This window comes from Demequina silvatica, from assembly GCF_000971215.1.
Taxonomy (GTDB): Bacteria; Actinomycetota; Actinomycetes; order Actinomycetales; family Demequinaceae; genus Demequina; species Demequina silvatica.
Map to the genome: position 1 here is coordinate 1 of NZ_BBMA01000003.1, position 402,514 is coordinate 402,514.

Genomic DNA, 402,514 nt, shown 5'->3' on the forward strand with positions numbered 1-402,514 from the left:
AAGCCGGGGCCTTCGTGCTTCTCCAGGGCTAGTCGACGGGCGGGGCGTCGGGGGACGATGCGCCGGCCGGATCGGTCTCGCGAGGCGCGTCGGGCGCGGCGGCGGAGTCCGCATGGATGCCCACCACCTCGTAGGTGCGGCCCGAGTTCTTGATGATCGCGGTGATGAGCGCGGCGATGGGCAGCGCCATGAACGCGCCCAGCGGTCCCGCGATCGCGCCTCCGGCGAGCGCGCCTCCGAACGCGACGGCGCCGTTGAGCTCCATGGTCTGCGAGGAGAACCGGGGGCTCAGCCAGTAGTTCTCGGCCTGCTGGTAGACCAGCACCCACGCGAGCATAACGAGCGCGGGAACCAGGCCCTGCACCGCGAGGATGATGACGATCGGCAGCGCCGCGCCGATGTACGTGCCGATGAACGGGATGAACTCGGACACGAAGCCCATGAACAGCGCGAGCGGGATGGCGTACACGAGCGGCAGCCCCACCAGGAGCATCACCACGAAGCCGAGTCCGCCGCACACGCCCATGAGCAGCAGGCGCGAGTAGAAGTACCCGCCGGTCTGCTCGATCGAGGTGTCCGCGATCCACGCGAACGTGCGCTGGCGGGCGGGAGGCATGCGCGACATCAGGGCGTGCATGATCTGGGGCCACTGCGCGGCGATGTAGAAGGCGAAGGTCGCGACCGTGAAGAGGTCGAACACCAGCCCGATGCCGGAGGTGACGAAGCCGAGCACGTTGTCGGCCCAGCCGCCGAGCAGCGAGGAGAGGTCCGTGAGCGCCTCGTCGGTGCCGGTGGTGTCGATGGGCAGGCCCAGCGCGTCCTGGCTCCACTCGCTGAGCGAGGACGTCCATCCGGGCAGGTTCTCGCGCACCGCGTCCGCGAACTGCGCGATCGCCGGGATCAGCACGGCGACCATGAACACGGCGAGCAGCAGGCCGGCGAGGTAGATGAGGCCCACGGCCGCGCCGCGGCGCATCCCGTAGCGCCGGTGCAGGCTGGTGACGCCGGGGATCATCGCGAGCGCGATGAACAGGGCGAACACCAGGATCCCGAGCAGGTGGCGCATCTGGAAGGCGATCCAGATCGCGAGCGTCACGATCAGGATCACGCGGACCGCGGTCCACACCGAGCGGCGCACCACGGCGTCGATCCACAGCGGCGCGGGGTCCCCGGCGCGTGCGGCGTCCTCGGCGGCGGCGGCGCGCGCCACGTCCTCGGGCATGCCCGCCGGAGGGGTGGGCTGGGGTGCGTCGGTCACGGCGTGACCACGGCGCCGCGGCCGAAGGTGAAGGCGCGCACCAGGCCCACGACCCCGAGGATGGTGAACACGAAGGCCGCGATCCACACGAGCACCGTCGCGGTGAGGGCGGGGGACGCGAGCACCACGGCGCCCGCGAGGATGCCGATGATGCCGTAGGTGATGGCCCAGCCGCGCGAGCGCGCCTTGCCGGACTCGACCAGCACCATGATGCCGTCGATGATCCAACCGATCCCGATCACCAGCGCCACCACCAGCAGCAGCACCGCCGTGGACGCCTCGAGGTTGCGCAGCGTCACCACGCCGGCGATGAGCATGAGCACGCCCATGATGATGGCCAGCGCGCGCAGCCCACCCGAGAGGGCGGAGCCGAGGATGCCCATCGCGATGCGCGCGACGCCGGCGATCGCGAAGTAGATGCCGACGAACGCGGCGCCCACGGCGAGGGTCTTGCCCGGCCACACCATGAGCGCGATGCCGACGGCGAGCGCGATCACACCCAGCACGGCGAACATCACGCGCACCGCCGTGATGGCGCGTGCGGTGAGCTCGCGTGGGTCGAGCTCGAACGCGATGTTCCTGGTCTCCTGCATGGTGGCTCCTCTCAGGGCCGCGGCGCCCCGCGGCGGCTGATCTCACGCTACCGTTCGGGTGCCTCCGGGCGACGGAGGATCGCGCGGTGCCGTCGCGCCGGGCTTCGGGCGAGAAATCCGTGAACGATTTGTACCCCGCACGCTGAATACGTGCGAGAATGTACCGCGCGATGCAGGTTGCTTGCGAGGGGGGAGCAGAAAATGTCGCTCGACGACCTGGACCGACGCATCATCGCGGAACTACGGAAGGACGGCCGCGCCAGCTACGCCGAGATGGGCGTGCGGATCGGGCTGTCGCCGTCGGCGGTGAAGCGTCGGGTGGATCGGATGGTGGCCGAGGGCGCCATCCAGGGTTTTCACGTCCGGCTGGACCCGGCGCTCGACGGCGCGGGCACCGAGGCCTACGTCGAGATCTTCTGTACCGGCACCGTCGCGCCCGACGAGCTGCGGCGGATCCTCGAGGCCATCCCCAACGTGGTGGAGGCGTTCACGGTGACGGGCCAGGCGGACGCGATCGTGCGCCTGAGGGCCGCGACCATGAGCGATCTCGAGGTCGCGCTGGAGAACGTGCGGCTCGCGCCGCAGGTGGACAAGACGCGCAGCTCGATCGTGCTGTCGCGCCTCATCGAGCAGCGCGAGGGCTGACCCTCAGATCCAGCTGGGCAGCCACATGTGCGCCTGCCAGTACCGGAACGGGATGGGCGTGCCCAGCCACAGGGGCAGGAACAGGCCGGAGATCACCAGGATCGCGGCGAGCGTGCAGCCCACCGCGATGGTGCCGCGCCTGGACCACCCGCCCTCGAGGTCGTCGGGCTGCGCGATGCGTCTCATCGCCCACACGAGCGTGAGGATCATGAAGGGCATGAACGCGACCGTGTAGAACGTGAAGATGGTGCGGTACGAGTAGGGCAGCCACGGCACCCAGCCGGCGAGCGCGCCCGCGGCCACCGACAGCGCGAGGATGTCGCCGCGGCGGATCACGCGCCACACCGCCCACACGAGCGCCGCGGTCGCGAGCCACCACAGGAACGGGTTGCCGAGCGCGTGGATCGCGCTCACGCAGCGGTCCGCTCCGCAGTCGGCGTCGGGCGCGTCCTCGAAGTAGAAGGCCGTAGGCCGCCACTGGACCAGCCACCACCACGGGTTCGACATGTAGTTGTGCTCGGTGGTGAGGCCGGTATGGAACTCCCACATCTGCTGGTGGTAGTGGATCAGCGAGTTGAGGGAGTCGGGCAGCCAGGTGAGCCCCTCGCCGGGATGGGTCGCGGCCCAGTCGCGGTCGTACGAGCCGTCCGTGAGGAACCAGTTGGCCCACGTGGCGACGTAGACCACCGGCACGATCACGAGCGTCGCCAGCCCCGCGGGCACCGCGCGCACGAACGCGCCGGCGAACCACCGCTCGCAGCCCAGCTCGCGGCGCGCCACCATGTCCCACACCACCGAGAGCACCAGCAGCACGGCCGCGAAGTACAGGCCGTTCCACTTGACGGACCCCGCCAACGCGAACGAGACGATCGCCGCGAGCCGCCACCACCGGACCCCGGTGGTCGGGCCGAGGCCCGGGACCGGCGCATCGTCCCCCAGCTCGGACTCGGCGCGTATCAGCGCGACGCGTTGCTCGAGCCGCGTGCGTGTGCGGTCGCGGTCGACCACCAGCAGCCAGAAGCCGAGCGCGACGAAGAACGCGAGGTACCCGTCGAGGATCGCGGTGCGCGACAGCACGATCGCCTGGCCGTCGACCGCGACCAGCACGCCGGCGACGCCGCCCCACACGGTCGAGCGGAACAGGCGCCGCGCGGCGAGCGCGACCAGCACCGCGGTGAGGACGCCCAGCACGGCGCCCACCACGCGCCACCCGAACGGGGTGTTGCCGAACAGCTCGATGCCGAGCGCGATGAGCAGCTTGCCCACCATCGGGTGGACCACGTAGTCGCCCGCGGTCTGCAGCCCGGACGTGTCGCCCTGCGTGAAGGCCGAGTCCTCGCCCGTCCAGTCGCCCTCGTAGCCCAGCTCCGTGAGGGAGTAGGCGCCGCGCGCGTAGAACACCTCGTCGAACACGAGCGCGTGCGGCTGGGACAGCGAGGCGAGCCGCAGGATCGCGGCGAGCACGCCGACGCCCGTCGCCATGACGGCGCCGCGCCAGCGGTACAACGTCGCGAGATTCACACGCGAAGCCTAGCCGCGCCGCGGCCCGCGACCGCCTCGACCCAGCGGTGACGCCGCGTGTGTCACAGTGGGGGCATGACCGGACGGATCGTGCTCGCCGCGACGCCCATCGGCAACGTCGGCGACGCGTCCGACCGGCTGCGCGAGGCGCTCACCACGGCGGACGTGATCGCCGCCGAGGACACGCGCCGCCTGCGCGACCTCGCCGGCCGGCTCGGGATCCGCATCCAGGCGGAGACCGTCGCGCACCACGACCACAACGAAGGCGCCTCCGCCGCGGCGCTGGTCGAGCGCGCCGGGGCGGGGGAGACCATCGTGGTGGTCTCGGACGCAGGCATGCCCGCCGTGTCCGACCCCGGCTTCCGGGTGGTCGAGGCTGCGGCCGCCGCAGGGGTCGACGTCACCGTGCTGCCCGGCCCCTCCGCGGCGCTGACCGCGCTCGCGCTGTCGGGGCTGCCGACCGATCGCTTCGCGTTCGAGGGGTTCCTGCCGCGCAAGCCCGGCGAGCGGGCCTCGCGGCTCGCGTCGCTCGCCACCGAGGAGCGCACGCTCATCTTCTTCGAGGCGCCCCACCGGCTCGCGGCGACGCTCGCCGCGATGGCGGAGGCGTGGGGCGGCGAGCGCCGCGCCGCCGTGTCGCGCGAGCTCACCAAGACGTACGAGGAGACGCGCCGCGGCCCCCTCGTGGAGCTCGCGGCGTGGGCGGCGGAGAAGGAGCCGCGCGGCGAGATCGTGGTGACGGTGGCCGGCCGGCCCGCCGAGGCGCTGGGCGTGCCCGCCCTGGTCGAGGAGGTGCTCGCGCGCGTCGCGACGGGCGAGCGCGCCAAGGCCGCGGTGGCGGACGTCGCCGCGACGGCGGGCGTGCCCAGCCGCGAGCTCTACGCCGCCGTGCTGGCGGCGCGGGCCGCGGAGTGACCGCGGCGCCGCGGGCGACGCGGCGCCGCCTCGCGCCCGTGCTCCTGGTGGCGGCCGGCTGCTTCGCGCTCGGGCTGGGCGCCGGTGCCGTGTCCACGGTCGCGCTCGCGGGCAGCGAGGCCGCAGTCGCGGGCACCGCGTCCCCGGCGGCGACCGACGCGGTGCCGCGCGTCACCGCCTCCGCGGCGGATGACGGCGGGTCGACGGGCGATGCGGCGCCCGCGATCGAGGTCTCGACGGCGGACATCGACAGCCCGGGGTCCGTCACCGTCGTGGTGAACAAGGTGCGGCCCCTCGAGCCGGAGCAGTTCGCGCCCGAGGACCTGGTGACGGTGACGGACGTTCCCGGCGGCGCGACCATGCGGGAGGAGGCGGCCGCGGCGATGACGGCGCTGCACTCCGCCGCCGCGGCCGAGGACGCCGGCTTCACCATCTCCACCGCGTACCGCTCTCACTCCGCCCAGGCGCACCTCTACGCGACCTACGCCGCCGAGCAGGGCACCGCCGCCGCGGACCGCTTCTCCGCGCGCGCCGGCTACTCCGAGCACCAGACCGGGCTCGCGGCGGACATCCGCGCGGACGGCTGCGACCTCGAGCCGTGCTTCGCGGACACCGCGGCGGGGCGCTACGTCGCGGCGCATGCGTGGGAGCACGGCTTCCTGGTGCGCTACCCGCCCGACAGCGAGGACGTCACCGGCTACATCTACGAGCCGTGGCACCTGCGGTACGTGGGCATCGAGCTCGCGGCCGCGATGCGCGACGCCGGCGTCGACACCATGGAGGAGTACTTCGGGCTCGACCCGGCCCCCGACTACCGGTAGCGGGGTGCCCGCCCGGCCGCCGCATCGTCCCCCTGCCCGACCAGGAATCCGCGACCCGCGCGAACACTAGGATGGGCGCCATGTCACGCATCCTGTCCGCCGTCGCCTGGCCGTACGCCAACGGCCCCCGCCACATCGGCCACGTCGCCGGGTTCGGCGTCCCCTCGGACGTGTTCTCCCGCTACATGCGCCTGGCCGGCAACGACGTCCTCATGGTCTCCGGCACGGACGAGCACGGCACGCCCATCCTGGTGCAGGCCGAGGGCGAGGGCGTGAGCCCGCAGGAGCTCGCGGACCGGTACAACCGCGTGATCGTCGAGGACCTCACCCAGCTGGGCCTGTCCTACGACCTCTTCACCCGCACCACCACGGGCAACCACTACGCCGTCGCGCAGGCCATGTTCAGGGCCGTGCACGCGAACGGCTACATGATCTCGGAGACCACGCGCGGCGCGATCTCCCCGTCCACCGGCCGCACGCTGCCCGACCGCTACATCGAGGGCACCTGCCCCATCTGCGGCTACGACGGCGCGCGCGGCGACCAGTGCGACAACTGCGGCAACCAGCTCGACGCGATCGACCTCAAGAACCCGGTGAGCCGCATCAACGGCGAGACGCCCAAGTTCGTCGAGACCGAGCACTTCTTCCTCGACCTGCCCGCCCTGGTCCAGCCGCTCACGGACTGGCTGGGCGCGCGCCAGGGCTGGCGCCCCAACGTCATGAACTTCTCCAAGAACCTGCTGGTCGACGTGCGCCCGCGCGCGATGACCCGCGACATCGACTGGGGCATCCCCGTGCCGCTCGCCGGCTGGGAGGACAACCCCGCCAAGCGCCTCTACGTGTGGTTCGACGCAGTGATCGGCTACCTGAGCGCGTCCATCGAGTGGGCGCGCCGCACCGGCGACGCCGACGCCTGGCGCCAGTGGTGGAACAACCCCGAGGCCCTGTCCTACTACTTCATGGGCAAGGACAACATCACCTTCCACTCGCAGATCTGGCCCGGCGAGCTCATCGCCGCCAACGGCCGCGGGGCGCGCGGCGGGTCGCTGTCCGAGTTCGGCGACCTGCAGCTGCCCACCGAGGTGGTCTCGAGCGAGTTCCTCACCATGGAGTCCGCGAAGTTCTCGAGCTCGCGCGGCCACGTCATCTACGTGCGCGACATGCTCTCGCGCTACCAGCCCGACGCGCTGCGCTACTTCATCGCCGTCGCCGGCCCGGAGACCTCGGACGCCGACTTCACGTGGTCCGAGTTCAAGCGCCGCAACAACGACGAGCTGGTCGCCGGCTGGGGCAACCTGGTCAACCGCACCGCGTCGCTGCTGCACAAGAACGTGGGCGAGATCCCGGAGCTGGGCGACCTCGCGGACATCGACCGTGCCGCGCTCGCGGCCTCCGAGGCCGCGTTCGGCACGGTGGGCGAGCACATCCGCACGCAGCGCCAGCGCGCCGCGATCACCGAGACCATGCGCGTGATCGGCGATGCGAACAAGTACCTCGCGGACACGGCGCCGTGGAAGCTCAAGAACGAGGACCCGGAGCGCATGCGGACCGTGCTCGCGGTGGCCGCGCAGCTGGTCTCCGACGCGAACACCATGATGTCGCCGTTCCTGCCGCACAGCGCGCAGCAGGTGCACGAGGCGCTCGGCGGCACCGGCGTGCTCGCGCCCATGCCGCAGATGAACGAGGTCGATGACCTCGACCTCGCGGACCGCCGCTACCCGGTGATCCAGGGCGATTACTCGTCCGTGGTCGGCTGGGGCCGCTCGGACCTGGTCGCCGGCACCGCGATCCCCGCGCCCTCGCCCATCTTCCAGAAGCTCGACGACGAGGTGGTCGAGGCCGAGCTCGCCCGGATGGCGGACGAGTAGCGGATGCGGTCGGGAGCCTGGCCGGCCGCGCCCGAGGCGCTTCCCATGGCCGTGGTGGACAACCACTGCCACCTCGAGTTCCCCGCGGGCGACCCCGAGCTGAGCGTCGAGCGGCGGCTCGCGGACGCCGCGGCCGTGGGCGTGGACCGCGTGGTCCAGATCGGCTGCGAGCTGGAGTCCGCGCGGTGGACGGCCGATGCGGTGGAGACCTACGCGACGATGCTCGGGGGAGTGGCGCTCCACCCCAACGAGGCGCCGCTCCACGCGGCCGGCATCCACGACTCCGGCATCTCCTACGAGGACGCGTTCGCGGAGATCGCGGCGCTCGCGCGGCGCGACCGCATCCGGGTGGTGGGCGAGACCGGGCTCGACTACTTCCGGACCTCGGAGGAGGGCCGCGATGCGCAGGTGCGCTCCTTCCGCGACCACATCGCGCTCGCGAAGGAGCTGGGCCTGCCGCTGCAGATCCACGACCGCGACGCGCACAAGGACGTCCTCGACGTGCTCGAGCGCGACGGCGCACCCGACGTCACGGTGTTCCACTGCTTCTCGGGCGACGCCGCGATGGCCCGGGTGGCCGCGCACCGCGGGTACTACCTGTCCTTCGCCGGGACGGTGACCTTCAAGAACGCCGAGGGGCTGCGCGCGGCGCTGTCCGTGACGCCGCTGTCGCACGTGCTCGTCGAGACCGACGCGCCCTTCCTCACGCCCCACCCGCACCGCGGCGCGCCCAACGCGCCGTACCTGGTGCCGCTGACCATGCGGACGGTCGCGGACGTGATCGGGGTGGATCTGGCCCTCGCCTGCGAGACCGTCTCAAACACCTCAGAATCGCTGTATGGCCCCTGGTAGATAGCCAAGTGTGGGAAATCCCACAGGGGCCTTGACTCAAGTTGAGTTGGACAGCGTCGTTATCAATATGAGACAAAAGTCGTCAGTGAAGCGCGGCCGACCGGTCGCGAGACGAGAGGACCACGTGAGCTATCGACGTTCCAACCCTGTGCCTGGAGGCCGGCGCGAGCGCCGCACCCAGCGCGGCGTGCGGACCCGCGTGCTGACGCAGGTCGGCCTCGGAGTCGCCGTCGCATCGTTCGCCGTCGGCTCCATCGCCGCCGCAGCCGTGCCCGCCCTCACCGACGACCGCGAGGTCACCGCCCAGGCCGACCTCGCCGCCCTGCCCGAGATCGAGACGCAGAAGTCCGACGCCGCCGTCGTGAAGACGGAGACGAAGGAGGTCGCGATCAAGCCCGGCTCCGTCAAGCAGGACGACCCGGAGCTCGAGAAGGGCACCACCGAGGTGGTGACCGAGGGCGAGCCCGGCTCGCAGGTCATCACGTACGATGTCACCTACGTGGACGGCGTCGAGGTCTCGCGCGTCGAGACCCTCAAGCTCACGGTCGAGCAGCCCACCGACGAGGTCATCGCGGTCGGCACCATGACCGAGGAGGAGGCCGCCGCGGCCGCCGTCCCCGCCACGTCCTCCGTGTCGCCCGGCACCGCCCGCGCTCTCGGCCAGCAGATGGCCGCGGACATGTACGGCTGGACCGGCTCCGAGTGGTCGTGCCTCGACGCGCTTTGGGCCCGCGAGTCCGGCTGGAACCCGAACGCGCACAACCCGTATTCCGGCGCGCACGGCATCCCGCAGGCGCTGCCCGGTTCGAAGATGGCGACCGCGGGCTCCGACTGGGCGACCAACCCCGCCACCCAGATCAGCTGGGGCCTCAGCTACATCAGCGGCCGCTACGGCACCCCGTGCGGCGCATGGGGTCACTCCGAGTCCGTGGGCTGGTACTGACCCCGGTGGCCAGCCTCCTGGGTCCCACCGACATCCGCCTCCTCGCGCAGTCGCTCGACACCGCGCCCCACAAGAAGTGGGGACAGAACTTCGTGGTCGACGCCGGCACGGTGCGCCGCATCGCGCGCCTGTCCGGCGTGGGCCCAGGCGACCGCGTGGTGGAGGTGGGTCCGGGGCTCGGATCCCTCACCCTCGCGCTGCTCGAGACGGGCGCGCACGTCACGGCCGTCGAGATCGACCCCGTGCTCGCGGGGGCGCTGCCGTCCACCATCGCTGAGCGCGCCCCCGAGGACGCGGAGCGGTTCGACGTCATCCACCAGGACGCGCTGCGCGTCGAGGAGCTGCCGTCGCCGCCGCGCGCGCTGGTCGCGAACCTTCCCTACAACGTCTCCGTGCCGGTGATCCTGCACTTCCTCGAGACGTTCCCCACGCTCGAGCGGGTGCTGGTGATGGTGCAGGCCGAGGTGGCCGACCGCCTCGCCGCCCCTCCCGGCTCCCGCACCTACGGCGTCCCGTCCGCGAAGGCCGCCTGGTACTGCGACGTGCGTCGCGCGGGCGACGTGGGCCGCGCCGTGTTCTGGCCGGTGCCGCGCGTCGACAGCCGCCTGGTGCTCATGGAGCGCCGGGACGCGCCGTCCACCACGGCCTCCCGCGAGCAGGTGTTCGCGGTGGTCGACGCGGCGTTCTCGCAGCGCCGCAAGGCCCTCCGCGGCGCCCTGTCCGGCATCGCCGGCTCCGCCGCCGCGGCCGAGTCCGCGCTCCGCGCCGCGGGCATCGAGCCGCTCACCCGCGGCGAGCAGCTCACCATCGAGGACTTCTCACACATCGCCGAGGCCCTCGCCTCTGGCAGTCTGGGGTCATGACCCGCACCGTCCGCGCGAAGGCGCCCGCCAAGGTGAACCTTCAGCTCACCGTCGGGCCGCGCAGGGCGGACGGCTACCACCCCCTGGTCACCGTGTTCCAGGCGCTGGACCTGTGGGAGGTGGTCGAGGCCACCCCGCGCACCGACGGCGAGATCACGCTCGCGGTCGAGGTCGCCGCCGGATCGCCCGTGGACGCCGCGGGCGTGCCGCTCGACCACACCAACCTCGCGTGGAAGGCCGCCGAGCTGCTCGCGCGCACCTTCGGCATCACCGACGGCGTGGACCTGCGCATCCTCAAGGGCGTGCCCACCGCCGGCGGCATGGCGGGCGGCTCGGCCGATGCGGCGGCCGCCCTGGTCGCCTGCGCGGAGGCCTGGGACACGGGCGCCACGCGGGGCGAGCTGGCGGCCATGGCCGCGCGCCTGGGCGCCGACGTCCCGTTCAGCCTGCACGGCCACACCGCCGTCGGGCTCGGCCGCGGCGACGAGCTCACCCCGGCCATGTCCCACGGCGAGTTCCACTGGGTCCTCGCGACCCAGACCGAGGGGCTGTCCACCCCCGCGGTGTTCCAGGAGTTCGACCGCCGCCTCGAGGCCCGCGAGCAGGCCGCCTCCGACTTCGAGGTCGACGGCGCGATCATGCGTGCCCTCATGGCCGGAGACGCCGTCGCGCTGGGTCAGTCTCTGCTCAACGACCTCGAGGGCCCGGCGCTGTCGCTCATGCCGCGCCTCGAGGAGGTGCTCGACGCCGCCGAGGCCGCGGAGGCGTGCGGCGCGATCGTGTCCGGCTCCGGACCCACGGTCGCTGCGCTCGCGCGGTCCCGCCAGCACGCGCTGGCGATCGCGGCGCACCTGCGCGCGTCGAAGGTGGCCGATGCGGTGCTCACCGCCTCCGGCCCCGCGTCCGGGACCATGCTGGTCCAGGAGTAGGGGGTCCGGGGCGGCTCCGTCGCCCCGGCTCAGGCGCCCGGCTTGGCCTTCAGCGCGTCGCGGATCTCCGTGAGGAGCTCGATCTCGGTGGGCGCTACCGGCTCGTCGGGCGCGGGCTCGTCCTTCTTGCGGCGCTCGGCGAGCTTGTTGAGCGGCATCACGATGAGGAAGTAGATCGCGGCGGCGACGGTGAGGAACGTGAACACCGCGTCGAGCACCAGGCCGAGCGAGAACTGCGCGCCGTTGATCTGGAAGTTGCCCACGCTCGTGAGGTCGGGCTCGCCGAAGACCGCCGCGATGAGCGGGTTGATGATCCCGTCGACGATCGCCGTGACCACCGCCGTGAACGCGGTGCCGATGACCACCGCGACCGCGAGGTCGACCACGTTGCCTCGAGTGATGAACTCCTTGAAACCCTGGATCACTGGCGTTCCCTCCGGTCGAGCGCGCCCGGGGCGGCGCGCCCCGTCAATCTATAACGACGTCCGGCCAGGTCAAGGGGACGATGCGCGGGTTCAGTCCTCCGGCAGGTCCGGCCGGCGCTCGAGCGAGGACAGGCCGTTCCAGGCGAGGTTGACCATGTGCGAGGCGACCACCTGCTTCGAGGGCTCCCGCACCTCGGCCCAGTGCTGTCCGGCGAGCGCGACCATGCCGACGAGCATCTGCGAGTAGACGGGCGCGACGGCGGGGTCGAGGCCGCGCTTGCGGAACTGATCGCCCAGGAGCCCCTCGACCTGCGCGGAGACGTCGCCGAGGAGCGAGGAGAAGGTGCCGGAGGCCTGCGCGACGGGGGAGTCGCGCACCAGGATGCGGAAGCCGTCGGGCGACTTCTCGATGTAGCCCAGCAGTGCGAGCGCCGCGCGCTCGACCAGCTGGCGCGGGTGGGCCTTGGTCGCCAGCGCCCCGCTCAGCGCCCCCAGGAGCGCCTCGACCTCGCGGTCGACGATCACGGCGTACATGCCCTCCTTGCCGCCGAAGTGCTCGTAGACCACGGGCTTGGACACGTCCGCGCGGGAGGCGATCTCCTCGACCGAGGTGCCCTCGAAGCCCTTCTCCGCGAACAGCGCGCGTCCCACGGTGAGCAGCTGCTCGCGGCGCTCGCGCGCGGTCATGCGGGAGCGGGGGCTGCGGCGGGGTTCGACGGTCACGGCTCAAGTGTGCCGCGAATCCTGGCAGACTTGACGCCCGGGTGCGGCGCGCCTCGAGCCTGCCGCCCCGTTCCGCCCTGGTGTAACGGCAGCATGCGGGCCTTTGGAGCCCTGCGGTAGAGGTTCGAATCCTCTGGGCGGAGCGGCTCGGGCCGGGACCACCGCGGGCGTGGGGCCGTTCACCGAACGTTAGACTTGGCCGGACCGACCTTCCTGCCCCCGCCGGGGGACCACCATGTGAGGAGACCAGGTGACCCCGACTCCACCCGCAGCCGTGATGATTCTGGCCGCAGGGGCGGGTACCCGCATGAGGTCCGCGACGCCCAAGGTGATGCACCGCATCGCCGGCCGCTCGCTCGTCGCCCACGCGCTCGCCGCGGCGGCGGAGCTCGAGCCCGGCCGCACGGTGGTGGTGGTCCGCCACGAGCGCGAGGCCGTCGCGGCGCACGTCACCGAGGTCGCCCCCCACGCCCTGATCGCCGACCAGGACCCGGTCCCGGGCACCGGCAGCGCGGTGCGTTGCGGGCTGTCGACGCTCGACGCGACCACCGTCGCCGCCGCGGTCGCGGCCGGCGGCGCGGACATGGCGCACCTCGACAGCCAGGTCCAGGGCTCGGTGGTGGTGACCAGCGGCGACGTGCCGCTGGTCGACGGCGCCCTGCTCGGCGCGCTCGTCGCCGCCCACCAGGACCAGGCCAACGCCGTCACCGTGCTCACCGCGGAGGTGCCGGACGCGACCGGCTACGGGCGCATCGTCCGTGACGGCGCGGGCGCCGTCACCCGGATCGTGGAGCACAAGGACGCCTCCGCCGAGGAGCGCGCGATCCGCGAGATCAACGCCGGCATCTATGTGTTCGACGCCGCCGCGCTGCGCGACGCGCTCGCGCACCTCACCACCGACAACGCGCAGGGCGAGCTCTACCTCACGGACGTGCTCGCGCTGGCGCGCGAGGCGGGCGGCCGCGTGGGCGCGCTGGTCGCGCCCGAGGCCTCCGCGGTCGAGGGCGTCAACGACCGCGTGCAGCTCGCCGCGGCGGGCGCGGCCCTCAACCGCCGCATCGTCGACGGCTGGATGCGCGCAGGCGTGACCATCGTCGACCCGGCCACCACCTGGATCGACGCGGACGTCGAGCTCGAGGCGGACGTGACCGTCCTGCCCGGCACCCAGCTGCACGGCGCGACGTTCGTCGCCGCCGGCGCCACGGTGGGCCCCGACACCACGCTCACCGACGTCGAGGTGGGCGAGGGCGCGACCGTCACCCGTGTGCACGGCTCGCTCGCGAAGATCGGTCCCGGCGCCACCGTGGGCCCGTTCACGTACCTGCGCCCCGGCACCATCCTGGGCAAGAAGGGCAAGATCGGCGCGTTCGTCGAGACCAAGAACGCGGAGATCGGCGCGCACTCGAAGGTGCCGCACCTCAGCTACGTCGGGGACGCCACCGTGGGCGAGCACTCGAACGTGGGCGCGGGGTCGATCTTCGTCAACTACGACGGCGTGACCAAGTCCCGTTCGGAGGTGGGCGACCACGTCCGCATCGGCTCGGACAACACGCTCATCGCGCCGGTGCAGATCGGCGATGGCGCCTACACCGGTGCCGGCGCGATCATCCGACACGATGTGCCCGCGGGAGCGCTCGCGCTCAACGCGGTCTCGCAGCAGGTGGTCGAGGGGTGGGTCGAGCGTCGCCGCCCCGGCACGCCGTCCGCCGAGGCCGCCCGTGCTGCACAGGACGCAGACACCGCCCGCGGACTATCGTCGGGGGCACAGGAGGAGCGTGCGGCTGCCGCCGCCGACCACAAGGGAGAAGCATGAATGCCGTGATCTCGAACCCGAGCGAGCGTCGCCTCGTCCTCGCGGGCGGCCGGGCGCACCCGGAGCTCGCGGAGGCTGTCGCCAAGCACCTCGGGATCGACCTCCTGCCGACCACCGCGTACACGTTCGCGAACGGCGAGCTGTACGTCCGCTTCGGCGAGTCGGTGCGCGGCGCCGACGCGTTCGTGCTGCAGTCGCACGCGGCGCCCATCAACGAGGCGATCATGGAGCAGCTCATCATGGTGGACGCCATGAAGCGGGCCTCCGCCAAGCGCATCACCGTGATCATCCCGAGCTACGGCTACGCCCGTCAGGACAAGAAGCACAAGGGCCGCGAGCCCATCTCCGCGCGCCTCATGGCGGACCTGTTCAAGACGGCCGGCGCGGACCGCGTCATGTCGGTGGACCTGCACACCGCGCAGATCCAGGGCTTCTTCGACGGCCCGGTCGATCACCTGTGGGCCATGCCGATGCTCGCGGACTACGTCAAGAGCCGCACCTCGCCCGGCAACCTCACCATCGTGTCCCCGGACGCGGGCCGCGTCCGCCTCGCGGACCAGTGGTCGGACCACCTGGGCGCGCCCCTCGCGATCATCCACAAGCGTCGCGACCCGTCGGTCCCGAACCAGGTCAAGGTCCACGAGCTCGTCGGTGAGGTCAAGGGCCGCACCTGCGTGCTGGTCGACGACATGATCGACACCGGCGGCACCATCGTCCAGGCCGCGGAGGCGCTGTTCGAGAACGGCGCCAAGGACGTCATCGTCGCCTCGACGCACGGCCTGCTCTCGGGCCCCGCCGTCGAGCGCCTGTCGAAGTCGGGCGTCTCCGAGGTGGTCATCACCGACACGCTGCCCATCTCCGAGGAGAAGCAGTTCGACAAGCTCACCATCCTGTCGATCGCGCCGCTGATCGCGCGCGCGGTCCGCGAGGTCTTCGACGACGGCTCGGTCACCTCGCTGTTCGACGGCGGCGTCTGACCACCTCGTACCAGTCGTGCCCGGACGGGGCCCGTGCATCAGGACGATGCGCGGGCCCCGTCCCGCGTGAGGCGACGCCTGGGCCTTAGGTCACCCCGCGCATCGTCCCCGCGCCCCTAGCCTGCGAGGAGGTCCCCAGACCGGCATCTCCCAGGGGTAAGAATGTTCCAAAGGCGGAACCTGTCCACTGTCGCGCGCGCGGGCCTGCTCGGCGCCGGCGTGCTCGCGCTGTCCGGCTGCGGCGGCCACATCGAGGGCGGTGAGGCGAGCCTCGAGCTGCCCGACCTGTCCGGCGTGACCGTCGGGGGAGGGGTGTCGGGGACGGCGCTCCTGGTGGGCGGCCTGCTCGTCACGGTGCTGGGCCTCGCGTTCGGCATCGGCGTGCTGGGGCGCATCCGCAACCTGCCCGTGCACCGCTCCATGCGCGAGGTGTCGGAGCTCATCTACGCGACCTCGAAGGCGTACCTGGTGCAGCAGGGCAAGTTCCTGCTGGCGCTGTGGGGCGTGATCGCCGCGGTGATCGTCCTCTACTACGGCGTGCTGGTGGGCTTCGGGTGGGGCCGGGTCGCGGTGGTGATCGCGTTCAGCCTCATCGGCATGGCCGGCTCCTACTCCGTCGCGTGGTTCGGCATCCGGGTGAACACGTACGCGAACTCGCGCACGTCCTTCGCGGCGCTCGACGGCAAGCCCCTCCCGCTGCACCGCATCCCGCTGCAGGCGGGCATGAGCATCGGCATGGTGCTCATCAGCCTCGAGCTGCTGATGATGCTGGTGATCCTGCTGTTCCTGCCGCGCGACATCGCGGGTGCGTGCTTCATCGGCTTCGCGATCGGCGAGTCGTTGGGCGCCGCGGCGCTGCGCATCGCGGGCGGCATCTTCACCAAGATCGCCGACATCGGCTCCGACCTCATGAAGATCGCCTTCAAGATCAAGGAGGACGACGCCCGCAACCCCGGCGTGATCGCCGACTGCACCGGCGACAACGCGGGCGACTCGGTGGGCCCGTCGGCGGACGGCTTCGAGACGTACGGCGTCACCGGCGTCGCGCTGGTGACCTTCCTGCTGCTCGCGGTCCACGACCCGGCGGTGCAGGCGACCCTGCTGGTGTGGATCTTCGCGGTGCGCGCGGCGATGCTGGTCGCCTCCGCGCTGTCCTACGCCGTCAACGACCGGTGGGCGCGCCGACGCTACGCCCACGCGGACCGCATGAACTTCGAGACGCCGCTCACCTCGCTCGTGTGGCTGACCTCCGCGGTGTCGATCGCCGCGACGTACCTCAGCGCGGCGTGGCTGATCGGCGACCTGCCGGACGGCATGTGGTGGAAGCTCGCGACCATCATCAGCTGCGGCACGCTCGCGGGCGCGCTCATCCCCGAGCTGGTCAAGGTGTTCACCTCGACCAGCAGCCGCCACGTGCGCGAGGTGGTGAAGAGCTCCCGCGAGGGCGGCTCCTCGCTCAACATCCTGTCGGGCCTGGTGGCGGGCAACTTCTCGGGCTACTGGCTGGGCATGGTGATCGTGGCGCTCATGGGCGCGGCGTTCCTGATCTCGACGCTCGGCCTTGACCAGCTCATGCTCGCGCCGGCGGTGTTCGCGTTCGGGCTGGTGGCGTTCGGCTTCCTCGGCATGGGCCCGGTCACCATCGCCGTCGACTCGTACGGCCCCGTCACCGACAACGCGCAATCCGTCTACGAGCTGTCCACCATCGAGGACCTCCCCGACATCTCCGAGGAGCTCGAGCGGGACTTCGGCTTCGCCCCGCAGTGGGAGCGCGCCAAGCGCATGCTCGAGGAGAACGACGGCGCCGGCAACACCTTCAAGGCCACCGCCAAGCCCGTCCTCATCGGCACGGCCGTGGTGGGCGCGACCACCATGATCTTCTCGATCATCATCTCCCTCACGGACGGCCTCACCACGGGGATCGAGAACCTCTCGCTCATCCACCCGCCGTTCCTGCTCGGGCTCATCGCGGGCGGCGCGACCATCTACTGGTTCACGGGCGCCTCGATCCAGGCGGTCACCACGGGCTCATACCGGGCGGTCGAGTACATCAAGGACACCATCAAGCTCGACGGCGTCACCAAGGCCTCGACGGAGGACTCCAAGAAGGTGGTCGAGATCTGCACGCAGTACGCACAGCAGGGCATGCTCAACATCTTCCTGGCGGTGTTCTTCGCCACCCTCGCGTTCGCGTTCGTGGAGCCGTACTTCTTCATCGGCTACCTCATCTCGATCGCGCTGTTCGGGCTCTGCCAGGCGATCTTCATGGCCAACGCCGGCGGCGCGTGGGACAACGCCAAGAAGATCGTCGAGGTGGACCTGCACGCCAAGGGCACCCCGCTGCACGACGCGACCATCGTCGGCGATACCGTCGGCGACCCGTACAAGGACACCTCGTCGGTCGCGCTCAACCCGGTCATCAAGTTCACCACGCTGTTCGGCCTGCTCGCCGTCGAGCTCGCGGTGGGGCTCGCGGAGCAGGGCAGCCACGCGCTGGTCTACTCGCTCGCCGCCGTGTTCTTCGTGATCTCCGCGACCTTCGTCCACCGGTCCTTCTACGGCATGCGCATCAAGGCGTCGCTGGAGGGCGAGGACGAGGCCGTGGAGAGGGACGATGCGCCGGTCGCCCCGCGTGAGGACGTCCGGGTGGCGGTGGACTGATGGCGGGCATCGCGATCCTCGGGGGCGGCGTGACCGTCGCCGACGGTCGCGTCGCGGGGCACGATGCGGGGGCCACCCTGGTGCGCCGCCTCCAGCGGCTGTTCCCGGGGGCCTCCCTCATCGGCCCTCGGGCGCAGCGGGCGGGCGGCTTCGACGTGGTGCCGCTCGAGCTGGTCGACCCGCGCGAGACCGTGGTCATCAACATGGACGTGGTGGACTCGCCCACGGTGTGGCGGACGCTCGCCGCGAGCGGCGCGGAGCCGCGGATCGCGAACTTCGTGTGGTGGAACACCTCGCAGTTCACGCACCCGGTCCAGCGTGCCTCGCTCGCGCTGTCCTGCGCGCTGTTCCCGACGTTCGCGAACTCGTACCGCACGGCCACCGAGGTGCGGGAGATCGTGTTCTCGCTGACCGTGCCGCAGCTGGCCGAGCGGGCCCGGATCGACTGGGCGAACCTGGGCATCCGGCTCGACCACGTGCAGCCGCGGGAGGACCCGGCCATCCCCGTGGTGCTCTATCCGGCGATCCGCCTGTCGGAGCGCAAGCAGCCGCAGCTGTTCCTCGATGTGGTCGAGCGGGTCCACCGGCGCACGCCCATCCGGGTGGAGATGAGGCTTCAGGAGTCGCACCTCATCTCGGAGAAGGCGATCGCGCTGTCCCGCAAGGACTGGGCCTGGGTGGGTCCGGTCACCGCCACCCGCGAGGACTACTACTACCGGCTCGCCCGCACCACGGCGTTCCTCGCGACCGCGCGCGACGAGTCCTACGGGCTCGAGTACGTCGAGGCGATGGTCGCCGGCGCGGTGGGCGTGTTCCCCGACCGGCCCTGGGCACGCGCGCTGCTGCCCGACGGCTATCCGCTGCTGTACGCGGACGCCTCCGAGGCGGAGGAGCTGCTGCTGCGCGCCGTCACGGATCCGCGCGGCTGCCGCGCGGAGCTCGACCGCGTCGCCGGCGGCGACTTCGTGGCGTGGCTGCGCGGCCGCCACGACGACACCGAGTTCGAGGAGCGCTTCGCGGCCGCGATCAGGCGGTGGTTCCGCGAGGGGTGACGATGCGTCAGCGGGCGGCGGACGCTCCGGCAGTCGGGGCGTCGGTGGTCGCCCGGGTGGGCGTGGGCCACCAGGTCCACGCGATCAGCGCGCACGTGACGCCGACGGCGAGGCCCGCGATGACGTCGGTGGGGTGGTGCATGCCGCGGTAGACGCGCGCGACCGCCACGCCCACCGGGACCAGCGCGCACACGACGATGACCGTCACACGCACGGTGCCGTTGCGGATCCGGGTGGCCATGAGCGCGAAGGAGACGTAGACCGCGGTGGCGGCGCCCGTGTGGCCGCTGGGGAAGCTGGCGGTGGGCGGCGCGTGGTCGAGCTGGTCCACGTCCGGGCGGTCGCGGCCGATCACCGCGGAGCTGGTGAGGAACACGATCGCCTCGAGCGCGAGCGCGATGAGGGGTACGGCCGCGAACCACCATTGCCGCGTCTGCCACCACACGATCCCCGACACCACCACCGCCGTGGCGATCACCACCAGGGTGGAGGCGGCCTCGGAGATCACCATCGTCGTGGCGTTCAACGCGGGCTCGCGCAGGTCCAAGAGGGTGCGGTTGAGCCCGTTCTCGGGGACGTCTGCGAGCAGCAGCCCCACACCCACGATCACGCCCCACAGCAGCGTGGCCGGCAGCAGCACGCGCACCGCGAGGGCGCGCGGCACGTCTCGAGCGGCGGGCGCCTGCGCGCCCGGACCGGACCTCATCACATCCTCGCGTAGCGGGCGCGGGCGAACGAGTACAGGCCGTACGCGGCGAAGCCCAGGCCCACGAGCACCACGACCACCGGGCCGCCGGGTGCGCCCAGCAGCCACTCGACCGCGCCGTCGATGCCCTTGGCCTTCTGCGCGTTCGCGGTCAACGCCGCGGAGACGAACAGGATGCCCACCACGCCGAGCGCGACGCCCTTCGCGATGTAGCCGACCCTCCCGAGCCAGAGCACGCCGGTGCCGAGCTCGCGGCCGGGCAGCGCCTTGAGATCCTCGAGGAACTTCTTCCGTGCGCCCTTCACCACGTGATAGATCGCGGCGCCGATGATGCCGACGCCCACCGCGCCCACGAGCGCGCGCCCCGCCGGCGCCTCCATGAGCGTGGCGGCGAAGCCCTGCGCCTGCTGATCGCCGTTCTTGCCTCCGGAGCCCATCGCCACCGACGCGGCGGTGAACGCCAGCGCGACGTACATGACGGCCTTGCCGGCCGACTTCGCGCGGTCCTTGCCGTCGGCGCCGGCGCGGAACGCGTCCGCGAGCTGCCACAGGCCCAGCGCGAGGAAGGCGACCGCCGCCAGCCACAGCACCACGGTGCCGGCGGGGTTGTCGCCCACGCTCGCGAGGGCGTGGGTCTGGTCCGCCTCGGCGTTCGACCCGAGGCCGATCCGGACGATGAGGAAGCCGAGCACCAGGTGGAGGACGCCGGAGACGGCGTAGCCCGCTCGGGCCGCCTTCTCCCACACGTCGCCGGAGGTGCCGGAACGGGCACTGCTCGTCGCTGAGGTCATGCCAGCCACAACTCGGGCGACGTCGCCGCCATTCCCGGCTGGCGCATCGTCCCCTGCGCCAGGTATAGTTCTCGGGTTCCTCGGCGAGGGAGGCCCTCGGGCTCTCCGTGATCGACGCGGCAGATGCGAGATGCCCTGCCTTGCCGTGGCCCCATCTGACGTCAGAGGAGAAACACATGTCCGACAAGCTCACCCTCGCCGCCGAGCCGCGCTCCGAGTTCGGCAAGGGCTTCGCCCGCCGCGCCCGTGCCGCCGGCAAGATCCCCGCGGTCCTCTACGGCCACGGCACCGACCCCGTGCACGTCCTGCTCCCGGGCCACGACACGATGATGGCGCTCAAGCACTCGAACGCCCTCCTCACCATCGAGCTCGACGGCAAGTCGGAGCTCGCGATCGCCAAGGACGTCCAGGTCGAGCCGGTCCGCCGCATCATCGAGCACGTCGACCTCCTCCTGGTGAAGAAGGGCGAGAAGATCACCGTGGACGTGCCCGTGCACGTCACCGGCGAGTCCTTCGCCGGCACCATCCACGTGGTCGAGCACGCCTCCATCCAGCTCGAGGCCGAGGCCACGCACCTGCCCGAGGGCATCGAGGTCTCGATCGAGGGCCTCGAGGAGGGCGCCGTCGTCCACGCCAAGGACGTCGTGCTCCCCAAGGGCGCCACGCTCGTGACCGACGGTGACGTCACCATCGTCACCATCTCGGTGCCGCGCGGCGCCGGCGCCGAGGAGGCCGAGGAGGCCCCCGCCGCCGAGGCCGACGCGCCCGCCGCGGAGTAATCTCACCGATGCTCGCCCGGCTCGCCCGACTGTGGGCGGGCCGGGCGTCGTCGTCTCAGCGCGAACTGGAGGAGGAGCACGTGACCAGCCTGGTGATCGGCCTGGGCAACCCCGGCCCCGAGTACGCGGAGACGCGCCACAACATCGGCCAGATGGTCATCGACGAGCTCGCGCGCCGGGGCTCCTCCTCGCTCTCCGTCTCCAAGAAGACCCACACGCGCACCGCGACGGTGCGCCTCGCCGGCGGCCCCGTGGTGATCGGCGTCCCGATGTCCTACATGAACGTCTCGGGCGGCCCGACGTCCTCGCTCGCGAAGTACCACTCGGTCGCGCCCACCGACGTGATCGTGGTCCACGACGAGCTGGACATCCCGTTCGGCACCGTGAAGATCAAGCGTGGCGGCGGCTCTGCCGGCCACAACGGCCTCAAGGACGTCACCAAGGCGCTCGGCACCCCCGACTACGTGCGGGTGCGTGTGGGGATCGGCCGCCCGCCGGGCCGGATGGAGGCCGCCACGTTCGTGCTCAAGCCGTTCTCCGCGGCCGAGCGCAAGGAGCTGCCGTTCCTGGTGGACGATGCGGCGGACGCCGTGGAGGCCATCCTCGAGTCGGGCGTGGAGCCGGCTCAGATGAGGTTCCACACCAAGGGCTGACGGTCCTAGTCGACCACCGTGGCGCCCAGGTGCGCCGCCATGGCCGGACCCAGGTACATCGCCTGCGCCGCGGAAAGCGTGGTCCCGCGCAGGCCGCCGGGGTCGACCACGTCGCCGAGCTCCGTGCGTGACAGGTCGAAGTCCTGCACGTCGCCGCGCGAGGGCACCAGGTCCGCGATCGAGCCGCCCGTCACCGTGACCTCGCGGATCTTGGAGCCGCTCAGGTCCAGCAGCCCGATCCGCGAGTCGATGATCTCGAGGCGGCGCAGCTTCGCGTTCCTGAGGGACAGCACGTCGATCCGTGACGCGACGATCTTGTGCACGGAGACGTCCGCGCCATCGAGCAGCAGCGCGCCGATCCGGACACCCTCGATCCGGCCCGAGAACACCGTCGCGCCGCGGAGGGCGAGGGTCGCGAACGACGAGCCCAGCATGGTGGTCCCGGTGGACCGGAGCTGCGGCAGGCTGCACTCGCCGCCCTGGCAGTCGCTGAACATGCACTCGCGCAGCTCGACGCCCTGCGCCTCGAGGTCCCCGAGGACCCCGCCGTCGAGGAACCGCTGCTCGAGGACCGCTCCGGGGACCAGGTCCTCGGAGCGCATCGGCTCCAACGCCTGCGTGTCCACAAGCCCACTGTACGGGGAGACCCGGCCCGCGCATCGTCCCCTGTTACCTGGGCGCTCTCTCGACAGCCTCCCAGTCACGGTGGCTACTATCGAGAGGTCCCACACCCGCCGGAAGGAGACCCCGTGACACCGTCCCCGACCACCCCCTGGCGCCTGCCGCAGGTGCCCGACGCGAGCTTCGCCGCCGCCCTGTTCGACCTCGACGGCGTCCTCACGCCCACCGCCGACGTCCACATGGACGCGTGGAGGAGGATGTTCACGGACTACTTCGAATCCCACGGGATCACGCCTGCCTACACGGACGCCGACTACTTCCGGTACGTCGACGGCAAGCCCCGCTACGACGGCGTGCGCGCGTGCCTCGCGTCGCGCGGCGTCACCCTGCCGGAGGGGACGCCGGACGACGCGCCGGGCGCCGAGACCGTGTGCGGGATCGGCAACACCAAGAACGAGGCCTTCGCGGCGATCCTGCGCGATGAGGGCGTGACGCCGTATCCCGGCTCGGTGGCGCTGATGGACCACCTCGAGTCGATCGGATGCGCGATGGCGGTGGTGTCCTCGTCGCGGAACGCGCCCGCCGTGCTGGAGGCCGCGGGCCTCGCGCACCGCTTCGAGATCGTGGTGAGCGGCCAGGTGGCCGCCGACCACGGGATCGCGGGCAAGCCCGCGCCGGACACCTATCTGTACACGGCGGAGCTGCTGGGCGTGCCCAAGGAGCTGGCCGTGGTGGTCGAGGACGCGATCTCCGGGGTGCAGGCGGGTCGCGACGGGGCGTTCGGCCTCACGGTCGGCGTCGACCGCGGCGTGGGCGCGGACGAGCTGCTCGAGCACGGCGCGGACATCGTGGTGACGGACCTGAAGGAGCTGGTGGACTGATGAAGGTGGCGCAGCGCGCGCTCGGCGACACGAGCGCGCCCGACTATGTGGACCGGCTCCGCTTCCCGGCGGACCCGTGGCGGCTGGTCGAGACCGAGTTCGGCTCGGAGGACATGGGCACCACGGAGACCCTGTTCTCGATCGGCAACGGCTACCTGGGCCTGCGCGGCAACATCGAGGAGGGGCACGACGCGTACGCGCACGGCACCTTCATCAACGGCTTCCACGAGACGTGGCGCATCCGCCACGCCGAGGAGGCGTTCGGGTTCGCGCGCACCGGCCAGACGATCGTCAACGTGCCGGACCCGAAGATCATCCGGCTGTACGTCGACGACGAGCCGCTGCTGCTTTCGATCGCGGACCTGCCCGAGTACTCAAGGACGCTCGACATGCGCACCGGCGTGCTCACGCGCGACCTGCTGTGGCGGACGCCCGCGGGCAACCGGGTGCGGGTGCGTTCGCGCCGCATGGCGTCCTTCTCGCAGCGCCACCTGGCGATCATGCAGTTCGAGGTCACGCTGCTGGATCGCGAGGCGCCGATCGCGGTGTCCTCGCAGCTGCTGAACCGGCAGGCCGGCGCGGACGAGTACCGCTCTTCGCCTGGCGGCGCCGTGGGCTTCGACCCGCGCAAGTCCGAGAACCTCAACGAGCGCGTGCTCGAGCCGCGGATCCACCGCGCGCACGGGGACCACCTCATGCTCGGCTACCAGTGCGCGAACTCGGGCATGACGCTCGCGGTCGCGATGGAGCATTCGTACGAGTTCGACGGCGACGTGCAGACGGAGACGGAGATCCAGCCGGACTACGCGAAGCAGGTGTTCCGCTTCCACGCGCAGCCCGGGCGGACCTTCTCGCTCACCAAGGTGGTGACCTATCACACGTCCCGCGTGGTGCCCGCGAGGGAGCTGGGCGACCGCTGCCACCGCACCCTGACGCGGGTGAAGAGCGAGGGCGTCGACAAGCAGTTCGACGACCAGGAGGCGTGGCTCGCGGACTTCTGGGCGCGCTCCGACGTCGAGGTCGACGGGGACGACCGCGTCCAGCAGGCCATCCGGTGGAACCTGTTCCAGCTGGCGCAGGCCGCCGCGCGCGGCGACGGCCAGGGCGTGGCGGCGAAGGGCGTGACGGGGTCGGGCTACAGCGGCCACTACTTCTGGGACACCGAGATCTACGTGGTGCCCTTCTTCGTGTACACGTCGCCGGGGATCGCGCGGAACGCGCTCAGGTACCGCTACCGGATGCTGCCCAAGGCGGTGGAGCGGGCGGGGGAGCTGGCGCAGCACGGCGCGCTGTTCCCGTGGCGCACCATCAACGGCGAGGAGGCGTCCGCTTACTACGCGGCCGGCACCGCGCAGTACCACATCGACGCAGACATCTCCTTCGCGATCGACAAGTACGTGAAGGCGACGGGGGACGACGAATTCCTCGCGCGCGAGGGCATCGACATCCTGGTCCAGACCGCGCGCATGTGGGCGGACCTGGGCTTCTGGCGCAACATCAAGGGCGACGGGTCGAGCTTCCGTATCCACGGCGTGACCGGCCCGGACGAGTACACCACCGTGGTGAACGACAACCTCTACACGAACGTCATGGCCCGCTTCAACCTGCGCGCCGCGGCGGCCGCGGTGCGCAAGCTCGCGTCGATGTGGCCCGACCAGTACCGCAAGATGGTCGCGCGGCTGGGCCTTGAGGACGCCGAGGTGATCGAGTGGGAGTCCGCGGCGGAGGCCATGGCGATCCTCTGGGACGAGGACCTGGGCATCCACCCCCAGGACGCGCTCTTCCACGAGCGCGAGCTGTGGGACCTCGAGAACACGCCGCCGGAGCAGCGGCCGCTGCTGCTGCACTTCCACCCGCTGGTGATCTACCGGTTCCAGGTGCTCAAGCAGGCCGACGTGGTGCTCGCGCTGTTCCTCCAGGGCGACCAGTTCTCCGACGAGGAGAAGAAGGCCGACTTCGACTACTACGACCCGATCACCACCGGCGACTCCACGCTGTCCGGCGTGGTGCAGTCGATCATGGCCGCGGAGGTCGGGTACCACGAGCTCGCGCTGCGGTACTTCTGGGACGGGCTGTTCGTCGACATCGCGGACCTGCACTCCAACACCGCCGACGGCGTCCACGTGGCGTCCGCGGGTGGCGTGTGGTCGGCGCTGGTGCACGGCTTCGGCGGCATGCGCGACTACGGCGGCGTGCTGTCCTTCGACCCGCGCCTGCCCGAGGCCTGGCCCGAGATGCGCTTCCGGCTCACCCAGAAGGGCACGCGCCTGCTCGTGACCCTCCGGGCGGGCGAGATCGCGTTCACCGTCGAGGAGGGCCAGGGGCTCACCGTGATGGTGCGCGGCGAGCGCGTGAGCGTGCTGCGCGGCGAGGACGTGGTGGTGCCGCTCGCGCACCAGGGGCCGCGCCTTCCCGGCGCCCCGGATGCCTCGGCCTTCCACGGGACGATGCGCGCGGACGGGTCGGTCGTGACGGCGTCGCTTCCCGCGGTGGTGGAGATGGACGGGGAGGGCGAGCACTAGGGGCCGCGGCTCAGGGGCCTCCCACCACCCCTGTGGATAAGTGTCCGGTTTGTCGGGTTCGCTGTCGGAGGGTGGTGGTGGACTTGTTCCATGGCCCAGACCACCGACTCCGATCCTTTGGACGCGTTGCGTGCGCGTGTCGAGGCGTCGGATGGGCTGCCGGATTGGGATGCGGTCGCGCTGATGCGGGAGGCCGTCTCGCGGCGGCGCGCTGACGACCTGGTGGTGGCGCAGATGGCCGCGAAGCTCGCGTTGCGGTCCACGCCGGGGCGGGCGGGGATCGCGAGCCGGAACGGGTTCAAGGGTGTCGATCAGCTGATCGCGTCCGAGACCGGCGGTACGGTCGCCGAGGCCGGACGGCTGCGGGTCATGGGTACGGCTTTGTACGGTGCGCCGGACGATGCCCCGGGCGGGGCGTCCGTGCTACCTCACCTCGCGCATGAGGCCCGGGAAGGCCGCTTGAGCGCGGACAAGTTCGTGCTGCTGCGCGAGGTGTTGATGATGCACCCCGACGCGCGCGACATGGACGGCCTACCGGTGGACGATGCCGTCCGCGCCACCCCTTTGGGCCGGCTCCCGTTGGCGCGGGTGGAGAAGATGGCGGTCGACAAGGCCGTCATCTCCCCGCTGAAGACGGTCAAGGCGTCCGTCGCGCAGCTGCATGCCGGGCTCACGCCGCCGCCGACGGGCGAGATCGAGTATGAGGAGCTGTACCGGGCACGCCTCGCGACGGTGCGCGAGGAGGCCAACGGCATGATCCGCCTGGTCGCAGTTCTGGACCCGCTGACCGCCGCACCCTTGATGGCCGCACTGGACGGGTACATGAAGAAGCAGTTCCGTGTGGCGCGTGAGGACGGCGGTGAGGATCAGCCCACCCCCGGTCAGCTGCGTGCCGACGGGCTCGGCTGGCTCGGCCGGCATGCGAGCGGCTGTCGCAAGCCCCACGACGCGGTCAAGACCACCGTGAACATCCGCATCTCCCTCGAAGACTTCGAGGCTGGTGGCGGGTACGGCGAGATCGACGGCATCAAGCGACCCCTACCGGGCGGTCTGCTGGGCTGGTTCGCCGTGGACTCCGAGGTCATCCCCACCGTGCTGGGCTCCTGCGGGCAGGTCCTCGACCACGGCTACGCCGAACGGCTGTTCACCCCTGCGCAGCGCAAGGCGATCGCTCAGCGTGATCGTGGATGTGCGTGGTGTGGGGCCCCGCCCAGCCATTGCGACGTCCACCACATCCGCTACTGGCGCGACGGCGGCAAGACCGACCTGGAGAACGGCATCATGTTGTGCGTGGCCTGCCACCACTGGATCCACCGCGACGAATGGGCCATCAGATTCCGCCAAGGCAGCCCCGAATTCATCCCACCCGCATCGATCGACCCGGACCAGCGACCCCGACCCGGCTACCAGGCACGCATCAGGCTCGACCGCGCCGCGCTCGCCGCAGCAAGCCGCGCCGGACCGTTCTGAAAGCCGCCGCTCAACGGTGGGTGATGCGTGCGAGGAACTCGCGGGTCTCCGGCTGCTGCGGGTCCCCGAAGATCTGCTCGGGCGTACCCGACTCGAGGGGCCGGCCGCCGTGCATGAACACGATGCGGTCGGCGACGGAGCGCGCGAAGGACATCTCGTGCGTCGCCATGAGGATGGTCGAGCCCTGCGCCTTGAGATCGCGCACCAGGTCCAGGACCTCGCCCACGAGCATGGGGTCGAGCGCCGAGGTGATCTCGTCGAGGAGCAGCAGCTCGGGGTCCGTGAGGATCGCACGCACGATCGCGACGCGCTGTTGCTGGCCGCCCGACAGGCGGTCCGGGTAGTCCCGCACCTTGTCGCCGAGCCCGAACTTCTCAAGGAGGCTCACCGCTCGGTCCCGAGCCACGTCGGGAGCGACGCCGTGCACCACCCGCGCGGCGAGCGTGACGTTGTCGATCACCCGCATGTGGGGGAACAGGTTGAAGTGCTGGAACACCACGCCGATCCGTCCGCGGACGTGATCGACGTCGACGTCGATCGCCGTGATGTCGTCGCCGCTGAGCAGGATCCGGCCGTCGTCGACCCGCTCGATGAGGTTGATGGTCCGCATCAGCGTGGACTTGCCGGAGCCGGAGGCACCGATGACCACCACGACCTCGTGCTCGTCGACCGAGAGGTCGACGCCGCGCAGCACGTGGTTGTCGCCGAAGAGCTTGTGGACCCCGTGGAGCTCGAGGACGCTCATACCGTGCCTCCCTGCTGCTCGCGGCGGGCCATGCGGGCGCTCACCGCGTCCGTGAGCCGGATCATGGGCCAGCTGAGGGCCACGAAGAGCAGGCCCGCGACTACGTAAGGCGTGAAGTTGTAGGTCTGCGCCTGGATGATCTGCGCGGAGCGGATCGCGTCGACGGCGCCGAGCACCGAGATGAGGCCCACGTCCTTCTGCATCGACACGAAGTCGTTCATGAGCGCCGGCACCACCTTGCGCAGCGCCTGCGGGATCACCACCAGGCGGAGCGTCTTGGCGTGCGACAGGCCGAGCGACCGCGCCGCGATGCGCTGCGACGGGTGCACTGCCTCCATGCCGGCGCGCAGCACCTCGGCGACGTACGCGGAGTAGCACAGCGAGATCGCGATGGTGCCGAGCACCGCGACCGGGATCCGCACCTCCGGGTTGAGGCCCGGGACACCGAATCCCACCAGGTAGAGCACGATCAGCACCGGCAGGCCGCGGAACAGGTCCGTGTAGCCGGTGGCCAGAGCGCGCAGCGGGAACCACACCGGCCCCCGCAGCGACCGCATCACGGCGAGCAGCGTGCCCACCACCGCGACCGCGATGGTCGCGAAGAACAGCACCCGGATGTTGAGCCACAGGCCCTCGAGCACCTTGGGGAAGGACTCGGCCGCGACCTCCGGGTTGAAGAACGTCTGCTGGACGGTGTCCCAGTTGGGGGAGCTCACCACCAGCCAGCCCGCCACCGCGGCGAAGGCCACGGTGGAGACGAGCGCGATGAGAACCGAGCGGCGGGACGCCCGCTTGCGCTGGAGGCGGCGGTCCAGCTCGAGCCGGCTCACCTCCCACACGGCGTCCGCCGCCCGGTCCGTCATGGTTTAGCCCAGGACCGGGACGTCGGCGGCCTCGGAGAGCCACTCGGTCTCGAGGTCAGCGAGCGTGCCGTCCTCGGTGAGGGCGTCCACGGCGGCGGTCACGGGCGCGGTGAGCGCGGAGCCCAGCGGCAGGACGATGCCGAACTCGTCGCCGCCCTCGTTGCCCTCGAACTGGCCCACGATGGTGCCGTTGTCGACCTCGACGTACGCGGAGTAGAAGGCGCCCGGCAGGTCGGTGACGAACGCGTCGATCTGGCCGGCGTTGAGCGCGCCCACCACGTCGGCGACGGAGTTGAAGACCTGGACGTTCTCCTCGCCCAGCTTCTCGACCGCGACGTCGTAGGAGGTGGTGCCCACCGCGACGCCGACCAGCTGGCCCCCGAGGTCCTCGACCGAGGCGGCCTCGGCGGCGTCCGTGCCGTCCACCGCGACCAGCGCCTGCGACGTCACGTAGTACGGGCTGGAGAAGTCCACCGCGGTCTTGCGCTCCTCGGTGATGGAGAACTGCTGGATGTTGAGGTCCCAGTCCTTCGCGCCCGGCGCGATCGCCGAGTCGAACGAGGAGCGGACCCACACCACGTCCTCGGCCGCGAAGCCGAGCTCCTCGGCGACCGCGTACGCGACGGCGGCCTCGAAGCCCTCGCCCGACTCGGGGTCGTCGTTGATGACCCACGGCTCGTAGGCGGGCTCGCCCGTCGCGATGGTGAGCTTGCCCTCGGTGAGGGTCTCGAGCGCGACCTCGGTGGGCTCCGCGGAGGCGGACGCCGAGCCGGCGCCGGTGGCCTCGGGCTCCGAAGAGGAGCAGCCCGCCATCATCAGCGCGGACAGGGCGGTCGTCGCGATCAGGCCGGCGCGCACACGTGTGCTGGTCATGGGTGCTCCTCGAAAGGGTTCAGGGGATGGGTGACGGCCAGCGGCGGCCGCGAGGCCACAGTCTACCGGCCACGATGCGATATCGGTGCCCACATGGTGAGACGCGGACGAGCGCTCAGGCGAGCGGTCAGGCGAGCCGCCAGTCGGCGAAGTCGAAGCCCGGCGACACCACGCAGCTCACGAGCACCTCCTCCGCGGCGACCAGGCGCGCCGCCTGCCACACCCCGGCGGGCACCAGGCACTGCGCCACCTGCCCCGCGCCCAGGTCGGGGCCCAGGACCACGGCGACCGGCGCATCGTCCGGCGTCTCTCCCGACCCGCCCAGCCGCAGCTCGAGCGTGCCGGGGCCGTGCCACAGCCACATCTCGTCGGAGGTGACCACGTGCCACGCGCTCTCCTCGCCGGGGGTGAGGAGGTAGTGGATGATCGTCGCGGCAGGGCGCTCGCCGCCCGCGGTGTCGACCGGCATGCGTGACGTGTAGGTGCGGCGGAACCAGCCGCCCTCGGGGTGCGCCTCGAGGCCCAGCAGCGCGGCGGTGGCGGGGACGGGGACGGCGGTCATGAGGCGACTCCGGTGTGCTCGGTGAAGGCGGGCTGCGCGACGCGGACCTGGCCGGAGATCACGGTGGCGGCGGCGCGGCCCGCGCCAGCCGTCACCAGGGCCTCGACCGTGGAGCCCACGTCCGTGACGGGCACGTCGAAGAACGCGAGGTCCGCCCGCGCGCCCACCGCGAGGTACCCGGTGCGGTCGGGGCCCACGTCGAGGCCCATCGCGTGCGCGCCGCCCAGGGTGGCGGCGGACAGCAGTCGCTCCGCGAGGTCCGCGTTCGCGTAGCCCTGGGCCCGCGCGATCCGGTAGAGCTCCGCGACGTCCGCCATGAGGTCCAGCGACGGCGAGCTCGACAGCGAGTCCGTGCCCACCGCGATGGGGCTGCCCTCGGACAGGTAGGCGGCGACGGGCGGCTCATCGAGCCCGATCACCGCGTTCGAGCGCGGGCACAGCGCCACCGACGTGCCGCGCGCCCGCAGGATCGCGCGGTCGCGCTCGCTCATGTACACGCCGTGCGCGATGTGGCAGTCCGGACCCAGGACGCCGAGGTGGTCCACATAGTCCGTGGCGGAGGTGCCGTAGCCCGCGTGGCGCAGCTCGTGCAGCGAGGCCAGGCCGCGCAGCTGCCACGGCTCGGTCGCGGCGTGCGCGAACTCCCGCTCGATCGCCGACTCGCCCAGGTGGATGTGGATCCGGCTGCCCCGCTCGCGCACGATGTCCGGGATCTCCAGCAGCGGCGCGATCTCCAGCGAGTACGGCGCGTGCGGCGACAGCCCGGTGCCGGGAGGGGAGGGGAGCGCGTCGAGCGCGGCCTCGACCTGCGCGCGGCCCCGCTCGACCCACTCCTCGTTGGTCCAGTCGATGACCTCCCAGTAGGTGATGCCGTGCAGGCCCGCGTCGTGCAGCGCGCGCATCGCCTCGAGGTCCGTCACCACGTCCGCGACGGCGGTGGTGCCCGCCTCGAGCATCATGCGCGCGCCGGCGGCGGCGTCCGCGGCCCAGTCGTGGGGGCGGGCGTAGACCGGGTTGAAGCCCTTGGCCCAGGACTCGAAGCCCTGGTAGCTGCCCCGTCCCACCTCGGCCATGCCGGTGTACTGCAGGTGGGTGTGCGCGTTCACGAGCCCGGGCATCAGCACGCCCGGCCAGTGGACGTGATGCGCGTCCAGGCCGCGCTCCGCGAGCGAGCCGGCGACCCAGCGCCGCTCGCCCACGTGCAGGATCCGCCCGTCGCGCACCGCGATCGCGCCGTCCACGATCGGCGGCGCCGTCACCGGCACCACCAGCGCCGCGGAGTAGAGGACCACGCCGCTCATGCGCGGGGGTCCCGGTAGCGGCGCGAGCGCCAGTCGGCGTCGCCGGGGGACGATGCGCCGGCCGGGTCCGCGTCGACCTCCAGCCCGCGCGCGGCGGCGGCGGTCGCGGCGACGTGGGCGACAGCGTCGCCGGGGAGGGCGTGCACCCCGATCGCGGGCCGCGTCTCCACCAGGTGCCGGATGGCCGCGAGCTGCGTCGCGAAGGACAGGTCCATGATCTCGATCGGGTTGCCCTCCGCGGCGGTGACGTTGATGCACCCGCCGCGGTCCAGGACCAGCGTGCCGCGCTCGACGTCCACGTCGAGGTGGGGCACCCGGGCGCCCGCCACCGCGACCGGCTCGAGCACGTCGGGCTCGAGGTCGATCTCGCCCGGCACACCCCCGGCCACCGCGACCATCGCCGCGAGCGACAGCAGCTCGCGGGTGATGGTGCCCGCGACCCCGGTGCACGAGACCACCAGCGCGCCCTGCGCGAGGTCCTCGGCGCGTCCCACCGGATAGCCGTCGTGCGCCGCGAGCAGCGCGCGCAGCGGGTCGATCTCCGCGACGCTCACCTGCGCGCCCAGCGCCGCGAGGTGGGCCGCCACCCCGACGCCCACCGGGCCGTAGCCGATCACCAGCACGGGCAGGTCGCGCACCGTCGCGTCGACGTTCTCGATGAGGTCCGCGATCGCGAACACGCAGCTCTGACCCGTGCCGTAGCGGTTGTCGAAGCCCGTCTTGGTGGCCGCGTCGTTGACCGCGACCACGGGGGTCGCGAGCACCCCGGACGCCGCCATCGCACGCAGCGGCGTGAGCCCGGACGTGGTCTCCTCGGTGACCCCGATCCAGCGCGCGACCAGCTCGGGAGCGGCCTCGTGGGCGAGTCGCACCAGGTGGGAGCCGTCGTCGACCACCACGTCGAAGCCCCGGCGCAGCCACCCGAGCGCGGCCTCGCGCTCCGCCTCGCCCGACAGGGAGGCGTCCGCGTCCACCACGACACCCCGTGACCGCAGCGCCTCCGCCACGGCCGCGTCCGTCTCGTCCGGATGCGCGTACACCGCGACCTCAGCGCCCGCGTCGCGCAGCAGCAGCGCGAGGTTCGCGGTCTTGGGCTCGAGCGTCATCGACACCCCGATCCGCAGGCCCGCCACCGTCCCGGCGTCCGCGAGCTCGCGGGCGAGCGCCGTCGACACCGGCATGTGGGCGCGCGCGAAGTCCAGCCGGCCCCCGGCGTCCCCGCGCGAACCCAGCGGACGCCCGCCCAGGGCGAGCGCCGCATCGTCCCCCCGCACGTCGATGTCGAGGACGTCGGGGCCCTCGGACTCGACCAGGAGCGCGCCGAGCGCGCGGGCCATGCCCGCGACGGCGAGCGCGGTGGCGGTGTCCTCCTCCTCGGCGCTCACGCGCACCGGCCGGCCGGCGATGAGGAGGTTGGTCTCGCGGGCGAAGCGGCGCAGGATCCGCTCGGCGGTCGCGTGCGGGTCGGTCATGGTCCACCAGTCTAGGAGCGGCGGTGTCGGACGCCGTGCCTAGGATGGATCCGCCGGATTTCCCGGTCGCTCGGCATGCCCTGGAGGCCCACGTGAGCACTGTCCCGCCGCTGTCCCCGCTCCTCGGAGCGTGGGCGGACGCCCGCCTGGGCGACGCCGTGCACGTCCACGCGCCCTCGGTGGCGGCTCCGCCGCTGCTCGCGCACGCGGCGGGCGCGGGCGGCGGGGCGATCCTGGCGGTCACGGCGACCGGCGGCGACGCGGAGAAGCTCGAGTCCGCGCTCGCGGCCTACCTCGACCCGCGCACCGTCGCGGTGTTCCCCAGCTGGGAGACGCTCCCGCACGAGCGCCTGAGCCCCCGCTCCGACACCGTCGCCCGCCGCCTCGCGACCCTGCGCCGCCTCGCCCACCCCGAGCGCGCCGCGGAGGAGAGCGGCCTGCCGCCGCTGCGCGTGGTGGTCGCCCCGCTGCGCGCGATCCTCCAGCCCCTGGTCCCCGGCATCGCGGACCTCGAGCCCGTGCTGCTGCGCGTGGGCGACGAGCGCGACCTCACCGACCTCACCGGGGCGCTCGCGGCCGCCGCCTACACCCGCGTCGACATGGTCGAGCGGCGCGGCGAGTTCGCCGTCCGCGGCGGGATCGTCGACGTGTTCCCGCCCACCGAGCCGCACCCGGTGCGCGTCGAGTTCTTCGGCGACGAGGTCGAGTCGCTGCGCTCGTTCTCCGTCGCGGACCAGCGCTCGCTGGAGCCGGTGGACCGCCTGTGGGCCCCGCCGTGCCGCGAGCTGCTCCTCACCGAGGACGTGCGCGCCCGCGCCGCGAGCCTCATCGACACCAACCCCGCGGCCGCCGACATGCTCGCGCGCATCGCCGACGGCCACGCCGTCGAGGGCATGGAGTCCCTCATCCCCGCGCTCCTCACCCGCCTGCAGCCGGTGACGGACGTGCTGCCGCGCGACACCCGGATCGTCGCCCTCGAGCCCGAGCGCCTCGCCCGCCGCGCCGAGGACCTCCAGCGCACCGCGCAGGAGTTCCTCGCCGCCGCGTGGGTGAGCGCGACCGCCGGCGCCGACGCGCCGCTCGAGACGCAGGGCGCCTTCCTGTCGCTCGACGAGGTCCAGGAGTCCGCCGAGGATCGCGGGCTCGGCTGGACCACCGTGGGCCCGTTCGGCGCGCACGGCGCCGTCGAGACCGGCATCGCCGAGCTCGAGGACCACCGCGGCAGGCTCGCCGCCGCGCTCGAGGCCGTGCGCGCCCGCCTGGGCGACGGCTGGCGCGTGGTGATCGCTGCGGCCGGCATCGGCAGCGCGCACCGGATAGTCGAGCAGTGCGCCGAGGCCGACCTTCCGGCCCGCGTCGCCGCCACGGGGGACGATGCGGACGCCGGGGTCGTCGCCGTCCTCGCGGGCGTCGACGGCGGCGGCTTCGAGGTGGCCGAGGCGAAGGTCATGGTGCTCCACGAGTCCGACCTCACGGGCCGCTCCGCCTCCGCCGCCGGCCCCAAGGTCAAGGTGCCCAGCCGCCGCCGCACCGCCGTGGACCCGCTGCAGCTGCGCCCCGGCGACTTCGTGGTCCACTCCGCGCACGGCGTCGGGCGCTTCGTGGAGCTCACCAAGCGCACCGTCCGCGGCGTCGAGCGCGAGTACCTGGTGATCGAGTACGCGCCCTCGAAGCGCGGCGGCCCCGGCGACCGCCTGTCCGTCCCCACGGACCAGCTGGACCTCATCACCAAGTACGTGGGCGGCGAGACCCCGTCCGTGAACAAGATGGGCGGCGCGGACTGGGCCAAGACCAAGGGCAAGGCGCGCAAGGCGGTCAAGGAGATCGCCGCCGAGCTGATCCGCCTCTACAGCGCCCGCATGGCGACCAAGGGTCGCGAGTTCGGCCCCGATACCCCGTGGCAGCGCGAGCTCGAGGAGTCCTTCGCGTTCGTCGAGACGCCCGACCAGCTGTCGACCATCGACGAGGTCAAGCTCGACATGGAGAAGGGCGTGCCCATGGACCGCCTGGTGTGCGGGGACGTGGGCTTCGGCAAGACGGAGATCGCGGTGCGCGCCGCCTTCAAGGCCATCCAGGACGGCACCCAGGTTGCGATCCTGTGCCCCACCACGCTGCTGGTGAAGCAGCACGTCGACACGTTCTCCGAGCGGTTCGCCCAGTTCCCCGTCAAGGTCGCGGCGCTGTCCCGCTTCCAGACGGACAAGGAGGCCAAGGAGATCATCGACGGCCTCGCCGAGGGCACCATCGACCTGGTGGTCGGCACGCACCGCCTCATCACCGGCTCGGTGCGGTTCAAGGACCTCGGGCTGATCATCATCGACGAGGAGCAGCGGTTCGGCGTCGAGCACAAGGAGACCCTCAAGGCGCTCCGGACGGACGTCGACGTGCTCGCGATGTCCGCCACCCCGATCCCGCGCACGCTCGAGATGGCCGTCACCGGCATCCGCGAGATGTCGACGCTCGCGACCCCGCCCGAGGAGCGCCACCCGATCCTCACCTACGTGGGCCCGCACGAGGACGCCCAGGTGATCGCCGCGATCCGCCGCGAGCTGCTGCGCGACGGCCAGGTGTTCTACATCCACAACTCCGTCAAGACCATCACCCGCGCGGCGCTCAAGCTGGGCGAGCTGGTGCCGGAGGCTCGCATCGCGGTCGCGCACGGCCAGATGAGCGAGAAGCAGCTCGAGCAGGTGATCGTCGACTACTACGACAAGAAGTACGACGTGCTGGTCTGCACCACCATCGTCGAGACCGGCCTCGACATCTCCAACGCCAACACCCTCATCGTGGAACGCGCGGACACGTTCGGTCTGTCCCAGCTCCACCAGCTGCGCGGCCGCGTGGGCCGCGGGCGCGAGCGGGCCTACGCCTACTTCCTCTACCCGCCGGACCGCACCCTCACCGAGACGGCGCACGACCGGCTCCAGACCATCGCCGCCAACACCGACCTCGGCTCGGGCATGGCCGTCGCGATGAAGGACCTCGAGATCCGCGGCGCGGGCAACCTGCTGGGCGCGGAGCAGTCGGGCCACATCGAGGGCGTCGGCTTCGACCTCTACATCCGCATGGTGGGCGAGGCGGTCGCGGGCTTCCGCGGCGAGGAGGTCGAGGAGCGCGCGCCCATGACGGTGGACCTGCCCATCGACGCGCACATCCCCGAGTCCTACATCGAGCACGAGCGGCTGCGCCTCGAGGCGTACCGCAAGATCGCCGACGCGGACGCCGAGGACACGCTCGCCCAGATCGAGGAGGAGCTCGACGACCGCTACGGCGCCCTGCCCGAGCCCGTCGCCAACCTCCTCGCGGTCGCCCGCCTGCGCCTCGAGCTGCGCGCCGCCGGCATCCACGACGTGGTCGCGCAGGGCAAGCTCATCCGCTTCAGCCCGCTCGAGCTGCCCGACTCCGCGGCCATGCGCATCACGCGCCTGTTCCCCGGCACGCTCATCAAGCCGGCCGTGCGCCAGGTGCTGGTCCCCGCCCCCATGACCGCCCGCCTGGGCGGCAAGCCCGTCGAGGGCCTCGAGGTGCTCGACTGGGTGCGGACGGTCCTCCAGGCCACCCGTGCTCCGGTGGCCTCGTGAGCGACATTAGGATGGCGGGCATGACGTTCCGCCGACGCTTCGCCGTCCTCGCCGCATCGTCCCTCGTCCTCGCCGGCTGCGCCGTCCCCGGCCAGCCCGCCGCCCCCGGCGTCGCGGCGTCGTACCAGGGCGTCTCGGTCACCACCAGCGACCTCGACGCGCTCGCCGCGGACTGGGCGGAGGCCAGCCAGGGCCTGGTCACCCCCGACCGCCAGGAGCTCGCGACGTTCGCCGCGCTGGGCCCCGGCGCGCTCGAGGCCGCCAACCAGATCGCCGAGGACGCGGGCACCACGCTCGGCATCAATGACGGCAACGTGCGCACCCTCGCGGAGAACTGGTTCGCGGGCGTGGGCGCGACGGACCCTGTGATCCCGGACAGCGTGGTCGAGTCGATGTCGAGCATGCTCGCGATCTACTTCGTGGTGGGCGGCGACCCGACGCTCGGCGCGCTCACCGAGATCGCGGAGGAGGTCCAGGCGGACGCGACGTTCTCGCCGCGCCTGGGCGAGTTCTCCACCGACGCCCTCACCGTCTCGGTGGGCGAGGCGATGACCGCGGCCCAGGAGATGGCGGGCAACTACTACGTCGCCTTCGTCGAGGTCTCCGGTTTCGAGCCCACCACCGCGCCCTGGGCGGCGCGTGACTGACGGCATCCCCCGTCTGGTGGAGGTGATGGACCGCCTCCGCTCGCCCGGCGGCTGCGCCTGGGACGCCGAGCAGACGCACGCCTCCCTCGCGCCGTACGCGCTCGAGGAGGCGCACGAGCTGGTCGACGCGATCGAGGCCGGCGACCGCGCGCACCTGCGCGAGGAGCTCGGCGACGTGCTGCTCCAGGTGGTCTTCCACGCGCGCGTCGCGCAGGAGCACCCCGAGGACCCGTTCGACCTGGACGCCGTCGCGGACGTGTGCGCCGACAAGCTGATCGCCCGCCACCCCCACGTCTTCGGCGACGAGGAGGCGGGCACCATGCGCGACCACCTCGAGCGCTGGGACCGCATCAAGGCGCAGACCCAGGGACGCGAGTCCGTCATGGACGGCATCCCCGGGACGCTCGGCGCGCTCGCCCGCGCGCAGAAGATCCTGGGCCGCGCCGAACGCGCCGGCCTGGGGGACGATGCGCCGGTCGCCCAGGACGGTTCGCTCGGCTCCGCGCTGCTCGCCCTGGTGGCGCGCGCCCGCGCGGAGGGGCTCGACGCCGAGACGGAGCTGCGCGCGGCCACGCGCGCGCTCGAGACCGCCGCAAGGGCGGCGGAGCAGGCAGGACGTGGCGACACCCAAGGTTCATCCGGCTAGGACGAACGTCGCCCAGCGCGCACCTGTGCGCATCGTTAGACTCCCAAGAGGTTCATCCATCCAAGCGAAGGAGCATCATGGCCAGCATTGAGGCCGTCGGCGCCCGCGAGATCCTTGACTCGCGCGGCAACCCCACCGTCGAGGTCGAGGTCGCGCTCGAGGACGGCACGTTCGCGCGTGCAGCCGTCCCGTCGGGCGCGTCGACCGGAGCGTTCGAGGCGGTTGAGCGCCGCGACGGCGACAAGGGCCGTTACCTGGGCAAGGGCGTCGAGCAGGCCGTGGACGCGGTCATCGACGAGATCGCCCCCGAGATCGTGGGCCTCGAGGCCACCGAGCAGCGCATCATCGACCAGATCATGCTCGACCTGGACGGCACCGACAACAAGGGCAAGCTGGGCGCGAACGCGATCCTCGGCGTCTCGCTCGCGGTCGCGAAGGCGGCGGCGGACTCGGCCGACATCGCGCTGTTCCGCTACGTGGGCGGCCCGAACGCCCACGTCCTGCCCGTCCCGATGATGAACATCCTCAACGGTGGGTCGCACGCCGACTCCAACGTCGACATCCAGGAGTTCATGATCGCCCCCGTCGGCGCCCCCACCTTCCGTGAGGCGCTCCGCACCGGTGCCGAGGTCTACCACTCGCTCAAGTCCGTGCTCAAGGAGCGCGGCCTGGCCACCGGCCTGGGCGACGAGGGCGGCTTCGCCCCCAACCTCGGCTCCAACCGCGAGGCGCTCGACCTCATCCTCGTCGCGATCGAGAAGGCCGGCTTCAAGCCGGGCGAGGACATCTGCCTCGCGCTCGACGTCGCCGCGACCGAGTTCTTCAAGGACGGCGCGTACCAGTGGGAGGGCGGCCAGAAGTCGCCCGAGGAGATGATCGCGTTCTACGAGCAGCTCGTCGCCGACTACCCGCTGGTCTCCATCGAGGACCCGCTGTCCGAGGACGAGTGGGGCTCGTGGACCGAGCTCGTCGCGAAGGTGGGCGACAAGACGCAGATCGTCGGCGACGACCTCTTCGTCACCAACCCCGTCCGCCTCAAGCGCGGCATCGACGAGAAGGCGGCCAACGCCCTCCTGGTGAAGCTCAACCAGATCGGCACCCTGTCCGAGACCTCGGACGCCGTGCAGATGGCGCAGCGCGCCGGCTTCGCGGCCATGGTGTCGCACCGCTCGGGCGAGACCGAGGACGTCACCATCGCGGACCTCTCCGTGGCCTACAACGCCGGCCAGATCAAGACCGGCGCCCCCGCCCGTGGCGAGCGCATCAACAAGTACAACCAGCTGCTCCGCATCGAGGAGGAGCTGGACGACGCCGCCAAGTACGCCGGCAAGTCGGCCTTCCCGCGCAAGTTCGCGTAAGCGACCGCGCAGGCCTGGACGGGCGCGTCTCCCTCGGGAGGCGCGCCCGTTCCGCGTTCCCCCGGCGATTCGGTCCGCCCGGCCGCGGGACAGCCGGGACAATGGCTGCGTGACCGACCCGACACGCCCGCGCGCCCCGCGCGCCTCCGGCGTGCCTCGGGACGATGCACCGGTCGCCCGGCCGCGGACGCACCAGTCGGGAGCGCCCCGCCGCCGCACCGCGCCGTCGACCGGCGGCGTGCGGATCCCCAAGGGCCGCGCGGCGAGCCGCCCCGGCGGGCCGTCCGGGCCCGGCCGCGCGAGCACCCCGCGCAACAGGATCGAGCCCGCGAAGGCGCGTGGATCCTGGGTGACGGCCATGGGCTGGCGCCTGGTGGTGCTCGTGGGCGTGGTGGTCCTCGCGGCCGCCGTGGTGCTGCCGTCGCTGCGCGCCTACTTCCGCCAGCAGGAGGAGCTCGCCGAGCTGCGCGCCGAGGCCGTCACAGCCGAGCAGACCGTCGAGGACCTCGAGGCGGAGGTCAAGCGCTGGGACGACCCGGCCTTCGTGGAGGCGCAGGCGCGCGAGCGGCTGCGCTACGTCTACCCCGGGGAGACGCCGTACCAGGTGATCGACCCCGAGACGGTCGAGGGCGCCGCCGAGGGCTCGCCCGCCGCGGAGGACCCGACCGTGGTCGACGACTCGGGCACCTGGTACACGCGCCTGTGGGACTCCGTGGAGACCGCCGGCGACGCGAAGGTGGGCGGGAAGGCCAAGGCCGCCGCCGCATCGTCCCCCGACGCCGCCGACTAGAATGCCGGGGTGAACGACACCCCTGCGACCGAGCGCGACGTCGCCGTCCTCGCCGCCCAGTTGGGGCGGGCGCCCCGCGGGATCGTGGCGATCGCGGCCCGCTGCGTGTGCGGCAACCCGACCGTGGTCCACACCGCGCCCCGCCTGCCCGACGGCACCCCGTTCCCCACGCAGTACTACCTCACGCATCCGGACGCCGTGGCGGCCGTGTCGACTCTCGAGGCGAACGGCGTGATGAAGGAGATGCAGACGCGGCTGACCTCGGGCGAGGAGCCCGAGCTGGCCGCCGCCTACCGCGCCGCCCACGAGCGCTACCTCGAGGAGCGGTACGCCCTCGGTGACGTGCCCGAGATCCACGGCATCTCCGCCGGCGGGATGCCCGACCGCGTCAAGTGCCTCCACGTGCTCGTGGGCCACGCGCTCGCGGCCGGGCCCGGCGTCAACCCGCTGGGGGACGAGGCGCTCGCGCTGATCGCGGACAGCTGGCGGCCGGACCGCTGCACGTGCGCGGTCGAGATCGCTGAGTAGTCTGCAGCCATGCGTGTAGCCGCCATCGACTGTGGGACCAACTCGATCCGCCTGCTGATCGCCGACGTCGACCTCGCGACGGGGTCGCTGGTGGACGTGGTCCGCACCATGACCGTGGTGCGTCTGGGCCAGGGCGTCGACCGGACGGGCGAGTTCGCCGCTGAGGCGCTCCAGCGGACCTTCGCCGCGACCGACGTGTACGCCGCGCAGTGCCGCGAGCACGGGGTCGAGGCGATCCGGTTCGTCGCGACGTCCGCGACGCGCGACGCGCGCAATCGCGAGGTGTTCCTGTCCGGCGTCGAGTCCCGCCTGGGCGTGGCGCCCGAGGTGATCTCGGGCGCGGAGGAGGCCGCGCTGTCCTTCCGCGGCGCGACCGGGGCGCTGGACGCGGCGCACGACGCGCCGTTCCTGGTGGTCGACCTGGGCGGCGGCTCCACCGAGGTGGTGCTGGGCGTCACGCAGCCCGAGGCCGCGCACTCGATGGACGTGGGCTGCGTGCGGATGACCGAGCGCCACCTCGCCGGGGACCCGCCGTCCGACGCGCAGGTGGCGGCCGCGGAGGCGGACGTCCACGAGGCGATCGACATGGCGTTCGCGGGCGTGCCCGTGTCGCAGACCCGCACGCTGGTGGGCCTCGCGGGGACCATCACCACGGTGACCGCGCACGCGCTGGGCCTGCCGGAGTACGACCGCCACGCGATCAACGGCGCCGTGATCCCGATCGACGACGCGATCCGCGCGTGCGACGAGCTGCTCGCGGCCTCGCGCACCGAGCGCGCGGCCCTCGGGTTCATGCACCCGGGCCGCGTCGACGTGATCGGCGCGGGCGCGCTGGTGTGGCGCACGGTCATGACGCGCGTGCGGTCCGCGGTGGTCGAGGCCGGGGGAGAGCTGCCCCACGTGGTCACCAGCGAGCACGACATCCTGGACGGCATCGCGTTCTCGGCGGCCGAGCGGGGCTGAGGCCCGCGGTGCCGAAGCCCCCGTAGCCCAATTGGCAGAGGCGGCCGACTTAAAATCGGCGCAGTGCGGGTTCGAGTCCCGCCGGGGGCACCGTGGGTGCAACGGGACGCCGTACGCTGGTGCGCCATGGCTGCCGGAGCGACCGTCCACACGTTCGAGATCTCCCTCGCGGACGTCGACCGCGGCGTCTACGAGGAGCTCTCGCTGCGCGCCGCGCGCCATCCCTCCGAGACCGCGCTGTTCCTCATGACGCGCGTGCTGGCCTACTGCCTCGAGCTCGAGGAGGGCATCACCTTCTCCGAGGGCATCTCCACCGCTGAGGAGCCTGCCGTCCTGGTGCGCGACCTCACCGGCCTCATCACGGCGTGGATCGAGGTGGGCCAGCCCGAGGCCGAGCGCCTGCACCGGGGCTCACGTCTCGCGTCGCGGACGGCCGTGTACACGCAGCACGACCCCGCCAAGGTGCTCGCGCGGTGGGACGGCAAGAAGATCCACCGCCGCGAGGACATCCTGCTCCACAGCTTCGACCCCGGTTTCATCGAGGCCGCCGCCGCGCTGATCGAACGGCGCAACGCCCTCACCGTGTCCGTGACAGAGCGGCACCTCTACCTCGAGCTCAACGGGACGTCGCTGGACTCGACGATCCGCTCGGTGCCGCTGGGCTGACGCGCCCTACGCGCACCCGTCCACACCCCCTTGCGCCTCCACTATTCAGTGTTACTATCTACTGGTAGTCAGCAACACTGAGTAGCACCGGAGGGCGCGACGTGGGCCAGCAGTCCAAGCAGATGACGGAGATGCTCAAGGGCACCCTCGAGGGGATCGTGCTCGCGCTCCTCGCGACCGGCCCCGCCTACGGCTACGAGATCACGGCGCGCCTGCGCGATCAGGGCTTCGTCGACATCGCGGAGGGCACCATCTACGCCCTCCTCGTGCGGCTCGAGCAGAAGGGCCAGGTCGACGTCGAGAAGGTGCCGTCCGAGAAGGGGCCGCCGCGCAAGGTGTTCACCCTCAACGCCCAGGGCCGGGAGGCGCTGGACGAGTTCTGGAGCAGTTGGGCCTTCCTCGCCGAGCGGCTCGCCCACCTCAAGGCAGAAGGAGACAAGTGATGTCCTGGATCGAGAAGCTCACGGGTCCGCTCGAGCAGAAGAAGCAGTACCGGCAGTACAAGGCGCGCCTCGCGGGCCTGCCCAGCCCCTGGCACGAGGTCGGCAAGGCGCTCGACCGGTACCTCACCTACGCGGGCATGATCACGGACGGCGACGTCCTCATGCGGATGCTCGAGGATCTCGTGGACCTGCTCGAGGAGAGCGCCGCGGACGGCACCCCGGTGCGCGACGTGGTGGGCGAGGACCCGGTGGTCTTCGTCGACGACTTCCTCGCCAACTACGAGGAGGGACGCTGGATCGCGAAGGAGCGCGCCCGCTTCCGCGGCGCCATCGCCGAGGCCGCCGGCGAGCAGGAGCCTCCCTCATGACCGCGCCCGCCATCGAGATCCGCGGGCTCGAGAAGTCCTACGGCGACCTCGCTGTCCTCCGGGGCGTCGACCTCGACGTCGCCCCCGGCACGGTCCACGCCCTGCTCGGCTCCAACGGCGCCGGCAAGACCACGCTCATCCGCATCCTCGCGACCCTGCTGAGGGACGATGCGGGGGTCGCCCGGGTGGCGGGGCATCACGTGGCGGGGGAGCCGGCCTTGGTGCGCGAGGCGATCAGCCTGACCGGCCAGTTCGCGGCCGTCGACGAGGTGCTCACCGGCCGCGAGAACCTGGTCCTGGTGGCGCGGCTGCGCCACGTCGGCGCACCCGCAACCGTCGCATCGTCCCTCCTGGAGCGGTTCGGGCTCACCGAGGCCGGCGACCGTCGCGTCGCCACCTACTCGGGCGGCATGCGCCGGCGCCTCGACATCGCGATGAGCCTGGTGGGGGAGCCGAGCGTGGTGTTCCTCGACGAGCCGACCACGGGCCTCGACCCGCAGGCCCGCCTCGAGGTGTGGGACGCCATCCGGGCGCTCGCCGCGGGCGGCACCACCGTGCTGCTCACCACCCAGTACCTCGACGAGGCCGAGAAGCTCGCCGACCGCATCGCGATCCTCCACGAGGGCCGCATCGTCATCGACGGCACGCTCGCCGAGCTCAAGGCGCTCATGCCGCCGGCCACCGTCGAGTACGTCGAGAAGCAGCCCACGCTCGAGGAGGTCTTCCTCGCGCTGGTGGGCGCCCGGAAGGAGCCGTCATGACCGCCGTCGCCGACACCGCCGTCCTCACCGGCCGCTCGCTGCGCCACATCACGCGCAGCGTCGACACCATCGTCACCACCACGATCATGCCCATCGCGTTCCTGCTGCTGTTCGTGTTCGTGTTCGGCGGCGCGATCGACGCGGGCACCGGGCCGTACGTGGACTACCTGCTGCCCGGCATCCTGCTCATCACCGTGGCCTCTGGCGTCGCGTACACGGCCTACCGGCTGTTCACGGACCTGCAGGGAGGGATGGTGGAGCGCCTGCAGTCCATGCCGATCGCCCGGTCCTCGGTGCTGTGGGCGCACGTGCTGACCTCGCTGGTCGCGAACTTCGCGTCGCTCGCGTTGGTGGTGCTGGTCGCGGTGGCCATGGGCTTCCGCTCGGGAGCGAGCCTGGGCGCGTGGCTCGCGGTCGGGGGCATCCTCGCGTTGTTCACCCTCGCGCTCACCTGGCTTGCGGTCATCGCGGGCGTGACCGCCACCAGCGCGGACGGCGCCGGCGCGTTCTCCTATCCGCTCATCTTCCTGCCGTTCATCAGCTCGGCCTTCGTGCTCACGGAGTCGATGCCGGGTCCGGTGGGGTGGTTCGCGGAGCACCAGCCGGTCACCGCGATCGTCGACGCGATCCGCGCCCTGCTCACCGAGCAGCCGGTGGGGACGGACATCTGGGTCGCGCTCGCGTGGGTGCTCGGCATCCTCGCGCTCGCGTGGGCGCTCGCGATGCGCGCCTACCGGCGCCGGCTGGGCTGAGCGGAGACTAGGGCCGCTCGGCCGGCACGGCCGCGGCGCGCGCCTCGCTCGCCCACGCGACCGCCGCGTCCAGCGTGCCGAACGTGAACAGGTGCAGCCGCACGTCGCCGTGGCGGTCCGCGAGCCGCGACGCGAGCTCGCCGACGAACCGGTCGGGGCCGGCGGTGCCCACCAGCGTGGCGAGCGAGAAGCCGTACTTGCGGGCGATGCCCGCCGAGGTGGAGACGCCGCAGCGGCGCGCGAACGCCACCAGGCGGCGCACCCCGGCGGGGCCGGGTATGCCCACCCGGATGGGCAGCTCGATCCCGAGGTCGCGCACGCGGTCGATCCACGCGACCACCGCGTCCACGTCGAAGGAGAACTGCGTGGTGATCGAGCCCGCGAGGCCCTGGTCCGCGATCTCGGCGGCCTTGTCGCGCAGGGAGGCGACCAGAGCATCGTCCCCGATCGCGGGGTGACCCTCGGGGTAGCCGGTGATGCCCACCTCGGCGACGCCGGCCTCGGGCAGCAGGCCCGTGCGCAGGACGTCGAGCGCGGAGGCGTACGGGCCGGCCGCGTCGCGCGGGTCGCCGCCCACCAGGAACAGGCGCTCGTGGGCGCCGTGCGCGCGCAGGCCGTCGAGCGTGGCGCGCAGCTCCGAGGCGGACGCGAGACGGCGGGCCGCGACATGGGGGACCGGCACCAGCTGGGCGCGGGCGGCCGCGGCGGCGGCCTCGCGGCGCTCGGCGGCGCCCTCGGTGCCCAGGTGCGTGATGCTCACCCGCGTGCCGGCCGGCAGGTCCCCCGCGAGGGAGACGAGCACGGGCGTGTCACGGGCGGTGATCTCGAGGGACAGGTCCTCGAGGAGCGTGGCGGTCCGGTGCAACGACGGGCCTCCTTCGGTCCGTTGAAGCAGAGAATCTGCATCCAGTGTACGCGGACCGCCCCGCTCCCCTACAGGATGGACGTGAGCTCCTCGCTCGCCGCCGCGCGCACGGCCTCGCGCGCGTCCGCGGCGGAGCGGGCGGACAGCGCCGCCTCCGCGAGCGACCGGCACTCGGCGAGCGTGTGGAGCGACAGCGCGAGCCGCACGGCCGGAACCTTGGACGGCGCCATCGACAGGCTCGACACCCCGAGCCCCGCGAGGACCAGCGCCAGCAGCGGGTCGCCGGCGGACTCGCCGCACACGCCCACCGGCTTGCCGGTCTCCGCGCCGCCCGCGCACGCGGCCGCGACCACGTCGAGCACCGCGGGCTGCCACGGGTCCAGGAGGTCGGACAGCGCGCCCTCCATGCGGTCCGCGGCCATCGTGTACTGCGCGAGGTCGTTGGTGCCGAGCGACCCGAAGTCCACCTCGGCGAGCACGTGACGCGAGCGCAGCGCCGCGGCGGGCACCTCGATCATCACGCCCGCCTTGGGCAGGCCGGCGGCACGGACCCGGGAGGCGAACCACGCCGCCTCGTCGGCCGTCGCGACCATGGGCGCCATCACGCGCACGTTGGCGCCCGTGTCGCGCGCCGCGATCGCGAGCGCCTCGAGCTGCGAGTCGATCAGGGTGGGCAGGGCCTGGCACAGGCGCAGCCCGCGGCGCCCCAGGGCGGGGTTCTCCTCCTCGCCCAGGTTCGCGAAGGCGAGCGGCTTGTCGGCGCCCGCGTCGAGCGTGCGGACCACCACGCGGCGGTCGCCGAAGGGCTCCAGCACCTTGCGGTAGACGTCCGCCTGCTCCCCGACGGTCGGCATGGTCTGCGCGGACAGGTAGACGAACTCGGTGCGGAACAACCCGACGCCCTCGACGTCCTGGGCGCCCGCCGCCACCGCATCGTCCACCCCGCCGATGTTGGCGAGCAGCGCGACGGCGTGGCCGTCGCGGGTGGCCCCGGGACCGGACACGCCGGCCAGCGCGGCGGCGCGGCGCTCGCGGCGCACCCGCTGCGCCTCGAGCAGCTCGAGGTCGGGGTCGACCGTGACGGAGCCGCCGTCGCCGTCGACGGCCACGGTGGTGCCCACGGCAAGGGACGTCGCGTCGGGCAGCTGGACCACCGCGGGGATGCCCATCTGCGCGGCGAGGATCGCGGTGTGGGAGGTGCGTCCGCCGGCCTCGGTGACGATCGCGACCACGCGCGAGCGGTCGAGCGCGGCGGTCTCCGCGGGGGCCAGGTCGAGCGCGACGATGACGGACGGCTCGGTGAGCGCCGGCACGCCGGGCGCGGGGACGCCCAGCACGGCGGCGACCGCTCGGGCGCCCACGTCGCGCAGGTCCGTGACCCGCTCGGCGAAGTAACCGCCGAGCGCCTCGAACTGCGCGGCGTACTCCTCGACGGCCGCGTCGATCGCGTGCGCCGGGCCCAGGCCCGCGCCCACGTGCTTGCCGGCGGCCTTGGCGAGGCCCTTGTCGCGTGCGATGAGGGCGGTCGCCTTGAGGATGGGCGCCGCGTGCTCGTCCGCGGCGGCGGCGCGGTCGTCGAGGTCGGCCGCGACCGCCGCGAGCGCCTCGAGCACCAGGTCGGTGGCGGCACCCGCGTCGGCGGGCGCGGGCTCGTCGGCCGGGGGCCGGACCGGCGGTGCGACCTGCACCACCGGCCCGACCGCCGTGCCCGGGCTGACGCCGACTCCGTGACGGGTGTCGCCGGACATGTCAGCCCTCCTCGGCGTCCAGGTCGCGGGAGAGGAGCGCGACCAGGGTCTCGAGGGCGGCCTCGGCGCCCTCGCCGTCGGCGGTGAGCACCACCTCCTCGCCGTGCTTGGCGCCCAGGGCCATCACGCCCAGGATGCTGGTGGCGTCGACGGCGTCCTCGCCGGCCCGGCCGATCTCGACGTCGAGCCCGGTCTCCTGGGCCGCCTCGACGAAGAGGGCTGCGGGGCGGGCGTGCAGGCCCACGGACGATGCGATGGTGACGGTGCGCTGTGCCATGTCGGTTCTCCTTGGCTTGGGGTGGGGGGTGTCAGACGGTCGCGACCGCGTCGACGGTCTCGAGCTTCTTGTCGCGCGACTTGAGGACCAGGACGATCGTGGTCATGAGCGCGACGCCGGCGGCGAGCGCGACCAGGAACCACAGGAAGCCGCCCATGAGGGGGAGCACCCAGATGCCGCCGTGGGGCGCGCGGAGGGTGACGCCGAAGATCATGATCAGGCCGCCGGTGAGGGCCGAGCCGAGCACCGAGGACACGATGACGCGCACCGGGTCCGCGGCCGCGAACGGGATCGCGCCCTCCGAGATGAACGAGGCGCCCAGCAGCCAGGCCGCCTTGCCGTTCTCGCGCTCGGGCTCCGAGAAGAGCTTCGGGCGCAGCGTGGTGGCGAGCGCCATCGCGAGCGGGGCGACCATGCCGGCGCCCATGACGGCCGCCATGACGGTGAGCGCCGGGGCGTCCGCCGCGGTGCCGGCCGCCGCGAGGCCCGCGGTGCCGAAGAAGTACGCCACCTTGTTGACCGGGCCGCCCAGGTCGAAGCCCATCATCGCGCCCAGCACCAGGCCGAGCACGAACGCGGAGCCGCCCTGAAGGCTGGTGAGCCAGTCGTTGAGACCGTCGGACAGCGACGCGATGGGACGGCCGAGGACCGTGATGAACAGGCCCAGCGTGATGAGGCTCGACAGCAGCGGGATCACCACCACCGGCATGACGCCGCGGACGCCCTTGTGGACCTTCCAGCTCGCGATCCACTTGGCGACCAGGCCGCCGAGGACACCGGTGACGATGCCGCCCAGGAAGCCCGCGCCCATGGTCGCGGCGATCGAGCCGCCCACGATGCCGGGCACCAGGCCCGGGCGGTCCGCGATGGCGAACGCGATGAAGCCGGACAGGATCGGCACCAGGAAGCCGAACGCCGCGCCGCCGATGACGAACAGCAGGGCCGCCCAGCTGGTGAGCGACAGGATGTCGAAGTTCTGCGCGATGTTGTACGCGTCGTCCGACGTGAGGTTGTAGTTGACGATCTCGATCGCGCCGTTCTCGCCCAGCGCGACCTGCGCGAGCATGAAGGACAGCGCGATGAGGATGCCGCCCGCCGCGACGAACGGGATCATGTAGCTGACGCCCGTCATCAGCCACTGGCGGATCTGCGTGCCGATGCCGGCCTTGCTGTCGACCTTGGTCGCGAGCCCGGCGGAGCCGGCGGCGGGGGCGGCGGCGGATGCGGCCGGGTTGGTCTTCCACTCCGACGCCTTGGCGACGGCTGCGGAGATGAGCGCCGGGCCGTCGGAGATGGCCTTCTTCACGCCCACGTCGACGATCGGCTTGCCGGCGAAGCGCTCGGCGTTCCGCACCTCGACGTCGTGCGCGAAGATCACGGCGTCGGCGGCGGCGATCTGCTCGGGGCTGAGCGGCGTCGCGCCGGCGGAGCCCTGCGTCTCCACCACCATCGTGTGGCCGGCCTCCTTGGCCGCACGCTCGAGCGCCTCGGCGGCCATGTAGGTGTGCGCGATGCCGGTGGGGCAGGACGTCACGCCCACGAGGGTGAGGGACGATGCGGGGGCCGGGGTCGCCTCGGGCGCGGCGGCGGGCGCGGGGGTCGGCGCGGGGGTGACGACCACGTCGCCCACCTCGGCCTCGACGATCGCGACCACCTCGGCCTGCGTGGTGGCCGCGCGGAGCGCGCCCGTGAACTCCTTCTTCATGAGGGCCTTGGCGAGCTTCGGCAGGACCTGCATGTGGGCGTCCGACGCGCCCTCGGGCGCGGCGATGAGGAACACCAGCGACGCGGGGCCGTCCTTCGCGCCCCAGTCGATGCCCTCGGTGCGGCCGAACGCGAGCGTGGGCTCCGTGATGGCCGCCGAGCGGGCGTGGGGGATGGCGATGCCGCCGGGCAGGCCGGTGGCCATGGTCTCCTCGCGCTTGCGGACGTCGGCGAGGAACGCCTCGAGGTCCGTGCACCGGCCGGTGGCCGCGAGGGTCTCCGCCAGCGCGCGCGTCGCCTCGTGGCGATCGGTCGCGCCCAGGTCGAGGACGACCTGCTGCTCATGGATGAGTGACATGGGGGTGTTCCTTTCTCGGGTCAGCGCTGACCCAGGGCCAGCGACGCCGGCGGGTTGTGCGAGAGGTCCACGGGGATGTCGCGGACATCGGCGGGGGAGGGGACGCGGCTGCCGGGGAGGGTGACGGCCGCGGCCCCCCAGGCGACGCCCTCGGCGAGGGCGTCGGCGGCGGGGACGGGACGGGAGAGGCCGTGAAGCAGACCCGCGAGCATGCAGTCGCCCGCTCCGACGGTGGAGACGGGCGCGGCGATGGTGGCGCGGGCGTGGACGGCCTGGTCGGCGTTGACCAGCAGGGCGCCGTCACCGCCGAGGCTCACCGCGACGGTCGCGATGCCGCCGGTGACCAGCTCGCGCGCGGCGGACCGGACGTCGCCCAGCGTCGGCAGCGGGTGGCCCACCAGCTCGGCGAGCTCCTCGTGGTTGGGCTTGATGAGGTCCGGGCCGGCCGCGACCGCGGCGGCGAACGGCGCGCCCGAGCTGTCGATCGCCACCGGGGTGCCGGCGGCGCGGGCGCGGGCCACGAGCCGCGCGTAGAGGTCCTCGGGGGCGCCCGGCGGGAGGCTGCCGCAGCCCACCACCCACGAGGCGAAGGCGGCGGCCTCGACGGTGGCGTCGAACAGCGACTCGACCTCGTCGGGGGAGAGCTCGGGTCCGGGCTCGTTGAGCTTGGTGGTGGTGCCGTCGGGTTCGAGCACGGAGATGTTCATGCGCGCGGGGCCCGCGATCGGCACGGAGCGGCGCGGGACGCCGGCGGCGTCGAGCAGCTCCTCGAGCAGGCGGCCCTCGGGCCCACCCACGGGCAGGACCGCGACCGCGTCCCCGCCCTGCGCCGTGATCGCGCGGGCGACGTTGACGCCCTTGCCGCCCGCGTCGACGCGCACGTCTCCGGCGCGGTGGACCTCGCCGCGGATGAGGGAGTCGACGGTGATGGCGCGGTCGACGCTGGGGTTGGGGGTGAGCGTGACGATCATGCCGTCACCACCTCGGGGCCGGCGGCGCGCAGCTCCTCGGCCACGTCGTCCGCGAGATCGCTGTCGGTGACCACCAGGTCGACCTCCTCGAGCGTGGCGAAGCGGTGGAGGTGGTCGTCGCCCGCCTTGGACGAGTCCGTGGCGACCACCACGCGGCGCGCGGCGTTGACCATGGCGCGCTTGGCCTCCGCCTCCGCCTGGTCGGGGGTGGTGAGCCCCCGCGCGGCGGAGATGCCGTTGGTGCCGATCACCGCGACGTCGACCACCACGCCCTCGAGCGCGGACGCCGCCCACTCGCCCACGGCCGCGCCGGTGACGCCGCGGACGCGTCCGCCGATGATGTAGAGGTCGATCCCGGGGCGTCCCGCGAGGGCCGATGCGGCCGGGATCGAGTTGGTGATGACGGTGAGGTCGATGTCCACCGGCAGGAGGTCCACGATCGCCTGCGTGGTCGAGCCCGAGTCGAGCAGCACGCTGCCGCCCGCGGGGATCTCCGCGAGCACGCGGGCCGCGATGCGCCGCTTGACGTCGACGCGGGTCGCGCTGCGCGACGCGAGGGTGGGCTCGTTCTCGAGGCGCTCGACGGGGATCGCGCCGCCGTGGACGCGACGCAGGGACCCGCGCTGCTCGAGGACCGTGAGGTCGCGGCGGATGGTCTCGGGGGTGACGGCGAGGGCGTCGGCCAGCGCGGCCACCTCGACACGGCCCGCGGTGCGCGCCTCCGCCAGGATGCGCTGCTGTCGCTCCGTCGCGTACATGTGACTCCCTCGTCCGGACCACGGTGGCCTGATTCCCACAGGAAACCACACATTCAAAACCAAAGCAACACAAACAAAGAAAGCCGGGCCCCGCCCCTCCGACAAGCCGACACGCCGCATCGTCCCGGCGAGATCCGTTGCTGGTGTCGGGCGGGCGGGCGAGGCGGGTGCAACGCGGCGGGACCCTGGGGCGTTGTGTGTTCGACCCCTCCTGTCGGTGGCGCCCGGCCCCCGTCTAGACTGGACGGGTCATCCACTGAGGAGGAACCGTGGCAAGTCCGGTGTTCAGCAACACCCAGCAGTTCAAGGCCGACCCCCTGCTCGCGCAGCCGAGCGCCGCCGACCTGGAGCAGCAGTACCAGGCGCCCGCCGGCACCCCGGGCTACGTGTCCGACGAGCGGATGTCGTACTCCGGCGTGATCGGCAAGTCCGCGGGCGTCGGCCTCGTCACCATCGTGATGGGCGCCGTCGGCTACGTCACCGCCGGCCAGTCGGCCATGGCGTACATGCTCGCGATGGGCTCCGGCCTGGTCGCGTTCGTCATCGCGATGATCGCGACGTTCCAGCGCAAGGGCGCCAACCCGGCGCTCGTGCTGCTCTACGGCGTCGCCCAGGGCTTCTTCCTCGGCGCGATCACCGTGGGCATCGAGACCAGCTTCGACGTCCCCGGCGCGGGCCTCCAGGCGCTGGTCGCGACCGCGATCACCTTCCTTGTCTGCCTCGCGCTGTTCCGCTCCGGCAAGGTGCGCTACACCTCGAAGCTGCGCAAGGTGTTCCTCATCGGCGCCGTGTCGTACCTGGTGTTCGGCCTGGTGAACATCGGCTACCTGATCTTCTCCGACAGCGCCGAGGGCTTCGGGCTGTACAGCAACGAGATCACCATCGGCGGCTTCACGTTCCCGCTCGGCATCCTCATCGGCGCCGTCGCGATCCTGCTCGCCTGCATCTCGCTGATCGGCGACTTCGACTTCATCGAGAACGGCGTCAAGAGCGGCGCCCCCAAGGCGCTCGAGTGGACCGCGGCCTTCGGCCTCATCGTCACGCTCGTGTGGCTCTACATCGAGTTCCTGCGCATCATCGCGCTGCTGTTCTCGAACCGCTGACCGGTACGCACGAACGCCCCGACCGCATGGTCGGGGCGTTCGTCGTTCCCGGGTCGATCAGGCGTAGCTGACCTGGCAGAACCCGTGGTTGCAGTAGCCGCCCGGGTTCTTGTGCAGATAGCCCTGGTGGTAGTCCTCCGCGTAGTAGAACACCCCGTCGCCGGCGTCCGCGGAGGGCGCGATCTGCGTCGAGATGGTCCCGAACGCCTCCGCGGTCAGCTTCTCCTGGTAGCGCTCGCGCGACGCCTGCGCGGCCTCGAGCTGCGCGTCCGTGGTCGCGAAGATCGCGCTGCGGTACTGCGTGCCGATGTCGCCACCCTGCCGGTTGGGCGTGGTCGGATCGTGGTTCTCCCAGAAGGCCGCCAAGAGCGTGTCGAGCGACACCTGCGCGGGGTCGTAGACCACCTGCACCGTCTCGGTGTGGCCCGTCAGCGACGTGCAGGTCTCCTGGTAGTTCGGGTTCCGCGTCCAGCCGCCCATGTACCCCACGGCGGTCGAGTACACGCCCGGCGTCTGCCAGAAGATGCGCTCCGCACCCCAGAAGCAGCCCATCGCGACGTACAGCACCTCGTGGCCCTCGGGCCAGGGCCCCTTGAGCGGCGTGCCGAGCACCACGTGGCGGTCGGCGATCTGCATCTCGGCGTCGCGGCCCGTGAGAGCCTCGTCCGGCGTGATCATGGTGGTCTTGTCGATTCCGAGCATCAGCGCTCCCTTCCGGTTGACGAACGCCCTCGCGCCCGGTTCTGTTCCGCCTCCCGGCGGGGGACGATGCGCGCGCTAGGCTCGCGTCATGCCTCCTTCGGAGCCCGAGGGCACACCAGAGTACGACTCCGCGCCCACCGATGTCGTGGCGGAGAACGTCCCCGTCTGGCTGCGCATCTCCGCCGCGTGGTCGTGGCGGCTGATCGTCGTCGGGATCGTCATCTACGTCTTCTTCACGGGGTTCACCACCCTCGCGTCGATCGTGCTGCCCGTCATCATCGCGCTGCTCATCGCCGCCCCGCTGGAGCAGCTGGTGAGCCGCCTCCACAAGTGGGGGCTGCCGCGCACCGCGGGCGCCGCGCTCGCGATCATCGCGCTCGTGACCGTGGTGGTCGGCCTCGCGGTGGCCGCCGGCTCCTCGATCGTCGCCGGCTTCTCCGACCTCCAGGAGGCCGCGGTCAAGGGCTTCAACCAGTTCCTCGACTGGCTGGTGCAGGGCCCCATCCATCTCGAGCGCCAGCAGATCGACGACGCCCTCGACAACGTCGCCAAGACCATCCAGGACAACGCGTGGGGCGTCGCGACGGGGGCCTTCTCCGTGACGGGCACCATCGGCTCGCTGTTCGCCGGGTCGATCGTCGCGCTGTTCTCCCTGTTCTTCTTCATGAAGGACGGCCGCAAGCTGTGGCTGTGGTTCGTCAACATCCAGCCGAGCCGCCGCGGCGAGCGCATGGACCGCGCCGGCATGAGCGCCTGGCTCACGCTCCGGCGCTACACCGAGACCAGCGTGTTCGTCGCGTTCATCGACGCGCTCGGCATCGGACTCGGCGCGTGGATCCTGGGGCTGCCGCTCGCGCTGCCCATCGCGATCTTCGTGTTCCTGCTGTCCTTCATCCCGCTGTTCGGCGCGACCATCTCCGGCGCGATCGCGGTGGCGGTCGCGCTGGTGGACGGCGGCACCACCAAGGCGCTCATCATGCTCGGCATCGTGCTCCTGGTGCAGCAGATCGAGGGCAACGTGCTCTACCCGTGGCTGTTCGGCAAGGCGGCCTCGCTGCACCCGCTGGTGATCCTGCTGTCCGTCGCGACCGGCACGCTGCTGCTCGGCCTCGTGGGCGCCGTCATCGCGGTGCCGATCGTGTCCTTCTTCTACGCCTTCGCGAGGTCCCTGCACGACCAGCTGCGCACCGAGCAGCCGCCCGACACCGGGCAGATCCTCACCGAGCATCCCCGCGAGGCGCTCAAGCGCGCCCGCGAGGTCATCGCCCGCACCGGCGAGATCCGCATCCGCCGTCACGGCCACGACCACGAGGACCATCCGACGGACGGGGACGGCGACCGGCCCGGCGCCTAAACTTGCCTGGTGCAGTGCGCGTACTACGACTCGGAGACGTGCCGCTCGTGCACCCTCATCCCGGTGCCGCACGCGGCGCAGGTCGCCACCAAGCAGTCCGAGCTCGAGGGGCTGCTCGCCGGCGCGATCGGTGAGCGCGCCGCCGCGATCGACTGGGAGCCACCGCTCCTGAGCGCGGAGCAGGGCTTCCGCACCAAGGCAAAGATGGTGGTCGGCGGGACCATGGACGCGCCCACCATCGGCATCCTCGACGCGCACGGCCGCGGGGTCGACCTGCGCGACTGCCCGCTCTACCCGGCGCCGCTCGCCGCCGCCTTCCCGGTGCTCGCCCGCTTCATCCACGTCGCCCGCCTCGAGCCGTACGACGTCCCCGGCCGCAGCGGCGAGCTCAAGCACGTGATCGTCACCCTCGCGCCCGACGGCGAGCTCATGGCCCGCCTGGTGATGAGGTCGACGGAGGCGCTCGCGCGCATCCGCAAGCACCTGCCGTGGCTCCTCGAGCGGCTGCCCACGCTCGCGGTGCTGAGCGTCAACGTGCTGCCCGAGCACAAGGCCGTCCTCGAGGGCGACCGCGAGATCGTGCTCACCGATCGCGGCTCGCTCGCGATGGCGATGGGCGACGTGATCCTCCACCTGCGCCCGCAGTCCTTCTTCCAGACCAACACGGCCGTCGCGACGCAGCTGTACGCGCAGGTCGCCGGGTGGGTGGACGATGCGGCGCCCGGCCTGGTCTGGGACCTGTACTGCGGCGTGGGAGGCTTCGCGCTCCACTGCCTCGCGCAGGGCAGGGCGGTGGTGGGCGTCGAGTCGAGCGAGCAGGCCGTCGAGAGCGCGCGCACCAGCGTCGACGACCTCGCGCGTGCCGGCCGTGCCGGCGCCGACGACGCGGTGTTCGTCGCCGCGGACGCGACGGTGTGGGCGCGCGAGCAGTGCGCGGTGCCGGACGCAGTGATCGTCAACCCTCCGCGACGGGGGATCGGGCCGGAGCTCGCCGGCTGGCTCGAGGAGTCCGGCGTCGACACGGTGGTCTACTCCAGCTGCAACGCCGTCACGCTCGCGCGCGACCTCGCCGCGATGCCGTCGCTCACCCCCGTGCAGGGACGGCTGCTCGACATGTTCCCGCACACCACCCACTACGAGGCGGTCGTGCTGCTGAGGCGGGATTAGCCGCCGAAGCGCTCCGCGTCGACCACCTTGACGTCGATCTCCTTGCCGTTGGGGGCGACGTAGGACGTCTCGTCGCCCGCCTTGCGGCCGATCAGCGCGGCGCCCAGCGGCGACTCGGGGCTGAACACGTCGAGGTCGGTGCCCTCCGCGATCTCACGGGAGCCCACCAGGAACTTCATCGCACGGCCCATGACCTCGGCGGTGACGACGGTGCCGGCGGCGATGGTGCCGTCGAACGTGACCTCGCCCACCTGGGCGGTCTCGAGCTTGTGGCGCAGCTCCTGGATGCGGGCCTCCATCTTGGCCTGCTCGTCGCGGGCCGCGTGGTAGCCGCCGTTCTCCTTGAGGTCGCCCTCCTGGCGGCGCTCGTCGATCTCCTTGGCGATCTCGACGCGCCCGACGTTCACCAGGTGGTCGTACTCCGCCTGGAGACGGTCGAACGCCTCCTGGGTCAGCCAGGTTCCGGTGGTCTCGGTCACGGTGATCTGCCTCCTCGTGTGACAAGGTGAGCCACCTTACCAAGGCACCTGCCAGGCACCCAAGCGCGGTGGCCCGCGTCACACCGTCAGTCGACGGGTTCGCAGTACTGGACCTGGGCCGTGGTCGCCTCCTCCGTGGTCACCACGGTGGTGGTGAGGCGCTGCTGCTCGCCGTCCGCGTAGCGGATGCGCTCGGTGGCGACGCCGACCTCGGTGAATCGGGGGTTGAGCGCGCGCACCACGCAGTCGACGTCGGTCTCGTCGTAGAGGTAGACCTCGTACGTCGCGGTGATCTCCGTCGGGGACGTCACGGAGAAGCCCACGTCCTTCCAGCGGACGGCCTCGTGCGCCGCGACCAGCGCGTACCAGGCGACGGCGGCGATCAGCGCGGCCAGCCCCGCTCCCACCAGCACCCACTGGCGCGGGCTCAGGCGGGGAAGCGCTCCGGACGCGTGCTCGTCCTGCTCGGACTCGGGGGTGCTCATGATGAGGCAGGATAGTCCGGTCAGAAAGGTTGACATGGCTTCAGACTTCACCGGTGGCCCGGGCTTCCTCGCCTTCGTCGTCACGTTCTCCCTCGTCGCCGCGGGCGTGCTGCTGTTCCGTTCCCTCAGCAAGCACCTGCGGAAGGTGCGCGCCCAGGCCGCGCGGGACGCCGCCGCGCGCGACGAGGCGACCGGCGCATCGTCCCCCGCGGAGGGCTCGAGCGAGGGCTCAGGTGACGGAGAAGGCGGCGAGGGACGCGGCGACGAAGTGGCAGGCGAACCCGGCGATCGTTAGCGCGTGGAAGATCTCGTGGAACCCGAAGTACCGCTGGGAACCGCGAGGCCACTTGGTGCCGTAGATGATGGCGCCCACCGTGTAGCAGAGCCCGCCGATGATGATGAGCGCGACCACGGCCGCGCCGCCCGCCTCGTAGAACGGCTTGATGAAGCCGATCGCGACCCAGCCGAGCGCGACGTAGATCGGCACGTACAGCCAGCGCGGCGCGCCCACCCAGATCACGCGGAACAGCAGGCCCAGGATCGCGCCGCCCCACACGACCGCCAGCACGTACACGCTCGTGGGCTGCTCGAGCAGCAGCACCGTGAGCGGCGTGTAGGTGCCCGCGATGATGAGGAAGATGTTCGCGTGGTCCATGCGGCGCAGCACGGCCTGCGTGCGCGGCGACCAGTTGCCGCGGTGGTACACCGCCGAGGTGCCGAACAGCATCACCGCGGTGAGCGTGAAGATCGCGAACGAGATGCGCCCCGGCAGCGTCGGGGCCGTCGCCGTGAGGGCGAGGCCGGCGATGAGGGCGATCGGCGCCGCGCCCAGGTGCAGCCAGCCGCGCAGCAGCGGCTTACCAGGCACGGGGAGGTTCTCTGCCATGAACCTACGATACCGTAGGTTACGGGCCGGGAGTACGGTTGACGCACCGCCCGGGTGGAAGAAGGAACGCACGTCCATGGGACTGAGCTCGCTGCTGTACGGCACGTACGAGAAGCGGCTGGCGCGCACCCTCAAGCGGACGGCGAAGCCTCCCCGGCACATCGGCGTCATCCTCGACGGCAACCGCCGCTGGGCCAAGCAGGTGGGTCAGTCGACCGCCCACGGGCACCAGCGCGGCGCGGACAAGATCACCGAGCTGCTCGAGTGGTCGCAGGATGCGGGCGTCGAGGTGGTGACGCTCTGGCTGCTGTCCACCGACAACCTCTCGCGCGACCCCGCCGAGCTCGCTCCCCTGCTCGAGATCATCGCCACCGCGACCGAGCGGCTCGCGGCGGACGGGCGGTGGCGGGTGCGGCATGTGGGCGACGCGTCGCTGCTGCCCGCGGAGATCGCGTCGCGGATCGCCGCCGCGGAGGCGCGCTCCGCGGATGCGCCCGGGATCCACGTGAACGTGGCGGTGGGATATGGCGGGCGGCACGAGATCGCCGAGGCGGTGCGCAGCTTCCTGCGTTCCGGCGTGGACGCGGGACACTCGCTCGAGGAGGTCGCCGAAAGCTTCTCCGTCGAGCACATCGCCGAGCACCTCTACACCAAGGGGCAGCCGGACCCGGATCTGGTGATCCGCACGTCGGGGGAGCAGCGGCTGGGCGGCTTCCTGCTGTGGCAGAGCGCGCATTCGGAGTTCTACTTCTGCGAGGCCTACTGGCCCGACTTCCGCCACGTCGACTTCCTGCGCGCGCTGCGCGACTTCTCCCAGCGCGAGAGGCGCCTCGGGCGCTGAACCCGGCCCGCGCATCGTCCCCGCAGGCAGATCCCTCACACCCTACGAATCGGACACGCCCGAGCGCGGGGGCAGAGTTACAACTGTGTGAATTCTTCCCGGCGCGCCTCCCGAAACGGGGCCATCGGGGCGTAGCGTCGGCCTCGTGGTAACGCAACACCGTCGCATCGCTGGGATGCGAACGTAGCCAATCGCCGACAGGGCGATAGGCGCCCTGCGGCCTGAACGCTGGGAGCCCTGTTGACCACCTCGCCTGGCACCGTCCCCACCACCGCGACCGAGCCCGCCGTGCCCACGGCCGTCCGCACGTTCGTGCTGGACACCTCGGTCCTCCTCTCCGACCCGCGCGCTCTCAAGCGCTTCGCGGAGCATGCGGTGGTCCTCCCCGTGGTCGTCATCACGGAGCTCGAGGCGAAACGGCATCACCCGGAGCTCGGCTACTTCGCGCGATCGGCCCTGCGGATGCTCGACGAGCTGCGCGTGAGCCACGGCAAGCTCGACGAGGCCGTCGCGGTCAACCCCGCGGGCGGCACGCTGCGCGTCGAGCTCAACCACACGGACCCCGAGGTGCTGCCGTCCGGCTTCCGCCTGGGCGACAACGACACCCGGATCCTCGCGGTCGCGGCCAACCTCGCGGCCGAGGGCCACGCGGTGACGGTGGTCTCCAAGGACCTGCCCATGCGCGTCAAGGCCTCGGCGCTCGGCATCGAGGCGGAGGAGTACCGCGCGGAGCTCGCCGTCGAGTCCGGCTGGACCGGCATGCGCGAGATCCAGGTCTCCGACGAGCAGATGGCGTCGCTGTGGGAGAACGAGGCGCTGCCCGCCCCCGACCCCGCGCTGTCCGGCGAGGACCTCGCGACCCTGCCGGTGCACACCGGCCTGGTCATCCACGCCGGCCGCGGCAGCGCGCTCGGACGCGTGACCGAGGACGGCCAGGTGCGCCTGGTGCGCGGCGACCAGGAGGTGTTCGGTATCCACGGCCGCTCCGCGGAGCAGCGCATCGCGATCGACCTGCTGCTCGACGAGTCGATCGGCATCGTCTCGATGGGCGGCCGCGCGGGCACCGGCAAGAGCGCGCTCGCGCTGTGCGCCGGCCTCGAGGCGGTCATGGAGCGGCGCCAGCACAAGAAGATCATGGTCTTCCGCCCGCTGTACGCGGTCGGCGGCCAGGACCTCGGCTACCTGCCCGGCGACGCCGCGGAGAAGATGAACCCGTGGGCGCAGGCCGTGTTCGACACGCTCGGCGCCATGGTCTCGTCCGAGGTGGTCGAGGAGGTGATGGCACGCGGCATGCTCGAGGTGCTGCCGCTCACGCACATCCGCGGCCGCTCCCTCCACGACGCGTTCGTGATCGTGGACGAGGCGCAGTCGCTCGAGCGCAACGTGCTGCTGACCATGCTGTCCCGCATCGGCCAGTCCTCGCGGGTGGTCCTCACGCACGACGTCGCGCAGCGCGACAACCTGCGCGTGGGCCGCCACGACGGCATCGCCGCGGTCATCGAGGCGCTCAAGGGCCACCCGCTCTTCGCGCACGTCACCCTCGAGCGCTCCGAGCGCTCCGCGGTGGCGGCGCTGGTGACGGACATGCTCGAACGGCTCGACCTCTAGACGGGATCCGGCCCCCGGACGCGACGATGCCCGGCCCCCTCGCGAGAGGGGAGCCGGGCATCGTGCTGTGCGGGGGCGATCAGCCCTCGGAGGAGAACTCCACGACCTCGGTGGCGGGGTCGCCGTCGAGCGCCTGCTCGAGCATCGGCACGAAGGCGTCGATCGAGTACAGGATCGAGGACGGCGAGTTCGCGAAGAACGCGCCCTCGAGGATCGGGTCGGACAGCCAGATCGAGCCGCCCTTCTCGTTGAGGCCCAGCGAGTCGAACAGCGGCAGCTTCTCGAGCTCGGTGCGCGCGTCGGGCGTGGTCGCGACCTGCCACACGATCGCGTCGAGGTCCGTCAGGACGTCGAGCTGCTCGGAGCTGATCTGCAGCCACGCGGCGTCGGTGCCCTCGACGGAGGCGACGTCGAGGCCGACGTTCGCGAGGAACTGGTTGCGGGTGTCGGACGCCGCGTACACGAAGGCCTGGCCCTCGTAGTAGCCGCCGACCTGCGAGCTCTTGCCCTCCCACTCGGGGTGAGCCTCGCGGACCTCGGCGTAGGCGGCGTCGATCTCCTCGATGATCGCCTCGGCCTCGTCGGTGGTGCCGGTCGCCTCGGCGAGCAGCGTGAGCTCGTCTGCGAGGGTGACGCCCCACTCGACGGTCTCGACGCCGTCCGAGCCGGTGGCCGGGCGGGTGACCACGGGCGCGATGCCCGAGAGGAGGTCGTACTCCTCCTGCGTCATGGTGTGGTTCGGGTAGGTCGCGACGATGAGGTCGGGCTCGAACGAGGCGATGAGCTCGGCGTCGTAGGTGGTGGTGCCGGGCTCGAACAGCTCGGGCTCCGCGCCCGCCGCGATCCGGTCCTCGTCGGCCCACGGGCCGGTGCCGTTGTCATAGCCCTGCCAGCTCACGGGCACGGCGACGGGGGCGACCCCGAGTGCGTAGAGGTACTCGTGCTCGTGCGAGCCCAGCGTGACCACGCGCTGCGGCTCGGACTCGACGGTGACCTCGCCCATGACGGTGTCGAGGGTGACGGGGAACGCCGAGGCGGTCTCCTCGGCCGGGGCCGCGCTCGCGCTCTCGCTCGGCTCCTCGGAGGTTCCTGCGGACGAGCACGCGGCGAGCACGAGCGCCGCGGTCGCGGCCAGGCCGATGGCGCCGGCGCGGCGCCTCGAGGTGGTGGTGAACATGCTGTTCCTTTCGTGGGGTCGGGTGCCTAGGAGGCGTGGGACGTCTGGGTGGCGGCCGGGACGATGCGCGGGTTCAGCGCGCGCCGCCCGGACCGTGGGCGGGCACCACCATCGGGGTGCCGGTGACGGGGTCGGGGATCACGCGGGCCTCGAGCGCGAACACCTCGCGGATGAGGTCCTCGGTGAACACGTCGCGCGGGTCGCCCGCCGCGGCCACCACGCCGTCGCGCATCGCGATGACGTGGTGCGCGTAGCGGGCGGCCTGGTGGAGGTCGTGGACCACCATGATGATGGTCCGCCCCTGGCGCTCGTTGAGGTGGTGGAGCAGGTCCATCACGTCGTACTGGTGCGCGATGTCGAGGTACGTGGTGGGCTCGTCGAGGATCATCAGCGGGGTGTCCTGCGCGAGCGTCATCGCGATCCACGCGCGCTGGCGCTGGCCGCCCGAGAGCTCGTCCACCACGGCGTCCTGGATGCTGGTGAGCGCGGTCGAGTGCAGCGCGGAGGTCACGGCCATCTCGTCCGCCGCGCTCCACGGCCGCAGCACCTTCTGGTGGGGGGTGCGGCCGCGCGCGACCAGCTCCTTCACCGTGATGCCGGCGGGTGCGATCGGGGACTGGGGGAGCAGGCCCACGCGCCGTGCCACCTCGCGGGTGGGGATGCGGTGGATGTCCTCGCCGTCCAGCAGGACGGTGCCCTGCGACGGGGACAGGAGGCGCACCAGGGCGCGCAGCAGCGTCGACTTGCCGCAGCCGTTGGGGCCCACGATCGCGGTGATCCGGCCGTCCGGCACCTCGACGTCCACGCCGTGGACGATGGTGGTGTCGCCGTAGCCGATCACGGCGCCGCGCGTCTCGAGACGGGTCATGACGGACCTCCTCGCGAGGCTCGCCATACGAGCCACATCAGGTAGGGGGCGCCCACGGCCGCCGTGAAGACGCCGACGGGCAGCTGGAGGGTGGCGGGCATCATCTGCGCCACCTGGTCGGAGGCCAGGAGCAGCAGCGCGCCCATGAGTGCGGACGGCAGCAGCGTGACGCCCGCGTTGCGGGTCAGCCGCAGGGCGATCGCGGGCGCGACCAGCGCGATGAAGCCGATCGGCCCGGTGACGGCGACGGCGCCCGCCGCGAGCAGGACCGAGCACACCGCGAGGATGCTCCGCGCGGAGCCCACCGGGATGCCCAGGGCGCGCGCCGCATCGTCCCCCATCTCCATGGTGCGAAGCGCGCGGGCGTTCCACAGGACCACCGGGAGCAGCACGGCCAGGACGACCGCGCACACGGTCACGTGCGTCCACGTGCGGCCCGTGACGGAGCCGACGAGCCAGCCGAGCGCGTTGCCCGCGTCGTGCACGTCCATGCGGGTGAGGGCGTACTGGGACAGGGCCTGAGCGACGAACCCGATGCCGATGCCGGCGAGGATGAGGCGCAGCGGCACGATCCCGCGGCGCCAGGACAGCGCGAGGATCAGCGCCGCGGTGACGAGCGCTCCCACGATCGCGCCCGCGGCGGTCACCCACAGCGAGGTGGCGCCGATGAGCCAGATGGTCATGACGGCGCCCGCGCCGGCGCCCATGCTGATGCCGATGAAGTCGGGGGAGGCGAGCGGGTTGCGGGTGAGCGACTGGAGGATCGCGCCGGACACGCCGAGCATCGCGCCCACCAGGATCGCGGTGAGCGCGCGCGGGGCGCGCACCTGGCCGACGATGAAGTCCGCGGGCGGTCCCACGGAGACGCCGACGGCGGCCTTGATCGAGTCGAGGATCGAGATGTCCGACTGGCCCTGCATGAGCGAGAACACCAGCAGCGCGGCGAGGGCGGCGAGCAGGACCACGCCCACCGCGAAGGTGCGCCGGTGGGTGGTGATGCCCAGCGGGCCGATCCGGAGGATCCTCACAGCTCCACCACCTTCATGCGGCGGGCCATGAGCGCGAACAAGATGCCGCCGATGAAGGCGGTGGTGATGCCGACGCCGATCTCGCCCGGGGGCGCGACCACGCGGCCCACCACGTCGCACAGCAGCACGAGCGCGGCACCGCCGAACGCGCTCACCACCACGAGCCACGGCAGCGAGGCGCCGATGAGCGCGCGGGCGAGGTGCGGGACGGCGAGGCCGACGAACACGATGGGCCCGGCGGCGGCGGTCGCGGCGGCCGCGAGCAGCGTGACGAGCACGATGATGACGGTGCGGATCGCGGCGATGTTGACGCCCAGGGCGCGGGCGGCGTCCTCGCCGAGCGCGACGGCCTCGAGCTGGCGCGATGCGATCAGGGCCGCGAGGATCGCGACCAGGACGATGGGGATGAGCGCCATGACGTCCTCCGCCTGGCGGCCCGTGAGGGAGCCGGCGACCCACATGCGGTACTGGTCGAGCGTCGACTCGTTCACCATGAGCACCGCGTACGTGACGGAGGTGATGAGCGCGGTGAGCGCGACGCCGGCGAGCGCGAGGCGCACGGGGGCGCCAGCGGCTGCGCCGCGTGCGCCGATCGCGTAGACGAGGATCGCGGCGAGGCCCGCCCCCACGAACGCGACGGGCACCTGCGCGGCGAAGCCGGTCGCGAGGCCCGTGGACAGCGCGATCACCACGGCGAGCGACGCGCCCGCGTTGATGCCGAGCAGGCCGGGGTCGGCGAACGGGTTGCGCGTGAGCGACTGCATGAGCGCGCCGGCGACGCCGAGCGCCGCGCCGGCGAGCACGCCGATCACGGTCCGTGACACGCGCGTGGTGCGCACGATCAGCTGGTCCTTGTCCGCCGGGTCGAAGCTGGTGAGCGCGTGCCACACGGTCTCGAGGTCGATCGCGCGGGCGCCGATCGCGAGCGACAGCGCGATCGCGCCGACGAGCACGAGCAGGCACAGGCCGGCGATCGCGGCGCGCTTGCTCATTCGACTCTCCGGGCGGGACGGCGCCCGTAGGCGCGCTGGTAAGGCCCGCCTAACCTAGCGGATCCGCGCCCGTTTAGGAAACGCCGCCGTGCGCTAAATGAGGCGCTCAGTCCTCGTGCGCGGCCTCGGCGTCGATCTGCGGAGCGGGGCACGCGTCGTCCGGGACGGCGACGTCGATGCCGTAGAGGGCACGGATGGCCTCGAGGTACTGGGTGGCCTCGCCCGCCTGGGCGTGCTCGCGCGCCCGCACGGTGGGCGTGTGGAGCAGCGTCTTGGCGAAGCGGCGCAGCGCCTGCTCGACCTCGTCGGCGCGGTCGATCGCGTCCTGCGGGGCGCCGGCGCCGGGCCGCACGCGGGCGACCTCCCGCTCGAGCAGGCCGAACACGTGCTCGCGCAGCGCGACCACCGCGGGGTCGAGCGTGCGGGCGCTCTCGCCGTCGCCGAAGCGGGCCACCGCGTGCGCGACGATCGCGCGGGCGGCCTCGATCGCGCCCACGGCCTCGCCGGGGGCGCGGGCGCCCACGTCGTCGAGCCCGATCACGGTGACGCCGCGCAGGTCGCCCACGCCGGGGGCGATGTCGCGGTGGAGCGCCAGGTCGATCAGGGTGAGCGGCGCGTCGAGTCCGTGGCGGGCGTTCGCGACCAGGGCGGGGGTGAGGACCACCGACTCGCCGCCGGAGCAGGCGAACACCACGTCCGCCTCGCGGACCGCGAGCTCGAGGCCGTCGAGGTCCACCGCCTCGATGCCGTGGCGGCGCGCGAACTCGGCGGCGCGGCCCGACGGGGAGAACACCGAGGCGACGTTGGCGCCGCGGCCGTGCAGCGTGCCCACCGCGGTCTCGGCGAGCGCGCCGGTGCCGATCATCAGCACCCGGGCGCCGTCCCAGCCGACCGTCGCGTCAGCGAGGTCGAGCGCGACCGACACCACGGAGCGGCCCGACGTGCCGAGGCCGGTCGAGGAAGCGACCACGCGCGACGTGCGCAGCGCGGACTGGAACAGCCTGTCGAGGCGCGGCGTGAGCTGGTGGCGGCGCTGCGCCTCCAGGTGGGCGCGGCGGACCTGGCCGGAGATCTCGCGCTCGCCCACGACCATGGACTCGAGGCCCGAGGTGACGGACAGCAGGTGGTGGATGGTGTCGTCGTCCTCGTAGGGCGACATCGAGCCCTCGACGGTCGCGGGGTCCAGGGCGCTGGCGCGGGCGATCGCCTCGACCACCTCGCGACGCGCGGCCTGCGGGTCCTCGGTGTCGACGTAGACCTCGAAGCGGTTGCACGTCGGGAGCACCACGGCGCCCGTGATCGCGCCGCCCGCGGCGATGAGCTCCGCGGCGAGCGCGTCCGCTCCGACCTGGAGCTGCTCGAGCACGGCGAGGTCACGGTTGCGGTGCGAGGCGACAAGGGACATCAGAGACACGGCCTCAATTCTGACACGGCCGCGCGAGAGGGCAGAATTGAGGCCGTGTCAGCCCTTCCCGCCTCGCATCCGCTCGTCGACGGCCGCCTCGCCGACGCCCCCCTTCTTGCCGCCCTGAGCGGCACCCGGCCCGCGCACCGTCCCGTGTGGTTCATGCGCCAGGCCGGCCGCTCGCTGCCGGAGTACCTCGAGGCGCGCCGCGGCACCACCATGCTCGAGTCCTGCCTCACCCCGGCGCTCGCGGCGGAGATCACGCTGCAGCCGGTGCGCCGCTACGGCGTGGACGCGGGCATCTTCTTCTCCGACATCGTGGTGCCCATGAAGGTCGCCGGCGTGGGCGTCGAGATCGCCCCCGGCGTGGGGCCCGTGTTCGACCGCCCCATCCGCACCATGGCGGACATCGAGGCGCTGCCCGAGCTGGGCGAGGCCGCCGACGGCGGGGCTTTCGACCTGGGCCTGGAGCCCATCCGCGAGGCGGTGCGGCTCACGGTCGCGGAGCTGGGCGGCACGCCGCTCATCGGCTTCGCGGGCGCGCCGTTCACCCTGGCCGCCTACATGGTGGAGGGGCGCCCGTCGCGCGACCACCTGGCCGCGCGACGCCTCATGGTCGAGGCGCCCGACGTGTGGCACGCGCTCGCCGAGTGGACGTCGCGCGCCGCCGGCCTGTTCCTGCGCGCCCAGGTGCTCGCGGGCGCGTCCGCGGTGCAGCTGTTCGACTCGTGGGCCGGCTCGCTCGCCCCGGCCGACTACGTCGAGTTCTGCGCGCCCGGCTCCGGCGCCGCGCTCGCCGCCGTCGCGGACCTCGACGTGCCGCGCATCCACTTCGCCGCGCACGGCTCGCACCTGCTGCGACCCATGTCCGAGGTGGGCGCGACCGCGATGGGCGTCGACTACCGGATGCCGCTCGACGAGGCGTCGCGCCTGCTCGACGGCGCGTTCCCGCTCCAGGGCAACATCGACCCGGCGCGCCTGTCCGCGCCGGTCGAGGTGCTCGAGACCCACGTGCTCGACGTGCTCGCGCGCGGCGCCGAGGCGCCCGGCCACGTGGTCAACCTGGGCCACGGCGTGCCCCCGGAGACGGACCCCGACCAGCTCCAGCGGGTGGTCGACCTCGTGCACGAGCGTGGCTGAGCGCGTCCTCGTCGTCGGCGGCGGGGTCTCGGGGCTGCTCGCGGCGCGCCGTCACGCCCGCGCCGGCGCCGTGGTCACCCTGCTCGAGGCCGGGGACGGCTGGGGCGGACGCGTCAGCCCGCTCACGCTCGCGGGGCTCACGCTCGACGCGGGCGCAGAGTCCTTCGCGACCCGCACGCCCTCCGTCGAGGCGCTCGCCCGCGAGCTGGGGCTCGGCGCGGAACTGGTGACGCCCACCCGCGCCCCCGCCTGGGTGGTCACGCCCGACCGGGCGTACCCGCTGCCCACCACCGGCTGGCTGGGCATCCCCACGCGGCCGCTGCTCCACGACGTCCGCCGGATCATCGGCTGGGGCGCCGCGGCGGACGCCGCGCTCGAGCGCTCGCGGCCGCTCGGCGAGGTGAGGGACGATGCGACGGTCGGGGGCCTCGTGAGGGCGCGCCTGGGCGACCCGGTCGCCGACCTGCTGGTGGCGCCCGTGCTGCAGGGCGTGTACTCGCGCCCCCTCGACGACCTCCCGCTCGCCGCGATCGACCCGACCCTGCCGCAGCAGCTGCGCGACGCGGGCAGCCTGCTCGAGCTCGCGTCGCGGCGGCGTCGCCTGGCCCCCGCGGGCGCCTCCGTCATGGGCGTGCGCGGCGGCATCTGGCGTCTCACCGAGGCGCTCGCGGAGTCCGCGCGCGAGGCAGGCGTACGCCTGGTGCGCGGCACCGCGGCCGAGTCCGCCGAGCGGATCGACGGCGCCTGGCGCGTGCGCGCCGGCGGCGGCACCCTGGTCGCCGACACCCTGGTGCTCGCCGTGCCCCGGCCCGCGGCGCAGCGCCTGGTCCCTGACCTTCCCGAGCCGCCCGAGGAGCGCCGCGTGGCGCTCGCGACCCTGGTGCTCGACGCGCCCGAGCTCGACCGCGCCCCACGCGGCACCGGGGTGCTCGCCCTGGACGGTGTGACCCGCGCGAAGGCGCTCACCCACGCGACCGCGAAGTGGCGGTGGGTGCGCGACGCCGCGCGGGGCCGCCACGTGGTGCGGCTGTCGTACGCGATCCGCGACCCGCACGAGGACCTGCTCGCGCACGCGCTCCCCGACGCGAACCGGCTGCTCGGCGTCGAGCTCCCGGCCGACCGGGTGGTCGCGTCCGCGCTGGTCGAGTGGCCCGACGCCTCGCCGGCACGGGTGAGCGACGCGCGTCCCCTGCCCGGCCTCGAGCTGGTGGGCGTGGCCGCCGGGCTGAGCGGGCTCGCGGCGATCGTGGGGGCGGAGACGCCTAGGACCTAGGTCCTAGCGATTTCCCAAACCTGAGGGATCCATCGGAGGATGGGACCCATGACCGAGAACCCCTCTGGCTTCACCCTGTTCGCCGTCCTCGACGGCATGCTCCACGCGCCCGACGAGGACCTCGCGGACGTGGTCGAGCACTTCGACGCCGCCGTCGCCGAGATGGCGGAGCACGAGGTCACGCTGCGCGGCATCTACGACGTGTCCGGCCTGCGCGCCGACGGCACCGTGATGCTGTGGCTGCACGGCCCCGTGCTCGAGGACCTGCAGCTCGCGCTGCGCGAGCTGCGCGCCACCGAGCTGCTCGCCGAGACCCAGCTCACGTGGTCCGCCGCGGGCGTGCACCGCGACGCCGAGTTCAACAAGCGCCACGTCCCCGGCTTCCTGCGCGGCGAGCGCCCGCGCAACTGGCTGACCGTGTACCCCTTCGTGCGCTCGTACGAGTGGTACCTGCTGCCCGAGGAGGAGCGCTCCGTCATGCTGCGCGACCACGGCATCAAGGGCGCCGCGTTCAAGGGCGTGGTCGCCAACACGGTGGCCGCGTTCGCGCTGGGCGACTACGAGTGGCTGCTGCCCATGGAGGCGGACGAGGTCACCGACCTGGTCGACATGATGCGCGAGCTGCGCTACACCGAGGCCCGTCGCCACGTGCGCGAGGAGCTGCCGTTCTACACCGGTCGCCGGGTGACCACCGCCGAGGCCGTGGAGGTGCTGGCATCGTGACCCAGCCGCTCGCCGCATCGTCCCGCGTGCTCGACGCGACCACCTACGACGCGATCCTGCTCGCCGGCTTCGGCGGCCCCGAGGGCCAGGGCGACGTCATTCCGTACCTGCGCAACGTCACCCGCGGCCGCGGCATCCCCGACGAGCGTCTCGAGGAGGTGTCGCACCACTACCGGCACTTCGGCGGCATCAGCCCCATCAACCAGCAGAACCGCGACCTCAAGGCCGCGCTCGAGGCGGAGATCGCGTCGCGCGGCCTCGGCCTGCCGGTGTACTGGGGCAACCGCTTCTGGGCGCCCTACTTCGCGGATGCGCTGAAGGAGCTGCACGCGGACGGCCACCGCAAGGTGCTGGTCCTGGTGACCACCGCGTTCTCGAGCTACTCGGGCTGCCGTGCGTACCGCGAGGACCTCGCGACCGCGCTCGCCGAGACGGGCCTCGAGGGTGAGGTCGTGCTCGACAAGGTGCGCCAGTACTTCGACCACCCCGGGTTCGTGAACCCCAACGTCGACGCCGTGCGGTCGGGCCTGCGCACGCTGCGCGAGCAGGGCCTGCTCGAAGGCGCCCAGGTGATGTTCGCGACGCACTCGATCCCCACCGCGGCCGCGGACGTGTCCGGCCCGCGCGAGACCCTGCCCTCGGGCGCGGAGGTCGCCACCGGCGGCGAGAACGAGTGGTACGCCGGCGGCGGCTGGTACGTCGAGCAGCAGCGGGCCGTGTCCGCGCTGGTGATGGACCGCGTCGCCGACGAGTTCCCCGACGTGCCGTGGTCGCTGGTGTTCCAGTCCCGCTCCGGCTCGCCGGAGATCCCGTGGCTCGAGCCCGACATCAACGACGCCATCGAGGCGCTCCCAGAGTCCGTGAAGGGCCTGGTCATCTCGCCCATCGGCTTCGTCTCCGACCACATGGAGGTCGCGTGGGACCTCGACAACGAGGCCGTCGAGACGTGCGAGGGGCGCGGGATCGTTCCCGTGCGCGTGCCTACCGTGGGCGTCGACCCCGCCTTTGTCGCCGGTCTGATCGACCTGGTCGAGGAGCGCCACGTCGCCGCCGAGGGGGACACCCCGCGCGCCCGCGAGGCGCTCACGGAGCTCGGTCCGTGGCAGGACGTGTGCCCCACGGACTGCTGCCTGGGCCGCGCTGCCAAGCCGACGGTGGCCTCCTGCTGAAGCCCGCGCGAGTTCGCTCAGCACGGTCTCATGATCGACGCGCCGTCGATCCGCGCTTGTCAGCGCCGGATCGGCGGCGCGCCGCGTTGCGGACCGTGCGCAGCGAATCTCGGGCGGGCGGGAGATAACGCAACTTCGGTGTTGCGTTAATCGCCGCGGTCCGTTTACAGTGGGCGCACCGGGCGGCGAGGTGCCGCCCCCGATGCCGTCTGGAGCCGCCGCATGACGCTCACCCGCGAGGCCCTCACCGACGTCGCCGCGATCGCCGCGGCCGCCCCGCACACCAAGGTCCGCCTGGGCACGTCGCACGGGTCCGCCGTGGTGATCGGCGAGCACCCCGACGGCGCGATGTGCATCGATGGCTTCCGCCGCCTCATGGCCGCGTGGGTCGACGGCTGCGAGCCGCAGGTCGACTCGGTGGCGTTCGTGGGCGCGCGCTACGAGGGCGGGATGCTCACCAACGACGGCATCCGGTACTTCGTGACGCGCCTGAGCGCGCAGGAGACCGCCACGACCCTCCAGCAGCGCTCGGACTGGCCCGAGGAGGCCCACGCCGTGGTGCGCGAGGACCTGCTGCTCGACGTGAGCGTGGTCCAGGTGATGTCCGCCGAGCTCGACGAGGACGGTGTCGAGGCAGCCGCGCGCGACGCGCAGGCCGCCTGCATGGTCGAGGAGCTGTGCCGCGAGGTCGCCGCGGCGTAAGGACGTGCTCGCGGCACTGGGACGGTCGCAGAGGACGAACAGAAGGGCCCGGGGAGGGTGGATCTCCCCGGGCCCTTCGCCATGTCCGCGAGGGGGACCGCGCTAGCTGCGCGCGGCCTCCTCGAAGGCGCGGCGCGGCTCGTGGATGCGGCCCATCGACACCAGGTCGCGGCGGAACAGCAGCGCGGTGGTCCAGTCGAGCGCCACCCGCGCCTTGCGGTTGAAGGTGGGGATCGCGAGCAGGTGGTACGTGCGGTGCATCACCCACGCCGGCCAGCCGCGCAGCTTGAAGCCCATGGTGGTGGCGACGCCCTTGTTGAGGCCCAGCGACGCGACCACGCCCAGGTGCTTATGCTTGTACTGGGTGAGCGGCTCGCCGTTGAGGTGCGCCGCGAGGTTGCGGCCCAGGTGCTTGGCCTGGCGCACGGCGTGCTGCGCGGACGGCGCGCACCAGTCGCCCTCGTCCTCGACCAGGTTGGGCACCTGCGCGCAGTCGCCCGCGGCCCACGCGCCGCGCACCGGGACGCCGTGCTCGTCGATGACCTGCAGCGTCGCCGCGGTGTTGACGTGGCCGCGCGGTCCGAGCGGCAGGTCGGAGGACTGGATGACGGGGGAGGGCTTCACGCCGGCGGTCCACACCAGGGTGTCGGCCTCGAAGGACTCGCCGTTCGACAGCACGATGTGCCCGTCGACGCAGCTCTCCAGGCGCGTCTCGAGCAGCACCCGCATGCCGCGGCGCTCGAGCTCCTCGACCGTGTAGGCGCCCATGTCGGGGCCCATCTCCGGGAGGATGCGGTTCATGGCCTCGACCATGACGAAGTTGAGGTCGTCGCGCGACAGCTCGGGGTAGTAGCGCAGCGCGGCCTTGGCCATGTCCTCGGTCTCCGCGAACGCCTCGACGCCGGCGAAGCCGCCGCCCACGAACACGAACGTGAGCAGCTTGCGGCGCAGGTCCTCGTCCTCGGTGGTCGCGGCGCGGGCGATGCGGCCCAGCACGCGGTTGCGCAGGCTGATGGCCTCCTCGACGTACTTGAACCCGATGCCGAACTCCGCGAGCCCGGGGATGGGCAGGGTGCGCGACACGGCACCGAGCGCGACCACGATCTCGTCGTACTCGACCGCGAACACCTCGCCCAGGTCCGTGGTGGCCTCGACGGTGCGGGTGGTGTGATCGATCCGCTCGACCTTGCCCTGGAGCACGCGCACGCCCTCGAGCTCGCGACGCAGCGGCACCACCGCGTGACGCGGCTCGATCGAGGCGGCGCCCACCTCCGGCAGGAACGGCGCGTACGTCATGTACGGACGGCGGTCCAGGACCGTGATGTCGACCTTGTCCGGCGCCTTCCGCAGCAGCGTGAGGGCGGTGTAGAGGCCTACGTAGCCTCCGCCAAGGATGAGGACTCGGATGCGTGACATGAGGACACCTCCAGGGAGGGAACCCCGGGTGGCCGGACGCTGTTCCCGCGCCCGCCTGCCCGCGGCGGTGCGATCGTGAACGCCAGAATTCTACGCGATCCCGCGCAAAGCGGTCAGCGCCGGTTCAGCGCCGGTTCAGCGCCCCACCATCGTGGTGACGTCGAGCAGCGCGTCGAGCTGCTCCTCCGTGATCTCGCCGCGCTCCACGAACCCGAGGTCCACGGTCGCCTCGCGCACCGTCAGCCCCTTCTTCACGGCGTGCTTGGCGATCGCGGCGGCGTTCTCGTAGCCGATGACCCGGTTGAGCGGCGTCACGATCGACGGCGACGCCTCGGCGAGGAACCGCGCCCGCTCGACGTTGGCGACCGTCCCGGCGACCGTGCGGTCGGCCAGCACGCGGGACGCGTTCGCGAGCAGGCGCGTGGACTCGAGCACGCCGAGCGCCATCACCGGGATCTGCACGTTGAGCTCGAAGGCCCCGGACGCGCCGGCCCAGGCGACCGTCGCATCGTTCCCCACCACCCGCGCGCAGACCATGAGGACGGCCTCGGGGACCACGGGGTTGACCTTGCCGGGCATGATCGAGGAGCCCGGCTGGAGGTCGGGCAGCGCGATCTCGCCCAGGCCGGTGTTGGGGCCGGAGCCCATCCAGCGCAGGTCGTTGCAGATCTTGGTGAGCGACACGGCGATGGTGCGCAGCGCGCCGGAGACCTCGACCAGGCCGTCGCGCGCGGACTGCGCCTCGAAGTGGTTGCGCGCCTCGGTGATGGGCAGGCCCGTGTCCTCCGCGAGCAGCGCGATGACACGCTGCGGGAAGCCCGCGGGCGTGTTGATGCCGGTGCCGACCGCGGTGCCGCCCAGCGGGACCTCCGCGACGCGGGGGAGCGCGACCAGCAGGCGCTCGACGCCGTAGCGCACGGCGGCGGCGTAGCCCGAGAACTCCTGGCCCAGCGTCACCGGCGTCGCGTCCATGAGGTGCGTGCGGCCCGACTTGTAGACGTCCGCGAACTCCTCCGCCTTCGCCTCGAGCGAGACGGCGAGGTGCTCGAGCGCCGGGATCAGGTCGCTCACCAGGGAGGACGTCGCGGCCACGTGCACCGAGGTGGGGAACACGTCGTTCGAGGACTGCGAGGCGTTGACGTGGTCGTTGGGGTGCACGTCGCGGCCGAGCGCGCGCGTCGCCAGCGTCGCGATGACCTCGTTGGTGTTCATGTTCGAGGACGTGCCGGAGCCGGTCTGGAACACGTCGACGGGGAAGTGGGAGTCGTGCGCGCCGCCGGCCACCTGGTCCGCCGCCGCGACGATCGCCTCGGCCACGTCCTGCTCGAGCACGCCGAGCTCCGCGTTGGCGCGCGCCGCGGCCTTCTTCACGCGCGCGAGCGCCTCGATGTGGCGCCGCTCGAGCGTGATGCCGGAGATGGGGAAGTTCTCGACGGCGCGCTGCGTCTGCGCGCGGTAGAGGGCGTCGGCGGGGACGCGGACCTCGCCCATGGTGTCGTGCTCGATGCGGAACTCCGTTGTCATGGCGCCCAGTCTGGCACGCCGCGGCGGGACCTTCGTCCCCCGCGTGCGATATCGCACACGATCTCCACGGGACGATGCGGCGGCCGGGTCCGCGGGGACGTTCAGTCCGCGTCGAGCTCGTCGCGCGTGGGCGGGTTCGCGCCCGCGCGCGACACGGTGATGGCGGCGATCCGGGTGCAGCGGCGCAGGATCAGGCCTACCTCGGTGGCGTCGACGTCGCGCAGCGCGGCGCGGCGGTCGCGGCCCAGCAGGTTCGCCTCCCACAGCCCGTCGATGAGGCCGCCCATGAACGAGTCGCCCGCGCCCACGGTGTCGGCGACCTCGACCGCGGGCGCCTTGACGGTGATCTCGCGGCCGTCGTGCAGGAACGCGGTCGCGCCCTCGCCGCCCCGGGTGACCACCACCAGGGCCGGACCCGCGTGCGCCCACTCGCGCGCCGCATCGTCCACCGTGCTGTCGGGGAAGAGCCACGCGAGGTCCTCGTCGGAGGCCTTGACCACGTCCGCCAGGGCGACCATGCGTGCGATGGCGGGGCGTGCCTCGTCGGGGGAGCCCATGAGGGAGGGCCGGACGTTGGGGTCGTACGTGACGGTGGAGGTGTAGCGCAGGGCGCTCACGATCCGGTGCACGGTGGTCGCGCCCGGCTCCATCACCGCGGCGATCGAGCCGGTGTGGACGGCGAGCGGGGCGTTGCGCAGCCGCGCGGCGGTGGAGACGTCCCAGGCGATGTCGAAGTCGTAGGTGGCGGCGCCGCTCGCGTCGAGCGTCGCGGTGGCGACCGAGGTCGCGTGCGCGCCTGCCGAGCCGGGCACGATCTGCACGCCGCTGGCCTGCAGGTGCTCCGCGCACAGCGCCCCGTTGGCGTCCTCGCCCAGGCGGGTGAGCAGGTCGACCGAACGCCCGAGCCGCGCCAGCCCGAGCGCGACGTTGGCGGGGGAGCCGCCCGGGTGGGCCGCGGTGCCGTCGGGGCCCATCACCACGTCGACGAGGGTCTCGCCGATGACGAGCGCGTGGCCGGTCATGCGTCGAGCTCCTCGGCGTCGGTCGCGTCGGTCGCGTCGCCCTGCGCGGCGTCGATGCGCTCGCGGGCGCCGTCGAGAAGCGCCTGGCAGCGTGCCGCGAGGGCCTCGCCGCGCTCCCACAGCCCGAGCGACTCGTCGAGGGTCGCGCTGCCCGCCTCGAGCCTCGCGACGATCGCGATGAGCTGATCGCGGGCCTCCTCGTAGGAGAGGGATTCCACGGGTGCGTCGAGGGATGCGGCGTCGCTCATGACCGCTACCGTACCCGCGCGGACTCAAGCCTCAGGCGGGTTCTGCCGAGAACAGCGTCATAACGGGGTGCCTGACCCCTCCCATGAGGCACGACCCGGACGACACGATGAGGTGGACATGTTCAGCGACAGCACCAGCGCCCCGCAGACCGCGCGCAAGAGCGCACAGCAGGTGATCACGGCAGGCATCACGGACGGGGAGCTGGCGACGCTGTCGCGATCGCCCGAGGTCAAGGTGCGCGCCGCCGTAGCCGAGCATGCCGGCACGCCGCTCATGACGCTGCTGCGGCTCGCGGAGGACACCTCCGCCGACGTCCGCATGGGCCTCGCGCGCAACCGCCGCGCGTCCATCCCGATCGAGCTGCGCGAGGACCTCGCCAAGGACAAGAACGTCGACGTGGTCTACGCGCTCATCGACAACCCGGCCGTGCCGGAGTCGCTCATCGCGAAGCTGGGCCGCCACCTCCACAAGGAGTACGCGAAGGCGGCGCGTGCGCGCTCGGCCGCGGTGAAGGCGGGCACCTGGGTGCCCGAGACCGCCGCGCCCGAGGCCGCTTCCGCTCCCGCGGCGCCCGAGCTGGTGGTGCCCACGTTCGCGACCGTCGAGGCCGCGCCGGTGCGTCGTGAGGCGCCGGCGCCCACGACGTCCGCCGCGCGTGCCGACGCGCTCGACGTGCTGCTGGGCACCAAGCGCTGAGCTCTCCCGGACACTCCGAACGGAGCTCGTCCCGGTCTGCACGCGTGTCGCGGGGTTGAGGGGCCTTCGCGACCGCGTGTCGCGGCGAGATCCGTTCGGGCTGTCCGGGGTCCGGGGCTGGCGCGCGGGCGCGGGCGCGGCTCAGCCGCGGGCGGTCGCCTCGACCTCGCCGCGCGCGAGCCGCACCCGCAGCAGGTCGCCCTTCTTGACCTGCGCCGCGTCGCGCACCACGGCGCCGGCGGCGTCGCGCACCACCGCGAAGCCGCGCTCGAGCGTGCTCAGGGGGCTGAGTGCGCGCAGCGAGGCGGTGAGCTCGCGGGTCGCCGCGTCCGCGCGGTCCACGCGCCGGCTCATCGCGGCGGTCGCCTCGGCGCGCAGCCGCGCCACGGCGTCCGCGTAGGGCGCGAGCATCGCCCGCGGCTGGGCGAGCACGGGCCGCGACCGCATGGCGGCGAGGCCGGCGGACTCGCGCGCGACCAGCCGCTCGACGGCGCCGGCCATGGCCGCGCGGGAGCGGGCGACGCCCTGCGCCTCCGCCGCGGCATCGGGGACGATGCGCTTGCCGGCGTCCGTAGGCGTCGAGGCCCGGTAGTCGGCCACCAGGTCCAGCAGGGGCGAGTCCTTCTCGTGGCCGATCGCGCTCACCAAGGGCGTCTCGCATGCCGCGGCGGCGCGCACGAGCGCCTCGTCGCTGAACGGCAGCAGGTCCTCGAACGAGCCCCCGCCGCGGGCGACCACGATCACGTCGACGTCGGGCATCGCGTCGAGCTCGCGGATCGCCGCGGTGGTCTCGGGCACGGCGCGCGGTCCCTGCACCGTAACGCGGCGGATGGTGAACGTGACTCCGGGCCAGCGGCGCGTGGCGTTCTCGACCACGTCGTGCTCCGCGTCGCCCTGGGTCGCGCACACCAGGCCCACCACGCGCGGGATGAAGGGCAGCGGGACCTTGCGGCCGAGGTCGAACAGGCCCTCGCGGGCGAGCGCCTCCTTGAGCGCCTCGAGCCGCGCGAGCAGGTCGCCGAGCCCCACCTGGCGGATCTCACGGCCGCCCAGCTGGAGCGACCCGGAGCGGGTCCACCACTCGGGCTTGGCGTGGAGCACCACGCGGGTGCCGTCGACCAGGTCCACGCCCAGGGCCTCCGCCTCGCGGGCCGGGATGGTCGCGGACATCGACATGTTCTCGTCGGTGTCGCGCAGCGTGAGGAACACCAGGTGGCGCCACCGCTTGACGTTCAGCACCTGGCCCTCGACCCACACCGCGGGCAGCCGCGACACGAACTCGCCGATCTTGGGGGAGAGGTGGCGCACCGGCCACGGACGCTCCGCCGAGGTCTCGCCGGCGGTCGCGGGCAGCGAGTGGGGCGTGGGGGTCTCGGTCACGGCGACCAGCCTGCCACGTAGGATGGACGGCATGCCCGACACCACCACCAAGCGCGTCCTGCTGGCCGCGCCGCGAGGCTACTGCGCGGGCGTGGACCGCGCCGTCATCGCGGTCGAGAAGGCCCTCGAGCTCCATGGCGCGCCCATCTACGTGCGCAAGGAGATCGTCCACAACAAGTACGTGGTGGAGACCCTGACCGAGCGCGGCGCGGTGTTCGTCGAGGAGACGGACCAGGTGCCCGAGGGCGCCCGCGTGGTGTTCTCCGCGCACGGCGTCTCCCCGGCGGTGCGCGAGGCCGCGGACCAGCGCAACCTCCTCACCATCGACGCCACGTGCCCGCTGGTGACCAAGGTGCACAAGGAGGCCATCCGCTTCGCGCGCGACGAGCGCACCATCCTGCTGATCGGCCACACGGGTCACGAGGAGGTCGAGGGGACCGCCGGCGAGGCGCCCGACCACACCATCGTGGTGAACTCTCCCGACGACGTCGACGGCCTCGAGGTCCCCGACCCCGAGAACGTGGTGTGGCTGTCGCAGACCACGCTGTCCGTCGACGAGACCATGGAGACGGTGCGCCGCCTGCGCGAGCGCTTCCCTGCGCTGCAGGACCCGCCGAGCGACGACATCTGCTACGCCACCCAGAACCGCCAGGTGGCGGTGAAGAAGCTCGCGCCGGAGTGCGACCTGGTGATCGTGGTGGGCTCCGCGAACTCGTCGAACTCGGTCCGCCTGGTCGAGGTGGCGCTGCAGTCCGGCGCGACAGCGTCGCACCGCGTGGACCGCGCCGCGGAGATCCGCGAGGAGTGGTTCGACGGCGTCTCCACCGTGGGCGTCACCTCGGGCGCCTCGGTGCCGGAGATCCTGGTGCGCGACGTGCTCGACTACCTCGCGGGACGTGGCTACGAGACGGTCGAGGAGGTCCGCACCGCGACGGAGGACCTCATGTTCTCGCTGCCGCGCGAGATCCGCGCCGACCTCAAGGCCAAGGAGGCCGAGCGCGCCGTCCGCGCCTGAGCGTGGCGCCACGCCACGCGGCGGCGCGCGGCGTGCGCTCCTCCACACGGGACGATGCGCGGAGCGGCTCGCGCGTGCATGTGCCCGTTCACATGGGCCGAGCCTGGTGGAGCAGCGCCGCGTGTGCGTGGATCAGTGCTCGGGGACCGACGGGGGCGACGCCTCGGCGGTGAGGTCGGTTGCGGTGAGCTCGGGCGCCGCGAGGACCCGGATGTCCGTCTCAGCCTGCTCGACCGCCGGCAGGTCCGCGGGCAGGTGCTGCATCTCGCCGAACTTGCGGGCGCTCACCAGCACCCGCGACTCGAGCGAGGCGACGGTCGCGTTATACGCCTTGCCCGCCTGGTCGATCGACCGGCCCACCTTCGCGAGGTGGCCCGCCATCGTCGACAGCCGGTCGTAGAGCTCCTTGCCCAGCGCGAGCACCTGCTGCGCGTCGCGGGCGAGCGCGTCCTCCTTCCAGGCGTGCGCCACCGTGCGCAGCATCGCGACCAGCGTGGTCGGGGTCGCGATCATCACGCCCTTGCCGTACGCGTACTCCTGGAGGGACGCGTCCTGCTCGACGGCCGCCTGGTAGAACGCCTCCGACGGCACGAACATCACCACGAACTCCGGCGCCGAGGCGAACTGGTCCCAGTAGCGCTTCGAGCTGAGGTCGTCGATATGGCGGCGCACGTGACGCGCGTGGGCCTGGAGGCGCTCGGCACGCACCGCCTCATCCTCAGCCTCGAACGCCTCGAGCAGGCCCACCAGCGCGACCTTCGAGTCCACCACGATGGTCCGGCCGCCGGCGAGCCGTACGGTCATGTCCGGGCGCAGGTTCCGGCCCTCCCCGTCGCGCACCACCTCCTGCTCGGTGAAGTCGACGTGGGGCAGCATGCCGGCGAGCTCCACCACGCGCCGCAGCTGCACCTCGCCCCAGTTGCCGCGCACGTCCGAGCGGCGCAGCGTGTTGACGAAATCGTCCGCCTTGCGCCCCACCCGCTCGGAGGCCTCGAGCATCTGCCGCACCTGCTCGCCCAGCGCAGCCTGGCCCGCCGCCCGGGCGCGGTCGGCCTGCGAGGTCTGCTCGCGCATCGTCTCCAACGTCCGCGCCAGCGGGTCGACCATGGCCCTGATCGCCTGCTCGCGGCGCAGCAGAGCCGCGCCGGCCTCCTGCTCCGAGCGCTTGAGCCGCTCCTGCGCGAGGTCCAGGAACTGCGCCTGGCTGGCGCGCAGCGCCTCTCCGCTGAGCGCGCGGAACTCCTGGCGCAGCGCGTCGCGCTCGTCACGCAGTCGCGCGGCGTCGCGCTGCCCCGCGGCATGCGCGCGGTGGGTGGCGATCACGGCGCCGAGACCGGCGCCGACGATCAGGCTGAGGAGCGACAGGAGGAATGTGACCATGATCACCACGGTCCCACGGGGGTCCGACAACGCCGCCGGACCTCTCGTTTCGGGACCTTGGTCATGTGATCCACGTCACAACCGTCTCGCATGGTGGGACGCGTGATTACTGTTTGGTCACAAATCCCGAAAGGTTTGGTCTCGGAAACAAAACGTTAACGCCGACCTGTTTAGCCTTCTGGGGTTGCACGTCATCAGCGTGCATCCGAGTCGTCGCTCCGACACCCCGGGGGGCGCCTATCCCAGTCCGTCGTCCGACGGGCACCTGTAGGAGGAAAAGTGAAGTTCAGCAAGTCTGTGATCGGCGGTGTCACCCTCGCCTCGGCGTCGGCGCTCGTGCTGGTCGGCTGCTCGTCCAACGGTTCCGAGACCGACCCGTCGGGTTCGGCCGGTGCTGGCGCGACCGGCGACATGATCATCAAGACCAACGGTTCTGAGCCCCAGAACCCGCTCATCCCGGTTGCGACCAACGAGACCGGTGGCGGCAAGATCATCGACGCGATCTTCGCGGGCCTGGTGTCCTACGACGCCACCGGCGCGACGCAGAACGAGGTTGCCGAGTCCATCGAGACCGAGGACAACCAGACCTTCACCATCACGCTGAAGGAGGGCTGGACCTTCACCGACGGCACGCCCGTCCTCGCCCACAACTTCGTGGACGCGTGGAACTGGGGCGCCGACCCGGCCAACGCCGCGACCGCGCTCAACAGCTACTTCCTCGAGCCCATCGAGGGCTTCGACGGCTACAACGCCGAGGAGGGTGCCTCGAACCCGGCCATGTCGGGTCTTGAGGTCATCGACGACCTCACCTTCACGGTCACCCTCGCGGCCCCGAACGCCGAGTTCCCGCTCGCGCTCGGCTACTCCGCCTTCTACCCGCTGCCCGACTCGTTCTTCGAGGACCCGGAGGCCTTCGGCGCCGCCCCGGTCGGCAACGGCAACTACATGCTCGCCGACGCCGCCGACTGGCAGCACGACGTGCAGATCGACCTCGCGGTCAACCCCGACTACGCCGGTGAGCGCACGCCCAAGAACGACGGCCTGTCGATCATCTTCTACGCGACGCAGGATGCGGCCTACGCCGACCTCCTCGCGAACAACGTGGACGTCATCGACGCGATCCCGCCGTCGGCATTCGCGTCCTACGAGGCCGACCTCGGCGACCGCGCCGTGAACCAGCCCGCCGCGATCTTCCAGTCCTTCACCATCCCGGAGCGCCTCGAGCACTTCTCCGGCGAGGAGGGCAAGCTCCGCCGTCAGGCCATCTCGATGGCCTTCGACCGCGAGCAGATCACGGACGTGATCTTCGAGGGCACCCGTACTCCCGCCTCGGACTTCACCTCGCCGGTCATCAACGGCTGGTCGGACTCCATCCCCGGCTCCGAGGTCCTCGCGTACGACCCCGAGCAGGCTGCTGAGCTGTGGGCCCAGGCCGACGAGATCAGCCCCTGGTCCGGCACCTTCGAGATCGCCTACAACGCTGACGGTGGTCACGACGTGTGGGTCGACGCCGTCCTCAACCAGGTCGGCCAGAACCTCGGCATCGACGCGGTGGGCCTGCCCTTCCCGACGTTCGCCGAGCTCCGCACCGAGGTCACCGAGCGCACGCTCAACGCCGCGTCGCGCTCCGGCTGGCAGGCGGACTACCCGTCGCTCGAGAACTTCCTCGGCCCGATCTACTACACCGGTGCCGGCTCGAACGATGGCGACTACTCCTCGGAGGCCTTCGACACCCTGATCGACGAGGGCAAGCAGGCCGCCTCCCCGGAGGAGGCCATCGAGAAGTTCCAGGCCGCGCAGGAGGTGCTCTTCGAGGACCTGCCCGCGATCCCGATGTGGTACTCGAACGTCAACGGCGGCTTCGCCGAGGGCGTCGAGGGTGTCGTCTTCGACTGGCACTCGGTCCCGCTCTTCTACGAGATCACCAAGGGTTAATCCCGACCGTCGGCCCGCCCCGCTCACGCGGGGCGGGCCTTCGTTCGTCCACCACCCGCCGGGCGCCTCGACGCCCCCTTCCGCCGCTGCGACCGCGTCCCCGCGCCGCGCGTGGAGGGGCGCGGCACCGGCCAGGTAGAATCGGCACTCTCATGCTCAAGACATCTCTCAGCCGCGAGGTGCGCCCATGCTGATGTACGTGGTGCGCCGCCTCCTGCAGGCGATCCCCGTCTTCCTGGGGACAACGTTCCTCATCTACTTCATGGTCTTCTCCATGCCGGGCGACCCGATCCTCGCCCTCTTCGGTGAGAAGACTCCGAATCCGGCCGTCCTCGAGGCGGTGCGCGCGCAGTACCACCTCGACCAGCCGTTCTTCATGCAGTACCTGCACTATCTGCAGAACCTGCTGACCGGCAACATGGGCACCACGTTCTCGGGTCAGGAGGTGTCGGACGTCCTCGCCCGCGCCTTCCCGGTGACGCTCAAGCTGGTGCTCATGGCCGTTGTCATCGAGTTCATCCTCGCAGTCGTGATCGGCCTCATCTCCGGCCTGCGCAAGGGCGGCATCATCGACAACACCAACCTGGTGGTGGCGCTGGTGCTCAGCTCGGTGCCGCCGTTCGTGGCGCTGTTCCTCGCGCAGTACTTCATCGGCATCAAGCTCGGATGGGCGCCGGTCACCGTGGGTGCGAACACCACCTGGAGCGCGATGTTCCTCCCAGCGTTGGTGATCGCGCTCACCATCTACGTCACGGGCATGAGGCTCATGCGTGGATCCGTCATCGAGGCGCAGTCCGCCGACTACGTGCGGACCGCGCTCGCCAAGGGTCTGACCCGCCGCCGCATCATCCCGGTGCACGTCGCCCGCAACTCGCTGATCCCTGTGATCACCAACACCGCCGCGAGCTTCGGCGCGCTGATCGCGGGCACCACGGTGACGGAGGGAATCTTCAACATCCCCGGCGTCGGCAAGGTCCTCTTCGATGCGATCGTGAGGGGCGAGACCGTCACGGTGGTCTCGATCGTGACGATCCTCACGATCCTCTACATCATCGTGAACATCCTCGTGGACCTGCTCTACGCCGTGCTCGACCCAAGGATCCGCTATGTCTGACCGCACGATCGAGCACTACGTCGCCCCGATCGACGAGAATTCGGCCGTCGAGGTCGACAAGGTCAAGCTCTCCGAGACCCGATCGAACCTCTGGCTCGACGCGTGGCGCGACCTGCGCCGCCGGCCCCTGTTCTACATCGCCCTGGCGATGGTCCTGGTGGTCACGGCCGCGGCCTTCTTCCCCGAGTGGTTCACCAGCGTGGACCCGAAGGCGACGGACCTCGCGAAGTCCAACGGGGCGCCGGAGCCCGGCCACCCGCTCGGCTTCACGTTCCAGGGCGCGGACATCTACGCGCGCATCATCTACGGCGCGAGCACGTCGCTCGCCGTCGGCGTGCTGACGATGCTCATCACCGGCGTGATCGGCATCCCGATGGGTGCCCTCGCGGGCTTCTACGGCGGCAAGGTGGACTCGGTGCTCTCCCGCATCGGTGACATCTTCTTCTCCATCCCCTACTTCCTCGCGGCCGTGGTCGTGATGTCGGTGATGCCGTCGAAGAACGTGCTGACCATCTCGTTCGCGATCGGTGGATTCGCGTGGGCCTCGCTCGCTCGCATCCTCCGCGCGGAGATCCTGCAGGTGAAGAACCTCGAGTACGTGATGGCGTCAGAGGCGGTGGGCCGGTCCAAGTTCGGCACGCTCGTCCGTCACGTGCTGCCGAACTCGCTCACGCCCGTGATCGTGTACCTGACCATCGCGCTCGGCGCGGCCATCACCGCGGAGGCGACGCTGTCCTTCCTCGGTGTCGGCCTGAACAACGTCATCTCGTGGGGTAACGACATCGCGGACGCGCAGACGTCGATCCGCGTCGCGCCGGGCTCGCTGTTCTGGCCGTCGGTGGCGCTGACGCTCACGGTGCTCGCGTTCATCGTGCTCGGCGAGCTGCTCCGTGACGCGCTTGACCCGAAGGCGAGGGCTCGCCGATGACTGAGGAGAACACCGTGCAGACCCTGCCCACCGGCGCGAAGCCGGCGGACGCGAACGCGCCCCTGGTCGAGGTCAAGGACCTCGAGGTCACGTTCACCACGAGCTCGGGCGACGTCCACGCCGTCCGCGGCGTGTCCTTCGACATCCACGCGGGTGAGACCGTCGCGATCGTCGGCGAGTCCGGCTCGGGCAAGTCGACCACCGCGACCGCGCTGATCAAACTGCTCGCCGGCAACGGCCGCATCAGCGGCGGCCAGATCCTGGTCGAGGGTAAGGACATCACGCACTACGGCGAGCGCCAGATGGCGTCCGTGCGTGGCGGGACCATCGGCTACGTGCCGCAGGACCCGATGTCCAACCTCAACCCGGTGTGGAACATCGGCTTCCAGGTGCGCGAGGCCATCCGTGCGAACGGCGTGGCCTCTGGCAAGAAGGACATCGAGGCGAAGGCCATCGAGGTCCTCCACCAGGCCGGCCTGGGTGACGCCGAGCGTCGCCTCAAGCAGTTCCCGCACCAGTTCTCGGGAGGCATGCGCCAGCGCGTGCTCATCGGCATCGGCCTGGGCGCGGACCCGAAGCTGCTGATCGCTGACGAGCCCACCTCGGCGCTCGACGTCACGGTCCAGAAGGTCATCCTCGACCACCTGGAGACGCTGACCCGCGAGAAGAACACGGCGATGCTCTTCATCACGCACGACCTGGGCCTCGCCGCCGAGCGCGCGTCCAAGGTCATCGTGATGAGCCAGGGCAAGATCGTCGAGGCCGGACCCAGCCTCGAGCTGCTGCAGCACCCGCGGCACCCGTACACCAAGCAGCTCATCGCGGCGGCCCCGTCGCTCGCGTCGCGCCGCATCCACTCGTCCGTGGGCGAGCACCTGGTGGACGGCGTGAAGGGCCCGGACCTGCTCAACCTGGCGGAGAAGCACGACGACACCGAGGCGGCCGCCGAGGCCAAGCCGGTGGTCGTGTCGGTCAAGGACCTGCGCAAGACGTACATGATCCGTCGCGGCAGCTTCCGCTCCGACCCGCTGCACGCGGTCGACGGCGTGTCCTTCGACATCCACAAGGGCACCACGCTCGCGCTGGTGGGCGAGTCGGGCTCCGGCAAGTCCACCGCGGCGCGCCTGGTGCTCGGCCTGGAGAAGCCCACCGAGGGTCAGATCACCGTCGGCGGCGTCGAGATGGCGGACGCGTCCGGCAAGGCGCTGTTCGACCTGCGCCGTCGCATGCAGGTGGTCTTCCAAGACCCGTACGCCTCGCTCGACCCGCAGCGGTCGATCGGCGCGATCATCGCGGAGCCGCTCAAGGTCCACAAGGTGGGCGACCGCAAGAGCCGCGATGCCCGTGTCCACGAGCTGCTCGACCAGGTCGCGCTGCCGTCCGCCATGGCGGACCGGTACCCGAACGAGCTCTCGGGCGGCCAGCGCCAGCGCGTGGCCATCGCCCGCGCGCTCGCGCTCAAGCCCGACGTGGTGGTGCTCGACGAGGCGGTCTCCGCGCTCGACGTGCTGGTCCAGGCCCAGATCCTGCAGCTCCTCGCGGACCTGCAGGAGGAGCTCGACCTCACCTACCTCTTCATCACCCACGACCTCGCGGTCGTGCGCGTGGTCGCCGACGTGGTGGCCGTGATGGAGAAGGGCAAGATCGTCGAGACCGGCGGCACCGACGAGATCTTCGAGCGTCCTCAGGAGCAGTACACCCAGCGACTGCTGGACGCGATCCCCGGCGCGGGCATCGAGTTCGGCTCGTAGCCCTCGAGATCAGCCCCGCGGCCCCGTCAGTCCTCGCGACCGGCGGGGCCGCGGCGCTTCTCGGGGAAGGGCTCCATCTGCTCGGGTGACGGGATCTCGATGCCGGCCACCGCATCGTCCCGCGGCGGTGCCTCGCCCACCACCTCGGTGGCCGGACGCACCTTGTCCAGGTTCTTCTGCTCGCGCGTATGCGCGAGGCCCGGGTTGAACAGCTCCTCGAAGCTCATGGCCCCAGAGTAGGACGGGACGATGCGCGGGTCACCCGGGCGGGCGCCGTCACCGGCCGCCGGTAGACTTGGCGCCCGTGGCTCTTACCATCGGAATCGTCGGTCTCCCGAACGTCGGCAAGTCGACCCTCTTCAACGCCCTCACCCGCGCCGAGGTGCTCGCCGCGAACTACCCGTTCGCGACCATCGAGCCCAACGTCGGCGTGGTCCCGCTGCCGGACGCGCGCCTGGGCCAGCTCGCCGAGGTGTTCGGCTCCGAGCGCGAGGTCCCCGCGACGGTGTCCTTCGTCGACATCGCCGGCATCGTCAAGGGCGCATCCGAGGGCGAGGGCCTGGGCAACGCGTTCCTCGCGAACATCCGTGAGGCGGACGCGATCTGCCAGGTGACCCGCGGCTTCGAGGACCCCGACGTGATCCACGTCGACGGCAAGGTCGACGCGGCCTCCGACATCGAGACCATCAACACCGAGCTGATCCTCGCGGACCTCCAGACCGTGGAGAAGGCGATCCCGCGCCTCGAGAAGGAGGTGCGCGCCAAGAAGGCCGACCCGAACTTCCTCGCTGCCGTGAACACCGCCAAGGGGATCCTCGAGGCGGGCACGGCGCTCAGCGCCGGAGCGGCCGCCGCGAAGCTGGACCTCGCGGACGTGAAGGAGCTCAACCTGCTCACGGCCAAGCCGTTCATCTACGTCTTCAACGTGGACGATGCGGTGCTCGCCGACGCGTCCAAGCGCGAGGCCCTCGCGGCGCAGGTCGCGCCCGCCGAGGCGATCTTCCTCGACGCGAAGTTCGAGGCGGAGCTGGTCGAGCTCACCGAGGACGAGGCGCGCGAGATGCTCGCCGAGAACGGCCAGGACGAATCCGGCCTGGACCAGCTGGCTCGGGTCGGCTTCGACACGCTCGGCCTCCAGACCTACCTCACGGCGGGCCCCAAGGAGGCGCGCGCCTGGACCATCCACAAGGGCTGGACCGCGCCCCAGGCCGCAGGCGTCATCCACACCGACTTCGAGCGTGGCTTCATCAAGGCCGAGGTGGTCCACTTCCACGACCTGCTCGAGACCGGATCGATGGCCGAGGCGAAGTCCAAGGGCAAGGTCCGCATCGAGGGCAAGGACTACGTCATGCAGGACGGCGACGTGGTCGAGTTCAGGTTCAATGTGTAGTTCGCCGATGTCTGGCTCGGACGCATCGGTCTTTCCGACCCGTAGTCTCACGTCATGAGCCAGAACACGCGGCAGGCGCTGATCGAAGACATCATCGAGGGACTTGCCCATGGCGATGTTGCCGATGGTCTGCCGGCGTTCGCAATTGTGCGTACGAGCGACGGGTCTGGCATCAAGGTCGATCTCGGCGAGCCGGATCGGGTCTACATCGTCAGCGTCGCGGAAGCGCCTCGCGTCGACTAGTTGCGGCATCTGCTCAGACGTTGTTCGGCTCCCGAATGCGGTCGAGTTCAGGTTCAACGTCTAGTCCCCGTTCAACCTCTGGTCGCTGATCCGAGGCAGGTGATCGGGTCGGGTATCGGGGTAGTTGCCGAGCGCGCTGGTGTCGCGCGACGCCCGGATGCGGAATTGGGCTCTGCGCGGGATGCCTACGCGGTGGGCTGGAGCGCGCCGAAGCTTCGGCGGAGGAGAACGGCCGAGCTCTCGACAGCATCGGCCTCCGCCCACGCGGTGAGGGCGATGTCGAAGCAGGCGAGCGAGGCCTGGACGATCGCTTCGGCGCGCAGATCCCGGTGGTCGCCTTCGAGGCGTTCGGCGACGACGGGCGTAAGCAGGCGGGCCCACAGCAGGTGCTTCTCGAGGTTCCTTGCTCGTAGCGCCGGGGTACTGCCGAGGACCCGCATCGCCTTCCTGCCCTGTGCCTCGTTCCGGCTCGGGGTCGCGAGCAACGCCTCGTAGGACGTGAGGAGCGCGTCCCAGATGGGTTCCTCGGAGGGACGGGCTACGAGCTGATCCCGAACGTGCTCGCCCCAGCCGGCAGGATCGCCGATCACAGTGTCTTCTTTCGCGGGGAAGTACCGGTGAACGCTGCGCGGCGAGACGCCGACCGCGGCGGCGATCTGCTCGACGGTGACGTTGTCGAACCCGTGCTCATCGAAGAGGTCCACCGCGACCTCGGAGATGCGTGCACGGACTGCGTCGCGCGCGATGGCGCGCATGCCGCCGGGCTTGGTGACCTCGCTCATAGATTCATCATAGCGCGCCACAAGTGGCAGAGACTGACACGTTAGGCGTATTATGTCGTGAAGTCACACGAGAAGGGACACCCCATGGAACAGCGCATCCTCGGCCGTCAGGGCCTCGCCGTCTCCGCCATCGGCTACGGCGCGATGGGCACCGCAGTCGGCTACGGTCCGAGCGACGACACCGAGTCCATCGCGGCGATCCGCGGCGCGCACGACCTCGGCGTCACGCACTTCGACACCGCCGAGATGTACGGCTGGGGCGTCGGAGAGCAGCTGCTCGGCACCGCGCTCGCGCCCATCCGCGAGCAGGTCACCATCGCCACCAAGTTCGGCTTCACGCCCACGTATGCCCCCAACTCGCAGCCTGACCACGTCCGCACCGTGGTCGACAACAGCCTGCGCAACCTCGGCGTGGACCACATCGACGTGCTCTACCAGCACGTCCATGACCCGACCGTGCCCGTCGAGGACGTCGTGGGCGTGATGAAGGAGTACGTCGACGCCGGCAAGGTGAGGTATCTCGGCTTGTCCAACACGACGCCCGATAACGTGCGGCGCGCACACGCCGTCCAACCGATCTCGGTGCTCCAGTCCGAGTACTCGATCTTCGCCCGCCAGTCCGAGGCGTTCCTCCCCGTGCTCGAGGAGCTCGGCATCGGCCTTGTCGCCTACTCGCCGCTCGCGCGCGGCTTCCTTTCCGGCGCGGTCCAGCCCCGCTCCGCCTACGACGCGACCGACTTCCGCCAGCGCATCCCGTACTGGGCCCCCGAGCACTACGACGCCAACGTCGCCATCGTCGAGGCGCTCACGGCGCTCGCCGAAGAGAAGGGTGCGACCCTCGCGCAGCTCGCCATCGCCTGGCTGCTCGCGCAGCGGGACTACATCGTTCCCATCCCCGGCTCGCGCAACCCCGCACGCGTCGCCCAGAACATCGCTTCCGCAAGCATCGTCCTGACCGAGGCTGACCTCGCGCGCATCGCTGAGATCGCACCGACCGGAGGAGTGGTGGCGGGACGCTGATCCTGGATCCGGCGTGACCGGCGGACACCTCGAGCGGTGCGACGCTCGAGGTACCCGCCTGCTTCGTTCGCGAGTCGTCACCGGGTGTTCGGTTACGGAACGCGGTCGAGTTCACGTTTAACGTCTAGCGTTATTAACGCTAAGCGTTATAGATTGCTCGTGTGATCAGATCGTTCGGTGACAAGAACACCGAGCGTCTGTGGCGTCGGGAGAAGGTGCCGTCGATCGATCCGCGCGTGCAGAAGGCGGCCATTCGCAAGCTCGCCCAGATCCACGCGGCTCGATTCCTCGACTCGCTGCGGGTTCCGCCTGGCAATCGTCTCGAGTTGTTGAAGGGCGATCGCGCGGGCCAGCACAGTGTCCGTGTCAATGACCAATGGAGAATCTGTTTCACCTGGAGAGAAGGAAGTGCGGAGGATGTCGAACTCGTCGACTACCACTGAGAAGTGGGCTCCCATCCACCCTGGCGAGGTGCTGATGGAGGATTTCATCAAGGGCTTCGAGATCACCCAGAACAAGCTTGCGGTGGCGATCGGCGTGCCTCCCCGACGTATCAACGAGATCGTTCACGGCAAGCGCGCCATCACCGCCGACACGGCGCTTCGACTGGGCCGGTACTTCGGTATCGATCCGCAGTTCTGGCTCAACCTCCAGGCACACTATGAGCTCGAGGTCGCCGAGGACCGGATGGCCGCGCAGATCGCTGCCATCACGCCGATCCAGGTCGCCTGAGCGCCGCTGATCAGATCGCGGCGATCGAGCCCTTGCGGGCGACCTGACTTCACGCAGCACAGGAGAGGGCGCCCGGCGAGGGAACCCGGTCGGCACTGGACCGCCGCGGAGTGCTCCGTCCGCATCGCGCGGCCGCGCGACGCTTCCCCTGCCTTCTGGTTGCTCCGGCTACCCTGGGCGCGTGCCTGAGGCTGCGATCACGCCCGAGGCTCGCGCAGTGCGCGGGCTCATCGACGCGCGACGCACAGAGTTCGACCAGCTGCTCGCCCGCTACGGGGCGACCCGTCCGCGGCTCTTCGGATCCGTCGCGCGCGGTACCTCCGGCGAAGGCAGCGATATCGACATCCTCGTGGATATGGATCCCGCGGCCGGCAACCTGCTCCTGCGGGCCTCGGGCCTGATGGAGGAGGTTCGCGCGCTCCTCGGGCGCGATGACATCGACGTGTTCCCGGAGCAGCTGCTCAAGGAGTCGGTTGCGCGATCGGCGCTCGCGGACACGGTCACCTTGTGAGTCGAAAGGCCGGGAAGCGCTCGGCGGGCCCGTCGGGCGAAGCGGTCGAACAACTTGTGGCGAGCGTGGCGGAGGCGAGTCGCGATTCGCCGATCGTGGTCGGGATCTCCGGGTACTGCGGCGCCGGCAAGTCGACACTCGCGCGGCACCTCGCATCCGTGGTCGACGGTGCCGTCCGAGTGCGTGGCGACGACTTCCTCGACCCGACGCGCTCCCATCGGAGATCAACGGACTGGGACGGCGTCGAGCGGACGCGGTTGAAGGCTGAGCTCCTCGACCCGTTCAGGGCGCAGCGCGCAGGCGCCTTCCGGCGTTACGACTGGAGCCGGCGCTGCCTCGGTGACCCCGAGCCCGTGCCACGTGCGAACGTGCTGGTCGTCGACCTGATCGGGTTGTTCCACCCCGAGGTGCTTCCTTCGCTGGATGTGAAGGTATGGGTCGACGTCGACCTCCAGACAGCGAAGGAGCGGGGGCTCGCGCGCGACGCACGGCTCAGCCGCGACCACCGTCGGCTCTGGAACGAGGTGTGGATCCCCAACGAGCGTGACTTCGAGAGCCGCTACTCGCCCCGCAGCGCCCCAGGCGTGCTGACCTACGACGGAAGGGGCCCACTCGCAATCGGAGACGCGGGCCACTCGAGCTCGCGCGAGCTCACGTAGTCCCGCTCCACGCCGTCGAGCGGATCGGTGAACGTGAGCCGCCGCGCGATCAGTCTGAGCGGCTCGGAGAAGTCCGCCGGGTCGGCGTCGACCACCTCCGGGTACAGCGGGTCGCCCACGATCGGCAGCCCGGCGTCGGCCAGCTGCAGGCGTAGCTGGTGCGTCTTGCCCGTGACGGGCGTGAGCCGGTACCGCGCGAGGTCGCCGCGCACCTCGAGCACCTCCACCAGCGTCTCGGCGTTGGGCTCACCGGGCACCAGCTCGGCCTGCAGGCTCCCGCGCCGCTTCTCGATCCTCCCCATTAGGCGACGGGGAAATGCGAGAGACGGATCGAACCGGGCCAGCGCCTCGTACGTCTTCGCGACCTCGCGCGACTGGAACACCCCCGCGTACGCGCCCCGCACCTCGCGACGCGTGGTGAAGGCCAGCACCCCCGCGGTCAACCGGTCCAGCCGGTGCGCGGGCGCGAGCTCGGGCAGGTCGAGCGCGACCCGCAGCTTCACCAGCGCGGTCTCGCGCACGTGCATGCCGCGCGGGGTGGTGGCCAGGAAGTGCGGCTTGTCCACCACCACCAGGTTCTCGGTGCGGTCCAGGACCGGCACCGGGAACGGGACCGGCACCTCCGGCGCCAGCGGCCGATGGAACCACACGAAGGCGTGAGCGCGGAACGGCTCGTCGCCGGTCAGCGGCGCACCTCTCTGATCCACGAACTCCCCGGCCGCGAGTCGCGACTCCACCTCGGCGGACGCGGGCAGGCGATCGAGGAGGAACTCCCGCATGGTCGTCCACCCTGGCACCCCCTCGGGTCCCGGGCCGGGCGTACGCACCCACGCCGCGTCGAGGCCGTGGCGCTGGGGCAGCGGGGAGCGCGGCGGCATCAGGTGAGCACGGCGCAGCAGATCACGGGCACGCCGAGCATCGTACGGCCGGGCCTGGACCGCGAGCCCCCGCGACCGGAAGATGGGGGCATGACCTGGACCCACGCCGCGGCGGTCGAAGCAGCGGCCGCGCGCGGCTTCTCCGGCGTCGTCACCGTCGACGTGGGCGAGGAGCGCGTGTTCGAGCTCGCGGCCGGGCTCGCGCACCGCGCACACGCCATACCGGTCACCGCGAGCACAAGCTTCGGCCTCGCCAGCGTCGGCAAGGCCTTCACCGCGCTCGCGGTCATGCGCCTGGTCGAGGACGGCGCTCTCGACCGGCACGCGAGCGTCGGTGACCTGCTCAACACGGACGCGCCGCCGATCGCTCCCGAGGTCACCGTCGACCACCTCCTCACCCACACGGGTGGCTTCACCGACTACCTCGACGAATCCCACTGGAGCCCCGAGGACCACGTCCTCACCGTCCCGCCTCACACGCTCACCACGGCCGGGGCCTTCCTGCCGCTGCTCGCGGGCACCACGCAGGCGCGACCACCGGGGACCGCATTCGCGTACTCCAACGCCGGCTACGTCCTGCTCGGCGTCATCCTCGAGCGCCTCACGCGCTCGACCCACCACCAGGCGGTGCGCGACCTGGTCCTCGACCCCGCCGGGCTCCGCGAGACCGGCTTCCCCCGCCTCGACTCCCTGCCGGCGGGCGCGGCGACCGGCTACCTCCGCGAGGACGGCGACTGGGTCAACACGCTGCACCTGCCGGTGCTCGCCGCGCCCGACGGGGGAGTGTTCTCCACCGCCGCGGACCTCCACCGCTTCTGGCGCGCGCTCCTCGACGGGCGCATCGTCGCCAGGGAGACGGTGGACGCGATGACGAGCCTCGCGTGGGACGTGCCCGACGAGGGCCTCGCGTACGGCCGCGGCTTCTGGCTCGACCCGCGGCGTGGGACGGTCCTGCTCGAGGGGCACGATGCAGGGGTCTCGTGCCGTACGACGCACGACAGGGCGACGGGCACCACGGTCACGGTCCTGAGCAACACCAGCGAGGGCGCCTGGCCCGTGGTCGCGGCGACCCTCGGCGCGCCGGACGGCTGAGGCCTCAGCGTTCTCCAGGTGCGCGCACGGAACGCGCGCTCGCGACGCCGGCGGTGCGCCCGGCGGTCGCGCCGGCGTGCAGCAGCGCCCCGAGCAGCAGCACCGGCACCACGGCCGCCGCCGCTCCCACGGTGAGCAGCGTGAGCACACACGCCCCCGCGAGCAGCGCCCACGTCGCCCATGCGCCGCCGAGCGCCCACCGGCGCCGGGACCGCAGCAGCGCGCCCACCGCGACGGCGATCGCGAACGGTGCGGAGAACAGCAGCAGCGACCATGGGCCGTTGGCCTGGACCAGGCTCTGGGTCACCTGTCGGCGGAGGCCTCCGTCCGTCAGCGGGGCCGCGGCGAACGTGGGCATGACGTTCGCGCCGAGCAGCAGCACCAGGCCGTAGCCGACCGCGCCGCGCCACAGCGCGAGGCCCACCCCTGCCAGCATCGCCGCTCACCGCCGTTCCCCGTCGTCGCGGCCGTCCTCCCCAGGCTACGCCGCGGCCCGCGGACGGGCGCGGCCGTGACGGTGCGCGGAGGAGCGGCCCAACAGCGCTACCAGGAGCGCCACCGTCACCGGGATCACCGCGATCCCCACCGACAGCATGGCAAGCAGGTTCGCGGCCGCGAGCAGCCCGAAGAGCGTCCATGCCACCGGCATGCCCCATCCGGCACACGTCGCCATCGCCCCGCCGGCCAGCAGCACCAGCGCGAGCGGCACGGCTACGGTGAGCACGCCGGAGAGGCCTTCTCCCTGCGCGAGGGTGAGGTGGCGGGTGGTCTCGACGCCGTCGGAGCCCTCGCTCACCTCGGTGCCCACGGGGACCACGAGCGCGAGCACGGGCAACAGCGCGGCCCACGCGACGGCGACGATCCAGGCGACCTTGGTCTGCATTCCCCACCGCGACATCGCGCACCCCCGGTCACGACGTTACCCCTGGTGGGCGTAGCATCACGGTGTGACTCGACAGCTCATCAGCTCAGGCAGACCGTGGGAGGAGCGCGTCGCGTACTCGCGCGCCGTGGTGCAGGGGGACTGGGCGTTCGTGTCCGGGACCACCAGCACCGCGAGCCCCGACGTCGCCGACCAGGCGGACGCGGCGCTCGCGACCATCGCCGCCGCTCTCGAGGAGGGCGGCTTCTCGATGGCCGACGTGGTGCGGGTGCGCTACCTGCTGCCCGACGCCGCCGACTTCGAGGCCTGCTGGCCGGTGCTGCGGCGCTGGTTCGGGGACGTGCGTCCTGCGGCGACCATGCAGCAGTGCGCGCTGATCGACCCGGCGATGCGGATCGAGATCGAGGCGACCGCGTACCGCGGCTGACCTACGAGAACAGGCCCCACAGTGCCGCGGCGGTGCCCGCGGTCATGAGCGCGATCCCGATCCAGTCGGGCCGGCGCTGGACGGCGGGGCCCGCCGCGACGGGCGCGTCGCCGGTGGCGGTCGCGGGCGCGGGCTGAGCCGCACGCCACTCGTCCCACGCGCGCTGCACCATCGCAGCGGCGTCGCCCGACGGCGTGCCGAGCCGGTCTCCCGGTCGGGTCGGCTCGATCGGGGCGGCCGCGCCGGCCGCGAGCTGCGCCTTCTCGTCGCGCTCGTGGCGGCGCGTCGTCGCCGCGCCGGGGGCGGGTGCCGCGAAGGCGCCCACCTTCGAGCCGTCGTCGCCGACCGCCTCGAACGTCCAGCGCGTGTCGAGGCTCTCGAGCCGCTCGAACGGCACCACCACGGTCTGCGTCACGTTGTGGACCTCGACGCGGTCCTCCGCGGCCGCGACGTGGGGTCGCAGGAACGCCGCGTAGCCGAACAGCGCGATCGCGGCGCCCAGCCCCAGCCCGCCGTGCGCGTACGCGAAGCCCACGCTCGCGACGTGGAGCACGGCTACCAGGACGCCGATCCCGATGGCGCTCCAGCCCCACATGGTCGACGTGCGGGCGCGGTAGATCTGCATGACCTCATGGTCCCACGGCGGGTGGGCGTGACCGGCGGACGTCAGTCCTCCGACTGGCGCGCCCGGAACGCCGCCTGCGCGGCGCGGTTGGTGCACGTCACCGTGCAGTACTTGCGCGAGCGGTTGCGGCTGAGGTCGAGCACCACGCCCTCGCAGTCCTCCATCGCGCACCGCGAGAACCGCTGCGTCTCGTGCTCGCGCACCACGTCGATCATCGCCATGGCGGTCTCGACCAGGATGCGCTCGTCGAGCGGGCGGTCCTCCGAGGTGGCGTGGATGTGCCAGTCGGTGTCGCCGTGCCGGGCGAGCTGCGGCATCGCGCGGTGCGCGGCGAGGATCGCGTTGATCTGCGGGACCGCCTCGTCGCGGCCCGACAGGAACAGGCGGCGCAGGGGAGCGCGGATCGCGCGGACCGGCTCGAGGTCCTCGGCCGCGGGCCGCCGGCCGGTGTAGCCGAAGCGGTCGAAGAACTCGACCAGCTCGTCGAGCGTGGTGAGCGTGTCCGGCTCGAGCTCGGAGTTCGACAGGAACACGCCCGACTCGAGCGCCATCGCCGTGTCATTTGCGAATGTCATTTTGACACATTACCAAACGAGGCTCTAAGGTCATGAGCCATGACCGCTTTGACTCATGACGCTGCGCGCGCCAACCGCGCCAAGGGCTTCGCGTTCGCGCTCGCGTCCGCGGCCTCCTTCGGCCTGTCGGGCAGCCTCGCGCGCGGCCTCATGGACGCCGGCTGGACGGCCGGCGCCGCCACGCTCGTGCGCGTCGCGATCGCCGCCGTGGTGCTGACGGTCCCCGCCCTGATCGCGCTGCGCGGCCAGTGGCGCCTGCTCGCGCGCGCCGCCGGCACCGTGATCGCGTACGGCACGTTCGCCGTCGCGGGCGCCCAGCTCTTCTACTTCCTCGCGGTCGGCCACCTCGACGTGGGCGTCGCGCTGCTCATCGAGTACCTGTCGCCCATCGTGGTGGTCGGCTACCTCTGGGCGACCCGCGGCCACCGCCCCAGCCGCCTCACGGTGCTGGGCGCCGTGGTGGCGATCTCGGGCCTGGTGCTGCTGCTCGACCTGGTCGGCGGGGGAGAGGTCAGCCTGGTCGGCATCGGCTGGGCGCTCGGCGCCATGATCGGCGCGTCCGTCTACTTCGTCATCTCGAGCTCGACCTCGACGGGCCTGCCTCCGGTGACGCTCGCGTGGGGCGGCCTGGTGGTCGCCACCGTGATCCTCGGCATCGCCGCCGCGGCCGGGGTGCTGCCGCTGGCGTTCACCGCCGGGACCGTGCACCTGGTGCCCGGCGACCTGCCCTGGTGGGCCGTCGTCGCGATGCTCGGCATCATCACCTCCGCCGTCGCCTACGTGGTCGGCATCGCGGCCACGCGCCGGCTCGGCGCCCGCCTGGGCTCCTTCGTCGCGCTGACCGAGGTGCTCGCGGCCGCGCTGTTCGCGTGGGCGCTCGTGGGTCAGGCCCCCGCGCCCATCCAGATCGGCGGCGCCGTGCTGGTCCTGGCCGGCGTGGTGCTCGTCAAGCTCGGCGAACCCGACGAGCCCGCCCTCGCCGCCGTGCCCGAGCCCGCGCTGCCCGGCACCGACGTGGTCCCCGCGGACCCCGCCGCGCTCGCGGACCTCGATGTCGCCCTCCAGGAGGGCGACGTGGAGGCCTCCGCCGGCCGCTGACCCCGCGAAGCCCTGCACGGCGCCGCCTCCTACGCGCCCGTGCACGGATCGGGGCCGGATGTCTGATGAGCATCCGGCCCCGGCCTTCGCGCCCCTCCGGGCGCGCCCCCTACAGCGCGTCGATGTCGGCGCGCATCCGTGCGAGGCCGTCGCGGACCTCCGCCGGCACCTTGGCGCCGTACGAGTCCAGGAAGCCCGCCGCATCGTCCGCCTCCGCGGTGAGCGCCGCCTTGTCCAAGCCGAACAGCGACGCCCACGCCGCCTCGTCGACGCCCGCCGCCGCGTGATCGATCTCGCCCTCCGCCGGCACCACGCCGAACAGGCCCTCGACGCCGGTCGCGCGGCCCTCGATGCGGTCGAGCATCCAGGCCAGCGCGTGGATGTTCTCGCCGAACCCGGGCCACAGGAAGCGCCCGTCCGCGTCCTTGCGGAACCAGTTCACCTGGAAGATCGCCGGGGCGCCGCCCGCGGCCTCCGCCTTCGCGCCCACCTCGAGCCAGTGGCGCCAGTGGTCGGCCATGTGCACGCCGCAGAACGGCAGCATCGCGAACGGGTCGCGGCGCAGCTCGCCCACGGTGCCCTCCGCCGCGGCCGTGCGCTCCGACGCGAGGGTCGCGCCCATGAACACGCCGTGCGCCCAGTCGCGCGACTGCGACACCAGCGGCACGTTCGTCGCGCGGCGCCCGCCGAAGATGATCGCGTCGACCACCACGCCCTGCGGGTCGTCCCAGTCGTCCGAGATGGTCGGGCACTGGGCGGCCGGCACGGTGAAGCGCGAGTTCGGGTGGGCGGCCGGGGTGGACGATGCGGGGGTCCAGTCCTCGCCGAGCCAGTCGGTGAGGTGGGCGGGGACCTCGTCGGTCATGCCCTCCCACCACACGTCGCCCTCGTCGGTGACGGCGACGTTGGTGAACACCACGTCGTGCGTGAGCGTGTCCATCGCGACCGGGTTGGTCGAGCGGCCCGTGCCGGGGGCGACCCCGAAGAACCCCGCCTCCGGGTTGATGGCGCGCAGGCGGCCGTCGGGGCCGGGCGCGAGCCACGCGATGTCGTCGCCGAGCGTCTCGACGGTCCAGCCGGGCAGCGTGGGCTGCAGCATCGCGAAGTTGGTCTTGCCGCACGCGCTCGGGAACGCCGCGGCGACGTGGAACACGCGACCACGCGGGTTGGTGACCTTGAGCAGCAGCATGTGGGCGGCGAGCCAGCCCTCGTCCTGACCGATCGCGCTGGCGATGCGCAGCGCGAACGCCTTCTTCGCGAGGATCGCGTTGCCGCCGTACGCCGAGCCGTAGGACCACACCTCGCGCGTCTCGGGGAAGTGCGAGATGTACTTGGTCGGGTTGCACGGCCACGGCACGTCCGCGTCGCCCGGCGCGAGCGGGGCGCCCACGGTGTGTGCGCATCGCACCCACTCGGTGTCGGGGCCGATCTGCGCGAGCGCCTCGGCGCCCATGCGGGTCATGGTGCCCATGCTCACCACCACGTACGGGGAGTCGGTCACCTGCACGCCGTAGCGGGTGAGGGGTCCGCCCACCGGGCCCATCGCGAACGGCATCACGTACATGGTGCGGCCGCGCATCGCGCCGCGGAACAGCCCGTGGAGCGTCTCGCGCATGCCCGACGGCGGCACCCAGTTGTTCGTGGGGCCCGCGTCCTCCTCGCGCTCCGAGCAGATGAAGGTGCGGGACTCGACGCGCGCGACGTCCTCCGGGTTGGAGCGCGCGACGTAGCTGCCGGGCCGCAGCTCGCTGTTGAGCGGCGTGAGGGTGCCGGCGTCGACCATGTCGCGGATCAGCCGCGCGCGCTCGGGCTTGGAGCCGTCGCACCACACCACCTCGTCGGGCGTCGTGTGCAGGGCGAGGCGCTCGACCCACGCGACGATGCTCGGGTCGGCACCCGCCGGGTGGGAGGCCGCGGCCTCGGTGCGCGCGGCCCGCAGGGGCTGGTCGATGATCGCCATGATGGCTCCCTCGTACATCGGAGGCGACGAATTTCGCCTTCTGCTTTCGACCGTATGCCTCCCGTGGGCCGGTTGCGCGACATTTTTCGCGTGAAGTTTCGGGATTCTTTCCGTATGGTGAATTCCATGCCGGATCTCTCCACGCTCGGCCGCCGCGTGCGGCACTTCCGTACCGAGGCGGGCCTGACCCTCGAGCAGCTCGGGCGCGACGTCGACGTCGCGCCCAGCCAGCTGTCGCTCATCGAGAACGGACGTCGCGAGCCGCGGCTCACGCTGCTGTCCGCGCTCGCCGCGCGCCTGGGGGTGAGCGTGGGCGACCTCCTCGACGAGGCCCCGCCCACGCCGCGCGCCGCCCTCGAGATCGAGCTCGAGCACGCGCAGGACGGCGCCGCGTACCGCGAGCTCGGGCTGCCCGAGCTGCGCGCGACCCGCACCATGCCCGACGACGTGCTGCGCACGCTCGTGGGGCTCCACCGCGAGCTCGACCGGCGGGCGCGGCAGGCGATCGCGACGCCGGAGGAGGCCCGCCGCGCCAACACGCGCCAGCGGCTGCGGATGCAGTCGCTCGACAACCACGTGCCCGACATCGAGGCGCTCGCCTCCGAGGACGTCGCCGCGGTGGGCCACACCGGCGGCGCGCTCACTCACCGCACGGTGAGCCTCCTGGCGGAGCGGCTCGGCCTCGAGATCGTGCACGCGGACGACCTCCCTCACTCGGCCCGCTGCGTCCTCGACCTCGAGAGCGGCCGCATCTACATCCCGCCAGCCTCGATCCCCGGCGGGCACGGCCTGCGCTCGCTCGCGCTCCAGGCCATGGCGCACATCCGCCTGGGCCACGGGGAGCCGCGCGACTACGCGGACTTCCTGCGCCAGCGCCAGGACGCGAGCTACTATGCCGCCGCGTGCCTCATGCCGGAGGGGCCGGCGGTCGCGTTCCTCGAGCGAGCCAAGCGCGACCGCGACATCGCCATCGAGGACTTCCGCGACGCGTTCGGCGTCACGCACGAGGCGGCGGCGCTGCGCTTCACCAACCTTGCGACCGTCCACCTCGGGATCCGGCTGCACTTCCTGCGCGCCGCCGGGGACGGCGCGGTGGTGCGCGCGTACGAGAACGACGGCCTCCCGCTGCCGGTCGACGTCACGGGCGCGACCGAGGGACAGATCGTGTGCCGGCACTGGAGCGCGCGCCGCGCCTTCGCCCGCTCCACCCGCACCACCGAGTACTTCCAGTACACGGACACCCCCGCGGGCACCTTCTTCGAGGCCACGCAGACGGGCTCGACGGAGGCCGAGGACTTCGCGATCACGCTCGGTGTACCGTTCGGCGAGTCCAAGTGGTTCCGCGGCCGCGAGAGCACCAACCGCGTCGAGTCGCGCTGCCCCGACCTCAGCTGCTGCCGCCGGCCCGACGCCGCGGACGCCGCGCGCTGGGCGGGGCGGGCGTGGGCGAGCGCCCGCGTCCACGCGCACATCTTCTCCCCGCTGCCGCGCGGCACGTATCCCGGCATCGACGACCGCGAGCTGTACGCCTTCCTCGACGCCCACGCGCGGGCCGAGGAGGACTGAACCCGCGCATCGTCCCCCGCACCCGTAGAATGGATCGGCGGTCCATGTCGGACCGAGCAACCCTTCCCACGGAATCGAGTTCCCGCATGCCCCTGCGCTCCGACCTGCGCAACGTCGCGATCGTCGCCCACGTCGACCACGGCAAGACCACCCTCGTCGACGCCATGCTCGTGCAGGGAGGCGCCTACGGCGACCACGCCCACGTCGAGGACCGCGCCATGGACTCCGGCGACCTCGAGCGCGAGAAGGGCATCACCATCCTCGCGAAGAACACCGCGATCCGGTACACCGGCGCCGCGGCGGTCGAGGGCGGCGTCACCATCAACGTGATCGACACCCCGGGCCACGCCGACTTCGGCGGCGAGGTCGAGCGCGGCCTGTCGATGGTCGACGGCGTGGTGCTGCTGGTCGACGCGTCCGAGGGCCCGCTGCCCCAGACCCGGTTCGTCATGCGCAAGGCGCTCGCGGCGCACCTGCCCGTCATCATCGTGGTCAACAAGGTCGACCGCCCCGACTCGCGCATCTCCGAGGTCGTGGACGAGACCCACGACCTGCTCCTGGGCCTCGCCTCCGACCTCCACGACGAGGTCCCCGACCTCGACGTCGACGCCCTCCTCGAGGTGCCCGTGGTGTTCGCCTCCGCGAAGGCCGGCATCGCGTCGCTGAACCAGCCGGCTGACGGCTCGCTGCCCGAGGGCGACAACCTCGAGCCCCTGTTCCAGGTCATCATGGAGCGCATCCCCGCCCCGTCCTACGACGAAGGCCACCCGCTGCAGGCGCACGTGACCAACCTCGACGCCTCGCCCTTCCTGGGCCGCCTCGCGCTGCTGCGCGTGTTCAACGGCGAGATCCGCAAGGGCCAGCAGGTCGCGTGGGCGCGCAAGGACGGCACCGTCAAGCCCGTGAAGATCACCGAGCTGCTCGAGACCAAGGGCCTCGAGCGCGTCCCCGCGGAGTCCGCGAAGGCCGGCGACATCGTCGCCGTGGCGGGCATCGAGGAGATCACCATCGGCGAGACCCTCACCGACATCGAGGACCCGCGCCCGCTGCCGCTCATCACGGTCGACGACCCGGCGATCTCGATGACCATCGGCATCAACACGTCGCCGCTGGCCGGCCGCGTCAAGGGTGCGAAGGTCACCGCGCGCCAGGTCAAGGACCGCCTCGACAAGGAGCTCATCGGCAACGTGTCGATCCGCGTGCTCCCCACCGAGCGCCCCGACTCGTGGGAGGTGCAGGGCCGCGGCGAGCTCGCGCTCGCCATCCTGGTCGAGCAGATGCGCCGCGAGGGCTACGAGCTCACCGTCGGCAAGCCGCAGGTGGTCACCAAGGAGATCGACGGCAAGCTCAACGAGCCGATGGAGCACATGACCATCGACGTCCCTGAGGAGCACCTCGGCGCCGTCACGCAGCTCCTCGCGTCGCGCAAGGGCCGCATGGAGTCGATGGCGAACCACGGCACCGGCTGGGTGCGCATGGAGTTCATCGTCCCCGCGCGCGGCCTCATCGGCTTCCGCAGCCAGTTCCTCACGGACACGCGCGGCACCGGCATCGCGTCCTCCATCGCGCACGGCTACGAGCCGTGGACCGGCCTCATCGAGTACCGCACCAACGGCTCGCTCGTCGCGGACCGCTCCGGCGTGGTGACGTCCAACGCCCTCATGGCGCTGCAGGACCGCGGCACCTTCTTCGTGGGTCCCACCGAGGACACCTACGAGGGCATGGTGATCGGCGAGAACTCGCGCAACGAGGACATGGACGTCAACATCACCAAGGAGAAGAAGCTCAACAACATCCGCTCGTCGACGGCGGAGGAGCTCGAGCGTCTGGCCCCGCCGCGCCGCCTCACCCTCGAGGAGTCGCTCGAGTTCGCCCGCGAGGACGAGTGCGTCGAGGTGACCCCCGAGAAGGTGCGCATCCGCAAGGTGATCCTCGACGGCACGGAGAGGGCGCGCGCCGCGTCGCGCGCGAAGCGCCAGAACGCCTGACGCCACCCCTACCATGTCAGGCATGGCTCGCATCGTCTGGTCCCTGCTGGTGATCACGCTCATCGGCGCGATCGTGGCGCTCGTGGGCGCGGGTTCCCACCGGGCCTTCGGCTGGGCGAGCGTCGCGGCCTGCCTGCTGCTGGTGGGGACGGCGAGCGTGTTCTCCCGCGCCTGGCGCGGCTTCCTGGGCCTCACGGTGTTCGCCACCGCCTGGATGGCGCTCACCGTGGTGCTCGCGCAGGAGGGGCCGGGCGGCTCGCTGCTCATCCCCAACGACGCGCGCAGCCTCGCGTGGGTCTACGGCGGCGCCGTCGTGATCGGCGTGGTCGCCCTGGTGCCTCGCCGCTTCATCGGCGATACCAGGGCGTCCACGCGGGACGATGCGCGGGATGAGTCCGAGGCGGCCGTCCAGTGAGCGACCCGAAGGACGAGCGCCCCGAGGGCGTCGGGGACGAGGTCGACGAGGCGCAGGCCGAGATCGACGCGGACCTCGACGGGGACCTCGGTGCCGACGAGGCGGACGCGGCTCCGGCGGAGCCCGCGCCGGAGCGCGACCTCGACGACGAGCCGACCGAGCAGATGCCGGCGTTCCTCGCGGAGCCTCCCGCGGAGGAGCCGCCCGCGGAGGAGCCGCCCGCGGAGGAGGCGCCCGAGCCCGACGCCGAGGCCACCCAGGTGCTGCCGCCCGTGGCAGCGGGCGAGGCTGTCGCCGAGTGGCAGCGCGACGACGAGGCCTACGAGTACGCGCCCGTGACCGCCCCCGCCGCCGCCGAGGTCGCGGAGACGTCGGAGGCGGCCGGCGCCGACGAGCCCGAGGAGAAGCGCCACGTGGGATGGGGACGCTGGACTCTGCTGCTGATCGTGCTGCTGCTGGTCGGCGGGTACTTCGCCGCCGCCGTGTACGCCTCCGAGCGCGTGCCCGCCGGCACCACCGTCCAGGGCGTCGACATCGGCGGCATGACGCGCGACGAGGCGGTCGCGGCGCTCCAGCCCGCCGTCAAGGACCTCAACACCTCGCCCGTTGCGATCACCACCGAGGACGCGGAGGCGAGCATCGTCCCGCGGGAGTCCGGCATGGTGGCGGGCGCCGGCGCGACGGTCGACCAGCTGCTGAGCTTCAGCCTCGCCCCGTTCGACATCCTCCGCGCCTTCACGGGCGCCGAGCGCGAGGTCGACGTGGTCACCGTGGTCGACACCGAGGCGCTGGCCGAGGCGATCGAGGGCACCCGCGAGGAGCTCGAGGTCGACGGCGAGGACGCCGCCGTCGAGATCGCGTCCACCGGCGCGTCCGTGGTCCCGGCCGTCGACGGCGTGGCGATCGACCCTGCGTCCACCGCGGACGGGCTGGGCCAGGCCTGGCCCGTGGAGACCTACGAGGCCGTCATCGACACCAAGGCGGCCACGGTCACCACGGCGGACGCAGAGGCCTTCGCCTCGGAGCTCAACTCCGCGACCCTCGCGGGCGACGTGCGGATGACGGGCGAGAACGGCGCCGCCACCGTGTCCTCCGAGCAGCTCACGCGGTTCGGCTCCGTCGAGAACCGCGACGGCACCCTCACCTACGTGGTCGACGGCCCGTCGCTCGCGGCCGAGCTCGAGTCCGCGCAGCCGTCGCTCACCAGCGACCCCAAGTCCGCGTCCTTCCGCTTCACCGCGAGCCACCAGATCATCACCACCAGGTCCAAGCCGGGCCGCGCGATCGCGGGCAAGCGGCTGGGACCCGCCGTGGCCGAGGCCGCCCAGACCGCCGAGCGCACCGGCGAGCTGCCGTACCGCAACACCCAGGCGGCCGTCACCAGCGACGACCTGGGCGTGAGCGACTTCAAGACCGTGGTCGCGTCCTTCGACACCCCGCTCACCGACGAGCCCGTGCGCACCCAGAACCTCATCCGCGGCGCGGAGAAGGTCACCGGCGTGGTGGTCAAGCCCGACGAGACGTTCTCGCTGCTCGACTCCCTCGCGCCCATCACGGAGGCGGGCGGCTACCAGCCCGCCCACATCATCGTCGACGGCTACCTCACCAACGGGATCGGCGGCGGGCTGTCCCAGATGGCCACCACCACGTACAACGCGGCCTACTTCGCGGGCCTCGAGGACGTGGAGCACCGCCCGCACACCAAGTGGTTCGACCGCTACCCGGCGGGCCGCGAGGCGACCATCTTCGTCGGCTCGCTCGACATGCGCTTCAAGAACAACACGCCCTACGCGCTGGTGATGAGCTCGTACGTCACCGGCGGCCGCCTGCACGTGGACATCTGGTCGACCAAGTACTACACGGTGAAGACCTACGCCTCGAACAAGTCCAACTTCGTCGAGCCCGAGTCCGTCGAGTCCACCCGCGCGGGCTGCCTCGACACCCCGATGGGCAACCCCGGCTTCACCATCACCAACACGCGCGAGGTGTTCCTCAAGGGCGACATGGTCGACAAGTCGTCGTACACGTGGACGTACTCGCCCGACAACGGCGTGACCTGCAAGTAGCGGGGACGATGCGCGGGTCCCGGGCCCGCCGGGGGCTGGCGGGGGCGCTCCTCGCCGGCGGTATGATGAGCGCGACCCCCCGTAGTTCCGAGGTTGAGGAGACGCAGTGACCTACGTCATCGCCCTGCCGTGTGTCGACGTCAAGGACAAGGCGTGCATCGACGAGTGTCCCGTGGACTGCATCTACGAGGGTGAGCGCATGCTCTACATCCACCCCGACGAGTGCGTCGACTGCGGTGCGTGCGAGCCGGTGTGCCCGGTCGAGGCCATCTACTACGAGGACGACGTCCCGGACAAGTGGGCCGAGTACTACAACGCCAACGTCGAGTTCTTCTCGGAGATCGGCTCGCCTGGCGGCGCCGCGAAGATGGGTCTGATCGAGCACGACCACGACCTCATCAAGTCGCTGGCACCTCAGAACGGCTGATCCGGGAGCATGGGCCTCAGCCCGCGCTCGCTGCCGGACTTCCCGTGGGACTCGCTCGCGCCCTACCGGGCGCGCGCCGCGGCGCATCCTGACGGGCTGGTCGACCTCTCGGTCGGCACGCCCGTCGATCCGACGCCCGTGGTGATCCGCGACGCCCTCGCGGGGGCGTCCGACGCGCCCGGATATCCGACCACCCATGGCACCGCCGCGCTCCGCGAGGCGGTCGCCGACTGGTTCGCGCGCCGCCGCGGCGCCCCCGGCGTCGACCCCATGGCGGTGCTTCCCACGGTCGGCTCGAAGGAGCTGGTCGCGACCCTGCCCGCCTACCTGGGCCTGGGTGCGGGCGACGTGGTGGTGCACCCGCGCGCCGCGTATCCGACGTACGACGTGGGCGCGCGCCTCGCGGGTGCGACCCTGCTCGCCACCGACGACGTCGCCGACTGGCGCGGCAACCCCGCGGTGCGGCTCGTGTGGGTGAACTCGCCGTCGAACCCGACGGGCGCGGTCGCGTCCGCGGAGCGGCTGGCGGAGGTGGTGGAGGCCGCGCGCGAGATCGGCGCCCTGGTCGCCTCCGACGAGTGCTACGCCGAGCTCGCCTGGACCGGCGAGCCCGTGCCGTCGATCCTGGACCCGCGCGTGTGCGGCGGCTCCCACGACGGCGTCCTCGCGGTGTACTCGATGTCCAAGCAGTCGAACCTCGCGGGCTACCGCGCGGCGTTCGTCGCGGGCGACCCCGCCGTCATCGCGCCGCTGCTCGAGGTGCGCAAGCACGCCGGGCTGATCGTGCCCGCCCCGGTGCAGGCCGCGATGGCGGTCGCGCTGCGCGACGACGCCCACGTGGCGGAGCAGAAGGAGCGCTACCGCGCCCGCCGCGACCTGCTCCTGCCGGCGGTCCAGGCGGCCGGATTCCGGGTCGAGCACTCCGAGGCGGGGCTGTACCTGTGGGCCACCCGCGACGAGGATTGCTGGGACACCCTGGACTACCTCGCAGAACGGGGCATACTGTGCGCTCCAGGCGCGTTCTACGGCGAGGCGGCGCGCCGGCACGTGCGCATCGCCCTCACTGCGAGCGATGCGGGAGTCTCCGCGGCATCTAGTAGGCTCGCAAAACGCGAGTAAACCGGCGCTCAAATGTTGGGTGACGGCACATGGGTTTCGAAGGGGAGAACATGGCGCAAGTGGTGGACGCAAGGCTGACGGTCGACGGCAGCACCAGGGAGCTTCCCCTGGAGCGTGCGACCGTGGGCAACGACGGCATGTCCGTCGCCACCCTCATGCGCGACACCAGCCTCGTGACCGTCGACCCGGGCTTCATGAACACGGCCTCGTGCGAGAGCTCGATCACGTACATCGACGGCGACAACGGGATCCTCCGCTACCGCGGCTACCCCATCGAGCAGCTCGCGGAGAACTCGACGTTCCTCGAGGTCGCGTACCTGCTGATCCACGGCGAGCTGCCCACCCCCGACCAGCTCACCGCGCTCAACAACCGCGTCTCGCGCCACATGCACGTCCACGAGGGCATCAAGACCTTCCTGGGGGCCTTCCCCCGCGACGCGCACCCCATGGCCGTGCTGTCCGGCGCGATCAGCGCGCTCAGCACCTTCTACCCGGAGTCCGTGGGCCGCGACCCCGAGCAGATCGAGCTCGCGACCGTGCTGCTGCTCGCCAAGACCGCGACCACCATCGCCTACCTGCAGCGCCGCGCCGGCGGCGGCGACTTGATCGAGCCTCGCCGCGGCGGTCACTACGTCGACGAGTTCATGCGCATCGCGTTCGCGCCCGGCTCGGGCGAGATCGACATCGACCCCGCGGTGCGCCGCGCCGTGGACCTGCTGCTGATCCTCCACGCCGACCACGAGCAGAACTGCTCGACCTCGACCGTCCGCATCGTGGGCTCCTCGCACGCCAACATCTACGCCTCGGTGGCGGCCGGCGTGGGCGCCCTGTCGGGTCCGCTGCACGGCGGCGCCAACGAGGCCGCGCTGCGCATGTTCGACCAGATCAAGGAGTCCGGCGACACCATCGAGCAGTTCGTCGCGAAGGTCAAGGACAAGGCGGAGGGCGCCCGCCTCATGGGCTTCGGCCACCGCGTCTACAAGTCCTACGACCCGCGCGGCGCCGTGGTGAAGAAGGTCGCGGACGAGCTCCTCACGCAGCTCGGCGGCAACGACGAGACGTTCGAGATGGCCAAGCGCCTCGAGGAGATCGCCCTCTCCGACGAGTACTTCATCGAGCGCAAGCTCTACCCGAACGTCGACTTCTACACGGGCCTGCTGTACTCGGCGATGGGCTTCCCCACGCCCATGTTCACCCCGCTGTTCGCGCTGGGCCGCATGCCCGGCTGGATCGCGCACTACCGCGAGATGCTCGCGGACCCGCGCACCAAGATCGGCCGTCCCCGCCAGATCTACATCGGCGAGGTCGAGCGCGACTACGTCCCGCTGGAGCAGCGCGAGGCCTGACCCCGCGTCACGCCGCGGGCGTCCGCAGCAGCCTGACCGCGACGCCCACCGCGTCGGCGGGGGCCTCGACGTCGCTCTCGCCCACCCCGCGCTCCCAGCCGCGCGCCCCGTTCACCACCGCCTCGACGGACTCGGCGCCCGACACCGCGACCAGCCAGGCCGCGACGGCGTCCCCGGCCGCCGCATCGTCCCCCGCGGGCATGACGTCGAGCCACACCTCCTCCTCGCCCACGGCGAGCCGGCGCACGCGGTACGCGCCCTCGCCGAAGTCGGCGTCGAGGCGCGCGATGAGCGCCGCCGCCGTGGTGCCCTCGCCGGCGTCCACGTCGCAGTCGATCGCCAGCGCGCCCGAGTAGCCGCGCAGCGCGGAGGCCCACAGCCGGGCGGCGGCCTCGCGCGTCGCGTACGCGTCGGGGAACGCGGACCGCTGCACGGTCTGCGCGGCGACCGTGACCTCCATGTCCTGCCAGCCGTCCACCTCGACGAGCGCCTCGTAGAACGTGTCCGTGGAGTAGTAGGGGTCCATGATCTCCGCGACGGACCCCCAGCCCTGCGACGGGCGCTGCTGGAACAGCCCCACCGAGTCGCGGTCGCCGTGGTCGATGTTGACCAGCGAGGACTCCTGCATGGCCGTCGCGATGCCGATGGTGGCGCCGCGTGCCGGCAGGCCCAGCCGCTGCGAGGCCGCCGCGATGAGCGCCGCGTTGCCCGCCTGCTCGGCGGTCAGGGTGGACGTCTCGCCGTCGAGGCTCGCGGTGCAGCGTCCCGTCGCGTACGAGGGCCCCGCGTTCTCGCTGAACAGGTACGAGCCGTAGACCGCGGCGCCGCCCGCGACCGCGAGGATCGCGACAGCGGCGAGCGTGCGCCGCGCGCCCACGTCAGTTGGCGTGCAGCGCCGAGTTGAGCTCGATGCCCGTGCCCTTGCGGGCGACCGCCTCGATCGCGCCGGTGACGGAGTTGCGCCAGAACTGGATGCCGTCCTGACCCGACAGCTCACGCGCCTTCACCACCACCGGGGTGCCGTCCTCGTCGGTGCGGCCCTTGAGGGTGACCTTGGTGCCGGCGGTGAGGTAGAGGCCGGCCTCGACGATGCAGTCGTCACCCAGCGCGATGCCGACGCCCGCGTTCGCGCCCAGCAGCGAGCGCTCGCCGATCGACACGACCTCCTTGCCGCCACCCGAGAGGGTGCCCATGATGGACGCGCCGCCGCCGATGTCGGAGCCCTCGCCCACCACCACGCCGGCGGAGATGCGGCCCTCGACCATCGAGTGGCCAAGCGTGCCGGCGTTGAAGTTCACGAAGCCCTCGTGCATCACGGTGGTGCCCTCCGCGAGGTGGGCGCCCAGGCGCACGCGGTCCGCGTCCGCGACGCGCACGCCGGACGGCAGCACGTAGTCGACCATGCGCGGGAACTTGTCGATGCCGAACACCGTGAGCTGGCGGCCGAACGCCCGGTAGCGCAGGCGCACCTGCTCGAAGCCCTCGATCGCGCACGGGCCGTCCGAGGTCCACACCACGTTGGTGAGCACGCCGAAGATCCCGTCGAGGTTGAGGCCGTGCGGGCGGACGATGCGGTGGCTGAGCAGGTGAAGGCGCAGGTAGGCGTCCTCCACGGACGCGGGCGCCTCGTCGAGGTCGATGACGGTCCGCGCGACCCTGATGACCACGTCGCGGAGGTCGTCCGTCCGCTCAGCGGCCTTGAGCTGGGCGGGGGCGTCGTCGCGCGCCTTGGGCTCGCCGAGCGCGGGCGCGGGGTACCACGTGTCGAGCACGGTGCCGTTGTTGTCGAGGGTCGCGAGGCCGAATCCGAAGGCGGGTCGAGTCATGGCTCCCAGGGTACGTGGATAGGCTGACCGCATGACGCACCTCGACCTCGCGGCCCCTGTCGAATCGCTGGCCAAGGCCCTGGTGGACATCCCCTCCGTGTCGGGCAACGAGGACCGCATCGCGGACGCCGTGGAGGCCGCGCTCGCGCCGCTGGCGCACCTCGAGGTCACCCGGCTGGGCAACGCCGTGGTCGCGCGCACCGCGCTCGGCCGGGCCGAGCGGGTGGTCATCGCCGGCCACCTCGACACCGTGCCCATCAAGGGCAACGTGCCGGGGGAGTGGTCGCCCGAGGGCGACCTGGTGGGCCGCGGCTCCGTCGACATGAAGGCCGGCGTCGCCGTGCAGCTGTCGCTCGCGGCCGCGCTCACGGCGCCCACGCGCGACGTCACCTGGGTGTTCTACGACCAGGAGGAGGTCGAGGCGGACCGCAACGGCCTGGGCCGGATCGCCCGCGAGCGACCCGACCTGGTCGAGGGCGACTTCGCGGTGCTGTGCGAGCCCACGCAGGGCGTGATCGAGGGCGGCTGCAACGGGACGATGCGCGCGGAGGTCCGCATCAGCGGCGTCGCCGCGCACTCGGCGAGGGCCTGGAAGGGCGTCAACGCGATCCATCGCGCCGCCCCGCTGCTCGCGGCGCTCGACGCGTACCCGGCGGAGACGCTCACCGTGGACGGCCTCGACTACCGCGAGGGGATCAACGCCGTGCTGGTCCGCGGCGGCATCGCCACCAACGTCATCCCCGACGAGTGCGTGGTGACCGTCAACTACCGCTTCGCGCCGCGGTGGAGCATCGACGAGGCGCGGGCGCGGTTCGAGCAGTTCGTCGCCTCGGCCGGCCTCGACGACTACGAGCTCGTCTACACGGACGTGTCCGGAGCCGCCCGTCCGGGTCTCGACGCCCCGCTCGCCGCATCGTTCGCCGCGTCCGTGGCCGCCACCGGCGTCGCCGCGCCGCGCGCCAAGCAGGGCTGGACCGACGTGGCCCGCTTCGGCGAGCTGGGCATCCCCGCGGTCAACTACGGGCCGGGCGACCCCGAGCTCGCGCACGCCGACGACGAGCGGTGCCCGGTCGCGGACATCCGCCACTGCCGCGCCGGCCTGGAGGCCTGGCTCACGTCCTGAGGAGGAGCGATGAAGGAGTACCGCAAGGGTCCCGTGGTGCTGCGGGGCCGCAACGTCCCCACCACCTCCACCAGCGAGCGGCTGCTCGACGAGCAGCACCGCGCCGACTGGCTCCACGGCGATCCGTGGCGGGTGCTGCGCATCCAGTCCGAGTTCGTCGAGGGGTTCGGCGCGCTCGCGGAGCTCGGGCCGGCCATCACGGTCTACGGCTCCGCCCGTTCCCACCCCGACTCGGCCGAGTACCGGGCGGGCATCGAGGTGGGCCGGCTGCTGGTCGAGGCCGGTTATGCGGTCATCACCGGCGGCGGGCCCGGCTGCATGGAGGCCGCGAACCGCGGGGCCGAGGAGGCGGGCGGCGTGTCCGTGGGCCTGGGCATCGAGCTGCCGTTCGAGCAGTCGATGAACGAGCACATCAACCTCGGGATCAACTTCCGCTACTTCTTCGTCCGCAAGACCATGTTCGTGAAGTACTCCCAGGGCTTCATCGCGCTCCCCGGCGGGTTCGGCACGCTCGACGAGCTGTTCGAGTGCCTCACCCTGGTGCAGACGCGCACCGTGCGCCGCTTCCCGATCGTGCTGTTCGGCAGCGCCTACTGGGGCCCGCTGGTCGCGTGGATGCGCGACACGGTCGAGGCGGACGGCAAGATCTCGCCGCACGACCTCGACCTCATCCACGTCACCGACGACCCGCAGGAGGCCGTCGCCCTCGCGACCGCCCAGCGCGACGGCGCCTGACCGGGGGCGCGCGACGCGCCCTTGCCCCCTGAGCAGGAGGGATTTGGGAACGCTCCCGCGCGCGCAGTAGAATCGGGTGCAGCGTCGCGACGGGCGGCGCGCGATCCATCCACTCGAGGAGAACGACACGATGGCTGCAATGAAGCCCCGCACCGGTGACGGCCCCATGGAGGTCGTGAAGGAGGGTCGCAGCTACGTCATGCGGGTCCCCCTCGAGGGCGGCGGTCGACTCGTGGTCGAGATCACCGCGGACGAGGTCAAGGAGCTCGGCGACGCGCTCCACGCGGCGCTGCCGCAGGCCTGACGACCCCAGCACCCCCTGTCGCGAACGCCGCCGTCCCCTGGAGGGGAGGCGGCGTTCGTCGCACCCGGCGCTAGTCCTTGATCGCGGTGAGCAGGCCGTCGCCCGCGGCGAGCAGCGACACCGCGGTGAGGCGCTCGTCCTCGCGCACCGCCTTGAGGGTCTCGCGCACCGCGGTGGTGTCCTTGTCGCGCTGGGCGGGGTCCGGCACGCGGCCGTGCCACAGCGCGTTGTCGATCAGCAGCAGCCCGCCCGGGCGCAGCAGCCGCATCGCGTGCTCGAGGTACGCCGGGTACTCCGACTTGCGGGCGTCGATCAGCACGATGTCGTAGCCGCCGTCCGTGAGGCGCGGCAGCACGTCGAGCGCGCGGCCCGTGATCATGCGCGCCCGCTCAGGAGCGAAGCCGGCGGCGGCGACCGTGCGCCTGGCGGCCTTGTGGTGCTCGGGCTCGACGTCGATCGTGGTGACCACGCCGGTGGGCGCCATGCCGCGCAGCAGGTAGGTGAGCGAGATGCCGGCGCCCGTCCCGATCTCGACCGCCGAGGTGGCGCGCGCGGTCCGGGCGAGCACCTCGATGGCCCGCGCGACCCCTGGCAGGACCGGCACGCATCCGAGCTGGTCGGCGACGTCGCGCGCTTCGAGGATCACCCGATCCTCCTCGACGAAGTCCTCCGCGTACGCCCAGTTCGCTGCCTCGATGCTCATGCCGCCTCCCTCTCGGGGGTCAGCCTATCCGGAGGTCCCAGCGAACTCTCAGACAGGCGTGGGAACATGGAGAAGTCAAGGCCCGTTGTACGGGTGTGATCAGGAGGGGAGCACGATGACCGAGACCGCAGTCCCGGCCGCTGAGGCAGCCCCCGTCGAGGCGCCCGAGCTCACCTGGGAGAGCATCGTCGCGAACCACTCGGCGCGCGTCTACCGCCTCGCGTACCACCTCACCGGCAACCAGCACGATGCCGAGGACCTCACGCAGGACGTCTTCGTCCGCGTCTTCAACTCGCTGTCGCAGTACAAGCCCGGCACGTTCGAGGGCTGGCTGCACCGCATCACCACCAACCTGTTCCTCGACCGGATGCGCCGCAAGAAGCGGATCCGCTTCGACTTCATGGCCGACGACGACGCCGCAGTGGCGACCTCTGACAGCTTCGACCGTCACGAGCGCTCGGGCCAGCCCGAGGACGCGTTCGACATGTCGAACCTGGGCGACGACATCATCGCCGCGCTCGCGGACCTCCCGCCGGAGTACCGCGCGGCCGTGGTGCTGAGCGACATCGAGGGCCTGTCCTACGAGGAGATCGCCGCCACGCTGGGCATCAAGATGGGCACGGTCCGCTCCCGCCTGTCCCGCGCCCGCGCCCGGCTGCGCGAGTCTCTCGCCCACCGCGCCCCGGTGCGAGGTGGCGCGTGACGGCACGCCACCTCGGCGAGCGGATCCACGATCTGCTCGACAACCGCCTCTCCTCGGAGAGCGCGGCTGAGGCGATGGCGCACCTCGAGGAGTGCGACGACTGCGCGCGCCGGTGGGAGGGCATGCGCGCCGCGCGCGAGGCGCTCCACTCGTCCGAGGCGGGCATCGACATGCGGTTCACGCAGCAGCTGCTCGACCGCGACCGCATGGCGGAGATCGCGTCGCACGAGACGCGTCAGCGCGCCCGCGCCGCGCGCGGCCGCGACCGGCGGCCGGCGGTGCTCACGCTGTCCCTCACCCTCATCCTGGTCGCCGTGATCGGCGCCGCGTACGTCGCCGGCGAGCCCGGCGACATCGACCCAGGACTCTCGGCCTCCGCGGAGGAGCAGGGGCCGAGCGTCGTCCACCTGGACCCCGACGCCATGCGCGACGGGGTGTCGATGGGCGACTGGATCCACCCGGATTGGCAGTCGAGTGGATCCACCCCAGTCGAGGCTGCGGTGCGCGAGGGCCCCAACGGCTCCCGCGTGCTCGTCTACACCCTGGTCAGCGACGGCGAGTCCGTGCTGGCGCTCGAGACGCGAGGCCGCCTCGCACCCGAGCGCGTCGCGGCTCTGCCCGTGGCCGAGGTGGAGGGCCTCGACGCCTATGTGGTGGGCACGGACCCGAGCCGCATCGTCTGGCAGGCGGGCGACATCGTGGTGGCGCTCCAGTGCGAGTGCCTTCTCGACACCCTCGAGGACCTGGCCGCCCAGTTCCCCCAGGACGACGAGCCGAGCGCCGTCGACCAGATCATGACCGGCCTGGGTGTCTTCGGCGACGCCCTCACCGGTCACTAGCCCCCCGAGGGAAGAGAACCCCGATGAACGACAACCCCTTCGCGCCTCCGCGCGACCACTCCGGCTCGGACACCGAGTCGACTGCCACCTCCGAGACCGCCACCGTCCGCGTCCACGACGAGGCGCCCGCGACCAACGACACGGTCGAGCTGCCCCCGGCGATCTCGCCGCAGCGGCCCGCCGCCGAGCCCGCCGCCGCCGAGACCACCGCGGTGCTGCCCACGCAGTCCTTCGCGCAGCCCGAGGACCCGGCGACGCAGGCGTACCTGCCTCCCGTCGAGCCTCCGGCCGAGACCCCGTCGACCGCGGCCGCGCCTCAGCCCGGCCGTCTGCGCCGCTCGACCGTGGCCGCCGTCGCTGCCGGCGCGCTCGTGCTCGGCCTGGGCGGCGGCCTCGCCGGCGCCTGGGCGTACGACTCGCTCGCGGGCGACTCGTCGAGCACCGCCTCGTCCTCGACGGCCGGCGGCACCTCGACGCTGCCCACCAGCAGCTCCTCGACCATCGCCCGCACGGACGAGAACACGGTCGCGGCCATCGCGTCCGCGGTCATGCCGTCCGTGGTGTCGATCCAGAACATCCAGGGTGGCCAGGAGGCCGCCGAGGGCTCGGGCTTCATCATCCGCGAGGACGGCTACATCCTCACCAACAACCACGTGGTCGAGGGCTCCGACAACGACACGGTCACCGTGGTGATGAGCGACGGCTCCGAGCACGAGGGCGAGGTGGTCGGTGCGACCGCCGACTACGACCTCGCCGTCGTCAAGATCGACGAGGAGGGCCTCACCCCGCTCGTGCTGGGAGACTCCGACGAGCTCGTGGTCGGCGACGACGTCATCGCGGTCGGCTCCCCGCTGGGCCTCGAGTCCACCGTGACCACCGGCATCGTCTCGGCGCTGCACCGTCCCGTCACCGCCGGCGACACCTCCTCGACCGCGTTCATCGACGCGATCCAGACCGACGCCGCGATCAACCCCGGCAACTCGGGCGGCCCGCTCATCAACTCCGAGGGCGAGGTGATCGGCATCAACTCGGCCATCGCGTCGCTCGGCTCGAGCTCCGAGACCGCGGGCTCGGTGGGCCTCGGCTTCGCGATCACGTCCAACCAGGCGCGTCGCACCGCGGAGGAGATCATCGCGACCGGCGAGGCCACCTACCCCGTCGTGGGCGTCATGCTCGACTCGTCCTACACGGGCGAGGGCGTCAAGGTCGCCGAGACCGACGGCGCCGTCGCCGAGGGCGGCCCCGCCGCGCTGGCGGGCGTCCAGCCCGGCGACATCATCACCGCGATCGACGGCCGTCCCATCACCCGCAGCGAGGAGCTGATCGTCGCGATCCGCGCGAAGGCGTCCGACGACACGGTGGTCCTCACCGTGGACCGCGGCGGCAGCACCCAGGACATCTCGGTCACGCTGGTGCCCAACACCGACGTGTCCTACGGCGACTCCGGCGAGGAGGATCAGGGCGGACTGGGCGGCGATGGCGGCCAGCTGTTCCCCGACCCGTCAGAATAGGGTCCATGTTCGACATCAACGGCGGGGAGCTCCTCATCCTCGTGCTGGTCGCCATCGTGGTGATCGGGCCCGAGAGGATGCCGGAGTACGCGAAGCAGCTCCGCTCCCTCGTCGTGCGCGGACGCGACATGCTTCAGGACGGCAAGAACACCCTGAAGAAGGAGGTCGGCGAGGAGGTCGACTGGTCGCAGCTCGACCCGCGCCAGTACGACCCCCGCCGGATCGTCCGCGAGGCGCTCAACGAGCCGACGCCGCCCACCCGGGCGGCGTCGGTCCGTCGTCTCACCGAGGCGCCCCCTGGCCAGGCGCCCTTCGACGCCGAGGCCACCTGACGCATCGTCCCCCCGCCGTCCCACGCGGGTGAGAAGGGACGATGCGGGGGCCGGGTCAGGCGCACCCCGCAACTTTTGGAACAATGGGTCCATGACTCGTGTGTTCTCGGGCATGCAGCCCACCTCCGACTCCCTGCACCTCGGCAACTACCTGGGCGCGCTGGTCGAGTGGGTGAAGCTCCAGGACACCCACGAGGCCATCTACTCCGTGGTGGACCTGCACGCGCTCACCGTGCAGCCGGACCCCGAGCTGCTGCGGGCGCGCACGCGCCGCACCGCCGCCCAGTACCTCGCGGCGGGCGTGGACCCCGACCGGTCGCTGTGCTTCGTGCAGTCGCACGTGCCGCAGCACGCCGAGCTCGCGTGGGTGCTGTCGACGTTCACCGGCATGGGCGAGGCGTCGCGCATGACCCAGTTCAAGGACAAGGCGCAGAAGACCGGCGAGTCCGGCGCGAACGTGGGCCTGTTCACCTACCCGATCCTCATGGCGGCGGACATCCTGCTGTACGACACCGACGTGGTGCCCGTTGGCGAGGACCAGCGCCAGCACCTCGAGCTGTCGCGCGACCTCGCGCAGCGCATCAACGGGCGCTTCGGCGAGGGCACGGTCAAGGTGCCCGGCGTGCACATCGTCAAGGAGACCGCGAAGATCTACGACCTGGTGGACCCCACCAAGAAGATGTCGAAGTCCTCGGGCAACCCCAAGGGCATCATCGAGATGCTCGACGACCCTCGCAAGGTCGCGAAGAACATCAAGTCCGCGACCACGGACAGCGGCTCCGTCATCAGCTTCGACCGCGAGGAGAAGGCGGGCGTCTCGAACCTGCTCACCATCTACTCGGCACTGACCAACCGGACCGTCGAGGAGATCGTCGCGGACTACGAGGGCAAGATGTACGGCCACCTCAAGGTGGACCTCGCCGACGTGGTGGTGGACTACCTCACGCCGTTCCACGACGCCGCCAACGAGTGGATCGCGTCGCCGGACAAGCTCGACGCGGTGCTCGCGAAGGGTGCCGCCAAGGCGTCCGCGCTGGCACAGGAGACGCTGGACCGCATCTACGACAGACTGGGGCTGCTGCCCCCGCTGCACCGCTGACCCGGACCGCCCAGCCCAGAGGAGCCCCGTGACCACCGACGACGTCAAGGCCAAGGCCGTGGGCGTGGTCGAGCGCGGCAAGGGGCTCAAGGCCTGGTGGGACGGCTCCTCGTGGGGCCGGGGCCTCAAGCGCTTCTCGGTGCAGAACGGCAACGTGCTCTCGGCCGGCATCGCGTACTTCTCACTCGCCTCGGTCGCCGCCGGGATCGTGGTCGCCACCACGCTCGCCACGGTGTTCCTCGCGGGCAACGACGAGCTGCGCGACTCGCTGGTCGAGTACCTGTCCGAGGCGGTGCCCGGGCTCATCGCCGCGGAGCCGGGGGGGACCGGGCTGATCCAGCCGGACGACCTGGGCTCGGGCAGCGCCACCACCGTCGCGGGCGTGGTCGGGATCGTGTCCTTCCTCATCCTCATCAACACGGCGACGCGGTTCATCGCCGGCCTGCGCACGTCCACGCGGACCATGCTCGGCAACGAGGTCGCCTCGCCCGTGCTGGGCAAGCTGCGCGACGTGGTCGCCCTGGTCGCGCTCGCCGTGATCGCCTTCGTGGGTCTCGCGATCCAGGTGGTCGCGTCGAGCGCCGCGCGGGCGGTCGCGGACGCGGTGGGCCTGACGGTGCCCACCTGGGAGATCCGGCTGATCGGCTACGGCGCCGGCCTGGTCGCGGACATGCTCTACGTCGCGCTGGTGCTGATGCTGCTCGGCGGCGCCCGCCTGTCCTGGCGCGTGGCCTGGATCATCCTGGTCGCCGCGGTGGCGATCGGCGTGCTGCGCATCGGTGTGACGTTCGTGGTGAGCGGCACCACCGACTCGAAGGTGCTGGCGCCGTTCGCGGCGATCATCACGCTGATGATCTTCGTGGACTACGTCAACCGCTTCATCCTCATGGGTGCCGCGTGGCTGGGCGCGCACCACCGCGAGCACCACCAGGGGCAGATCCACCCGGACAGCGTCGAGCCGCCCACGGTCACCGTCGCGGGGCGCAAGGGACGGCTGGGCACGCCGGTGTCCACGGCGCGCGCGACGCTGCGCAACCCGGAGGCGCCCACGGACTGACTGCCTCCGGGTTGCGGCTCAGACCTCGCCCGAGGTGAGCGCCCTCTTGACCTCGGAGATCGCCTTGGTGACCTCGATGCCGCGCGGGCAGGCCTCGGTGCAGTTGAACGCCGTGCGGCACTTCCACACGCCGGCCTTGTCGTTGAGGATCTCGAGGCGGTCCCACTGGCCCTCGTCGCGCGAGTCGAAGATGAAGCGGTGCGCGCCCACGATCGCCTGGGGTCCGAAGTACTGGCCGTCGGTCCAGAACACCGGGCAGCTCGAGGTGCACGCGGCGCACATGATGCACTTGGTGGTGTCGTCGAAGCGGGCGCGGTCCTCGGGGGACTGCAGGCGCTCGCGCGTCGGGGCGGCGCCCGTGGTCATGAGGAACGGCATGATCTCGCGGTAGGAGGCGAAGAACGGCTCCATGTCCACGATCAGGTCCTTCTCGACCGGCAGACCCTTGATGGGCTCGACCGTGATGGGCCGCGCCGGGTTGAGGTCCTTGAGCAGCGTCTTGCACGCGAGGCGGTTGCGGCCGTTGATGCGCATCGCGTCGGAGCCGCACACGCCGTGCGCGCACGAGCGGCGGAAGGACAGCGACCCGTCCTGGTCCCACTTCACCTTGTGCAGCGCGTCGAGCACGCGGTCCGTGGCGTGCGCCTCGACCTGGAACTCCTCCCAGTAGGACTCGCCGGCCGCGTGGTCGGCGGTGCCCTCGGGGTTGGTGCGCAGGATCTTCAGGGTGACGGTGAGGGCGGTGACCTCGCCGACGGCGGGGGACTCGGCTACGGCCGTCATCAGTACTTCCTCTCCATCGGCTGGTACTTGGTGATCACCACGGGCTTCTTGTCGAGCCGCACGCCGTCCGCGGTGGCGTACGCCATCGTGTGGTGCATGAACGCCTCGTCGTCGCGCGTGGGGAAGTCCTCGCGGTAGTGGCCGCCGCGCGACTCCTGGCGGGCGAGCGCGCCGGCCGTCACCACCTCCGCGATCTCGAGCAGGAAGCCCAGCTCGATCGCCTCGAGCAGGTCGGTGTTGAAGCGTCGTCCGCGGTCGTGGATCGCGATGTCCTGGTAGCGCTCCTTGAGCTCGGCGATCACGCCCGCCGCCTCCTCAAGCGACGCGGCGTCGCGGAACACCTGGACGTTGCGGTCCATGGTCTCCTGCAAGGCCTTGCGGACGTCGGCGACGCGTTCGGTGCCTGCGCCTCCCACCGTCGCCAGGAGCCGGGTGACGATGCCCTCCAACCGGGCCGCCGCATCGTCCCGTAGGACGGGGGCGGAGTCCACGGACGTCGCGTACTCCGCGGCGGCGATGCCGGCGCGGCGCCCGAACACGTTGATGTCGAGCAGCGAGTTGGTGCCCAGGCGGTTGGCGCCGTGGACGGACACGCACGCGCACTCCCCTGCCGCGTAGAGGCCCTTGACGGTGTCGGTGTTGTTGCGCAGCACCTCGCCCTGGACGGTGGTGGGGATGCCGCCCATCGCGTAGTGCGCGGTGGGGTAGACGGGGACGGGCTCGGTGTACGGCTCGACGCCCAGGTAGGTGCGGGCGAACTCCGTGATGTCGGGGAGCTTCTCGTCGATGTGGGCCGGCTCGAGGTGGGTGAGGTCCAGGAGCACGTAGTCCTGGTGAGGGCCGGCTCCGCGGCCCTCGCGCACCTCGTTGGCCATCGCTCGCGCCACCATGTCGCGCGGCGCGAGGTCCTTGATGGTGGGGGCGTAGCGCTCCATGAAGCGCTCGCCCTCGGAGTTGCGCAGGATCCCGCCCTCGCCGCGCGCGGCCTCGGACAGCAGGATGCCCAGGCCCGCGAGGCCCGTCGGGTGGAACTGGAAGAACTCCATGTCCTCGAGCGGCAGGCCGGCGTTGAGGGCGATGCCCATGCCGTCGCCGGTGAGGGTGTGCGCGTTCGAGGTGGTCTTGAAGATCTTGCCCGCGCCGCCGGTGGCGAAGATGACCGCCTTCGCGCGGAACGTGTGGATCTCGCCCGTCGACAGCTCGAGCGCGACCACGCCGGCGACCGCGACGTCCTCGCCCTCGGCCGCGGCCTGCGGGTCCTGGTCGAGGATGAGGTCGAGCACGTAGTACTCGTTGAAGAACTCGACCTCCTGCTTGATGCACTGCTGGTAGAGCGTCTGCAGGATCATGTGGCCGGTGCGGTCCGCGGAGTAGCAGGAGCGGCGCACGGCGGCCTCGCCATGGTTGCGGGTGTGGCCGCCGAACCGGCGCTGGTCCACCTTGCCCTCGGGCGTGCGGTTGAACGGCAGGCCCATCTTCTCGAGGTCCAGCACCGCGTCGATGGCCTCGTGGCAGAGGATCTCCGCGGCGTCCTGGTCCACCAGGTAGTCGCCGCCCTTGACGGTGTCGAACACGTGCCACTCGGCGTTGTCGTCCTCGACGTTGGCCAGCGCGGCCGCCATGCCGCCCTGCGCCGCGCCCGTGTGGGAGCGGGTCGGGTAGAGCTTGGTCAGCACGGCCGTGCGGGCGCGCTGGGAGCTCTCCAGCGCCGCACGCATGCCGGCGCCGCCGGCGCCGACGATGACGACGTCGTACTCGTGATGGGTCATGCGAGGTCCTTGCAGAAGCTGGGGAGAAGGCTGGGGTCCGCGCCTGCGGGGCACGGGTCGAACGTGAAGATGACGAGCGAGCCCAGCACGATGATGCCGATCACGGCGACGCCGAGCGCGCCGTGGAGCAGCTTGTTGAGCCACGGCGTGTGCGCGTAGTCGTTGATGAGCAGGCGCATGCCGTTGCCGCCGTGCAGCATCGCGAGCACCAGCATGGTGAGGTCCCACACCTGCCACAGCGGGCTCGCCAGCTTGCCGGCGACGAAGGCGAAGTCGATCTGGTTCACGCCGTCGCCCGTCATCAGGTTGATGAACAGGTGCGTGAGGATGAGGATCACCAGGATCGGGCCGGAGATGCGCATGAAGCGCCACGACCACTGCTCGGCGCCGGGGCGGACCCGGCCGGAGCGGATCCGCGGCTCCTTGATCTTGGGGCCGGGCACGAACTCGGGGGACGAGGCGGTCATCAGGCACCCCCGAACACGTGCATGAGGTGGCGGGGCAGGAAGCCGGCCATGAGCACGGCGAAGACGATCCACACCGCCCACACCAGCTGCTTCTGGTGGCGCAGCGCCCAGGTGGAGCGGTCGACGGCGATGATCCGCAGGCCGTTGAAGGCGTGCAGCAGGATCGCGGCGACCAGGCCGGCCTCGACCAGGCCGTAGATGGGCGTCTTGTAGCTCCCGATCACCTCGTTGTACGCCTCGGGGGAGACGCGCACGAGCGCGGTGTCGAGCACATGGACCAGCAGGAAGAAGAAGATCGCGACGCCAGTGACACGGTGGACCACCCACATCCACATGCCTTCATGGCCTCGGTACAGCGTTGTCGGGGACACGTCCCTCCTCAGAGCACTACAGCGGGCTTGACGGCCATCCTAATGTGGTCGCCATGACGGCTGAGCACACCGACTCGCAGATCATGTCCGATTTCGTAGAGGATCTGGTGACGGTGATCCCCGCGGGCGGCGTCGGCTCCCGCCTGTGGCCGCTGTCGCAGCCGCACCGCCCCAAGTTCCTGCTGGACCTCCTGGGCACCGGCGCGACGCTGATCCAGGACACCGTCGCGCGCGTGAGCCCGCTGTCGGAGCGCGTGGTGGTGGTCACCGGCGAGCGGCACGCGGACGCGGTCGCCGCGCAGGTGCCCGCGGTGCCGCGCGAGAACCTGGTGACCGAGCCCAGCCCGCGCGACTCCATGGCCGCGATCGCGCTCGCCGCGGCGCTCATCGAGGAGCGGTGGGGGAGCCGCGTCATGGCGTCCTTCGCCGCGGACCACCTCATCCCCGACGCCGAGTCCTTCCGCGCGACGGTGCGCGAGGCCGCCCGCGTCGCACGGACCGGGAAGGTCGTGGTGATCGGGATCGCGCCCACCGAGCCGTCCACCGCGTTCGGCTACATCGAGATGGGCGAGCCGCTGTCCGGCGACGCGCGCCACGTGGTCGCGTTCACGGAGAAGCCCGACGCGGAGACCGCCGCCGGGATGCTCGCGCGCGGCTCCTTCGCGTGGAACGCCGGCATGTTCGTCATGCGCACCGACGTGCTCCTGGGCCACCTCGACCGGCTGCAGCCCACGCTCGCCGCCGGCGTGCGCGAGATCGCTGCCGCCTGGGACGGCGCGGACCGCGCCGAGGTCCTCGCGCGCGTGTGGCCCACGCTCACCCGCATCGCGATCGACCACGCGATCGCCGAACCCGTGGCCGCGGACGGCGGCGTCGCGGTGGTCCCCGCGAGCTTCGAGTGGCACGACGTGGGCGACTTCGACTCGCTCGCCGAGCTCTCCGGCGCCGGCGGGGAGGCCGTCGCGATCGGCCGCACCGCGCCCGTGGGCGCGGTGGGCGCCCGCGGGTCCCTGGTGATCGGGGGCGTCAAGCCCGTCGTGGTCGTGGGGGTGGACGATGCGGTGGTGGTCGAGTCGGACGAGGCCATCCTGGTGACGGTGCGGGCCTCCGCGCAGCGCGTGAAGGACGCCGGGGCCGCGCTCGAATCCGCCTGAGCAGGGAGAATCGTTGCCGGATTGTTGCGGACGCGAGACCAACGCGGGTTTGTTCGTAACATTGCGTCCGTACGATGACCCGTACAACCCCCGCCCGGTGGCAGCCGGGCATGACTGACAGAGGGAAACACCTGATGAAGAAGATCATCCGCGTGGGTGCCGTCGCCGCAGTGTCGGCGCTCGCCCTGGCAGCTTGTGCGTCCGCCCCCGAGGAGGAGGCGAGCTCGTCCGCCACGGCGGACGCCGGCGCTCCCGTCGAGACCGTCGACTTCAAGGCCTGCATGGTCTCGGACTCGGGCGGCTTCGACGACCAGTCGTTCAACCAGTCGGGCTACGAGGGCCTGACCCGCGCGGAGGCCGAGCTCGGCATCGAGATCGCGTCCGCGGAGTCGACCACCGAGGCTGACTTCGGCCCGAACATCGAGGCCCAGGTCGCGGCCGGCTGCGACCTCATCATCACCGTCGGCTTCCTGCTCAGCCAGGCCACCGTCGACGCCGCGCTCGCCAACCCGGACGTGCACTTCGCGATCATCGACGACCTCGCCGACAACGACTTCGACGGCACCATCGACGCCGACAACATCAAGCCGATCACCTTCGACACGGACGAGGCCTCGTTCCTCGCGGGCTACGCCGCGGCCGGTGCGTCGCAGTCCGGCACCCTGTCGACCTTCGGCGGCATGAACATCCCGTCGGTCACCATCTTCATGGACGGCTTCCTCGCGGGTGCCAACTACTACAACGAGGCCAACGGCGGCAATGTCAAGGTCCTCGGTTGGGACGGCACCGACGGCCAGTTCACGGGCGACTTCTCCGACCAGGCGAAGGGCCAGAACGTGACCGAGGAGTTCCTCAGCCAGGGTTCTGACATCGTCATGCCGGTTGCGGGCCCCGTGGGTCTCGGCGCCGCCGCGGCCGTGCAGTCGTCCGGCGACGCGTGGCTGATCGGTGTGGACTCCGACTGGACCCTCACCACCGACTACGCGGACATCATCCTCACGTCGGTGCTCAAGAACATCGGCAACTCGGTGTTCGACACCATCGCGGAGACCATCGACGCCGGCTTCTCGACCGAGCCCTACCTGGGCACGCTCGAGAACGAGGGCGTGGGCGTCGCGGACTTCGCCGAGGGCGCCGTGCCCGACGCCGTGCTCACCGAGCTCGACGCGATCAAGGCCGGCATCATCGACGGCTCGATCTCGGTCGACGTCTCCTAAGACAGCACCGTTCAGGGGGCGCGCCACAGGGCACACCTGTGGCGCGCCCCTCGCTGTCTCCGCTAGTAGGCTCGGGAATGTCCCGAGCAAAGACGTGGGAGGACCCCTGTGAAACTCGAGCTCCGCGGTATTACCAAGCGCTTCGGAGACTTCACCGCCAACGACCGCATCGATCTGCTGGTCGAGCCGGGCACCGTGCACGCCCTGCTGGGTGAGAACGGCGCCGGCAAGTCGACGCTGATGAACGTGCTGTTCGGCCTGTACGACGCCGACGAGGGCGAGGTGCTGCTCGACGACGAGCCGGTCGTCTTCGCCGGTCCGGGCGACGCGATGGCCGCCGGCATCGGCATGGTGCACCAGCACTTCATGCTCGTGCACCCCTTCACGGTCGCCGAGAACGTGATGCTGGGCCACGAGGACGTGCGCGGCCCCGCCAAGCTGCTCGACCTCGACGCGGCTCGCGCGAAGGTGCGTGAGATCTCCGATCGCTTCAACTTCAACGTCGACCCCGACGCCGTCATCGAGGACCTCCCGGTGGGCGCGCAGCAGCGGGTCGAGATCATCAAGGCGCTCTCGCGCGACGCCTCGGTGCTGATCCTGGACGAGCCCACCGCCGTGCTCACGCCTCAGGAGACCGACGAGCTCCTCGGGATCGTCAAGGATCTGCGCGACGCCGGCACCGCGGTGGTGCTCATCACGCACAAGCTCCGCGAGGTCAAGGCCGTCGCGGACACCATCACCGTCATCCGCCGCGGCAAGGTGGTCGGCACGGCCGAGCCCAGCGCCACGCAGGAGGAGCTCGCCTCCCTCATGGTCGGGCGCGCCGTCTCCATGCGGGTCGACAAGGAGGACGCGACCCCGGGCGACACCATGCTCGCCGTCGACGGCCTCACGGTGGTCGACGCGGCCGGGATCGTCCAGCTCGACCACGTGTCCTTCGAGGTCAAAGCGGGCGAGATCCTCGCGATCGCCGGCGTCCAGGGCAACGGGCAGACCGAGCTCACCGAGGCGCTCATCGGCGTCGTGTCGCCCGACGCGGGCTCCGCCTCGCTCGACGGCGACGTCATCACGGGGCGGTCCATCAAGGACGTGCTGCTCAGCGGCATCGGGTTCGTGCCCGAGGACCGCACCGAGGACGGCATCGTCGCCAACATGACCATCGCGAACAACCTCATCCTCGACCTGCACGACCAGGAGCCGTACGCCAAGGGCTTCGCGCTGCAGCCGAAGGTGATCGCGGACGAGGCGCGCAAGCACGTCGAGCAGTTCGACGTGCGCGCGACGTCGATCGAGCAGACCGCCGGCTCGCTGTCCGGCGGCAACCAGCAGAAGGTGGTGCTCGCACGCGAGCTCTCCCGCCCGCTCAAGCTGCTCATCGCGTCCAACCCGACCCGCGGGCTCGACGTCGGCTCGATCGAGTTCGTCCACAAGCGCATCGTCGCGGAGCGCGACGCGGGCGCCGCCGTCATCATCGTGAGCGCCGAGCTCGACGAGGTCGTCGCGCTCGCCGACCGCATCGCGGTGATGTACCACGGGCGGATCGTCGGCATCGTCGCGCCCGACACCGATCGCGACACGCTCGGCCTCATGATGGCGGGCGCACACCAGGAGGAGGCGGCGTGAGCGCCGAGACCCAGACCACCGCGGGCGAGCCCGAGCAGCAGGCGCCGGAGCCGAGCCGCTCGCGTCAGGTGCTGAGGGAGATCGCCGAGAGCTCGAGCATGGTCGTCTTCATGGCGATCGTCGCGTCGATGATCATCGGCGGCGTCCTCATCATCCTCGCGGACGAGGCCGTCCAGGAGTCGGCGGCGTACTTCTTCTCGCGGCCCGGCGACACGTTCGCCGCGATCGGCGACGCGCTCGGCGCGGCGTACTCCGCGATGTTCAACGGTGCGGTCCTCAACCTGCAGGCCGAGTCCTTCGCCGCCATGATCAAGCCGTTCACGCAGACGCTCACCATGGCCACCCCGCTGATCTTCGCGGGTCTCGGCCTGGGCATCGGCTTCCGCGCGGGCCTGTTCAACATCGGTGCGCAGGGCCAGATCCTCATGGGCGCCACGTTCGGCGCCTACATCGGCTTCGCGTTCTCGCTGCCGTGGGGCCTGCACCTGCTCCTCGCGGTCCTCGGTTGCGCGCTCGGAGGAGCGCTGTGGGGCTTCATCCCCGGCGTCCTCAAGGCGCGCACCGGCGCGCATGAGGTGATCGTCACGATCATGCTGAACTACGTCGCGCTGTACCTGGTCGCCTGGCTGCTGTCGCTCGAGGCGTTCCAGCGCGAGGGCAGCGACAACCCGATCTCGCCGCTCGTCGCGGAGACCGCGCAGTACCCGCAGATCCTCGGCGTGCAGTTCAACCTGCACCTGGGCTTCCTGCTCGCGCTCGCGTGCGCGTGGGGGGTGTGGTGGCTGATGGAGCGCTCGACGCTCGGCTTCCGGCTGCGAGCGGTCGGCGCGAACCCCAGCGCCGCGCGCACCGCCGGCATGAGCATCGGCGCCGCGACCATCATCACCATGGTGATCGCGGGTGCGCTCGCGGGCCTCGCGGGCTCGGCGCCCGTGCTCGGCACGCAGAAGTACCTCACCGACGCCGTCGCCGGCAGCATCGGATTCGACGCTATCACCGTCGCGCTGCTGGGCCGCTCGCGTCCCCTCGGCATCGTGCTCGCCGCGATCCTCTTCGGCGGCCTGCAGGCCTCCGGTCCGTCGCTCCAAGTCAACGCGGGCCTGCCCGTCGACATCGTCGTGGTGATCCAGGCGCTCATCGTGCTCTTCATCGCGGCGCCTCCGCTGGTCCGCTGGATGTTCCGCCTGCCCTCACCGGCTCACGAGAAGGAGGTGGCGGCATGACCGCGACCGTCGCCGACGCCCCCGCAGCCGCGGCGTCGAACGCGCCCATCCCGCCCAAGAAGTTCGGCCCCGCGATCGCGCTCGGCGTCATCGCGCTGCTGTCGCTCGTGATCTTCGGGCTCGGCACCGCGTCGGGCGCGTCGACCACGTTCGTGATCGCGCGTCCCACCGACTTCTTCAAAATCCCCAGCTTCACGCTGCCGTCCCAGCTCGCCGCGATCCTGCTCTCGGTGGTCGGCCTCGCCCTCGCCGGATGGACCGCCTACCGCGCGAACCAGCGCCGCAAGGTGGGCCTGTGGGTGCCGGTGGTCTACGGCATGGCCATCATGGGCGCGCTGCTCACGTGGGCCGGCGCCGGACGCGACGCCACCAGCATCCAGCTCACGGGCCTGCTCACCAGCTCGCTGTTCCTCGCGGTGCCGCTCGTCTTCGGTGCCCTCGCGGGCACCCTGTGCGAGCGCTCCGGCATCATCAACATCGCGATCGAGGGCCAGCTCCTCGCCGGTGCCTTCCTCGCGGCGCTCGTCGCGTCGATGGTCGGCAACCCCTACGTGGGCCTGATCGCCGCGCCCATCGCGGGCGCGCTGGTGGGCCTGGTGCTCGCGATCTTCGCCACCAAGTACTGGGTCAACCAGATCGTGGTCGGCGTGGTGCTCAACATGCTGGTGCTCGGCCTCACGAGCTTCTTCTTCTCCACCGTGATGACGGAGAACGGGGACCTCAACCAGCCGCTCGGCATGCCCAAGCTCGCGATCCCGCTGCTGTCGAAGATCCCCGTGCTCGGCCCGGTGCTGTTCAACCAGAACCTGCTGGTCTACATCCTGTACGTCGTGGTCGCCGTCCTGCAGATCATGCTCTTCCGGTCGCGGTGGGGCCTGCGGGTGCGCGCCGTCGGCGAGCACCCCAAGGCCGCCGACACCGTGGGCATCCAGGTCAACCGCACCCGCGTGCGCAACACCGTGCTCGGCGGCGCGATCGCCGGCCTCGGCGGCGCGTTCTTCACCGTGGCGTCGGGGCTCGCGTTCGGCAAGGAGATGACGGCAGGCAAGGGCTACATCGCGCTCGCCGCGATGATCCTCGGCAGGTGGAGCCCCCGCGGGGCGCTCGCCGCGGCCCTGCTGTTCGGCTTCGCGGATGCGTTGCGTGCGCAGCTGGGCGCGATCGGCTCGCCGATCCCGTCGCAGTTCCTCGCGATGTTCCCGTACATCGCGACCATCTTCGCGGTGGCCGGGCTCGTGGGCCACGCCCGCCCGCCGGCCTCCGAGGGCATCCCGTACAAGAAGTAGGACCATGGACATCGACTGGGACCTCCTGCGCGCCAAGGCGCGTGAGGCCAACGAGCGGGCGTACGTGCCCTACTCGAAGTTCAAGGTGGGCGCCGCCGCGCTCACCGACACCGGGCAGGTGGTGACCGGCGCCAACGTCGAGAACGCCAGCTACGGGCTCACCCTGTGCGCGGAGTGCGCGCTGGTGTCCAAGCTGCACACGGACGCGCTGGGCTCGCGCCTGGTCGCGTTCGCGTGCGTGGACGGGGCGGGCGCGCCCCTCCAGCCGTGCGGCCGCTGCCGCCAGCTGCTGTACGAGTTCGGGGGACCGGGCCTGCTGATCGACGGACCCGACGGCACCCTCACCCTGGACGATCTTCTTCCCTGGGCCTTCGGGCCCCAGCACCTCGAGGAGGGCTGATGGCTGAGCGCCACGACGCCGTCGACGTCATCCGCGTCAAGCGGGACGGCGGCACCCTGACCGACGACCAGATCGACTGGGTGGTCGACGCCTACACGCGAGGCGTCGTCGCCGACGAGCAGATGAGCTCGCTCGCGATGGCGATCCTGCAGCGCGGCATGGGCCGCGGCGAGATCGCCCGCTGGACGCAGGCGATGATCGCCACCGGCGAGCGGCTCGACTTCTCGAGCCTGTCGCGCCCGACCGCCGACAAGCACTCGACGGGCGGCGTGGGCGACAAGATCACGCTCCCGCTCGCGCCCCTCGTGGCGGCGTGCGGCGTGGCGGTGCCCCAGCTGTCGGGCCGCGGCCTGGGCCACACCGGCGGCACCCTCGACAAGCTCGAGTCCATCCCCGGCTGGCGCGCCGACGTCTCGAACGAGGAGATGCTGCGCCAGCTCGAGGACGTGGGCGCGGTGATCTGCGCGGCCGGTTCCGGCCTCGCCCCCGCCGACAAGAAGCTCTACGCCCTCCGCGACGTCACCGGGACGGTCGAGGCCATCCCGCTCATCGCATCGTCCATCATGTCCAAGAAGATCGCCGAGGGCACGGGAGTGCTGGTCCTCGACGTCAAGGTGGGCACGGGCGCGTTCATGAAGGGCAGGGACCAGGCGCTCGAGCTCGCGCGCACCATGGTCGACCTGGGCACCGACGCGGGCGTGGTGACGTCCGCGCTGCTCACCGACATGTCGACGCCGCTGGGCCGGGGGATCGGCAACGGCCTCGAGGTCACCGAGTCCGTCGAGGTGCTCGCCGGTGGCGGGCCTGCGGACGTGGTCGAGCTCACGCTCGCGCTCGCCCGCGAGATGCTGGTCGGGGCGGGCGTCACCGACGTCGACCCGGCGGACGCGCTCCGCGACGGCCGCGCGATGGACGCGTGGCGGCGCATGATCGAGGCGCAGGGCGGGGACGCGGACGCGACCATGCCCGACGCGCCGCACGTCGAGGAGGTCCGCGCGGACCGCGACGGCGTCATCACGCGCATGGACGCGATGGGCGTGGGCGTCGCCGCATGGCGCCTGGGCGCCGGCCGCGCGCGCCAGGGCGCCGCGGTCGAGGTCTCCTCGGGCGTCTACCTGTACAAGGTGGTCGGAGACGAGGTCAAGGCCGGCGACGTCATCATGACGCTGCACACCGAGACCGAGGACCGCATGCCGCGCGGGCTCGCCGCCCTCACCGAGGCCTGCGAGGGCGCCGGCACCGTCGACATCACGCCCGGCGGCACCGTCGACCGCCGCATCATCCTCGACGCCGTGGGCGCGCACACGCGCTAGCGGGATGGCCTGGACGCTGACCGCCCTCGCGGCCCGCGCGGCGGGCCTCGTCGGGCTGTCCGAACGTCGTCCTCCCGAGGAGCCCGCGAGCACCGAGGGCCTGTTCGAGCGCGCCTTCCAGCGCGCGGTGGACCGCGCCGCCGCGGCGGACGCGAAGGCCCTCACCGTCTCCCGGGACCAGATGCGGGACGATGCGGCGGTCCTGTTCCGCGCGGTGGCCTCCGGGGCGCCCATCCCGGCGGTGGCGGCGCTCGCCGCCGGCTGGGACGGCCTGGGAGAGGCGACCCGGCGCATCGTCTCCCATCCCTCCGGCGAGGACGCGGGGCCGCTCGAATGGGCCGGGGTGCGCGCGCGGCAGGTCGACCAGACCACGTGCGGCGCCGCGACCATGGGCGTGATGCTCATGGTGGGCGACCCGTTCGTCGCGCTGTGGGTCGCGACCGGGCGGACCCTCGCGGGCTACGAGCCGGCCGAGGCGATGCATGCCGAGGCCGAGGGCTTCGAGGCGCTCACGGTCGAGGAGCGCTGGCATGCGCTGCAGCGGGTGATCCACGCGCAGACCACGGCGTCCGCGCTCGGGCCGGTCGCGTGGCCGCGCTCGCTCGGGACGCCGCCGTGGAAGGTCGACGAGTCGACGCGCTTCGCGGGGCTGAGGTTCCGGGGGTCTCTGGTGGACGACTCGTCTCCGGACAGGCTCGCGCCGCTGCTCGCGCACGCGCGGCGAGCGCTCGGGGACGGGATCCCCGTGCCGATGTTCACGGCGGGCGACTCGTCGCTGGGCATCGACTCCGTGATCCCGCGTCACGTGGTGCTGCTGGTCGCGAACGCCGGGACCGGGTTCCTCGTGTACGAGCCCGGCGCCGGAGCGGTGCTGCCGCTCGCGGACTCCGACCTGCACCCCGGCGCGGGGCGGCTGCCCGCGCTCGGGCACTGGTCGCGCGCCGCCTGGCTGGTGCTGCCCGTGCCGCGCCGCGAGTGACGCGCGGCTAGCCTGGCCTCATGACTCTCAGCACCGAGGACATCCTCGCCCTGCCCAAGGTCGTGCTCCACGACCACCTCGACGGCGGCCTGCGCCCGTCCACCCTCATCGAGCTGGCCGCCGAGATCGGCCACGAGCTGCCCTCGACGGACCCTGACGCGCTCGCGCGGACCTTCGCGGAGAACGCCAACTCTGGCGACCTGGTGCGCTACCTCGAGGCGTTCGCCCACACCACCGTGGTCATGCAGACCGCGGCGAACCTGCGCCGCGTCGCGCGCGAGGCCGTGCTCGACCTCGCGGCCGACGGCGTCATCTACGCGGAGCTGCGCTACGCGCCCGAGCAGCACGTGTCCGGCGGGCTCTCCCTCCAGGAGGTCGTCGAGGCCGTGCAGGACGGCATCGAGGACGGCGTCGCCGAGGCGCAGGAGGCCGGTTACGCGATCCGCGCCGCCGCGATCCTCGACGCCATGCGCCACCTCGACCGGTCGGTCGAGATCGCCGAGCTCGCGCTCGCCAACCGCGGCCGCTGCTGCGTGGGCTTCGACATCGCCGGTCCCGAGCTGGGCTTCCCCGCGGCGAACCACCGCGAGGCGTTCCAGCTGCTGCGCGAGCACCACATGCCCGTCACCATCCACGCGGGCGAGGCCGACGGCGCCGCCTCCGTGGGCGAGGCGCTCGGCCTGGGCTCCGCCCGCCGGATCGGCCACGGCGTCCGCATCCACGAGGACATCGAGGGCTTCGGCGGCGAGGAGCTCACGCTCGGCGTGATCGCCCAGCACGCGCTCGACCTGCAGATCCCGCTCGAGTGCTGCCCCACGTCGAACGTCCAGACCGCGGCCGCGCCGTCCATCGAGGGCCACCCGATGCACGAGCTCCGCAACCTCGGCTTCGCGGTCACCGTGAACACCGACAACCGCCTGGTCTCCGGCGTGACCATGTCCTCCGAGTTCGCGGCGCTGGCCGAGGTCGGCTGGACCAAGGAGGACCTGTTCGAGGCGACCCTCGCGGCGGCCTGGGGCGCGTTCCTGCCCTACGACGAGAAGGCGGACCTCGCCGAGCTGGTGATCGAGGGCTACGGCATCGACCTGTGACCGGGGGCGTGGTGGGGCCCGGCGCCTAGTGCGCGAGCTTGAGCCCCACCACGCAGCCCACGATCCCGAGGATCAGCAGGATCTTGAGGAGCGAGGCTCCCTCCGCGCCGGTGACCATCGCGTAGCCGACGGTGAGCGCGGCGCCGATCCCGACCCAGACGGCGTAGGACGTGCCTAGCGGCAGCGTGCGCATCGCGTACGCGAGGCCGCCCATGCTGGCGACGAGCGCGACGGCGAACGTGACGGTCGGCGCGAGCCGGGTGAAGCCCTCGGACCTGCCCAGGGCGGTCGCCCAGACGGCCTCAAGGATGCCGGAGACGATGAGGATGACCCAAGCCATGACGTGCTCTCCATCGAGACGTCTTGTCGCATCGCCGGGTACGTCACTTCGTCCGGGAGCCCTGATCGGGCGCTCCGTCCAGGTTGTCACGTCTTCCCGCAGGTGGCAAACCCCGGCGCGGCCTAGGCTGGGTCCATGACTCTCACCCGTGCCGAGCTGGCCCGCTACGTCGACCACACCCTCCTCAAGCCCGAGTCCACCCCCGCGGACGTCGAGGCGCTCATCGCGGAGGGCGCCTCGCTGGGCGTCTTCTCCGTCTGCGTGTCGCCCTCGATGCTGCCGGTGACCGTGCCCGACGACCTCGCCGTGGCGACGGTGTGCGGCTTCCCGTCCGGCAAGCACCACTCGTCGATCAAGGCGGCGGAGGCGGCGCTGAGCATCGAGCAGGGCGCCGACGAGGTCGACATGGTGATCGACGTCGCCGCGGCGAACGCCGGCGACTTCGCGGCCGTCGAGGCGGACATCGCGGCCGTGCGCGCGTCCGTGCCCGAGGGCAAGATCCTCAAGGTCATCATCGAGTCCGCTGCCCTCACCGACGAGGCGATCGTGGGCGCATGCCTCGCCTCGGAGGCCGCGGGCGCGGACTTCGTCAAGACCTCGACCGGCTTCCACCCCGCGGGCGGCGCCTCGGTGCACGCGGTGCGCCTCATGGCGGAGACCGTGGGCGGGCGACTCGGCATCAAGGCGTCCGGCGGCGTCCGCACCTGGGACGACGCGGTCGCGATGATCGAGGCGGGCGCGACCCGGCTCGGCCTCTCCGGCACCGCCGCGGTGCTCGACGGCGGCGAGGCCACCGGCTCCTACTGAGCCGGGGCCCCGCACCCGTGCGGGCTAGATCCTCAGCGCCGCCGTCACGTCCGCACGGAGCAGCTCCATGGTGGTGGCCGCCGCGGCCTTCGCCGCCGCGACGTCATCGCCGGCCACTGGCACGACCACCTCGAGGTACGCCTTGACCTTCGGCTCGGTGCCGGAGGGGCGCACGATCACGCGCGCTCCCGACTCAGCGGCGAGGTGCAGCCCCGTGGTGCCGGGCAGGCCGCGGAAGCCCTCCGACATGTCGTCGGTGGCGACCACGGGGGAGCCGGCGAGCGTGGCGGGAGGCGACGCCATGAGGCGCGCCATGGTCTCCGGGATGAGGGCGAGGTCCGCGTACCGCGCCGAGACCTGCGACGTCAGGTACACGCCGTACGCCCGGGCGAGGTCGTCGATCGCGTCGGCCAGGCTCCGGCCGGCGGCCTTGAGCTCGGACACGAAGTCGGCCATGAGCAGCGCCGCGGACACGCCGTCCTTGTCGCGGACCAGGTCCGGCGCGACGCAGTAGCCCAGCGCCTCCTCGTAGCCGAAGGCCATGCGCGGCGTCCGCCCGATCCACTTGAAGCCGGTGAGGGTGTTCGCGTGGCCGAGCCCGTGAGCCTCCGCGATCGCGGCGAGCTGCTGCGAGGACACGATCGAGTTCGCGAGCACCTGCGAGCCCGCGGACGTGCGCGACGCGATCCGCTCGCCCAGCAGCGAGCCCACGACGTCGCCGTGCAGCATGGTCCAGCGCCCGTCGATGAGGGTGGCGACCGCGCAGCGGTCCGCGTCCGGGTCGTTCGCGATGACCACGTCGGCGCCCACCCGCTCGGCGAGCTCGAGCGCGAGGTCGATCGCGCCCTTCTCCTCGGGGTTGGGGAAGTCGACGGTGGGGAAGTCGGGGTCCGGCTCGGCCTGCTCGGCGACGGTGTGGACGTCGGTGAAGCCGGCGGCGTGCAGCACGCGCTCGACCGTCTCGCCTCCCACGCCGTGGAGGGGCGTGAGGACGATGCGCGTGGCGGCCCGGCGCGCGGCCACCGGGGCCACGGTGCCGCCGAGCGCGGCCACCTGCGCGACGTAGTCGTCGACCACGCCGTCGCCCAGCACGCGCCACCCCTCGGCGGCGCGCGGGACGGCCGCCACGGCCGGCACGGCGGCGATGCGGGCGGCGATCTCGCCGTCGTACGGCGGCACGATCTGCGCGCCCTGGCCCTCGTCCGTCACCACTCGACCGCCCAGGTAGACCTTGTAGCCGTTGTCCTGGGGCGGGTTGTGGGAGGCGGTCACCATGACGCCCGCGTCGGCGTCGAGCAGGCGCGTGGCGAAGGCGAGCACCGGGGTGGGGAGCGTACGGGGGAGCAGCAGCGCCTCGTGGCCGGCGGCGGTCATGACCGCCGCCGTGTCGATCGCGAAGTCGTGCGAGCCGTGGCGCGCGTCGTAGCCGATCGCCACGCGCGCGGGGCCCTCGACGCCTCGCTCGGCGAGGGCGTCGGTGAGGTAGCGCGCGAGCCCGGCGGCGGCGCGGATCACCACGGCCCGGTTCATGCGGTTCGGGCCGGCGCCGATGCGCCCGCGCAGGCCCGCGGTGCCGAACTCGAGGAAGCCGCGGAACCGGTCCTCGAGGTCCTCCAACGCGGCGGCGGACCCGCCCACGGCGGCCTCCAGCACCCCGGCGAGCTCCTCGCGGGTCGCGTCGTCCGGGTCGTCCTCGATCCACGCCTCGGCGCGGGCCAGCAGCTCCTGCATCACATCTCCCTGACGATCGCGGCCAGCAGCGCGGAGATGCGCGGGCCCGCGGCGGCGCCGGCGTCGAGCACCTCCTGGTGGTCGAGAGTGTCGCCGCCGATCCCCGCGGCCAGGTTGGTCACCAGCGACAGGCCGAGCACCTCGAGGCCCGCCTCGCGCGCGGCGATGGCCTCGAGCACGGTCGACATGCCCACCAGGTTGGCGCCCAGGATGGCCGCCATGCGGACCTCCGCCGGCGTCTCGTACTGAGGTCCGGTGAACTGCGCGTAGATGCCGTCGGGCAGCTCCGCGTCGATCGAGTGCGCGAGGCCCCGCAGCCGCGGCGAGTACACCTGGCTCATGTCGACGAACGTCGCGCCCTCGAGCGGCGTCTGGCCCGTGAGGTTGATGTGGTCGGCCAGCAGCACCACGGAACCGGGGCCCACCTCGGGACGGGTGGACCCGCAGCCGTTGGTGAGCACCAGCTGCGTGCAGCCCGCGGCGGCGGCCATGCGGATCGCGTGCGCGACCTTGCCCGCGTCGCGCACCTGGTAGTAGTGCTGACGCGCGCCGAGCACCAGCACGCGCTTGCCGGTCGGGGTGAGCAGCGAGCGGAACACCGGGTGGTGCCCGGGCACCACGTGCGCGTCGAAGCCGGGGATGTCGGTCGCGTCGACCCGTGCGACCTCCTCACCGATGAGGTCGGCCGCGCCGCCCCATCCGGAGCCCAGGACCAGGGCGATGTCGTGCTGGGCGACGCCTGTGGCGGCGGCAAGGGTGGCCGCGGCCTCCGCGGCGAACTCGGTGGCGGAAGTCATGCGACGAGCCTAGTAGCCCCGCCCGGCCGGGGCAGGTCGGGCGTCGGGACGATGCGGCGGCCGGCGCATCGTCCCGCGTGCGCTTGAATGGAGGCATGTCCCCACGCGTCGTCATCATCGGCGGCGGTCCGGGCGGCTATGAGGCGGCCCTGGTGGCCGTCAAGGCCGGGGCGGAGGTGACGCTGGTCGAGCGTCACGGCCTCGGCGGCAATGCCGTCCTCACCGACGTCGTCCCCTCCAAGACCGTCATCGCCACCGCGGAGTGGCTCACCATCGCGGGCCGGGCCTCCGAGCTCGGCATCCGCCGCAGCGACGGCGGCGAGATCGCCCACGCCCTCAGCGTCGACCTGGGCGAGGTCAACGCCCGCGTGAAGCGCCTGGTCGCGAAGCAGTCCGGCGACATCGCCGATCGCCTGGAGCGCAACGGCATCACCGTGCTCGCGGGCGAGGCGCGCCTCGACGGCCCGCAGCGCGTGATGGTCGGCGACGCCGTGCTCGAGGCCGACGTGGTGCTGCTCGCGGTGGGCGCCCGCCCGCGCATCGTGCCCGGCTGCGAGCCCGACGGCGAGCGGATCCTCACGTGGACCCAGCTGTACGACCTCACCGAGCTGCCCGAGCACCTCATCGTGGTGGGCTCCGGCGTGACCGGCGCGGAGTTCGCCGGCGCGTACCGGCTGCTGGGCGCCGAGGTCACGCTCGTGGCCTCGGGCGACCGCGTGCTGTCGCGCGAGGACCCCGACGCGTCCGCGCACCTCACCGAGGTGTTCAAGGAGCGCGGCATGCACCTGGTGGGAGGCCGCGCGTCCGCGGTCGAGCGCGCCGGCGACGGGGTGCGCGTCACCCTCGAGGACGGCACGGTGCTCGAGGGCAGCCACTGCCTCATGGCGGTGGGCTCGGTGCCCAACACCGAGGGACTGGGTCTCGAGGAGGCGGGGGTCGAGCTCGACGAGCGCGGCCTCATCCGCGTCGACAAGGTCAGCCGCACCACGGCGCGCGGCATCTACGCCGCGGGCGACTGCACCGGCGTGCTGCCGCTCGCGTCCGTCGCGGCCACGCAGGGCCGCATCGCGATGGCGCACGCGCTGGGCGACGCTGTCACCCCGATCGACCTCAAGCTGGTCGCCTCCAACGTCTTCACCGTCCCGGAGATCGCCTCCGTGGGCCTGAGCGAGGCGGAGCTCGAGGCCCGCGGCCTGTTCTACGAAGTGTCCCGCCTGGACCTCGCGCGCAACCCGCGCGCGAAGATGCTGGGCATCGACGAGGGGTTCGTGAAGATCTTCGGCCACACGGTGACCGGCCAGGTGTTCGGGGCCGTCCTGGTGGGCGCGCGTGCCGGCGAGCACATCTTCCCGCTGTCGCTCGCGGTCGCCAAGCACCTCACCGTCGACGACGTCGCGGGAGCCTTCACCGTCTACCCGTCGCTCAGCGGCACGGTCTCCGAGGCGGCGCGGCGGCTTCACGGGATGGGCGCGGCGCGGACCTAGGCGAAGAGCTCCTGGCCCACGTACGCGCCCTCGGACCCGAGCACGGAGCCGGGGGCGAGCCCGCGCGGCACCGCGAACAGCGCGGAGCCGGTGGTGCGGAGGTACTCGACGGTCATGACGTCCGAGCTCGACAGCGCGTTCTGCACGGGGACGAACTGCTCGCGGGGGTCCCGCACGTACGCGAGGAAGAACAGCCCCGCGTCGAGGCGTCCCAGGGAGTCGGCGCCGTCGGTGAAGTTGTAGCCGCGGCGGAGCATCATGGCGCCGCCGTGCGCGCTCGGGTGGGCCAGCGCCACGTGGGAGTCGGGGCGGATCAGCGCCTCGCCGTCGCGGCCCTTGAGCGAGAAGTCGGGCTCCGTGAACTCGGAGCCGCCCGACAGGGGAGCGCCGGAGCCCTTGGTGCGGCCCACGGTCGCCTCCTGCTCCTGCAGCGAGGTGCGGTCCCAGATCTCGGCGAGGATCCGGATGCGGCGCGCCACCAGGTAGGACCCGCCGGTCATCCACTCCTGCCCGTCGCCTGGCTCCGCCCACACCCACCGGTCCACCAGGTCGGTGTCCTCGGCGCGCAGGTTCGCGGTGCCGTCCTTGAAGCCCATGAAGTTGCGGGGCGTGTCCTGCGCGCGCGTGGTCGAGGACGTGCGCCCGAAGCCCAGCTGGGCCCACCGGATCGCGGCGTCGCCGAAGGCCAGCCGGGAGAGGTTGCGGATCGCGTGCACGGCGACCTGGGGGTCGTTCGCGCACGCCTGGATGCACAGGTCGCCGCCGGTGAACTGCGGGTCGAGCGTGTCGCCGGAGAAGTGCGGCAGGTCGATCAGCTGGTCGGGCCGCTTGGATCCGAGCCCGAATCGGGAGTCGAACAGCCCCGGGCCGAAGCCGAACGTGAGGGTGAGCCCGGAGGCGGGCAGGCCCAGCGCCTCGCCCGTGTCATCCGGGGGAGCGGCGTACGCGCCTCCCGCCGCGCCGGAGCCGAGCTCGGACCCCGCCATGAGGCGCGCGGCGGCCTCGCTCCAGCGGCGCAGCAGGGACACCACGCGCGCCTTCGAGTCGGTGGTGAGGTCGAACGCGGCGAAGTGGAGCCGGTCCTGCTGCGGGGTCACGATCCCGCTCTGGTGCGCGCCGTAGAAGTCGTACGCGTCCGCCTGCGACGCGGAGGCCGCGGTGGCCCGGCCCGCGGCGAAGCCGCCGCCCGCGAGGGCGAGGCCGCCCGCGACCGCGCCGGCCGTGCCCAGGACCAGGCGACGCGACGGGCCCGACCGGGCCGCCGCATCGTCCACCGGGACCTCCGCGTCCGTCACAGCACCGCCGCGGCGGTCAGGCGGGACAGCGGCTCGCCGAGCGCGTCCACGGAGCGCGCGAGCTCGACGATCTGGTCCTCGGTGAGGTCGGTGTAGAGCACGAAGCCCTCCTCGATGGAGCCGTACTGCGCGAGCTGCTCGTTGAGCTCGGTGAAGCGCGAGTCCAGCTCCTCGACCAGGTCGGGGTCGGTCTGGGCGACCACGTCGTGGAGCACGCCGTACGCGACCGCGGCGCCGTCGACGTTGGCCTGGAAGTCCCACAGGTCGGTGTGCGACCAGATCTCCTCCTCGCCGGTGATCTTGCCGGCGGCGACCTCGTCGAGCAGCTCCTTGGCGCCGTTGCCCACCTGGAACGCGTCGATGGCGAAGTCCTCGGCGTTCACGCGCGACGCGAGCTCGGCGGTGTCGGCGGCGAGCTTGTCGGCGAGCTCCTGCTTCTCCGCGTCGGTGAGGTCGTAGCCCTCGGCCGGCGGCCACAGGTTCTTCTCGATGCGGTGCCAGCCGGTCCAGGACTCGCCCTCGGCGAGGTCGGCCTCGCGCGCGTCCATCATGGGGTCCAGGTCGCCGAAGGACTCCGCGACGGGCTCGATGCGCTCCCAGTGCACGCGGGCGTCCGCGTAGAGCGCGCGGGCCTCGTCGTCGTCACCGGCGGTGTAGGCCGCGAGGAACGCGTCGGTCTTGGTGGTGAGGGTCTGGATCTGGTCGCGCACGTAGAGCAGGTACTGCTCGCCGGCGGCCGCGAGCTGCTCGGCGTTGTCGCCGGTGGTGACGTCCTCGCCGGAGTCGGTGACGGTGAACGCGGCCTGGATGCCGTCGCCGGTCATGCCGGGCTTGCACGCCGTGAGGTAGTCGCCCGCGGGGACCTGCACCACCAGCTGGCGCGTGATGCCGGGGCCGATGTTCTCGACCTCGGAGATGATCCGCAGCCCGTCGGAGGCGAGCAGGTAGAACTCCGTGACGTCGTCGCCGGTGTTGGTGACGTCGAACACGACGGTGCCGGAGGGGACCTCCGCGGTCGCGACGTCGCACGCGTCGTTGCTCGAGTCGACCGCGATCGCCTCGTCGTCGGCGGTGGCGTTCGGGACGCAGGCGGACAGGGCGAGCGCGGCGAGCACGGCGCCGGAGGCGGCGAGGGCGGGGCGAGGCATGGGTGTTCCTTAGGTCGGGGTGGGGCGGGACGTTTCAGGCGGACGCGAGGTCGCGGGACGATGCGGCGACCGGGCGGGCGGGGGCCGGCGGCCCCGAGCGGAACGCCATGCGGACGAACAGCCACATCACGGGCACCACGTAAGCGACCCACGCGACGGCCTCGAGGACCGTGGTCTGCGGGGAGAGGTTGAAGATGCCCTTGAGCAGCGTGCCGTGCACGGAGCCGGCGGGGACCGCGCCCGAGATGTCGAACGCGAGCGTGTTGAGGCCGGGCAGGATGCCGGCCTCCTGGAGGTCGTGGACGCCGTAGGCGAGCACGCCGCCGGCGACCAGGATGAGGAACACGCCGGTCCACTGGAAGAAGGTGCGCAGGTTGACCTTGATCGCGCCGCGGTACATGAGGAAGCCGAGCCCGATCGCGGTGGCGATGCCGAGCGACGCGCCCACGATGGGCGCCCAGCTCGAGCCGGCGGAGGTGATCCCCGCCCACAGGAACAGCGCGGTCTCGAGGCCCTCGCGGCCGACGGCGAGCATCGCCATGGCGACCACGGCGCCCTTGCCCACGGAGATGGCGTTCTCGAGCGCGTTCTCGAGGTGGCCCTTGAGGTGCCGGGCCGTCTTGCCCATCCAGAAGATCATCCAGGTGATGAGGCCCACCGCGACGATGCTGAGGATGCCGCCGATGGCCTCCTGCGCCTCGAAGCTGAGGCCCTGCGGGCCGAGCGTGAGCAGCGCGCCCAGCCCGATCGACACGCCCGCGGCGATCCCGACCCCGAACCACACCTGGCGCAGCAGCGGGCGACGGTCCGTGCGGACCAGGTAGGCCACGAGGATGCTCACCACCAGCGCGGCCTCGAGGCCCTCGCGCAGGCCGATGAGGTAGTTCGCGAGCATGGCGGCGCCTTCCGGTCAGGGGACGGTAAGGCGTGCCTTACCCGTGCTGACGTGAGCGTAGGGGCGACGTTTGCGCGGTGTCAAATATAGCGAACGGCTACGTTGCGTAATTCGAGCCAGCCGGCGCATCGTCCCTGGAAGATGGCGCGATCCGAGGTGACAGCGAGTGCCGGAAAGCGCGTCAGCCCTCCGGGGTGACCTCGACGTCGACGATGTCGCAGATCACGGTGCCCGCGGACACGCCGCCGCCGACGATCGCGGTGAGCGAGCGGATCACGCCCGTGCGGTGCGCGGTGAGCGGCTGCTCCATCTTCATCGCCTCGAGGACCACCACCAGGTCGCCCTCGGCCACCTCGACGCCCTCCTCGACGGCCACCTTGACGATGGTGCCCTGCATGGGCGACGCGAGCGTGGTGCCGGTCGCCGCGGAGCGCGCGCCGCCGTTGCCCGTGCGGCGCATGGGCCGGCGCCCGGCCTTGCGCGCGCTCGCGCGGCCCGCCTGCGCCAGCGACGCGGGCAGGACCACCTCGAGGCGCTTGCCGCCGACCTCGACCACCACACGCTCGGTCGCCTCGGCCTCGTCGTCCTCCGCGGAGGCGCCCGAGGAGGTCAGCCCCGCGACGGTGTCCGCGAACTCGGACTCGATCCAGGTGGTGTAGACGCCGAAGCCGCCGTCCGCGGCGGCGAACTGCGGGGCGTCGAGCACCGCACGGTGGAACGGCAGGACGGTGGGGATGCCCTCGACGGTCATCTCGGCGAGCGCGCGGCGGGCGCGGGCGAGCGCCTGGTCGCGCGTGGCGCCCGTGATGATGACCTTCGCGATCATCGAGTCGAAGTTGCCCGAGACGGTGTCGCCCTGCGCCACGCCCGCGTCGACGCGGACGCCGGGGCCGGAGGGGAAGCGCAGCGTCGAGATGCGGCCGGGCGCGGGCATGAAGCCGCGGGCCGGGTCCTCGCCGTTGATGCGGAACTCGATCGAGTGGCCGCGGGTCTCCGGGCGGAGGTCCGCGATCGAGCCGCCCGCGGCGACGCGGAACTGCTCGAGCACCAGGTCCACGCCGGTGACCTCCTCGGTCACCGGGTGCTCGACCTGGAGGCGGGTGTTGACCTCGAGGAAGCTGATGGTGCCGTCGACGCCCACCAGGAACTCGCACGTGCCGGCGCCCTGGTAGCCGGCCTCCTTGAGGATCGCCTCGGAGGCCTCGATGAGGCGCGCGTTCTGCTCGTCGGTGAGGAACGGCGCGGGCGCCTCCTCGACCAGCTTCTGGTGGCGGCGCTGCAGCGAGCAGTCGCGCGTGGAGACCACCACGACGTTGCCGTGCGCGTCCGCGAGGCACTGCGTCTCGACGTGGCGGGGCCGGTCGAGGAAGCGCTCGACGAAGCACTCGCCGCGGCCGAACGCGGCCACTGCCTCGCGGGTCGCGGAGTCGAACAGCTCGGGGATCTCCTCGAGCGTGCGGGCGACCTTGAGGCCGCGGCCGCCGCCGCCGAACGCCGCCTTGATCGCGACCGGCAGGCCGTGCTCCTGGGCGAACGCGACCACCTCGTCGGCGGTCTCGACCGGGTCGGGCGTGCCGGGGACCAGCGGGGCGCCGGCGCGCTGCGCGATGTGGCGCGCGCTGACCTTGTCGCCGAGCCCGTCGATCGCCTCGGGCGAGGGGCCGATCCAGGTGAGGCCCGCGTCGATGACGGCGCGCGCGAAGTCGGAGTTCTCCGCGAGGAAGCCGTAGCCCGGGTGCACGGCCTCGGCGCCGGATCGCCGCGCCGCGTCGATCAGCTTCGCGATGTCCAGGTAGGTCTCGCGCGCCGTCGAGCCGCCGAGCGCGTACGCCTCGTCGGCGAGGGACACGTGCGGGGCGTCGCGGTCCGGGTCCGCGTACACCGCCACGGATCGCAGGCCCGCGTCCGCGCAGGCGCGGATGATGCGGACCGCGATCTCGCCGCGGTTCGCGATGAGCACGGAGGAGAAGGCAGTCACCCCGAAACCGTAGCGCGGCCCCCGCGGAGGCCCCCGGCGAGTCGCCCTCCCGGGACCTAAGTCTGTGTAGGGCGCTAAGCGCGCCACCCCGTCGTTGTGGGTTTCCCACAACGACACGCGGGACGATGCGCGGGCATGGCCCTCGTGGTTGTGTCGCCTCTACAAACGGAGGTCGTGGAACGCGACGCCGATCTCGAGCAGGAGCTCGCGCAGCAGCGGCAGGCTGACCCCGACCACGCCGTGGTAGTCGCCCTCGATGGCCTCGACGTAGGGGCCGCCGAGCCCGTCGACGGTGAACGCGCCCGCGACCTTGAGCGGCTCGCCGGTCGCGACGTACGCCTCGATCTCCGCGTCGCTGAGGCGGGCGAAGCGCACCACCGTGGAGGAGGTCGCGCCGAGCGTGGCGGCGGTGCCGCCCCGCTCCGCGGCGCGGTCGTCCACCAGCCAGTGGCCCGTGTGGAGCACGCCCGTGCGGCCGCGCATCGCGCGCCAGCGGGCGATCGCGTCCGCCGCGTCGGCGGGCTTGCCCAGGATCTCGCCGTCGAGCTCGAGCATCGAGTCGCAGCCGAGCACGACCGCCTCGCACTCGTACTCGCTCACCACGTGCTCCGCCTTGGCGCGCGCGAGGGCGAGCACCGCATCGGCCGGGGTGAGGACCTCGCCCGCCGCCGCGGCGGCCGCGCGTGCCGCCTCGAGCGCCGCGTCCTCGTCCACGTCGGACACGATCACGTCGGGCTCGACCCCCGCCGAGCGCAGCGTGGCGAGGCGGGCGGGGGACTGGGACGCGAGCAGCAGGGGGACGGGCATGGCGCGAGCCTAGCCGTCGGCGCGGGGTGGGTGCCCCGCGCCGACGGCCCGCTTGCGATCGATCGGATTGACAGGATGGTGCAGAGATCCGCGCGGACCTCTGCACCATCCGATCAGCTGGCCGGGTCCGCGCCCTGTCAGGAGCGCGCGGTAGGCTCGCCCGCGTCGTCGGCGTCCGTGCCGTGCGCCGTGTCGGCGTGCGCCACCTCGACCTGCGCCACGTCCTCGGCGAGCTCGGCATCGAAGGCGACGTCCGCATCGTCCAGGGGCTCCGCCGTGAGGGACTTCTCGCCGCGCGGCAGCGCCACCAGCATCACCAGGGCGGTGACGCCCGCGATGATCGCGGAGATGAGCATGGCGTGCTGGTTGGCGTCCATGAACGCCGCCTTGGCGGCCTCCGCGATGGCCGCCCCGGCCGCGCCCATCTGGTCGGTGACCGCGATCGCGCCGGCGAGCGAGTCCTGGACCACGCCCGACACCTCGGCCGGCAGCTCCTCCGCGACGGACGTGATGTTGGACGTGTACGCGTTCGCGATCATCGAGCCGAGCACCGCGATGCCGAGCGAGGCGCCCAGCTCGCGGGTGGTGTCGTTCATCGCGGAGCCCATTCCGGAGCGGTTGCGCGGCACGGAGGACATCAGCATGTTGGTCGCGGGGGTCATGACCATCGCCATGCCGAGCGTGATGATGCTCATCGCGATGAGGAAGTCCCAGTAGGACGGGACGGTCGGCCACGTGGTCATGAGGAGGAAGCCGCCGGCGATGATGACGAGGCCAGGGACCACGGTCCAGCGGGTGCCGACCTTCTCGACCAGCCTGGGGATCATCGGTCCCACGATCATCATGGGCAGCATCGAAGGGATGAAGGCGAGCGAGGTGGTGAGGGCGTCGTAGCCCATGACCAGCTGGAAGATCTGCGTCATCCCGAAGAACGCGCCCATCATCGCGAAGAACGTGAGGGTCACGGACACCACGGACAGCGAGAAGCGCGAGCTGCGGAACAGCGCGAGGTCGATCATGGGGAACTTCGCGCGCAGCTGCCACGCGATGAAGAGGACCAGCGCGACGGCGCCGGCGACGGCGGCCACCACGGTCATGGCGTCGTCCCAGCCGTGCGACGGGACCTCCATGATCGTGTAGACGATCCCGGCGAGGGCCACGGTGATGAGCGAGCCGCCCAGCCAGTCGACCGGCGTGCGCTTCTCGTCGACCGACTCGGGGACGATGCGCGCGGTGATGGGCAGCGCGACGAGGCCGAACACGGCGCCGAGCAGGAACGCGGAGTGCCAGTCGAAGAAGTGCAGCAGCACGCCGGTCAGCACCGAGCCGATCATCATGCCCACGCCCGCGACGGCGGACCAGATGGCGATGGCCTTGGGGCGCTCCTTCGACGGGAACACCACGTTGACCAGCGACAGCGTGGTCGGCATGACCAGCGCGCCGCCGATGCCCATGATCGCGCGGGAGGCGATGAGCTCGCCGCCGGTCTGCGCGAAGAAGGGGGCGTAGACGGACGAGGCGATGAAGATCACCAGGCCGATCATCATCACGCGCTTGCGGCCGTAGCGGTCCGCGATCGCGGCGGCCACGAACAGCAGCGACGCGAACACCAGGGCGAAGGCCTCGACCACCCAGGTCATCTGGAGCTGCGTGAGCTCGAAGTCCACCGCGAGGTCGGGCAGAGCCAGGTTGAGGCTCATGTTGGCGATCATCGCCGTCATGAGCGCGAAGCACAGGGTGGCGAGGATCGCCCAGCGGCGGCGATAGGTGGACTCCGCGATGCCTTCCGCGAGGGCGTCCTCGAGGGTCGACGCGGGCGCGGATGGTTGCTTGGACACGGCTGTCTCCTGGCGTGAGAGGGATGGGGAGGTCCCGCCCTTGGGACGTCCGCTACGATAATTCACGTGGGGCGAACAATCAAGTTCGCGTGACGCGAAATAACGGACGGTGACCATGACGCGCGAGGCCACGATCGCGGAGATCCTCGAGCTCCAGGGGCGGCTCATGCGCGTCTCGATGCGCGACCACTCCCGCACGATGGTCGACGAGGGCCTCACCCCGGTGCAGTTCCACCTGCTGGTGTTCCTGCGCGACCGCGAGAGCGTGCCCACCGCCGAGGCGGCCGAGGCCATGGACCTGCGCCCCAACATCGCCACCGGCGTGGTCCAGCGCCTGGTCGAGCGCGGCTGGATCGCACGCGACATCTCGCCCGAGGACGGCCGCGTGCGGCTGCTGTCACTCACCCCGGAGGGGATCGCGCTGGTAGACGCGGCCATCGAGGAGGCGGAGCGCGGGTTCATCGGCCACCTGAGCGCGCTCAGCGACGCGCAGGTCGAGCAGCTGCGCGGGATCCTCGCCACCATCCTCGCCGATGGCGCGGATGGGCGAAACGCCTGAATAACGTCGGTATAGTGAGGCTTGCGTGAACATTTGAGGGTTGGGGGGCAATGAGATGGCCGAGCGCGAGGAACTTCTAGAAGCGGCGACGGAGTCGCTGGTGGTCTTCCTGCGGAGGTCCGCGCCCCGCAATCCCGAGACGGTGTCGAGCCTGGGCCTCACGCTCCACCAGTTCCGCGCCCTGGTGATCCTCTACGCCGAGGACGGCTGCACCACCACCGACCTCGCCGACGCGGTGGGTGTGCACCCGTCCGTCGCGACCGGGATCGTGCAGCGCATGGTGCAGCGCGGCCTGTTCGAGCGCCACGAGGACCCGATCGACCGCCGCATCCGGCGCCTCACGCTCACCCCGTCGGGCCGCGAGCTGGCGGGCGAGGTGGTGGGCGACGCCCGCGTCCAGCGCCGCCGTCAGCTCGAGGCGCTCGACGACGCGCAGCTGGCGCAGGCGAGCGTGCTGCTCGACACGATCATCGCCGGCCTCGACCAGGCCCGCGCGGAGGTCTGAGGTCCCCTCGCGATCGCTGATCCACACGGATCGGGCACTCCTCCACACGAGCGGCGGATGTGAACGCGCCGCATGCCCGGATCCGGGCGGTTCACGCGCTGAGCGTGTGGAGAGGCGTCCGCCGGCTGCGCGCGAACCGCCAGGCGCTCAGCGCGGCGGCTCGCCCCGGTGCACCGCGTCGCGGCCGATCTCCAGCGCCGCCTTCCACGTCGCGGGCAGCTCCCGCGCGTACCCGTACGCCGTGTGGCGCCGCGCCAGCACCGGCGGGTACGCGCCCTGCACGTCCAGCCCGACGGAGCGACATAGCCACATCGCGCGCGGCACGTGGAACTCCTGCGAGCACACGATCACGCGCGTGAGCCCCATCGCGAGGGCGTTCCTCGCCGAGGCCCGCGTGTCATGGCCCGAGCCGTCGAGCACCAGCGCGTCCTGCGGCACGCCCAGCTCGCGGGCGGTCCGCGCCATCGCGTCGGTCTCGTCGAGGCCCTCGCGGTTGTGCTCCGCCCCGGTGAGCACCAGCCGCGGCACCAGGCCGCGGTGGTACAGCGCCGCACCCGCCTCGACGCGCTGGCGCAGGAACCGCGACGGCCGCCCGCCCGGGTACACGCGCGCCCCAAGGACCAACGCCGCGTCGGCCGGCGCGAAGCCCTCGGCGTCCGCGGGGTGCATGAGTCCGAGGGACGATGCGCGGGCCCAGACCTGCGGCGCGGCCAGGGCCGCGAGGGTCACCGCGGCGAGCGCGGGGGTGGCACGGGAGGACCGGGTCATGCGGCGAGCCTAGCGACGATGCGTGTCAGCCCTCGGGCGTCCGGCCGCGCGCGAGATCGATCATGGCCTTCGCGACGGCCGGCACCTCGCGTGCGTGCCCGAACAACGTGTGGGTGGTGCGCGTGGGCGGCGGGTAGGCGCCCTGCGCGGTGAGCCCCGCCTCGTCGCACAACCACACGGCGCGCGCCACGTGGAACTGCTGCGTCGCCACGATCACGGACCCCACGCCGTACTCCTCACGCGCGCGCACGCAGGAGGAGTAGGTGTCGAGCCCGAGCGGGTCCTCCACGATCGCCTCGGCCGGCACACCCATCTCCTCGGCGAGCGCGCGCATCACGGACGTCTCGCCATGACCCGAGGAGTCCTCACCGTCCCCGCTCATGAGCAGCCCGTCGACCAGGCCCTGCTCGTAGAGCGAGACGCCGATCGCGATGCGGTCGCGTAGATAGGGCGAGGGCGTGCCGTCCGCATAGACGCGGGCGCCCAGCACCAACGCGGCGTCCGCGTGGGCGAACGATGCGGAGGCCGCGGGTCGCACCGCGGCCGCGGTCTGGGCGCCCACCACGAGCCACGGGAGCGCCGCGAGCGCCGGGACGGCGACGAGCACGGCGACCTTCCAGCGATGCCTGGTGTCGATCCGCGCCCGCGCCATGGTCACCGCAGCGAGTGACGCCAGGCCGCGTCGCCGCGCGCCAGGGGGAGGGGACCGCGATAGCCGCGCAGCGTCCTGGACCGGTCCATCCAGGCCGAGCGCGGGCTCCCGGGCTCCTCCGCATCGTCCCCCGCCGCCGACGCCATGGCGGCGGCGGCCGCGACGAGCGCCGCCAGCTCGGCCTCGTCGGGGGTGCCGCGCACCACCTTGAGGCCGGCGGCCGCGCTCACCTGCTCCTCGAACGTCACAGGGGGATGTTCCCGTGCTTCTTGGGCGGCAGCGCGGCGCGCTTGGTGCGCAGCGCGCGCAGGGCCTTGACGATCTCGCCGCGGGTCTCGGAGGGCTCGATGACGCCGTCGACGTAGCCGCGGTCGGCGGCGTCGTACGGGTTGACGATCCGGTCCTCGTAGTCCTCGACCAGCGCCTGGCGCTCGGCCTCGACGTCGCCGCCCTTGGACTCGACGTCCGCGAGCGTGCGGCGGTGGAGGATGTTCACCGCGCCGGCGGCACCCATGACCGCGATCTGCGCGGTGGGCCACGCGAGGTTGACGTCCGCGCCGAGCTGCTTGGACGCCATGACGATGTACGCGCCGCCGTAGGCCTTGCGGGTGATGACGGTGACCAGCGGCACCGTCGCCTCGGCGTACGCGTAGATGAGCTTCGCGCCGCGGCGGATGATGCCCTGGTGCTCCTGGTTGACGCCGGGCAGGAAGCCGGGGACGTCGACCAGGGTGATGATCGGGATGTTGAACGCGTCGCAGGTGCGCACGAACCGGGCGGCCTTCTCGGAGGCGTTGATGTCGAGCGTGCCCGCCATCTGCATGGGCTGGTTCGCGACGATCCCCACGGAGTGGCCCTCGACGTGTCCGAAGCCCACCACCACGTTGGGCGCGAACAGCGGCTGGACCTCGAGGAACGCGCCGTCGTCGACGATCGCCTCGATCAGCGTGGTCATGTTGTACGGCTGGTTGTCGCTGTCCGGCACCAGGGTGTCGAGGGCGAGGTCGGTGTCCGCCTTCTCGAGGTCCGCCTCCGCGTCGAACGTGGGCGCCTCGGTGAGGTTGTTCTGCGGCAGGTACTGGATCAGGTGCTGCACGTACTCGATCGCGTCGTCCTCGTCGCTCGCGAGGTAGTGCGCGACGCCGGACTTGGCGTTGTGGGTCTGACCGCCGCCGAGCTCCTCGAACGTCACGTTCTCGCCGGTGACCGACTTGATGACGTCGGGGCCGGTGATGAACATCTGCGACGTGCCGTCCGCCATCACGATGAAGTCGGTGAGCGCGGGGGAGTACACCGCGCCGCCCGCGGAGGGGCCCAGGATGATCGAGATCTGCGGGATCACGCCCGATGCGGCCACGTTGCGGCGGAAGATCTCCGCGAACTGCGTGAGGCCTGCGACGCCCTCCTGGATGCGCGCGCCGCCGCCGTCCGAGATGCCGATGAGCGGCACGCCGGTGCGCAGCGCGAAGTCCTGGATCTTCGCGATCTTCTGGCCGTGGACCTCGCCCAGCGATCCGCCGAACACGGTGAAGTCCTGGCTGTAGACGGCCACCTGGCGGCCGTCGATGGTGCCGTAGCCGGTCACCACGCCGTCGCCGTACGGGCGGTTCCTGTCCAGCCCGAAGTTGCGGCTGCGGTGGCGGGTGAGCCGGTCGAGCTCGGTGAACGAGCCCTCGTCGAGCAGCTGCTCCACGCGCTCCCGCGCCGTCTTCTTGCCGCGCGCGTGCTGCTTCTCCTGCGCGATCGCCTCGGGGGCGGCGACGGCGGCGTCGACCTTCTTGCGCAGATCCTCCAGCGCGGACGCGGTGGACTTCGTCGGCCTCATGGGTGACACGGTTCTCCTTGGGGTCATGACTGCCCGATAGCCTAGCCCGGTGACCACGCCAGCAGCCCCCGACGCCGCGCAGTCGCGCCGGCCGCTCACGGAGGCGGCGCTCGCGGACCTGGTCCCCGGCACGCTGTCGCGCGTCTCGGTGCTCCCGACCTCGCCGTCCACGAACACCCGGCTGCTCGCGCTCGCGGGCGCCGCGCCCGAGGAATGGCCGCACCTGTCCGCGCTGGTCGCGGACCACCAGACCGCCGGCCGCGGGCGCGTGGGACGCGCCTGGGTGACGCCGCAGGGGGCGGCGCTCACCGCATCGTTCCTGGTGAGGCCCGCCCACGTGGCGCGCGAGGACTACGGCTGGGCGCCGCTGGTCGCCGGCCTCGCGACCGTGCGCGCGCTGCGCCGCCTGGGCGTGGGCGCCTGGCTCAAGTGGCCCAACGACGTGGTGGTCGAGGCCGGCGCGCGCGAGATCCCCGGCTGGGGGCGGTGGCGCAAGGTGGTCGGCATCCTCTGCGAGACGGTGCCGGGGGACGATGCGGTGGTCGCCGGGATAGGCATCAACGTCTCGCAGGGGTCGGCCGAGCTGCCCGTGCCGCACGCCGCGTCGTTGGCGTCGCTGGGCGCGACGTCGCTGGACCGTGTGGCCCTGCTGCGCGCGCTCGCGGCGGAGCTGCGCGACGCGTTCGGGATGTGGGACGCCGGCGCCGACATGCGCGGCGCGGTCGAGCAGGTGACGGCGACCCTGGGTTGGGACGTCGCGGTCGACGTGCTGGCGGGCGCGCCCGTGGCCGGCCGGGCGGTCGGGCTGACCCCGGACGGCGCCCTGGTGGTGCGCACCGTGAGCGGCGAGGAGAAGGTGCTCCACGCCGGCGACGTGCGCGTCCGTCGCGGCTGAGCCTCTCCCGCGCGGGGCCTCGCGGGCAGGTCTCGGAACGATAACGGAACGGTCACGGCCGCGTAAGAGCGGCGCAGGTTGTGCGACCGCGGCGACAGGTTGTGCGGACCGGCCGGGCGCCCGAATCCCCGCTGATTGACTCACGTTCAGCGCGCAGAAGAGCGCCGCCCTCCGGAGACAACGAAGTGCGAACAGAGACGTTCCTCGGAGACGGCAGCAAGGCGCGCGATCAGCACATTGATGAGGAGACAGCGATGAAGTCAACGAAGACGGTGGGAGGGACCGCGATGCGGTCGCTCCGTGGCAGGGGAGCGCTGGCGTTCGCGGGCGTGGGCCTCGCCGCCACGCTGGCCGGTTGCACCGGTTCCAACACGAACGACGCGAGCCCGAGCCCGTCGGCCGACGCGTCGGCGTACACCACCACCGAGGTGAACGACGGCGACACCACCTTCGTGGTGGTCGACAACCCGGGCGACGCGCCCGACCTCAGCTACGGCGCCGAGAGCGGCGTGACGCTGCTCGAGGAGACCGTCGACGGCGCCACCGTCGCGTTCAAGGACATGAACGCCAACGGCACGCTCGACACGTGGGAGGACTGGCGCGTCGACGCCGCCGACCGCGCCGCGGACCTGTCCGCGCAGATGTCGATCGAGCAGATCGCCGGCCTCATGCTCTTCAGCTCGCACGAGCGCTCGCCCGCGGACGGCCTCACCGACGCGCAGATGACGTACCTCAAGGACTCGAACCTGCGCGCCGTGCTCAACGCCGCGGGCTCGAACGCCGACGAGACCGTGCCGTGGGTCAACGCGATGCAGGCCTACGTCGAGACCCTCGCGACCGCGGACACCCCGTACGTGCCCGTGAACTTCGCGTCCGACCCGCGCTCCGAGGCGGCCACCGGCGGCGTCTACAACGCCGACGGCGCCGACATCTCGCGCTGGCCGTCCAACCTGGGCCTCGCGGCGACGTTCAACGCCGAGTACACCAAGCAGTTCGGCGAGATGGCCTCCGCGGAGTACCGTGCGCTGGGCATCACCACCGCGCTCAGCCCGCAGATCGACCTCGCGACCGAGCCGCGCTGGCTCCGCGTCAGCGGCACCTTCGGCGAGGACTCGGCGCAGGCCGCCGAGCTCGCAGCCGCCTACGTCGACGGCTTCCAGGGCTCCGAGGGCACCGACGCGTGGGGCTCCGAGTCCGTCAACGCGATGATCAAGCACTTCGCGGGCGACGGCCCGGGCGAGGGCGGCCGCGAGTCGCACACCGCCGCCGGCAAGTACGGCGTGTACCCCGGCGACAACCTCGACGAGCACGTCTCCGTGTTCGAGGGCGCGCTTGACTCCGCCGCGATGATGACCGCGTACTCGGTCGCGCTCGACGCCGACGGCGAGCCGCTGCTCGGCGCGGAGCGCATGGGCACCGCGTACGACTCGGGCCGCATGGAGATCCTCCGCGACGACCTCTCCTACGAGGGCGTCGTGGTGACCGACTGGGGCGTCATGACCGGTTCCAAGGACGAGGGCGCGTTCATCGCGACCGCGTGGGGCGCCGAGGACCTGACCCCGGCGGAGCGCTACCTCGAGGTGCTCGCGAACGGCACCGACATGTTCGGCGGCGTGAACGACGCGACCTTCATCCTCGAGGGTGCCGACCTGTGGCAGGAGAAGTTCGAGGCGGGCGAGCTCGACATGGACGCGGAGACCCGCTTCCAGCTGTCGGGGACGCGCATCCTCAACATGTTCTTCCAGACGGGCCTCTACGAGGACGCGTTCTTGGCCCCCGAGGTGTCCGCCTCGGTGCTCGCCTCCGAGGACAAGGTCGCCGCCGGCTACGAGGCGCAGCTCGCGTCGATCGTCATGCTCAAGAACGACGGCACCGTCGCCGAGGGCACCGACTGGTCCGACAAGACCGTCTACATCCCGCAGTCCTACGACGTGGGCCTGTCGAGCCTCTTCGGCGAGGCGACCTACACCGAGGGTCCGAGCATGGACCTCGAGGTCGCGAAGGAGTTCTTCGGCGAGGTCGTCACCGACGAGGTCGTCTACAAGAAGGACGGCACCACGGTCAAGAGCTACACCGCTCCCGACCTGTCCGACGTGGACCTGGTCCTGGTCGGCATGAACAGCCCGACCACCGGCGCAGTGTTCGGCAACTCGGGCTTCGACGCCGAGACCGGCGAGTACTACCCGATGTCGCTGCAGTACCGCGAGTACACCGCTGACGGCGACAACGTCCGCAAGGTCTCGATCTCGGGTGACATCCTCGAGGACGGCACCAAGGAGAACCGCTCCTACTTCGGCAACTCGGTGACCCCGTCCAACGAGGCCGACCTCGACGCCTTCGAGCGCGCCGTGGCCGCCGTCGAGGCCTCCGGCAACGACATCCCCGTCGTGGTGGCCCTCAAGGCGACCAACGCGACCATCCCGGCGGAGTTCGAGGCGGACGCGGACGCGATCCTCGTCAGCTTCGGCACCTCGGACCAGGCCGTGTTCGACGTCGCGACCGGCGGCTGGGAGCCCACGGGCCGCCTGCCGATCCAGTTCCCGAAGGACATGGACACCGTCGAGGCGCAGCTCGAGGACGTCGCGAAGGACGTGACGCCCTACACCGACGCCGCAGGTAACTCCTACGACTACGGCTTCGGCCTCAACTACGCCGGCCAGATCTCCTAAGGATCTCGGTTAGCATCCCCGGGCGTGGTCGGAGGGACACCTCCGGCCACGCCCAGCCCCCGTGGCGAACCCGACCGTGAACGTCTCGCGGCTCGAACCCAGTAAGGAACACTCATGAAGCACACCAAGATGCGGGCCACCGGCCTCGCGATCCTCATCGCCGCCACGGGCACCTTCGGCCTCACCGCCTGCTCGAGCGACACCGCCGAGCCCGGCGCCTCCACCGAGGTCGCCGCCGAGGAGCAGTCGACCGTCGACGTCGCCACCGACCTCGAGACCGCCCGCCAGGCCGTCCTCGACGCGCTGGCGGACGACGACTGGGCGCAGGTCATGCTCGCGAGCGACGTGCAGGCCCCCACCGTCAAGTACGGCCTCATGGTGATGCCGTTCGTCGCCACCGACGCCGCCGAGCGCGTCACCGGCACCGTCAACATCGACGGCGGCAACTTCGTGATCGAGGCCGAGTCGGCCGCGACCGGCCAGACCTGGCAGATCGACCAGGACGGCACCATCACCGAGGTCACCGAGTAATTCGGCACCGAGCCTCGAGAGACGTCCCGCCACCCGCGGGGCGCCCGCCCGGACCCGTACGAGGCCCGGGCGGGCGCATCGTCCTCTCGCCAGCTCGACCCCCACGCCAGCGGTGGTGGCGAGCGACGGCGCAAGGCGCCGCCCGCACGTGCTGGCACGCACCACGGTGAACCCGACCCAGGTGCGCACGATCCACATCATTGAAGGAGACACGCAGTGAACGCCCGTCCGCCCAAGGACGCCGCGGCCTCGAAGCCGCGGATGTCCAACAAGAAGTACCTGTCCATCTGGATCCCGGTCCTCGCGCTGGTGACGGCGCTCACCATCGTCGCGAACATGGCCCTGGTCATCGCGGGCGGCTGGGTCGCCTCGCAGCTCGGTTCGGGCACCTACACGTTCACCAACTCCGACGAGTCGGCCAGCTGGGACACCTCGTACTACGAGTCCGACTACGCGGACATGGACGAGGTGGACGCAGCCGCCAAGGACCTGGTCGAGGAGATCGCCGCGGGCGGCATCGTGCTCGCGAAGAACCAGGACGGCGCCCTGCCGCTCGACTCCGGCTCCGCCGTCACCCTCATGGGCCGCGCGGCCGCGGACCCCGTGTTCGGCGGCTCCGGCTCCGGCTCGGTCGACACCAACTCGGCCGTCAACGTGCGTGCCGGGCTCGAGAACGCCGGCTTCTCCATCAACGAGCCGCTCTACACCGCGATCGAGGCCTACGCCGCCGAGAACCCGCGCGGCCACATCGAGATGGACCTCCCGCTGCAGTCGACCTACACGATCGGCGAGATGCAGGTCGACGGCTACGAGGCCCAGTCCTCGACGTTCGCCGAGTACGGCGACGCCGCGATCATCGTCATCGGCCGCCCCGGCGGCGAGGGCGGCGACCTCGCGCAGGACATGCTCGACATCGCGAACCCCGACAACGTGGACCCGCGCGCCCAGGAGGGCGAGCACCAGCTCGAGCTCAACCAGGATGAGAAGGCGATGATCGCCCTCGCGAAGGAGAGCTTCGACAAGGTCGTGGTCGTGGTCAACGCCTCCACCACCATCGAGATGGGCGACCTGCAGGACGACGCGGGCATCGACGCGATCCTGCTCGCCGGCTCGCCCGGCGCGAGCGGCTTCAACGCGCTCGGCTCGATCCTCGCGGGCGACGTCAACCCGTCCGGCCGCACCGTCGACACGTGGGCCGCGGACTTCACCGCCGACCCGACGTGGAGCAACTTCGGCAGCTTCGTCTACGACAACGTGTCCGCGTCCTACCCGGTCTCCGCGACCGAGACCGCGACGTCGAACGCGACCGTCACCGACGAGGGCACCTTCGTCAACCACGCCGAGGGCATCTACTTCGGCTACCGCTACTACGAGACCGCCGCGTACGAGGGCTTCATCGACTACGACGACGCCGTGGTGTACCCGTTCGGCTACGGCCTGTCCTACACGGACTTCGCGTGGGAGGTCACCGGCACCGAGGCGGGCGCCGTGGACGGCACCATCGCCGTGACGGTCGACGTGACCAACACGGGTGACGTGGCCGGCCGCGACGTGGTCGAGCTCTACTACTCGGCCCCGTACACCGCGGGCGGCATCGAGAAGTCCGAGGTGGTCCTGGGCGGCTTCGCCAAGACCGGCGCGATCGAGCCCGGAGCGACGGAGTCCGTGACCATCGAGCTCGCGGTCGAGGACATGGCGTCCTACGACTACATGGACGCCGCGGCCTACGTGCTCGAGGCCGGCGACTACGAGCTCACGGTCCAGACCGACTCGCACACCGTCGCCGCGGGCACCGAGCCCTTCACCTACACCGTCGACGAGACCGTGGTCTACGACGAGTCGAACCCGCGCTCGACCGACGCGGTCGCCGCCACCAACCAGTTCGACGACGTCTCCGCGGGCTTCACCACCACCGGCGAGGCCGGCAAGATCCAGGTGTTCTCGCGCGCCGACTTCGCGGGCACGTTCCCCGCCGCCCCGACGGCCGAGCAGCTGGTCGCCTCCGACGAGACCGTCGCCGGGTTCGAGGCGTGGGACTACGAGGACGCCGCGGCGGCCTTCGAGGGCGAGGCGCCCACCACGGGCGCCGACTCCGATCTCTCGCTGATCGACCTGCGCGGCCTCGCGAAGGACGACCCGAAGTGGGACGAGCTCCTCGACTCCCTCACGGTGGGCGAGATGACCGACGTGCTGCTCAACGGCGCCTACCAGACGGCCCCGATCGGCTCGATCGGCAAGCCGCAGACCCTGGAGCCGGACGGCCCCGCGGGCTTCTCCTCCTTCATCAACTCGTCGATCAACGGCGTGGCGTACCCGTCCGAGGTGCTCATCGCCCAGACGTGGGACGTCGAGCTGGGTGACGCGATGGGCGTGATGCTCGGCAACGAGGCCCTCCAGAAGGGCATCAACGGCTGGTACGCGCCCGCGGTCAACATGCACCGCTCGCCGTTCGCGGGCCGCAACTTCGAGTACTACTCGGAGGACCCGGTGCTGTCGGGCGCGATGCTCACCTCGGTGGCCAACGGCATCGCCACCAAGGGCGTCTACGTCACCATCAAGCACTTCGCGCTCAACGAGCAGGAGACCAACCGCGTCAACAACGGCGTGGCCACCTGGGCGACCGAGCAGGCGATCCGCGAGGTGTACCTCAAGCCCTTCGAGATGGGCGTGAAGGACATCACGATGGACGTCACGTACATCTCCGACAGCGACGGCACGGTCTCGGAGACCACCGTCGGCGCGACGGGCATCATGAGCTCGTTCAACCGCATCGGCGCGACCTGGGCCGGCGGCTCCGAGGCGCTCATGACGGACGTGCTGCGCTCCGAGTGGGGCTTCGACGGCTTCGCGATCTCGGACTTCAACCTTTACCCGTACATGAACCCCAACCAGGGGATCAGCGCGGGCACGGACCTGACGCTGACGTTCCAGCCGTCGAAGTCCTTCGGCGACACGTCCTCCGCGAAGGCCGTGACGGACATCCGCAACTCCACGCACAACATCCTGTTCGCGGTCGCGAACTCGAACGCGATGGACGAGCTGGCGCCCGGCGCGACGGTGGCCTACACGCCGCCGACGTGGGTCTACATCCAGATCATCGCGACGTCGGCGATCGGCGTCCTGGTCCTGGGCGGCGTCTTCATGGTGGTGCGCCGCGTGCGCCGTCACCGTGCGGAGCCGGCCGCGACGGCGGAGGCGGACGCGCTCGTCAACGCCTGATCCGACGCGCACCGTGACGGGGTGGCGGGACCGCGGCATGCGGCCCCGCCACCCCGTTCGCGCGTCCGCGACCGGGCGCTCGGACTGTGCGCGAACCGGCGGTCTGCCAGGCATCCCTGAGAGGCCGCGACAGAACATGCGGCGGTGCGCGCAGGTTGTGCAGACCGGTCGCAGGGGCCCGCTGCACCGGGGTTGGATTGACCCACCGAACTCCCCGCGGGGACCGGACCGTCGTCAACGGCGACAGCACGAGCGTCCGGCACCCGCACCCGCATCACCGCGCGGACCGGGGGTGGTGGCGGCAGCCCCGCCACGGCCCCTCCCGCCACCGTTCGCGGACCGGACAACGACGCCGGGCACCCGCGACCGGGCCAGAAAGGAAGCGACACCATGACCGACGAGCTCACCCTCATCGAGAAGGCCGCGCTGCTCAGCGGCGCGAGCGTCTGGGAGACCCGCGCCGTCGAGCGCGCCGGGATCCGCGCTCTCCACCTCTCGGACGGCCCGCACGGGATCCGCAAGCAGCTGGGCTCGGGCGACCACCTCGGCATCAACGCGTCCGCGCAGGCGACGTGCTTCCCGACCGCCGCGACCGTCGCGAACTCGTGGGACCTCGACCTCGCCGCCCAGGTGGGCGAGGCGCTCGGCGCGGAGGCGGCGGCGCTCGACGTCGACGTGGTGCTCGGCCCCGGCCTCAACATCAAGCGCAGCCCGCTGTGCGGCCGCAACTTCGAGTACTTCTCCGAGGACCCGTACCTGTCGGGCAAGCTCGCCGGCGCGTACGTGCGCGGCATCCAGTCCCAGGGCGTCGCGGCCTGCCCCAAGCACTTCGCCGCGAACAGCCAGGAGCACCGCCGCATGGCGAGCGACTCCGTGGTCGACGAGCGCACCCTGCGGGAGATCTACCTCACCGCCTTCGAGATGGTGGTCCGCGAGGCCGCTCCGCAGGCGATCATGTCGAGCTACAACAAGGTCAACGGCGAGTACGCCCACGAGAGCGCCCACCTGCTGCAGGACATCCTGCGCGACGAGTGGGGCTTCGACGGGGCCGTGGTGTCCGACTGGGGCGGCTCGAACGACGCCGTCGCGGCGGTCGCGGCCGGCGGCACGCTCGAGATGCCGTCCCCGGGTCTCGATTCGGTGCGCCAGCTGCTCGACGCGGTCGCCGCCGGCACCCTGGCCGAGGAGCACCTCGACGCCCGCGTCGCGGAGATGCGCACCCTGGTGGAGCGGATCGACCCGTCGCTGGCCCGCGCGGTCGACCAGGAGGCGCACCACGCGCTCGCGCGCCGCGTCTCCGAGGCGAGCCACGTGCTGCTCAAGAACGACGACGCCCTGCTGCCGCTCGCGGCGGGCACCCGCGTGGCCGTGATCGGCGACTTCGCCGAGACGCCCCGCTACCAGGGCGCCGGCTCCTCGCTGGTCAACCCGACCGGGCTGTCGACGGCGGTCGAGGCGCTCGGCGCATCGTCCCTCGACGTGGTCTCCTACGCGCAGGGCTTCCGGCGCACCGGCGGCGAGGACGAGGCCCTCGCGGCCGAGGCCGTCGCGGCCGCCCGCGACGCCGACGTGGTGCTGCTGTACCTGGGCCTCGATGAGACGAGCGAGTCCGAGGGCAACGACCGCACCCACCTCGACCTGCCCCTCAACCAGGTGGTCCTGCTCAACCGCCTCCGTCAGGCGACCGACCGGATCGTGGTGGTCCTGTCCGCCGGCTCCGTGGTCGAGATGCCGTGGATCGACGACGCTCGCGCCGTGCTGCACGGCTACCTGGGCGGCCAGGCGGGCGCGGAGGCGACCGTCAACGTGCTCACGGGCGCCGTCAACCCGTCGGGGAGGCTCGCGGAGACCTACCCGCTCCACCTCGAGGACAACCCCAGCCACGCCTACTACCCGGGCCGCGCGGAGACCGCCGAGTACCGCGAGGGCCTCTACGTGGGCTACCGCTACTACCTCAGCGCGCACGCGCCGTCGCTGTTCCCCTTCGGCTACGGCCTCAGCTACACCACGTTCGAGTACGGCGACGTCCGGGTGGACGATGCGGGGGTCACCTTCACGGTGACGAACACCGGCGCGGTAGCCGGCTCCGAGGTGGCCCAGGTGTACGTGGGGCGCACCTCGAACGGCGTGCACCGCCCGGTGCGCGAGCTCAAGGGCTTCCGCAAGGTCGCGCTCGAGGCGGGGGAGAGCGTCACGGTCACGGTGCCGTTCGACGAGTACACGTTCCGCCACTACAGCGTCGCGCGCGGCGCGTGGACCGTCGAGGCGGGCGACTACTGGGTGGGCGTGGGCGCCTCGGTCGAGGACATCCGCGGCTCGGGCACCCTCCGCGTCGCGGGCGAGGCCGCCTCGATGGACCGCCGCGCCGAGCTGCCGTCCTACTACTCCGCGCAGGTCGCGCACGTCTCGGACGCCGAGTTCGCGGTGCTGCTGGGCCACGCGATCCCCGTCGCGACCTCCGACCGCCGGCCGCTGGGCCCCAACGACCCGTTGCTCGCGATGCACCAGGCGCCCAGCCCGCTCGCGCGGCTCGCCGCCCGCATCCTGCGCTCGCTCATCGCGCGCGCCGAGCGCAAGGGCAAGCCCGACCTCAACCTCTACTTCCTCTACAACATGCCGTTCCGCGCCATCGGCAAGATGACCAACGGCGCCGTGAGCCAGGAGATGGTCGGTTCGATCGTGACCCTGGTCAACGGCAAGCACCTGCGTGGACTCGGCGGCCTGATCTCGGGCTTCGGACGCAACCGGCGCGCGAGCCGCGAGCTCGCCGCCCAGCTGACCGCCGCACCGTCCGCCACGCCCGCGCGCGTCAGCGCCTGACCCTCACCGGAGAGACCACCGATGTTCGCACCCATCACCCGCATGTGGCAGGGCTTCGAGGCCCGCCGCCCCGGGACCGCCCAGTTCCTCATGTTCTTCGTGTTCTCCAACGCGGTGACCGTGCTGCAGTTCGTGCTCATGCCGATGCTGCGCAGCTGGTTCGCGTCGACCAGCCTGCTCGACACCGACTTCCAGGTGCTGCCGATCGGCTCCAACGTCGACGGCTCGCAGTACTACATGTTCGACTACCCGGCGGGGGAGATCTCCCAGGGTGGCGGCGGTGGCCTCGCGTACTTCCTCGCGGTGCAGATCACGCTCGCGATCGCGCAGATCATCAACTTCTTCCTGCAGCGCAACATCACGTTCAAGTCGAACACCTCGCCGTGGATCGCGGCCATGTGGTACTTCATCGCGTACGTGGTCATCACGTTCGTCGCGGCGGCCGCGCAGGGCTTCTACAAGGCGCCGGTCTACGACTTCTTCATCGACACCCTCGGCTGGGGCGCGACCGGCGAGACGGTCGCGGACGTGGTCACCATGATCATCAACTCGGCGATCTCGTTCTGGGTGTTCTTCCCGATCTTCAAGATCATCTTCAAGCGCGTCCCCGAGGACGAGGCGGGTCCGGGGTCCCAGGCGACCGCGGGTATCGTGGATGCCTCTGATGGCGAGGCCGGCAGCGAGCCGGTGACCGCGACGGTCGCCGACGGCTCGGGTGCCGAGCCGGCGCGGGATGGTCGCCGGGACGGGTAAAGGAACCGGCATGCATCCCACACTCACGGTCGTCGTGCCGTCCTACAACGCGGAGGGCTGGCTCGAGCGCTGCGTCGACTCGCTCCTGGTGGGCGCGGAGGACCTCGAGGTCCTCATCGTGGACGACGGCTCGACGGACGGGACCGCGGCGCTGGCGGACCGCTACGAGGCCGCGCACCCCGGCGTGGTCCGTGCGATCCACAAGGCCAACGGCGGGCACGGCTCCACCATCAACGTCGGGATCGACGTGGCGCGTGGCCGCTACCTCAAGGTGGTCGACGCCGACGACTGGGTGGACCAGGGTGCGCTCCGTGCGCTGCTCGACACGCTGCGCGGCTTCATCGCCGCGGAGAACCCGATCGACCTGGTGCTGAGCAACTTCGTCTACGAGAAGGTGGGACGGCGCCTCAAGCGCGCGGTCCGCTACCGCAACGTGCTGCCCGAGGGCCGCGTGTTCGGCTGGGACGAGGTGGGACGCTTCCGCACCGGCCAGTACCTGATGATGCACGCGCTGGTGTACCGCACCGACCTGCTGCGCGAGTCAGGCCTGCGTCTCCCCGAGCACACGTTCTACGTCGACAACCTCTACGTCTACCAGCCGCTGTTGCACGTCGAGTCGATGTACTACCTGGATGTGGACCTGTACCGGTACTTCATCGGCCGCCCCGACCAGTCGGTCAACGAGGCCGTGATGATCCGCCGGATCGACCAGCAGCTCAAGGTCAACCGCCTGCTCATGGACGTCGAGGTCAGCCCCTACGACGTCCCGCCGGCGCTGTACCGCTACCTGCTCCACCACCTCCAGGTGGTGTGCGTGATCTCCTCGACCATGCTGCTGCGCTCGGGCCGCGACGAGGACTTCGCACGCAAGGTCGAGCTGTGGCGCGAGCTGCGCTACGACGACCCGGAGGTCTACCGGCGCCTCAAGCGCGGAGCCCTCGGGCGCATCGTCCACCTGCCCGGCAAGCACGGGCGCAAGGCGACCGTCGCCGCCTACCGGGGCGCCTCGTGGGCGCTCGCCCTCAACTGACGCCCCCTACCATTCACGTATGACCGACCTCGTCGTCGTGGGCGCGGGCCTGTTCGGCCTCACCGTCGCGGAGCAGCTGGCGTCGTGCGGGCGCCGGGTCCTGGTGGTCGACCGCCGGGACCACATCGGGGGCAACGCGTACTCGGCGCCGGACCCCGTGACGGGCATCGAGGTGCACCGCTACGGCGCGCACCTGTTCCACACCTCGAACGAGCGCGTGTGGGAGTACGTCAACCGCTTCACCGCGTTCACGCCGTACGTGCACCGCGTCTACACCACGCATCGGGGCGAGGTGTTCCCCATGCCCATCAACCTGGGCACGATCAACCAGTTCTTCCGCTCCGCGATGGGGCCGGCGGAGGCGCGCGCGCTGATCGCCGAGCAGGCCGCAGAGCTGGGCGACCGGGAACCCGCGAACCTCGACGAGCAGGGCGTGCGCCTGATCGGGCGACCCCTGTACGAGGCGTTCATCCGCGAGTACACCGCGAAGCAGTGGCAGACGGACCCGCGCGACCTGCCCGCGTCCATCATCAGCCGCCTGCCGGTGCGCTACACGTACGACAACCGCTACTTCAACGACCGCTTCGAGGGGCTGCCGGTCGACGGCTACACGGCGTGGTTCGAGCGGATGGTCGATCACCCGCACATCGAGGTGCGGCTCGAGACGGACTTCCTCGACCCCGCCTCGCCGGTGTCGAAGGACTCGACGGCCGGCCGCGTACCGGTGGTCTACACGGGGCCGCTGGACCGCTACTTCGCGGACGTCGAGGGCGCGCTGGGGTGGCGCACCATCGACTTCGACTGGGAGGTCAGCCACGTGGGCGACCACCAGGGCTGCCCGGTGATGAACTACGCGGACGCGGACACGCCGTACACGCGCACCATCGAGTTCCGCCACTTCCACCCCGAGCGCGACTACCCGACGGACCGCACCGTCCTTGCGCACGAGCGCTCCCGCTTCGCCGGCCCCGGCGACGAGCCGTACTACCCGATCAACACGCCCGCCGACCGGGCGCGCCTCGAGGCCTACCGCGCGCTCGCCGCGCGCGAGGACGGCGTGCACTTCGGGGGACGGCTGGGCACGTACCAGTACCTCGACATGCACATGGCGATCGCGTCCGCGCTCGCGATGGTCGACAACACGCTCGCGGCCGCCTGAGAGGCACCCGAGGCGCCCCGCGCTCAGTCCTCGAACGCCGCGGTCGCGAGGAAGTCGCCCAGCATCTGGCGCCACACCCACCACGCGTGACCGCCGTGCGTCGCGAACGTGTCCGCCTCCGCCCCGGCGGCGCGGTACCGCGCGGCGAGCGCCTGGAAAGCGTCCGGCGTGGGGGTGAGGGAGTCCTCGGCGCCCGTGCCCAGGTGGACGGCGCGGGCGGTCACGGCGTCCGCGAGCTCGGCGTCGGTGAGGGCGGCGGCCTGGGTCCCCCCGACGCCCGCGGGCATGGACCACATGCCGTACGCGGCGAACAGGTCCGGCCGGGTGAGCAGCACGTGCTCGGCGAGCCTCCCGCCCATCGACAGCCCGGCGAACGCCCGCTGCCCGGGGTCCGTGGACGCGTGCAGCTCGGCCGCGGCGTAGGGGAGCACCCCGTCCTCGAGCTCGGCCGCGTAGAGCTCGAAGAAGTCGGGATCCTCCATCCCGGCCTCTGACAGGCCGGAGAAGTCGGTGGTGATCGCGACCACGGGCGGGACGGTGCCGTCCTCGATCGCGTGGTCGAGCTGCTGCGCGGCGCCGCCCTGCGTCCACCACGCGGACTCGTCGTCGCCCGCGCCGTGCGACAGCACCAGCAGGGGATAGGGCTCGGCGCGGTCCGGGTCGTAGCCCGGCGGGAGGTACACGCCCACCTCCCGCTCGCCGTGCTCCACCGACAGGTACGTGCGCGCCTCCACCGTGCCGCGCTCCGCCGGGTCGGCGGTCTGCACCTGGGCGGTCGCATCGTACGTGGGGTGCGCGGGGTCCGCCGGCACGAACACCTGGGACCACTGCTGCGTCATCGCCGCGTCGGTCGCGACCGGCGCCGGGTTCGCCGGGTCGGCCTGCACCGAGCACACCAGGATGAGCGAGCACTCCTCGGTGACGAAGCCGTAGTTCCACAGGCCGGCGGGCACCGCCGTGGTGAGCTCCCAGACGCCGTCCTCGGCGCGCGTCATGGGCGCGAGGTCCTCCGCGAGCGGCGCGGCGGGCACGTCCCCGCGCAGCCAGCCGTCGCCCAGCCACGACCGCTCCGCGCCGGTCAGCGCGATGAGCTCGGGGCGCGTGAAGTAGAGGTCGCCCGCGAGCCACACCTGCTCCGCGTCGGGCGCGTCCAGGCGGAACGTCGCGACGTAGCCGGTGGGGGAGTCTGCGGCGGCTACCACCTCGGGGCCTTCCGGCGGGGCGTCGGGGGACGATGCGCCGGAGGAGCAGGCGGCCAGCGCGAGGGCAGCGGGGGTCGCCGCGGCCAGCAGCCACGCGTGCCGCCGTCGCCTCATGCCGTCGCCCCTTCGCCCGTGCGTGCGAGGCTAGCGGCGCCCGCGCGGGCGCCCCGACCGTGCCGCACGAACGGCCGCCCGCGCCGCACGAACTGACGTGCCGCGCATCGTCCCTCCGCGACGGTCAGGCGGGGATGGGCACCAGCATGCGCAGCACGAACCAGCCGTCGAGCGTCTCGACCGTCATCGAGCCGTCGTAGCGCTCCGCGACCTGGCGGATGTTCTTGAGGCCGTAGCCGTGGTGCTGGGCGTCGTCCTTGGTGGTGGCGGGGAGGCCGTCGTAGAGGTCCAGCTGCCCGCCGAACCAGTTCTCGAACCGCAGGATCGCGAAGTGCCCCTGGCGGTAGACCGCGACGCGCACCAGGCGGCGGTCCTTGCGGGGCTCGCACGCGGTCGCCTCGATCGCGTTGTCGAGCGCGTTTCCGAACACCGTGACGATGTCCATGACCTCCATGAAGTCGACCACGGAGCCGTCGACCACGCTGGTGACGGTGATGCCGTCGAGCTCGGCCTGCGCGGTCTTGGTCGCGAGCACCGTGTCGACCACGCCGTTGCCGGTGTCCACGGCGGCCGCGCTGTACCCGCGCAGCGACTCCTCCAGCTGGTCCACCATGGTGGACCGGACGGTCGAGTCGGACTCGTCGCGGATGGCCGCGATGTAGTGCTTCATGTCGTGGTAGCGGGCGTTGACCGCCTCGCGCGCCTGGCGGGAGCGCAGGTACTGCTCGTGCTGGCGGTGCAGCAGCGAGTTCATCGACTGCACCTCGATGGCGCGGTGGAGCTGGAGGCGTTGGCTTCGCATCGCGTAGAGCGCGATGAAGCCGGCGAGGTCCACCAGCGTGCGGATGTAGAAGATCTCGCGCCCGTCGCGCCCGCTGAACGGCGTGTCCGCGCTCACGAAGCTGATGTTCGACAGGAGGAACGTCACCAGCGCGATCGACAGCGTGGACGCGAGGATGCGGCCGTCGATCACGATGCGCACGCCGGGCGGGAAGTTGCGGCGCTCGGCGAACCACACGGCGGCGAACACCGCGCCCGCGATCACGCCGAGCATGATGATCCGGAGCGCCGTCCACTCGTGCCCGCCGAAGAAGTGCTGGTCCAGCTGCCACGCGAGCGACGCGTTGAGCTCCGCGAGCACGAACGCGCGGGCCAGCAGGTCCGCCGCGCCCTTGCCGTCGGTCTCGGTGCACGCGCGGATGAGGGCGTACATGGCCGCGGCGGCGAGCACCATGCCCAGCGACCACAGGCCCACCGGCATCGCGCCCGCGAGCTCCTGGACGCAGATGATGATGATGAGGCCCGCGCCGAGCGTGAGGCCCAGCGAGATGCCGGAGATGCGCCGCGCCACCAGCGAGATGTACAGCAGGCACGCGCCCCACTCGGCGAGCGCGGTCACCACGCGGGGGATGTCCTGGAGGGAGTCGGCGATCACGCGCGCTGTCCGTCCATGTGGGCGGCCAGGGCCTCGAGGAAGGCCTTCTTGCGCGGGCGGCTCACCTGGAGGGCCTCGCCGCCGACCATCACGCTCATGCCCTGGTCGACCTTGCGGACGTGCCGCAGGTTGACCAGGTAGCAGTTGTTCGAGCGGAAGAAGCCCTGGTCGGCGAGCTCGTCCTCGAGGGCCTTGAGCGTGCCCGAGAACGTGTACTCGCGGTCCAGGCCGTGGACGGTGATGCGGTGCTTGACCGACTCGACGTAGACGATGTCCGCGGGGTCGAGCCTCACCACCGCGTTGTTCACCGTGATCATGACGGAGCGGGTCTCGCGCTTGCGCAGCCGCGCGAGCGAGCGGGTGAGCTCCTGCGCGAACGCGAAGTACGGGACGGGCTTGAGGAGGTAGCTGAGCGCGTCGACCTCGTAGCCGCGGATCGCGAACTGGCCCATGTTGGTGACGAAGATGATGATGACGTCGCTGTCGACCTCGCGGATGCGGTGCGCGGCCTCGAAGCCGTCCATGCCGGGCATCTCGACGTCGAGGAACAGGATGTCGTACTGCGGGCGGTAGCCCTGCACCGCGGCCCTGCCGTCGGGGAAGTCGCGGATGTCCAGCTCGAGCGCGTTCTCCTCCGCGTAGCGGGCGAGGTGCTGCATGAGGGTGTCGCGGTAGGTCGCGTCGTCCTCGACGATCCCGATCCTGATCACTGCGCTCCCTGGGCCTGCCTACGGTCGCCCCAGTGTAAAACGCCGTCAGGCGGGACCCGGCCCGCCTCACACCGGCGCGATGAGCTCCTCGCCCTGGTTCCGGATGTTGCCCACCTCGCGCCCGACCTCGTGCCACGTGAGGTCCGGCGCGGGGGCCGCGATCGCGGCGAACAGGTCATCGGGGGACGATGCGGGGTCCAGCCAGGCGTCCGCCTCCGCCTGGGTGAGCATGACGGGTTGGCGGTCGTGGATCTCCTGCATGTCGCCCCGCGATGCGGTGGTGACGATCGAGCAGGTGGCGAGCCACGGCGCCTCGTCGCCCAGTGCCTTGTCCTTCCAGAACTCGAACAGGCCCGCGAACGCGAGCGGGGAGCCGTCCTGCGTGTGGATGAAGTGCGGCGTCTTGACTCCGTCGCGGGTGGTCCACTCGTAGTAGCCGCTCGCCGGGACCAGGCAGCGCCGCTTGGCGAACGCGGACCGGAAGGAGGGCTTCTCCGCGACGGTCTCGGAGCGCGCGTTGAACATCCTCGACCCGATCGCGGGGTCCTTCGCCCACGACGGCACCAGACCCCACCGCGCGAGCTCGAGCGAGCGCCCCTCCTCCTTGCGCGCCACCACGATCGCCGTCTCCTGCATCGGGCCGATGTTGTAGCGCGGGGCCAGCCGTGCGTCGTCCGCGATCACCGCGATCTCGAAGGCGTCGATGAGCTCCTGCTCGGTCAGGAAGTTCGCGTAGCGTCCGCACATGTGCCCAGCGTAGGCACGGCTCGCGCGCATCCGCAGGCGTACCGTGGAAGGGTCACGCACGCGTGGTGCCGCAGCGGCCAGTCCGCCGGCCCGGTCCCCGAACCCCGCCTGCGACGCCGCGACGCGGGTGTCGCGACTTCAGGGGGAGATCATGTCCGTGCACACGCTCGCAGGATTCGCGGCCGCCAGGACGGCGACGCCGTACGAGGTTCCGATGACCCAGGAGGCGTCCGGCGAGTCGCCGCCGGCGCCGGGGGTGAAGCAGACGGGCGAGCCACCCACGACGGGTGCGTTGCTCGCGAAGCTCGTGCCCACCGAGGTGCTCGCGGTCTACACCCCGCTCGTCGGGGCGATCTCGCCGTTCGTGACCGAGGACAACCCGATGATGTTCGAGCGCTGGGCCGCGTTCGGGCTGCTGGTCGGCGGGTCCGTCGCGTGGTTCCTCGCGTCGTACCGGATCAAGGCGCCGGAGGCGACGCGGTTCCCGCTCACCGAGCTTCTGGGGCTCTTCACCGCCGCGACCGCGCTGGGCCTCGTCATGCCGGAGTCGCCGTTCTACGGGATCGTCGAGCAGCCCGAGCGTGCGGCGTTCGGCGCCGCCTTCGTCGGCGCCGTCGGCCTGCTCGTCAACTCGATGATCGCGCTTCGGATGAAGATGCCGTCGGTCATCGGCCCGGCACCCGCCGCCGCGGCTGGATGAGGCGGCCCCGCGCGCGCCGCCCGGCCCGTGCATCGTCCATCCGCACGCCTGCCAGCGCGTTCGGTTTTCCACACCCCTTGTCCCAATTGTCCGGATCGGGATAACGTCGCCCGCATGGGGGGAGAGGTGCTGGGGCGCATCGAGGACGACGTCCGCGCACGCATCCGTGACTCCGGGGTGGACCCGGCGAGGGATGCGCGTGCGGTCGAGTCGCTCGTGGCGGCCGCGATCGACGCGTGGGACGAGCGCGCGCTGCTCGACGGCCGTGCCCCCGTGCCCGATCGCGACGCCCTGGCCCGCGCCATCACCGACGCCGTCGCCGGCCTGGGCCCCCTGCAGCCGCTGCTCGACGACCCGACGGTGGAGGAGATCTGGATCAACGCCCCGCACGAGGTGTACATCGCGCGGCGCGGCGTCAGCGAGCTCACCAGCATCCTGCTGACCGCGGAGGAGGTGCGGGCGCTGGTCGAGCGGATGCTCGCGCTCGCCGGGCGGCGCCTCGACTTGAGCTCGCCGTTCGTGGACGCCGCCCTGCCGGGCGGCGAGCGCCTCCACGTCGCCATCCCGGACGTGACCCGGCGCCATTGGGCCGTCAACATCCGCAAATACATCGCCCGAGCGTCGGACGTGGACGACCTGGTGGCGCTCGGCACCCTTACCGCGGGCGCCGCGCGGTTCCTCGAGGGCGCGGTGCGCGCGGGCCTCACCATCCTGGTGTCGGGCGGCACGCAGGCGGGCAAGACCACCACGCTCGGCGCGCTCGCCGGCGCGATCCCTGCTCGGGAGCGGGTGATCACGTGCGAGGAGGTTTTCGAGCTGGCGCTCGGCTTGAGGGATGTGGTCGCGCTCCAGTGCCGCCAGGCCTCCCTCGAGGGCACGGGCGAGATCTCGCTGCGACGCCTGGTGAAGGAGGCGCTGCGCATGCGGCCCGACCGGATCGTGGTGGGGGAGGTGCGCGAGGCGGAGGCGCTGGACCTCCTGATCGCCCTGAACGCCGGATTACCAGGACTTTGTACGATCCACGCCAACTCCGCCCGCGACGCGCTCGCGAAGATGTGCACGCTGCCGCTGCTCGCGGGCGACAACGTCTCCGACCGGTTCGTGGTGCCCGCCGTCGCGTCCGCGGTGGACCTGGTGGTGCACGTGGGCCTGGAGGCGGACGGATCGCGGCGCGTGCGCGAGGTGGTGGGGGTGTCCGGCCGCGTCGAGTCCGGCGTGATCGAGCTGTCCGAGATCTTCGCCACCCGCGACGGCGTCCTCACCCGCGGGACGGGCTTCCCTCCCCATGCCGAGCGCTTCGCGGGCCGCGGCATCGCGCTGACCGAGCTGCTGGCGGCCTGACATGGACGCCGTGCTGGGGCTCGTGCTGGGGACGGGGCTGCTGCTGGTGTGGCTCGCCTGCTGGGCGGCGCCGCCACGGCCCGAGCGCGCACGCTCCCGTGCGCGCGACCTCGAGGACCGGCTGGTCCAGGCGGGGATCCACGGCGTGACCGCGGGCGTGTTCGGGGCGTCCGCGTGCGGCCTGGGGCTGCTCGCGATGGTGCTGGCGTGGTCGCTCACCGGCTCGATCGCGGTCGCCGTGATCGCGGGCGCCGCCGCCGGATATGCGCCGTTCGCCACCGTCACGGCACGCGCGCGCGGCCGCCGTGCCCGACTGCGCAGCGCCTGGCCCGAGGCGGTCGACACCATCGCGTCCGGGATCCGCGCGGGCCTCGCGCTTCCCGAATCGCTCGCCGCACTGGGCGAGCGCGGACCGGAGCCCCTGCGCCCCGCGTTCGCCGCCTTCGCGGAGGACTACCGCGCCAGCGGCGCGTTCGGCCCGTCCCTCGACGCGCTCAAGGCGCGCCTCGCGGACCCGGTGGCCGACCGCATCGTCGAGGCCGTCCGCCTCGCACGCGATGTCGGCGGGACCGAGGTGGGCGCCGTGCTGCGCTCGCTCGCGCGATTCCTGAGGGACGATGCGCGGGTCAGGGGGGAGCTCGAGGCGCGCCAGTCCTGGACGGTCAACGCGGCGCGCCTCGCGGTCGCGGCCCCCTGGCTACTGCTGGCGCTTCTGGCGACCCGGCCCGGCGGGCTCGCGGCGTTCGACACCGCCGCCGGCGCCACCGTCCTGGTGGCGGGCGCGCTCGCCTGCGTGGGCGCGTACACGCTCATGAGGCGGCTGGGCCGGCTCCCGGCGGAGGAGCGGGTGCTGCGATGATCGCGCTGGTCTGCCTCAGCCTCGCCGCCGGGCTCGGCCTCGTGTGGTCGTGGGCGCACGCGCGCCGCTTCTCCCTCGAACGCAGGCTCGCGCCGCGGCTGTGCGGCGCCACGGCTGAGCCCGTCGTCCGCGGGCCGTTCGCCCGCATGCTCGCCCCGGTCGTCGCCGACGCGTCGCGCCTGGTCGCTCGGCTGGGCGCGCCCACCGAGGAGCTGGAGCGCCGCCTCGCGCGCGCGGGTTCCGCCACCACGGTCGCGCGCCATCGGGCGCAGGCGCTCGCCTGCGCCGCCGCCGGGCTCGCCGCGGGCCTCGCCCTCGGCCTGCTGCTCGGCGCGGCCCGCGGCACAGGCCCCGGCGTCGCGCTGATCGTCGCGGCGTGCGGGGCGGTGCTGGGTGCGCTCGCGCCGGACGTGCTGCTGGCGCGTCGCGCCGCCGCGCGCGGCGCCCGCATGCGCCACGAGCTGCCCGCCGCGGCGGAGATGCTCGCGCTCGCGGTGGTCGCCGGCGAGTCCGTGCCCGCCGCGCTGGATCGCGTCGCCGCGCTGTCGCCCGGCCCGCTGGGCGACGAGCTGCGTACCGCGCTCGCCGAGATCCGCGCCGGCCGCACCGTGGGCAGCGCGCTGGACCGACTCGCCGCCCGCACCGGCGAGCCGGTGGTGACGTCCTTCTGCGACGCGCTCGTCACCGCGATCGAGCGCGGCACCCCGCTCGCGGAGGTGCTCCACGCGCAGGCGACCGACGTGCGCGACCGCGGCCGTCAGGCGCTGCTCGAGGAGGGCGGCAAGCGCGAGATCGCGATGCTCGTGCCCGTCGTGCTGCTGATCTTGCCGGTCACCGTGCTGTTCGCGCTGTACCCGGGGCTCATCGCGCTCCGGCTGGGGTTGTAGGAGATGGGGGAGAGATGGACAAGTGGAAGAGGCAGTTGAGCGACGACCGCGGGGACGTGCCGGGCTGGGTGCTCATCACATTGATGACGGCAGGCCTGGTCGCCACGATCTGGGCGCTCGCCGGGCCCGCGCTCAGCGACATGTTCACCACCGCCCTTGAGTCGGTCACCGGCGGCTGACCGGGGCTCCGCGGCCGTCGAGTTCGTGCTGGTCGCGGTCCTGGTGGCCGCGGTCGCGCTCGGCGTGCTGCAGCTCGCCCTGGCCGCGCACGTCCGCAGCACGCTCACCGCGTGCGCGTCCGAGGGCGCCCGCGTGGCCGCCGTCGCACGGCAGGGGGACGATGCAGGGGTCGCCCGGGCGGCCGCGTGCGCCCAGGCGTCGCTCGGGATGGGCGCGCAGGTCGCGATCGCGCACGAGGACGTCGGCGGGCGTGACGCGGTGCGGGTGACGCTGACCGGCGAGGCGCCCGCCGTCCTGTGGGCCTCCGGCACGGTGGAGGCCAGCGGGCGCGCGCTGAGCGAGGGCTCCCATGCGCCGTGACCTCCGCGCCGAGGACGGTGCCGCCGCGGTCGAGCTGGTCGCGCTCACGCTCGTGCTGCTGGTGCCCCTGCTCTACCTGGTCGTCTCGGTCTCGCGCGTGCAGGCCGGCGCGTACGCCGCCGAGGCGGCCGCGTACTCCGCGGCCCGCGCGGCCGTGGTCGCCGGGCTCGACTCCCTCGACTCGGGCGCGACCCCCGAGTCCGCCCTCGCGCAGTCCCGCGCCGCGGCGGACGCTGCAGCCGCGGTCACCGCCGAGGACTTCGGGATCGCGAGCGCGGAGGTGGAGCTGGGCTGCGACGGGACGTGCCTGGCCGCCGGCTCGACCGTGATGGCGAGGGTCGAGGTGCACGTGCCGCTGCCCGGCCTGCCCGCCCTGATACGTGCCGCGATCCCGGCCCGCATCACGCTCGACTCCACGGCCTCCGGCCCCGTCGACGGGTACGCGCCATGACCCGCCTGCGCGACGACGAGGGCTCGATCACCGTCCTCACCCTCGGCCTGGTCGCCGTCCTGCTCGCCGCGCTCGTCACCGTCGCCGCCGTCACCCACGTCCAGCTGCAGCGTGCCCGCCTCGCGCACGCCGCGGACGAGGTCGCGCTCGCGGCCGCCGACGCGCTCGACCTCGACGCCTACTACTCGACGGGCGCGACCCGCCTCGACCCCGTCGCGCTCGACGCCGCGGCGCGCACCCAGCTGGCGCTCTCCGCCACGCGCGAAGGCCTGGACGGCGCGGTCCTGGCCGCCGCATCGTCCCCCGACGGCGTCACCGTGGAGGTGACGCTCGCGCTGCGCACGCCCGTGCTGTTCGGCGCGACGTGGCTGCCCGGCGCCGTGAACCTCGACGCGACAGCGTCCGCCCGCGCGCTGCCCTGACCCCTCGCATTCCAGGACCGAAGGTCCGCGGGCACTTGGTCCCATGCAAAGGGTGGCCCCCGCCCGTACGGTGAAACACGAGGCAATCCACACCGCCATCCCGGCAGGAGCGAGCCCCACGCATCGGCCCCACAGGGCCATCCAATTGGGAGAGGGAGTACAGGCCATGACCACAGAAGCCGTCGACAGCACCACGATCCAGGACGACGCGGGCGACCCCCGCGCCCACGCGTGGCGCGGCTTCACCACCGGCGCCTGGTGCGACGGCATCGACGTCCGTGACTTCATCCAGAAGAACTACACGCCCTACGAGGGCGACGACACCTTCCTCGCCGGCGCCACCGCCCGCACCACGGGCGTCTGGGACAAGCTCTCCGCGATGTTCCCGGAGGAGCGCGAGAAGGGCGTCTACGACGTCGACTGGGAGACCCCGGCCCTCATCACCTCGCACGGCCCCGGCTACATCGACCAGGAGAACGAGGTCATCGTCGGCCTCCAGACCGACGCCCCGCTCAAGCGCGCGATCATGCCGTTCGGCGGCTGGCGCATGGTGGTGAAGGAGCTCGAGACCTACGGCTACCCGATCAAGCCGGAGCTCGAGGAGACCTTCTCCAAGTACCGCAAGACCCACAACGACGGCGTCTTCGACGCGTACCCGCCGAACGTCCGCGCGGCCCGCTCCTCGCACATCGTCACCGGCCTGCCCGACGCGTACGGCCGCGGCCGCATCATCGGCGACTACCGCCGCGTCGCGCTGTACGGCGTCGACGCCCTGATCGAGGGCAAGAAGCTCGAGCGCATGGAGCTCGACATGGAGCGCTCGACCGAGGACATCATCCGCGACCGCGAGGAGAACTCCGAGCAGATCAAGGCGCTCAAGGAGCTCAAGCAGATGGCGGCCTCCTACGGCTTCGACATCTCGGGCCCCGCGCAGTCCGGCCGCGAGGCCGTCCAGTGGCTGTACTTCGCGTACCTCGCCGCGGTGAAGGAGCAGAACGGCGCCGCCATGTCGCTGGGCCGCACCTCGACCTTCGTCGACGTGTTCCTCGAGCGCGACATCGCCGAGGGCGTCCTCACCGAGGAGTCCGCTCAGGAGATCATCGACGACTTCGTCATCAAGCTGCGGATCGTGCGCTTCCTGCGCACCCCGGAGTACGATGCGCTGTTCTCCGGCGACCCGACGTGGGTCACCGAGACCATCGGCGGCGTCGGCGAGGACGGTCGCCCGCTGGTGACCCGCACCTCGTTCCGCTACCTGCAGACGCTGTACAACCTGGGCCCCGCACCGGAGCCGAACCTCACCGTGTTCTGGTCCGACCGCCTCCCGCAGGGCTTCAAGGACTTCTGCGCGAAGGTCTCGATCGACACCTCGGCCATCCAGTACGAGTCAGACGAGCTGATCCGCCCCTGCTACGGCGACGACACCGCGATCGCGTGCTGCGTGTCCGCGATGGCCGTGGGCAAGCAGATGCAGTTCTTCGGCGCCCGCGTCAACCTCGCCAAGTCGCTGCTGTACGCGATCAACGGCGGCCGCGACGAGGTCTCCGGCAAGCAGGTCGCCCCGGTCAGCGCGCCGCTCACGGACGAGGTCCTCGACTTCGACTCCGTCATGGCCGCGTTCGACGGGCTCCTCGACTGGCTCGCCGAGACCTACGTGGACGCGCTCAACGTCATCCACTACATGCACGACAAGTACGCCTACGAGCGCATCGAGATGGCGCTGCACGACCGCACCATCCTCCGCACCATGGCCTGCGGCATCGCCGGCCTGTCGGTCGCGGCGGACTCGCTGTCGGCCATCAAGTACGCGACCGTGCGTCCCGTCCGCGACGCCTCGGGCCTCGCGGTGGACTACGAGGTCGAGGGCGAGTTCCCCTGCTACGGCAACGACGACGACCGCGTTGACGAGATCGCCGTGGACCTGGTGGGCCGCTTCATGGAGAAGGTGCGCCAGCAGCCCACCTACCGCAACGCGACCCACACGCAGTCGGTGCTCACCATCACGTCGAACGTGGTCTACGGCAAGGCGACGGGCAACACCCCCGACGGCCGCCGCGCCGGCGAGCCCTTCGCCCCCGGTGCCAACCCCATGAACGGCCGTGACGTGCACGGCGTGATGGCCTCGGCCCTCTCCGTCGCGAAGCTGCCCTACGCGGAGGCGCAGGACGGCATCTCGCTGACCACCTCGATCGTGCCGTCCGGCCTGGGCCGCACCCGCGAGGACCAGGTGAAGAACCTGGTGGGCATCCTCGACGCGTACAACGTGTCGCAGGGCTTCCACGTCAACGTCAACGTCCTCAACCGTGAGGTCCTCGAGGACGCCATGGAGCACCCGGAGAAGTACCCGCAGCTCACCATCCGCGTCTCCGGCTACGCCGTCAACTTTGTCCGTCTGACCCGCGAGCAGCAGCTCGACGTGCTCTCCCGCACGTTCCACGCCGGGCTGTAGCCCGCTCTCCGCAGACCGGACACCCAGCGGCGCCCCGTCCCCACCGGGGGCGGGGCGCCGCTTCTATCCTCGACAGCAGGAGGTCCCCGCCATGCCTGACAACCCCGTCCCCGTCCCGCTCCTCGCGTCCCCGCCCATGGAGGTGGCCGACGAGGAGATGGCCGCCGCCGACCGCATAGTCGACCACACCACCGGCTCCGTCCACTCGTGGGACCTGGTCACCGGCGCCGACGGCCCCGGCACCCGCATGGCCCTGTTCATGGCCGGCTGCGGGATGCGCTGCCAGTTCTGCCAGAACCCCGACACGTGGCGCATGCGCGACGGCCGCCGCCACACCGTCGACGAGGTGATGGTGAAGGTCGTGCGCTACGAGAAGGTCCTCAAGGTCTCCGGCGGCGGCATCACCATCTCCGGCGGCGAGCCGCTGCTGCAGGCCAAGTTCGTCATGGAGGTGTTCCGCCGCTGCCAGGCGCTCGGGATCCACACCGCGCTGGACACCGCCGGCCTGCTGGGCGCACGGCTGTCCGACGCGGACCTCGAGGAGATCGACCTGGTGCTGCTCGACATCAAGTCGGGCCTGCCCGAGACCTACGCCCGGGTGACGGGCCGCCCGCTGCAGCCCACCCTCGACTTCGCGCGCCGCCTGTCCGACCTCGGCCGGACCATGTGGATCCGGTTCGTGCTGGTCCCGGGCCTCACCGACGCGGTCGACAACGTCGACGCGGTCGCGGACTTCGTCGCCACTCTCGACGGGGTCGAGCGGGTCGAGGTGCTGCCGTTCCACCAGCTGGGCCGCGACAAGTGGGCCGCGACGGGGGAGCCCTACCTGCTCGAGGACACCCCGACGCCGTCGCACGAGCTGCTCGACCGCGTGAGGGGGCAGTTCGCTGCGCGCGGCATCACCGTGATGTGAACGCAGAAGGCCGGGCCCACCTCAGCGGGACCCGGCCTTCACGGCGCTCGCGACGGCGCCGGTCGGGCGCCGTCGCGAGGCGGGCGGTTACGCGGTCAGCGCCGCCGCCAGATCGTCGAACGCCTTGATGTAGGCGTCCACGGACTCGTCGGTGTGGACCACCGAGAGCGTCCACTCCTCCTCGCGGCCCGGCGTCATGAAGATGCCGTGGTTCATGTTCCACAGCCACGCGAGGTCGCACAGCTCGACGTCCTGGGCGTTCTTGAACGCCTCGTAGTCCGTGATCTTCTCGGTGGAGAACGTCACGCAGCCCTTCGAGCCGATGCCCACGGCGTAGCCCGCGAGGTCGTACTTCTCGATGACGGCCTGGCAGCCGGCGACGATCCGGTCGTTGAGCTCCGCGAGCCGCTCGTACGCGGCCGGCGTGAGCACCTCGAGGAGCGACGCCTTCGCGGCGGCCATCGACAGCGGGTTCCCGTTGTAGGTGCCCACCTGGTAGACGGTGTGGTCCTCGACCACGCTCATCACCTCGGCGGAGCCGCCGATCGCGCCGGACGGCAGGCCTCCGCCCAGCACCTTCGCGAGCGTCACCATGTCGGGCAGCACGCCGAACTTCTCGGTCGCGCCGCCGGGGGCGATCGCGAGGCCGGTCTTGACCTCGTCGAAGATCAGCACGATGCCGTACTTCTTCGTGATCTCGCGCACGGCCTCGAGGTAGCCGGGCTCGGGCAGCACGACGCCCAGGTTCATCATGGCGGCCTCCATGATGACGCAGGCGGGCAGGCGGCCCTCCTTCTCGAGCGCCACGATCCGGCGCTCCATCGCGCCCGCGTCGTTGAACGGCACCGCGACGGTCATGTCGACGGTCGCCTGCGGGATGCCGCCGCCGTAGGGCAGCGACGCGTAGTTCTCGCGGTCGCCGATCTGGTCGTACGCGACGCCGATCGACACCATGACCGTGTCATGGTGGCCGTGGTACGAGCCGAAGATCTTCATCACGGTGTCGCGGCCCGTGTAGGCGCGGGCGATGCGGATCGCGTCCATGGTGGACTCGGAGCCCGAGTTGGTGAAGCGCCACTTGGGCAGGCCCCACCGGCGCGCGAGCTCGTCCGCGACGTCGATGACGTCCTCGGTGGCCGCCGCGAAGTGCGTGCCGAGCGGGTAGCGCTTCTCGAGCGCCGCGCCGATCGCGGGGTGCGCGTGGCCCTGGACCATCGAGCCGAAGCCGTTGTGGAAGTCGTAGTACTCGTTGCCGTCGACGTCGACGATGCGGTCGCCCGCACCCGAGTCGATGTAGATGGGCCACGGGTCACGGCCCTGGTAGCTGGACGCGACACCGCCGGAGAGGTGCTCCGACGCGTGGGCGTACATGGCCTTGGACTTCACGGTGCGCTCGTTGAGCAGCGCGGTCTGCTCCTCGATCAGCTGGGCGATCCGGGCGCGGTCGAGCTGGACTGGCATGACTCCTCCACCCGACCGGCCTGGCGACGGGCATACATGAGGTAAAGGTTCGCGACCGCCCGCCGGCCTGGCGCTGGGGTCGCACACCCGGGGAGTGCACCTCACACGGTAACCGATCACCCCGGGCGCGGTCCATGCCAGGGCCGGACGATGCGTCGGTCACCTCTCCCCGCGCCCGCAGTTGTGTCCGGGGTCCCTTGCATCCGGGGGATGCGTGCGGTTCGATGCCGGACAAGCCCTTCACCGTCAGGAGTGATACCCGTGGGAACCACGGTCTTCGAGCGCCACCCGGCCGCCGCATCGTCCATCGCCACCATGCTGGAAGGCTCGCGCCTCGAGCCCTTCTGGACGGACGACGCGCCCGGTCCCGAGCGGCCCGCGCTCGAGGGCAGCCACCGCGCGGACCTGGTGATCGTGGGCGGCGGGTACTCGGGGCTGTGGACCGCGGTGCTCGCGAAGGAGCGCGACCCCCACCTGGACGTGGTGCTGCTCGAGGGGCGGCGCGTGGGGTGGGCCGCGTCGGGCCGCAACGGCGGCTTCTGCGAGGCGAGCCTCACGCACGGCCGCGAGAACGGCGAGTCGCGCTGGCCCGACGAGATCGACGAGCTCGACCGCCTCGGGATGGAGAACCTCGACCAGATCGAGGCCACCGTCGCCCGGTACTCGATGGACGTCGACTTCCAGCGAACGGGCGCGCTCTCCGTCGCGGTCGAGCCGCACCAGCTCGAGTGGCTCGAGGGCGACGGCGTGCTCGATGCGGAGGCGACGCGCGCGCTGGTGAACTCGCCCACCTACCTGGGCGGTCAGCTGAGCCCCGACGACACGGCGCTGGTGCACCCCGGCAAGCTCGCGCGCGAGCTCGCCCGGGTCGCCGAGGAGCTGGGCGTGAGGATCTTCGAGCGCTCGCCCGTCACGGCGCTCGAGGACGGCCCGCTGGTGCGCACGCGCGACGGCCACGTGCGGGCGGGCAAGGTCGCGCTCGCGACCAACGCGTTCCAGTCGCTGCTCAAGCGCAACAGGCTCATGACGGTGCCGGTCTACGACTACGTGCTCATGACCGAGCCGCTCACCCCTGCGCAGCTCGCGGAGATGAGCTGGGAGGGCCGGCAGGGCGTCGCCGACATGGCCAACCAGTTCCACTACTACCGGCTCACCGCCGACGACCGCCTGCTGTTCGGCGGCTACGACGCGATCTACCACGCCGGTGGCCGCGTGAAGGCCTCCTACCAGGACCGACGCGAGTCCTACGAGAAGCTGGCGAGCCACCTGCTCACCACCTTCCCGCAGCTCGACGGGATCCGCGCGACCCACCGGTGGGCCGGCGCGATCGACACGTCCACCCGCTTCTGCGCATTCTGGGGCACGGCGCGCGGCGGCGACGTCGCCTACTCGCTGGGGTTCACCGGTCTGGGCGTCGGCGCGACCCGGTTCGGCGCGAACGTCATGCTTGACCTGCTCGCGGGCGAGGAGACGGAGCGCACGCGCCTACGGATGGTCCAGGACCGGCCGCTGCCGTTCCCGCCGGAGCCGGTCGCGAGCCTCGGCATCAACGCGACGCGCTGGTCGCTCGACCGCGCGGACCACCGCGAGGGCCGGCGCAACCTGCTGCTGCGCGGCCTCGACGCCGTGGGCCTCGGGTTCGACTCGTGAGCGCGCTGAGACCGGGCGTCCCCGTCGACCTGCACGCCGTCACCATCGAGACCGAGCCGGTCGAGCCCGGCCTCGTGGAGTCCGGCGCCCCCGTCGCGGGGGCCGCTGCGCTCGCCGAGGTGGGCGAGGTCGAGGTGGGCGTGTGGGAGATGACGCCCGGCGTCGCCACCGACGTCGAGGCGGACGAGGTGTTCGTGGTGCTGTCCGGGCGCGCCACCATCGAGTACCTGGAGCCCGCGCTGCCCACGGCCGAGATCGGTCCCGGATCGATGGTGTGGCTCCAAGAGGGCATGCAGACCCGGTGGACCGTCACGGAGACGCTGCGGAAGGTCTACGTCGCGGGGTAGGCGCGGGCGCCGCGGTCAGTCGCGCGCGCCGGGCCGCGACAGCAGCGCCACGTGCAGCGCGGTCTGCGTCTCGCCGTCCTCGAGGTCCACGCCCAGCAGCGTCTCGATGAGCTCGAGCCGCTGGTAGAACACGGATCGTGACAGGTGGGCTGCGCGCGCGGCCGCGGTGCGGTTGCCCGGGTGGGCGAGCGCCGCGCGGAGGACCCGCTGGAGGTCGCCGGACGTCCGCTGGTCGTGCTCGACGATGGGGGAGAGCACCCGCTCGCCGTGGTCGAGCAGGCGGTGGTCGTCGCGCAGCGAGCTGAGGAGGCGCGCGAGCGGCCGCCGCTCCACCCACAGCACGGTGCCGGAGGCGGGCTCGCCCGCGTTGTCGATCGCCTCGTGCAGCGCGAGGGTCGCGCCGTCGACGTCGCGCGCCTCGCGGCCCACCGCGATCGCGATGCGGCCGCCGTCGCGGAGCGCGCGCTGGAGGGCCGCCGTGGCGGCCTCGTCGAGGGGACGATGCGCGGGCAGGGACAGCAGCACCACCGTCAGCGCCGCTCCGGTCCGGGAGGGCATGGCGAGCGCGCGGGCGCGTCCGCCGGCGGCGAGCGCCCACGCCTCGATCTCGGCTGGCGACGGCTCGGAGCCGCGCAGCGCGAGGCCGTACAGGAGGCGCCCCTCGACGGGCACGCCGGCGGCCTCGAGCCTCGCGGCCATCGCCTCGGGCGTGGCGAAGCGTCCCGCGAGCAGCGGGTCGAGCACGTGGCGGCGTGCGATGGTCGCCCACTCGTCGCGGCCGCCGTCCGCGAGCCGGCCGAGCGCCAGCGCGATCGCGCCCTGGCTCAGCACGTTCGCGCGGCCCGCCGGGTGCGCGGGCCCGGGCAGCGCGACCAGCGAGCCCCAGCGCTTGCCGCGCGCGTCGACGGGAACCACCAGCCAGCCCTCCTCGCCGTGCGTCTCCGCCTGCTGGTCGCGGTGGGCGGCGCGCGAGCGGCGCTCCCAGTCGGCCAGCACGGTCTGCTCGGACCCGGCCGGGATCTCCGCGATGAGCGCCTCGTGGGCAAGGCTCTCGAGCACCACGGGCGCGCCCAGCGCGCGGGCGAGCTCGCGGACCACGTGGTCGGCGGGCGCGCCGCGCAGCGCGAGCGAGGTGAACACCTCGCGGACCTCGTCGCGAGCGCGCAGGGCCGCCATCTGCCCGGCGATGATGCGGCCGTGACCCGCCTCGGTGACGGACACGAACCGCACCTCGCGGTGCAGCACCACCAGGGCGAGGCCGCGGCTCTCCGCGGCGGCGCGGACGGCCGCCGGCAGGGCGTCGTACCGCGTGCCGAGCTCGAGCACCAGGCAGGACACCCCCACGTCCGCCAGGCTGTCCACGAACTCCCCGAGCGCCGCATCGTCCTCGGGCCACGCCGTGCCCATCGACAGCACCAGCTCGCGGCCCTCGAGCATGCGGGCGATGTCGCCGCGCTCCGAGGTGTGGATCCACCGCACGGGCGCCTCCAGGGCGGCGCCGCCGACCACCACCTCGGGCAGGCCCGCGCGGAACGCGGGGTCCTCCAGCAGCTCCGCCACGGTGGGCAGCGCGGCGAGCGCGGTACCGGCCGGACGATGTGTCGGTCCCGGGGTGAGATGACGACGTTCCGAGGGCTCCATCGGGCCATCGTATGTGTGAATCTGAGTGCCATCGCACCGCTACCCGCGTCCGGCAGAGTGTCCGGCGCGTTCCGAGAGGAGAACCGTGAGCCTGATCCGTCACCACGTCGCAGGTGAGGCCGCCGGCGCCGGCGAGCGCACCGGCCAGGTCTGGAACCCCGCGACCGGAGAGGTGGTCGCCGAGGTCGCGTACGCCTCGGTCGCCGAGGTCGAGGCGGCCATCGCCGCCGCCAAGGCCGCGCTGCCCGCCTGGCGTGCGACGGGCCTGATCAAGCGCGCGGACGTGTTCTTCCGCCTGCGTCACCTCCTGATCGAGCGTCAGGACGAGCTCGCCGCGATCATCACGCGCGAGCACGGCAAGGTCCTCTCCGACGCGAAGGGCGAGATCAGCCGCGGCATCGAGAACGTCGAGTTCGCCGCGGGCCTGGTGCACCACCTCAAGGGCGAGCACTCGGAGCAGGTCGCGCGCGGCGTCGACGTGCACTCCACCAAGCAGCCCGTGGGCGTGGTCGGCTGCATCACCCCGTTCAACTTCCCCGTGATGGTGCCGCTGTGGATGGCGGCCTCCGCCATCGCGTGCGGCAACACCGTGGTCCTCAAGCCGTCCGAGAAGGACCCCTCGGCGTCGCTGTTCCTCGCCGCGCTGTTCGAGGAGGCGGGCCTGCCCGCGGGCGTCCTCAACGTGGTCCACGGAGACAAGGTCGCGGTCGACACCCTGCTCGACTCGCCCGACGTGCGCGCCGTCTCCTTCGTCGGCTCGACCCCGGTCGCCCGCGCCATCTACGAGCGCGGCACCGCGAACGGCAAGCGCGTCCAAGCGCTCGGCGGCGCGAAGAACCACATGATCGTCATGCCCGACGCGGACCTCGACGCCGCCGCCGACGCCGCGGTCTCCGCCGCCTACGGCTCCGCGGGCGAGCGCTGCATGGCGATCTCCGTCCTCGTGCCCGTGGGCGAGGAGACGGCCGATGCGCTGGTCGCCAAGGTCGCCGAGCGCATGGCGACGCTCACCATCGGCGACGGCACCGACCCGGCCTCGGAGATGGGCCCCCTCATCACGCGCGAGCACCGCGACAAGGTCGCCTCGTACGTCACCGGCGCCGCCGCCGAGGGCGCGACCGTGGTGGTCGACGGCACCACCCAGGAGTTCGCGGGCGACGGTTTCTTCGTGGGCACGTCGCTGGTGGATCACGCGAAGCCGGGCATGAAGGTCTACGACGACGAGATCTTCGGCCCCGTGCTCGCGGTGACTCGCGCATCGTCCTACGACGAGGCCGTGGCCCTGGTCAACGCGAACCAGTTCGCGAACGGCACCGCGATCTTCACCCGCGACGGCGCCACCGCTCGCGCGTTCGAGATCGACATCGAGGTGGGCATGGTGGGCGTCAACGTGCCGCTGCCCGTGCCGATCGGCGCGTACTCGTTCGGCGGCTGGAAGAGCTCGCTGTTCGGCGACTCGCACATCTACGGCCCCGAGTCCATCCACTTCTACACGCGGAGCAAGGTGGTGACGACTCGCTGGCCGGAGCCCAGTGAGTCGCAGATCGACCTCGGCTTCCCGAGCAACCACTGAGAGGCGGGTCCATGAGCATCGAGCAGGACGCCATGACGGGCGCGGAGGCGCGCGTGCGCGCCGACGACCGCGGCCACGTGTTCCACTCGTGGAGCGCGCAGGGGATGATCGACCCGCTGCCCGTCGCCGGCGGCGCGGGCTCCGAGTTCTGGGACTACGCGGGCAACCGCTACCTCGACTTCGGCTCGCAGCTGGTCAACCTCAACCTGGGCCATCAGCACCCCGACCTCATCGAGGCCATCGAGAAGCAGGCGCGCACCCTCGCGACCATCCAGCCGTCCTTCGCGAACGACGTGCGCGGCGAGCTCGCGCGCCTCATCACGGATGTGGCGGGGGAGCGCTTCACCAAGGTCTTCTTCACGAACGGCGGCGCGGACGCGAACGAGAACGCCGTGCGCATGGCCCGCCTGGTGACGGGTAAGCGCAAGGTGCTCGCGATGTACCGCAGCTACCACGGCAACACCACCACCGCGATCTCGCTCACGGGCGACCCGCGCCGCTGGCCCAACGAGCCCGCGGACGGGTCCGTGGTGCACTTCTTCGGGCCGTACCTGTACCGCTCGGCGTTCCATGCGACCACGCCCGAGGAGGAGACGGCGCGCGCGCTCGAGCACCTCGAGCAGACCATCGTGCTCGAGGGGGCGTCGACCATCGGCGCGATCGTCCTCGAGACCGTGGTGGGCACCAACGGCGTGCTCGTGCCGCCGCCGGGGTACCTCGCGGGCGTGCGGGCGCTGTGCGACAAGTACGGGATCGTCTACATCGCCGACGAGGTCATGGTGGGCTTCGGCCGCACCGGCGAGTGGTTCGCGTTCCAGGGCCACGGCGTCGAGCCGGACCTCATCACCTTCGCGAAGGGCGTCAACTCGGGCTACGTGCCGCTGGGCGGCGTGGTGATCTCCGCGGAGATCGCGGCGGCGTTCGACGAGCGTGCGTTCCCCGGCGGCCTCACGTACTCGGGGCACCCGCTCGCGTGCGCCCCCGGCGTCGCGACGTTCGAGGTGTTCCGCAGGGACGGCATCCTCGAACGGGTGAAGGACCTCGGGTCGCGCGTGATCGAGCCGACCGTCCGCGGCTGGCTCGAGTCGCACCCGTGCGTGGGCGAGGTGCGCGGCACCGGCCTGTTCTGGGCGATCGAGCTGGTCCGCGACCGCGAGACCCGCGAGCCGCTGGTGCCGTTCAACGCCGCGGGCGCGGACGCCGCCCCCATGGGCGTGTTCGCGAAGGCGTGCAAGGACTCCGGCCTGTGGCCGTTCGTGCACTTCAACCGCACCCACATCGCGCCGCCGCTCGTCATCACCGAGGCCGAGCTCCGGCGCGGCCTCGCCGTCATCGACGGCGCGCTGAGCGAGATCGACGCGCTCATCGCCTGAGGGCGCCCGCGGCGGGGCGGCCGGCTCGGTCAGTCGAGCAGCCCCGCCGCGCGCAGCGCCGCCCACACCTGGGCGCGGCCGGCCACCGTGGCGAGGTCCTGGCCGAGCAGCTCCTGCGCGGCCGCGAGCCGCGCGCGCACCGTGTGGCGGTGCACCCCCAGCGCCCGCGCCGCCGCGTCGTGCGCGCAGTCCGCGGCGAACCACGCCGCCACCGTGGGCACCAGCTCGGTGCCCTGCTCCTCGTCGTGACGGGCGAGCGGCTCGAGCGCCGCGCGCGCGACCGTGCGCGCCTGAGGCCCGTCGAGCAGCGTGAGCACCCCGGCCCCCGGCAGGTCCGCGAAGCGTGTCACGGGACCGGTGCGCCGTTCGCGCGCCGTGCGGGCCTGCACCAGCGCCTCGGCGACCGCGTCGAGCCGCGCGGGCGCGGACAGGCCGACCGTGCCGCCGTGGCGCAGCACCAGCTCGTCCACCAAGGAGGCGTCCTCCTCCGCGAGCACCATCACCAGGTCGCCGTGCCGCTGCGCGTGCAGCACCGGCACGCCGCGGGTGTCCAGCCACCGGCCGGCGCCGCCCACGGAGGCGAGCCGCTCGTCCGCGACGGCGACCACCACGGGCGCTGCGGGCAGGGGCGAGCCCGAGGCGGCGGCCACGGCGGCGGCCAGCGGGACGTCCCCGCGGGTGAGCGCCTCGAGGATCCCGGCCGCGAGCGCGTCGCGGGCGAGCTCGAGGTCCTGGCGCTGCTCCAGGGCGAGCGCCGCCATCGCGACCACCGTGGTCACCACGGCCCGCTGCTGCTCGTCGAGCTCGTCCGCGGCGATCGCGAGCACCGCGCGCAGCCGCCCGCGCTGGCCGAGCGTCTGCAGCTGGAAGTCGCGGTCGCCGGCCGTGACGCCGGACGTCGCCTGCACTCCGCGCACCAGCATCGCGCCCGCGTGATGCTCGAGCGCCGTCACCGTCGCCGCGTCCACCCCGCCGCCGGGGTGCTCATGGAGGAGCGCGTCCGCGTCGACCAGGCCCACCCAGGCGCCCAGGCGTCGGGCGAGCTCGGCAAGCATGGCCTTGAGCCCGTCGGGGCGCAGCGCCGCGACCGCGACGGCGCGCTGAGCCTCGAGGGCCCAGGTGCGGCGCTCGTACGCGACCGCGGCGAGCGCCTCCGCGTTCGCGCGGGCGAGCGCGATGAACGGGGTGTCGTAGGGCACCTCCCACAGGGGCAGGCGCGCGTCCTCGCATGCGGCGATCAGCGCCTCGGGGATGCCGGAGCGCACGACCTCGGTGCCGAAGCCGAGACCCAGCATCCCCGACCGTGCCAGGCGCTTCACGTAGGCGGTGTACGCCTTGGGGCTGTCGCCCGCATCGCGGAACTGTGTGCCCGTGGTGAGCAGCACCATGCCGCCCGCGAGGAACGGCGTGGGATCCAGCAGGTCGGAGCTGTGCACCCAGCGGACGGTCGCGTCGAGAGCGCCCGGTGTCACGGCGTCCTCCGGGGTGGCGAGACGCAGCTTGAGCTCGGGGCGCGCGAGCAGCGCGCGAATCGTCGGTGACGCCATGCCGCGAGCCTGCCACTGTGGACAGTCGAGCGCAACACGTTGTACGCGGCGGCGGGTGGTCGAGCCGCGTGAACCGTCCTAGCGTCGCACCCATGACCACCCTCGACATCGCCGCCGACGGCGCGCCCTCGATCTCCGGCGGACCCGCGCTCGCGCAGGAGCGCCGGCTCGTCACCGCGATCCCCGGACCGCGCTCGCAGGAGCTGCTCGACCGCAAGGCGGCGGCCGTCGCCAAGGGCGTGGGCCACACCGCCCCGATCGCCGCGGTCGCCGCGGGCGGCGGCGTGGTGCTCGACGCGGACGGCAACTCTCTCATCGACCTCGGCTCCGGCATTGCCGTCACCTCGGTGGGCAACGCCCACCCCAAGGTGGTCGAGGCGGTGCAGCGTCAGGCCGCGCAGTTCACCCACACGTGCTTCATGGTGTCGCCCTACGAGGGCTACGTCGCGGTCGCCGAGGCGCTCAACCGCCTCACCCCGGGCGACTTCGAGAAGAAGTCCGCGCTGTTCAACTCCGGCGCCGAGGCCGTCGAGAACGCCGTGAAGATCGCACGCAAGTTCACCAAGCGCCAGGCGGTGGTCGCATTCGACCACGCGTACCACGGTCGCACCAACCTCACCATGGCGCTCACCGCGAAGTCGATGCCGTACAAGAGCGGCTTCGGACCCTTCGCGTCCGAGGTCTACCGCGCGCCCATGTCCTACCCGTACCGCGACGGCCTCACCGGTCCGGACGCGGCCGCCAAGGCGATCTCCGTGATCGAGAAGCAGGTGGGTGCGGACAACCTGGCCGCCGTCATCATCGAGCCCATCCAGGGCGAGGGCGGCTTCATCGTGCCCGCGGCCGGCTTCCTGCCCGCGATCGCCGACTGGTGCGCGGCCAACGGCGTGGTCCTCATCTCGGACGAGGTCCAGTCGGGCTTCGCCCGCACCGGCGCGATGTTCGCGTCCGAGCACTTCGGCTTCACCCCCGACCTGGTCACCACCGCCAAGGGCATCGCCGGCGGGCTCCCGCTGGCCGCCGTCACCGGACGCGCGGACATCATGGACGCGGCCCACGCGGGCGGCCTGGGCGGCACGTACGGCGGCAACCCGATCGCGTGCGCCGCCGCGCTCGCCTCCATCGACGCGTTCGAGACCGAGGGCTTCGTGGAGCGGGCCGCCGAGCTCGGCGCCCTCATGCTGAGCCGCCTGGGCGCGCTCCAGGCCGAGGACCCCCGCGTGGGCGACGTGCGCGGCCTGGGCGCGATGATCGCGATCGAGCTGGTCGACCCCGCGACGCAGGCCCCCGACGCGGCGCTCGCCGGCGCCGTCGCCCGGCGGTGCATCGCCGAGGGCGTGATCGTGCTCACGTGCGGCACATACGGCAACGTCCTGCGCTTCCTGCCGCCGCTCAGCATCGGGGACGCGCTCCTGAACGAGGGCCTCGACGTGGTCGCCGCCGCGCTCGCCGCGGAGGTGTCGGCATGACCGCCACCGCCGAGCGCACCCTGCTCGACTCCGTCCCCACCTCCCTGTACGTCGGGGGAGAGTGGACCGACGCATCGTCCGCGGGCACGTTCGACGTGCTCGACCCCTCCACGGGCGACGTGCTCGCCTCGATCGCCGACGCGACGCCCGAGGACGCCCGCCGCGCCCTCGACGCGGCCGTCGCCGCGCAGGACGCGTGGGCCGCGACCGCGCCCCGCGTCCGCTCCGACATCCTGCGCCGCGCGTTCGACCTGGTGCGCGAGCGCACCGAGGACTTCGCGCTGCTGATGACGCTCGAGATGGGCAAGCCGCTCGCGGAGGCCCGCGGCGAGGTCGCGTACGGCAACGAGTTCCTGCGCTGGTTCTCCGAGGAGGCCGTCCGCATCACGGGCCGCTACGGCTCCAACCCTGAGGGCACGGGGTCCATGGTGGTCTCGCAGCGCCCCGTCGGGCCGTGCTACCTCATCACGCCGTGGAACTTCCCGCTCGCGATGGCGACCCGCAAGATCGCCCCCGCGCTCGCCGCCGGCTGCACGGTGGTGGTGAAGCCCGCCGCGCTCACGCCGCTCACCACGCTGCTGCTCGCGAGCGTGCTCGAGGAGGCCGGCGTCCCCGCCGGCGTGGTCAACGTCATCACCACCACGCACTCGAGCGCGGTCACGGCGCCGATCATCTCCGACCCGCGCCTGCGCAAGCTGTCCTTCACCGGCTCGACCGAGGTGGGCCGCGCGCTCATCAAGCAGGCCGCCGACGGCGTGCTGCGCGTCTCGATGGAGCTGGGCGGCAACGCCCCGTTCCTCGTGTTCGAGGACGCCGACCTGGACAAGGCCGTCGAGGGCGCGCTCATGGCCAAGTTCCGCAACATCGGCCAGGCCTGCACCGCGGCCAACCGTTTCATCGTGCACGCGTCCGTCGCGGACGAGTTCGCGCGCCGCGTCACCGAGCGCGTCGCAGCGATGCGCGTGGGACGCGGCACCGAGGACGGCGTCACCATCGGCCCGCTCATCGACGACCGCGCCGTCGCGACGTCGCTCGCGCTCGTGGACGATGCGGTGGCCAAGGGCGCCGTGCTCGCCACCGGCGGCGCGGCGATCGAGGGCGTGGGCTCGTTCATCGAGCCCACCGTGCTCACGGGCGTCCAGCCGGGCTCCGAGATCCTGTCGACCGAGATCTTCGGCCCCGTGCTCGCGATCGCGACCTTCGAGACCGAGGAGCAGGCCATCGCGCTCGCGAACTCCACCGAGTACGGGCTCGTGTCCTACGCCTATACCAGCGATCTTGCCCGCGGGCAGCGGCTGATCGACCGGCTCGACACCGGCATGATGGGCCTCAACGCCGGCGTGGTGTCCAACGCCGCCGCGCCGTTCGGCGGCGTCAAGCAGTCCGGGATCGGCCGCGAGGGCGGCGCCGAGGGCATCCACGAGTACCTCTCGACCAAGTACACCCTGATTCCGCACGGCTGAGCGCCCGCCCGGCCCCCGCATCGTCCATCAGCACCAACCCAAGGAGAGTCATGAGCGGTTACGCAGTTGTGAACCCGGCCACCGGCGAGCGTCTGGCCGACTACCCGACGATGTCCGACGGGGACGTCCAGACTGTGCTCGCGGCCGCGGACGGCGCGTACCGCGGGTGGCTGCGGACCTCCTCGGTGGCGGAGCGCGCTGCGAAGATCCGTCGCGTGGCCGAGCTCCACCGCGAGCGTCGCGACGAGCTCGCGGCGATCATCGTGCGCGAGATGGGCAAGCCGCTGTCGCACGCCCTCGGCGAGGTCGACTTCGCGGCCGACATCACCGAGTTCTACGCGGACAACGCGGAGAAGGTCACCGGCGACACCCCGCTCGAGATCCTGGGCGAGGGCACCGCGGTGATCCGCCGCAGCGGGCTGGGCGCCCTGCTCGGCATCATGCCGTGGAACTTCCCCTACTACCAGGTCGCACGCTTCGCGGCGCCGAACATCGTGGTGGGCAACGCGATCGTGCTCAAGCACGCGCCGCAGTGCCCCGAGTCGGCCGCCGCGATCGAGCAGATGTACCGCGACGCGGGCTTCCCCGAGGGCGTGTACGTCAACGTCTACGCCTCGAACGAGCAGGCCGCGACCATGATCGCCGACCCGCGCATCGCGGGCGTGTCCGTCACCGGCTCCGAGCGTGCCGGCTCCGCGGTCGCGTCGCTCGCGGGCCAGCACCTCAAGAAGGTCGCGCTCGAGCTGGGCGGCTCGGACCCGTTCATCGTGCTGTCGACCGACGACCTCGACTCCGTGGTCGCCGGCGCCGTCGAGGCTCGCATGGACAACTCGGGCCAGTCCTGCAACGCGCCCAAGCGGTTCATCGTGATCGACTCGCTGTACGACTCCTTCCTCGAGAAGTTCACCGCCGCGATGGTGGAGTGCACGGCGGGCGACCCGTTCTCGGAGGACTCCGTGATCGGCCCGCTGTCCTCGCTCGCCGCGGCCGAGCGCCTCGAGGCGCAGGTCTCCCGCGCGGTCGACCAGGGTGCGACGCTGGTCGCTGGCGGCAAGCGCGACGGCGCGTTCTACGAGCCGACCGTCATCACGGGCGTCACCTCGGACATGGATGTGTACCGCGAGGAGCTGTTCGGCCCCGCCGCCGCCGTGTACAAGGTCGCCTCCGAGGAGGAGGCCGTGGCGCTCGCGAACGACACCGCGTACGGCCTCGGCTCCTACGTCTACACGACCGACCCCGAGCAGGCCGACCGTGTCGCCGACGCGATCGAGGCCGGCATGGTCTACGTCAACTGCGTGCTCGCCGACAGCCCCGAGCTGCCGTTCGGCGGCGTGAAGCGCTCCGGCACCTCGCGAGAGATGGGCCTGCTCGCGGCCGACGAGTTCGTCAACAAGAAGCTCATCCGCGTCGCCTGACGCCCGCGGCTCCGGCCGCTCCTGGACCCACCGCGCCCGGTCCGCGCCCCTGCTCTCCCGGGGGTGCGCACCGGGCGCGGTTGCGTGTGCGGGCTCTCGCACATACCCCCTGGGGTATGCTGTCGAGCATGAACCGACGCATCCTCCGCGGCGCCCTCGCCGGCGCGCTGCTCGCCCTGATCCCCGCCGTCACCGCCTGCTCGGGCGGGGACGATGCGCCCGCCGAGTCCGTCACGAAGGTCGCCTTCGACGGCGCTCACGTCGACGCGGACGCCTTCGCGGGCGCGGCGGCGGGGGAGGGCGTGACGGTGATCGACGTCCGCACTCCCGAGGAGTTCGCGGCCGGTCACCTGCCCGGGGCCGTCAACATCGACGTCTCGGCGGCCACGTTCGCGGCCGAGGTCTCGACCCTCGACCCCGCGGCCGACTACGCGGTGTACTGCCAGTCCGGCAACCGCTCGCGCGTCGCGCTCGAGGCGATGGCCGCGGCCGGCGTCGAGCGCACCGTGGGGCTCGAGGGCGGGATCGGCGCGTGGGGCGGCGAGGTGGTGACGGGCTGAGCTCCGCCGGGTCGCCGCTCGGAGCCCGGTGCCCGGCGCCCCCATCCTGCGGGACGCTCACCGTGCTTTTCGGGCCGGGGATGTGCCGGGCGGGACGGTCTCACCGCTACAGCTTCTGACGGCTGTCCCGCAGGGCGCAGCTGCGCGCAGAAAAGCACGGTGAGCGTCCCGCACGGCGCGGCGCTCGGTGGGGCCGGCCCGCGGCGCGCGACCGCGACGGCGGCCCGCGCCCGGACGCGCCCCGCGCCGCGCCGTCAACCCCGCGCGTCGGGACTTCCGGGACCGGCGCGACCCGCGCATCGTCCCCCCGACACGTGTCGAAAACGCCTGGTCACCATACCCCCATGGGTATAAAACCCCTGGTAGTAGGCCCATGGTCCCCGGGACCTCTGCCCCGCGAGATCGGCGAGACCCGCCCCTACCGTGAAGGACATGGGGATCGAGGCCCGGAGGGGGCCGGCACCCGGCACTTAGGAGCCAGACGAAGATGACCACCACCGCCCCGGAGAGCGCGACCACCGACGTCGCCGCCGCCATCGACTCGCTCGTCGCGAATGCCCAGGAGGCGCTCGACGCCTACAGCGTGTTCACGCAGGACGACGTCAACCTGCTCGTCAAGAAGGCCTCCGTGGCCGCCCTCAACCAGCACGGCGAGCTCGCCGTCCTCGCGGTCCAGGAGACCGGCCGCGGAGTGTTCGAGGACAAGGCCGTGAAGAACATCTTCGCGTGCGAGCACGTCACCCACTCGATGGGCCCCATGAAGACCGTGGGCATCATCAACGAGGACCCGATCAAGGGCATCACCGAGATCGCGGAGCCCGTCGGCGTGGTCGCCGGCGTCACCCCGGTCACCAACCCCACCTCGACCGCGATCTTCAAGTCGCTCATCGCGCTGAAGACCCGCAACCCGATCATCTTCGCGTTCCACCCGAGCGCGCAGCAGTCCTCCGTGGCCGCCGCCAGGATCGTGCGCGACGCGGCCATCGCCGCCGGTGCCCCCGAGCACTGCATCCAGTGGGTCGAGACCCCGTCTCTCGAGGCCACCAACCTGCTGATGAACCACGACGGCGTCGCGCTCATCCTCGCCACCGGCGGCAACGCCATGGTGAAGGCCGCGTACAGCTGCGGCAAGCCCGCCCTGGGCGTCGGCGCGGGCAACGTCCCCGCCTACGTGCACAAGTCGGCGGTGCTCGAGCGCTCGATCAACGACCTGGTCATCTCGAAGGCCTTCGACAACGGCATGGTGTGCGCCTCCGAGCAGGCCGTCATCCTCGACGCCGAGATCTACGACAAGGCCCTGGAGCTGTTCGACCGCCTCCACGCGTACAAGGTCACGCCGGCGGAGAAGGCGAAGCTCGAGGAGTTCATCTTCGGCGTCACCGCGTCGGGCGAGAACTGCGCCGGCGCGAAGCTCAACCCGAACGTGGTGGGCAAGTCGCCGCAGTGGATCGCCGAGCAGGCCGGCTTCACCGTCCCGGAGGAGACCTCGATCATCCTCGCCGAGGTCTCGACCGTCGGCGAGAGCGAGCCGCTCACCCGCGAGAAGCTGTGCCCCGTCCTCGCCGTCCTCAAGGCCGACTCCACCGAGCAGGGCCTCGACTACGCCGAGCGCATGGTCGAGTTCCACGGCCTGGGCCACTCGGCCGCGATCCACGCGACCGACGACGAGCTCATCAAGGACTTCGGCAAGCGCTGCAAGGCGATCCGCATCATCGTGAACTCGCCCTCGAGCCACGGCGGCATCGGCGACATCTACAACGCGTTCATGCCCTCGCTGACCCTGGGCTGCGGCTCCTACGGCCACAACTCGGTGTCGAACAACGTCACTGCGGTGAACCTCATCAACGTGAAGCGCATCGGTCGGAGGAACAACAACATGCAGTGGTTCAAGGTGCCGGCCAAGACGTACTTCGAGCCCAACGCCATCCAGTACCTGCACGACATGAACGGCGTCGAGCGCGTCACCATCGTCACCGACGCGACCATGACCCGCATCGGGATCGTGGACAAGGTCCTCGACGTCCTCAACCGCCGCAGCAACAACGTGTCGGTCCAGATCATCGACAGCGTGGAGCCGGAGCCGAGCGTCGCGACCGTCCGCAAGGGCGCCGAGACCCTGCGCGCCTTCAAGCCCGACACCATCATCGCGGTCGGCGGCGGCTCGCCGATGGACGCGGCGAAGGTCATGTGGCTGCTCTACGAGCACCCCGAGGTCGACTTCGCGGACCTGAAGGAGAAGTTCTTCGACGTCCGCAAGCGCGCCTTCCAGTTCCCGAAGCTGGGCGAGCTCGCCAAGCTGGTCTGCATCCCGACCACGTCGGGCACCGGCTCCGAGGTCACCCCGTTCGCGGTCATCTCCGACCCCGAGAACGGCCGCAAGTACCCGCTCGCGGACTACGCGCTGACCCCGACCGTCGCGATCGTGGACCCGGTCCTCACCGCGAACCTGCCCTCGCGCGTCGCCGCGGACTCGGGCTTCGACGCCCTGACCCACGCGACCGAGGCGTTCGTCTCCGTCTACGCGAACGACTACACCGACGGCCTCGCGCTGCAGGCCATCAAGATGGTCTTCGAGTACATCGAGGAGTCCGTCACGGTGGGCGGCGGCGCCGTCAAGGCCCGCGAGAAGATGCACAACGCCGCGACCATCGCCGGCATGGCCTTCGCCAACGCCTTCCTGGGCCTGGTGCACGCCATGTCGCACGTGACCGGCTCGACCTTCCACGTCGCCCACGGCCGCACCAACGCGATCTACCTGCCGCACGTGATCCGCTACAACGGCAAGGTCCCGACCAAGCCCGCGTCGTGGCCCAAGGCCGAGTCCTACGTGGCGCCCGAGCGCTACCAGACCATCGCGAAGCACCTGGGCCTGCCGGCCTCGACCCCCGAGGAGGGCGTGGAGTCCTACGCCGCCGCGGTGGAGGCGCTGCGCGACAAGGTCGGCATCGAGCGTTCGTTCAGCTCGGTGGGCGTCGACGAGACCGACTTCATGGCCTCGCTCGACACCCTCGCGATGAACGCCTACGCGGACCAGTGCGCGCCGGCCAACCCGCGCCTGCCGATCCTCGAGGACATGAAGGTGATGATGGAGGCCGCGTACTACGGCATCACCTGGGACGAGGTGAAGGCCAACCGCAAGGCCGAGGCCATCGTCGCCGACGCCAAGAAGGCGCCCGTCAAGAAGGTCGCAAAGAAGGCCTGATCGGCTGACAGATCCGGCTCGCGTGGCCGAACGCCCGCGAGTCCCTCCCCAGGGCCCCGACACCCACCGGTGTCGGGGCCCTGTGCCGTCCCCGCAGCCGTCCCCGCACCCGGGTGACGGGGGACGATGCGCCGGCCGCCGCATCGTCCCGCCGCACCCGGGCGGGGGGGTCCGGTGGGCGACGAAACATCGCGCGCGTCGAGACGTAACACGGCGTTTACCTATCGTCCGATAGAGTCCCCGCATGATGACCCAGACGACCCCGCGAACTGTCATGGTGGCGAACCGCGCCGAGATCGCGTGCCGCATCTTCCGCTCGGTCACGGCGTGGGGCGGCACCTCGCTCGGCGTGTACACCGACGACGACCGCGGCAGCCTCCACATCGAGCAGGCCGACCGGGTGGTGCGGCTGGAGCGCCGCGGTGACCTGGACCCGTACCTCGATGCGCAGCAGCTCATCGAGGTCGCCCTCGCGCACGGCGTGTGGGGCATCCATCCCGGCTACGGCTACCTCTCCGAGAACCCCGGCTTCGCGGCCGCGGTGGAGGCCGCGGGGCTGGTCTTCATCGGGCCCCGCCCGGAGCAGATCGCGCTGTTCGGCGACAAGCAGGCGGCACGCGAGCGGGCGATCTCCGCGCGCGTTCCCACCTCCGCGGCGACGCCGGAGCTGAGCGACGCGGAGGACGCGCGGGCGCGGATCGCGGAGATCGGGCTGCCCGTGATCGTGAAGGCGGCCGCCGGCGGCGGCGGCAAGGGCATGGCCGTGGTGCGCGCGCTCGACGAGGTGGCCGACGCGTACGAGGGCGTCGCCCGCATCGCCGCCGTGGTCGGCGGCGGCGTGTTCGCGGAGCGCTACATCGAGCGCGCCCGGCACGTCGAGGTCCAGATCTTCGGCGACGGCGACGGCACCGTGGTGACGCTGGGCGACCGCGACTGCACGCTGCAGCGTCGCAACCAGAAGGTGGTCGAGGAGGCGCCCGCGTTCGGACTCGCGCCCGACGTGCGGGAGCGGCTCCACGCGACGGCCCGCGAGCTGGGCGCGAGCGTCGGGTACCGCAGCGCCGGCACCGTCGAGTTCGTGCTGGACTCCGACACCGGCGAGGCGTCCTTCCTCGAGATCAACACGCGCCTCCAGGTCGAGCATCCCGTCACCGAGGCCGTCACCGGCGTGGACCTGGTGGAGTGGATGATCCGCCTCGCGGCGGGCGACTCGAGCTTCCTCGCGCCGTACGCCGCGACCGGTTCCGTCCCTGTCTCCGGCGCGGCCGTCGAGAGCCGCGTCTACGCCGAGGACCCCGTCGCGGACTTCCGCCCCAGCCCCGGCACGGTGACCCACGTCGAGCTGCCCGAGGGCGCGCGTGTCGACACGTGGGTGCGCTCCGGCACCGAGGTGGGCATGCGCTTCGACCCCATGCTGGCCAAGGTCGTCACGGCGGGGGCGGACCGCGCCGAGGCGTGGGTGCGACAGGCGGAGGCGCTGGACGCGACCCGCATCGACGGCGTGCACACCAACCTCGCTTTGCTACGGAGGATCGCGGGCGACCCGGTGGTCGCGGAGGGTGCGCACACCACCGCGAGCCTGGGCGCAGAGATCACCGCGCCGGCGGGAGGGATCCGCGTCGAGGACGCCGGATTCCTCACCACCGTCCAGGAGGGTCCCGGCCGGACCGGGTTGTGGCACATCGGCGTGCCGCCGTCGGGCCCCATGGACGACCGCAGCTTCGCGCTCGGCAACCGCATCCTGGGCAACGCCCCCGGCACCGCGGGCCTCGAGTGCACCGTGACGGGGCCGTCGCTGCGCATGTCCCGCGACGCGCGTGTGTGCGTTACCGGCGCGCCCGTGCCGGTCACGGTCGACGGCCGCGCCGTGCCGCAGTGGGAGGCGATCGAGGTCCCCGCTGGCTCCGTGCTGACGGTGGGCCGGGTGGAGGCGGGCCTGCGCGCGTACGTCCTGGTGAGCGGCGGCATCGACGTGCCCGAGTACCTGGGCTCGCGGGCGACGTTCACGCTGGGACGCTTCGGCGGCCACGCCGGCCGCGCGCTGCACGCGGGCGACGAGCTGCCGCTCGCGCCGGGAGCCGGTGCGGCCGTTCCGGTCGGGGCGGAGGTGGAGGTGCAGGTCGAGGTGGAGGTCGAGCGTCCCGCGTTCGGCACCTCGTGGGAGATCGGGGTGCTCGACGGGCCGCACAGCGCGCCGGACTTCTTCACGCCCGAGGACGTCGACACGATCCTCTCCGCCGCCTACGCGGTGCACTTCAACTCCGACCGCACCGGCGTGCGGCTGGTGGGCCCCAAGCCCTCCTGGGCGCGCGCCGACGGCGGCGAGGCCGGCCTCCACCCGTCCAACATCCACGACACCCCGTACTCGGTGGGCGGCATGGACTTCACCGGGGACACCCCGGTGCTGCTCGGGCCCGACGGGCCCAGCCTCGGCGGGTTCGTCACCCCCGTCACCGTCGCGAAGGGGGAGCGGTGGAAGCTCGGCCAGCTCGCGGCGGGCGACCAGGTGCGGTTCGTGCGGCTCGAGCCCGCGATCCCCGAGCAGCCGGGCGCCCCGCGCGGCGTGCTCGCCGACCGCGACGGCGTGGTGGTGCGCCGCCAGAGCGACGACAGCCTGCTGATCGAGCTGGGCCCGCAGGAGCTCGACCTCATGCTCCGGGCGCGCGTCCACGTGCTCCAGCAGCGCGTGCGGGACGCGGCGCTGCCGGGCCTGCGCGACCTCACCCCCGGCATCCGGTCGCTCCAGGTCACATTCGAGGACCCCGCCCACGCGAACCGCGAGGCGCTCGAGCGGCTCCTCGCGCTCGCGGCGGACGTCGCGGGGGCCGAGGACCTGGTGGTCCCGAGCCGCCACGTCCGCCTGCCCATGTCGTGGGACGACCCGGCGACGCGCGAGGCGATCGCCCGCTATGAGGCGGGCGTCCGCGACGATGCTCCGTGGAACCCGTGGAACATCGAGTTCATCCGGCGGGTCAACGGCCTGGAGAGCGTCGACGAGGTCTACCGCACGCTCTTCGAGGCGGAGTACCTGGTGCTGGGCCTCGGTGACGTGTACCTGGGCGCCCCGGTCGCCACGCCGCTCGACCCGCGGCACCGGCTGGTCACCACCAAGTACAACCCCGCCCGCACCTGGACGGCGGAGAACTCGGTCGGCATCGGCGGCGCGTACCTGTGCATCTACGGCATGGAGGGCCCGGGCGGCTACCAGTTCGTGGGGCGCACCACGCAGGTGTGGGACCGGTGGGCGTCCTTCGCGGGAGCCGACCGCGCGGTCGACGGCTCGCGCCCCTGGCTGCTCGACTTCTTCGACCGCATCACCTGGTACCCCGTCGAGGCCGACGAGCTGCTGCGCCTGCGCGCCGACTTCTCCGCGGGCCTGTGGCGCCCCGAGATCACCGAGGGCGAGCTCTCTCTCGCCGACCACGCGCGGTTCCTCGACGACAACGCGGAGTCGATCTCGCGCTTCCGGACGGGACAGCGCCGCGCGTTCGCGGAGGAGCGCGACCGCTGGACCGCGGCGGGGGAGTTCGACCGCGACGTCGAGCCGGCCGCGACCGAGCCGCCGCCGGCGCTCGCTGAGGGCTGCGTGGGCGTCGAGGCGCCCTTCGCGGCCAACGTGTGGAAGGTGCTCGTGTCGGAGGGGCAGCGGGTCGAGGCGGGGCATACCGTCGCGGTCGTGGAGGCGATGAAGATGGAGACCAAGGTTTTCGCGGCGCATGCCGGGACCGTCGAGGCGGTGCTCGCGCCCGCGGGTGCCACCGTCGCACCGGGAGACGCGATCGTCGCGCTCCGGACGGAGGCCTGAGATGGCCGCCTCGCTCGAGGGACCCCTCCCCGTCACCGGCGCCCCGCTCGCCCTCCACCCGTTCGTGGTCGGCTACGAGCCCATGCGCGAGTCCATGTCCGTGCACGGCGGCGACCCGGCCCGGCACCTCCTGGAGCCGGTGACGGCCGTCGCGGTCGAGTACGTCGACGGCTGGGTGCTGCTCGACACGGGCTTCAACGTCGCGGTGGTGCGCGATCCCGAGCGCCGCCGCGAGGTCTTCAACTACGACAGCTACACCGCGGTGGTGCCGCTGGGCGACCCGCTGCTGGACGCGGTGGCCGGAGCGGGCCTCGCCTGGGACCGCCTGGCCGGGTGCGCCATCAGCCACATCCACCTCGACCACACCGGCGGCATCCGCCACGTGCCCGCGGGGGTGCCCGTCATCCTCCAGCGCCGGGAGCTCGAGTGGCTCGAGTCGGGCGCCGGCATCCGCGACGTGGTGCTGCCCACCGACGTGACCGACGCGGGGGAGGACGTGCGCGCGATCGACGGCGAGACCCTCCTCGCGCCCGGGCTCACCGCGCTGGACACGCGCGGCCACACGCCCGGCCACCAGTCCTTCCGCATCGAGCTCGCCTCGGGGCGCACGGTGGTCCTCGCGTGCGACGCCGCGGACCTGGTCGACAACCTCGACAGCCGGCGGCGCTGCTCCGTGGTGCCGGTGCCCGGCGCGGAGGACGCGGCGCAGGAGGCCGTGGAGCGCCTCGCCGCGATGCGGGGCGACGGCGTCGAGGTGTGGCCGGGCCACGACCCCGAGTTCGGGCCGTGGGTCGCGACGATGCGCGGGGAGCGCGTGCGGGTCGAGTGACCCCCGCGCGGGGCCGGGTGGGTCAGCGGCGCGCGGCGAGGATGCGCAGCGTCGCCTGCTCGATGCCGTCCGCGACAGTCTCGGCGTCCAGTCGCGGATCGTCGGCGCGGCGTAGGATCACGCCCTCGACCAGGGAGAACAGCAACGCGGCCGTCGCGGCCGGGTCGTCGACGTCGGCCCGGCCCGCGGCGATCGACCGCCGCAGCAGCGCGCCGTACGCGCCCACCAGCTCCTGGCGCAGCGCCTGGAACGTGCCGAACATGGGTTCGCTGGTCTCGGGCAGCAGGTAGAGCGCGCCGATGTTCGACGGCCCGGACGCGAGCAGGTGCACGTCGAAGCGGATGAGCGCCAGCAGCTGCTCGAGCGGGTCCGTGGAGGTGTCCGCCAGCAGCTCGCGCGCCTTGTCGATCGAGGGCCGCGCCGTCTCGATCAGCAGCTCCTTGAGCATCGCCGCCTTGTTGGGGAAGTGGTAGTACAGCGACGGCTGCTTGATGTCGACCGCGGCCGAGATCTGCCGCGTGGTGGTCGCCGCGTACCCCTGCTCGACGAAGAGCCGGGCCGCCGCGTCCAGGATGCGCTCGCGTCCCACGGGCTCCTTGCCGTGCGGGCGCGACCGACGCGGGGCGTCGGTGCGGGTCGAGGCGGTATCGGCGTTCGTCATGGCGGATCGCCCCCACAGTAGCGCCTGCGGACGGGCGGGAACGGGGCGCCTCGCACACGAAATTCAGCCGAAACAAAGCCCCCCTACACTCGCCTTGTACCTATCGACCGAAAGGTGGAGCCGTGACCGATGACCGTGGAGCGGGACGCCGCTCGAGCACCGCGACGCTGGACCAGGCGCGCGACGACGCGCGGGGCCGCGCCGACACCGCCGTCGAGGCCATGCCGTACCTGCCGCCATCCGCCTCGCCGTACGCGCCCGCCGGCGTGGATCCGTCGACGCTCGTGTGGGCGGAGACCGTCGCCGGACCCGGCTACTCGCACATGACGGTGGCCCGCGGCACGCGCATCCGCCTCGAGGACGTCGCCGGGGACGCGTGCGCCCACGTGGTGGTGCTCAGCGCGCTCAACCCGGGGGAGCGGCTCAACGTCGCCGACACTCAGAAGATCCCGTGGCAGGCGTACCTGGGTGCCGGCCACCCGCTGCTGTCGGGCGACGGCCGCGTCCTCGCGACCGTGGTCGCCGACGCCGCGGGCGGTCACCACGACGCGTTCTGCGGCGTCACCACCCTCGCCGGCAACATCGAGCGCTACGGCGCGGGCGCCGCGCACACCGCCACCGCGGCGGGCCGCGAGCTACTGGTGCTCGCCGCGGCCAAGGAGGGCCTGACGCCCCGCGACCTGCCGCCAAGCGTGTCCTTCTTCAAGGGCGTGAGGGTCGCCGCCGACGGCGCCCTCGAGTGGACGGGCGACGGCGGCGCGGGCGCGAGCGTCGACCTGGTCGCCGAGATGCCCCTCACCGTGCTCGTGGCGAACGCCGCCCACCCGCTGGACCCCGCCGAGGGCTACCGCACGGGGCCCCTGCGCGTCCACGCCTGGGCCGCCGCCGCATCGTCCCCCTCCGATCCCTGGTGGACCGCGACGCCCGAGCGCACCCGCGCGTACCTCAACACCGACCAGCACCTGCTCGCGAGGGGGATCCGATGACCGTCACCTGGGCCACGCACGAGGCCGACTACTTCGACCGTTCCACCGCCTACCTGCCGGGCGCCACCGTGCTCGACCACGAGATCGCGCCGCGCGAGGGCTGGTCCGGCGTGGTGCGCGCCGGCCACGTGCTCACGCTGGTCGACGTGGGCGGCAACCAGTCGGGCGACTGCCTCATCTACGACGCCGCCGACCACGAGGTGCGGTACAGCGCGCAGGCGACGCTGGTCGCGCAGCGGCACGCCTACCTGGTCGACGGCTCGGTGCTGCTCTCGAACGAGGGCGACCCGCTCATGACGATCGTGGGCAACGAGGTCGACCGCCAGGACACCATCGGTGGCGCCTGCTCCAAGGAGTCCAACACGCTCCGGTACGGGCACCACACCCTGTTCCACCACGCGTGCCGCGAGAACTTCCTGCTCGAGGGCGCCAAGCACGGCCTGGGCCCGCGCGACCTCGTGTCGAACATCAACTGGTTCATGAACGTGCCGGTGGAGGCGGACGGGACGCTCGGGATCGTGGACGGCATGTCCGCGCCGGGCAAGCGCGTCGCGCTCCGCGCCGAGCGCGACGTGCTGGTGGTGCTCTCCAACTGCCCGCAGGTCAACAACCCGTGCAACGACTTCAACCCCACGCCCCTGCGCGTCATCGTCACGGACCCGGCGGTGGAGGCGTGAGCACGGCCGATGCGGTGGCGGGCTTCGCGGCGGCCGTCGCCGCGACCTCGCGGCCCGAGGCGTGGATCCACCTGGTCCCTGCGGAGACCCTCGCGGCGGAGGCGGCGCACGTCGACGCCGCCGTCGCCGCGGGCGCGGACCTGCCGCTCGCCGGGCGCCTGGTCGCGGTCAAGGACAACATCGACGTCGCGGGGTGCCCCACCACCGCGGGCGCGCCCACCTTCGCATACCGGCCCGAGGCGGACGCCGCCGCGGTCGCGCGCCTGCGCGCCGCCGGGGCGATCGTGGTCGGCAAGACCAACCTCGACCAGTTCGCCACCGGGCTGGTGGGCACCCGCTCGCCGTACGGCGCCGTCCGCCATGCCGTCCGCGAGGACCGCATCAGCGGCGGCTCGAGCTCCGGCTCCGCCGTGGCGGTCGCGCTCGGGCTGGTCGACCTCGCGCTCGGCACGGACACCGCCGGCTCCGGCCGCGTGCCGGCCGCCCTGCACGGGCTGTGGGGCCTCAAGCCCACGCGCGGCCTGGTGCCCACCACGGGAGTGGTGCCCGCGTGCGCCTCGCTCGACTGCGTGACCGTGTTCTGCGCGGACCCCGACCTCGCCGCGCTCGCCCTGCGGGTGATGAGCGGCCCCGATGCGGGCGACCCGCTCTCCGCGCGCTCCGCGGTGGCGGCTCCGCTGTCCTCGGATGCGCGCCGGCGCCTGGTGGTGCCCACGGCCGAGGACCTGGGCGAGCTCGCGCCCGGCTGGGCCGAGCGTTTCGCGGAGGTGGCGGAGGCGGCCAGCGCGGCCGGCCTCGAGACCGTCGAGCGGTCCATCGCGCCCCTGCTCGACGCCGCGCGCATGCTGTACGAATCCTCCTTCGTGGCCGAGCGGTACGCCGCGGTCGGCGACCACCTCGAGGCCCATCGCGACGCGATCGGCGACGCGATCGACCCGACCGTCGCGCGCATCGTCCTCGCCGGCGCCGGCCACTCCGCCGCCGCGCTCTTCGCCGACCAGCGCGCGCTCGAGCGCTACCGCGCCGCGGCGACCGCGCTGCTGTCCGACGCGGCCGCCGTGCTCACCCCCACCACCACGTGGCACCCGACCCTCGCCCAGGTCGCCTCCGATCCGGTGGGCGCGAACTCGCGCATGGGCCGGTTCACCAACTTCGCGAACCTCCTCGACATGGCCGCGGTCGCGCTGCCCGCGGGGAGCGTGGGGGAGGACAGCTTCGGCGCGATGCTCACCGGGCACGCGTTCAGCGACGACCGACTGCTCGCCTTGGCGCGCGCGATCTCCGCGCGCGCGGGCGGCGCGGCGGGCTCTCCGGGCGGTGGCGCGCCCGAGACCGACGAGGTGGACGTGTTCGTGGTCGGCGCGCACCGTTCGGGCCAGGTGCTGAACTCGCAGCTCACGGACAGGGGCGCGCGCCTGGTGCGCGGGGCTGCCACTGCCCCGGAGTACCGCATGTACGCTCTTGACACCGTTCCGCCCAAGCCGGGACTCGTCCGCACGGCCCTCGAAGGCGGGTCGATCCGCGGCGAGGTGTGGCGACTTCCCGCCGCCGGATTCGGCACCTTCGTCGACGAGCTCCCCGCTCCGATGACGATCGGCAGCGTCGCCCTCGATGACGGCAGCATCGTCACGGGCTTCCTCTGCGAGCCCTACGCGACCGACGGTGCCCAGGACATCACCGCCGCGGGCGACTGGCTCGCGTGGCGTGGGTCCGAGGTCTTCGACACCTGTGAAACAACGCTGTAACACGGGCAGCGACCGAATGTAACTATTGACCGATAGGTTCGCCGTACCGTTCCCCCCAACGGTCCCCCGAACCCTCATCGAAGGAGCCAGCAGTGAACCGCCGCACCACCTTCGCCCTCGCCGGAGCAGCCGCTCTGGCGCTCGGGCTCACCGCCTGCTCGAGCGCCGAGGAGTCGCTGCCCGGTCAGTCGGCCGGCGCGTCCGGCGCCTCGGACGTCGACACCACGCTCGACATGGGCCTCTCCGCCGACATCTCCGCGCCCGACCCGAGCAGCGCGTACAACGGCTCCGAGATGAACCTGGTCCTCGCGGCCTACGAGGGTCTCGTCAAGTACGCGACCGGCACCGAGGAGGCGGAGATCGTGCCGTCGCTCGCGACCGAGTGGACCGTGTCCGAGGACGGCCTCACCTACACGTTCACGCTGCGCGAGGGCGTGACCTTCGCCGACGGCACGCCGTTCACCTCCGCGGCGGTGCAGCCGTCCGTCGACCGCCTGCTCACCGCGGGCGAGTCCGGCCCCGCGTACCTGGTGGGCGGCATCGCCTCCATCGAGACCCCGTCCGACACCGAGGTGGTCTTCACCCTCGAGGCGCCGAACGACGCGTTCCTCGACTACCTCGCGTCGCCGTTCGGGCTCAAGATGATCTCGCCCGACGCGCTCACCGCCCACGGCGACGACGCGGAGTGGTTCGCCGCGAACTCCGCCGGCACCGGCCCGTTCCAGTACGGCACCTTCGACGAGGGCGTCAGCTACGAGCTCACCGCCAACGACTCCTACTGGGGAGACACCGGCGGCTACGAGTCGATCGAGTTCCACATCCTCGACTCCACCAACACCATCCAGCTCCAGCTGGAGAGCGGCGAGCTCGACGGCTACATCGGCTCCGCCAACAAGCCCCTGTTCGACGCCCTCAGCCAGAACGCGGACCTCAACGCCTACACCTACCCGTCGATGATGGCGCCGGTGGTCTACCTCAACCCCAACCGCGAGGCGCTCGCCGACGTCGAGACCCGTCAGGCCCTCCTGGCCGGCGTGGACTGGGACGGCATCGTGCAGTCCGTCTACGGCGATCTCGGCGCCACCTCCACGGGCGTGTTCCCCTCGACCCTGGTCGAGTCGGACCTCAACCAGACCGGCATCGAGTTCGACGCGGACGCGCTCGCCGCGCTCGCCGAGGGCGACCTCGCGGGTCAGAAGATCTCCATCAACTACCCGTCCTACGTCCCCGGCGGCCAGGACATCGCGGACAACCTCGCGGCGCAGCTCAACACCGTGGGGATCACCGCGGAGTCGGTCGGCCTCGAGTCCAGCGCGTACTGGTCGACGGTCTTCGACCCCGAGAAGGCGCCCGACATCACGCTCATGAGCGTCTTCCCCGACGCCGCCCACCCCGACGCCTGGGCGCGCCTGCTGTACTCGTCCAGCGGCGGCCTCAACCTCTTCTACCCCGAGATCGAGGGCCTCGACGCGGTCCTCGACGAGGCCATCGAGACCGGCGACCACGCCCTGTACGGCGAGATCACGGACCTCATCACCGAGTCGGCCGACTACTACACGGTCGCGGACCTCAAGGTCTCGGCCGCCTTCCAGGCGGGGATCACGGGCGCCGAGTCGGCGAGCTACCCGCTGCTGGGCATCACGTTCGACTTCACCCAGCTCACCCCGGGTCAGTAGGACCCACTCCGAACAGGCCTCCCGTGGCGGCGTCCCCTCACGCCGCCACGGGAGGCCGCCCCTCGCGAAGGAGAGGCACCATGGCCGAACCGATCGTCCTCACGGTCTCCGACCTCACGGTGACGTACCGCGGCCGCGGGCGCGTGGTCACCGCCGTCCAGGACGTGTCGCTGTCGATCGCGGCGGGCCGCTGCCTTGGCCTCGTCGGCGAGTCCGGTTCGGGCAAGTCGACCATCGGCGCCGCCGTCCAGGGCATCATCGCCGCGGACGGCTCCGCGCACGCGACGGGACGCATCTCCATCGCGGGCCGCGACCTCACCCCCATCACCGACCCCGCGTGGGCGCAGGTGCGCGGCCGCGACGTCACCTCCGTGTTCCAGGACCCGATGCGCTCGCTCGACCCGACCATGACCATCGGACGGATGCTCAACCGCTACACCGGCTCCGCCGAGGCCTCGGTCGCCGCCCTCGAGCGCGTCCAGATCCGGCGCGCGGGCGAGGTGCTCAAGAAGTACCCCCACCAGCTGTCCGGCGGCATGCGCCAGCGCGTGATGATCGCTCTCGCGTTGGCGCCGCAGCCGCGGCTCCTGGTCGCCGACGAGCCGACCACGGCGCTCGACGTGTCCGTGCAGGCCGAGGTGCTGAGCGTGCTGCGCGAGTCGATCGAGGGCGCCGGGTGCGCGGTCCTCTTCGTCACGCACGACCTGGGAGTCGCCCGCCACATGTGCGACGACATCGCCGTGATGAAGGACGGCCTGGTGGTCGAGACCGGCGCCGCGGACGACGTCATCGCGCGTCCCGAGGACGCCTACACGCAGCGGCTCATGGCCTCCCGCATCACGCTCACCACCGATCGCATGCGCCCCGTCGGCGCGCCCGAGCCGGCCGTCGTGGCCTCCATGCGCGACGTGCTCGCCGACCAGGGCCGCCCTGGCGACGACGTCGCCGACGCCTGGGGTGCAGGCGACCTCGAGTGGGAGCGCTTCATGGGGCGCACCGCGGCCGTCGGTGCGGCCACCGGGCTGAGCGACGTCCGGCTCGTCGAGCACGTCACCCGCCCCTCGCTCGCCGTGAACGAGGTCGACAAGACCTACTGGTCCCGCGTGAAGGGGCGCAAGGTGGGCAACCACGTGCTCAAGAACGTGTCCTTCGAGATCGGCTACCGCGAGGCCGTCGCCCTCGTCGGCGAGTCGGGATCGGGCAAGTCGACGCTGCTGCGGATCGCCGCGGGGATCGAGAACCCCGATTCCGGCTCCGTCGACTCGCAGGGCGTCGCAGGCGAGGGCACTCAGGTGATCTTCCAGGACGCCGGCGCGTCCCTCACGCCGTGGCGCACGGTCGAGGAGCTCCTGCGCGAGCGCATCGAGCACACCACCACGGGCGCAGGCATGTCGCGCGCCCAGATGCGCGCGCTCGCGCTCAGCACCCTCGAGCTGGTGGGCCTCGACGAGTCCGTGCTCGCGGCCCGGCCCACGCAGCTGTCGGGTGGCCAGCAGCAGCGCGTCGCGATCGCGCGCGCGGTGGTGGTGCCTCCGTCCGTGCTGCTGTGCGACGAGCCCACCAGCGCGCTCGACGTGTCCGTCGCATGCTCGGTGCTCAACCTCATCAACCTGCTCCGCCACTCGCTCGGCATCTCCGTGATGTTCGTGACGCACGACCTCGCGGCCGCGCGGCTGATCGCCGACCGCGTGCTCGTCATGACCGGCGGCGAGATCGTCGAGACGGTCGGCGCTGAGCGGCTCGCCCAGGACATCACCACGGACTACGGCCGGAGGCTCGTCGATGCTGTACTCGCCTAAGCGCACGCTCAAGCGGCTCGAGCGGCCCACGCCCGACCGCCCCGACGGCGCGTGGTCGGCCCTCGGGGTCGGGGAGAAGCTCTCGCTGGTGGCCGTCGCGGTCACCGTGCTGGTCGCGCTCGTCGGGCCGGCGCTCATGCCGTACAGCGCGATCATCCCCTCGGGCGAGCAGCTCCTGCCCCCGCTGTCTCCCGGGCACGTGCTCGGCACGGACGTGCTCGGGATGGACATGGCGACCCGGCTGGTCGCTGGCATGCAGCGCAGCCTCTTCGCCGCCGTCGTGGTGACCCTGATCTCCGCAGCGATCGGCACGCTGATCGGCGTGGTCGCCGGCTTCAAGGGCGGCTGGCTCGACAGCGCGCTCATGCGCTTCACGGATCTGTTCCTCGCCTTCCCTGCGATGATCATCGCGATGGCGATCGCCGCCGCGATCGGCCAGTCCCTCGGCTCCGCGATGGTCGGCATCATCGTCGTGTGGTGGCCGCTGTACGCCCGCCTGGTGCGCGGCGAGGTGCGCCGGGCCGCCGCTCTTCCCCACGTCCAGGCGGCGCGGGTCGCGGGCGTCGGCGGCTGGAAGCTGCTGTGGCGCCACGTGGTGCCGGCGGTCACGCCCACCGTCGTGGTGACGGCGAGCCTCGACATCGGCGCCGTCGTCATGACCCTCGCCGCGCTGTCCTTCATCGGCCTCGGCACCCCGGCGCCGGCGCCCGAGCTCGGCCGCATGGCCTCGGACGGCATGAAGTACTTCCTCAACGCGTGGTGGGTCGCGGTCCTCCCGAGCCTCGCGATCGGCCTCCTGGCCTTCGTCTTCAACTATGCCGGCGACGCCCTGCGCGTCATGCTCCGGCGGACGGGTGTGTGACCATGCTGGTCTTCGTCGCCAAGCGCCTCGGCTCGCTCGTGGTGGTGCTGTTCTTCCTCACCCTGCTGGTCTTCACCCTCGGCAAGGTCGCGGACTCCGACCCCGTCCGCACGTACGTCGGCGTGAACGCGAGCGCGGAGGCCGTCGAGGCCGCGCGCGAGGAGCTCGGGCTCGACAACCCGATCCCCGTGCAGTTCGGGTCGTTCGTCGCGGGCGCGGTCCAGGGCGACTTCGGCATCTCGCTGTCCTCCAAGCGCCCCATCGCGGACGAGCTGTCGACCCGCCTGCCCGCCACGCTCGAGCTCGCGGGCTGGGCCCTCGCCCTCACCGTCGTGATCGGCGTCTCGCTCGCGTCGCTCTACTCGCGACCGGGCCGGTTCGGGGCGTTCATGCGCTTCGTGTTCTTCTCCGCGGCGTCCGCGCCGTCGTTCCTCATCGCGATGCTCTCGGTGCTCGTGTTCTACAAGTGGCTGGACGGCGCGCTCCCGGCCGCGGGTCGCTCCTCGTACGGTCCCTACGAGGACGCAACCGGCTTCTACGTCCTCGACGGCATCCTGCACGGCAGCCCGACCTACACGTGGGACGCGATCCAGCACCTGCTGCTGCCCGCGTTCGCCGCGGCGGTCGGCTCCGGCGTCGCCCTGGCGCGCGTGCTCGCCGACGGCATCTCCTCCTCGCTGGGCTCGCCGTGGGCGCGGACCGCCCGCGCGCTCGGCGAGCGCGAGGGCACCGTCCTCAGGCGTCACGCGCTGCGCAACGCCTCCTCGCCCGCGCTGTCCCTGCTCGCGGTGCAGGCGGGCTTCATGGTCTCGAGCCTCGTGGTGGTGGAGCAGGTGTTCTCGTGGAACGGCCTCGGCTCCTACCTCTCCGGCGCGATCGGCGTCGGCGACTTCCCCGCCATCGCGGCCGTGTGCCTCATCCTCGGCGCCGTGTACGTGATCCTCAACACCCTGGTCGACGTCGCTCTCGCGGCGGTCGACCCCCGCGTCCGGCTCTCCTGATCTCGGAAAGGACCCCCTCATGCCACTTCAGGTGACAGACATCACCCCCTCCGACACCCTCGACGTGGTCGGCAACGCCGTCCTCGTGGTGGTCGACATCCAGGGCGGCGGCCAGCCGTCGTCGTTCGGCGCGGACAAGCCCGGTTACATGCCCGGCCGGCCCGAGCGCAACGCGAAGGCGGTCGACATGGTCGCCCGCTTCCGCGCGAAGGGCGTGCCCGTGGTCTTCATCCAGGAGGTGCACAAGCCCTCCCTGATCGACATCGGCCGCGAGCTCGACGGCAACGAGAACGTCCACTGCGTCGAGGGCGACCCGCGCACCGAGCTCCACCCCGGGCTCGAGCCGCGCCGCGAGGAGTACCTCATCCAGAAGCGCCGCTACAGCGCGTTCTTCGGATCCGAGCTCGACATCGTTCTCAAGGGGTACAAGGCCGAGACCCTCATCCTCATCGGCGGGATGACGGACGTGTGCATCCACTACACCGCGGTCGACGCGCACCAGCTCGACTACCGCTTCCGCACCGTCACCGACATGGTGATCGGCTCCGGCCAGAAGCTCCACGACGCCGCGCTGCGCGCCATGAAGTACCTGCAGCGCGACGCCCTCGTGTCGCTCGAGGCGGTCGACGCCTGGCTCGACGCGCTGCCGCAGCCCACCCCCGAGGCCTCGAAGGAGGACGCATGAACATCCACGGCTCCACCGTTCTCGTGGTGGTCGACTTCCAGGGCGGCCCGATGGACGGCCCGATGTCGAAGGACGACCCGTTCGACATCCCCGCGCAGCGGGACAAGGCCGTCGCGATGGTCGCGGAGGCGCGCGCGAAGGGCGTGCCCGTGGTGTGGATCCAGGAGGTCCACAAGCCGCACCTCACCGACATCGGCCGCGAGCTCGACGGCTCCGAGGGCCCGCACTGCATCGAGGGCAACAAGTACACCGAGCTGGCCGAGGGCCTCGAGCCCACGCCCGACGAGTTCCACATCCGCAAGCGCCGCTACAGCGGGTTCTTCGGCACCGAGCTCGACATCGTGCTCAAGGCGTACAAGGCGGAGACCCTGGTGCTCATCGGCGGCTTCACCGACATCTGCATCCTCTACACCGCGGTCGACGCGCACCAGCGCGACTTCCACCTCAACGTGGTGACCGACGTGGCGATGGGCTCCTCGCTCCAGGCGCACGACGACGCGCTCGAGATGATCCACTACCTCCAGCACGGCTCGCTGGTCACGTCCGAGGAGACGATGCGCTGGCTGGGTTCGCTCGAGGGCGCGGCCGTCCCCGCCGGCGCGTGAGCGGGGTCTCGCGGCGCGCCCTGCTGACGCTCTGGGTGCTCGCGGGCGCGGTGTTCGCGGCGACGCTCGGCTCGATGCTCGTGCCGGGCGTCCTGTCCGCGTTCTCGGAGGAGACCGGCATCTCGCTCGCCGACGTCGGGCGGTCGAACGCGGTGTTCGGCCTCGCGTACGCCGTCGCGGCGCCGCTCATCGCGTGGAGCGTGCGCCGGCTCGAGCCGTACACGGTGATGATGGTCGCACTGCCCCTGGTGGCGGCCGCTGCCGTCGCCGTGTCCCAGGTGGACACCGTGTCGCAGCTGATGGTCGCCCGCGTCGCGCAGGCCGTCGCGGTCGCCGGCGTGGTGCCCATGTGCACCGTGCACGCCGGCAGCATCGTCGCGGGCGCCCACCGTTCGCGCGCGCTGTCGATCTCCTTCACCGGCATGGTCGCCTCGTCGCTCGTCGGCGCGCCGCTGGGCAACCTGCTCGGCGCGACCGTGGGTGCGCGGGCCGCCTTCGTGATGGTCGGCACGCTCGCGGTGCTCGTCTGCGTCGCGGTCGCGGCGCTGCGCCCCTGGCAGGCGGACCTGCGGCTCGCGGGCGCGGAGGCGCGCCGGCGCGAGGGCGGCGCCGCCGTCGTGTGGGCCTCGGCGGCGCTCGTGCTCGGTGCGACGCTGGCGACGGCGCTTCTCGAGGGCGCGGCGACTGGCGGGCTCAACACGTTCATCGCACCGTTCCTGGAGAGCACCACGGGCGCGTCCGGAACGCTGCTGTCCGCGCTGCTGCTCTGCTACGGGATCGCCGGCCTCGCCGGCAACGGGGTCCTCGGCGGACTGGCCGACCGGCTGGGACCGGCCCGGATCCTCACGGCGCTCGGCGTCGCGGCGGCGGTCTCCGTGGGCGGCCTCGCGCTGGTATCCGGCCCGCTGCCCGCCGCGCTGCTGCTGCTCGCGTGGGGATTCTGCTCGTGGGCGATCAACCCGCCGTTGCAGGCCCTCATCGTCGGGCACTCGGGCCGTCACGTGAACGTGGTGGTCGGCATCAACTCGTCGCTGATCTACACCGGCACCTCGATCGGCGCGGCGCTGGCGAGCGCGCAGGTGGACCAGGGCCGGCTCGCGCAGCTGCCGTACCTCTCCGCGGTGCTGTTCCTCGCCTGTGCCGCCACCGCGGGCGTGGCATGGGCGGCGACGGCGCGAGCGCGCAGGCGCGCGGCGGCCGCGGAGGAGCGGGCGACCCAGGAGCCCGCGCGGGCCTGAGGCCTCAGGCCCGCGGCGTCGACCGGCGCCCCGCGCCGTCCTTGACCACGCGGCCTCCCTGCATCACGGCCTCGACCGTGCGGGCGTCCGCCAGGGCGTGGATACGGGCCAGCGGGTCGATGCCCGTCAGCACCAGGTCGGCGAGCATGCCCGGCGCGACCGTCCCCATGTGGGCGTCGAGTCCCAGCAGCCGCGCGCCCGCCTGAGTGCCCGCGTGGATCGCGGCGAGAGGGGTCATGCCGGCGTCCACCAGGTGGCCCAGTTCGGCGAGGTTCCGCCCGTGCGGGTGGATGCCGGCGTCGGTGCCGAGCGCGACGGGGATGCCCGCGGCGATCGCCCGCGCGGCGGCGTCGCGCCCGCGCACCTGCCACTCCTTCTTCTTGGCCACCACCGCGGCCGGCTTGACGGCCGGGTCGGGGGTGAGGGACAGCGTGGACAGGGTCGGGACCAGCACGGTGCCGTGCGCGCGCATCTCCGCGATGAGCTCCTCGGACATCTCGTAGCCGTGCTCGAGGCTGGTGGTGCCGCCGCGCACGGCGGCGAGCGCGCCCGCGTTGCCCTGCGCGTGCGCCGCGATCGCGCGCCCGCTGCGCCGGGCCACCTCGGCGGCGATGAGCCGCACCTGCTCCTCGCTCAGCCCCAGGTCGTCCGGGCTGTCCGTCGGAGTGGAGATGCCGCCGGTGGTGCACACCTTGATCACGTCGGCGCCGGTGCGCATCAGCGTCCGGACCGCCTTGACCACCTCCTCGTCCGTGTCCACCACGGCCCAGCTGGGGATGGGCTCGTAGGCCACGTAGCCGGCCACGCTGCCGTTCGCGTGGATCGGATCCGCGTGACCGCCGGTGGGGGACAGCAGCGCGATCGACATATGCATGCGCGGTCCCGCGATCAACCCCTGGGCGACGGCGTTCCGGTAGCCCGGCGTGAGGCCCGACAGGTCGCGCGCGGCGGTCACGCCGGCGTCGAGCGTGAGCCGCATCGACTCGGCGGTCGCGAAGGCGTGCTCCTCGGCGAACTTGAGGCGCTCGTCCTCGGCGCGCGCGCCGTTGGGCATGGTGAGGTGCACGTGCGCGTCGACGAACCCCGGCATCAGCCAGGCGCCCGCGCCGTCGACGAGGGTATCCGGGCGTGTGGCCGCGGGGCTCGTCGGGCCCACGGCGGTGATGACGCCGTCGCGGATCTCGACGTCGCAGCCCTCTCGCGGCTCCGCACCGGTGCCGTCGATCACCGTCGCCCCGGTGATGAGCGTGACGCCGGGTGCGGCGGGGACGGCGGGAAGGCGGGCAGGGCTCACGCGGGTGACCTCCGTGGGGTGGCGTCGCCGCGACCTCCGCGGGCTCCCGTCAGCCTAGCGAGCGATAGTTGCCGCCATGTTGCGGGGCCTCCCCGCACCCGGGTGACGGGGGACGATGCGCCGGCCGCCGCATCGTCCCGCCGTACCCGGGCGTCGCCCGGGTTTGCGATGATGGGGTCCATGAACCGCCGCATCGTCACCCTCGCCGTGTCCGCCGCCGCGCTGTCCACCGTGCTCACGGGCTGCGGCGACGTCGCCGCCTCCGTCGCGGACGCCACGGCGGGCGTCGAGGACGCCGTCGAGAAGGCCAAGGACGTGCAGAAGGACGCCGAGGAGCGGGTGGGCGAGATCCAGGACCAGGTGGAGGACACCCAGCAGAAGGTCGAGGACGCCAAGAAGGGCGTCGAGGATGCGGTGGGATCCGCGAAGGACGCGATCGACGCCGTCACCGGCGGCTGAGCGGGCTCGCCCCGCACGCGTGGGGCACGCGCGCCACTAGACTGGACCCTCGTGGCCACCGACTTCGCGCTTGAGATCCAGGAGCTCCGCTCGACCTTCTCGCAGATCGAGGCGGTGACGGACCCCGCCAAGCTCAAGGCGCGCATCGCCGAGCTCGAGGAGCAGGCCGCCGCGCCGGACCTGTGGGACGACCAGGAGAACGCGCAGGCCGTCACCAGCCAGCTGAGCCAGGCCAACGCCGAGCTCGAGCGGGTCGCGCGCATGGGCTCCCGCATCGACGACCTCGAGGTGCTGGTCGAGCTCGGCACCGAGGGCGATGACGCGGACACGCTCGCCGAGGCGGACGCGGACCTCGCCGGCATCAAGAAGGACCTCGCGGCGCTCGAGATCCGCACCCTCATGACGGGGGAGTGGGACGAGCGCAACGCCGTGGTGACCATCCGCTCGGGCGCGGGCGGCGACGACGCGACCGACTTCGCCGAGATGCTGCTGCGCATGTACCTGCGCTGGGCCGAGCGTCACGGCTACGGCACCAAGGTGCTCGACACGTCGTACGCCGAGGGCGCGGGCATCAAGTCCGCGACGTTCGAGCTCAACGCGCCGTACGCGTTCGGCACGCTGTCGGTGGAGGCGGGCACGCACCGCCTCGCGCGGATCAGCCCGTTCGGCTCGGCGGACAAGCGCCAGACCTCGTTCGCGGCCGTCGAGGTGATCCCGCAGATCGAGTCGACCGACCACATCGAGGTCCCGGAGTCGGAGATCAAGGTCGACGTGTTCCGCTCGTCGGGCCCCGGCGGCCAGTCGGTCAACACCACCGACTCCGCGGTGCGCCTCACGCACCTCCCCACCGGCATCGTGGTGTCGATGCAGGACGAGAAGTCGCAGATCCAGAACCGCGCCGCCGCCATGCGCGTGCTCCAGTCGCGCCTGCTGCTGCTCAAGAAGGAGCAGGAGGCGGCGCAGAAGAAGGAGCTCGCCGGAGACATCAAGGCGAGCTGGGGCGACCAGATGCGCTCGTACTTCCTCTACGGCCAGCAGCTGGTCAAGGACCTGCGCACCGGCTACGAGGTCGGCAACCCCCAGATCGTGTTCGACGGCGACCTCGACGGCTTCATCGACGCCGGCATCCGCTGGCGCCGGTCCTCCCAGAACGAGGACTGACCCCCGGGCGCCTCCCCACCAGGGACGATGCGGAACGCGCCTGTCGCGGACGTGTTTCCGTTCACATCGGGGCACCCCGGTGGATCAGTGCACTTCTCGCGTGGATAGGCGCTCGGGTCACGTTGGTTGGCGGAAGGTCAACTGTCGGGACGTGACGAACGGGACACGCCCGATGCGGCGCGCCTCCCGGGACCCCGGCGCGGGCGTTCCTACGATGCACAGGTGGCGCGGGTCTCCTACCCCTCGCGCCCGCGCATCACATGATTCGACTCGACAACGCCACCAAGGTCTACAAGCGGGGCGCCCGTCCCGCGCTCGACTCCGTCTCCGTGGAGATCGAGCGCGGCGACTTCGTGTTCCTCGTGGGCTCGTCCGGTTCGGGCAAGTCGACGTTTCTCAAGCTGATCCTGCGCGAGGAGCGCCCCACGGGCGGGGACGTCTACGTCGCGGGCCGCCACCTCAACAAGCTGTCCGCGTGGCGGGTGCCGCACCTGCGCCGCGAGATCGGCGCGGTGTTCCAGGACTTCCGCCTGCTGCCGAACAAGACGGTCTACCAGAACGTCGCGTTCGCGCTCCAGGTGATCGGCAAGAGCCGCCACCACATCCAGTCCACCGTGCCCGAGATGCTCGAGCTGGTGGGACTGTCGGGCAAGGAGCGGCGCATGCCGCACGAGCTGTCCGGCGGCGAGCAGCAGCGCGTGGCCATCGCGCGCGCGTTCGTCAACCACCCGCCGATCCTGCTGTGCGACGAGCCGACAGGAAACCTCGACCCCGGCACGTCGGTGGGCATCATGCGCCTGCTCGACCGCATCAACCGCACCGGCACCACCGTGCTCATGGCGACCCACGACGACGAGATCGTGGACCAGATGCGCAAGCGCGTCATCGAGCTCCGCGGCGGCCAGCTGGTCCGCGACCAGGACCGCGGCGTCTACGGGCTGGAGCGCGTGTGAGGCTCCGGTTCATCCTGGGCGAGGTGGTCAACGGCCTCCGTCGCAACGGCACCATGGCGCTGTCCGTGGTGCTCGTCACGTTCGTGTCGCTCATGTTCGTGGGCGCCGCCGCGCTCACCCAGATGCAGATCGACCAGCTCAAGGACGACTGGTACGGCAAGGTCGAGATCTCGATCTTCCTGTGCCCCGAGAACTCCCGCAACGAACGCTGCGCCGAGGGTGCCGTCACCCCCGAGCAGGAGGACGCGATCCGCGGCGTGCTCGAGGACGGCGCGCTCGCCGGCCTGGTGCAGGAGGTCTACTACGAGTCGCGCGAGCAGGCGTACGACAAGTTCGTCGCGAACGACGACGAGGGCATCTGGTCCTCGCTCACCGCGGACCAGATGCAGCCCAGCTTCCGCGTCAAGCTCTCCGACCCCGAGCAGTACCAGGTGGTCGCCGACGCGACCGAGGGCCTGCCGGGCGTGGACGTGGTCCGCGACCAGCGCGAGATCTTCTCCGAGCTGTTCCGCTTCCTCAACGCCGCGACCGTGGTCGCCGCCGCCCTCGCCGCGGTCATGCTGCTGGCCGCGATGCTGCTCATCACCACCACCATCCGCCTGAGCGCGCTGAGCCGCCGCAAGGAGACCCAGATCATGCGCATGGTCGGCTCCTCGCGCTCGCTCATCCAGATGCCCTTCATGCTCGAGGGCGCCGTCGCGGCCACGGGCGGCGCGCTGCTCGCCGTCGCCGGGCTGTTCTTCGGCGTCCGCTACCTCATCGAGGACTGGCTGCGCAGCTCCGTCACCTGGGTCCAGTACATCGGCACCCAGGAGGTGTGGTCCGTCGCGCCCTGGCTGCTGGTGATCGCCGTGGGCCTCGCCGCCATCGCGTCGTTGGTGACGCTCGGGAGGTACACCCGCGCATGACCCGCTACCGCCCGTCCCTCATCGCCGCGTTCGCGGTGTTCCTCATCGCGCTCGTCACGGGCACCGTCGTGTCCGGCGCCGATGCGGTGGACGGGTTCAAGGCAGCCTCCAGCTACGACGACGACATCGAGAAGGCGCGCGACAAGCAGGACGACTACGAGCAGCAGCTCGACGACCTGGAGGCCGCGCTCGAGGACACCAGCGCGGAGATCGTCGCTGCGGCCCGCCAGCTGCGCAAGACCGAGGTGAAGCTGCCCGCCGCGCAGGCGGCGCTCGACAAGGCCAAGGAGAAGGTCGACCAGGCCCTGGTGCAGCAGAAGCTGGTCGCGGACAAGCTCGCCGCCGCGGAGGCCCAGGACCAGGCGATCTCGGAGCAGATCGCCGCGGACGAGGACCGGATCGTCGAGCTGCAGGACATCGTCGCCGCGCTCGCCCGCGCGCAGTACCAGGGCGTGGGCGACGACGAGGCGCTGAGCCTGGTGTTCGGAGCGAGCACGTCGCAGGAGTTCGTCGACAAGTTCGCGGAGGAGCACAACGCGTCGCGCGTGCAGACCAACGCCCTCGCGGACGTCGAGGAGATCGCGGCCGTCAACCGCAACCGCGGCGTGCGTCAGGAGGCGGTCCGCGAGTACATCGTCGAGCTCAAGGCGGAGGCGGACGCCCTGGTGGTGAGGACCACCGAGCTGCGCGAGAAGGCCGAGGCCAAGAAGGAGGCCCTCGACAGGCTGGTCGCGAAGCAGACGCGCATCAAGGCGCACCTCGAGGAGCAGAAGGCCAAGGAGCTCGAGCGTCAGAAGGAGCTCGAGCGCAAGCAGCAGCAGACCCGCGACCAGATCAAGGATCTGGTGAAGAAGAAGCTCAAGGAGGAGGAGGAGAAGCGCAAGGCCGCCGAGGCGGCCGCGGCCGCGAACGGCGGGTCGAGCAGCGACGGCTCCAGCTCCGGCGGCGGCGGCTCGCTGACGAAGGGCGCGCTCGCCTGGCCCGTGCCCAGCCACTACATCACGTCGAGCTACGGCATGCGCTTCCACCCGATCCTGCTGTATTGGCGCCTCCACGCGGGCACGGACATGCGCGCCTACTGCGGCACGCCCGTGTACGCCGCACGCGAGGGCCGCGTCCAGTGGGCGACGTACCAGCTGGGCCTGGGCAACTCCGTGCTGATCGATCACGGCTACGTGGGAGGCAAGTCGCTCATGTCGAGCTACAACCACCTCACCTCGTTCGCGGTGAGCGGCGGCCAGTACGTGACGCAGGGCCAGCTGGTGGGCTACGCCGGCAACACCGGCACCTCGGCCGCCTGCCACCTCCACTTCGAGGTGTACGTCAACGGCGACACCGTCGACCCGATGACGCTGGTCGGCTGACCGGCACGGAACGCCCGCTAGACTGGTGCGTCGCGCCCGGAACCGGGCGTTTCCCCGGACGGACGCAGGAGGTGGGTCATGGGTGACGCCATCAAGGTGATCGCGACCAACCGCGCCGCGCGCCACGACTTCTTCATCGACGACGTCCTCGAGGCCGGGATCGTGCTCACGGGCACCGAGGTGAAGTCGCTGCGCCACGGCCGCGCCGTGATCGGCGACGGCTACGTCTACATCGACGGCGGCGAGGCCTGGGTGGAGAACCTCCACATCCCCGAGTACCTGCAGGGCACGTGGACCAACCACGCCCCCCGCCGCAAGCGCAAGCTGCTGCTGCACGGCCACGAGATCGAGGACCTGCAGCAGCGCACGCGCGAGAAGGGCTACACGATCGTCCCGCTGCGCCTGTACTTCCTCGACGGTCGCGCCAAGCTCGAGATCGGCGTCGCGCGAGGCAAGAAGCAGCACGACAAGCGCCAGGCCCTGCGCGAGAAGCAGGACAAGCGCGAGGCCGAGCGCGCGTTCGGCACGCAGCGCGGCATCAACCGCTGACGCGGGGGACGATGCGCGGGTCGCCTACCCGACCCGCGCCCGGCTTCGGCATGATGGGCCCATGCGCCGCATCGTCCTGGCCCTGCCGTTCTCCCTGCTAGCCGCCCTCGCGCCCACCGCCGCCCTCGCGCCCACCGCCGCCCACGCCGAGGACCCGGCGACGCCGCGCACGGTCGAGCGGTGGGACGCGACCTACGACCTGCAGGCGGACGGGTCCGCCGACGTCACCGTCGAGATCGACTTCGACTTCGGCGAGGACCCGGGCCACGGCCCGTACTGGACCCTCCCGATCCGCCAGGGCTACGACGACTCGATGGACCGCGTCTACGAGGTCACCGACGTCACCGCGTCCTCGCCGTCGGGCGCGCCGGCGAACGTCTACACGGAGGAGGACGGCGACTACCTGGCGGTCCGCGTGGGCGACGAGAGCATCGGGGACGTCTCCGGCGTGCAGACCTACGTGCTCACGTACACCGTGCACCACGTGATGAACTCGACCGACGCGGGCGACGAGTTCTACTGGAACGTCATCGGCGACGCGTGGGAGACGCCCATCCGCGACATCACGGTGACCGTCACGGGAGAGGCCGGGGCGACGGACGTCGCGTGCTTCGCCGGGCCCACCGGTGCCGACACGGCCTGCGACGACGCGGCTTTCTCCGGCAGCGACGCCGCCTTCGTGCAGCAGGCGCTCGAGCCCGGCGAGCCCATGTCCGTGGCGGTCGCCTACCCCGCGGGCACCTACGACACCACGCCGGCGCTGACCGAGAGCAGCGACCTCGCGCACGCGTTCCGGCTCAACGGCTGGACCGTCGGCGCGTTCCTCGCGATCCTGCTCGGCGGCCTCGCGCTCGTGGTCCGCCGGATCCGCACCACCGGCGCGGACCTCGAGTACGCGGACTTCACCCCGGGCGTCGGTCCGGTGGGCGGGGACGATGCGGCGGTGCGCAGGCGCGACACGCGGGCTCCTGTCGCGGTCGCCTTCGCACCCCCGGACGGGCTGCGTCCCGGGCAGCTGGGCACGCTGATCGACGAGAAGGCGGACACGCGCGACGTCACCGCGACCATCGTCGACCTGGCGGTGCGCGGCTACCTGGTGATCGAGGAGGCGGGGGAGAAGGACTACTCGTTCGTCAAGCAGCGCGACGCGGACGCGGGTCTGTACCCGTACGAGCAGATGCTGTTCGACGCCGTGTTCGAGGGGCGCGACCGGGTGACGCTCGGCGACCTCAGGACCACGTTCCACGCGGACATGGCCGCGGTGCAGAAGCAGCTGTACCGCAACGTCACCCACCACGGCTGGTTCCGGGGCAACCCGTCCCACGCGCGCGGGACGTGGGCGGGCGGCGGGATCGCGCTGCTCATCGGCGGCGTGCTCGCGACCATCGCCGCGGCGTCCTTCACCACCCTCGCGCTGATCCCGGTGGCGTTCGTGGTGCTGGGGATCGTGGTGCTCGCCACCACGGGCGCGGCTCCGGCGCGCACCGCGGAGGGATCGCGCGTCCTCGCGCAGGCGCGGGGCTTCGAGCTCTACCTCGACAAGGCGGAGGCCGACCAGCTGCGCTTCGAGGAGGGCCACGACATCTTCAGCCGCTACCTGCCGTTCGCGATCGCGTTCGGGGTGACGGAGCAGTGGGCCAAGAAGTTCGAGCAGCTCGCGGCGCAGGGCGTGCAGCTCGCCGAGCCCACCTGGTACCACGGGGCCGCCTACGGCTACTTCTGGATGCACGCCGCCGGGATCGGGCACCGCATGGACCAGTTCAGCGTGCTCGCGGGCGAGGCGATGGCCGCGCCCACGCCCGGTTCCTCGGGCGGATCGGGCTTCTCCGGCGGGGGCGGGTTCTCGGGAGGCGGCGGCGGAGGCGGTGGCGGCGGGGGCTGGTGACCCCGTCCGGACGGCACGAGGCCCGCGCCCCCACACGGGGACGCGGGCCTCGTGGCCGGTGACGGGTCAGGCCTTGGCGGCCGCCGCATCGTCCTCCTGCGAGCCGCCCGGAAGTGGGTGCGCGCGCTCGAGCGCGGCGCCCTCCACGTCGACGTTCGGCAGGATCCGGTCGAGCCACTTCGGCATCCACCAGGCTCCCTCGCCCACGAGGTGCATGAGCGACGGCACGATGAGCATGCGGACCACGAACGCGTCGAGCAGCACGCCCGCCGCGAGGCCGAAGCCCATGGGCCGGATCATGCTGATGTGCGAGAACACGAAGCCGCCGAACACGGACGCCATGATGATCGCCGCGGCGGTCACCACCGCGCGACCGTGACGCAGGCCCGCCGTGACGGACTCGCGCGCGTTCGCGCCGTGCACGTACGCCTCGCGCATGCCGGACGTGATGAACAGCTGGTAGTCCATCGCCAGGCCGAACAGGATGCCCGTGAGCATGATCGGCAGGAAGCTCAGGATCGGGCCCGGGGCGTGCACGCCGAAGATGTCGGACAGCCAGCCCCACTGGTAGACCGCGGTCACGGCGCCGAACGCCGCGAACAGCGACAGCACGAACCCGAGGGTCGCGATCACGGGGACCAGGATGGAGCGGAACACCAGGATGAGGATGATGAGCGACAGGCCCACCACCACGGCGAGGTAGACCGGCAGCGCCTGGTCGAGCTTCTCGGAGATGTCGATGTTGGCGGACGCGGAACCCGCGACGCCCAGCTCGGTGCCGTCCTCGAGGGGTGACAGGCCGCGGAGGTCGTGGACCAGCTGCTCGGTGGACTCCGAGGTGGGGCCCTGCTGCGGGATCACCTGGAACGCGAGGAACGTGCCGTCCGCGGAGACGCCCGCCGGGGCGACCGCGCTGACGTCCTCGTTCTCGAGGAACAGGTTCTCCAGCTCGACCTGCGTGGCGAGGAGGTCCTCGTCGGACACGGCCTCGGGGAGCGAGGCGGTGACGATCAGCGTGCCGTTGAGGCCCTCGCCGAACTCCGCGTCGATGGTGGTGTACGCGAGGTACGCGGTCGAGCCCTCGGGCTCCTGGTCGCCCGCGGGCAGGCCCAGGCGCATCGAGAACGCGGGGATGGCGATCACGGCGAGCGCGATCACGCCGGCGACCACGTTGAGCCACGCGCGGCCCGTCCTCATGGGCGTGTACGGGGCCTCGGGCTCGGCGGCCTGGCCGATCCTGGCGCGCGAGCGCTTGGAGATCGCCTTGATGCCCACGAGCCCCAGCACGGCGGGGACCAGCGTGATCGCGACCAGCACGGCGACGAGCACGCAGAACGCCGCGACCGAGCCCATCACGCCGATGAACGGGATGCCCGTCACGTTGAGCGCGAGCAGCGCGATGAGGACCGTGGCGCCCGCAAAGACCACCGCGTTGCCGGCGGTGCCGTTCGCCAGGCCGATCGACTCGGTGACCTCCATGCCGCGCTTGAGGTTGAGGCGGTGGCGGTTGATGATGAACAGCGCATAGTCGATGCCGACCGCAAGGGCGAGCATCACGCCCAGCACCGGGGTGACGGAGGACATGTCCACGGAGCCGGACAGCGCCATCGACGCCGCGACGCCCACGCCGACGCCCACCACCGAGGTGATGATCGGGGTGAGGGCGGGCCACACCACGCGCATCATGACGAACAGCACCACGAGCGCGAGGAACACGCCTGCGATCTCGCCGACGCCGAGGATGCCGCCGACCTCGGTGGCGAGCTCGGAGGAGAAGTAGACCTCGACGCCGTCGAGCTGCGAGCCCTCGATGGACTCCATGACCGCGTCCTTGTCCTCCTGGGCGAGGGTGAGGGCGTCGTCGTGGAAGGTGACGGCGCCGAGCGCGGTGCTGCCGTCCTCGGAGATCGCGCGGATGGAGGAGGCGTTCTCGGCGAGCTGGGCGCCCAGCTCGAGCTGCTCCTCGTGCGTGGCGAGCTCGGCGGTGCCCTCGTCGATCTGCGTCTGCTGCGCGTCGATCTGGGCCTGCTGCTCGTCGAGCTCGGCGAGGCCCGCGTCGATCTGCTGCTGCTGGGCGTCGAACTGCGCCTGCGCGAGCTCGTACGTGCCGGCGTCCTGCGCCTGCTGGATCGCGGCGTCGAGCTGGGCCTGGCCCTCCTCGAGCTGCGCGCGGGCGGCGTCGAGCTGCTCCTGCCCCGCGTCGAGCTGTGCCTGGCCGTCCTCGAGCTGGGTGCGCGCGTCCGCGATCTGCGTGCGGCCGTCCTCGAGCTGTGCCTGCTGGTCCTCCATCTGCTGCGCGGTGGCGAACGGGTCGAGCACGGAGGAGACGCTCTCGAAGCCGGCGACGGAGTCGAGCGCGGCGGAGATCTGCTCCTGCTGCTCGGCGGTCAGCTCCGAGTCGTCGGAGGACTGGAAGACGATCCGCGCGGTCGCGCCGCCGGTGCCCTCGATCTTCTCGCCGAGCTCGTCGGCCACCTGCTGGCTCGCGGTGCCGGGGATCGAGAACGAGTCGGTCAGGGTGCCGCCGAACGCGACGAACGCGCCGCCGGCGAGGGCGAGCGCGAGCAGCCACGCGACTATCGCGACGAAGGGTCGCATGGCCGACGCGCGGCCGATGCGGAACAGGAGGTTGGCCACGAGGGCGCCTTTCTCACGGGGGACCTGGGATGGCGACGACGCCGGTGCGCCGGGTGCTGCGGCGCCGCCGGGGCGGGCCCCGGGGCCGGCACGATGCGCTGCTCGCCAGTGTAGGCCAGTTTCCCGAGTTTTGCGACAAGTGTTGGTTATCGCTTGGTGAACTCGGGTCCGAGGTGGGAGGATCGCGGGGTGGACGCACGCATCGTCAGGACCCGGACCCGCCTCCAGGAGGCGCTGTTCGCGCTGACCCGCGAGCGCGGGCTCGAGGAGATCTCGGTGAGCGACATCGTGGCGCGCGCGGGCGTCAACCGGTCGACCTTCTACCAGCACTACTCGGACAAGGAGACGCTGCTCGCGGACGCGCTCGACCTCATCGCCGAGCAGTCGGGCGCGCAGCTGGGCGACGTGGACCTGGGCGCCGCGGAGCCGCCCGCCGTGCTCGTGTCCTACCTCGAGCACATCGCCGAGCACCGCGACCTTTACCGCCGCGTCTACACCGAGCCGGGCTACGGCGCGGTTCTCGCGCGGCTGCGCGCGCACATGATGGACGCGATCCGCGGCGCCGCCACCCAGGTCGGGAGCCTCACGCCGCTCGGCGCCCCGGTGGAGGTGGTCGCCGCGGGCGTGTCCGGCACGGTGGTCGGGGTGATCGGCGCGTGGCTGCAGCTCGAGGAGCAGGTGCCGCCCGCCGAGGCGGCGCTGTGGGTCTGGCGGATCGTGCTCGGCCCGCCGGCCGGCGACGCGTACGCCCGCTGAGCCCGCGCATCGTCCCTCCCGCAGGGGGTTGGGCGCTGTCGGACCTCCCGGTAGACTGGTGTCATAACTGCACAGGGGATGATCGGTTTCGACGTGTGTTTACTTCCGAAGGGAAGCGGGCCGAGAACGCTGAGTTATCTCGTAAACGACCTCAGCAAACCAATAGGTGCCGATTCCAAGCGCACCGACTTCGCCCTCGCTGCCTAAGCGAGCGCCATGAAGTCCGTCAGCCCAGGCGTGTTCCCGTCCTGGATCCTGGCGTCGACTAGGGAACTTGCTTCAGCTCCTCGTCATCGGGGGCTGCGGGACTTCTAGGTGACTGGGCCTATCCGACTTGCTCGCCTGATGCGGGTCGGGGGCCGAGAAATACTCCTCAGGCTGCGCCCGGAGAATACTTCGGTTTGGACATGCGGACCCGGGTTCGATTCCCGGCATCTCCACGGTTTCGTGACAGCCCTCGGCGCCCATGCGGCGCCGGGGGCTTTCGCATGCCCGAACCAGACCCTCACTAGGCTCGACATCATGACGGCGGCGATCCTCGCGACCCTCCTGGGCCTGGCCGCCCTCGCGTGGAGCGCCGACAGGTTCGTGTCCGGCGCCTCCGCGGTCGCGACCCACCTCGGGATGGCGCCGCTGCTGGTCGGCATGCTGGTGGTGGGCTTCGGCACGTCCGCGCCGGAGCTGGTGGTGTCGAGCTTCGCGGCGGCCGGGGGAGACCCCGAGATCGCGCTCGGCAACGCGACGGGGTCGAACATCGCGAACATCGGGCTCATCATCGGCACCACCGCGATCCTCATCCCCATCGCCGTCCACCGCGGCGTGCTCAGCCGCGAGATGCCGGTCCTGCTCGCCATCACGCTGCTGCTCGCGGTGCTGATGGCGGACGGCCGGATCGGCCGCCTCGACGCCGTGATCCTCCTCGCCGCGCTCGGCGCCCAGCTCGCCTGGTCGATCACGAGTGCCCGCCGCGCCCGCCCCACCGACCCCGTCGACGAGCTCGCTCTCGAGGTCGAGGAGCGCGAGCGTCGCGCGGGCATGTCCCGCCGCGCAGCGTGGGGCTGGACGCTCGGCGGGATCGTGCTGCTGGTGATCGCGTCGCGCCTGCTGGTGTGGGGCGCGGTCGGCATCGCGGAGCGGCTCGGCTGGTCGGACCTGGTCATCGGGCTCACCGTGGTCGCGATCGGCACGTCCGCGCCCGAGCTCGCCGCCGCCGTGGCCGCCGCCCGCCGCCGCGAGACGGAGCTGGTGCTCGGCAACGTCATCGGCTCCAACATCTTCAACACGCTCGCCGTGGTGGGCCTCGCCGCGATGATCGCGCCCATGGCGGTCGACGCCGAGGCGATCAGCCGCGACCTGCCCGTCCTGCTCGCGATGACCGCGGCGCTGCTCATCATGGGGTTCCGGCCGCGCACCCACGGGCGCATCAACCGCGCCGAGGGCGCCACGCTGCTCGTCGCGTGGATCGCCTACACGGCTGCGCTCGTGGTCACCGCCGGCTGACGGCGGCCCCACGGGTCCGGACCAAAGCCCCTGAACCGCGCGCGGAACGCCGCGTACGGTCGTGACGTGCTCTCCCTCCCCGACACCGTCGACGTCCACGCGAAGGCCGCGGCCGCCAAGGCGCGCCTCTCGCGCACTCCGGCCCGCCTGATCGTCTCCGCGATGCTCGCCGGCATGTGGATCGGCGTCGGCGACGTCCTCATGTGGTCCACCGCGGGACCGCTTCACGCCGCCGGGCACCCGCTCGAGAAGCTCATCGCCGGCAGCGTGTTCGCCGCCGCGCTCACGATCGTGGTGTTCGCGGGCTCCGAGCTCGCGACCAGCGCGATGATGATCCTCCCGCTCGGCGCGCTGCGCCGCTCGATCTCCTGGCTGCGCGCGACGGGCGTGCTGCTCGCGATCTTCTTCTCCAACATGCTCGGCGCGTTCGTCTTCGCGTGGGTCATGATCCAGACGGGCGTCCTGGCGCACGGGCCGGCGGGGGAGTACGCGGCGGAGGCGCTGGCAGGCAAGATCGACCACACGCCGGCGGAGCTGTTCTGGCGCGGCGTCATGTGCAACGTGCTCGTGTGCGTCGCGATCTGGGCAGCCGCCCGCCTCAAGTCCGAGGCAGGCAAGGCCATCATCATCTTCTGGGCCGTGCTCGCCTTCATCGCCTCGGGCTTCGAGCACGTGGTCGCGAACATGACCACGTTCGCGATCGGCCTGTTCACCGGCGGCGACGTCACCTGGGCCGACTTCGGCACCAACATGACCTTCGTGGGCCTGGGCAACCTGGTGGGCGGCGCCGTGGTGATCGGGCTCGCCTACGCCTTCGTCGCAGGCAAGGTCCGGAGGGACGATGCGTCGGCCGGGGGCCCCGTCGAGGCCGCCGAGGCGATCCTCGAGGACGCGCCGGCCCGCTGAGCAAGCGGGGCGGCTACCGCCCCATCGCGACGCGCTCGGGGCAGTCGAACGGGTCGCGCGCGGCCAGCCCGACGCGGTTGAGGTAGCGGATCACGATCGCGTAGGACTCGATCAGCGACGTCTCCGTGTACGGCACTCCCAGCGTCGCGCAGTGCTCGCGGACGATCTCCCGCGCGCGCGCCAGGTGAGGCCGCGCCATCGACGGGAACAGGTGGTGCTCGATCTGGTAGTTGAGGCCGCCCATGAGGATCGACATCGCCCACCCGCCGCGGATGTTGCGGCTGGTGAGCACCTGCTTGGACAGGAAGTCCACGCGCTCGTCGCGGCCGATGATCCGCATGCCCTTGTGGTTGGGCGCAAAGGACGCCCCCATGTAGACGCCGAACACGGCCATCTGCACGCCCACGAACGCGAACGCCATCCCCAGCGGCAGGAACCAGAAGACGGGCACCAGGTAGAGCGCGAAGTGCAGCGCGATCGACGGCAGCTCGATCCAGCGCTCGCGGCGCGTGCCGCCCGTGATCAGGGACGCGACCGAGCGGTAGTGGAGGTTGAGGCCCTCGAGCGTGAGCAGCGGGAAGAACAGCCAGCCCTGACGCTGCGTGATCCAGCGGATCGGGCCGCGGGCGACCGCGGCATCGTCCTCGAGGAAGGAGATGGTGTCCTTCTCGATGTCGGGGTCCTTGCCCACCCGGTTGGGGTTGCCGTGGTGGCGCGTGTGCTTGCGCATCCACCACTGGTGGCTGATCCCGACCAGCACGGTCGACAGGAAGCGGCCCAGGCGGTCGTTCGCGGGGCCGGACGCGAGCACCGTGCGGTGCGATGCCTCGTGGCCCAGGAACGCGACCTGCGTGAACCACACGCCCAGCGCGGCGGCCATGAGCAGCTGCAGCCACGAGTCGCCCAGCAGCACCACGCCGGTGATGATCCCGCCGAGCGCGAGCAGCAGCGCCGCGCCGTACACGGAGTAGAACGTGTAGCTGCGGCGCAGCAGGCCGGTCTCGCGGATGGTCGCCGAGAGCTCGGCGAACGACGAGGTCATGCGGTTGAGGGGGAACGATGCGGGGTACGGCTGAGCGGACATGCCTCTCCGGGGGGTGGGGGATAGTTTCCCATCCGACGGTGAGCGCGTACGCCCGGTGTACGGATGCCGCAACCCTACGCGACCGTAGGTTAGGTGTCACGGCATCACGCCCGATGGCGTGTCAGCCAGGCATGACGCCGTCTCGCGGGCGGTGGTCAACGCGCCCGTCGGCGCGGCGATACGCTGACGAGGTGACCACCGTCCCCGCGCTGGCGCTGCGCGGCCTCACCAAGCGCTTCGGCGCCACGCTGGCGGTCGACGGCATCGACCTCGACATCCCGGCGGGCTCCTTCTACGGCGTGGTGGGACCCAACGGCGCGGGCAAGACCACCACGCTGTCGATGGCGACCGGCCTGCTCGAGCCCGACGCCGGCACGGTGACCGTGCTGGGCGCGGACCTGTGGGCCGCGCCCGAGTCCGCCAAGCCGCTCCTGGGCGTGCTCCCCGACGGCCTCCACACCTTCGACCGCCTCACGGGCGCCGAGCTCATCTCCTACGCCGGCCGGCTGCGCGGCCTCGACCGCGACACCGTGCGCGCCCGTCGGGACGACCTGCTGGCCGCGCTCGACCTCGAGCAGGCGGGCCAGGTCCTGGTGATGGACTACTCGGCCGGCATGACCAAGAAGGTGGGGCTCGCGTGCGCGCTGGTGCACGCGCCCCGCGTGCTGGTGCTCGACGAGCCCTTCGAGGCGGTCGACCCCGTCTCCGCCGGCGCGATCCGACGCATCCTCGCGGCCTTCGTCGACTCGGGCGGCACGGTGGTGATGTCCTCGCACGTGATGGCGCTGGTCGAGCGGCTGTGCGACCACGTGGCGGTGGTGGGCGGCGGGCGCGTGCTCGCGGCCGGCACGCTCGGCGACGTGCGCGGGGGAGGGGACCTCGAGGAGAGGTTCGTCGAGCTCGTGGGCGACGTCCGCGACCAGCGGGACCTCACGTGGTTGCGACAGTCGTAGCGATCCGCCTCGCGACCATGCGCCACCTGCTGCGGCGCGACTGGTGGCGGGCCGTGGTGCTCGGCCTCGGCGCGCTGTGGGCGCTCGCGATGCTGCCGTCCGTCCTGATCGCGCGCTCCGCGCTCGCGGGCCAGGACGCGGGCATCCGCGCGGACGCGATGGTCGCTCTGGTGGCCGTCCTCACGCTCGGCTGGGTCACGGTCCCGCTGGTGATCTCCGGCCTCGACAACTCGCTCGAGCCCGCCCGGTTCCGCTCGCTCGGCGTGTCCGCGCGGACCATCATGCCGGGCCTCCTGGTCGCCGCGTTCCTCACCCTGCCCGCGCTGTTCCTCGCGCTCCTCCTCGCGGCCCTGGGCAGCGTGTGGCTGCAGGACGGCGGCGGGGTCCTCGCGGTCGCGACGGTAGGGCTCGCGCTCATGCTCGCCTCGATGATCCTCGCCGCCCGGGTGAGCGCCGCGTGGGCCGGCCGGCTGCTGTCCTCGCGGCGCGCGAAGCTCGCGACCGCCGCGGCGATGGCCGTGGGCGTGGCCGCGATGGCGCCCATCGCGCTCGTGCTGTTCCGCGACGGCCTCAGCGACGTGGTCGCGGAGGACATCGCGCTGGTGCTCGAGCGGCTCGCGGACACGCCGCTCGGCGCGGGGGCCGCAGCCCCGGGCGCGGCCGCGGAGGGCGACTGGCTGGGCGCCCTGTGGCGCCTCGCGCTGCAGGCGGGCTGGGTGCTCGCGCTGCTGACGGTGTGGCAGCAGAACGTCGCCCGCAGCCTGGTGGCCCCGGTGGGCCGCGGCGGCGGCGCGCGCCGCCACCACGACCGCGTGCTCGACCCCGCCCGCAGCGCCGGCGCTCCCCGCGACGCCGCGGCGGCCGCCGTGTACGCGCGGCTCGCGCGGGCGTGGACGTCGGACCCGCGCTACCTCGCCTCGCTCGCGGGCGTGCTGCTGCTCCCGGTGACGTTCTTCGCGCTCGTCATGCCGGTGTTCGACCTCGACCGCCGGTGGGCGTACGTGGTGCCGCTCATGCTCGCCGCGACCATCGGCTGGGGCCGCCACAACGACGTCGCGTTCGACTCGAGCGCGCTGTGGCTCGACATCGTGTCGGGTCGCCTGGGCGGCGCCGTCATGCGCGGCCGCCTCGCGGCCGTGGCGGGCTGGGCGCTGCCCCTGGTGATCGTCGCGTGCCTGGGCACGCTCGCATGGACCGGGCGGTGGCACGATGCGCCGGGCCTGGTGGGCGCGTCCGTCGGGGTCCTCGGGGTGAGCCTCGGCGTCGCCGCCGTGAGCGCCGTGCTGCTGCCGTACCGCGCGCCCGCGCCCGGGGCGAGCCCGTTCGGGGCCGAGGTGGGCGCCGTGGGCGCAGGCCTCGCCGCGCAGCTCGTGTCCTCCATCGCGGCGATGAGCCTGGTGCCGTTCGTGGTCCTGCCGTTCGTGCTCGCGCTGACGGTCGCGACCGCGTGGGGCTGGGTGGCCTGTCTGGCCGGCATCGTTGCCGGAGTGGCCGCGTACGCGGGCGGGCTGCGCCTTGCGGGGTCGCTGTACGACCGCCGGTCGGGCCGCCTGCTCGCCGCGATCGCCTGAGGCGACCGCCGCATCGTCCCCCGCGCATGTCCCGCGCGGGCGGCGCCCGCGTACCATGGGCCGCATGAGCGAGACCCTTGAGCCGATGACGCAGCCCCAGGGCGGCACCGCGACCATCGAGCGGACCGACACCCGCGAGCTGGTCGAGCCCGGCGACGCCGAGCGCTTCTCCCACTACGTCAAGAAGGAGAAGATCCTCGAGTCCGCGATGACCGGCGAGCCCGTCATCGCGCTGTGCGGCAAGGTGTGGGTGCCCGGCCGCGACCCGAACCGCTTCCCCGTGTGCCCCGCATGCAAGGAGATCATCGACGGCGCGTTCGGCCCGGAGGGCGACGAGTAACGAGGCTCCGGCACCTCCCGGCCGTACGCTGATGCCATGGGGACCCAGGAGCGGCTCGACACCCAGGCGGGCGTCGGCACGCGCGTGTCCGACCCCTGGGTGACGATCGTCTGGAACGATCCCGTCAACCTCATGAGCTACGTCACACGGGTGTTCCAGGAGTACTTCCACCTGCCGCTGCACGAGGCGGAGGCGCGCATGCGCGAGGTCCACGAGCAGGGCCGCTCGGTGCTGAGCGCCGGCAGTCGCGAGCAGATGGAGGTGCACGTGCAGGCGATGCACTCGTACGGGCTGTGGGCGACCCTCCAGCGGAGCGACGCGTGAGGGGATTCTCCGCGCGGGACGGCGCCGCCGTCGCCGCCCTCGACGAGGACGAGCGCCTGGTCATCGCCCGGATCGTCGCGGACGTGGGCCTGCTGCTGGGCGGCGAGGACTTCGGCGGCGAGCGCCAGTCCCCGCTGCCGCACCGCGAGGAGCTGTCCGAGGCGCTGGCGTTCCTCGACGGCCTCGCGGACTCGCCCGCCGAGCCCGACGACCCGGCGCTGCTGCGCCTGCTGCCCAACGCCGCGCCCGAGGACCGCGAGGTCGCCGACGAGTTCCGTCGCCTCACCGAGGACGACCTGCGCGCCACCAAGCTCCACCGCCTGCGCCGCATGTGGGACGACCTGAGCACCGGCGGCACCGAGTGGACCGTCCCCGCGGAGGACGTGATGGCGACCGCGGCCGCGCTCACCGACGTGCGCCTGGTCATCGCGTCGCGGCTGGGGCTGGAACGCGACGAGGACGCCGAGCGTCTCCATCACGAGATCGCGGAGGCCACGGCGGCGCTCGAGGAGTCCTCGCCCTCGGAGGTGGGGATCGACCCCGAACGGCTGTGGCTCGGCATGGTCTACGACGCGCTCACGTGGCTCCAGGAGTCGCTGGTGTCGCTCAGGCTAGGAGGACAGGGATGAACGACGCGCCCATCGGCGTGTTCGACTCGGGCGTGGGCGGCCTCACCGTCGCCCGCGCGATCATGGACACCATGCCGCACGAATCCGTGCACTACGTGGGCGACACCGCCCACGGCCCCTACGGGCCGCTGCCCATCGCGGAGGTCCGTCAGCACGCGCTCGACATCATGGACGCCCTGGTCGCGGACGGCGTGAAGACCCTCGTGATCGCGTGCAACACCGCGTCCGCCGCGGTCCTGCGCGACGCGCGCGAACGCTTCTCCAAGGAGCGCGGCGTGCCCGTGGTCGAGGTCATCATCCCCGCCGCCCGCCGCGCCGCCGCGCTGTCCCGCAGCCGCCACGTGGGCGTGATCGGCACCCGCGCGACCGTGACGTCCGGCGCCTACGACGACGCGCTCGCGGCGGCGCCCGACATCCAGGTGACCAGCCAGGCGTGTCCCCGGTTCGTCGAGCTGGTCGAGGCGGGGGAGACCTCCGGCCCCGAGGTGCTGCGCGTCGCGCACGAGTACCTCGCGCCGCTCCAGGACGCCGGCGTCGACACCCTCATCCTCGGGTGCACGCACTACCCGCTGCTCGCGGGCGCGATCGGCTACGTCATGGGACCCGACGTCACCCTGGTGGACTCCGCGTCCGAGACGGCGCGCGACGTCTACCGCGTGCTCGCGGCGAACGGCCTCGAGAACCCCGGCCTGCGCCCGCCCGCCCACCGCTTCTACGCGACCGGGCCGCGCGACCGCTTCGAGGCGCTCGCGCAGCGCTTCCTGGGGCCCGTGGTGTCGCAGGTCGAGCCGCTGCCCGCGGTGGAGACCGCGCCATGAGGCTCACGGTCGTCGGCTCCGCCGGCTCCCTCGCGGGACCCGAGTCGCCCGCCTCCTGCTACCTGGTCGCCGGCGAGGACGCGGACGGGCGCACGTGGCGCATCGTGCTCGACCTGGGCTCCGGCGCGATCGGCCCGCTGCAGCGGTACTGCGATCCCGCGACCGTCGACGCCGTGGTGATCTCGCACGGCCACCCCGACCACTGCGCGGACCTCGCGGCGCTCTCCGTGCTGCGCCGCTACGGCCCCGCGAAGGACCAGGACCTCGCGCCGATCCCGGTCTACGGCCCGCCCGGCATCGACGAGCGCTTCCTCCAGGTCGCCGGCGCGACCGACCGGCACGACCTGGAGCCGTTCGCGTTCACGCCCGTCCACGGGGACGATGCGGTGGCCGTGGGCCCCTTCACCCTCACCTTCGCCACGGCGTGGCATCCGGTCCCGGCGGTCGCGGTGCGCGTCACCGGTCCGTCCGAGTCCGGCGGGGACGCGTCGCTGGTGTTCACCGGCGACACCGACCGGTGCGACGAGGTGCTCGACCTCGCGCTCAACTGCGACGTGCTGCTCGCGGAGGCCGGGTGGGCCCACTCGCGCGTCAACCCCGAGGGCGTCCACATGAACGGCACGCAGGCGGGCACGCTCGCGCGCGACGCCGTGGTCGGGGACCTGGTCGTGACGCACGTCGCCTCGTGGGTGGACCCGGCCGGCACCCTCGAGCTCGCCGCCGTGGCCTTCGGGGCGCCCGTGAGCCTCGCGGTGCCGGGCGCCGTGCACGTCCTCTAGTCGCCGGGGGTCGCCGGGCCCGCGGGCTCGTCCGGCGAGGCCGAGGTGGCCGGCTGGGCCGTCGCGACCTGGGCCGCCCTCCGGCTCCGCGACGCCCGCACCAGGGCGAGCACCACGGCGCCCACCAGTGCCGCGACGGCGAGCCACGGGAGCATCACTCCCGCGACCACGAGCGCGCCCGAGACGAACGCGGTGAGCCCGTCCCACCCGGACTGGAGGCCGCTCCAGAAGGTGCGCGGCGCATCGTCCACGATCACCACCGGCTCGGTGGTGAGGGACAGGTCGATGGTCGACATCGAGACCTGGTCGTCGAGGCCCCGCTGGCGGGCCTCGAGGCTCTCGAGCTCCGCCTGGCGGGAGTCGAGCTCGTCCTCGAGCGTGATGATGTCCTTGATGTCCTCCGCGTCGGCGAGCAGCGCCTCGATGCGGGTGGTGGAGGCGCGCAGCGTCGAGATCTGCGCCGCGAGGTCGTCGACCTCGCGGGTGACGTCGGCGGAGGTGGTGGAGAACTCGTCGACGGTGCCGAGCGTCCGGAGCTCCTCGACCACCGGGTCGAGCTCGGGAGCGGGGATCCTCAGCGTGAGGTGCGCCGAGCCGCCGTCGTAGGTGCGCGGTGCGGTCTCGCTCCGGGCGTCGATCCTGCCGCCGGCGTCCTCGACCATCGCCGTCGCGTCGTCGGCCGCCGCGATCGGGTCCTCGACGGTCATGAACATCTCGCCGGTGATGATGAGCGAGCGGTCGCCGGCGGGGCTGTCGGTGATCGCGCCGCCCTCGCCGCCGCCGTCCGCCGAGTCCGCGCCGCTGGCCTCGGACTGCTCCTCGTCCATTCCTGCGAACGACGAGTCCGAGGAGCCGGAGGAGCACGCCGCCAGCCCGAAGGCGGCGGCGAGGAGCGAGGCGATGACCACGCCCCGGTGGAAGGGGCGGGTCGCGACGGCGCGTGTGCTCATGGCGCTCATGCTAGGGAGACGCACGGCGCCGCGGAAGCGTTGGTGATCAACCTGTAACCATGCTGTGACCAGGCGTGATGTTGGCGTGGCCGTCCCGAGCGCCTCTCCACGCGCGCCGTCGCGACTCGGGCCGCGCGCGAGCATGTGCACGGTCACATCCGGCGGCCGGCGTGGATCAGCGTCCGCCGCGTGTGGAGGGGTGCACGGGGTGTCGCGGCGACGGAGCCCGGATAGGCTCGTCACCATGACTGTGACTCGCGCCGACGGCCGCACGCCCGACCAGCTCCGCCCCATCGCCTTCGAGCGGGGGTTCCAGAAGAACGCCGAGGGCTCGTGCCTCGTGACGTTCGGCGGGACGCGCGTGCTGTGCTCCGCCTCCTTCACCGAGGGCGTCCCGCGCTGGAAGAAGGGCTCCGGCGAGGGCTGGGTCACCGCCGAGTACGCGATGCTTCCCCGCGCGACCAACACCCGCAACGACCGCGAGTCCGTCCGCGGCAAGATCGGCGGCCGCACGCACGAGATCAGCCGCCTGATCGGCCGCTCGCTGCGCGCGATCATCGACGTCAAGGCGCTCGGCGAGAACACCATCGTGCTCGACTGCGACGTGCTCGACGCGGACGGCGGCACCCGCACCGCCGCCATCACCGGCGCCTACGTCGCGCTCGCGGACGCGATCGCGTGGGGCAAGCGGAGCGGCGCGATCAAGGCGAACGCGCAGCCCCTCACCGGCTCGGTCTCCGCGGTCTCCGTGGGCATCATCGACGGCACCCCCATGCTCGACCTGCCGTACGTCGAGGACGTGCGCGCGGAGACCGACATGAACGTGGTGATGACCGGGGTGGGCGGGTTCGTCGAGGTGCAGGGCACCGCCGAGGGTGCGCCCTTCTCGAAGGACGAGCTCGACGCCCTCCTCGCGCTCGCCACCCAGGGCAACGCGGACCTCGCGGTGCTCCAGGCGCTCGCCCTCGAGCCCGCGCGGGAGGACTGAGCGTGGCGCGCCTCGCGATCGCGACGCACAACGCGCACAAGGTGGGGGAGATCGGCGCGATCCTCGCGGACCTCATCCCCGGCCTCGCCGCCGAGGACCTCGCCTCCGCGAAGGACCTGAACGCCCCCTCGCCCGTCGAGGACGGCATCTCCTTCGAGGACAACGCCCTCATCAAGGCGCGCGCTCTCGCCGTGTCGTCTGGCCTGCCCGCCATCGCCGACGACTCGGGCATCGCTGTCGACGTCATGGGCGGCGCGCCCGGCATCTTCTCCGCGCTGTGGAGCGGCCGCCACGGCGCCGACAGCGAGAACCTCGACCTGCTGCTCGCCCAGATGGCCGACATCCCCGACGAGCACCGCGGCGCGTCCTTCGTGTGCGCCGCCGCGCTGGTCACGCCCGCGGGCGAGGAGGTGGTGGTGCTGGGCCGCCAGCCCGGCCGCCTCACGCGCGAGCCCGCCGGCGGGGGCGGCTTCGGCTACGACCCGATCTTCGTCGCCGAGGGCGAGTCCGTCACCAATGCCGAGCTCGAGCCCGCGCGCAAGAACGAGATCTCGCACCGCGGCCTCGCGTTCCGCGCGCTCGCTCCGCACGTCGCGGCGGTGCTGGGCGGCTGACGTGGACGGGCCCGTGCTCCCCGACCACCTGGGGCCGGGCCTGCGCGCGGTGTTCTGCGGCACCGCGCCCGGCCTCGCGTCCGCCGCGCGCGGCCACTACTACGCCGGTCCCGGCAACCGCTTCTGGGAGTACGTGCACGCCGCCGGGATCGTCCCCGTCCGGCTCGCGCCGGGGGACGATGCCCGGGTCACGGGGTACGGGATCGGCCTCACCGACCTGGTGAAGGGCATGGCGCAGTCCCACGACCGAGGCCTGCCGTACGACGTCCCGGCGCTCGCGGAGAAGGTGGCCGCGCATCGTCCCTCCTGGGTGGCGTTCACGTCCAAGGAGGCCGGAAGCCAGGCCGCGCGGTGGCTCGGCTGCCCGCGACCGGCCCTCGGTGCGCAGGACTGGACGTTCGAGAGTGCCAGGGTGTTCGTGCTGCCGAGCCCGAGCGGACGCAACCAGGGCCGCGCGTCCTACGACGGCCGCGCGACCCGCCTCGAGTGGTGGGCGGAGCTGGGGCGGATGCTCAGCCCCGCTTGAGTCAGGACAGGGCGCCGCAGTGCGCGAGCGCCTGGCGCAGCAGCACGTGCTGGCCGCCGGCCATGTCGCCCGCGACGTCGTCGCTCGCGGCCTCCTCAGGCGAGATCCACGTGAGGTCGAGCGCGTCCTGCTGCGGCTCGCAGTGCCCCTCGACGGGGACCACGTAGACCAGCGCGACGGCGTGCTGACGCGAGTCGTGGAACGGGGTGACACCCTTGGTGGGGAAGTACTCGGCGACCGCGACGGGCACGGGCGACAGCGGCACCTGCGGCATCGCGCCCAGGCCCAGGTCCTTCTCGAGGTTGCGCACGATCGCGTCGCGGATGCGCTCGTGGTAGAGCACGCGGCCCGCCACGATCGCGCGCGAGATGACGCCGTCGAAGGCCCGCAGGAGCAGGCCCACCTCGGTGATCTCGCCCATGGAATTAATCCGCACGGGGATCACGTTGACGTACACCAGCGGGAGCTCGGAGCGGACGTGGTGCAGCTCGCGGTCGGACAGCCAACCGGTGGGTTCGTCGGGAAGCTCGGCCATGTCGGTCATGAGTCTTTTCTACCGCCTGGCCGCGCGTGGCCTCACATCCGCGCCGGAGCATGACAATCTGGATACCGAAACACCGCACTGAGGGGCATGGTAAAATACCCCTAGGGGTATATGCCGAAGAGAGGAACCCATGGCAACGATCGACCTGACCACCGAGACCTTCGATGAGACCGTGAGCAAGGACGGAATCGTCCTCGTCGACTTCTGGGCGGACTGGTGCGGCCCCTGCAAGCGCTTCGCGCCCATCTTCGAGCAGTCGTCGGACACCAAGCCCGAGATCGTGCACGCCAAGGTCGACACCGAGGCGCAGCAGGAGCTCGGCATCAAGTACGGCGTCACCGCCATCCCCACGCTGATGGCCTTCCGCGACGGCATCATGGTCTTCAACCAGGCCGGCGCGCTGCCGGGCCCGGCCCTGCAGCAGCTCGTCGGCGCGATCGAGGGCCTCGACATGGACGAGGTCCGCGCCAAGATCGCCGAGACCGAGTCCGCCTAAGGCTCGACCTCGCCGGGGCCCGGTCCCTCCTCGCGGAGGGGTCGGGCCCTCGGCATGTCCGGGGCGGGGCGTGCTCGCGCCGGTCAGGCGGCGCGGGCCGCGACGATCGCGACCGCCCCGAGCGCGATGACGGCGACGGCGGCGGCGACGCCGAGCGCCCGGACGATGCGCGGGGACACCTTCGCGCCCACGGCGGCTCCCACGATGGCGAGCCCCGCCTGCCACGCGAGCGACGCGAGGCCCGCGGCGACCACGAACACGACCGGACCGGCCGCGGCCGTCGTCACCGTGGTCACCACCGCGGCGAGCGCGAGGAAGTACACGACCGTCGCGGGGTTGAGCGCGGTGAGTGCGACGAACCGGGCGTAGACGCGAAGCGGGCGGCCGGGGACGGTCTCGCCGGTCTGGTCCGCGGGAGCGTCCGCGGGGCGCAGCGCGCCGCGCAGCAGCCGGGCGCCGATCCCGACGATGACCACGCCCGAGACCACCGCGATGGTGGGGAGCCACGGCTCGAGTGCGGGCGCGACCGCGGCGCCGAACCCGACCGCGACCGCGCAGTAGACCAGGTCGACGGTGGCGACCCCGGCCGCGGCGGCGAGGCCCTCGCGTAGCCCGCGCACCATGGACTCGCGCAGGATCAGCAGGCCGATCGCCCCCAGCGGCATCGCGACCGCGAGGCCGGCCAGGAAGCCGGCGGCGGCGAGCGTGAGGAGGTCGTGGGTCACGGCGACCAGTGTGGCGGCGCGTGCCCCGGAAACGCGTGAGGCTCCGGTCCCGGCGTGGCCGGGCCCGGAGCCTGCTGGTGCGCGAGGGGGGACTTGAACCCCCACGCCCGAAGACACTGGAACCTAAATCCAGCGCGTCTGCCGATTCCGCCACTCGCGCGCGCGGTCAAGGATACGGGCGCGCGAGCGGCGCGTGGTGCCGCCTCGGGGGTGTCAGTCGATCTTGAGGTCGCGGCGCAGCTTGGCGACGTGGCCGGTCGCCTTGACGTTGTACTGCGCGACGGCGACCTTGCCGGATTCGTCGACCACCACGGTGGAGCGGATCGAGCCCTCGACCTCCTTGCCGTAGAGCTTCTTGAGCCCCCATGCACCGTAGAGGTTCTGGATCGCAAGGTCCTCGTCGGAGACCAGGGTGAAGGTAAGGCCCTCCTGCTCGCGGAACTCGGCCAGCTTGGCGGGGGAGTCCTTGGAGATGCCGACCACCTCGTAGCCCGCCGCATGCAGCGCCGAGAGGGAGTCGCGGAAGTCGCACGCCTGCGTGGTGCAGCCGGGGGTCATGGCGGCCGGGTAGAAGTAGAGGATGACCTTCTTGCCGCGCAGGTCTGCGAGGCTGAAGGTGCCGGAATCGGTCGGGGCGGTGAAGTCGGGGGCCGTGTCGCCCACGCTCAGACGGGTGTCGGTCATGGGGTCCACCGTAGCCGCGCCGACAGACAGCGCGGGGGTCGCCGCCGACCCCGGGTGCCGATTTCACATTTGCGCCGAAAGCCTGCTAACGTAGTCACTCGTTCCGCGATGCGGGACAGAGCGCCTCTAGCTCAATTGGCAGAGCAACTGACTCTTAATCAGTGGGTTCAGGGTTCAAGTCCCTGGGGGCGTACGGAGTGCGAAGGCCCGGTCCGGATGGACCGGGCCTTTCGCTTTCCTCAAGCGGGCGAGGCGGCGATCCGCGCGCCTGCGGCCGGAAGGACCGATGTGAACGGTTGCATCCCACGTACTGGTGGGCAGGGACTGTTGCCTCGTTGACACACTCGCGCCAACACCGGCCGGTCGCGGGAGTCCGCAGTCCTGCGCCCCGTAGATTCAACGGCAGATGTTCGATCTACAGGGTGAGTGACGATGCGCGCCGTGCGGCGCGAGACCTCCGTGCCATCTGCTCAGGCGGTCCCCTCGCCGATCGCAACGATCGCACCGTTCGCCGGCGCGCCCGCCTCCCACAGGCCTACGAACGCGTCCGCGACCGCTTCCTCGAGCCCCGCGAGGCTCGTCACCCGGAAGATCACGGCAGCGGCCCGTAGAGGCTCGCCCGCGTCCCGTGCCTGCTTCGCGTACCCCTGCGCGGCGGCGCGCACCCACGCCTCGCTCGCCGCCTTGACCGCGGCGTAGCTCGCCCCGCCGGCGAGCGGGCGGTCCACCACGGTCGAGGACACGATCGCGAGGCGGCCGGCGGGGGAGCCCGCCAGGTCCGCGTCGAACGCCCGCGACACGTGCCGCAGCGCGGTGAAGGACGCCTCGAGCAGCCGGTAGTCGGCCTCGGTCTGGCCCGCGATGCCGCCCCCGCCGCGCCAGCCGCCGACCAGGTGCAGCACGCCGTCGACGGCGATCCCGTCGGCGTGAAGCTGCGCCGCCAGCGCAGTTACGGCGCCCTCGTCCGTGAGATCGATCTCCTCGACCCGGGCGCCCAGCGCGGCGAGCGGCTCCAGCCGCGCGGCGGACCTCCCGGCGGCGACCACGTGCGCTCCCGCCCGCACCAGGGCCCCCATCGCGGCGAGGCCGACGGTGCTGGTCGCGCCCGCGACCAGCACCGTCCGCCCCGCGACCCCGTGCACCGTCACGCCGCGGTGGCCCGGATCCCGGCCGTCGACTCGATGACCGGCCGCATCTTCTTGTCGAGCGCCTCGAAGAACATCGACAGCGGGAACTCGTCGTCCATCACCAGGTCCGTGTAGCCCTTCGGCGGCCCGGCGAGCACCTCGCGCGGCAGCCCCTCGGCCCACACCGAGGCCGGGTTCGGGGCGACCACGCTCGACACCAGCGCGTACGCCTTCAGCCAGTGCACCGTCTTGGGCCGGTCGATCGACTCCCAGTACAGCTGGTTGATCGCGTCGCTGAGCTCGATCACGGCCTCCGGGACCCGCGACCAGTCCACGCTGAGCTCGACGTCGCGCCACTCGATCACCCTCGCGCGATGCAGCCACGCGAACAGCAGCTGCCCGCCCAGCCCGTCGTAGTTGCGCACCCGCGTGCCGGTGATGGGGAAGCGGAAGATCCGATCGAACAGCACCGCGTACTGCACCAGCCCCGCGTGCCTGCGCGTGTCCTCCTCGACCGCGGTGAGCTCCTCGCCGCCCGCCGCGCGCTCATCGAGCGTCCGCTGGATCCGCACCGCCTCGCGGAAGGCCGTGAGATCGCACCGCAGCTCCTCGAGCGTGTAAAGGAAGAACGGCATGCGCTGCTTGATCATGAACGGGTCGAACGGCAGGTCGCCGCGCATGTGCGTCCGGTCGTGGATCATGTCCCACATCACGAACGTGCGCTCGGCCAGGTCCTGGTCCTCGAGCATCGCCGCGGCCTCGGCCGGCAGCGCGAGCTTGGTGATGTCGGCGGCCGCCGCGACTACGCGCCGGTAGCGCGCGGCCTCTCGGTCCTGGAAGATCGCCCCCCACGTGAACTGCGGGATCTCCCGCATCGCGACGGTCTCGGGGAACAGCACCGCCGAGTTGGTGTCGTAGCCGGACGTGAAGTCGATGAGGCGCAGCGAGACGAACAGCTTGTTGCCGTAGTCGCCGGCCTCGAGCTCCGCGATGAAGTCGGGCCAGATCGCCTCCACCAGCAGCGCCTCGACGTGCCGGTTGGACGAGCCGTTCTGCGTGTACATGGGGAACACCACCAGGTGGCGCGTCCCATCCACGCGGTGGCGCTGCGGCTGGAACGCGACCAGCGAGTCCAGGAAGTCCGGCTCGGCGAAGCCGCCGTCGACCCACCGCGAGAAGTCGCGGGGGAGCGCCTTGAGGTAGTCCGCGTCGTGCGGGAAGAGGGGGGCGAGCACCCCGATCGCGCCGACGATGGTCTCGACGTGGCCCCGCGCCGCCGCGTGGTGGGCGGCGTCCGGGATGGAACCGTTCTTCACCTGCATCGCCTGCAGCGCGGTCGCCGCCTCCTTGAGCCTCCGCCACGCGACGCTCGACTCGACGGAGCGCACGTCCTCCACCACCTCGGGCTCTCCGATGACGGCCTGCGTGGGGGCGACTGACAAGGACATGGGGGACCTCCCTCGACGTCGAGACGGAAACATTCCTGCACTTCGTGTGCATTACAGGAAGCATTTCATCGGACGATGCGTGGGTCAAGGAATCTGCCGGTCCAGGCGGGCGCGGCGCGCCCTGGACGGCCGGGCGATGGGGTAGCGTCCCCCTCATGCACGATCCGGTCGACGCACGCCTCGTCGCGGAGGTGTCGCGCGACGCGCGCGCCACCCTCGCGCAGCTCGCCGCCCATGTCGGGCTCTCGACGTCCGCGGTCCAGGCGCGCCTGCGCCGTCTCGAGGCGAGCGGCGTCATCACGGGCTACATGGCGCTCGTCAGCCCGGAGGCTGTCGGGCGACCGCTCTCGGCCTTCATCGAGATCACCCCGCTCGACCCGGCGCAGATCGACGACGTCCCCCAGCTGCTCGAGCATCTCGCGGCGGTGGAGGCCTGTCATTCGATCGCCGGCGACGCCAGCTACATGCTCTTCGTGCGCGTCGGCACGCCGCCGGATCTCGAGACGCTGATCCGCGACATCCGCAAGGCCGTGAACGTCACCACGCGCACCACCGTGGTGCTCCAGACCTTCTACGAGAACCGCCCGCTGGTGCCGCGCGAGCAGCCCTGAGCCGCGCGGCGCGTCCAGGCGCCGCCGCGCGCGCCTCCGACCAGGTGCGTCGCGTCACGTGCTCTGCAGGGCGCATGATGGAGCAGGACCACAGGGAGGTGGGTGCCATGACAGCGAGCCCAGCCGAGTTCGCGGCGTTCGTGACGCCCGAGCCGTGGCGGTCGCCACCGGACCTGACGGGCACCCCTGCCGAGCGGTCCCGTGCCGCCCAGGCGCTCTCGCGCGGCGCGTCCGTCGGTCAGCTCTCGTTGCTCGCGCGCGACCCGAGCGTCGAGGTCCGCGCGTGGGCGGCTCTCAACCCGCGCACCCCGGTGGGATCGCTCCGTGCGCTCGCGGCGGACCGCAGCTGGCGTGTGCGGCATCAGGCGGCCAGGAACAGTGCGCTGCCGCGCGAGCAGGCTCGAGTCCTGATGGCGGATCCCTCCGACGAGTGCGCACCGCCGCGCTGGCGTCGGCGTCCGCGTCGGTCGACGATCTCGTCGAGGCGGCGGTTCGCGACCCCTCCGTCGCGGTGCGCCGGTTCGCATCCTGGCAGGCCCTCACGCGGCTCCCCGCGCACCTCGGTGTCGCGCCCGGCAACCGCACGGCGATCGCCCTGCTGCGCACCACGGCCTGGTGGGAGCTGACCTCGCGCAGCAGCGAGGTCCGAGCCGTGCTCGCCGCGCATCCCAACTGACCCCGCCGCCGGCCGGCGCGCTCGAGCGCCGCAGGCTGCCTCCGCCACGCGCGATCGGCGCGTGGACCACCCCGCATGGGCGCCCTTCTACATCGACGGCAATCCGGCGCGAAGACGCCGCGCGACGCTCCGAACCGGCGCGCACGAACCGTGCGAATCGCGCAAAACGCCGAAACCCCCACTGGCGAAACGCCCATCCGTGCGCTAAAAGTATGAACGTGGGCAAAACGGACAAAGGGTGAACTGAGGTGTCGCCCGGAACGTCCCGACAGCCCGCCAGGTGAGGGCAACGACCCCTGGTTCTGAGGAGCTGGGGAACGGGGTCGCGAGCCGTCCAGGGGGGATCACAATACGGGGGGAATGTGATGGACATGCCTGCACAGGCTGGGGACATCTCGTGTCTCGCTGGGAGGACCGTGCTCATCACGGGCCACAGCGGATTCATCGGAGCATGGCTCACCACGGTGCTGGAGCACCTCGGCGCCAAGGTGGTCGGATACTCGATCAACGACGACCCGTCGGCGGCGCAACGCGCCGCGTGGTTGGGTGACGTCTGTACCGCGCAGTACGAGGCGGACGTCCGCGACCGCGACAAGCTCTTCGCGGTCATCGACGAGCACCGGCCGGACATCGTGTACCACCTCGCGGCCCAGGCGCTGCTGTGCGTCGGTTTCGAGGATCCGGCGCTCACCTTCGACGTCAACCTGCGTGGGTCGATCAACGTGCTCGAGGCGGCTCGCCTCGGCAAGATCCCCGCGCTCGTCCATGTCACGAGCGACAAGTGCTACGTGCCCATGGCCCCGGGGAGCGGCAAGCTCACCGAGGACAGCCCGCTCGGCGGGCACAGCCCGTACTCCGCGTCGAAGACCATCGCGGAGATCCTGTTCCGCGAGTTCACCGACCTCACGCGCCTCGATGGCGCGCCGTTCAAGGCCACCTCGGTGCGCCTGGGCAACGTCATCGGTGGTGGTGACGACGCGGACCGGCTGGTCCCGAACTGCCTGCGCGCCTTCGAGGAGGACCGCGTGTTCGCCGTGCGCGACCCGCTTGCGGTCCGCCCGTTCCAGCACGTGCTGGACGTGGTCGCGGGCTTCGTCCTTGCGGGCGCCCGGCTGCTCACCACCGAGGGCCGCGTGGTCGACGCCCTCAACTTCGCGCCGCCCAGCTCGGGCCACACCGCCGGCGAGATGGTGTTCGAGCTTGCTCGGGCGTGGGGCGACGAGGCGCTCATCAGCCCCGAGAAGGAGGCGTGCGCGTTCCCGGAGGACAAGCTGCTGTGGCTCGACGGCTCCAAGGCCGCGGAGCTGCTCGGGTGGACGCACGCGTTCGACCTGCGCCGCTCCGCCGAGCGGATCGTCGACTGGGTGCGCTGGACCGATGCGGGCATGACCCCCGCGGAGGCGACGCGCCGCCAGGCCGCCGAGTACTACACCGTCCCGGCGCCGCTGCGCGCGGCCGCCTGACGGACGCCAGGCCAAGGCCTCAGGCGAACGGGCCCGGTCCGCGAGGACCGGGCCCGTTCGTGCTCTCGAGGCGACGCGCCGGGGTCAGGCGCCGAGCTCGCCGTCCGAGCTGAAGACCAGGCCCACCATGACCTGGCCCTGACGCAGGGCGTTCTTGGTGAGCGGGCCGCCCGCGTCGAGCGAGTCGAACTGCGCGATCTCGAGGCCGTACTCCTCCTCGAGCCCGATCTGGCAGAACGGGCGCTCCGGGCACTCCGGCGGTCCGCCGAGCGAGATGGTGCCGCACGTCTCCGCGAGCTCGGTGAGCGAGGTGACGCCGTACTGGTCCGCGAAGGCCTGCGTGACGGCGAACGCGTTCTGGTCCTGCGCGGCGGCGGGCTCGCCGAACACCAGGCCCACCTCCGTCGCGAGCGGCTCGAGCGCCGCGACCGTCGCGTCGACGTCGCCCGATGCCACAGGCGCGGCGTCGGGGTCGGCCGCGAGGTTGAGGAACTCCGTGACGGTGGCCGCGTACTCGGGCACCACCTGGATCTCGCCGCTCTCGAGGGCCGGCAGGTAGGTCTCGCGGCTGCCGATGGTGCGCACCTCGGTGTCGAAGCCCGCGGCGGACAGCACCGCCGAGTAGATCTCCGCGACCGTGATGTTCTCGGAGAAGTTCGCGGCGCCGATCACCACGGACCCGGAGCCGGTGGACGGCGACTCGATGCCCTTGTCCTCGACGTACGCGGCCGCGGCCTCCTGCGAGGTCTGGCGGTCGATGTCGACGGCCTTGTTGAGCTGGATGAGGTCGTCCGTGGTGAGCACCGCGGAGACCGCGTCGAGGCCGGCGAGGAGCTCGTCGCTCGCGGCATCGGCGTTGACGGCCGGGATGAGGTTGTCCGCGTTCTGCAGCATCGCGTCGTCCTCGAGGACCGTGATGGAGTCGCCGGGCACGGGCTGGCACTCCTGGGCCATCGCGGTCGCGCCGGACGTCGCTCCCGTCGCGGCGTCGGTGGCCTCGCCGTCCGAGCCGCCGGAGGAGCATCCCGCCAGCAGCAGGGCGCTCGCCGCGGCCGCGACGATCAGTGGATTCCTGGTACGCATGTCACTCCTCGGGTAGGGGATCACAGGGGCGCAACCCCGCGAGCAGGCGGGATGTTCCCGCGCGGCCCGGTTTCCAGGGTATTCACGCGGCGCGCGGTTCGCGCGGGGACGATGCGCGGGTTCAGGCCGCCGCGACGGTGGCACGGCGCAGCGGGGCCGGGGTGACGGCCCGCTGCGCGCGCGCCAGCAGCCAGTCGATGCCGAGGCACAGCGCCGCCACGAGGATGCCGCCGGCGAGCACCTCGCCGTAGCGCTGCGTCGCGAGCCCGAAGTTGATGATGACCCCGAGGCCGCCGCCGGCGACCAGGGCGGCGAGCGGCACCGTCGCCACGGTCTGCGTGGTCGAGGTGCGCAGGCCCGCGGCGATCAGCGGCACCGCGAGCGGCAGCTCGACCCGCAGCGCCACCTGCAGGCGCGTCATGCCCTGGCCGAACGCCGCCTCGCGCACGTCCGCATCCACGCCCGCCATGCCGGTGAACGTGTTGGTGAGGATGGGCGGGAACGCGAAGATCGCGGCCGCGATGATGACCGCGCGGTTGCCGAACCCGATCGCGGAGGCCGCGAACAGCGTGAGAAGCGCGAGGGTGGGCATCGCGCGCGACACGTTCGACACCACGGTGGTGACGCCGCCGCCGCGGCGGACGTGCCCCAGCCACAGCCCGAGCGGGAGCGCGAGCGCCGCCGCGATGCCGACCGCCGCGAAGGACATGTAGAGGTGCTCGAGGGTGAGCGCGATGATCGAGTCCTGTTGGAAGCGCAGCGAGCCGTCGAAGTTGGTGCCGAACACCCCGTTCGCCCCCACCCAGCTCTCCGGGGTGGTGAGGTACGTCCACGCGTCGCCGATGGTGCTCATGCGGCGGCCTCCGCGGAGCGGCCGGCGCCGCCGGCCCGTCCGCCCCGCAGTGAGCGGCGCGCGCGACGGCGCTCGCGCGCCCACGGCGTCGCCCACCGCGCGATCAGCACCAGCAGCAGGTCGAGCAGCAGCGCGAGCGCGAGGCACAGGAGCGCGCTGGTCGCGATCTGCGCGCGGTAGTTGGACTGCATGCCGCGGAACATCAGCTGCCCGAGACCGCCGTAGCCCACCACCACGCCCACGGTCACCAGCGCCACCGTGGACACGGTGGCGATCCGCAGCCCGGCGAAGATCGACGGCAGCGCGTTGGGCAGCTCGACGGTGAGCAGCATGCGGGTCCGCGAGTAGCCGAGCCCGCGCGCCGCGTCGACGATGTCGGGGTCCACGCCCTGGAGCCCCACCACCGTGTTGCGCACCAGCACCAGCAACGCATACGCGACCAGCCCGATGAGCACGGTGGTGCGGCCGATCCCGGTGAAGGGCGCGAGCAGAGCGAACAGCGCGAAGGACGGCACCGTGTAGAGGACGCCGGTGATCCCGAGGATGGGCCCGGCGAAGCGCGGCGAGCGCCGCACCACCATCGCGAGCGGCAGCGCGATCGCGGCGGCGATGAGGATCGCCTGGAGCGTGAGCGACGTGTGGATCACCAGCTGCTCCCACACCTCGTCGCCGCTGCGCCGGAGGTAGTCGAGCGACAGCCAGGGGTTATCCACCCCTCGACCGTACACGCCGCCTCCGACCGCCGGCCGGGCGCACGCTACGGTGGACCGATGGACACCAGCGGGATCACGCTCGAGGCCGTGCGCAAGGTCTACCCCGACGGCACGGTCGCCGTGGACTCGCTCGACCTCGAGGCGCGGCCGGGCGAGGTGCTCGCGCTGGTCGGCCCCTCCGGCTGCGGCAAGTCGACCACCCTGCGCATGATCAACCGCCTGGTCGAGCCCAGCGCCGGGCGCATCCTGGTGGGCGGCACGGACGTCATGGGGCAGGACCCGGTCGAGCTGCGCCGCGGGATCGGCTACGTCATCCAGCACGTGGGGCTGTTCCCGCACCGCACGGTCGCGCAGAACGTCGCAACCGTGCCCGGCCTGCTCAAGTGGGACAAGGCGCGCACGGCCGAGCGCGTGGGCGAGCTGCTCGACCTGGTGGGCCTGCCCGCCGCGACCTACGGCCCGCGCTACCCGCACGAGCTCTCGGGCGGCGAGCGTCAGCGCGTGGGGGTCGCCCGCGCGCTCGCGGCCCGGCCGCCGGTGATGCTCATGGACGAGCCGTTCGGCGCCGTCGACCCGCAGGGAAGGCGCCGCCTCCAACGCGAGTTCCAGGCGCTGCAGCGCGAGCTGGGGCTCACGGTGGTGATGGTCACCCACGACATGCGTGAGGCCGTGCTGCTCGCGGACCGCATCGCGGTGCTGTCCCGCGGCGGGGTCCTCGAGCAGCTCGGCACGCCCGAGGAGGTCACGGGCAGCCCGGCGAACGCCTTCGTCGCGGACTTCCTCGCCGACTTCGGCGAGGCGCCCGCAGCCTGAGGCGCGCGTCGTCCCTCCGCGCGCGCGGCGCATCGTCCCGAGGGACGATGCGGGGGCCGGGTCTAGCGCCAGCGGCCCCGCCACCAGGGGGTCTTGATACCCGCGGCGGCGCGTTCCTCGCGCTCGGCCCGCTCCTCCGCCTCGAGCTGCGCGCGGCGGCGCCGGCGCCGCCTGCCCGTGGTGACGATCCGGTAGAACACCAGGCCCATCGCGACCAGCACCACCAGCACGAGGATGGGCACGAAGATCGCGATGAGGCTGAGCGCGACCGCGGTCGCGTCCTCCGCGAAGGACGCGACGGGCGCCCCTGTGCCCGCGGTGGCCGCGTTGACCGAGGGGCGGGAGGCGGACTTCGCGGTGTGCACGCCCGCGGCGACGATCGCGCCCACGATGCCCGCGATCAGGGGGTTGTCCTGCCAGAAGTTGCTCTCATCGATCACCTGCGCCGCGGCGGTCGCGGCGAAGATCACGCCGCCCACCAGGGGCCGGACCAGGGACTGGATGAGGTCGTTGATGTGGTCGACGCCGGGGATCTTGTCGAGCACCAGCTCCGCGGCGAGGAACAGCAGGCCGATGATGATCGCGGGCCACGACTGCAGCCAGTCGAGCTGCTCGGGGAGCACGATGAAGTCCGTGAAGCGCGCGAACAGCCCGACCATCACCAGCGGGATGAACGCGTTGAGTCCTGCGGCGGCGGCGAGGCCGGCACCGGTCAGGGCTGCGAACATGTGACCTCCTCAGGCGTGGGCGGCGCGGCGGCGCCCTCGCAAGGATAGACCGCCGGGAACGGCGAAGGCCCCCGGTGTCGGAACGCCGGGGGCCTTGCCTCGATGGGGTGGCTAACGGGACTTGAACCCGCGGCCCCCGCGACCACAACGCGGTGCTCTACCAGCTGAGCTATAGCCACCATCGGCCCTCGGTGAAGGGCCACGGAAGAGTATACCGGGTCTACGAGGCGGCGGGTGACGCGTCAGGGACCACGCTGGCGGCGGCCGCCTTGGCGGCGTCCGAGTCCGGGCCGGGCAGCGGCACCAGGATGGTCTCGCGGTAGTACCGCAGCTCGGTGATCGAGTCGCGGATGTCGCCGAGCGCCCGGTGGCCGCCAGTCTTCGCCGGCGCCTGGAAGAACACGCGCGGGTACCAGCGGCGCACCAGCTCCTTGAAGGAGCTCACGTCGACGACGCGGTAGTGGAGGTGCCCGATCACGTCGGGCATGTCGCGCTCGAGGAACATGCGGTCCATGCCCACGGTGTTGCCCGCGAGCGGCGACTTGCCGGCGACCGGCACGTGCTGCTTGATGTAGGCGAGCACCTGCTCCTGCGCGTCCTCCATGGTGGTGCCGCCCGCGAGCTCGGGCAGCAGCCCCGACTCGACGTGCATGTTCCGCACGAAGTCGCCCATGCCGGCGAGCTCGTCATCGGTGGGCTTGATCACCACGGAGACGCCGTCGCCCAGGACGTTGAGGTCCGAGTCGGTCACCAGGCATGCGACCTCGATCAGCGCGTCCGCGCTGATATCGAGCCCGGTCATCTCGCAGTCGATCCAGACGAGGGGGGTGTCGGTCATGCCGACCACTGTACCGAGGGTGAGGCGGGACGATGCGGGGGTTGACAGGGCGCGGGCCGCATGGTTGGTTAGTTGGTGAAGTAATTAACCAGGGAACCGAGGGGTGCACGTGGACGACGGTCGGCCGATCTTCCAGCAGATCGCGGAGCGGCTCGAGGCGAGGATCCTCGACGGCTCGCTGCCGGAGGGCACGCAGGTGCCGTCGATCAACGAGCTCGCCGCGTTCCACCGGATCAACCCGGCGACGGCGCTCAAGGGCGTCAACCGCCTGGTCGACGCCGGGCTGCTCGAGAAGCGACGGGGGATCGGGATGTTCGTATCGGAGGGGGCGCGCGAGCGGCTGCTCGCGGAGCGGCGGCAGGAGTTCCGCGACCAGCACGTGAGGCCGCTCGTCGAGCGCGCGAGCGCGCTCGGGGTCGGCGTGGACCGGCTCGTCGAGATGATCAGGAAGGAGGCGGGACAGTGACCGCCATCATCGAGGCGCAGGACCTGCGCCGGACCTTCGGCGCCGTGCGCGCCGTGGACGGCATGAGCTTCGCCGTCGAGGAGGGGTCCATCTGCGGCCTGCTCGGACGCAACGGCGCGGGCAAGTCCACGCTGATGAACCTGGTCATGGGTCAGGACTTCCCGAGCTCCGGCACCGTGCGCGTGCTGGGGGAGGACCCCGTCGAGAACGCCCGGGTGCTCACCCGCACGTGCTTCATCAAGGAGTCCCAGAGCTACCCCGACGCGTTTCGCGCGAAGCACGTGCTCGCCACCGCGCCGCACTTCTTCCCGCACTACGACCACGCGCTCGCCGCGCGGCTCGTCGCGGACTTCGACCTGCCCGTCAACCGCATGGTGAAGAAGATGTCCCGCGGCCAGCGGTCCGCGCTCGGCGCGATCGTGGGCATCGCGTCGCGCGCCGAGCTCACGCTGCTCGACGAGCCGTACGCGGGCCTCGACGCCGTCGCGCGCCACGTGTTCTACGACCGCCTGCTCGAGGACTACGCGCGCCACCCCCGCACCATCGTGCTGTCCACCCACCTCATCGACGAGGTCGCCGACCTGCTCGACCACGTCCTCGTGGTCCACCAGGGCCGCCTCGAGATCGACGCCGCGACCGAGGAGCTGCGGAGCTCCGCCGCCACGCTGGTGGGCCGCTCCGCGGACATCGACGCGTTCGTCGAGGGGCGCGAGGTCCTGGGCCGCGAGCGGATCGCCGGCATCGCCTCGGTGACCGTCGCGGGCCTGAGCCAGGACGACCGTGCGCGCGCCGCACGCTCCGGACTCGAGGTCACCCCCGTGTCCTTGCAGCAGCTGATCGTGCGCCGCACCGGCGCCCCCACCTCCGAGGAGGTCGCGTCATGACCGTCGCCGCCGCCGCACCCGCGGCCCTCATCCCCGCCGGCCGGCGCGTGTGGAACGTCGCGCGCCTGCAGTTCGCGAACCCGTGGCCCACGGTGATCACGCCGTGGCTGGTGCTGTTCGCCGTCCACGGGCTCACCTGGTCGATCTGGTCGATCATCGCCCACTACGCCGGTCCCACCCTCGAGGAGGACGCGTTCCGCTACGCCGGGGGAGTGAGCTGGCTGGTCATCTACATGATGGTGATCGCGATCCAGGCGATGAACGCGACCTTCCGCTTCGCGCTGGGGTTCGCGTCCACCCGCCGCGACTACTACATGGGCACGCTCGCGTTCTTCGGGATCATGGCCGTGGTCTACGGCGTCGGGCTCGGCCTGCTCGCGGGCGTCGAGCGCGCGACCGACGGGTGGGGCGTCGACGGCAGCTTCTACGCGCCGGCGTACCTGTACGACCAGCCGCTCGCGGTGGTCGCCTTCCACTTCTTCGCGCTGTACCTGCTGTTCATCGCGGCGGGGACGCTGGTGGGGGCCATGTTCGTGCGGTGGCGCGCCACCGGCTTGTACGTGTTCTTCGCCGGGCTGCTGCTGCTCGGGGTGCTGCTGGTGTGGTGGCTGGTGGACTCGGGCGCGAGCACCGCGGCCGCGTTCTTCACCGAGAACACGATCGCAGTGATCATGGCGTGGACCCTCCCGGTGAGCGTGGTGCTCGCGGCGCTCGGGTTCCTGGTGATGCGTCGCACGCCCGTGCGCGGCTGAGCCGCCGCCCCGTACGAAGGTCGGGCCCGCGCATCGTCCCCCCAGACGACGCGCGGGCCCTGCCGCGCAGGCGCTCCCAGAGTGAGCACTCACATTCGCCGCGCGCCCATGGTGACGCATCCGCGCATCGTCGCCCCTCGCGCCGCCTGTTCCGTTACCGAAACGTGACCGTAGCCCTCTTGTGAGGGTTCACATTGTGAGCGCTAATATCCGAGACACGGGGTCCTTCAGGGGCGCCGGGGCATCGCGCTCGACTACCGGCAAGGACGCCGGGCCAGAACAGGGAGGTTCTGATGATGAAGAAGCGTTTCATTTCCACCATCGCGATCGCGGGGGCCGCGGCCATGGCGCTCACGGCGTGCTCGTCGGACCCGGAGCCGGGTGCGAGCGGCTCGGCGGCCGGCGGCGGGGGCGGCGACGGCGAGGTCATCACCGTCGGCTTCGCGCAGACCGGCTCGGAGTCCGGCTGGCGCTCCGCCAACACCGACTCGATGAAGGAGGCGTTCTCCGCGGAGAACGGCTTCGACCTCATCTTCAACGCCGCGGACAACGACACCGCCGCGCAGATCACCGCCGTGCGCAGCTTCATCAACCAGGGCGTCGACGCGATCGTCATCGCGCCGATCGTCGAGGACGGCTGGGACGACGTATTGACCGAGGCGAAGAATGCGGGCATCCCGGTGATCCTCGAGGACCGCACCGTCTCCTCGCCCGAGGACCTCTACGCCGCGTGGGTGGGCCTCGACTTCGAGAAGGAGGGCACCATGGCGGGCGAGTGGGCCGCCGCGGAGTTCGGCGACACCGAGACCAAGATGGTGGTGCTCGAGGGCACCACCGGCTCGGCGCCCGCGAACGACCGCGCGACCGGCTTCGACGCCGCCATCGAGGGCACCATGATCGAGAAGATCGACTCGCAGACCGGCGACTTCACCCGCGACGGCGGCAAGTCCGTGATGGAGGGCTTCCTCCAGAACTACGGCGTCGACGGGATCGACCTGGTCTACGCGCACAACGACGACATGGCGCTGGGCGCGATCGAGGCGATCGAGGCCGCGGGCGCGGTGCCGGGCGAGGACATCAAGATCATCTCGATCGACGCGGTCCACGACGGCATGCAGGCGCTGGTCGACGGCAAGATCAACTACATCGTCGAGTGCAACCCGCTGCTGGGCGAGCTCGCCGCCGGGCTCGTGAAGGACGTGCTCGCGGGCAACGACGTCGAGCGCACCGTCTACGTCGAGGACCAGGCCTTCGACCAGGCGGCCGCCGAGGCCGCGCTGCCGGACCGCAAGTACTGATCCGTCCGGCACGGACCTGGTAGGAGCGGGATCCGCCCGCGGGGGTCGGCACGGCCGGCCCCCGCGGGCGACCCGCGGCAACGACAGAAAGCAGCCCCTCATGCCTGCGGACACCGAAGTCCCACCGATCGTCCAGATGCGCGGCATCACCATCCGCTTCCCGGGCGTGCTCGCGCTCGACGGCGTCGACTTCACGCTGCGGCCCGGCGAGGTGCACTCGCTCATGGGCGAGAACGGCGCCGGCAAGTCCACGCTCATCAAGGCGCTCACGGGCGTCTACGCCATCGACGACGGCTCGATCACGGTCGCCGGCGAGCGGCGGTCCTTCTCCACCGCGGCGGACGCGCAGGAGGCGGGCATCTCTACGGTCTACCAGGAGGTCAACCTCTGCTCGAACCTCACCGTGGGCGAGAACGTCATGCTCGGGCACGAGCGGCGCCGCGGCACCGGGATCGACTGGAAGGCCACGCACCGCGAGGCCGCGGGGCACCTCGCGAGCCTGGGGCTCGACGTCGACCCGAGGTCCATCCTCGCCAGCCACTCCATCGCGATCCAGCAGCTGGTCGCGATCAGCCGCGCGATGGTGCTCGACGCCAAGGTGCTCATCCTCGACGAGCCGACCTCGAGCCTCGACCGCGGCGAGGTCGAGCAGCTGTTCGGCGTGATCCGCGGCCTGCGCGACCAGGGCGTCGCGATCCTCTTCGTGTCCCACTTCCTCGACCAGGTGTACGAGATCTCCGACCGCATCACCGTGCTGCGCAACGGCGCGCTGGTGGGGGAGCACCCCGTCGAGGAGCTGCCGCGCGACGCGCTCGTCACCAAGATGATCGGCCGCGAGCTCGACGATCTCGCCGCCATCGCGAGCTCCTCGCACCGCACCATCGACCGGACGGGCACGCCGGTGGTCAAGGCGACCGGGCTGGGCAGGCGCGGCGTACTCGAACCTGCTGACCTCGAGGTCTACGAGGGCGAGGTGGTGGGCCTCGCGGGCCTGCTCGGCTCCGGCCGCACCGAGCTGGTGCGCCTCCTCTACGGCGCGGACCGTGCCGACGAGGGCTCGATCGAGGTGCGCGGGGCGCCGGTCAAGGTGCATCAGCCGCGCCACGCGATCGACCACCGCATCTCGCTGTCCTCGGAGAACCGCCGCGAGGAGGGCGTGGTCGCGGATCTCACCGTCGCGGAGAACATCGTGCTCGGCATGCAGGCGCGCCAGGGCTGGCTGCGCCGGATCCCGCAGAAGGACCAGGACGCCGTGGTGAAGGAGTACATCGAGGCGCTCGGCGTGCGTCCGGCGAACCCGAACGCGCTGGTGGGCAACCTCTCGGGCGGCAACCAGCAGAAGGTGCTGCTCGCGCGGTGGCTCGCGACCGCGCCGCAGCTGCTGGTGCTCGACGAGCCGACCCGCGGCATCGACGTGGGGGCCAAGGCCGACATCCAGCGCAAGGTCGCGGAGCTCTCCGCTCAGGGGCTGTCCGTCGTGTTCATCTCCTCCGAGCTGGAGGAGGTGCTTCGATTGGCGCAGCGGGTGGTGGTCCTCCGCGATCGCAGGAAGGTCGGCGAGCTCGACTCGGCGTCGACGGACCTGGACATGCTCATCGACTACATCGCCAATGCCGGCGAAGGGAGCGCGGCGTGAACGCCCTGTACAAGCATCGGCTGTTCTGGCCGATCGCCTCGCTGCTCGCGCTGATCGCGATCAACGCGATCGCGCGGCCGCAGTTCATCAAGGTCACGGTGAGGGACGGCGAGCTCTACGGCGCGCTCGTCACCATCCTCAAGGACAGCGCGCCGCTCATGCTGGTCGCGCTCGGCATGACCATCGTCATCGCGACGCGCGGCATCGACCTGTCCGTCGGCGCGATCATGGCCGTGTCGGGCGCCGTGGCGCTCACCATCATCGACGGGTCCGGCAGCCCCGACAACCTCGCCACCGTGCTGATCGCGGTGGTGGTGGCGCTGCTGGTCGCGCTCATCCTGGGCGCGTGGAACGGACTGCTGGTCACGGTGCTCGGGATCCAGCCGATCGTCGCGACGCTGGTGCTCATGCTCGCGGGGCGCGGCGCCGCGCTGCTCATCACGGGCGGCGAGATCACCACGGTCAACTCGGCGCCGTTCAAGTGGATGTCGGGCGGCTACCTGGTGGCGCTGCCGGTGGCGTTCCTCATCGGGCTGCTCGCCATCACCATCATGGGGCTGATCGAGCGGCGCACCGCGCTCGGCGTCCTCACCGAGGCCGTGGGCATCAACCCGGAGGCCAGCCGGCTCGCCGGGGTGCGCGCCCGCGGCATCATCTGGGGCGCGTACATGGTGAGCGGCATCCTCGCGGGCGTCGCCGGCCTCATCTACGCGTCGCGCATCAGCGCCGCGGACGCCAACGCCGCAGGCGTGTTCATCGAGCTCTACGCGATCCTCGCGGTGGTGCTCGGCGGCACGTCCCTGAACGGCGGCAAGTTCTCCATCGCCGGCACCGTGGTCGGCGTGTTCATCATCCAGACGCTCGACTCGACCATCCTGTTCCTCGGCATCCCGTCCGCGCAGAGCCCCGTGTTCTTCGGGTTCGTGGTCGCGATCGTGGTGGTGGTCCAGTCGCCCCGAGTCCGCACCGCGCTGGGGTCCCTCGGAGGGCGGCGGCGATCGCGCGGCACCTCCGGCCCGAGCACCGACACCGTGGAGGTGGCCCGATGACCGCGACGATGGCACGCTCCGAGCGCCGCACCGGCGCAGGGCCTTCGGCCTTCCAGACGTTCCTCAGCCGTCACGGCGGTATGATGCCCACGTTCGCGGCCGTGCTGATCCTGCTGCTCCTGTTCGTGGGCGCCGAGGCCTTCCTGCGCGGCGACTTCATCAGCGGCGGCAACATCTCGGCGCTGCTGCTCGACAACGCGTACCTCATGGTGCTCGCCGTCGGCATGACGTTCGTGATCCTCACCGGCGGCATCGACCTCTCGGTCGGCTCCGTCATGGCGTTCACCGGCATCCTGGGGGCGAAGCTGCTGGCGGACGGCCTCCCCGCCGCCATCGCGGTGCCCGCGATGCTGCTCGGCGGCGCCGCGATCGGCCTGTTCATCGGCATCCTGGTGCAGTACTTCGGGGTGCAGCCGTTCATCGCGTCGCTCGCGGGCCTGTTCCTGGGACGCGGACTCGCGTTCATCGTGAGCCTGTCCTCCATCCGCGTCGAGGACACGAGCCTGCTGTGGCTCCAGTCCGAGCGCATCTGGATGGGCGCCTGGTACATCACGCCCACCGGCATCATCGCGCTGTCGACGGTCGCGATCGCGGCGTTCGTGCTCCACCTCACTCGGTTCGGGCGCACCATCTACGCGATCGGCGGCAACGAGCAGTCCGCCCGGCTGATGGGGCTCAAGGTGGGGCGCGCGAAGGTGCTCGCGTACGTGATCTCGGGCTCCTGCGCCGGCCTCGCCGGGCTGATCCTCACCGCGTACTCCGGCGCCGGCTACCCCCGCAACGGCATCGGCACCGAGCTCGACGCGATCGCCGCCGTGGTCATCGGCGGCACGCTCCTCACCGGCGGCCGCGGGTACGTGGTCGGGTCGATGATCGGCGTGTTCGTCTACGGCACCATCAAGTCGGTCATCAACTTCATGGGCGCTGAGCAGTCGTGGATGCAGATCATCGTCGGCGCGCTGCTGCTGCTGTTCATCGTGGTCCAGCGTGCGATCGTGGCGCGCTCCGAGGGCCGCCGTTAGCGGTCTGCCAGCCGCGTTGACCGCCGCACCTCGTCCCCGCCCCGATAATGGGCGCGTGGACGAGGTGCGGCCAGTGCTCGAGGTCACCGGCGCGACGGTGCGGTTCGGTGCCGACGCCGCGCTGCGCCGCGTCGACTTCCGGCTGTTCCCCGGCGAGGTGCACTCGCTCATGGGCGAGAACGGCGCCGGCAAGTCCACGCTCATCAAGGCGATCACCGGAGCGCTCGCGCTCGACGAGGGCACCCTCACGCTCGCCGGGGAGACCGTGAGCTTCCGCGATCCTCACGCGGCGCAGGCGGCCGGCATCGGCACCGTCTACCAGGAGATCGAGCTCCTTCCCAACCTCTCCGTCGCGGAGAACATCTGCCTGGGACGCGAGCCGCGTCGCGGCGGCGTGATCAGCGCGCGCGCCATGAACGCGCGCGCCCACGAGTTCCTGCTCGACCTGGGCCTCGACGTGGACCCCGCGTCCACGCTGGGCACCCACTCGCTCGCCGTCCAGCAGCTGGTCGCGATCGCGCGCGCCATCTCCGCGGACGTCCGGGTGCTGGTGCTCGACGAGCCCACCTCGAGCCTCGACCTCGACGAGGTCGCCGAGCTGTTCCGCATCATCCGCGAGCTCAAGACGCGCGGCGTCGCGATCCTCTTCGTCTCTCACTTCCTCGACCAGGTTTACGAGATCTGCGACCGCGTCACCGTGCTGCGCGACGGCGAGCTGGTGGGGGAGTACCTCACGCGCGAGCTGCTGCGCATCGACCTGGTGCAGAAGATGCTGGGGCGCGGCGCGTCCGAGCTCAAGTCGCGCGACCGGCTCGCGGACGACGAACCCGACGCCGCCGTGGTGCTGCGCGCCCGCGGGGTCTCCTCCGCGCGCGGCATCAACGACGCGGACGTCGACCTGGGGGAGGGCGAGGTGCTGGGCGTCGCCGGCCTGCTGGGCTCGGGCCGCACGTCGCTCGCCCGCGCCCTGACGGGGGTGAACCGCCTCGAGTCCGGCGTGATCCGCATCGAGAGCCAGGACGTGCGGCTGGACTCGCCCCGCCGGGCCATGTCGCTCGGCGTGGTCTACTCCTCGGAGGACCGGCGCCGCGACGGGATAGTCGCCGAGCTCTCCGTGCTCGACAACATCACGCTCGCGCTGCAGTCCGAGCGAGGGATCCTGCGTCAGATCCCCGCCGCACGGCGGCGCGAGCTGGCCGCGAGCTGGGTCGAGGCCCTCGACATCCGCCCGCCGGACCTCGACCGGCCCGCGGGCACGCTCTCAGGTGGCAACCAGCAGAAGGTGCTGCTCGCCCGGCTGCTCGCGCTGTCCCCGCGCGTCCTGGTGCTCGACGAGCCGACGCGCGGCATCGACGTGGGCGCCAAGGTCGAGATCCAGAACCTGGTGGGCGAGCTTGCCGACAACGGCATGTCGGTGGTGTTCATCTCCGCGGAGCTCGAGGAGGTGCTGCGCGTCGGCGACCGCGTCGCGGTGGTCCGCGACGGCCGCGTGGTGCGCACCGCCGCCGCGGTCGAGCTCACCGCGGACTCCCTGCTCGCCCTGGTCGCGCAGCCCGACGAGGACGAGGAGTAGCGCGTGGCCGACGAGCAGGGCGCGCGCGCCGCCAACATCTTCGACGTCGCACGCCTGGCCGGCGTGTCGCACCAGACGGTGTCGCGCGTCATCAACGGCATGCCGAACGTGCGCCCCGCCACCAAGGAGCGCGTCGAGAAGGCCATCGCGCAGCTCCACTACAGCCCGTCGCCCGCGGCCCGCGCCCTGGTGACGCGGCGCACCCGCACCATCGGCCTCATCACGCCCAACGTGACGGACCACGGGCCCGCGTCCGTCGCGATGCACATCAACCTCGCGGCGCGCGAGGCGCGCTACAGCGTCGACGCCGTGGGCGTGCCGGGGGACGACCAGGCGGTGGTGCGCGGCGCCATCGAGGGGCTGCTGCGCCAGCGTGTCGACGCGATCGTCGTGGTGGTCGCGCAGGTCGCCGCCCTCGAGGTGGTGCAGGGGCTCGACCTCGGGGTGCCCATCGTGGCCGTGGCCTCGACCGCCCACGCCGGCCCGCGCATCGTCTCCATCGACCAGTACCGGGGCGCCCGCGCGGCCGTGCGCCACCTGGCCGAGCTGGGGCACACGCGCATCCTCCACATCGCAGGCCCGCCCGACGCGCCCGACGCCACCGAGCGCGTGCGCGGGTGGAGGGACGAGCTCGCCGCGCGCAGGCTCGAGGTGGTCGAGCCGCTGGTGGGCGACTGGAGCGCCGCGAGCGGGCACCGCCTCGGGATCGACCTCGACGTCGAGGCGGGCAGCGCGATCTTTGTGGGCAACGACCAGATGGCGGTGGGCCTGCTGTCCGCGCTGCGCGGGCGCGCGCTGCGCGTGCCCGAGGACGTCAGCGTGGTGGGGTTCGACGACATCCCGGAGGCGGCCTACCTCTACCCGCCCCTCACCACCGTGCACCAGGACTTCGAGGCGCTGGGCCGCATGGCGATGCAGAAGGTGCTGGTCGCGCTGGAGGAGGGCGCCGCCGAATCCTCGGCGACGCCCATCCCCACCACGCTCGTGGTGCGCGGCTCGACGCGCGCGGTGCCTGGCCCGGCGTCCGGGGCGTAGGAGGTCAGTCCTCCTCGTGCACCACCGCGGGGCGCGAGGACCACGAGGCGCGTGTGTACTGCGCGGGCCAGTAGTCGATCTCGACGCCGAGCTCGTGCGCCGCACGCAGGGGCAGGTGAGGGTCGCGCATGAACTCGCGGCCCACGAACACGGCGTCCGCCTGGCCCGACGCGACCAGGCTCTCCGCCTGACGCGCGTCGACGATCATGCCGACCGCGGTCGCGGGGATGCCGGAGCGCTCGCGGATCGCGGCCGCGTGACGCACCTGGTAGCCGGGGCCCGTCGGGATGCGCACGCCGCCCACGAGGCCGCCGGTGGAGGTGTCGACCAGGTCCGCGCCGGCCTCGCGCAGCCACTGCGACACGGTCACCGTGTCGTCGAGCGTCCAGCCCTCGGGCTCGAGCCAGTCTGTCGCGGACACGCGCACGAAGACGGGCACGTCGGGGCCGGCGACCTCGCGGACGCGGCGCACCACGTGCAGCAGCAGCCGTGCGCGGCCCACGAGCGCGCCGCCCCAGCGGTCCTCGCGGTGGTTCGAGACGGGGGAGAGGAACTGGTGGAGCAGGTAGCCGTGCGCCGCGTGGACCTCGAGCACGTCGAAGCCGGCGTCGAGCGAGAGTCGCGCGGCGTCCGCGAAGGCCTCGACGACCGCGGCGATGCCGTCCTCATCGAGTGCGGCGGGCTCGGCGTAGCCGTCGAAGGCGATCGCGCTCGGGGCGACCGTGGGCCAGCCGCCCTCGCTCGCGGGCACCGAGCCTACGCCGCTCCACTCGCGGTAGGTCGACGCCTTGCGGCCGGCGTGCGCGAGCTGGATCGCGGCGAGCGCGCCCTGGCCGTGGATGAAGTCCACGATCCGCGCCCACGCGTCCCGCTGCTCGTCGTTCCAGATGCCCGTGTCCCACGGCGAGATGCGCCCCTCGGGCACGATCGCGGTCGCCTCGGCCATCACCAGGCCGGCGCCGCCGCGCGCGAAGGAGCCCAGGTGGACCAGGTGCCAGTCGGTCGGCACGCCGTCCTGCTCCTCGCACGAGTACTGGCACAACGGGCTCACCCAGAGGCGGTTGCGCGCCTCCACGGAGCGGAGGGGCAGGGGCGAGAACAGCGCTGACGTCATGCGGATCCTTACTCGGTGGGACGGACTCATCATGGCCGAGCCCGGCGGGAGGCAGAACACCCCGAGGTCCCGGGTGATTCCTGCACCCTGTGCGCAGCGAATCTGGGACGCGTGCTCAGGCGCGCGCGACCGCGAACCACAGCGGCGGGATGAGCGAAAGCAGCACGTCGACCGCGTCCTCGGCGCTGTGGGTGCCCGGGGTCGCGAGCCACGCGCGGATCGCGCCGGCCGTGCCCTGGCCCACGAACGCGGCCGCCATCGCGAGCCGCGTCGCGTCCGGCCCCTCGGTGGGGGCGCCGCGGTCGTGCGCGAACGCGACCAGGCTCGCCTCGACGTGACCGGCGAGCAGCGTCGCGAGCACGGAACCGTGCGCGTCGCTGCCGGTGCCCAGGCCCTGGCGGTACACGGCCTCGTGGCGCAGCACGTGGTCCACGAGCGTGAGCTCGGACTCGCGCCAGATGTGCTCGACGTCCGCGGGGTCACCGGCGACCCGCACCAGGAACTCGGCGCGGATGGTGTCGAGATCGCGCTCCAGCACGCGCGCGAGCAGCGCGGCGGGGGAGGTCGCGTGGTTGTAGAAGGTGGCGCGGGTGACGCGCGCGTGGCGTGCCACCTCGGTCACCGTCACCGACTCGATGGGTGCCTCGGAGGCGAGGGCGAGCACCGCCTCGGCGAGCGCGTCGGCGCTCCGGACGAACCGCGGATCCGTGGTCACGGGGCCCAGCCTACCGGCCCGGACCTGCGAGGACGCGAGGCCCGCGCGCGGGCGACCCGCGCATCGTCCCCCCGCGAGGCGGCCGTCAGGCGCCCGCCGTGTCGCTCACGCGCAGGTGGGTGAGGATCTCCTCCACTTGCGCCTTCGCGTCGCCGAACAGCATCGCCGAGTTCACGCGGAAGAACAGCGGGTTCTGCACGCCGGCGTAGCCCGTCGCCATCGAGCGCTTGAACACGATGCACTGCCTGGCCTTCCACACCTCGAGCACCGGCATGCCGGCCAGCGGCGAGCCCGGGTCCTCCATCGCGGACGGGTTGACCACGTCGTTGGCGCCGATCACGAGAACCACGTCCGTCTCGGGGAAGTCGTCGTTGATCTCGTCCATCTCGAGCACGATGTCGTACGGCACCTTCGCCTCCGCGAGCAGCACGTTCATGTGACCCGGCAGGCGTCCGGCGACCGGGTGGACGCCGAAGCGCACGTCCACGCCGTGGCCGCGCAGGTTCTGCACCATCTCCGCGATCGGGTACTGCGCCTTCGCGACGGCCATGCCGTAGCCGGGCACGATCACCACGGACCGGGCGGCGGAGAGGATGTCGGCGGCCTCGGCCGCCTTGACCTCGCGGTGCTCGCCCTGCTCGCTCGCGGTGGACGATGCGGTGCCTCCTTCGGTGCCGAAGCCGCCCAGGATGACGGACAGGAAGGCACGGTTCATCGCCTTGCACATGATGTAGCTGAGGATCGCGCCGGACGAGCCGACGAGCGCGCCGGTGATGATGAGGAGGTCGTTCTCGAGCATGAGGCCCGCCGCGGCGGCGGCCCAGCCGGAGTACGAGTTGAGCATCGACACCACCACGGGCATGTCGCCGCCGCCGATCGCGGCGACCAGGTGGAAGCCCAGCACCAGCGCGATGGCGGTCATGATGAGCAGCGGCGTGAGGCTGTTGGTGGCGATGAACCAGGCCAGCAGCCCGGCGCTCGCGACCACGGCGCCCAGGTTGAGCAGGTTGCGGCCCGGCAGCGTGAGCGGGCGCGACTTCATGCGGGCGGACAGCTTGAGGTAGGCGACGATCGACCCGGTGAAGGTGATGGCGCCGATGAACACGCCCAGGAACACCTCGACCTGGTGGACCGCGTCGGCCTCCTCGGTGAGGTACGAGTTGAAGCCCACCAGCACGGCCGCGAGGCCCACGAAGCTGTGGAGCATCGCGATGAGCTCGGGCATCTGGGTCATCTCGACGGTGCGGGCGCGCCACATGCCCACGCCCGCGCCGATCGCGAACACCATCGCGATGAGCAGGGCGGTCACCCAGGCCTCGCGCTCGGACTGCTGGAGGGCGAGCACCACGGTCGCGGCGAGCGCGAGGCCCATGCCGACCATGCCGAGCACGTTGCCTCGGCGCGCGGTCTCCTGCTTGGCAAGGCCCGCGAGCGACAGGATGAACAGCACCGCGGCGATCACGTAGATCGCGGTGGCCAGCGAGGTGAGGGTCATCAGGCGTCCTTCCTGAACATGCCGAGCATCCGGTACGTCACCAGGAAGCCGCCGAAGATGTTGATGCTCGCGACCGCGGCCGCGATGAAGGAGAGGGTCGAGACCACCGGATCCGCGGAGCCGATCTGGAGGAGCGCGCCCACGAGGATGATGCCGGAGATGGCGTTGGTCTGGGCCATCAGCGGGGTGTGCAGCGAGTGCTTGACGTTGGAGATGACGTAGAAGCCCACGATCACCGCGAGCGCGAAGACCGTGAGGTGCTTGACGGTGTCCGTGTCGGCGAACGCGAGCAGCAGCAGCGCCGCGAGCGCGCCGGCGCCGTAGAGCCAGTTCCGACGCTTCGCCTTCGCGATGGCCGCCTCGCGCTCGAGGCGGGCCTTCTCCGCGAGCTCCTCCTCCGACGGGCCCTGCGCGGCGGCCGGGGCCGGCGCCGCGGAGACCGCGACCGGGGGCGGCGGCCACATCACCTCGCCGGCGTGCGCGACGGTCATGCCGCGCTGGACCGGGTCCTCGAGGTCGAGCGCGAGGATGCCGTCCTTGGCCGGGGTGAGCAGCGCCATGAAGTGGACGATGTTGGTGCCGAACAGCGTCGACGTGTGCCGCGGCATGCGGCTGGTGAGGTCCGTGTAGCCGACGATGGCGACGCCGTTGTCGGACGTGACGGTCCTGCCGGGCACGGTGAGCTCGCAGTTGCCGCCGCCCGACGCCGCCAGGTCGACGATCACGGAGCCGGGCCGCATCACCGCGACCACGTCCGCCGTGATGGTGGTGGGGGCGGTGCCGCGGACCAGCGCCGTGGTGATGATGACGTCCGCCTTCGCGGCCTCCGCGGCGTAGACGTCCATCGCGGCCGCCTGCTGCGCCTCCGTGAGGGGCTTCGCGTAGCCGTCGGCGCTGATCTCCTGCTGCGCCTCGGGGGCGGACACGAACGTGCCGCCCATCGACTCGATCTGCTCGGCGACCTCGGGGCGTACGTCGAAGGCTCGCACCTGCGCGCCCAGGCTGGACGCGGCGCCGATCGCCGCGAGGCCCGCCACGCCCGCGCCGATGACGAACACGGTCGCCGGGGCGGTCTTGCCCGCGGCCGTCACCTGGCCGGTGAACATGCCGCCGTAGTGCTCGGCCGCCTCGATGACGGCGCGGTAGCCGGCGACGTTGGACATGGTGGAGAGGACGTCGATGGCCTGCGCGCGGGAGATGCGCGGCACCGCGTCGAGCGCGAGGGCGGTGACGCCGCGCTTCGCGAGCGAGGCGACCAGCTTCTCGTTGGAGTGCGGCGCCATGGTCGCGACCAGGGTGGCTCCGGGCGTGAGGAGGCGGATCTGGCCCGGCTTGGGCGCGTTGACGCAGGTCACGATGTCCGCGCCCCACGCCTCCTGCGCCGTCACCAGGGTGGCGCCGGCGTCCTGGTACTGCGCGTCGAGGAAGCTCGCCTGGGTGCCGGCTCCGGCCTCGACCACCACCTCGTAGCCGAGCTTGACGAGCTGCGCGACCGAGGCGGGGCTCGCCGCGACCAGCCGCTCGCCCTGGCGCGTCTCCGCGGGGACTCCTATGCGCATCGTCCATCCTGTCCCGCGCGCTCTCGGCGCTCCGGGGCGCGCTGATCGGGGTCGTACCTGCCTGCTTCGAAGGCTAGTGGGCGATCGCGTCGCGCACCCGGGACCTGGGGGCGAACGGGGTCCCGGTTTCGGGGTGGGCATCGCGGGACGATGCGCGGGTGCCCCCGGCTGGATTCGAACCAGCGACCAACGGATTAGAAGTAAGGCGAGGCCCGTCCCGCCCCGTCTCGGCCAATCCCTCTCTGTCTCATCCTGCCTGCTTGATCGGCCACCGCGGGGGCCGCCCGTCCCTGGCCATCCCTCTCGATCTCTGCCAGTCCGTGCACACATTCGTGCACACACCGATCAAGCAACCAGGAGACACCATGGCTGACAACGCCACCCCCAACCCCAGCAGGCTCGCTGATCTGCAGCGCGAAGCGATGCGGACTCAGCTCGAGCGCGACCCCATCACCGCCGCCCGCGCAGCGCAGCGCGACGGCAAGCCCCTCGCCCACTTCGTCCGAGTCCAGTGCGACCGGCGCGGCATCGACCCCACCCCGTACCTCGAGCAGATTGCGGGGGAAGACGCATGAACTCGGCAATCATCCCCGGACGCCGCCACTATCGCGTCGCGGTCCGTCCGCTTGCCGGACCGGACCAGGTCGCGGCGCTCGCGGCTGACGTGCTCGTCCAGCCAAGCAAGCACTACGCCTCGACATTCACCAACGTCCTCGACCCGAAGCGCCGGCCCATGAGGCGCATCGGCGCGATCGCGTACCGCTCCGACCGCGAGCCGTCGCCATACGTCGTGTACCAGTACGGCGGAACCACCAGTGCGGACCTCGCGACGCTGCAGGCACTGGCGGTGCGTCTCAGCGCCGGGGAAGCTGTCGACCCCGAGACGTGGTTCGCGTTGAAGTATCCGGACGGCACCGCGCCCGCCTCCGCGCCCGCGATCTGGGTCGCCCGGCCGCTCGACGACTACGACGACCATGAGCTCAGCACCGTCGCAGCTGTGCCCGACACGATCCCCGCCTTCGTGTTCGACTCGGTCGGTGCATGATGGCGAGCATCTACGACAACGGAGACGGGTCGTTCATCGCAGGCGACCCACCCACCAGCCTGCAGGCAGGCGAGCACTGGTGCCCCGAGTGCGGCGGCGAAGGGGTAGAGCCGTCGATGCAGCTCGATCGCGACCTCGATATCTGCGGCGGCTGCCACGGTGCATGCGTCATCGACTGTCCGGACGGCGGATGCGAGGAATGCGTCCCGCAACGGACCTGACGACCCGCCTGACGCGCGAAACACCCCATCCGACCATCACAGGTCGGATGGGGCGTCTCGCCGTTCTAGGCGCGCCCTACTCCGTGTCATCCCACTCGTACGCCGGGCGTGCCACGCGAGGCGCCCCGGGCACTTCCGGTCCAAGCGCAGCGAGCCAGTCCGAGTCGACTTCCTGGGCCTTCGCGACGTCTAGCGTCACGTCGGCCTTGAGGGCGTTTCCGGCAAGCGTCGCCCGCGAAACGGCGACCTTGCCGCGAGCCTCGATGTACTTCACGAGCGGGAGCAGGTTCCCGGCGCTGGCTGCAGACAGGATTCCGACGCGTTCCCCGCCCACACGGACTTCGACAGTCTCGACCGACGATCGAGCCCGAATCTCATGGATCGCATGAAGGGTTACCGCGAGCGTGACCCCGGACGGCTTGGCCAGCGGGGTCAACACATCCATGTGTTGCTCCTCCTTGGTCACCTGCACCTTTGAACCTCGAGGAAGAACGACGTAAGGCTCCGCCGGCAGGCGGTTGGCCGGCTTGATCTCGTGCAGCTGCGGCATCGTGATGGTGACGCGGCCGTTCACGCGGCCCGGACGCTCAGCAGCCCAAATCCGGGCTGGCACGCGGAGATGCTCGCGGGATTGTGCGAGGCGTCGCACGGTCGGCGCCCATTCGCGTGCTGTGTCGCGGTCGAGGTAGCCGACATGGAACCCGTTCACCCAGATCGATACTGCATTCCCATCGTGCGGGTTCGTGAAGTCAGCCACGACCTCCGCGACATGCTGCAGCTCGGCGCCGTCGCTGATGTCGAGTCCCGCCTCGTCGAAGAGGCCTCGAAGGTCGTCCTCGCGATACGCCTCGCCGACGACCTCGACGCGGGTCCTGGTCGAGCCCCACGGTTCGACCGCCGTCCCCGACGGGGGGAACGCGAGGTGGTCGCCTATGGGTGATTCAGCGACACGGAGCGGGGTGACTGGCTGCGGGGGCACTGTCGTCATGGGAGTCGGGGATTGGTTGTTGCGGGCGCGTCTGGGGGCCACGATCTTGCGCCACACAACGAGCCCGATTGTGCCGAGGAACAGGACCCAGCCTGTGACTTGCGTGCCCACACTGTCTGAGCCAGCCATGGCGATCCCGACGAGGACGAGGATCGCGACCGCGATCCAGCCGAGCGACGGAAGGCAGCCCGACCCGCTGTTGCTCGCCGCGGGTCGCACTATGTCGAACACGAGCGTGTTCTTGGTCCATGCCTGTCCGTCCCAGAAGCTGAGCCGCGTTTCGTCCTTCGGATTACGGGCGTACCAGCCAGCCGGGCCCTGCATCTCGCTCATGAATCCCCCCAGAAGTAGCGATGCCAGGCACGATAGCGCGCGCCAGCGCGAGAGGCGAGCCGCGATGTCAGACAGGTTCGAGACGGTAAGCGGCATGTCGATCACGATGACTGCGGGTGAGCTGGTGGCGGAACTCCGCGGCCGCCAGTGGGTGGTGCGTGACGTCGAGGGTGCGACGGTCGGTTGGATCTCGCCGGCTGGCGAGTACTGGTCGCTGTCGCTGCTGTCGGGTGGTGCCGGCGCGGGGAGGTTCTTCACGGCCCGCGGTGCGCTCGAGGCGCTGGCCAGCGGGCGGATGTGATTACGGCCCGCGGAGATGCTGGGGGGCTAATTTCCGCGGGCCGTCACCGTCGATCGTAGGGCGTCCTCCCTCGTATAGCCGTCGATTCTCGTGACGGATATGTCACACGACGCCGCTTCACTGCGTCACGCGTCGAGCATTCCTTGCTCCTCGAGCTCCAGGGGGTCGATGCGCTCGAGCGTGTAGGCGCGACGAACCACTGAATCGCTTCCGGCGGCGATCACTTCGTCAACGGAGAAGTGGGCGAGCACCTTGCCTTCGGGCGCGTCAAGCTCCACGACGCGTTCGTAGAGTTCGGCGTTGGGTACGGCGGCGGCGAACGGCCTGCCGCTGTCGGGCTCGAAGTACATGACCAGGAGCGATCGTCGACTGCCATCGATGCGGCCGGAGACGCGAAGCGGATGCGTTTCGCGATACGCGGATCCCAGCGCGTCGGCCAGTCGCCGTGCCGATGCGGCGGTGAAGTGCACCGGCTCGCGGGCGCTGCCCGGGCGCTGGAACGTGCCCGTGAACTCCCAGTCGTTGGCGATGATCTGCGATGAAGCGCGGCGAAGGCCGGCGCGAGCACGCACAGGAAGTTGCGCGGCGAACGCGTCGATCGCCGAGTCGTCGTCGCCCGCGAGCATCGCCGCGACCTTTGCAAGGCTGCCAGCGTCAACGTCCTCCGCAAGGGACGACAGGGGAGCCATGTCCTCCCGGGTACGTACCGGCGGCGTGACGAGCGTGACGCGCACGGATCCCAGCGCAAAGCCAGTTACCAGCAGCCGGTTCGAGTAGCGCTTCTTGCGCAGTGTTGCCTTGGACGTCTCCTTCACGGCGTCCATCAGTCCGCGCAGGAAGGCGGTGAGCGTGTCGACGGCGACGGTGTGCTCTGGGGTGTGGGCGTCGTTGAGATGGAGATCGAGGACACCGCTGAACGCAGCGCCCTCATCGGCGAGCGCTGCATGGGTCTGCGGGTCGTCATGCGCCATCGCTCGCATCGACTGGCGCATGATGTCGCCGAGCGGTCCCGCCGGCGCGTGGCGCCAGGCTTCGCGTGCTAACTCGCGGGCGTCGCCGACGTGGAGCTCCATGTCATTCGTCATGCGCGCACCACCTCCACGAACCCCTTCGCATGGCCGATCACTTCTCGGCCGTCTTCGCCCCGCACTCTCGACCACTGGTTCTTCCAGTATGGCGATGCGTGCGGGTCGCCGCTGATGAACCAGTACGCGTCAACGAGACCACCCATCGGCTTAGTCCCGTCAGCACCATTCAAGAGGCTTGCTAGCACCTTATGCTCCGCCTCTGACCACGCTTCTGCGACGTCTTGGGTGTGGTGGGCAACGATGTCGACGTCCTTCGGCGGCGCCCACGGCTTGTGTGTAACGAACCCACCGTCGAGCCACAGTCGCGCCCCGGGGAGAGCGGCGTCAAAGTTCGCGACCCATCCACGTAGGGCGTTGAACAGATGCTCGCGCTCTGCCGCGAACGGCGCGTCGCGCACGAACAGCTGCTCAACCTCATCGAGCGTCGCCCGATGAATCCTCGGCTCGAGCGTGCCGTAGTCCCCCCTTGGTGTCCCCAGCGCCATGGCGGGGAGCCTAGCGCGGCTCATCATCGCTGGAAAGGTGCTGTCCCATATCTCACAAGGACGGCCGCGCAAGGGCGAGCGACGTCCGGGCTCGCACGTGACTCGTCCCGCGGCTGCTGCTAGGGGGGGGCGGGTAGCGCTGCCGCGGGACGAACGAGACCACCGTAGTCGCGCACCGGTGGGGTGCGGCGCGGGTCGAACGTCCCGGGTTCGTGCCTCTATTCGGCGAGCGGGGCGAGGAACATGTTCCCGATCCATTCGCCCGCGGCGAAGACCCAGTCCATGTGGAAGGTGACGACGTAGGCAAAAGCGGCGAACAACAACACGCCGGGAACTAGACCCTTGAGACTCATGGCCGCACCCTATGGGGGTGCTCTGACAGCGCTCGCCCCTGAAACCCGAGGTTGTTCAGCAGATCCGTGCGCTGTCCGACCTTCGTGCGATGGTCATGGCACCACAACCCAAAGGTGAGGAGGCCATCGTGGCTGAGAGCGGTACAGATCATGTCGGTGTGTCGGAAGCCAAGTCCGCGGTGCTGAAGGCGCTGGTGAAGGCGATCGATGATGGCTATCAGGGCGAGGAGATCAAGCAGTACGCGCTCGCGTACCGGCTGCTCCACGGCGGGCCGCAGCCCGGGGCGTCCGTCCTGACCAAGGAGTAGGCCGCCGCCCGTTTCGCTGACACGTGCGACGTCTCGGCACCCTGCCCCTCCCAGAGTGTGCCGGGACGTCGCTCGTGCGGTCAGTTGCGGCGGCCGCCAGTGGAGTCCTCGCGTGCCTGCATCTCACGCTCGAAGTCGTCGATGGTGCCGTGGAAGTGCTCGACGTGGATCCGGCTGTCGCGCTGGTGTGTGACGGACTGGGGGATGATCGTCGGCTGACCGTGGATACCGCCGTCGGCCATGCCCCGGAAGTTCGGCATCCGTCGGATCGTCTCGAGCAGGATCGCGATCGACCGTGGGGACCCGTCGAGCGGGATGAAGGCCTCTTCCACGTCCAGACGATCCCCGACGACACGCATCGTCCCGGGGGCGACGGTCTGTGCGATGGGGGACAGGACGCCACCGAGCGCCATACGGTGCACGTCGATCGCGCCGGCCGCACGGCCGACCACCAGACCGCCGGAACCTCCCTGCCCCATCGCAACATGCACGGCCGGATCGATCGCCTTAACCTGCTCAGCGATCGCGGCAAGCTGCTCGTACGTCTCGGCGTAGTTGTCGAGAGTCACCTTTGTCACGACGTCCTCGGGGATGAGGCCGTACGCGTCGGCGAGGTTCTCGGCTTCCTTGGTGGTCAGGCCGAGCGCCTCGAGCTGATCGACCAGGTTGCCCCGCATCTCCTCGAGCGACTCCGCTGCCTCGTCGGCACCCTCACCCGCCTTGAGGGACGCCTCGGCCTGCGCCTCCATGCCGGCGGCGATCCCGTCGAGCTGTTCCGCGAGCGCCTGGCCCGCATCCGTCTTCGTGTTGACCTTGCCGGCGTCGGTGAACAGCGCCGACGCCTTCTCCTTCGCACCGTCAGCGGCGATGCCGACCGCGTCGATATCCTTCGCGAGCGCGAACGTCCGGTCATGCAGGGCGGCGTCAGCGAGCAGGCCGTCCCCGAAGTCGTTGAGCTTGCGCTGCGCCACGTCGAGGCCGTTCGTGATGAGCTTCTCGCGGATCGTCGCGCCGGCGGCCGCTGCCGCCTCATCCGCGCCACGCATCGCATCTGCCGTCTCACGGAGGCCTTCGATCGAGCCGGACAGCTGCTGGTCGCCCGGGAGTCGATCGAACCCGTCAAGCGCGCCCGCGATGCCGTCGACCAGATCGGCGAGCGGGCCAGCAACGAAGTCGCCCACGGCCTCCCCGCCTGTGGCGATGCCGTCGACGATCGCGCGACCCATGTCGAGTGCCCCGTTCGCGACATCGAGGAGGAAGCCCACGACGGCCTCACGGTTCTCCGTCACGAAGTTCGCTGCACCTTCGATCTGGGGTGAGAATGCGCCCGCGAGGGCACCCTTGATGCCGTCCGCTGCGAGCTCGATGTTGCGCACTGCGGTGTCGATGGCGTTCTGGTCGTTGTCGGTCAGGGTCGCGAGGGCGTCGCTTGCGGCACCCTCGACGTCCCCCAGCTGCTTGACGGCGTTGGACAGGTCCATGGCGTACAGGGCGTCGCCCATGTCCTCGGCCTTGGTACCGAACAGCTCGACCGCGATCGCGTCACGCTTCGCCGGATCTTCGATGGCGCGAAGCCGGTCCAGGGTGACGTCGAGTGCGGACGCTGCAGCGTCGCCGCCGCCGGCGATGTCGTCACGCATATCACGCACGGACAGGCCGAGCGCCTCGAATCCGTGGCGGGTCGTGTCGGATCCGTCGATGGCACGGATCGCGAATTCCTTGAGGGCGTCCGCGGCGGTGTCGGTGTCGCGTGCGCCGGCGGCGATCGCCTGACGCAACAGGCCGAGGGTCTGCGGACCGGTCAGTCCCAGGTCACGGAACTTCGTGGAGTATTCGTCGAGCGTGTCGAGCCAGTCCTCGGACACGTTGAGGCCTGCCTGCTGGCCCTTCACGATGATGTCGAATGCCTCGTCCGCGTTGGCGGCGACGCCGGTCTTGATGAGCTGCGCGCTTGAGCGGGCGATGCGTGACGTCTCCTCACCGATGAGGTCGGAAATCCCGGCGAGGTCGCTGATGATCGTCTGCGCGTCACGCTTGGTGGCGTCCGGGTCGAGGAGGCTGGTCTGCACGGCGATCCGTGCGGTGTCGAAGTTCTCCTCGATCGACGCACCCCAGTTGTCCGCGTACGCCTCGCCAGCTGCACGGCCGAGACGGCCGACGGTGACCGGGTCCAGACCGGAGGTTGCGGCGAGACGGTCGGAGCGGACCTCCACGGCGAGGCCGTCCTGGAACGCCTGCACGAGTCCGTCGGCGACGGCCTTGCCGGCGAGTGCGACGGCACCGGCGATGGGGATGGTCGCGAGTGCGCCCACGATGCCCGCTGAGAGGCCAGAACCTGCAGCGTCACCCGCACTGCGGCCCGCCTTGTCTGCGTCGTTCTCAAGGCTGTTGAGCGCACCCTCCGCCTGTGTCGTGTCGGCGGTCACGGTGATATCGGAGTCGGGCAGCGACCGGGCGGTGGATTCGACCTGATCCATCGTGCGGAGTGCGGACGCGCCGTCCGCGTTGACGGCGATGTCGACGCTGCTGCCGTCGAGAGCCTTCTGGCGGGCCTCGACGCGCTGCGCGCCCTGCTCGAACGGGGTGATGTTGGCGGTGAAGAGGGATTCGAGTTCTGCGACTCGGAGAGTCATGGCGGGGGTCCTTCCGGGCGGATCAGTTGGGGGTGTCCGTGGGGGCCGGCCATGGCCATACCGGCCCCCACGGGTGGACCGTCACGTAGATCCCGATCACCGGTGACGGTCCAGCGTCACCGCGAAGGTGGGGCGGGCGAAGATCACGGACGCGGTCGCCCCACCTGTCGCGGTGCGCGGCTACGCGGCGTCCTCCCCACCTGTCGGGACGGCCGCGTTACCGGCCTGTGCGGCGGCGTAGTGGCTGTCGACAGCCGCCTGCAGTCCACCGGCGGTCGCCTGTCCGGCGAGGACGTTCCGCGTGTGTCGGAGCGCGGGGCCGGCACCGGCGTGGACGACAGCTGCAGCGTGGGACGCGTCGAGCAGGTCGGCCTCCGCCGTCTTGCCCGCCTGGCGCAACGCCTTCGAAAGGCGCTGGTCCACGGCCCGCTCGAGCGGGCTGGCGTCGAACGGCTCGTAAGTGCCGGCGGCGACGCCCTTCGAGGCGTGGGCCTTGTACGCCTGCGCGTCGAGCATCGCGGGCGCGTTCGTGCGGATCGCGATGGCCTCCTCGATGGTCGCGTTCGCGAGGACCGTCTGCAGGGGCATGCCCTGGTCGAGGCGGGTCTTCACGTGCGCCCATGCGCGGTCGACGGTCGCGGCGTCGACCTTCGGGCGAGCACCCTGGCCGAGCCGCGCGACGGTCGCGGATTCGGCGTCGAGGACCGACTCGAGACGGTCGATCTGCGGACCGTACTTCGCGGCGACCTCCTTCGCGAGCTCGTTGCGCTTCGCGTTGAGGCCCTCATCGGTCAGGTGCTCGTCCTGGTGGGACAGCGCCTTGGCGCGCTCCTGCTGGGCCTCGCGGAGGAGGTCCTTGAGGGCCGTCGCGGTCTTCTTCATCGCTTCAATGGTCATGGTGGTTCAGCTCCTTCGGCCGGGGCCGTAGTTGACGTAGGGGGTGCCGTTCGCGTCCTGCATTGCGACTGCGGGACGAATACCTGTCTCATCGATCTCGGTGTAGATGGCTGCGAGACGGTCGATGTAGGCCGAGTCGAGGGTGTCGCCGCCGGCGTCCTCGATCGTGAACCCCTTGCGGCCGAAGTAGGCGAGCAGGATTGCGTCGTCGGCGTTGGCGGAGTCGAGGTAGGCGACGCCGTCGACGAAGTACGCGCTGTGCGCGTTCGGGTTGGTGTTGTGGCGACCGTTGGCGAGAGTCCCCGCGGGTGCGATGACACGCTTCGCAGTTGCGGGCAGGGTCTCGTCTTCCGGAGCTGCGATGCCGGGTCGGGTGTAGTCGCGGTAGGGGATGACCCGGCGGTCGTCCGGCCGCGAGGGCGCGGACGAGGGGTCGCCGTCCCAGTCCTCGGCCGGGGTGTCCAGATGCGAGGTGCCGACTGCGCCGGTGTCCGCGTACGTGTCCGCGAACTGTGCGACGAGCGTCGCGTGCTCTTCGGGGATCTCGGCAGCATCCTCGACGACGAATGCCGCCGCTTCAGCGCCGTAGGGCCCGATCTGGGACATCTTCCGCTCGAAGTACGAGATGAGGACGGCGTCGTCCGTGTAGGCGACGCCGTTCACGAAGTAGACGACGTTCTCGCCGTTGCCGGACGGGCCGTTTGCGGCCTCGCCCGCGTGGGCGGTGATCTTCTTCAGGGGCATGGTGGGGTTCCTTACTCGTTGCGCCCGGGATAGGGCTGGTTGATCCGGCTCTGTCGGGGGAACCGGACGATCGGGACGTCACCGGCACGCAGGCTGCGGCCGGTGACGGGGGCGGGATTGCTCGGGCGGCTGAGGGCGGGAGCATCGGATTCGGTATCCACAGCCGCACGATCTGCCTGGGGAAACACGCGTGTGAGCACCATGTGTGCACTCGTCTCGCGGACTTTGCGCGGGTGGTGCTTCGGGTTCCGTGGCTTCGCACGCATGCCGGGGCCGCGTCCGTCGCGAGCGATGTCCGCTTCGGCGGCCTGACAGCGGGCCTTCCGCACTCCCAGGTCGTGCGACTGCCCCCGCTTGCTCGACTTCCTCACTCTGCTGCTCCATTCGTACGCTCGGCGAAGTACTTCTCCGTGGCTTCCGCGACTGCCGCGCCGGCGGTGCCGATCCGCTTCGCGAGCTCGTCCTCGCCCATGTCGCGTAGCCGGTGTGCGAGGCGTGTGAAGTCGGCCCGCTGCGGCACCCCATCCGCTGGCAGCGGGAGACGTGCGACGGTGAAGGCGTGCTCGATGTCGGCAAGGAACGCGGCCTGCATGTCTTGCAGCTGCACTGCTGTCGGGTCCATCGGGACGCCTGGCATGACCTCGTCGGGGTTGCGGGTGAGGGCGACGAGACGGTCGGCACGCTCGTACTCGCCCCGCTGGTGGAAGACGCCGACGGCGGCACGGATCTCGGCTGCGGTCGGCGGCGTGCTCGAGGTGATGCCGGCGGCGTCGAGCATCGCGCGGATCATGGCTGCGGTGTCGTGGCTGTCACTCATTGCGGGTCCCGTCCTCGCGCGCGTGCGGCTGCGCGTGTATGGAAGTTCGGGAATGTTCCCGTTCCGCTTCTCTCGGGGTGTCTGTGGGGATGACGTAGACGGTGACGTCGTAGCCGGCCTTTGCGAGTCGTGCGGCTCGTGAGTAGGCGGTGCGGGGGTCGATGGTGATGCGGCCGCGTGCAGGCTCTTGGGGGACGTGGACGCTGTAGCTGACGGGTGTGTCTTTGCGGATGCGGCGGCGCATGAGGTCGGTCAATTCGATCGGGGTCCATGCCGCGGGGACGCGGGTGAACTCGTCGGCGGGGATGCCGTGGCGCTTGAGGAGGCATGCCATGCGGGATGCGCGTTCCCCGTCGGGCGGGATCGTGATGTTGTGGCGTGCGCTCGAGGCGGTGGTCATCGTCGGACCCCCTGCATGCGGTCGAGGTCGGGCAGCTCGACACGCATGTGCCACGAACAGAGTCCGATGAGGAGCTCGAGGCGAGTGCCGGCGACCGCGGCGGTGAGCTGCGCGGTCTGGATAGCGGGGTTGAAGGCGGGCCGGCAGCGGTCGCACGTGCGGATCGTGAGGGCGGCGTGATCGAGTGCGCCGATGGTGAGGGGCGCGATAACCGTCGCGCGTCCGTGTCGGACGGTTGCGCGGCGCGTGGTGCCGATGAGGGCACGGACGCGAGCGGTCGCGATTCGGCGGAGCCACGGTGAGGGTGTCGTGATCGCGAGGTGCTGTACGGCCGTGGTGGTGGTCATGGGTGCGGCCGTCCGGGGAGGTTGAGGGTGATCTGGTCCCCGGTGACCTCCCCGCTCCCTATAGGGGAGCGCGGGGAGGACAGGTCAGGTCCCTCCGGGAAGGTTGCGGGAATCTCGGGAACGTAGGCGATTGAGTAGTGATTCGCGGCATGCGGACCACGTGCGCAGGTGTAGTAGCCGCGTGCGACGCCGAGCTTGAGGGCTTTGCCCTCCTCGCCCTTCGAGAACGACAAGCCGGCCTCGCGGAGACGCTCGGTGACCTGCTTGCCCGTCGAGCCCGGGTGCTTGCGGAGGATCTCGGTGATGGGCTCGATGAGGGCTTCCTGGCGGCGGTGCGCTGCCGCGACCTTGCGCGATCCCGTCCCGGCGAGGGAGAGCGTGCGCGTGACGTCGTCGTAGTGCAGCTCGTCCTCGTCGACCAGGACGTCGCGTCCTTCGGCGCGGAGGAATCGGCGGCCTTCGTCGTCGCGGGTGAGGTAGATGATCGAGTCGGCCCAGTCCTCGAGCGCGGACGATCCGCGTGACCGGTCGGCGTTCCATCCGGCGTGCGTGGTCAGGACGAGGTCCTTCGCGCCGACTTCAGCGCGTGCGAACGTGTCGAGCTCTGCGAGCCATGCGGCGACCTCGCCGGCATCGTTTTGGGACTGGCCGGTGTACGCGCGCCCGAAGGGGTCGACGATGAGTGTCTCGATCTCGAGCTCGCGGAGGCGGGCAGCGAGCTGGTCGCGTGTGCGTCCGGGCTTGAGGGGACTGGCGACGCCGCGGAGGTTCGCGATCACGAGGAGGTCTTCGATGTCGTCGTCGAAGCCGGCGTCGGCGGCCCATCGTGCGATCTGGTGTCCGGACACCTCGAAGTTCAGCAGGCCCACGGGTCCGGAGGTGAGGGTGGTTTCGAAGCGGCCGAGGAGGTGCTCGCCGGTCGCGAAGGCTCGCGCCATGTTGAGGGTGAGGGTGGTCTTTCCGGTCTTGCGCTGCGCAACGATGAGGGTGCCTCCGTTGGCGGGCATGAGGCCCGCCGCGCGCCATGGCGGTTCGGTCGAGTTCTCGAGGTGCTCGCCGACGGTGGCGATGTCGAGGATGGGCTGCGGGTTGCGGGCGGCTTGGAAGTCGGCGTACGCGCGGCGTGCGTCATCGCGGGTCTTGAGCTTCATCGCCTCTTCGGCGACTTCAAAGGGGTACTGCTCGGGCTGGCGGAGCTTGTAGCCGGCGACGCTGGCCGGGATTCCCAGGCTCGCGGCGTGCATCTGCAGTGTCACGAGGTCGTCGGCCCGCTGCACGGCCGGGGACTGTGTTGCTTGAGGGCTGTCGGGGGCGGCGTTCACGTGGCCTCCACGACGATGTCGTAGGAGCCCCAGAGTTCAGGCTTGACGCAGTGGGAGAGGCGGTTGCCGGGGTGTTCGCCGGCGTACTCGCGGGGCCAGCCGTGGACGTGGAGTCGGCGGCAGTATGGGCAGCGGACGGTCACGGTGCGATTGCCGGGACCCTTCGACACGCGAAGGGCCTTCACGACGATCGCCTTCTCGTCAGGCTCTGCAAGGGGCGGGCGGTCTTTGCTCTCCGTGGTCGACGGTGCGGGGTTCGATGTCGTACGTCGCTCGCTCAAGCCGCTTCACCGCCGGCCTGCTCGCCGAGCATGGCGAGGAGCTTGGGGACGGGGACGAGGATGCGGCGTCCGAGCCGGACGGTCGGGATCTCGCCGGCGGCGGCGGCGGCGTAGATGCCGGTCTTGCCGACGCCCATGATCTTCGCGGCGTCGGGCCACAGCGGGATCGTGGCCTTGTCACGGATCGCAGTGAGTGCGGGTGCGATGGCGTTCACGATGCGACCGCTTCGCGTCGCTCGTCGGCCCATCGGGCGACGTCGCTTGCGGCGTACAGCACGCGACGGCCGATCTTGGTGGCGCGGGGTCCGATGCCTCGGTGTCGCCAGTAGCGCACGGTGTCGATGTTGGTGCGGAACTTCGCGGCGAGCTCCTCGGTGGTGAGGTACGTCTCTCCGGTACTTGCTGCGTCCATGGTGTCCTCCAGGTTCACTGCCAATCAAATCCATCCAGCCGTTGCGCAAGCAAGGCACTAGTGGTTGACTTCATGGCATGACGCAACAACGTAAGTTCGAGGTCTCACCCGTCGAGCGGAACATCGGCCTCAACGCCGGACGCATCCGCAAGGAGAAGCAAGCCGATGGCCGAGGCTGGTCCCTCGCGGACGTGTGCCGGCAGCTCGAGAAGCGCGACAGGACCATCAATCTCGACGCGGCGTCCCTCAAGCGCATCGAGGAAGGCAAGCAGCGCATCCGCTACTCGGAAGCAATCGCACTGTCGAAGGTCTTCGGTGTCGATCTCGAGGTCATGCGCTTGCCGCCCGAGCTCGCGGCAGTCGACGGGATTCGCGCGCTCGTAAGGCAGTGGGGTGACGCGACGCGCGCGTGGAATGCCCACGTCAAGGGCGAGCGCGCTCTCTACGCGAAAGTCGAGGAGGCCGAGGCCCGCATGGTGGAGGCGTTGCCTGACGACGAAGCGTCGCGCGAGCACGTGATTGCGGAACTCGCCTCCGTGCGCCGCGCGCTCTACGGCACCGACCACGACGACAACAAGCAATGGGCGCGCAACTTCTACAGCTGGAAGAAGGGCGTCGTCGACGACGCATGGATGGACCGCCTCGACCGCGACGAAGGAACGCCCAGGGACATTGCCCTGCGCGACTACATCAACGAGGGCGGTGAGTTTCCCGATGTCGACGCGTGAGAAGCCTGGTGTCGCCTGGCGGTGCGGCTGCCGCGACGAGGCGGGCAAGCTGCGCTGGAAGACGTGCGAGCGGTTCGGCGAGGCCGCGCACGGATCCTGGGGTTACCGGACGTCCGTGACGGACCCCGGCACCGGACGCCGGCGGTGGATCACGAAGTTCGGATTCCCGACCCAGGCGAAGGCCGTGACCGCGCTGAACAAGGTGCTGCGCGCGAAGGATGACGGCGCGCTGCGACACGACGAGGGCATGACGCTCGCCGCGTACCTCGAGCGGTGGCTCGAGCGGGCGATCGCCGCCGGTGACATCCGCCCGACCACGGCACGCTCGTACCGGGGGCACATCGACCACACGATCGTCCCCACGATCGGTGCGGTGCGACTGCGGGATCTGCGGAAGGTCCACGTGAACCAGATGCTGCACGCGGCGACCACGAAGACGGACCCGAAGGGCAAGCGGCGTGCGCCGGCGACCGTACGCCGCATCCACGCGACCTTGCGCGCCGCGCTGTCCGACGCGGTCGGTGAGGAGCTCATCGCGACGAACCCGGCAGCTGGTGCGGGACTCGCGCTGCCGAAGGCGACCCGTCCGGACCTTGCACCGTGGGAGCCGGCCGAGGTCGCGACGTTCCTCGACTCCGTCGCCGAGCATCGTCTCGGTCCGCTGTTCGAGGTTGCCGCGTTCACCGGTTTGCGTCGTGGAGAGGTGTGCGGCCTGGCGTGGGAGGACGTCGACCTTGAGGCCGGTGTCATCACGGTCCGCCGGCAGCTCGTCGCGATCTCGTGGGACGTTGAGGAGCGGGCCCCGAAGACGTCGAAGGGTGTGCGCCGCGTCGACCTCGCTGACCGTGCGGTCGACGCGCTCAAGGCTCAGCAGGTGCAGCAGGCGGAGGACGCGAAGGCGTGGGGCACCGCGTGGCACAAGACGGGCCGCGTTTTCACCCGCGAGGACGGCACCGACCTTCACCCCGAGCGGGTGTCGAAGACGTTCGAGAGCCTCACGAAGCGGGCGGAGCTGCGCGTCATCCGGTTCCACGATCTGCGGCACACGGCGGCGTCGCTACTCATAGCCGCCGGGACGCCTATCGCGGTTGTGTCGAAGATGCTCGGGCACTCGTCGATCGCGGTCACCGTCGACGTGTACGGACACCTGCTCGAGGGCGTCGGTACGGCGGCCGCGAACAAGGCTGCCGACCTGGTGCCGGCACCGTCGAAGCGTCGTCACCTCAAGGCGGTGTGACGTGCTCACGGGGGCTCGCGTGCACACATCGTGCACACATGGGGATTTTCAGGGGGTGTCGCACCTGGTCAGGTTGGCGTCATGCCTGGTAATTCTCGGTGCCCCCGGCTGGATTCGAACCAGCGACCAACGGATTAGAAGTCCGACGCTCTATCCACTGAGCTACGGGGGCCGGCGGCGCTCGCACGCCGGGACCAGGGTACCTGCGCGTGCCCGCGCGACCCGCGCATCGTCCCGTTGCCGCACCCGACTCCGCGTCCTACCGTCGAAGGGGCGACGCGAGGAGGCCGTCATGGACTGGAAGCTCGAGGTGGTGGTGGTGCCGGTGAGCGACGTCGAGGCGTCGCGCGACTGGTACCGGGACCGCATGGGGTTCGTGCTCGACTTCGATCAGGAGGTGGGGCCGGGCATGAGGATCGTGCAGCTGACGCCGCCGGGCTCGGCGTGCTCGATCGTGATGGGTCACGGGATCGGCCAGGGAGAGCCCGGGTCGCTCCAGGGCGTGCAGCTGGTGGTGCATGACGTCGAGGCGGCGCGCGAGGAGCTGCTGGGTCGCGGCCTCGATCCCGGGGAGCCGCAGGTGATGGCGCCGGGGGACGGCGGCACGTTCCTGTTCTTCGCCGATCCGGACGGCAACGGCTGGGCCGTGCAGCAGTACCGCGGCGGCGAGGGCGGGTGAGCGCGACACGCGCCCGTGCCGCCTGGTAAAGACCTCCGCGCTACCCTGGGACGCATGTTCCGGAACGGGTGCGTCGTCGCATGAGCCTGCGACCCATCAAGACGTGGTCGTACCCCGGCAACCTGCTCGATGCCCTGGTCGACACCCGCAAGGTCGTCGCCGGCGTCCAGCTGCCCCTCCCCGTCGCCGGCGTGGAGGACGCACGCGTCACCATCCGGCGCATGCTCGACCAGCTGGACCACCACCTCATCCCGCGCGTGCGCGAGGAGGCGTCGCCGGCGATCGTGGTGGTCGCCGGGTCCACCGGCGCGGGCAAGTCGACCGTGGTGAACGCGCTGGTGGGGGAGGACCTCACCCCATCGGGCGTGCTGCGTCCCACCACCCGCGTGCCGCATCTGTTCCACCACCCGCTCGACACGTCGGTGCTGTCCGACGTCGCGCAGCGGTGCAAGGTGATCGCCACGGAGGCCGTGCCGCGCGGCCTCGCGCTCGTGGACTCGCCGGACCTGGACTCCATCAGCGGCGAGAACCGCGACATCGCGCACACGATGCTCGAGGCCGCGGACCTGTGGATCTTCGTCACCACCGCCGCCCGCTACGGCGACGCGGTGCCGTGGGAGGCGCTGCGCGCCGGCGCGGACCGCGGCGCCTCGATCGCGGTGGTGCTCAACCGTGTCACCGTCGACGTCGCCGCGCAGGTGCGCCGCGAGCTGGTCTCCCGCCTCGCGAGCGAGCACCTCGAGGCGCTGCCGCTCTTCGTGATCCCGGAGGCGCCCAACCGCCAGGCGATCGTGCCGCGCGACGTGGTCGGCGGCCTGGGCCGCTGGCTCGACTCGGTCGCGGCAGCCTCCGCGACCACCATCGTCGAGCGCACGCTGCACGGCGCCGCCGAGTCGCTCAAGGAGTGGCTCGAGACCCTCGCCGAGGCGATGGACGACCAGTCCGCCGCCGCCAAGGACGTCCGCTCCGAGGTGCGCCGCGCCGCCGCGCAGGTCGCGCACGAGGGCGGCGACCGCTGGTGGGAGACCATCCCCACGGGCGCGCTCACCGCGCGCTGGCAGCAGGCCGCCGCGGACGGCGGCGCGCTGTTCAAGCTCCGCAACAGCATGTGGGTGCGCCGCGGACACGCCCGCGAGCAGCGCGACGAGGTCCTCCACGCGATCTACCGCGACCTGCTGGAAGCGGTGGAATCGCGCCTGGTCTTCGCCGCATCGTCCGTCGCGGACGCGATGGAGGACGCGCTCCGGCGCGCCGAGACCGGCGTGGGGCCGTGGCTCGCCGAACGGCGCGACCCGCGCGACGCGCGCCAGGCGCGCGAGCGGCAGGCCGCCGACGCGTCGCGCCGTTGGGCGCACCGCTGCCAGGAGATCGTGCTCCAGCTGCCCGGCGTCGAGACCGGCATCCAGGTGATCGGGGAGCCGGGCCTCACCACGGCCCTCGCGAGCGCCGCGCTCGGCATCGAGGAGGCGCGCACCGCGCTCATGATCCTCACGTCGCCGCAGGCGGTGGGGGCGGCGGTGGACGAGGCGCGCGTCGCGCTCGACGCCGCGCGCCGGCACTGCGTCAACCGCGAGTCGCTCGACATGATGCGCCCCACCGACATCCCGTCGCTCATGCCCGACTCGTCCGCGAAGATCCGCCTGCGTCGCGCCGAGCTGAGGGGGCTGCTGTGAGCGTGAGCTTCGACGCCGTCCCGCCGCACGACGAGACCACGGTGCTGCGCGAGCGCGTGGACCGGCTCCGGTCCTCGCTCGACTGGGCGCGGGAGGCCATCCCCGCTCCCATCCGCGACGAGCTCCACGCCGCCGTCGACCGGTGCGACGAGCGCATGCGCCTGGGCATCGACTGGACCGTGGTGGCGCTCGCGGGCGGCACCGGCTCGGGCAAGTCCACCTTGTTCAACGCGCTCGCGGGCGTCGACTTCGCGGTGCCCGGCGTCGCGCGTCCCACCACCGCCGACGCGAGCGCCGCCGTGTGGGGGCCCGACAGCGCGGACGCGCTGCTCGACTGGATCGGGGTGCTGCCCGAGCGTCGCCTGCGACGCGACGACGCTCCCGGCGCGGCACCCGCCCCTGCCTTCGCGGGCCTGGTGCTGCTCGACCTGCCCGACCACGACTCCGTCAACCCCGAGCACCGCGCCGTGGTCGACAGGATCGTGCCGCAGGTGGACCTGCTGCTGTGGGTCGTGGACCCCCAGAAGTACGCCGACAACGCCATCCACGAGGGCTACCTGCGCCAGGCGTCCGCGTCCGGCCAGCCGTCGCTGGTGGTGCTCAACCACGTGGACCGGCTGTCGACCGAGGACGGCTGGGAGGTCGCGCGCGACCTGCAGCGCCTGCTCGCCGAGGACGGCATGCATGCCGTTCCCGTCATGCCGCTGAGCGCGCGCACCGGTCAGGGCGTCGACGTGCTGCGCGCCGAGCTCGAGGGCGCCGTGCAGGCGCGGTCCGTCGCGGCCGACGCCGTCGCCGCGGACCTGGTCGACGCGGGCCGCACGCTCGAGCGGGCGCTCGCGCGCGACGCCGAGCCCGTGCTTCCGGACGTCGCAGAGATCGCGGCGGCGCTCGCGAAGGCCGCCGGCGTGGACGCGCGTGCCGATGCCGCCGCCGCGGTGGTCTCGGGGCGCGGCGCGAGCGTGCCCGTGCAGGAGCCCCTGCGCCTCGAGGTGGTCGACCGCGAGCGGCTCGACTGGATCGATGCCGCCTCGGAGGGCCTGCCGGTGCAGTGGCGGATCGTGATCGGCGAGGCCGTCGCCCCCGCGGACGAGCTCACCACGCTGCTCGACCGTGCGCTCGGCGGCGTCGCGTGGCCCGAGGCCAGGCATGCCCCGTTCGGGCGCCGGCGTGCGCGTGCCGGCGCGGTGCGCGCGGACATGCTGCGCCTCGGGCGCGAGGCCATCGCCGCGGCGCTCGAGCCGGGGATGGTGCGCCCGACGCAGCTCATCCACCAGGCGTACCGCAACCTCGACGAGCTCACCGTGATCGCGCGCGCCGCCGCGCCCGCCGGGGTGCCCGAGCGGGGGGACGATGCGGTGGCCGGGTCCGCGGCCGGCGTCGCCGGGGTGCCGGAGGCGGTGGAGGTTCCCGAGGAGCCGCTGCCCGCCGACATCTGGGCGCCCGTGGAGCGCGAGCAGGAGCGCAGGCACCGCGACGGTTGAGGGCCCGGGACCACCGATGTCCCCAGCCCCTCCGCACGTGCCGGTTGTCCACGGATCTCAGCCGGCCCGCGCATCGTCCCTCCCTCCCGTCCCACCCTGGGAGGAGCCGCACCGTGCGGCGCAGGGAGGAGAGCATGAACGAGCTGATCATCACCGTGTCGGGGTGGGCCGCGTCGGACGCCAAGCTGTTCGTGGGGCAGGGCGACCTCGCGCTCACGTCATTCCGGCTCGCGTCGACGCCGCGGTACTTCGACCGCGACAAGAACGCGTGGGTCGACGGGGTCACCGAGTGGTTCACCGTGAGGACGTTCCGCTCCGCGGCCGTCACCGTGGAGAAGTCCATCAAGAAGGGCATGCCGGTGGTCGTGACCGGCCGCCTGCGGACCAGCACCTGGGAGGCCAAGGACGGTCCGCGCGTCGACCACATCATCGACGCGAGCGCGGTCGGACCCGACTGCACCCGCGGCATGGTCAAGGAGTTCGCGCGCGCGACGGGCGACGCGACGCTCACCGAGGCGGACGTCAGCCCCGCCGCGAGCGCCATCGCGGCCTCGCACGGCGGCGAGGCGGACTCCTCGGACGCCTCCGGGATCGACGCGTCCGCGTTCGAGACCGCGCCGCCGGACGAGGACGGGTCGCCCGGCGCGTACGCGGACGAGGAGGAGCCGGCCACCGTGGCCTGAGCCGGCCGCGCGGGGCCGCCCGACCGCGCCGCCCCATGGTCCTCCCGTAGGCTAGGGGGCGGCATCCGGGCGCCCGCGCGCCCGCACAGGACAAGTGACGGAGCAGCAGTGGCAGAGTTCATCTACACCATGCAGAAGGCGCGCAAGGCGCACGGTGACAAGGTCATCCTCGATGACGTCACCATGGCGTTCTACCCGGGCGCGAAGATCGGCGTGGTGGGTCCCAACGGCGCAGGTAAGTCGACCATCCTCAAGATCATGGCCGGCATCGAGCAGCCCTCGAACGGCGAGGCGCGCCTGAGCCCCGGCTACTCGGTGGGCATCCTCATGCAGGAGCCGCCGCTCAACGAGGACAAGGACGTCATCGGCAACGTCCGCGAGGGCGTGGGTGAGATCTACACCAAGCTCGAGCGCTTCAACGCGATCTCCGAGGAGATGGCCAGCCCGGACGCGGACTTCGACACCCTCCTCGCGGAGATGGGCACGCTCCAGGAGGAGCTCGACCACGCGAACGCGTGGGACCTCGACGCGCAGCTCGAGCAGGCGATGGACGCGCTGCGCTGCCCGCCGCCGGACGCCGACGTCAAGGTGCTCTCCGGCGGTGAGCGACGTCGCGTCGCGCTGTGCAAGCTGCTGCTCGAGAAGCCCGACCTGCTGCTCCTCGACGAGCCCACCAACCACCTCGACGCCGAGTCGGTGCTGTGGCTCGAGCAGCACCTCGCCAAGTACCCCGGCGCCGTGCTCGCCGTCACGCACGACCGCTACTTCCTCGACCACGTCGCGGAGTGGATCTGCGAGGTCGACCGCGGCCGCCTGTACCCGTACGAGGGCAACTACTCGACCTACCTCGAGAAGAAGCAGGAGCGCCTCCAGGTCCAGGGCAAGAAGGACGCGAAGCTCGCCAAGCGCCTCAAGGAGGAGCTCGAGTGGGTGCGGTCCAACGCCAAGGGCCGCCAGACCAAGTCGAAGGCGCGCCTCGCCCGCTACGAGGAGATGGCCGCGGAGGCGGAGCGCACCAGGAAGCTCGACTTCGAGGAGATCCAGATCCCGCCGGGCCCGCGCCTGGGCTCGACGGTCATCGAGGCGAAGAACCTCAAGAAGGGCTTCGGCGACCGCACGCTCATCGACGGCCTCAGCTTCTCGCTGCCGCGCAACGGCATCGTGGGCGTCATCGGCCCCAACGGCGTCGGCAAGACCACGCTGTTCAAGACCATCGTGGGCCTCGAGCCGCTCGACGACGGCGAGCTCAAGGTCGGCGAGACCGTCCAGGTGTCCTACGTGGACCAGAGCCGCGGCGGCATCGACCCCAAGAAGTCGCTGTGGGAGGTCGTCTCGGACGGCCTCGACTACATCAACGTCGGCAAGGTCGAGATGCCGTCGCGCGCGTACGTGAGCGCGTTCGGCTTCAAGGGCCCGGACCAGCAGAAGGCCGCCGGCATCCTGTCGGGCGGTGAGCGCAACCGCCTCAACCTGGCGCTCACGCTCAAGGAGGGCGGCAACGTCCTGCTGCTCGACGAGCCGACCAACGACCTCGACGTCGAGACGCTCGGCTCGCTGGAGAACGCGCTGCTCGAGTTCCCCGGCTGCGCCGTGGTGGTCTCGCACGACCGCTGGTTCCTCGACCGCGTCGCGACGCACATCCTCGCGTACGAGGGCACCGAGGAGGACCCCGCCAAGTGGTTCTGGTTCGAGGGCAACTTCGAGTCCTACGAGGCCAACAAGGTCGAGCGCCTCGGTGCGGACGCCGCCCGCCCGCACCGCGTCACCTACCGCAAGCTCACGCGCGACTGACACCCGCCGCGCAGTTGGCAGATCATCGCCGCTTTCCCGAGTTCTCCGACTCGCAGTGGTAGTTGAATGTCGCCCCCGTACCTCGGTCGAGGTGCGGGGGCGATGTCGTCCCACCCGACCGCGCTAGCGTGAGAGGCATGACCCGCATCCACGTCCCGATCACGCTGCGGTGGTCGGACCTCGACGCCTACGGCCACGTCAACAACGCGGAGATGCTCCGCCTGCTCGAGGAGGCCCGCATCCGGGTGTTCTGGGCGGACCGGTCCGCCGCCGAGGAGCACGACGTCCCCCACACCGCCCTCATCGCGGGCGGCCCCGACGCGGAGACGATCACGCTGATCGCCGCGCAGCAGATCGAGTACCTCGAGCCCATCCCGTACCTGCGCCGGCCGCTGGACGTGCAGCTGTGGATCGGCAGGCTCGGGGGAGCGAGCATCGAGATCTGCTACGAGGTGTGGTCCCCGACGGGCGACCCGGCGCCGGTGCTGTACGCGCGCGCCGCCACCACGCTGGTGCTCATCGATTCGCAGAGCCAGCGCCCGCGCCGCCTCACCGACGCCGAGCGCGAGGCGTGGAGCCCGCACCTCGACGAGCCGGTGGTGTTCCGCAGGCGCTGACCGACAACCACGTACCACTGGCGCGCACCAACCTCTCAGAACCGACCAAGTCCTACCAACTCTGGTGGGCGGCGGTACGCGCGAGCGCCGGCCACCCCGACGGGGCGACCGGCGCTCGCGCGGCGACCAGCGTCTACGCCGTGAGCGAGTCCACCCACTCCTGGTTCTCGGCGACCCACGCGTGGACCACGGACTCGTAGTCCGACTCGGACCCCGCGGCCAGGAGCTGGTTCTCGAGGTCGTAGAGCAGCTCGGCGTCCATGGTGAAGTCCGCCAGCCACTGCGCGACCTCGGGGAAGTCCTCGCCGAGCCCCGCGCGGGAGTACGTGGAGATCGACTCCGCGTCGCCCAGGGTGCCCTCGGGGTCCTCGAGGTTCTTGAGGTCGTACGCGCCGTAGGCCCAGTGCGGCTCCCACAGCGTCACGATGATGTTCTCGCCGTCCGCCATCGCCGAGTCGAGCTCGGCGAGCATCGCCGGCGTCGACGAGGTCACGAAGTCCATGCCCTCCAGGCCGTACACCGGGATCGCGCCCTCGACCGCGCCGGTGAGGCCGGCGCCGGGCTCGATCCCCACGATGGTGTTGTCGAACTCGTCGGCGTGCTCCGCGAGGTCCGCGAGCGAGTCGATGGGGGCGTCCGCGTTCACGGCGACGGTGAGGGCCGCGCTGTCGAACCAGGCGCCCAGCTCCTCGATGTCGTCGCCGAACTTCTCGAGGTAGTCGGCGTGGGTGGCGGGCAGCCACACGTCGGTGACCAGGTCGTAGTCGCCGTCGGCGAGCGCCTGGAAGGTGGGTGCGGGGTCCGCGTACTCGAGGGTGACGTCGTAGCCCTGGTCCTCGAGGATCGCCTGCCACAGCAGCGACGAGGCGACCGACTCGTCCCAGCCGTTGAACACGCCGAGCGTGAGCTCGCCGCCGGTCGCGGCGTCACCCGACGCGGCCGCGTCGGAGTCGGCCTCGGAGGAGGAGCAGCCCGCGAGCACGAGGCCCGCGCCGGCCGCCAGGGCGAAGGGCGCGAAGGAGCGCATCTTCATGATGGGTGTTTCCTTTCCCGACGCGGGGAGTCTCCCCACGCCGTGAGCACCGGCCGCCCATCGGTCGGGGCGGGGTGCGTGCGGCTTCCGCGGAAGCCGCCAGGTCTGTCAGGCCGCGACGGCCTCGCGGTCCGCGGTGGGCGAGGAGGCGCCGGGGGACGATGCGGCGGTCGCCGCCGCGTCCGAGGTCCCGCGGGCGCGCAGTCGCCGGAACAGGTGCAGGCCGCGCTTCGTGCCGAACGCGCCGGTGAAGCGGTCGAGGATGATCGCGAGGATCACCACGGACAGGCCGGCCTCGAAGCCCAGCGCGGTGTCGAGCGCGGACAGCGACTTGGTGACGTCGCCGCCCAGGCCGCCCGCACCCACCATGCCGGCGATGACCACCATCGACAGCGAGAGCATGATCACCTGGTTGACGCCGGCCATGATCGACGGCATCGCGAGCGGCAGCTGGATCTGGCGCAGGATGCGGCCCGGCGTGGAGCCGAAGGCCTGGCCCGCCTCGACCACCTCGCGGTCGACGCCGCGGATGCCCAGCTCGGTGAGCCGCACGCCGGGCGCGAGCGCGAACAGCACGGTGGCGAAGATGCCGGGGGCGACACCGATGCCGAACAGCCCGATGGCGGGGATGAGGTAGACGAACGCCGGCATGGTCTGCAGGAAGTCCATGACGGGCTTGATGACCGCGGAGACGCGGTCGCTGCGCGCGGCCCAGATGCCCAGCGGCACCGCGACCACGATGGCGAGGAACGCGGCGACCACCACGAGCGCGAGCGTCTCCATGGCGTTGTCCCACTGGTCGACGCCCACGATGAACAGCAGGCCCAGCGCGGTGCCGAGACCGAACCTCCAGCCGCGCACGGCGAGCGCGAGCAGGGCGAGGACCGTGATCACGACGATGGCGGGCGGCGTGCCGACCACCCACACCACCGCGTCGTACAGCGCCACGTAGACGGCGGCGAGCAGGTCGAACAGCCACTCGAGGTTGTGCTCGATCCAGTCCAGGCCGGACTCGACCCAACTGCCGAAGGGGATGCGGACGTCCATCAGATGGCCTCCTCGGCGTCGAGGGCGCCCGAGTCGACGGCGGCCTCCAGGGCGCGGTCGACCACGGCGGCCGGTAGCGGGTCGGGGCGGGGGGAGGCCTGGGCGTCGGCCCCGGGCTCGCCGCCGAGCGTGGCGAGCAGCGTGACGCGGGGCACCACGCCCACCAGCCGGCCGCGCGAGTCGGTGACGCCCAGCGGGAGCTGCGCCTCGAGCGCGGGGATGAACAGCTCGGCGAGCGGGGTGTCGTGCGCGACGGCGCCGTGGTCGGGCCGCACGATCCCGTCGAGCGAACGCTCGCCTCGCCGGACGGCGTCGAGCGCGTCGCGGTCCGACACCCAGCCCACCAACGTGCGGTCGCGCTGGGTGACGTAGACGGCGGAGAGCTGCTCGTCGCGCATCGCCTGGAGCGCGCCATGCGCGCCGGCCGCCGGATGGACCACCGCGCGGGGCTTGCGCATCACCGACTCGGCGGTGAGGACGCGCGTGCGGTCGACGTCCTGCACGAACTGCTCGACGTACTCGTTCGCGGGATCCGTGAGGATCTCCTCGGGCGTGCCCACCTGGACGATCCGCCCGTCGCGCATGACCGCGATCCTGTCGCCAAGGAACATGGCCTCGTTGAGGTCGTGCGTGATGAAGACGATGGTCTTGCCCAGCGTCGCCTGCAGCTCGAGCAGCTGCTCCTGCATCTCACGGCGGATCAGCGGGTCGAGCGCGGAGAAGGCCTCGTCCATGAGGAGCACGTCGGTGTCGGCGGCGAGGGCGCGGGCGAGGCCCACGCGCTGCTGCATGCCGCCCGACAGCTGGCCGGGGAGCTTGTCCTCCCAGCCGGCGAGCCCCACGATCTGGGTGACCTCGCGGGCCCGCGCGTCGCGTTCGGGCCTTGCGACGCCCTGGATCTCGAGCCCGTACGCGACGTTGTCGAGGACGGTGCGGTGGGGCAGCAGGGCGAAGTGCTGGAACACCATCGACACCCGCTGGCGGCGGATCTCGCGCAGCCGCTTGGGGGCGATGCCGGTGATGCGCTCGCCGCCGATCTCGACGGTCCCGGCGGTGGCCTCGTGCAGGCCGTTGAGCATGCGGATCAGGGTCGACTTGCCCGAACCGGACAGCCCCATCACCACGAAGATCTCGCCGCGGCGCACCTCGAAGGAGGCGTCGATGACGGCCGCGGTGGTGCCGTGGCCCAGCTGGTCGCGCGGGGTGCCCTGGTGCAGCCTGATCACCGCCTCGTCGGCGTGGCGCCCGAACACCTTGTACAGGCCGTCGGCGCGCAGGGCGGTCGTGTGGTCGTTCATGGTCCTCAGCTCCTGGGTCTTCTCAGGTGCGCAAGGGCCTCGGCTAGCGAGGGGACTCGCAGCCGTCGGACGGCAATCACGGGCCCGCCGGGCAGCGCCGGAGCGCCGCTACTAACACTCCGGCGCGGCACCCCCGGGGAGGGGCGCGCCAGGAGGCCTTTGGCTGGTCATTGGCGTTCCCTTGACCGGCGCTTGCCAGTGGGAACGGCCCTGCGACCGTAACAACCGGGACCCACGTCCTGTCCAATCGGGACGCGCTTCGTTACCGAATCGAAATAATTGCCCGCATGCAAGGGACGATGCGCAACCCGCGCATCGTCCCTGGTACCGCAGGTGCGGCTACAGCCGGATCATGCCCTCCTGGGCCGCCGACGCGACCAGCCGGCCGTCCTCGGAGAAGATCCACGTGCCCGTGAGGCCCCGGCCGCCCTGGGCGGTGGGGGAGTCCTGGACAAAGAGGAGCCACTCGTCGGCGCGCGCCGGACGGTGCCACCACATGGCGTGGTCGAGGCTCGCGAAGGAGATGTCGGGCGTCACCCAGGAGGCTCCGTGGCGGCGCAGCAGGGGCTCGAGCATCACCTGGTCGGAGCCGAACGCGAGCAGCGCGCGGTGCATGAGGTCCGAGCCGTCGATGGGGCCGCGGAGCTTCATCCACGCCGTCTGGTACTGCTTGGGGCGCTTGTCGGGGCCCAGGAACAGCGAGCCCTCGACGTGGCGCACGTCGAACGGCGCCTTGGTCAGCCAGAAGTCCGCGGCCGGGTGGCCGGCGAACGGGGCGAGCACGTCGATGCCGGAGACCACGGTGTCGGGGCCGGGGACCTCGGGCATGGTGACGGCGTGCTCGGGACCCTCCTGCTCGATCTGGAAGGACGTGATCATCGACAGGATGGGCCGGCCGTCCTGCAGCGCATGCGTGCGGCGCGCGGAGAACGAGCGGCCGTCGCGCAGGACCTCGACCTCGAACTGGATGGGGTGCGCGGCGTCGCCGGCGCGCAGGAAGTAGCCGTGGAGCGAGTGCGCGAAGCGGTCCTCGGGGACCGTCGCGCCCGCCGCGAGCAGGGCCTGGGCGAGCACCTGGCCGCCGAACACGCGGCCGCCGGGCATGGGCAGCGAGTCGCCCTCGAAGCTCGTGTCGCCGGAGCGGCGCAGGTCCAGGCAGGCGAGGCCCTCGCGCAGGGCGGACTCCGCCCATGTGTCCTCGATCGCGGGCATCAGGCCTCCTCGGTGGCGTCGAACGTGTTGACCATCGAATGCGCCGCGCGCTCGAGGTAGTCCATCAGGGTCACGGCGTGCAGCGGCGCCAGGTTCTGGCGCGCGACGGCCTCGCGCATGTGGGCGATCCACCGGTCGCGCGCGTCGGGGTTGACCGTGAACGGCATGTGCCGCATGCGCAGCCGCGGGTGCCCGCGCTGCTCGGAGTACGTGGTGGGCCCGCCCCAGTACTGCTCGAGGAACAGCGTGAGGCGCTCGATCGCGCCCTCCATGTCCTGCTCCGGGTACATGGGTCGCAGCACCGGGTCCGCCGCGACGCCCTCGTAGAACGCCCGCACGATCGCGTCGAACGTCGCGTGGCCTCCCACCGCGTCGAAGAAGGACTGGCCCTGCTCCTGCGCGGGTCCGGCGCCCACGTTCATGCCGGGGGTGCTCACTCGTCCTCCGCGTCGTTGGCCGGGGGCAGCGGGCGGCCGTCCTGGTCGACGGGCTGCTCGTCGCCTGCGGGGCGCGGCGTGTCGTGCAGCGCGCGACGCCCGGATCCGGAGTCCACCACCATGGCCTCGCCGGGGACCGCGAGCTCGATGCCGCGCTCGGCGAAGATCCGGCGCATCTCGTGACGGACCTCGCGCTGGACGTCCCACTGCGCGGAGGGGTTGGTCTGCACCAGCAGGCGCAGCATCACCGCGTTGTACTCGAGCGACTCGATGCCGGCGACCTCGGCCTCGCCCAGGATCGCGGCGGCGACCTTCTTGTGCTTCTCCTGCGCGGCCTTGACCGCGTCGATCATGGCCTCGCGCGCCGCCTCGATGTCGGTGTCGTACGCGAAGCGCACCTCGACCAGGGCGCGCGACCACATGCGGGTCATGTTGCCCACGCGGGTGATCTCCCCGTTGGGCACGTACCAGACGGTGCCGTCGAGCGACCGGAGCCTGGTGCAGCGCAGCCCGACCTCCTCGACCGAGCCGGTCGCCTCCCCCAGGTTGACCACGTCGCCCACGCCGTACTGGTCCTCCAGCAGCATGAACACGCCGCTGAGCACGTCCTTGACCAGCGACTGCGCGCCGAAGCCGAGCGCCACGCCCACCACACCGGCCGAGGCGAGCAGCGGCGCGACCGGCACGCCGATCATCGACAGCAACGTGGTGACGCCGATGGCGATCAGCACCACGAGCAGCGTGGAGTTGAGCACCCGGCCGATGGTCTTGGCGCGCTGGCGCCGCCGCTCGCCCTCGAGACGGAGCTCCATGGTGTCGGGCTCCGCGACCTTGATCTTCGCCTTGCGCAGCGCGCGGCGGGCGCGGCCGTCGAGCGGCGTGCCCTTCTCGATGCCGAGCACGATGCCCCGGATGACGGCCCGGCCCACGAACCACGCGATCACGAGCAGCAGGATCGCGATGCCGAGCCCCAGGAACTGTCCGCTGGTGTCGGAGGTGAGGTCCTCCCAGAGATTCTGGACGTCGCCGGCCGGCCCTTCGAGCGTCGGCGAGGGGGAGGGCTCGGGCGAGGTCGCGAGGTTCAGCACTCCAACAGAGTAGCGAGCGCGCGGCGCTCGCCCTATCCACCCTCGCATCTGGCAGGATGACGGTGTGATCGATGCGCCGGAGGTCGACCGCGAGACCCCGTCCGAGGCCCTCGTCGCACTCGCGCGCGCGTGCGGCGTCTCGGTCGAGTACTTCGCCATCGACGGAACCCAGGTCCACTGCTCCGCCGCGGCCATCCGCGCCGCGCTCACCGCGATGGGGCTCGACGCCTCCTCCGACCGCGCCTGCGAGGACGCGCTCGCCGATCTCGAGGATCAGGAGTGGTCGCGCCTGGTGCCGCCCGTCACCGTGGTGCGCGCGGGCCAGCCGCGCGAGATCCCCGCCCACGTGGTGGACGGCGACCCCGTGTCCGTGACCCTCCGCCTCGAGTCCGGGGCGACGCGCGACCTCGCGCAGCTGGACCGCTGGGTGCCGCCGCGCGAGGTGGGCGGCCGCACCCTGGGCCGCGCGACGTTCGAGGTCCCGGGCGACCTGCCGCTCGGCTGGCACGTGGTCGAGGGCGAGACCACCGGACGCAAGGCCCGCGGCTACGTGGTGGTGACCCCGCCGCGCGTGACGCTGCCCGAGGACGTGACCGCGCGCCGTCCATGGGGCCTCACGCTCCAGCTGTACTCGCTGCGCTCCGAGCGCTCGTGGGGGATCGGCGACCTCGCCGACCTTGCGGACCTGTGCGCGCTGGGCAAGGCGCGCGGCGACGCCGACTTCGTGCTCATCAACCCGCTCCACGCCACCGAGCCGGTCGCCCCGATCGCCAACTCGCCCTACCTGCCCACCTCGAAGCGCTACATGTCCCCGCTGTACATCCGCGTGGAGGACATCCCCGAGGTGGCCTACCTGCCGTCGCAGCAGCGCGCCGTGCTCGCCTGGGAGGCCGAGCGCCCGCAGCGCACCAACGACACCGACGAGCTGCTCGACCGCAACGCGATCTGGCGCCTCAAGTCCGCCGCGCTCGAGGAGGTGTTCCGCGCGCCGCGCTCCGCCGGCCGCGAGGCGCTGTTCGAGGCGTTCTGCCTGCGCGAGGGCGCGGCGCTCGAGGACTTCGCGACGTGGTGCGCGATCGCGGAGGCGCACCGCGGCCTGCCCTGGCCCGCCGAGCTCGAGTCGCCCGCCGCCCCCGCGGTCGCGCGCTGGCGCGACGAGCACGCCGACCGCGTCCTCTACTACGCGTGGCTGCAGTGGATCTGCGAGGAGCAGCTGGCCCACGCGCAGTCCACCGCCACCCGTGCCGGCATGAGCATCGGCGTGATGATGGACCTCGCGGTGGGCGTCCACCCCGAGGGCGCCGACGCCTGGTCCTACCAGCGCGTCCTCGCGCAGGGCATGAGCATGGGCGCCCCGCCGGACTTCTACAACGCGCTCGGCCAGGACTGGTCGATCCCGCCGTGGCAGCCCCGAGCGCTCGAGGCCGCCGCGTACCTGCCGTTCCGCGACATGGTCCGCGCCGCCGTCCGCAACGCCGGCGCGCTGCGCATCGACCACGTGCTCGGCATGTTCCGCCAGTGGTGGGTCCCGCAGGGCCACATCCCCGTCGACGGCGTCTACGTCTACGTGGACCACGAGGCGCTCATCGGGATCATCGCGCTCGAGGCCGAGCGCGCCGGCGCGATCGTGATCGGCGAGGACCTGGGCACCGTCGAGCCGTGGGTGCGCGACTACCTCCACGAGCGTGGCCTGCTCGGCACCTCCATCACGTGGTTCGAGCGCCACGACGACGGCTCGCCGCGCCTGCCCGAGCACTACCGCCCGGACACGCTCGCCGCCGTCACCACGCACGACCTCCCGCCCACCGGCGCCTACCTCGCCGGCGAGCACGTGCGCCTGCGCGCGGAGCTGGGGATGCTCGGCGGCGGCAGCGTCGAGGACGCCCAGGCCGAGGCGGAGCGCGAGCGCCAGGCCTTCATCGACGTCATGCTCGAGCGCGGCTGGATCCTCGAGGACTACAACGAGGAGGACCTCATCGCGGGACTCCACCGCTGGGTGCTCGACAGCCCCGCGCTGCTCACCGGCATCTCCGTGACGGACGCGGTGGGCGAGCGGCGCGCGCAGAACATGCCCGGCACCGACACCGAGTACCCGAACTGGTGCATCCCGGTCACCGACGGCAACGGGGTCCCCGTCCTGCTCGACGACCTGTTCGAGCACCCGCGCGTGCGGCGCCTGTTCCGCGCGATCAAGAGCGCGCGCTCCTAGCCACCCGCCCGGGTGACGGGGGACGATGCGGCGGCCGCCGCATCGTCCCGTCCCACCTCAGGCGGGGGTCGCCATGCGGCTCACGGCCTGCGCGACCTGGGCGCGGCGCACGTGGTCGAGGCCCTCGACCACCACCTTGCGCAGCACGCTCGGGGCATCGCCGTTGTCCGCGAGCCAGGACTCGAGCCGGCCGGCGAGGCCGTCGACGCGGCCGGCGAGCGCGACCGGCAGCACCAGGCGAGCGACGCGGGCGCCCACGAACCCGGCGTTGGCGCCGTAGTAGCCGCGCAGGCTCGCCAGCAGGTCGTCGAGCAGGGGAGCGAGCAGCGCCGGGTCCACGGCGCGGGCGAGGCCGGCGGCCATCTCGAACTGGACGGCGTTGATCGCGGGTCCGTCGGCGGGGCGCGCGAGCGCGTCCCAGGCGGCGCGCTTGGCGTCGACGGTCGCGATCGCCGCCCGCACGCCCGCGGCGCGGCGCTGGCCGGCGGCGGACACGTCGAGCGATGCGTAGTGGTCGACCTCCTCGAGGCCGATCCCGCCGGCCGCCGCGAGCCCGCCCAGCAGGTCCCACGTGAGGTCGGAGTCGACCGTGACGCCGGGGATCTCCGCGGAGTCCTCGACCAGCGCGCGCAGGCGCAGCGCCTGCTCCGTGGTCGACGCGACCTGCGCGTAGCCCTTGAGCAGCTGCAGCTGGATGTCGGAGCCGTGCTCCGCGGCGGCGAGCGACGTCCACAGGCGCTCCGCGGCCGCCGCGGTGACGTCCGCGACCGCCTCCGGCGCGAGGTAGCGGCGCAGCGCCACGACCATGAGGTCCACGTGCGAGCGCGCCGTCGCCGAGTTGCGCACGTGCGGCAGCAGCGTGAGGACCGCGTCGATGTAGCGCTGCGCGGGCAGCGAGCCGTCGCGCGTCATGTGCCACAGGGCGTCGAGCACCGTGGCCTGCATCATGGGGTCCTCGACCGCGCCGATGTGCCCCTCGAGGGTCGCGAGCGAGACCTCGTCGAGGTGGAGCTTCGCGTACGTGAGGTCGCGGTCGTTGACCAGGAGCAGGTCGGGACGCGCGCGCCCGGCGGCCTCCGGGATCTCCGCGAGCTCGCCGCCCACCATCGCCGCGACGGACCAGTCGCGCACGAACGCGCCGTCGCGCAGCGCGTAGCCCGCGATCTCGACGTGGTGCGGGCGGGGAACGGGATGCTCGGCCGGCACGTCCTCGGCGACGGCGAGGCGGGTCAGGGCCCCCGCATCGTCCACCGCGATGACGGCGCGCAGGGTGGTGACGCCGGGCGTCTCGAGCCACACCTCGGCCCAGTCGGCGAGCGAGCGACCCGCCGCCTGCTCCACCTCGGCCAGGAACTCCGCGAGCGTCGCGTTGCCGTGGTGGTAGCGCTGCAGGTAGGTGGCGACGCCGCCGAAGAACGCGTCCTCGCCCACGTACTGCGCGAGCTGCTTGAGGGCGGAGGCGCCCTTCGCGTAGGTGATCATGTCGAACGCGGAGACGGTGGCCTCGGTGTCGGGCACCTCGGTGACGATCGCGTGCGTGGTCGGCAGCTGGTCCTGGACGTAGGCGACGGACTTGCGGTCCGCGGCGAACGTCACCCACGAGTCCTTCCACTCGGAGATCTCCGCGGCCGCCCACGTGCCCACGAACTCGGCGAAGGACTCGTTGAGCCACAGGTCGTCCCACCACTTCATGGTGACGAGGTTGCCGAACCACATGTGCGCGAGCTCGTGCAGCACCACCACGGTGCGGAACTCGAGCTCCGCGGCCGTCGCGCGGCCGCGGAACAGCAGCCGGTCCTCGGAGATGGTGACGCAGCCGATGTTCTCCATCGCGCCCAGGTTGTACTGGGGGACGTAGATCTGGTCGTACTTGTCGTACGGGTACGGGGTCTGGAACACGCGCTCGTACAGCTCGACGCCGGCCTGCGTGTCCGCGAGCACCCGGTCGCCGTCGAAGTGCTGCTCGAGGCTGGGGCGGCCGTAGACGCGGGCGGGGATGGGGCCGTTCACGCCGTGCAGCTCGCCCTCGTGGTACGCGTACGGTCCGGCGATGATCGCGGCGCCGTAGCTCGGGATCGCGACCGTGGGGGCGAAGGCCCAGGTCGCGGTGCCGTCGTCGTGGGTCTCGGGCTCCGGGGTGGGGGAGTTGGACACCACGGACCAGTGCGCGGGGACCGTGACCGTGAAGGAGAACTCGCCCTTGATGTCGGGCTGGTCGAAGCACGCGAACGCCGCGCGCGTGTCGTTGGCGGCGAACTGACTGTAGAGGTAGACCTCGCCGTCCGCGGGGTCGACGAACCGGTGGATGCCCTGGCCGTCGTTGCGGTAGCGGAAGTCGCCCGCGACGCGGAGGGTGTTGGTGCTGTCGAGGTTCGCGAGCTCGATGCGGCCGTCGCGGTGGGCCTCGGGGCTGAGGGGCTCGCCGTTGAGCTCGATGAGGTCGATGCTCGCGCCGGTCGCCTCGATGAACGTGGTCGACCCTGGCGTCGCGTCGAACGTCACCGTGGTGTCGGAGCGGAAGGTGTCGCCTGCGCCGGTGAAGTCGAGGGTGATCGCGTAGCGGGCGTGCGGGACGGTCGCGAAGCGTTCCGCGGCCTCCTGCTTGGTGAGGTTCAGACCTGGCATGACTCAAGTCTGGCAGTCCGCTCGCCCCTCGCGCGCGCTCGCCCCCCGCGCGCTATGGGGTGATGAGCGTCGCTTCCGCATAGTCCCGGCGCGCCATGGGGAGCTGAGCGACGCGGCGCGGGCCCTGACGCAGAACGTCCGCCGCGGATCTCTCCGCGACGGCCGTCCGTCGATCAGTTCCCCATGGGAGACCCGGATCTATCAGAAGCGTCGGTCGCTTCCCCATAGCGCGCGTGTGGTGGGGCGCGCGTAGGGAGGCCGCTCGGGGCGCGCCCCGCTCAGCCCCGGTAGGCCAGGTCCGCCGCCTGCGCGCGCAGCGCACGCCGCACGCCGTCCGAGCCCTCGCGCACCAGGCGCTTGAGCGCGTCGTGCGCGTCAGGGTTGGCCTCGAGCCACGCGAAGGCCTTGTCCTGCAGGTCCGGCACGCGGCCCGCGAGCTCGACCGGGTACAGGCCCTCGATGAGGTTCGCGGCGATCTCGTTGGTCTTGGTCGAGTAGATGCGGCGCAGGGCGTCGAAGTACTCGTCCACGAACGGCACGAGGAGGCCGAGGTCGTGGGCGTGGTTGAAGCCTGCGATGGTCTCGTACTGGAGGGCGTTCGGCAGGTCCTTCTCCGCGTTGATGAGCGCGTCGAAGGCGGCCCGCTTGGCCTCGGCGGTCGCGATCGCGGCGCGGGCGTGCGCGGCGCGGCGCTCGCCCGACGCGGTCGCGTCGTTGCTCAGCTGGAGCTCGATCGCGACGTCTCCGGCGCGGCCGCCGGCGACGAGCGAGATGATGAGGTCCCACGTGAGGTCGGTGTCGATGGCGAGGCCCTCGAGCTGGAGCTTGCCGTCGACCAGCGCCTGGACGGTGTCGAACATCGAGTCCACGCACGCCAGCGACGCGAACGCCTTGACGAACTGGAGCTGGCTGTCCGAGCCGGGCTCGGCCGCCATGACGAGCTGCCAGATCTCGCGCGCGGCCGCGGCCTGCACCTCGTCGGTGTGCGACGGGTGCACGTACACCGCGAGGGTGGTCGCGAGCTGGCGCAGGAGCACCAGCACCGTGGTCGACTCGGTCTCGTGGCCGATGTTCTTCAGCACGAGGTCGACGTACTGGCGTGCGGGCATCTCCGAGTCGCGGGCCATGTCCCACGCCGCGGCGAGCACCATGGAGCGGGCCAGCGGGTCGGTGAACTTCGACACGTGCTCGACCGCGGTCGCGAGCGACGCCTCGTCGAGGCGCACCTTCGCGTAGGCGAGGTCGCCGTCGTTGACCAGGATGAGCGCGGGACGCCGGCGCCCGACGAGCGCGTCGATCGGCGTCAGCGCGCCGTCGATGTCGACCTCGACGGAGAAGGTCTGCGCGAGCACCTCGTCGCCCTCGGCGTCGACCGCGAGGTCGTAGCCGCCGATGCGGAGGCGGTGCGGACGCTGGGTCGGCCACTCGGCCGGGACCTCCTGGGCGACCGCGAACGAGGTGATGACCCCCGCATCGTCCGTCTCGACGACCGGACGGAGCGTGGTGACGCCCGCCTTCTGGAGCCACACGTCGGACCAGCCGGACAGGTCGCGGCCCGAGGCCTTCTCGAGCTCGGCGAGCAGGTCGGCGAGCGTCGCGTTGGAGTGGTGGTGCTTGCGCATGTACTCGGCGACGCCGGTGAAGAACTCGTCCTGGCCCACCCACGCGACCAGCTGGCGCAGCACGGACGCGCCCTTGGCGTACGTGATGCCGTCGAAGTTGACCTCGACGTCCTCGAGGTCGCGGATGTCGGCCATGATCGGGTGCGTCGAGGGCAGCTGGTCCTGGCGGTAGGCCCACGACTTCTCGAGCGCGTTGAACGTGACCCAGCTGTTCTTGTACCGGGTGACCTCCGCGGTCGCGAGGGTCGACGCGAACTCGGCGAACGACTCGTTCAGCCACAGGTCGTTCCACCACTTCATGGTGACGAGGTCGCCGAACCACATGTGGGCGAGCTCGTGCAGCACGGTGACGGTGCGGCGCTCGACGCGCGCCTGCGCGGTCTTGGAGCGGAACACGTAGTCCTCGAGGAACGTGACGCAGCCCGCGTTCTCCATGGCGCCCGCGTTGAACTCGGGCACGAAGATCTGGTCGTACTTCTCGAACGGGTAGTCCGTCTCGAACTTCTCCTCGTAGAAGGCGAAGCCCTTCTGGGTGTCGTCGAGGATGACGTCCGCGTCGAGGAACGGCGCGAGGCCCTTGCGGCAGTACACGTTGGCCTGCAGCGTGCCCTTGCGCGACTCCACGGTGCCCTCGACCTCGTGGTACGGGCCCGCGACGATCGCGGTGACGTAGCAGGGGATGCGCGTGGTGGGGGAGAACGTCCAGGTGGCCGTGCCGCGCACGGTGCCGGCGATCTCGATCGAGCCCTCGGCGGCCTCCTTGGAGGAGGGCGAGTTCGACAGCACGTGCCAGTGCTCGGGCGCGGTCACCGTGAAGGAGAACGAGGCCTTGAGGTCGGGCTGCTCGAACACCGCGTAGACGCGGCGGGTGTCGGCGACCTCGAACTGCGAGTACAGGTACACCTCGCCGTCCTCGGGGTCCACGAACCGGTGGAGGCCCTCACCCGTGTTCATGTAGGCGCAGTCGGCGACGACGGTGAGCTCGTTGTCGGCCGCGAGGTTCGGCAGTGTCACGCGGGAGTCCGCGAAGTGCGTGGCCGGGTCGAGCTCCTCGCCGTTGAGGGTGATGCTCAGCACCTCGGGGGCGATGAGGTCGATGAACGTGCTCTCACCAGGGGTGGCGGTGAAGCGCACGGTCGAGATCGAACGGAACGTGGTGTCCGATGAGGTGAGGTCGAGGTTGACCGTGTAGGTGTCGACGTCGACGATGGCGGCGCGGGCCTGGGCCTCGACGCGCGTGAGGTTGGTACCTGGCATGGCGCGATTGTGTCACGCCCCTCCGACGCACGGCGCGCGCGCCGGCACGCGCGAACGGGACGATGCGCGGGTCACCCGACCCGCGCATCGTCCCGTGGCGTACGGCTCAGGCGCCCGGGAGGACGTCCCCGGACGGCCAGGTCTCGCGGATGAAGTCCGCAACCTCGGGGGAGTGGAGGAGCTCCTCGAGCACCTCGACGCCGGTGTTGGTGTTGTCCGAGCGCCACACCAGGATGTTCGCGTTCGGGTTGCCCTCGACCTCCTCGACCAGGAGCGCGTCGTCGGTGGACAGGCCGGCCTGGAGGATGAAGTTGCCGTTGACGAACGCGAGGTCGATCGCGGGGTCCTCGATCTGCTGCACGATCACCTCGGGCTGGTTCTCCACGAAGGTGAAGCCGTGCGGGTTCTGCTCGTCGGTGAGGTTGATCACGGAGGAGTCGTCCGCGACGTCGACCAGCAGGCCGGCGGACTCGAGCAGGCGCAGGCCGCGCAGCTGGTTCGCGACGTCGTTGGTGATGGCGATGGTCGCGCCGTCGGGCAGCTCGTCGAGCGAGGCGTAGGTGTTCGAGAACGCCGCGTAGGGCTCGATGTGGACGCCCGCGCCGTGCTCGAATTCGTAGCCCTTGTCCGCGATCTGCGAGTCGAGGTACGGCACGTGCTGGAAGTAGTTGGCGTCGAGCTCGCCCGAGGCGAGGGCCTCGTTGGGCAGGACGTAGTCGTCGAACTCGACGATCTCGAGGTCGATCCCGGCATCCGCCGCGAGCTCGGAGTCGATGAACTCGAGGATCTGCGCGTGCGGGATGGGGCTCGCGCCCACGGTGACGGTGGTGACGTCGCCCTCGGCGGCCGCCGACGACGCGGAGTCGGACGCGTCCGCGCTGCACGCGGCGAGGGTGAGGGTCGCGAGGCCGGCGAACGCGGCGGTGGCGAGGGGGGTGCGGGTGAGTCGCATGGGTTTCTCCTTGTGATGGGTGGGAAAGGAAGGGAGTCAGCGGTGGTCGGTGCGACGCACCAGGGCGTCGCCGATGGCCTGCACCGCCTGGACCAGCAGCACCAGCACCACGAGGACGACGATCATCACCTCGGGCTGATACCGCTGGTAGCCGTAGTTGTAGGCGAGCCGGCCCAGGCCGCCGCCGCCCACCAGGCCCGCCATCGCGCTGTAGCCGATGAGCGTGACCACGGTGGTGGTGGCGCCCGCGATGAGCGACGGGAGCGCCTCGGGCAGCAGGACGCGCGTGATGGTCTGGCGGCGGGTCGAGCCCATCGCGTGCGCGGCGTCGGCCTTGCCCGAGTCGACCTCGCGCAGCGACGCCTCGACCAGGCGGGCGAAGAACGGCACGGCCGCGACGGTGAGCGACACGGAGGCGGCGATCGGCCCGATCGACGTGCCCACGAGCGCGCGGGTCACGGGGATGAGCGCGAGCATGAGGATCGCGTACGGGATGGACCGGGTGATGTTGACGATGACGCCGGACAGCACCACGTTGACCGCGCGGTTCTCGGCCATGCCGCCGCGCTGCGTGACGAACATCGCGACGCCGAGCGGCAGGCCCAGCACCACCGTGAACACGGCGGAGATGCCCACCATCTGGGCGGTCTCGAGGGCGGCGGGGCCCAGCGCCTCCGTGATGGCGGGGTTGGACAGCAGGGAGTCGATCCAGCTCATCGGGCCACCTCCTGCGCGCGGGCGCCGGCGTCGGTGAGCGCGCGCACCAGCGCGTCAGGCGCCACCCCGGGCGGCGCGGCGAGCCGCAGCCGATGGAACGTCACCCCTCCGAACGCCTCGACGGTCCCGGAGACGATGCGCGGGGCGGCTCCCAGCGCCGCGGCGGCCTGGTCGAGGGCCGGGACCCGCGCATCGTCCACCGCGTCGAGGACGTCGACGTCGCCGCCGGCGGCGTCGCCCGGCAGGGCGAGCAGGGCCTCGCTGAGCCGGCTGCCGAAGTCCGCGACCACGTCCGCGATCGCGCCGGACTCGACTATCCGGCCGGAGTCCAGGAGGGACACGGAGTCGCAGATGCGGGTGACCACGGACATCTCGTGGGTGATGACCAGCACGGCGAGGCCCAGGCGCTCCTTGAGGCCCAGGATGAGGTCGAGGATCTCCTCGGTGGTGCGGGGGTCGAGCGCGCTGGTGGGCTCGTCGCACAGGAGCACGTCGGGGTCCGTGGCGAGCGCGCGGGCGATCCCGACGCGCTGGCGCTGGCCGCCCGACAGCTGCGCCGGGTGCGCGCCCGCCGCCTCCGCGAGGCCCACCAGGCCCAGCAGCTCGAGCGCCCGCTCGCGGCGCTCGCGGCGGCCCACGCCCGCGATCTCGAGCGGGTAGGCCACATTGTCGAGCACGGTGCGCGAGTCGAACAGGTTCGCATGCTGGAACACCACGCCCAGGCGGCGGCGCGCCTGGCGCAGCTCCGCGGCGGGGACCGAGGCGAGGTCGACGCCGTCGATCTCGACCGTGCCGGACGTCGGGTGGTCGAGCAGCGCGAGGCATCGCACCAGCGTGGACTTGCCCGCGCCGGAGGGGCCGATCACGCCGTGGACCGTGCCGGCCGGGACGTCGAGGCTCACGCCGGCGAGGGCGTGGATGTCGCGGCCGGCCTGGCGGTAGACCTTGGCGAGGTGGGTGACGGTGATCAACGCGTGCCTTTCGAGCGGGATCCGCGGTGGATCCGTGGGGATGCGAGCGAGGGTGCGCGCGGGCGTCGCCGGGCAGGGGGCGGCGGCCCGCGGCGGGAGAGCGAAGGGGGTGCGGGGCGGCCGTCAGCTACCGGGTCGGGGCCCGGGGTCAGGGAAGGCGCGGCGTCGCGAGGGGTTCAGCTCTGGTGCGTCAACACATTCGCATGCACATGCGCGCCGGGGCAGCGAAGTTCGCGCGGGCGGTCGTCATGAGCGAGGTGAACACGGGAGGGACGGTAGCGCGCGCAGGTCCCGGTCGCCAAATCGGTGTCGGCGCTCGCCATTAGACTCCACCGGTGACCGAGCAGATCGACCCCGAGCAGGGCACCACCGACCCCGCGACCGCGCCCGCCGAGCCCGAGGTCGCCCGCCGCCGCCTGTCGCGCCACCTGGTGGACATCACCCCGCTCAAGGCGAGCCCCGCGTTCGCGCGCCTGTGGATCGGCGGCGCGGTGTCCGGCATCGGCGCGTTCATGACCCAGGTCGCGGTGGGCCTCCAGATCCACGAGATCACGGGCTCCACGTTCATGGTGGGCCTGGTGGGAGGCATCTCGCTGCTGCCCATGATCGTGGCCGGCCTGTGGGGCGGCATGATCGCGGACGTCTTCGACCGTCGGAAGGTGCTCATCGCATCGTCCCTGGTGTCCTGGGCCTCGACGCTGGCCCTGGTCGCCCTCGCCTTCTGGGACGTGCACCTCCAGGGCGGCGGCGAGCACGCGCCGGTGTGGCCGTTCTACCTGGTCACCACCGTCAACGCCGTCGCGACCACGGTGGGCAGCGCGGCGCGCGGCTCGGTGGTGGGGCGCATCCTGCCCGAGCACCTCATCAGTCGCGCCACCGCCCTCAACGGCATCAGCTTCGGCGCGATGGTCACCGTGGGCCCCGCGCTCGCGGGCGTGCTCGCGGCGGGCGTGGGCCTGCCGTGGACGTTCGTGGTCGACGCGGTGCTGTTCAGCGCCGGATTCCTCGGGATCTGGATGCTTCCGCCGCTGCCGCGGCTGGGGGAGAAGGTCGACGCGGGCTGGCACGTGGTCAAGGAGGGGCTCACCTTCCTGCGGCACGCGCCGAACATCCGCATGAGCTTCATCGTCGACATCATCGCGATGACGTTCGGCCGCCCCTATGTGCTCTTCCCGGCGCTCGGCGCGACCGTGGTCGGCGGCGAGTCCCTTACGGTGGGCGCGCTCACCGCGGCCGGCGCGATCGGCACGCTGCTCACCAGCCTGTTCTCCGGCCGCATCTCGCACGTCCACCGTCACGGCATCGCGATCTCGCGCGCCATCCAGGTGTTCGGCGCGTTCGCCCTGATGTTCGGCGTGGTCACGCTGTTCGCCGTGAACGGCGACCACGCGGCCGGACCCGGCTGGTCCGGCACCGACCTGTCGATGCTCGCCCTCATGGCGCTCGCGATGGCGGGCATGGGCGCGTCCGACGAGGTCAGCGCGATCTTCCGCCAGACCATGATCATCACCGCGGCGCCCGACCAGATGCGCGGCCGCCTCCAGGGCGTGTTCATGGTGGTGGTCACCGGTGGGCCGCGCATCGGCGACATGTACGCGGGGATCCTCGCGACCGCGGTCGCGCTGTGGTTCCCGCCGCTCCTGGGCGGGATCGTCATCATCGCCCTCATCGCGATCCTCACCCGCGCGCAGCGGGCGTGGCGCGAGTACGACGCGCAGTCGCCCACGCCGTAGGGGCGCGGGGACGATGCGCGGGCCGGGTCGGGTGGGGCGGCTCAGCCCTCCGCGGGCTGGGGGTTGAGGCTCGCGGCGACCTCGCGCGCGAGCTCGAGGGTGATGTCCTTGCCCTCCTTGCGGCCGGGCTGGATGTAGGACACCTTGACGAAGCTCCCGTCGACCTCCATGCCGATGGTGCGGCGGCTGGGGTGCGTGTACGCGTTCTCGGCGCCGGGGATGTTCTTCTTGACGGTGTACGTCTTGCCCAGCTGCGCCTCCGCGAGCTCGCGGTGGCGGGCGGCGTCCGGGTACTCCCAGTTGATCTCGACGACCACGCGCGGCTCGGTGCGCTCGTCGTTCTGGGGGTGCCACTCGCAGATGTTGCGGCCGTCGTAGGACAGGCTCGAGTTGAACTCGCCGTCGACCATCTTGAGCCCCGCGAGCTTGTTGAGCCGCTTGAGCGTGAGGGTGTCGCACGGGTCGGGGGTGCCCGCCGGCGCCTCCGCGATGGCCGAGACGGTCGGGTTCGCCGCCGCCGAGGGGTCCGCCGAGGGCTCCGTGTCCGAGTCGAGCGGCGTGCAGCCGGCGAGCGTGACGGCTGCGCCGACGGCGGCTGCCGTCCAGGCGGGCAGGAGGCGAGGCATCATGCGGGGGTCCCTTTCGTCACGGAGACGCTAGCATCCGCGGCGCGCGCCGCCACGTCGTGCCTGGTTCTCACGGGCGCGGTCGCCGCGGCGCTACGGTGGGACCGTGCACGATGACGCCACCACCGCGACCCTGGTCGCCTCGCGAGCCCTCCTCGGGATCGTCGCCCGCTCGCTCGCGCCCGCCCTCTCCGAGGTGACGGTGCCTCAGTTCCGCGTGCTCGTGGTGCTGTCGGGCGAGGGATCGCTGCGCATGGGCGACCTCGCGGAGCGCATCGGCATCCACCCGTCCACGCTGACGCGCACCGTCGAGCGCCTCCAGCACGGCGGTTGGATCACGCGCGCCGAGTCGCCCGAGAGCCGCCGCGAGGTCCGCGTCAGCCTGTCCGAGTCCGGCGCGGAGCTGGTGACCACGGTGACCGAGCGGCGCCGCGCGCTCCTGCGCGAGGTGCTCGCCGAGGTCGCGCCCGAGGACCGCGAGGCGGTGCGCCTCGGGATGGAGGCCTTCGCGCGCGCGGCGGGGGAGCCGGACCCGCGCGACCTCCTCGAGCTGGGGATCTGACCCCCGCTCACTCCATGTCGGTGAAGCCCAGCTGGCGAGCCGCCTCGTAGATGACGATCGACGCCGCATTCGACAGGTTGAGCGACCGCCGGCCCGGCAGCATCGGGATCCGCACCCACTCGGTCACGCGCGGGTGGTCGAGCGCCTCCTCGGGCAGCCCCGTGGGCTCGGGGCCGAACATGAGGATGTCCTCGGCGCGGTACTCGACCTCCGTGTAGGTGGTGCCGGCGCGCGCCGTGAACGCGAAGACGCGGGACTCCGGCAGCTCGTCGAGCATCGCGTCGAGGCTCGGGTGCACGGTCACCGTCGCGAGGTCGTGATAGTCGAGTCCGGCGCGGCGCAGCTTGGAGTCCTCGAGCTCGAACCCCAGCGGCTCGATCAGGCGCAGGGGCGCGCCGGTGACGGCGGACAGCCGGATCGCGCTGCCGGTGTTCTCAGGGATGCGGGGCTCGTAGAAGGCGATCGACGGGAGGGCGACGGGCATGCCGCCAGTCTGGCACGCGCCGCCCGCGGGACGATGCGACGGCCGGGACCGCCGCATCGTCCCCTCGCGCGGGGGTCGGGTGTCGTAGGGCGGCCCTAGGCTCTCCCCATGAGCCATCCCGCACCCGCCGGCAGCCGCCGCGCCGCCATGGGCGGCGGCAAGAACGGGATGCGGCTCGCGAGCTTCGACGAGGAGGCGCAGCGCGCCCTCAACGCGGAGGCGCCCGACATCCCCGACCTGTGGCCGCGCGTGGTCGCCCTGTTCCGGCCCTACCGCGGCGCGCTGATCACCACCGCGGTGCTGGTGGTCGCGGCGGCGGCCGCGACGGTGGTGCCGCCGCTGATAGTCGAGCGGATCTTCGACAACGCCCTGTTCCCGGCCTCGGGCACCGTGCAGGTGGGGCTGCTCGCGGAGCTGGTGGCCGTGATGATCGTCATCTACGTGGTCGCGGCGGGGCTGCAGGTGTGGCAGACGTATCTCACCTCCTCGGTGGGCAACCGGGTCACGGGCGACCTGCGCGAGCGGCTGTTCGCGCGCCTGCAGTCGATGGAGCTGGCGTTCTTCACCCGCACCAAGACCGGCGTCATCCAGTCGCGCCTGCAGAACGACGTGGGCGGGGTCTCCGGGGTTCTCACCACGTTCGTGTCCAGCATCGTGGGCAACACGGTGACGGTCGCCGCCTCGCTGGTCGCGATGATCCTGCTCGACTGGCGGCTCACGGTGCTCGCGGTGATCCTCATGCCCGCGCTGGTGATGGTGCAGCGGCGGGTGGGACGGGTGCGCGCGCGCATCGCCGCCCGCACCCAGGAGTCGCTGTCCGAGCTCACCGCCATCACGCAGGAGACGCTGTCCGTCAGCGGCATCCTCCTGTCCAAGGTCTACAACCGTCAGCGCCTCGAGACCGACCGCTTCCGCGCGGAGAACGCCACCCAGATCCGGCTGCAGGTGCAGCAGGCCATGACGGGGCAGTGGTTCTTCGGGCTGGTGACCGTGGTGATGTCCTCCGTGCCGGCGGTCATCTACCTCGCGGCGGGGCTGCTCATCTCGCAGGGGTCGACGGTGCTCACCGCGGGCACCATCGTCGCGTTCACGGCGGTTCAGTCGCGCCTGCTGTTCCCGCTGATGGCGCTCATGCGGGTCGCCCTCGAGGTGCAGACCTCGCGCGCCCTGTTCGCGCGGATCTTCGAGTACCTGGACCTCGAGCCCGCCATCCGCGACGCGCCGGACGCCGTGGGGGTCGAGGACGCGCCGGGCCCCCTGGGCGCGGTCGAGTTCCGCGACGTGGTGTTCCGGTATCCCGGCGCGCGCGAGGATGCCGCGCCCACCCTGGACGGCGTGACGTTCCGGATCGAGCCGGGCACGTCGCACGCCTTCGTGGGTCCGTCCGGGGCGGGCAAGACCACCGTGGTGTACCTCGCGGCGCGGCTGCACGAGGCGAGCGGGGGAGCGGTGCTGTTCGCGGGCGAGGACGTGCGCCGCCTGCGCCACGAGTCCGTCGTCGAGCACGTGGGCGTCGTGAGCCAGGAGACCTACCTGTTCCACGCGACCATCGCGGAGAACCTGCGCTACGCCAAGCCCGACGCCACCGACGCCGAGCTCGAGGACGCGTGCCGGCGGGCGAACATCCATGACGCGATCATGGGGTTCGAGCACGGCTACGCGACGGTGGTGGGCGAGCGCGGCTACCGCCTGTCGGGCGGGGAGAAGCAGCGCATCGCGATCGCGCGCGTCCTGCTCAAGGACCCGCCGGTGCTGCTGCTCGACGAGGCCACCAGCGCGCTCGACACCGTCTCCGAGCGGGTGGTGCAGGCCGCGCTCGACCGCGCGGCCGAGGGACGGACCACGCTGGTGGTCGCGCACCGGCTGTCCACCGTCCGCGGCGCGGACGTCATCCACGTGGTCGAACGCGGGCGCATCGTCGAGTCGGGCACCCACGCCGAGCTGCTCGCGAGCGGGGGACTCTACGCCCGGCTCGCCCTCGAGCAGTCGGACTAGGGTGGACAGGGCGACGATGCGAGAGGAGCGCCCGTGAGCGACGACTGGTGGAAGTCCGCGGTGGTGTACCAGGTGTACCCGCGAAGCTTCCAGGATTCCAACGGCGACGGGATCGGGGACCTCCAGGGGATCCGGTCGCGGCTCGATCACCTCGAGTGGCTCGGTGTCGACGTCATCTGGCTGTCGCCCATCTACGCCTCGCCGCAGGCCGACAACGGCTACGACATCTCCGACTACCAGGCGATCGACCCGACGTTCGGCGACCTCGACGACTTCGACGCGCTGCTCACGGCGGCGCACGCGCGCGGCATGAAGGTCGTGATGGACCTGGTGGTCAACCACACGTCCGACGAGCACCCGTGGTTCCTGGAGTCGCGCGCGTCCAAGCGCAGCCCCAAGCGCGACTGGTACTGGTGGCGTCCGCCGCGCGACGGCTTCGAGCCCGGCGCGCCCGGCGCGGAGCCCACCAACTGGCGCGCGTTCTTCTCGGGACCCGCGTGGGCGCTCGACGAGGAGTCCGGCGAGTACTACCTCCACCTGTTCCACCAGAAGCAGCCCGACCTCAACTGGGAGAACCCCGAGGTCCGCCAGGCCGTCTACGCGATGATGAACTGGTGGCTCGACCGGGGGGTCGACGGCTTCCGCATGGACGTCATCAACCTCATCTCGAAGGTGCTGCCGCTGCGCGACGGCGAGCCGCTCCCCGGCGGGCTGGGCAACGGCTTCCCGCTGTACGCATGCGGGCCCCGCAACCACGAGTTCCTGCAGGAGATGCACCGCGAGGTGTTCGCCGGGCGCACCGGTCGCTACCTCACGGTGGGCGAGACGCCCGGCGCGACCGTCGACGACGCGATCCTGTTCACCGACCCCGACCGCGCCGAGGTCGACATGGTCTTCCAGTTCGAGCACGTCGACGTGGACCACGGACCGCTGGGCAAGTTCGACCCGCAGCCGCTCGACCTGGTGCGGCTCAAGGCGATCCTCGGGCGCTGGCAGGCCGCGCTCGCGGAGCGCGGCTGGAACTCGCTGTACTGGGACAACCACGACCAGCCGCGTGTGGTCTCCCGCTTCGGGGACGACCGCGACCACTGGGCCGCCTCCGCCAAGGCGCTGGCCGCCGTCCTCCACCTCATGCGCGGCACGCCGTACATCTACCAGGGTGAGGAGCTGGGCATGACGAACGCCGGCCTCACCTCGATCGATCAGTACCGCGACGTCGAGTCGCTCAACGCCTACGACGAGCTGCGCGAGATGGACGTGCCGGAGCAGCGGATCCTCGACGGCCTCGCCGCCATGAGCCGCGACAACGCGCGCACGCCGGTGCAGTGGGACGGGTCCGCTCACGGCGGCTTCACCACGGGCGCGCCGTGGCTGCGGGTGACGCCCAACCACACGTGGCTGAACGCTGAGGCGCAGCGGGAGGACCCGGACTCGGTGTCCGCGTTCTACAAGGCGCTGATCGCGCTGCGCCACGCCGAGCCCGTGGTCGCCCACGGCTCCTTCGAGATGCTGCTCGCGGAGGACCCGCAGGTGTTCGCGTACCGGAGGGTGCTCGACGGGACGGTGCTCACCGTGGTCGCGAACATCTCCGGCGCCGAGGTCACCGCGGCGGTCGACGTCGCGCACGGCGGGCTGGTGCTGCACAACCTCGGGGTGTCCGCCACGCCCTACCCGGCCGGTGCCGGCGAGGTGCCGTTGGGTCCGTGGGAGGCGCGGGTCTACCTGCACCGCTGAGGCGTGGGCTGGTGCGCGCTGCGGGGCGCCGACCTGCGCGTCCCGGTGACACATGAGTGCTCGCCGCTTCCTGGTGACACCACGGTGCTCGCACATGCCGCTGTGCGGGCACCCAGGTGTCACGGGGAGACGTCAGCCCGCACCCGGGGCGCCCGTGGTCTCACTGATCATCCGGCGCAGAAAAGGCGTGGTGGATCTGCAAGATCCGATCAACTGAACCGGTGGCCCTCCTCGTGCGCACCGGACCGCCGCCCGCGTGCTCCGGCTTCTGTGCGTGCGCCGCGGAGGGTGAACGGAGCCAGTCGAGATTCCTTGTCACGGCAATCGGGAGGAATGCCATGACAAGGAATCTCAACTGACTCCGCTCGACCTGCCGCAGCGTCTTGCCTGGTAGATGTCTTAATCGGCTGAGGAGCGTCCGAGACGAGCTCGAGCGGCGCGAACCGGCGAGCGTGCCGATCGCACGCTCGTATGCTCAGGCGCCCCGGTGATAGCCCGGTGCAGAGAAATGGCCGCGGATCTGCTCCGGCGTATCACTGGGCGCGGCGAACAGGGGCGAGCAGCGCTGAGCAGCGGCGAACCCTGACCAACCCCGGCGAACCGTGGAGAACCGCAGCGGGGCCGGGCCATTCTCGTGCCACCCACCTCACCAGATGGAGACGCGCTCCTCGGGCTCGAGCCACAGCGCGTCCTCGGCATCGACCGAGAAGGCCGAGTACCACGCGTCCATGTTGCGCACGATCCCGTTGACGCGGAACTCGGACGGCGAGTGCGGGTCCGTCGCCAGCCGCGTCACCAGCGCCTCGGACCGCACCTTCATGCGCTCGGTCAGCGCGTAGCCGATGAAGAACCGCTGGACCGCGGTGAGGCCGTCGAGCTCGGGCGCCTCCGCGATGGGGTGGCCCAGCGCGATCTCGTAGGCCTTGAGGGAGATCTCCACGCCCGCGAGGTCGCCGATGTTCTCGCCCACCGTGAGCGCGCCGTTGACGTGGTGCGAGCCGGCGAGCTGCAGCGGCGAGTAGCCGTTGTACTGCTCGATGAGCTTCTTCGCGCGCTCCATGAACGCGGCGCGGTCGGCCTCGGTCCACCAGTCCTCGAGGGCGCCGGTGCCGGAGTACTTGGAGCCCTGGTCGTCGAAGCCGTGCCCGATCTCGTGGCCGATCACGGATCCGATGCCGCCGTAGTTGATCGCGTCGTCCGCCTCGGGGTGGAAGAACGGCGGCTGCAGGATCGCCGCGGGGAACACGATCTCGTTCGCGACGGGCAGGTAGTAGGCGTTCACCGTCTGCGGCGTCATGAGCCACTCGGAGCGGTCGACCGGCTTGCCGATCTTGGCCCACTCCCAGTCCTCCTCGAACGCGCTCGCCGCGCGCACGTTGCCCACGAGGTCCTCGGGCGACAGCTCGAGGCCGTCGAAGGAGCGCCACTTCTCCGGGTAGCCGATCTTGGGCGTGAACTGGCGCAGCTTCTCGAGCGCGCGCTCCTTGGTCTCCGGCGTCATCCAGTCCAGCGCCTCGATCGACACGCGGTACGCCTCGATGAGGTTCGCGACCAGCGCGTCCATCTGCACCTTGTACGCCGGCGGGAAGTGCCGCGACACGTACTCCTGGCCCACCAGCTCGCCCGCGACGCCCTCGACCAGGCTCACGGCGCGCTTCCAGCGCTCGCGCTGCTCGGTGGCGCCCGACAGCACCGTGCCGTAGAAGTCGAAGTTCGCCTTCGACAGGTCCTCGGTGAGGTAGGCCGCGCGCGAGTTGGCGATGCGCCAGCGCAGGTACGCCTTCCACGTGGCGAGGTCCGTCTCCTCCCAGATCTTCGCGAACGCCGTGAAGTACGAGGGCTCGCCCACCACCATCAGCGCGTGCGCCGCCGCCGGCATGCGGATCGCGTCCGCCCACGCGGCCCACTCGAAGCCCGGCGCGTCCGCGGCCAGGCCCTCGAGCGTGGTGGGGTTGTGGGTGAGCTCCGCCTCGCGGGTCTTCACCACGTCCCAGTGCTCGCGCGCGATCGCGGTCTCGAGGCCCACCACCGTCGACGAGTCGAACTCCAGGCCGGTGAGCCCCGCCATGCGGTCCACGTGCGCCACGTACTTCTCTCGCGTCTCCGCGTGCGCGTCGTCGCGGTAGTACGCCTCGTCCGGCAGCCCGATGCCCGACTGCCCCAGGTAGACCACGTTGCGGGCGGGGTCCAGACGGTCGGCGAACACGTAGTAGCCCACCGTGCCGGACACGCCGTCGCGCTGGAGCTCGCCCATCGCGCGCGCCAGCTCCTCGTGCGAGGAGGCGGCCTCGACCTTCGCCAGGTCGGGCAGCAGCGGCTCCACCCCGAGGGCGTTCACGCGTTCCACGTCCATGAAGGACGCGTACAGGGCGCCGATCTGCGACTCCCGCGACGCCTCCTCGATGATGACCCGCACCTGCTTCTCGGCCTCGTCGCGCAGCGTGTAGAACGAGCCGTCCGCGGAGCGGTCGCCCGGGATCACGTGGGACTCCTCCCACGGCCCGGAGACGTACCGGAAGAAGTCGTCCTGCGCGCGGACGGTGGGCGAGAACTCGGACTGGTCGATGCCGGAGTGGAGCGTCATGCCTCTCACCCTAGGGGCGACCACCGACGCCCGGGCGAGGTTTCGCTCACGGCGAGCCCGCGCATCGTCCCTCCACCGCCGGGGGACGATGCGCGGGTCGCCCGCGCGCGGACGTCCGGGCGCCCGCCCTCCCGCACGCTGGCACAATGGGCGGCATGCGCATCCACATCGCCGCGGACCACGCCGGCTTCGAGCTCAAGCAGCACCTCATCGCCCACTTCACCGAGGCCGGCCATGACGTGGTCGACCACGGCGCGCACGAGTACGACGCGCTCGACGACTACCCGCCGATGTGCATCGCCGCCGCGGAGGCCGTCGCGGCGAGCGAGGGCGCGGACCTCGGGATCGTCATCGGCGGCTCGGGCAACGGCGAGCAGCTCGCGGCGAACCGCGTCACCGGCATCCGCGCCGCGCTGATCTGGTCCGTCGAGACCGCGAAGCTGGCGCGTCAGCACAACGACGCGCAGGTGGGCTCGCTGGGCGGGCGCATGCACTCGCTCGAGGAGGCCACCGCGATCGCGGACGCCTTCATCGCCGAGCCGTTCTCCGGCGACGAGCGCCACCAGCGCCGCATCGACCTCATGAAGGACTACGAGGCGCGACGCTAGGCCCCGACGCGCGTGCGCGACCTGCTCAGAAGAACAGGTTGCACACCGGCGCGGAGGTCGACTCGAACGCCGCGGCGAGCGCGTGGACCGCGCCCGGCGTGCGCTCCTCGACCAGGCCGGCGGCCGCGAGCGCGCCCAGGCTGACCCCGCCCAGGTAGGCCGCCGAGAGCTCCTGCACCCCGATCACCAGGTCCGGCGTCGCGCCCGGCGCCGCCTCGACGTGTCCCTCGCCGTCGCGCGAGGTCACGCGCCACGGGCCGTGGTTGTCGTGGAACAGCGGGTCCGTGACCTCGATCACCGCGTCGACGGGGCACAGGTACTCGCGCGCGGTGAGCGCCGCCGGCACGTCGACGATCCGCAGCCAGATGTTGTCGCGGATGCGGGCGCGTGCGGCGCGCGGGTCCTTGAGGAGCCACAGCAGGGCGTCGTCGGTCGCGAGCGGCATCGCCTCGACGGAGCCCATGAGGTCGAGGTCGAGCAGCACCGACCACAGCCGGTGGGTCGCGGCGGCGTCGACCGCGCCGAACGACCACGTGTGCACCTTGCCGCCGGGAACGCCGTCCTCGTCCCACTTGCCCTCGCGACGGAAGAACGCGTACGCCACCGGGACGCCGTCCGCGTCCTCGACCAGCAGGATCCTCATGCGCTCGCTGTCGCGCCGGTGCGCGATCGGGTCGCCGAACCGCGCCCGGAGCGTCTCCTCGTGGTCGAGGGTGGGCGTGCCGGGCCTCTCGATGCGCCGCTGGATGCGGGCGACCGCGGCGCCGTGGCGCTCGAGGCTCGCGTCCTCGATGCGCACGCGCAGCGCGTCGGAACCCGGCACGTCGCGCAGCTCGGCGCCCCGCGGCAGCCGCGCGTCGACCTGCCGCGCCGCGAGCCCGTAGCCGAACCGCTGGTAGATCTCCGTCTCCGCCGCGTACAGCGCGGACGCGACCTCGCCGCGCGCACGCGCGTCCGCGAGGTGGTCGCCCATCATGGCGCGCAGCAGGCCGCGACGGCGGTGGCCGGGGTGGACGCCCACCCAGGTGAGGCCCGCGACCGGCACCAGGGAGCCGCCGGGCACCCGCAGGCGGAACGTGTAGGAGGCCGCGACGCCCGCGAGCCCGCCCACCTCGCCGAACGCGGGGTCCTGGATCTCCATCGCGCGGGTGCGCGAGAACGGGATCTCGGAGGCGTACGCGTCGAGGTCCTCGGGGCGCATGTCGCCGGTGAAGGCCCAGCGGTTGACGTCGAGCATGTCGCCCGCGCGGTCGGAGGCGAGCGAGATCAGGCGATAACCGGGCGTGACGGACATATCGCCATGGTGGCATCGAGGACGATGCGCGGGCTGGCACGGTCGCGGCGCGTCGCCGCCCGAGCGGGTCTGGAAGCGGCCCGGGGAAGGGGCGTCAGAGGGCGCGGAAGGACGCGATGCGGTCCTCGAGCCGGCGGTACTCGACCTTGATGCAGCGGTTCTGCACCGCGACCAGGCCGGCGCAGCGCGCGGTTGACATCGCGTCGGGGTGGCTGATGCCCAGCTGCAGCCACAGCGCCTTCGCGCCGATCCCGACGGTGTCCGCCGCGATCGACGGGGTGAACTCGGCGCGACGGAACACGTCGACCATGTCCACCGGAACCGGCAGGTCCGCGAGCGAGGCGTAGAAGCCGTGGCCGCGGATCTCCTCGCCGGCGGCGGCGGGGTTGACCAGGTACAGCTCGTAGGGGGTGTTCTCCATGAGCCAGACCGCGATCTGGTAGCTGGTGCGCGAGGGGTTGGGCGACGCCCCGACGATCGCCACGCGGTGGGTGCGGGCGAGCGCGAGCGCGAGCTCGTCGTCGCCGGGCACGTCGGTGAGGACCGGCGCGGGGCAGGTCTCGGCGTGGGCCTTGCGGGTGGGGTCGAGGCGCATGTGCTCCATGGTCCGGGAACGTATCAGTCAAAGTGGGCATTCCGTGCCAGGGGTGTGACGGTGATCACCCGCGGCCGGGAATGCTCGCGGCCCTCGGTCGGTTGCCGCGTGTGGACGGCGCCGACACCCGAGGCGCCGCACACCGACACCGAGGAGGAACCATGGCTGCCACCACGCCCGTGAAGACCACCGAGTCGACCCCGAAGATCGGCATCAAGGCCGAGGACCTCAAGGCGATCAACGCCGGCCTCGCGCAGGTGGTCTCCGACACCTTCACGCTGTACGTGAAGACCCACGGCTACCACTGGAACGTCACCGGCCCCCACTTCCGCTCGCTGCACCTGCTGTTCGAGGAGCAGTACCAGGAGCTGTGGGCCGCGGTCGACGTGGTCGCGGAGCGCATGCGCGCGCTCGGCTCCGGCGCACCCGGATCCTTCGCCGAGTTCCTCGAGCACGCGTCCATCAAGGACAACGAGCGCACCGCGGACGCGATGACGATGGTGGAGAACCTCGCCCGCGACCACGAGACCCTCGCGCGACTCATCCGCCCGCTCGTCGAGGTCGCCGAGGACGCCGGCGACGGCGCCACCGCGGACCTGTTCAACGCGCGCCTCGCGGCGCACGAGCAGGCCGCGTGGATGCTGCGGTCGTTCGCCGCGTAACCCCCGCATCGTCCCTCCCCAGGGACACGCACGAGGTCCCCGCCGCCCGGTGAACCCGGGCGACGGGGACCTCGTCGCATGACGCGCAGGTCAGGGGACGGTGTGGCCCGCCGCGCGGAACATCTCGTACCACTCGGCGCGGGAGAGGTGCACGTCGGCACCCTTCGCCGCGGCCTCCACGCGCGCGGGCGTGGTGGTGCCCAGGACCACCTGCATCTGCGCGGGGTGGCGCGTGAGCCACGCGACGGCGATGGCCTCCGCGGGGACCTCGTACTTCCACGCGAGCCGGTCGATCACGGCGTTGAGCTCCTGGTAGTGCGGGTTGCCCAGGAACGGGCCGTCGAAGAACCGCGACTGGAACGGCGACCACGCCTGGAGCGTGATGTCGTGCAGGCGGCAGTAGTCGACCACGCCGTTGTCGCGGTCGATCGACTGGTCCAGGTCGCCCATGTTCATCGCGATGCCGCTCGCGATCGCGGGCGCGTGCGTGACGGACAGCTGGATCTGGTTGGCGACCAGCGGCTGGCGGACGCTGCGCTTGAGCAGCTCGATCTGGCCGGGCGTGTGGTTGGAGACGCCGAAGTGCCGCACCTTGCCGGCCGCGTGGAGCTCGTCGAAGGCGCGCGCGACCTCGTCGGGCTCGACCAGGGCGTCGGGACGGTGGAGCAGCAGGATGTCGATGTAGTCCGTGCCGAGCGCCTCGAGCGAGCCGTCGACGGACTCGAGGATGTGCTCGTAGGAGAAGTCGAAGTACGGCCCGGGCTGGCGGATGCCGCACTTGGTCTGGATGGTGAGCGCCTCGCGCTCGGACGGCGTGAGGCGCATGGCCTCCGCGAAGCGCCGCTCGCAGCCGTGGTACGGCGGGCCGTACAGGTCGGCGTGATCGACGAAGTCGATGCCCGCGTCGAGGGCGGTGCGCACCAGTGCGCGGACCTCCTCGTCGGACTTCTCGACGATGCGCATGAGGCCGAGCACCACGGCGGGCGCGGTGATCTCGGTACCGGGAAGGGTGAAGGTCTTCATGGGTCCATCTTCCATTCAGGCGACGTCTTGCGTCGCGGTCTCGTCATCGAGGGTCGCGGCGAGTCTAGGAAGGTCGTAACCTAGAAGTCCAACGCATGCAAGTCATGAGTTTCATCACCGGAGGCGATGAATGGATCTGCGCCAGATGGAGTACGTGGTCGCCGTCGCGGACGAGCGCCACTTCACGCGCGCCGCCTCGCTCGTCGGGGTGTCGCAGTCGGGGCTGTCGGCGTCGGTGCGCGCGCTCGAGGAGGAGCTGGGCGCGCCGCTGTTCGACCGCACCACGCGCCGCGTCGAGCTCACCGAGGCCGGCCGCGCCTTCGTGCCGTACGCGCGCACGCTGCTCGCGCACGCGACCCGGGCGCGGGACGCCGTGGTCGACGCGACCAGGGAGGTGTCCGGGATCCTGCGGATCGGCGCCGAGCAGTGCCTCGGGATCGTGGACGTCGCCGCGCTGCTCGAGCGCTTCCACCACCGCCACCCGCAGGTCGAGGTGCACTACGTGGAGGCGGGCTCGCACGACCTGGTGGCGCGCGTCCGCGCCGGCGAGCTCGACGCCGCCTTCGTCGCGGCCGCCGGCCACCTGGGCGCGCTTCCCAGCCGGACGCTGGGCGAGGAGGACCTGGTGCTGCTGTGCCCGCCGGGCCACGCGGCCGCGCAGGCGCCCGGCGTGGGCTGGGCGGACCTCGCGGGCTTCGACTTCGTGGACTTCCATCCGTCCTGGGCCATGCGGCCGTTGAACGATGCGGCGGTCGCCGCGGCCGGCGGCGACCGGCGGGTGCGGTTCACCGTGGGCGACGTGCACACGCTCATCTCGTTCGTCGGCCGCGGTCTCGGCGTCGCGGTGGTGCCCGCGCATGTGGCGGCCAAGCCCGAGGCGGCCGGCCTGGTCGCGGTGCCGCTCGAGGGCGGGCGGGGGAGATGGACCGTGTCCGCGGTGTGGTCCCCGCGGGACCGCGCCGACTCCCCGACGCCGCACCTGCTCGCGCTCCTCGACGCCGGGTACGGCGCATGCGCCCCGGCACGCCACGAGGGCCCCCACTCGACGGTGGAGGCCCTCGCGGGCAGTGCTCAGATGTAGTACATCGCCGGCTCGCGCACCGGCTCCGGCGGCGCGTCCGGGTTGGGGTGGCGGTGCGAGTCGCCCGAGTCCACGGCCGAGGCGGCCGTCGAGGCCTCGGTGGGTCCGGGGTGGTTGCGGATGACGGCGGGGATGCCCACCGCGGTCGCGCCGTCCGGCACGTCCTTCACCACCACGGCATTCGCGCCGATCCGGGCGTCGGGTCCCACGCGCAGCGGCCCCAGCACCTTGGCTCCCGCACCGATGACCACGCGGTCGCCGATGGTCGGGTGGCGCTTGCCCGGGCTCATGGTGGTGCCGCCCAGGTTGATGCCGTTGAACATCAGCACGTCGTCGCCCACCACCGCGGTCTCGCCGATCACCACGCCGCTGCCGTGGTCGATGAACACGCGGCGGCCCAGCTGGGCCCCCGGGTGGATCTCGATGCCGGTCACACGGCGCGCGTACTGCGACAGCAGGCGCGCGTACGAGCGCATGTTCCGCTGCCACAGCCAGTGCGCCACCCGGTGGTACCAGACGGCATGGACTCCCTGGTAGGAGCCTGCGATCACCCACCATGCAGGCGCGGCGGGGTCCCGCTTCTGCACGGTGCGGACGTCCTCGAGCGCTCGGGCGAGCGCTCCGATCTCGGATGCCATCTGGGTACCTCCGGGTGGGGACTGCTGGGGACGTGAGGAGGGCGTGACGAGCGTCAGTCCATGAGGTCCGAGTAGAGGACCGAGGACAGGTAGCGCTCGCCGAAGGACGGGATGATCGCGACGATGGTCTTGCCGGCGTTCTCGGGACGCTTCGCGACCTCGATGGCGGCGTGGAGCGCCGCGCCCGAGGAGATGCCCACCAGGAGGCCCTCCTTGCGCGCCGCCGCACGGGCGGTGGCGACCGCGGTCTCCGCGTCGACGTCGAAGATCTCGTCGTAGATCTCGGTGTTGAGGATCTCGGGCACGAAGTTCGCGCCGATGCCCTGGATCTTGTGCGGGCCGGGCTGGCCGCCGTTGAGGATGGGCGACTCGGCGGGCTCGACGCCGATGATCTGCACGCCGGGCTTGCGGGCCTTGAGGACCTCGCCCACGCCGGTGATCGTGCCGCCGGTGCCGATGCCGGCGATGACGATGTCGACCTCGCCGTCGGTGTCGTTCCAGATCTCCTCCGCGGTGGTGCGGCGGTGGATGGCCGGGTTGGCCTCGTTCGCGAACTGACGGGCCAGGATCGAGCCGGGGCGCTCCTCGGCGATCTTGTTCGCGGCCTCGACCGCGCCGCGCATGCCCTCGGGGCCGGGGGTGAGGACGAGCTCCGCACCGAAGGCACGCAGCAGGGCGCGGCGCTCCTTGGACATCGTCTCGGGCATGGTGAGCACCACCTTGTAGCCGCGCGCGGCGCCGACCATGGCGAGCGCGATGCCGGTGTTGCCGGAGGTGGCCTCGACGATGGTGCCGCCCTCGGACAGCGAGCCGTCCGCCTCGGCGGCGTCGACGATGGCGACGCCCAGGCGGTCCTTGACGGAGTTCGCGGGGTTGTAGAACTCGAGCTTGCCGAGCACGGTCGCGTCGACGCCCTCGGCGAGGGCGTTGATCTTGACCAGCGGGGTGTTGCCGATGAGGGCGGTCACGTCCTCGTAGATGCGTGCCATGGGTTTACTTCCTCTTTTCCCTTGAGAGGTGGGGACTTCTGGGTGCACAACACAGGAGCATCGCGATTGATGCCGGGGCGAGCGCTGGGTGAGGGCGAGGCTCGGCGGCTAGGCCGGGCGAGGCGCTTCCAGCGCTCTACAGACAGCAGCAGCCGCAGCAGCGGCAGCGGGTGTCACAGGGAGCGCACGTCGGGACGGCAGAGGCGGGTGCGGGGGCCGCACTGCGCTCGATGCTCATCGTCCAGACCTTTCGTGGGCTTCGGGGTCAGGCTAGCGCCGCGCCCGCGGCCGGGGCAACCCTTCGCGCGCATCGCCGCGCCTGCTATTACGGTGGGACCAGGGGCGCGCCCCGAGCGCCCCGCGAAGGAGGGGTCATGCCCGGGCCGCTGGATGTCTCGGTCGAGCGCGAGGGGCTGGTGCCCGCCGCCGCGAAGGACGTCTGGCACGCGCTGACGGACCCCGACCTCCGCGTCGAGGTCTTCACCATGGTGAGCCAGGCCGTCACGGAGGCCGGTATCCCGGGTGAGGTGGGGCACGTCCTCCAGCTCACCGAGACCGACGCCAGCAGCGACCCCGTGGTGGTGCGCCTCACCACCGTCGCCGCGGACCCGTACCACCGCCTGGTCCAGGAGAGGGTGGGCGAGGACGGCACGTTCACGTGCACCACGTTCCTGTCCGAGTCCGAGGACGGGACCCTGGTGCGGCGCGTCTTCCACGTCTATCACGCGGACCCGTCCATCGCGGAGCGCGCGATGCGGCGCGCGATCTCCCGGTTCTTCACCCTGGGCGGCACGGTGCGGCTCAAGGCCGACATCGGAGACCTCATCAGGCACTTCTCCTCGCGATGAGCGCGGGGGACGATGCGGGGGCCGGGGGCTGCGCGGGATAGCCTGGGCGGACGGCCGGCAGAGGGGATCGACGATGGTCGGGCACAGTGTGAGCGTCGAGCGCGAGATCGCGGCGACCGTGGAGCGGGTCTGGGAGATCATCACCGACCTCGACTACGCGGCGGAGGTGATCCCGGCGATCGTCAGCCTCGAGCGTCTCGCGGGCGAGGGCTACGAGGTCGGCGTCCGGTGGCGCGAGACCCGCAAGATGTGGGGCCGCGAGGAGACCGAGGAGATGGAGGTGGTGGCGTCCGAGGCGCCGCGCACCACCAGCATCCACGCCGAGTCCCGCGGCACGCGGTACCTCACCGTGTACACGCTCGAGCCCACGGGCTCCGGCACACGCCTGGTGTGCGACTTCTCGGCGGAGACCCCGGACCCGGGCCCGGCGCAGCGGATCGGCTGGTTCGTCTTCGGCAGGGCGGGCATGCGGGCGACTCGCAAGGCGCTCGACCAGGACCTCGCGCACATCGCGGCCGCCGCCGAGGGCCGCGAGCCCGCCTGAGGCGACCCGGCCGCGCGACGCGACCCGCGCATCGTCCCCCCTGGTGTCTCACGGCGGCGATACGCTCCGATGGAAGGGCCGCAGCGGCGGCCCGCGGACCCGGGGAGGGGTCATGGACTGGTTCACGTTCGAGGGCATCGACTGGATCGGGGTGCTCGTCGCGTTCGTGGTGAGCTTCGCGATCGGGTGGTGGTGGTACTCGCCCGCCGGGTTCTGGAAGGTGTGGCGCGACAAGGCCGGGGTCACCGACGACCTCATGAAGGACGCCAACATGGGCGCCGCGTTCGGCGGGACCATCGTGTTCAACCTGCTCGGTGTGATCCTGCTCGCGATGCTGATGGTCGGGCTGGGGATCGACTCGTGGGGCGGCGGGCTGGCGCTCGGCGCGGTGATCGGCCTGGTGTTCCGCGGCGGCGCGCACGCGATCCACAACGGCTTCGCGGTGCGCAGCCCAGGTGTCACGCTCATCGACACCGCGCATGACACGGTCGCGCTCGGCATCGCCGGCCTGATCCTCGGGCTGTTCTAGGGGAATCTTCCCGGCAGGCGATGGTTGATGCTTGCATGACAACTGAGATCGCCTCCACCACCCTCGGATCCCTCGACCTCTCGCGCGCGCCGCTGGCTCTCGGCGGCAACGTGTTCGGCTGGACCGCCGACCGCGACGCGTCCTTCGCCGTGCTCGACGCCTTCGTCGGCGGCGGCGGGGTCATGATCGACACCGCCGACTCGTACTCGGCGTGGGTCCCCGGCCACTCCGGTGGCGAGTCCGAGGCCGTCATAGGCGAGTGGCTCGCGCGCCGCGGCGGTCGCGACCGCGTGCTCATCGCGACCAAGGTGAGCCAGCACCCGGAGTTCTCCGGGCTGTCGGGGGACAACGTCGCGGCGGCCGCGCGGGCGAGCCTCGCGCGCCTCGGCGCGGACCACGTCGACCTCTACTACGCGCACTTCGACGACGAGTCGACGCCGCTCGAGGAGACCGCCGCGGCCTTCTCCCAGCTGGTCGACGAGGGCCTGGTGCGCGAGTTCGCGCTGTCCAACTACTCGCCCGCGCGCATCGACGCGTGGCTCGCGATCGTCGAGCGCGAGGGCCTGCACCGGCCCGTCGCGCTGCAGCCGCACTACAACCTGGTCGAGCGCGACTTCGAGGGCGGCCTGCGCGACGCCGCCGAGCGGCACGGGCTTGGCGTCCTGCCGTACTGGGCGCTCGCGAAGGGCTTCCTCACCGGCAAGTACCGCGACGGCGCGACCGTCGACAGCCCGCGTGCGGCCGGCGCGTCCGCGTACCTCGACGACCGCGGCCGACGCGTGCTCGCGGCGCTCGACTCGGTGGCGGCGGCGCACGGCGTCGGTGTCGCCTCGGTCGCGCTCGCGTGGCTGCGCGAGCAGCCCTCGGTGGTCGCGCCCATCGCGTCCGCGCGGACGGTGGAGCAGCTCGAGCCGCTGCTCGTGGCGATGACGCTCGACCTCTCCGCCGAGGAGATCGGTGCGCTCACGGAGGCCTCGGCATAGGGACGATGCCCGGGTCGCCCAACCCCACGCGCGCGCCGCCGGGCGCGGGGTCGGGTGGCATGACACGATGCGCGCATCATGAACGACGTGCTCTCGCTCGACTCCCTGCGTGATCTGGCCGCCCGCGAGTGGGGCCTCGACGTGGTCGTCGCCCGCGACCTCGGCAGCAACGAGGACCGCAACGTGCTCCTCACACTGGCCGACGGGTCGCGCCGCCTGCTCAAGGCGTCCCATGCAGGGATCGCGCGGGGTGAGCTCGAGGCGCAGGACGCGGCGGTCGCGCACCTGGCGGCCGCCGGGGTCGCGGTGCCGCGCGTGCATCCGGCTCGCGATGGCCGCGCGGTGGTGCCGCTTTCGGGTGGGGGGCACGCGCGGCTGCTCGATTTCCTCGAGGGTGAGCCTCCGAGCGGCGCCCGCCTACCCGCCGGGCTGCCCGGCGCGCTCGGTGCGACCGCCGGGGCGGTGGTTGCGGCGCTGGAGGGTTTCGACCATCCGGGCCTCGGGCAGGGCGGCGACTGGGACCTGCGCGAGGCGCGCCGGGTGCTCGACGAGGCGCTGCCGGTGCTCGGCGGGGCGTATCTCGAGGAACTGCCCGGCCGGCTGGCCGAGGCGGAGTTCCAGCTCCTTCACGTGCGCGATGCGCTCCGCGTCCAGCCGATCCACGGCGACCTGACCGCGGACAACGTGGTGGTGGATGTGGACGGCGCGATCGCGGGCGTGATCGACTTCGGCGACCTGGGACGCGGGTGGCTCGTGGCGGAGGCCGCGGTGCTCGCGTGCTCGCTGCTGCAGCACGACGGGCCGGCCGTCAGCGACGCGTTCGATGCGATCGCCGCGTTCGACGCGGTGGTGCCACTCTCCCGCGAGGAGATCGCTGCCGTGTGGCCGTTGGTGGTGTCGCGGGCGGTGGTGCTCGCGGCGGCGGGGGAGCGGGTGCTGGCCGAGGACCCGGGCAACGCTTACGCGCGCGTGCGTCGGGTTCTCGAGGACCGCATGCTGGAGCGCGCGCTCACGCTCGGGTACGACGAGGCCGAGCTGCTCCTTCTGCAGAGGCTTGGGCGGGTGGCGCCGGCGGCGCTCGAGGGTCTCGCGCCGATGGTCGCAGGGGTGGCGGCTGCCCCTGAGGTGGACCTCTCGGTGCTGGGCGATGCCGGCGACGGGGGAGAGTGGCTCGCGCGCTCGTGGCCGGAGGACGCGCTGAGGGTCGCCGCGGTCGATGGGGCCGCCGTCACGCGCCACGGCGAGCCTCGGCTGACCCCGGAGGCCGCGACCGGTGACGTGCCGCGATCCGTCGCGCTCGGGGTGGACGTCCTGGTGCCGGCTGGCACCGAGATCCGCAGCCCGGGTCCGGGGTTCGCGGCGACGCACGGGCCGCGCGCCCTCGCCGTCCAGCTCGAGACCGGGGTAACCGTCTACCTGTCGCGCGTGTCGACCGTGGTGGGTCCGGACCACGAGATCTCCACGGGCACGCTCCTCGCGCGCGCCGACGGGCCGTTCCACGTGCAGGTCTGCGCGGTCCCGGGGCTGATCCCGCCGGAGATGGTGACGCCGGAGCAATCCGACGCCTGGACCCGCCTGTGCCTCGACCCGGCGCCGCTGTTGGGGAGGGTGACCGGCGCATCGTCCCTCCGCACGCCGGGCGACCTGCTGGAGGCCCGCGACGCCGCGTTCGCCCCGGTCCAGGAGCACTACTACGCCGCGCCACCGCGCATCGAGCGAGGCTGGCGCCACCACCTGCTCGACACCGACGGTCGCGGGTACCTCGACATGGTGAACAACGTCGCGATCCTGGGGCACGGCGAGCCGCGCATCGCCGACGCGGTCGGGCGCCAGCTGCGGCGCCTCAACACCAACTCGCGGTTCCACTACGAGGCGGTGGTCGAGCTGTCGGAGGCCCTCGCGGCCCGCGCACCCGAGGGGCTCGACACCGTGATGCTGGTCAACAGCGGATCCGAGGCCGTGGACCTCGCGATCCGGGTCGCGCGCGCCGCGACCGGCCGCACGGACCTCCTCGCGCTCACGGAGGCGTATCACGGGTGGACCGTGGGGGCGGATGCGATCTCGACGTCGCTGGGCGACAACCCGGGCGCGCTCGACTCGCGGCCCGACTGGGTCCACCTGCTCGACGCGCCCAACACGTACCGCGGGCGGCACCGGGGCGCGGATGCGGGAGGCTACCTGGAGGACGCGCTCGCGCGGCTGTCCGCGATGGAAGATGCCGGGGTCGCGTTGGCGGGGTTCGTCGCCGAGCCGATCTTCGGCAACGGCGGCGGGATCCTCCTGCCCGACGGGTACCTCGCGGGTCTGTACGAGGCGGTGCGGGCGCGCGGCGGCGTGGTCGTGTCCGACGAGGTGCAGGTGAGCTACGGCCGCCTGGGCGGGCACTTCTGGGGATTCGAGCAGCAGGGCGTGGTGCCGGATGTGATCGCGGTGGCGAAGGCGATGGGGAACGGGCATCCGCTGGGCGCGGTCATCACCACGCGCGCGATCGCCGAGGCGTTCGCGGTGGAGGGGTCGTTCTTCTCGTCCGCGGGTGGCAGCCCGGTGAGCTGCGTGGTCGGGTCGACGGTGCTGCGCGTGCTCGACGAGGACGGGCTGCAGGAGAACGCGCGGGTGATCGGCGCGATGCTGCGGGACGGTCTGGTGGGGCTGTGCGCGCGGTTCCCGGCGCTCGGTGCGGTGCACGGGATGGGGCTCTACCTGGGCATCGAGGTGGTTGCTGGCGGGCCGGATCAGCCGGACCCCGCGGCGGCGCGCGAGATCTGCGAGGCGATGCTGCTCGAGGGTGTGGTGGTGCAGCCCACCGGCGATCACAAGAACGTACTCAAGATCAAGCCGCCGCTCACGATCGACTCGGTGGCTGTGGATCGGTTCCTGCGCGCGCTCGAGCGGGTGATGGAGCGGCGGGAGGCGTGGGCGGCGTTGTGAGCGCGGGTGCGGCTGGTTTGCTTCGGCGCGGCCGGTTGGATTGATAGCCCGTGCCAGATCCGTCGCGACTTCTCTGCACGATCCGATCAGCGGAGCGAGCCGACGCCGCTGCGGAGCGCGTGGGCGTCGCTCGGGAACGCGGAAGGCCCCTCCGGAGAGGGGCCTTCAGTTCGAGCGGGTGACGGGAATCGAACCCGCACCATCAGTTTGGAAGACTGAGGCTCTACCATTGAGCTACACCCGCGAAGCCGACCGGCGCTGACGCGCGCTCGGCGCGTACTAGAGTAGCGGAGCCTCGCCGCGACGAGGAACATCGCCCGATCTCGGGTGACACGGGGTGTAGCGCAGCTTGGTAGCGCATCTGCTTTGGGAGCAGAGGGTCGCAGGTTCAAATCCTGTCACCCCGACGTGGCCGCCGTCGGTGCGGGCGACCCGTCCCTACGGCCCGACGATCTCGAACGGGATGTAGCGCTCCGCCCAGTCGCACGGGGCCCACTCGACGGCGTCCGGGAACCGGCTGCTCACCACGAGGAGCCGCCCTTCCGCGGACGGCGGCTCGGTGCCGGCGTAGGGAGAGACCTCGACCACCTCGTCGTAGTCCTCGTCCTCCTGCCGGAGCAGGCACAGCAGGTGCCCCTCGGGCGGGCCGACCGCGGTCCATCCCTCCGACTCGGGGAACATCTCGCGATACGCCTCGCGCGCCGCGTCCGGCCCCTGGTCTTCCGGGTCGATCACCTGGGCGATGAGGCGGATCGGGTCGTCGTCGTCCCGGCCCTCCGCGGACGTCACCACCGTCGCGCCGTCGGGGACCTCCGGCGCTGCCGGGTAGTCGAAGCTCGCGCCGTACGCCGGAAGGCAGCCGCTCAGCGTCATCGCCGCGAGGGCGGCCGCCAGCCAGGCGCCACGGTTCGTCATGGCGGCAGTTATAGCAGCCCGGACGCGACGCGAGGGGGCGACCCGACCGGGCCGCCCCCTCGCGTGCTCGCCTTACGCGATCGAGATCAGCGGCTCGGTGATGGTGAGGCCGACCGCCGCGCCCTGGCTCGCGAACAGCAGGAACAGCGCGAGCGCGCCGCCGATGAGGCCCAGGTTCTTGTTGAACGAGATCTGCTCGGTCTGACGCGCCTGGGCGTCGGTCTCCTTCCAGAACGCGTGCATGAAGAACGTCACGGGGATGAGCGTGGCCGCGATGAGCAGCGCGCCGATCTCGCCGTAGAAGCCCAGCAGGATCATGAGGCCGCCGACGCCCATGGCGATGCCGGAGAGGATCACGCCGGCCTTGCCGCCCGGGGCGCCCTTGTAGTTCGCGTACTGCGCCATCGCGTCGGCGCTCGCGATGTGGCCGACGGCCGAGAGAAGGAAGATCAGCGCGATCAGGATGCGCGCGATGAGGAAGACGGTGTCCATTGCCAGTCCTTTGATTGCTTGTAGGTTGAAGTAAATGTAGGGGCATGCGGTTGATGTGTCAACTACTGCGGTCGGGGGACGATGCGGCGGCCGGGGGCCGCGCCCAAGCTCGCGGGGTCGCGGGGAGCGCGGGCAGGCGTGGTGCTTGCCCCGCGCGCCGTCGGATCCCGGTGCTTCAATGGAGAAGGCGCGATCGAGGGGGACTCGATGGGGACGGACGCGGTGCTCGAGGATGACGGCCTGTCGGAAGGCATCGTCCGCACGTACCTCTACCTGCGCGTCGCCGTGGCGGCCATGGTGGTGCTGCTGTTCGTGGGGCTGGGCGTCTACATCGCCCGCTCCGGAGAGTGGCTGAGCTCGATGAGCGCGTACTTCTACACGCCCGTCCGCAGCGTCTTCGTCGCGACGCTGTTCGCGGCGGGGGTGCTCGCGATCGTGATCCGCGGGCGGCGAGGTCTCGAGAACAACCTGCTCGACGCCGCCGGCCTGCTGCTGCCGATCGTCGCGGCAATCCCCACGCCACTCAAGGGCGACGAGGGCAAGGCATGCCCGCGCAGGGAGATGTGCGTCCCCACCCGCTACCTCGAGCTCGTGGACGTCACGGTGACCAGCCTCGCGATCGTGGCCGCGGCGGGCCTGGTGTTCGCCGCCTTCACCCTGAGGGCGCGCGGGTGGGGCGACCCGGTGGACCGGTGGGGGCTCGGCGCCGCCGTGCTGTTCTGGATCGCGTTCGTGCCGGGCTTCTGGGGATGGTGGGGCGCCGGCGTCGAAGGCCTCATCCTCGACCTCGGGCACTACGCAGCGGCCATCGGCGCGATCGTGGCGATGATCCTGGTGGCGATCATCAACGCGCGCCACAGCAGGCGCACGTTCCACGTATCCGGCCGGGTGGTGCGGGCCGGGCCGCTCTACCGCGCGATCGCGTGGGCCATGGGCGCGGTGCTCGCCGTCGGCGCGGTGGTCGGCGTCATCGAGCTCACGCGCGGCACCGCGGACCAGAGCCACCTGGTGTTCTGGCTCGAGTTCGGCGTCCTGGGCCTGTTCGCGCTGTTCTGGACCGTGCAGACGGTCGAGTACCGCGACACGGGCCTGCCCGCAGGCGCGCGATGACGGTGGAGGGCGGTGCGCCCACGGAGGCGCAGCGCGCCCGCCGCACGGTGGGCGCCTTCGTGGTCGCTACGTCGACCATCATCTGGTGGCCCGCCTTCCAGCTGGGCGCCTGGGGTCAGGTGTTCTTCGAGCAGATCCTGCTCCTGTGGGCCGCGGCCACCGCCGCGCTGCTGGTGGTGCTGGTCAAGCAGGGCGGCCCGCGGCCGGCGTGGCCGCTGCTCGCGAGCCTCGCGCTGCCGAGCCTGTGGGTGGTCGCGGAGCTCGCGACCCCGCCCGGGGGCGGTGCGTTCGGCTCGGTGCTCAGGTGGTTCGGAGCCGCGGTGACTCTGGTGGGCCTCCCGGTCATGCTGTGGGTGCTGCTCACCACCCTGCGACACGACCTCATCGAGGTGGTCCCCGTGCGCGGCTGGCTCGCGGCGGCCGCCGTGGTGGTGACGATCGCGGCGCTGAGCGCCGCGCTGGGGTGGCTCCACCCGTACTACCTCACGTGCGAGGACTTCACCGTCAGCGGCAACTCGCCCCCACCCGGCTGCACTCCGGCCTCCTGACCGGTCAGGCCACCGCGATCGCGAGCGTCGCCACCGCGAGCAGCGGCAGCACGCCCTGCTTCGCGGCCGCGCTCGCGTACGCCCGCGAGCCCGCCACCAGCACCAGCGCGGCGAGCGCCATCGAGCCGCAGCCCGCGAACACGAGCGCGGCGCCCGCCGCCGTCTGGTCCAGGGCGAGCAGCACGATCCCCACCACCGCCGTCAGCGCGAGGAACAGGTTGTAGAAGCCCTGGTTGTACGCGAGCGCGCGCGTGGTCCGCGCCTCCTCCTCGGTGGCGATCCCGAACACCTTCCGCGTCGACGGTCGCATCCACGCGAACGACTCCATCCAGAAGATGTACACGTGCACCGCCGCCGCGAGCCCCGCGAGCACCATCGACACGACCAGCATCACCACTCCACCCTCATCACGGCGCGGCCCTGGGTGGGCCGCGACACCTCGATCATGCCCGCCGCCGCGAAGATCGCCCGGGACCCCACGTAAAGGTCGGACACGGTGCCGCCCTCGACACGCGGGTAGCCCTCGACGGCGCTCGCCCCTCCGGCGCGCGCGTGCTCCACCGCGGCGACGGCCAACGCCTTCGCGAGGCCGCGACCCCGGAACCCTCGCCGCACCACGAAGCACGTGACCGCCCACACGCCCGGGTCATCCTTGTCCTCGTCGCGCCCCGACCACGGGATCCGCGCGGTCTGCAGCCGCGGGTAGGCGACGCGTGGCTCGACCGCCACCCAGGCCGCCGGCTCGTCGCCCACGTACGCGACCAGCCCCGACGTGGTCGCCGCGCCCGGCTGGCCGCAACCGGCCTGGGCGACCAGCGCATCGTCCCGTGCCTCGCGGCCCGTGGCCTTCCAGTCCTTCTGGGCGAGCTTGAACCACTGGCACCGGCACGAGTTCGAGTCCCCGCCTTCGCGCATGATCGCGTCGAGATCCTCCCGAGACGCCTGGTTGGCAGGGACGATGCGCGGCTCGCTCATGCGGTCAGGCTAAGCCCGCGTAGGCTCCAGGCATGGCACACAAGCGGGTCACCTACGTCCTGGTCGACGGCGAGAACATCGACGCCACCCTCGGCACGTCCATCCTGGGCCGGCGCCCGCGACCGGAGGAGCGCCCGCGCTGGGAGCGCGTGCTGCGCCACGTCGAGGAGCGCTGGGGCCAGGAGTCGCAGGGTCTGTTCTTCCTCGCGGCGAACAACGAGCTGCCCATGACGTTCGTGCAGGCGCTGCTCGCGATCGGGTTCCGGCCGGTGCCGCTGTCCGGTGCGCCGCACGAGAAGGTGGTCGACATGGCCATCCAGCGGACCATGGAGGCGCTGCGCGAGCGCGACGCCGACGTGGTCCTGGTCAGCAACGACGGCGACTTCGTCGACGGGATGGAGGACCTGCTCGACGGGCGTCGCGTGGGCCTCGCCGGGTTCGTCGAGTTCCGCAACAGCGGGTTCATCGAGCTGCAGGAGCGAGGCCTCGAGTTCTTCGACCTCGAGTACGACGTGCACGCGTTCAACGAGTCGCTGCCGCGCGTGCGGATCATCCCGATCGCCGAATTCGACCCGCAGCAGTTCCTGTAGGCCGCGGACGCGATCAGGCGGCGTCGCCCACGGCGATCGCCTGGGCCTCCACCTCGGCGGGCTCGCCCAGGTGGGCGTCGACGCGCGCGAGCACGCCCCGCGAGGCGGCGACCACGGCCGCGCCCGCGAGCACCGCGATCGCGGCGACCACGTAGGGGAGCCAGTCGCCGGCCTGCGCCGCGAGCCACGCCGCGAGCGGCGGCGCGACGGCACCGCCGAGGAAGCGCACGGAGGAGTACGCGGAGGACGCGACGGTGCGGGGGAGGTCCGTGACCTCCATGACCGCCTCGGTGAACACGGTGTTGAGGACGCCGAGCAGCAGGCCGCCCACCACCACGCACGCGACCAGCGCTGCCGGCGTCGCGACCACGATCGCGGCGACCGCGAGATCCGCCGCGAGCAACGTGAGCGTGACCGCGAGGACGGTGGTGCGGCGCACGCGGGCGGTGAGCAGGGGCGCGACCCAGACCGAGGTGATCGCGACGCCGAGTCCCCATCCGAAGAACGTGAGGCCCAGCCCGATCGCGTCGAAGCCCAGCGGGAACGGCGTGTAGGCGAGCAGCGTGAAGAAGCCGATGTTGTAGAGCAGCGCGGTGATCGCGAGGCGCTGCAGCCCGGGGTGGCGCAGCGCGCGGAAGGGCGCGCTGAAGGGCACCCGGACGCGCGGCGTCGCGTCGCCGCGCAGCAGCACGGCGAGAGCGATGAAGGCGATCGCCATGAGCGTCGCGGTCCCGAAGAAGGGCGCGCGCCAGGACATCGAGCCGAGCAGTCCGCCCAGGAGCGGGCCGATCGCGATGCCGAGGCCCAGCGCGGCCTCGTAGAGGATGATCGCGTTGGCCGCGCCGCCGGAGGCCGCGCCCACGATGGTCGCGAGCGCCGTCGAGATGAAGAGCGCGTTGCCGAGGCCCCAGCCGGCGCGCAGGCCGATGATCTCGTCGACGGACCCGGCCGCGCCGGCGAGCGCCGCGAACACCACCACGAGCCCGAGCCCGGCGAGCAGGGTCCACCGGGTGCCGATGCGCCCGGACACCCAGCTGGTGACCAGCATCGCGAGGCCGGTGACCAGCAGGTAGGACGTGAAGAGCAGCTCCGCCTGCGTGGGGGAGGCGTCGAGCGACTCGCTGATCGCGGGCAGGATCGGGTCCACCAGGCCGATGCCCATGAACGCCACCACGGACGCGAACGCGACCGCCCAGACGGCCTTGGGCTGCTTGAGCAGGGACGCGTTCACGAGGGCTCCTTGTCCAGCGAGGTGAGGATGTCGACGGTGGCGGCGAGGTGCTCCCACGCCTCGCCGTCGAGCGAGGCGAAGTAGGGGGAGAGGGCGCCGCCGAGCTCGGCGCGCCAGTCCTCGATGGCGACGCGGCCCTCGTCGGTGAGCGTGAGGACGGACGCGCGGGCGTCGTCCGGATCGGAGCCCTTGGTCACCAGGCCCTGCTCGCACAGCTGCTGCGAGAGCTGCGTGAGCGCGGGCTGGCTCACCCGGACCGCGGAGGCGAGCGCTCCCACGCGCTGCGGCCCCTCGCGGTCGAGGATCGCGAGCAGCCGCCACGCGGACGCGGGGGTCGAGTTGCCCGTGGCCTGCGCGGCGAGGCGGGTGAGGCGCTGCGTCTGGGAGACCAGCTCCACGATGATCCGGCGACGTGAGTCCATAAGTCAGGAATATAACTCACTTATCGAAAGACGCGCGACGTGACGTCCGTGCGTCGCCGCGCCCCGCATCGTCCCTCCCGAATTGGTCTGCACGCGTGCGGCGCGTACGATTGCAGGGTTGCCCGACCAGCGGGAGCCGACGGAGCCCCCGCGGGCCCCACCATCCAACGCCAGGAGTACGTAGTGACCAGCGCCCTCGAGAAGATCGACGCCACGACCGTCAAGCTCACGGTCAACCTCACCGAGGCGGACCTCGCCGACACCATGAAGCACGCCTACGAGCACGTGGGCAAGCAGGTCCAGATCCCCGGCTTCCGCAAGGGCAAGGTCCCCGCGAAGGTCCTCGAGCAGCGCGTCGGCAAGGGTGCGATCATCGAGCACGCCGTCAACGACGGCCTGCCCGGCTGGTACACCGAGGCGGTCAAGGAGACGGGCATCCGTCCCTTCGGCCAGCCCGAGGTCGAGGTCACCAAGGTCCCCGGCGTCGTCGACGGCGACGAGGGCCTCGAGTTCACCGCCGTGGTCGAGGTGCGCCCCGAGGTGAAGCTCCCCGCCCCCGCCGACCTCACCATCGAGGTCGAGCCCATCGAGGTCTCGGACGAGGACGTCGACGGCCGCCTGGACGCGCTCCGCGAGCGCTTCGGCACCCTCGTGGGCGTCGACCGCCCCGCCGCCGAGGGCGACTTCGTCACCATCGACCTCACCGCCGTCATCGGCGACGAGACCATCGACACCGTGCAGGGCACCTCCTACCAGGTGGGCGCCGGCAACATGCTCGAGGGCATCGACGAGGCCATCACCGGCCTGTCCGCCGACGAGGAGACCACCTTCGAGGGCCCCCTCGCCGCCGGCGACCACGCCGGTGAGACCGCGCAGATCACCGTCAAGGTGACCGCCGTCAAGACCCGCGAGCTCCCCGAGGCGGACGACGACTTCGCGCAGCTCGCCTCCGAGTTCGACACGATCGCCGAGCTCCGCGAGGACCTCACCGAGCAGGCCAAGCGCATCAAGACCAACAACCAGGCCATGGAGGCGCGCGAGAAGCTCCTCGAGAAGCTGGTCGAGGCGACCGACTTCGAGCTCCCCAAGAAGGTCATCGAGAACGAGGTCCACAGCCACCTCGAGAACGAGAACCGCCTCGAGGACGACGAGCACCGCGCCGAGGTCACCGAGGAGGCCACCAAGGCCCTCCGCACCCAGATCCTCCTCGACCAGCTCGCGGACGACCTGGACATCGACGTCGAGCAGCCCGAGCTCCTCGACTACCTGATCAACTCGTCGCGCCAGTACGGCATGGACCCGGGCACCTTCATCCAGCAGGTGGAGCAGGCCGGCCAGATCCCCGCGATGGTCGCCGAGGTCGCCCGCTCGAAGGCCACCGCCTTCGCGCTGCGCCGCGCGACCGTGGTCGACACCGCGGGCACCGCGGTGGACCTCTCCGAGGTCATCGGCTCGATCGAGGACGAGAAGGCCGAGGAGGCCGCGGCCGAGGACGCCGCCGCCGAGTAACCCTCAGCAGACGCGACAGCGCCCGCCCTCCCCTCGGGGAAGGCGGGCGCTGTGCTGTGTGCGGTGTGCGCCGCGGCGCGCTCGCCTCAGCCCGCGAGCGCGTTGATCTCCTGGTCGAGCTCCGTCCAGAAGTCCACGCACTGCGGGTCGTTCGCGCAGCTGACGAACAGAGTGATGCCGATGATGATCGCGATGATACCCAGCACGATCTGCACGTAGCCGAGGATGAGGCCCGCGATCCCGAGGCCCTTGAGCTCCGCCTCGCCGCGGTTCGCGGCGGACACGCCCAGGTGGCCGAAGATCACCCCCACCAGCCCCAGGCCCAGCAGGCTCGTGACGAGCGACGTGATGTTCATCCACGTCTTGGCCCCGGACTGGCCCGGCGGCCGCTGGTACGCGGGCGGGGGAGCGGCCGCGTAGCCCGGCTGCTGCACGCCCGGCTGGGCGTAGGGCGCGGCGGGCGGCGGGGTCGCCGGCTGCGGCCCCGCCTGAGGGGACGATGCGGCGGCCGGCGCGGCGGGTCCGGCCGGATCCGCGGGCGTGGGCTCCGTCGACGGGGCCGGCTGGTACGCGGTGGGTTCCGCGGGCGTCGGCTCCGGCGGGTTCTCGCGGTCGTCTGGTGTGGACATCGTCCCTCCTCGGGTGGCCTTTAGCGGGGCTTCTCCCAGGCTAGCCGCGCGCGCCCTCACGGGCGCGGCGGGGTGCCTGAGGCGTCACGAGCCGGTCGACGTGCACCAGTCGGCGGGGCTGTCGCCGCCGCACTCGAACGCGAGCCAGCCGAAGGCGGCGAACAGCCCGATCAGCACGAGGATGCCGAGCACCGTGATGACGTAGCCGATGATGAGGCCCGCGAGGCCCACGCCGCGGTTGTCCGCCTCGCCGCGCTTCACGGCGCCGAGGCTGAGGTGGCCGAACACGATTCCCGCGATCGCGGTGATCCCGGTGAAGAGGCCGGCGAGCGACAGGACGAGCGCGGTGACGCCCATCCAGTTCTTCTCGGTGCCGGCGACGCGCTGCGGCGCGTAGGGCTGCTGGGCGTACTGCTGCGGCGCGGGCTGCGGCGCCTGCGCGTACGGCGGGACGGGCCGCGGCGCGGCCGGGTCGAACGGTTCCTGGGGCGTGGACATGATCTCCTCCTCGGCGGCCCGGTGGCCGCCTCCTCAGGCGACGCTATCGAGCGTCACCCGGCCCGCGCATCGTCCTCCCGTCCGATCCGGACGATGCGCGGGTCGGGGATGGCCCCGAGGGGGTCAGCCCGTGGTGACCGTGCCCGTCGGGATCAGCGCGACGATCAGCGCGATCCAGATGATGGTGGCGACGATGCCGATGTAGCCGAGGATGAGGCCGGCTAGCCCGAGGCCCTTGTAGTCGGCCTCGCCGCGCTTGGCCGCCGCGACGCCGAGGTGGCCGAAGATCACGCCGAGCAGGCCGAGGCCCACGAGCGACGTCACCAGCGAGGTGATGTTCATCCAGGTCTTCGCCGGGCGGGGGGCGTAGGCGCCGTAGCCGGCCGGGGCCGGGGGAGCCGCGTAGCCGGGCGCGGGGTAGCCCGGCGCGGCGGGCGCCGGGGCCGGGGGCGCCGGCGGGAAGTCGGGGGCGGTGGTCGCGGGCGTCTCCGCGGCGGCCGGCGGGTCCCATCCCTGGTGCGGCTGCGCGCTCGACTCGGCGGGGCGCATCGTGCCTTCCGAGGGCTGCTGGCTGAAGGGGTCGTTGGTGCTGGTCATCGTTCTCCCGTCGTCGTGCGCGTCCCTCGCGCCCCACGCGACACTAGCCGTTCACCCCGTAGCGAAACCAGGGGGGAAACGGCATCGAGGCGTCGGTGCTGCGCGTTACTGTCAACCAGGACGCTCGACAGGAGGAGACACGTGAACGAGATCACGGCACGAGGCGAGGGGCCCGGCATGGCGCTCAACGACTCGATCTTCAACCGGCTGCTGCGCGAGCGCATCATCTGGCTGGGCGACGAGGTGCGCGACGACAACGCGAACGCCATCTGCGCTCAGATGATGCTGCTGGCAGCGGAGGACCCGGACCAGGACATCTATCTGTACATCAACAGCCCCGGCGGCTCCATCACCGCGGGCATGGCGATCTACGACACGATGCAGTACATCAAGCCCGACGTCGCGACCGTCGCGATGGGCATGGCGGCGTCGATGGGGCAGTTCCTGCTCTCGTCGGGCGCGCCCGGCAAGCGCTTCGCGACGCCGCACGCCCGCGTGATGATGCACCAGCCCTCGGGCGGCATCTACGGCACCGCGACCGACATCCGCATCAACGCGGAGCTCATCATGCACATGAAGAAGGTGCTCGGGGAGCTGACGGCGGCTCAGACCGGCAAGAGCATCGAGCAGATCACCAAGGACGCGGACCGCGACCGGTGGTTCACGGCGGACGAGGCCCTCGAGTACGGCTTCGTCGACAAGGTCATCAAGCACGCGGTCGAGGCCGGCGACAAGTCCCAGGGAGGCAAGGCGTGAGCGAGATCCAGCGCGCATTCCAGGCGGCCGGCCGTACGGCGGGCGCCTTCGGCGGCGGGGCGTACGACGCTCCTTCGTCTCGATACATCCTCCCGCAGTTCGAGGAGCGCACGGCCTACGGCTTCAAGCGCCAGGACCCTTACGCCAAGCTCTTCGAGGACCGCATCATCTTCCTCGGCGTCCAGATCGACGACGCCTCGGCGGACGACGTGATGGCGCAGCTCCTGGTCCTCGAGTCGCAGGACCCGGACCGCCTCATCACCCTGTACATCAACTCGCCGGGCGGCTCGCAGACCGCGCTCACCGCGATCTACGACACGATGCAGTACATCAAGCCGGAGATCCAGACCGTGTGCCTGGGCCAGGCCGCGTCCGCTGCGGCCGTGCTGCTCGCGGCGGGCACGCCGGGCAAGCGCCTCGCGCTGCCCAACGCCCGCGTGATGATCCACCAGCCTCGCATCGAGGGCGGCGCGCGTGCGCAGGCCTCCGACATCGAGATCTACGCGGAGGAGATGCTCCGCATGCGTGAGTGGCTCGAGAACACCCTCGCGTTCCACTCCGGCCAGACGCCGGAGAAGGTGCGCGAGGACATCGAGCGCGACACGTTCCTGTCCGCCGCCCAGGCGCGCGACTACGGCCTGGTGGACCAGGTGCTCGAGTCCCGCAAGGGCACGCAGGCGGTCCACTCGTAGGACCCGTCCCTGACGGATGCCGAGGGGCGTCGCGCGCGGATCCGTCCGTGTGCGGCGCCCCTCGGCGCGTCCCTGCATCGTTCGCCCTCGCATCCCGGTCGCGGCGCAGCCGCGTTTCCGGCGCGTCACGAGAAGGTCTCGATTCCATAAGGCGCGTCCCGTCCGCCCTGCTAGGACGGCCGCCCGTCCGTCCGACCGGCGCGCCGCCCCCCGCTTGTCGGACCCCGTAGGTAGCCTGGAGGGGCACGGCGCAGTTCGTGAGAGGAGCCCCCCGATGAACCGACCCGCTGACAGCGGCGACCTGCTCAAGTGTTCGTTCTGCGGCAAGACGCAGAAGCAGGTGCGCAAGCTCATCGCGGGCGGGGGCGTCTACATCTGCGACGAGTGCATCGAGCTGTGCAACGAGATCATCGAGGAGGAGTTCGCGGAGCAGGTCGAGGCCGAGCTCACCGAGCTGCCCAAGCCCCGCGAGATCTTCGACTTCCTGGGCCAGTACATCGTGGGCCAGGACAGCGCGAAGCGTGCCCTGTCCGTCGCGGTCTACAACCACTACAAGCGCGTGCGCGCGGGGGAGACCCGCCTCAAGGGCGACGAGGACCAGGTGGAGATCGCCAAGTCCAACGTCCTCTTCATCGGCCCCACCGGCACGGGCAAGACGTACCTGGCGCAGACCCTCGCCAAGATGCTCAACGTGCCGTTCGCGATCGCGGACGCGACCGCGCTGACCGAGGCCGGATACGTGGGCGAGGACGTCGAGAACATCCTCCTCAAGCTGCTGCAGGCCGCCGACTACGACGTCGACAAGGCCCAGCGCGGCATCATCTACATCGACGAGATCGACAAGGTCGCGCGCAAGGCGGAGAACCCGTCCATCACGCGCGACGTGTCGGGCGAGGGCGTGCAGCAGGCGCTGCTGAAGATCCTCGAGGGCTCGGTGGCCTCGGTGCCCCCGCAGGGCGGGCGCAAGCACCCCCACCAGGAGTTCATCCAGATCGACACCACCAACGTGCTGTTCATCCTCGGCGGCGCGTTCGCCGGCCTCGAGGAGATCATCAGCTCGCGGGTGGGCCGCAAGGGCATCGGCTTCGGCGCGACGCTCAAGGAGGCCGACAACACGGACCTGTTCTCCGAGGTCACGCCCACGGACCTGCACAAGTTCGGGCTGATCCCGGAGTTCATCGGCCGCATGCCGGTCATTGCGACCGTCAACCCGCTCGACGTCGACGCGATGGTCAACATCCTCACCCAGCCCAAGAACGCTCTGGTCAAGCAGTACCAGCGCATGTTCGAGCTGGACTCCGTGGAGCTCGAGTTCGACACGGAGGCGGTCCAAGCGATCGCGGAGCAGGCGCTCGAGCGCGGGACCGGCGCGCGCGGCCTGCGGGCGATCATGGAGGAGGTCCTCCAGGAGACCATGTTCGAGGTCCCCGGTCGCGACGACATCGCCCGGGTGATCGTCACCCGCGAGACGGTGCTCGACCGCGCCCGACCGGCCTTCGAGGGCCCGGTGGAAGAAGCCGGCGCGGCCTAACCTCACCACCCGCGCCCCTCCCGGCGCGCTATGGGGAGATCAGCGACGGTTCTGCAAGGTCCTCGCGCGCTGCGGGGAAATGAGCGACGCTGGGCGCCACGAGCCGGGCGATGTCCCCGGCACCGCGCCGCGGATCGCTCATCCCCAGCGCCGGCGGACCGTGGTGACCGGCCCCGCCGGAGTCGCCTACAACGGTCCCATGACCCATCTCAGGCCGCTGCCCCGGGTGGCCGCCGGCGGCTCCCTGGTCGACGCGCTGCGCCGCGAACCGCGAGCCTTCACATACGACGAGCTCATCGGGATCGCGTCGGAGCGCAAGGCGCGCACCGCGATCGCACGCGGCGACATCGTCAGGCTGCTGCCGGATACCTACGTCGCTGCCATCCATGCCGAGTCGTTCGCGGCCCGCGTGGACGCCGCGCTCCTCTGGGCGGGCACCAAGGCTGCCGTCTCCGGCGTAGCAGCCATGTTCCTGTGGGGCTTCGTCGAGGAGCCGCCGGAGACCATCGAGATCGTCCTGCCGCACCCCGAACACCCGTACCCACCCAAGTGGATCCGCGTGAGGCGGCTGTCCTACCGCCCGCCGACCACCCGCATCGGGCGCGCGACGGTGCTCGGGCCCGACCTGGCGGTGATCCATGGATTCGGCGGGCTCGCGCGTGGAGACCGGTCGTCGGCCGTTCACCGTGCGTTTCGCAGCGGCTTCACCACGCCTCGCGCCATCCGGGACGCTCTGGAGCGGGTCCCGCGGTGCACGGCGCGCCGCGAGCTTCTGCGTCGCGTCGACGCCGCGGAGCGCGGTGCCGAGAGCTACCTCGAGGAGGTGGGTCTGCGCCGAGTGTTCAACACAGGAGAGTTCGCGCGCTTCCTCCGTCAGCATCGCGTGATGGCGCAGGGTGAGTTCTTCAGGCTCGACATGTACGACCCCAGCACCATGACGGCCGTGGAGCTCGACGGTGCGGCCTCACATGCAAGCCCGCAGCAGAGACAGCGCGACCTCCGGCGTGATGCGCTGCTCGCGGGGATCGGGATCCAGACCCTGCGCCTGACCTACGAGGACATCACCGAGCGCCCCGAGCAATGCCGCGCGCGGGTGCGCGAGGTGCTCGAGGCGCGCAGCACGACGTGAGTCGCACCGCGCGCCTCGAGCCGTCGGTCAGTTCCCCGCAGCAAACACAGATGTCGCCGAACCGTCGCTGAGCTACCCATAGCGCGCCGGGGGCCGCGGCGGGTGAGTGGAGGGGCGTCCTACGCCTCGGCCAGGACCGCGTTCTCCGTCCGCATCACCGTCGGGTCGGCGATCTCGTCCGAGGAGCCGTCCTCGGAGCCCAGACCGTCGACGTTCGGCTCGAGCGCCGCCTCGGTGTCGACGATCTGCATCGACTCGACACGACCCGCGGCCAGCAGGTCGGGCTCGGACGCGCGCACGAAGCCGGCCTTCGCGGCCGGCACCAGCAGGTCCACGGACACGAGCGGCGTGCGCTGCGACACCTTCGCCTCGGACTTCACCTTGCGCAGCACGGACAGCGCCTCGCCCGCGGCGGCGAGCAGGGGAGCGCCCTGCGACGCCTCCCCGGCGGCCTCGCGCAGCGGAGCGGACTCCGGCCACGGCGTGCGGTGGATCGAGCCCGGCCGGTACCAGCTCCACACCTCCTCGGTCGCGAACGGCAGCACCGGCGCGAGCAGGCGCAGGAAGGTGCCGAGCGCGAGCGTGAGCGCGGTGCGCGCGGACGCGGCGGCGGGGGAGCACGGCGCGTACGGGTCGATGGCCTCGCCGGGGGCGGCGCCGTCGTACGCACGGGTCTTGACCAGCTCGAGGTAGTCGTCGCAGAAGGTCCAGAACAGCGTCTCCGCGACCTCGAGGGCGCGTGTGTGATCGTACTTCTCGAGCGCGGTGGTCGCGGCGTCAACCACGTCCGCGAGCGCCGTCAGCATGGCCCGGTCCAGGGGCTCCGTCACGGAGCCCGCAGCGATGGTGTCCGCGGCGGCGATGCCCGCCTCGAGCGACGAGTCGGCGGCCGTCGCGATGCCGGTCGCGCCGAGCACGAACTTCGACGCGTTGAGCACCTTCATCGCGAGGCGACGGCCGATCTTCATCTGGCCCTCGTCGAATGCCGCGTCGGTGCCGAGGCGCGCGGCTGCGGCCCAGTAGCGCACCGCGTCGGAGCCGTGCGTCTCGAGCAGGCCCATGGGCGTCACCACGTTGCCCTTGGACTTCGACATCTTCTTGCGGTCCGGGTCGAGGATCCAGCCCGAGATCGCCGCGTGCTTCCACGGCAGCGTGCCGTGCTCGGCGTGCGAGCGCACCACGGTGGAGAACAGCCAGGTGCGGATGATGTCCTGGCCCTGCGGGCGCAGGTCCATGGGGAACGTCGCGGCGAACAGTGCGGGGTTGTCGCGCCACCCGCACACGATCTGCGGGGTGAGCGAGGACGTCGCCCACGTGTCCATGATGTCCTTCTCGCCCGTGAAGCCGCCCGGGACGTCACGCTGCGACGCCTCGAAGCCCGCGGGCACGTCCACCGACGGGTCGACGGGCAGCGACTCCTCCGAGGGCACCAGCGGGTTCTCGTAGTCGGGCGAGCCGTCCGCGAGCACGGGGTACCAGACCGGGATCGGCACACCGAAGAAGCGCTGGCGCGAGATCAGCCAGTCGCCGGTGAGGCCGCGCACCCAGTTCTCGTAGCGCACGCGCATGAAGTCGGGCTCGAAGTCGAGCTCCGAGCCCCGCGCCACCAGCTCCGCGTTCAGCGCAGCGTCGGTACCGCCGTTGCGGATGTACCACTGGCGCGTGGTGACGATCTCGAGCGGCTTGTCGCCCTTCTCGAAGAACTTCACGGGGTGGTTGATGGGTCGGGGAGCGCCGTCAAGAACGCCCGCCTCGGACAGCAGCTCCACGATCCGCTTCTGCGCGGAGAACGTGGTGAGCCCGGCCAGCTCGCCGTACGCGGCGAGGCCCGCCTCCGAGGAGATCCCCGCGGGCGCATCGGGCAGCATGCGGCCGTCCCACCCGATCACCGGGCGCGTGGGCAGGCGCAGCTCGCGCCACCACGTCACGTCCGTGACGTCGCCGAAGGTGCAGATCATCGCGATGCCGGACCCCTTCTCGGGGTTCGCCAGGTGGTGCGCGACCACGGGCACCTCGACGCCGAACAGCGGCGTCCGCACGTGCTTGCCGAAGAGGCCCTGGTAACGGGCATCATCAGGGTGCGCGACCAGCGCCACGCACGCCGGCAGCAGCTCGGGACGGGTGGTCTCGATCCACACGGACTCGTACGAGCCGGTGGCCTCCTCCATGTCCGCCGCCGGCTCGAACGCCAGGCGGTGGTACGCGCCGGGGCGCTCGCGGTCCTCGAGCTCGGCCTGCGCGACCGCGGTGCGGAACGTCACGTCCCACAGGGTCGGCGCCTCGGCCTGGTAGCACTCGCCGCGCCACAGCCCGCGCAGGAACGCCTGCTGCGCGACGGCCTGCGAGGACGGGGAGATGGTCTGGTAGGTGCGCGACCAGTCGACGGACAGGCCCAGGTGGCGCCACAGCGACTCGAACTGCTTCTCGTCCTCCGCCGTGAGGCGCTCGCACAGCTCGACGAAGTTCCGGCGCGAGATCGGCTGCTGGTCCGCCGCCTTCACGGACTTGCCCTCGCCGCCCTCGAACGGGGGCTCGTAGCCCTCGACGTAGGGGAGCGTGGGGTCGCAGCGGACGCCGTAGTAGTTCTGCACGCGGCGCTCGGTGGGCAGGCCGTTGTCGTCCCAGCCCATCGGGTAGAACACCTCGCGGCCGCGCATGCGCTGGAAGCGGGCGACCACGTCGGTGTGCGTGTAGCTGAACACGTGGCCCACGTGCAGCGAGCCCGAGACGGTGGGCGGCGGCGTGTCGATCGAGTACACCTGCTCGCGGGTCTTCGACTCGTCGAAGCGGTACGTGCCGGCGGCCTCCCAGGCCTCGTTCCAGCGGTCCTCAAGCCCGTCGACGGTGGCCTTGTCCGGGATGCGCGAAGTCATGGGCGCCATTCTTCCAGAGGCGCGACCGTGCTCGGGAATCGAGAGCAGGGACGATGCGCCGGGCACCTGGTCGCCCGGCGGCACGCCTCCCGTACGGGGGGACGATGCGCGGGTAGCGTCGCGCGCATGGAGGCGAGGGTTGGCGCCGGCTTTCTCAAGGCGCTCGAGCGGATCGACGGAGACGTCGGCGACGCCCTCGAGCCCCGGCTGCGCGACATGATTCGCCTGCGGGTGTCGCACCTCAACGGCTGCCACCACTCGATCCGGCTGCACTCGGAGGCGCTCGCGCTCGGCGGCGCGCGCCCGGACCTCATCGCGGCGCTCGCGCGCCCCGCCCGCCAGATCCGTCCCGGCCTGGTGAGCGACGGGGAGTCCGCGGCGCTGCGCCTCGCGGAGGTCCTCACGGATGCGCCGCGCGCGCTGGAGCAGGACGCCCGCGCGCATGCGGGGGCGTGGTTCAACTCGACGCAGCTCGGAGCGATCGTCGAGGTGGTCGCGGTCACGAACGCCTGGAACAGGGTGATGCGCGGCGCGGAATAGCCGCGCTGGGGAGAGGCGACGCTCAGCGCTCGAGGTTCCCCAGCATCGTCCTCACGACGGCCTCCGCGGCCTCGATCTGCGCGTCCGTCAGGCCCTCCGACGCATCGTCGTGGATCCGTTCGATCTCGTCGTGCAGCTCGTCGACCACCTCGCGCCCCTCGGGCGTGGCCGCCCGCAGACCCTCGAGGTCCTCGGCCCACGCGCCCGCGACCAGGCCGTTCCACGCGTCGGTGAGCTTGGCCGGACTGTAGAACGGCGTCATGTGGTCCTCGAGCTGCTGCCACGTCATCGGGTCGCGGGAGCGGGCCAGCAGGCTCAGCATCACGAACTCGGCGCGAGTGGTCGAGCGGTCCGCGAGGGCCTCGTCGAACGCGGAGTCGTAGGCGTGGCTGAGCGCCTTGATGAGAGCGTCGAGACGGACGGCGTCGTGGCTCATGCGTCCAGGCTATGCCGCACTCGAGGTGGCTGCCGGGCGATCGCCCGACGACTCCCACTGGCGCTTGTGACGCAGGTGTTGCCGCGTGAAGGATGTGGCGGCCTCACGCGCCCCGCGAGTGCGCTTGCGTCACAAGTGTCATTGATTGTCGACGCGGCTACGCCCTGGCCTCGGATTCGTTGGGCGGGCCGCCCACGCGCTCGACCATGAGGTCTGCGACCTCGTGCACGCCCACCAGCACGCGCGAGGCGCCCTGGCTCTCGAGGTACTCGACGTCGCGGGTGCCGTGGCCCCGCGTCACGATGTCCATGTCGGGCGCGAGCTCGCGCGCCTTCGCGATCACCGACCCGGCATTGAGCGGGTCGGGGATGCCCACGAGCACCGCCCGCGCAGCCCCGATGCCGGCGGAGCGCAGCACGCCCGCGCGCGCGGCGTTGCCCAGGATGGCCTCGTGACCGCGGTCGCGGATCTTCTGCACGCGGGTCTCGTCGTCGTCGATGACCACCACGGGGATCTCCGCGGCCCACAGCGCCTTGGCGACGCGGCCGCCGACCCGGCCGTACCCCACCACGATCACGTGCCCGGTGGCCTCCGAGGAGACCGGCCCGGCCCCCGCATCGTCCGGCAGGGCGTTCTTGCGCGCCAGGATCTTGGCGACCCACGCGAACAGCAGCGGGTTGAGGATGATCGAGATGATCGCGCCGGCGAGCACCAGGTCCTGCGCGTCCTCGTGGAGGATCTCGAGGTCGGCGCCGAGGGTGACCAGGATGAAGGAGAACTCACCGATCTGCGCGAGCGAGACCGCGATGAGCAGCGCCATCGACCGCGAGTACTTGAGCATGCGCACCAGGCCGAACGCGATGATGAACTTGCCGCCCACGATGATCGCGACGGTCGCGAGCAGGGCGACGGGCTGCCGCAGCACGATCGACGGGTCCACCAGCATGCCCACGGCGACGAAGAACAGGACGGCGAACGCGTCGCGCAGCGGCAGGGAGTCCTCGGCGGCGCGGTGGGAGAGGTCGGACTCGCGCAGGATCATGCCCGCGAAGAACGCGCCCAGGGCGAAGGACACCTGGAACATCCACGCGGCGCCCACGGCGACGCCCAGCCCGATCGCGAGCACGCCCAGCGTGAAGAGCTCGCGCGAGCCGGTGTCCGCGACGCGGGCGAGCGTCCACGGGATCACGCGCCGGCCCACGAACCACATGAGCGCCACGAACCCGCCCACGCGCAGCACGGTCAGCGCCAGCTCGCCCGCGAGCTCGCCGCCCGTGGCGCCGTCGCCCGCGAGCACCGGCACCACCACCAGCGCGATCACCATCGCGAGGTCCTCGACGATCAGCCAGCCCACCGCGATGTGGCCCGCGCGGGTGTCGAGCAGCTGCCGCTCCTCGAGCGCGCGCAGCATCACCACGGTCGAGGCGACGGACAGCGCGAGCCCGAACAGCAGCGCACCCTCGAGGCCCCAGCCGAGCAGCAGTCCCAGGCCGGTGCCGAGCGCCGTCGCGACCGTCATCTGCGCGATCGCGCCCGGCAGCGCGACGCGGCGCACCGCGAGCAGCTCCTTGAAGCTGAAGTGCAGGCCCACGCCGAACATCAGCAGGATCACGCCGATCTCGCTCAGCTGCGTCGCGAGGTCCACGTCGCCCACGAAGCCGGGCGTGTACGGGCCGATCAGCAGGCCGGCGGCGAGGTAGCCGACGATGGGCGACAGGCGCAGCTTCTGCGCCGCGAAACCCAGGATGAAGGCCGCCACCAGGCCCACTGCGATCATCTCGATGAGGGGGGCATGGTGCAACATGCCCTGACCCTATCCGTCCGAGTTTGCGCGCATGTGTCCGGCACCGGCCGGTTCGCGCTCCGCGAATACGTCAGGGGGTACGGGAATTCCGTGCGATGCGCTACTGTTCTGGGCATTAGGTCCTAGGACCTATCGCCTTGATCCCGGCCGCAAGTCCCTGGTGGCCGGAAATGGTCGACAGCACCACGAGGGCGCCTCCCCGGAGGCGCCCTCGTCGTCTGTCCGGAGCCCTTCCGGAGGGCTCTGCCTGGGACGATGCGCGGCGCGAGTCCTCGCGCATCCCACCGGCCGCGGGGTAGCGTCGGCTCATGGAGAGATTCCTGCTCAAGGCGGCCGTGTTCCTCGCATCGGCGGTGACGGCGCTCGCGCTCACCTCGCTGATGCTCGGGGAGGACTTCGAGCTCGAGATCAGCGGCCTCATCACCGCGACCGTCATCTTCGCGCTCGCGCAGAGCCTCCTGTCGCCCCTCATCGAGCGGCAGATCCACAAGCGCGCCCGCGCCGTGGTGGGCGGCGTGGGCATCATCTCGACGTTCGTCGCGCTGCTCATCACCGCGACGCTCACCTCGGGCCTCACCATCCACGGCTTCGGCACGTGGGCCGCCGGCACGCTCCTGGTGTGGCTCATCACCGCGATCGGCGTGTGGGTGCTGCCGGGGCTGTTCGACAAGATCGGAGACAAGGGCGACAAGCCCGCCGGCGGCCAGGCGGTCGACAAGCGCGACTGAACCCGCGCATCGTCCCCGAAACGTGCATCGTGCCTGATTTCCGAGCAGAACGGGCGTGTCGGTAGTAGCGTCGGCACCATGGTGCGATTCCTGATCAACACGCTGATCTTCTTCGGCTCGGCCGCGCTGGGTCTCTGGATCACCTCGATGGTCCTCGACGGCTTCACCATCGACTTCACGGGCCTGCTGGTCGCCGCGGTGATCTTCACCGTCGCGCAGTGGATCCTGTCCCCGCTGATCTTCAAGATGGCCACCAAGTACGCCAACGCGTTCCTGGGCGGCGTGGGCCTGGTGTCCACGTTCGTGGCGCTGCTCATCACGTCGCTCGTGGTCGACAGCCTCGCGATCGACGGGGTCGGCACGTGGATCGCCGCGACCGTGCTGGTGTGGCTGGTCACCGCGCTCGCGACGTGGCTGCTGCCCATGATCTTCCTCAAGAAGGCCGTGGACAACCGTCGCGACTGACCCGGGCGAGGGACCAACGTCCCTTGCGATCGATACCCTCGGGGGTATAGACCTGGGCTGAGGGGCCGTCAACGACGACGGCCCTCCTTCCAGGTCAGCGAGGTGATCGGTCATGGCCCGCGTGGTCGTCCTGGGTGCCGGGGTGTCGGGGCACACGGCCGCCCTCTACCTGCGCAAGCTCCTTCCCTCGGAGCACGAGGTGCTGGTGGTCAACCCCAAGCCCACCTACAACTGGATCCCGTCCAACATCTGGGTGGGCGTGGGGCGCATGAGCCACGAGGACGTGGTCTTCGAGCTCGCGCCCATCTACCGGCGCAAGGGGATCGGGTTCGTCCAGGGCAGGGCGGTCGCCCTGTGGCCGGAGGGGCAGGGGGACGATGCGCGGCCCGCCGTCGAGGTCGAGCTCACCTCTCCCGGGGGCGAGGGGCGGACCGAGCGGATCCACTACGACTACGTGGTCAACGCCACGGGGCCGAAGCTCAACTTCGGGGCCACGCCGGGCCTCGGGCCCGACGTCGGGCACACGCTCTCGGTGTGCACCCCGGACCACGCGACGCAGGCGGCCGCGAGGCTGGCCGCGCTGATCGAGGTGCTCCGCACGCGTCGCCAGACCGTGGTGATCGGCGTCGGGCACGGCACCTGCACGTGCGAGGGCGCGGCGTTCGAGTACACGTTCAACGTCGAGCACGAGCTGCGCGAGGCCGGCGTGCGCGACAACGCCGAGATCGTCTACCTCACCAACGAGAACGAGCTGGGCGACTTCGGCGTGGGCGGCATGCAGTTCGAGCAGAACGGGTACCGCACCACGTCGCAGCTGTGGACCGAGTCGCTGTTCCGCGAGCGCGGCGTGCGGGCCATCACGGGCGCGGCCGTCACGTCGATCGACCCCGGGGTCATCCACTACGAGCAGCTCGACGGCTCTCACAACGACCTCGCGTACGACTTCGCGATGCTGCTCCCGCCGTTCAAAGGCAACGACTGGAAGGCGTTCGACCGGGCCGGCGAGGACATCACGTCCACGCTGTTCGCCCCGTCGGGCTTCCTCAAGGTGGATGCGGACTACACGCCCAAGCCCTACGCGGAGTGGAGCGCGCGCGACTGGCCGCGGACCTATCAGAACCCGACCTACAGGAACGTCTTCGGGGTGGGCATCGCGTTCGCGCCCCCGCACCAGATCTCGAAGCCGCGCGCCACGCCCGACGGGGTCGCGGTCGCGCCGTCGCCGCCGCGCACCGGGATGCCGTCGGGGACCATGGGCAAGGTGGTCGCGAAGTCCATCGCGGACATGATCATGCGCGGGGCTCCGGAGCCCACGCATGCGGCCTCGATGGCCGAGATGGCCGCGGCGTGCGTCGCCTCGGCGGGGACCGGCTTCCGGTCGGGCACGGCCGCGGCCATGACCATGAGCCCGGTGGTCCCGGACTGGGAGCGCTACCCCGAGACGGGACGCGACCTCAAGGCGACCAAGGGCGAGATCGGGCTGTCCGGCCACTGGGTCAAGCGCATGCTGCACACCCTGTTCATCTACAAGGCGAAGGCGCGTCCCGGGTGGACGTGGATCCCGGAGTGAGCCGGGCGGATCGGAGGATCGCGATGGACACCACCAACGAGCGGATCGCCCACGCGCCGCTGCCCACCGAGGCGGAGCTGAGGCGGCGGCGCAGCCTGCTGGCTCAGGCGGCCCGCTTCATCGGCACGTCCTGGACCATGTGGAGGCTCGCGCGCAAGCATCACTGAGCCCGCGCATCGTCCCTCCTGCGGGCGCTGCTAGCCCTGCTCCGCCGGGTCGGCGGGGCAGGCCGCGTCGGCGGCGAGTGCCGGGTCAGCGGCGCACTCCGGCGAAGGGTCCGCGGCGCACTCGGCGAGCGATGCGGTCACCGCGAGGCGCCGGTCGGGGTCGAGGCGGCCCAGGATCTTCAGCGCGAGGTCGGCCAGGGCGTCGACCTCCTGCTCGGTGAGGTCCTCGAGGATCATCTCGCGCACCGCGTCGGCGTGGAGCGGGCGCGCGTCCGCGAACGCGTCCGCGCCGGCGTCGGTGAGCACGGCGTTGAAGGCGCGGCCGTCCTCGGCGCACGCGGCACGGACCACCAGGCCCTTGCGCTCGAGGCCGGTGACCACGCGCGACAGGCGCGGGAGGGTCGCGTTCGTGCGGGAGGCGAGGGCGCTGAGGCGCAGGCGGTGCGCGGGCGCCTCGTCGAGCGCCTCGAGAAGAGTGAACTCGAATGCGGTGAGGCCGGCGCCTGCCAGGTGGTGATCGAGCGCGGTCGGGAGCAGCTCGAGCAGCGCGTGGAGGCGCGCGACCGCGACGCGCTCGGGGTGGCGCAGGGCGGTGGTGGTGCTCGTCATGGGTCCATCCTACCAAGAGGTTGCATCTACAACCAAGAGGGTCTATGGTCGGTTGTTGTAGGTACAACTAAACGGGTCGCGAGGCCCGGCTCGAAAGGACACGGACATGACCACCTTCACCATCATCGGCACCGGCAACATGGCCAACGCGATCGGCGGCGTGCTCGCCGACGGCGGCAGCTCGGTCACGTACGTCACCAAGGACGAGGTGGGCACGGCCCCGCTCGCCGGCGACGTGGTGGTCCTCGCCGTGCCGTTCCCTGCGGTCGACTCGATCCTCGCCGCGTACGGCGACGCGTTCGACGGCAAGGTGGTGGTGGACATCACCAACCCGCTGAACTTCGAGACCTTCGACTCGCTCGTGGTGCCCGCCGGCTCCTCCGCCGCCGCGGAGATCCAGGCGAAGATCCCCGCCGCCCACGTGGTCAAGGCGTTCAACACCAACTTCGCGGCCACCCTGGGTGCCAAGAAGGTCGGCGAGCTCACCACCACCGTGCTGGTCGCGGGCGACTCGTCCGCGGCGAAGGCGACGCTGGTCGCGGCCGTCGAGGCCGGCGGTCTCGAGGCGATCGACGCGGGTTCGCTCGCGCGGGCGCACGAGCTCGAGGCGATCGGCTTCGCGCAGCTCACCCTCGCGGTGTCGGAGAAGATCGGCTGGACCGGCGGCTTCGGCATCTCGCGCTGACCCCCTGAGCGCGACGCGCGGCGGACCTTCGGCTCGCCGCGCGTCGCCGCGCATCCGGCCCCTACCGCCCCAGCTGCTCGAGGAGCGTCAGCCGCTCGGCGCGGCGCTCGTTGAGGAAGTCGCCCAGCGCCTCCGTGTCTGCGGCGGTCCAGTCGTCCGGGTCGGTGACGCCGACCCACGCCTGCAGGTTCGCCTTCGCCGTGTACATGTGCCCGTAGCCCTCCGGCACGGAGCCGGCGGCGGGCATGTCGAGCATGGTCTGCCAGCCGGTGATGAGCGGGAACCAGTTCATCTGCGGCGACACGTCCGGCGCCCGCTCACCCTCCTGCAGCCACTCGGGCTCGCGGTAGAACGTCACGGGGGAGAAGAACACCACCGGATCCGAGCCGTGCTGGAGGTACACGACCCGCGTGGAGCCCCACGTCCCGGACGGCTCGGCCAGCGCATCGTCCTCCCCGGTGAACCGGACCGTGCGACCCTCGCCCACCACGGGCAGCCAGGCGGGGGAGCCCTCGTCGCGCGAGCGCTCGAGCTCGTTGTGCATGAGGTTGAGGAAGGTGGGGCCGGTGAGGAGGGCGCCGTCGACGGGCTCGTTGAGGATGTCGATGGACCCGAGCACGGACTCGGGGCCCGCGGAGCCGAGCGACAGCCCGTAGAGGTAGAGCTCGGGGCGTGAGTCCTCGGGCAGGGCGGCCCAGTAGTCGTGCACCAGGCGGAACGTCGCCTGCGTCGCGTCGGTGACCGCCCTCTGGTCCGCCAGCAGCGACAGCCAGCTGGGCAGGTACGAGTACTGCAGGCCCGCGATCGCGGTGTCGCCGTTGTAGAGGAACTCGATGGAGTCCGCGGCGTTCGCGTCGATGAGACCGGTGCCGGTGGTGGTGGCGAGCACCAGCACGTCGCGGTCGAAAGCGCCGGTGCGGACCAGCTCGTCGAGCAGGAGCTGCGCGCGCTCGTCGAGGGTGTCCGCTGACCGCAGGCCCACGAACACGCGGATCGGCTCGAGGGCGCCCCCGCCCGACCAGGAGTCCAGCTCCTCGACGGACGGCCCCGAGGACAGGAACGCGCGTCCCTGCCGGCCCAGGTCCTCCCACGCCACCAGCGAACCCTCGCCGCCCGAGCGCAGCGGTGAGGTCACCTCCCTGGTGCCCACCTTGTCGTCGAGGTCGCGCGCGGAGAACGCCCAGTTCGCGCCGATGAACGCCCCGCGCACCAGCACGCCCGAGAACACGAGCCACAGCAGCACCACCAGGCCGGCGGTGGCGAGCGTCACCGCGAGGCGGCGGGGCAGCCACCGCCTGAGCAGCGCGTTGCCCCACCGGAACAGCGCGCGCAGCAGCCGCGCGCACACCAGCACGGTGGCGGCGACCACCAGGCCCATCCCGATGACGATCGGCCACGCGGTCGGGTCGAGCTCCTCCATCCCGAACGTGCGGCGGATGCCGTTCTGCCACCCCACCCATCGCCAGATCGCGAGCCCCAGGCTCACCCCGATGAGCCCGAGCACCACCCAGGCCACCACGGTGAGGGCGCGTCCGCGCAGGTTGGGGACCTCGAGGTAGTTCCAGACCGCGTGCGCGCCCGCGCCCAGCCCGTAGCCGGCCATGAACGACACCCCGGTCGCGAGGCCCTGCACCAGCGGGACGCGCGGCAGCAGCGACGGCTCGAGCGACACGGCGATGAAGAGCGCCCCGACCACCAACCCCACGCCGGAGAACGTGGGCTCGAGGATGCGCGGGGGTCGGGTGGACGATGCGCGGCGACGGGCGCCTGTCAGGTTGCGGACGATCATGAGGCCGCGGGCGGCGAGGCTCGCCTCGGGGGCGGGTGCGACGTCGGTCGCCGATCCGGTCACGGGCGTCACCCCCTCCATCCTTGTGACTGTATCGCCGCCGCGGGGGTGCGCCGCGCATCGTCCCTCGGAACGGCCGGATGGCACCCAGCGACGCATTGTGACCGGTCCCATTGATAACTATTCCGTAACGAGGGGTTTTCGCGACGGGATCGGCGCTAGCGTCGGCGAGTGCGGACACAATGGCGTGTCCGCACCTCACTGTGACCCCGGGACGGCCTCGACGATGCGGCCGCCCGGGGTTCTTCGCATCCGGGCCGCGCGGATTTACGTGACACGGCGCTTGCGGAATTGCTATGTTTCAGTCATGACCGAACTCCAGTCCCCGGAGGGGCTCGCCTCGCGGCTGCGCGAGGCCACCGCGCCCGAGCACCGCGACACCGAGAACCGCGGGTTCATCACCCGCCTCATGGGCGGCGAGCTCGACCTTGCCGCGTACGTCCGCTACCTCGCGCAGTACACGTACGTGTACCGGGCGCTCGAGGCCCGCGCGCCGCAGCCGGGGGACCCGGCCTTCCTCGCGGACGAGGCGCTGCGCCGCGTGCCATCCATGGAGGCGGACCTCGAGGCGCTCGGCGTCGCCGACTGGGAGCGGGCCCTGCCCGCGCTGCCCGCGACGCAGGCCTACGTGGACCACCTGCGCGGCCTCGCGGAGGCCGACGTCCCGCGCTACGTCGCCCACCACTACACCCGTTATCTGGGGGATCTCTCCGGGGGGCAGGCGATCGCGAAGCTGGTCGCGCGGCACTACGGCGCCACGGACGCGCAGCTGGGCTTCTACCGGTTCGAGCGGATCGACTCCGCGGTGCGCTACAAGCGTGCCTACCGCGAGCAGCTCGACGCGCTCGACCTGGACGCCGGTCAGGAGGCCGCGCTGATCGCGGAGGCGAAGGCGGCGTTCGGGTTCAACGCGGACATCTTCGAGGCCCTCGGCGCGGACGCGCCCCTGCCCGCGTAGTGGCCGCGCGCACGCTCGCCCGGCTCGCGGTCGGGGCGCTCGCGCTCGCCCTCGCGGGGTGCAGCGCAGCCGGTGCGCCGTCGGGCGGGGCGACGTTCGCGGCGGGCGCGGTCGGGGGCTCCGGGAGCGCGACTGGGCCCGTCACCGCGGTCCTCGCGGACCGGTCCGTCGAGGCGGTCGACCGGGTGGAACCGGAGCTGCCGGTGACGGTCGTGTCGCGCGAGCGCGCCGGCGACCGCGAGGTGACGGTGGCGGACGTCGGCCGGATCGTCGCCGTGGACATGACCGGGGCCATCGCCGCCACGGTCGCGGGCCTGGGGCTCGCCGACGCGCTCGTGGGCCGCGACGTCGCCGCCGAGATCCCCGGCCTCGAGGACGTCGCGGTGGTGACCGGCTCCGGTCACACCCTCACGCCCGAGGCCGTGCTCGCGCTCGAGCCGACGGTCCTCATCACGGACGGCAGCATCGGCCCCTCCGACGCGGTCGCGCAGGTGCGCGACGCCGGCATCCCCGTGGTCTACGTCGAGAACGAGGCCGGGTTCGACGGCGCGGGCGAGCTCGCGCGGCAGGTGGGCGAGGCGCTGGGCGTGCCGACCGCGGGCGAGGAGCTCGCGGAGCGGATCGCGACCGAGGTCGCCGCCGCCACCGCGGACGTCGAGGCGCTCGCCTCCGGCGCGTCCGGGACCGGCGCGAGCGGCGAGGCTCCGCGCATGGTGTTCCTCTACCTGCGCGGCTCCGCCGGCGTGTACTACATGTTCGGCGACGAGTCCGGCGCGGACGAGCTCATCTCAGCGCTCGGCGGCGTGGACGCCGGCGCGGACGCCGGGATCACCGGCATGCAGCCGCTCACCGACGAGGCCATGCTGGCCGCGGATCCCGACGTCATCCTGGTGATGACCAAGGGCCTCGAGTCCGTGGGCGGCGTCGACGGGCTGCTCGCCGAACGTCCCGCGATCGCCCTCACCACCGCAGGCCAGGAGCGGCGGATCGTCGACATGGACGACCACGACATCCTCGCCTTCGGGCCGCGCTCCGCCGCGATCGTCGAGGCTCTCGCGGCCGCGGTCTACGGCAGGTGAGCGGCCGGTCCCGCCGCGCCACGCTGGGCGCGGCGCTCGCGGTCGCGCTGGTCGCGGGGGTGGTGCTGTCCGCCGCCGTGGGCCAGCTCGCGATCCCGGCGACCGAGGTGGTGGGTGCGTGGCTCCGGGGCCTCGGCGTCCACACCGCGTGGGCGCCCGCGGACGACGTCACCACGCAGGCCCTGTGGCAGATCCGCTTCCCCCGCGTCGCCATGAGCGTGCTCGTGGGCGCCGCGCTCGCCGTCGCCGGCGCGGTCATGCAGGCCATCTTCGGCAACCCGCTCGCCGAGCCCGGCGTGGTGGGCGTGTCCTCGGGCGCGGCGCTGGGGGCCGCGCTCGCGATCGTTTCGGGCGCGGCGCTGGGCTCCGTCGCATCCGTCGCGGGCCTCGCGTTCGCGGGCGGCGTGGGCGTCACCCTCCTCGTCTACGCGATGGCCCGCTCGAACGGCCGCACCGAGGTGGTGACGCTGCTGCTCACCGGCATCGCCGTCAACGCGTTCGCCGGCGCCGGGCTCGCGCTGCTGCTCTTCGTGGGGGACTCCGCCGCGCGCGAGCAGATCGTGTTCTGGCAGCTCGGCAGCCTCAACGGCTCGCGCTGGAACGAGGTCGCGGTGGTCGCCGTGCTCACCGCGGTGGGCGTCGCGATCGCGCTCGCGCTCGCGGCCCGCTACGACCTCCTCGCCCTGGGCGAGCGCACCGCCGCGCATCTGGGCGTCCGGGTCGAGCGCCTGCGCATCGTCTCCATCCTGGTGGTCGCCGTCCTCACCGGCGCTGCGGTCGCGTACGCGGGCATCATCGCGTTCGTCGGGCTCGTGGTGCCGCACCTCATGCGCATGGTGCTGGGACCCGCCCACCGGGGACTCATCCTCGCCAGCGCGCTCGGCGGCGCGGTGCTCCTCACCTACGCCGACGTGGCCGCGCGCACCCTGATCTCCGGCGCGGAGCTGCCGATCGGCCTGCTCACCTCCCTGGTCGGCGGGCCGTTCTTCTTCTGGCTGCTGCGGCGCGCGCGGTCGCGGGCGGGAGGCTGGGCATGACCGCTGCGATCCATGCCCGCGGCGTCACCGTCCGCGTGGGCGACGCGACCCTGGTCGACCGGGTGACGCTCGACGTGCGCCACGGCGAGCTGCTCGCGCTGGTGGGCCCCAACGGCGCCGGCAAATCGACGCTGCTGTCCGCGCTCTCGGGCGAGCGGACCCTCGCGGACGGGCTGATCGAGCTCGACGGGCGGCCGCTGTCCGCGTGGCAGCCGGCGCCCCTCGCGCGCGAGCGCGCCGTCCTCACGCAGGACAACCAGGTCGCCTTCCCCTTCACCGTCGCCGAGGTGGTCGCGATGGGCCGCGCCCCCTGGCGGGGCCTTCCCGAGTCCGATAAGGACGATGCGGCGGTCGCCCAGTCCCTCGCGCGCGCCGACGTGACGCACCTGGCCGGGCGGGCCTTCCCCTCGCTGTCCGGGGGAGAGCGGGCCCGCGTCTCGCTGGCGCGCGTCCTCGCGCAGCGCACCCGGATCGTCATGCTCGACGAGCCCACGGCCGCGCTCGACATCCGCCACCAGGAGGAGGTGTTCGCGCTCGCCCGCTCGCTGGCCCGCGCGGGCGCCGCGGTGGTGGTCGTGGTGCACGACCTCTCGCTCGCCGCCGCCTACGCCGACCGGATCGCGGTGATGGACCGGGCTCGGCTCGCGGGGCTCGGCTCTCCGCGCGAGGTGCTGGTGCCCGAGCTGCTCGAGCGCGTCTACGGGCTCGGGGTGCGGGTCATCGACGACCCGGACACGGGCCTGCCGGTGGTCCTCCCGCGCCGCTGACCTCCGCTCCCTAGTTCGCTCAGCGAGTTCGCTCAGCACGGTCCGAGCCGCGACGCGCCGCGCCTCGCGGGCCGATCCGCGCGATCTGCCTGCGTGTCGCGTGGCTGACCGTGCTGAGCGAATTCGGGCCGCGGCGAGCACGGAACAAGAAGGCGCCCCCGGCTGAGCCGGGGGCGCCTTCCGTCATGCGGGGGAGCGGGGTCAGCTCCTGCGAGCCCTCCAGACCCCGAAGCCCAGGCCCGCGCCAGCCAGGACCACGACGCCCAGGCCCCAGATCCACCAGGGGGTGGAGCCGGACGCCGGCTCGACGGCCGCCTCGGTCTCGGTCGCGGTGGTGCCCTCGACGGCGGTCGCGGCGGGCTCCTCGGCCTCCGGCTCCTCGTCGACCGCCACCTCGGGAGCGGGCAGGCCCGCGATGACGCCGGCGCACGCGTCGGCTCCGGTGAGCGTCACGGTGACCGGGTCGAGCTCCTCGCCCGCCGGGTACGTCCCGAACGCCGCCGAGCCCGCCTCCGTGAGCGTCGCCGGCACGTCCGTGATCACCACGGTGTCGCCGTCGACCGTCACGGTCCCGGACTCTATGTCGAGAGCAGCGAACCGCACGCCCTCGGAGTCCACCGACGAGCCGTCCTGCCGGTCGCCGCTCACGTCCACCAGCAGCGTCGCGACGCCGCCCGAGACGTCGAGCACCGGGTTCGCCAGCGTGGTGTCGAGCGCGCCGTCGTGACCCGTGAAGCGCACCGCGCCGTCGAACGCGACCGCGCCCGCGACGGGGTCGGTGTCGAGCGAGCCGGCGCCCGTCCACACGAACACGCCCGGCTCCTCGGTCACGCCGTCGAGCTCCCACGCGCCGTTCGCGATGGTGCCCTCGATGTACGCGCGGAAGGAGGCCTTCACGCCCCACCCGAGCACCGCATCGTCCACCACGCACATGGTGCGTGCGGGGATCTCGACCACGAGCCCGTAGCTCTGCGAGCCCTGGAACGTGAGGGTGTGCGTGCCGGTGAGCGATCCGGGCAGCGAGCCGGTCCACGTCACCACGCCGTCCGCGTCGGCCGTGAGGCCGTCCGCGAGCACCGTCGGGGTCGAGTAGACGACCACGCGGATGCCCTGCTCGTTCGGCTCGAAGCCGCCCACGCGCAGCGTCACCTCGTCGCCCGCGATGAGGCTCGCGAGGGTGGCGTCGTCGATGGTGATGCCGGTGGTCGCCGGCGGGGCGTCCGGGACGTCGGCCTCGGGGGACGATGCGCCGGTTCCGTCCGCGGTCGCGACCACCGTGGTGCCGCCCGAGCCCGCGGTCACCGAGCCGGTGCCGACGGTGAACGTCACCCGGTCGAGCGCGCGCCCGGCCGGGTAGTAGCCGTCGAACGCCGCCGCGCCGGCGGAGGTGAGCGTCGCGGGGACGCCCGCCCAGCGGATCGCGCCGTCGAGCGACGTGCGGGTCCCGGCCGAGAGGTCGAGCGTCGCGAAGTCGACGCGGGTGCCGTCGACGGCAAGGCTGAGCACGCCGTCGGTGCCGTCGAGGCGGACGTACGGGTTCGCCATGGTGAGGTTCAGCAGGCCGTGGTGGCCCGAGAAGGTCACGGCGCCGGCGTACTTCGCGGTGCCGGCCGCCTGCTTGGCCTTGGCGTCGCCGCCCGACTGCAGGAACGTGTACGTCCCATTCGACGCGGTCGCGCCGGTGACCGTGATCGAGCCCTGCGCGATCGAGCCGGTGACGTAGTCGCGGAAGCCCGCGTCCACGCCCCAGGTGAGGCGGCCGACCACGGTGGTGCCGGTGCCGGTGCCGCCGGTCGAGCCGCCGTTGCCGCCGTTGCCTCCGGTGCCACCGCCGCCATCGCCGCCGGACCCACCGGTGCCGCCGTCACCGCCGCCCGAACCGTCTCCCGCGGCGAACGCCACGGGCACGAACTGGTCGAGCGAGTAGTCGAGCGGGAAGTTGTGGTCGAGCCGCAGGAACACTCCGCACGTGACGTCGCCGGTCGCGGCGCACTCGACGCCGTTGATCGACGCGGGCAGGGTGAGCTCGGTCGAGAAGGTCCACAGACCGTCGGTGACGGAGCCGGTGGTGGGCTGGCCGTACTGCGACACGTGCATGAGCCACTGCTGGGTGGCGCCGTCGCACTGGTCGCCGGTGGGGCGGCCCTCGGACTCCACGCAGTACATGAGGTACGCCGAGGTGTTCCTGCCTGCCGTGAGCGCGGGCAGCGTGCCCGTCACGGTGACCGTGTCGCCGTCCGCGAGGCCCGTGGCGGGCGTGACGGAGATCCCGGTCGCGGGCTCGACCACGGGGGTGTCGGACGCGAAGGTGAGCGGCGTCGCGATCTCGAACGGCGCGTGCTTGGCGCCGCCGGCCGCGTAGGTGTAGACGCCCCAGGCGCCCTCGGTCGCGGCCAGCGAGGCCTTGTCGACGGTGAGGGTGGTGGTGAAGCGGCCGTCCGCGTCGATCGCGACGGCGCCGGCGGCGGTGCCGCCGATGGTGTCCACGTCAGCGGCGTTCACGGCCCAGCGGACGTCCGCGTTGGCACGGGCGGACGATGCGGCACCCGCGGTGGGCTGCCACACGTCCGCGTACTTGCCCGCGGCCACGTACACGCCGGTGAACTTGCCGGCGAGCGGCGGGCGGGTGCCCGTGGTGGCGGAGCCGGCGGACAGGAAGTTGCGGCCTTCGACGGTCACGGTGGCGACGTCGTCGAGCTCCTCGGTGGGCGTCACGGTGACGCGGGGCGCGAACGAGAACGAGGTCGCGGTCTCGAACGGCGCGTGGACCGCGCCGCCCGCCGCGTAGGTGTAGACGCCCCAGTTGCCGGTGACGCCCTCGAGGTCGGTGTCCGCGACGTCGAAGGTCGCGGTGAAGGTGCCGTCCTCGGTGAGCTCGATCGCGCCGGCGGCCGCGCCGCCCACGCTCGCCATGCTCTCCGCGGGCAGCGCCCAGAAGGTGGTGCCGCGCGGGCGCGACGAGGGGGCGGCGCCCGCGCTGGGCTGCCACTCGTCGGCGAACTTCGAGACCACCACGTAGACGCCGGTGAACCTGCCGGCGAGCGGGGGACGCGTGCCCGTGGTGGCCGCGCCCGCGGGGGTGAAGCCGGTGCCGGTGACGGTGATGGTGTCGCCGGTGCCGTCGAGGCCCTCGGTGCGGTCGACCGTCACGGCCGGGGCGGCCACGGGCTCCTCGGTGGGCTCCTCCGACGGCTCGGAGCTGGGTTCCGAGGTGGGCTCCGACGTGGGCTCAGCGCTCGGCTCGCCCGACGGCTCCTCGGTGGGCTCCGGCTCGGCCTCGCCCGCGGGAAGCGAGAACGTCACCGGGTCCATGGCCGTACCCGCGGGGTACTGCCCGAACACGGCCGCGCCGGCCGCGGTCAGCGACGCCGGCACGGAAGCGAACGTCACCAGGCCGTCGGCGACGGTCGGAACCGTGCCCGACAGGTCCAGCGAGACCAGCTCGGTCGCGGATCCGTTGACCGTCGCGCTCAGCACGCCCGACGTGCCCGACACGCTCACCGCGGGGTCGGCGATCTCGATGTGCAGCAGCCCTCCGTGCGCGTCGAAGGTGACGGCGCCCGCGAAGGCGCCCGACGCATCGTCCCCCGAGACGTAGGGGAACGAGGTGACGGTGCCGTCGTCGGTGGCCGGCGCGGCGGCCGTGACGGATCCGGCGCCCGCGACGTACGAGCGGAACGAGGACTTGACCCCCCAGCTGAGCGACCCGGCGGCCGTGGCGGCCTGCGCGGGAAGCGCGATCAGCAAGGGGGAGAGCAGCAGCGCGAGCAGGGCGGCGGCCGTGAATCCGGCCGCGCGCGGGCGCGCTGAAGCGACGCGTGTGAGCACGTGATCTCCAGGGTGAGGACGGGGCGCGGGGCGCCGGGAATGGGCAGGTAAGGCTTGCCTCACCGGCACCCTACCGGGCACGACGCATAAAACGCAACATCACCGTTGCGTAAAAAACTCGGGCAGCGACACGCCCGGCGACACGCGCGTGTTGACCTTGCGCCTGCAATCCCCCTAATGTCTATCAAGCCGATAGGAAATAGGCGACAAGCGCCGTTCGGCTCGTGACCTGGGAGGTCGACATGAACGCAGGGAAGCTCAGCACGCGGGGGTGGGTGGCAGGGTCCGTCGCGGCGGGCCTGGTGGCGGTCCTCGCCGGCTGCTCGGGCGCCGCGGACGCCGATCCCGCCGCCTCGGGCTCCGGCGAGGGCGACACCGAGACCACGCTCTCCGTGGTCGGCTACGCCGTCCCGCAGGCCGCCAACGACGCGATCCAGGCGCTGTGGGCGCAGACCCCGGAGGGGGAGGGCGTCCAGTGGGTGGAGTCGTACGGCGCGTCCGGCGACCAGAGCCGCGCCGTCGAGGCCGGCCTCGAGGCGGACTACGTCCACTTCTCGCTCGAGTCCGACGTCACCCGCCTGGTCGACGCGGGCCTGGTGGACCCGGAGTGGAACCAGGACGAGCACAAGGGGATCGTCTCGAGCTCCGTCGTGGCGATCGCGGTGCGGCCGGGCAACCCGCTCGGCATCGACAGCTGGGAGGACCTCGCGGAGCCGGGCGTCGAGATCGTGACCCCGAACCCGACGTCCTCGGGCAGCGCGCGGTGGAACATCCTCGCGGTGTGGGCCGCCGCGCTCGCGGACGGCGCGAACGACAAGGGCGCGGAGGCGTTCACCAAGGACGTGCTCGCGAACGTGGTCTCGCTCCCGGCGAGCGGCCGCGACGCCACCAGCGCGTTCCTCGCCGGCACCGGCGACGTGCTCCTCAGCTACGAGAACGAGACCATCCTGGCGCGCGCGAGCGGCGAGGAGCTCGACTACGTGGTGCCCGACGTGACGCTCCGGATCGACAACCCCGGCGCGGTGCTCACCGACGCCGATCCCGCGGCGCGCGACTGGTACCAGTTCCTCTTCACGCCCGAGGCGCAGGCCGAGTTCGCCCGCACCGGCTTCCGTCCCGTCATCGACGGCGTCGAGATCCCCGAGGTCCCCGGCGCCAACGACCCCGCGGACCCGTTCCCCACGCCCAAGGAGCTGTACACCATCGACGACTTCGGGGGCTGGGAGGTCGCGGCCCCGCAGTTCTTCGACGAGGAGGACGGCACCATCACGCAGCTCCTCACCTCGCTCGGGGTCGAGGAATGACCACCCCGGTGAGGGACGATGCGGCGGTCGCCGCATCGTCCCGACCCGGGGTCGCCGGTGGGGACGGGGTCGGGCGGCCCGGTACGTCACGCCGGCGCCGGGGCGGCGGCGCGCGGGGCTCACATGCCTCGAGCTCGCGCGGCGTCGCCCCGGCAGCCCCACCGCTGAGCGCGGGCGCCGGGCTGGGCCTGGGCCTCGCGGTGCTGTGGCTCAGCCTGCTAGTCCTGCTCCCGCTCGCGGCGGTCATCGCGACCGCCGCGGCGGGCGGCTGGGACGGCGTGGTGCGCGTGCTCACGCAGCCGCAGACGGTGGCCGCGATCCGGCTCACGCTCGAGCAGGCCGCCCTGGTGACCGTGGTCAATGCGGTCATGGGCACGGCGATCGCGTGGGTGCTGGTGCGCGACCGCTTCCCGGGCAGGCGCGTGCTCGACGTGGTGATCGACGTGCCGTTCGCGCTGCCCACCGTGGTGGCCGGCCTGGTGCTGCTCGCGCTGTACGGGCCGCAGAGCCCGCTGGGCGTCGACATCGCGAACACCAAGGTCGCCGTGGCGTTCGCGCTGGCGTTCGTCACGCTGCCGTTCGTGGTCCGCACCGTGCAGCCCGTGCTCGAGACGCTGGACCGCAGCGCCGAGGATGCGGCGCGCTCGCTGGGCGCGTCGGGCTGGACGGTGTTCCGGCGCATCGTCCTCCCCGCCCTCGCGCCGGCCATCGCCGCCGGCGCCGCCCTGTCCTTCGCACGCGGCGTCGCCGAGTACGGCTCGCTGGTGCTCATCTCCGGCAACCTCGCGATGCGCACCGAGGTCGCCTCCGTCCGCATGCTCGGCTACATCGAAGGGGGAGACATGGCCGCCGCCGCCGTGGTCGCCACGTTCCTGCTCGCCATCTCGCTCGCCGTCACGCTGGGCCTGGGGCTGTTCAACCGCGTCGGAGGCCGCCGTGGCTAGGCGCGGGCCGGTGGCGCTGCGCGTGGTGGTGATCGCCTACCTGGTGCTGCTGGTCGCGTGGCCCGTGTCGCTCGTGTTCACCGGCGCGTTCGCGAACGGCCTCGCGCCCGTGATCGAGACGTTCCGCGACCCGCTGGTCCTCAACGCGCTGCGCCTCACCGCCATCGCGGCGGGCTGGGCCGTGGTGCTCAACACCGTGTTCGGCGTGGGGGTCGCGCTGCTGCTGGTGCGGCGCACGTTCCCCGGGCGGCGCCTGCTCGCCGCGCTCGTGGACCTGCCGCTCGCGGTCTCGCCCGTGGTGGTGGGGCTCGCGATCGCCCTGGTCTACGGCGCGAAGTCCGGCTGGCTGGGCGTCCCGCTCGCGAACGTGGGACTGGACGTCATCTACTCGACCCCCGGGATCGTGCTCGCGACCACGTTCATCGCGCTCCCGCTGGTGATCCGCGAGATCATCCCGGTCCTCGAGGAGGTGGGCACCGAGCAGGAGCAGGCCGCACGGTCCCTGGGCGCGGGTCCCTGGACCACGTTCCGCCGCATCACGCTGCCCGCGATCCGGTGGGGCCTCATCTACGGCGTGGTGCTGTGCCTCGCCCGCGCCGTCGGCGAGTTCGGCGCGGTCAAGGTGGTCTCCGGCAACCTGATCGGCCGCACCCAGACCGCGACGCTCACCGTCGAGGAGCTGTACATGAACTTCGACCGGGAGGGGGCCTTCGCCGTGGCCGCCGCCCTCGCCAGCGTGTCCATCATCGCCATCGCCATCGTGGGCCTGCTGCGCGCCCGCACCGAGAGGAGGACCTCGTGAGCATCGAGATCCGTGACGTCACCAAGACCTTCGGGTCCTTCACCGCGCTCGACGACGTCTCCGTCGCGATCCGCCCCGGCTCGCTCACCGCGCTGCTCGGCCCGTCCGGAGGCGGCAAGTCGACCCTGCTGCGCATCATCGCCGGCCTCGAGACCGCGGACTCCGGCGTGGTCACCATCGACGGCGCCGACGCGACGCGGCTGCCGCCGCAGAAGCGCGGCGTGGGGTTCGTGTTCCAGCACTACGCGGCGTTCCCGCACATGTCCGTCGCGCGGAACATCGCGTTCGGGCTGGAGATCCGCAAGCGTCCCAAGGAGGAGGTCCGCGCCCGCGTCGACGAGCTGCTGCGCCTGGTCCACCTCGAGCAGTTCGGCGACCGCATGCCGTCGCAGCTGTCGGGCGGCCAGCGCCAGCGCATGGCGCTCGCCCGCGCGCTCGCGGTCGAGCCGTCCGTGCTGCTGCTCGACGAGCCGTTCGGCGCGCTCGACGCCAAGGTCCGCAAGGAGCTGCGCGACTGGCTGCGCCGCCTCCACGACGAGGTCCACGTCACCACCGTCTTCGTCACCCACGACCAGGAGGAGGCGCTCGAGGTCGCCGACGAGATCGTGGTGATCAGCCAGGGCCGCGTCGAGCAGACCGGCTCGCCCGACGCCCTCTACGACCGCCCCGCCAACTCGTTCGTCATGTCGTTCCTGGGCCCCGTCACCCAGCTGGACGGCCGGCTGGTGCGCCCGCACGACATCGAGGTGCTCGGCATCGAGGTGCGCGACGCCGTCGCCGGCGTGGTCGCGGACGTCCAGCGGGTGGGCAACGAGGCGCGCGTGCGCGTCGGGGTGGGCGGCGCCCCGCCCGTGGCCGTGGTGCTCACCCGCGCCGAGCTGCGCGCGCTGGGCGCGCGGGTCGGGGACACCGTCTGGCTGCGGCTCGCCGCCGGCGCGGCGACCCTGCCGGTGGACGATGCGGCGCTCGCCGGATCCCACCCGGCCGCCGGGGTGGGGGAGGTAGGTCGCGCGCTCGCCGGCGCATCGTCCCCCCGCGGGTAGGGTGGCCGCATGCACGTGACCGCCAAGGGAGACTATGCCGTGCGGGCCGTGGTGGGCCTCGCGGAGGCGTACCCGGCGCGCGTGCCGGTCGCGGTGCTCGCGGAGCGCTTCGAGATGCCCCGCAAGTTCCTCGAGACGGCGCTCGCGGACCTGCGGCGCGCCGGGATCGTGCAGTCGATGCGCGGGCCCGAGGGCGGCTACGTCCTGCACCGGCCGCCGTCCGAGATCACCGTGGGCGAGGTGGTGCGCGCGATCGACGGCCCGCTCGCGGACGTGCACGGGCTGCGCCCTCACGAGGTGGTCTACCCCGACGGGCTCCAGCACATGCAGGAGGTGTGGGTCGCGGCGCGTGCCGCGGTGCGGATGGTGTTCGACGAGGTGACGGTGGACCAGCTGGTCACGGGCGCCTTCCCGGACCAGATCCGCGACCTGTTCCTTCACGACCAGGCCTGGGAGCCGCGCTCCGGTCCGCAGACGCCCACGCTGCCGAGCGGGACGCCGCCCGCGTCCTAACCTTCGCGGACCGGTGCGCGCCTACGCGTCGCGCAGCAGCGGCTGCGTCATGCAGTGCGCGCCGCCGCGGCCGCGGCCCAGCTCCGCGCCCACGATCTCGATGACCTCGACGCCGGCGTTGCGGAGCTCGTCGTTGGTCTGGGTGTTGCGGTCGTACGCGACCACCACGCCGGGCTCGAGGGCGAGCAGGTTGTTGCCCGAGTCCCACTGCTGGCGCTCGGAGGCGTAGCGGTCCCCGCCGGTCGCGATGACGCGCAGGTCAACGCCGAGCGCGTCGCCCACCACGTCGACGAACGGCCGCTCCTCGCGACGCACGTCGAGCATCACGGGCGCGGGCGCCTCGCGGATCACGAACGTCTCGATCTCGTCGATGATGCCGGGGAAGACGGTGCACAGGTCGCGGTCAGCGAGCGTGAACACGGTGTCGAGGTGCATCGCCGAGCGCAGCCGTGGCAGCTTCGCGACGATCACCTGCTGCGCGCCCTCCGCGAGGAACAGCTCCATCGCGAGCTGCGTGATGGCCTGCCGGCTGGACCGCTCGGACATGCCCACCAGGACGGTGCCGTTGCCGATCGGCATGACGTCGCCGCCCTCGAGCGTCGCGAGGCCGTGGTCGAACTCCGGGTCGCCCCACCACACGTTGACCGCGTCGCCGAACTCGGGATGGAAGCCATACACGGCCTTCATGAGCAGCGTCTCGGCGTGGCGGGCGGACCAGAACAGCGGGTTGAGCGTGACGCCGCCGTAGACCCACGAGGTGGTGTCGCGCGTGAAGAGCGTGTTGGGCAGCGGCGGCAGCAGGTAGTCGCGCATGCCGGACTCCTCGCGCACCAGCTGGATGCCGGGCGGGGAGAAGTCGCGCGGGAGGTCGAGGGTCGAGAGTCCGCCGATGATGTGGCGCGCGAGCTCGTCCGACGGGAGATCGTCGAGGTAGGCGCGGATGTCGACGGCGAGTCCCATCCCGACCTCGTCGGGCGTGACCTTGCGGTCCAGCAGCCATGCGCGGGCGTGGGGGATCGCGAGCGTCTCCGCGAGCAGGGTGTGGAGCTCCATCACCTGGATGTCGCGGTCGCGCATCAGCTGCACGAACTCCGCGTGATCGCGCTCCGCGTTCTCGACCCACATGACGTCGTCGAACAGCAGGTCCTGGCAGTTGGACGGCGTGAGCCGGTGGTGCGCGAGCCCGGGGGAGCACACCAGCACCTTCTGCAGCCGGCCCACCTCCGAGTGGACGCCGTACTCGGGCAGCGTGATCGCCGGGGCCTGCATCTCCGTCATGGTGGGGTTCGCGCCTTCCTCACGGGTGATTCGAACCTAGCAGGGGCGTCAGTCGGACGATGCGTCGGCCGGGTCGGTCTCCGGCGTCACCCCGAGCGCCGCCTCGATCCGCGCGAGGGCGGTCGCCTGGTTGCGCGCCATGCGCTCGAGCATGAGGACCACCACGAGCAGGGGCACCTGCGTGACGGCGCTGATGAAGAAGGTCGGGATGAAGGTGGTGTCGGCGTCGACGTCGGCCTGGCTGGCCGCGACGAACGCGACCACGAAGGCCGAGCCGAGGATCCAGACGATGAAGAACGCGCGGTACGTGCGGAGGTTGTCCATGCGCTCATCCTGGCGCGGGCGACGGGCCAGGTAAACCCTGGGATCGCGGGTTGCCGTCAGGCGGCGGATCAGGCGGCGGGCGCCGGCGCGAGGCGCGGCGTGTGCTCGCGCAGCACGCGCGCCCCCACGGCCGCGCCGAAGTCGGCGGCGTCCGCGTCGACCAGCGCGGTGCACAGCCGCTCGAGCTCGCGGTCGACCAGGTCCGCGAAAGCGGGGTGCGCGAGGAAGCGGTCGGCGAGCACGCGTGCGGCGGAGGCGTCGCCCAGGCCGGCGCGGCTGCCGATCGCCACGTCCAGGGCCCAGTCCACGACCGCGAGGCGGGCCGTCGACGGGTCGTAGCAGACGTAGGCGTGGCTGCACGGGGTGGAGGGGGCGTCGTAGTTGTCGACGATCTCCTGGAAGGCCAGGTAGGTCGCGAACGCGTCGACGTCGAGCGCATCACGCAGCGCCGCCGCGAAGGCGGCGTCGTCGGCGCGCTCCAGCGAGGCGAGGATGTCGGTGACGGAGGCGGTGGTGTCCATGCCCCTCATCCCATCAACGGACCCTGAGAGCCGCCTGAGAGCGGGCCGGGCGTTGCCGGGGAGCGGGAGCGGAGCCGGCGCTCAGCGGTACCCCATCGCGCGACGCGCGTTCACGTTGCGCACCTGCGACGGGATGGTGAAGAGGTCGACGATCCAGCCGATGAGGAAGAGTCCGCCCGTGAGCAGCCACAGGATCCCGCGGCCGATCTTCCCCATGTAGAAGTGGTGCACGCCGAACACCCCGAGGAAGAACCACAGGATGTAGGTGATCGCGGTGTCCTTGGGCGGGAGCATCGGTGCCGGGACGGTCATGGTGGGCTCCAGGAGAGGCGGTGGGGGACCACTGTCGAGCCTAGTTGGCGGCGACGCGCCGCGACATGGGGGAGGACCCGGAGACGCGAAGACCCCCGCCGCCTCATGGGCGACGGGGGTTCCTCCCCGGAGGGGCTGCCGGCGACGGGAGCCGGCCTCGCGCGATCAGCGCGAGAAGATCGAGCCGAAGATCGAGCCGAACGAGCTCGAGCCCGAGCCGCCCTGGTCGCAGCTGCAGCGCTGGTCCTGGGGGACGCCGGCGAGGGCCTGGTCGACGTGCTGGCCGCAGCCGGTCCACGTGGGCTTGCCGCACTGGCGGCAGGTGATCCGAGAGCACATAGGGGTTTCTCCTGACGTAGGGTCGCTTTCCGCGATCCAGTATGCATACCCCTGGGGGTATATGTCAACACAGGTTGTTGGTAGCGTCGGGGCCATGGCAGACACCGCGACGGAGCAGCAGGACACGCCGGTCGGGCGGATCGTGATGCAGGCGCCCGTGGCCGCGATCCTCGCGGCCGCCACCCCATGGTCGCACGTGCGCGCGATGGTCCCCGAGGACATCCCGTGGCTCGCGGCCGCCGTGTGGGACGCGTACCCCCACCGCGGGCCGTACCAGCCCACGTGGGACGAGGTGGTCGCCGAGACCCAGGGCATGTTCAAGAACGAGGCGGGCGACTTCATGCCCGTCGCCTCTCCGGTGGGCCTCACCGAGGACGGCTCGATCGCGGGCACCGTGACCGTGGTCCAGCGGTGCACCCTGCGCGACGACCTCCCCGACAGTGCCTACGTCCTCGACTGCATCACCCTGCCCGACCACAGGCGAAGGGGGGTGGCGGCGGGACTGCTCGCCGCATCGTCCCGTGCGCTCAAGGCGGTGGGGGAGACCCACCTCGCGCTCACGGTCGACGTCGACAACGCGCCCGCGAGGGCGCTGTACGGGAAGCTGGGATTCGTGGAGCTCATGCGCCGCTAGCGTGGACCCATGGGATTCCTGTCGAAGGTGTTCGGCGGCCGCAAGCGCGTCGAGCCGCACGGCCTGTGGGCCGAGGATCAGGAGCAGCTCGACGCGCTCGCCGCGCGCGGCGGCGATCCTGCGGGGCCGAGGGAGTCGGAGTTCTTCATCTCGTTCGGCTCGGACGTGAAGGCGAAGGCCGCCGCCGATGAGCTCCGCTCGCAGCGCGTCATCCACGAGCTGGTCGAGCCCAGCCACGACATCCCCGAGTGGATGCTGTTCGTGCGCGCGTATCGGACGCCGCTGCTGCCCGACTTCCTGCGCGAGCGCGTGGACCTGTGCGAGGACATCGCGTCCCGCTACGGCGGCGAGTACGAGGGCTGGGCCGGCCTCCTCACCGACGAGGAGAAGGGCCTGTAGTGGGCTACCGGCTGCGGCGCTGGACGGACGCGGACCTGCCCGTGCTGGTCGCGGCCAACGCGCCCGCGATGATGGAGCACCTCGCCGGGCCGGAGACGCCGGCGCGCGTCGCGCGCCGCCACGAGCAGTACATCCGCGGCTGGGACGCCGGGCGGCCCCGCATGTTCACCATCCGGGGGGACGATGCGCCGGTCGCGTTGGGCTCGATCGGCTGGTGGGAGTCGGAGTGGGCGGGCACGCCCTGCCTCGAGACCGGGTGGATGGTGCTGCCCGAGCACCAACGGCGCGGGGTCGCGAGCGCGGGGGTCCGGCTGATCATCGAGGACGCGCGCGACCACGGCACGCAGCCGCTGCTCATGGCGTGCCCCAACGTCGACAACGCCGCGTCCAACGCCCTGTGCCGGACCGTCGGCTTCGAGCTGCGTGGAGAGCTCGAGGACGAGTACCGCGGGGTGCCCATGACGCTCAACGTGTGGACCTACGACCTGCGCCTGGAGGCGTCATGACCGCCGCGATGACCGGGCCGGACGGCACGCCGCTGCCCGCCCACGCCGTCCGCAAACTCGAGAACCGGGCGTGGCGCTGGAAGACCTCCTGGTGGATCCTGCCGCCGCTCGTGTCGCTCGGGGTGTTGTGCTGGGTCGGGTTCTTCTGGGCCGGCATCAAGACGGCGAAGCCCCTGTACTACGTCTCGGGCGGGATCTGGCTGGTGATCTCGCTGCTGGTGATCATCCTGCCGCCTGGCGGTCACACGGCGATCATCGCGATGGCGTGCTTCTCGCTCGCGACGGCGCAGGCGGTGGTGATGAATCGGCGGTACCTGATCGACCGGGCCGTGCTGGACCTGTAGGGGTGCTCAGGCGACGGGCGCGTCCTCCTGGGCCACCGCGTCGTTCCTGATGCCCGCCCAGCTGATGGCGCCGGCGATCACCATGAACGCCCCTGTGACGATGGTGGCGCGGCGGAAGCCGTCGAGGTCGAGCATGCCCCCCACGATGGTCCCGATCAGCGCGACCGCGACCAGGCCCGCGATGCGGGCGACGGCGTTGTTGACGGCGCTCGCGATGCCGGAGCGGGACGTCTCTATCGCGCCCAGGATGGCCGAGGTGAGCGGGGCGACCATGAGCGTGAGCCCGATGCCGAACACGACGATGCCGGGCAGCACCTGGGTCCAGTAGTCGAAGTCGTCGGACACGGCGACCAGCATGAAGGAGCCGAGGCCCATGGTGAGCGGTCCCACCGTCATGAAGATCCGCGGGCCGTAGCGGCCGCCCCACGTGCCCACGCGCGAGCTGCCGAGGATGAGGATCACCGTCGCGGGCAGGCTCGCGAGGCCGGCCGCGGTCGCGGTGAGCCCCGCTCCCTGCTGGAGGTACACGCTCACGATGAACCCGTTGAGCGCGAGCGCCCCGTACGCGAACCAGGTGGTGAGGTTGCCCCACGCGAAGTTGCGCGCCTTGAAGAGGCCGAGCGGCAGCATCGGGTCGGGGATGACCGCCTGGCGCCAGATGAAGGCCGCGAGACACGCGACGCCGCCGACCGCTGAGGCGATGATCGCGGGGTGGGTCCAGCCGAGGTGCGGCTGCTCGACGAGCGCGTACACGGCGGCGCCGAGCCCGATTGCGCACAGCGCGGCGCCCAGGTAGTCGACGGTAGCGCCGGGGCGGCGCACGTCCTGATGGCCCGCGGCCTTGAGCCGGGCGACCAGCAGGAGCGTCACGGCGATGGGGACCACATTGATCCCGAAGGCCCAGCGCCACGAGGCGTAGTCGGTGAGGAGGCCGCCGAGCAGGGGGCCGGCGACGAAGGCTCCGGTGGTCGCGCCGGTCCACGTGCCGATGGCCTTGGCCTGGGCGGCGCCGCGGAAGGTGCTCATGATGAGCGCGAGGCTCGACGGGACCAGGAGCGCTCCGGCGACGCCCTGCGCGAAGCGCGCGCCGATCAGCACGCCTCCCGTGGGAGCGAGCGCGATGAGCACCGACATGGCGCCGAATCCGATGAGACCGACCGTGAGGACCCGCAGCCGTCCGAAGGTGTCCGAGAGGGAGCCCGCGACCAGGATGAGGGCGCCGAGCGTGATGAGGTACGCGTCGGTGACCCACTGCTGGAGGGAGATGCCGCCGCCGAGGTCCTCCGCGATCGCGGGCAGTGCGACCGTGACGATGCTGCCGTCGAGGAACGCGACGAAGCTGCCGAGGATCGCGATCCAGAGGACCGTGGCCTGGGTGGTGGTCGCGCGCGGCGGCGCCGCGTCGGGTGCGGGCGGGTCGGATGCCGGGGTGTCGGGCGCCGGGGTGTCGGCCATGCGTTCAGGTTAGGTCGCCGTTGACGGTTCCGGCCCGGTGACGCATGGTGGAGGAACCATGCGCCAGTCCAGCGAGCCCGCCGCCGACCTCTCCGACGCCACCGCGTCGTCCGAGGCGGTTCCCGCGTCGCGGGCCGCGCGCCACGCCGCTCACCTGCGTGCGATCGCGGACGCGGCGGCCGAGGTGACGGCTGCCTACGAGCGGCTCACCGAGACGGTCGCCGACGCGCGTGCGGCGGGTGAGCCGTGGTCCGTCATCGGCGCGGCCCTCGGGACCTCCGCGGCGGACGCGAGCCGCCGCTTCGGGGCGTCCGAGGGCGCGTAGGAGGCTCCTCCGCTACGAGGCCCGTCGGGCCGTGGGCGCCTCGCGCAGCGCGAACCAATGCGTCGCGCGCTGCCGTGCCTGGTCGGTGAGGACGGTCCAGGCCTGCGGGACGTCGCCACGCTCGCGGATGGCGCGGTCGAGGTAGTCGCGCAGCAGCCACACGTCCGCGGGGTCCGAGGCCGGCCCGACGCGGAGGGTCTCCTTGAGGCGGCGCTCGCTGAACTGCAGGTCCTCGAGCACCTGCTCACGGGTGATGCCCGCGCGCTCGAGGTTGGCGGTGAGCTCGACCCCGGTACGGGCGACCTCGGTCCGGTTGAGCGACATGCGTGCTCCTTCTTCTGGTCGGCGACGTTGCCGACTGCTCGCGGTGAGCCCTAAGAGGATGACACCACTTCCGGGCGCTCCTGACCAGATCTGTGGAGAGGGCTGGTAAATCCGGGTGGCGAATCCGGGACGGGCGGTGCGTCTCGCCCCGCTCGCGCTATTTATGCACTTTCGCGCGCCGCGCGGCGTTGCATCGGCCTCTCCGGTTCGGGTCTATAGCGATTAGCAGGTGCTTTGCAGGGCTGTACGGCAGCGAATCGTCGCGCACCCGCCACTGCGCCCGCGAGGGCGTATGAAAGTGCACAAATACCGCGAGCGGCGGGCACCGACCCCCGCGACCCCGCGCGGCGGGGAAGTGCGCCCGCGGCAGCGGTGCGGGCCCGCCGCCCGGCGCCAGTAAGGTTTCACTCGCACACGCGATGAGAGGGTCCACAGGTGGCGAAGCTCTACTTCCGATACGGGGCGATGAACTCGTCCAAGACGGCGCTGCTGCTCACCGCGGCCTACAACTACGAGGAGCGCGCGCAGCACCCCGTCATCGTGAAGCCGGGGATCGACACGAAGGCCGGCGAGGCCGTGTCCTCGCGGATCGGCGTCGAGCGTGCCGTCGACGTCCTGCTCCCCGCGGAGGCGTCGCTCGAGGGAGAGCTGCGCGCGCATCGTCCCTTCGAGCAGATCGACGCGATCTTCATCGACGAGGCTCAGTTCCTCACCCCCGCCCAGGTCGACGAGGCGTTCGTCATCGCCGTCCAGCACGGCATCCCGGTGCTCTGCTACGGCCTGCGCGGCGACTTCATGACGCGGTCCTTCCCCGGATCGCTGCGGCTGCTCGAGATCGCGCACTCGATCGAGGAGCTCAAGACCATCTGCCGCTGCGGGTCCAAGGCGATCTTCAACGGCCGCGTGGTCGGGGGAGTGTTCGTGAGCCACGGCGAGCAGGTCGCGATCGACGGCCAGCAGGCCGAGTACGAGTCGCTCTGCGGGCGCTGCTACCTCGAGAAGGTGGGCCCCGTGCAGGCCGCCGGCGCACCCGAGCAGGAGCGCCCTGCGCTGTTCTGACCGCGCGCCTCAGTCCTGGTCGCGGGGGACGATGCGCCGCTCGCCCGCGCGCACCGGTACCTGCCAGCGGTTGGTCGCCGGCGGCAGGACGCACACGAAGTGCGGGGAGAAGCGGCTGGGCGGCAGGTACGCGCGGTTGAGGTCGACCGTGACGCGGCCGTCGGGGCCGGGTGCGGGGATGCGGATCATGCGGAACTCGTATGAGGAGTCCCGGTCTGCATCGCTGGCGTCGGAGAACGCCGCGAAGAGATCGTCGCCGGAGCGGTGGGCCAGGAGCTCGAGCTCGGTGCCGGCAAGGGCGAACCTTACGGTGCCGGCGTAGACGGTCGTGGAGAGGTAGCCGTCGACCGCGCGCGTGGGCGTCGGGTCGGAGGGCGTCGCGTCGAAGCGACCCGGGACCGCCATCGCGGCGTCGTAGAGGTAGCGCTCGATGAACTCGACGCCCCCGTAGTTGAGCCGCTCGGGGTCGTATACCCGCACCGCGACCTGACCCTCGCGTTCGAAGCGGCGCAGCAGGAGCGAGCCGAGGGTGGCCTCGGCCGGGACGCCGGGGTCCGCTCCCGTGGTGAGCCACACGGTGCCGGCGAGGGTCGCGAGGCCGTGAGGGCCGAATGCGGCCGCGTCGCGCGCGGCGCACCACGCCTCATACGCGGCGTAGTCGGCGGCGGCGGGCGAGGCGGGTGAGGCGGGTCCGGTCATGGAGGCCATGGTCGCACCCGCGTCCGACACCGGATCCGGCGCAAATTGAAACATTGCTGTAACCCATGGTTGCCAAAAGATGGATAGCGTCCACCTATGGACGGCGCGATCGGCCCCGAGATCGAGTCCCTCACGAGGGTCATCGACCTCCATTCGCTGCGCATCCTGGTCGCGATCGACGAGCACGGCTCGATCTCCGCGGCGGCCCGCGCTCTCGGTTACAGCCAGCCGACCATCACCCAGCACGTGCAGCGGCTCGAGGAGCGGCTGGGCGCGCCGTTGGTCGCGAGGACGGCACGCGCGGCACGTCTCACCCCGGTGGGCGCGCTGCTCGCTCGCCACGCCCCGCGCATCGACGCGAGCCTCACGGCCGCCGCGACGGAGCTCGCGCGGGCGCTCGGCCAGCGCGGCGGCCTGGTGCGGCTGGTCGCCACCCCGGATCAGGTGGGTCCGGTGCTCGCGCCGGCAGCGGCGCGCCTCGCCCGCCTGCAGCCGCACCTCGAGGTCGCGATCCTCGAGGCCCCGGACGCGGAGGCCGCGCTCGACATGGTCCGCGGCGGCCGCGCCGACATCGCCGTCACGCCCACGCCGCTCGACCCGCGTGACCGCGCCCGCGCGACCGGGCTGCGCACCTCGTTCCTGTTCGCGGAGGAGGTGATCGCGGTGACCGCCGCGGACGCCCTCGCCGCGGACGGCCGCATCGATCCCGCCACGCTCGCGGACACCCCATGGATCACCGGTGCCGGCACCTGCACCCCCGCGGTCGCGAGCCGGCTGGGCCGCGTCGAGGCCGCCCTCGACATCGAGGTGACCCGGCCCGAGACCGCCGTCGCGCTCGCGGCGCACGGGCGCGGCACGGCGTTCGTAGTGGAGTCCGCGCTCGAGGGCGCGCCCCTCCCGGCCGGAGTCCGCGCGCTGGGCCTCGCGCCCGCGATCCGCCGCCGCACCACCGCCGCCACGCTCGCCGAGGCGGCCCAGATCCCTGGAGTGGTGGCCGCGCTGCGCGTGCTCGCCGCGCACCAGCCCTCACCCGTCGGCGTCGAGGTCATCCTCGACGCGCGCCGCCGCACCACCGCTCACCGGGCGCGCTTCGCGCCCCTGGGACCCACCCACACCGAGGAGAACACCATGGCACTCACGTCAGGAACCGTCGCCCGCACGGCGGCGGTCACCGTCGCCGGCGCGCTGGCGCTCGCGGCCTGCACCCCCCAGTCCGATCCCGATCCGAGCGCGTCCGCGCCGGCGCAGGCGGAGGTGGGCACGGACACGGGCGAGGAGATCGAGTCGATCACCGTCGCGCTGCCGGGCTCGCTGTCGAGCCTGTACGTGGGCGCCGAGTCCGGCATCCTCAACTACTACATCGCCTCCGTCGCGCAGGAGGGCCTGGTCACCATCGACGCCGACGGCGCGATCCAGCCCGGCCTCGCGGAGAGCTGGGAGCAGACGGACGACGTCACCTACGTGTACGAGCTCCGCGACGACGCTCAGTTCCAGGACGGCACGCCCGTCACCGCGGAGGACGTGGTCTTCAGCCTCGACATGGCGCGCGACGAGACCGCCTCGCCGGGTCTCGCTTACTACATGACCGGCATCGACACCATCGAGCAGACCGGCGACTCCGAGGTCACCATCACCCTCAACGCCCCCGACGCGGCCTTCGCGGCGAACATGTCGACCGCGGGCGCCGCGTTCATCACGTCGAAGGCGTTCTGGGAGGCCAACTCCGGCGACGTCGGCACCTCCGACTCCCTGCTGCTGGGCACCGGCCCCTACCAGGTGACCGAGTTCGTGCCCGACTCGCACGTGACGTTCGAGCGGGTCGACACGTGGTGGGGCGAGCTGCCCAAGGTCAAGGAGATCCGCGTCGACTTCATCGCCGACGAGTCCACCCGCCTGCTCGCCGCGCAGTCCGGCGACGTCGACATCGCGTTCAACGTCCCGTTCTCGCAGGCCGAGCAGTGGGAGTCGCTGTCCGACATGCGCGTCGAGTACGTCAACGACCTCTCCTACGTGGGCCTGTACTTCAACACCGGGGTCGCGCCGTTCGACGACCCGAAGGTGCGCGAGGCCATCGCCCACGCCGTCAACCGCGACGCCTACGTGGAGACCCTCCTCAAGGGCCACGGCGAGGCCGCGACCGCGATCATGACCCCCGAGTCGCTCGGCAGCGTGTACTCGGCCGACGAGGCTCGCGAGATCCTCGCCGGCATCCCCCAGTGGGACTACTCGCTGGACACGGCACGCGAAGCCCTCGCCGCATCGTCCGTCCCCGACGGCTTCACCACGGAGCTGCTCACCCCCAACACGGGCCCGCAGCTGGGCACCGCGGCGCAGGCGCTCGCGCAGGACCTCGCGGAGGTGGGCATCACGCTCAACGTGCGCGAGGTGCCCATCGAGGAGTGGCTCGCGAGCCTCGACCCGAGCTCCGAGTACGGCCTCAACTACATGTGGTACTTCTCGACGCTCGGCGACCCGGCGGAGATCCCGTCCTACCTCATCGGCGCGGGCAACCCGGCGCAGTACGACAACCAGGAGGTCCTGGACCTCCTCGCCGAGGTGGGCGCGGAGAACGACCCGGCCGCGCGCATCGACCTTCTGGTCGAGGCGGAGACGCTCCAGGCTGAGGACGCCATCAACATCCCGCTGTGGTGGGGCCAGTCCGCGACCGGCTTCGCCAACGACCTCGGGGTGACCGACTACAGCGCGTTCACGTTCGTGTCCACCTGGCCCGCCCAGCTGTACCGGGCAGGCTGACGTTGTCGATCGCCGACACCCGCGCACGCGCATCGCGCCTGCGGCCCCTGGGCCGCATGGTCGCGGTGCGCGTGCTCGGCGTGCTCGGGGTGCTGTTCGCGCTGTCGATCCTGGTGTTCTCGATGATGTACCTCGCGCCCGGGGACATCGTGAAGAACCTGCTGGGCAACCGGCCCGCCAACCCCGAGGTGGTCGCGGCGGTGCGCGAGCAGTACCGGCTCGACGACCCGGTGGTGGTCCAGTACCTGTCCTGGCTCAAGGGGTTCGTCACGGGTGACCTGGGCGTGTCCATCCGGCTGCAGCAGCCGGTCGCGGACGCGATCGGCGATCGCGTGGGCATCACGCTCGCCCTGTGCCTGCTCGCGTTCGTGGTCGCCGTGGTCTCCGCGGTTCCGCTGGGCGTGCGCTCCGCCGTCAAGGCGGGCGGCTGGGTGGACCGCACCGGCAACGCGATGTCGATCCTGGGCCTCAGCGCCCCGACCTTCGCGGTGGGCCTCCTGCTGCTCTACGTGTTCGCGTACTACCTGCCGATCTTCCCCGTGTACGGCGGCGGCGACGGCGGCATCGACACCCTGCGCCACCTGGTGCTGCCGGCGGTCACGCTGGCGCTCGGGCTGGGCGCGATCATCGTCAAGCTCACGCGCACCGCGATGCTCCGCGAGCTCGAGTCCGACTACGTCACGTTCGCCCGCTCGCGCGGCCTGGGGGAGCGGTTGGTGCGGCGGATCGCGCTGCGCAACGCCGCGATCCCGATCGTCACGGGCGCCTCGCTGGTGCTCACGTTCCTGGTGGGCGGCACCGTGCTCGCCGAGACCACGTACGCGCTGCCCGGCCTGGGCACGCTGCTGCAGGACTCGGTGCTGTTCAAGGACATCGCCGTGGTGCAGTCGCTCACGCTGCTGGTCGCCGTGGTGATCGCCGCGATCGCGCTCATCGCGGACCTCACCTACATCCTGCTCGACCCGCGCGTGCGCCGTCAGATGGGAGCCGCGTCATGAGCGACATCCGCGTGATCGGGGTCGCGGCAGTGCGACGCCGCCGCCGGCGCCTGCCCATCGGGGTCGCCGTTGCGATGGGCGTGCTCGCCCTCGCCGTCCTGGCCGCGGCCTTCGGCAAGGCGATCTTCCCCGACGCGATGCACCAGGACATCCTCGCCTCGACTCTGCCGCCGGGCTCGCCCGGGCATCCGCTCGGTACCGACGAGCTGGGCCGCGACGTCCTCCAGATGGCGATCGCCGGCACCGCATCCGCCCTGGTGGGGCCGGTGATCGTGGCGATCGGGTCGATGCTGCTCGGAGTGGTCATGGGCACGCTCGCCGGCTACGAGAAGGGCTGGCTCGACACCCTCATCTCCCGCTGGACGGACCTGCTGCTCGCCGTCCCGGTGCTGCTCGCCGCGATCGTGGTGTCCGGCGTCATGGGCGGCGGCTACTGGGTGACGGTCGCGCTGCTCATCGTGCTGTTCTCGCCCTCCGACATCCGGATCGTCCGCGCCGGCGTGCTCGAGCAGTCCGCGCGGCCCTACATCGAGGCGGCCCAGATGCTGTCCCTGTCGCGCTGGCGCGTGATGTTCCGGCACATCCTGCCCAACGTCACCTCGCTGGTGGTCACCAACATGATGCTCAACGTCGCGTTCGCGCTGGTCGCGTTCTCCTCGCTGTCCTTCCTGGGGGTCGGGGTCGCCCCGGGCACCGCCGACTGGGGCCGCCAGCTCACCGACGGCCGCGCCATCATGTTCCAGAACCCGGCCGCCGTGTTCGTGCCCGCGCTGCTCATCGTGGTGGTCGCGGTCTGCGTCAACCTCGTGGGCGACTGGATCGGGCAGCGGCTCTCCCAGGTGGGGGAGGAGGTCCGATGACCGTCCTGCTGTCCGCGCTCACCGTTCATGGACCTGCCGGGGTGATGGTCGAACCCATCGACGCGGAGATCGCGCCCGGCGCGACGCTCGCGCTCATCGGCGAGTCCGGCTCGGGCAAGACCCTCACCGCGAAGTCCATCGTGGGGCTGCTGCCGCGCGGCTTCCGCGCGACCGGGCAGGTCTCCGTCGCCAGGCAGGACCTTCCGGTCACCCGGGCGGGGGACGATGCGGCGTGGCGGCGGGCACGGGGAAGTTCCGTCTCGCTGCTGCTCCAGGACCCGTTCACCTCCCTCACGCCCGTGCACCGGTGCGGCGACCAGATCGCGTGGACCGTCGAGGTGGCGGCCGGGAGGCGGCTCCCGAAGGGGGCGCGCCGCGCCGCGGTCGAGGAGCGCCTGGCCGAGGTCAACCTCCCGGCTCGCGTCGCGGACGCCTTCCCGCACGAGCTGTCGGGCGGCATGCGCCAGCGCGTCGCGATCGCGGCGGCGCTCGCCTCGGACCCGCAGCTGCTCATCGCCGACGAGCCCACCACCGCGCTCGACGCGTCCAACCAGGCCGAGATCCTGGACCTGCTGCGCCGCATCCAGCTCGAGCGGCGCCTGTCCGTCATCCTCATCTCCCACGACCTCGGGGTGGTGCGCGGCCGCACCGACCAGGTGCTGGTGATGCGGGACGGCAAGGTGGTCGAGCGGGGCGCCACCGCCGCCGTGCTCGCCGCCCCGGAGCACCCGTACACGCGGGCGCTCATCGAGGCGGACCCGGTGGTGGCCGCCCGGACGGGGGCGCGGATCGCCGAGGAATCGGCGGACGGTTCCGCCGAGGCGGAGCCGCTGCTGGTGTGCGAGGGCGTGACCAAGGCCTTCGGCGCACGCACCGTCCTCGACTCCGTGGATCTCAGCATCGCGCCGGGGGCGATCGTCGGCATCGTGGGCGAGTCGGGCTCCGGCAAGTCCACCCTGGCCCGCTGCATCGCCGGCCTCGAACGGGAAGGCGACGGGCGCATCGTCCTCGGGGGCTCGCCGCTTGCTCCGGGGCGTGCGTCGCGCACGCCCGACCAGGTGCAGATCGTGTTCCAGGACCCGTACTCGTCGCTCAACCCGATGATGAGCATCGGGGCGATCCTCGCGGAGGCGCTCGGCGTCGCCGGGCGGGCCGCGTCCGAGGTGCCCGCGATGCTGGAGATGGTGGGGCTGCCCGCGGAGTTCGCGCGCAAGCGCCCCGCGGAGCTGTCCGGGGGCGAGCGGCAGCGCGTCGCGATCGCGCGGGCGCTCGCTCCCCAGCCGCGGCTGCTCATCTGCGACGAGTCGGTGTCCGCGCTCGACGTGTCGGTGCAGGCGGACATCCTGGCGCTGCTCGCGCGGCTGCGCGACGAGCTCGGCATCGCGATCCTGTTCATCTCGCACGACCTCGCGGTGGTGCGCATGATCGCGGACACCGTGACGGTGATGTGGGACGGCCGCGTGGTCGAGTCCGGGCCGTGCCACGAGGTGCTCGAGCACCCCACCCACGAGTACACGAGGCTGCTGGTCGCGGCCGCGATGCGGGAGAACGCCGTGCCCGCCGACGGGAAGGACTGACGTGTCGGGATTCGGGACGCCCCCGGCGGGATTCACCCCGCAGGTGTTCGAGGAGTGGGGCACGGAGCTCGCGGACGTGCTGGGCGAGGAGCGGACCGTGCGATGGAACCTGCCGCGCTCCGCGTACCGGCCCGCGCTCGCCGTCCGCCGCGGCGCGGACGGGGCGCCGCTCGCGGCGATGCTCACCAGCGGGCGGCCGGCGACGGCCGCGGTGAAGATCGTGGACGTGTGGTGGGCCGCCTCGGCTGCCGGGCTCGCGGCGGCGGAGGCGCTGGTCGACGCGCTGCTCGAGGAGCGGACGGTCGCCGGGGACGCCGCGGTGAAGTGGGAGGTCGCGCCGGGCCTCGCGCTGCCGCCGTTCGCGATCGCGCGGGGCTTCGCGCCCATGCGCGCGCCGTGGGGCGCCAAGGGGACCGAGCGGTTCGCGGGCTACGTGCTGTGGCTGCGCGACGTGCCGCACCAGGAGCTCGGCTACTACGCGCAGACCACGCTGTACACCTGCGGCGCGGTCGCGGGGCTGATGGCGGTCGAGTCGCGCGGGGTGGTGGGGTTCGCCGGGTCCGGCGGGGCCGATCGCGACCGCGAGATCGGGTTCTGGCGCGAGGCGACCAACCATCCGGCGTGCGAACCCGTGGGGCTCGCGGTGCGGCTGCGCGAGGAGCTCGGGTCGCCGGTGGACGGCGCACCGGTGGAGGTCGCTCTGGACCATGAGGGTCCGGTGCTGCTCGAGGACTACCAGGGGTTCGACTGGAACTACCGCGCGGAGCTGCAGGAGCACTCGGCGGCGCGGGCGGCGGCGCTGGGCGTGCCCGTGTCGCGCGAGCGGGTGTCGATGGAGGAGCTGGAGGCCCGGCTGCGGTCCGGGTGGGTGGCGCTGCTTCTGGTCGACGAGGAGCCCATGCACGGCGTCACCGGCGCCCACTGGATCGTGGCGCACGCGGCCCGCGACGGGATGTTCCTGCTCGAGGACCCGTGGGTCGAGGACGTCGCGGGGGAGTCCTGGGTCGACACCCACGACATGCCCGTCGCCGCCGCGGACCTCGACCGGATGGTCCGGTGGGGGGCGGAGGGCTACCGCGGGATCGTCTGGCTGCGGCGCGCGTAGCCGTCGAGTGAGGTCAGTCCTCGCGCGCCTCGATCGCGTGGAGGTACGGCCGCGCGGGGACGATCCGCCGGCGCGTGAGCGGGTGACCCCCGGTCGCGCTGCGGGCCAGGTGGGGACGCGCCCACTGCGCGGCGTGGCGCGCGCACAGCACGGCGGCGTTGGCGAGGGTGGGGTCGGTGCGGTCGTGCACCACCCAGAGCTCCTCGACGTCGATCGGCGCGGCGGTGGGAGGGCAGTCGGCGCACGCGGCGGCGTCGCGGACGGCGCCGGCGTGCGCGAGGATCTGCGCGTAGCTGTCGAGGCTGAGGGCGGGCGGGTGCTCGTGAAGGTCTGTCATGGGTGTGCCTGGGTGGTCGATGTCCGGGGAGATGACCAGGTTATTTGGCACCAGATGCCAGCGCGCGGGGCCTATGTCCCGACTTCGGTGGTCAGACGGAGACGTGCCCCGACCGGGTCCACTCAGCGGCGTGGCGCGAGCACAGGAGGGACATCCCGCTGAGGTCGTGACCGGTGCGGTCGTGGACTATCCAGAGTCCGTCGGTGCGCACCGGGTGCGCCGCGGGGCCGCACGCGGTGCACGTACCGGTCGCGCGCACCACGCCCGCGAGGGCGAGGAGGTCCGCGTAGTTGTCGAGGCTCAGCTGGCGCTCGGTGGTGTCGATCATGGGCCCGCACTCCGTACGTCGTTGTCTTCGTGGGCGCATCCACGGTAACGCTCGCCGGTGACCGCGCCCGGGGCCTTGGTCCCGCGCCGGTCCCGCGACTACGAGGCGAGCGCGATGTGCCCCGACTCGGACCACTCCGCCGCGTGGGCGACGCACAGCAGGGCGGCGCCGGCGAGCTCGTCGCCGAGCGAGTCGTGCCCGATCCAGAGCGCCTCGGGGCGCAGCGGCGGCGCGTCCGGGCCGCATGCGGAGCAGGGCGCGAGGTCGCGCACCACGCCGGCGAGCGACAGCAGGTCGCCGTAGTTGTCGAGGCTCAGCCTGCGCTCCGTGGGGTCGATCATGGCGGTCTCTCGGCTCCGTCGGTCGTGGCCCCCGCGGCGCAGGAGCGGGCACGGATGTTCAACCCCCGGCGGGGCCCCGCCATTCCCAAAGAACGGTAAAACGCCTGGATAACTTAGTCACACTGAGGACATCCGCCCGTGAGCGGCATCTGCATGAAGCACGTCGGGCAGATCTGATGCGAGGGCGGCTCCGCGCCTCGGCGACCGGGGCGCCTGCTGGACCGCGCATCGTCCCTCCAGGCCGCGAGGTGGACCTCGCAGTACAGGCGGCTCGAGCCGCGCTCGCTGCCGGACTGGCGGTACTTGATGACGGACAGCCGCGCGGGCGGCAGGGGATCGGAGCCGAGCCCGCACAGCGTGCAGCGCGCGGCATCGCGGGCGGTGCCGGCGCGCTCGAGCAGCTCCGCGTAGTTGTGCGGGGTGTCGTAGTCGATGAGGTCGCGGACGTCGGTCATGGACGCTCGCCCTTCCGCGCGGGGCCCCGGGGGGTCGGGCCTCTGACGGCAGGGTAGGTCGGGGGACGATGCGCGGGGAAGGCTGGTTGCGCGATGTTCACCCGCGCGGGGGTCGCCTTGCAGTTGACAGCGCTGTCATCGCGGTTGATACTCGCGGTGTGACAGCGCAGTCAACGGCGGGCCGAGCGGCCCCGCGGAACCCCACGATGGCCGACGTCGCGCGCCTCGCCGGGGTCGCCCAGAAGACCGTCTCCCGCGTCATCAACCACGAGCCCAACGTCCGCGACGAGGTCCGCGCCCGCGTGTTCGCCGCCGTCGAGCAGGCCGGCTACCGGCCCAACGCCGCCGCCCGCGCGCTCGTCACGCAGCGCACGCGCACGCTCGGCGTGGTGACCATGTCCACCACGTTCCGCGGCCCGTCCGCGATCCTCGCCGGCGTCGAGGCGGCCGCGCGTGAGGCGGGCTACTCGATCGTGCTCACGCGCACCGCGACGGGCGAGCCGCGGGCCATCTCCGAGGCGATGGACTCGCTGGTCGCGCGCGGGGTCGACGGGATCGTGATCCTCGAGCCCGCCGAGTCGACCGCGACCATCGGCCATGAGACCCCTGGCACGCCCGTGCTGCTGTTCGAGGACCGGCCGGGGGAGAGCCCCGAGTGGATCCACGTGGGCGCCGACGACCGCGGTGCGTGCCGCGAGGCCGTCGAGTACCTCCTCGGGCTCGGCCACGGCACCGTCCACCACGTCGCCGGCCCCGCGGGGTGGCGCACCTCCGACGCCCGCGCCGAGGGGTGGCGGGCGGCGCTGGAAGGTGCGCGGCGCATCGTCCCTCCGGCCCTGGCCGGGGACTGGACGGCCGCGTCCGGGTACGCCGCCGGACTCGCGCTCGCCGCGCAGCCCGACGTGACGGCGGTGTTCTGCGCGAACGACGACATGGCGATCGGGCTTATCCATGCGCTCGAGAGCCGCGGCCTGTCCGTGCCCGGCGACGTGAGCGTGGTGGGGATGGACGACACGGACGTGTCCGCGTACCTCCACACGCCTCTCACCACGCTCGCGCAGGACTTCGACGCGATCGCGCGCGAGGGCGTGGAGCGCCTGCTCGACGAGGTCGAGGGGCGCGCGCCCGAGTCGCGGCGCGAGGCCGTCCCGGTCGAGCTCCGGGTGCGCGCGTCGACCGCGCCGCCGCCCGCCAAGCGTCGGGAGGCGAGGTGACCGCCACCGTGGACCGCGACCTCGCGGAGGTGGTCGGGGAGTGGGCTGCATCCGACCCGGAACCCGACCCCTCGCCCGAGCCGGCGCCGCGTCGCCGACCGGGCCTGCGCATCGTCCGCCTGGCGCGTGCGCGCGCCGCCCTCACCACCGTGAAGCCCGCCCGCGTGCGCCCGCCCGCCGGCACCGCCCGACCCACCAGAACGGAAGAACCGTGACCCAGCCCACCGATCACACTCCCGGCCGCCTCCACCTGGGTGCCGCGTACTACCACGAGTACCCGCTCGCGGGGCAGGAGCCCGACCTCGCGCGCATCGAGCGCGACATGGAGACCATGCGCGCCGCGGGGATGACGCTGATCCGCGTGGGCGAGTCGGTGTGGTCGACGTGGGAGCCGCGGGACGGGGAGTTCGACCTCGACTGGCTCGAGCCGGTGCTCGACGCGGCGCACCGTCACGGCATCGCGGTGATCCTCGGCACGCCCACCTACGCGCTGCCGATGTGGCTCGCCGCGAAGCACCCGGAGCTGATCGGCGAGTCCGCGACCGGGCAGGCGATCGGTTGGGGCGCGCGCCAGGAGATGGACTTCACGCACCCGGCCTTCCGGTCCCACGCGGAGCGGGTGATCCGCGCGGTGGTGGGGCGGTACGCGGGGCACCCCGCGATCGTGGGCTACCAGGTCGACAACGAGCCCGGCCTGCGGATCTTGTCCAATGAGGGCATCTTCCAGGCCTTCCGTGCCTGGCTTGAGGAGACCTACGGCGACGTCGAGACGCTGAACCGCGAGTGGGGGCTCGTGTACTGGTCGCACCGGCTGACCTCCTTCGACGAGCTGTGGCGCCCCGACAACAACTGGCAGCCGCAGTACCACCTCGCGTGGCGGCGCTTCCAGGCCCGGCTGGTCGACGAGTACATCGCGTGGCAGGCTGCGTTGGTTCGCGAACTGGTGGGGTCGGGGCCGGACGCGCCCTTCGTGACCACCTGCATCTCCTACGAGCAGGCCGCCGTCGAGGACGCGTCGCTGTCGAAGGCCCTCGACGTCGCGTCCTGCAACGCGTACTACACGGCGCAGGATGCGCTCGCGGTCCCGAACTCGTCGCCGATGTCGCCGGACTGGATCGCCAACGGCACCTGGGCGGTCTACGAGCTCGCGGACCTCGCGTACTCGTCCAAGCAGGCCGAGTTCTGGGTGACCGAGACCAACGCCGGCGGCATCGGCCAGAACGCGTACAACATCCCGCCGTTCGACGGGCAGCTGCGGCAGATCGCGTGGGCGCTGCTCTCGCGCGGCGCGCGGGCCATCGAGTACTGGCACTGGCACACGCTGCAGTACGGCGCCGAGACCTACTGGATCGGGCTCATCCCGCACGACGGAGCGCCCGGGCGGATCCTCGACGAGGTCACGGCGATCGGGTCTGACTTTGCTGCCGTGGGTGGGTTGCTGGCCGGGGCCGTCCCCGACGCCGACGTGGCGTTCCTCTACTCGAGCGACTCGAAGTGGGCGCTCTCGGCTCCGCAGCTGCAGCAGCCCGCGGGGGAGGCACGACAGGGTCCCAACCCCGACGCATACCGCCAGCTCGCGCTGCCGTTCTACCGGGCGGCGTTCGACACGGGTCTGCAGGTGAGCATCGTGCGGCCTTCCCAGCTGGTCGGGTCCGACGCGCTGTTCGGGGACCCGGCCGCGTTCGCGGCCGCGCGACCCGTGCTGGTGGTCGCGGCGGACTACGCCGCGTCCGACTCGCTCTTGGACTGGCTCTGCGCCTACGCCGAGGCCGGCGGGCACCTCATCCTGGGGCCGCGCTCGGCGTACGGCGACTCCGAGGCCCGGGCGCGCGGCGAGATCAAGCCCGCCCGGCTGGCGAGCCTCGCGCAGGTGACGTACCAGGAGTTCCAGTCCGTCGCATCGTCCATCCCGCTGGTGGTCCGCGACGATGCGCTGGCCGGGGTCGCCTCGCCCGTCGCCACCGCGTGGGTCGAGTACCTGCGGCCGGCGGGTGCTTCGGTTCTCGCTTCGTATGACGACCCGCACCTGGGGGCGTTCGCGGCGATCACCTCTGCTCCGGCAGGGGCGGGCCGCGTGACCGTGGTGGGGACGGTGCCGGACCAGGAGACGGTCGCGGCGTTGGTCAGGTCCGCCGTGCCGGAGCCGGTCGCGGGCTGGTCGGGGCTGCCGGAGTCGGTGCGGGTGACGTCGACGACGCTCGCGGACGGCGGGCGCGCCTACTTTGTGCACCACTGGGGGTGGGGGTCGGTGTCGGTGGCGCCGCCGTCACCGGTGGTGGACGCGGTGACGGGGGAGCGGATCTGCGAGAACTCGGTGATCGAGCTCGGTCCGTGGGACGTGAGGGTGCTGGTTCAGGACGTCGACTGATCCTCAAGCGGCGGAGGGGGCGGCGGAGTACGGTGGCCGCATGGGAACGCCCCTGGTAGGTACCGGTGCCGTGGTGTCGCACGGGCTTGCGGTGGGGGTGCTTGCCGTCGGCGTCGCGGGCGTGGGGCTGGTCGGGACCACCGATCAGGCGTTCGTGGACGGGTACTTGGAGTCTGGGACCTCGCTGACGGTGGCGTACGCGCCGCCGGGAGGCTGTGGCCAGATGATCCGGGTGCGGGCGGTCGAGTCGACCGATGCGGTGACGCTGGATCTGTTGGGGTTCGGGGGCATGCCGTTTGTGCCGACTACCGCCAGCCAGCCGATCTGCACCGTGACGTTCGCGCTGGCGGAGCCGCTCGGGTCGCGGGAGCTGCGGGTCGCGTCGGGGGAGTCGGTCGACGACGTGTGGGCGAGCGTGGGGCGGTAGGCGAGTTCAGGGGCGGTGCGGCGCGGGGCGATGTCAACGTGCCCGCTCTCTCGTGCACCCATCCCCAGATGTAGGCCCGGCCGCGAGATCGACGCGGGCGACTGTCTAGCGTCGGCGCATGGGGAACGTGTGGGATGCGAGCGGACAGACGGCCGCGCGGCGTCAACTCATGGTTGACACTCCGCCATCGGAGATGGACCGTGGAGATTGAGATCGCCGAGTCGGCGCATCGACACGGCCTCGGCGACGACGACATCGTCCACGCGTGGGAGAACGCCATGACTGTTGTGACACTCGAGCACTCGGGTGAGGAGCGCCTGCTGGTGATCGGGCCAGCGCGCAGCGGAGCACTGCTCGAGCTGGTCGCGGTGCCGCCCACACGACCTTGCTTGGTCATCCATGCGGACCGACTGCGGTCCAAGTTCTTCGGATTCCTGCCATGACCGCACGCCGCGAGCACGACTATGAGTCCGAGATGGCCTGGCTCGACTCGCTAGACCCGGCCACCTTCGAGTGGCGCGATGCGACGCACTTCCGGGAGATCATCGCAGCCGCCAAGGGGGTGGACCAGGCTCAGGGTCGACTCCGCGCCGCCGTTGTCGCGGCACGGGAGGCTGGCGACTCGTGGACGATGATCGGCGCCGCACTCGGGACGTCGAGGCAGAACGCGCAGCAGCGGTTCGGTGCACGATGAAGGATTCGGAAGGCGGCGGTGCATAGCCGACGCGTGCGCCGACTGGGGCTTGCGGTTCCTGTCCCACCCCGCACCTAGACTCGTCGGCATGGCTGAGGAGCAGGTGGACGGGTCGCTGAGCCACCTCAACGACGCCCAGCGCGCCGCCGTCCTGACGGGCGCCAGCCACAATCTCATCCTCGCCGGCGCCGGGACGGGCAAGACCACCACGATCGTCGCCCGCATCCGCCACCTCATCAAGCAGGGGACGCCGCCCGACCGGATCCTCGCGATCACGTTCACCCGCCGTGCCGCCGCCGAGATCAGGTCGCGCGTCCAGGGAGACCTGGCCGGTGCATCGTCCCAGGTGGCGGCCATGACGTTCCACGGCTGGGCCATGCGCGAGGTGCGCGGCGCGCCCGACGTGTTCGGCTACGAGGGCTGGTCTGTGCTCGACGCCGAGGACCAGCTGCAGGTGATGCGCGGCGTGCTCGGCCGGGGCAAGCGCGTCGAGGGGCTCAAGGCCGCGCAGATCGTCGACGTGCTGAGCTTCGCGCACAACACACGCCGGACGCTCGCGGCCGCGATCGCGGTCAAGTTCCCGGACATGGATGTGGACGCGAAGGCGATCGGCGCCGCGGTGCGCGCGTACGAGCAGCGCAAGCAGGAGCGCAGGTATCTCACCTACGACGACATCCTGCGGGTGTTCGCCAAGCGCCTCGAGGACCCCGCGGTGGCCGCCTGGGTGGGGTCGCACTACGACGAGATCCTGGTCGACGAGATGCAGGACACCAACCCTCTCCAGTGGCTGATCCTCGACCCGCTGGTGCCTCATACACGGCTGTATTGCGTGGGTGACGACGCGCAGTCGATATACGGCTTCCGCGGCGCGGACTTCGCGTCCATCCACTCCTTCGCGGAGCGGGTGCCGGGGGCGAGCGTTCTCAAGCTGGAAGACAACTACAGGTCGACGCAGGAGATCCTCGACCTGTCGAACTGGCTGCTCTCGGCGTCCCCCCTGGGCTACGACAAGAAGCTGCGCGCCGTCCGCGGGCGCGGCGCGAAGCCCGAGCTCCACAGCTTCGAGACGCCCGCCGACGAGGCCGGCTGGATCGCCGCCGAGATGCTCCGCGCCCGCGCCGACGAGCTGCCCTGGGCCACCCACCTGGTGCTGGTGCGCTCCAACTACTCGGGCCGCGCGATCGAGGCCCGGCTGGTCGAGAACGACATCCCCTACGTGTTCTTCGGCGGCGTGAAGCTCCTGGAAAGCGCCCACGTCCGCGACGTCCTCGCCGCGCTGCGCGTGGTCGCGAACCCCGACGACGAGGTCGCCTGGATGAGGCTCCTCACCCTCGTCCCACGGGTGGGCGACGTGACGGCCGCGCGTTCTTTCGACGCCTTCCTGTCCGCGCGGGCGGGTGGGGCGAGCGCCCGGGACTCGCGTGCGGTGGCGCTTGCGGGGATGCCGGCGTGGCTGGCCGCGGGCCTCAACGCGATCGAGGACGCGGCGGCCCGGGTGGACGATGCGGTGGGCAGGGCCGCGGCCATGCTCCAGCCGGTGCTGGCGCACAAGTACCGCAACGACAACTGGGAGGCGCGGGCGCGCGACCTGGTGCACGTGGAGCGGCTCGCTGCGACGCGCCGGTCGATTCTCGAGTTCATCGAGGAGTACATCCTGTCGCCGGTGTTCACCTCGGAGATGGAGCCGGAGTCGCAGCAGGATCACGTGATCGTGTCGACGGTGCATTCGGCGAAGGGGCTCGAGCGCGACTGGGCGTTCGTTGCGGGGGTGTCGGCGGGGTCGTACCCGTCCGCGCGGGCTCTGGGTGATGTCGATGAGATCGAGGAGGAGCGGCGGGTTCTCTACGTTGCGTTGACTCGGGCGCGGGACCGGCTCATGGTGACGCGGACCGTGTCGCACACGCCGGTGCGGGCGTGGGTGGGTGCCGGGGGAGCGGCGGCGGGGTTCGTCGAGGACGCCTACTTCCTCAACACGTTGCCCGAGCGGCTGGTGTCCGAGGTGCCGCACGTGATGGCTCGGCCGCTGCGTCCGGCGCCGCCGTCGGGGCTGGCTGCGCCGGCGGATCTTGACCTGTCGATCGACCTCGGGGACCTCGAGTAGGCCGTCCGGCCCTGCAGGACCCCTGGAGTTCATGGGACCCTAGGGGGTGACCGACGTGACGTACATCCCCCTCGAGGCTGCCATGGAGCAGCTCAAGATCGCCGACGAGGCCCGCCCTCTGGTGCGCCAGATCGCCCTCAGAGCAGGGGTGACGGGCTGCGAGGTGAAGTCCACCTACATCAAGGCGTTCCGCGAGGACGGCCTGCACCCGCTGCACATCAACAAGCGCTCGACCGAGTGGTTCGGGTCGCGACGCGAGGCGATCGCCGCCTCCGACCTGCCCGACCGGGTCCGCGACAAGACCCACGGCAACGGGATGGTCAACTGGGCCGTCGACTTCCCGGTAACCAAGCGCAGCATGAGCCCGGGCGTGCAGAAGCGCATCACGCCCGCGGACCCCTCCGAGCAGAAGAGCTACGGCATCTGCGAGGTGTGCTGGCAGGCGCGGACGCCTTCCGGGTCCTGCGGGTGCGACTGAGCGAGGATCGAGACGCGCGATTCAGCGCCCCGCGGCAGGGCTCGGGCTGTATCCGCGCATCGTCACCAGGTGACGTGTCATGGCCTCGGCGGCACCGTCGGCGTCGCGCAATGTGATGCGTTCGATGATCTCGAGATGCTCTTGGTCGATCAAGGCGCGACGAGCCTCCGCGTCTCCCGAGTACTCCAGCGCGCTCTTGCGCACGAGTCGGAAGATCGGCGTACCTACTGACAGCAGCAGCGTGTTCTGAGTCGCCGCGAGAAGCGCCAGGTGGAAATCCTGGCTGTGCTCGCCGCGATCCCAGCTCGCGCCTGCGTTCCTCTCGAGCTCCGCAGCGAGGATGATCGCCTCGAGGTCTGCCTCGGAGCGCCGTTCGGCCGCCATACGCACAGCCGGGAGCTCGATCAGCTCGCGCGCCTCTCGTAGCTCGTCGGGTGTGATCGCGTGGCTGCTGGCAAGCAGCCCGAGACGGCTCTCGACCCATTCGGAGAACGCGCTCGGGTCGATCCGCGACACGAACGTCCCCCCATTGACGCCGCGCAGCGTGTGGACCAGGTCCTGCGACGACAGCATGCGAAGAGCCTCACGAATCGTGGTCCGGCTGACGCCGAACGCTCCTGCGAGCTGCCCCTCGACGGGCAAACGCTCCCCAGGCGCGAGCGATCCGTTGAGGATGAGCATGCGGAGCTGCCCCGCGACCTGCTCGTAGGCGGGCTTGATGCGCGTGAGCTCCAGCTCCGCCGCAGACGCTTTCTCGCCTACGTGTTCCATCGACTCTCCTTCGGGTCGGGCGGCTTGCCGCACAGGCGGGGACTGGGGCCACTTTATATACATCAGACGCTTTGTGCCTAGCGGCTCGGCACGTGTCGTCGACGCAGTTCAGAGCTTCGAGATCTGTGAAACAAGCCGTTCACACACAAGTTACGTCGGAGCAACCCACGCCTAATAGTCAGGTGTCTAGCATTGCCGCAAAACCTCAGACCTTTTCACTTGAGTAGGAAGGAGGCCCTCGTGGCGACGTACCTAGCCCGCCGGATCGCTCAGGCCATCGCGACCGTCCTGGCCGTGCTCACCATCTCGTTCTTCTTGGTACGCCTCAGTGGGAGCCCGGGCGCGCTGCTCCTCGGAGACAACGCGACGCCGGACGACATCGCGGAGCTCAATTCGGTTCTCGGCTTCGATCAGCCGGTCGCGGTGCAGTTCGCGACCTACTTGAGGGAGGCGCTCGGGGGGAGCCTCGGTGACTCCTACCGGCAGGCGCGTCCGGCGTTCGATGTCGTGCTCGAGAGGCTTCCCGCGACGCTCGAGCTCGCGTTGTTCAGCTTCGTGATCGGCATCGGGCTCGCATTCGTCGCCGCATTGGTGATCCAGCTGTCGGGTGCACGGTGGGCCCAAGCGATCGTTGTCGGCCTTGGTGCTGCGCGGCAGGCGGTTCCGGACTTCCTCTTCGCCGTGGTCCTGGTGCTCCTGTTCGCGGTCACGCTCGGCATGTTCCCGTCCTTCGGTCGCGGCGGGCCAGAGTCGATGGTGCTCCCGATAGCGACCCTCGCGACGGCCCAGTTCGCCCTCTACTTCCGCCTCTTCACCGCGTCCTTCGCAGAGCAGGAGTCGCAGGATTACGTGCGCACCGCTGTCGCCAAGGGGCAGTCCCGCACGCGGATCGTGCTCGACCACATGTTGCCCAACGCGATCCTGCCGACGTTGACCGTCGCAGGGCTCAACCTCGCCTCGCTCCTTGGCGGCACCGTGATCATCGAGATGGTCTTCACCTGGCCAGGGATGGGACAGGTGCTCATGAACGCGGTCAGCACTCGAGACTTCCCGGTCATCCAGGCAGGCCTCGTGGTGGTCGCGCTCATCTTCGTGACGGTCAATCTCCTGGTTGACCTGCTCTACGCCGCCCTTGACCCGAGAGTGAGGCTCGCATGACCGCCGTCGCCAATCCCGAGAAGGTCGCCGCCGACGCGGTGGCGCCAAGCGGCATCGCGCGCCCGCTGGTACGCCGTCGAGTGCGGAGGGGTGCGATCCCGTTCTGGATCGGCGTCGCTCTCCTCGCGATCACCGTCGCCGGCATCGTCCTCGTGCCCTTGCTCCCCGGCTACGACCCGATGACGCAAGACCTGTCGAACGCTATGCTCGCGCCGTTCACAGACCCGGCGCATCTGCTCGGCACCGACCCGCTCGGCCGCGACATCCTCAGCAGACTCGCACTAGCCGGCCGGACGTCGCTGATCATCGCGGCAGTGGTGATCGCGTTGAACGTCGCGATCGGCATCACCATCGGGCTCGCGGCCGGGTACTTCGGCGGCCTCGTCGACAACGTCATGACGGGCATCGCCGACATCCAGCTCGCCATGCCGTTCGTGCTGCTCCTCATCGCGCTGTCGGCGGTGTTCGGCCCGAGCACGCAGCTCATGGTGATCATGCTGGGCATCACGTTCTGGGTCGGATACGGCCGTGTCGCCCGAGCCATGGCGCTGAGCCTCCGTGAACGGGAGTACGTGTTGGCGCCCAAGACTCAGGGCGCGGGTGCGTTCTGGATCCTCCGCAAGCACCTCTTGCCGGCCGTCCTCCCGCAGCTGATCATCCTCGCGTCGTTCGACGTCGGCGTCGTCGTGACCGCGCAGGCAGCTCTCGACTTCCTTGGACTCGGCGTCCAACCGCCCACGCCCAGCTGGGGCGGCATGATCGCCGAGGGTCAGAAGTACCTCCAGTCCAACGTGTGGCTCGTGGTGCTGCCCGGCCTGGCGATGCTCCTTCTCATCGCGGGCTCCCAACTCACCAGCCGCCGCTTCACCGCCGAGTCCGGGGCTGGCGCGCCCGGAGCAAGGAGCTGACCCATGGCACAGCAGCCGCTTCTCAAGGTCGAGGACCTGGTGGTCGAGTTCGACTCCACGTCAGGTCCGGTCCGCGCCGTCGACGGCGTGTCGTTCGAGGTGCACGAGGAGGAGGTCTTCTGCATCGTCGGCGAGTCCGGATCGGGCAAGAGCGTCACGATGCTCGCGGTCATGGGCCTGCTGCCCGAGAACGCCCGGATCGCTGGTGGCTCGATCACCTTCCGCGGGCGCGACATGGCGAGTCTCACCGTATCCGAGCTCAACGCGATCCGCGGCCGTGATGTCGCGATGGTCTTCCAGGATCCCATGACCAGCCTCAACCCGGTGCGCCGGGTCGGGTGGCAGATCGACGAGATGCTCCGGATCCATCGGAAGGACCTGTCACGCACCCAGCGCGCGGATCGTGTCCACGAGCTGCTCCGCAGCGTGGGTGTGGCCGACGTGGAGGAGAAGGCGCGAGCCTTCCCGCACCAGTGGTCCGGGGGCATGCGCCAGCGAGCGATGATCGCGATGGCGATGGCACACTCGCCCGCGCTGCTCGTCGCGGACGAGCCGACCACGGCGCTCGACGTCACGGTCCAGGCGGAGATCATGAAGGTGCTCGCCGAGGTCAGGCGCGAGAACCGGACGTCGATGATCCTCATCACCCACGATCTCGGGCTCGTGGCCCAGGTCGCCGACCGCATCGTGGTGATGTACAGCGGCCGCGTCGCTGAGCAAGGTGACGTCTTCGACATCTTCGACCGACCGAGCCATCCATACACCGCGGGCCTGCTTGCCAGCGTTCTCGGTGAGTCGAGCAAGGCCGACCGCGCGTACGCGATCCCGGGCAACCCTCCCTCGCCGCAGAACCGACCGCCGGGCTGCGCCTTCAGCGCGCGCTGCGCGCTCGCGCAGGGCCGAGACATGTGCACCGGCAGCGTGCCCGTGCCTGTCCAACTCGCGACGGGCCACAGTGCCGCCTGCCACTTCGCCCACGAGGCCACGGCGTCGAACAGCGCGCTTCTGGCCGTCTCCGACGGGAGCGTTCGATGACCATCTCCACCGCTCGGCCCGACGAGGTCCTCCGGCTCGAGGACGTCCACATGCACTTCACGTCCCGCCGGGGCCCGTTTGGAAAGCCCAAGACCGTCAAGGCGGTCGACGGCGTCTCGCTCCACATCGACCGCGGTGAGACCCTCGGCCTGGTCGGGGAGTCGGGCTGCGGCAAGTCGACGCTTGTCCGCACCATCCTCGGACTCCACACCGCGACTTCGGGTCGCATCTACCTCGATGGATGGGACCTCCTACGGATGCCGAAGCCAGAGCGCCGACGTGCTCGACCGCGGATGCAGGTGGTCTTCCAGGACCCGTACACGGCGCTCGACCCGCGCATGACGATCCATGACCTGGTCGCGGAGCCCTTGCGGATCAACGGTCGCTACTCCGGTGCGCGCGTCGACGAGCTTCTCGACCAGGTCGGATTCACGCGCGAGATGGCGAAGCGCAAGCCCGCGGAGTTCTCGGGCGGCCAGCGGCAGCGCGTGGGCATCGCACGCTCCCTCGCGCTGAATCCCGATCTGCTCATCCTCGATGAGCCTGTCTCGGCGCTGGACGTGTCGATCCAGGCACAGGTGATCAATCTGTTGGGCGACCTCCAGAAGGAGCATCGGCTCGCGTATCTGTTCATCGCGCACGACCTATCGGTGGTGCGGCACCTCTCCGACCGGGTGGCGGTGATGTACGCCGGCAAGCTCGTCGAAGAGGGCGCGGTCGATGACGTGTTCGACCGCCCACAGCACGTGTACACACGCACGCTTCTCGCTGCAGTCCCGCGGCCCGACCCGCACCTGCGGCCCGCACTCACCTGACCGTCTTCGGTCACCTCTCGATCGTCCCCCCCTCACCCCCGCACGCCCTCGGGCACCCCATGAGAAAGGCACGACCATGACCACACCCTTCCTGCGACGGGGAGCCGCTCCTGCGGCTGCTCTGCTCGTGTTGAGCCTGGCCGCATGCAGCTCGGCGGCGTCTCCCGAGGCCGGCGAATCGGCGTCCGCGTCCGAGACGGCGGCTGCCGTCGACGGCGGTGCGATCACCGTGGGCCAGACCGCGGACATCCTGTCGATCGACCCCGTGATCGACAACTCGCTCGCTGGCATCAACGTGTTCTACAACCTCTACGACCAGCTCACGATGATCGAGCCCGATGGCAGCGTCGGCTCGCGCATCGCCACCGAGTGGACGGCGAACGAGGACTCCACGGTGTGGGAGTACACGCTTCGCGATGACATCACGTTCCACGACGGCAGCCCGCTGACGGCCGAGGACATCATCTACACCTACGAGCAGGTCCAGACGAACCCGCAGTCCCTCAACTCCGTCTACCTGGCGGACCTCGAGTCGATGGAGGCGGTCGATGACTCGACGCTCCGCTTCACCCTCTCGCGTCCCTACGCGAACTGGCCGCGGAACACCACGCTGATCTCGATCGTCCCCTCCGACTACTACGAGGCGGTGGGTGGCTCCGACGGCTTCACCCAGGCGCCGGTGGGTTCCGGCCCGTTCGAGTTCGTCAGCTACACGCCCGGTGTGTCGGTCGTCCTCGAGGCGGCGGACACGTACTGGGGCGAGGAGGCCTCGCTGGACCAGGTCACCTTCGTCCCCGTGCTCACCGACGAGGGCCGCGTGAGCGGAACTCAGGCGGGCGACCTCGACATCGCGCTGCTGCCGCCCACTCAGGTCTCAACTCTCGAGGGATCGGGGATGGTCGATGTTCGCAGCATCACCTCCAACCAGACCATGTACCTCGGCTTCAACACCGAATCCGGGCCGCTTGCCGACCCGCTGATCCGCCAGGCCGCCGATGCCGCCGTGGATCGCCAGGCGATCATCGACACGCTGCTCGGCGGCCTTGGTTCGCCGGCCGGGCAGATGTCGGCGCCGTCGAGCTTCGGGTACACCGACGCCATCGAACCCACCGCGTACGACCCGGCGGCCGCGACCGCCCTGCTCGACGAGGCGGGCTACTCTGGCGAGACGGTCAAGCTCCAGTACGCCATGGACGGCTGGATCCCGCTGGGCTCGCAGGTTGCACAGGCCGTGGCCGGGTACCTCGAGGCGGCCGGCTTCACGGTCGAGCTCGAAGGCATGGACTCCGCCAGCCTGAGCCTCCTCAACTCGAACCACGGTTACGAGGGTGTGTGGCTCGCTGCGTTCGCGCCGTCGATCCTCGACGCCGGCATCGTCCTCGACTACGTGATCGGTCCTCGCGCGAACCGGTACTTCGCGTCGGACGAGGTCGATGATCTCTACTTCGCCCAGCAGGCGGCCGCGGACGACGCCGAGCGCGCCGAGGCGATCGCCGGGATCTACCAGATCGTCAAGGACGAGGCCTTCACCGCGCCGCTGTACAACCCGCAGTTCTCCTACGGCGTGAACCCAGCTCTCCACTGGGAGCCGCGCCCCGACGGTGCGTTCGTGCTCAACGGCGACGTCTACCTCACCCAGTAACACCCCTCCCGCCCGCGGGGTGGCTCGGTCACCGCACCGGGTCACCCCGCACCCCTCACACGACAGGAGCATCACCATGCCTACCAACTTCGAGATGTGGATGGCCGGCGAGGACCGCGGCCCGTGCGACATACCTACCTCCGAGGTCGCCGTCATCGTCGTCGACATGCAGAACTGGTTCTGCAAGGACCTTGACCACGTCGAGCGTGGGCCCGGCCGCGAGATCGAGAACTTCAAGGGTGCGATCCCGGGCTGCGTGGCGCTGGTCGAGGCCGCGCGCAAGGCCGGCCACCCCGTCATCTTCACGCGCTACGTTCACCTCGACGGCAACGCGGACGTGCTTCCGCCCCGCGGTCGCCGCGCGGGTCAGGAGGTTGCTGCCTCGTTCCTCGCGAAGGACACGTACGACATCGAGGTCATCGACGAGCTCGCGCCCGGCGAGGGCGACTTCGTCATCGACAAGTCCCGTCCGTCGTCCTTCTACGGGACCCGGCTCGAGCCCCTGCTGGCAGCGCGCGGTATCCGCTCGCTCGTGGTGTGCGGCGTCACCACCAACATCTGCGTCGAGACCACGGTGCGCGACGCGCATCAGCGCGGCTTCGACACCTACGTGGTCGAGGACGCGACGGCCGAGTTCGAGTGGAGCCGCCACTGGCACGCGCTCTACACCATGGAGTGGTCGTTCGGCACCGTGGTGAAGGTCGCGGACGTCGAGCGCTCGTGGAGCATGGAGACGGCACCCGTGGAGCCCGCGGAAGCAATCGCGTGACCGGGGTCTCGGCGGCCCCGCTGCCCGCCGCCACCAAGCGCGAGCAGCGGGCCGCCGGGAGCCTCGTGTGGTCGATGGCGGCGCTCCTGGTCGCGCAGCTGGTCGGCAACCTGAACGCGAACGTCGTGACGACGGCCCTCCCGACGATCGTCTCGAACCTCGGCGGCACCACTGTCGCGTACACGTGGATGATGACGGCGACCATCTTGGGCCTCACAGTCAGCACGCCGATCTGGAGCCGACTCGCGGACCTGCGCAGTCCGAAGGCCCTGATGCAGATCGCCATCGGGGTGTTCCTGGTGGGGGCGCTCGCCGCTGGACTCGCACCGACGGCGACGGCGCTGATCGTCGCGCGTGGTGTGCAGGGCGTCGGGATCGGCGGGATGATCGCGCTGGTTCAGATCATCCTCGCGCATCTCGTCAGCCCGCGCCATCGCGGCGGATTCATCGCCTGGCTCTCGGCGGTGCAGCTCGCCGCGACGCTAGGCGGTCCGTTCGTCGGCGGCGTCATCGTCGAGGCTCCGGGACTCGGATGGCGATACGTGTTCCTCGTGACCATCCCATTCGCGGTGCTCGCGATGATCGGCATCCATTTCACCGTGCGCATACACGTGCCGCGCACATCCGGAAGGGTCGACCTGGTCGGGGCCGCGCTGCTCAGCGTGGGCGTGGGTCTCGCGCTGGTGTGGCTGTCACAGGCGGGCTCGGGGTACGGGTGGAGCGACTGGGAGACCTACGCGCTGCTGGTGCCGGCGGCGATCGCGCTGGTGAGTGCTGTGGTCGTCGAACTTCGGGTCGACACTCCGATCGTCCCGCTCCGGGCGCTGAGGTCAAGGACATCCTTCCTCAGCCTGATCGCTGCCCTTGGCGTCGGATCGACGATCTTCGGCGGCTCGATCTTCCTCACGCAGTACCTGCAGTACGGGCGAGGCGTCTCGCCGTCGCAGTCTGGCCTGATGCTAACCGCGATGGCGGTCGGCTCGGTGATCTCTTCATTCGCCGTGGGCCGCTACGTCACCCGCACCGGCCGAATCAAGGCGCCGCTGGTCGCGGGCTGTGTTGCCGTCACCGTCGCGATGACAATGCTCGCCACTATCACGCCCGACACCCCGGTGGCGGTGCTCGTCCTCCTCCTTCTCCTTGAGGGACTCGGCATGGGTGCCACCATGCAGTTCCTGGTGTTGGCGGTGCAGAACGATGCGTCGCTTGCAGACGTCGGTGCCATCACCGGCGCGATCACCTTCGTCCGTTCGCTCGGCGGGACCGTGGCCCTTGCGGCCTTCGGCGCTTTGCTCGACGCACGGCTTGCGGCTTTCGAGGCGGCGGGCACCACCGGCGCCGACGCGTACCTCGCAGCCGTGCCGATCGTCTTCGCGGTCTCTGCGGCGGTCACCGTGCCGGGCCTCGTGGCCGCCGCTCTGCTTCCGCGCTTGCGCATGCGCGACACGATCGATCTCCCTCCGGCTATCGACTGATCTCAATGCGGCCCACTCATCCCAGGGCGCGGCGTTGGAGGCTCATCCCTGTGGCGGCGCGAGAGCCGAACTGTGCAGGCGTCGCTGACGCGAAGGTGTGCGCGCATGCTCGTTCACGTTTCCGCGCTCACGAAGGCGCCGGACGGTGCGGTGGTCGGGAGCGGGTGCGCGCGACGGCTCGCGCGTAGTTTGCGACCGCGTCGTCCGGTCGGGGATGTCACGTCGCCGGACGCCTGGTCGTGGTGACTCGATCATGTCCGCACGTGGTTCCCGCTGCACCGGCGCGAGACCGGCGACGTCGGCAGCGGCGGCGGCGCGGGCATATCCACGGGTGCGAGACGCCGTCGCCCACCCAGGATGGCCACGCGGTTCGGGTCCACCGACGCGGGCGGCCTGAACCACACGGTGCCGCCGTGGATCTCGACCTCCCAGCCCGTGTCGTGGAGCCGGAGATGGCAGCTGCGGCAGAGCAGAACCCCGTTGCAGAGGTCCGTGCAGCCGCCGTCCCGTGCCCAGTGGTCGATGTGGTGCGTGTCCGCCCAGGAGATCGGGGCGCTGCACCACGCGCAGCCGCCGTCGCGCACGGAGAGGGCGCGCTTCTGGGCGCGGGTGAACAGGCGTCGGGCGCGGCCCAGGTCGAGCACCTCGGACTCGCCGCCGCACACGGCGGGGAGGATCTCGGCGTCGACCGCGAGCATGCGCACGGTCGCGCCGGTCAGGGGCACGCCGATCCCGTCGCACGACCCGAGCCCCAGCTCGCTCCCCAGCGCGTCGCGGTCGATGGTCACCATGACGGTGGTCTTGACGCCGGAGCCGGGCGCGTCGCAGTCGAGGCCGTGTGAGGCGAGCCCCGCCAGGGCGTCCACTCGGATCTGAGCGGCGGTGCGCTCCTCGGTGACGCCGGCGTCGCGCGCGGAGCGGAACGCCTCAGTGGTCTGTGCGTCGAGCCACGCTCGCAGGGGAGCGGCGGAGAGCGGGTCGAGCCGCGCGGTGAGGGTCACCATGCCCTCGGCATCCTCGCCCAACGTGAGCGAGCGCCGCGCACGGATCCGCTTCTCGCGCTCGAGCCACCCCGCAGGGTCCGCGGTCGCACGCTCGCGCCAGCACGCCTTGCGGAGGTCGTACAGCGAAAGACGCGGGGCCTTCGCCACGAGGCGCTTCTCGATCTCCCACAGCGTCGGGCGGTCGACCACGTCGAAGAGCTCCATGAGGGTGGCGCGGATGAGCGCGGCCGCATCCACGGGAATGGTTCCGCGGCCGACCGCCTCCGCGAGCGATCCCGGAACCGGAGGCCGCGGCCTGGGCCGCTCGGGCTTCGGAGGACGAGGCGGGTCCGGGTTGTCCTCGTCACCACCGCCGCCACCGGAGCCGCCCTGGTCGGGGTCGGGATCATCGGTGCCGCCGGAGCCACCCGAACCTCCCGACCCCTCCGGCTCGTCGGGGTCCATCGCGAGCCCCGCACCGATGAGCGTCCGCGCCTCCGCCACCGTGCCGCCGAGAAGGCTCGCGATGAAGTATTCCGGGCTGCGGTGGCCCGCCTCGCGCGAGATGCCGCCGCGAATGCCCTGACCGCCCGCGTCGCGCGCGACCGCCGCCGCGATCGGGGCGGCCAGCCGGCGCGCCTCGGACAGCACCTCGCACGCGGCGGTGATCGCGGCATGCAGCCCCGCGCCTCGCAGCTCGCGGGTGTCGGTCCCGTCGAGCGCACGCACGCTGGCTGCTGCCCGGTCGAGCGCTGCGGTGGTGACGTCCATGGAACAAGTTCATCACGAGGGTCTGACAGTCACCTCGGACATCGTCCCTGGTAAATGTGGATAACTTCGCGGGCGATAGGCCTGTGGACATCGGTCGCCGGGGTCACGGGCACTGCCTCGGGACGATGCGCGGGTTCCGTCCTGTGGAGAACGTCCAACGGGCGCTGAGGCTGGCTACGGTCGGGGCATGCGAGATGAACGGTGGTGGTCCGAGGGCTGGGCCAGGGGCTGGGATGACGGTGTGTCACGCCCAGGAGAGCGCGTCTACGGCGCGCTCTCCGAAGAGTCCGAGAACCTCCGAGCCGAGTTCCTCGCATCCGACGACGCCCCGTACGGCCCGGGCAAGTGCGCGGGCTGCGCCCTCGATCTCATCCTCGGCTTCGCGGAGGTCGTCAGCCTCGGCGGGCCGATGCTGTGGGACGCTCGGGTGGTCGGCCACCTGGTGCGCGTGTGGGCGCCCGGCATCGTCAAGGACTGCGGCGCCTTGGAGGAGATGCCGACGGTTCTCGCCGGCTTCGTCCGATTCATGCATCGCCGGGAGGACGTCGACCCGCTCACGTCTCAAGAGGTGGCGCGCACGATTCACGAGGCGGTCCGGGACGGCCGCGGGACGGTGATGCGGCGCGGGACGGCCCCCGTCGACCCGTGGCTGCGCGAAGAGGAGTTGCGTGACTATCGCGACCGGGCGCGCGATGCCCTCGCCGCCTTCGTCGGCGGTCCCGAGGCGCTCGAAGCCCTCGACACGGAGCCCCTGCCGGACGAGGAGTTCCGATGGGAGGGCATCGCCGAGGACATCTTCGCAACGGTGGCCCAGTACCTCTCGCTGCTCGACGGGGTCGCCGACGAGCACCTCGACGTCGAGCACCGCACCGCGATGCGCCGTCTCCTCGCGCGGATCGCGCTCGCGGATCCGCGCGTCTTCCGGCGCAGCTCCTCGGTAGTGCGCGGTGCTGCGGCCGTGGCGCTCGTCGTGTGCGAGGCGAACGACACCATCGCGAGCCGCCGCCAGGGCGCCAACGTCGCGGTGCTCGCGGGTTGGTTCGGGACCGACGGGGGAGTGGCGGACCGCGCCCGCATCTATGAACGCGCGATCGGCGCGCCGTCCACGGCCTCGTACGGGTTCAAGTGGACGCCGCCCGCGCTCGGTTCCGCGGACCTCCTCATCAGCGCGCGGCGCGCCGCGATCATCGAGGAACGCGACTCCAACGACGCCAGCGACGACCCGTACTGACCCCGCTCCACCAGGACCCCGCACGCGCGCACCGGATAGCCTCGACCCGTGACCAAGAAGCGCCGTCCCGCGAAGCGTCCCCAGCATCGTCGCCCCGAACCGCGCCGCCACCTCCACGCGGTGCCGGACCGCGCCGCGCCCGAGAACGCCCGCGACCAGGACCCTCGCGCCGAGGAGCTCCTGAGCGGTGTGCGCGAGGCGCTGCGCGCCGACACGCCCATCCACCTCATCCAGCTGGTGAGCACCATCATCGAGGTGACCGACCCCCGCGGATCGAGCGTCGACCTGCTGGGTGGGGAAGTCACCGAACCTGACACTGACCACATCTCCCGCGACAACCTGGTCGCCTCCTTCATCGGCACCCCGTTCGCCGAGACCACCGCACTGCTCACCGTGATGTCGCAGATGCTCCCGCCCACAGACGCCACCCACGCAGCCATCACCGAGGAGCTCGCGCACCGCCGCCACCCGCTCCCGCTCTGGCTCCGCGACCTCGCCGGGGGTCGCATCGAGGTCACCGTGGCGCGGATGACCGAGTCCGCCGGCGATGGCGAGAACTGCGTGCTCGGCGCACGGTTCCCCTCGGGCGACGCCTTCACCGCGGTGATCTTCATCGACCACAACCTCGGCTCGGCGGTGAAGAGCGCGTTCCTCCTCGATGTGTCCCAGGAGGAGCTGATCGCGCGCGTGAAGTCCGGCGAGTTCGGCGCCGACGAGGCGGGTTACGTCCGCGAATGGGACGCCGCGGCCGCGCGCGCGACCGTGACCGCCGCGATCGAGCGCGCCCGCGAGACGCCCGGCATGATCGAGGACCAGGAGTGGCCCGAGCTGCGCCCCGCCACCGAGTGGCTCCTGTCCCTGCTGCCCGACGGCGGCGTCGCCGAGGCCGACCGCGAGTGGACCGAGGAGGAGATCGAGGAGCTCAAGGCCGAGTTCCTCGCCTCCGACGAGTTCACCGCCCCCGACGGGTTCACCGACGACGAGGACGACGACACCATCCTCGACCTCGACCTGATCCTCCAGTTCGGCGCGGGCCACAACGTCGGCGGGCCGCTGCGCTGGAGCCCCATGGTCGCCGAGATCTTCCTGCTCGACTGGATGCCGCGCTTGATGCCGGTCGGGTACGAGGAGGTCGAGGAGGTGCCCGCGCTGCTCGCGGACTTCGTGCGGTTCGTGCACCGTCGCGAGGGCGTCGACCAGGGGCTCACCGACGAGGTGCTGCTTGCGATCGGCACGATGATCCCGGCGTTCGGCGAGGCCATGCGGGAGACCGACCCGTTCGGCGACCACGACGACGAGTTCGAGGCCAAGACCTCCCTGCTCGACCGGCTCGCGGACGCGGTGGGCGGCCGCACCCCGTTGGGCGGCCTCGACACGGAGCCCCTGCCCGACGAGGACTTCACCTGGGACGGCATCCCCGAGGACATCCACGAGCGCGTGGGGGAGCACCTCGCGCTGCTCGACGTTGTCGCCGACGAGCGCCTCGACGTCGAGCACCGCACCGCCATGCGCCGGTTCCTCGCGCGCGCGGCGGCGGCGGACCCTGGCATCTTCCGGCGGCGGTCCCTGGTCGCGCGGGGAGCCGCGGCGATCGGCTGGGCGGTGATCCGTGCGAACGAGACCGCCGGCACCTTCAAGCAGGGCCCGACGGTCGAGGAGGCCGTCGGCTGGTTCGACGTGACGGGCGCCGTGTCGCAGCGCGCCGAGGTGTTCCTCAAGGCGATCGGCGCACCCATGGACTTCCCCTGGCCGACCCTGCCGCTCGGCAGCGCCGACCTCCTCGTGAGCGCGCGGCGCGCGCGCATCATCGCGGAGCGCGACCGGCTCCTGGACGCGCTCGGCTGAGCGCGCCGTCGCCTACCCACCCCCGGGAGGGACGATGCGCGGGCTGGCTACCCAGCCACCGCATCGTCCCGCGGTGGTCGGGTCGGGCGCTCCCACGGGTCGATCAGCGCGATCCCCGTGTGTGCAAAGTCCCGTACGTTCCGGGTGGCGCACGCGGCGCGGTGCGCGCGGCAGATCGCCGCGATCTGCGCGTCCGCTGTGCTGATGGGGAGTCCGGCCTGCGAGCGGGCGGCCAGGATGGTCGCGTACTCGTCGGCCGCCGCGCCGTCGAACGGCAGCACTGATCCGCCACCGCGGTAGGGCTCGAGCGCGGATTCCACGCGCGCGGCGAGCGCGTCCCGGCGCGCCCCGGCGGGGAGGAGTGCGATCCCGGCGAACAATTCCGCCAGTGTCACAGCCGTGATCGCGACGTCGCCGTCGAGCGCGCTGAGCCACCCGATCACCTCAGCGTCCGGCGCCGGCCGGAACACCTCGGAGATCACGTTGGTGTCGAGGACGATCACTCGAACTCGACCGCCCGCGCCACGTCCGTGCGGTCCGGGATCGGAAGGTCCACGGCGGCATCCACGTCGCGCGCGGCCTGCATCAGCGCGATACCGATGTGCGGGCGCCGAGCCGCGCGGGTGAGGATGTCGCGTACCTCGGCCTCCATCGAGCGCCCGTGCTCCTTGGCCTGGGCGGCGAGCTGCCTCTTCACGGACTCGTCGAGCCCTCGAACGATGATGGATGACATTTGCGCGCACCTCCGCGGTTGCTATCACTGACGATAGCATTCGGCGAAATGGCGCGGACCGGCGCCAACACGCTCATCCGATCAGGTACGCGAAGCCCCGGCCCACGGAGGCCTGGTGGGCGGTGAACGCGACGGCAGCCTCGAGGTACTCGAGGACGTAGTCGTCGGCGGCGCCGTCCGGTGTCTCCCGCTGAAGCAGCGCGACGTCCTCGGCGATGCGAGGCACCTCCTCAGGAGTGACCGCGCGCACCCACGGATCCCAGCCGCGGTCGGTGAAGCGGACCTTGCCCTCGAACATGCGGAACGCCGGTCGCGGTGGTGCGCCTGGCTGGTCCGGCGCCGTGAGCGACTGGAGCCCGGGCCATGCCTTGTCGAGGTAGAGCATGTCCTCGGCGGGGAGCGCCGGGACGCCCGTGATCACGCTGAACTGCGCTCCTGGCACCGTTCCCCAGGCGTCGGCGAGAGGATCGCGGCCGATGAACGCGCGCGGATCCGCGCGCGCCGCCGCAGTCAGCTCCGGCGGGAAGGCGTATGCGTAGTACCTGATGCCCATGAGCCGATGCTCGTCCGCTCCCGGCCGCGCCTCAACGCCGCCCCCGAAAGCTGTGGACAGCGCGCGCGCCGCGCGGGGCCGTGGGCATCGGCTTTGCCCGCGCCCACCCGCGCAGCGACGTCGGGGCCCCCGCCCGCAGGCGGGGACCCCGACGGTCAGAGGCAAGCGTCAGCAGGTAGCGTCAGCGAACCGCCTCGGCCCCCAGGAACTCCGCGCCCTTGAACAACCCGTTCGCCTTGCCCTTCGCCGTGCCGTTCACCGCCGACGTGGTCTCCGCGAACGTCAGCGTCGAGTGGGCGATCGCGTCCGACATCAGGTCGAGCGTCTCGAGTGAGAGGTTGTCGAGGGTGTCGCAGCCCGAGTGGTAGCAGGGGTCATACGCGACCCCGGCGGTCCCACCGAACAGCGCGGCCTCCTCCTCGGTCTTGATCCCCTCGGCCCCAGTGAACAGGCCTCCGGCCGGGATGCCCGCCTCGATGAATCCGAGGTAGTCGGAGCGGCCGTCGAACTCGGTCGGGACCGTCTCCGCGCCCTGCGCCGCGAAGAACGCCTCGAAGACGTCCTCGACCACGTTCGACCCACCGGGACCGGACTGGCCGAACGCGTCCCCGTCGCCGTCGTAGACGAAGTTGACCGCGTTGGGCGAGCCGACCATGTCGAAGTTGAGGTTCACCGCGGTGCCCTTGATCTCCGACTTCGACAGCTGCGACACGTAGTACGAGGAGCCGAGCAGGCCGTCCTCCTCGCCGCTCCAGAACGCGAAGCGCACGCGGTTCTCGAGCGGCTCATCGAGAGAGGCTAACGCCAGCGCCGTCTCGAGGATCGCCGCGGTGCCGGTGCCGTTGTCGTTGATGCCGGGGCCCTCGCCCACGGAGTCGAGGTGGCCGCCGACCACCACGGTGCGGTCCGCGCGCCCGGTCGGGGTGTCCGCGAGCAGGTTCATGGTCGACACGGGCACGGTGAGCTGGTCGATGTCGATCACCATCTCGAGGCCGGCCGTCGCGGACAGCGCAGCGCCGATATCAAACGAGGTGCTCACCACCGGGATCTCCGGCACCGTCTCGCCGAGCGTCCCGTAGAACATGCCCGTGCGGTCGACCCCGCCGTCGCCCTGGTTGAAGATGATCACGCCCGAGGCGCCCGCCGCGATCGCGTTGAGCGTCTTCTGCTCGAACGAGCACGCGCCGCGCTGGATCAGCGCGATGTCGCCCGCCGGGAAGCCGGCGAAGTCGGCGGCCTCGCAGCCGCTGGTGGAGGCGCTGGGCGTGCCCACCGACAGGTCGACCCCCGTCACGGGGGCCTCCGCGAGACCCTCGCCCTCCATCGGGTAGTAGTCGGTGTCGAGCTCGTACGCCGTGTCGCCGGGCGCGGTCTCCGCGAACGTCGCCGAGACGAGCGTCTGACGCTCGTACGTGAACGGCTGGATGGTGGTGGTGTAGCCGGCGGCCTCGAGCTGCGCCTGGACGTAGGCCACCGAGGCCACGTGGCCCGCGGTGCCCGCCTGGCGGTTGCCGCCGTTCGCGTCGGCGATCGCCTGGAACGCCTCCAGATGTGAGTAGACCCCCTCGACGGTGACGGCGTCGAGGAGGTCGGTGGTGTCGGTCGGGGTGGCCCCTTGGGCTCCCGCCGCGAACGCGACGCTGGCGGCGAGGCCCGCGGTGGCGGTGAAGGCGATGGTGCGGGTGTGGATGCCGGATGGTTTGTGCACGGTCAACTCCCTTGGGACGCCTGGGCCGGGCACCGGGTTTGTCCGGCTCGCAGTATTTGCGAGATTAGTAGGGGTTTGTCAGGGGTGACAAGAGATATGCGACGTCTGTCGGTCGCCCGGTTCCCCCAGGGGACGATGCGGCGGCCGGCTACCCAGCCACCGCATCGTCCCCCGGTGGTCACCCCGGCAAGGGATCAGTCGCCCTTCACGTTGACGAGCTGCCGGAGCGTGTGCCGGATCTCCACCAGGTCCGCGGCGTCGACCATCACCTGGTCGATGTCCTTGTACGCGGCCGGGATCTCGTCGATGAAGGCGTCGGTGTCGCGGTACTCGATGCCCGCCATGGACGCCCGCAGGTCGTCCTGGGTGAACGCCTTCCGCGCCGCCGACCGCGAGTACACGCGGCCCGCGCCGTGCGGCGACGAGTGCAGCGCCGGCGCGTGACCCCGCCCCGTCACCACGTAGGACGCCGTGCCCATCGAGCCCGGGATCAGCCCCCACTCGCCGTCGGTCGCCGAGATGGCGCCCTTCCGCGACACCCACACCTCCTTGCCCCAGTGCTTCTCGCGCTGGGTGAAGTTGTGGTGGCAGTTGATCCTGGTGCGCTGCTGGACCGCCGCATCGTCACCGGTAGATGCGGACATCCACCGCTCGAACTGGTCGACCACGCGGTCCATCATCTCCGCCCTGTTGGCGAGGGCGTAGGCCTGGGCCCACAGGAGGTCGGCGACGTAGGCGTCGAACTCCGGCGTGCCCTCGACCAGGTAGGCGAGGTCCTTGTCGGGCAGGGTGATCCAGTGCCGCTCCATCTCCCGGCGCGCGACGCCGATGTGGTGCTGGGCGATCCGGTTGCCGATGCCCCGCGACCCCGAGTGGAGGAAGAACCAGACGGTGTCGGACTCGTCGACGCTGACCTCGATGAAGTGGTTGCCCGAGCCGAGCGAGCCCAGCTGGAGCCGCCAGTGCCGCATGAGGCCGTCGAACCGCGCGAGCTGCTCGTGCGTCGCCGCCTCCTCCAGCGCGGTGACCCGGGCCGCGGCGGCGTCGCGCAGCTTGCGGTTCCGCGCGCCGGCGCTGAGGGGGATGGCCCGCTCGATCTGCTGGCGCAGCTCGGCGAGGTCCTTGCCTTCGAGGTCGGCCCGCGTGAACTGGGTCGCGACGGCGATCATGCCGCACCCGATGTCCACACCCACGGCCGCCGGCATGATCGCCCCCAGGGTGGGGATAACGGAGCCGACGGTCGCGCCGAGCCCCAGGTGGGCGTCCGGCATGAGCGCGAGGTGCGGGTAGATGAACGGCATGGTCGAGGTGGTGAGCGCCTGCTCCTTGGTCTGGGGGTCCAGGATGGACGCCCAGTTCAGAAGCCGAGCGTTCAGCTTCTCCATGGTCTTTCCTTTCTGCGTGGTGTTCTGGTGGGTGGGTGCCGCCCGCGAGGGCGGCTCGTGGCGAGCAGGCGTGCGCGCGCACGGTTCATGGCGGGTGGGGGCGCTGGAGCGCCGCTTCTCGCGACGCGATGGCGCGGGAAGGGCGCGGCTCAGGCCCGGCGCCGCCATGCTGGCCCACGGTCGTGTGGGCGAGCCTGGCTAGCGCAAGGAGGGATTGAGCGGGGTGCGCTGAGGCAGGAGTCGATATTCGACGGCCGAGCGGTTCGCTTCGAGGCGCATCGTGACTCCTTCCGTGTGCTGCGAGGGTGCCCGCGGCGGTCGCGGGGCACAGTTACGGGACCGTACTCCCTGGTTGAAGGGATGGCAAGGGGACGATGCGGGGGTTGGGCTTTGTGTGAACGGTCGGTGGGCGCGGGGTGAGGGTCGTCAGACGACGGTCACCGAGTCGCCGTCGAAGTCCGCGACGAGGTGGAGCTCGCCGCCGAGCGCGGCGACGTAGGCGCGCAGGGTGGCGACCTCCGCGGCGGTCGGAGCGCCGGCCTCGATCGCGGAGACTCGTGGCTGCGAGACGCCCATCGCTTCCGCGACCTGGCGCTGGCTCAGGTTCCGTGCGCGTCGGAGCTCCGCGAGGCGTGCGGCGGCGAGGCGGAGCTCCAGCACCGAGCGATGCTCGGCGATGCGGGACTCGTCGAGATCGCCTGCCTCGGCCATGGCCGCGCGCGTGGACTTCCAGTCGGGTGCCATCAGTGCTCCTGCCCGCGGGTGGCGACCCACTGCTCGAATCGCCGCTCGGCGATCTGGATGTTCTGCGAGTACCAGTCGGTCCAGCGCCCGCGCTTGTCGCCGATGGCGAGCACGATGGCACGCCGATCGGGATCGAAGGCGAACAGCGCGCGCACCGTCGCGACGCGCAGTTCCTTGAGATGGGGGAGCCGCGAACCGGCGATGCGGTCGACGAGTGGCCGCCCAAGGTGCGGCCCCTCGGCTTCGAGCAGGTCGATCGCGGCCACGACGCGCTCAGCGAGCCTGGGTTGCTCGACCGCGATCGTCATCAGCCACGCCTCGACTTCCGGGAGAAGGATCACTGCCCATCGACTCATGAGTATAACGCTAGGGTTATGGTCAGACAACGGGGATCGGTTCACCGCAAGGACGCGAAAGCGGCGGCCGGGTGTGAACCCAACCGCCGCATCGTCCCCTAGCGCTCAGGGGCGCAGCATGACCTTCCCGGCGCGACCCGGGGTGAAGTGTGCCTTCACGGCGTCAGCGATCTCGCCGAAAGAGAACGTCGCCTCCACCGGCAGCGTGATCGTCCCGTCGGAGAGCCGGGCGAAGAGCTCGCGCATGAGGCGGCTGCGGTCCTCGGCCGGCATGGCGGCGCTGACCTTGGATCCCCAGAAGCCGCGCACGGTGGCCTGCTTGAAGATGACGTCGCCCGAGCCGATCTCCATGGTCGGCGAGGCCATCGCGCCGAACACCACGAGCGTGCCGTTCTCGGCGAGCTGCGACATCACGTCGCTGGCCGCCGGGCCGCCGACCGACTCGACGCCGACCTTGAGCGGCGCGCCGCCGGTGATCTCGAGGACGCGCTCCTGCCAGCCGTCGGTGTCGGTGGCGACGATGCGCGCGATGCCCTGGGCCTCGAGCTCGCCGATGCCGTCGGTGCGGCGGACCAGGCCGACCACGTTGATCCCGCGGGCGGCGGCCAGCTGCGCGACGAGGCGACCGACCGCGCCGTTGGCGGCGTTCTGGATCATCCAGTCGCCCTCGGCGAGGTCGAGCGAGTCGAGCAGGCTGATGGCGGAGAAGGGCATGGCGACCAGCTGGGCGGCGACGTCGTCGGGGATGCCGTCGGGCACGGGGATGAGCGCGGCGGCCTTGGCGACGAACTGCTCCGCCCACACGCCGAACGTGCCGCCGGTGGCGACGCGCTGGCCGACCTCGAGGTGGTCGACACCCTCGCCGAGCGCGTCGATCACGCCGACGGCCTCGGTGCCGGAGCGGGCCGGCATCTCGGGCTTGAAGCCGTAGTTGCCGGTGACGGTCCACAGGTCGTGGTTGTGGATGGGGGAGAGGGTGAGCCGGACGCGGGCCTCGCCGGGGCCGGGCTCGGGGGTGGCGATCTCCTCGGCCGTGAGGACCTCGGCCGGGTTGCCGAACGCGTGGTGGATCAATGCCTTCATGAGGGGCCTTCCTTGTGGGAGTGGAGCGGGTCTCCCTTGATTGTGGGGGGAGGCGCGCGCGGGGTGCCGAGGAAGGGCAACGTGGGTACCGGGGTGGGTATTCCGGCAAAGGGTGTCGCTGGACGATGAGTTGTTTCCGTCTTGCGTGAGCGTCCCGGGCTTGCTGCTCGCGGGCGAAGTGTGCTCGACCGAAGGG

At 71.8% G+C, this 402,514-nt stretch carries 392 protein-coding genes, 8 tRNA genes, 1 other RNA gene, 2 pseudogenes and 1 riboswitch; of the genes and pseudogenes, 241 read left to right on the plus strand and 162 right to left on the minus strand.

Annotated elements, in window-relative coordinates:
- Nucleotides 1-28: 28 nt before the first annotated feature.
- Both AOM05_RS13930 and AOM05_RS03895 read right to left on the minus strand, forming a co-directional pair.
- On the minus strand, nucleotides 29-1,258 hold the full coding sequence (locus AOM05_RS13930; RefSeq protein WP_156165026.1) for an AI-2E family transporter: 1,230 nt from the start codon (nucleotides 1,256-1,258) through the stop codon (nucleotides 29-31).
- The gene (locus AOM05_RS03895) at nucleotides 1,255-1,851 is read right to left on the minus strand and encodes an HdeD family acid-resistance protein (RefSeq protein ID WP_156165027.1); all 597 of its coding nucleotides are present in this window, start codon (nucleotides 1,849-1,851) and stop codon (nucleotides 1,255-1,257) included. Before AOM05_RS03895 ends, AOM05_RS13930 begins: the two co-directional genes overlap by 4 nt.
- Before the next feature lie 201 nt (nucleotides 1,852-2,052).
- Between AOM05_RS03895 and AOM05_RS03900 the strand changes: the two genes are divergently transcribed.
- A complete protein-coding gene (locus AOM05_RS03900) occupies nucleotides 2,053-2,496 on the plus strand; it encodes an Lrp/AsnC family transcriptional regulator (protein WP_062519649.1) in 444 nt (147 codons plus the stop codon).
- 3 nt (nucleotides 2,497-2,499) lie between these two features.
- On the opposite strand, the gene AOM05_RS03905 is transcribed toward AOM05_RS03900, so the two are convergent.
- Complete coding sequence (locus AOM05_RS03905; RefSeq protein WP_062519650.1) at nucleotides 2,500-4,017, minus strand: dolichyl-phosphate-mannose--protein mannosyltransferase; 1,518 nt, start codon at nucleotides 4,015-4,017, stop codon at nucleotides 2,500-2,502.
- Between the two features lie 75 nt (nucleotides 4,018-4,092).
- Between AOM05_RS03905 and rsmI the strand changes: the two genes are divergently transcribed.
- From rsmI to AOM05_RS03940, 7 genes are all read left to right on the plus strand, one after another.
- The gene (gene rsmI, locus AOM05_RS03910) at nucleotides 4,093-4,932 is read left to right on the plus strand and encodes a 16S rRNA (cytidine(1402)-2'-O)-methyltransferase (protein WP_062519651.1); all 840 of its coding nucleotides are present in this window, start codon (nucleotides 4,093-4,095) and stop codon (nucleotides 4,930-4,932) included.
- Nucleotides 4,929-5,753, plus strand: coding sequence for a M15 family metallopeptidase (locus tag AOM05_RS03915; RefSeq protein WP_062519652.1), 825 nt, complete (start codon nucleotides 4,929-4,931; stop codon nucleotides 5,751-5,753). Before rsmI ends, AOM05_RS03915 begins: the two co-directional genes overlap by 4 nt.
- A gap of 80 nt (nucleotides 5,754-5,833) precedes the next feature.
- Nucleotides 5,834-7,621 carry a methionine--tRNA ligase gene (metG, locus tag AOM05_RS03920; RefSeq protein WP_062519654.1) on the plus strand — a complete coding sequence of 596 codons (1,788 nt, stop codon included), beginning with the start codon at nucleotides 5,834-5,836 and terminating at the stop codon, nucleotides 7,619-7,621.
- A gap of 45 nt (nucleotides 7,622-7,666) precedes the next feature.
- Nucleotides 7,667-8,473, plus strand: coding sequence for a TatD family hydrolase (locus tag AOM05_RS03925; protein WP_228373200.1), 807 nt, complete (start codon nucleotides 7,667-7,669; stop codon nucleotides 8,471-8,473).
- Nucleotides 8,474-8,597: 124 nt separating this feature from the next.
- On the plus strand, nucleotides 8,598-9,416 hold the full coding sequence (locus AOM05_RS03930; RefSeq protein ID WP_228373201.1) for an aggregation-promoting factor C-terminal-like domain-containing protein: 819 nt from the start codon (nucleotides 8,598-8,600) through the stop codon (nucleotides 9,414-9,416).
- On the plus strand, nucleotides 9,383-10,279 hold the full coding sequence (rsmA, locus tag AOM05_RS03935) for a 16S rRNA (adenine(1518)-N(6)/adenine(1519)-N(6))-dimethyltransferase RsmA (RefSeq protein ID WP_062520212.1): 897 nt from the start codon (nucleotides 9,383-9,385) through the stop codon (nucleotides 10,277-10,279). The genes AOM05_RS03930 and rsmA overlap by 34 nt, the downstream gene beginning before the upstream one ends.
- Complete coding sequence (locus AOM05_RS03940; RefSeq protein WP_062519658.1) at nucleotides 10,276-11,208, plus strand: 4-(cytidine 5'-diphospho)-2-C-methyl-D-erythritol kinase; 933 nt, start codon at nucleotides 10,276-10,278, stop codon at nucleotides 11,206-11,208. The genes rsmA and AOM05_RS03940 overlap by 4 nt, the downstream gene beginning before the upstream one ends.
- Nucleotides 11,209-11,237: 29 nt before the next feature.
- Here AOM05_RS03940 and mscL read toward each other — a convergent pair whose 3' ends face one another.
- Together mscL and AOM05_RS03950 are read right to left on the minus strand one after the other, a co-directional pair.
- Entirely contained in the window at nucleotides 11,238-11,633 is a 396-nt protein-coding gene (mscL, locus tag AOM05_RS03945; RefSeq protein WP_062519659.1) for a large conductance mechanosensitive channel protein MscL, read from the minus strand.
- A 90-nt stretch (nucleotides 11,634-11,723) separates the two neighbouring features.
- The gene (locus tag AOM05_RS03950) at nucleotides 11,724-12,320 is read right to left on the minus strand and encodes a TetR/AcrR family transcriptional regulator (protein ID WP_062519661.1); all 597 of its coding nucleotides are present in this window, start codon (nucleotides 12,318-12,320) and stop codon (nucleotides 11,724-11,726) included.
- Nucleotides 12,321-12,427: 107 nt separating this feature from the next.
- Here AOM05_RS03950 and AOM05_RS03955 point away from each other — a divergent pair.
- The 5 genes from AOM05_RS03955 to AOM05_RS03975 all read left to right on the plus strand — a co-directional run bounded on the left by AOM05_RS03955 (nucleotide 12,428) and on the right by AOM05_RS03975 (nucleotide 18,859).
- Nucleotides 12,428-12,499 (plus strand) — tRNA-Gln (locus AOM05_RS03955).
- Nucleotides 12,500-12,606: 107 nt separating this feature from the next.
- On the plus strand, nucleotides 12,607-14,169 hold the full coding sequence (gene glmU / locus AOM05_RS03960; protein ID WP_062519662.1) for a bifunctional UDP-N-acetylglucosamine diphosphorylase/glucosamine-1-phosphate N-acetyltransferase GlmU: 1,563 nt from the start codon (nucleotides 12,607-12,609) through the stop codon (nucleotides 14,167-14,169).
- The gene (locus tag AOM05_RS03965; protein WP_062288333.1) at nucleotides 14,166-15,146 is read left to right on the plus strand and encodes a ribose-phosphate diphosphokinase; all 981 of its coding nucleotides are present in this window, start codon (nucleotides 14,166-14,168) and stop codon (nucleotides 15,144-15,146) included. The genes glmU and AOM05_RS03965 overlap by 4 nt, the downstream gene beginning before the upstream one ends.
- Nucleotides 15,147-15,308: 162 nt before the next feature.
- On the plus strand, nucleotides 15,309-17,807 hold the full coding sequence (locus AOM05_RS03970; RefSeq protein WP_082097254.1) for a sodium-translocating pyrophosphatase: 2,499 nt from the start codon (nucleotides 15,309-15,311) through the stop codon (nucleotides 17,805-17,807).
- Complete coding sequence (locus tag AOM05_RS03975; protein WP_062519663.1) at nucleotides 17,807-18,859, plus strand: glycosyltransferase family protein; 1,053 nt, start codon at nucleotides 17,807-17,809, stop codon at nucleotides 18,857-18,859. Before AOM05_RS03970 ends, AOM05_RS03975 begins: the two co-directional genes overlap by 1 nt.
- 7 nt (nucleotides 18,860-18,866) lie before the next feature.
- On the opposite strand, the gene AOM05_RS03980 is transcribed toward AOM05_RS03975, so the two are convergent.
- The gene (locus AOM05_RS03980; RefSeq protein ID WP_082097255.1) at nucleotides 18,867-19,565 is read right to left on the minus strand and encodes a phosphatase PAP2 family protein; all 699 of its coding nucleotides are present in this window, start codon (nucleotides 19,563-19,565) and stop codon (nucleotides 18,867-18,869) included.
- The gene (locus AOM05_RS03985) at nucleotides 19,565-20,356 is read right to left on the minus strand and encodes a DUF1206 domain-containing protein (RefSeq protein ID WP_062519664.1); all 792 of its coding nucleotides are present in this window, start codon (nucleotides 20,354-20,356) and stop codon (nucleotides 19,565-19,567) included. The genes AOM05_RS03980 and AOM05_RS03985 overlap by 1 nt, the downstream gene beginning before the upstream one ends.
- Before the next feature lie 176 nt (nucleotides 20,357-20,532).
- Here AOM05_RS03985 and AOM05_RS03990 point away from each other — a divergent pair, with 176 nt between their 5' ends.
- Nucleotides 20,533-21,135 (plus strand): 50S ribosomal protein L25/general stress protein Ctc, encoded by a 603-nt coding sequence (locus tag AOM05_RS03990; protein WP_062519665.1) that lies wholly within the window; start codon nucleotides 20,533-20,535, stop codon nucleotides 21,133-21,135.
- A gap of 80 nt (nucleotides 21,136-21,215) precedes the next feature.
- Complete coding sequence (gene pth / locus AOM05_RS03995) at nucleotides 21,216-21,788, plus strand: aminoacyl-tRNA hydrolase (protein ID WP_062519666.1); 573 nt, start codon at nucleotides 21,216-21,218, stop codon at nucleotides 21,786-21,788.
- A gap of 5 nt (nucleotides 21,789-21,793) precedes the next feature.
- On the opposite strand, the gene AOM05_RS04000 is transcribed toward pth, so the two are convergent.
- Nucleotides 21,794-22,414, minus strand: coding sequence for a pentapeptide repeat-containing protein (locus AOM05_RS04000; RefSeq protein WP_062519668.1), 621 nt, complete (start codon nucleotides 22,412-22,414; stop codon nucleotides 21,794-21,796).
- Nucleotides 22,415-22,537: 123 nt separating this feature from the next.
- On the opposite strand from AOM05_RS04000, the gene AOM05_RS04005 reads away from it, so the two are divergent.
- The 3 genes from AOM05_RS04005 (at nucleotide 22,538) to AOM05_RS04015 (ending at nucleotide 27,282) form a co-directional block, all read left to right on the plus strand.
- Nucleotides 22,538-23,290, plus strand: coding sequence for an HAD family hydrolase (locus AOM05_RS04005; protein WP_228373202.1), 753 nt, complete (start codon nucleotides 22,538-22,540; stop codon nucleotides 23,288-23,290).
- Entirely contained in the window at nucleotides 23,290-25,812 is a 2,523-nt protein-coding gene (locus tag AOM05_RS04010; RefSeq protein ID WP_062519669.1) for a glycoside hydrolase family 65 protein, read from the plus strand. The genes AOM05_RS04005 and AOM05_RS04010 overlap by 1 nt, the downstream gene beginning before the upstream one ends.
- Nucleotides 25,813-25,902: 90 nt before the next feature.
- Nucleotides 25,903-27,282: an HNH endonuclease gene (locus tag AOM05_RS04015; protein ID WP_062519670.1), complete on the plus strand. Its 1,380-nt coding sequence runs from the start codon at nucleotides 25,903-25,905 to the stop codon at nucleotides 27,280-27,282.
- A gap of 10 nt (nucleotides 27,283-27,292) precedes the next feature.
- Here AOM05_RS04015 and AOM05_RS04020 read toward each other — a convergent pair whose 3' ends face one another.
- The 6 genes from AOM05_RS04020 to AOM05_RS04045 all read right to left on the minus strand — a co-directional run bounded on the left by AOM05_RS04020 (nucleotide 27,293) and on the right by AOM05_RS04045 (nucleotide 33,098).
- Nucleotides 27,293-28,027: an amino acid ABC transporter ATP-binding protein gene (locus tag AOM05_RS04020; RefSeq protein WP_062519672.1), complete on the minus strand. Its 735-nt coding sequence runs from the start codon at nucleotides 28,025-28,027 to the stop codon at nucleotides 27,293-27,295.
- Nucleotides 28,024-28,890 carry an amino acid ABC transporter permease gene (locus AOM05_RS04025; RefSeq protein ID WP_062519673.1) on the minus strand — a complete coding sequence of 289 codons (867 nt, stop codon included), beginning with the start codon at nucleotides 28,888-28,890 and terminating at the stop codon, nucleotides 28,024-28,026. Before AOM05_RS04025 ends, AOM05_RS04020 begins: the two co-directional genes overlap by 4 nt.
- Nucleotides 28,891-28,893: 3 nt before the next feature.
- Entirely contained in the window at nucleotides 28,894-29,763 is an 870-nt protein-coding gene (locus tag AOM05_RS04030; RefSeq protein WP_062519676.1) for an ABC transporter substrate-binding protein, read from the minus strand.
- Nucleotides 29,764-29,890: 127 nt separating this feature from the next.
- On the minus strand, nucleotides 29,891-30,325 hold the full coding sequence (locus AOM05_RS04035; protein WP_062519678.1) for a cupin domain-containing protein: 435 nt from the start codon (nucleotides 30,323-30,325) through the stop codon (nucleotides 29,891-29,893).
- A complete protein-coding gene (locus tag AOM05_RS04040) occupies nucleotides 30,322-31,626 on the minus strand; it encodes an amidohydrolase family protein (protein ID WP_062519680.1) in 1,305 nt (434 codons plus the stop codon). Before AOM05_RS04040 ends, AOM05_RS04035 begins: the two co-directional genes overlap by 4 nt.
- The gene (locus AOM05_RS04045; protein WP_062519682.1) at nucleotides 31,623-33,098 is read right to left on the minus strand and encodes an adenosylhomocysteinase; all 1,476 of its coding nucleotides are present in this window, start codon (nucleotides 33,096-33,098) and stop codon (nucleotides 31,623-31,625) included. The genes AOM05_RS04040 and AOM05_RS04045 overlap by 4 nt, the downstream gene beginning before the upstream one ends.
- A 44-nt stretch (nucleotides 33,099-33,142) precedes the next feature.
- Here AOM05_RS04045 and mfd point away from each other — a divergent pair, with 44 nt between their 5' ends.
- The 13 genes from mfd (at nucleotide 33,143) to AOM05_RS04110 (ending at nucleotide 44,601) form a co-directional block, all read left to right on the plus strand.
- Nucleotides 33,143-36,679 carry a transcription-repair coupling factor gene (gene mfd, locus AOM05_RS04050; protein ID WP_082097257.1) on the plus strand — a complete coding sequence of 1,179 codons (3,537 nt, stop codon included), beginning with the start codon at nucleotides 33,143-33,145 and terminating at the stop codon, nucleotides 36,677-36,679.
- Nucleotides 36,680-36,699: 20 nt separating this feature from the next.
- The gene (locus AOM05_RS04055) at nucleotides 36,700-37,326 is read left to right on the plus strand and encodes a hypothetical protein (RefSeq protein ID WP_062519684.1); all 627 of its coding nucleotides are present in this window, start codon (nucleotides 36,700-36,702) and stop codon (nucleotides 37,324-37,326) included.
- On the plus strand, nucleotides 37,319-37,972 hold the full coding sequence (locus tag AOM05_RS04060; RefSeq protein ID WP_228373204.1) for a nucleoside triphosphate pyrophosphohydrolase: 654 nt from the start codon (nucleotides 37,319-37,321) through the stop codon (nucleotides 37,970-37,972). Before AOM05_RS04055 ends, AOM05_RS04060 begins: the two co-directional genes overlap by 8 nt.
- Nucleotides 37,973-38,049: 77 nt before the next feature.
- On the plus strand, nucleotides 38,050-39,330 hold the full coding sequence (eno, locus tag AOM05_RS04065) for a phosphopyruvate hydratase (protein WP_062519687.1): 1,281 nt from the start codon (nucleotides 38,050-38,052) through the stop codon (nucleotides 39,328-39,330).
- A 109-nt stretch (nucleotides 39,331-39,439) separates the two neighbouring features.
- The gene (locus tag AOM05_RS04070; protein WP_062519689.1) at nucleotides 39,440-40,120 is read left to right on the plus strand and encodes an FtsB family cell division protein; all 681 of its coding nucleotides are present in this window, start codon (nucleotides 39,440-39,442) and stop codon (nucleotides 40,118-40,120) included.
- A gap of 9 nt (nucleotides 40,121-40,129) precedes the next feature.
- Nucleotides 40,130-40,648: a DUF501 domain-containing protein gene (locus tag AOM05_RS04075; RefSeq protein WP_062519690.1), complete on the plus strand. Its 519-nt coding sequence runs from the start codon at nucleotides 40,130-40,132 to the stop codon at nucleotides 40,646-40,648.
- A gap of 9 nt (nucleotides 40,649-40,657) precedes the next feature.
- Nucleotides 40,658-41,611, plus strand: a complete 954-nt coding sequence (locus AOM05_RS04080) for a Ppx/GppA phosphatase family protein (RefSeq protein WP_062519692.1) — start codon at nucleotides 40,658-40,660, stop codon at nucleotides 41,609-41,611.
- A 16-nt stretch (nucleotides 41,612-41,627) separates the two neighbouring features.
- Nucleotides 41,628-41,701: transfer RNA gene (locus AOM05_RS04085), tRNA-Leu, on the plus strand.
- A 36-nt stretch (nucleotides 41,702-41,737) separates the two neighbouring features.
- Nucleotides 41,738-42,277, plus strand: coding sequence for a YaeQ family protein (locus AOM05_RS04090; RefSeq protein ID WP_062519693.1), 540 nt, complete (start codon nucleotides 41,738-41,740; stop codon nucleotides 42,275-42,277).
- A gap of 122 nt (nucleotides 42,278-42,399) precedes the next feature.
- Complete coding sequence (locus AOM05_RS04095; protein ID WP_062520218.1) at nucleotides 42,400-42,720, plus strand: PadR family transcriptional regulator; 321 nt, start codon at nucleotides 42,400-42,402, stop codon at nucleotides 42,718-42,720.
- Nucleotides 42,720-43,088 carry a DUF1048 domain-containing protein gene (locus AOM05_RS04100; protein ID WP_062519695.1) on the plus strand — a complete coding sequence of 123 codons (369 nt, stop codon included), beginning with the start codon at nucleotides 42,720-42,722 and terminating at the stop codon, nucleotides 43,086-43,088. Before AOM05_RS04095 ends, AOM05_RS04100 begins: the two co-directional genes overlap by 1 nt.
- A complete protein-coding gene (locus AOM05_RS04105) occupies nucleotides 43,085-43,849 on the plus strand; it encodes an ABC transporter ATP-binding protein (protein ID WP_062519696.1) in 765 nt (254 codons plus the stop codon). The genes AOM05_RS04100 and AOM05_RS04105 overlap by 4 nt, the downstream gene beginning before the upstream one ends.
- Complete coding sequence (locus AOM05_RS04110; RefSeq protein WP_062519697.1) at nucleotides 43,846-44,601, plus strand: ABC transporter permease; 756 nt, start codon at nucleotides 43,846-43,848, stop codon at nucleotides 44,599-44,601. Before AOM05_RS04105 ends, AOM05_RS04110 begins: the two co-directional genes overlap by 4 nt.
- A 7-nt stretch (nucleotides 44,602-44,608) precedes the next feature.
- Here AOM05_RS04110 and AOM05_RS04115 read toward each other — a convergent pair whose 3' ends face one another.
- The 6 genes from AOM05_RS04115 to AOM05_RS04140 all read right to left on the minus strand — a co-directional run bounded on the left by AOM05_RS04115 (nucleotide 44,609) and on the right by AOM05_RS04140 (nucleotide 51,282).
- On the minus strand, nucleotides 44,609-45,466 hold the full coding sequence (locus AOM05_RS04115; RefSeq protein WP_062519698.1) for a methylenetetrahydrofolate reductase: 858 nt from the start codon (nucleotides 45,464-45,466) through the stop codon (nucleotides 44,609-44,611).
- A 68-nt stretch (nucleotides 45,467-45,534) separates the two neighbouring features.
- Nucleotides 45,535-47,214 (minus strand): phosphoenolpyruvate--protein phosphotransferase, encoded by a 1,680-nt coding sequence (ptsP, locus tag AOM05_RS04120; RefSeq protein WP_062519700.1) that lies wholly within the window; start codon nucleotides 47,212-47,214, stop codon nucleotides 45,535-45,537.
- Nucleotide 47,215: 1 nt separating this feature from the next.
- Nucleotides 47,216-47,491, minus strand: a complete 276-nt coding sequence (locus AOM05_RS04125) for an HPr family phosphocarrier protein (RefSeq protein WP_062519701.1) — start codon at nucleotides 47,489-47,491, stop codon at nucleotides 47,216-47,218.
- Between the two features lie 31 nt (nucleotides 47,492-47,522).
- Nucleotides 47,523-49,553, minus strand: a complete 2,031-nt coding sequence (locus AOM05_RS04130) for a PTS fructose transporter subunit IIABC (RefSeq protein ID WP_062519702.1) — start codon at nucleotides 49,551-49,553, stop codon at nucleotides 47,523-47,525.
- A 20-nt stretch (nucleotides 49,554-49,573) separates the two neighbouring features.
- Nucleotides 49,574-50,524 carry a 1-phosphofructokinase gene (gene pfkB, locus AOM05_RS04135; RefSeq protein ID WP_062519704.1) on the minus strand — a complete coding sequence of 317 codons (951 nt, stop codon included), beginning with the start codon at nucleotides 50,522-50,524 and terminating at the stop codon, nucleotides 49,574-49,576.
- Nucleotides 50,521-51,282 carry a DeoR/GlpR family DNA-binding transcription regulator gene (locus tag AOM05_RS04140; RefSeq protein ID WP_062519705.1) on the minus strand — a complete coding sequence of 254 codons (762 nt, stop codon included), beginning with the start codon at nucleotides 51,280-51,282 and terminating at the stop codon, nucleotides 50,521-50,523. Before AOM05_RS04140 ends, pfkB begins: the two co-directional genes overlap by 4 nt.
- A 269-nt stretch (nucleotides 51,283-51,551) precedes the next feature.
- Here AOM05_RS04140 and AOM05_RS04145 point away from each other — a divergent pair, with 269 nt between their 5' ends.
- Nucleotides 51,552-52,385, plus strand: coding sequence for a Bax inhibitor-1/YccA family protein (locus tag AOM05_RS04145; protein WP_082097258.1), 834 nt, complete (start codon nucleotides 51,552-51,554; stop codon nucleotides 52,383-52,385).
- Between the two features lie 57 nt (nucleotides 52,386-52,442).
- Here the strand turns inward: AOM05_RS04145 and msrA are convergent, their stop codons facing one another.
- Nucleotides 52,443-53,087, minus strand: coding sequence for a peptide-methionine (S)-S-oxide reductase MsrA (gene msrA, locus AOM05_RS04150; protein WP_062519708.1), 645 nt, complete (start codon nucleotides 53,085-53,087; stop codon nucleotides 52,443-52,445).
- Between the two features lie 88 nt (nucleotides 53,088-53,175).
- Here msrA and AOM05_RS04155 point away from each other — a divergent pair, with 88 nt between their 5' ends.
- A complete protein-coding gene (locus AOM05_RS04155; RefSeq protein ID WP_062519709.1) occupies nucleotides 53,176-54,441 on the plus strand; it encodes an AI-2E family transporter in 1,266 nt (421 codons plus the stop codon).
- 9 nt (nucleotides 54,442-54,450) lie between these two features.
- Nucleotides 54,451-55,608, plus strand: a complete 1,158-nt coding sequence (rlmC, locus tag AOM05_RS04160) for a 23S rRNA (uracil(747)-C(5))-methyltransferase RlmC (RefSeq protein ID WP_062519710.1) — start codon at nucleotides 54,451-54,453, stop codon at nucleotides 55,606-55,608.
- Here the strand turns inward: rlmC and greA are convergent.
- Together greA and AOM05_RS04170 are read right to left on the minus strand one after the other, a co-directional pair.
- A complete protein-coding gene (gene greA, locus AOM05_RS04165) occupies nucleotides 55,605-56,087 on the minus strand; it encodes a transcription elongation factor GreA (protein ID WP_062519712.1) in 483 nt (160 codons plus the stop codon). The genes rlmC and greA overlap by 4 nt on opposite strands.
- An 86-nt stretch (nucleotides 56,088-56,173) precedes the next feature.
- The gene (locus AOM05_RS04170; RefSeq protein ID WP_062519713.1) at nucleotides 56,174-56,572 is read right to left on the minus strand and encodes a DUF4307 domain-containing protein; all 399 of its coding nucleotides are present in this window, start codon (nucleotides 56,570-56,572) and stop codon (nucleotides 56,174-56,176) included.
- Nucleotides 56,573-56,606: 34 nt separating this feature from the next.
- Between AOM05_RS04170 and AOM05_RS04175 the strand changes: the two genes are divergently transcribed.
- Complete coding sequence (locus AOM05_RS04175) at nucleotides 56,607-56,867, plus strand: hypothetical protein (protein ID WP_062519715.1); 261 nt, start codon at nucleotides 56,607-56,609, stop codon at nucleotides 56,865-56,867.
- Here the strand turns inward: AOM05_RS04175 and trhA are convergent.
- Nucleotides 56,802-57,458, minus strand: a complete 657-nt coding sequence (gene trhA / locus AOM05_RS04180) for a PAQR family membrane homeostasis protein TrhA (protein ID WP_228373205.1) — start codon at nucleotides 57,456-57,458, stop codon at nucleotides 56,802-56,804. The genes AOM05_RS04175 and trhA overlap by 66 nt on opposite strands.
- A gap of 76 nt (nucleotides 57,459-57,534) precedes the next feature.
- Between trhA and AOM05_RS04185 the strand changes: the two genes are divergently transcribed.
- Both AOM05_RS04185 and phoH2 read left to right on the plus strand, forming a co-directional pair.
- Nucleotides 57,535-58,299 carry an isoprenyl transferase gene (locus AOM05_RS04185; RefSeq protein ID WP_062519717.1) on the plus strand — a complete coding sequence of 255 codons (765 nt, stop codon included), beginning with the start codon at nucleotides 57,535-57,537 and terminating at the stop codon, nucleotides 58,297-58,299.
- A 288-nt stretch (nucleotides 58,300-58,587) separates the two neighbouring features.
- Nucleotides 58,588-59,907: an RNA 5'-3' helicase PhoH2 gene (gene phoH2, locus AOM05_RS04190; protein WP_062520220.1), complete on the plus strand. Its 1,320-nt coding sequence runs from the start codon at nucleotides 58,588-58,590 to the stop codon at nucleotides 59,905-59,907.
- Nucleotides 59,908-59,986: 79 nt separating this feature from the next.
- Here phoH2 and AOM05_RS04195 read toward each other — a convergent pair whose 3' ends face one another.
- The 5 genes from AOM05_RS04195 to AOM05_RS04215 form a co-directional block, all read right to left on the minus strand.
- Complete coding sequence (locus AOM05_RS04195) at nucleotides 59,987-61,084, minus strand: ABC transporter substrate-binding protein (RefSeq protein ID WP_062519719.1); 1,098 nt, start codon at nucleotides 61,082-61,084, stop codon at nucleotides 59,987-59,989.
- A gap of 73 nt (nucleotides 61,085-61,157) precedes the next feature.
- Nucleotides 61,158-61,952, minus strand: a complete 795-nt coding sequence (locus AOM05_RS04200) for an ABC transporter ATP-binding protein (protein ID WP_062519720.1) — start codon at nucleotides 61,950-61,952, stop codon at nucleotides 61,158-61,160.
- Nucleotides 61,949-62,980 carry a FecCD family ABC transporter permease gene (locus AOM05_RS04205; protein ID WP_062519722.1) on the minus strand — a complete coding sequence of 344 codons (1,032 nt, stop codon included), beginning with the start codon at nucleotides 62,978-62,980 and terminating at the stop codon, nucleotides 61,949-61,951. The genes AOM05_RS04200 and AOM05_RS04205 overlap by 4 nt, the downstream gene beginning before the upstream one ends.
- Nucleotides 62,977-63,972 carry a FecCD family ABC transporter permease gene (locus AOM05_RS04210; RefSeq protein ID WP_062519723.1) on the minus strand — a complete coding sequence of 332 codons (996 nt, stop codon included), beginning with the start codon at nucleotides 63,970-63,972 and terminating at the stop codon, nucleotides 62,977-62,979. The genes AOM05_RS04205 and AOM05_RS04210 overlap by 4 nt, the downstream gene beginning before the upstream one ends.
- Nucleotides 63,973-64,078: 106 nt before the next feature.
- A complete protein-coding gene (locus tag AOM05_RS04215; RefSeq protein WP_082097261.1) occupies nucleotides 64,079-65,377 on the minus strand; it encodes a glutamyl-tRNA reductase in 1,299 nt (432 codons plus the stop codon).
- Between the two features lie 54 nt (nucleotides 65,378-65,431).
- Between AOM05_RS04215 and hemE the strand changes: the two genes are divergently transcribed.
- From hemE to AOM05_RS04240, 5 genes are all read left to right on the plus strand, one after another.
- Nucleotides 65,432-66,517 (plus strand): uroporphyrinogen decarboxylase, encoded by a 1,086-nt coding sequence (gene hemE / locus AOM05_RS04220; protein ID WP_369401113.1) that lies wholly within the window; start codon nucleotides 65,432-65,434, stop codon nucleotides 66,515-66,517.
- On the plus strand, nucleotides 66,510-67,790 hold the full coding sequence (locus tag AOM05_RS04225; protein WP_062519726.1) for a protoporphyrinogen/coproporphyrinogen oxidase: 1,281 nt from the start codon (nucleotides 66,510-66,512) through the stop codon (nucleotides 67,788-67,790). The genes hemE and AOM05_RS04225 overlap by 8 nt, the downstream gene beginning before the upstream one ends.
- Before the next feature lie 48 nt (nucleotides 67,791-67,838).
- On the plus strand, nucleotides 67,839-68,513 hold the full coding sequence (hemQ, locus tag AOM05_RS04230) for a hydrogen peroxide-dependent heme synthase (RefSeq protein WP_082097262.1): 675 nt from the start codon (nucleotides 67,839-67,841) through the stop codon (nucleotides 68,511-68,513).
- Nucleotides 68,510-69,682 (plus strand): ferrochelatase, encoded by a 1,173-nt coding sequence (locus AOM05_RS04235; protein WP_062519729.1) that lies wholly within the window; start codon nucleotides 68,510-68,512, stop codon nucleotides 69,680-69,682. Before hemQ ends, AOM05_RS04235 begins: the two co-directional genes overlap by 4 nt.
- 222 nt (nucleotides 69,683-69,904) lie before the next feature.
- A complete protein-coding gene (locus AOM05_RS04240; protein WP_062519732.1) occupies nucleotides 69,905-70,384 on the plus strand; it encodes a hypothetical protein in 480 nt (159 codons plus the stop codon).
- A gap of 102 nt (nucleotides 70,385-70,486) precedes the next feature.
- Here the strand turns inward: AOM05_RS04240 and AOM05_RS04245 are convergent, their stop codons facing one another.
- From AOM05_RS04245 to AOM05_RS04260, 4 genes are all read right to left on the minus strand, one after another.
- A complete protein-coding gene (locus tag AOM05_RS04245; RefSeq protein ID WP_062519734.1) occupies nucleotides 70,487-71,800 on the minus strand; it encodes an NAD(P)/FAD-dependent oxidoreductase in 1,314 nt (437 codons plus the stop codon).
- Between the two features lie 135 nt (nucleotides 71,801-71,935).
- A complete protein-coding gene (locus tag AOM05_RS04250) occupies nucleotides 71,936-73,324 on the minus strand; it encodes a class II fumarate hydratase (protein ID WP_062519736.1) in 1,389 nt (462 codons plus the stop codon).
- Nucleotides 73,325-73,425: 101 nt separating this feature from the next.
- On the minus strand, nucleotides 73,426-74,346 hold the full coding sequence (locus tag AOM05_RS04255) for a carbohydrate kinase family protein (protein ID WP_062519738.1): 921 nt from the start codon (nucleotides 74,344-74,346) through the stop codon (nucleotides 73,426-73,428).
- A complete protein-coding gene (locus tag AOM05_RS04260) occupies nucleotides 74,343-74,594 on the minus strand; it encodes an exodeoxyribonuclease VII small subunit (protein ID WP_062519739.1) in 252 nt (83 codons plus the stop codon). The genes AOM05_RS04255 and AOM05_RS04260 overlap by 4 nt, the downstream gene beginning before the upstream one ends.
- A gap of 118 nt (nucleotides 74,595-74,712) precedes the next feature.
- On the opposite strand from AOM05_RS04260, the gene AOM05_RS04265 reads away from it, so the two are divergent.
- Nucleotides 74,713-75,291, plus strand: coding sequence for a hypothetical protein (locus AOM05_RS04265; RefSeq protein WP_062519741.1), 579 nt, complete (start codon nucleotides 74,713-74,715; stop codon nucleotides 75,289-75,291).
- Between the two features lie 141 nt (nucleotides 75,292-75,432).
- Here AOM05_RS04265 and xseA read toward each other — a convergent pair whose 3' ends face one another.
- Entirely contained in the window at nucleotides 75,433-76,671 is a 1,239-nt protein-coding gene (xseA, locus tag AOM05_RS04270; protein ID WP_228373206.1) for an exodeoxyribonuclease VII large subunit, read from the minus strand.
- A 31-nt stretch (nucleotides 76,672-76,702) separates the two neighbouring features.
- Here xseA and AOM05_RS04275 point away from each other — a divergent pair, with 31 nt between their 5' ends.
- Entirely contained in the window at nucleotides 76,703-77,686 is a 984-nt protein-coding gene (locus AOM05_RS04275; RefSeq protein WP_062519742.1) for a 4-hydroxy-3-methylbut-2-enyl diphosphate reductase, read from the plus strand.
- A gap of 132 nt (nucleotides 77,687-77,818) precedes the next feature.
- Here the strand turns inward: AOM05_RS04275 and AOM05_RS04280 are convergent, their stop codons facing one another.
- Entirely contained in the window at nucleotides 77,819-79,066 is a 1,248-nt protein-coding gene (locus AOM05_RS04280; protein WP_082097306.1) for a DNA recombination protein RmuC, read from the minus strand.
- 279 nt (nucleotides 79,067-79,345) lie between these two features.
- Between AOM05_RS04280 and AOM05_RS04285 the strand changes: the two genes are divergently transcribed.
- From AOM05_RS04285 to AOM05_RS04300, 4 genes are all read left to right on the plus strand, one after another.
- Nucleotides 79,346-81,001: a peptide ABC transporter substrate-binding protein gene (locus AOM05_RS04285; protein WP_062519745.1), complete on the plus strand. Its 1,656-nt coding sequence runs from the start codon at nucleotides 79,346-79,348 to the stop codon at nucleotides 80,999-81,001.
- A 187-nt stretch (nucleotides 81,002-81,188) separates the two neighbouring features.
- Nucleotides 81,189-82,115 carry an ABC transporter permease gene (locus AOM05_RS04290; RefSeq protein ID WP_062519746.1) on the plus strand — a complete coding sequence of 309 codons (927 nt, stop codon included), beginning with the start codon at nucleotides 81,189-81,191 and terminating at the stop codon, nucleotides 82,113-82,115.
- Nucleotides 82,108-83,043: an ABC transporter permease gene (locus AOM05_RS04295; protein WP_062519748.1), complete on the plus strand. Its 936-nt coding sequence runs from the start codon at nucleotides 82,108-82,110 to the stop codon at nucleotides 83,041-83,043. Before AOM05_RS04290 ends, AOM05_RS04295 begins: the two co-directional genes overlap by 8 nt.
- Nucleotides 83,040-84,794, plus strand: coding sequence for a dipeptide ABC transporter ATP-binding protein (locus tag AOM05_RS04300; protein WP_082097264.1), 1,755 nt, complete (start codon nucleotides 83,040-83,042; stop codon nucleotides 84,792-84,794). The genes AOM05_RS04295 and AOM05_RS04300 overlap by 4 nt, the downstream gene beginning before the upstream one ends.
- Nucleotides 84,795-84,820: 26 nt before the next feature.
- Here AOM05_RS04300 and AOM05_RS04305 read toward each other — a convergent pair whose 3' ends face one another.
- Complete coding sequence (locus AOM05_RS04305) at nucleotides 84,821-85,021, minus strand: hypothetical protein (protein WP_062519749.1); 201 nt, start codon at nucleotides 85,019-85,021, stop codon at nucleotides 84,821-84,823.
- Between the two features lie 77 nt (nucleotides 85,022-85,098).
- Between AOM05_RS04305 and ychF the strand changes: the two genes are divergently transcribed.
- Nucleotides 85,099-86,184: a redox-regulated ATPase YchF gene (gene ychF, locus AOM05_RS04310; RefSeq protein ID WP_062519750.1), complete on the plus strand. Its 1,086-nt coding sequence runs from the start codon at nucleotides 85,099-85,101 to the stop codon at nucleotides 86,182-86,184.
- 54 nt (nucleotides 86,185-86,238) lie between these two features.
- Nucleotides 86,239-86,427 carry a hypothetical protein gene (locus AOM05_RS04315; RefSeq protein WP_062519752.1) on the plus strand — a complete coding sequence of 63 codons (189 nt, stop codon included), beginning with the start codon at nucleotides 86,239-86,241 and terminating at the stop codon, nucleotides 86,425-86,427.
- Nucleotides 86,428-86,612: 185 nt separating this feature from the next.
- Here AOM05_RS04315 and AOM05_RS04320 read toward each other — a convergent pair whose 3' ends face one another.
- A complete protein-coding gene (locus AOM05_RS04320; protein ID WP_062519753.1) occupies nucleotides 86,613-87,209 on the minus strand; it encodes a TetR family transcriptional regulator in 597 nt (198 codons plus the stop codon).
- An 84-nt stretch (nucleotides 87,210-87,293) separates the two neighbouring features.
- Between AOM05_RS04320 and AOM05_RS04325 the strand changes: the two genes are divergently transcribed.
- The 5 genes from AOM05_RS04325 to AOM05_RS04345 all read left to right on the plus strand — a co-directional run bounded on the left by AOM05_RS04325 (nucleotide 87,294) and on the right by AOM05_RS04345 (nucleotide 90,131).
- Nucleotides 87,294-88,229: an aldo/keto reductase gene (locus tag AOM05_RS04325; RefSeq protein ID WP_062519754.1), complete on the plus strand. Its 936-nt coding sequence runs from the start codon at nucleotides 87,294-87,296 to the stop codon at nucleotides 88,227-88,229.
- Nucleotides 88,230-88,390: 161 nt separating this feature from the next.
- On the plus strand, nucleotides 88,391-88,672 hold the full coding sequence (locus AOM05_RS04330; RefSeq protein ID WP_062519756.1) for a type II toxin-antitoxin system RelE/ParE family toxin: 282 nt from the start codon (nucleotides 88,391-88,393) through the stop codon (nucleotides 88,670-88,672).
- Entirely contained in the window at nucleotides 88,647-88,961 is a 315-nt protein-coding gene (locus AOM05_RS04335; protein WP_062519757.1) for a HigA family addiction module antitoxin, read from the plus strand. Before AOM05_RS04330 ends, AOM05_RS04335 begins: the two co-directional genes overlap by 26 nt.
- A gap of 217 nt (nucleotides 88,962-89,178) precedes the next feature.
- On the plus strand, nucleotides 89,179-89,472 hold the full coding sequence (locus AOM05_RS04340; protein ID WP_228373207.1) for a nucleotidyltransferase family protein: 294 nt from the start codon (nucleotides 89,179-89,181) through the stop codon (nucleotides 89,470-89,472).
- A 65-nt stretch (nucleotides 89,473-89,537) separates the two neighbouring features.
- Nucleotides 89,538-90,131: a uridine kinase family protein gene (locus AOM05_RS04345; RefSeq protein ID WP_174442355.1), complete on the plus strand. Its 594-nt coding sequence runs from the start codon at nucleotides 89,538-89,540 to the stop codon at nucleotides 90,129-90,131.
- Here the strand turns inward: AOM05_RS04345 and AOM05_RS04350 are convergent.
- Nucleotides 90,065-90,910: a pseudouridine synthase gene (locus tag AOM05_RS04350; protein ID WP_228373208.1), complete on the minus strand. Its 846-nt coding sequence runs from the start codon at nucleotides 90,908-90,910 to the stop codon at nucleotides 90,065-90,067. The genes AOM05_RS04345 and AOM05_RS04350 overlap by 67 nt on opposite strands.
- A 189-nt stretch (nucleotides 90,911-91,099) precedes the next feature.
- Between AOM05_RS04350 and AOM05_RS04355 the strand changes: the two genes are divergently transcribed.
- A complete protein-coding gene (locus AOM05_RS04355) occupies nucleotides 91,100-92,101 on the plus strand; it encodes a serine hydrolase domain-containing protein (RefSeq protein WP_062519761.1) in 1,002 nt (333 codons plus the stop codon).
- 4 nt (nucleotides 92,102-92,105) lie between these two features.
- Here AOM05_RS04355 and AOM05_RS04360 read toward each other — a convergent pair whose 3' ends face one another.
- Together AOM05_RS04360 and AOM05_RS04365 are read right to left on the minus strand one after the other, a co-directional pair.
- Nucleotides 92,106-92,537: a hypothetical protein gene (locus AOM05_RS04360; protein ID WP_156165028.1), complete on the minus strand. Its 432-nt coding sequence runs from the start codon at nucleotides 92,535-92,537 to the stop codon at nucleotides 92,106-92,108.
- A 45-nt stretch (nucleotides 92,538-92,582) separates the two neighbouring features.
- Nucleotides 92,583-92,999 carry a hypothetical protein gene (locus tag AOM05_RS04365; protein ID WP_228373209.1) on the minus strand — a complete coding sequence of 139 codons (417 nt, stop codon included), beginning with the start codon at nucleotides 92,997-92,999 and terminating at the stop codon, nucleotides 92,583-92,585.
- Nucleotides 93,000-93,048: 49 nt separating this feature from the next.
- Here AOM05_RS04365 and AOM05_RS04370 point away from each other — a divergent pair, with 49 nt between their 5' ends.
- The gene (locus AOM05_RS04370; protein ID WP_062519765.1) at nucleotides 93,049-93,411 is read left to right on the plus strand and encodes a RidA family protein; all 363 of its coding nucleotides are present in this window, start codon (nucleotides 93,049-93,051) and stop codon (nucleotides 93,409-93,411) included.
- 1 nt (nucleotide 93,412) lies between these two features.
- Here AOM05_RS04370 and AOM05_RS04375 read toward each other — a convergent pair whose 3' ends face one another.
- Both AOM05_RS04375 and AOM05_RS04380 read right to left on the minus strand, forming a co-directional pair.
- Nucleotides 93,413-94,036, minus strand: coding sequence for a hypothetical protein (locus tag AOM05_RS04375; RefSeq protein WP_062519767.1), 624 nt, complete (start codon nucleotides 94,034-94,036; stop codon nucleotides 93,413-93,415).
- Nucleotides 94,037-94,077: 41 nt separating this feature from the next.
- Entirely contained in the window at nucleotides 94,078-94,611 is a 534-nt protein-coding gene (locus tag AOM05_RS04380; protein WP_062519768.1) for a CGNR zinc finger domain-containing protein, read from the minus strand.
- Between the two features lie 39 nt (nucleotides 94,612-94,650).
- Here AOM05_RS04380 and AOM05_RS04385 point away from each other — a divergent pair, with 39 nt between their 5' ends.
- Nucleotides 94,651-95,709, plus strand: a complete 1,059-nt coding sequence (locus tag AOM05_RS04385; protein WP_082097265.1) for an EamA family transporter — start codon at nucleotides 94,651-94,653, stop codon at nucleotides 95,707-95,709.
- 109 nt (nucleotides 95,710-95,818) lie between these two features.
- Here the strand turns inward: AOM05_RS04385 and AOM05_RS04390 are convergent, their stop codons facing one another.
- Entirely contained in the window at nucleotides 95,819-97,669 is a 1,851-nt protein-coding gene (locus AOM05_RS04390) for a phosphoenolpyruvate carboxykinase (GTP) (RefSeq protein ID WP_062520227.1), read from the minus strand.
- A 126-nt stretch (nucleotides 97,670-97,795) separates the two neighbouring features.
- Between AOM05_RS04390 and AOM05_RS04395 the strand changes: the two genes are divergently transcribed.
- The 7 genes from AOM05_RS04395 (at nucleotide 97,796) to AOM05_RS04425 (ending at nucleotide 106,596) form a co-directional block, all read left to right on the plus strand.
- On the plus strand, nucleotides 97,796-99,235 hold the full coding sequence (locus AOM05_RS04395; RefSeq protein WP_156165029.1) for a helix-turn-helix domain-containing protein: 1,440 nt from the start codon (nucleotides 97,796-97,798) through the stop codon (nucleotides 99,233-99,235).
- 86 nt (nucleotides 99,236-99,321) lie between these two features.
- A complete protein-coding gene (gene typA, locus AOM05_RS04400) occupies nucleotides 99,322-101,223 on the plus strand; it encodes a translational GTPase TypA (RefSeq protein ID WP_062519771.1) in 1,902 nt (633 codons plus the stop codon).
- A 22-nt stretch (nucleotides 101,224-101,245) separates the two neighbouring features.
- Nucleotides 101,246-101,638: a hypothetical protein gene (locus AOM05_RS04405; RefSeq protein ID WP_062519773.1), complete on the plus strand. Its 393-nt coding sequence runs from the start codon at nucleotides 101,246-101,248 to the stop codon at nucleotides 101,636-101,638.
- A complete protein-coding gene (locus AOM05_RS04410; RefSeq protein ID WP_062519775.1) occupies nucleotides 101,635-103,704 on the plus strand; it encodes a VanW family protein in 2,070 nt (689 codons plus the stop codon). Before AOM05_RS04405 ends, AOM05_RS04410 begins: the two co-directional genes overlap by 4 nt.
- Before the next feature lie 106 nt (nucleotides 103,705-103,810).
- Complete coding sequence (gene fdxA / locus AOM05_RS04415; protein WP_042215085.1) at nucleotides 103,811-104,131, plus strand: ferredoxin; 321 nt, start codon at nucleotides 103,811-103,813, stop codon at nucleotides 104,129-104,131.
- 9 nt (nucleotides 104,132-104,140) lie between these two features.
- On the plus strand, nucleotides 104,141-105,250 hold the full coding sequence (gene dapC, locus AOM05_RS04420; protein WP_062519777.1) for a succinyldiaminopimelate transaminase: 1,110 nt from the start codon (nucleotides 104,141-104,143) through the stop codon (nucleotides 105,248-105,250).
- 50 nt (nucleotides 105,251-105,300) lie between these two features.
- On the plus strand, nucleotides 105,301-106,596 hold the full coding sequence (locus AOM05_RS04425; protein ID WP_062519779.1) for a citrate synthase: 1,296 nt from the start codon (nucleotides 105,301-105,303) through the stop codon (nucleotides 106,594-106,596).
- Nucleotides 106,597-106,603: 7 nt separating this feature from the next.
- Here AOM05_RS04425 and AOM05_RS04430 read toward each other — a convergent pair whose 3' ends face one another.
- Together AOM05_RS04430 and dapD are read right to left on the minus strand one after the other, a co-directional pair.
- Nucleotides 106,604-107,473 (minus strand): hypothetical protein, encoded by an 870-nt coding sequence (locus AOM05_RS04430; RefSeq protein ID WP_062519781.1) that lies wholly within the window; start codon nucleotides 107,471-107,473, stop codon nucleotides 106,604-106,606.
- A 1-nt stretch (nucleotide 107,474) separates the two neighbouring features.
- On the minus strand, nucleotides 107,475-108,422 hold the full coding sequence (gene dapD / locus AOM05_RS04435) for a 2,3,4,5-tetrahydropyridine-2,6-dicarboxylate N-succinyltransferase (protein WP_062519783.1): 948 nt from the start codon (nucleotides 108,420-108,422) through the stop codon (nucleotides 107,475-107,477).
- 31 nt (nucleotides 108,423-108,453) lie between these two features.
- Between dapD and dapE the strand changes: the two genes are divergently transcribed.
- The 3 genes from dapE to AOM05_RS04450 all read left to right on the plus strand — a co-directional run bounded on the left by dapE (nucleotide 108,454) and on the right by AOM05_RS04450 (nucleotide 110,584).
- A complete protein-coding gene (dapE, locus tag AOM05_RS04440; RefSeq protein WP_062519785.1) occupies nucleotides 108,454-109,545 on the plus strand; it encodes a succinyl-diaminopimelate desuccinylase in 1,092 nt (363 codons plus the stop codon).
- Between the two features lie 9 nt (nucleotides 109,546-109,554).
- Nucleotides 109,555-110,280, plus strand: a complete 726-nt coding sequence (locus AOM05_RS04445; RefSeq protein ID WP_062519786.1) for an LOG family protein — start codon at nucleotides 109,555-109,557, stop codon at nucleotides 110,278-110,280.
- Nucleotides 110,281-110,410: 130 nt separating this feature from the next.
- Nucleotides 110,411-110,584 carry a DUF3117 domain-containing protein gene (locus tag AOM05_RS04450; RefSeq protein WP_082097307.1) on the plus strand — a complete coding sequence of 58 codons (174 nt, stop codon included), beginning with the start codon at nucleotides 110,411-110,413 and terminating at the stop codon, nucleotides 110,582-110,584.
- 70 nt (nucleotides 110,585-110,654) lie between these two features.
- Here the strand turns inward: AOM05_RS04450 and AOM05_RS04455 are convergent, their stop codons facing one another.
- The gene (locus tag AOM05_RS04455; protein WP_062519789.1) at nucleotides 110,655-111,287 is read right to left on the minus strand and encodes an O-methyltransferase; all 633 of its coding nucleotides are present in this window, start codon (nucleotides 111,285-111,287) and stop codon (nucleotides 110,655-110,657) included.
- Nucleotides 111,288-111,402: 115 nt separating this feature from the next.
- On the opposite strand from AOM05_RS04455, the gene sigE reads away from it, so the two are divergent.
- From sigE to AOM05_RS04485, 6 genes are all read left to right on the plus strand, one after another.
- Nucleotides 111,403-111,990: an RNA polymerase sigma factor SigE gene (gene sigE / locus AOM05_RS04460; protein ID WP_062519790.1), complete on the plus strand. Its 588-nt coding sequence runs from the start codon at nucleotides 111,403-111,405 to the stop codon at nucleotides 111,988-111,990.
- Nucleotides 111,987-112,829 carry an anti-sigma factor family protein gene (locus AOM05_RS14170; RefSeq protein ID WP_062519792.1) on the plus strand — a complete coding sequence of 281 codons (843 nt, stop codon included), beginning with the start codon at nucleotides 111,987-111,989 and terminating at the stop codon, nucleotides 112,827-112,829. The genes sigE and AOM05_RS14170 overlap by 4 nt, the downstream gene beginning before the upstream one ends.
- Before the next feature lie 23 nt (nucleotides 112,830-112,852).
- Nucleotides 112,853-114,340 (plus strand): S1C family serine protease, encoded by a 1,488-nt coding sequence (locus tag AOM05_RS04470; protein WP_062519793.1) that lies wholly within the window; start codon nucleotides 112,853-112,855, stop codon nucleotides 114,338-114,340.
- A gap of 5 nt (nucleotides 114,341-114,345) precedes the next feature.
- On the plus strand, nucleotides 114,346-114,672 hold the full coding sequence (locus AOM05_RS04475) for a twin-arginine translocase TatA/TatE family subunit (protein ID WP_062519795.1): 327 nt from the start codon (nucleotides 114,346-114,348) through the stop codon (nucleotides 114,670-114,672).
- A gap of 91 nt (nucleotides 114,673-114,763) precedes the next feature.
- Nucleotides 114,764-115,771: a tryptophan--tRNA ligase gene (gene trpS, locus AOM05_RS04480; RefSeq protein ID WP_062519796.1), complete on the plus strand. Its 1,008-nt coding sequence runs from the start codon at nucleotides 114,764-114,766 to the stop codon at nucleotides 115,769-115,771.
- 28 nt (nucleotides 115,772-115,799) lie between these two features.
- Complete coding sequence (locus AOM05_RS04485) at nucleotides 115,800-116,828, plus strand: YihY/virulence factor BrkB family protein (RefSeq protein WP_062519798.1); 1,029 nt, start codon at nucleotides 115,800-115,802, stop codon at nucleotides 116,826-116,828.
- A gap of 18 nt (nucleotides 116,829-116,846) precedes the next feature.
- Here AOM05_RS04485 and AOM05_RS04490 read toward each other — a convergent pair whose 3' ends face one another.
- From AOM05_RS04490 to sdhC, 4 genes are read right to left on the minus strand one after another with little or no spacing between them, the layout of a single operon-like run.
- Complete coding sequence (locus AOM05_RS04490; RefSeq protein ID WP_062519799.1) at nucleotides 116,847-117,611, minus strand: succinate dehydrogenase iron-sulfur subunit; 765 nt, start codon at nucleotides 117,609-117,611, stop codon at nucleotides 116,847-116,849.
- The gene (sdhA, locus tag AOM05_RS04495) at nucleotides 117,611-119,380 is read right to left on the minus strand and encodes a succinate dehydrogenase flavoprotein subunit (RefSeq protein ID WP_062519800.1); all 1,770 of its coding nucleotides are present in this window, start codon (nucleotides 119,378-119,380) and stop codon (nucleotides 117,611-117,613) included. The genes AOM05_RS04490 and sdhA overlap by 1 nt, the downstream gene beginning before the upstream one ends.
- A complete protein-coding gene (locus AOM05_RS04500) occupies nucleotides 119,377-119,847 on the minus strand; it encodes a succinate dehydrogenase hydrophobic membrane anchor subunit (protein ID WP_062519802.1) in 471 nt (156 codons plus the stop codon). The genes sdhA and AOM05_RS04500 overlap by 4 nt, the downstream gene beginning before the upstream one ends.
- Nucleotides 119,847-120,182 carry a succinate dehydrogenase, cytochrome b556 subunit gene (gene sdhC, locus AOM05_RS04505; RefSeq protein WP_062519803.1) on the minus strand — a complete coding sequence of 112 codons (336 nt, stop codon included), beginning with the start codon at nucleotides 120,180-120,182 and terminating at the stop codon, nucleotides 119,847-119,849. The genes AOM05_RS04500 and sdhC overlap by 1 nt, the downstream gene beginning before the upstream one ends.
- 89 nt (nucleotides 120,183-120,271) lie before the next feature.
- Here sdhC and AOM05_RS04510 point away from each other — a divergent pair, with 89 nt between their 5' ends.
- From AOM05_RS04510 to AOM05_RS04550, 9 genes are all read left to right on the plus strand, one after another.
- A complete protein-coding gene (locus AOM05_RS04510; protein ID WP_062519805.1) occupies nucleotides 120,272-121,372 on the plus strand; it encodes a mannose-1-phosphate guanylyltransferase in 1,101 nt (366 codons plus the stop codon).
- A 134-nt stretch (nucleotides 121,373-121,506) separates the two neighbouring features.
- Complete coding sequence (locus AOM05_RS04515; protein ID WP_062519806.1) at nucleotides 121,507-122,589, plus strand: BMP family lipoprotein; 1,083 nt, start codon at nucleotides 121,507-121,509, stop codon at nucleotides 122,587-122,589.
- A gap of 108 nt (nucleotides 122,590-122,697) precedes the next feature.
- Complete coding sequence (locus AOM05_RS04520; protein ID WP_062519808.1) at nucleotides 122,698-124,212, plus strand: ABC transporter ATP-binding protein; 1,515 nt, start codon at nucleotides 122,698-122,700, stop codon at nucleotides 124,210-124,212.
- The gene (locus tag AOM05_RS04525; RefSeq protein ID WP_062519809.1) at nucleotides 124,209-125,435 is read left to right on the plus strand and encodes an ABC transporter permease; all 1,227 of its coding nucleotides are present in this window, start codon (nucleotides 124,209-124,211) and stop codon (nucleotides 125,433-125,435) included. Before AOM05_RS04520 ends, AOM05_RS04525 begins: the two co-directional genes overlap by 4 nt.
- Nucleotides 125,432-126,721 carry an ABC transporter permease gene (locus tag AOM05_RS04530; protein WP_062519810.1) on the plus strand — a complete coding sequence of 430 codons (1,290 nt, stop codon included), beginning with the start codon at nucleotides 125,432-125,434 and terminating at the stop codon, nucleotides 126,719-126,721. Before AOM05_RS04525 ends, AOM05_RS04530 begins: the two co-directional genes overlap by 4 nt.
- Before the next feature lie 4 nt (nucleotides 126,722-126,725).
- On the plus strand, nucleotides 126,726-127,121 hold the full coding sequence (locus tag AOM05_RS04535) for a cytidine deaminase (RefSeq protein WP_062519812.1): 396 nt from the start codon (nucleotides 126,726-126,728) through the stop codon (nucleotides 127,119-127,121).
- The gene (locus AOM05_RS04540) at nucleotides 127,121-128,434 is read left to right on the plus strand and encodes a thymidine phosphorylase (RefSeq protein WP_062519813.1); all 1,314 of its coding nucleotides are present in this window, start codon (nucleotides 127,121-127,123) and stop codon (nucleotides 128,432-128,434) included. Before AOM05_RS04535 ends, AOM05_RS04540 begins: the two co-directional genes overlap by 1 nt.
- A 4-nt stretch (nucleotides 128,435-128,438) precedes the next feature.
- On the plus strand, nucleotides 128,439-129,413 hold the full coding sequence (locus tag AOM05_RS04545) for a hypothetical protein (protein WP_062519815.1): 975 nt from the start codon (nucleotides 128,439-128,441) through the stop codon (nucleotides 129,411-129,413).
- A gap of 20 nt (nucleotides 129,414-129,433) precedes the next feature.
- The gene (locus tag AOM05_RS04550) at nucleotides 129,434-130,504 is read left to right on the plus strand and encodes an adenosine deaminase (RefSeq protein WP_062519816.1); all 1,071 of its coding nucleotides are present in this window, start codon (nucleotides 129,434-129,436) and stop codon (nucleotides 130,502-130,504) included.
- A 25-nt stretch (nucleotides 130,505-130,529) separates the two neighbouring features.
- On the opposite strand, the gene AOM05_RS04555 is transcribed toward AOM05_RS04550, so the two are convergent.
- Nucleotides 130,530-130,844, minus strand: coding sequence for a DMT family transporter (locus tag AOM05_RS04555; protein ID WP_062519818.1), 315 nt, complete (start codon nucleotides 130,842-130,844; stop codon nucleotides 130,530-130,532).
- A gap of 12 nt (nucleotides 130,845-130,856) precedes the next feature.
- Nucleotides 130,857-130,920: riboswitch (guanidine-III (ykkC-III) riboswitch) on the minus strand.
- 59 nt (nucleotides 130,921-130,979) lie between these two features.
- Here AOM05_RS04555 and deoC point away from each other — a divergent pair.
- The gene (gene deoC, locus AOM05_RS04560) at nucleotides 130,980-131,651 is read left to right on the plus strand and encodes a deoxyribose-phosphate aldolase (protein WP_062519819.1); all 672 of its coding nucleotides are present in this window, start codon (nucleotides 130,980-130,982) and stop codon (nucleotides 131,649-131,651) included.
- A gap of 24 nt (nucleotides 131,652-131,675) precedes the next feature.
- Here the strand turns inward: deoC and AOM05_RS04565 are convergent, their stop codons facing one another.
- Complete coding sequence (locus AOM05_RS04565) at nucleotides 131,676-133,382, minus strand: phospho-sugar mutase (RefSeq protein WP_062519821.1); 1,707 nt, start codon at nucleotides 133,380-133,382, stop codon at nucleotides 131,676-131,678.
- Nucleotides 133,382-134,179, minus strand: coding sequence for a purine-nucleoside phosphorylase (locus AOM05_RS04570; RefSeq protein WP_062519823.1), 798 nt, complete (start codon nucleotides 134,177-134,179; stop codon nucleotides 133,382-133,384). The genes AOM05_RS04565 and AOM05_RS04570 overlap by 1 nt, the downstream gene beginning before the upstream one ends.
- A 95-nt stretch (nucleotides 134,180-134,274) precedes the next feature.
- Here AOM05_RS04570 and AOM05_RS04575 point away from each other — a divergent pair, with 95 nt between their 5' ends.
- Nucleotides 134,275-135,663: an NAD(P)H-quinone dehydrogenase gene (locus AOM05_RS04575; protein WP_062519825.1), complete on the plus strand. Its 1,389-nt coding sequence runs from the start codon at nucleotides 134,275-134,277 to the stop codon at nucleotides 135,661-135,663.
- Here AOM05_RS04575 and efeB read toward each other — a convergent pair.
- The 6 genes from efeB to AOM05_RS04605 all read right to left on the minus strand — a co-directional run bounded on the left by efeB (nucleotide 135,660) and on the right by AOM05_RS04605 (nucleotide 143,624).
- On the minus strand, nucleotides 135,660-136,958 hold the full coding sequence (gene efeB, locus AOM05_RS04580; RefSeq protein ID WP_062519827.1) for an iron uptake transporter deferrochelatase/peroxidase subunit: 1,299 nt from the start codon (nucleotides 136,956-136,958) through the stop codon (nucleotides 135,660-135,662). The genes AOM05_RS04575 and efeB overlap by 4 nt on opposite strands.
- Nucleotides 136,955-138,106, minus strand: a complete 1,152-nt coding sequence (gene efeO, locus AOM05_RS04585; protein WP_062519829.1) for an iron uptake system protein EfeO — start codon at nucleotides 138,104-138,106, stop codon at nucleotides 136,955-136,957. The genes efeB and efeO overlap by 4 nt, the downstream gene beginning before the upstream one ends.
- Before the next feature lie 34 nt (nucleotides 138,107-138,140).
- Nucleotides 138,141-139,001 carry an iron uptake transporter permease EfeU gene (efeU, locus tag AOM05_RS04590; RefSeq protein WP_062519831.1) on the minus strand — a complete coding sequence of 287 codons (861 nt, stop codon included), beginning with the start codon at nucleotides 138,999-139,001 and terminating at the stop codon, nucleotides 138,141-138,143.
- Nucleotides 139,002-139,182: 181 nt separating this feature from the next.
- A complete protein-coding gene (locus AOM05_RS04595) occupies nucleotides 139,183-140,979 on the minus strand; it encodes an acetyl/propionyl/methylcrotonyl-CoA carboxylase subunit alpha (protein WP_156165030.1) in 1,797 nt (598 codons plus the stop codon).
- A gap of 159 nt (nucleotides 140,980-141,138) precedes the next feature.
- A complete protein-coding gene (locus AOM05_RS04600; protein ID WP_062519833.1) occupies nucleotides 141,139-141,786 on the minus strand; it encodes a Maf family protein in 648 nt (215 codons plus the stop codon).
- Between the two features lie 137 nt (nucleotides 141,787-141,923).
- On the minus strand, nucleotides 141,924-143,624 hold the full coding sequence (locus tag AOM05_RS04605; RefSeq protein WP_062519835.1) for an MFS transporter: 1,701 nt from the start codon (nucleotides 143,622-143,624) through the stop codon (nucleotides 141,924-141,926).
- Nucleotides 143,625-143,739: 115 nt separating this feature from the next.
- On the opposite strand from AOM05_RS04605, the gene AOM05_RS04610 reads away from it, so the two are divergent.
- Nucleotides 143,740-144,183 (plus strand): MarR family winged helix-turn-helix transcriptional regulator, encoded by a 444-nt coding sequence (locus tag AOM05_RS04610; RefSeq protein WP_062519837.1) that lies wholly within the window; start codon nucleotides 143,740-143,742, stop codon nucleotides 144,181-144,183.
- Between the two features lie 55 nt (nucleotides 144,184-144,238).
- Nucleotides 144,239-144,688, plus strand: coding sequence for a MarR family winged helix-turn-helix transcriptional regulator (locus AOM05_RS04615; protein ID WP_082097268.1), 450 nt, complete (start codon nucleotides 144,239-144,241; stop codon nucleotides 144,686-144,688).
- A gap of 147 nt (nucleotides 144,689-144,835) precedes the next feature.
- On the opposite strand, the gene AOM05_RS04620 is transcribed toward AOM05_RS04615, so the two are convergent.
- From AOM05_RS04620 to AOM05_RS04635, 4 genes are read right to left on the minus strand one after another with little or no spacing between them, the layout of a single operon-like run.
- Nucleotides 144,836-145,456 carry a SanA/YdcF family protein gene (locus tag AOM05_RS04620; RefSeq protein WP_062519841.1) on the minus strand — a complete coding sequence of 207 codons (621 nt, stop codon included), beginning with the start codon at nucleotides 145,454-145,456 and terminating at the stop codon, nucleotides 144,836-144,838.
- Between the two features lie 25 nt (nucleotides 145,457-145,481).
- Complete coding sequence (locus AOM05_RS04625; protein WP_062519843.1) at nucleotides 145,482-146,108, minus strand: SanA/YdcF family protein; 627 nt, start codon at nucleotides 146,106-146,108, stop codon at nucleotides 145,482-145,484.
- Between the two features lie 2 nt (nucleotides 146,109-146,110).
- A complete protein-coding gene (locus AOM05_RS04630) occupies nucleotides 146,111-146,356 on the minus strand; it encodes an acyl-CoA carboxylase epsilon subunit (RefSeq protein WP_082097269.1) in 246 nt (81 codons plus the stop codon).
- A complete protein-coding gene (locus AOM05_RS04635; RefSeq protein WP_062519845.1) occupies nucleotides 146,353-147,933 on the minus strand; it encodes an acyl-CoA carboxylase subunit beta in 1,581 nt (526 codons plus the stop codon). The genes AOM05_RS04630 and AOM05_RS04635 overlap by 4 nt, the downstream gene beginning before the upstream one ends.
- Before the next feature lie 49 nt (nucleotides 147,934-147,982).
- Between AOM05_RS04635 and AOM05_RS04640 the strand changes: the two genes are divergently transcribed.
- From AOM05_RS04640 to glf, 8 genes are all read left to right on the plus strand, one after another.
- Entirely contained in the window at nucleotides 147,983-148,828 is an 846-nt protein-coding gene (locus AOM05_RS04640) for a biotin--[acetyl-CoA-carboxylase] ligase (protein ID WP_062519847.1), read from the plus strand.
- 254 nt (nucleotides 148,829-149,082) lie between these two features.
- Nucleotides 149,083-151,497 carry a glycoside hydrolase family 3 N-terminal domain-containing protein gene (locus AOM05_RS04645; protein ID WP_062519850.1) on the plus strand — a complete coding sequence of 805 codons (2,415 nt, stop codon included), beginning with the start codon at nucleotides 149,083-149,085 and terminating at the stop codon, nucleotides 151,495-151,497.
- Nucleotides 151,498-151,611: 114 nt separating this feature from the next.
- Nucleotides 151,612-152,028 (plus strand): hypothetical protein, encoded by a 417-nt coding sequence (locus AOM05_RS04650; RefSeq protein WP_062519852.1) that lies wholly within the window; start codon nucleotides 151,612-151,614, stop codon nucleotides 152,026-152,028.
- Between the two features lie 216 nt (nucleotides 152,029-152,244).
- The gene (locus AOM05_RS04655) at nucleotides 152,245-155,247 is read left to right on the plus strand and encodes a glycoside hydrolase family 3 C-terminal domain-containing protein (RefSeq protein ID WP_228373211.1); all 3,003 of its coding nucleotides are present in this window, start codon (nucleotides 152,245-152,247) and stop codon (nucleotides 155,245-155,247) included.
- A 390-nt stretch (nucleotides 155,248-155,637) separates the two neighbouring features.
- A complete protein-coding gene (locus AOM05_RS04660; RefSeq protein ID WP_062519854.1) occupies nucleotides 155,638-158,067 on the plus strand; it encodes a glycoside hydrolase family 3 C-terminal domain-containing protein in 2,430 nt (809 codons plus the stop codon).
- 21 nt (nucleotides 158,068-158,088) lie between these two features.
- Nucleotides 158,089-158,820, plus strand: a complete 732-nt coding sequence (locus AOM05_RS04665; RefSeq protein ID WP_082097270.1) for a GtrA domain-containing protein — start codon at nucleotides 158,089-158,091, stop codon at nucleotides 158,818-158,820.
- Between the two features lie 10 nt (nucleotides 158,821-158,830).
- The gene (locus AOM05_RS04670; RefSeq protein ID WP_062519855.1) at nucleotides 158,831-159,850 is read left to right on the plus strand and encodes a glycosyltransferase family 2 protein; all 1,020 of its coding nucleotides are present in this window, start codon (nucleotides 158,831-158,833) and stop codon (nucleotides 159,848-159,850) included.
- A gap of 19 nt (nucleotides 159,851-159,869) precedes the next feature.
- A complete protein-coding gene (gene glf, locus AOM05_RS04675; protein WP_062519857.1) occupies nucleotides 159,870-161,009 on the plus strand; it encodes a UDP-galactopyranose mutase in 1,140 nt (379 codons plus the stop codon).
- Between the two features lie 23 nt (nucleotides 161,010-161,032).
- Here glf and AOM05_RS04680 read toward each other — a convergent pair whose 3' ends face one another.
- From AOM05_RS04680 to AOM05_RS04695, 4 genes are all read right to left on the minus strand, one after another.
- On the minus strand, nucleotides 161,033-162,325 hold the full coding sequence (locus AOM05_RS04680; RefSeq protein WP_062519860.1) for an alpha/beta hydrolase-fold protein: 1,293 nt from the start codon (nucleotides 162,323-162,325) through the stop codon (nucleotides 161,033-161,035).
- Nucleotides 162,326-162,449: 124 nt separating this feature from the next.
- Complete coding sequence (locus AOM05_RS04685) at nucleotides 162,450-163,760, minus strand: sensor histidine kinase (protein WP_062519862.1); 1,311 nt, start codon at nucleotides 163,758-163,760, stop codon at nucleotides 162,450-162,452.
- Nucleotides 163,757-164,470 carry a LytR/AlgR family response regulator transcription factor gene (locus AOM05_RS04690; RefSeq protein ID WP_062519863.1) on the minus strand — a complete coding sequence of 238 codons (714 nt, stop codon included), beginning with the start codon at nucleotides 164,468-164,470 and terminating at the stop codon, nucleotides 163,757-163,759. Before AOM05_RS04690 ends, AOM05_RS04685 begins: the two co-directional genes overlap by 4 nt.
- A 66-nt stretch (nucleotides 164,471-164,536) precedes the next feature.
- Complete coding sequence (locus AOM05_RS04695; protein ID WP_062519866.1) at nucleotides 164,537-165,217, minus strand: SOS response-associated peptidase; 681 nt, start codon at nucleotides 165,215-165,217, stop codon at nucleotides 164,537-164,539.
- A gap of 151 nt (nucleotides 165,218-165,368) precedes the next feature.
- Here AOM05_RS04695 and AOM05_RS04700 point away from each other — a divergent pair, with 151 nt between their 5' ends.
- The 10 genes from AOM05_RS04700 (at nucleotide 165,369) to pflA (ending at nucleotide 173,779) form a co-directional block, all read left to right on the plus strand.
- Nucleotides 165,369-165,917, plus strand: a complete 549-nt coding sequence (locus AOM05_RS04700; protein ID WP_156165034.1) for a hypothetical protein — start codon at nucleotides 165,369-165,371, stop codon at nucleotides 165,915-165,917.
- Nucleotides 165,918-166,031: 114 nt separating this feature from the next.
- Nucleotides 166,032-167,258 carry a TadA family conjugal transfer-associated ATPase gene (locus tag AOM05_RS04705; RefSeq protein WP_062519870.1) on the plus strand — a complete coding sequence of 409 codons (1,227 nt, stop codon included), beginning with the start codon at nucleotides 166,032-166,034 and terminating at the stop codon, nucleotides 167,256-167,258.
- 1 nt (nucleotide 167,259) lies between these two features.
- Nucleotides 167,260-168,117: a type II secretion system F family protein gene (locus AOM05_RS04710; RefSeq protein WP_062519872.1), complete on the plus strand. Its 858-nt coding sequence runs from the start codon at nucleotides 167,260-167,262 to the stop codon at nucleotides 168,115-168,117.
- On the plus strand, nucleotides 168,114-169,004 hold the full coding sequence (locus AOM05_RS04715; protein WP_062519874.1) for a type II secretion system F family protein: 891 nt from the start codon (nucleotides 168,114-168,116) through the stop codon (nucleotides 169,002-169,004). The genes AOM05_RS04710 and AOM05_RS04715 overlap by 4 nt, the downstream gene beginning before the upstream one ends.
- Before the next feature lie 14 nt (nucleotides 169,005-169,018).
- Entirely contained in the window at nucleotides 169,019-169,183 is a 165-nt protein-coding gene (locus tag AOM05_RS14395; protein ID WP_169746718.1) for a hypothetical protein, read from the plus strand.
- A complete protein-coding gene (locus tag AOM05_RS04720; protein ID WP_082097271.1) occupies nucleotides 169,161-169,544 on the plus strand; it encodes a TadE/TadG family type IV pilus assembly protein in 384 nt (127 codons plus the stop codon). The genes AOM05_RS14395 and AOM05_RS04720 overlap by 23 nt, the downstream gene beginning before the upstream one ends.
- Nucleotides 169,534-169,995, plus strand: coding sequence for a hypothetical protein (locus AOM05_RS04725; RefSeq protein WP_062519878.1), 462 nt, complete (start codon nucleotides 169,534-169,536; stop codon nucleotides 169,993-169,995). The genes AOM05_RS04720 and AOM05_RS04725 overlap by 11 nt, the downstream gene beginning before the upstream one ends.
- Nucleotides 169,992-170,417: a pilus assembly protein TadG-related protein gene (locus AOM05_RS04730; protein WP_062519880.1), complete on the plus strand. Its 426-nt coding sequence runs from the start codon at nucleotides 169,992-169,994 to the stop codon at nucleotides 170,415-170,417. The genes AOM05_RS04725 and AOM05_RS04730 overlap by 4 nt, the downstream gene beginning before the upstream one ends.
- A 166-nt stretch (nucleotides 170,418-170,583) precedes the next feature.
- Nucleotides 170,584-172,866, plus strand: coding sequence for a formate C-acetyltransferase (gene pflB / locus AOM05_RS04735; protein WP_062519883.1), 2,283 nt, complete (start codon nucleotides 170,584-170,586; stop codon nucleotides 172,864-172,866).
- Nucleotides 172,867-172,957: 91 nt separating this feature from the next.
- Entirely contained in the window at nucleotides 172,958-173,779 is an 822-nt protein-coding gene (gene pflA / locus AOM05_RS04740; RefSeq protein WP_062519885.1) for a pyruvate formate-lyase-activating protein, read from the plus strand.
- Nucleotides 173,780-173,866: 87 nt separating this feature from the next.
- Here pflA and AOM05_RS04745 read toward each other — a convergent pair whose 3' ends face one another.
- Nucleotides 173,867-175,240 carry an aspartate aminotransferase family protein gene (locus tag AOM05_RS04745; protein WP_062519887.1) on the minus strand — a complete coding sequence of 458 codons (1,374 nt, stop codon included), beginning with the start codon at nucleotides 175,238-175,240 and terminating at the stop codon, nucleotides 173,867-173,869.
- A 261-nt stretch (nucleotides 175,241-175,501) separates the two neighbouring features.
- Here AOM05_RS04745 and AOM05_RS04750 point away from each other — a divergent pair, with 261 nt between their 5' ends.
- Nucleotides 175,502-176,890: an NAD(P)/FAD-dependent oxidoreductase gene (locus AOM05_RS04750; protein WP_062519889.1), complete on the plus strand. Its 1,389-nt coding sequence runs from the start codon at nucleotides 175,502-175,504 to the stop codon at nucleotides 176,888-176,890.
- On the plus strand, nucleotides 176,887-177,237 hold the full coding sequence (locus tag AOM05_RS04755) for a cupin domain-containing protein (RefSeq protein WP_062519890.1): 351 nt from the start codon (nucleotides 176,887-176,889) through the stop codon (nucleotides 177,235-177,237). The genes AOM05_RS04750 and AOM05_RS04755 overlap by 4 nt, the downstream gene beginning before the upstream one ends.
- Before the next feature lie 15 nt (nucleotides 177,238-177,252).
- Here AOM05_RS04755 and AOM05_RS04760 read toward each other — a convergent pair whose 3' ends face one another.
- Nucleotides 177,253-178,878, minus strand: a complete 1,626-nt coding sequence (locus AOM05_RS04760) for a PucR family transcriptional regulator (RefSeq protein WP_156165035.1) — start codon at nucleotides 178,876-178,878, stop codon at nucleotides 177,253-177,255.
- Between the two features lie 85 nt (nucleotides 178,879-178,963).
- Here AOM05_RS04760 and AOM05_RS04765 point away from each other — a divergent pair, with 85 nt between their 5' ends.
- The gene (locus tag AOM05_RS04765; RefSeq protein WP_062519892.1) at nucleotides 178,964-180,451 is read left to right on the plus strand and encodes a CoA-acylating methylmalonate-semialdehyde dehydrogenase; all 1,488 of its coding nucleotides are present in this window, start codon (nucleotides 178,964-178,966) and stop codon (nucleotides 180,449-180,451) included.
- Nucleotides 180,452-180,462: 11 nt separating this feature from the next.
- Nucleotides 180,463-181,824, plus strand: coding sequence for an aspartate aminotransferase family protein (locus tag AOM05_RS04770; protein ID WP_062519894.1), 1,362 nt, complete (start codon nucleotides 180,463-180,465; stop codon nucleotides 181,822-181,824).
- 29 nt (nucleotides 181,825-181,853) lie between these two features.
- On the opposite strand, the gene AOM05_RS04775 is transcribed toward AOM05_RS04770, so the two are convergent.
- Nucleotides 181,854-183,371: a PucR family transcriptional regulator gene (locus AOM05_RS04775; protein ID WP_062519896.1), complete on the minus strand. Its 1,518-nt coding sequence runs from the start codon at nucleotides 183,369-183,371 to the stop codon at nucleotides 181,854-181,856.
- 92 nt (nucleotides 183,372-183,463) lie between these two features.
- Here AOM05_RS04775 and gabT point away from each other — a divergent pair, with 92 nt between their 5' ends.
- The 7 genes from gabT to AOM05_RS04810 all read left to right on the plus strand — a co-directional run bounded on the left by gabT (nucleotide 183,464) and on the right by AOM05_RS04810 (nucleotide 196,114).
- On the plus strand, nucleotides 183,464-184,840 hold the full coding sequence (gene gabT / locus AOM05_RS04780; RefSeq protein WP_062519898.1) for a 4-aminobutyrate--2-oxoglutarate transaminase: 1,377 nt from the start codon (nucleotides 183,464-183,466) through the stop codon (nucleotides 184,838-184,840).
- Nucleotides 184,837-186,303 carry an NAD-dependent succinate-semialdehyde dehydrogenase gene (locus AOM05_RS04785; protein WP_062519900.1) on the plus strand — a complete coding sequence of 489 codons (1,467 nt, stop codon included), beginning with the start codon at nucleotides 184,837-184,839 and terminating at the stop codon, nucleotides 186,301-186,303. The genes gabT and AOM05_RS04785 overlap by 4 nt, the downstream gene beginning before the upstream one ends.
- Nucleotides 186,304-186,353: 50 nt before the next feature.
- Nucleotides 186,354-187,718, plus strand: coding sequence for an NAD-dependent succinate-semialdehyde dehydrogenase (locus AOM05_RS04790; protein ID WP_062519902.1), 1,365 nt, complete (start codon nucleotides 186,354-186,356; stop codon nucleotides 187,716-187,718).
- 128 nt (nucleotides 187,719-187,846) lie between these two features.
- A complete protein-coding gene (locus AOM05_RS04795) occupies nucleotides 187,847-188,278 on the plus strand; it encodes a rhodanese-like domain-containing protein (RefSeq protein WP_062519903.1) in 432 nt (143 codons plus the stop codon).
- Nucleotides 188,279-188,765: 487 nt separating this feature from the next.
- Nucleotides 188,766-191,480 (plus strand): bifunctional acetaldehyde-CoA/alcohol dehydrogenase, encoded by a 2,715-nt coding sequence (adhE, locus tag AOM05_RS04800; RefSeq protein WP_062519904.1) that lies wholly within the window; start codon nucleotides 188,766-188,768, stop codon nucleotides 191,478-191,480.
- Between the two features lie 244 nt (nucleotides 191,481-191,724).
- Nucleotides 191,725-195,285, plus strand: coding sequence for a 5-oxoprolinase/urea amidolyase family protein (locus AOM05_RS04805; protein ID WP_228373212.1), 3,561 nt, complete (start codon nucleotides 191,725-191,727; stop codon nucleotides 195,283-195,285).
- A 1-nt stretch (nucleotide 195,286) separates the two neighbouring features.
- Nucleotides 195,287-196,114 (plus strand): N-acyl homoserine lactonase family protein, encoded by an 828-nt coding sequence (locus AOM05_RS04810; protein WP_062519905.1) that lies wholly within the window; start codon nucleotides 195,287-195,289, stop codon nucleotides 196,112-196,114.
- Between the two features lie 22 nt (nucleotides 196,115-196,136).
- Here the strand turns inward: AOM05_RS04810 and AOM05_RS04815 are convergent, their stop codons facing one another.
- Nucleotides 196,137-196,775, minus strand: coding sequence for a TetR/AcrR family transcriptional regulator (locus AOM05_RS04815; RefSeq protein WP_062519907.1), 639 nt, complete (start codon nucleotides 196,773-196,775; stop codon nucleotides 196,137-196,139).
- A 122-nt stretch (nucleotides 196,776-196,897) separates the two neighbouring features.
- On the opposite strand from AOM05_RS04815, the gene AOM05_RS04820 reads away from it, so the two are divergent.
- The 10 genes from AOM05_RS04820 to AOM05_RS04865 all read left to right on the plus strand — a co-directional run bounded on the left by AOM05_RS04820 (nucleotide 196,898) and on the right by AOM05_RS04865 (nucleotide 208,049).
- The gene (locus AOM05_RS04820; protein ID WP_062519908.1) at nucleotides 196,898-197,761 is read left to right on the plus strand and encodes an urea amidolyase associated protein UAAP1; all 864 of its coding nucleotides are present in this window, start codon (nucleotides 196,898-196,900) and stop codon (nucleotides 197,759-197,761) included.
- The gene (locus tag AOM05_RS04825) at nucleotides 197,758-198,438 is read left to right on the plus strand and encodes an urea amidolyase associated protein UAAP2 (RefSeq protein ID WP_062519910.1); all 681 of its coding nucleotides are present in this window, start codon (nucleotides 197,758-197,760) and stop codon (nucleotides 198,436-198,438) included. The genes AOM05_RS04820 and AOM05_RS04825 overlap by 4 nt, the downstream gene beginning before the upstream one ends.
- On the plus strand, nucleotides 198,435-200,183 hold the full coding sequence (gene atzF, locus AOM05_RS04830; protein WP_062519912.1) for an allophanate hydrolase: 1,749 nt from the start codon (nucleotides 198,435-198,437) through the stop codon (nucleotides 200,181-200,183). The genes AOM05_RS04825 and atzF overlap by 4 nt, the downstream gene beginning before the upstream one ends.
- 92 nt (nucleotides 200,184-200,275) lie before the next feature.
- On the plus strand, nucleotides 200,276-201,859 hold the full coding sequence (locus tag AOM05_RS04835; protein ID WP_062519914.1) for an ABC transporter substrate-binding protein: 1,584 nt from the start codon (nucleotides 200,276-200,278) through the stop codon (nucleotides 201,857-201,859).
- 80 nt (nucleotides 201,860-201,939) lie between these two features.
- Nucleotides 201,940-203,658, plus strand: a complete 1,719-nt coding sequence (locus AOM05_RS04840) for an ATP-binding cassette domain-containing protein (protein WP_062519916.1) — start codon at nucleotides 201,940-201,942, stop codon at nucleotides 203,656-203,658.
- Nucleotides 203,642-204,520, plus strand: coding sequence for an ABC transporter permease (locus tag AOM05_RS04845; protein WP_062519918.1), 879 nt, complete (start codon nucleotides 203,642-203,644; stop codon nucleotides 204,518-204,520). The genes AOM05_RS04840 and AOM05_RS04845 overlap by 17 nt, the downstream gene beginning before the upstream one ends.
- Nucleotides 204,521-204,522: 2 nt before the next feature.
- Nucleotides 204,523-205,521, plus strand: a complete 999-nt coding sequence (locus AOM05_RS04850) for an ABC transporter permease (protein WP_062519919.1) — start codon at nucleotides 204,523-204,525, stop codon at nucleotides 205,519-205,521.
- Nucleotides 205,522-205,540: 19 nt separating this feature from the next.
- Nucleotides 205,541-206,206 (plus strand): cysteine hydrolase family protein, encoded by a 666-nt coding sequence (locus tag AOM05_RS04855; RefSeq protein WP_062519920.1) that lies wholly within the window; start codon nucleotides 205,541-205,543, stop codon nucleotides 206,204-206,206.
- Nucleotides 206,203-206,811 carry a cysteine hydrolase family protein gene (locus AOM05_RS04860; protein ID WP_062519921.1) on the plus strand — a complete coding sequence of 203 codons (609 nt, stop codon included), beginning with the start codon at nucleotides 206,203-206,205 and terminating at the stop codon, nucleotides 206,809-206,811. Before AOM05_RS04855 ends, AOM05_RS04860 begins: the two co-directional genes overlap by 4 nt.
- Nucleotides 206,808-208,049 (plus strand): MFS transporter, encoded by a 1,242-nt coding sequence (locus AOM05_RS04865; protein WP_062519922.1) that lies wholly within the window; start codon nucleotides 206,808-206,810, stop codon nucleotides 208,047-208,049. The genes AOM05_RS04860 and AOM05_RS04865 overlap by 4 nt, the downstream gene beginning before the upstream one ends.
- 4 nt (nucleotides 208,050-208,053) lie before the next feature.
- On the opposite strand, the gene AOM05_RS04870 is transcribed toward AOM05_RS04865, so the two are convergent.
- Entirely contained in the window at nucleotides 208,054-209,343 is a 1,290-nt protein-coding gene (locus AOM05_RS04870) for an amidohydrolase family protein (protein ID WP_082097273.1), read from the minus strand.
- A 180-nt stretch (nucleotides 209,344-209,523) separates the two neighbouring features.
- Between AOM05_RS04870 and AOM05_RS04875 the strand changes: the two genes are divergently transcribed.
- The 7 genes from AOM05_RS04875 to AOM05_RS04905 all read left to right on the plus strand — a co-directional run bounded on the left by AOM05_RS04875 (nucleotide 209,524) and on the right by AOM05_RS04905 (nucleotide 216,622).
- Nucleotides 209,524-209,802, plus strand: a complete 279-nt coding sequence (locus tag AOM05_RS04875; protein WP_062519923.1) for a hypothetical protein — start codon at nucleotides 209,524-209,526, stop codon at nucleotides 209,800-209,802.
- Nucleotides 209,803-209,853: 51 nt separating this feature from the next.
- Entirely contained in the window at nucleotides 209,854-210,963 is a 1,110-nt protein-coding gene (prfB, locus tag AOM05_RS04880) for a peptide chain release factor 2 (RefSeq protein ID WP_062519924.1), read from the plus strand.
- A 260-nt stretch (nucleotides 210,964-211,223) separates the two neighbouring features.
- A complete protein-coding gene (ftsE, locus tag AOM05_RS04885) occupies nucleotides 211,224-211,916 on the plus strand; it encodes a cell division ATP-binding protein FtsE (RefSeq protein ID WP_062519925.1) in 693 nt (230 codons plus the stop codon).
- The gene (gene ftsX, locus AOM05_RS04890; RefSeq protein WP_062519926.1) at nucleotides 211,913-212,824 is read left to right on the plus strand and encodes a permease-like cell division protein FtsX; all 912 of its coding nucleotides are present in this window, start codon (nucleotides 211,913-211,915) and stop codon (nucleotides 212,822-212,824) included. Before ftsE ends, ftsX begins: the two co-directional genes overlap by 4 nt.
- Nucleotides 212,821-214,188 (plus strand): M23 family metallopeptidase, encoded by a 1,368-nt coding sequence (locus tag AOM05_RS04895; RefSeq protein ID WP_062519928.1) that lies wholly within the window; start codon nucleotides 212,821-212,823, stop codon nucleotides 214,186-214,188. The genes ftsX and AOM05_RS04895 overlap by 4 nt, the downstream gene beginning before the upstream one ends.
- Before the next feature lie 78 nt (nucleotides 214,189-214,266).
- Nucleotides 214,267-214,737 carry an SsrA-binding protein SmpB gene (gene smpB, locus AOM05_RS04900; protein WP_062287875.1) on the plus strand — a complete coding sequence of 157 codons (471 nt, stop codon included), beginning with the start codon at nucleotides 214,267-214,269 and terminating at the stop codon, nucleotides 214,735-214,737.
- 61 nt (nucleotides 214,738-214,798) lie between these two features.
- The gene (locus AOM05_RS04905) at nucleotides 214,799-216,622 is read left to right on the plus strand and encodes a DUF2207 domain-containing protein (RefSeq protein WP_062519929.1); all 1,824 of its coding nucleotides are present in this window, start codon (nucleotides 214,799-214,801) and stop codon (nucleotides 216,620-216,622) included.
- A gap of 66 nt (nucleotides 216,623-216,688) precedes the next feature.
- On the opposite strand, the gene AOM05_RS04910 is transcribed toward AOM05_RS04905, so the two are convergent.
- Nucleotides 216,689-219,259, minus strand: coding sequence for an MMPL family transporter (locus AOM05_RS04910; RefSeq protein ID WP_062519931.1), 2,571 nt, complete (start codon nucleotides 219,257-219,259; stop codon nucleotides 216,689-216,691).
- A 189-nt stretch (nucleotides 219,260-219,448) separates the two neighbouring features.
- Here AOM05_RS04910 and AOM05_RS04915 point away from each other — a divergent pair, with 189 nt between their 5' ends.
- The 4 genes from AOM05_RS04915 (at nucleotide 219,449) to AOM05_RS04930 (ending at nucleotide 222,421) form a co-directional block, all read left to right on the plus strand.
- Nucleotides 219,449-220,015, plus strand: a complete 567-nt coding sequence (locus AOM05_RS04915; RefSeq protein ID WP_062519933.1) for a TetR/AcrR family transcriptional regulator — start codon at nucleotides 219,449-219,451, stop codon at nucleotides 220,013-220,015.
- Between the two features lie 74 nt (nucleotides 220,016-220,089).
- Nucleotides 220,090-220,458, plus strand: a transfer-messenger RNA (tmRNA) gene (gene ssrA / locus AOM05_RS04920).
- 79 nt (nucleotides 220,459-220,537) lie between these two features.
- Nucleotides 220,538-221,515 (plus strand): calcium/sodium antiporter, encoded by a 978-nt coding sequence (locus AOM05_RS04925; protein WP_062519934.1) that lies wholly within the window; start codon nucleotides 220,538-220,540, stop codon nucleotides 221,513-221,515.
- Between the two features lie 66 nt (nucleotides 221,516-221,581).
- Nucleotides 221,582-222,421: a formate/nitrite transporter family protein gene (locus AOM05_RS04930; protein ID WP_062519936.1), complete on the plus strand. Its 840-nt coding sequence runs from the start codon at nucleotides 221,582-221,584 to the stop codon at nucleotides 222,419-222,421.
- A 13-nt stretch (nucleotides 222,422-222,434) separates the two neighbouring features.
- Here the strand turns inward: AOM05_RS04930 and AOM05_RS04935 are convergent, their stop codons facing one another.
- Nucleotides 222,435-223,505 carry a fatty acid desaturase family protein gene (locus AOM05_RS04935; protein WP_228373213.1) on the minus strand — a complete coding sequence of 357 codons (1,071 nt, stop codon included), beginning with the start codon at nucleotides 223,503-223,505 and terminating at the stop codon, nucleotides 222,435-222,437.
- A 191-nt stretch (nucleotides 223,506-223,696) separates the two neighbouring features.
- On the opposite strand from AOM05_RS04935, the gene AOM05_RS04940 reads away from it, so the two are divergent.
- The 7 genes from AOM05_RS04940 (at nucleotide 223,697) to AOM05_RS04970 (ending at nucleotide 228,919) form a co-directional block, all read left to right on the plus strand.
- Nucleotides 223,697-224,458, plus strand: a complete 762-nt coding sequence (locus AOM05_RS04940; protein WP_228373214.1) for an ABC transporter ATP-binding protein — start codon at nucleotides 223,697-223,699, stop codon at nucleotides 224,456-224,458.
- A complete protein-coding gene (locus AOM05_RS04945; protein ID WP_156165038.1) occupies nucleotides 224,440-226,029 on the plus strand; it encodes a hypothetical protein in 1,590 nt (529 codons plus the stop codon). Before AOM05_RS04940 ends, AOM05_RS04945 begins: the two co-directional genes overlap by 19 nt.
- A gap of 64 nt (nucleotides 226,030-226,093) precedes the next feature.
- Nucleotides 226,094-226,369 carry a DUF3039 domain-containing protein gene (locus AOM05_RS04950; RefSeq protein ID WP_082097275.1) on the plus strand — a complete coding sequence of 92 codons (276 nt, stop codon included), beginning with the start codon at nucleotides 226,094-226,096 and terminating at the stop codon, nucleotides 226,367-226,369.
- A 36-nt stretch (nucleotides 226,370-226,405) separates the two neighbouring features.
- Entirely contained in the window at nucleotides 226,406-226,693 is a 288-nt protein-coding gene (gene clpS, locus AOM05_RS04955; protein WP_062519942.1) for an ATP-dependent Clp protease adapter ClpS, read from the plus strand.
- Nucleotides 226,690-227,322, plus strand: coding sequence for a DUF2017 family protein (locus AOM05_RS04960; RefSeq protein WP_062519944.1), 633 nt, complete (start codon nucleotides 226,690-226,692; stop codon nucleotides 227,320-227,322). Before clpS ends, AOM05_RS04960 begins: the two co-directional genes overlap by 4 nt.
- The gene (gene murI / locus AOM05_RS04965) at nucleotides 227,319-228,140 is read left to right on the plus strand and encodes a glutamate racemase (protein ID WP_062519946.1); all 822 of its coding nucleotides are present in this window, start codon (nucleotides 227,319-227,321) and stop codon (nucleotides 228,138-228,140) included. Before AOM05_RS04960 ends, murI begins: the two co-directional genes overlap by 4 nt.
- The gene (locus tag AOM05_RS04970) at nucleotides 228,137-228,919 is read left to right on the plus strand and encodes an MBL fold metallo-hydrolase (protein ID WP_062519948.1); all 783 of its coding nucleotides are present in this window, start codon (nucleotides 228,137-228,139) and stop codon (nucleotides 228,917-228,919) included. The genes murI and AOM05_RS04970 overlap by 4 nt, the downstream gene beginning before the upstream one ends.
- Here AOM05_RS04970 and AOM05_RS04975 read toward each other — a convergent pair.
- The gene (locus AOM05_RS04975; RefSeq protein WP_062519950.1) at nucleotides 228,916-229,869 is read right to left on the minus strand and encodes a DUF4349 domain-containing protein; all 954 of its coding nucleotides are present in this window, start codon (nucleotides 229,867-229,869) and stop codon (nucleotides 228,916-228,918) included. The two genes, AOM05_RS04970 and AOM05_RS04975, sit on opposite strands and share 4 nt — an antisense overlap.
- A gap of 244 nt (nucleotides 229,870-230,113) precedes the next feature.
- Here AOM05_RS04975 and rph point away from each other — a divergent pair, with 244 nt between their 5' ends.
- From rph to AOM05_RS04990, 3 genes are read left to right on the plus strand one after another with little or no spacing between them, the layout of a single operon-like run.
- A complete protein-coding gene (gene rph, locus AOM05_RS04980) occupies nucleotides 230,114-230,857 on the plus strand; it encodes a ribonuclease PH (protein WP_228373215.1) in 744 nt (247 codons plus the stop codon).
- Nucleotides 230,854-231,471, plus strand: coding sequence for an RdgB/HAM1 family non-canonical purine NTP pyrophosphatase (gene rdgB, locus AOM05_RS04985; RefSeq protein ID WP_062520241.1), 618 nt, complete (start codon nucleotides 230,854-230,856; stop codon nucleotides 231,469-231,471). The genes rph and rdgB overlap by 4 nt, the downstream gene beginning before the upstream one ends.
- 1 nt (nucleotide 231,472) lies before the next feature.
- A complete protein-coding gene (locus tag AOM05_RS04990) occupies nucleotides 231,473-231,997 on the plus strand; it encodes a mismatch-specific DNA-glycosylase (RefSeq protein WP_062519952.1) in 525 nt (174 codons plus the stop codon).
- Between the two features lies 1 nt (nucleotide 231,998).
- Here the strand turns inward: AOM05_RS04990 and AOM05_RS04995 are convergent, their stop codons facing one another.
- Nucleotides 231,999-232,541: a DUF4916 domain-containing protein gene (locus AOM05_RS04995; RefSeq protein ID WP_156165039.1), complete on the minus strand. Its 543-nt coding sequence runs from the start codon at nucleotides 232,539-232,541 to the stop codon at nucleotides 231,999-232,001.
- A 130-nt stretch (nucleotides 232,542-232,671) separates the two neighbouring features.
- Between AOM05_RS04995 and trxA the strand changes: the two genes are divergently transcribed.
- Nucleotides 232,672-233,037, plus strand: coding sequence for a thioredoxin (trxA, locus tag AOM05_RS05000; RefSeq protein ID WP_062287831.1), 366 nt, complete (start codon nucleotides 232,672-232,674; stop codon nucleotides 233,035-233,037).
- An 83-nt stretch (nucleotides 233,038-233,120) separates the two neighbouring features.
- On the opposite strand, the gene AOM05_RS05005 is transcribed toward trxA, so the two are convergent.
- The 3 genes from AOM05_RS05005 to bcp form a co-directional block, all read right to left on the minus strand.
- Nucleotides 233,121-233,762, minus strand: a complete 642-nt coding sequence (locus AOM05_RS05005; protein ID WP_062519955.1) for a LysE family transporter — start codon at nucleotides 233,760-233,762, stop codon at nucleotides 233,121-233,123.
- Between the two features lie 75 nt (nucleotides 233,763-233,837).
- Nucleotides 233,838-233,922, minus strand: a tRNA-Leu gene (locus AOM05_RS05010).
- A 53-nt stretch (nucleotides 233,923-233,975) separates the two neighbouring features.
- Nucleotides 233,976-234,446, minus strand: a complete 471-nt coding sequence (gene bcp / locus AOM05_RS05015; protein WP_062519957.1) for a thioredoxin-dependent thiol peroxidase — start codon at nucleotides 234,444-234,446, stop codon at nucleotides 233,976-233,978.
- A 120-nt stretch (nucleotides 234,447-234,566) separates the two neighbouring features.
- On the opposite strand from bcp, the gene AOM05_RS05020 reads away from it, so the two are divergent.
- Nucleotides 234,567-234,639, plus strand: a tRNA-Lys gene (locus AOM05_RS05020).
- Between the two features lie 277 nt (nucleotides 234,640-234,916).
- Here the strand turns inward: AOM05_RS05020 and AOM05_RS05025 are convergent.
- Together AOM05_RS05025 and AOM05_RS05030 are read right to left on the minus strand one after the other, a co-directional pair.
- On the minus strand, nucleotides 234,917-235,588 hold the full coding sequence (locus AOM05_RS05025; RefSeq protein ID WP_062520244.1) for an SDR family NAD(P)-dependent oxidoreductase: 672 nt from the start codon (nucleotides 235,586-235,588) through the stop codon (nucleotides 234,917-234,919).
- Nucleotides 235,589-235,590: 2 nt separating this feature from the next.
- The gene (locus AOM05_RS05030; RefSeq protein ID WP_062519959.1) at nucleotides 235,591-237,021 is read right to left on the minus strand and encodes a DUF6421 family protein; all 1,431 of its coding nucleotides are present in this window, start codon (nucleotides 237,019-237,021) and stop codon (nucleotides 235,591-235,593) included.
- Nucleotides 237,022-237,176: 155 nt separating this feature from the next.
- Between AOM05_RS05030 and AOM05_RS05035 the strand changes: the two genes are divergently transcribed.
- The 4 genes and pseudogenes from AOM05_RS05035 to AOM05_RS05045 all read left to right on the plus strand — a co-directional run bounded on the left by AOM05_RS05035 (nucleotide 237,177) and on the right by AOM05_RS05045 (nucleotide 239,771).
- Entirely contained in the window at nucleotides 237,177-237,632 is a 456-nt protein-coding gene (locus AOM05_RS05035) for an Lrp/AsnC family transcriptional regulator (protein ID WP_062519961.1), read from the plus strand.
- Between the two features lie 107 nt (nucleotides 237,633-237,739).
- Nucleotides 237,740-237,967 (plus strand): annotated as a pseudogene (locus tag AOM05_RS14720) (hypothetical protein); the annotation flags it as partial.
- Nucleotides 237,968-238,062: 95 nt separating this feature from the next.
- On the plus strand, nucleotides 238,063-238,308 hold the full coding sequence (locus tag AOM05_RS14560) for a hypothetical protein (protein ID WP_062519964.1): 246 nt from the start codon (nucleotides 238,063-238,065) through the stop codon (nucleotides 238,306-238,308).
- 416 nt (nucleotides 238,309-238,724) lie between these two features.
- Nucleotides 238,725-239,771, plus strand: a complete 1,047-nt coding sequence (locus tag AOM05_RS05045; RefSeq protein ID WP_062519966.1) for an NAD-dependent epimerase/dehydratase family protein — start codon at nucleotides 238,725-238,727, stop codon at nucleotides 239,769-239,771.
- Between the two features lie 84 nt (nucleotides 239,772-239,855).
- Here the strand turns inward: AOM05_RS05045 and AOM05_RS05050 are convergent, their stop codons facing one another.
- The 3 genes from AOM05_RS05050 to AOM05_RS05060 all read right to left on the minus strand — a co-directional run bounded on the left by AOM05_RS05050 (nucleotide 239,856) and on the right by AOM05_RS05060 (nucleotide 242,420).
- Nucleotides 239,856-240,854, minus strand: a complete 999-nt coding sequence (locus AOM05_RS05050) for a glycine betaine ABC transporter substrate-binding protein (RefSeq protein WP_062519968.1) — start codon at nucleotides 240,852-240,854, stop codon at nucleotides 239,856-239,858.
- 121 nt (nucleotides 240,855-240,975) lie between these two features.
- Nucleotides 240,976-241,707 carry an ABC transporter permease gene (locus AOM05_RS05055; protein ID WP_082097310.1) on the minus strand — a complete coding sequence of 244 codons (732 nt, stop codon included), beginning with the start codon at nucleotides 241,705-241,707 and terminating at the stop codon, nucleotides 240,976-240,978.
- Nucleotides 241,704-242,420, minus strand: coding sequence for an ABC transporter permease (locus AOM05_RS05060; protein WP_228373217.1), 717 nt, complete (start codon nucleotides 242,418-242,420; stop codon nucleotides 241,704-241,706). Before AOM05_RS05060 ends, AOM05_RS05055 begins: the two co-directional genes overlap by 4 nt.
- A gap of 57 nt (nucleotides 242,421-242,477) precedes the next feature.
- On the opposite strand from AOM05_RS05060, the pseudogene AOM05_RS05065 reads away from it, so the two are divergent.
- Nucleotides 242,478-243,203 (plus strand): annotated as a pseudogene (locus AOM05_RS05065) (ABC transporter ATP-binding protein); the annotation flags it as partial.
- Between the two features lie 92 nt (nucleotides 243,204-243,295).
- Here AOM05_RS05065 and AOM05_RS05070 read toward each other — a convergent pair.
- The 3 genes from AOM05_RS05070 to orn all read right to left on the minus strand — a co-directional run bounded on the left by AOM05_RS05070 (nucleotide 243,296) and on the right by orn (nucleotide 244,799).
- Nucleotides 243,296-243,961 (minus strand): DUF4126 domain-containing protein, encoded by a 666-nt coding sequence (locus tag AOM05_RS05070; RefSeq protein WP_082097282.1) that lies wholly within the window; start codon nucleotides 243,959-243,961, stop codon nucleotides 243,296-243,298.
- A 103-nt stretch (nucleotides 243,962-244,064) separates the two neighbouring features.
- Nucleotides 244,065-244,140, minus strand: a tRNA-His gene (locus AOM05_RS05075).
- Between the two features lie 41 nt (nucleotides 244,141-244,181).
- Complete coding sequence (gene orn, locus AOM05_RS05080) at nucleotides 244,182-244,799, minus strand: oligoribonuclease (RefSeq protein ID WP_062519972.1); 618 nt, start codon at nucleotides 244,797-244,799, stop codon at nucleotides 244,182-244,184.
- Between the two features lie 109 nt (nucleotides 244,800-244,908).
- Here orn and AOM05_RS05085 point away from each other — a divergent pair, with 109 nt between their 5' ends.
- The 9 genes from AOM05_RS05085 to AOM05_RS05125 all read left to right on the plus strand — a co-directional run bounded on the left by AOM05_RS05085 (nucleotide 244,909) and on the right by AOM05_RS05125 (nucleotide 254,514).
- Entirely contained in the window at nucleotides 244,909-245,265 is a 357-nt protein-coding gene (locus tag AOM05_RS05085) for a GntR family transcriptional regulator (protein WP_062519974.1), read from the plus strand.
- The gene (locus AOM05_RS05090) at nucleotides 245,262-246,149 is read left to right on the plus strand and encodes an ABC transporter ATP-binding protein (RefSeq protein WP_062519976.1); all 888 of its coding nucleotides are present in this window, start codon (nucleotides 245,262-245,264) and stop codon (nucleotides 246,147-246,149) included. The genes AOM05_RS05085 and AOM05_RS05090 overlap by 4 nt, the downstream gene beginning before the upstream one ends.
- Complete coding sequence (locus tag AOM05_RS05095; RefSeq protein ID WP_062519978.1) at nucleotides 246,146-246,901, plus strand: hypothetical protein; 756 nt, start codon at nucleotides 246,146-246,148, stop codon at nucleotides 246,899-246,901. The genes AOM05_RS05090 and AOM05_RS05095 overlap by 4 nt, the downstream gene beginning before the upstream one ends.
- 296 nt (nucleotides 246,902-247,197) lie before the next feature.
- Nucleotides 247,198-248,199 carry an ABC transporter substrate-binding protein gene (locus tag AOM05_RS05100; protein ID WP_062519980.1) on the plus strand — a complete coding sequence of 334 codons (1,002 nt, stop codon included), beginning with the start codon at nucleotides 247,198-247,200 and terminating at the stop codon, nucleotides 248,197-248,199.
- A gap of 100 nt (nucleotides 248,200-248,299) precedes the next feature.
- Nucleotides 248,300-249,835 (plus strand): sugar ABC transporter ATP-binding protein, encoded by a 1,536-nt coding sequence (locus tag AOM05_RS05105; RefSeq protein ID WP_062519982.1) that lies wholly within the window; start codon nucleotides 248,300-248,302, stop codon nucleotides 249,833-249,835.
- Nucleotides 249,832-250,884, plus strand: a complete 1,053-nt coding sequence (locus tag AOM05_RS05110) for an ABC transporter permease (protein ID WP_062519984.1) — start codon at nucleotides 249,832-249,834, stop codon at nucleotides 250,882-250,884. The genes AOM05_RS05105 and AOM05_RS05110 overlap by 4 nt, the downstream gene beginning before the upstream one ends.
- Nucleotides 250,881-251,906: an ABC transporter permease subunit gene (locus tag AOM05_RS05115; RefSeq protein WP_062519986.1), complete on the plus strand. Its 1,026-nt coding sequence runs from the start codon at nucleotides 250,881-250,883 to the stop codon at nucleotides 251,904-251,906. Before AOM05_RS05110 ends, AOM05_RS05115 begins: the two co-directional genes overlap by 4 nt.
- A gap of 55 nt (nucleotides 251,907-251,961) precedes the next feature.
- Nucleotides 251,962-253,479: a sugar ABC transporter ATP-binding protein gene (locus tag AOM05_RS14675; protein ID WP_062519988.1), complete on the plus strand. Its 1,518-nt coding sequence runs from the start codon at nucleotides 251,962-251,964 to the stop codon at nucleotides 253,477-253,479.
- Nucleotides 253,480-253,482: 3 nt separating this feature from the next.
- Nucleotides 253,483-254,514, plus strand: coding sequence for a LacI family DNA-binding transcriptional regulator (locus AOM05_RS05125; protein ID WP_062519990.1), 1,032 nt, complete (start codon nucleotides 253,483-253,485; stop codon nucleotides 254,512-254,514).
- A gap of 4 nt (nucleotides 254,515-254,518) precedes the next feature.
- Here the strand turns inward: AOM05_RS05125 and AOM05_RS05130 are convergent, their stop codons facing one another.
- The 4 genes from AOM05_RS05130 to AOM05_RS05145 all read right to left on the minus strand — a co-directional run bounded on the left by AOM05_RS05130 (nucleotide 254,519) and on the right by AOM05_RS05145 (nucleotide 259,397).
- Entirely contained in the window at nucleotides 254,519-255,628 is a 1,110-nt protein-coding gene (locus tag AOM05_RS05130; RefSeq protein ID WP_062519992.1) for an NADH:flavin oxidoreductase/NADH oxidase, read from the minus strand.
- A 115-nt stretch (nucleotides 255,629-255,743) separates the two neighbouring features.
- Entirely contained in the window at nucleotides 255,744-256,343 is a 600-nt protein-coding gene (locus AOM05_RS05135) for a TetR/AcrR family transcriptional regulator (RefSeq protein WP_062519993.1), read from the minus strand.
- 85 nt (nucleotides 256,344-256,428) lie between these two features.
- Nucleotides 256,429-257,838 carry a Re/Si-specific NAD(P)(+) transhydrogenase subunit beta gene (gene pntB, locus AOM05_RS05140; RefSeq protein ID WP_062519995.1) on the minus strand — a complete coding sequence of 470 codons (1,410 nt, stop codon included), beginning with the start codon at nucleotides 257,836-257,838 and terminating at the stop codon, nucleotides 256,429-256,431.
- Nucleotides 257,838-259,397 carry a Re/Si-specific NAD(P)(+) transhydrogenase subunit alpha gene (locus tag AOM05_RS05145; protein ID WP_062519997.1) on the minus strand — a complete coding sequence of 520 codons (1,560 nt, stop codon included), beginning with the start codon at nucleotides 259,395-259,397 and terminating at the stop codon, nucleotides 257,838-257,840. The genes pntB and AOM05_RS05145 overlap by 1 nt, the downstream gene beginning before the upstream one ends.
- 365 nt (nucleotides 259,398-259,762) lie before the next feature.
- Here AOM05_RS05145 and AOM05_RS05150 point away from each other — a divergent pair, with 365 nt between their 5' ends.
- Genes AOM05_RS05150 through AOM05_RS05160 form a run of 3 tightly spaced genes read left to right on the plus strand, consistent with a single transcriptional unit; the run spans nucleotide 259,763 to nucleotide 260,663 of the window.
- Complete coding sequence (locus AOM05_RS05150) at nucleotides 259,763-259,972, plus strand: hypothetical protein (protein ID WP_062520000.1); 210 nt, start codon at nucleotides 259,763-259,765, stop codon at nucleotides 259,970-259,972.
- Entirely contained in the window at nucleotides 259,969-260,442 is a 474-nt protein-coding gene (locus AOM05_RS05155; protein ID WP_062520002.1) for a hypothetical protein, read from the plus strand. The genes AOM05_RS05150 and AOM05_RS05155 overlap by 4 nt, the downstream gene beginning before the upstream one ends.
- Complete coding sequence (locus tag AOM05_RS05160) at nucleotides 260,439-260,663, plus strand: hypothetical protein (RefSeq protein WP_062520003.1); 225 nt, start codon at nucleotides 260,439-260,441, stop codon at nucleotides 260,661-260,663. The genes AOM05_RS05155 and AOM05_RS05160 overlap by 4 nt, the downstream gene beginning before the upstream one ends.
- A gap of 76 nt (nucleotides 260,664-260,739) precedes the next feature.
- Here the strand turns inward: AOM05_RS05160 and AOM05_RS05165 are convergent, their stop codons facing one another.
- Complete coding sequence (locus tag AOM05_RS05165) at nucleotides 260,740-261,984, minus strand: HIRAN domain-containing protein (RefSeq protein WP_062520005.1); 1,245 nt, start codon at nucleotides 261,982-261,984, stop codon at nucleotides 260,740-260,742.
- A 94-nt stretch (nucleotides 261,985-262,078) separates the two neighbouring features.
- On the opposite strand from AOM05_RS05165, the gene AOM05_RS05170 reads away from it, so the two are divergent.
- A complete protein-coding gene (locus tag AOM05_RS05170) occupies nucleotides 262,079-262,285 on the plus strand; it encodes a hypothetical protein (protein ID WP_156165041.1) in 207 nt (68 codons plus the stop codon).
- 125 nt (nucleotides 262,286-262,410) lie between these two features.
- On the opposite strand, the gene AOM05_RS05175 is transcribed toward AOM05_RS05170, so the two are convergent.
- The 3 genes from AOM05_RS05175 to AOM05_RS14680 all read right to left on the minus strand — a co-directional run bounded on the left by AOM05_RS05175 (nucleotide 262,411) and on the right by AOM05_RS14680 (nucleotide 264,211).
- Nucleotides 262,411-263,370 carry a hypothetical protein gene (locus tag AOM05_RS05175; protein WP_062520009.1) on the minus strand — a complete coding sequence of 320 codons (960 nt, stop codon included), beginning with the start codon at nucleotides 263,368-263,370 and terminating at the stop codon, nucleotides 262,411-262,413.
- Nucleotides 263,367-263,858, minus strand: coding sequence for a DUF6932 family protein (locus AOM05_RS05180; RefSeq protein WP_062520011.1), 492 nt, complete (start codon nucleotides 263,856-263,858; stop codon nucleotides 263,367-263,369). Before AOM05_RS05180 ends, AOM05_RS05175 begins: the two co-directional genes overlap by 4 nt.
- 218 nt (nucleotides 263,859-264,076) lie before the next feature.
- Nucleotides 264,077-264,211 carry a hypothetical protein gene (locus AOM05_RS14680; protein ID WP_267127696.1) on the minus strand — a complete coding sequence of 45 codons (135 nt, stop codon included), beginning with the start codon at nucleotides 264,209-264,211 and terminating at the stop codon, nucleotides 264,077-264,079.
- A gap of 158 nt (nucleotides 264,212-264,369) precedes the next feature.
- On the opposite strand from AOM05_RS14680, the gene AOM05_RS14180 reads away from it, so the two are divergent.
- The gene (locus AOM05_RS14180) at nucleotides 264,370-264,519 is read left to right on the plus strand and encodes a hypothetical protein (RefSeq protein ID WP_156165042.1); all 150 of its coding nucleotides are present in this window, start codon (nucleotides 264,370-264,372) and stop codon (nucleotides 264,517-264,519) included.
- An 80-nt stretch (nucleotides 264,520-264,599) separates the two neighbouring features.
- Here the strand turns inward: AOM05_RS14180 and AOM05_RS05185 are convergent, their stop codons facing one another.
- The 9 genes from AOM05_RS05185 to AOM05_RS05225 all read right to left on the minus strand — a co-directional run bounded on the left by AOM05_RS05185 (nucleotide 264,600) and on the right by AOM05_RS05225 (nucleotide 272,372).
- Nucleotides 264,600-267,152: a phage tail tape measure protein gene (locus AOM05_RS05185; RefSeq protein WP_062520013.1), complete on the minus strand. Its 2,553-nt coding sequence runs from the start codon at nucleotides 267,150-267,152 to the stop codon at nucleotides 264,600-264,602.
- Between the two features lie 180 nt (nucleotides 267,153-267,332).
- Nucleotides 267,333-268,049, minus strand: coding sequence for a hypothetical protein (locus AOM05_RS05190; RefSeq protein WP_156165043.1), 717 nt, complete (start codon nucleotides 268,047-268,049; stop codon nucleotides 267,333-267,335).
- 6 nt (nucleotides 268,050-268,055) lie between these two features.
- Entirely contained in the window at nucleotides 268,056-268,793 is a 738-nt protein-coding gene (locus AOM05_RS05195; protein WP_062520017.1) for a hypothetical protein, read from the minus strand.
- Nucleotides 268,794-269,160: 367 nt separating this feature from the next.
- Entirely contained in the window at nucleotides 269,161-269,610 is a 450-nt protein-coding gene (locus AOM05_RS05200) for a hypothetical protein (RefSeq protein WP_062520019.1), read from the minus strand.
- A complete protein-coding gene (locus AOM05_RS05205) occupies nucleotides 269,603-270,010 on the minus strand; it encodes a hypothetical protein (protein ID WP_062520021.1) in 408 nt (135 codons plus the stop codon). Before AOM05_RS05205 ends, AOM05_RS05200 begins: the two co-directional genes overlap by 8 nt.
- A complete protein-coding gene (locus tag AOM05_RS05210; protein WP_062520023.1) occupies nucleotides 270,007-270,357 on the minus strand; it encodes a hypothetical protein in 351 nt (116 codons plus the stop codon). Before AOM05_RS05210 ends, AOM05_RS05205 begins: the two co-directional genes overlap by 4 nt.
- Nucleotides 270,354-271,679 carry an AAA family ATPase gene (locus AOM05_RS05215; RefSeq protein WP_156165044.1) on the minus strand — a complete coding sequence of 442 codons (1,326 nt, stop codon included), beginning with the start codon at nucleotides 271,677-271,679 and terminating at the stop codon, nucleotides 270,354-270,356. The genes AOM05_RS05210 and AOM05_RS05215 overlap by 4 nt, the downstream gene beginning before the upstream one ends.
- Before the next feature lie 277 nt (nucleotides 271,680-271,956).
- Nucleotides 271,957-272,175, minus strand: a complete 219-nt coding sequence (locus tag AOM05_RS05220) for a helix-turn-helix domain-containing protein (RefSeq protein WP_062520027.1) — start codon at nucleotides 272,173-272,175, stop codon at nucleotides 271,957-271,959.
- Nucleotides 272,172-272,372 (minus strand): helix-turn-helix domain-containing protein, encoded by a 201-nt coding sequence (locus AOM05_RS05225; protein ID WP_062520245.1) that lies wholly within the window; start codon nucleotides 272,370-272,372, stop codon nucleotides 272,172-272,174. The genes AOM05_RS05220 and AOM05_RS05225 overlap by 4 nt, the downstream gene beginning before the upstream one ends.
- A 77-nt stretch (nucleotides 272,373-272,449) precedes the next feature.
- Here AOM05_RS05225 and AOM05_RS05230 point away from each other — a divergent pair, with 77 nt between their 5' ends.
- Both AOM05_RS05230 and AOM05_RS05235 read left to right on the plus strand, forming a co-directional pair.
- On the plus strand, nucleotides 272,450-273,100 hold the full coding sequence (locus tag AOM05_RS05230; RefSeq protein WP_062520029.1) for a helix-turn-helix domain-containing protein: 651 nt from the start codon (nucleotides 272,450-272,452) through the stop codon (nucleotides 273,098-273,100).
- Nucleotides 273,087-274,337: a tyrosine-type recombinase/integrase gene (locus tag AOM05_RS05235; protein WP_062520031.1), complete on the plus strand. Its 1,251-nt coding sequence runs from the start codon at nucleotides 273,087-273,089 to the stop codon at nucleotides 274,335-274,337. The genes AOM05_RS05230 and AOM05_RS05235 overlap by 14 nt, the downstream gene beginning before the upstream one ends.
- A gap of 99 nt (nucleotides 274,338-274,436) precedes the next feature.
- Here the strand turns inward: AOM05_RS05235 and AOM05_RS05240 are convergent.
- A tRNA-Arg gene (locus AOM05_RS05240) sits at nucleotides 274,437-274,509 on the minus strand.
- Between the two features lie 120 nt (nucleotides 274,510-274,629).
- Here AOM05_RS05240 and AOM05_RS05245 point away from each other — a divergent pair.
- From AOM05_RS05245 to AOM05_RS05270, 6 genes are all read left to right on the plus strand, one after another.
- Nucleotides 274,630-275,016 carry a VOC family protein gene (locus tag AOM05_RS05245; protein WP_062520034.1) on the plus strand — a complete coding sequence of 129 codons (387 nt, stop codon included), beginning with the start codon at nucleotides 274,630-274,632 and terminating at the stop codon, nucleotides 275,014-275,016.
- A gap of 80 nt (nucleotides 275,017-275,096) precedes the next feature.
- Nucleotides 275,097-276,689 (plus strand): dynamin family protein, encoded by a 1,593-nt coding sequence (locus AOM05_RS05250; protein ID WP_062520035.1) that lies wholly within the window; start codon nucleotides 275,097-275,099, stop codon nucleotides 276,687-276,689.
- Nucleotides 276,686-278,173, plus strand: a complete 1,488-nt coding sequence (locus AOM05_RS05255) for a GTPase (protein WP_062520037.1) — start codon at nucleotides 276,686-276,688, stop codon at nucleotides 278,171-278,173. The genes AOM05_RS05250 and AOM05_RS05255 overlap by 4 nt, the downstream gene beginning before the upstream one ends.
- Nucleotides 278,174-278,307: 134 nt before the next feature.
- The gene (locus AOM05_RS05260) at nucleotides 278,308-278,856 is read left to right on the plus strand and encodes a single-stranded DNA-binding protein (RefSeq protein WP_062520039.1); all 549 of its coding nucleotides are present in this window, start codon (nucleotides 278,308-278,310) and stop codon (nucleotides 278,854-278,856) included.
- Nucleotides 278,857-278,964: 108 nt separating this feature from the next.
- Nucleotides 278,965-280,647, plus strand: coding sequence for an energy-dependent translational throttle protein EttA (ettA, locus tag AOM05_RS05265; RefSeq protein WP_062520041.1), 1,683 nt, complete (start codon nucleotides 278,965-278,967; stop codon nucleotides 280,645-280,647).
- Between the two features lie 137 nt (nucleotides 280,648-280,784).
- Nucleotides 280,785-281,264: an acyl-CoA thioesterase gene (locus AOM05_RS05270; protein ID WP_062520043.1), complete on the plus strand. Its 480-nt coding sequence runs from the start codon at nucleotides 280,785-280,787 to the stop codon at nucleotides 281,262-281,264.
- Nucleotides 281,265-281,397: 133 nt separating this feature from the next.
- Here AOM05_RS05270 and AOM05_RS05275 read toward each other — a convergent pair whose 3' ends face one another.
- The 6 genes from AOM05_RS05275 to AOM05_RS05300 all read right to left on the minus strand — a co-directional run bounded on the left by AOM05_RS05275 (nucleotide 281,398) and on the right by AOM05_RS05300 (nucleotide 287,379).
- Nucleotides 281,398-282,297, minus strand: a complete 900-nt coding sequence (locus AOM05_RS05275; protein ID WP_062520046.1) for a glycine betaine ABC transporter substrate-binding protein — start codon at nucleotides 282,295-282,297, stop codon at nucleotides 281,398-281,400.
- A 108-nt stretch (nucleotides 282,298-282,405) separates the two neighbouring features.
- Nucleotides 282,406-283,344, minus strand: a complete 939-nt coding sequence (locus AOM05_RS05280) for an ABC transporter permease (protein ID WP_156165046.1) — start codon at nucleotides 283,342-283,344, stop codon at nucleotides 282,406-282,408.
- A complete protein-coding gene (locus tag AOM05_RS05285; RefSeq protein ID WP_062520051.1) occupies nucleotides 283,344-284,642 on the minus strand; it encodes a quaternary amine ABC transporter ATP-binding protein in 1,299 nt (432 codons plus the stop codon). The genes AOM05_RS05280 and AOM05_RS05285 overlap by 1 nt, the downstream gene beginning before the upstream one ends.
- Before the next feature lie 339 nt (nucleotides 284,643-284,981).
- Nucleotides 284,982-285,854: an acyl-CoA thioesterase gene (locus AOM05_RS05290; protein WP_062520053.1), complete on the minus strand. Its 873-nt coding sequence runs from the start codon at nucleotides 285,852-285,854 to the stop codon at nucleotides 284,982-284,984.
- Nucleotides 285,854-286,276, minus strand: coding sequence for a globin (locus AOM05_RS05295; RefSeq protein ID WP_062520055.1), 423 nt, complete (start codon nucleotides 286,274-286,276; stop codon nucleotides 285,854-285,856). Before AOM05_RS05295 ends, AOM05_RS05290 begins: the two co-directional genes overlap by 1 nt.
- Nucleotides 286,277-286,287: 11 nt before the next feature.
- Complete coding sequence (locus AOM05_RS05300) at nucleotides 286,288-287,379, minus strand: mechanosensitive ion channel family protein (protein WP_062520057.1); 1,092 nt, start codon at nucleotides 287,377-287,379, stop codon at nucleotides 286,288-286,290.
- 64 nt (nucleotides 287,380-287,443) lie between these two features.
- Here AOM05_RS05300 and malQ point away from each other — a divergent pair, with 64 nt between their 5' ends.
- Nucleotides 287,444-289,588, plus strand: coding sequence for a 4-alpha-glucanotransferase (gene malQ, locus AOM05_RS05305; protein WP_062520058.1), 2,145 nt, complete (start codon nucleotides 287,444-287,446; stop codon nucleotides 289,586-289,588).
- A 57-nt stretch (nucleotides 289,589-289,645) separates the two neighbouring features.
- Here malQ and pepN (AOM05_RS05310) read toward each other — a convergent pair whose 3' ends face one another.
- From pepN (AOM05_RS05310) to AOM05_RS05330, 5 genes are all read right to left on the minus strand, one after another.
- On the minus strand, nucleotides 289,646-292,213 hold the full coding sequence (gene pepN / locus AOM05_RS05310; protein ID WP_062520060.1) for an aminopeptidase N: 2,568 nt from the start codon (nucleotides 292,211-292,213) through the stop codon (nucleotides 289,646-289,648).
- 278 nt (nucleotides 292,214-292,491) lie between these two features.
- Nucleotides 292,492-295,092 carry an aminopeptidase N gene (pepN, locus tag AOM05_RS05315; protein WP_062520062.1) on the minus strand — a complete coding sequence of 867 codons (2,601 nt, stop codon included), beginning with the start codon at nucleotides 295,090-295,092 and terminating at the stop codon, nucleotides 292,492-292,494.
- 106 nt (nucleotides 295,093-295,198) lie between these two features.
- Nucleotides 295,199-296,044 (minus strand): MetQ/NlpA family ABC transporter substrate-binding protein, encoded by an 846-nt coding sequence (locus AOM05_RS05320; protein WP_062520064.1) that lies wholly within the window; start codon nucleotides 296,042-296,044, stop codon nucleotides 295,199-295,201.
- Nucleotides 296,045-296,080: 36 nt separating this feature from the next.
- Nucleotides 296,081-296,761, minus strand: a complete 681-nt coding sequence (locus tag AOM05_RS05325; protein WP_062520066.1) for a methionine ABC transporter permease — start codon at nucleotides 296,759-296,761, stop codon at nucleotides 296,081-296,083.
- Nucleotides 296,758-297,732, minus strand: a complete 975-nt coding sequence (locus AOM05_RS05330) for a methionine ABC transporter ATP-binding protein (protein WP_062520068.1) — start codon at nucleotides 297,730-297,732, stop codon at nucleotides 296,758-296,760. The genes AOM05_RS05325 and AOM05_RS05330 overlap by 4 nt, the downstream gene beginning before the upstream one ends.
- A 335-nt stretch (nucleotides 297,733-298,067) precedes the next feature.
- Here AOM05_RS05330 and AOM05_RS05335 point away from each other — a divergent pair, with 335 nt between their 5' ends.
- Nucleotides 298,068-299,465, plus strand: coding sequence for an MFS transporter (locus tag AOM05_RS05335; protein ID WP_228373219.1), 1,398 nt, complete (start codon nucleotides 298,068-298,070; stop codon nucleotides 299,463-299,465).
- 41 nt (nucleotides 299,466-299,506) lie between these two features.
- Here the strand turns inward: AOM05_RS05335 and AOM05_RS05340 are convergent, their stop codons facing one another.
- A complete protein-coding gene (locus tag AOM05_RS05340; protein ID WP_062520069.1) occupies nucleotides 299,507-300,094 on the minus strand; it encodes a DUF3558 domain-containing protein in 588 nt (195 codons plus the stop codon).
- A 103-nt stretch (nucleotides 300,095-300,197) separates the two neighbouring features.
- Here AOM05_RS05340 and AOM05_RS05345 point away from each other — a divergent pair, with 103 nt between their 5' ends.
- A complete protein-coding gene (locus tag AOM05_RS05345) occupies nucleotides 300,198-300,653 on the plus strand; it encodes a MarR family winged helix-turn-helix transcriptional regulator (protein WP_062520071.1) in 456 nt (151 codons plus the stop codon).
- A gap of 7 nt (nucleotides 300,654-300,660) precedes the next feature.
- On the opposite strand, the gene AOM05_RS05350 is transcribed toward AOM05_RS05345, so the two are convergent.
- Nucleotides 300,661-301,137, minus strand: coding sequence for a tRNA (cytidine(34)-2'-O)-methyltransferase (locus AOM05_RS05350; protein ID WP_062520072.1), 477 nt, complete (start codon nucleotides 301,135-301,137; stop codon nucleotides 300,661-300,663).
- Between the two features lie 147 nt (nucleotides 301,138-301,284).
- On the opposite strand from AOM05_RS05350, the gene AOM05_RS05355 reads away from it, so the two are divergent.
- Entirely contained in the window at nucleotides 301,285-303,132 is a 1,848-nt protein-coding gene (locus AOM05_RS05355; RefSeq protein ID WP_062520249.1) for an ABC transporter ATP-binding protein, read from the plus strand.
- A gap of 33 nt (nucleotides 303,133-303,165) precedes the next feature.
- Entirely contained in the window at nucleotides 303,166-304,866 is a 1,701-nt protein-coding gene (locus AOM05_RS05360) for an alpha-glucosidase (protein WP_062520074.1), read from the plus strand.
- A gap of 646 nt (nucleotides 304,867-305,512) precedes the next feature.
- On the opposite strand, the gene AOM05_RS05365 is transcribed toward AOM05_RS05360, so the two are convergent.
- The gene (locus AOM05_RS05365) at nucleotides 305,513-307,450 is read right to left on the minus strand and encodes a M13 family metallopeptidase (protein WP_062520075.1); all 1,938 of its coding nucleotides are present in this window, start codon (nucleotides 307,448-307,450) and stop codon (nucleotides 305,513-305,515) included.
- 155 nt (nucleotides 307,451-307,605) lie between these two features.
- On the opposite strand from AOM05_RS05365, the gene AOM05_RS05370 reads away from it, so the two are divergent.
- Nucleotides 307,606-308,058, plus strand: a complete 453-nt coding sequence (locus AOM05_RS05370) for a ribose-5-phosphate isomerase (RefSeq protein ID WP_062520251.1) — start codon at nucleotides 307,606-307,608, stop codon at nucleotides 308,056-308,058.
- A gap of 25 nt (nucleotides 308,059-308,083) precedes the next feature.
- Here the strand turns inward: AOM05_RS05370 and AOM05_RS05375 are convergent, their stop codons facing one another.
- A complete protein-coding gene (locus AOM05_RS05375) occupies nucleotides 308,084-309,352 on the minus strand; it encodes a GNAT family N-acetyltransferase (RefSeq protein WP_062520077.1) in 1,269 nt (422 codons plus the stop codon).
- 94 nt (nucleotides 309,353-309,446) lie between these two features.
- Nucleotides 309,447-309,956 (minus strand): CoA-binding protein, encoded by a 510-nt coding sequence (locus AOM05_RS05380; protein WP_062520079.1) that lies wholly within the window; start codon nucleotides 309,954-309,956, stop codon nucleotides 309,447-309,449.
- Nucleotides 309,957-310,108: 152 nt separating this feature from the next.
- Between AOM05_RS05380 and AOM05_RS05385 the strand changes: the two genes are divergently transcribed.
- Nucleotides 310,109-310,609: a Dps family protein gene (locus AOM05_RS05385; RefSeq protein WP_062520080.1), complete on the plus strand. Its 501-nt coding sequence runs from the start codon at nucleotides 310,109-310,111 to the stop codon at nucleotides 310,607-310,609.
- Between the two features lie 90 nt (nucleotides 310,610-310,699).
- On the opposite strand, the gene AOM05_RS05390 is transcribed toward AOM05_RS05385, so the two are convergent.
- Nucleotides 310,700-311,632 carry an aldo/keto reductase gene (locus tag AOM05_RS05390; RefSeq protein WP_062520082.1) on the minus strand — a complete coding sequence of 311 codons (933 nt, stop codon included), beginning with the start codon at nucleotides 311,630-311,632 and terminating at the stop codon, nucleotides 310,700-310,702.
- A 130-nt stretch (nucleotides 311,633-311,762) separates the two neighbouring features.
- Between AOM05_RS05390 and AOM05_RS05395 the strand changes: the two genes are divergently transcribed.
- Complete coding sequence (locus AOM05_RS05395) at nucleotides 311,763-312,713, plus strand: LysR family transcriptional regulator (RefSeq protein WP_082097284.1); 951 nt, start codon at nucleotides 311,763-311,765, stop codon at nucleotides 312,711-312,713.
- Here AOM05_RS05395 and cysE read toward each other — a convergent pair.
- Together cysE and cysK are read right to left on the minus strand one after the other, a co-directional pair.
- Entirely contained in the window at nucleotides 312,704-313,351 is a 648-nt protein-coding gene (gene cysE, locus AOM05_RS05400; protein WP_082097285.1) for a serine O-acetyltransferase, read from the minus strand. The two genes, AOM05_RS05395 and cysE, sit on opposite strands and share 10 nt — an antisense overlap.
- A gap of 53 nt (nucleotides 313,352-313,404) precedes the next feature.
- Nucleotides 313,405-314,340 carry a cysteine synthase A gene (gene cysK / locus AOM05_RS05405; RefSeq protein ID WP_062520083.1) on the minus strand — a complete coding sequence of 312 codons (936 nt, stop codon included), beginning with the start codon at nucleotides 314,338-314,340 and terminating at the stop codon, nucleotides 313,405-313,407.
- 374 nt (nucleotides 314,341-314,714) lie between these two features.
- Here cysK and AOM05_RS05410 point away from each other — a divergent pair, with 374 nt between their 5' ends.
- From AOM05_RS05410 to AOM05_RS05430, 5 genes are all read left to right on the plus strand, one after another.
- The gene (locus tag AOM05_RS05410; protein WP_062520085.1) at nucleotides 314,715-315,188 is read left to right on the plus strand and encodes an SRPBCC family protein; all 474 of its coding nucleotides are present in this window, start codon (nucleotides 314,715-314,717) and stop codon (nucleotides 315,186-315,188) included.
- Nucleotides 315,189-315,261: 73 nt separating this feature from the next.
- Complete coding sequence (locus tag AOM05_RS05415; RefSeq protein ID WP_082097286.1) at nucleotides 315,262-315,732, plus strand: SRPBCC family protein; 471 nt, start codon at nucleotides 315,262-315,264, stop codon at nucleotides 315,730-315,732.
- 112 nt (nucleotides 315,733-315,844) lie between these two features.
- Entirely contained in the window at nucleotides 315,845-316,261 is a 417-nt protein-coding gene (locus AOM05_RS05420) for a DUF1761 domain-containing protein (RefSeq protein ID WP_062520089.1), read from the plus strand.
- 35 nt (nucleotides 316,262-316,296) lie between these two features.
- Entirely contained in the window at nucleotides 316,297-317,244 is a 948-nt protein-coding gene (locus AOM05_RS05425) for an aldo/keto reductase (protein WP_062520090.1), read from the plus strand.
- 78 nt (nucleotides 317,245-317,322) lie between these two features.
- A complete protein-coding gene (locus AOM05_RS05430) occupies nucleotides 317,323-320,172 on the plus strand; it encodes an aminotransferase (protein WP_062520092.1) in 2,850 nt (949 codons plus the stop codon).
- 173 nt (nucleotides 320,173-320,345) lie between these two features.
- On the opposite strand, the gene AOM05_RS05435 is transcribed toward AOM05_RS05430, so the two are convergent.
- Nucleotides 320,346-320,416 (minus strand) — tRNA-Gly (locus tag AOM05_RS05435).
- A gap of 89 nt (nucleotides 320,417-320,505) precedes the next feature.
- Here AOM05_RS05435 and AOM05_RS05440 point away from each other — a divergent pair.
- Nucleotides 320,506-320,579 (plus strand) — tRNA-Pro (locus AOM05_RS05440).
- 31 nt (nucleotides 320,580-320,610) lie between these two features.
- On the opposite strand, the gene AOM05_RS05445 is transcribed toward AOM05_RS05440, so the two are convergent.
- Nucleotides 320,611-321,087, minus strand: coding sequence for a hypothetical protein (locus AOM05_RS05445; protein WP_062520093.1), 477 nt, complete (start codon nucleotides 321,085-321,087; stop codon nucleotides 320,611-320,613).
- 72 nt (nucleotides 321,088-321,159) lie between these two features.
- Nucleotides 321,160-321,579, minus strand: a complete 420-nt coding sequence (locus tag AOM05_RS05450; protein ID WP_062520095.1) for a DoxX family protein — start codon at nucleotides 321,577-321,579, stop codon at nucleotides 321,160-321,162.
- Nucleotides 321,580-321,786: 207 nt separating this feature from the next.
- Here AOM05_RS05450 and AOM05_RS05455 point away from each other — a divergent pair, with 207 nt between their 5' ends.
- Both AOM05_RS05455 and AOM05_RS05460 read left to right on the plus strand, forming a co-directional pair.
- Entirely contained in the window at nucleotides 321,787-322,689 is a 903-nt protein-coding gene (locus tag AOM05_RS05455) for a hypothetical protein (RefSeq protein ID WP_062520097.1), read from the plus strand.
- Nucleotides 322,686-323,237: a hypothetical protein gene (locus tag AOM05_RS05460; protein ID WP_062520099.1), complete on the plus strand. Its 552-nt coding sequence runs from the start codon at nucleotides 322,686-322,688 to the stop codon at nucleotides 323,235-323,237. Before AOM05_RS05455 ends, AOM05_RS05460 begins: the two co-directional genes overlap by 4 nt.
- Before the next feature lie 4 nt (nucleotides 323,238-323,241).
- On the opposite strand, the gene AOM05_RS05465 is transcribed toward AOM05_RS05460, so the two are convergent.
- Both AOM05_RS05465 and AOM05_RS05470 read right to left on the minus strand, forming a co-directional pair.
- Nucleotides 323,242-323,628: a DUF1304 domain-containing protein gene (locus AOM05_RS05465; protein ID WP_062520253.1), complete on the minus strand. Its 387-nt coding sequence runs from the start codon at nucleotides 323,626-323,628 to the stop codon at nucleotides 323,242-323,244.
- A complete protein-coding gene (locus AOM05_RS05470; RefSeq protein WP_062520100.1) occupies nucleotides 323,628-324,212 on the minus strand; it encodes a GNAT family N-acetyltransferase in 585 nt (194 codons plus the stop codon). The genes AOM05_RS05465 and AOM05_RS05470 overlap by 1 nt, the downstream gene beginning before the upstream one ends.
- Nucleotides 324,213-324,244: 32 nt before the next feature.
- Here AOM05_RS05470 and AOM05_RS05475 point away from each other — a divergent pair, with 32 nt between their 5' ends.
- A complete protein-coding gene (locus AOM05_RS05475; RefSeq protein WP_062520101.1) occupies nucleotides 324,245-324,802 on the plus strand; it encodes an NYN domain-containing protein in 558 nt (185 codons plus the stop codon).
- Nucleotides 324,803-324,815: 13 nt separating this feature from the next.
- Here the strand turns inward: AOM05_RS05475 and AOM05_RS05480 are convergent, their stop codons facing one another.
- Nucleotides 324,816-326,033, minus strand: coding sequence for an MFS transporter (locus AOM05_RS05480; protein WP_062520103.1), 1,218 nt, complete (start codon nucleotides 326,031-326,033; stop codon nucleotides 324,816-324,818).
- On the minus strand, nucleotides 326,030-326,455 hold the full coding sequence (locus AOM05_RS05485) for a MarR family winged helix-turn-helix transcriptional regulator (RefSeq protein WP_062520104.1): 426 nt from the start codon (nucleotides 326,453-326,455) through the stop codon (nucleotides 326,030-326,032). The genes AOM05_RS05480 and AOM05_RS05485 overlap by 4 nt, the downstream gene beginning before the upstream one ends.
- Before the next feature lie 183 nt (nucleotides 326,456-326,638).
- Between AOM05_RS05485 and tig the strand changes: the two genes are divergently transcribed.
- Nucleotides 326,639-327,964, plus strand: a complete 1,326-nt coding sequence (gene tig / locus AOM05_RS05490; protein WP_062520106.1) for a trigger factor — start codon at nucleotides 326,639-326,641, stop codon at nucleotides 327,962-327,964.
- 86 nt (nucleotides 327,965-328,050) lie between these two features.
- Here tig and AOM05_RS14185 read toward each other — a convergent pair whose 3' ends face one another.
- The 3 genes from AOM05_RS14185 to AOM05_RS05505 all read right to left on the minus strand — a co-directional run bounded on the left by AOM05_RS14185 (nucleotide 328,051) and on the right by AOM05_RS05505 (nucleotide 329,688).
- Entirely contained in the window at nucleotides 328,051-328,593 is a 543-nt protein-coding gene (locus AOM05_RS14185; protein ID WP_062520107.1) for a DUF4190 domain-containing protein, read from the minus strand.
- Nucleotides 328,594-328,677: 84 nt separating this feature from the next.
- Nucleotides 328,678-329,091 (minus strand): DUF4190 domain-containing protein, encoded by a 414-nt coding sequence (locus AOM05_RS05500; RefSeq protein WP_062520108.1) that lies wholly within the window; start codon nucleotides 329,089-329,091, stop codon nucleotides 328,678-328,680.
- A gap of 123 nt (nucleotides 329,092-329,214) precedes the next feature.
- Nucleotides 329,215-329,688, minus strand: a complete 474-nt coding sequence (locus tag AOM05_RS05505; protein WP_062520110.1) for a hypothetical protein — start codon at nucleotides 329,686-329,688, stop codon at nucleotides 329,215-329,217.
- 177 nt (nucleotides 329,689-329,865) lie between these two features.
- On the opposite strand from AOM05_RS05505, the gene AOM05_RS05510 reads away from it, so the two are divergent.
- From AOM05_RS05510 to AOM05_RS05525, 4 genes are all read left to right on the plus strand, one after another.
- Complete coding sequence (locus AOM05_RS05510) at nucleotides 329,866-330,444, plus strand: ATP-dependent Clp protease proteolytic subunit (protein WP_062520256.1); 579 nt, start codon at nucleotides 329,866-329,868, stop codon at nucleotides 330,442-330,444.
- The gene (locus AOM05_RS05515; RefSeq protein ID WP_062520111.1) at nucleotides 330,441-331,136 is read left to right on the plus strand and encodes an ATP-dependent Clp protease proteolytic subunit; all 696 of its coding nucleotides are present in this window, start codon (nucleotides 330,441-330,443) and stop codon (nucleotides 331,134-331,136) included. The genes AOM05_RS05510 and AOM05_RS05515 overlap by 4 nt, the downstream gene beginning before the upstream one ends.
- Before the next feature lie 274 nt (nucleotides 331,137-331,410).
- Nucleotides 331,411-332,667, plus strand: coding sequence for an ATP-dependent Clp protease ATP-binding subunit ClpX (gene clpX, locus AOM05_RS05520; RefSeq protein WP_062520112.1), 1,257 nt, complete (start codon nucleotides 331,411-331,413; stop codon nucleotides 332,665-332,667).
- A gap of 199 nt (nucleotides 332,668-332,866) precedes the next feature.
- Complete coding sequence (locus AOM05_RS05525) at nucleotides 332,867-333,796, plus strand: endonuclease domain-containing protein (protein WP_169746722.1); 930 nt, start codon at nucleotides 332,867-332,869, stop codon at nucleotides 333,794-333,796.
- Nucleotides 333,797-333,915: 119 nt separating this feature from the next.
- Here the strand turns inward: AOM05_RS05525 and valS are convergent, their stop codons facing one another.
- Nucleotides 333,916-336,669 carry a valine--tRNA ligase gene (valS, locus tag AOM05_RS05530; protein ID WP_082097288.1) on the minus strand — a complete coding sequence of 918 codons (2,754 nt, stop codon included), beginning with the start codon at nucleotides 336,667-336,669 and terminating at the stop codon, nucleotides 333,916-333,918.
- Nucleotides 336,670-336,795: 126 nt separating this feature from the next.
- Here valS and AOM05_RS05535 point away from each other — a divergent pair, with 126 nt between their 5' ends.
- Entirely contained in the window at nucleotides 336,796-337,209 is a 414-nt protein-coding gene (locus AOM05_RS05535; protein ID WP_062520115.1) for a carboxymuconolactone decarboxylase family protein, read from the plus strand.
- Between the two features lie 22 nt (nucleotides 337,210-337,231).
- Here AOM05_RS05535 and AOM05_RS05540 read toward each other — a convergent pair whose 3' ends face one another.
- Nucleotides 337,232-337,645: a winged helix DNA-binding protein gene (locus AOM05_RS05540; protein WP_062520117.1), complete on the minus strand. Its 414-nt coding sequence runs from the start codon at nucleotides 337,643-337,645 to the stop codon at nucleotides 337,232-337,234.
- Nucleotides 337,646-337,802: 157 nt separating this feature from the next.
- Entirely contained in the window at nucleotides 337,803-339,449 is a 1,647-nt protein-coding gene (locus AOM05_RS05545; RefSeq protein WP_062520119.1) for a cation:proton antiporter domain-containing protein, read from the minus strand.
- 308 nt (nucleotides 339,450-339,757) lie between these two features.
- On the opposite strand from AOM05_RS05545, the gene AOM05_RS05550 reads away from it, so the two are divergent.
- The 4 genes from AOM05_RS05550 to AOM05_RS14190 all read left to right on the plus strand — a co-directional run bounded on the left by AOM05_RS05550 (nucleotide 339,758) and on the right by AOM05_RS14190 (nucleotide 342,379).
- Complete coding sequence (locus AOM05_RS05550) at nucleotides 339,758-340,177, plus strand: phage holin family protein (protein WP_062520120.1); 420 nt, start codon at nucleotides 339,758-339,760, stop codon at nucleotides 340,175-340,177.
- Between the two features lie 78 nt (nucleotides 340,178-340,255).
- Nucleotides 340,256-340,642 (plus strand): phage holin family protein, encoded by a 387-nt coding sequence (locus AOM05_RS05555; protein ID WP_062520122.1) that lies wholly within the window; start codon nucleotides 340,256-340,258, stop codon nucleotides 340,640-340,642.
- Between the two features lie 112 nt (nucleotides 340,643-340,754).
- Nucleotides 340,755-342,212, plus strand: coding sequence for an NAD(P)/FAD-dependent oxidoreductase (locus AOM05_RS05560; RefSeq protein WP_062520124.1), 1,458 nt, complete (start codon nucleotides 340,755-340,757; stop codon nucleotides 342,210-342,212).
- A 23-nt stretch (nucleotides 342,213-342,235) separates the two neighbouring features.
- On the plus strand, nucleotides 342,236-342,379 hold the full coding sequence (locus AOM05_RS14190; RefSeq protein WP_156165050.1) for a hypothetical protein: 144 nt from the start codon (nucleotides 342,236-342,238) through the stop codon (nucleotides 342,377-342,379).
- Between the two features lie 30 nt (nucleotides 342,380-342,409).
- Here AOM05_RS14190 and AOM05_RS05565 read toward each other — a convergent pair whose 3' ends face one another.
- Nucleotides 342,410-342,988: a MarR family winged helix-turn-helix transcriptional regulator gene (locus tag AOM05_RS05565; protein ID WP_062520125.1), complete on the minus strand. Its 579-nt coding sequence runs from the start codon at nucleotides 342,986-342,988 to the stop codon at nucleotides 342,410-342,412.
- A gap of 106 nt (nucleotides 342,989-343,094) precedes the next feature.
- Between AOM05_RS05565 and AOM05_RS05570 the strand changes: the two genes are divergently transcribed.
- A complete protein-coding gene (locus AOM05_RS05570) occupies nucleotides 343,095-343,673 on the plus strand; it encodes an NADPH-dependent F420 reductase (protein ID WP_062520127.1) in 579 nt (192 codons plus the stop codon).
- A 61-nt stretch (nucleotides 343,674-343,734) separates the two neighbouring features.
- On the opposite strand, the gene AOM05_RS05575 is transcribed toward AOM05_RS05570, so the two are convergent.
- The gene (locus AOM05_RS05575; protein WP_062520128.1) at nucleotides 343,735-345,543 is read right to left on the minus strand and encodes an alpha/beta hydrolase; all 1,809 of its coding nucleotides are present in this window, start codon (nucleotides 345,541-345,543) and stop codon (nucleotides 343,735-343,737) included.
- A gap of 286 nt (nucleotides 345,544-345,829) precedes the next feature.
- Between AOM05_RS05575 and AOM05_RS05580 the strand changes: the two genes are divergently transcribed.
- Genes AOM05_RS05580 through AOM05_RS05595 form a run of 4 tightly spaced genes read left to right on the plus strand, consistent with a single transcriptional unit; the run spans nucleotide 345,830 to nucleotide 349,363 of the window.
- Nucleotides 345,830-346,480, plus strand: coding sequence for a biliverdin-producing heme oxygenase (locus AOM05_RS05580; protein ID WP_062520130.1), 651 nt, complete (start codon nucleotides 345,830-345,832; stop codon nucleotides 346,478-346,480).
- On the plus strand, nucleotides 346,480-347,559 hold the full coding sequence (locus AOM05_RS05585) for a heme/hemin ABC transporter substrate-binding protein (protein ID WP_228373220.1): 1,080 nt from the start codon (nucleotides 346,480-346,482) through the stop codon (nucleotides 347,557-347,559). Before AOM05_RS05580 ends, AOM05_RS05585 begins: the two co-directional genes overlap by 1 nt.
- Nucleotides 347,556-348,596 carry a FecCD family ABC transporter permease gene (locus AOM05_RS05590; RefSeq protein ID WP_062520132.1) on the plus strand — a complete coding sequence of 347 codons (1,041 nt, stop codon included), beginning with the start codon at nucleotides 347,556-347,558 and terminating at the stop codon, nucleotides 348,594-348,596. The genes AOM05_RS05585 and AOM05_RS05590 overlap by 4 nt, the downstream gene beginning before the upstream one ends.
- Entirely contained in the window at nucleotides 348,593-349,363 is a 771-nt protein-coding gene (locus AOM05_RS05595; protein WP_062520133.1) for a heme ABC transporter ATP-binding protein, read from the plus strand. Before AOM05_RS05590 ends, AOM05_RS05595 begins: the two co-directional genes overlap by 4 nt.
- 201 nt (nucleotides 349,364-349,564) lie before the next feature.
- Here the strand turns inward: AOM05_RS05595 and AOM05_RS05600 are convergent, their stop codons facing one another.
- Nucleotides 349,565-353,191, minus strand: coding sequence for an HtaA domain-containing protein (locus tag AOM05_RS05600; RefSeq protein WP_062520135.1), 3,627 nt, complete (start codon nucleotides 353,189-353,191; stop codon nucleotides 349,565-349,567).
- 242 nt (nucleotides 353,192-353,433) lie between these two features.
- On the opposite strand from AOM05_RS05600, the gene AOM05_RS05605 reads away from it, so the two are divergent.
- The 5 genes from AOM05_RS05605 to AOM05_RS05625 are packed head-to-tail and all read left to right on the plus strand — an operon-like array spanning nucleotide 353,434 to nucleotide 357,797.
- On the plus strand, nucleotides 353,434-354,495 hold the full coding sequence (locus tag AOM05_RS05605; RefSeq protein WP_062520259.1) for an extracellular solute-binding protein: 1,062 nt from the start codon (nucleotides 353,434-353,436) through the stop codon (nucleotides 354,493-354,495).
- Nucleotides 354,492-355,439: a sulfate ABC transporter permease subunit CysT gene (gene cysT / locus AOM05_RS05610; RefSeq protein WP_082097292.1), complete on the plus strand. Its 948-nt coding sequence runs from the start codon at nucleotides 354,492-354,494 to the stop codon at nucleotides 355,437-355,439. Before AOM05_RS05605 ends, cysT begins: the two co-directional genes overlap by 4 nt.
- Entirely contained in the window at nucleotides 355,432-356,241 is an 810-nt protein-coding gene (locus AOM05_RS05615; RefSeq protein ID WP_062520137.1) for a sulfate ABC transporter permease, read from the plus strand. The genes cysT and AOM05_RS05615 overlap by 8 nt, the downstream gene beginning before the upstream one ends.
- Complete coding sequence (locus AOM05_RS05620) at nucleotides 356,238-357,284, plus strand: sulfate/molybdate ABC transporter ATP-binding protein (protein WP_082097293.1); 1,047 nt, start codon at nucleotides 356,238-356,240, stop codon at nucleotides 357,282-357,284. Before AOM05_RS05615 ends, AOM05_RS05620 begins: the two co-directional genes overlap by 4 nt.
- 9 nt (nucleotides 357,285-357,293) lie before the next feature.
- Entirely contained in the window at nucleotides 357,294-357,797 is a 504-nt protein-coding gene (locus AOM05_RS05625) for an RrF2 family transcriptional regulator (RefSeq protein WP_062520139.1), read from the plus strand.
- 21 nt (nucleotides 357,798-357,818) lie between these two features.
- On the opposite strand, the gene AOM05_RS05630 is transcribed toward AOM05_RS05625, so the two are convergent.
- The 5 genes from AOM05_RS05630 to AOM05_RS14400 form a co-directional block, all read right to left on the minus strand.
- On the minus strand, nucleotides 357,819-359,075 hold the full coding sequence (locus AOM05_RS05630) for an arginine deiminase (RefSeq protein WP_062520140.1): 1,257 nt from the start codon (nucleotides 359,073-359,075) through the stop codon (nucleotides 357,819-357,821).
- Nucleotides 359,076-359,123: 48 nt separating this feature from the next.
- Complete coding sequence (locus tag AOM05_RS05635) at nucleotides 359,124-359,399, minus strand: hypothetical protein (protein ID WP_062520142.1); 276 nt, start codon at nucleotides 359,397-359,399, stop codon at nucleotides 359,124-359,126.
- Nucleotides 359,400-359,467: 68 nt separating this feature from the next.
- Nucleotides 359,468-359,920 carry a CotH kinase family protein gene (locus tag AOM05_RS05640; protein ID WP_062520143.1) on the minus strand — a complete coding sequence of 151 codons (453 nt, stop codon included), beginning with the start codon at nucleotides 359,918-359,920 and terminating at the stop codon, nucleotides 359,468-359,470.
- Nucleotides 359,921-360,001: 81 nt separating this feature from the next.
- On the minus strand, nucleotides 360,002-360,232 hold the full coding sequence (locus tag AOM05_RS05645) for a TM2 domain-containing protein (protein WP_228373221.1): 231 nt from the start codon (nucleotides 360,230-360,232) through the stop codon (nucleotides 360,002-360,004).
- Between the two features lie 165 nt (nucleotides 360,233-360,397).
- Nucleotides 360,398-360,571 (minus strand): DUF8730 family Cys-rich protein, encoded by a 174-nt coding sequence (locus AOM05_RS14400; protein ID WP_169746723.1) that lies wholly within the window; start codon nucleotides 360,569-360,571, stop codon nucleotides 360,398-360,400.
- 94 nt (nucleotides 360,572-360,665) lie between these two features.
- Between AOM05_RS14400 and AOM05_RS05650 the strand changes: the two genes are divergently transcribed.
- Genes AOM05_RS05650 through AOM05_RS05665 form a run of 4 tightly spaced genes read left to right on the plus strand, consistent with a single transcriptional unit; the run spans nucleotide 360,666 to nucleotide 362,454 of the window.
- A complete protein-coding gene (locus tag AOM05_RS05650; RefSeq protein WP_062520145.1) occupies nucleotides 360,666-361,205 on the plus strand; it encodes a GNAT family N-acetyltransferase in 540 nt (179 codons plus the stop codon).
- A gap of 9 nt (nucleotides 361,206-361,214) precedes the next feature.
- A complete protein-coding gene (locus tag AOM05_RS05655; protein WP_062520147.1) occupies nucleotides 361,215-361,604 on the plus strand; it encodes a ribonuclease E inhibitor RraB in 390 nt (129 codons plus the stop codon).
- Nucleotides 361,604-362,110, plus strand: a complete 507-nt coding sequence (locus tag AOM05_RS05660; protein WP_062520148.1) for a GNAT family N-acetyltransferase — start codon at nucleotides 361,604-361,606, stop codon at nucleotides 362,108-362,110. Before AOM05_RS05655 ends, AOM05_RS05660 begins: the two co-directional genes overlap by 1 nt.
- On the plus strand, nucleotides 362,107-362,454 hold the full coding sequence (locus AOM05_RS05665) for a hypothetical protein (protein ID WP_062520150.1): 348 nt from the start codon (nucleotides 362,107-362,109) through the stop codon (nucleotides 362,452-362,454). The genes AOM05_RS05660 and AOM05_RS05665 overlap by 4 nt, the downstream gene beginning before the upstream one ends.
- Before the next feature lie 6 nt (nucleotides 362,455-362,460).
- Here AOM05_RS05665 and AOM05_RS05670 read toward each other — a convergent pair whose 3' ends face one another.
- Nucleotides 362,461-363,909 (minus strand): MFS transporter, encoded by a 1,449-nt coding sequence (locus tag AOM05_RS05670; RefSeq protein ID WP_082097297.1) that lies wholly within the window; start codon nucleotides 363,907-363,909, stop codon nucleotides 362,461-362,463.
- Between the two features lie 58 nt (nucleotides 363,910-363,967).
- Between AOM05_RS05670 and AOM05_RS05675 the strand changes: the two genes are divergently transcribed.
- Nucleotides 363,968-364,234: a hypothetical protein gene (locus AOM05_RS05675; RefSeq protein WP_062520151.1), complete on the plus strand. Its 267-nt coding sequence runs from the start codon at nucleotides 363,968-363,970 to the stop codon at nucleotides 364,232-364,234.
- A 12-nt stretch (nucleotides 364,235-364,246) separates the two neighbouring features.
- On the opposite strand, the gene AOM05_RS05680 is transcribed toward AOM05_RS05675, so the two are convergent.
- Entirely contained in the window at nucleotides 364,247-364,558 is a 312-nt protein-coding gene (locus AOM05_RS05680) for a DUF2316 family protein (protein WP_062520153.1), read from the minus strand.
- A gap of 435 nt (nucleotides 364,559-364,993) precedes the next feature.
- Between AOM05_RS05680 and AOM05_RS05685 the strand changes: the two genes are divergently transcribed.
- Complete coding sequence (locus AOM05_RS05685; protein WP_062520154.1) at nucleotides 364,994-365,617, plus strand: thymidine kinase; 624 nt, start codon at nucleotides 364,994-364,996, stop codon at nucleotides 365,615-365,617.
- Nucleotides 365,618-365,626: 9 nt separating this feature from the next.
- Here AOM05_RS05685 and AOM05_RS05690 read toward each other — a convergent pair whose 3' ends face one another.
- Nucleotides 365,627-366,316 carry a DUF1684 domain-containing protein gene (locus tag AOM05_RS05690; protein ID WP_062520156.1) on the minus strand — a complete coding sequence of 230 codons (690 nt, stop codon included), beginning with the start codon at nucleotides 366,314-366,316 and terminating at the stop codon, nucleotides 365,627-365,629.
- Between the two features lie 96 nt (nucleotides 366,317-366,412).
- Here AOM05_RS05690 and AOM05_RS05695 point away from each other — a divergent pair, with 96 nt between their 5' ends.
- Genes AOM05_RS05695 through AOM05_RS05715 form a run of 5 tightly spaced genes read left to right on the plus strand, consistent with a single transcriptional unit; the run spans nucleotide 366,413 to nucleotide 373,610 of the window.
- Complete coding sequence (locus tag AOM05_RS05695) at nucleotides 366,413-369,070, plus strand: ABC transporter substrate-binding protein (RefSeq protein WP_062520158.1); 2,658 nt, start codon at nucleotides 366,413-366,415, stop codon at nucleotides 369,068-369,070.
- A 2-nt stretch (nucleotides 369,071-369,072) separates the two neighbouring features.
- Nucleotides 369,073-370,068: an ABC transporter permease gene (locus AOM05_RS05700; RefSeq protein WP_228373222.1), complete on the plus strand. Its 996-nt coding sequence runs from the start codon at nucleotides 369,073-369,075 to the stop codon at nucleotides 370,066-370,068.
- Entirely contained in the window at nucleotides 370,065-370,928 is an 864-nt protein-coding gene (locus AOM05_RS05705) for an ABC transporter permease (protein ID WP_062520159.1), read from the plus strand. Before AOM05_RS05700 ends, AOM05_RS05705 begins: the two co-directional genes overlap by 4 nt.
- Nucleotides 370,925-372,505, plus strand: coding sequence for an ATP-binding cassette domain-containing protein (locus AOM05_RS05710; protein WP_062520161.1), 1,581 nt, complete (start codon nucleotides 370,925-370,927; stop codon nucleotides 372,503-372,505). The genes AOM05_RS05705 and AOM05_RS05710 overlap by 4 nt, the downstream gene beginning before the upstream one ends.
- A gap of 1 nt (nucleotide 372,506) precedes the next feature.
- On the plus strand, nucleotides 372,507-373,610 hold the full coding sequence (locus AOM05_RS05715; protein WP_062520162.1) for a peptidase C39 family protein: 1,104 nt from the start codon (nucleotides 372,507-372,509) through the stop codon (nucleotides 373,608-373,610).
- A gap of 13 nt (nucleotides 373,611-373,623) precedes the next feature.
- Here AOM05_RS05715 and AOM05_RS05720 read toward each other — a convergent pair whose 3' ends face one another.
- From AOM05_RS05720 to AOM05_RS05735, 4 genes are all read right to left on the minus strand, one after another.
- Entirely contained in the window at nucleotides 373,624-373,947 is a 324-nt protein-coding gene (locus tag AOM05_RS05720) for a hypothetical protein (RefSeq protein WP_062520164.1), read from the minus strand.
- A 91-nt stretch (nucleotides 373,948-374,038) separates the two neighbouring features.
- Nucleotides 374,039-374,275 carry a hypothetical protein gene (locus AOM05_RS05725; RefSeq protein ID WP_062520165.1) on the minus strand — a complete coding sequence of 79 codons (237 nt, stop codon included), beginning with the start codon at nucleotides 374,273-374,275 and terminating at the stop codon, nucleotides 374,039-374,041.
- Between the two features lie 98 nt (nucleotides 374,276-374,373).
- The gene (locus AOM05_RS05730) at nucleotides 374,374-374,616 is read right to left on the minus strand and encodes a hypothetical protein (protein ID WP_062520167.1); all 243 of its coding nucleotides are present in this window, start codon (nucleotides 374,614-374,616) and stop codon (nucleotides 374,374-374,376) included.
- 113 nt (nucleotides 374,617-374,729) lie between these two features.
- Nucleotides 374,730-375,071 (minus strand): hypothetical protein, encoded by a 342-nt coding sequence (locus tag AOM05_RS05735; RefSeq protein ID WP_062520169.1) that lies wholly within the window; start codon nucleotides 375,069-375,071, stop codon nucleotides 374,730-374,732.
- 206 nt (nucleotides 375,072-375,277) lie between these two features.
- Between AOM05_RS05735 and AOM05_RS05740 the strand changes: the two genes are divergently transcribed.
- The 8 genes from AOM05_RS05740 to AOM05_RS05775 all read left to right on the plus strand — a co-directional run bounded on the left by AOM05_RS05740 (nucleotide 375,278) and on the right by AOM05_RS05775 (nucleotide 382,353).
- Nucleotides 375,278-376,285 (plus strand): LacI family DNA-binding transcriptional regulator, encoded by a 1,008-nt coding sequence (locus AOM05_RS05740; protein ID WP_062520170.1) that lies wholly within the window; start codon nucleotides 375,278-375,280, stop codon nucleotides 376,283-376,285.
- Nucleotides 376,282-376,500: a hypothetical protein gene (locus AOM05_RS05745; protein ID WP_062520172.1), complete on the plus strand. Its 219-nt coding sequence runs from the start codon at nucleotides 376,282-376,284 to the stop codon at nucleotides 376,498-376,500. The genes AOM05_RS05740 and AOM05_RS05745 overlap by 4 nt, the downstream gene beginning before the upstream one ends.
- Nucleotides 376,497-378,653 carry a beta-galactosidase gene (locus AOM05_RS05750; protein WP_062520173.1) on the plus strand — a complete coding sequence of 719 codons (2,157 nt, stop codon included), beginning with the start codon at nucleotides 376,497-376,499 and terminating at the stop codon, nucleotides 378,651-378,653. Before AOM05_RS05745 ends, AOM05_RS05750 begins: the two co-directional genes overlap by 4 nt.
- A 40-nt stretch (nucleotides 378,654-378,693) precedes the next feature.
- Nucleotides 378,694-379,080 (plus strand): hypothetical protein, encoded by a 387-nt coding sequence (locus AOM05_RS05755; RefSeq protein ID WP_062520175.1) that lies wholly within the window; start codon nucleotides 378,694-378,696, stop codon nucleotides 379,078-379,080.
- Nucleotides 379,081-379,280: 200 nt separating this feature from the next.
- Nucleotides 379,281-379,523, plus strand: coding sequence for a BrnT family toxin (locus AOM05_RS05760; protein ID WP_228373223.1), 243 nt, complete (start codon nucleotides 379,281-379,283; stop codon nucleotides 379,521-379,523).
- Nucleotides 379,520-379,774: a hypothetical protein gene (locus AOM05_RS05765; RefSeq protein ID WP_062520177.1), complete on the plus strand. Its 255-nt coding sequence runs from the start codon at nucleotides 379,520-379,522 to the stop codon at nucleotides 379,772-379,774. Before AOM05_RS05760 ends, AOM05_RS05765 begins: the two co-directional genes overlap by 4 nt.
- Nucleotides 379,775-379,862: 88 nt before the next feature.
- Nucleotides 379,863-381,875 carry an ATP-dependent helicase gene (locus tag AOM05_RS05770; RefSeq protein WP_062520179.1) on the plus strand — a complete coding sequence of 671 codons (2,013 nt, stop codon included), beginning with the start codon at nucleotides 379,863-379,865 and terminating at the stop codon, nucleotides 381,873-381,875.
- Between the two features lie 55 nt (nucleotides 381,876-381,930).
- Nucleotides 381,931-382,353 (plus strand): hypothetical protein, encoded by a 423-nt coding sequence (locus AOM05_RS05775; protein WP_156165052.1) that lies wholly within the window; start codon nucleotides 381,931-381,933, stop codon nucleotides 382,351-382,353.
- A gap of 21 nt (nucleotides 382,354-382,374) precedes the next feature.
- On the opposite strand, the gene AOM05_RS05780 is transcribed toward AOM05_RS05775, so the two are convergent.
- Nucleotides 382,375-383,124: a FadR/GntR family transcriptional regulator gene (locus tag AOM05_RS05780; RefSeq protein ID WP_062520182.1), complete on the minus strand. Its 750-nt coding sequence runs from the start codon at nucleotides 383,122-383,124 to the stop codon at nucleotides 382,375-382,377.
- 240 nt (nucleotides 383,125-383,364) lie between these two features.
- On the opposite strand from AOM05_RS05780, the gene AOM05_RS05785 reads away from it, so the two are divergent.
- From AOM05_RS05785 to AOM05_RS05815, 7 genes are all read left to right on the plus strand, one after another.
- Entirely contained in the window at nucleotides 383,365-384,282 is a 918-nt protein-coding gene (locus tag AOM05_RS05785; protein WP_062520184.1) for an ABC transporter permease, read from the plus strand.
- Complete coding sequence (locus AOM05_RS05790; RefSeq protein ID WP_062520185.1) at nucleotides 384,279-385,190, plus strand: ABC transporter permease; 912 nt, start codon at nucleotides 384,279-384,281, stop codon at nucleotides 385,188-385,190. The genes AOM05_RS05785 and AOM05_RS05790 overlap by 4 nt, the downstream gene beginning before the upstream one ends.
- A 3-nt stretch (nucleotides 385,191-385,193) precedes the next feature.
- A complete protein-coding gene (locus AOM05_RS05795; RefSeq protein WP_062520187.1) occupies nucleotides 385,194-386,225 on the plus strand; it encodes an ABC transporter ATP-binding protein in 1,032 nt (343 codons plus the stop codon).
- Complete coding sequence (locus AOM05_RS05800; protein WP_062520189.1) at nucleotides 386,222-387,040, plus strand: ABC transporter ATP-binding protein; 819 nt, start codon at nucleotides 386,222-386,224, stop codon at nucleotides 387,038-387,040. The genes AOM05_RS05795 and AOM05_RS05800 overlap by 4 nt, the downstream gene beginning before the upstream one ends.
- A 76-nt stretch (nucleotides 387,041-387,116) precedes the next feature.
- Nucleotides 387,117-388,682 (plus strand): ABC transporter substrate-binding protein, encoded by a 1,566-nt coding sequence (locus tag AOM05_RS05805; RefSeq protein WP_169746725.1) that lies wholly within the window; start codon nucleotides 387,117-387,119, stop codon nucleotides 388,680-388,682.
- A gap of 76 nt (nucleotides 388,683-388,758) precedes the next feature.
- Entirely contained in the window at nucleotides 388,759-389,451 is a 693-nt protein-coding gene (locus AOM05_RS05810; protein ID WP_062520192.1) for a cysteine hydrolase family protein, read from the plus strand.
- The gene (locus AOM05_RS05815) at nucleotides 389,448-390,926 is read left to right on the plus strand and encodes an MFS transporter (protein WP_082097302.1); all 1,479 of its coding nucleotides are present in this window, start codon (nucleotides 389,448-389,450) and stop codon (nucleotides 390,924-390,926) included. Before AOM05_RS05810 ends, AOM05_RS05815 begins: the two co-directional genes overlap by 4 nt.
- A 251-nt stretch (nucleotides 390,927-391,177) precedes the next feature.
- Here AOM05_RS05815 and AOM05_RS05820 read toward each other — a convergent pair whose 3' ends face one another.
- Nucleotides 391,178-392,680 carry an HNH endonuclease gene (locus tag AOM05_RS05820; RefSeq protein ID WP_062520194.1) on the minus strand — a complete coding sequence of 501 codons (1,503 nt, stop codon included), beginning with the start codon at nucleotides 392,678-392,680 and terminating at the stop codon, nucleotides 391,178-391,180.
- Between the two features lie 241 nt (nucleotides 392,681-392,921).
- Between AOM05_RS05820 and AOM05_RS05825 the strand changes: the two genes are divergently transcribed.
- Together AOM05_RS05825 and AOM05_RS05830 are read left to right on the plus strand one after the other, a co-directional pair.
- Entirely contained in the window at nucleotides 392,922-393,911 is a 990-nt protein-coding gene (locus AOM05_RS05825; protein ID WP_062520195.1) for a hypothetical protein, read from the plus strand.
- A gap of 48 nt (nucleotides 393,912-393,959) precedes the next feature.
- Nucleotides 393,960-395,756, plus strand: coding sequence for a hypothetical protein (locus tag AOM05_RS05830; protein WP_062520197.1), 1,797 nt, complete (start codon nucleotides 393,960-393,962; stop codon nucleotides 395,754-395,756).
- A gap of 47 nt (nucleotides 395,757-395,803) precedes the next feature.
- On the opposite strand, the gene AOM05_RS05835 is transcribed toward AOM05_RS05830, so the two are convergent.
- From AOM05_RS05835 to AOM05_RS05870, 8 genes are all read right to left on the minus strand, one after another.
- Nucleotides 395,804-396,259 (minus strand): type II toxin-antitoxin system VapC family toxin, encoded by a 456-nt coding sequence (locus AOM05_RS05835; protein WP_062520199.1) that lies wholly within the window; start codon nucleotides 396,257-396,259, stop codon nucleotides 395,804-395,806.
- Nucleotides 396,256-396,489: a FitA-like ribbon-helix-helix domain-containing protein gene (locus AOM05_RS05840; protein WP_062520201.1), complete on the minus strand. Its 234-nt coding sequence runs from the start codon at nucleotides 396,487-396,489 to the stop codon at nucleotides 396,256-396,258. The genes AOM05_RS05835 and AOM05_RS05840 overlap by 4 nt, the downstream gene beginning before the upstream one ends.
- Before the next feature lie 73 nt (nucleotides 396,490-396,562).
- Entirely contained in the window at nucleotides 396,563-397,042 is a 480-nt protein-coding gene (locus tag AOM05_RS05845) for a hypothetical protein (protein ID WP_062520203.1), read from the minus strand.
- 181 nt (nucleotides 397,043-397,223) lie between these two features.
- A complete protein-coding gene (locus AOM05_RS05850; RefSeq protein WP_156165053.1) occupies nucleotides 397,224-398,750 on the minus strand; it encodes a M28 family peptidase in 1,527 nt (508 codons plus the stop codon).
- Between the two features lie 194 nt (nucleotides 398,751-398,944).
- A complete protein-coding gene (locus tag AOM05_RS05855) occupies nucleotides 398,945-400,135 on the minus strand; it encodes an RtcB family protein (protein ID WP_062520205.1) in 1,191 nt (396 codons plus the stop codon).
- 426 nt (nucleotides 400,136-400,561) lie between these two features.
- Entirely contained in the window at nucleotides 400,562-400,879 is a 318-nt protein-coding gene (locus AOM05_RS05860) for a helix-turn-helix domain-containing protein (RefSeq protein WP_062520207.1), read from the minus strand.
- Nucleotides 400,879-401,235: a type II toxin-antitoxin system RelE/ParE family toxin gene (locus AOM05_RS05865; protein ID WP_062520208.1), complete on the minus strand. Its 357-nt coding sequence runs from the start codon at nucleotides 401,233-401,235 to the stop codon at nucleotides 400,879-400,881. The genes AOM05_RS05860 and AOM05_RS05865 overlap by 1 nt, the downstream gene beginning before the upstream one ends.
- 105 nt (nucleotides 401,236-401,340) lie before the next feature.
- Nucleotides 401,341-402,318 (minus strand): zinc-binding dehydrogenase, encoded by a 978-nt coding sequence (locus AOM05_RS05870; RefSeq protein WP_062520210.1) that lies wholly within the window; start codon nucleotides 402,316-402,318, stop codon nucleotides 401,341-401,343.
- Nucleotides 402,319-402,514 lie beyond the last annotated feature (196 nt).

Coding starts and splice junctions, on each gene's coding strand:
- AOM05_RS04620 (WP_062519841.1), bottom strand. CDS start 145,456: ATGACCCGGTCCTCCCGTGCCACCCCCGCGCTCGCCGCGGTGACCCTC.
- AOM05_RS04905 (WP_062519929.1), top strand. CDS start 214,799: ATGCGCCGCATCGTCCTGGCCCTGCCGTTCTCCCTGCTAGCCGCCCTC.
- AOM05_RS04925 (WP_062519934.1), top strand. CDS start 220,538: ATGACGGCGGCGATCCTCGCGACCCTCCTGGGCCTGGCCGCCCTCGCG.
- AOM05_RS04815 (WP_062519907.1), bottom strand. CDS start 196,775: ATGACGAACGCCGATACCGCCTCGACCCGCACCGACGCCCCGCGTCGG.
- AOM05_RS05640 (WP_062520143.1), bottom strand. CDS start 359,920: ATGGACACCACCGCCTCCGTCACCGACATCCTCGCCTCGCTGGAGCGC.
- AOM05_RS04700 (WP_156165034.1), top strand. CDS start 165,369: ATGTCCGTGCACACGCTCGCAGGATTCGCGGCCGCCAGGACGGCGACG.
- AOM05_RS05535 (WP_062520115.1), top strand. CDS start 336,796: ATGGAGGCGAGGGTTGGCGCCGGCTTTCTCAAGGCGCTCGAGCGGATC.
- AOM05_RS04850 (WP_062519919.1), top strand. CDS start 204,523: ATGCTGGTCTTCGTCGCCAAGCGCCTCGGCTCGCTCGTGGTGGTGCTG.
- AOM05_RS05675 (WP_062520151.1), top strand. CDS start 363,968: ATGCGCCAGTCCAGCGAGCCCGCCGCCGACCTCTCCGACGCCACCGCG.
- AOM05_RS05840 (WP_062520201.1), bottom strand. CDS start 396,489: ATGTCATCCATCATCGTTCGAGGGCTCGACGAGTCCGTGAAGAGGCAG.
- AOM05_RS05395 (WP_082097284.1), top strand. CDS start 311,763: ATGGATCTGCGCCAGATGGAGTACGTGGTCGCCGTCGCGGACGAGCGC.
- AOM05_RS05510 (WP_062520256.1), top strand. CDS start 329,866: ATGGCGCTCAACGACTCGATCTTCAACCGGCTGCTGCGCGAGCGCATC.
- AOM05_RS04260 (WP_062519739.1), bottom strand. CDS start 74,594: ATGAGCGACGCCGCATCCCTCGACGCACCCGTGGAATCCCTCTCCTAC.
- AOM05_RS05575 (WP_062520128.1), bottom strand. CDS start 345,543: ATGGAGGGGGTGACGCCCGTGACCGGATCGGCGACCGACGTCGCACCC.
- AOM05_RS04275 (WP_062519742.1), top strand. CDS start 76,703: ATGCCCGACACCACCACCAAGCGCGTCCTGCTGGCCGCGCCGCGAGGC.
- AOM05_RS04855 (WP_062519920.1), top strand. CDS start 205,541: ATGCCACTTCAGGTGACAGACATCACCCCCTCCGACACCCTCGACGTG.
- AOM05_RS04950 (WP_082097275.1), top strand. CDS start 226,094: ATGAGCGAGACCCTTGAGCCGATGACGCAGCCCCAGGGCGGCACCGCG.
- clpX (WP_062520112.1), top strand. CDS start 331,411: ATGAACCGACCCGCTGACAGCGGCGACCTGCTCAAGTGTTCGTTCTGC.
- msrA (WP_062519708.1), bottom strand. CDS start 53,087: ATGCTCGGAATCGACAAGACCACCATGATCACGCCGGACGAGGCTCTC.
- AOM05_RS04610 (WP_062519837.1), top strand. CDS start 143,740: ATGACGCGCGAGGCCACGATCGCGGAGATCCTCGAGCTCCAGGGGCGG.
- AOM05_RS04245 (WP_062519734.1), bottom strand. CDS start 71,800: ATGTCACGCATCCGAGTCCTCATCCTTGGCGGAGGCTACGTAGGCCTC.
- AOM05_RS04795 (WP_062519903.1), top strand. CDS start 187,847: ATGAACCGACGCATCCTCCGCGGCGCCCTCGCCGGCGCGCTGCTCGCC.
- AOM05_RS03925 (WP_228373200.1), top strand. CDS start 7,667: ATGGCCGTGGTGGACAACCACTGCCACCTCGAGTTCCCCGCGGGCGAC.
- AOM05_RS05180 (WP_062520011.1), bottom strand. CDS start 263,858: ATGGCGCTGGGGACACCAAGGGGGGACTACGGCACGCTCGAGCCGAGG.
- AOM05_RS05545 (WP_062520119.1), bottom strand. CDS start 339,449: ATGTTGCACCATGCCCCCCTCATCGAGATGATCGCAGTGGGCCTGGTG.
- AOM05_RS04550 (WP_062519816.1), top strand. CDS start 129,434: ATGACTCTCAGCACCGAGGACATCCTCGCCCTGCCCAAGGTCGTGCTC.
- AOM05_RS14190 (WP_156165050.1), top strand. CDS start 342,236: ATGGACACCACCAACGAGCGGATCGCCCACGCGCCGCTGCCCACCGAG.
- AOM05_RS04385 (WP_082097265.1), top strand. CDS start 94,651: ATGACCGCTTTGACTCATGACGCTGCGCGCGCCAACCGCGCCAAGGGC.
- AOM05_RS05765 (WP_062520177.1), top strand. CDS start 379,520: ATGACCGCACGCCGCGAGCACGACTATGAGTCCGAGATGGCCTGGCTC.
- AOM05_RS05445 (WP_062520093.1), bottom strand. CDS start 321,087: ATGACGAACCGTGGCGCCTGGCTGGCGGCCGCCCTCGCGGCGATGACG.
- dapC (WP_062519777.1), top strand. CDS start 104,141: ATGGGCCTCAGCCCGCGCTCGCTGCCGGACTTCCCGTGGGACTCGCTC.
- AOM05_RS05645 (WP_228373221.1), bottom strand. CDS start 360,232: ATGACCGTCCCGGCACCGATGCTCCCGCCCAAGGACACCGCGATCACC.
- AOM05_RS05460 (WP_062520099.1), top strand. CDS start 322,686: ATGACGGTGGAGGGCGGTGCGCCCACGGAGGCGCAGCGCGCCCGCCGC.
- AOM05_RS05370 (WP_062520251.1), top strand. CDS start 307,606: ATGCGCATCCACATCGCCGCGGACCACGCCGGCTTCGAGCTCAAGCAG.
- AOM05_RS04210 (WP_062519723.1), bottom strand. CDS start 63,972: ATGAGCAAGCGCGCCGCGATCGCCGGCCTGTGCCTGCTCGTGCTCGTC.
- typA (WP_062519771.1), top strand. CDS start 99,322: ATGCCCCTGCGCTCCGACCTGCGCAACGTCGCGATCGTCGCCCACGTC.
- AOM05_RS04175 (WP_062519715.1), top strand. CDS start 56,607: ATGGCTTCAGACTTCACCGGTGGCCCGGGCTTCCTCGCCTTCGTCGTC.
- dapE (WP_062519785.1), top strand. CDS start 108,454: ATGACGCACCTCGACCTCGCGGCCCCTGTCGAATCGCTGGCCAAGGCC.
- efeO (WP_062519829.1), bottom strand. CDS start 138,106: ATGCCTCGCCCCGCCCTCGCCGCCTCCGGCGCCGTGCTCGCCGCGCTC.
- AOM05_RS04405 (WP_062519773.1), top strand. CDS start 101,246: ATGGCTCGCATCGTCTGGTCCCTGCTGGTGATCACGCTCATCGGCGCG.
- AOM05_RS04745 (WP_062519887.1), bottom strand. CDS start 175,240: ATGCCAGTCCAGCTCGACCGCGCCCGGATCGCCCAGCTGATCGAGGAG.
- AOM05_RS04255 (WP_062519738.1), bottom strand. CDS start 74,346: ATGACCGGCCACGCGCTCGTCATCGGCGAGACCCTCGTCGACGTGGTG.
- AOM05_RS04305 (WP_062519749.1), bottom strand. CDS start 85,021: ATGAGCTTCGAGGAGCTGTTCAACCCGGGCCTCGCGCATACGCGCGAG.
- AOM05_RS05540 (WP_062520117.1), bottom strand. CDS start 337,645: ATGAGCCACGACGCCGTCCGTCTCGACGCTCTCATCAAGGCGCTCAGC.
- AOM05_RS05290 (WP_062520053.1), bottom strand. CDS start 285,854: ATGCCCGCGATCGAGGACACATGGGCGGAGTCCGCCCTGCGCGAGGGC.
- AOM05_RS05705 (WP_062520159.1), top strand. CDS start 370,065: ATGAGCGACATCCGCGTGATCGGGGTCGCGGCAGTGCGACGCCGCCGC.
- AOM05_RS04110 (WP_062519697.1), top strand. CDS start 43,846: ATGACCGCCGTCGCCGACACCGCCGTCCTCACCGGCCGCTCGCTGCGC.
- AOM05_RS05380 (WP_062520079.1), bottom strand. CDS start 309,956: ATGGAGCACATGCGCCTCGACCCCACCCGCAAGGCCCACGCCGAGACC.
- AOM05_RS05340 (WP_062520069.1), bottom strand. CDS start 300,094: ATGATGCCTCGCCTCCTGCCCGCCTGGACGGCAGCCGCCGTCGGCGCA.
- AOM05_RS04215 (WP_082097261.1), bottom strand. CDS start 65,377: ATGTCCCTTGTCGCCTCGCACCGCAACCGTGACCTCGCCGTGCTCGAG.
- clpS (WP_062519942.1), top strand. CDS start 226,406: ATGGGGACCCAGGAGCGGCTCGACACCCAGGCGGGCGTCGGCACGCGC.
- AOM05_RS04365 (WP_228373209.1), bottom strand. CDS start 92,999: ATGTCGCGGTGGGGAATGCAGACCAAGGTCGCCTGGATCGTCGCCGTC.
- AOM05_RS04100 (WP_062519695.1), top strand. CDS start 42,720: ATGTCCTGGATCGAGAAGCTCACGGGTCCGCTCGAGCAGAAGAAGCAG.
- AOM05_RS04335 (WP_062519757.1), top strand. CDS start 88,647: ATGTCGAACTCGTCGACTACCACTGAGAAGTGGGCTCCCATCCACCCT.
- adhE (WP_062519904.1), top strand. CDS start 188,766: ATGACCACCACCGCCCCGGAGAGCGCGACCACCGACGTCGCCGCCGCC.
- AOM05_RS04970 (WP_062519948.1), top strand. CDS start 228,137: ATGAGGCTCACGGTCGTCGGCTCCGCCGGCTCCCTCGCGGGACCCGAG.
- sdhC (WP_062519803.1), bottom strand. CDS start 120,182: ATGTGGATGTGGGTGGTCCACCGTGTCACTGGCGTCGCGATCTTCTTC.
- cysT (WP_082097292.1), top strand. CDS start 354,492: ATGACCACCCCGGTGAGGGACGATGCGGCGGTCGCCGCATCGTCCCGA.
- AOM05_RS04040 (WP_062519680.1), bottom strand. CDS start 31,626: ATGAGCGGCGTGGTCCTCTACTCCGCGGCGCTGGTGGTGCCGGTGACG.
- dapD (WP_062519783.1), bottom strand. CDS start 108,422: ATGACTCGACCCGCCTTCGGATTCGGCCTCGCGACCCTCGACAACAAC.
- AOM05_RS04615 (WP_082097268.1), top strand. CDS start 144,239: ATGGCCGAGCGCGAGGAACTTCTAGAAGCGGCGACGGAGTCGCTGGTG.
- AOM05_RS05070 (WP_082097282.1), bottom strand. CDS start 243,961: ATGTTCGCAGCCCTGACCGGTGCCGGCCTCGCCGCCGCCGCAGGACTC.
- pflA (WP_062519885.1), top strand. CDS start 172,958: ATGCCTGACAACCCCGTCCCCGTCCCGCTCCTCGCGTCCCCGCCCATG.
- AOM05_RS05770 (WP_062520179.1), top strand. CDS start 379,863: ATGGCTGAGGAGCAGGTGGACGGGTCGCTGAGCCACCTCAACGACGCC.
- AOM05_RS05580 (WP_062520130.1), top strand. CDS start 345,830: ATGACCGAACTCCAGTCCCCGGAGGGGCTCGCCTCGCGGCTGCGCGAG.
- valS (WP_082097288.1), bottom strand. CDS start 336,669: ATGACTTCGCGCATCCCGGACAAGGCCACCGTCGACGGGCTTGAGGAC.
- AOM05_RS04760 (WP_156165035.1), bottom strand. CDS start 178,878: ATGGAGCCCTCGGAACGTCGTCATCTCACCCCGGGACCGACACATCGT.
- AOM05_RS05795 (WP_062520187.1), top strand. CDS start 385,194: ATGGCACAGCAGCCGCTTCTCAAGGTCGAGGACCTGGTGGTCGAGTTC.
- eno (WP_062519687.1), top strand. CDS start 38,050: ATGGCCAGCATTGAGGCCGTCGGCGCCCGCGAGATCCTTGACTCGCGC.
- AOM05_RS04360 (WP_156165028.1), bottom strand. CDS start 92,537: ATGCTGGCAGGGGTGGGCCTCGCGCTGTGGCGCGGCGCGGTCGGCTAC.
- AOM05_RS03965 (WP_062288333.1), top strand. CDS start 14,166: ATGAATGCCGTGATCTCGAACCCGAGCGAGCGTCGCCTCGTCCTCGCG.
- AOM05_RS05865 (WP_062520208.1), bottom strand. CDS start 401,235: ATGAGTCGATGGGCAGTGATCCTTCTCCCGGAAGTCGAGGCGTGGCTG.
- AOM05_RS05385 (WP_062520080.1), top strand. CDS start 310,109: ATGGCTGCCACCACGCCCGTGAAGACCACCGAGTCGACCCCGAAGATC.
- AOM05_RS04530 (WP_062519810.1), top strand. CDS start 125,432: ATGACCGCGACCGTCGCCGACGCCCCCGCAGCCGCGGCGTCGAACGCG.
- AOM05_RS04295 (WP_062519748.1), top strand. CDS start 82,108: ATGTCTGACCGCACGATCGAGCACTACGTCGCCCCGATCGACGAGAAT.
- rsmA (WP_062520212.1), top strand. CDS start 9,383: ATGGGGTCACTCCGAGTCCGTGGGCTGGTACTGACCCCGGTGGCCAGC.
- AOM05_RS05375 (WP_062520077.1), bottom strand. CDS start 309,352: ATGTCCGTCACGCCCGGTTATCGCCTGATCTCGCTCGCCTCCGACCGC.
- trhA (WP_228373205.1), bottom strand. CDS start 57,458: ATGGCAGAGAACCTCCCCGTGCCTGGTAAGCCGCTGCTGCGCGGCTGG.
- AOM05_RS05860 (WP_062520207.1), bottom strand. CDS start 400,879: ATGGCACCCGACTGGAAGTCCACGCGCGCGGCCATGGCCGAGGCAGGC.
- AOM05_RS04515 (WP_062519806.1), top strand. CDS start 121,507: ATGAAGAAGATCATCCGCGTGGGTGCCGTCGCCGCAGTGTCGGCGCTC.
- AOM05_RS05295 (WP_062520055.1), bottom strand. CDS start 286,276: ATGAACGTGGGCGCCGGACCCGCGCAGGAGCAGGGCCAGTCCTTCTTC.
- trpS (WP_062519796.1), top strand. CDS start 114,764: ATGACTCGTGTGTTCTCGGGCATGCAGCCCACCTCCGACTCCCTGCAC.
- AOM05_RS05485 (WP_062520104.1), bottom strand. CDS start 326,455: ATGGACTCACGTCGCCGGATCATCGTGGAGCTGGTCTCCCAGACGCAG.
- AOM05_RS04660 (WP_062519854.1), top strand. CDS start 155,638: ATGACCGACGAGCTCACCCTCATCGAGAAGGCCGCGCTGCTCAGCGGC.
- AOM05_RS03980 (WP_082097255.1), bottom strand. CDS start 19,565: ATGAGGTCCGGTCCGGGCGCGCAGGCGCCCGCCGCTCGAGACGTGCCG.
- AOM05_RS04380 (WP_062519768.1), bottom strand. CDS start 94,611: ATGACATTCGCAAATGACACGGCGATGGCGCTCGAGTCGGGCGTGTTC.
- AOM05_RS04425 (WP_062519779.1), top strand. CDS start 105,301: ATGGCGCAAGTGGTGGACGCAAGGCTGACGGTCGACGGCAGCACCAGG.
- AOM05_RS05630 (WP_062520140.1), bottom strand. CDS start 359,075: ATGACGGAGATGCAGGCCCCGGCGATCACGCTGCCCGAGTACGGCGTC.
- AOM05_RS04240 (WP_062519732.1), top strand. CDS start 69,905: ATGACGCTCACCCGCGAGGCCCTCACCGACGTCGCCGCGATCGCCGCG.
- AOM05_RS05780 (WP_062520182.1), bottom strand. CDS start 383,124: ATGGAACACGTAGGCGAGAAAGCGTCTGCGGCGGAGCTGGAGCTCACG.
- AOM05_RS05250 (WP_062520035.1), top strand. CDS start 275,097: ATGAGCCTGCGACCCATCAAGACGTGGTCGTACCCCGGCAACCTGCTC.
- AOM05_RS04030 (WP_062519676.1), bottom strand. CDS start 29,763: ATGACCAGCACACGTGTGCGCGCCGGCCTGATCGCGACGACCGCCCTG.
- AOM05_RS05160 (WP_062520003.1), top strand. CDS start 260,439: ATGATGGCGAGCATCTACGACAACGGAGACGGGTCGTTCATCGCAGGC.
- AOM05_RS05415 (WP_082097286.1), top strand. CDS start 315,262: ATGGTCGGGCACAGTGTGAGCGTCGAGCGCGAGATCGCGGCGACCGTG.
- AOM05_RS04015 (WP_062519670.1), top strand. CDS start 25,903: ATGGCCCAGACCACCGACTCCGATCCTTTGGACGCGTTGCGTGCGCGT.
- AOM05_RS04390 (WP_062520227.1), bottom strand. CDS start 97,669: ATGGCGATCATCGACCAGCCCCTGCGGGCCGCGCGCACCGAGGCCGCG.
- murI (WP_062519946.1), top strand. CDS start 227,319: ATGAACGACGCGCCCATCGGCGTGTTCGACTCGGGCGTGGGCGGCCTC.
- AOM05_RS05790 (WP_062520185.1), top strand. CDS start 384,279: ATGACCGCCGTCGCCAATCCCGAGAAGGTCGCCGCCGACGCGGTGGCG.
- ptsP (WP_062519700.1), bottom strand. CDS start 47,214: ATGTCCGGCGACACCCGTCACGGAGTCGGCGTCAGCCCGGGCACGGCG.
- AOM05_RS05055 (WP_082097310.1), bottom strand. CDS start 241,707: ATGAGCACCATCGGCGACGCGTGGACGTACCTCACCACCCCGGAGAGC.
- AOM05_RS05245 (WP_062520034.1), top strand. CDS start 274,630: ATGGACTGGAAGCTCGAGGTGGTGGTGGTGCCGGTGAGCGACGTCGAG.
- AOM05_RS04020 (WP_062519672.1), bottom strand. CDS start 28,027: ATGAGCGTCCTCGAGCTCCACGGGGTCCACAAGCTCTTCGGCGACAAC.
- AOM05_RS05155 (WP_062520002.1), top strand. CDS start 259,969: ATGAACTCGGCAATCATCCCCGGACGCCGCCACTATCGCGTCGCGGTC.
- AOM05_RS05130 (WP_062519992.1), bottom strand. CDS start 255,628: ATGACGTCAGCGCTGTTCTCGCCCCTGCCCCTCCGCTCCGTGGAGGCG.
- AOM05_RS04575 (WP_062519825.1), top strand. CDS start 134,275: ATGTCCCCACGCGTCGTCATCATCGGCGGCGGTCCGGGCGGCTATGAG.
- AOM05_RS04130 (WP_062519702.1), bottom strand. CDS start 49,553: ATGTCACTCATCCATGAGCAGCAGGTCGTCCTCGACCTGGGCGCGACC.
- AOM05_RS05755 (WP_062520175.1), top strand. CDS start 378,694: ATGGGAACGCCCCTGGTAGGTACCGGTGCCGTGGTGTCGCACGGGCTT.
- AOM05_RS05550 (WP_062520120.1), top strand. CDS start 339,758: ATGGAGAGATTCCTGCTCAAGGCGGCCGTGTTCCTCGCATCGGCGGTG.
- AOM05_RS05150 (WP_062520000.1), top strand. CDS start 259,763: ATGGCTGACAACGCCACCCCCAACCCCAGCAGGCTCGCTGATCTGCAG.
- rph (WP_228373215.1), top strand. CDS start 230,114: ATGACTGTGACTCGCGCCGACGGCCGCACGCCCGACCAGCTCCGCCCC.
- AOM05_RS05690 (WP_062520156.1), bottom strand. CDS start 366,316: ATGACCGGACCCGCCTCACCCGCCTCGCCCGCCGCCGCCGACTACGCC.
- AOM05_RS05105 (WP_062519982.1), top strand. CDS start 248,300: ATGCCTGCGGACACCGAAGTCCCACCGATCGTCCAGATGCGCGGCATC.
- trxA (WP_062287831.1), top strand. CDS start 232,672: ATGGCAACGATCGACCTGACCACCGAGACCTTCGATGAGACCGTGAGC.
- AOM05_RS03950 (WP_062519661.1), bottom strand. CDS start 12,320: ATGACCGCGCGCGAGCGCCGCGAGCAGCTGCTCACCGTGGGACGCGCG.
- AOM05_RS04290 (WP_062519746.1), top strand. CDS start 81,189: ATGCTGATGTACGTGGTGCGCCGCCTCCTGCAGGCGATCCCCGTCTTC.
- AOM05_RS05365 (WP_062520075.1), bottom strand. CDS start 307,450: ATGACGCTCCACTCCGGCATCGACCAGTCCGAGTTCTCGCCCACCGTC.
- AOM05_RS05145 (WP_062519997.1), bottom strand. CDS start 259,397: ATGCGCATAGGAGTCCCCGCGGAGACGCGCCAGGGCGAGCGGCTGGTC.
- AOM05_RS05205 (WP_062520021.1), bottom strand. CDS start 270,010: ATGACCACCGCCTCGAGCGCACGCCACAACATCACGATCCCGCCCGAC.
- metG (WP_062519654.1), top strand. CDS start 5,834: ATGTCACGCATCCTGTCCGCCGTCGCCTGGCCGTACGCCAACGGCCCC.
- AOM05_RS05650 (WP_062520145.1), top strand. CDS start 360,666: ATGGCAGACACCGCGACGGAGCAGCAGGACACGCCGGTCGGGCGGATC.
- AOM05_RS04200 (WP_062519720.1), bottom strand. CDS start 61,952: ATGACCCGTCTCGAGACGCGCGGCGCCGTGATCGGCTACGGCGACACC.
- AOM05_RS05655 (WP_062520147.1), top strand. CDS start 361,215: ATGGGATTCCTGTCGAAGGTGTTCGGCGGCCGCAAGCGCGTCGAGCCG.
- AOM05_RS05800 (WP_062520189.1), top strand. CDS start 386,222: ATGACCATCTCCACCGCTCGGCCCGACGAGGTCCTCCGGCTCGAGGAC.
- mfd (WP_082097257.1), top strand. CDS start 33,143: ATGGATCCGCCGGATTTCCCGGTCGCTCGGCATGCCCTGGAGGCCCAC.
- AOM05_RS05475 (WP_062520101.1), top strand. CDS start 324,245: ATGGCACACAAGCGGGTCACCTACGTCCTGGTCGACGGCGAGAACATC.
- AOM05_RS04935 (WP_228373213.1), bottom strand. CDS start 223,505: ATGTCCGCTCAGCCGTACCCCGCATCGTTCCCCCTCAACCGCATGACC.
- pfkB (WP_062519704.1), bottom strand. CDS start 50,524: ATGATCGTCACGCTCACCCCCAACCCCAGCGTCGACCGCGCCATCACC.
- AOM05_RS04155 (WP_062519709.1), top strand. CDS start 53,176: ATGCCTCCTTCGGAGCCCGAGGGCACACCAGAGTACGACTCCGCGCCC.
- AOM05_RS04055 (WP_062519684.1), top strand. CDS start 36,700: ATGACGTTCCGCCGACGCTTCGCCGTCCTCGCCGCATCGTCCCTCGTC.
- AOM05_RS04355 (WP_062519761.1), top strand. CDS start 91,100: ATGACCTGGACCCACGCCGCGGCGGTCGAAGCAGCGGCCGCGCGCGGC.
- AOM05_RS04705 (WP_062519870.1), top strand. CDS start 166,032: ATGGGGGGAGAGGTGCTGGGGCGCATCGAGGACGACGTCCGCGCACGC.
- AOM05_RS05170 (WP_156165041.1), top strand. CDS start 262,079: ATGTCGATCACGATGACTGCGGGTGAGCTGGTGGCGGAACTCCGCGGC.
- AOM05_RS05230 (WP_062520029.1), top strand. CDS start 272,450: ATGACGCAACAACGTAAGTTCGAGGTCTCACCCGTCGAGCGGAACATC.
- AOM05_RS04140 (WP_062519705.1), bottom strand. CDS start 51,282: ATGTACGCGACGGAGCGACAGCAGCGCATCCTGGCGGAGGCGCGCACC.
- AOM05_RS05595 (WP_062520133.1), top strand. CDS start 348,593: ATGACCGCTGCGATCCATGCCCGCGGCGTCACCGTCCGCGTGGGCGAC.
- AOM05_RS05625 (WP_062520139.1), top strand. CDS start 357,294: ATGCACGTGACCGCCAAGGGAGACTATGCCGTGCGGGCCGTGGTGGGC.
- AOM05_RS04860 (WP_062519921.1), top strand. CDS start 206,203: ATGAACATCCACGGCTCCACCGTTCTCGTGGTGGTCGACTTCCAGGGC.
- AOM05_RS04010 (WP_062519669.1), top strand. CDS start 23,290: ATGAAGGTGGCGCAGCGCGCGCTCGGCGACACGAGCGCGCCCGACTAT.
- AOM05_RS04715 (WP_062519874.1), top strand. CDS start 168,114: ATGATCGCGCTGGTCTGCCTCAGCCTCGCCGCCGGGCTCGGCCTCGTG.
- AOM05_RS04635 (WP_062519845.1), bottom strand. CDS start 147,933: ATGAGGCCGACGAAGTCCACCGCGTCCGCGCTGGAGGATCTGCGCAAG.
- pepN (WP_062520062.1), bottom strand. CDS start 295,092: ATGCCAGGTACCAACCTCACGCGCGTCGAGGCCCAGGCCCGCGCCGCC.
- AOM05_RS04995 (WP_156165039.1), bottom strand. CDS start 232,541: ATGACCGACATGGCCGAGCTTCCCGACGAACCCACCGGTTGGCTGTCC.
- AOM05_RS05670 (WP_082097297.1), bottom strand. CDS start 363,909: ATGGCCGACACCCCGGCGCCCGACACCCCGGCATCCGACCCGCCCGCA.
- AOM05_RS05470 (WP_062520100.1), bottom strand. CDS start 324,212: ATGAGCGAGCCGCGCATCGTCCCTGCCAACCAGGCGTCTCGGGAGGAT.
- AOM05_RS05525 (WP_169746722.1), top strand. CDS start 332,867: ATGACCCATCTCAGGCCGCTGCCCCGGGTGGCCGCCGGCGGCTCCCTG.
- sigE (WP_062519790.1), top strand. CDS start 111,403: ATGACCGAGACCGCAGTCCCGGCCGCTGAGGCAGCCCCCGTCGAGGCG.
- AOM05_RS05200 (WP_062520019.1), bottom strand. CDS start 269,610: ATGAGTGACAGCCACGACACCGCAGCCATGATCCGCGCGATGCTCGAC.
- AOM05_RS04730 (WP_062519880.1), top strand. CDS start 169,992: ATGACCCGCCTGCGCGACGACGAGGGCTCGATCACCGTCCTCACCCTC.
- AOM05_RS05050 (WP_062519968.1), bottom strand. CDS start 240,854: ATGCGTACCAGGAATCCACTGATCGTCGCGGCCGCGGCGAGCGCCCTG.
- AOM05_RS05225 (WP_062520245.1), bottom strand. CDS start 272,372: ATGGACGCAGCAAGTACCGGAGAGACGTACCTCACCACCGAGGAGCTC.
- AOM05_RS05115 (WP_062519986.1), top strand. CDS start 250,881: ATGACCGCGACGATGGCACGCTCCGAGCGCCGCACCGGCGCAGGGCCT.
- AOM05_RS04470 (WP_062519793.1), top strand. CDS start 112,853: ATGAACGACAACCCCTTCGCGCCTCCGCGCGACCACTCCGGCTCGGAC.
- AOM05_RS05845 (WP_062520203.1), bottom strand. CDS start 397,042: ATGGGCATCAGGTACTACGCATACGCCTTCCCGCCGGAGCTGACTGCG.
- AOM05_RS05270 (WP_062520043.1), top strand. CDS start 280,785: ATGACCCGCATCCACGTCCCGATCACGCTGCGGTGGTCGGACCTCGAC.
- AOM05_RS05425 (WP_062520090.1), top strand. CDS start 316,297: ATGACAACTGAGATCGCCTCCACCACCCTCGGATCCCTCGACCTCTCG.
- AOM05_RS04025 (WP_062519673.1), bottom strand. CDS start 28,890: ATGACGGACCGGGCGGCGGACGCCGTGTGGGAGGTGAGCCGGCTCGAG.
- AOM05_RS04785 (WP_062519900.1), top strand. CDS start 184,837: ATGACCGCCACCGCCGAGCGCACCCTGCTCGACTCCGTCCCCACCTCC.
- AOM05_RS04710 (WP_062519872.1), top strand. CDS start 167,260: ATGGACGCCGTGCTGGGGCTCGTGCTGGGGACGGGGCTGCTGCTGGTG.
- AOM05_RS03970 (WP_082097254.1), top strand. CDS start 15,309: ATGTTCCAAAGGCGGAACCTGTCCACTGTCGCGCGCGCGGGCCTGCTC.
- AOM05_RS14395 (WP_169746718.1), top strand. CDS start 169,019: ATGGACAAGTGGAAGAGGCAGTTGAGCGACGACCGCGGGGACGTGCCG.
- cysE (WP_082097285.1), bottom strand. CDS start 313,351: ATGGCATCCGAGATCGGAGCGCTCGCCCGAGCGCTCGAGGACGTCCGC.
- AOM05_RS05210 (WP_062520023.1), bottom strand. CDS start 270,357: ATGACCACCACCACGGCCGTACAGCACCTCGCGATCACGACACCCTCA.
- AOM05_RS03900 (WP_062519649.1), top strand. CDS start 2,053: ATGTCGCTCGACGACCTGGACCGACGCATCATCGCGGAACTACGGAAG.
- rsmI (WP_062519651.1), top strand. CDS start 4,093: ATGACCGGACGGATCGTGCTCGCCGCGACGCCCATCGGCAACGTCGGC.
- AOM05_RS05465 (WP_062520253.1), bottom strand. CDS start 323,628: ATGCTGGTCGTGTCGATGGTGCTCGCGGGGCTCGCGGCGGCGGTGCAC.
- pflB (WP_062519883.1), top strand. CDS start 170,584: ATGACCACAGAAGCCGTCGACAGCACCACGATCCAGGACGACGCGGGC.
- pntB (WP_062519995.1), bottom strand. CDS start 257,838: ATGACCCTCACCTCGCTGGCCACCGCGATCTACGTGATCGCCGCGGTG.
- AOM05_RS04320 (WP_062519753.1), bottom strand. CDS start 87,209: ATGAGCGAGGTCACCAAGCCCGGCGGCATGCGCGCCATCGCGCGCGAC.
- efeU (WP_062519831.1), bottom strand. CDS start 139,001: ATGCTCGCGAACTACCTCATCGGCCTGCGCGAGGGCCTCGAGGCCGCG.
- AOM05_RS03895 (WP_156165027.1), bottom strand. CDS start 1,851: ATGCAGGAGACCAGGAACATCGCGTTCGAGCTCGACCCACGCGAGCTC.
- AOM05_RS04810 (WP_062519905.1), top strand. CDS start 195,287: ATGGCCGCCTCGCTCGAGGGACCCCTCCCCGTCACCGGCGCCCCGCTC.
- AOM05_RS05030 (WP_062519959.1), bottom strand. CDS start 237,021: ATGTCCTTGTCAGTCGCCCCCACGCAGGCCGTCATCGGAGAGCCCGAG.
- AOM05_RS05285 (WP_062520051.1), bottom strand. CDS start 284,642: ATGAACGACCACACGACCGCCCTGCGCGCCGACGGCCTGTACAAGGTG.
- AOM05_RS04250 (WP_062519736.1), bottom strand. CDS start 73,324: ATGACAACGGAGTTCCGCATCGAGCACGACACCATGGGCGAGGTCCGC.
- AOM05_RS05665 (WP_062520150.1), top strand. CDS start 362,107: ATGACCGCCGCGATGACCGGGCCGGACGGCACGCCGCTGCCCGCCCAC.
- AOM05_RS04975 (WP_062519950.1), bottom strand. CDS start 229,869: ATGAGCACACGCGCCGTCGCGACCCGCCCCTTCCACCGGGGCGTGGTC.
- AOM05_RS04825 (WP_062519910.1), top strand. CDS start 197,758: ATGACCGTCACCTGGGCCACGCACGAGGCCGACTACTTCGACCGTTCC.
- AOM05_RS04350 (WP_228373208.1), bottom strand. CDS start 90,910: ATGCGGGAGTTCCTCCTCGATCGCCTGCCCGCGTCCGCCGAGGTGGAG.
- AOM05_RS04775 (WP_062519896.1), bottom strand. CDS start 183,371: ATGGCGTCACCGACGATTCGCGCGCTGCTCGCGCGCCCCGAGCTCAAG.
- AOM05_RS04265 (WP_062519741.1), top strand. CDS start 74,713: ATGTTCAGCGACAGCACCAGCGCCCCGCAGACCGCGCGCAAGAGCGCA.
- AOM05_RS04625 (WP_062519843.1), bottom strand. CDS start 146,108: ATGGCGCGGGCGCGGATCGACACCAGGCATCGCTGGAAGGTCGCCGTG.
- AOM05_RS05325 (WP_062520066.1), bottom strand. CDS start 296,761: ATGAGCTGGATCGACTCCCTGCTGTCCAACCCCGCCATCACGGAGGCG.
- AOM05_RS04185 (WP_062519717.1), top strand. CDS start 57,535: ATGGGACTGAGCTCGCTGCTGTACGGCACGTACGAGAAGCGGCTGGCG.
- AOM05_RS05100 (WP_062519980.1), top strand. CDS start 247,198: ATGAAGAAGCGTTTCATTTCCACCATCGCGATCGCGGGGGCCGCGGCC.
- AOM05_RS05455 (WP_062520097.1), top strand. CDS start 321,787: ATGGGGACGGACGCGGTGCTCGAGGATGACGGCCTGTCGGAAGGCATC.
- AOM05_RS04570 (WP_062519823.1), bottom strand. CDS start 134,179: ATGACTTCCGCCACCGAGTTCGCCGCGGAGGCCGCGGCCACCCTTGCC.
- AOM05_RS05805 (WP_169746725.1), top strand. CDS start 387,117: ATGACCACACCCTTCCTGCGACGGGGAGCCGCTCCTGCGGCTGCTCTG.
- AOM05_RS05680 (WP_062520153.1), bottom strand. CDS start 364,558: ATGTCGCTCAACCGGACCGAGGTCGCCCGTACCGGGGTCGAGCTCACC.
- AOM05_RS04090 (WP_062519693.1), top strand. CDS start 41,738: ATGGCTGCCGGAGCGACCGTCCACACGTTCGAGATCTCCCTCGCGGAC.
- AOM05_RS04475 (WP_062519795.1), top strand. CDS start 114,346: ATGTTCGACATCAACGGCGGGGAGCTCCTCATCCTCGTGCTGGTCGCC.
- AOM05_RS03985 (WP_062519664.1), bottom strand. CDS start 20,356: ATGACCTCAGCGACGAGCAGTGCCCGTTCCGGCACCTCCGGCGACGTG.
- AOM05_RS04770 (WP_062519894.1), top strand. CDS start 180,463: ATGAGCATCGAGCAGGACGCCATGACGGGCGCGGAGGCGCGCGTGCGC.
- AOM05_RS04695 (WP_062519866.1), bottom strand. CDS start 165,217: ATGTGCGGACGCTACGCGAACTTCCTGACCGAGCAGGAGCTCATCGAC.
- deoC (WP_062519819.1), top strand. CDS start 130,980: ATGACTCTCACCCGTGCCGAGCTGGCCCGCTACGTCGACCACACCCTC.
- AOM05_RS04895 (WP_062519928.1), top strand. CDS start 212,821: ATGACCCGCTACCGCCCGTCCCTCATCGCCGCGTTCGCGGTGTTCCTC.
- AOM05_RS05710 (WP_062520161.1), top strand. CDS start 370,925: ATGACCGTCCTGCTGTCCGCGCTCACCGTTCATGGACCTGCCGGGGTG.
- gabT (WP_062519898.1), top strand. CDS start 183,464: ATGACCACCCTCGACATCGCCGCCGACGGCGCGCCCTCGATCTCCGGC.
- AOM05_RS05420 (WP_062520089.1), top strand. CDS start 315,845: ATGGACTGGTTCACGTTCGAGGGCATCGACTGGATCGGGGTGCTCGTC.
- AOM05_RS04170 (WP_062519713.1), bottom strand. CDS start 56,572: ATGAGCACCCCCGAGTCCGAGCAGGACGAGCACGCGTCCGGAGCGCTT.
- pepN (WP_062520060.1), bottom strand. CDS start 292,213: ATGCCAGGTCTGAACCTCACCAAGCAGGAGGCCGCGGAACGCTTCGCG.
- AOM05_RS04395 (WP_156165029.1), top strand. CDS start 97,796: ATGCCGGATCTCTCCACGCTCGGCCGCCGCGTGCGGCACTTCCGTACC.
- ftsE (WP_062519925.1), top strand. CDS start 211,224: ATGATTCGACTCGACAACGCCACCAAGGTCTACAAGCGGGGCGCCCGT.
- AOM05_RS05235 (WP_062520031.1), top strand. CDS start 273,087: ATGTCGACGCGTGAGAAGCCTGGTGTCGCCTGGCGGTGCGGCTGCCGC.
- AOM05_RS05635 (WP_062520142.1), bottom strand. CDS start 359,399: ATGGACAACCTCCGCACGTACCGCGCGTTCTTCATCGTCTGGATCCTC.
- AOM05_RS04540 (WP_062519813.1), top strand. CDS start 127,121: ATGGCTGAGCGCCACGACGCCGTCGACGTCATCCGCGTCAAGCGGGAC.
- AOM05_RS05410 (WP_062520085.1), top strand. CDS start 314,715: ATGCCCGGGCCGCTGGATGTCTCGGTCGAGCGCGAGGGGCTGGTGCCC.
- AOM05_RS05820 (WP_062520194.1), bottom strand. CDS start 392,680: ATGGACGTCACCACCGCAGCGCTCGACCGGGCAGCAGCCAGCGTGCGT.
- AOM05_RS05175 (WP_062520009.1), bottom strand. CDS start 263,370: ATGACGAATGACATGGAGCTCCACGTCGGCGACGCCCGCGAGTTAGCA.
- AOM05_RS04510 (WP_062519805.1), top strand. CDS start 120,272: ATGACGGCTGAGCACACCGACTCGCAGATCATGTCCGATTTCGTAGAG.
- AOM05_RS05870 (WP_062520210.1), bottom strand. CDS start 402,318: ATGAAGGCATTGATCCACCACGCGTTCGGCAACCCGGCCGAGGTCCTC.
- AOM05_RS04080 (WP_062519692.1), top strand. CDS start 40,658: ATGCGTGTAGCCGCCATCGACTGTGGGACCAACTCGATCCGCCTGCTG.
- AOM05_RS05320 (WP_062520064.1), bottom strand. CDS start 296,044: ATGCGACTCACCCGCACCCCCCTCGCCACCGCCGCGTTCGCCGGCCTC.
- AOM05_RS04105 (WP_062519696.1), top strand. CDS start 43,085: ATGACCGCGCCCGCCATCGAGATCCGCGGGCTCGAGAAGTCCTACGGC.
- AOM05_RS05855 (WP_062520205.1), bottom strand. CDS start 400,135: ATGGAGAAGCTGAACGCTCGGCTTCTGAACTGGGCGTCCATCCTGGAC.
- AOM05_RS05730 (WP_062520167.1), bottom strand. CDS start 374,616: ATGATCGACCCCACGGAGCGCAGGCTGAGCCTCGACAACTACGGCGAC.
- AOM05_RS04445 (WP_062519786.1), top strand. CDS start 109,555: ATGAAGGAGTACCGCAAGGGTCCCGTGGTGCTGCGGGGCCGCAACGTC.
- AOM05_RS04650 (WP_062519852.1), top strand. CDS start 151,612: ATGAAGCACACCAAGATGCGGGCCACCGGCCTCGCGATCCTCATCGCC.
- AOM05_RS04555 (WP_062519818.1), bottom strand. CDS start 130,844: ATGGCTTGGGTCATCCTCATCGTCTCCGGCATCCTTGAGGCCGTCTGG.
- AOM05_RS05195 (WP_062520017.1), bottom strand. CDS start 268,793: ATGCCCCTGAAGAAGATCACCGCCCACGCGGGCGAGGCCGCAAACGGC.
- AOM05_RS04490 (WP_062519799.1), bottom strand. CDS start 117,611: ATGACGGCCGTAGCCGAGTCCCCCGCCGTCGGCGAGGTCACCGCCCTC.
- AOM05_RS05735 (WP_062520169.1), bottom strand. CDS start 375,071: ATGACCGACGTCCGCGACCTCATCGACTACGACACCCCGCACAACTAC.
- AOM05_RS04045 (WP_062519682.1), bottom strand. CDS start 33,098: ATGACCGACCCGCACGCGACCGCCGAGCGGATCCTGCGCCGCTTCGCC.
- AOM05_RS05565 (WP_062520125.1), bottom strand. CDS start 342,988: ATGACGAGCACCACCACCGCCCTGCGCCACCCCGAGCGCGTCGCGGTC.
- AOM05_RS05190 (WP_156165043.1), bottom strand. CDS start 268,049: ATGACCATTGAAGCGATGAAGAAGACCGCGACGGCCCTCAAGGACCTC.
- AOM05_RS04375 (WP_062519767.1), bottom strand. CDS start 94,036: ATGCAGATCTACCGCGCCCGCACGTCGACCATGTGGGGCTGGAGCGCC.
- AOM05_RS14400 (WP_169746723.1), bottom strand. CDS start 360,571: ATGTGCTCTCGGATCACCTGCCGCCAGTGCGGCAAGCCCACGTGGACC.
- AOM05_RS04565 (WP_062519821.1), bottom strand. CDS start 133,382: ATGCAGGAGCTGCTGGCCCGCGCCGAGGCGTGGATCGAGGACGACCCG.
- AOM05_RS04450 (WP_082097307.1), top strand. CDS start 110,411: ATGGCTGCAATGAAGCCCCGCACCGGTGACGGCCCCATGGAGGTCGTG.
- AOM05_RS05260 (WP_062520039.1), top strand. CDS start 278,308: ATGAACGAGCTGATCATCACCGTGTCGGGGTGGGCCGCGTCGGACGCC.
- AOM05_RS05695 (WP_062520158.1), top strand. CDS start 366,413: ATGGACGGCGCGATCGGCCCCGAGATCGAGTCCCTCACGAGGGTCATC.
- AOM05_RS05355 (WP_062520249.1), top strand. CDS start 301,285: ATGGGCGGCGGCAAGAACGGGATGCGGCTCGCGAGCTTCGACGAGGAG.
- AOM05_RS05350 (WP_062520072.1), bottom strand. CDS start 301,137: ATGCCCGTCGCCCTCCCGTCGATCGCCTTCTACGAGCCCCGCATCCCT.
- AOM05_RS05035 (WP_062519961.1), top strand. CDS start 237,177: ATGCACGATCCGGTCGACGCACGCCTCGTCGCGGAGGTGTCGCGCGAC.
- AOM05_RS05275 (WP_062520046.1), bottom strand. CDS start 282,297: ATGAAGATGCGCTCCTTCGCGCCCTTCGCCCTGGCGGCCGGCGCGGGC.
- AOM05_RS04500 (WP_062519802.1), bottom strand. CDS start 119,847: ATGACCGCCTCGTCCCCCGAGTTCGTGCCCGGCCCCAAGATCAAGGAG.
- AOM05_RS05390 (WP_062520082.1), bottom strand. CDS start 311,632: ATGAAGACCTTCACCCTTCCCGGTACCGAGATCACCGCGCCCGCCGTG.
- AOM05_RS04455 (WP_062519789.1), bottom strand. CDS start 111,287: ATGAGCATCGAGGCAGCGAACTGGGCGTACGCGGAGGACTTCGTCGAG.
- AOM05_RS04790 (WP_062519902.1), top strand. CDS start 186,354: ATGAGCGGTTACGCAGTTGTGAACCCGGCCACCGGCGAGCGTCTGGCC.
- AOM05_RS05505 (WP_062520110.1), bottom strand. CDS start 329,688: ATGACCAGCACCAACGACCCCTTCAGCCAGCAGCCCTCGGAAGGCACG.
- AOM05_RS05165 (WP_062520005.1), bottom strand. CDS start 261,984: ATGAGCGAGATGCAGGGCCCGGCTGGCTGGTACGCCCGTAATCCGAAG.
- hemQ (WP_082097262.1), top strand. CDS start 67,839: ATGACCGAGAACCCCTCTGGCTTCACCCTGTTCGCCGTCCTCGACGGC.
- AOM05_RS05185 (WP_062520013.1), bottom strand. CDS start 267,152: ATGACTCTCCGAGTCGCAGAACTCGAATCCCTCTTCACCGCCAACATC.
- orn (WP_062519972.1), bottom strand. CDS start 244,799: ATGACCGACACCCCCCTCGTCTGGATCGACTGCGAGATGACCGGGCTC.
- AOM05_RS05605 (WP_062520259.1), top strand. CDS start 353,434: ATGAACGCAGGGAAGCTCAGCACGCGGGGGTGGGTGGCAGGGTCCGTC.
- AOM05_RS14185 (WP_062520107.1), bottom strand. CDS start 328,593: ATGTCCACACCAGACGACCGCGAGAACCCGCCGGAGCCGACGCCCGCG.
- AOM05_RS04280 (WP_082097306.1), bottom strand. CDS start 79,066: ATGGTCACATTCCTCCTGTCGCTCCTCAGCCTGATCGTCGGCGCCGGT.
- AOM05_RS05280 (WP_156165046.1), bottom strand. CDS start 283,344: ATGGACGTCCGCATCCCCTTCGGCAGTTGGGTCGAGTCCGGCCTGGAC.
- AOM05_RS04095 (WP_062520218.1), top strand. CDS start 42,400: ATGACGGAGATGCTCAAGGGCACCCTCGAGGGGATCGTGCTCGCGCTC.
- AOM05_RS05500 (WP_062520108.1), bottom strand. CDS start 329,091: ATGTCCACGCCCCAGGAACCGTTCGACCCGGCCGCGCCGCGGCCCGTC.
- bcp (WP_062519957.1), bottom strand. CDS start 234,446: ATGACCGACACCCGTCTGAGCGTGGGCGACACGGCCCCCGACTTCACC.
- AOM05_RS04300 (WP_082097264.1), top strand. CDS start 83,040: ATGACTGAGGAGAACACCGTGCAGACCCTGCCCACCGGCGCGAAGCCG.
- AOM05_RS04665 (WP_082097270.1), top strand. CDS start 158,089: ATGTTCGCACCCATCACCCGCATGTGGCAGGGCTTCGAGGCCCGCCGC.
- AOM05_RS03990 (WP_062519665.1), top strand. CDS start 20,533: ATGTCCGACAAGCTCACCCTCGCCGCCGAGCCGCGCTCCGAGTTCGGC.
- sdhA (WP_062519800.1), bottom strand. CDS start 119,380: ATGACCCATCACGAGTACGACGTCGTCATCGTCGGCGCCGGCGGCGCC.
- glf (WP_062519857.1), top strand. CDS start 159,870: ATGACCGACCTCGTCGTCGTGGGCGCGGGCCTGTTCGGCCTCACCGTC.
- AOM05_RS03975 (WP_062519663.1), top strand. CDS start 17,807: ATGGCGGGCATCGCGATCCTCGGGGGCGGCGTGACCGTCGCCGACGGT.
- AOM05_RS05430 (WP_062520092.1), top strand. CDS start 317,323: ATGAACGACGTGCTCTCGCTCGACTCCCTGCGTGATCTGGCCGCCCGC.
- AOM05_RS04725 (WP_062519878.1), top strand. CDS start 169,534: ATGCGCCGTGACCTCCGCGCCGAGGACGGTGCCGCCGCGGTCGAGCTG.
- AOM05_RS04035 (WP_062519678.1), bottom strand. CDS start 30,325: ATGACCGCCGTCCCCGTCCCCGCCACCGCCGCGCTGCTGGGCCTCGAG.
- AOM05_RS04325 (WP_062519754.1), top strand. CDS start 87,294: ATGGAACAGCGCATCCTCGGCCGTCAGGGCCTCGCCGTCTCCGCCATC.
- AOM05_RS04875 (WP_062519923.1), top strand. CDS start 209,524: ATGAACCGCCGCATCGTCACCCTCGCCGTGTCCGCCGCCGCGCTGTCC.
- smpB (WP_062287875.1), top strand. CDS start 214,267: ATGGGTGACGCCATCAAGGTGATCGCGACCAACCGCGCCGCGCGCCAC.
- AOM05_RS03940 (WP_062519658.1), top strand. CDS start 10,276: ATGACCCGCACCGTCCGCGCGAAGGCGCCCGCCAAGGTGAACCTTCAG.
- AOM05_RS05720 (WP_062520164.1), bottom strand. CDS start 373,947: ATGACAGACCTTCACGAGCACCCGCCCGCCCTCAGCCTCGACAGCTAC.
- AOM05_RS04535 (WP_062519812.1), top strand. CDS start 126,726: ATGGACATCGACTGGGACCTCCTGCGCGCCAAGGCGCGTGAGGCCAAC.
- AOM05_RS04670 (WP_062519855.1), top strand. CDS start 158,831: ATGCATCCCACACTCACGGTCGTCGTGCCGTCCTACAACGCGGAGGGC.
- AOM05_RS05810 (WP_062520192.1), top strand. CDS start 388,759: ATGCCTACCAACTTCGAGATGTGGATGGCCGGCGAGGACCGCGGCCCG.
- AOM05_RS05555 (WP_062520122.1), top strand. CDS start 340,256: ATGGTGCGATTCCTGATCAACACGCTGATCTTCTTCGGCTCGGCCGCG.
- AOM05_RS05725 (WP_062520165.1), bottom strand. CDS start 374,275: ATGATCGACACCACCGAGCGCCAGCTGAGCCTCGACAACTACGCGGAC.
- AOM05_RS04805 (WP_228373212.1), top strand. CDS start 191,725: ATGATGACCCAGACGACCCCGCGAACTGTCATGGTGGCGAACCGCGCC.
- AOM05_RS04840 (WP_062519916.1), top strand. CDS start 201,940: ATGGCCGAACCGATCGTCCTCACGGTCTCCGACCTCACGGTGACGTAC.
- cysK (WP_062520083.1), bottom strand. CDS start 314,340: ATGGCACGCATCTACGAGGACGTGACCGCCCTCATCGGCAACACCCCG.
- AOM05_RS05560 (WP_062520124.1), top strand. CDS start 340,755: ATGGCCCGCGTGGTCGTCCTGGGTGCCGGGGTGTCGGGGCACACGGCC.
- AOM05_RS05095 (WP_062519978.1), top strand. CDS start 246,146: ATGACCGTCGCCGCCGCCGCACCCGCGGCCCTCATCCCCGCCGGCCGG.
- AOM05_RS14680 (WP_267127696.1), bottom strand. CDS start 264,211: ATGAGTCTCAAGGGTCTAGTTCCCGGCGTGTTGTTGTTCGCCGCTTTT.
- AOM05_RS05570 (WP_062520127.1), top strand. CDS start 343,095: ATGACCACCTTCACCATCATCGGCACCGGCAACATGGCCAACGCGATC.
- AOM05_RS04315 (WP_062519752.1), top strand. CDS start 86,239: ATGAGCCAGAACACGCGGCAGGCGCTGATCGAAGACATCATCGAGGGA.
- AOM05_RS04600 (WP_062519833.1), bottom strand. CDS start 141,786: ATGCCCGTCCCCCTGCTGCTCGCGTCCCAGTCCCCCGCCCGCCTCGCC.
- AOM05_RS04195 (WP_062519719.1), bottom strand. CDS start 61,084: ATGTTCACCACCACCTCGAGGCGCCGCGCCGGCGCCATCGGCCTGGCC.
- AOM05_RS04545 (WP_062519815.1), top strand. CDS start 128,439: ATGGCCTGGACGCTGACCGCCCTCGCGGCCCGCGCGGCGGGCCTCGTC.
- AOM05_RS04645 (WP_062519850.1), top strand. CDS start 149,083: ATGAAGTCAACGAAGACGGTGGGAGGGACCGCGATGCGGTCGCTCCGT.
- AOM05_RS04125 (WP_062519701.1), bottom strand. CDS start 47,491: ATGGCACAGCGCACCGTCACCATCGCATCGTCCGTGGGCCTGCACGCC.
- AOM05_RS04845 (WP_062519918.1), top strand. CDS start 203,642: ATGCTGTACTCGCCTAAGCGCACGCTCAAGCGGCTCGAGCGGCCCACG.
- AOM05_RS05450 (WP_062520095.1), bottom strand. CDS start 321,579: ATGGACACCGTCTTCCTCATCGCGCGCATCCTGATCGCGCTGATCTTC.
- AOM05_RS05740 (WP_062520170.1), top strand. CDS start 375,278: ATGGCCGACGTCGCGCGCCTCGCCGGGGTCGCCCAGAAGACCGTCTCC.
- AOM05_RS04680 (WP_062519860.1), bottom strand. CDS start 162,325: ATGAGGCGACGGCGGCACGCGTGGCTGCTGGCCGCGGCGACCCCCGCT.